The following is a 363,191-nucleotide window of genomic DNA, read 5'->3' on the forward strand; positions in this document are numbered from 1 at the left end:
GATCTTGTCGAGTTGAGGATGCCACTGGGAGTCTCGGTTAAATTCGTTTTCAATCCACTTGCCTGCGTTCTCAGGGACCAACGCATTGAAATGCTGCTTGAGCTTCTCTTGGAAGTTGAACGCCGTGCTCCCGGAGGCGGGGTTCGCATTCATGATCGTGGAATTGTTTGCCCCTGCGACGGCCGTACCAAAATTGAAGGCGTGATTCTTCAAGCTCACGTTAACAATTGCACCGGGAGTTGCCCCCTGCAAGTCGATGGTTACATTTCCCTTGCGGTAGTTATTGATGTAGGTGTTCGACGCCGCTAGCGCGTTGGCATCGTTATTGGTATTCGAAATCGTCGCGCCCGTTACGTTTAGATTGCGAATCTGCAACTGCCGCGACGATTTCTCCGGATCGTTGGCAAACTCCGTACGCACAAAATGGGTGCCCGCGGGCAGGCTCAAGGTGTGTTGATAATTGTTGAACCCCGTGGGGACATCCCAACCCACTTGGTCATCGTTCACCACGATATTCATCCGAGGGTTGATGCCAGCACTGGCGACCCCCTGAGCTTGAACATCAATCGTCACGTTGCCAGGAGTTGCAAGTGTGATATAAGTCCCCACAAAGCCACTGTCAGCAAGTGTCCAATCAGTCCCCGAGACGGAACCGTTGGAACGCATGACCAAGCTATTGCCGTTGATGGCCCAGGCGGAAGCCGGGCAAAAAGCAGAGCAAGTCAAGACAGCAGCAAGAGTGAGGCTTGGTCGCATGATGTCTCGTAGTCATGGTGAGAAGTGGATGATCAACTTCTTGACGAATCTCTTCAAAAAAAACTACCGATCTAAACAACAGAAAGGTGTCAAACTCTGTTGTTTGGATCGTTTTCAGGAATGGATGCCGGCAACTCTGGGAGGGTAAGCTGCCAGAAAACAACCATAGATGTAGGAATCTATTTTGAGCTAAGCTCCACAGGAATTGTGTTATTTCCCGGTTCGACCGTGAACTCAAGTCCCGACGTATTGATATCAAAATACTTATCCGGAACCAGACGCTCGGAAGGCTTCATTGTTCGTTGACCTTCTGGGACATCGGGTGGGCGGAAGGCCTGAATCGCAACGCGGTATTTCCCCGGCTTAACTCCTAGTTTTTTATTAGTCGTTAGTTCAAAGCGACCCTTAGGATCAAGATCACTCACAGCTGGCGCGATGCCAGGTTCTTCGGGCGCGAACGTAATCAGGCCTGGCGAGATGGGGTTTCCGTCGAGCGTCACCACACCATCAACAGTCGCGCCAAACTCGCTCCCGCATCCCAACAGGCAGCAGAGCGCCAAGCAACTGCTGTATCCAAGAGCCGACTTATTCAAACGTAATTGCATACCAATCCACTTTCGAAAAAAACACCGACGTGACTGTCACTCAGTGGTCTGCACCTCACCTCTGTTGCGTGTCGACAGGGCCCGATAGACCAGCGGATTGATGTCGTCTTGGACAAATCTTGCCGAGGCATCTGCCATGGCGAATTGAGCTCCACCGGGATGAAAACTGCGAAAGCCTCGAGTTCGAGTCCAACACTCCACAGCGCCGGGATTCGTGCAGGCTCCGGAAGCTTCGATATCCCAGTTCAGTTCGATTGCCGTGACTCCCCAATCACCGTCGCTCGACCAGGCTGCGCTATTACCATCAATTGGCGATGCCTCTCCGATCAGAAATGTGTTGCTCGCTCCGTCAGTAATCTCGTGAATTTTTACGCCACCACGGATGTAGGTTGTCCTCCAAAATATCCCTAAACAGTCATTTCCAGAGTAACATTGGAAAAGCGGATTATAGGTATAGAGCCCTGCAGGTTGTGGAGCGAAGGCCGCCTGAAATTCGTAGTGACCATCGCCGGCATTGCCCTTGTAGCAGGTCGTGGCAACGCGCAGGTCACGGGCAAACGGTACTGCCGAACCGTCCGAGTAGGGCCACTGGTTCCCTTGAAGGCCTCCATTCTCATCCGACGGGCAAACCAGCACTGCAGGCTGAGTTTCCACAGCAGCACGAAATGATGCATCCAATGTGAAGTTCATTCCCAGAGCGGTCTTGACATTCCAATCACCATTGAGTCCACGGCCTGGGATATTGAAACGGTCAAAAAGACTTTGCTGCTCCAAGAACGGCAGGACACGGACGATCCATCCTCCGCCATCCCGTCCCCCTTTGGGCAGTTCATCTGGCCTTAAATTTCGCCAAGTGTAAGTGAGTGAATCAAGGTTGACATCCTGAATCGCCTCGCTGTCGTAATAGTCTTCGTCGATCGGAAAGGCGCCTTTCTGATCGTGGTAATTGACTGCGGCCAATGCGACATTCTTAAGATTGTTAACACAACTCGCGCGTCGTGCCGCTTCGCGCGCTGCCTGGATCGCTGGCAACAATAACGCCACCAGCACGCCGATAATCGCAATCACCACCAGCAGTTCAACAAGTGTGAAACCGCGACATTTTCTGGGGCTTGTCATGACTACCATTCCCCTTGTTCGAATTGAGAACCTGGAACGATTTTGGAAAAGAATTCGAGGCGCCGGCGGGCTGCCCACACCGCCGGCGTCGTGACTTCATGGAACTAACTAACTCTGCGGCGAACTGAAATCAGGCCGCCGAGACTTACAAGGAGCAGCAAAGTCGCTGGCTCGGGAACGGCAGTGACTGCAGTCAACGGACCACCAGCGCCATAGTTGGTCTGCCAATCTGACAGATTGCCAACACTCGGATTACGCTGCCACAACAAGAAGTCCCGGCCATCGACGTCGTTATCACCGTCGAAGTCGCCTGGCAGGCCATCAGGCTGCGCAACAATTGAAAACCGCAGAATCTCAATACCAAGCACACCCGGATCAACACCACTCGATTGGATTTGCATTTGGCTGAGTCCAAAATTTTGCAATCCGTCTCCTGGATTCGTCGACCCAAACTGCGTCACGAAATCTGTTTCCGACCCCGAACCCAGGGGAATCGTGAACGTGGTAAATCCACTCGTGTTGAAATTGTCGGTATCGATGAAGAAGTTGTAGTCTTCGGCGCCAAGTCCCGGAGCGCTATCGTCGCCGTCATCATCGCCCAATACGAGATTAAATTGTGCGGCGGTATTGCCGGGAAGTAATCTCGCCTCAATTTCAATCTGGTAGTCTTCTGCCTCAAACGGCACGTTGAGGCCATTGAATCCGATCCCCCCGCCGCCAGTGGTGACCTGGTTGATCAAGATCGTCGGTCCAGAAACGTCGACGGCCCCGACATCGCTGAATGTGCCAAACGTAAAGCTTTGCGTTTGGGCCTCGTAGGTGGTCGTATTAAACTCGATTAAGAGCGGATCTTCTGGATCAACAAGTTTGACGCTTTGAACGTCGATTTTCAATCGGTCCGTGCCGCCGAACAGACTCTGAATTTGAATCTGCCGGAAACCATAATTTTGAATCGCGTCGCCATCGGTCTGATTGTATGCGGCCTGACGGAAAATGGGACCGGGATTGACGAGCGACTGAGTGATCAATGTCGGTACCCCGGGGGTAATGCCGGTCAGATCGAATCCAAATTGATATTCCTCACCCGTATTCACCCCGTCATTGTCCACGAGCACGATATTAAAACCGGTAGCAAGATTGAGAGCATCCACAGTGAGCATGATTTCAAGCTGGGTGGTGGCGGCGTTGAACTCGGCGGCAATGTCTGAACCCATACCACCAAACAAGCCATTGCCCGGTTCAACATCCGCATTGATATCGATGCTGATCACGCCGTTGGAAGTGTCAACGGCGAAGAAGTCGGCGAAGTCACCAAATGCAAAACCATTCGCATCGTGCTGCGCTGCATCGTAGGTTGCGTAGACAGCGCCTTCAGCACGGCTTGCAACGAAGGCAGACAGCAGTAGTGCACTCATTCCGAAGTATCGGAACCTATTAAATTTCATGACAAGACCTCCCATAAGATGAGTATTTCCAAATCACGCGATCAAACGCTACGGCGACGTACGAGCAACAGCGCGCTCATCGCGAACCCGCCCAAGCTCAGGCTGGCTGGTTCAGGAACATTGGCCACCAGCCGCACATTATCGAATTGAAAAATTCCATGATTAGCATCGCTATTGGTCGCGAAAATAATTTCGATCCAACCTGGGTTGCCATTGGCAATCCAATCCGACTTATGGTCCGTGGGATCGGCTGGAAGTCCTGAGTGGTAATCGTATTCCAAGGTAACCGTCTGCGCCCCTCCGCCGCCTGGCCCCCAACCAACGCCTTGTGCTGTGTAGCTCTTACCCACGAAGCCGCCATACTGTGAGTTGAGAGCAATCTCAAAAATCTGAGCGAAGCCATCAAACGTCGTTGCCGGGAAAGTTACGTCGACCAACAATTTGTCATTGGTCACAAAGTCAGCAATCGTGCCGGCCGCTCCCGCACTGTAGGCCAAAGACTGGGCATAACCGCCACCAGGCTTGGTGTATTGAACGGCGTAGTTGCCTAAGGTCGCGCCATTTGTCGTGTAAGCGTAGTCAGCATCCCAAGGCTGAACTCCACCGCTCCAACGTCCCCAGCCAGGTGCCGATTGTTCGAAATCGCCGATCACAACGTCGGCAACGCTCATCGAAGCCAAACTCATAATCAAAGCCACTGCCATGCACTGAACCTGCAATGCGTGTCTGCTTAACCGTTTCATTAGTCGCACTCCCAAAGATTCTGAAAAGAACTCCAACGCCATAGCTAATAGTCTTGAGATGCCTCATCTCGTCTCGGCATTGAATCAATCGCCTACCTCCGGCAGCACGTCTTGGGTATTATCCCAGGACGAAAATTGCCGACTCCCATCGACTTGCTGCTACCACATCAATTGAAAAGTTAATGAAAAGCTAGTGTCTAATACCTAGATCGCATCTACGACAAATCTGCCACTTTTGGCGGAGCAGTGGATGCTCGCTTGATCAGAGTATGTCTGACGAATATTCGCTCGATCTCTGCTTCTTCCGATTCGATTTGTTTAACCAACAAGTTCGCCCCCAAGCGTCCGATATGCTTGGCCCCAAAGCCCATCGTCGTCAGTGGTGGGGTCATGTACTTTGTCGATTGCAAATCGTTGAAACCCACCACGCTTAAGTCGTCTGGAATTCGCAAGCCATGCTGCCAGGCCGCTAAATACACGGCCATTGCCTCGACATGGCAGTAGCACACGACCGCCGTCGGCCGATGAGGACCTTGAAACAGAATCTGCGGCAATTCGTCTTCCGCGGCGTGACAAAACTTCACTTCCGACTCAAGCCCCGCTTCGACCATCGCCCGTCGATATCCGGCATGACGATCCGCCACGCTATAGTGAGGTCGAATACTGTCATGCAAATACATGACAATGCGGCGATGGCCTAAATCCAGCAAATGCTGGGTAGCCGTATAGGCTCCCGCCTCATCTTCGGTCACGGCGCACGACCAGTCGGCAACGGTCTTATCCATCAACAACACGCGCGGGAGGCCAATTTCGGAGATCACCTTCGTTGCCGCGTCGGGCAAGAAGTGCGACACCGCAATCCCATCAAAACGCCCGTCTAGCAGCAGTTCCCGCCAATCGCCTTTATCGTCGTAGGGCACAACCACAACGTGGTAGCCTTGTTCATGCATTTCATCAGTGAAGCCGCCTGCGACCTCACCCATCGTCCCTTCGCAAATCCACGCCGTGTGAGTGTGGAACAATCCGACAGCATGCGTACGGGACCGGGAGAACGCCCGGGCTCGCCAATTCTTGCGATATCCCATTTCCTTAGCCAGCCGCCGGATGCGAGCCGCACGGGCAGCACTCCCGAGTGAGGTTTCCTTAACATCACCTCGCAGGACGCGCGCAACGGTTGAGCTAGAAACTCCAGCACGCTCAGCGATTTCGTAGATCGTGACCGACATGAGACAGACTCAAGACAAGAGATACACCGGAATACGCACGAGAACCAAAACTTGCCACCGGTGTCATTTAAGAGAACACGCCTTAAAGTCTATTGCAATAGTAAAATTGTCGTAATTTAACAGAAATGCCAACATTTTTCGATTTACTACTCCCAAATTGGGTCGCAATACGGTTCCACTATTCTGACACTGGTGCCAATCAGGCCGAATTTTGTTGAGCCATCAGCTAAGAATCCATCCGAAGAGCCTAGGTAGACTTCGGATTACAGGCTGCGCTGTCAATTTCATACGTCTTCGTACTCCGGGGATTCAGTCTACTAGCCTTCCTAGTCGCTTAGATCAGCCGGAGCATTCTTTCCGTACCCAAGAATCGTTGCCAATGCCATTTAATCCTGTACTGGGTAGTTCGCTTGACACGGCAAGGAGGCAATTACTTTATACGCCTTACCAAGGCTGAATTTTTTTATCGAAGAATACGATGTGGTCAAAGCCACGCGGCTTAAAAGTCTTATTACGAGCGTGGTGAATACCTCAATAACAATTTGAATCGCCGGTTTTCCGCCTGCGGCCCCATTCTTAACGCGAGGCATTGCCCCTGACTCACGCGTCGTAGTTTGCCACCATGCGAATATCGAGGTAAGTATCTTTGTGTTAGCCACTTTTTATCTTCTCGTTTGGCGACGATATTTCACCAAAAGTTCGAGTAGCTTCTTATGAGACTGACAAATAACAGCCTAGCGACGGTCATTGCTTGGGTTAGCACGTGCCTTCTCGCCTGTGGCGTCAGCACGCTTTTCAGTGACAGTACGCGGATGATTTGGATGACCTGGGGAGGGTTTGGCCTAGCCTCTGCCGTAGGCCTCGATGTTTCGGCCCGTGTACGAGAAAAGGTACGTCTTGAGGAACTGAGGCGGATTTCGACAAAACGTATCGACAGAGAATTTCAGTTATCTGCGGCAGAATCAGAAGCAAACATGGCGATTCGAGAAGCCGTCGGTCGTATTTTGGGCGGTGTTTTGCCAGAAATTCAGCGTACCGATACGCGACGAACTCACGAACGATTTCCTTGTTCGTTAGATGCGGAAATCATTTTGCAACAGCATATCAAACAGCTTTCAAGCAACCCTGTCACTTCCACTGAAATGGCAAAGATCACCAATCTTTCCGAATCAGGTTTTGAGATAACACTCGAAAACCAGGTTACCCCTCAACGTGCTGCCATGATTATCACAATGGCCGACCAAAAGCGCATCACAATGCTGGCAGATATACTCTGGTGTACCCCGCTAGATGGCGGTGCCTTCATCGCCGGAGGCCGATTTATGCAAGTGTTACCAGTCGAGGAATATATCGGTAAGCAACTATGCAATCCACAGTACACTTAGCATCTCACAAAGCCACTCTCTGAGATCAGCCCCTCAGCTTAGACCAAGCAACACTTTACCTTGCTTGCGGTCTGTACGTAGCCTGTCCGTAGTTTGGCTAGTCACATCAAGCATAATAAGCGGTTGTTCCTCGTAACAATTTCGCACGTTGCGTAGTTGCCGTGCTACCAATGCGCATAGCGCATCTTGCGTTGATCTGACTATCTCAAGATCATCTTGCACCACAGGTAAAGCTCGCTTATCCCAGTGGGCAACCTCCACAGTTACAGGAGTTTTGATCTATGGTTCGTCAAGTGTTGTTGATTGATGATGACGATGCAACTTGCCGTGCAATAAATCATGCCGTTGCAGGGTCTAAAATTGCTCTCTGCACAGAACACGAACCAGCGCGTGGCCTAGCACGACTGCGTTCGCAACAGGTTGATGCACTTTTACTGGGAATTAATGGCACGACGTCGGCTGGCTTAGAAGTCCTCAAGAAAGCGCGGGATATAGCACCCACATTGCCACTTATTGCACTGACCGCGGAACCAACGATTGCCTCGACAATCCGTGCCTTTCGATTGGGAGCAACGGATTTCTTAGCCAAACCACTTGTTTCAGAAGAAGTCATTTCGGTTCTCCAGCGCAATCCTCCGCACAGTCGTTTACTCCCTGCAATTCGCAGCGAACATGAATTACTGCGAGAGCCCTCAGAAAATGGCTCCCTTCTGCCCGTGTTTGCTGGACCAAGGATGAACAATCTGCGCGATCAAGCAATCAATTTGGCACGATGCAACACCCCCCTCTTGGTACGAGGTGAAATAGGCGTGGGTAAAGAAACGATTCTCAATTGGATACACCAGCTAAGCGACCGCTGCGACCACCCATTCATTAAGGTTTACTGCGATGCTATTCACGAAAGCCAGTTGATCGATATGCTCTTTGGCAACTCCAGTCATGGTTTGGACGATTCACGCCGACTTGGCTATTTGGAACAGGCAGGGTCGGGAACACTTTTGCTGCACAATGTCACTTCACTCCCAGAATCTATTCAACTCCGTTTAGCAAATATTGTTGAGGTGGGCCAATTTTCACCCTCTTGTAGCAGCGAGAAAATCGCATTCCGTGCACGAATTGTGGCGACCACAACAAGCCGTAGCAAATGGCGTAGCGATTCGACGGCTCTCTCTGCAGGGCTGCAGGCACTCTTCGGCGGGAATCTGATAGACATACCTCCCTTAAGAGATCGAGTCGAGCATATTCGCCCGCTAGTACATGCGTTGAATATCAACACGGGCCATGACCTATCGCTGCAAAGTCGCTGGGCTAGTTTAGTATTTTCCAAGCCCGCGCTGACTAGGATTCAATCGCATGATTGGCCAGGGAATGTCGATGAACTCCGCAATTTCATACGACGAATGTATGTGTTCATGGAAAGACCCACCGTCGAAGAAACGGATATTGACGAACTGCTCGTCCCCGGACAGCGCAGCAGGAACAATAAAATGCTTTCAATACCAATTGAGGGTGACTACAAGATGATAAGTCAAGCAATCATCGCCGAAGCTATCCAGCTCGCACGAGGCAATAAATCAGCGGCGGCACGTTCGCTTGGCCTACACCGCAAGACGCTTTACAGAATCATGAAAGACGGAGGGCACAGGGAACGCAATTGACAACCGATAGCCTGAAGGCCCAAATTTATTTGACAACGGTCGAGCGTTTCTTAGTGAGGGGTGCGTTCGCGACTTAAGTTATGATCTGTCACGGTGAATGGGATGGGTATGCGCAGTACTCTTGTGGAGAAGCTTGCGATCAAGGTTGTATCAGTCCTTCCCGGATCGCTAGGCGACTCAGCAGCACCCGATCATTTATGCCAAGTTTACGCATCAATCTGTATTTATGTCCGTCGATCGACTTCCTTGAGAGTTTCAGTTTACTGGCGATCATTTTGAGACTATCACCATACGCTAGTAGTCGAAATATTTCTAACTGCAATGCGCTTAACGATGCCACGGGGTCTCGAGTCGCAATGGAATAAGCGTGAGTTACTGAGTCATATTGTACTCGACTCTTTAACCCTTCAGAGAATCGCGTCTCTCCTAAACAAATCTGCTGTAGGTGCTCAAACAAAGCCTGGGGCGATTCGTTCTTTAATAACAGCCCTTTAGCGTCTGCCTGCAACGCCTTTGCCATAAGCAGGTCGGTCCATTCGCCACCGACGAACGCAATCTTAGCCTTATTCCCACTGCTGCGAATGTTGCCAGCCAGATCAAACGCATCCTCTTTGAGATCAAGATCGATGAGAGCAACGTCAAGGCTAGGATCCGTCAGCTGGGTGGTCGTTATTCCTTGACTGTCACCGGCGTAGACGAGAAAGAATTCATGATGAGTTTCGGACCATTGCTTGACCGCGTCAATACAGAGTTGGCAGTGAAGCATACAGGCAAATCGCAACTTCTCGGATGTCATGGCGAATCGTGCTCCAATTCTTCAGTACGCAAAGAAAGTTCCGTCAGTCATCAAACGACGTTGCGAAGTTTTATGAAGCTGCAATCACATTCTCTAGGAACGTGCAGTCGAATAAGTGACATGTATGAGTGTCGACAATTTCGGCTTGTGACTTTGGAGTGATTTTACTACATGTCAGAAGCGCGAGCTTAGTTGCACAGAAATGTCACGTGCGCACTAGCGATGGATGCCACGATTCCTCAGAAGCGCGACATATGGTCGCGCTATTGTAAATTATTCCCATCAGTAGAAGGCCTACAACGCTGAGTAGTGTTGTAAGCCGTTGATTGAAGAAACAGAGCAGTTATATAAATCCAGGCTGGCACGCGGACGATCTCGCAAAGAGATCTGTACTAGTTCTGCCAACGAATTCACTTTAAGTTTGCTCAAGAGGTGAGCGCGATGCTGTTCGACGGTGCGCTGCCCGATTCCTAACTTGCTGGCAATTTCTTTACTCGATCTACCAACAACAACCAAGGCCAGCACTTCTTTTTCGCGGTCAGTTAAGGTCGTAAGTCGCTGGTTGACATCTTCGAATGCCTGTTGTTGCAATAAACATTCGCGATGCCACTCGATCGCCCCTTTCACGAGGTCCAGCAATTCATGAAATCGTGGCGGTTTCTGCAATAACGTGACGGCTCCACGACGCATTGCCTCAACAGCCATCGGTACGTCGGCATGGCCAGTTAAGATCACAACAGGTAGCCGACAACCGTTCTTCGCGAGCCGAGACTGTAACGTCAAACCGTCCATCCCTGGCATGCAAACATCGATCACTAAGCAGCTAGGAAGATGAGGATCAAATGACTGCAAGAACTCTTCGCCCGAAGAATAGCATTTTGTCATTAAACCTGCGGCTTGAAGCAGGCAGGCTAGCGCCTCGCGCACCGCGGATTCGTCGTCGACAATATAAACCAATGTACGGCCGATCATAGTTCAGGCGATCTCCCGGGCAACGGGAGTTAATTAAATAATCTGTGAGTGAGAACTCGACGGAGCATATGCAACTGACGGCTAAGGCCAGCAAGTCGACCTGATTCGCTCGAAATTCCCACCTCACCTCGAAAGAGTCTGCTTAGTCGCCTGTCTTCCGCTCGCATTCTAAATCCATCACTCTGACTTAAGTCAAAACCCATCCGTCCCGACGGGATCACTCAAGAGTAGTTTTGTATTAAGTCTTTTAGATTATGTTGACTGTCTGCGAGCTATGTCAACATTAAACCTAAGACATTATAGGGGAGTTGACCCTTAGTCCGTGATTCTGTTTTGTGGAAATAGTAACCGGTCGGATTTTGATCAGTCAGCAAACAATCTCATCGAGCATACTTATTAGCGCAGCCTCTGCGGCTTGCCCCAAATCAGCACTGCACACACTTGGTTCAAGTGGCATCACCGTTAACAATGCTTCTCTGAAAAAGTGATCGAATGTGAAATGCATAAGTTCGTGTAAACGCCTTTATATGCTAAATATCCGCAGAAAATGTATTCAAGAAGTAGTAATCACAATCAATCGGACAACGCATCTCGCGATGATGCGAGAACTGAATGCGCCGCTTACTCGAATATCCGGGCGAACGTCTAGTAAGCTTGTCGGGTATAGGGTCCCCATTGCTAGCGAGAATTTCTATTTCTTGTTCATTCAAAATCAGGATGCCGATAGTGTGGTTTGAGTTTCCAGTCCTTATATGGAAAGAATCTTTTCATTGGTTGAAGTATGTGTATACAGCTACTAGCGTATCGGTGCTCTTCAGCTTGAGTGTGTTGCTGGAACTATCTCTCGGGTTGAGTTTCCCATTCTTAGCTTGATTTCTACTGGTCATGATCGTCTCCAAGTATGGGGGCGTTGGGTCTGCGGTTCTTGCTGCTTTTATTGGATGCGAGCTTCGCAAGCCTGTTGTTATTTCAATCGCCTTGGCGATACCCGGTCGGCACTCTTGAGCATGGAATAGGAGTCGTGCTCTATCTAATTGGAAGTATTGGAATAGCAATTCCGTGCGAGGCGGTGCGTACATCCCAAGTTCGCGCAAACAACGCAGAAGTTGTAGAGCGCAATCAGCCTGAGTATTGGCAGGTGACGCTCAATTTTATCCTGGATGCCGCCATTGCTACTGATGACCGTGGACGAGTCACTTTACTTAATCAAGGTCGCGGAGGCATTAACCGGCTGGTCGTTTAGCGATCTGCCAGGATTGCAACTCGCGGAGTTCTTCAATATTTCCGACCAACAGACACTTCAGCCGATTGAGGATCCTGCTGTCATGGCACTGGCCCAGGGTTGCAGGTCCGCCGTTGAACATGAAGCAATTCTAACTGCCAAAAGTTCTGTGCGGATTCCAATCAGGGACAATCAAACCAAGCGAAGGACAGATATACATCGACAGCCAAGAGTGTGTAGGTACCACTTTTAAAATTTATCTGCCAAAATCCAAACCCTCTTCGGCAACTCTTCCTGAACCAGAGTTTAGTCATTCAGTAGGTATCGGATCCGAGAAGGTACTTGCGGTCGAGGACGAGCAAAGACTACGCAAACTTGTGTGCACCACTTTGCACGCAAGCGGATACGCCGTCTACGAAGCTCCTGATGGAAATGAAACGCAATTGGTTTCTGAACAATCTGTTAACGGCATCGATCTGCTCTTGACCGATATCGTTATGCCAAACCTAAGTGCCTGAGATTTGGCTGAGCTATTCCGAACCAAGAATCCGGCACTCAAGGTGCTATATATGACTGGTTATTCCGACGACGACGCGTTGCATCATCAAACCCCAGAACCCGAGTTACTTTTATTCACAAGCCCTTCTCGCCCCCAGAATCGACACGGGCCGTTCGTCGTGTTCTCGAGACGTAATCCAAACAGACAATTTCTCCTGTCGTGGGAGAACCATCCAAATTCCAGTTTTATCACCTTTCATGGCCGTTACAGGCGTAGCCGGATACCTTTCCCTCCATTTGGGCCGGCGATTTCAAGGAGGGAATGGATTGAAATTGTTCTCAAATTCCCCGGAACTATTAAGATTTTCGCAGGATTCAGAAAAACAGAGAGATTTTTAAAAAATTCTCTTGCAAGGCACTCTCTCCCTGCTAGAATGAACCCTGTCGAGGCAATCAGCCAGCGTGTGCAGGCTTCCGCCCTTCGTCAAATTCCTCATTTTCGAGAAGAACTACTGCGGCATATACAAAGAAGTGAGTTCCCTGCGGGTTGAACCGTTCTTTGTTTCTACATTTTGCAGCTAATTCAGCTTGCTTGCCGTCTCTTCTGGTGTCTTGAGCCGATCTGATTTTCGAACTTTGTGTTCGCAATCGACCACCTCAGAAGCTTTCCTGGCAACAACTTTCCGCGAACTGCTGCTGTCGATTCGATCCACGCATCGAGACGGCAGAAGAGTCGCCGCAGGCGAACTGAAACCCGAAGCTTTCGAAGCTTCAAGAAGTAAAACACCGTGACACACAGCATACATACGAACGACTAGTCGCCCGACGCGACACAGAAACTTGTGAGGTTTGTCTTATGAAAAATTGAACGGTTCGCTGCAGGATACAGAGTTATCACAGCGAGCGGGGTAGGCCAGTTGAAAATCGCGATTTGTTGTCGCGAACCACTGGTGCAGAAAGATTGAGGCAGGAGCTCAATCTGGAAGAGGTCCAAGGAAGACCAACCTTTTTTCAATACACGAAGCGATAGTAGTCGCTTCATCCGATTCAAATAAGACTTTTTGGAGATATCAACATGAAGAAGTTTTTCGCACTTTTGGCTGTCGCTGCCGTTAGCTTTTCCGCTACTCAAGCTCATGCTCTTAACGTCGCACTGACTCCAACCATTGTTAATGCATACAACAACGCCACCGACTTTGTTCCCCTGGCTCCATTGCCCGCAGGCGTTCCAGGAACCGTTGTTACGGAATTTCAAGCCGGTGTGTATCAAATCGATTTCGCGATCGATGTGACGAATCTGCAGGCTGGTGAAGCAGGCTTTGCTAATATTGGCTTCAACGTGGTCCTTGGCCCTGGCTTGACGACCGAACTCGGTGGTTGGCAGCCCAATGGACAAACGGTTGACTCCAATGGTGCAGCTCCTGGCGGTGTGGTACCACTGTTTGCAACTAACCTCGATGCTGGCACCCCTGGTGACAATGTCGGTATCCTGGTTTCGATTGCTGGTGGTGTGACCAACGCAATTGATCCTCGCCGCACCGTTGGTCAAGCTGGTGCCGCAGTTCCCGGTCCTTCCTACATTGGTTCGCTCTACGTCACTTGGGACGGCGTGACAAAGTCGACTCTTTCGACAGATGGCATCCTGTTCCAGATTAACAGCACCACCGGTCAATTCGGCAATACGACTTCTGGTGTTAGTTCAACCGTTAGATTCGGTGACGTTCCTGAACCAAGCAGCTTAGTTCTGGGTGGTTTGAGCCTGATCGGCTTGGCCTTCCGTCGCCGCATGGCCTAATCGCTTCGGCCCAACGGATTCTGAAGAGTCGCTAAACACAAAGCCCCTGCATCCAAGTGATGCAGGGGCTTTTTTTGTTTATCAGAAAAAATCGCTGGTAGGCTGGTGACCCAAAAAATACGCTGGTGTTTTTCATCCCCTAGAACTACAATCTGATTTAGCTCTTGAGGACAGACTCATCAATCAGCGCGAAAGGACTATATCTTATGCGCAAGGAAATCTTGGCACTTGCTTGTCTGTTTGGCTTACTGCATCTCTCGCCGGTTCAAGCGATCTCGTTGAAGATCTCTGCCGACATACAAGGCGTCTATGATGAAGACTTCAATCCCTTGCCGGTACAGCGCTACTATGGCTTTCCCGTGATTTATCAGTTTGATATCAGCTTTGCGGTCAAGAGCCTGGCGCCAGGGGAAGATAGCTTTGGCGGTCTGGCATTCAATGTTGACTTGTACAACTTCGAAGATGCCTATGACGTCGGTTGGACGCGCGACAATCCGGTGGTTGATTACAACGGCTTTCCGCCTGGTGGGTTGAGGTACTTGTTTTCTACAAATGCTGACGTTGGAGCATCGGATAGCGACGAGCAAGGCATTCTCATCCAAATGGAGGCCGGTGCGTTTACCAGCGCCTTTGACCCACGCCGCAACGTCGGTGAACCGGGGGGCCTGCCGGGCTATGTTGGTAGTCTCTTCCTGCGCCATAAAGGCTATCCGGGTGCGGTTATGACCATCAGCGGCATCCAGTATTTCGCGAAAACAACGACGGGGCAGTTCACTCCCCCGACCATGGGTTTTCCCGTGTCGAAAGTCGTTGGTTGGAGAGGTCCCGAACCGAGCAGCCTCGTCTTGGCGGGGCTGGGAATGATGGCTAGCATTTGCCGGCGCCATCAACGGTAAATTCTCACGCACTTGAGGAGGACGTTCTCATGATCAAAAGATTTCTGGCCGCCATCTCGCTGGTCACTTTCTTTGCAACAGCCAATGCGCGTGCGATTGTCGTTGACCTGATTCCCGAAATGGTGGCGGCCTATGATACTGCTTTCACTCCCATTGCACTCCCGACCTCTCCCAATTGCTGCGTCGGCGAAACAATTTTGCAATTCGATTTCTCGATTCTGGCCAGCGACCTGCAATCCAACGAAGCTGGCTTTGGGTGGATTGCTTTTGATATCGATTTATCGGGGGCCGTTGTCGATGCATATAACATCGGATGGAACCCTGATAATTTCGTTATCGATTCCAATGGCGCTGCGCCCGGTGGGAAATTGCCTCTTTGGAGCATTAACGAAGATACCGGCACGCCGAATGACGAGATCGGTATCTTGGTAGCTGTGGCGTCAAACATCACCAATCCCAGCGACCCCCGATATTCTGTTGCAGTAGGTTCACCTCGTTACATAGGTTCAATGTTTGTTCACTTTAATGGGGAAGACGATGTCATGCGAATTGAGAACATTCGTTACCAAGCCCGATCAACATCGGGTGCATACCTACCGTCTTCCATTAACGGGAATGATCTGGAAATCTACATCGGCGCGGCATGCCCCGAACCAAGTACGCTGATCACGTGTTCCATGATCCTCAGTGGCCTTGCCTTCCGTCGTCGTATGCATGATTATCTTTCCTAACCTCTAATCTCCGACCTCTTGCATCTTCTATTGCGACAGACCGTCGCAGCCCCGCGACACTTTTCGTTGCCAAATTTTTGGCGGAAAGTTGCAGGCTGCTTCGCGCCGCATGCGGTTCGGCTACACTAACTTGTGTGCCGACAACAATTTCCAGCTCAACGCTGGATGTCTCACGGAATCGAGAGGGCTGAGTCGGCACGCTTGCTGCATAAACTCTTCTGTTGATTCCACACCGTTTGTCCTCTACCGCTTCAACCTGTTGGGGGAGGGCCCCTATGCTAAAACACATTCCGATCGGTTTGATTGCCTTGCTCTTGGCCGGTGCCATGGTGGCCTGCCTTTTCTCGCAGAGTCTCTACGGCCAAGGTTTGGGCCAGCCGCTGCCGAATCGCCAAGGGCTGACGTTTCGGCCCGACGCCGCCCAAGTCTGGCGCGAAGCCGCCGCGATGGGATTGAGCTATAACGAAGCGCTCGCGCTCTCGCGCTTGCGAACCAATGCCGTGGTGCCAACACCGCTGCATCCGCGGTTTCAAGCCGGTGCCGGGGCGGGCATGGTTCAGCCCAATTATGCCGCGCGGCAGGGAGTTCCGCTCACCCCGTCGGTGCCGACAACAACCTACGGCCCAGCCTTGAGTAAACCGTTCTCGAACATGCGCCCCGCGCCGACTGCCTTCGAGCGATATTGGCCGTTGCTGCTGGAAGGCCGTGAAGACCCTAAAACGGGCGTTGTGATTTGGTACATACCGTGAGACGCAAAAGATGAGTGGCAAGTCATTATTATGTGACACTTATCAATTGTATTCACAAATAGATGATTTATTGGAACTAACTCTGTTTAACCCTGAGCTGTCGCTGAACAATTAGGAAAGATGATCACATTCTGTGAGCATGTAGCCCAGCCCCCGCACGGTCTGCACGTAATTGCCGACGCTTCCCAGCCGTTTTCTGAGATGAAAGATATGCGATTTGACGCTGCGTTCGTCAGGATTGCCGCCATGTTCGGCAATCTCAGCACGTAGTTCGATGTGCGGAAACACTCGCCCTGGCCGGCGTGCCAACGTGCAAAGCAAGTGAAATTGAATTTTGGTGAGCTCGACGGCATTGTCATCGACAAACACGCGTAGCTTCACGGGATCAATCACGATACTCCCGACGGTAATTAAGCGGTCTGATTCGCCTTGAACCGCATTGAGCCGGTTCTGCCGGGTGCGCATCACCGCGCTCAAGCGAGCGAGTAGAACTCGGGTCTCATCAAGATGCGGACCCGAGATGTAGTCGTTTGCGCCGGCACGCAGACAATCGACTGCTTGATCCGCGTCAAAATGTTCAGCCACGAGTATGATGGGAACATCCGCATGGCTGCCATCGCTGGCTCGTAGATCTTCACAGAACTGGACGGGCGGCATATCGAGCAATCGATGCGCCATAACCATCGAAAAGTTGCCCCACGAGTGGAGAACTTTCATGGCCTCGCGCCCCGAGGCGGCCGTCATGATGCGATATCCACCTTGCCGCAGAGCTCGCTCTAAGCGATCACGCTGCTGGTTTCCGCTCGTAATCAGCAACACCAAAAGTGAATTTTGCTCGTTGCCTTGCTGCCAACGGCGTTGCGCCGCCTGCTTGTGAGACCCTTCATACTCGGCCGAGTCAGAGAATATTCTATTTGTGCTTTCAAACGAACGCTCATGCGATCGGTCTTGGCCGCTGTTTGTTTCCAGCCGAGGCAGCGTGCCCACGCTCGCTGCTGATTCAAGCACTAAACCCATGACAATTTCGTTTCCCTGCATACCCAACCTTTCCCCGGGACCAGTGGTCAACCAAGATTGGAAGTTGCTTCGCTTCAACGAAGATTCGTTGAAGGTTAAGAATAACAAACCCAAGGTTGCAAAACGGTTTAAGATCTATGAAGAAGCTGAGAAACCAGCTAAGTCTCGGCAATCCACAAGGACTAGTAGTAAACTTTATTGCAAACGATGACTGACCATACAGGATGTAAGTTGACAGGTAACTTCACACTATCAACTTAATTTCTTCACATTCGATCGGGACACGACAAGAGATGTCGAAATTTTGGGCAGACGGATGCGGCAAACCGACAGAGCGACATGGCTGAAGGCGAAATGAAAATCGCTAATTGTCGGCCTGGATCGTCTCTTGAAGATTTCGAGTGCCCAATGCCCGCCACACGGCCAAATCGATCGAGTCGTTGATCAGCGAGGTATGACCATCACCATAGCCAACCACAACCGTGCCGGGATGCTCACTTCGCGCGGCCACAAGAGCGTGCTCGTAGGCCGCATCGGGAATGGAACTATTGCTGCCGCAATCAATTCCTTCCCAATTAGGCGGAGCCACGTGATTGTATTCCGTGGCATCGTAACCCGCGAAGGGCCAACCGTTCGACCAGATGTCTCCCGGTAGCCAACGACCAGCGCCATAAAAAATGGGGCCTGTAATCGCAGGCTTGAGACAACTGCTTAATAGTTGATTAGCAGTAATATTCGACACGCTATTGCCTTGCCCCAAGCCAATCATGTCGTATTTCGTGACTTGAACGTCTGACCCACCGTAAACCGCGTTTCCGCTCCCTTTTGTGCGTTCAGAGAAAAAAATTGTTCTCGATAACCCGTCATGGTAATCTTTTGACCGAAATCCCTTGGCACTATAAGAAAAAGCTCCGTTTCCGCCCGCAGGGTAAGAATCTCCTTCGCGAGAGGGTTTATCAGGACTGAATTTATCACTATCCGCGGTTGTATCGCCTACCGAATGGCCAGCAAACGGAGTCGAGCCGCCGAAATTGCAACGATAATTGTTCTCGGAAATGATCAGCTGGGTGAATGGATCGCTAGGACAGATAAATAGCCCTGAAGCCGTGGCATAAGCATTGTAATGCGGATTAATCGGTGTCGACCCATCGCTGCTTAGCATTTGCTTCGACTGACCAAGATTAAAGTCAATCATGTCATACACATTGCCTTGCTCCATGTAGGGCAAGATCCAAATGTGAACCGAGAAATTATTGTTTCGCCGGCCAGGGCGGGTTGGCCACGGTGGATACGAGCTATCCATGGATTTTTCTTCCCACCTCGTGCCATTGAGCACTTCAAAATCAGGCCTTTTGCGTCCCGGCGGGAAGTAACCCGTGGCGGCTTCATGGTTGCATGCCGCCAGGCTCATTTGCTTGACGTTGTTGACGCATTGCGTCCGCCGTGCGGCTTCTCGCGCTGCTTGGATGGCAGGCAACAACAGGGCGACCAACACGCCGATGATGGCGATCACCACCAACAGTTCGACCAAAGTAAAACCTGCAAACGAAGTATCGGTGCAAACTGACTTCCGAACTTGTTTCATGGCACTTGGATCTCGATGGTTTGCTTGCCAGGTTTGACTTCCTGCTTAAGTGGTGTCGATCCCGGTAGCGAATGCTCGGGAGCAAGCCGAATCGGAACCCCTTGCCCGGTGGCTGAAGCAGCAAGTTGCAAATCGGTAAGAACAACACGATGCGATCCAACTACCGCGCCGAGTTCCTTCGCTCCACCTGCTCCACTCATCACTTGTAACTTAAAGTGGCCGGAATCATCGGTGTCGGCCGTCGACACGGGGCCTTGTGTTCCGGCGTCGACGTCGGGAATAAACTGAATACCAATTTTTTTCCCCGGTTGACTATTGATTAGCAATGTTCCTTCAACTTCGGCGACTTCATACGAAGGTCCGCCGCCACAACCACTCAGCGCAAGCAGGGTACACGCTGCAAGAATGATGATCGCTCGATGACTAAAACCTGTTTTCATTACAGCTCACTCATTTCAACAATGTCGGCGGCGGCACGAGTCGATAACCTGGTCAAGATAATTTGGCTCAGAGAATCGTTGACAAATCGGACCGATCCATCGCAGAACGCGAAGATGACGCCGCCAGGATGGCCACTGCCCCAACCGTTGTATCGCTTATCTTGGGCAATGATGTTGTTGGGAGAACTCGTATACGCCTGGACGGTTTGATTAATGGGAACCGCCGATGAGCAGAAAATATGCGCCGTCCCTTTCATACCGCCAGCCCAGGCCCAGGCTGAGACTTGATACATTTTTTGACCGCTATTATTGCTAGTCCAGCTATCAAAAAATTCGTCGTGATGGAACTTTTCACCAAGAATGATCGTCTGAGTCGTGCCATCTGTGATGTCCTTAATTCTGACGGGAGGGAGTTCTTTATGATTCTCCACGAGAACATTCATCCCGCCGCCGCTTGTGGAGGCCGCCAGTTGATTGCTGGACCCCGTCAAAAACAAAACACCGTTTGGACGAATTGGAAATTGTGAGTACTGCACATAGTAGGAACCTTCGCCATAATTCCCGGCATAGCTGGTTGCCGAATAGTAACCATCAGGGGCGCCGTTCGTAGAAGTGCTGGGGAATGCTCCCGCGCCTCCCGTTAACTGATATGGATTCTCGGGGAAGACATCCGAAGGGCAAAGAAAGCCGGAAATCACGGTCGCTGCCCGCGAAGTGGTGGGATTGTCAGTGACATTTGTTGTGGGGAAACGCCCCGAACCGGTGGGTTTGAAATCCCACAGACTATAGAGACCGGCCTGCTCCAAATAAGGAAGCAACCGCACAAAAAATGTGGCCTTAGTAAGATTCAAATTCGGCATCATTTCCATGCCGATGGGAAACGCGCCTTGCGCGCTTTCGTAATTAACAGCAGCCAGAGAGATCTGTTTAATACTATTCGTGCATTGCGTGCGTCGTGCGGCTTCACGGGCGGCTTGAATGGCTGGCAAAAGTAGGGCCACTAGAACTCCAATAATTGCAATGACAACCAGCAGTTCGACAAGTGTGAAACCGTATTGACGCGAATTGCGAGAACATCGCATGTCAAAAAACAATCTTCCTGAACGTTGTTTCATTACACTTTCCACAATTATTCAATAAAGGCACCGAGCCCGCCCGCTGCCCCAGCAAGGCGGGCTCGAATGCCAACCAACAAGAGATACTTTTTGTAAATCCTGTTTAACTTCTACTACGCGGCACGATCTCTCTTGCCGACGAGGCAAGTGCCAATCGCCAATGCCAACAACAGAGTCGACGGCTCGGGAACGGCGCTGACGGCCGCCAAGGCACCACCGTTGTAGGCAGTTTGCCAATCCGACAGATCACCCGTGCTGTAAGGAGCGGGTGACTCGCCACGCTGCCAAGCCAAGAAATCACGGCCCGTGACTACTCCGTCGTCGTTGAAATCTCCCGGAACACCCACGCTTCCACCCACCGAGGCAGCGACGTCTAAGCCACTAAACGAAGTGAAGAAGTCATTCTGATACCAGAACACCGAGCTATTGTCAGAGAGCGTGCCATTCATCGCTTCTTCAACGAAGTTTGGAATCACACTGGTCACATTCTGTCCAAAACCACCCACATAGAGGTTGCCTTGAGAATCAAGAGCAATTTCACGGCCCGTGGCTTGCGAATCACCGTCATCCACGCTAGAAGAAATATCGATATGCGCGATTTCCTCAAACGTGTCTTTATCCCAAACGAAAATTTCGGTTTCTGACCCACCGGAGAAGAAACCGGCCGAACCAATGATGATATCCGGAGCAATGTGCTCGTTGTAAACCAAGCCAGTGAATTGCGCGTCACCTGGACTGCTGCTGAAAATGCCGCTTTTTTCGATCATCCAGCTGGCAGTGGTGTTGGGAGTGCTTGTCGTGCCAAAGCTGGCGGAGCTAACGTCAAAGCTAATCAACTCACCAAAGGCATTAAGGGCAAGCACGGTGTTGTTATCAAGCCATGTGGTCGCTTGACTGGTGCCAGTCTTCAAAGGAGTCAAACTCCCCGTGCTACCGCTGCCGTTGCCGGTCGCGGTTGACATCCAGCCATTAATCGAAGCACCACTGCCCGTTCCAGGTGCTGGGCCGGCATCATATTGCATCACATGGATCAAGCCACCATCGTTCGCACCCCAAGCAATCTTGGTGTTGTCCGGGCTTACCGACATACCACCACCACGGTCGGTGCGAGCACCTCCAGTGGCATTCTTAATTCCCCAGACACTTTGAAACGTGCCACTCCCATTGGTGGCGAAGTTAAAGATTTCAAACCCCGTGAAGGAGTTGCCAAAATTGGCACCGAGAAAATTGCCCGATGCGTTGTGGCTGATGCCATTGGCGTTGTCGAATTCGACACTTTGAATAAAGTTTTTTGACCAGGGAGTGGAAGTGGCGCTGCCGCCGAATTCCGTGACGCCGGGAACTGCGCCCGAGCCCGGGCGAACGATCCGAAAACTATCGGTAGAACTACTATTCACACCGACCACGAGATCATCTTGCTGAATTTGGGCGTTGGCACGTCCTGCCCCAAATAAAACCATTGTGCTCGCCAACAAAAGAGCGAGCGAACGAATAAGACTGATTTGTCGCATACCTTGTGACCCCTCTAGTTGCTATGAAAAATTTCGATTCAGGATGCCGAGACCGCCCAGAGTTCTGCGAACATTCCTTAAAAACGGCCAGTCGAGTTGACTAACGGCGTCATGTCGCAGGTTGGCCAATCAACGCCAATTAGCTCGCAGTTCACGCGGAAATAATGTGCACTGACTCTCAAGGAAGGTCGCACGGGGGCTATTGTGAGTGAGCAACGTCCAAGTTCGGTCCAAGGAAAGTAAACTTTGAGTGAATGTTCGATTCAGTTTTCGCTGTATCAGCCTCTCTGTACTTATTAGAGATTTCACTTCTACTTACCAGCGTCTCTCAACCACCAAACTTATCCGATCTTCTCTGGTCATCATTGCTCATGACACTAAGACGCCGGGATTGATATATGAAGAGATACTTGCCGTATGTTCACTGAAAGCGGCGCTGATCTTCATCAAACTTTCGCAATGCTTGGACGTCCCTTGAACCTGTGTCTGGCAACATGGTGGTCGCGACGAGAAGAATCAGCAGATTCGGAGCCGTCGTTACAACTTTGAATGAACAACTTTTGTTCTTGCCTTGGCTTGAAAGGAGCGACTAATGAAGTGGACAACAATTCGTGGATTCCTCAGTGCCGCACTGGTCGGTACCGTGGTCTTCACCACAACGGCAGCAAATGCCGCCAACATTCATTCGAATGAAATCACCGACTCGGCCCCGTCGTCATCAAATCCGTTTACTCTGGGACAAACGGTGGCCGCCAACATGACAGCTTCCGGTATTGGCCGTGGTAGCGGGCTCACCGGTAACGCCGGTAGCAATCGTTACAATGCCGCTGGGTTCAATAGCACGTTGGATCTCAACGATTATTTTTCTTGGACTCTGACCCCCAATTCAGGCTTTCAGATTGATTTCACCAATCTGACGGGCAACTACCAACGCTCCAGCACGGGTCCCACGACCTATGCGTTCCGGTCGTCTTTGGACGGTTACGCTGCCGATATTGCCACGGGGGCGATCACAGGTTCGGGTAGCGCAGTCGCTTTCAACATGAATCTGGGAGGTGCGGCTTTCAACTCTGTGACTTCCGCGATCACTTTCCGTCTCTACGCTTACGGCGGAACCAGCGCGGCTGGCACGTTCAGTGTTAATGACTTTATTTTTGATGGCTCTGTTTCGGCACTAGCCACTGGCAACAACTCGACGATCACTGCACCCGGCACTGCGGGCTTTGGTCGCGTAATGCAAGGTCAAACCCCATCGTTGAACGTTAATCTCACCAAGACCGGAAGCGATGCGACAACCTACTCAGCCGTCGCGAGCAATAACGGGCTTACCGTAACTGCCGACGGCGCAATTGCCGGTGGTAGCCAAAACGAAATCGTAGGTCTGCAATTAGCTAACAACGCCAATGGTTCGGCCTCTACGGGTGCCAAAGCCTATACGTTGACCGTCGATAACACGATCGGCACAAGCGCTGGTGCTGGCCAAGGTTCGGCAGATGCGAATGACGTGGTGAATGTTTCGGCCACGGTCGTTGGCAATCGCACGATCAACAGCTCGGCTGTCAACCTGGGTAGCGTGATTGTTGGTGCTTCCACAGGTGCGCAAAACACAACTTTGAGCACCACGGGTGATGACAATAACAACACCCGTGTCACCGTGAACGGCGTTTCGGCCACCGACGGTTCCGTGATTGTCGCCACTGGTTCGAGTCAACTGTTTGACGGTGCGGCTGATACCGTTCTTCGTAGTGTCGCTGGCACGTTTGCCACAGCTGGTCCTAAGAGTGGCGCGATTGGCCTCTCGACGGCTGGTGAAGGTTTGTCTGGAGAAGCCGTCAATCCTGTGGCCGTGTCTTACACCGCCGCGGCGTTTGATCCCAGCACGGCTGCCTTTGCCGCCAACAGTGCAAATGCTTTGACGATTGATTTCGGCACTTTCATGCAAGGCAGTGGAATTCAATCGGTGAGCGAAGCCATTTTCAATGCTCTGCAAACCGCCGGTTATACCGCCGAATTGGACTTCGATTCGATTGTTGGCAGCGGTGATACTGGTGTTTTGTTCACCGATTTGGCTGATGGGGAATTCACGGCCTTGGCTGCCGGCCTTGGCAATGCTTATTCATTCCTGACGTCGTTCGACACGAACAATGTGCCGGGTGTTTATTCGGCAACCTACACGCTGGGCCTTTCCGATGCCGACTCTTATGCTGGTGCGGGCTTGGCTGGTTCGCAAGTTCTGACGTTGAATGTCTCGGGTACGATTATTCCCGAACCATCGACCCTTTTGCTCACAGTTCCGAGTTTGCTCGGCTTGCTGACGGCTCGCCGTCGCAATCGTGTTGCTTAATCTGAGGCAATGTGAAGTGGGTCGAGCGTTGCTCCCCATCGCCGACCCACTTCCATTCTCATTTGCTCAAAACTTTGAAAACGTCTTTCTGTTTTTTGGGATGGCAAGCCAAGTTCTTTGTAGTTCCGTCACCAAGAAATGAGGAGTAGTTTAATGAAACGACATGCTTTGTGTTTGGGAATTCTGAGTTTGTTGATCGTTACGGCGCCTGTAGCCCGCGCTACCACGATTGAAGCCTCGGACAATGCTACCGTGCAACCCGGCGGTCCTCGCTCGGGCACCAGCGGTAAAGCCTTCTTTAATGTGGAAGGTAGCAATAACGGCACTTTTGCAAGCTATGGCGTAGTTGATTTCAATCTGGCCGGACTTGGACTGGACCCAGTGGCAGATGTGGAGAATGTTGTTTTGAAGTTGACCGAGTCCAATGCAGGATTCAGTCTCAATGGCCCGATGAGCTTCTACTTCACGGCATCGACGGGCATCAACATCCAACCCGGCACCTCACCAGCTGCTTATCAAAGTGGCAACAACGGTTTAGCAAGTGTCGGCGGCACTTTTGGTAGCCTGACCTATTTGGGATCGGGCAACTACACCAACACTTCCAACGGTACGGTGGAATCCTTTCCCTTGAGCTTCTCAGGCGCAGCGTTGACCGGCTTTGTTGATGCAATCAACAACGGTACAACCTTGCGGTTGATCGTAACTCCCGATTCGGCTTCCACCGCTGCTACCTATGCCGGCAACACGAATTTCACCTATGCCGGTCCTACCTTGACCTTCGACGCGGTGACCGTTCCCGAGCCAAGCACCTTGGTTCTGGCACCGCTGAGCATGCTACTGGCTGCTCTCGGCCGTCGCCGCTTTATCGGCTAAGTCGTAGAGGACAGCCTTACCTCTGCAGGGACAAGCGGAGTAGGCGGGACGAACGGACTAGGTTCGTCCCGCCATTTTTCCTAATAACCAACAATCACTAACAACTTTGCGGCGAGCAAACTAGAAATTCGGAGCAGCTAATGAAGAAGCACCTTGCCCTATCGATGGCCTTCGTGGCCATGATTACCCTTTTGTCGACCAGCCTATTACAGGCTCAATACGACGCACCGGCCACCTACTACAACAGTGCAACTGGCACCGGTGCCACGTTGAAATCACAATTGCAAACGATTGTGAGCAGCATGACAGGCGTTAACTATGGGAATGCCCGTTACTCGGCACCCATTACAGATGTCGATCCCAACAATGCTAACAACATTTTACTGATGTATAATCGTGCATCTGTTTCTTCGGCATGGGATGAAGGCGGCACTTGGAACCGCGAGCATATTTGGCCTCAATCACGTCTCGCCGCCAGTGCCAGCAATGGATCAACAAATGTTGCGTCCGATCAATTCAATCTGCGTCCCGCCAACCCAAGTATCAACTCCTCGCGTGGTAACAAGCCCTTTGGTCTTGATACTTCAACGGGAAACAACGGGCATGTCGGCGATTATTACTACCCTGGTGATACCGATGCCGGGGATACTGCTCGGGCACAATTTTACATGTCCACTCGTTACAGTCAGTTGACTCTGACCGACGGCACACCTTCTGGCTTACAAATGGGCGATTTGTCTTCGCTCGTTGCCTATCACTATCGCGATGTGCCCGATACGTTTGAACGCCGCCGCAACCACGCTATCTATGGCTTGGCCGGCGCCAACAGCCCCGCGATTAGTAATCCTTACCGCCAGTCAAATCGCAATCCTTACGTCGATCACCCGGAATACGTTTGGTCAGTGTTTGTCGATCAGCAAAATGATTCGCAGCTTTACGTGGGTGGTTCACCCAACGCCAGCGGTGGGTCAAACGTCAATTTGAATCTTGGTTCTGTGTTGGTGGGTGCACCAGTGCCAGGGGCCCAGAATGTGAACCTCACCAAAACCGGCCTCGATGGCACGTACTATGAAGTGACCCCCTCGGGCGCCGCCACTTCGTCGGTCACTGGCCGTTACAATGCCTTTCCTGTGCTGACTTCGGGAACGAGCAGCCGGTCGCTTTCCGTCGGCCTCAACACCAACACTGCCACAGCAGGTTTACGCTCCGGGGCTGTCACAGTTAACAACCTCGATATCACCACCGCCGGTGGAACGGGTCGTGGAGCGAACGACGGAAATGACACGATTAATCTGGCACTCAACGTGCTCGATCATGCCAATCCCTCGTTTTCGTTGGTCAGCGACGCAAATTCGCTAGTTTACGATTTCGGTACGGTGCTGCTTGGCAGCACATCGCCGAGCTTTGGATTCAGCCTTGCTAACCTGGTTGCGACGACGGGATTTACGGCGGGCTTGGACCTTGATTCCGTACTTGGCAGCGGAGACGTCGGCGCGCTCACGACAGATCTGTCGTTGTTCAGTTCGCTCGATGCTGGTTTCACCAACGCCTTCACTGCCGCGCTGAATACTTCGAGCATCGGAACGTTCTCAGCAAGTTACACCTTGCAGTTCTCTGACGAGAACCTTCCCGGTGCGGCTGCCTTGGGAAACATGACGCTCACGCTCATGGGTAGCGTTGCCGCAGTGCCAGAGCCGTCCACGGTTTGCTTGATTGTGACCTGTGCATTGCTCACACTGGCTGGAAAACGACAAAGGATCGTTCGTTAATTCATTGATTTAAAAGCACGATCAGCAGGCAGTAGTCGACCAGCTCAACCGCCACCAGGCGCGAATGGGAGGGTTAGGCTACTGCCTGCTGATACTTTTTGTTTCGTGAACAAGATCTATCGCAATACTGATCTTCAGCTAAGCAGATAGCTTGATGAGCGCTGCTTCCATGACCAATCCAGGTCCAAAGGCGAGCATCACGCAAAGGCCGTTCTTCTTTTCGCGCCGAAGTTCTTCTAAGACAAATAGCACCGTCGGCGACGACATATTGCCATAATCATTAAGTACGCGCCGCGAAGCTTCAAGATCGTGTGCCGATAATCCGAGCGATTCTTCACAAGCATCCAGAATGCGCGGTCCTCCCGGATGGATCGCCCACGAGCTGACGTCTTCGATCCTGACTTCTGATTGGGCGAGCCATTGTGAGATCGCTTCCTGCAAATAACGGCGAATCACGCCTGGAACGCGAGATGACAGACTCATTTCGAAACCATGATCGCCCACCTTCCATGACATGAGATCGCTGGTATTCGGAAGTCGCCAGGAAGCGTTTGCAACTACCTCTCCCCAAGAATTACATGATCCCCCTTTGCCAACAAGCGAAGCTGCTCCATCAGCAAACAAGGAGTTGCTCACAAAGTGCTCACTGCGGTTGCTGTATTGAAAGTGCAAACTACATAGCTCTACGGCGCAGACCAACACACGGCTTTTTGGGTCAGATTTCGCAAAAGAATTGGCCACCCGAATGGCATTGAGTGCTGCGTGGCAGCCCATAAAACCAATATGCGTTCGGGCAACATCGGTGGGTAATTCGAGGCGCTCGCACAGCGTAAGATCAACACCCGGGGAATGAAATCCTGTGCAAGAAGCCGTGACCAAATGCGTAATCTCTCGTCCCGTGAGATTTGCGCGGTGTAAAGCTATTTCAGCCGATTCCACTGCTAAATCGGCAGCTTTTTCTTGATAAAACATCATGCGCTCGCCGGTCGTTGGACCACGCTTGCTCGCATCCTCAGCGGGTGCGAAAAACGATTGATGCGCTGGGACTCCGTTTGTCGACGACTCCAAGATGACACAGCGGCGCGAACTCACTCCACTTTTGCGATACAGCTTGGTGATTGTCTCAGTATGTTGAATACCAAGCCCTTGAGTAACCAATGCTAAATTGGCCGCATCATCTTGCCTAATCATGTGGGGCGGGGTCGCGGTGCCTAAACCGAGGATGTGAAGTCCCATGTATTCTCGTTTCTCATTCTTTGAGGGGCGGGGTGAATGGAAGATACCAATGTGGAAAGTAGACGGGGAGCATGCCACGCAACTGATAGTCCTGTGTTGACAAGCCAAGGCTGTCGACACAAGACGCTTAAACCTCGACAAAGGGCATGCCTTGGGTCGGTAAGGTGATGGAAAATGTGATGCCACTTGCGAGCAATATTCGGGTGCCAGCCTGATTGTGCTGTCATGACTAAAGGAATCACTGCCTCGGCCGCTTGCATTGCGAGAGTCATTCCCTCGCCGGTAAATGGTTCAACATAACCCGCCGAGTCGCCTACCAGAAAAATTCCTTCGTCGGCTATGCAGGCGGCCCGGCGTGTTAAAGGCAAGGTCCCGCGAAGTTCACAATCTCCATACCGCGTGGCGTTCGCGACTTGGCATTGTTCTAGTACGCTAAAGACTGCTGCGCTTGCCCCTAGCTGACGAACAGCAATCGGATTAAGCGCAGCAGCCAAACTCACCCTGCCATCGCCGAGTTTGATACGCCCGACGTAACCATGTTTGCCTATCGCCATCGAAAGTAGTCCCGCTGGCAAGCCTGGATCACTGACTTCAAGAAGTCCCCCGACACCGATTCGAGCAAATCGAGACGCAATTTGGCGAAATTTTGGTAGCCGTGCCACGCAATTGTTACCAAGTCCATCGCAGGCCAGCACGACTCGTGCATAAATATGTTGCTTAGAATTCTGTGCTGATTTCAGCTCTATTCTCCGCAGGCCATTATCGAACCCGTCTGTTATTGTGGCGGTGGTTTCCATCCACAGGTGCGCACCGGATTGAATTGCAACTTTCGCCAGTTCTTCGTCAAAGCAAGACCGCAGTATTGCCGCACCGCCTGTCATCGAGGTAACGAATTGCCTGCGTTGACCGCGAAGTTCGAGTTGCTCGATAGGAACAGCGTAGGAATTCGTCAAGACAGTGTTCAACGACAATTGCTTTAGTAAAGCGACTCCATCGGGGCTTAGGCAGCCACCGCAAACTTTATCTCGTGGAAATTTCTTGCGCTCGATCAACAAGATCCGTAAGCCTTGTCGCGCGAGCAATGTTGCGGCCAACCCACCGGCTGGGCCCGCCCCAATGACGACCACGTCCCAAGGATGCTGGCGGGTTCCTAAGCGGCTGCTGTTTTGTTGGCCGTCCATGGCTGCTCCCAAGTTATTAGATAGCGCTGTGGCCAATGCCGACGGAGAGTCGCTCCCTGCAAGCCCGCCTTAACAAACAACTGCTGGGCTTCGTTCTCACGAAACGCAGCCCGCACGGAAAGCGGCGCATCGACATGGACAACCGGTGAGCGTGTCAAAATGGCGCATCCCAACCAAGCCAATCCATATCCGCTTGCTGATCGACGCAAGTCGTCGACTAACAGAGCGTGATCTGCCACTGCTGCCAACCTTTTCAAAAGCGAAACGGCCTCGAATTCATCCAGGTGGTGCAAAAAAAGTGAACAAGTCACGAAGTCGTAGGTTGATGCCAATTGCTCACTGAGGACATCGCACTTGAAAAATCGAATTGAACGTAACCCCGCGTTGGTAGCTTGTAATCTGGCGAAGTCCACTGCGGTGGGGCTTTTGTCGCAACCTTCGATCAGCAAATGCAAACCTGCTCGCTCCGACCGACGTTTCAGCCAAATTGCCAAGTCTCCTGCCCCACAGGCAACATCAAGCACTCTTAACGCTTTGAGTTTTCGTTTCCGGGCAATACGAACGATCGCCTTCCAAATTTGCCGTCGCGTCGTTCCCCAACAATTTGTCCGTGAGAGACCTCGTAAGGCTTCATGGTGGGCGTCCTTTGCCAATGTAGGCTGGTCCATCACTTCAGGAGCCAGCTGCCTCGATCTGAACCACTCGTTCCACGTCTTATCGAAAAGAGTCGCCGACAACGATGTTTGTAGTAGATAGCTACCTGCTGTTACTGTGTTCATACTTTGCATCCTTGCGTGCTGCCAGAAAACTAATAACGGATCGAACTTGCCAATTTCATTCTTGAAGACAAGCCAGCGTTCGGTAGAGCAGGGGATCGACTTCATCAACTAGCCATGTACCATGGCCGTCACCCCACAAAAAATTCACGCCGCCGGGATGGCGACTGTCAAATTCACACTCGTCGGCATCGTCGCGATTAGGTCCCAACAAAGCTTGTCCTGCCACGCGTCCCGCTGCGTCCTCTCCTTCTAGGTCGATGCCCAGCCATGTTGCCGGAAGCTTCCGCGCGGTTCGTTCGCCGACAAATAATACGTGAGATGTACCTCGCAGTACCCGAGAAAAAGTCAAATCGCGATCGCGAACAAACGCACCCTCACCTTGCACGGAGAGCTCAGCATCAGGATCACTTGATCCGAATACTCCTAGATAGCTTGCCGCCGGTAACTCAACGATGACTTCGGTTGAGTTGGGTTCATGCGATTCATGGTCACCGATTTCCTTGAAAAGCTGAAAATGATCATCTTCGACGTCGGAAGCACACATATATGTTTCCAAAGTCGCTGTGCGTGCTGCCGCGTTGTTCGGCGAATCAATACCGGCGCGTTCGTCCACAAGTTGACGCAATTGATTCTGCTCCAAGTAAGGTAAAATTCTGGCTGCCCAACCGATGGCTGATGACGTTCCCGACACAGAACTCCAGCCAGCTGGAATCCGGCCTTGCGTATCGTGGCAGTTGTGTAAGGCGATGCCGATTTGACGTAAATTTTGCAGGCAGTCCATGCGCCGAGCCGTTTCACGCGCGGCTTGGACGGCTGGCAGAATCAAACCCATCAGCACTCCAATCACGGTAATGCAAACGAGTAACTCAAGTACGGTGAATGCCCTTCGCGAGGGCAATTCACGAGACAGTGAATATCGATGACAACTCATAGTTAGTATGAAAATCAATTCAAGGAAACGTCGTAGTGATGGTGAAGTACTCTGTGAGAATCAATCTCATAGTCGCGAACTTCAATTCCCAGTTCGCGTAATGCGCCAGCTGACCACTGAGGCCAGGGGGACCACAACCCCCGTGAAGATGCCGCCACGCTGATCGGCAACCAGGTCACCATGCACAAACAGGCAATCACGGCGAACTTAATCATCCAACGCTTTTGCACTGTTGATTGTGTGGAATTCCAATCTCGAGCAACCAGCCGCTGAATTCGCTCTTGGATTTGCGAAGCGCTTTCTTTCAATGCTAACCCAATTGGCAAGTTTGGCGATGCAGCCTGACACTCAGCGAGCATCATCAGGCCCTTGAGGTATTCGATGGCTTCGGTCCGAGAACGAACCGCGCCGCCATCGGCGATAAATTCGCGCTGCAAGGCGGCTCGACGCGAAGCTCGCCAAACAGCGGGATGATACCAATAAAGGATTTCAACAAGCCGCTGTAGGAATAAATAAAACGGATGATTGGCGCGTAAGTGCGAAATTTCGTGCCCAACGATAGTATGGACTATGTCGAACGAAGCCGAGAGCAAGGCACGCGGCAAGACAATCAGCGGCTGATACATTTGCCAACAGTAAGGACTCATCAGTTGGTCAGTGGTGCGTATTTTGACAGCATGCCTCGAGTTCAGGTTTGTTTTGATTCCCGCAAGCAGTGCTCGTTGTAGATCTGCTTCAATGGGATCAGTGGCACGCAGGACATTCATTGATTTCAACATGCCAAGCAGCAAGGCCGTGAAACCCACAATCACACCGGTGCCCCACACGCTCAAAGCTGTCCAAGCAACATACGTTTGCCAATCAAGGACCTTGACGACGCTTTCACTCTCAAGGAACACACTGATTGGCAATATCCTCACGTGAGGGCCGGCCCAAGCGAGTACGGTCAGTGTAAGAACCAATATGTAAAAGGCATTCCACAGCCGATCTTTGGACTCATCCGAGCTTTCACGTCGCTCAATCCAATTCGTGGCGAAGTACAAAATCGCTACTTGCACGGTCAAAGACAGCAGTATTTCAAGCGCTGACGGCAAACTCATGACTTGGCTTCCAGTTGCTCAACGGCCGCGCGCAACGCCGCGACATCGCTTTTGCTCATCTTTTCTTCAGACAACAAATTGATCACCAGCGAAGGCAAACGGTTGCCAAAGAGCAACTCCTTCAAATCGCCAATCATAGAACGTGAAATCTCGTCACGGCTAATGCTGGGACTATACACAAATGCGCGACCTATTTTATTCCGATTTAGAACGCCCTTCTTGCAATGCAACAAACTGAGCGTCGTGTAGGCCAAAGGGCGTTCGAGTTTGTCGCAGACTTGCTGCACGGTTCCCTCGCCCAAATCCCATAAGACATCCATCAGCTCAAGTTCATATCGCGTGAGTCGGTGTTCCATGGGGATCACGGCTCCTTGGTAAAAAATTACGAAATGTTCAACCTCGAGAAGTGCCCTAGACTCATCAACGATGTTTGTAGTAATTCTCGTTGCAGTATGTTCATCGAACTTGGGTTCGTGAGTCAATCTCAGTTTTTTGCGGAGGTTGCTAGCAACCCTAGACTATCTGTTTTCTAGGAGTTTCCCTGATGGGTACGTTCCAGTTTGCTCGAAGTTCGCGTCCGTTGGCCATCGCTTTGAGTTGGTTTTTTCTTCACAACATCGCTACCGCGCAACTCCCCGCCGAGCCGCAAGTGCCGGCGAAAAGTTTTGCTCAGGGCGAGGTCGACGCGCAGCGCAGTCGCGTTTACATCCGTGTGGGTAAAACGGGATTCGGACATGAGCATGCCGTGGTCGGCATGTTGAAAGCAGGGCAAGTCTTATTGGAACATGAGGAAAATGCTGGCGAACTTATCTTCGAACTAGGCAGTTTTGTGGCTGATCCTGACTACGCTCGTCAGTACATCGGCTTAGAGGGCTTGTCTGACCCCGCCACGCAACAAAAAGTGACGGCTAACATGCGAGGGTCCGAGGTACTCGACGTGGCACGGTTCCCAACGGCCAATTTTCGGATCAAATCTGCTCGCTTAACCCAGCGCAAAAGTTCCAAAGGATTGGCTGTTCATGAGTTCTCAGGCGAGTTCTCACTGCATGGTGTAACTCGAGCAATTCAATTTCCAGTGGAAGTGGAACAGTTTGATGGTTGGGCACATGTCCGCGGCAGTTTCAAGATTCGTCAAACAGATTTTGGCATGACGCCGTTTTCAAAAGCCTTCGGCACGATTGGTGTCGCAAACGAGCTCCAAATCTTCGGCGACCTTTATATAGCTCAGCGATAACTACAATTCATTTTTCTTTAGCAGGGATGGCCTAGCCATGAAAGCCGCAGAACTAAAACTGCCAATGACCTATACACGTGCTGCAGGAATTGCTGTGGGTTGGTCCACACAACTTCTCTTTGGCATTACGGTTTGGTACTTGTATTGGTTTTTGCAAGATGGCAAACAAGCAACTCGAAACACGTCCTTACTTTGGGATGCCTTTTTAGCATTACAGTTTGCGATTCCTCACAGCATTCTTTTGCTGCCAGCCGTCAAGAAGAAACTTACCAAGTTTATCCACCCTGCCTTTTATGGGCTGATGTTTTGCGCTGTCACGTGTTTTAGTCTGCTGCTTCTCATTGATTGTTGGCAGACGCATGGCTATGAGCTTTGGCACTTTCAAGGCATTGGTGGCATACTGATGAGAATTTGCTTCATTGCTTCCTGGTTCGCCTTGTACTACAGCATTAATCTCACGGGATTGGGCTATCAAACAGGCTATACACCCTGGTCCTATTGGCTGCACGGAGAATCTGTTCCAGCTCGTCCGTTTCAACCTCGAGGCGCCTATCATATGCTGCGCCATCCCGTCTATTTAAGTTTCCTAGGACTGATCTGGTTCACGCCCAGGATGACGCTCGACCATGCGCTGCTAACCGCAACTTGGACGGTATACATTTTCACAGGAAGTTGGTTAAAAGATCGCCGTCTCGCCTACTATCTTGGACGATCGTATCAAGACTATGCAGCCAAAGTGCCAGCCTACGTCTCAATTCCCTTCCGAGGCCTCTTCGCCAAGCATGTAAAAGCAGCCATCTTCCGGCCCAATCACTAATATTCATACGAAGTTATCTATGAGCAGAGTTGGGCACGGAGACTTGGCACTGTACGTCATTTCCCGCATCGCACAGCCGTTTGTCTTCGCAAAAACGAGAAAATGACCTATTGAAAAACTATTGATGGCTCGAATTAGAGATTCCTACTTTCAGGCCTTATTGAAGAACATCGTGTTTGGATTACGTTAGTTGTAAATTCTCCCCAGTAAGTCATCCGCTTTGCTTGTCGATTACTTTTCGCTTTTGCTCGCAGCAGACATATCTAGTTCCATAATGATTATCGCCGCGCTGTTTGATCTCAATGTTATAGTACTGACCACTTACCTTCTCGCCGTCACCGGCATGGGAGTGTGGTTCGCCAGTAGACAGGGAAGTGCCGCAGACTTTGTTTCCGCGGGGGGAGCGCTCCCCGGTTGGGCCATTGGATTGTCGATGTTCGGCTCCTATGTGAGCAGCATCTCGTTCGTATTGGCCCCCGGAAAGGCTTACGCCTCGAACTGGAGTTCCTACGTTTTCACACTGGCGACTCCGATCGCGGCTGTTGTCGCGGTGCGATGGTTTGTACCGTTCTTTCGTCGAGCAGGTGCGATCTCCGCGTATGAGCATTTCGAACATCAGTTTGGGCCTTGGGCGCGAACGTATGCCGTGATCTGCTTTTTGCTCACCCAGATGGCACGGATGGGAGCAATCGTTTATCCCCTGGGCCTTGTTATTTCACCGGTCACAGGCTGGACGCTCACGCCGACGATCATTCTGATCGGGGTGCTGATGATGATTTGCACACTGGCTGGTGGCATTAAGGCGGCCGTTTGGATAGGTGTATTCCAAAGTTTTGTTCTCATCGCGGGTACCGTCACTTGTTTGCTGACTTTGATTTTCAAAACCCCGGGGGGACTTACTGCGATTTTGGAAGGGGGGGCCTCCTATGATAAATTCAGCCTCGGCAGCTTTTCACCATCACTCGTTGAGCCCACATTTTGGGTGTTATTCGCTTATGGCCTTGTCATGAATCTGGGCAACTTCGCCACCGATCAAAGCTACGTGCAGCGGTACATTACCGCCATCGACGAAAAAGAAGCCAAGAAAAGTGTCTGGATTACGGCGATTCTCTACGTTCCTACGTCGGCAATTTTCTTTTTCGTCGGCACGGGTTTGTTTGTTTTCTATCGTGCTCAACCCGAGTTGCTGGGTGATATCCAACAGGCCGATCACGTGCTGCCTCATTTCATCGTCACCCAACTCCCCTACGGCATGGCTGGTCTGGTCGTTGCGGCAATCTTCGCGGCGTCCATGGACTCGAATCTCAGTAGCATGGCAACACTGACCCTTGAGGATCTTTACAAAAGATACTTTCGACCCGATGCTGGTGAACGCGAATCGCTACTCGTGCTGCGTATCTCGACGGTGGTATGGGGCATCTCCGGCACGGCCGTCGGTTTGTGGATGATCCAAGAAGGGAGTGGACTCGACGTTTGGTGGGACTTAGCCGGCTTGTTTTCAGGAGGCGTGCTGGGATTGTTTCTCTTAGGAATGATCAGCCGCACGAGTGGACCCAAAGCCGGCTTTGTTGCCGTCGCGGCTGGTATGGTCGCAATCATTTGGATCACGATGCCAAAACTATGGCCCAACATGCCCGAAGCGATTCGCAGCCCATTGAACAGCAACCTGACCGTCGTCGTGGGCACTCTCACGATCTTTCTTGTGGGGTTGATTGTCACGGGTCTTTTGAATGCTATCGGAAAAAATTCTGCCCCTACGACTTAGATGCCATCTACAATCATCTAAATAGGCATTTACAATCTTAAAATTCTACTATGAGAGACTTGTCGAGTAGCGAATTGTTCGACGACTCCGGGGTTGTACGAATCCCTTCACCACTGTGCTGCCGACGCGCGCAATCGTTGACGAATTTTTGACTGCTGCCAATATCAAATAACTTCGAATTCCGTCGCCGAAGTCACACGGAAGGGTCTAAGTGTGCAACGCCGATCATGAAGATTTGGATCAGTCGATTAGCTCGTTTGGGAATGAGCGAGCATCGAATTGATCGTGGACGAGGTAAACCTTGATGCGCTCGCCAACTGTCAGCGGATCCAGGTCGTGGTAAACCTTGATGCGACCGTGTCTCAGAATCAAGTCTTTGGTTGTGCCGTTCACCTCGCCGCAAGTCGGCATCGGACGCTCACCCCTCGCAAAGGTGTTGCCGTCACCATGCAGTCCATGGCTAGACATTGAAACAGCTCACAGTGGCATTGTCATCTGTCTGTCGAGGCAAGTACAATTCCCGCCGTGTCGCGGCCTGGCTGCGGCGTTTGCATTGCTCCTCTGCGGCATGACTATGTTGTCTACAACTCTTACTCACCAAGAAACGGTAGTCGGACAACCGTTCCTCGGCGCACGAGAACGCATAAAGCCGACTCTTGCCATCGCTTTAGCTTTGATCTTCTCAACCTTCTTGTTTGTCCCATGGCTAGGGATGCGTGATTTCTGGTTTCCTGATGAACCGGATGTCGCCGAACCTGCTATGACAATGTACCGCACCGGAAACTGGATCACCCCAAAGCACAATGACGAGGCTTGGGCTGACTATCCTCCGCTGACCTATTGGCTCGGAGCTGCCTCGGCCCATGTTTTCGGCGGACCGTCGCCATTCGTTCTACGATTTCCAGTGGCGGTCATGGCAGTCTTGCTCCTTGCGATGCTGGCCTTCCTTCCCCCGAAACAACCAGATGGATTTTCCTCTGCGAATCTCTGGGCAGTCGTGGCGTTGGGTACGACACCCCTCTTTGTTTTTCAGTCCATTAATTACCATCCAGACATGGCATTCGCCCTATTTCAAACGGCGGGCCTCCTGCTCTACGGCGTATCATTTTCCATGGAACCGTTCCGGCAGCGCCCTTGGTGCTATCTCTTGCGCTGTGGGGCGTTCGCATGCTTTGGTCTGGCGGTCCTATCGAAAGGCCCCCTGGGACTTCTGCTGCCGGGCCTCATTCTGGCGATTTGGCTTGCCTCGATAGGGAACTGGAAGTCGATGTTGGCAATTGCCGGGTATAGCGTCATCTCGCTTGCCATATGCTTGCCATGGTATTTCGCGTTCGCTAAAGCCACGGGCGCAAAACACGTTTGGACCGAGTTGTATTTACAGAATTTCGCACGCTTTACAGCTGCTAGCCGCGGTCATGGTCAGCCGTGGTATTACTATTCCACCGGCATTTGGCCACAAATGGCCCCCTGGGCACTTCTTCTGCCATCGGCTCTCTGGTCCGCCGCAAGAAACTCCTGGAAAGACCCCATTACGCGCCTCGTCCTCCTGTGGTTTGGAATCACCTTCTTGTTTCTGAGTGTCGCCGCCACTAAGCGACAGGTCTATTTGCTGCCCGCTTACCCTGCTGCAGCAATCCTTATTGGTCGCTACTTACATACCCTGATCACAAGTCCGCCACTGCGGGTCTTCCAGGTCGGCCGAATCGTGCTCGGCGTCGTCACCATCTCGGCTAGCTTCCCATTGATCGCGAGCGCGCTATTCCCAGGGTTGCTTGACTACGCTCATCTTCCGGCACGAGCACACTCGGTCATTAGCGATCTTCGTTCGTCATTGCTCATCAGCGGCATTGGTACTTTTTTGCTGGGAGCATTTTTATTGAAAGATGCGAGGCAGGCTTATACGGCTCGCATTCCTCTCAGTACGGCAGGTTATCTGGCCTTAATCTTCTTGACCCTTCAGATAGCAGTATTTCCTCGTCTAGACCAGGAACGTAGTTATCGCCCGGCGATGGATTACGTTCGATCCGTCTCCCCACGGGGGCGGATACTCTATTTTCTGCCAGGTGCTGAAATCAAACGTTGTGGGTTCCGTGTTGTCGACCCGCTGTTCAAAGTGCTGCCATCTTTCGACGACCCGCAACGGCTGGCAATGGAGCTCAAAACACCGGGTGCCGTTGCCATAGCGAAAACGGACCAGGTCGGCCGGATCACACCCTTTCTCGACAGCCCTCAGCAAGGGAGTCTGAAATTCAAAGAATTCCATCTAAGCAGCAAATCCTTCACGATCATCCATAACAATTCGATGGTGCCACGATGATTATCTCACCCAAGCTGGATTGCGTCGGCGAACCATTGCGTGTCAGCGTTGTCCTGCCCACGTTCAATGAATCTGCCAATATCAAAACAATCATCGCTGCAATACACGCTGCCCTGGGCGGCACGCGGCACTATGAGATCATTGTAGTCGATGACGATTCGCCCGATGGGACGTGGCAGTTGGTCGATGAGATATCGTCAAAGGACCGACGGGTTCAGTGCGTTCGCCGAATCGACAAGAAGGGGCTTGCCAGCGCTATCATCGACGGCTTGTCGCTCGGCAAGGGCGATGCCCTTGTGGTGATGGATGCGGATTTGCAGCATGATCCCTCATTGCTACCAGCAATGATCGCTTCGCTAGACAACAGCGATATCACCATAGCCAGCCGATATGTCGAGGGAGGCACAACCGGTTCGTGGGGAGGTATTCGTCTGTGGGGGTCCCGAACAGTAACCATGCTTAGCCGCCACATTCTAGGTATAAAAGCAACCGACCCACTGAGCGGATTCTTTGCCATCAGGCGCGAACTATTCCAGGCTATGGCGGCAGACCTTCGCCCCAGAGGTTTCAAAGCCCTACTCGATATCCTTGTCCATGCACCCGGTGCAATCGTCCACGAAATACCGCTTCGCTTCGGGGAGCGACACGGCGGCAAATCAAAGCTCGGCATCAGCACGGTGTTCGATCTCTGTTGCTCACTGATCGAACTGCGGACGGGGCATATCCTGCGGTAAAAACCTGTAGGGAACGCCCTGTTAGGGTGTTTATCGCCGCCGCCAACCGACCTTCGCGCAGAAATCGACGCCGAATGTCAGCTGGCGGGTTCTTGTCCTTCATGACTTTTAAGGCAAGTCGACGACCACTTGTCAGATGCAGAGCCTCGTAGACCGCACGCATTCCGCCTTTGCCCAGCAACTGACCAATTCGGTAGGTACCTAGTTGCGACCCGGGAGCTAGAACGCTCGAATCACTGCTTTGGGGCTGTGGGTGGAATGAAATCGTGTTCTCGAGATCGCAACAGAGGGACTCGAGTTCGGTATCTAGTTCTGGATTGGCGTCACGTATAGTCTTGCCGGAATTTGTATCGCCCCGAGCCTGCAGAAACTCCGCTGCAATCTCGACCAACCTTGCAAGCACTACCTGTCGTGCGTCGGCAGAGAGACGGTTCAGGTAGGGACTTAGTCGAGGGACACCACTTCTTCTTAGCGAAAATCGAAACTCATCGCAGACTGCATCGATTTGGGCTGCAACATCAGGGGGGCATTTGCCAGCGCAGCATCAAGCCCGTGGTGGCCAACACAACGAGCCCAACGTATGCGATGGCATCAAGAATCGCATTCAATCCGGTTCGAGTCATGCGGTTTCTCCTTGTTCTTGGCGAAACCGGCGACGGCGGCGGTTCGCAGCGCGAACTCAAGACCCACGGGCATCGCCGTGAATGGTCGTCGGCATTGGGTATCGGGACGGCAATCTCTTTACTCTTTGCTGGTCTCCGATGAGGGAACTGGTTTTACTTTCGCGGCCGGAGGCACCGCGTGATTACGATGGGCCTCTTCAAACCCGTGTGCTACAAACTGGCTAACAACATCAGCGTGGGCCTGGATGAGGGCGACGACAAGTGGATCGTCAGAGGTTTCTTTAACGCGAACGCCCTTATCTGTTGCTTCCACCGTCATTTTGATGCTCGCATGCCTCTGGAAGATAGCTGCAAATAAGTCGTCCCAGTACCGAAGTCCCCGACCTTCCTGGACACGTTTGTGCATCGCGGCCACATGTTCCTGGATTTTCTTGGTGATCTCAGGCTGGTCAGACTCTGTTACCGTTTCAACTCCATTGTCCGTCCTGGTAACCGTGCGCCGAATATCTTTATGGTGTGCGAGCAAGTAATGAAAAACGTCTTGATCGGCTCGCATTGCTGACCCGGGACCGCGACCTCTACCAGACCCCGGTCCTCGCCCTCGCCCTCGCCCCATTCCCCATGGCGGACCTTGTGCCCGCGCTGGATCGTCCGAGATACTTTTTTGGAACACCACAAAGTAGTTCTCCCGAAGCAAATCAGGCTCTTCGCTTACCTTTGCAAAACCTGATTCGCTGATCTCGGCTTCAAAAACTTCCTGTCCAGCGCGAACATGGTTTAACACCCAGTCGGTACTCGTCCCAGGAATGCGGCGAAAGTCGACAAGCACTACCCGGCCACCGGGCTTGAGTGCCCGCTGGAGCGATGCCATCGTCTTCAGCGGAAACTCGAAATGATGATAGGTGTCGCAAATGAAGGCGACGTCGACCGACTCCGGGGGAAGCTCCGTGGAATCGGCGGTCGCGAGCAGCGTGTCCACGTTTCGCTGGCCCGCTTCACGGCTGGTCGCCTTGATGTGATCGAGAAACTTCTGCGAAATGTCCACAGCGATGACGCGACCATCTTTCCCCACGGCTTCGGAGAAGAGCCGAGTGAACAGACCCGTCCCGGCGCCGATGTCGGCGACCGTTTGTCCGGGCTTGATCTGACAGGCCGCCACGATCTCATGGCGACGGGCGAACAACTCTCGGCTCTCGAGCTCGAAGCGACCAATGAATTCCTGTACGTCAGGGTCGCGAAATGAATCATTGATTCCCGGTTTGACGCTGGTTGCCTGCGACCAGACGTCCGAGTCTGCAAATGCGGCGCAGATAACGATGACGAAGGTCAGGATGATGCGAGTCATGGATCTCATTCCTTTCGGGGATGAAGGCAGTATGCGGTTCTGATGATACGAAGGAGCATCGTTAAGCCCGGCCTTTCAGCATGCCGTGCCAGTAGAGGAACGGTAGCAGAAATCGTTTGAGCAACCACATACTCCACCGCTCCTTCGATTGATCGAACGGAAACGTCTCCGTTGGAATCTTGTCGTAGCCAAACTCTGCCAAGATAAGTGAACCATAGCCCGTAACGATTGGACACGATGTGTAGCCGTTGTAGCTTTTCGGTAAGAGCAATCCACTTATTGCTGCTTTAAGATTCACGACCAGTACTGGTGCTTGCTTGCGAATCGCGGCCGCCGTTTTGGAAGTGGGCAAGCTACTGCAGTCGCCGATGCCAAAGATATTCCTGAAATGTTTGTGCTGCAGCGTCTCGCGGTCGACATCGACCCAGCCATCCTGATCAGCAAGTGGACTGTTTGCAATAAAGGTTGGCGCGCTCATAGGTGGTGCGACATGGAGCAAGTCGTAGGCAATGACAACTGTCTCACCAGTATCGACTCGATTGAAGACCGCCTCCTTCTTGTCGGGGCGAATTTCGATTAGCTCGTGCTGATAGCGGCAGTCAATCTGCTTGCGTTCAACGACCTTTTCTAGCGAGATCCGATATTTATCGACGGCAAAAATTGTCGGGTTGGCGATCGCAAAAATTACGTTGGATTTGTCACGCACGCCGGACTGGCGGAAGTAATCATCCGCCAAATACATGATCTTCTGCGGCGCTCCGCCGCATTTGACGGCGCCGCTGGGATGCGTGAACAGCGCGGTGCCGCCACGAAAGTTGCGAATATTCTTCCAGGTCGAATCAACAGTTTGATACGAGTAGTTGCTGCAGACGCCGTCCTTGCCGACGGACTCCTTGAGGCCGGGGATCTTGTTCCAGTTAAGCTGGATACCCGCTGCGACTACGAGCCAGTCGTATGTGATCTTGGAACCGTTGGAAGTCAGGACATAGTTTTCATCAGGGTGAAACTCAGTCACGGCATCCCGAATCCATTTCGCGCTGCGTGGCATCACGGACGCCTCCTCACGGAGCGTCGTCTCTTTGTTAACGACTCCCCCGCCAACGAGCGTCCAAAGCGGCTGATAGTAGTGCTTGTCGGACGGTTCGATGACCGCCACGTCGAGCTTGTTGAACCACCCTTTGGTCAGTTGTGCGGCGACCGTCAATCCCGCAGCTCCGCCGCCAACAATCACGATTTGATGGTGTCGAGTTTGTGACATGTTGGCAGCTCCTATATTGGAAAGGTTGTTCGACCGATGACAAAAATCGCAACCAGGACTATCGCGATCGCAAACACACGCTGAAGCGAAGCTCCTGAAAGATATCGACTCGCCCAAATTCCTCCGAACATGCCGAGAATGCCCCCAACAAGAAACAGCGAAGTAACTTCCCAAGAAATATCACGCCCAGCCCAGAGATGTGATGCGACGCCGGAGATGCTGACGAAGGTAATGACTAGCAGAGAAGTTCCCACGGCGCGATGGATCGGCATCCCGCTGAAAAGGACAAGGGCCGGCACAATGACGAAGCCGCCTCCAACGCCAAATAAACCCGACAAGACCCCGGTTAATACACCGACGATGATTAGCAGTAATGCACAGGGAGAAGACAAACGAAGAACGCCTTCGGAATCTCGACGGCACGTGGGGCCTTCAGTTTCATCGTCCTGAACGCATATGACTTTGACGACGGATTGATCCGCTTTAAACCACATCCGAACAGCCAAGAGCAACATTAAAATAGCGAACATCGTGAGGAGCAGCTTCTCTGAAATCTGCGCCGATAGCCAGGAGCCAAGCGGCGCACCTAACATACCGGCTGCGGCAAACAGCAATCCGGTCTGTAATTCGACCTGCTTAGCCTTCCAACGGCCCGCCAAGCCAATGGCAGATGTTGCTCCCACTGCAGCTAATGATATTCCAACGGCCTCACGTGGATCGACTCCCAGCCCGTAAACTAAAAGAGGTATCGCAAACAGGGCTCCACCCCCGCCTGTGAGTCCCAGCGAAAAGCCGACGATCGCGCCAAAGACCACGGTTAAGAATGCCATGCGAAAAACTCCAACTCATATGCGAAATGACGAGAGGAGTTTGTCTTGGCTAAACGCTGAATCAGGTAGATTGGTGGCCCGAGATCGATGTTGTCGCATAAGATTAATTTCTTCTTGAGCCACTAAGCTTTGTAAAGTAGACAGGCTCCCAATTCCCCGGAACAAATGCATCGAGTTCTAGCGCGTTGGCAGGCTTGATCACGACTTAACCTTCTGGGTTTCACTTTTCGTTTCTAATCCCGCATTGACCCAAGCTCGATATCCCCCTTCCATGTTGATAACGTCGAAGCCCTCTTTTTGAAGAAGGCTTGCCGCGATCGCCGAGCGCCCACCGCCAAGACATTGAGCCACAAGGGTTCGATCCCTTGGAAGTTCATCGAGGTCTCGAAACAAGGTCCCTAAAAAGTGATTTTGAGCGTTGGGGATATGGCCCGCGCGATACTCTGTTGCCGCCCGCACATCAACCAAGGCGACCTCTCCAGCAGCAATCCGGCTTTGCAATTCCTTGGGGGCAACAGAAACATAGGATTGTGTTCGCAGGCCCTGGCTCCGCACCTTCTCTGGATCGAAGTAACCGGCAATCTGATCGATCCCAATCGATCGCAATCCCCGCAATACGGTGGGCAGAGAGTCTTGCTCGGTAATCAGATAAAGCGGCTGTTTGTAATCCACAAAGAAACCAGCCCATTGAACCAAGCTGGATGCGGGAATATTTATCGTGCCTGGAACGTGCGCCGATTCAAATTCTGCACTCGCGATTGTATCGATGACTAAATATTCGGCTGCGGTCACGGCCAAGAGCTTGGCGTCTATCTCGGAAACCGGCGAAAGATTCTTAAGCAGTTCGGGTCCAAGTTTATTCACCCGTTTCATGACGGCAAAATAAAACGGTGTCTCTGGCTGGTCGGTCAAGATATAGTCGACAAACTGCTCTTCATCGTCGTATTGAAGGGCCGGATTAAACAGTCTTTCGTATCCGACTGTACTCGAAGGAACCGCCCCCAGGCCTTTGCCACAAGCGCTCCCCGCACCATGCGCGGGCCAAATTTGCAAATGGTCGGGAAGTTGCAAGAACTTCCGCATGGAATGATAAAGCTGTCGAGCTCCGATTTCCGCGCTACCCGTAATACCCGCCGCTGTTTCCAGCAAGTCCGGCCGGCCAATCGAACCGACGAACACGAAATCACCCGTAAAAATTCCCATGGGTTCATTGGCCCCTCCCCCCACGTCGGTGAGCAAAAACGAAATACTCTCTGGTGTGTGTCCAGGAGTATGCACCACCGATAGCTTGACATTGCCAACAAAGAATTCGTCACCATCTTTCAAAAGCTCGGCGTGATTCTGTTCTGCAAAAGCATACTTCCAGTCAGTTGGCCCTTCGTCAGACAGGTAAAGCTTGGCTCCAACCCGATCAGCAAGTTCACGAGAACCCGAGACAAAATCCGCATGGATATGAGTTTCGGTTGAGGCGACAACTCGGAGGCCCTCCAATTTGGCGGTTTGCAAATATTGCTCAACGTCTCGACCTGGGTCGATGACAATTGCTTCTCCGGTCTTTTGACATCCTACGAGATACGAAGCATGAGCTAGTGATTTGTCGTAAAAGTATTTGAGTAACATAGGAACGCACTCCTTAGGGGCCCAGTCAGATGCTGGGCCAATGGTTAGTTCAACAGCAACGAGTTACCTGGCATGATGTTGTTTTCGACGAGGAGTCTGGCTTGCTACGTACTTGATTCCAAGGCATTTTCGCTAAGATCATTCCCATGCCGCAGGTGTCGGTGATTCCTGCAAATGTCAGCCCAGCCCCAACAAAAGCAGCGAGTCCAAACCAGTAGAGATGGACGAAGAATCCCAGCCCCGTTCCTACGAGGATCATCAGACCAGCTGCAATACGCACCTGACGCTCGAGTGATATGACTTTCTTCCCACGGACGACACTCAGTCCAGCCTCTTCCCAGGCTGCCGTCCCCCCATCCACGCTCACAACGTTTGTATGCCCCGCGCGAAGTAGTTTTTCGCAAGCTTGCTTCGAGCGACTCCCAGAACGGCAAATCACGTAGAGAGGAAATTCTGGCCCGCGACGCTCGTCCGCTACCTGCGCTGGGTCGATCTTGTCCAACGGTACATTCCGAGCAAAGTCGACATGCACTTCGCGAAACTCCGCTGGGGTACGAACATCGATTAATTCAATAAGCGAGTCTTTTGAGGCTGTATCGCGCAAAGCCTGCGGCGAAATCGTAATGACATTCATCCCAGCTCCCTTGCTAATCAAAAAGATAGACATGTATCTAACTTACGACATATTGTTTCAAAAAAAACTCAGATGGCTGTTTCACAGACACCAAACCGACTTTCAACACAACGCAGAATATTCTTCAAATGGGTGTCCGCCACTTGGTAATACACCTTGCGACCTTCCTTTTCGCTCGTCAAAAACCCACAATGCTGCAGCAACCGCAAATGTTCGGACGCCATGGGGCTCGCTAGCTCACATGCTTCAGCAAGCTCACCAACAGTGTATCTCCCTTGCAGCAGCATTTGGATCATCCGTAGGCGATGAGGGTGAGCCAACATGCGCAAGCACTCGGCAGCCTGCTCCAAGGCTTTCATTTCCGTGAGTTTAATGGTTTTTGGCATTTCATACTCTCCACGACATTAAATATATCGTAATATCACGATATGTCAACATTAATTCCCTCATGAAATCTCGGAAATTTCATCCTCGTGGAGGCTTTTGATGGAATTTCTTTTTCGTACTGTGGACGGCCGAAAGTCGGTCCGAAGTCTCTATCTCGACTTGTAGGAAGCTTGTTGGGCCAATTCAAAGTCCTGAAAAATCGGCTTGATTCGCTTCATAAATTCCTGGGGCTCGACAAAGCCTTCGATCTGACACATGAGTTGCCGATCTGGTGAAATCACCAGCGTGGTAGGGTATCCACGCACACCCAGCTTCTGCGCTAACTCTGGGAATGTTGTCGCGTTAAAAGCATACGGTTCCGCATGGTCTGCAATCACTCTTCCTACCTGCGGCTGATCAAGCGTCTCGCGCAGCATTTTCTTACAGTAGCGACAATTGTCGGAAGTCACATACAAGAAAATCGGGCACTGATTGACCTGGGCCGCTTCCCACGCTTGCTGGAATGTTGCATGACGAAACAGAGGGTGATGTAAATTGGGATCCTCAGCAGGTTGTATGGCCGCCTGTTGAGAATGGCTTGAGTTGGTTTGGCCGTGAACTGGTACTGCTGATATCACAAATAGCATTGAAATCATCAGGCTGACTCGCATCGATAAGTCCTTAACTTTGTGACGATAGCCTAATCACGGTGTTTCTGTTGACTACAAAAACACATGACGGCTTACAGTTTAATATGTCGTCATATAACGACCTATCGATCAGTAATTTGGTGTTGAATTTTTTACTGTCTAAATCGATTCGAGCCCACAGATTTACACAAGCGGGCTATTTGCTGGAGCACTGCTGTCCCGACGCGATTCTCAACTGCACTGAAAAGCTGAGAAAATAATAGCCAGTCGAGTGACCTCACTCCAGTTGAGAAGATGGGATAGTCTCGCTATCTCAGCAACTTGAAGGATTCAATCACTTCGGTTGCTTGCTCGGACTTCGTGAACTCGGGCGTGCCCACAATCAAGATTTGATAGAGCCGCGTTCCCACCATATAAAAGCGGCAACGGGCTTCTCCCTTTGCCTGGGGGATCGTCACGCGAAAGTCCAAGCCAGGATGCGTCTTGTCGAGTTGAACTTCTTTGCTATGGAGCAACTTACCGCCAAACACTTCGAGCAGCCGATCACGGCCCGATTCCAAGGCGGCCGCCAGCTGCTTCGGTGTGCTTCCTGCGAGATTGGGATTGTCTTGGTAAGAGACGATGAACGCTCCTTGCTCGGCACCAACCGTGAATTGATGTTGCGTCTCTTTGGCGTCGCCGACTTTGGCGGTTTCGTGCGCCGGCTTCCCCGGCAGCACGATGCTGAATCCACCTTCTGCCGACTGAAAGTCGATCAAACCGCTTTCCGATTTTTGCCCCTCGGCGAATGACGTGCACGTGATGAGCAGCGCGAACGACCAAGTAACGATCAACAACGAGAGGAGCTTGGACATGCAAAGCTTTCATTTTAGTAATAAACGAGAACCGCATTTCGGTCCTCATTGATAGTAACGTCGGCCCTCCCGCGGCATCAGTCTGACTCAACTCGCCCGAAACCTTACAAGTTGTTAAGCCACCGCGAGTTAGCGATCTTTAATAAAAATGGGATCGTAATGGAAAATAAATCGCACGCATCACACGATAAGTAGGACTAATAACACCTTATTTCGTGGCACTTGGAGGTTATCAAGACGGCCTCGTTAAAGCTTATCTCCTTTGCCTAACAGCATTCTGCCAGTGAACGGGTGTATGGGAACTTCATTAAAAAAGAGTAAGAAAAACAGATTGCGTCGATTTGCGTATATGCTTAATGCCGAAGAAGACAATTAAACCGGTTAGTGGGGATTTAGCGTTGCGCACGATGGTAACGAATCGCCACGAAGCTTCGGCAAGTGACATTGAGAAAACATTGAGGCGTCTGTCCAAAAAGCAATGGACCGAAAAATAGGCGGGATTCACAGCATTCGGCACTATTACTTGTTGGGCGAGGAATGAGAACAGAGATTTCATGCATGGCACTCCCTACACGACGCCCCAAATGGGGGACGACCCACCCCTAGTTTTTGGCCAGCGATCCAACACGGAGTAAACACACCTAACCCCTACAACGCTGGTCCACCACCCATTTGTCACAGCTATCACGGCACTAGTTCGTGGTAGCCGCCAGTCACCGGATTGCCCCGAGCCCACACTTTCTTCTGTCTCGATGAAGTCAGGATGGAGCCGGGCAAACTACGAATTTCCCTATCCCGCCATTGATCACAGCAGCGACGCCTTCGGGCGATCCAGAACGCATACGCTATGAAAGCTTCAGCCACCTTCACTCTCCTGACAGCATCGCTTGGTCTGTTCGTAACCGGCTGCCATAAGCCGGCGGTACACCACGGCGAAGAAAAGCACAAAATCGTCGTCACCAGCCCGGTAGACGAAGAGGTGACTGTCACAGAGCAATACGTTTGCCAGATTCACTCACGCCGCCATATTGATGTCCGCGCATTGGAGGGAGGGTATCTGGAGGCCATTCCCGTCAAGGAAGGCCAGGCGGTGAAGCAAGGCGAGTTGATGTTCAAGATCGTCCCAACTCTTTACCAAGCCAAGCTCGATTCCGAACTAGCCGAGGCGGAACTGGCGCAAATTGAATTTAACAACACGACCCGGTTGTTCGAGCAAAACGTGGTTTCAGATAAGGAAGTGGCCTTAGCGAAAGCGAAACTGGCAAAAGCCACAGCTAACTTAAAACTGGCGCAGGCAGAACTAAATTTTACCGACGTGAAAGCTCCCTTTGACGGCATCATCGACCGTCTGCACGAACAACAGGGGAGCTTGGTCGAAGAAGGCGACATCCTGACGACCCTCTCCGACAACGACGTGGTGTGGGTTTACTTCAACGTTCCCGAAGCGCGCTATCTCGAATACAAAGCCGAACTCGATGAGCAAGAAAAGAGCGGCAACCAAGAACATCTGCAAGTTGAGCTTGTGCTTGCCAATGGTGAAACCTTCGGCGAGCGCGGCGCAATCAGTGCGATCGAGGCCGACTTCAATAACGAGACGGGCAACATCGCTTTCCGCTCGGATTTCGCGAATCCCACTCGCTTATTGCGCCACGGGCAAACTGGCACGATTCTCATCCATCGCAAGGTGCATGACGCGCTCGTCATTCCCCAGCGAGCCACGTTCGAAACGCTCGCCAAGCGTTACGTGTACGTCTTGGATAAGGATAATGCCGTGCGACAGAGGGAAATCACCGTCGAACATGAACTCGACGACATTTACGTGATCAAAGAAGGGCTCCAAGTTGACGACAAAATCGTCCTGGAAGGAGTCCGACAGGTCGAAGACGGCGAGATACCTGAGTTCGAATATCGCAATCCAGAAGAAGTTCTAAGCAACCTCAAGAATAAGGCCGAGTAACAGCCGCTTCCATTGCAGGAAGAGACGGTACAACGAAAACATTATGTTCGGAAAGTTCCTCCATAGACCGGCGCTCGCGATTGTGATCTCGCTGCTCATCCTATTCATGGGTGGGTTGGCGATTGTTTCGCTGCCCATTTCTCAATTCCCAACCGTCGCGCCGCCAAGCGTCGTGGTGTCAGTCTCGTTTCCAGGCGCGAGCGCCAAGGTGTTGATCGAGTCGGTCCTCGTGATTTTGGAGCAATCGATCAACGGCGTGCAGGATATGCGCTACATGATCTCCGACGCCACCAGCGCCGGCGAAGCCACGATCCAAGTGATCTTCGAGCCGGGCACGAACCCAGACGTGGCGGTCATGAACGTCAACAACCGCGTTCAGGCCGTGAAAAACAACCTTCCTCCCATCGTGGAGCGCGAGGGCATCATCGTCATGCAGAACATGGCCAGCATGTTGATGTATGTAAACGTCTTCAGCAAAGACAAAAACGTCGATCAAAACTTTCTCTACAACTTTGCGACCGTCAATATTCTCAATGAAATCAAACGTATCCCCGGCGTGGGTCGCGCGAACATTTTGGGCAACCGTTCTTACGCCATGCGTGTCGAGCTCGATCTCGACCGCATGCGGGCTTACAACGTCTCAGCCGAAGACGTGATGGAGGCATTGGCGGAGCAGAGCATGATTGGCTCACCCGGTCGACTCGGTCAGGCTACCGGTAAAACTTCGCAGACAATTGAGTATGTGCTCACTTGGGTGGGACGCTACAACACCCCCGAGCAATATGAGCAAATTATCTTGAAGTCCAACCCGGAAGGTGAAATCCTTCGGCTCAAGGATGTCGCCAAGATTTCATTGGGCTCATCGTTCTACGATCTGTACTCAGACATGGACGGTTATCCTTCGGCGGCCATTGTTCTTAAGCAAACCCCGGGCTCAAATGCCACGGTCGTGATCGAGAACGTCAAGAAGAAGCTCGAAGAGATCAAGGAAGCATCGTTCCCGCCGGGTATGGACTATCAGGTGAGTTACGACGTTTCCAGCTTCTTGGAAGCTTCGATTGAAAAAGTTTTGCATACGCTGATCGAAGCCTTTGTGTTGGTCGCGCTCGTGGTGTTCCTGTTCCTAGGCGACTTCCGCTCGACGTTGATTCCGACGCTGGCCGTGCCGGTTTCTTTGATTGGCACGTTCTTCTTCATGCTGATTTTCGGCATGTCGATCAATTTGATCACACTCTTCGCGTTGGTGCTTGCCATTGGCGTGGTGGTCGACGACGCGATTGTGGTGGTCGAAGCCGTTCATGAAAAAATGCATACCAAACACCTCTCGCCTTATGCAGCGACCAAAGAGGTTGTTCACGAAATAAGTGGCGCCATTATCGCCATCACTTTGGTGATGACCGCCGTGTTTATTCCCGTGACCTTCATCCCAGGTCCGGTGGGCGTGTTCTATCGCCAATTCGGGCTGACGATGGCGATGTCGATTGTGCTCTCCGGCGTAGTGGCGCTAACGCTTACTCCGGTCTTATGTGCAATGATTCTTAAGCCGTATGATCCAAACAAAAAGAAAAGCCTTAACCCGCTCACGATTTTCCTGCGATTTGTGGACCGCGGCATCGTCAAGCTCACCAACGGCTATGGCTGGGTCCTTGGGGGACTCGTGTCTCGCCGCATGCTGACCTTGCTCATCATCACGGGCTTCGGCGTCGGAATTTTCTTTGTGAACACGGAGCTTCCCACGGGATTTATTCCGCTCGAAGACCAAGGCATCATCTACGCCATTATTCAAACGCCTCCCGGCTCGACGCTCGAATACACGAACGCCAAGTCGCACGAGCTGCAAAAAATCTGCGAGTCGCTCGATGAGGTCGTTTCGGTTTCTTCGCTCGCAGGTTACGAGGTTTTGACCGAAGGCCGTGGCTCGAACGCGGGTACGTGTATCATCAACTTGAAACCGTGGGACGAGCGCAAATTGACCTCGAAGCAGATCATCGAGGAACTCGAAGAAAAAGGCCGCGAGATTGCCAACGTCAAACTCGAATTCTACGAACCCCCCGCGGTTCCCGGCTTCGGTGCTGCAGGTGGTTTTGCTTTGAATCTGCTCGATAAGACCAACAGCGGCGACTACGACCGACTCGGCGAAGTGACCGACAAGTTCATGGCGGCCTTAGGCAAGCGTAAAGAACTCAAGGGCCTCTTTACCTTCTTTGCCAACAACTACCCGCAGTACGAACTGGTGATCAATAACGACGTCGCAATGCAAAAGGGCGTGTCGATTGCCGACGCGATGAACAATCTCTCGATTGTGGTCGGTAGCACTTGGGAACAAGGTTTCGTCCGCTTTGGGCAGTTCTACAAAGTTTATGTTCAGGCCTTGCCGGAATTTCGCCGTTATCCGGGTGACTTCGACAATATGTTCGTCAAGAACGATTCGGGGGAAATGGTCCCTTACTCAGCGTTCATGAAGCTTGAGAAGACGCAGGGCCTCAACGAAATCAGCCGTTACAACCTCTATCCGACAGCCGCCATTCAAGGCGCGCCAGCCGCGGGATTTAGCACGGGGCAGGCCATCAAAGCTATCCAAGAGGTTGCCGCCGAAACACTGCCACGCGGATATGACATCGGCTGGCAGGGCCTTTCCTACGACGAAGCCAACAAAGGCAACACGTCGACTTACATCTTTTTGATCGTCGTGATGTTCGTCTATCTTGTGCTGGTCGGGCAATACGAAAGCTTCTTGATTCCGTTGGGCGTGATTTTGTCGCTCCCCATCGGGCTCTTTGGTTCGTTCCTATTCTTAAAGGCAATGGGACTGGCCAACGACGTCTACGCCCAAATTGGTTTGGTCATGTTGGTCGGTCTGCTGGGCAAGAATGCAATTTTGATCATTGAGTTTGCCGTGCAGCGGCACAAGGAAGGTGTCAGCATCAGGGATGCGGCCATCGAAGGTGGAAAACTTCGGTTCCGGCCAATTCTTATGACCTCGTTCGCCTTTATTGCCGGTTTGATTCCCTTGGTCCGCGCCACGGGCCCGGGGGCCATCGGCAACCGCACGATTGGAACCACCGCGGTGGGTGGCATGTTGTTGGGCACTGTGATCGGGGTCTTGGTGATTCCCGGTCTCTATTACCTGTTCGCAAGGATTGCCGACGGGCGCAGTTTAATCAGGGATGAGCATGATGTACCTCTTACAGAGATCTTCGAACGCGGATAGATGGAACTTCGCGCTATCGACAGTGATCGTAGCTGGCTTTTTGCTGGTTCTGCCGTCGTGTTGCATACCACAGCTTCGCTGCGCGCAGAAGGCGCCGCCGCTGCCTGATACGTTTAGTGGTGAAATGAGTTTTGAAAACTCGGCGCACCTAGGATGGCACCAGTTCTTCGACGATCCCATGCTCTTGGGCTTAATCTACGATTCGCTCAACGGCAACCAGGAGTTGAAGATTCTCTATCAAGACATTCGCATCGCAGGTAACGAAGTTGAAGCCCGCAAAGGCGAATACTTGCCGTTTGTTGGTCTAGGACTCGGTGCAGGCATCGAAAAACCGAGCCGCTTCACACGCGATGGTGCCGTCGAGGATCAATTGCTCGTCGCTCCCGGCAAGACTTTCCCCGAACCTCTGCCCGACTTCTTGATTGCGACCAACATTTCGTGGGAAATCGACATCTGGAAGAAACTTCGCAACGCCCGAGACGCGGCAGCCTTGCGTTATCTCGGCACCCGCGACGGACAGACCTACATGGTCACCCGCTTAGTGGCCGAAGTCGCCGAGAACTACTACGAACTCTTGGCGCTCGACAGCCGCATGCAAACCTTGGACAAGACCATCGAGATCCAAGAACAAAGCCTCGAGTTTGCCAAAGCTCGCAAGGAAGCGGCCCGCGATACCGAATTGGCTGTGCAGCGTTTCCTCGCGGAAGTCAAGAAAAACCAAAGCGAAAAGCTCATCATCCAGCAACGCATGGTCGAGGTCGAGAATCGTATCAACTTCCTGCTCGGTCGCTTCCCGCAACCAATTGCACGGCTCTCCACCGAATACATCAACTTGAACCTCCGCGCGCTCAACGTCGGCGTTCCTTCACAACTTTTGCAGAACCGTGCCGACATCCGCCAAGCCGAACGCGAATTGGCGGCCTGTGGCCTCGACATACGAGTGGCCCGTGCCCGCTTCTTCCCATCGGTCAATCTGAGCGCCGGCGTTGGTCTGGAAGCCTTCAATACCAACTATCTGCTCGACACGCCCGAATCGATGCTCTATCGCGCAGGCGGCGATATCGTCGCACCGCTCCTCAATCGCAAGGCCATCAAGGCCGCCTACATGAGCGCAAATGCACGACAAATTCAAGCCGTCTACGAGTACCAACAAACCGTGCTCAATGCTTACGTCGAAGTCGTCAATCGCATGTCGAAAGTCGAAAACTACGGCCAAAGCATCAAAATCAAAAAGGAGCAATTGGCTTCTTTGGAGTCCTCGGTCGACAATGCCACGAAGCTGTTCCAGAACGCCCGCGCCGAGTACATGGAAGTGCTGCTTGCACAGCGCGACATGATGGAAGCCAAAATGGTGTTAATCGAAACCAAACAGCAACAACTCGCTGCGATAGTCAACACCTACCAAGCCCTCGGCGGCGGCGGATGGATGCCTAACGGGCTGACGATGAATGATATCGTCTGCAATCCCTTGCCTCCCATCGAAGAGATTCCATTGATCGAATCAATCGATGACGAAACTCCAGAAGGTGGCATCCCTAATCCAACAACCCAGGAAGCGACACAGCCCGAAGTCCTCCCTGGTCCGGAAACGGATTTAAAAGACGTAAATCAGCCTCCGGCCGAAACGGATGCTCCACCACCAATTCCCGACCAATTGCGAGAAGAAAAAGAGAGTGGCTTACACGTGCTGCCTGAACCGCTGGCGACGGCCGCATCGCAGAGCGATATTCAGCAGTAAATTCAGCAGCGAACATCTCTCTTGCTGTGAAGCAGCCAGAAAAACTAGACATAGTCGATTCCGTGTATGGTGCGACGCGCAGAGATACTCCCTACTTCAGACTCGGCATGATTAAAATGCTCTAATTAAGTCTGTCGCGTTGACCGAGTTAACGAAGGACGTCAAATCGAGAAATACATGTTTCCCACCCGTCCCTTCGGCCATCCAGATCATTGTGGAATCAGGGCGTGGTGTATCAGAAAAATGAACAACGTTTATTTGAATGTGATAGCGTTTGCAGTACTTGATCACCCGCATGACTACATCGGGAGACAAGTCGTTATGGGGTTGTGCATCGGTTAAGAGAAAAATTACATCGGGCTCAAAGGCGACTCCAGCGTCCAAGGCAATCCGATGATCGGTCGAACCGAGTCCAGGCGTGCGATTAATATAGTTAAAGGCAAGCTTCTTATTCTGCGGTGTCGCTTGATACATCTTGGAGTCCTCTTCGCCCGCTCCAAAAAACTCAACCGCATGGTTATAAAAAACGATCTGAAATTGACTACTATCGGAAAGAGTTGACAAACTTCGTTTGAGCTCCGTTTTCGCGGCCTCTAAGGGAACAATTGTGCCTACTATAGTACCTTCGGAATATTGCATCAGCACGGCGTTCATGCTATCAGAACGGTCAAGCACATAGACAAACTTGCCTCCCTCGCCAGCCAATCCGAAGAAACTCGTTCTATCGATGACTGTGCCTATCCCACTCTCATCTCCATGACGCCCTGTGGATGAACCTCGACCAGTTGATGATTGGGTTCCGTTCTCCGAGGCAACCATCTCCTGCCAATCGGAATTAACGTCAGCAACTACCCCAGTGAGAGAAACCGGATCACCGAGAATCTCGGCAGTCGCTGTCATCGCAGGCAGAACCTTAAACTCCTCAACCAACTGTTCTGGTTCGACTTCATTCGCAGCTGAATCCAAGGAGTCCTCGACTCTAACAGGGCTGTAAGTCGACAAGACGTCCAATTCCAAAGGGTCCATCATATGCTGATCGACACCCACACTCATTAACCCCAGAAGAATTACAATCAGAGCGTGGAACAATACACTAATTAACCATGCCGGAGCATCTTCCTGAAGTTCGTTCCAAGGCAATTCATCATCAAGATCATCCAACGCCCCCTTGTGATCAGGCGGGAGATTAAATGGGGGAGGCTCGGTTACGAGTGTCGGCCTATTAGTAGGAGTGCTCATCGCTGTTCCGTCGATGTGCCTAACGCCAAAAATACGGGGAGTAACACCCTGTATCTTAGCAGGCTGGCTGGCTCCTGAAAACAAGTTTGTCCTTCAACCCCTGCCCTTGGTCAACTGTACGTAATATCTACCCAAAAAAACTTTATTTAACTTCGTAACTGCTAAACACGGCAATACATTCGCCTCGCGACACCTCGAACCTGGGCTGCTATAATAGGTCTTTCTATTTTTTAAGGGAGGCACAGCCACGGCTAAGCAGAAGAAGGACAAACCGTCGGCCAAAAAGGGCGACGACAAGAACGAAAAAACAATCGCCGAGAACCGCAAGGCCCGCCACAACTACACCGTGCTCGACACGTTGGAGTGCGGGATCGTGCTGGTCGGGAGCGAGGTCAAAAGCCTGCGCCAAGGGCAGATCTCGTTGGAAGAGGCCTACGCCCGCGTCGACAAGGGGGAAGTCTGGCTCGTGGGGTGCGACATTCAAGAATACGTCTACGCGCACCAGTTAAATCACGTGACCAAGCGGCGCCGCAAGCTGTTGATGCATCGCCGAGAGATTAACAAATTTGCCGATCAAGCGTTTGAAAAAAATCTCACGCTTGTGCCTTTGAAGATGTATTTCAAGGACGGACGGGCCAAGGTGCTGCTGGGCATTTGTAAGGGCAAGAAACTCTACGACAAGCGCGATGACATGAAGAAGAAGGTCATGCAGCGCGATATCGATCGTGCGATGCGAAGAGGGTAGTGTAGGATAACAATAATTTCTAAGGCAATACCTTAACTCACGCCCACGAGCAGCGCCACAGCCTGACCCGTGTATTTGTGGTTGAGCTTCAGGAACGCTGGCGAACGCGCGAATTGCACCGTGCTGGTCATATTCATATCAAAGGCCGGATCGTCGCAGTTAAGCGTGGGGGGGACGACATTCTTTTCGAGGGCCATCAAACTGAGGGCGAGTTCCACCGCGCCGCTGGAAGCCCCGCCATTGCCTAAAAATCCTTTGAGGGCGGCGACTGGTACGTCGCCCAAAGTTTCTTGAATCGCCTTGGCTTCGGCGGCATCATCTTCGATCGTTGCCAAACCGTGCGCATTGACGTGCCCCACTTCGCTGGGCGCGACGTGTCCCATGGCCAAAGCGGCTTGAATGGCTTGTGCGATGGACTGACCGGAAATTGTCTTGCCGGTTGGAATCTGTTCGACGCGGCGACCATAACCCAAGATGCGACCAAGAATCTTGGCGCCACGTTGCTCGGCATGCGCCAAGCTTTCTAACACAAATACGGCCGCGCCCTCGGCCATCGCAAAACCATCGCGGTTGTTATCGAACGGCCGGCATGCACCAGCAGGATCGGCGTTGTTGCGTGACATCCGCGCGCCACCATGCCAGCAGACATCCACCCACGACAACAATGAACCTGTGCCACCGGTGAGCATGACATCGGCATGGCCACGGGCGACCGTGTCGGCAGCTTCGATGATCGACAGCAGCGCCGAGATGTCGCCTTCGACGATCGTGTTGTTTGGGCCGCGGGCATCTTTGGAAATGCCGATGTGGCAGGCCGACATGTTCGGGAGATACTTGAGCATCCACAGGGGGTACAGTTCTTTGAAGGCGGCTTGCCATCGACCAAAATCGAAATTGCCGTCTACGCCTGTCGCGCGGTAGAGCGCGATCATTTCGTCCATCTCCGAGCGGAACACGTTCGCTCCCAGAACGACCCCCAGCCGCTCAGGGTCGACGGCGGCTTCGGCCAGCTTGGCGTCGGCCCATGCTAGCTCTGCCGCGGTGAATGCTTGCTGCGTCTCGCGGCACATCACCTTCAGACTCTTACGGGGCTGGACGTATTGCTTGCCGTCGAAGTCTGCTAGCTCGCCGCCAAACGTGATGGGAAAGCCCGCCTCGACGAGCCGGGGAAGCGTTCGGATGCCGCTGGTCCGGCTTTCGAGTGCCGACCAGACAGCCTCGCGCCCGATGCCCAGCGGGCAGACAATTCCCAGGCCTGTGATGACAACTTCTTGCACGAATTCAAAACCAATCGCTGACAGCCGGGGCAGGGGTGGTCCTGCCGTATCGGCAAGGTGGGAATCGCCGCTAGTAGATTCTCCAGTTTATCGCCGTCCCGGGCCTCCAACAACAGCTGGCAAGCTGGGGGCACGATTCGTCTGTTCACGAAAATCCAACGTAGCTACACTCCGAAACGTGCTTCATCGACAAAATTCGGCGGGGCACTTCAGTTTCTCTCAATAACCATTTGGTTTAAGACCACCCTCCTGGAAATATGACGCAAGTTGCTCTTTCCCCGGCCTCACCCCCCATCGGTGAGTTTTCCCTGAGTGAAGCCCGCCGCATTGTCGGCGAACACTTTACCCCCAATCCCTGGATCTATTGGCCTGACCTTTTGGTGAGTTGGGGCATCGGGATTGCCTGCTTCCAATTGGTTGATTTTCCGCATTGGTTGACGGCCGATGTCGCTTGGCATTGGCCGATTCGGATTGTCTGTTTCTTTATCTCGTCGCTATTGATTTACCGCTGCTCGCTATTCATCCATGAGCTGGTACACATTCGCGCGGGCGAGTTCAATGCGTTCCGGTTCGTCTGGAACATGCTCTGTGGAATTCCTTTCTTAATTCCGACGTTTGTCTATTACACACATCTCGATCATCATCGTCGTAAACATTATGGCACGGAGGAAGATGGGGAATACATTGCACTGGCCCGACTACCCGCCTGGCAAATTTTGTTGTATCTGTCGCAAATTTTTTTCGTCCCCGTGCTGGTAATCTTTCGATTTGGCATTTTGACACCGCTGACTTGGATCAGCCCCACGATACGCAATTGGGTCCACCGCCATCTTTCGTCAATGATCATGGATCCGACATACATTCGGCCCCTGCCGACCCAACGAACTTTGCGCATCATTCGTTTGCAAGAGGTGATGGTGTTCTTGTTTATGGGGTTTATGGCGGTGCGGACCTTTTGGGCCGGAGGCTTACTGTTCAAGGAACCGCTGCCTCTCTCGTTCCTGCCTCACGTCTATTTGACCGGTGTGTTTGTCATGGCGATCAACGCCCTACGCACATTGGGAGCCCATCGCTGGACGCATTTGGGCGACCGCGAAATGACGTTTGTCGAGCAAATGCTCGATTCGGTGAACTATCCCAATAATCCTGTGATCGGTGGCCTGTGGGCTCCTATCGGCTTGCGGTATCATGCCTTGCATCACATATTTCCTACGATGCCGTATCACGCCCTGGCCGAGGCACATCGCCGGTTGATGAAGGATTTGCCAGCAGATTCGCCCTATCGCCAATGTCAGGCGGATTCGCTGCATGAAGTGATCATGACATTGTGGCGGCGCGCACGGGAAAACAATAAGCAGACCATCAACCAGAATCAGATGAGCAATTCCCACGCGGCATAATGAATGCTTGGGTTTACAACGTCTGAAGCTGCTCCTCACGTACGCCCGGCCAGGGGGGCTGCCCGGTGGCGAGCAGCACGCTGGTCCACAAGTCACCGGTGACTTCCATCCGCTTCTTCTTGGCGATAGCCGTACAAATCGGCACGTGAACGAACATATTGTTCCAATGCCCAATCAGCACGTCGGTGTTACCGGCCATCGCCGCGTGGACACCGTAGCGGGCCATTTGATCGCTCAGCAAACGGTCGGCCGTATTCGCGGGGACGCTGCGGATCATGTAGCTCGGATCGATATACTTGAGCGCAATCTCGATTCCTTCTTCGCGAAAGTAATTCGCGATCCGCTCCTTGAGATGGACGCCGATGTCGCCGTAGTGGCGGTTGCCCGATTGGTCCTGGCCGTTGACGTTCTGACCGCACAGATGCTGGCCCGCGCCTTCGGCGACGGCAATCACAGCGTGTTTGCGCTCAGTGAGCCGATCTTTGAGCGCCGGTAGCAAACCGTGGGGGCCATCAAGCGCAAACTCCACTTCGGGGACCAAACAGAAATTCACTTCCTGGCTAGCGAGCGTCGCCCACGCGGCGATGAACCCGGCATCGCGGCCCATCAGTTTCACCAGACCGATGCCGTTGGGCGCGCCCTTGGCTTCGATATGCGCGCAGTAGAGCGCGTGCTGGGCCCGCTCGAGCGCAGTGGCGAAACCGAACGTGCGGAAGACATACATAATGTCGTTGTCGATGGTCTTGGGAATCCCCACGATGCCGATCTTCAAACCACGTCGGGTGATCTCTTCGTAAATCCCGTGGGCCCCGCGTTGCGTGCCGTCGCCGCCGACGCAAAAGAGAATGTCGATGTGCGAACGCTGGAGAAAATCAACCACCACCGACGGTTTCTGAGGCCCGCGGCTGGATCCGAGGATCGTGCCCCCCACGTCTTGAATGTGCGATACCTTGTCGTCGGTGAGCACAATCGGCTCGAGCCCCGAGGCGGGATTCAAACCCCAGTAGCCGTTACGAATCCCCAGCACGCGGTTCACACCGTAGTTGTGTTTGAGCTCCAGAGTGATCGAGCGAACCACATTATTGAGCCCGGGGCACAACCCGCCGCAAGTGACGATCGCGGCGGTCGTGAAATAGGGATCGAAGTAAACGCGTTCGCGCGGGCCGGCGCGCTCAAAGGCGATGTCTTGCAGCGGTGCGTCGGGCGAAGTATCAAGCTGATAGCGAACGCGCGAACTGCCGGGGACAAAATCTCCCAGCCCATCGCCGGGTGTGGAAGAAACCAATTTCAACGGCGAGGGGATCTCGTTGAGACCCAGCGTCGGAATCTGCAAATCGGCCTGCGTAAGCATGGCGGCCCTTTCGTACACAATCAGGACTATGGGTGCTTGCCTGAATTGTGCCCCTTATGCCGCCGGGCACGCCGTTGATTATAGAGAGTGTTTGAGAGAAAAGAAAACACCCGCAGGAAATTTTACACCTTCAATACCCTCAAGAACTCGCGATACGCGGCGGGGTTCATACTGCTTTGCAGAAACATGCCACCGCAGGCGTAGCACTTGGGTCGCACTCGACGGCAGCGGGAGATCTGCACTTCGAGAGGGCCGTAGTCTGCGAACATCACGGTAACGCGCTCTTTGGGGTAGAGTTGAATCGGGCTGTAGAAACCGGTCCCCATGGGAGAAACGTCGATCGTGTACGCACCGAGGGTTTCGCTGCCGCGTTTCACCGCGACGTGACCACGCACACGAATCCGCCGATAGCGCCGACGGGAATCAGGCGACGTGGGACTCGCTCCACTGATACCGAAGTAATCCTCCTCAGCGCAGGGCAACTCGGCCCGCGCGTGGACGTTCTCCCACATCGGGCTACTTATTGTTGCTGATAGATGTTCTTCCAACATAGCACCACCTTAGGGTCAAAATGTTTCGCCGCATTGTCGGCCAAATAGAGCAATGTCTCGGATACGCGATTCTTACGACGATAGGTTTTCTTGGAGATCATCGTATCGAATACGTCCGCCACGGCCAGGATGCGAGCCCATTCGTGAATCTCTTCCCCTTCGACACCGACGGGATAGCCGCTGCCGTCGAACCGTTCCTGCTGCTGATAAATCATCATCAGCGGGCCGAACTTGACCAGCGAATTATCACACAGCTTCTCATAACCGAGCTGCGGCGACTTCTCCAAGAGCTCGCGTTCCTGCACGGTCAGACGGCCAGCCTTGTGGACGAGATCTTGCGGCATAAAGATCTTGCCGAATTCATGCAGCAGCGCTCCGAACGCGATCTCGGCATGTTCCTGGGGATCGTCCCAGCCCATCTGCTGGGCAAGCAGCACGCAATAGGCAGCGACGTTCACTAAGTGCGTTGCCCGCGAGTCGTCGCGGAGCGATTTTTCATAGAGTTCGCTCGCGGTGACGGGGCTGTCTTTGAGCAAGGTAGCAATTTGCGGACTGATTTGCCGAGCGATATCCACAAACTTGTCGGCATAGATGCGCCTGGCGTTATGTTCGAGCGAATCCCACACGGCGAGTTGCAAGAGAGCGAAACGCTCGGCAATGCCAATGCGATTGTTATATAGGATCGTATCGATGTGTTTTGCGACGCTGGCCGAGGCAAGGGGTAAATCGCCGCGACGGATGAGAATCGTTTGGCGATTCTGCAGCAATTCGGCCTGCTTGGTGCTATATGAAACTTGTGCGCCACGAATGAGCGTCGGCGACATCACGCCGGATTCGCTTGCATAGAGATCGATCTTCGCGAAAGTCGGCAGCTGCAAAGCATGACCGGGAATCGACACATAACCGTCGATTTGAGAGTCATTCTTGTGTTCGGAAACAGCAGCGCTCACGGCATAACTCGCGGATCGTACCCGCTGGTCAAGCGCTATCCACTATGGTTCACCTCCGACCAGTCACACTAAAATAGGTCACCGTTTTTTGGCGTCAAACACCACCACCCGGAAGTGCGGGAACGATTGTACCGTCTCTATGCTCAGTAGGAGTAGTAGCTTGCGCAATCGTTGCAGAACAACTTGCACGCGGAATGCATAATGTGAGCCGTGAGGCGGAAGTATCAGGTTTTCCAAATTCCTGACGGTGCAGCTAAGCACCCGCCGCTAGCGCGTTGCGGCTCAGTTCTTGAATCGACGCTAAATAATCCGCTCGCCGAGTTTACTTCTCTTCGACCGGGGCGGCGTCAATGCCCACCGGAGTGCTGTACGAAGGCTGTGGTATTGTCAGGTTTGAACCTTGTATCGGAAAAGTTGGCTGCAGCATACGGCGCTGGCGAGTCACCTGAACCTTTGCATCTTCAACAGTTTTCGTGAGTTCTTTGAGGATTGCTTTTTCGGCATCAATGACCGTCATGCCGGCGATCTTAACTCTTCCATAGGCTGCCCCAAGTGGCACCGTACCACTAGGTTCAATTAAATATGTGCCTTCGATGGGCTTATCGGGAAGTACGCCGATGGCTTCAATCGTAATCTGATCGCCCGGCTGGAGTATGCCGGGAGAGGTACTGCCACTTTGCCCCCAAGCAGCGGCCAGTTCACTCGTCGTTGCGGCTTTCGCCTCTTTGGCGGCAACGGCGGAAAAAATTATGGCTTCGTTCTTGGCGTGTTTCGCCGTCTGCTTGGCATATGCCTTGGCTTGTTCAGCATGCTGGGCGGCTTGCTTCTTGATGCCCTCGGCTTGCTCCTTCATCGCTTTCTCAAGTTGCTTAATCTCTTCCCTTTGGCGTTCGACCTGCATCCGCAATTCTTCCGCCTCGGCCATCAACAACTTCTTGCGCGACTCCCTGAGCAAGACTTCCTTTTCTTCGCCTTTAACATCAAACGATTCGATCTCTAGCACTTTACTCTCCAGTTGCAACTCCGCAACCTTGGCTTCGTGCGTTCTGAGCTTTATGTTTGCCTCGAAATTCAAACCACCAAGTTGGATATCAAGCGGCTGAGCGACGGGATAAGGCTGCGGATAGTAAACAGGTGTTGGCGGTTGGGCCGGATACATATTGAGAGGCACCGGGGTCTGAGGCACTCTCACTTCTACCGGTTGCGCAGTCCGTGGCGGTGCGACACGTCGCTCTAGAACGAGAACACCCTTCTCACCTTTTTTTTGTGCATAGGCCAATTCCCTACTAACCTCGACTTCAAAGTTTTTACCCGTAACCTGTTTGTTCGGCTCCTTCTTCTCTTCGGCCACTTCTTTGCCGACGGTCACTTCGACGGCGGCTTCATCTTCGCCCGTGACGTTGGCCGTGATTTGCACGGTATTGGCTGCGGTGAGATCGATCGCTTGCGCTGTTGATAGGCCTTTGCCGCCATCGCCTGCTGAATCAATGGCGAGGCTCGCCGAAACGGCTCCTAATAAGGCAACACCCAACACAACGGGTTTGGTAAACGATGCAATGGTCATGGCGACTGTTCCTTGATGAGCGAGTTGAATCACTTGGGACGAAACGGTGGTCGAAATTTTCGCGGCCGAAGCGGCACCGGCGGCCCAACCGGCCGCGCCGGTCACGGTGATGCCAATCAGCTTCGGAGTCACGGCGGCGGTCGCGGTTTTCAGCGGCAGCGACATCGTTCCCATGGCAACCGACAAGCTAAACCCGCGGCGAATCAATCGATGCCGCAGCACTTGCCGGCCCCGGGCCAAACGCCCTTTGATCGATTCCAGCGAGCAGCCGAGTTCGTCGGCAATCACGCGGCGGCTTTTACCTTCCAAATAACACAGGATCAGCGGTTGCTGATATTGTTCGGGCAATGTGTGCAGTTCTTCCATCAACACGGCCCGTTGTTCGTGCTGCTCGATCGCTTGGAACTTGTCGTCAATCGACGACAATTCCTCGGCGACCAATTCAGAAAGTGGTTTGGGCTTCGAGGCCATCCGCGCACGCAACGCGGTGCGGTAGGCCACGCGATACAGCCAGCCGCAGAGCGAATCGCTCGAACGGATCGACCGTGCTCGCTTGGCGAGAATAAAGAACGTCGATTGAAAGGCGTCTTCGATCTCGTGATGCTCACGCAGCACTTGCCAGCAGACGGCCCAAACCAAGCGGCCATGCTTTTCGACCAAAGTGGTGAAGGCGGCCTGATCGTTATGCCGCGCGAACCGCATCAGCAACTCGCCATCGGTGATAGCGATGGCTGGGATCAGCGTCTTGGCGGCGGGTTGTTGTGTCAGTTCCATGGGCTCCTCTACACCAATAGAGTCGCTGGCCGCGGCAAGCGGACCGCAAATTTCGAGAAAATTTCCGTAGCCGTGGTCGCCGACCTCGGATTTTCAGCGATTTTCAACCAAATTCTTGTGGCTGCGGCCTAAATCCTGTGGCTGAGGTCTGTGACTTCGGGCCTAGATCTCGTGCTGGTAGACGGCCTTACCACTACGGGCTGTGGTTTGGGCAAATCGATCACGCGATTTTTTTGTTGAGGTTCTCTCTCCGTGGCGTGCCGCCAAGAGAGTTCCGGCCCACGCGACATTATCGAGATTTGAGAGGGGAAGGGGAGTGGTCAGTTTTGGCCGGGGGCGCATGTTAAAACTGGACGCATCTCGTTGCCACGAGATATACTACAGATATGAGCGAGCCCATATCCGCCATTTTCGATGCTGGAGTTTTTCGTCCGCTGCAACCTGTGGACTTGCCGAACGGTGCTCGCGCCGAGGTAACTCTCATCACACCCTCAGCAACTACTGCCAATCAATGGCCTGTCGGTTATTTCGAGCAAACTTCGGGCGCACTTACTGGTGAGCAACTTGAGCGCCCCACACAGGGTGAATTGCCACAGCGGGATCAATGGTGATGTCCTATCTATTGGATACCAATAGTTGGATTCACTATCTTAAGCATTCGGACAGTGCTATTCGCACACGACTCGAAGCGCTGCAGCCAACAGATATCTTTTGCTGTTCGATTGTCCGCGCCGAACTACTGCATGGAGCAGAGAAATATGGCAACCGCGACCGCCGCGTGGCGAAGGTCGTCGATACACTTGCACCCTTTGCATCCTTCCCATTCGATGACGATGCGGCGGCACATTATGCACTCATCCGGCATCAACTCGAAATCACTGGCCAATTGATCGGACCGTTCGATCTACAAATAGCAGCGATTTGCTTGAGTCGTGACTTCACGCTCGTTACAAATAACCTGTCCGAGTTTGGGCGTGTTCCGAATTTGAAGGTCGAGGATTGGCTGGCACTTTAAAACCTGGCAAGGCTAATTGAAATTCGCCCGCATTCTCCGGGCGCTCACGCTGAAGGCTCGCTGGTGACGAATCCGACGCTAGCGCGTTTCGGCTCACTCTGAAGAAATGCCGGACATTGACATGTCCGGCTCGCCTTTATGTCCAGAACGGCGGGCTCAGCAGCGTCATCTCAGGATCGGCGGTGGGGTAGAACGCGATGCCGGGGGCGCTCGCTGTGCTGAGATCGCGAGGGTTCCAGCCGAGGACTGTGGCGAGTCGCTCCCATTGTTGGCTTGTTAGGTGTGAAAACACGGCGGTGATTTCTTGCGGATGGTCGACTTCGCCGAAGCCGCGCAAAATCGGGCCGTTACGTTCTCCGGTGAGGATTCGCACGGACCGTTTGTCGCGCACCCGGCCGGTGGGGCCAAAGGTGCTCAACTCGCTGTGGGTGACCTTGAATTCTTTGAGGCTTGGGTAGTTAGCGCTCTCAATCTCGTCGGAATCAAATTGCAAATAGCTAACGAATGCGATGCCCAGCGCGGTGAGATCGGCGGCTTGGGCCTCGTTGCCAAAAGCGGTGAGAGCTTGGGCCGTGAGGGTTCGCATTTCCGGCTGGCTCGACCAAAGGGTGAGTTGCAGCGCCGAAGCGAGGCCGAGATTGTCGACGTTGAAAGTGGGGGGCATGAAGGGGCGTTCTCAATGTGATCGGCTGGGAGTCGTTTAATATAGCCGAAGTTCAACATGCCGTAAAAACTGCCGGGCACATACATGCTCCGGCTCGCCGAAGAAGCCGACTCGAGCCAGTGATTAGACCCGCTGGGAGGCACAGAAGCAGATTGCAAGAGAAACTAACAACAATGCAGCGGGTTCGGGCAAGGCGGTGCTTGTCGCGTTGAGAGAATTAATACCGTAGTTCATCTGCCAGTCAGCCAAATCTCCGACCGAAGGATTGCGCTGCCAAGCTAGAAAGTCACGACCATCCACGTCGCCACCAGCATCAAAATCGCCATCGATCCCGGCCAGAAAGTTCGAAAGCATGACGCGCCCATTCGCATAGTCGTAATCAATTTCAAACGATCCGCTGCCATTGGCGATCGCAATACGCGACCCGTCGGCGACGTTTGCGAATTCCCCGACCAGAGTGCCCGCACCCAGAATTGAAAATGTTTGGGACGATTGGGGGACAAAGCCGCTGGATAGCGAAATCGAAAGATCGCCCAGCAGTTGTGCGGTGCCGGTCACGGCAAGCTTATTAAGCGTTGTTCCACCGGCGATATCCACTTGTAACGAAGCTCCAAACGAATGCTGGTAGTTGCCGGTGATCGTCATCACGCGCTCTTCACCGGGAATTTGGCCTGAGAGAGCCAGGTCGAGTTGCGCGGCCGTCAGATTTGTGTCCGACAGCACAAAGCCATCCAGAATAGTACCGACTTCGCGGCCATAAACGGCGAATTGTTGGATACCGCTGGTCAATGAATAATCGATGCCAGCGTTAAGCGGAGGACTCACTCCCGCGAGAGGAGTCAGCGATGGTGAAACCAAGTTCCAGACCGCTTGATTGCCGGGGTTAGCATACGTCTGCACTTCCTCGTAGTTGCTGGGAGTAGCGAATAGAGAATTCGCCTGTGCGGATACAAAAAAACTATTGTTACCCCCGGTTTGCGTGGCGGGGTCCCCTGGAATCGGCGAGACGGCGGGTTCTGCTGTCCTGGCAAACAAGTAATAAGTCTTCGTCGCGGGGATCGTTAGCGAGGAGCTCGCGATACCAGTGGCCACGGGAAGCGATCCACCAACATTGCTTAGCAGGACGATGCCTCCACCATTCAGATCGGAGCCATTGTAGGATCCTCCCGCGCCAGTTCCATGCTGAGAATTATCAAAGACGGCCCAATCGCTGCCGAGCGAAAGGTCTTCTGCTTGGATGGCCACCACTTGGGCGAGGGGTTGGATTTGTCCTTGGGGAATGACGACTGCCCCTGCACCTGCGGTGACATTGCCAACAATGTTTCCCGCCCCGGTGAGTGTTTTTCCCGTTGAGAGATGAAGTCCACCCACCGCCGAAACATTGAGTGTTGTTCCCGCAGCAAGTGACACACCGCTGGTTTGCGAAAGCGCGCTCCCCGTGACAACGACTTGTCCAGCTTCGATCTGCGTGGGTCCGTTGTAGTTTTTGGCACCAGAAAGTAGGAGCGTGCCGGCTCCGACCTTACGAAGGCCCCCCGAACCAGAAATATTGCCGCTGATCGCTCCGGAATAGCCCGCGGTGTCGAACGTCCCACCGGAAACACCTAAAGAGGTCGGAACGCTGATGTCGGGAACACCAGAAGCACGAAAAGTGCCGCCATTGAGAGACAATAAGGCCGTGCCTCCCGCACTAGCGACGGTGCCAGTCTGAAGTGTTCCTCCCAAATTGACGGTCAGTGTGCCACTCTGGCCCTGGGAACCGATCAAGACCCGGCCCGCCGTTAGCGTGCCTCCGAGATTTCCAAGACCGGCGCCAATTGTGCTCGTGCCGGCGAATGTTACCGTGTCAAATACGTCGAGCGTCCCATCGTTAAGAGAGAATGATCCCCCCACGTTCAAGCGACGGGCAAATGCCTGGCCAGCAGAAAGAGTGACGGCATTGGTCGTGTTAACTTCGTCGGCCAAAGTCGGAACCGCGCCGCCCCAAGTCGATGCCGAAGTCCAGGAACCTACTTGTGCCGTCGTATGTGTCGTGCCGACTGCTCCCAGTTCATTGATGTATTCTTCCAGCCGCGTGTAGCCAAGATTGAGATTCTTCCAATCCGAATTGTTGGCTGGATTCAGCCCGCGCGAAAGTTCCCAGTTGTCCGCCATTCCATCATTGTCGGCATCGGTAATGCGAGCCCGCGGGTTGCGGTAGAGGGGATTCGTGCCGTAATTGGTAAACAGGTCGCTTTCGCGAACAATCACGCCTCCCAGCGTGCCATAACTAGCGACTTCCTGCATGAGACGCGTATCGACCGTATCGCGGACAATCGAGGGGCCAGCGTTCTGCATGACATACGAAACGGCCTGCTGGGCCGTCATGGTAGGTAACGTTGGAAAGGCATGAGGCGTGGTTACTACGTTTGCGCCGGGGTAGGTCGTGTTCAATGCGCCGTCGAGGATGCCATTGCGATTATCGTCAACCCAGTTGTCGTTAGCATAGATATGAAATGAGCTGGTGCCACTGGCAAACGGTGAACTGCCATTGACCGGACCTTCGATGAAGTAATTGCCTTGGACATTGGCACGCGACGTAGCCGTCGTGTCGCCCATGATGTAGCCAGACGATTCGTAGCCATAGACGACGTTGTTGATGAATTCGTTTTCGCCACGGACTTTCGGATTACGTGTCACATTGTCGGCGAACAAGCTCTTGATGATGCTGAACTTTCGTCCGTCCCCAAGCGTCATCAATCCGCCCGTGCTATGGCCCACCACGTCGAGTCCTTGACCGATAATAGAATTCTGGATCGTGATGTCATCGATGACTTGACCAGAATCGGGGTTGATATCAAAAGTACCGTCGACGCCCCATGTAATCGACATGTGGTCGTACATCATATTCGTGCCGCGAACAATGGACGCCGCATCGACGCGACCGGGGGCGGAACCCATACGAACAGCCCAATGCCGGCTAACCAGATTGTTGGCTCCGTGAAATGCCACGCGGTTGCCATACACCTGAATCCCGCCGGGCGCGGTTTGGCCTGCGATCGTGATATTGCTGGCAACAGTGAGAACGCTGTTAAGATTGATGATACCACCCACGTCGAATACGACAAAGCGATTGGGTTGGCTCAGCGCGTCGCGAAATGATCCCGAACCCGAATCGTTGAGATTCGTGACGTGATAGACACTAGCGGCCGAGATATTCGTACGCGCGCCCGTTGCATAACGGCCGAAACCCTCCGCTTCGGGAAAGGCCAACACCTGTGCCTCGGCACGAGCCAGAAATGGTAGGAAAACTACAAGGACAATGATTAGCAAACGTGGCATGAGTATCCGTTCGCAATGAAGCTCTAAAGAAGGCCAAAGAGAAAAGACTATAAGTGATGCCATTCCGGGCCTTTTCTCGATTGTAGTTGCCGCTTGAAAAAACGGGCAATTCACTTGCGAGCGTGGACACCTATTTTGCAAGAATTCCTGCTTAATCTTGTCTGAATTCTGGGACTTGTGGAAATCCCCGGCACTTACGTAATCCCGCTCACCCTCTGTACGATTATGTATTCGAGCCTCGAAGAGGCTGGTTGTAGAGATTCACATGGGACAGCATCTATGGTTGAAGAACAGCAGGCCGGGGGGCGGAAGCCGTTGGCAGTCGTGACCGGGGTGACGGGGGGGATTGGCTACGAGTTGGCCAAGCAGTTTGCCGAGCATGGTTTCGATTTGTTGGTCACCGGGCGGAGTGATTCGATCTTCGCCGCGGCGGAGTCGCTCGCCAAGCCGGGAGCAAAGGTCGAAGCGCTGCAAGTCGATCTCGTGCGTTACGACGAAGTTGAGAAACTCTACGCCTGGATAAAATCGCATGGACCGGTGGAGGCAATCGCGCTCAACGCGGGCATAGGACTAGGCGGCGACTTCCTGCGCGACACGACGCTCGAAGAGAATCTCGATATGATCGCGCTCAATGTGACGGCGGTGGTGCATCTGGCCAAGCGCGTCGGCGAAGATATGGTGCGGCAAAAGCACGGCAAGATTTTGATCACCGCCTCGACCGCCGCGGTGATTCCCGTGCCGTTCTTGTCGGTCTACGCGGGATCGAAGGCGTTTGTGCATACGTTTGCGATTTCGCTAGGAAGCGAGCTCAAAGGAACGGGTGTGACGGTGACATCGCTGATGCCCGGTCCGACGGAAACGGGTTGGTTCAATCGCGCCGAAATGGATGAGAGCAAACTTGGTCGGATGAAGCGCGACGATCCGGCGCAAGTCGCTCGCCAGGGATTCAAAGCACTGATGGCGGGACGGGCGTATGTGATTGCCGGTTCGTTTATGAACCGTCTGCAAGTGCGGCTCGCGAAACACGGTTCGCTGAAGGTGGTGCTGTGGATGAGCAAGTATTTCAGTCGGCCGGATGGGAAGTAAGGATTGGGGGCTGGGATCCGGGGGCTGGGGATTGGAGGAGGATGATATGCAAAAGACAGCGTTGATTACTGGTGCGAGCCGTGGGCTTGGGTTGCAGACGTCGCAGGAACTTCACAAACGCGGCTATCAGGTGATTCTTGGCGTCCGTTCGAATGACGCGGGGGCGAAGGCCGTTCAGACAGTGGGCGGTAACACGCAGTTCGTCGTGATCGACGTCGCTGAATCGGAGAGCATTTTTGCAGCGGCGGAACAAGTTGGCCAGCGTATCAGTCAACTCGATGTGCTCGTGAATAACGCGGGGATCTATCCCGACGAGGGGGTGTCGATTCTCGACAGCACACGCGAACAGTTCCACGAAACTTTTGAGACGAACACGTTTGGGCCGTTGGTGGTCGTGCAGGCGTTTTTGCCGTTGTTGCGAAAGTCGCCGGCCGCGCGGGTGGTGAATATTTCGAGCGGCTACGGGCAACTCGGCGGATTGAGTGCCGACGTGCCGAGTTACTGCTTGTCGAAGCTCGCGCTCAACGGCGTGACGCTGATGCTGGCCGACAAACTGCGAAGCGAGCGGATCGCGGTGAACTCCGTTTGCCCCGGCTGGGTGCGAACCGACATGGGCGGAGCGAACGCAACGCGAAGCATCGAAGAAGGAGCCGCAGGAATCGTTTGGCTCGCCGCCGAAGCCCCGCACGAACTCACGGGAAAGTTCTTTCGGGATGGTGCGGAGATTGAGTGGTGATGAGAGGGGACGGGTGAATGGAGTTAACGCCGGAACTCAAGATTGGCGAAGGCGGTGGAGATGAATGTATCTTCCATGCCGTTGTCGGTGATACCAAAAGAAGGCAAATACCAGTTGATCGAATCGTCGGCATATTGGACGTTGCCGAAATAGTAGCCTGAACAACCCACGTTCAGACTAAATTGTTCGGTGAGTGTTCGACTGATCTGGGCACGTATTTCGCCATAGTAAGATGCAAATTCGTCGTAGTCTTCGTCGTTGACAACCATCGGCTGTAAATAGATCGGTCGATTATACTGTCCAGGTATTAAGTCTTCGCCAACAAGGCTAGTTTGTGCCGCATCCGTTGTGCCGAGTCCCGCCTGTGCAATCCCATTCAAACTGACGGTCCATGGGCCTTGGCTCATGTTCCAAGCGACGCCGATATGCGGCCCCGCCTGCTGATTGTCGACGAAGTTATTGATTGCAAGCCTGCCCAAGACACCGCCGCTTTGCGAATAGCCGTAGAAGTCGTCAAGCTGATTGAAGCGAGCGCCGTAGGACACTTCCCAGACGTGTGTGACTTCATCATCCGTCGGCTCGTCAGACTGTTTAGGACTAAACCGCAAAACTCTTTCTAGTAGTAAGCTTCGCGACTGTATGTAGGAATAGCCTTCTCTGCGAGTAGGAAAACTATTGGAGGAATATATATCATCGAAGTCGCGAGACACACTATTCGGCAGATCAGACGACCCAGAAGAGCTACTTGTCGGTGGAGCCCAAACTTCCAAAAAGGGTCCTAGACTTCCGGCTGTATCAATGCCTTTAGCTACAGCAATTGATTCAATGAAACCGAATTCTTCACCATCATCGGTGATGTTCGCATACCCATTATTGTTGTTATCGAAATTGTCGACGCGGTAGCGTGTGAACGATTCGATTTCAAAATCCGCACGCGCGCACAGACAGAACCACCAAGCGCAGCAGAACCAAACAAGATTGCGAATCTTGACGATCATCGATAAGGCCCGTGACGGCAAAAAGAGAAGTCCAGAAAAGTGGCGGAATGCTAGCGAATACCCCAAGTGGGGGCAACGGCAATCCGCAGGCTCCTACCGCGGGGCGGTGCTAGCTCCGCGGACGGCTTGCAGGTGCTCGGCGAAAAACTCGGCCAGGTCGCCCATGTGGAGATGATCGCTTTTGACGAAGCGAAATTTCACCTGATCGAGCCCCAAGTCGCTGTTGGTGATGGCACGCTGCGAGGCCATCTCGGCGATGCGGCCAGTGGCAAACGCCCCCGCCGGTCCGTTCAAGACGAGATCGATGCCTTCGAGCCGCTTGGTGTGAACGGTCGCCCAGGGTTCGCGGCGACCGGGGACCATCAGGTGGACTACTTGTTGGTTGTTCCAGAGGAATTGGGGACTTGAGGCGGTGTCGTCGCCACCGCCCGCTGAAGCGGGCTCGCCGGAGGCGGTCTCGCCTAGCATTTCCAGGAGTTCTTCGAGGACGTCGATGTTCCAGGCGGGGGCTTTTCCCGGTGGAAAGCCTTTGCGTGCGAGATGCCATTTGCGTCCCAAGACTTTCCAGGGCATCACGTCTTCGGGATTCTGTTGAACACGTTGGGTAAACTTGCGAAACCCGGCGATCGCCTTCTCGAGAAATTTCCAAAACTCGGGGGTGTCGATCTCTTCCCAGCTGTGCGCGCCGATTTCCACTTCCTGGAACGGGCCGCGCAAGTTCTTGCACTTCACACGCGGGCCGTGGCCGTAGGCTTCGACTTCAGGGATATCGTTGAGTGGCTTGAGGTTCAGGTCGACAACCAACTCATCGCGTTGGAAGGTTTTCTTCGCCGTGCGGAACTTGAGTTTCACGAGCCATTGCTCACCAGTGATCGCGTGGAAGAACCAGCCGTCGCTTTTCTTCGGGCCGCAGATTTCCACGATCGTGCGGGTGTTCCAACTTGTGGCGCTGAACCCGCCGGCATCTTGAATCTTCTGCTCGATGACATCCAAAATCTTGCCGTCCCAACGGCACGGGGCACCGCTGCGGCTCACACGTTCGCGGGTGTGCCAACGATGGCCGTCGACTTCCCACGGCATTTTGACTTCAGCACCCAGATCGGCGATTTCAAGATCATCCGTGCGTTCCTCTTCTTCGGCGGCGAAGTTGTAGAGGGCACGCTTCTTGTGCGGTCCCGCGGCGAGAACGGGAGCGAGGGCGAGGGCGGTGTGGGAGATGAATTCGGATTGTGGATTGCGGATTGCGGAATTGGATTTTTTGTTGCGCTTTTCGCCGCCAGCACCGCCCGCTGAAGCGGGCTCGCCGGACACGATTTGTTCGGGGGTGCCGATGCGAACAACTTGGCCGCCGGCGCTGCCGGCTTCGGGGCCGATGTCGATGATCCAATCGGCTTGCTTGATCACGTCGAGATTGTGTTCGATCACCAGCACGGTGTTGCCGAGATCGACCAAACGATGCAGCACTTCCAAGAGCTTGGCGATGTCGTCGAAGTGCAAACCGGTGGTTGGTTCGTCGAGGACGTACAACGTCTTGCCGGTGTCGGGCCGGGAAAGTTCGGCGGCGAGTTTCACACGCTGGGCTTCACCGCCGGAAAGTGTTGCCGCACTTTGGCCGAGTGCTACATAATCGAGTCCCACGTCGCACAAAGTTTGCAATGTGCGGCGGATCTTGGGGATGTTCTCAAAGATTGTCAGTGCTTCGCCGCAGGACATGTCGAGCACGTCGGCGATCGAGCGGCCGCGGTATTGCACTTCGAGCGTTTCGGGATTGAACCGTTTGCCGTGGCAGACCTCGCAATCGACCCACACGTCGGGGAGGAAGTGCATTTCGATGCAGCGCTGACCAGCCCCTTCGCAGGCATCGCAACGCCCGCCGGGGACATTGAAGCTGAACCGCCGCGCGGAATAGCCGCGCAGTTTGGCCTCGGGGAGCTGCGAAAAGAGTTGGCGAATCAACTCGAACACGCCAGTGTAGGTCGCGGGGTTCGAAGAGGGCGTGTTGCCCAAAGCGCGCTGATCGACGCGGATCACTTTGTCGATTTGATCGACGCCGACGATGCGGTCGTGTCCGCCCGGGTTCGTGCTCGCGCGATGCAATGTCTTCGCGAGTTGATTGTAGAGCACGTCTTCGACAAGCGAGCTCTTGCCGCTGCCGCTCACGCCGGTGACGGCGGTCAGCGTGCCGAGTGGAATTTCAACGTCGATGTTCTTGAGGTTATTGTGGCGGGCGCCGCGGATAATGAGGCGAGGCCATTCGCGCTTTGCACGGCCCGTTGAAGCGGGCTCGGCCTTTTTCTTGGCGCGCGACTTCTTAGGTGCAGGCGTATCATCTGATTCAGCTTCATTGCCGATTCGGCGATTCGTGGGCACGATGATCGCCTTCTTGCCGGAGAGATACGGCCCGGTGACGGAAGTACGGCTCTTGGCGACTTCGCTTGGCTTGCCCCGCGCGACGACTTCGCCCCCCAATCGCCCCGCGGCGGGACCGAAGTCCAAGAGTTGGTCGGCGCTTTCGACGACTTCACGGTCGTGCTCGACAACGAGCAGCGTGTTGCCGAGATCGCGTAAGCGATGCAGAGCGGTGATCAGGCGAGTATTATCGCGGGGATGCAGGCCGATTGTCGGTTCATCGAGCACATACAGCACTCCACACAGTCCGCTGCCGACTTGGCTGGCGAGGCGAATGCGTTGTGATTCGCCGCCGGAAAGAGTCGGAGCGGACCGCCCAATCGTGAGATATTCGAGTCCCACTTCGTTAAGGAACTTGAGCCGGTTGCCAATTTCGCGGGTGAGTTCGCCGGCCACTTTCTTTTCGCTGGCCGTAAGTTTCCAGCCTTCCACTTCATCGATCAAACGACCCAGGGGCAACCGGCAATATTCGCCAATTGTGCGACCTTGAAAACGGACCGCCGAGGAATCGTCGCGCAAGCGGCTGCCACCGCATTGGCTGCATTCGATTTCATCGACCAACGAATCGAGCGCTGCGCGCAAGCGAGGTGATACGCGCGAAGCTTCTTCGAGCGCGGGGTAGAGGCCTTTGTATTGGAATTGGAAAGAAGGGGTCTGGGGTGGGAGGTCAGAGGTCGGTTTCTTTGCTTTGGCCTCTGACTTCTGGCCTCTGACCTCTGCCTCAACTTTGATCCACTCGTCGCCGGTGCCGTACATGACGATTCGGCGATGGCGCGGCGAGAGCTGTTCGAACGGCACGTCGATGGGCAAGCCCGTGTGAGCTGAGAGACCTGCGAGCATGGCAGCGAACAGTGGCTTCTTCACGCCGGGCCACGCGAGCACGGCTCCCTCGGCCAAGGTCATTTGGGTGCTCCGCATCAACGCAGCGGGGTTGGCCCCCACTTCGGTTCCCAAGCCTTCGCACGCCCCGCACCAACCGAGCGAATTGTTGAACGAAAAATGATGCGGCGAGAGGGCTTCGAAGCTGCGACCGCATTGGCTGCACACGCGATGCTGGCTGTGAACTTTGGTGACCCAGCGATTTTCAGGTACGTCGGCTTGAGCAATTGCGATGTGCATCACCCCTCGACCCAGCGACAATGCGGCCTCGACGCTTTCGGCCAAACGGCTACGACCCTCTTTGCGAACTGTCACACGGTCGACGACGACTTCGATTTTGTGTTTGCGACGGCGGTCGATAACGGGGGGCTTATCTAATTCAAAAGTTTGATTGTCGATGCGAGCGCGAACAAAGCCGCTGGTTTTGAGCGTTAGCCACAGCTCTTCGTATTTCTGACCCGTCGCGATTTCAAGCGGGGCCATGATGTAGAGCTTCGTGCCGTCGCCTTCAGCAAGGATCGCGTCGATTACTTCGTCGACGCTCTGCGTGCCGATGGGCAGATCGCACTCCGGGCAATGCATCCGCCCGAGCCGTGACATGAGAATACGGAAGTAATCGTAAATTTCCGTGACCGTGCCAACGGTCGAACGGGGGGAATGGCCAGTCGTGCGTTGTTCGATGGCGATGGCGGGGGACAAGCCTTCGATCGATTCAACGCGCGGCTTTTGCAGTTGGCCGACGAACTGCCGAGCATAGGAACTCAAACTCTCGACATAGCGCCTTTGACCCTCGGCGTAGATCGTATCCATCGCAAGCGAGCTCTTGCCGCTGCCGCTCGGTCCGCAGCAGACGGTGAATTCGTCGCGGGGTATTTTGACGCTCACGTGCCGGAGGTTGTGTTCGCTGGCACCTTGGACCACGATGTGCGTGGCTTGCTTGACGGCTTGGCGTTTGGTGGATTTTTTGGGGGTGGTCTTAGCTTTTGGGTCGAGATAGGGGGCGAGGGCGGCGGCGGTGTGGGAGATTTTTACGCCGCCTTTAACACCATTCGCACCGCCCGCTGAAGCGGGCTCGCCCGACACGATTTGCTCGGGGGTGCCGGTGGCGACAATTTGTCCGCCGTGTTTGCCGCCGTCGGGGCCGACGTCGATGATCCAGTCCGCGGTTTTGATTACGTCGAGATTGTGTTCCACGACGAGCACGGTGTTGCCCGCGTCGGCGAACTCGTGCAGCACTTTCAACAGCAACTCGATGTCGGCGAAGTGCAAGCCGGTGGTTGGTTCGTCGAGCAAGTAGAGCGTGCGGCCGGTGGACTTCTTGACCAACTCGCGAGCGAGCTTGATCCGCTGCGCTTCACCCCCGGAGAGCGTCGGCGAGGGCTGGCCGAGCTTCACATAATCGAGGCCCACGGCGTGGAGCGTTTCCAACTTGTGGCGGATCTGGGGGATGTTCTCGAAATGGATGAGTGCTTGCTGGACGTCCATCTCCAACACGTCGGAGATCGATTTGTCCTTGTACTTTATTTGCAGCGATTCGTGATTGAAGCGATGCCCCTGGCAGATGTTGCAGGTGATCCAGACATCGGCGAGAAAATCCATTTCAAGCTTGTTCGCGCCGTTGCCACTGCAGGCTTCGCAGCGTCCGCCGGCGACGTTGAAGCTGAAGCGGCCGGCCTTGTAACCACGCTTCTTCGCTTCGGGGAGCTGCGTGTAGAGCGTGCGGATGTCGTCGAAAACTTTGATATAGGTCGCCGGATTGGAGCGGGGCGTGCGGCCAATCGGGGACTGGTCGATGGCGATCATCTTGTCGAGATGCTCGAGCCCTTCGATGCGGTCGTGCTCACCGGGTTCGCCCTTGCCGCCGTTGAGATCGCGCCGCAAGGCTTCAACCAAAATATCACTGACGAGCGAGCTCTTGCCGCTGCCGCTGGCGCCGGTCACGCAAACGAACGCCCCGAGGGGGATCTCCATCGTGACATTTTTGAGATTGTTGTGGCGGGCGTTGACGATTCTTAAGTAGTGAGTTTCTTTGAATTCACCGCCCGCTGAAGCGGGCTCGCCTGTGAGGCGTCTTTGCTTGGGGACTTCGATCTTTCTGGTGCCGGCGAGGTAGTTGCCTGTGACGCTGTCTTTTTTCTTGGCGACTTCATCGGCTGTGCCGACGGCCATCACGTGGCCGCCTCGCACCCCTGCACCGGGACCGAAATCGATGATTTGATCCGCGGCCCGCATGGTGTCTTCATCGTGTTCGACGACGACAACGGTGTTCCCCTGATCGCGCAAGCGTTCGAGGGTCGAGATCAAGCGGTCGTTGTCACGCGGATGCAAACCAATCGACGGTTCGTCTAAGATGTAAAGCACGCCGACCAACCCACAGCCAATTTGTCCCGCGAGGCGGATGCGCTGCGTTTCACCGCCCGAAAGCGTGGGGGCCGTGCGGTCGAGCGACAGGTAATCGAGCCCCACGTTAGTGAGGAAGCCCAGCCGGCCGCGAATTTCTTTGAGAACTTCGCCCGCGATTTTTTGCTGTGTCGCATCGAGCACGAGCGCGCTGAAGAATTGCTCGGCCTCGTCGATAGGCAAATGACAAACGGCCGGCAAGGTCTTCCGCGCTCCGTCGCCGAAGTATTCATTCGCGGTCGTGAGCGTCACGGAACGGGCTTGCGGGTTGAGCCGCTTCCCTTCGCAATCGGGACAGCCGATCACGTTCATAAACTCTTCGAGTTTGGCGATCAGCGCTTTGCTTTTGGCGTTGCGATACTTTTCTAACTGTTCGGGAATCAACCCCTCGAACGTGCCGCCATATTTCTGCGAACTCTTGCCCGCCCGCCAAGTGAAAGTAATATGCTCGCTGCCAGTTCCCCACAGCCAGAGATATTGCTGTTCGGGGGTGAGGTCCTGCCACGGCGTGTCGGTGAGGGCATTCTCGGGCAATTCGAGCTTGCGCTCCATCGTCTCGGCAACACCTTTGTAAATGTGTCGCTTCCAACGTCCAAGATCCTTCCAAGGGCCAATGAGTTCGATGCAACCCTCGGCGAGCGATTTCTCGGGCGCGGTGACGAGCTTTTCGGGATCGAAGCTGAACATCGTCCCCAGGCCATCGCACTCGAGGCACATCCCCTGCGGGCTGTTGAAGCTGAACAGTTGCGGCGAGGGGGGTTGGAAGCTCAAGCCGCAGTGATTGCAGGCGTAGTCGGCGGACATGAGGATGTCGGTGACATTCGCATTTCTTTTGCGTTTGGTGATAGGCTCGGCGTCCTCGCCGCGCGCTGAAGCGGGCTCGCCGGCGGTTTTGGGTTCTGAATCCTGAGCGATGATCAGATTCCCTTCGCCTAATTTGAGGGCGAGCTCGACGGCTTCGGCTAGGCGGGTGCGAATGTTGGGTCCGTTGACTAGGCGGTCGATGACGACTTCGATGTCGTGGCGCATCTGGCGGTCGAGCGAAAGATTATCGGAAAGCTGAACGACATTGCCATCGACACGAGCTCGCACGAAACCTTGCTTGAGCAGGTCTTCGCACAGATCGCGGAACTCGCCTTTTTGTCCGCGCACGATGGGGGCTAGGACCAAGAACTTCGTCTTGTCGGGAAGCGCCTGAATTCGGCCGATAATTTCTTCGCGCGATTGGGCGGTGATTGGTCGGTCACACTTTGGGCAGTGTCCTTGACCGACGCGAGCATACAGGACGCGCAGGAAGTCGTAGATCTCGGTGATCGTGCCGACGGTCGAACGCGGATTGCTGCCTGCGGCTTTTTGTGCAATCGAAATCGACGGGCTCAAGCCGCTGATGTGATCGACGTCGGGCTTGGGCATCTGCCCGAGGAATTGCCGTGCGAACGTGGACAGACTTTCCACGTAGCGGCGTTGTCCCTCGGCGTAGAGCGTGTCAAACGCGAGCGAACTTTTCCCACTGCCGCTGACGCCAGTCAGGCAAATGAGTTTGTTCCGGGGGAGGATCAGGTCGACGTCGCGGAGGTTGTGTTCCCGCGCGCCTTTGATGATGATATCCGAGGCGGGCATACGTCCGTGTGTGGTTCCGGTTGGGGCCTGCTAGCCGCGTTTGGAAATAGCGGAAATAGCGAACCAACTATTATAGCGAGTTCCCCGCCGGAGGCGACTGCTGCGTTTTCAATCTCACGATCTCGCTGCCAGCAGCGGGGCTAATGGAGGCACCCATGATCCGATTTGCATTCGTAATACTAGCGCTGATCCCCAGTTTTGGCGTTGCTAAGGAATCCAAGCCCTACGACACCACGAAGTGGAAGGCCGCGATTGACAAGTTTCTTGCGGCGGACGAGGCCCAGCCGACCGAGCCGGGGGGGATCTTGTTTGTTGGCAGTTCCAGCATTGTGATGTGGGACCTGGAGAAGTCGTTCCCCGGCAAAGGCTATCTCAACCGTGGGTTCGGGGGCTCGGAAATCGCCGACTCGGTGCATTACTTTTCGGATCTCGTGACCAAACACAAGCCGCGGCTGGTGGTCTTCTACGCAGGAGACAACGACATCGCGGCGGGCAAATCTCCCGAGCAAGTTCACGAAGACTTTCAAGCATTGGCCAAAAAACTGGAAAGCGAGCTGCCGGACACCAAGCTGATTTACATTGCGATCAAGCCGAGCATCGCTCGTTGGAAGCTGGCCGACAAAATCCGTGAGGCCAACGAACTGATCAAGGCGGACTGCGAGAAGAACGAGAAGTTCACGTTTCTTGATGTGTGGCCCGTGATGCTCAACGACCAAGGTGAACCGCGCGAGGATATTTTTCTGGGCGACGGTTTGCACATGAACGACAAGGGTTATGAAGCGTGGGTGGAGTTGATTGGGCCGGAGTTGAAGTGATGGTAACACAACCGAACCACGGCATCGGGACGATGCCGGCTAACGGATGAATTTAATACCCGATTACGAATTGCTTGACTTTGGTGGGGGGAGGAAACTCGAACGCTTTGGCGAGTGGGTATTGGATCGTCCCGCGCCGGGGGCGGATGGTTTGCCGAAGCATCGCGAGCTGTGGCAGTCGGCAACGGCACGCTACACGGGCGATCGCACGACGGAAGGGAGTTGGAAACCCAAGACGTGGCAAGTACCGAGTTGTGAGTTGCGCGTGGAGTTGGAACATTATAAAAGCTTTCAGCTTTTCCTGTCGGCATTGCCTTCGGGGCAGGTGGGAGTTTTTCCGGAGCAGCTTGCGAATTGGGCTTGGATTGCTAAGCAGGTTGGCAGACCCGCTAAGCCGCAAGCGGCGGTTAAGGTTTTGAATCTGTTTGCTTATACCGGGGGGAGCACTTTGGCGGCGGCGTGTGCGCACGCCGAGGTCACGCACGTTGACGCGGCGAAGAGCATGGTCGAACGCGCGCGGGAGAATGCGAAACTCTCGGGCCTTGAGAATGCACCGATTCGCTGGATCGTGGAAGACGCCGTCAAGTTTTGTCAGCGGGAAGTGAAACGCGGTAATCAGTACGACGCGATCATTCTCGATCCCCCCACGTATGGCCACGGGCCGAAGGGGGAAGCTTGGTCGATCAAACGCGATCTGCTGCCACTCTTGGAATCTTGTGGTGAACTGACGGCGGGGCGATTGAAATTCGCGCTTTGCACCTGCCACACGCCGGGGATTGATGCCGCGGAACTGAGTGCGTATCTCTCGGATGGCATGTTCGGCCACTGTGGCCAGCCTCCCGCAACCGGTACGCTGTATTTAACCAGCAGCGATGGGCGGAAGCTGGAGAGTGGGACGTTTGCGCGTTGGCCTGGATAGGAATAGAACGCAGATGAACGCGGATTAGGCAGATTGGCACGGATCCAATAAACTTTAGTTGAATTGTCCTTTTATCCATGTGTTTTTAATCAGCGATCATCCGTTAAATCCGCGTTCATCTGTGTTCTATTCCTCATGCCTCATCAAGAAATTACTAGCCGACAGAATTTGCGGATCAAGGACGCGGCGAAGCTGCGCGATGCGCGGCAGCGCGCGAAGCAAGGGCGGTTTATTATTGATGGGGTGCGTGAGATTGGCCGGGCACTGGATGCGGGGATTTCTTTTCTCGAAGTGTTTATTTGTCCGCCGCTGTGCGGTTCTGATTTGGCCCAGGAACTCTTGCCACGGCTGGATAGTTGTGGGGCGGTGGTTGCCGACGTGACGCCCGAAGTTTTCGAGAAGCTGGCCTTCGGCGAGCGAAGCGATGGCATCGTGGTCGTGGCCTCGACTCCCCAGCGGAGCATCGATCAGTTGGAGCTTCCCGAGCGGCCGTTGATCGCGGTGCTTGAGGGTTTGGAAAAGCCTGGCAACGTCGGAGCCATATTGCGCAGTGCCGATGGCGCGGGGGTCGATGCCGTGATCGTGGTGAATGCGGGGACGGACTTGTTTAATCCGAACACGATCCGCGCAAGTGTGGGGACCGTGTTTGGAAAGCAGGTGTGTCTCGCAACGGTGGAAGAAACCTTGAATAAGTTGCTTGAGTGGCAAATGCCGATCATCGCGACGCGGCCTGACGCGACCATGCTTTACAGCGAAGTCGATTTTCGCCAAGGAGCGGCAATCGTGTTGGGCACTGAAGCGACCGGGCTCACCACGGCATGGCAGCAAGCGGACATCGTTGGCGTGAGGCTCCCCATGCGCGGGATTGCCGATAGCCTGAACGTGTCGACCACCGCGGCGGTTTTGTTTTATGAGGCCCAAAGGCAACGGATCATGTGAATCTAATATGTCATTCCGAAAGGAGCCACAATCCCGACGGGAAAAGACGGCGACTTGAGGAATCTGGCTTCGATCTTCACACGCCGCCATCATTACGTTTGAGTGCTGCAAACCAGATCCCTCGGTCGGCTAGCCTCCCTCGGGATGACAATTCACCGCGCGGCCAGCGTTCGCGGCTTTGTCGATTGTTATAATTTGTTATGCACCTGCCCATCTCCGCGCTTGACCGCAAGACGCTTCGCGATCTTTGGCACATGAAAGGCCAGGCGGTGGCGATCGCGCTGGTGATCGGCTGCGGCATCGCGCTCTTCACACTTTCTCGCAGTTTGTTGCATTCGCTCGAGCTGACTCAGTCGACCTATTACGACAGGTTTCATTTCGCCGAGGTGTTTGCTTCGCTCAAACGGGCTCCCGATGCGCTGTCCGAACGGATTGCCGAGATTCCCGGCGTGGCGCGATTGGAAACGCGGATCGTGATCGGCGTGAATCTCTCGGTGCCTGGGCTAACCGAGCCAGCGACAGGCCGATTGGTTTCGGTGCCTGATACCCGCGAGCCGCTGCTGAATCAAATTTACTTGCGGCGGGGAAGTTGGCTCACGCCGCGTGCCGACGACCAAGTGATCGCGAGCGAAGCGTTCGCCGATGCCAACCATTTGGAAGTCGGCGATTCGATTTTCGCGGTGATCAACGGTCGGCAAAAGAAACTGCGGATCGTGGGCATTGGGCTGTCGCCGGAGTTCATCTACGAAATCAAACCGGGCGACATGCTCCCCGACAACCAACACTTTGGCGTGTTCTGGATGAATCACGAAGCGCTCTCCACGGCATACAACTTAGAAGGGGCGTTTAACGACGTGGCGATCTCGCTGATGCGGGGGGCGAATGTCGCCGAAGTGCTGTTTCGTTTGGATGAATTGCTTGAACCGTATGGTGGCTTGGGGGCCTATGCCCGTAAGGATCAGCCATCGCACATGTTCGTGGATAATGAAATCGAACAGAACCGCCAGCTCGGCTTGGTGATGCCGTCGGTATTTCTGGGCGTGGCGGCGTTTTTGTTGAATGTTGTTTTGACGCGCACGATCAATTTGCAACGCGAACAAATCGCGGCACTGAAAGCGTTTGGCTACAGCAATCTGGAAATCGGTTGGCATTATCTCAAGCTCGTGCTGCTGATCGCCATCGTGGGACTCTGCTTTGGAATTCCCTGCGGGGCGTGGTTTGGCAGCGTCGTTACGGGAATGTATGCCAAGCTGTTCCACTTCCCCGAGTTTCATTACCAACTGACTTATGACGTGGCCCTCACGGCGGCGATTGTTTGCATCGTGGCGTCGGCGCTGGGAGCGTATGGCGCGATTCATCGGGCGGTGTCGTTGCCCCCCGCCGAAGCGATGCGTCCGGAACCACCGACGAGTTTTGGCCCGACGCTGCTTGAGCGGTTGAATCTTGGGCATTTCCTGTCGCCCGTGATGCGGATGATCGTGCGTCAGTTGGAACGCCATCCCGTGAAGACGGGGCTTTCTGTGTTTGCGATTTCTTTGGCCGTGGCGATCGTCGTGCTGGGTAACTTCATGGAAGATGCCGTGAACTATGTGCTCAACGCCCAGTTCAACGAAGTGCAGCGTTACGACATGTCGCTCACAACGATTGAACCAATGAGCGACACCGCGATTCATGAAGTCGCCAGCATGCCCGGCGTACTCTATTGTGAACCGGTGCGCGGGGCGTCAACGAGAATGCGGCATGGCTCGCGCAGTCGGCGGGTCAGCATTCAAGGCTTGCCCGCGGAGAGCAAACTGTATGGCTTGATTGATATCAACGGCACGAACATTCCCTTGCCTCCCGACGGATTGATCGTCTCCGAGAAACTGGCCGAGATTTTGGATGTGAAAGTCGGGGAATCGGTGCAAGTGGAAGTGCTGCAAGGCAAGCGGCCGGTGAAGGACGTGCCGATAGTTGGTGCATTGCAAGATTTCTCCGGGGTGTCGGCTTACATGAATATCGATGCACTCGCGAAGCTTTTGCGCGAGGGGCCGACGATCACCGGGGCGAATATGATCGTCGATGCCAAATACACCGACGAGTTGTATCACGAGTTGAAGTTGGTCCCGGCCATCGCGGGGATCACGATCAAGAAACATGCCATCGAGAGTTTCAACAACACCGTGGCCGAAAACTTGATGACGATGAAGACGATCAATCTATTTTTCGCCTGCGTGATCGCCATCGGCGTGGTATACAACAGCGCGCGAATTTCGCTTTCGGAAAGGAGCCGCGAGTTGGCGACCTTGCGTGTAATCGGCTTCACACGCGGCGAGATCTCTTCGATTCTACTGGGGGAGCTAGCAATCATCACGCTGCTGGCCGTGCCGCTCGGGATGTGGATTGGGTATAAAATCGCTGGTGGCTTGGTGGCGCTCTTGGATTTGGAGTTGTTCCGATTTCCGCTGGTGATTGAACGCAGCACTTATGCCCTCGCGGCGGGAGTGGTGATCGCGGCCTCACTGATTTCGGGACTGCTCGTGCGGCGGCGGCTCGATGAATTGGATTTGGTCGCGGTGTTGAAGTCGCGTGAATGAATCATGATGCAGTCATCCTGAGAGAGGCTCACCGACCGAAGGATCTGGTTGACACCAGCGAAAACGATGGAACATCGAAGGGAATGGAACCTAGATTCTTCAGTCGCCTAAGCTCCTTCAGAATGACAGAATATAAGTATGAAATCAAAATATCGCAAACTCTTGCTGGTGCTCTTTGCGGCGGCGATTGTCGTGGCTATTGGCTGGGGATTGGTTCCCGAGCCGGTCGCCGTCGATTTGGCCGAGTCCACGCGCGGGAAGATGGAAGTGACGGTTGATGAAGACGGCAAGACGCGAATTCGCGAGAAGTACGTTGTGTCGGCACCGCTGGCGGGGCGGGTGTTGCGGATCAACATGGATCCCGGCGACGAAGTGGAAGCCGACGACACGCTGCTGGCCGTAATTGAACCGCGTGATCCGGAGTTGTTGGACGCCCGCACGATCGCTCAAGCGGAAGCCCGGGTGAAAGGTGCCGAGGCCTCGCTCGAAAAGATGGAACCGCTGCTCGAGGAAGTGACCGCCGCGCAGCAATACGCCGAGTCGGAACTCAAGCGAGTCCGCGAAGTGGAGAAAAAGAATCCCCAAGCGGTCTCGGATTCGGATATCGAAAGCAAACTGCTTGCCTCGCGCATACAGGCAGCTTTGTTGCGCTCGGCGCAGCAAAATAAGGAGATTGCTAAGTTCGAGTTGGCGCAAGCACGCGCGGCGCTGATGCGTTCGCGGCCACCCTCGGAGAATCCGCCCGCGCAGACGGTATCAGAAGAAACGAATGGCTGGAATTTCCCGATTCGTTCCCCTATCGATGGGCGGGTGCTGCGGGTTTTTCAAGAAAGTAGTGCCGTCGTGGCTCCAGGCGCTTCGCTGTTGGAGTTGGGTGATCCCACGGATTTGGAAGTCGAGATCGACGTCCTTTCGCGGGATGCGGTCAAGGTGCAGCCGGGGGCTTTGGTGTATCTGGAACATTGGGGAGGAGATCACACGCTGCAAGGCCGGGTGCGACTGGTCGAGCCGTCGGCCTTTACCAAGATTTCCACCTTGGGAGTCGAAGAGCAGCGGGTGAACATCATTGTTGATCTGGTTGACCCGCCGCAAGAGCGGACCGAACTTGCCGACGGGTTTCGCGTGGAAGCGCGGATCGTGATTGCCGAGGCCGAGGATGTACTCAAAATCCCCACGAGTGCTTTGTTTCGAGTGGGCGACAAGTGGGCCGTGTTTCGTGCCGAGAATGGGGGGGCTCGCGAGCAAATCGTGGAAGTCGGATTGCAAAATGGTTTGGAAGCGGAAATTCGCGACGGGCTTTCCGCCGGGGATTTGGTGGTGATGCACCCGGGGGATGACGTGGTGGATGGCACGAAAATCGTGCAGCGGCGCTAAGCCGCGAGCGGGTGGTTGCGTTGACAAGCCTCCACAAGCTGCGGAAGATGGCGGCATGGCTGAAGCAACAAAACCACTTGTCGGCGTCATTATGGGTAGTTGCAGTGATTGGGACACCATGCGATTGGCGTCCGAATTGCTCACCGAGTTTGGCGTCGAGCATGAATCGCAAATCGTGTCGGCACATCGCACGCCCGAGTGGATGTGCGAGTACGCCAAGAGCGCTGAAGGCCGCGGGCTGGAAGTGATCATCGCCGGGGCAGGGGGGGCCGCTCATTTGCCGGGGATGGTGGCCGCGCTAACGGTGCTGCCCGTGTTGGGTGTGCCGGTTGAAAGTCACACGCTCAAGGGGATGGACTCGCTGCTCTCGATCGTACAGATGCCGGGGGGTGTGCCTGTGGGGACTCTCGCCATCGGCGCGGCAGGGGCTAAGAACGCCGCACTGCTGGCCATTCGCATTCTGGCGGGGAGTCGCCCCGAGTTGCGCGAGAAGCTGCACGCGTTTCATCAGCAACAGACCGATCAGGTTCGCCAAGATAAACTCTCGTGAGTGCCACGATGGCCAACACCCTTCGCAGCAACACGGCAACTTCATTGGAACCTGGGGCCAGGCTCGGCATGTTGGGGGCCGGTCAACTTGGCCGCATGTTTGCGCTCGCCGCCGCTCGGCTGGGTTATCATGTTCACGTTTTCTCGCCGCGCGTGGATAGTCCGACGGGGCAAGTCTCGCATCGTGAAACGGTAGCCGACTATGCCAACGTGGAAGCGATTGCGAAGTTCGCTCAATCGGTCGACGTGGTGACACTCGAGTTTGAGAACATTCCCACGGCGGCAATTGAAGTCGTTGAAAAATATGCCCCCGTACGGCCGTCGCGGTCGGTGCTGTACATCACGCAAAATCGTTTGCGAGAGAAGCAGTTTCTCACGAAGATCGGCGTGCCGTGCGCGCCATTTGCCGAAGTGAATTCGCTCGCCGATTTGCGAGCGGCCATTCAAACGATCGGCGTCCCAGCGGTGTTGAAAACGGCCGACTCGGGGTACGACGGCAAAGGCCAAATCACGATACAAAGTGCCGATGAAGCTGAGGCGGCTTGGCAATTTGTGGGCGAGCAGCCGGCGGTCCTCGAAGGGTGGATTCAGTATCAGCAAGAACTGTCGGTGACTGTGGCTCGCTCGACGACGGGCGAAATCGTCACCTGTGGGCCGATTGCCAATGACCACGCGAATCATATTCTCGATGTGTCGCGATTCCCGGCGAAAGAATTGGCAAGCGTTGCCGATTCGGCTCAAGCGATGGGCCGTGCGATTGCCGAGCAGTTGGATTTAATTGGCGTTTGTTGCGTGGAGATGTTTCTCACACGCGATGGTGAACTCATCGTGAATGAAATCGCCCCTCGGCCACACAATTCGGGGCACCTCACGATTGAAGCGTGCGTGACTTCGCAATTCGAACAGCAAGTGCGAGCGATCTGTGGCCTACCGTTGGGTTCGATGGAACCGCACACACCCGCAGCGATGGTGAATCTGCTGGGTGATCTGTGGGAGAAGGGCGAGCCCGATTGGCTAGAGATGCTCGCCGTGCCGCGCGGGTATTTGCATCTTTATGGCAAGACCGAAGCGAAGCCGGGACGGAAGATGGGGCACTTCACGGTGCTGGGGGATGATGCGGCACACGTGGCGATGGAAGCACGTGGGCGATTGATTCCCTAGCCGCGATTCAACGAATCGCAGGTCCCGGGCGCAACCGCAGCGGGACGTTGCGGCTATATAGTTTTAATGTCGAAAATGTCTTGTGCCGGTGAAGATCATCGGTAGGCCGTGCGCATCGCAGGCGGCGATGACTTCGGGATCGCGTTTGGATCCGCCCGGCTGGATAATGGCCGTGATGCCCGCGGCGGCGGCTTGTTGGATCGAATCTTCAAACGGAAAGAACGCGTCAGAGGCCAACACGCAGCCCCTCGTCGAATCGCCCCCCTTGCGAATGGCGATTTCGACGGCATCGACGCGGCTCATTTGGCCTGCACCCACGCCGACGATTCCTTGATTCTTGGCAACCACGATGGCGTTCGACTTCACGTGGCGGCAAACGGCCCAGGCGAATTCCAAATCGGCTTGCAGTTCGGGCGAAGGTTTTTTGGCGGTCACCACTTTCCAAGCTTTCACATCGTCGGCCAGATCGTCGGCGGTTTGGGCGAGCATTCCGCCATCAATCTGGCGGTAGACAGTGATACCCTCGCCCGGCAGAAATTTACCGGTTTTGATTAACCGCACATTGGCGTGCCACTTAGGTTTAGTCGTGAGCACGACCAAGGCATCCGCATCGAAATCGGGGGCCACAATGGCTTCGACAAAGCGGCCTGGCTCGGCCAAGTATTCGGCCATGGCACGATCCACCGGCACATTCACGCCGATGACGGAACCAAACGCGCTCAAGGGATCACCGTCCCAAGCCTTGGCAACCGCATCGCCCAACGTGGCAGCCGTCGCGGCTCCGCACGGATTGTTGTGCTTGAGGATCGCGACGCCAGGCACGGGGAGCGACTTGGCAATCGCAAGTGCTGCATCGAGATCGAGTAGATTGTTAAAGGAAAGTTCTTTGCCGTTAATCTGCTCGGCGTTCACCAAACTATGCGGATCGGTGTTAGGAAATGCATACAGAGCTGCCGATTGATGGGGATTCTAGCCATAGCGCAACGTGTCGCGACGTTCGAGCGAGAGCAGCACGCGCTGCGGATAGGTTTCATCAGTTGCCGCATTGATTTTGGCAAAGTAAGCGGCGATCGCCGTGTCGTAGGCGGCAGTACGCGTGAAAGCCGCGCCGGCGAGTTGGCGGCGGGTTTCTAAGCTCGTGCAACCGTTCGCTCTGAATTCAGCGAGAATCGTTTCGTATTGGGACGCACCAGTGGCAAGCGTGACGAAGGCGTGATTCTTAGCCGACGAACGGACCATCGACGGCCCACCGATATCAATTTGCTCGATCGCTTCGGGGATCGTGACATCCGCGCGGGCGATCGTCTGCTCGAACGGATACAGATTCACCACCACGAGTTCAAACGTCAGAATGCCATGCTCGGCGAGCGATGCCATATCACTCGGATTGTCATGTCGACAAAGCAACCCGCCATGCACTTTGGGATGCAGCGTCTTCACGCGGCCATCCATCATTTCAGGGAAGCCGGTGTAGGCGGCGACGTCGCGGACTTTGATTCCTGCTTCTTCGAGATGCTTACGCGTGCCACCGGTGCTAAAAATTTCGACGCCACCTGTAACGAGTTCGCGCACGAATTCGATGAGGCCGGTTTTGTCGCTGACACTGATGAGAGCACGTTTGATCGGAGGGTTCATAGAAAGAATTTCGGAGTGCGGAATTTGGATTGCGGATTCGTGGCGGGAGCGGTCTTGGGCTAGCCACGATAGCACTTCTGGTGACGGCTTTCAACGAAGCGAAATTTTGCTTTTGAACCGGCTGAACCGACGCCGCGTAGAAGTGTCCAGTTGTGGCCGGAGTTAGGAAGAACCGGCATTTTTGGCAGGATGCTCTTTTCCGTCGCGAATCGCAGAATCGGAGTCCTCAGCCGCACAAGCGGTACAAACGGTTGATCCCTTAAGTTGCGATCAACCGCGCTGTCCGCCCCCACAGTTTCAATCGGATGCCTTAGGGTAATTCCGCAAGGGCTGTGACGGTCGCGCGATCCGGGACTCTCAGAAGTGTGAAGAAACTGCATAGCAAGTTTTTTGACGAGCACCTAAGCGTGACCTATATTCACGTATGCGGCAGATTCTGACCCAGTCTGCTGCCGGTGCGCACTTACCCGGCTGGTCCCTCAAGGCGAGGGTAAGTCACCAACCGCTTGGCGATTGCCCCACACCCCTGCGGACGCGACCTCCCCACAATAGACAACGAGCATCTCATGCAGATTCGGGTCCATCTCGAACGAACTCTTCAAACTTTTCGCGGGCAGCGGCTCGCAGCACGACGCGGCAATTCGCTGCTCGTGACGGCCACTTTGTTGAGCTTGATCTTTGGCGGTAATGTCTCCGCTCAAGTCTCGCGCAATGAACCGGTCACTAGCACGCAAGCCCACTCCAGCACCGCAATCAATACCGTGCTTGATAAAGGCCGGCAATTGGAAACCACGAACCGCTGGGGCGAAGCGCTAAGCCACTACGAAGAAGCCTTGCGGGAATACCGCGGCAACGAAACTATCGAACAACGTCACGACCTCGCCAAGCTGCATTACAGCGTCGAGCGTCGCTACCATGATCGCAGCTTCCTGGAATCGATCACCGCGCTCGACCGCAATCAAGCGTTGTCGCTTTATACGGAGTTGCTGCAAAAGACTAATACCCATTACGTCGCGGAACCACCCTGGCGAAAGCTAGGCACGCGGGGCGCCGCGGCCATTGATTTGGCCCTGAACGACAAAAATTTCATCACCGCCAATCGCCTGCAACTCTCGAGCAATCAGCTCTCTCAGGTTCGTAAAGAAGTCTATCAGCTGCTCGGGCAGCGAAATTTGCAAACCTCACGAGATTTGGTGACCTTCGCCAACGATACCGCACGGCTTGTTGAATCTCGCACGGGCGTGCCAGCCACGGCTACGATTCTCGAATTCATCACCGCTGCCGCCGAAGGGCTCGACGATTACTCATCGTTCCTAACGGCCGATCAGCTGCGTGAAGTCTACTCACAAATCGAAGGCAACTTTGTCGGCTTGGGTGTCGAACTCAAAGCCGAGAATGGGGCCTTGTTGATCGTGCACGTCATTCCCGGCAGTCCCGCAGAACGGGCTGGCATCTTGGCTCAAGATCGTATCGTGGCGGTTGATGGCAAGAGCACCACGGAACTTTCGACAGACGAAGCCGCATCGATGCTCACGGGTTCCGAAGGGAGCTACGTACGGGTGACGGTTTATTCGCCCAACACCGAACCTCGCGTGCTGAACATTCGTCGCGAACACGTTGACGTGCCGAGCTTGGAAAATCCCAAAATCGTCGATGAGGATTTCGGTATCGCTTATATCCGGATCCCAGCGTTCCAAAAGACCACGGCTCGTGATTTGGAAACCGCCTTGTGGGATTTGCATCGCCAGGGGATGCGGTCGCTGGTCTTGGACCTGCGTGGCAATCCGGGTGGCTTGCTGACCGCTTCGGTGGAAGTAGCCGACAAGTTTTTGACCGAAGGCAACATCGTGTCGACCCGCGGCCGTAGCCCCCAGGAAGACTTTAATTACCAAGCCCACTACGGTGGCACTTGGCGGGTCCCGCTGGTGGTGTTGATTGATGGCGACAGTGCCAGTGCCAGCGAAATCTTCGCCGGTGCGATCAAGGACAACAATCGCGGCACGATCGTCGGCACAACCTCTTTCGGCAAAGGCTCGGTGCAGGGCATCTTCCCGCTTGGTTTTGCCGGGGCTGGTATTCGCTTGACCACGGCCAAATTCTACTCGCCCAGCGGCATGCCGATCAGCCACCGGGGTGTGGAACCGCACGAACAGGTGCAAGTGGTGGCCAAACCGGTCAACGGAACGGTCGATTCTGCCAGCGATTTGGTGCTGCAAGCCGGGATTCAGGCCGCTCGAAGCCGCTTGGCTTCGCGGTAGTGGTTGACGATCTCCCGCCGGTGGCAAATACTGGCTGTTTCCCCAGTACTCGTGGACGGCCGTAGTAAGTTTCTTTTTTGGCCGTATTTCGCGCGTCCTTTCCGCTCCGATTGGTAGTTAAGTCATGCCGTACAAAAAAGAAGAAGACGACGACCTGTTCGACGACGACGATTTCGAATTCGTCGATGACGACGACGATGATGAGGATGACGACGAAGACGAGGACGAAGACGAGGACGAGGACGACGACGAAGAAGAAGACGAAGAGGATTCCGAACTCGACGAAGTCGAGGAAGAGGAAGAGGCTCCGCCCGCGAAACCAAAGCGTGGCGCTCGTAAAACTCCTACTAGAACCGAAAAGGCTGAAAAGGCGGCTCCCAAACCTCGCGCCAAGGCTGCACCAAAACCTCGCGGCAAAGCCGCTGCGGAAAAGCCCGCTCCTCCTGCTGCTGAGCCTGAGGACGAGGAAGAGGACGAAGTCGCTGAGTTGGTCGCCGAAGAACCCGAAGTCGCTGCAGAGCCAGTTGGCCCTCCCGCGGATCACGTGATTCATATCTATGAATTCCGCAAGTTCAAGCGGACGATTGCTCGGGATTTCACCAGCGAAGACGCCGACAAGTTTGCGGTGGAGTACAATCGCACTTCGTCGAATCACAGCCGCTGGGCCGTGTCAGGCAATAAGACCGACCAACCCACGCCGAAAATCTGACGGTTTGTTGGCCTGTCTGCTGGCTGTGGCCTAAAATTCCGTATTAGCCGTTGAAGTGGTATGCCCGCGCCAGAACGTGCGTCTGCCCCAATCACACCCCTCGTGCGCGGATTTCACCTGTCAAATCGACCCCGTTCGCGGTTTCGAGCGTAAGAGAAGTGGTACGATATGGAGGATCGCTTTGGTCCAAGATTTTGGCCAAGCATCGGGCACAATCCGCGCCCGCTGATCTATTCTTGACTATCGAACACCAACTCGTCTCCATGAATTAAGGTAGAGACCACATGAGTGCATCACCACGAATTTTGAACATCGCTCTCGGCTTGCTTTTGCTGGGCGTCTTGAGCGTGCCAGTCCAGGCCCAAGCGACCCGCGATCCCAATGCGACGGCTGCTTACGAGCAAGGCCTGAAGTTCATGGAGGAAAAGAAGTGGGATGATGCGATCGCGGCCTTTGCCAAGGCTACCGAGATCGATCAAACATTTGCCGAGGCGTACGTCGGTCGCGCGGATGCCCTGCGTGAACTCGAGGATTTCACGTCGGCCCTGCAAGTCTATCGTCAGGCAGAAAATCTCAATCAAAAGCTGCCCGGCTTGTACTTGGGTCGTGGCATTGCCTATCGGGAAGTGGGCGACATCAACATGGCCATGAGCGATTTTGACAACGCCATGGAATTAGATCGCAACAATCCTGAGATCGTGGCCAACTTGGGTGACTTGCTCGTGAACAACGTGCAGAACCCCACGCGTGCCTTGCAAGTCTTGAACAAAGCCATCGAGCTTGACCCCAATAACGCGAAAGCTTATCGCAACCGCGCGTTGGCTCACACTCAGATGCGTCACTTTGACGAAGCAGAAGCAGATTTGGCAAAGTCGGTCGAGTTGAAGAACGACGATTTTGAAACCTACTCGGTACAAGCCACAATTTATCAATATCAAGATAAGCCCGAAAAGTTGCCCAATGCCATCGAGGCCCTCACCAAAGCAATCGAGAACTATAAGAATCGTGAGAAGCAGGACAGTGCTGATCCGAAGATTTACGTCCAAGGATATCTGCAACGCGCCAATGCCTATATGAAATTGGCCAGCGATCCGAAAACTCCCACCGAGAAGCAAGAAGAGTTTTATAAAAACGCCATCCAAGATGCCGACGCAGTACTCGCGGAAATGCCTGAACAATATCCTATCTCAGGCAACGCTCTGTATACCAAAGGCGTCGCAGAACGGATGCAAGGCAACTACGGCGAAGCGATTAAAGCTTTGACCGACGCAATTCAACAGCTTCCGCCGGGGGAATCGGGGTCTTATGCGTCCGAAGCTTATCGCAAACGTGGCATTTGCTGGCACCTGCAAGGCGAGAACCGTCTAGCGCGTGGCGACTTCCAACAAGCCGCGGCGATTGACTATACCGATCCCTTGCCTCACATGTGGACGGGTTTCACATTCGTGGAAGAGGGGGATTATCGTTCGGCCATCGATGCTTACGGCGAAGCGATTGCTAAAAACCCGAATTTCTCGCTGCCTTACATCAATCGAGGTTTGGCTTACTTGCAACTCGGTGAATACAACCGTGCGGCCGACAATTTCAATGAAGCGATCCGCGTCGAGCCGAGCAACCCTGACAGTCACGTCAAGCGCGGCCTGACCTACATGATGCTCGAAAACTACGATAAGGCCCTTAATGCGTTTGATCTGGCCCTGCAATACGATGAGGATAACATCGAGGCATTAGAAGGGACCGTGGAAGCCTTACGGCAGTTGGGCCGCAGTTCCACCGCGGAAACTTATGCCAAACGAATCGATGATTTGAAAGCGAAGAATAACTGATCTGGCTTTTCATTTGATGATCTTTGAGCCGGCGGATGCGAAAGCATTCGCCGGCTTTTTTTGTTGAGATCTCACCGCCCACTGAAGTGGGCTCGCCTACGCGGCTTTGACTGAGACGAGCTCCGCGAACAGCGCGTCGAGGCAGCGGGTGCTCTTGCCCCAATCGAAAAGCTGGCCTTTGATTTCGGTCTTGGCTTCAACGCGACTGCCTCCCGGAGCACGGGCAACCGTGATGATCAAATCCCCTTCGAGGGCAAATAAGTCCGACGGCAAAGCGGCCACAAGAATACAACCGTCGGTGAGCTGATGCGCGCCGCGGACTGTGCGGCCGGCACGCGCGAGCGAGCATAAGAGCGCAACCAGAATCCGACCTACGGGCTGGGCGATGAAATCATTGCGTGATTTGCCGGTCTGAATGCCAAGCTTGGCATAGGTGGATTGTGCGAAATGGGCAATGCTGGTCATGGGGAGCGAAATTGGCAAGCCGGCCATTTTGCCGAGTGCTTTGCCTGACATTTCGAGAAAGTCTTCGCCGGTCATGGCTTTCTTCGATTGGCTGGCCGCGCGAGCGATGAGATCGCGAACCTCGGCGATACGAAGCAGTGTTTCGTATTCGATGAGGTCGGACCAATCGGTGGGGAGGGCAATCGTTTCCGTCGAGGATGCAACGATCGGTTGCAGTTTGGTTCCGCATGTCGAGCAGAATTTCCCTGCGGCCTGGGCGCCGCATTCGGAGCAAAACATGACACGCCTCCCTGCGCAATCAAAATGCATTTCGAACCGAGATCGCTCTTGGCTTTATCGTCCCAAGACTGGGGGCAACATGAAGAGGAGTGCTAGCACATTACTGCACCACCGGCTGAAGAAGACCCGCCTAGGCGTTGATCACTTCTTCGGTGACGTCGGCCACGAAGTCGTCGACTTGCTCGGATTGGCCGGGCCAATCGGCACCAACGTTGACCCCCACGCCGGGCTCCTTGAAGAACCAATAGAGCATGTCGCGTGTTGCGCTAAAGTAAGTTGGGTAGAGCGGCAACGGATTGGTGGCCTGCTCGGCGGCGTATTTCTTGGTGAGCTCTTCCAATTGGTCGTGCGACACCCGCGGGTGGCGGTGGTGCGGACCGTGGACGAAGATGTCGAAATTCAGGAAAGTGCAAAACTTGGTGATGACATTATCGGCAATCACGGTCCGCGTGCCATGCAACGGGTCGTAGCTTTTCATGCCGAGATGCTCGGTCAACTTGCGGCCATTTTGGAAGAAGCCCGCGAGCATGTAGGGGATGACCCACACGAGCGCGAACGTCGACCAGCGGTCGTAGTAAGCGACGATGCCCAGCACAACCGCCCAGAAGCAGGCCATGCCGATATATTCGCCACGAATCGCGCGGCGCTGCTCAGGTTTGAGCGGCGAATCTTGGTGGAAGTAAATCCGGCCATAAACAATCGGTGCGGTCAGCACGCCCAAAAAGAGATCGCACCAGGCGAAAATCTTACGAAACCAGCGCGGGGCACTGGGATCGGAATACGGCCAGAGTTCCCAGTCGTTGGGTTTGTTTAGGTAGGCGTGGTGGCGAATGTGGGTCTCTCGGTAGGACGTGTAAGGAACGAACATCAGCCAGCCCAGCACCTTGCCCAAGAGAACGCTCAGTCGCTGCGAGCTAAAGAGCGTTTGGTGGGCTGTCTCATGAAAACAGCTTGTCCAGCAGAACATGAAGTAGCTGGTGACCAGAATCCAAAACACGCGCACCGCCCAATGATCGGTCGGCCACGGGTAAGCGACCATCACCATCGAAAAAATCTGCGCTGGGAAAAACAGGAAGCGAAGTGCCGTCTTGCGGTTGGCGATGGCTTCTTTTTCGGCGTCGGAAAATTGGGTGAGTCTCATAACGGCTCCGCCAGCATGGAGGCGAGAGTTGGGAAACTAAATCCTGATCGCGCCAGGTGCGCTAGGTACAACTTGCATTCCGCAATTCTATCGCCAAAGCCGCTCGGTGGGCGACTCCAATTAATTCGATTATAGTCTCACCCGACCAGACGGCGTGTCGGTCATGACGTTGTGGCGGGCATGATCAAGCGGAATGGAGGGGGCCGTCGGCTCGAAGCCCACCATGCCACAGAAGTTTCGCTCGACCCGATCGATGAAATCGGTGGGGTTTTCTTCAAAGGCAAAGTGCTGGGCTTTGGGGACCACGTCTTTTTCGCAGTTCGGTAACAGCTCGATGAGTTTGAGGCACATCGGCAAAAACGGCGAGAATTCACCGTGCAGACATACGCACGGAGTTGTGATGTCGGGGATGCTGTCGATGGTGAGACCAGCCTGATCGGCGACATCCTTGCCACAACTGGTACCCGCCAACCGGACAAGCCGATTGAGTGTCGCTTCACCGGCGCGTTCGATAAACATCTTTTTCTTGCGCGGCGAGAGATTGGCGGCTTGCTGGAGCATGTCGTGCAAATTCCAGAGATTGCCGGCGATGGCCATACCGGCAGTCGCGGCGTTCTTCTTATAAGCTCGAAAGCCAAGCCACCGTTTGGGATTTGCCTGCAAATGATGGAGGGCGGGAATAAACGGATCGGAGAGCACTGCCCCCTGAACGAGATGCGGGTAATCCTGAGCCGCGTGCAAAGCAACCGATGCACCGAAGCTGTGGCCCATGACAAGAGCTGGCTTGAGATTCAGCTCACTGTGCAAAGCGGCGAAGTCGGCGGCCATGTCGGCGCTAGTGTAATGCTCAGCGGGCGTATCGCTGTAGCCGTGGCCGCGCATGTCGTAGGCCGTGACGCGAAACTGCTTGCCGAGCTTGGCCATCAAACCACTGAGCATCCAGACCGCGAGGTTACCCGTCACGCCGTGGATCAACACAACGTCCGGCGCGCCGACCGGGCCGCACTGTTGATAGTGAAATTTCAGATTGCCGAGTTGGATGTGGGGCATGTCGTTCTAGGCGTGAGGAGCGCCGTCAGCTTCGAGTTGCAGACGGATGAAATTGGCAAACTGGCTAATGGAGACGTCGCGTTGATCGAGACGGCCCAACTCGGCCATGAAATCGGCAAACGGGAACTGGCGATGATAATGCCTTTCGACAAGCTCGTTGAGCATCACCAAGTCGATCGATTCGATGGCGAGATCGGCAAAGAGTTGTGAATTCTCGGTCACGGCTACGGAAGCGGAGTACTCTTTCAATTCGCGAATGATGCCGACGACCACCTCGACGATGCTCCGCTGCATGGCCGCATGGCCATTGAGCAATGGCTCGATCACAAGCGGGCTTTTCGCGAGCGGCGTGACTTGAACGGCCGGTTCAGTAATGGAATCTTCGGTCCATTGGCCGACGATTTCGAGTTCGCCTCGGAGATACAAATCCTTGCAGCCCCGGCGCTGGAGTTTGCCGCTGCTCGTGCGGGGGATTTCACTTCCTTTGACGAGCACAATCGCGTGAGGGCCAAGTTCGTGCTCTTGAGCCAACACGGCTCGCACGGCGGAGAACAATTCTTGCTGATTGAGCTTTTGGGCACGCATCACGCCGCACACGACAACCACACGCTCTTCGCCAGCAACGTCGATGCCGAACGAAACAACGTGATCACGACGCAGCGCAGGGTGGGCCCCTTCGACGGTGCGCTCGATGTCTTGGGGATAGTGATTGCGGCCGCGGACGATAATCAAATCCTTGATACGGCCCGTGATAAACAACTCGCCGTTATCAAGAAAGCCCATGTCGCCCGTGCGGAGGAACGTGCCTTCCTCGCCGGGGAGGGTTGCTTGAAATGTTTCGGCGGTGGCCGACGGACTATTCCAATATCCTTGGGCAATGCCGGGGCCGCGGACCCAAATCTCGCCAATCTGATCGGGGGCACTGCGGGTGAGCGTCGCGGGATCGACAATCGCGATGTCTTGACGGTCAACGCTGATTCCGCAACCAACAATTGCGCGGCCTTGGCCGTCGGCAACAGGCACGACGTGATTGTCGGCAAGTTCGTGCGAATCGTAATTGCGAATGATCGGCTCGGCGGCTTTGTCGCCACCGCTGACAATAAGCGTAGCTTCGGCCAAGCCGTAGCAGGGATAAAACGTTTCGTAACGAAACCCGACCGCGGCAAATCGCTCGGCGAACCGGCGCATCGTGTCGGGGCGGACGGGCTCGGCACCATTGCAAGCCAAGGTCCACGAGCTGAGATCGAGCTCGGCCATTTCTTCGTCAGAAATCTTCTGCACGCAGAGATCGTAGGCGAAGCTTGGGCCGCTCGTGGCGTAGGCCTTGTACTTGGTAATCGCCTTGAGCCAACGCACGGGGCGTTTCACGAAAGACAGGGGCGACATCAGCACGGTGCGGCGACCGCTTTGCAAAACTTGTAACACGAGACCGATAAGGCCCATGTCGTGATACATGGGAAGCCAGGACACGGCCACGGCATTGGGTTCGTCGAATTTCTTGATGTGCTCGAAGTTGAACATCAAGTTGGAATGGGTCAGCATCACACCGCGGGGACGACCGGTCGAGCCCGACGTGTATTGCAAGAGGGCCAGCGTTTCAGGACCGATTTCGGGACGGCGGTAATCTTCGCTGTCTTCAGCGGCAATTTCGTCGGTGACGACCACGTGACCAGCTTGTTCTAAGTAAGAACCAAAACGGTTCGCTTCGTTGCTGCTAGTAAGCACGATGTCGGCTTGCGAATCTTGCAAGATCGCCCGCAGCCGCGCGCCGGTGCGGCGAATGCGCATCGGATCGGGAGGATAAACCGGCACGGCCACGATGCCTGCATAGAAGCAACCCACGAGCGCGACGATGTATTCCAAGCTCGATTCGTACACCAAGGCGGCACGATCCCCTTGGTGAGCCAGTTGCTGGAGCCGCGCGGCGACCGCTTTGGCCCGCATTTCCAATTCGCGGAAGGTGATGTTGATTTCTTCGTCTTCACCTTCGGGAAGGAACGTGTAGGCAACGTCGGTGGGAATGGTTGCCGACAGTTCTTCGAGGCTGTGGATTAAACTCGGGTGGGTCCCCGCCGGAGTTTCGAAGGCCAGTTTTCTGCGCGAGCTGTGAAGTTCTTGGTGCATATTCTCTTTATCAAGAAGCGGAATCAGTATGGGAACTGGAAGCCGGCCAGTGTTGTGATGGAAATCACAAGTGCTAGTGGATGTGTGGGCAAGACAAGCAGTTCGTCTTGCGCATAGTCGTTCGTGCAAATCGCGGACCTGACCGGCGTGGAGGGTCGAGGCGAGACCCCTATTCTACACAATTTCCCGCAGAACAGAACTGGCCTGAAACCCCGAAATGGGAGCATTTTGCTGGAACCCGGCGGCATGGTTCCGGTCGTAGGTTTTGAGAAATCTCTGCCGGCTGTTTATGAGTCTCTCGAATTGCGGGATCAAAGTGAGGACAAATTCTCATGACTGGAACGTGCTGTTTCGTGAATGCAGGCCTGTGATGCTGTTGAGCTAATGTCGTTCAATGTAGGGGGCGGGCTTGTGAGTCCAGAGGTGAACTTTATACTGGGATTTTCGGGCGGGTTGCGGTGACTTGTCCGTTCTGAAACCAGCCTGTTCGCGCAAAGACTGCGTTTGTAAAGGAATGCCGCGTGGAAAGTCCGCCAGCATCGTTTTTGGCCCGCCACGATTTTCTCATCCGCCGATTGCATTCGCTCTCGGGTTTGATACCGGTGGGTGGCTACATGATCGTCCACTTGCTTGTGAATGCCAGCGTGTTGGAGAGCCCCAACACGTTTCAAAAGAATGTCTACCAAATCCACAGTTTGGGGGCACTTTTGCCGGTCGTGGAGTGGACATTTATTTTCATTCCGATTTTGTTCCACGCAATTGTCGGCGTGGCAATCGTTGCGGGAGGGATGCCCAACACGGGGAATTATCCTTACGCCGCGAATCGGCGGTACACGCTCCAGCGCATCACCGGCATGATCGCGTTCGTGTTCATCGGCGTTCACGTGTTTCACATGCACGGCTGGTTCCATAACAGCTTTTGGGTCGACCGCATTGTGCATCCCTTGGGGGGCGCACAATTTCGCGCATACAACGCCGTTTCGTCGGCGGGGGAAGCACTGCAAAACGGCGTATGGGTGACGGTTTATTTGATCGGCATCCTCGCGTGCGTCTACCACTTGGCCAACGGTATTTGGACGATGGGAATCACGTGGGGCGTGTGGGTCAGCGAAGCAGCCCAACGCCGCGCCCTCAGGATTTGCAAAGTGTTCGGTGTACTACTGGCGATTGTCGGCGTGGGAGCCTTGTTCGGCATGCGGCAGTATGGCACGGGCGAGAAGTTGATCGAAGCTGAACAAGTGGAAGATCAAATGTACGAGGCCAAGGTCAAGGCTGGCGAACTCGAGCCCAACGAACACAAACGGGCTCAAGAAGAAGAAAAACCAAGTGAAGAAGTCGCCGCAGCGGCGGATCAAGAATAAAGAGTTATCACGCAGAGGCGCTGAGAACGCAGTGAACTAGCTGGAACGCTAATCAACACGAATTTTCGCTAATAAGATTTTTGGCAACGATTCGCCGAGATTGGTTTTCAGGTTAACTCAATACTCTGCGATCTCTGCGCCTCAGCGTGAAACTGAATTTAACGAAGGTACTCGGATGGGAAAACAACGTGTTGTCGTCGTCGGTGGTGGGCTGGCTGGTCTGGCGGCCACGATGAAATTGGCCGAATTGGGGATCGCCGTCGATTGCATGAGCCTCACTCCGGTGAAGCGCTCGCACAGCGTTTGCGCGCAGGGTGGCATCAACAGCGTCAACGAACTCACCCGGCAACAAGGTGATAACGAGTGGCTGCACTTGGACGACACCGTTTACGGTGGTGATTTTCTGCAGCACCAGCCGCCCGTAAAGGAAATGGCTTACTGGGCCCCTAAAATCATCGACCTGATGGATCGACTCGGCGTTCCGTTCAATCGCACGCCGGAAGGCTTCCGCGATCAACGCCGCTTTGGCGGTACGTTGTTCAAACGAACCTCGTTCGCAGGTGCCACAACGGGCCAACAGTTGCTCTACGCCCTCGACGAACAAGTGCGGCGTTGGCATGCGGCCGGTGCCGTCGAAATGTACGAAGGCTGGGATTTCCTTGGCCCTGTGATTGATGACGATGGCCGTTGCCGCGGAGCAATCGCACAGAACGTGGTGTCGATGGAAATTCGCGCGTTCCCGGCGGACGCGGTCGTGATTGCGACGGGTGGTTGCGGCTTGATTTACGGTCGCAGCACGATGTCGATGGCCTGCACGGGGAGTGCGGTGAGCCGTGCCGTGCAAGCGGGTGCCAAATATGCCAACGGTGAGTTCATTCAAGTTCACCCCACGGCGATTCCTGGTGCAGACAAGTTGCGATTGATGAGCGAATCGGCGCGTGGCGAAGGTGGCCGCGTGTGGGTGCCGCGCAAGCCGCATGACCAGCGTGATCCGAAATCGATTCCCGAATCCGAGCGTTATTACTTCCTCGAAGAGCGTTATCCGAAGTACGGCAATCTCGTCCCTCGCGATATCGCCACGCGAGAGATATTCGACGTTTGCGTGAACGACGGCCTGAGCGTTGATAAAGATCAGCAATGCGTGTATTTGGATCTGACGCATATTCCACGGGCGGAACTCGATCGTAAGCTCGGTGGCATTTTGCACATCTACGAAAAATTCCAGGGTGTTGATCCACGCGAAGTGCCGATGAAGATTTTCCCGGCAGTTCACTACTCGATGGGGGGCTTGTGGGCCGACTTCGAGCGCGCCGAAGACGGCGGTTTAAAGCCTGGCTCGCCACGTAATCATCAGACACACGTTCCCGGGATGTATGCGATCGGAGAATGTGACTACCAGTATCACGGCGGGAACCGCTTGGGAGCCAACTCGCTGCTTTCTTGCATCTTCACGGGATTGTTCATTGCTCCCGGTATTGAAAACATGTTCAAGTCGCTCAAGAGTTCGGCGAGCGATGAAAAGTTTTCAAGCTTGCTACGAGGCGCTCGCGCACTCAAGCAAGTCGAGCACGACAATCTGCTCAAACGCACCGGCGGCCGCGAGAATCCTTACGTGATTCACCAAGAGTTGGGCGACGTAATGACCAAGGCCGCCACGGTAGTGCGTCGCAACGAGCAACTCACCGCTGCGATTGATAAGGTCAACGAACTCACCGAGCGAATCGAGAATTGCTCGCTGTCGGACACGGGCAATTGGACGAACCAAAATGTCCTGTTCACCAAGTCGGTAAGAGATATGTTCCCTATCGCCAAGGCGATTCTTAAAGGGGCTTTGGCTCGCGACGAATGCCGCGGGGCTCACTATAAGCCCGCTTTTGAATTGGGTGGCATCGACGCGAACGACCCAGGCGAGAAACGCCGCCAAGCGGAAGAGTGGTGCGACAAATTTGAAGAAAAGAATCGCAAATGGCTCAAGACAACCGTGGCGACGTTTGACACCAAGGGTGAACCAACGCTCAGCTTCGAGGACGTGGATACGTCGCTGATTCCGCCGCGGCCGAGACTGTACGGCTTGGTGGGAGCGGAAATGATCGAAGAAGTGTGGAAGGAACGCCAAGTGAAAAAGGACGCAGCGGGCGAAGCCGCCAAGACTAGCGCCACACCCGTTAAGGTCGGCGCAGGGGTTTAATGGGCGCGGTGCAAACACCGTGGCTAAATTAGAACAAGTACATGTGAATCATCGGAAACACTGCAATGAGTGCTCATAACGGCAGCAAACCTTCCTCCTTCGAAGTCCGCGTGATGCGCCAGGACGGCCCTGGCGAACCCAGCTATTGGGAACGCCATCGCGTGACTTACGAACCGAATCTCAACGTCATCAGCGTGCTGCAAAAGATCGCCGCGTTGGCCACGACTTCCGAAGGCAAAAACACGACCCCCGTGGCGTGGGATTGCAATTGCCTCGAAGAAGTTTGTGGAGCCTGCACGATGGTCATCAACGGCAAGGCCCGGCAGTCGTGCTCGGCGCTGGTCGACCGTTTGCTGGAAGAGAATCCCACGGGATTTGAATTGCGGCCGATGGCCAAATTCCCCGTGATGCGCGATCTGGTCGTGGATCGGAGCCGCATGTTCCGCACGCTCGAACGGATCAAGGGTTGGATTCCGGTCGATGGCTACGGCGACCGCGGTGCGGGCCCGAAGGAATCGCAAGCCAGCCAGGAAATGCGCTATCCCATTTCGGAATGCATGACCTGCGGCTGCTGTTTGGATGCGTGCCCGCAGTACGGCAAGATTGAAGTCACAAAGCATTTCGACGAAACCGATGCCGAATACGAAGCTCGCAAGAACGCCGCTTACGACGAAGGCTTTGTTGGCGCGAACGCGGTCGCCCAAGCGATGCTGTTCAACGCCCATCCCACGGGCGAAATGAGCGCCAACGAACGCCTCGATGCACTCAAGGCCCCCGGCGGTTTGCAAGTTTGCGGCAACGCCCAAAACTGCGTGGCCGTCTGCCCGAAGAATATTCCGCTCACTCGCGAAATCGCCCGCGCGGGTCGGCAACTCACGTGGTATATGTTCAAGCGGTGGTTTGACCGGTAGGCCGACTGTAGCCGCACTGCTAGGCGATCCCTATTCCCGGACAGCGTGGCTCTCCGGCTAATAGAAATCAGTTTTACAGCCGTCCCGGTTGGCGGGCCTGGGCTGTGGCGGCGGTTGCCAAGAATTCCTTGGCAACTTCAGGACGCATGCGGTTGTAATACGTTAGCCGGTTCATCCACTGCGTAACTTCTTGCTGCGACGGTTGGCGGTTGGTGACCAGTTGGAACATCCGGCGGATGTACTCAGCATCGTCGGCGTTCGATTGGTAATAGAACTCGGGCGTGCTCAGGATTTGCAACTGTGCATCAGCCAAGGTGCCGCCGCGGTCGAGGTGGGCTTCCCACACGTACAACTCTTGAGCCCGTGGTTCGCGGCCCAAATATTGGCGGAACCACTGCGAAATCTGCGCGAGTTGCTCTTGGCGGTTGCTGACTGTGCCCGCCGGCATGCTGCTGGTCGATTCCACCACGAGTTGAACATTGGAGGTCGGGCGATTGCCAAGTACGGGCACGTCGGTCCGCATGCTGTAAATCTCGCGGCCTTGCGACGTGATGCTCGCGTGTAAGACGTAGCTGCGGCGATTGTCGATTTGCGTGGGGTCGTAATCAAGCGAGAACTGTACCGGCACCGAGCGAATGCCGGTCACGGTTTGGCGGGCAATCGTGACGGGGCGAATGTCGCTACGCACGATCTCACGCAGTTCGACCGTCGCCACGGCATCACGCGGCAAGGCAGCACGGTCGCGGTAGGTGATCGTGCCTGTGATCGCTTCGTTACGGCCATCGAGTTGAATCGGCAAGTTCATCAACCGACCGTTGCGATTGTCTTGAACAAGAACACGAACCCAGCCCTTGGTGTCGGCATGGCGTTCGATTTCCTGACCGATGTCGAAGACCACGCCGTTGACGTAGCCGACTTGATAACCATGTACGGCAAGGATGCGGTCATTGACTTCCAGCCCTGCACGTTCAGCGGCAGAGCCACGCACGACTTCTTTCACCACGACACCGGTGTCGGTGTCTTCGGGGAAAATACCGAGCCGCCACTGCTGAGCGGTCTGATTGTAAGGAATCGGCGAAAAGTTAGGATCGAGCTGCGTCGATAACCGCGGATCGAACGATTGCCGTGTGGGATCGCTCCACGTCGGTTGTGTCGAAGTGCGATTGCGGTCGGTGCTCGAATCGGGCAACGACGTGCCGTAGCCGTAGGCTGGGTCGTTGAACGTCGAGTTAGCCCAGTTGGGCGCGCTGCTCGTTTGGCTCGTCGCACGTGTGGAATCAACAGCGCTGGAGAGTTCGGCCGTTAAGACTAACAAAGCGAACCAACTTGCCAAACCGACGAGTTGTGGAAGCTTCATGGAAGGTTTCTCGAATGAGTTTTTTGAATTGATATGTATGTACTTCTGGACCGCTGGCTGCCGCCTGCGGCTAGGACAATTTGTTTAGCGTGAGAGACCGAGGCCGATGGCGTCGAGGGCTACGCGGGCCGGGCGGGCGGGGATCGCTTGATATCCGGCTTTGATTACGTCTTCTTGGCCCATTTGGCTAAACACGTATTTGATGAACTCGCGTTCAACCAGGCTAAGCTCTTGCTTGGGATCGTGTTTCACGACCAATTGCAAACGCCGCACAAGCGGATAAAGGCCTTGATCGGCTTCTGGCGAATCGATCGCAACGAACGGCTGACCTTCAAACAACGCCAACGGCACGGCTTTCACGTCGGAAGTGGCATACGACAGTCCGCCAAAGCCGATGGCCCCTTCGTCCTTGGCCACGGCTTCGACGATTTCAATATTCGATTTGTGAGGCACGATATCCTCGCGCATCTTGCCGTCGAGCATCACGGCTTCTTGCAAAAAGACTTGCGAACCCGTGTCGAACGTGCGGCCGTGAACTTTCACCGGCAGCTTGGCCCATTTATCCTTGAGGCCCAACTGACCCCAAGTACGGCAAGGTTCCGTCGCACCACGCTTGCATTCCGTGCCGAACATCGCATCGAGTTGTGTGATGGTCAGGCCTGCGATGGGGTTGTTTTTGTTCACATAAATGGCTGTGCGCTCGAGGCAGGGAGTCAACACCGTTGGAGGGTAGCCGAGTTTATCTTGAAAGGCTTTGACTTCCGCTTCTGAAATCGTGCGGCTCAACAGGCCTATATTCGTTTCGCCCGCTTGCACCGCATCGACTGCATCGCGCGAGCCGTTGACGTCGACCGTGATCTTTACGTCGGGATAGAACGACGTGAAACCGTTGATCCAGACCGAGGCCACGTGCGACATTGTGTTCGACCCGCCGAGTTTCAATTCCCCGGAGAGTTTCTCGACCGGACGATAGAAGGGAAGATTAGGATCCAATAGCGGCACTTCGGCGGTAGTTGTGGCGGATGTGGTTCCGCACCAGGCCATCAGCAAAGAAAACATCAGTGAGATCGCGGAAATGCGCATGAACTGCCTCCTCGAAGATCAAAGTCGAACGTGTTTGTGGCCGCGAGTTTAGTGCGATTCGGGGAAATGAGTAAAGACGAGAATCCCCGTGCTAGCGAGTGTGGCTAGCTAGTCTCAGCACAGGCGACTTTTGCGGGAAAGCAAACGAAGTCTGCAATCACAGTGGTTTGGCGGACTTTCACGCGGACTTATGATTGATAGCAGTGACCGTCTCTTCCTGATCTTGTCTGCGTCATGAATTCTCGCAAGGCTTTTACACTTGTTGAATTGCTCGTGGTCATCGCCATCATTGGCGTGTTGATCGGGCTACTGCTCCCCGCTGTGCAAAGTGCGCGAGAAGCGGCTCGCCGTGCACAATGCGCCAACAACATGCGGCAATGGTTGTTGGCGATGCATCTCTATCACGATGCCCAGCGGGAGCTTCCTATCGGCGCCCGCAGCAGCCCCCGGCAGACTTGGGTCATGCATCTGTGGAGCTATATCGAAGAAAGCACACTTGCAATGCGAAACAATTTTTCGCTCGACTTTCTGGTTCCCCCCGCCACGATTCCTTACACGCTCAACGGTCTGACTGGGCAATATGTTTCGCTGTACTACTGCCCCAGCGACGACATGGGCGCCGACCAAACGATCGGCGAGTTCCAACGCCGACGCGGGAATTACGTGGTGAACTGGGGAAACGTGTCTCATCTGTTTCCGCTGGAGATTGAAGGCAACGCGCCGTTCTCCTACATCAACGGCAATTCACACGATCCGCGCAAAACAACATTTGGCGACATGACCGACGGCTCATCAAACACGCTGATGATGTCGGAAGTCATCAAAGCCTGGAGCAACGAAGACAACGACTGGCGAGGTGACATTCAAAACAGCCAGGGAGTGTTTCGGTTTCACACAAGGATGCTACCCAATTCAACCGAACCGGATGCCATCAAGACTCCGTGGTATCGGCAAACAGACGATCCCATGATGCCGGTCACGGCGGCCAGCAGTTTGAACCCCGAAAAGAACGCCGCGCGGAGCCGGCATCCTGGCGGAGTGAACACCGCGATGTGCGACGGCTCGATTCATTTCGTCGACGACAGTATCGAACTGCAAACGTGGAAAGAGATGGGGAGCATGAACGGCGGGATGAACGAAGTGTTCAGCAAGTGGAGTTTGTAGAACTTACTCAATTGGCCGGACTAAGACGCGGCCATGATTCTCTCCCTTTAGCATTGCAGCCACTTCACGCGGAACCTCGGAAAGCGTGACTTCACGAGCGAGCGCTGACAATTTGTCAGACACGTTCCATTCACCGGAGAGTTTTTTCCATACTTCGAGTCGGGGCTCACGCGGGCACTTGGCGGAGTCAATCCCTGCAAGCGTGACGCCACGCAGAATAAAGGGGTAAACCGTGAGTTGCAGATCGGTCCCCGCCACGAGTCCACAGGCCGTCACACAGCCGCGGTAATCGGTGGAACGCAGAATCGTGGCCAACGTGTTGCCGCCCACGGTATCGACCGCACCTGCCCAACGAGCCGCGAGTAAGGGATTCTCGGTTTTGTCATCGACTTCCGAACGGGAGATAACCCGCACGGCACCAAGTTCTTGCAGAAGCCCTGCTTGCTCGGGCTTGCCGCTTACCGCAACGACCCTGTAACCCAACTTCGAAAGGATCGCGATGGCGATGCTCCCTACACCTCCGCTGGCACCCGTAACGACGATCTCACCTCGCTCGGGCTGAATACCGTGATGTTCTAGCGCCATCACACACTGCGCCGCGGTGAAGCCGGCTGTTCCATAGGTCATGGCCTGCTTCGTCGAAAGGGTTGCTGGTAAAGGAACAAGCCAATCAGCGGGAACGCGCACTCGCTGAGAGTATCCCCCCCAAGCCGGCGCACCGAGTTCATAGCCGGTGACTAACACCAAGTCGCCGACTGCATAACGTGCGTCAGATGATTCGCTCACAACTCCCGCGCAGTCGATGCCGGGGATGTGGGGTAGCTTACGCACCACGCCCGGATGAGCTTGGCAAGCTAGAGCATCTTTGTAGTTGAGTGAAGAGTATTCGACATCGATCACCACGTCGCCGGGAGGCAAATCGGGGAGCGAGAGCTGCTCAACGGATGATGTCACGTGGCCATCATCATTACGTCGAACCACCAATGAAAAAAATTCTTTAGCCATGGCGCTCATGCATGTTTCTTACGACCAGAGACTAACCCGCAACGCGTTACTTGCTCGCGAGTTGAATTGGTAACTGATCGATTTTTGCTGCGAGAATGAAGTCGTTTTCTGAAAGCCCACCTATGGCGTGCGTCCACAATTCCACGGAAACATTCCGATAACCTTCGATATGGAGATCGGGATGATGCCCGTCTTCTTCCGCAACCACGGCGCAGCGGTTGAAAAATTCCATACCCGCCATAAAGTTTTTAACTTTCCAATCCTTGCGAATTCGCTGGCCGTCGTGAGTGAGATACCATCCCGGCAAATTAGCGAGTTGTCGCTCGGCGAGATCAAGCGGATATGGCTCAACACCACCTTCGCAAGGTAAGCATTTTTTCTGTACGAGTTCGTCGACTGATTGCGCCTGCATATTGTTTCTCCAAGAGCAAAGGTACTCTATCTCGTGAGAACTATTATCAACCCTGGTGATAGGGATCGTCAATTATTCCGCCGACAGAACCTAGTCGGTTGCTAAAATTGATCTAAAAAACTAGACTATTTATGATGACAACTCCCAATAACGAGCCTGATCGGCAAGCTAATCCACTTTCCTTGATTGCACTCGAAGAACAGCTCGCTTTTCAACAACGTCACCTCGATCAATTGAACGACGTCGTGCGAGAACAGCAAACATCGCTTGATCGTATGCAGCGTGAGTTATCACAACTCCATGGACTATTGCAAAGAGTTGTCGAGCGGAGTGGAGAGGATTTGCCCCACGAAAAGCCACCTCATTACTGATCTACTTTTTTTGTCTCAATCACCTTTCGTCCGCGAGGACAAGGTAGCGATCATCGATTATGCTAGGAGATTGTCCGTCGAATATATCCCTTCCGCATTGCCGATTTAATCAAATGATCATTCGCTATGCATTTGTCACTCTGCTCGTGCTCGGATCTCCTGAGTGGGCTTGGGCTGCTCCAGTGGCAGTCGTCAACCACGGTTTCGAAGATCCCTATCTGGGTGGCAACTTGCCACCGCAATATGCGGGCGATGTTCCGCCCACGGCGTTTCCCGTCGGCGCGGCGCCCAATGGTTGGTCACCCTATGGAAGCGTGGGAGGCAACGCGTTCATCGGTGTGCTCAATCCGGGCGTAATGGCCGATGAGCCGCTCGCGACTTATTTCCCCAACGGCGCGCCGGAAGGGGACAACGTTGCGCTTACCTTCTTTGATGGGCACCAAGGAGGCGCGGAGTTTGGCATCCAACAAACGCTAACTGCGACATTGGACCTACGCACGCGATATACGCTCACCGTAGAAGTGGGCAACATCGCCACGGGGATCAGCGTGGTTCAGCCCTACGCGAGCTTTGGCAATTTTGATCTACGTGGTTTCCCTGGCTATCGGATCGAACTTCTGGCTGGCACAACATTACTCGCTTCAGACGATGATACGCTCAACCCCGAGGAAGGCGAATTTCTTACGAGCTCGTTCGACGTCGTGATTGGCAACTCGCATGACGACGAAAATCAGCCACTTACGATTCGCTTGATCAATCTCAATCACGAGGACATCGACGACCCAATTATCGATCTGGAAGTCGATTTCGATAACGTGCGATTGGAAACAGAGCCGCTCGCCGGCGCCGACTTTGATGCTGATGGCGACGTCGATGGTGCAGACCTAGCAGCCTGGCAGAATGCTTATAACACGACTTTGCTGGGCGATGCCGATGGAGATAGCGACAGCGATGGTCGCGATTTTCTTTTGTGGCAGCAACAATTTACGGGGGCAGCGTCACTTGCAGCAATTCAAGCGGTGCCTGAACCGAACAGCGTTTCACTGATTGTGTTAGCCTCTTTGCTTTTAACAACTCGTCGCGCAATCATTCTTCGCCCGGGTGGTAACTCCGCTCGGCGCCGGCGAGAACTTCTTGCTTGGTGAACAGTTCCGGTTTCAATCGACGGTTGGAGAGTAATTCCGCTTGATCGAAATAATGCGGCGAAGCGGGATCGCCGCTTGTGCCAAAGGGAATGAGAGTCGCTCCGCGCACGCCCTCGGGTTTGAATTCCCAGGCAGCTAAATACGACGTGCCGATAATGCCATAGCGTTTGTGTTGCGAGATCACGAACGGGATCTGCAGGCTCGGCGTGTAATATTGAGTGAAGATCACCCCCATCGGGCCGTGACCACCGAGCGACATCAAACTCGGCGAGTCGTCTTGAAATCGCGTGTCGGTGAGGTCGGCGATATTCGGCAAGCGTTGGCTGCGATACAAGTCGGCATAAGAGACTTGCCACGTACCGTGCAGGTTTTGCAAACGGCCGGCGGCGCGAACCAAGGTCGCCAGTTGTTCGGCCGGTTTGTCGCGGTAGCGTTCGCGCATTTGTTCGCCGGGATATTTCGTGCCGTACAGTTGTTCGTACCACTCATGGCATAACGCGGCTGCGGTGGAATCGGGCGTGATTCGTGCATCCCAAGCCAAGAGATGATCCAAATAAGGCCGTACCTTCGCGGCGAGGTCTGGATCGGTGTTCGCCAGCACCTCAAGTTCTTTCGCATACTTGGGAAGCTCGTGCCGAGCCCAATAAACTTCGGTATCGAACGCGGCTTGCTGCCAATCTTCAAACGACACGGCTGACATGCCACGCAAAATTTCCAGAGAACGCAGCGCCCGGCGCGTTTGTCGCTCGCCGGTTCCCACCATATAAGGCGGAAACTTTTCGCTCAGCGGATTCTCGCCGTCAGTGACAGCAAACGGTGTTGAGTTGCAATTCTGCAAAAAACCCGCCGCGGGATTAAGCACTTGTGGCAGTTCATCCAAACCATGAAACCCTAACCATTCGGTGGCAGGGTCACTCCCCTCCACGGGCTTGGTCCAATCGAACTTGGGGTTCCGCCGCGGGACATGCCCCGTATAGACGAACCAACTGTTGCCGTCGCAGTCGGCGTAAAGCACGTTCATGTAGAGAATCTGCATGTTGGCCAGCGCGCTGCGGAAGTCGGCGAGATTACGCGACTTGATCATTTGCAACGACTGCCGCAGCGGAACAACTTCAAACAAGCCCGAAATCTTTGCGGCGAGCATCGTTTTCTCACCGGTGGGCAATTCTTCTTCGAGCGCAACGATAGGCCCATGATGCGTTTTGCGAAACGTGTAAGGCCGTGTTTCGATCCCGCGCGACTTGCGAATGCGAATCGTGTCGTGCCATTCCTCGGCTTGCTTCCAATCGCCATCGTATTCGTAGGCCAGCGGCTCCTTGGGATTGGAAAATCTGATGCGCCACGTGTCGGCGATGTCGGGCTGATTGGTGACGAGCGTCCAACCCAAACGGTCGTTGTGACCCATCGCGAGCACAGGACTACCATAAAAACCCGCGCCGGTGAAATTCCAACTCTCGCCCGCAGGACCCGCATCGCAAATCAAATGGGCTTCGAGCATCTGAGCAAAGCCAAACCACGGCATGTGGGGATTGGCGAGCATCAGTGGGCTGCCCGATTGAGTTCGCTGACCACTCAGCACCCATCCGTTCGATCCTGTGGCAGCATAGATGTGGGGATTGCGGCGGGGGAGAAAATCGCTGCTTTGCCCCGTGAAGCGATAAGTCAATTCCAACGCGATCTGGCGATAGTGGGCCAGCACATGCCAAGGTTCAAAATGTTTGATCAACCTGGGCCGCACTTCAGGGTGAGTGGCGAGGTAATAATTGATCCCTTCGACAAACGCCGTGTACAGTCGTTGCGAGAGGGCATCAAGCGCCGCGAAATCACGCTCGCTCGTTCTAGTGATCTCAAACGCACGATTTAACAAGTCGGAGTTGAGCCCTTTGGGTCCCACGACTTCGCTGTAACGTCCCAACGCGAGGATGTAGGAATCTTCGACCTGCCAAAAGAAATCCTCGGCTTGAGCATAGCCGTAGCCAAAGATCACGCTTTCATCGGTCTTGCCGACGATATGGGGCGTACCGTATTTGTCGCGGTGAATCGTCACCTGCTTGGCAAGTTCTGTCGGATCGAGCTCCGACTCAGCCGCCGTGGCGGGAAATGCGATCGCGAAATAGGCGATCACGAGCAAAGCTATAACACGCAGCGACATGACATTCATGATAGCCTGAAGATCGGCCGAATGCCCGTGTTGCGTTATGAAATTGCTTGATTCGCGAGTGCATCAAGAGCCTCGCCCGTCATGCGGTAACGGATCCACTCTTTGTGCGGGACCGCGCCCAGGCTGTCGTAGAAATCGATGGACGGTTTGTTCCAATCGAGGACTGACCATTCTAGCCGACCGCACTGACGCTCAACCGCCACGCGGGCCACGCCCGCCAAGAGCCGCTTGCCAATCCCTTGGCCGCGCAGAGCCTCGCGCACGTAGATATCTTCAAGATAAATTCCTTTTCGCCCCAGAAACGTGGAATACGTCGCGAAGAAGATCGCAAATCCCGCGGGCTCACCATCGAGTTCTGCGATGAGAACGTCGGTACAGGAATTTGGCCCAAAGATCGATTCTCGCGAAGTTTCGAGCGTCGCCACAACTTCGTGTTCCAACTTTTCGTAGACGGCAAGCTCGTTAATCAGAGCGAACACGAGCTCGGCGTCATCAATCGTGGCGGGGCGGATGTGGATCGTGGGCATGGTTAAACAAATGTTAAGTTTCTATTAGCCGCAGGCGGCAGCAAGCGGTTGGCCTGATTTTAACCGTCGGCTACCGCCTGCGGTTATGAATACCTTAATTGCCTTCCAACTCGCTCGTGATGGCGAGCCATTCCTCTTCCAATTGCTGCAACTCGCTGGTGATGGTCGCCAACTGAGCGTGGGCGGCTTGGGCATCGGCGACGGCGGTGATCGTCACGAGCTTGTTTTGTAGGTCCTTCTTTTCGTCGTCGAGCTTGGCGATTTTACGCTCGACCGTACGCAGCTTTTTCTGCAACTCGCGCTCTTCCTTGCCACCCAGTTTGCGTGTCGCGGGTGCTGCCGTTCCAACGGGAGTGCCACGCACATGGTGCTCGGACCGCAAGCCAGCTTCGAGTTCCTTCTGAACGCGGTACACGTAATCTTCAAAGCTAGATGGGTAGCTAGCCACGCGGCGATCACGCACTTCAATCACCGCCGTGGCCACACGCTGCATGAAGTAGCGGTCGTGGCTTGTGAAAATCACCGTGCCGCGATAACGGCATAAAGCGTCGGCTAGTGCTTCGACCGTTTCCACGTCGAGGTGGTTTCCTGGTTCGTCGAGCACCAACACATTGTGCTGCTGCAACAGCAGGCCAGCGAGCACCAGCCGAGCCCGTTCACCACCGCTAAGCACCTTGATTTTCTTTTCGATCATCTCACCGCTAAAAAGAAAACTACCCGCGACGTCTTTGATCTGCTGCATCACCGTGCCGGGAACAGCTGCGCGATACAGATAATCTTCCACGGTTTGCTCGACGGGAAGTGTTGTGTACACATGCTGGGCATAAACGCCGACCTGACAGCCGTAGCCCCATTTGAGCGTGCCGCTCAAGGGTTCAATCGAACCGCAGACCGTGCGCAGGAAAGTCGTCTTGCCTTGGCCGTTGTCACCCACGATGCCCACCCGGGTGCCATGCTCGATTTCGATTTGGACATCGGTCGCAACTTTGTTGTTGCCGTAACCAATCGACATCTGCTCGGTGCGCAGAGCCGTTCCTTGCCGAACATCCGACTCTGGAAAACTAAAGCGGACGGTTGCTTCTTGACCTTGCACTTGAATCAATTCAAGCCGCTCGAGCTGCTTGGCCTTGCTGCGAGCTTGGCTTGCCGTGTTGGCATTCGCGCGGTTCTTGTTGATGAAAGTTTCCAGTTGTTTGCGTTTGGAAAGCGTCGCAGCGTTCACGCGCAAATCATGCTCACGGCGTTCGGCAATGTTTTCCAGATATGAATCCACGTCACCGGGGAACATCGTGAGCTGACCCCGCGAGAGCTCCAACGTCTGATTGCAAGTCCGCTTCAAAAACGCTCGGTCGTGCGACACGACCAAACACCCCGCGGGAAAGCTACGCAAGAACTCTTCGAGCAACAACTGGGTGCGCAGGTCGAGAAAGTTCGTCGGTTCGTCGAGAATCAATAAGTTGGGATCATGCAGCAACAAAGCCGCCAGCTTCACGCGCGTTTGCCAGCCCCCCGAGAGTTGCCGCACGGGTTGATCGAGCATTACGTCGGGAATTTGAAACTGCCAGGCAACCTCGCCGCAACGCCATTCCGGTTGCTCGCTGTCGCGCATCAAGAATCCGATGACGGTTTCCCCATCCTGAAACGGATCGTGCTGCCGCAAGTAACCCAACCGCAGCTTGCGGCTACGAACGACTTCTCCCGCTTCGAGTTCTTCTTCGCCCAAGAGAATCCGGCAGAGCGTGCTTTTCCCCGCGCCGTTGCGACCAATCAGGCCAACTTTTTGATCGTCAGGAAGCGCGCAGTTCGTCCCATCGAGCAATTCTTGATGGCCGTAGCGCTTGTGGGCATTTTGTAACTGGAGAACGATTGCCATGATCTGTATCGAGGTGGGAATTAGCCGCGATGGGATGTATCGCCGCCGGGCCGTGCGACACGTTGCATCGCAGTAAGGGCGAGAATCGCACAGCATACCACGCAGAGGCCCGCAAACCAATCGCCGAATTTGGTGTAAACCGTGCCCGAGCCCCAGCCAGTGGGCTCAAGATCGACCAGCAAAAACGTCGGTTTGCGGCGAGGGGTGACTTGGCGAATCTGTCCCATGCTATCGATATACGCCGTCAGCCCACCGTTGGCGGCGATCAAAAAGGGCGTTCGTGTTTCCACCGCGCGGAATACGCCGCAGGCCAAGTGCATGTCGAGCTCGCTCGATCCCCAATACCAAGCATTGTTGGTAAGATTGACAAGTGCCGCGGGGGGCGTGCTCGTGCGATGAAATAATTCGTCCCATTGGCGGCGAATCAGATGCGGCACGACCGTTTCGTAGCAAATGTTGGGTGAGAGCAAAATGTTCTCCGTGAGCCACATCTCGGTCGTTTCCTTTCCCGCAACGATACCACCGGTAAGTGGCGTCAAACCGTACAGAAACGGAAACCAATCGGCCAGCGGAATGAACTCGCCAAACGGCACGCGATGGATTTTGTCGTAGACGGCTGTGATCTCGCCCGCCTTGTCGACAAACACCGCCGAGTTGAACACTTGATAGGACATGCCTTCTTTGTCGTCGGGAATGATCTCGATGCGGTCGAGTCCCACGAGAACCGCACTGCCGAGTTGACTCACGAGCGCCGCTAAATCGATTTTCGCGGCCGTTAATGCGGAAGGATCTACACGGCCCGGAGGTGGAGTAAAACCTTCTTGAACAGTGATCAAATTCTGTCGGAACGCCGTCTCGGGCCACACGACTAAATCCACCGGCTTGTTGTCGCGGGCCAACGATTCCTGAACCGCGTCGCGGGAAAGCTGCATGTACTCCTGCATGATTTCCTGCTGACGCTCGGCATCCATTTTCCAGTCGGCGGGTGTGTTGCCTTGAATCAGTGCGATCCGAGGGACAACTTGCTGGGGTGCTTCGCTCCGCATGCTGGCGTGCTTGGCTTCAACAAAGACCGACAATACAATCACTGCGACAATTGGCCACGCCACGCGAATAAACTGCCATGGCGCTTTAAACACCAAATCTCGAAACGTCGTACAGCGGCCGATCGCGAGCGTGGCTTCCAAAAGATTCGCAGCCACAAACATAATTAGGAAGGTCACGCCATATTCGCCGACATACTCGGCCAATTGAATCATCATCGGCGAGCGATATTGCGTGTGGGCGAGGGACGCCATCAGAAAGCCAGTCATCACGTGGCCGCGAAGCCAGTCGAGTCCCGTCCAAACAACGGGCGCGACAATCCACAGTGGCAATCGCCAACGATGCACGCCTGTGCGAGAGAGCCACACAAAAACTGGCAGATAAATTCCCAGATAAGTCGCCAAAGCCAGCAACGCAAGATAGTTGAGCGGGTGCGGCAGGCGGATCCAGTGCACCGCAAGCGTCCAAAACACCATTCCAGCGAACCACAGCGAACGGTAAGGGCGTTTGCCGGGTAAAAATTCCGTGCGAATGAGCACCAGCCACGGTATGGGGGCAATCCACACGAGCCAGGGCCAAGCCACCGGCGGGAAAGCAAGAAAACAAAGAATGCTCCCCAGGAGCGCGGTGCGCAAAGTCGAACGTGGACTGGTGAGCTTTTCCAGCAGTGGTGTAGGTTGATGAGGAGGCGGCTGCATTGGCACAAACTACGGCGATTGGGCGAACTTGAACAGGCCAGATCGCCGCCAATCTGCCCGCTGCGAATAAGGTGACCTGCAAGCGGATCGATATGTCCTTTATGATTAATAGGCTAACACCTTCGGCGTGACAAATTGCTGCTATGAAACACTTCTCAACTCCGCTGTGCCCCTTATTGATTGCTGCCTGCCTGCTGGTTTCGGTCGGCTGCTGGCAAGAGGTGCATTACGTCCCCAAGGCCCCCAACGCTGCAGAACCGGCTATAGCGGAGTCGACCGAAAAACCTGAAGAAACAACGGCCAGCAATGAGGCTGCCAAGTCTTTCCTTCCGCCACAACCAGTGGAAGTCACGACCGAAGAATTGTTTGATACAGCTACCGACACGTCCGGTGCAGCTGAGCAACCCGCTGAGCTCGTCACAGAAACAGAACCTTCGACCGAGGAACCCGTGGAAACGGAAGTCGCCGCAACGGAATCGACGACGCCCGAGCCTGCTTTGCCGAGCGTGCCAGAACCTGCGAAAGCCGTCGAGGCTGACGAGTTGTTCGGGGAGGATGAACCCGCTACTGAGTCTGCTACCGAGAAGACGACACTCGAACCGTCGCCTGAGGCGCTGGACGTCTGGCGGATGGCGAGTCGCTGGAGTCTCGCGGCAGCTGTTTACGCCAAGAGCCAAGCCACGGATCAGCATGGCGAACTGTTGAAGGAAGCCCAGCGAGCCGCGGAAACCGTCGGCACCACATTGCCCGAGTTTCCGGCTAGCGCTGATAACAATCACGAAAAAGTCTTGATCGATTTTCTTTTGACGACGGGAACGGCCAACCTCACGGCACAGCTTACTGAAAAATATTCACCGCAGTATGCGGCACTCGCCACCCTGGCTACCAAGTCGAATGCATTGTTGTTGGTTTACACGCCCAAAAGCCAGCAACTCGATCCTCTGATCGCCGAGATCAAACAAGCGGCCGAAAATTCTGGCTTGCCCGCGGAACTCTGGGCCAATCTCGTCTCGATGCTTGACCAACGCGCCCCCTTTGCCGACGTAAAGCGCGAAATCCTCGCGTTCCACACAGCGGTCGGCAGCTACTTGGCGGGCAAGCCTCAGTAGCTCGTTATACCAGTCGTATCGATTGTGCCGCACGCGAGTCGTGGGAGCGTTCACCCGAGTCTTGAACTCGCAGCCGTCGGGCAGAATGCTCACCACCGTAACCTAGGTTTCGGTAGGCATTTTTGCGCCGTTCCTATTTCTGCGAGGTGAGGTATGTCGTCAGTCCCCAAACGCAAAAAAACTTTTGTCGATAGCCAGGTTCAAGGCGCCTTAGTCAAGCGCGTGATCCTGCACTGGCTGGGATTCTTCCTCACGGCCTCGATCGTGACGTTCGTCTTGCAGGCGATGAGCAACCCATTTGTGCCGATCAAGACTCATCTCCAAGAATTATGGTGGACACAAGGTCCGTTCCTGTTGGTGATGATTTTTCTCTTGCCAGTGTTTGTGCTCGACACGATCAAATTGAGCCACCGCTTCGCCGGACCGATTTACCGCCTGCGTCGCACGATTCGAGCCATCGCCGACGGCGAGAAAACGACGCCGCTCAAATTCCGTGATTTCGATTTCTGGCACGGGCTGGCCGATGACTTCAACCGCATGATTGACCGGTTGACGAATCACCCTGTTGCCACGACGGAAGAGCCCGAAACCGAAGTTGCCAACAAGTGACGCTTCTTTCCCCACAAGCTCTAAGACAAAACATTCCATCATGTTGCTCAGTAAACGCAAAAATCGCACAAATCGTACCGGTGTTGCCGCGGCGGAATTCGCCGTCTGCTTGCCGGTGATTGTGCTAATCGTGCTTTCGACCATCGAAGCCTGCACGATGATCTTTTTGAAACAATCGCTCAGCATCGCCGCCTATGAAGGGGCCCGGGCAGGACTGGCTCAATCCGCCACGAACTCAACGATTGTCAACGCCTCCACGCAAGTCCTCACAGAACGCAACGTCAAAGGGGGGTCCGTGACTCTCAATCCCTCGAACCTCACTTCGATTGCTCCCGGCAACTTTTACACCGTGACCGTGAGCGCTCCTGCGGCACCCAATGCCATTGTCCCGATCAACTTCTATCGTGGCCGCACGCTGACGGGCACGGCCACGATGATGAAAGAATTCACGTCTTCCACTCCGTAAGAGATCAGTATGGCTACTCAACTTCTCAAATCGTTTTGCAATCGTCGTTCACCTCGCCGCGGTGCGATGATGGTGCTGATCGCGATCACTCTTCCGATCATAATCATCATCGCAGCGTTCGCGCTCGACGTGGCGTGGATGCAATTGGTGCGTACCGAACTACGTACGGCAACCGACTCGGCCTCACGCGCTGGGGCTAAGACGTTGTCGCTCAAACAAAACACCACCGATGCCCGCAACGCCGCCAAGCAAGCCGCGCTCCGTAATACCGTGGCGGGTGATCCTTTGCAGCTTCGCAACAGCGAGATTGAATTCGGCATTGGCCGGCAATCGTCGGAAACGTCGCGTTTTAATTTCACACCCGGCGGCACGTTGCTGAACGCGGTCCGCGTGACCGGCAATCGCACGGCGGCCTCAATCGATGGTCCGGTTGATTTGTTCCTGGGCCGAGTGCTCGGCGTGAATACGTTTGAACCCACACAGGTGGCTGCTTCGACACAGCTAGACCGCGACATCTGCCTGGTTGTGGACCGCAGCGGTTCGATGATGGAAAAGATCACGGGCAGCGGCCTGGCTGGCAAGACTTGCGATCCGCCACACCCCACCAAAAGCCGCTGGGGTGCTTTGAACATCGCCGTGGAAAGTTTTGTGGACGAATTGGAAGGAACCGCACAAGAAGAACAATGCGCGCTGGTCAGCTATTCGTCCTCGGGACGTGAGTGCAATATCTCGTTCACGACTTCGGATATTAACGCCGACTTGGCTCTCACTTACGCCAAGATCCGCAGCGAAATGGCCAAACTGAGCAGTAAGCCAGTTAAAGGGAATACCGCCATCTCCGCGGGCATCGACAATGGCATCAAAGTTCTCACGGGCTCAAAAACCCGTCCCTATGCTTTGAAGTCAATCGTGCTGATGACTGACGGTTTACATAACTCAGGCAAAGAACCGATACTTTCGGCGCAAACGGCTGCTACTAAGAACATCGTGATCAACACCGTGACATTTGGTAACAGTGCTGACATCACTCGCATGAAGGCCGTCGCCGCGGCAACCGGCGGACGTCACTTCCACGCGACTGATACAGCCACACTGCAAAGTATCTTCCGCGAGATCGCTTCGACCTTGCCGGTGCTCACCACCCAGTGATTTCAGAGACATTCACTATGTTTGCTACGAACAGAACAATCCGCCGCGGAGCAACAACGGTCGAATTCGCGATCGTGGTCCCCGTGTTTTTCCTGCTGCTCACGGCGGCCTTTGAGTTCAGTCGGTTAAACGTCATCCGTCACACGGCCGACAACGCCGCCTACGAAGCGGCACGGGCCGCGATGGTCCCCGGCGCAACCGCCGCGGAAGCGACTGCCAAAGCGAATAGCATTATGGCCGCAGTCGGCGCACGCGGAGCAACCGTGACAGTTACGCCTACGGCTTTGGGGCCGGAAGTTGACACGATCAACGTGAAAATTGACGTTCCCTTGAATCAAAACGGTTGGATCGCTCCGAAGTTCACCGGCAATCGCACACTCACGGCGCAATCGACGTTGAAAACAGAGCGGGCGGAATAACTTCACGGTCGCCGTCGACTGCACAGCCCTACGCCCAGCCCACAAGCAATCAGCACCAGCCCCGTTGGTTCCGGCACGCTGACCAAGCCGTTCAACGCTCCGTTGCCGTAGTGGGTTTGCCAATCGGCGAGATTCCCTAGGCTCGGGTTGCGTTGCCAGGCCAGCAAGTCACGGCCATCAACGTCGCCGTCGCCGTCGAAATCTCCGGGTGTTCCCAAACCGAGAACCTTCAAGCGAACGCTGCTGGTGAGATATTCCACATCCCATTGATACCCGCCGGGAAAAATCAGGTTCTCAAACTCTCCGAAGACTCCATCGGCTGCGGTTGTTAAAAAAGTGAACGTGTTGCCTATGGCAGGGAGAAATCCGTTGGCAAACGTCACTTCCAGCGTGCCATCCAAAAAGGCGAAGCGGCTTACGGCTAGCACGTCATACTGAGTGCTGGCGGTCGTGCCCCCGAGCTGAATCGCAAGCGTACCATCGTCGAGATTGGAAAAGTCGCCAGTGATCGAAAGTGTTCCCAGCGAGTTGCCTGGTTCGACGCGGCCACCTAGATTTCTAACCGCGCCATTCACGGGCCCCGTGCCGACGAACACCGTACCATTGCCACGCAGGATGCCCCCTTCGATGTTGATGAATTGGGCATCGAGCTTGCTGCTCGCGCTATTCAGACTGATGATGCCTCCTTGCTCGATGCGCGTTTCGCCAAACGTGGTGAACACTTGGGTTCCCGAGATTTGTAGGGCCATCGAGTGATTGGCTGTTCCAGCAACCACAAGCTGATTGACGGTCTGATTGCCGTTCGCGTTGACGAACTGAACTGGAACGGTGGTGTTACGCAATTCGGCAACCCAGCTGATATCTGGCGTGCCGTTGGCGGACCAGTTCGTTGCGGTATTGAAGTTCGTTTGAGCAATGGTGCTCGACCACACATGAGTCGTTGTCACGGGATCGCTAATAAACAGACTCGGGCCGATCCCTCCTTGGCCACGCGAGGGATTGGCATCGATCACCAAATCGCGCCCGGTGAACAAGTGCATGCCAAGAATACCGTCGATCACGTTGCCAGGGTCGTTGGGATTGGTGACGTCGAGCACGGCCACGGGAACATTGTGCAGTGTGAACGTGCCACCCACGGTATCGATGTTCAATTCATCGATATAAAAACCAGGCACACCCCCGGAGACACCACCGGAACCTTCGACTTCCAGAATAAAGTCGGGCGTATCAAGGATCGCATCAAAGCCAAGCCGCGCGGCGGTGAGTTCGCTGACGACGGTCAGATCGGCACCGGTGTCGAATAAGAATTCCTTATCTTGAAACGATCGTGTGCCGTTGGCCATGTCGACGTCGAGAAACAAGCCGCCGCCGTTGCCGTTGCTGTCTTGGACTACCGATGGCGAGGCAGGGTTGTCGTGAATCGTGATTTCTCCACCACCACCAAGAACATCGCCGATATCCAGGTTGTACACAAACTGGGGGCCCTGAATGAAACCGATGCCCGGCTTGAGTTTCAAAGGAGCCCGACGAGTGATCCCCTCGGCAGCACCGCTTCCCAGTTCGACAAAATCCACCTGCGGCGTGCGGACGGTACGGCCATTGTGCTGGAAGATCAGCGGCTCGCTATTGCGAATCGCGACGGCATGCTGGGCGACCATCGGCAAACCGAGAATGTTTGGCAATCCCCATTCACTGGGCGCGGTCAGAGTCGCGATGCTTGTTTGGCCACGGATTTGATTGGGGCTGTTGGGTGTGTACGTCGTGCCGTTGAACGACAGATCTCCAAACCCCGAAGCATAGATGCCCATCGCATCGTTGATCTCCATCAAGATCGTGCCGGTCGCACCACCAATTTCTTGCAGGTTCTCGCCACGCAGACCGTTACCTTGGATGTTGAACCCTGCAAAGGCTTGCTGGGTGATGATGTGCGTAGCGGCACCACTGTCGAGCAATGCGATATCCATGTAGGAATTTAGAAGTGGTGACCCCAATCCGACTGCGGCATCAGCGATGAACGGAATCGAGCCGCCATCCAAGTCGTCGAGTGTCTTATGCTCGTCGGTCATGCCGATGCCGACAAACGGGATAAAGCCTCCCAGGGGAACTTTGGCCACGGCCAATTGAGTTGAATAGGCCAACACCAGGGCAGCAACAAGCGAACGTGCAATCATCGGAGCATTCCTTATCTGCGGTATCACCACGGTGAACCGTGCGGCGAATGAGAGGATGAGCCAACGGCTCGCGAGTGCGAAACACTCCACAGAGAAATTGCCGACAACCCCTGACGTCGGCGCCGCGTAGCCAATGCCTAGCATCAGCCCGTGCGAGATCGTGCCCCTCTAATCCTAAGAGACGGTCTCTGCTCCCCAACTGATAGGCTAAACCAGCCCGGGGTGGGGGTCAAGGAAAGGAGTTTCCACGGGCGGTCGTTCCCTTGCCGCTGGCTGCCACCGGCGGCTCTTAAATATCAAACTAGACCGCGGGGCGACCGATGCTGTGGTATTGGAAGCCCAACGCTTGCATCCGCTCGGGATCGTATAAATTGCGGCCATCCAAAACAACGGGCGTGCGCATCAGGGACCGTATCTCGTCGAAGTTCGGCCGCTTGTAGTCATTCCATTCGGTCATGATGCAGAGGGCATCCGCGCCAACAAGTGCGGGCATCTGCAGATCGCAATAGGTGAGTTTGTCGCCGTAAATCTTGCGAACATTCGCCATCGCTTCGGGGTCGTGAACCTGTACTTTTGCCCCTTGTGCCAACAGAAAATCAATGAGCGTGAGCGCTGGGGCTTCGCGGATGTCGTCGGTGCGAGGCTTGAACGACAGCCCCCAGATCGCGACGGTTTTATCCTTAAGACTCGGGCCAAAGGCCGTTTTGAGCTTTTCGATCACGACCTGTTTCTGGCAGTCGTTGACTTCGTCGACAGCTTCCAGCATGCGGGGTTCGATTCCGTGGTCTTTGGCCATCGAGGCGAGCGCTCGCACGTCCTTGGGAAAACAGCTACCGCCGTAGCCCACGCCTGGGAACAGAAACGCGAAGCCAATGCGGCTGTCGTGGCCGATGCCGCGGCGGACATCGTTGATGTCACCTCCCATGCGCTCGCACAGATTGGCCATTTCGTTAATGAAGCTAATCTTCGTAGCCAGCAGTGCGTTGGCAACATATTTGGTCATCTCCGCGCTTTCGGGAGTCATCACCAGGAATGGATGCTCGGTGCGGAGGAATGGTTCGTAAAGTTGCCGCAGCACGTCGGCGGCACGCTCACTACGCACGCCGACGACGACGCGGTCGGGCTTGATGAAGTCGTCAATCGCGGCCCCTTCTTTGAGGAACTCGGGGTTGCTGGCGACTTCGCATTCACGACCTGTGAGTTCCTTGAGCATCGCGAAGATGCGAGCATTTGTTCCGACGGGGACGGTGCTCTTCGTGACGACGACCGCATCGGCGCGCAGATGAGGAGCGATGCCTTGCACAACCTTCCACATGGCTGAAAGATCGGCGGCACCATCGGACCCTTGGGGCGTGCCGACCGCAAGATAAATGATCTCAGCAGGCGCCACGGCCGCGGCCAAGTTCGTGGTGAAGGTTAACCGCTTGGCTTGCAGGTTGTGGGTCACCATGTCGGCGAGTCCGGGCTCGTAGATCGGAATCTCACCTTTGCTTAGAGCCGCGACCTTGGTGGCATCGATATCGACGCAGGTGACGTTGTTGCCACTGTCGGCGAAACATGTCCCCGTGACCAAACCCACATAGCCTGTACCGATAACCGCGATTTCCATCGAATGACCTTAGTGTCTGAATTCTGCAATTACGCCGCGAACGGCCGTAGATTCAGCATAGTTGGTTGCGACGAGGAGGAAAACTGATCGAGCCACTCGAGGTGGTCTGAGGAGGGATTCCCGCGACCGATTGGGCGCAATGACACGATTATTCCGGCAGGGAATTGTCGTTCTGATAGCCGGAATTGCCATAAAACGGTGCGGCAGGGAGCCCTGCTCGGTCCTGCACCAATTGGGCAATCGCATCGACTTCGGCATCGCTAAGGGGACTGACGAACCCTTCGGCAGGGCGGCGAGCAATCGTATAAACCTGAACCAAGCTAATTTCGCCACCCGCAAGGACAATCTCCTGCAAGCGATCACAATACGCTTCGACTTCCGCTTGAGTGGGGGCTTCACCTGCCACGCGCATGAATAGCGATTGAATGACCAGAGGTCGGACGCGGGCTGCGGCTGTGATGTTTTCCAAGATCTGAGTGAAGGGAATCGGCGTGCGGTCGATCAGCTTGAAATACTCTGAGGTGCCGGCATCGAGCTTGGCCCAAATCTCGCCGTTGTTTTCATCAAGAATTGTGAGCCCACGCTGCACGTGCAGTCGGTGAAACATGCTGGCGTTGGTGATCAACACCATCTTCACGTCGTCGAGACCTAACTCACGCTTCAAACCGGCACAGGTTTCGATGATCGTATCGAAGTTGCGATAGGTCGTTGGTTCGCCATCGCCCGAGAATGCGATGTCGTTAAGTCGCCGCAAAGCGAGCGGCGTGGCGCCGAACTTGGAAGTCTCGTAGATTTCGCCCGAGGCGACGGCCTGCAAAACATCACGCAACTCGGCGACCAGCGCATCGAGTTCCACAAACTGGGTTTCGCTTTGGGTGCTGCGGTCGACTTGGCAGTAAATGCAGTCGAAGTTGCACACCTTGTCGGGATTGAGATTCACACCGACCGAAATGCCGCGCGAACGCCGGCTCAATACCGGATAGACAAACCGGTAATTCTCAAACGAACGTTCGTGCAGGGTGTGGAGTTGGTGCGCGGGCATGACTTAATGATACGCCAAGTCATGAGGCTTGGCGAATACGCTCCGGAACATACTTGTCGCAGCGAATTAAGCCGCCGCCGGATGATTCAGATGCGCCAAACGCCTGAAAAGTTCGCACCGACCGGCCAATTCGTTGAAATTGCCCGTATCGATGATGTGACCCTCATCCATCACGACGATGCGAGTCGCCAGGGCCAGCGTGCTGGGGCGATGGGTAATCATGAACACAGTGCGGCCCTTCACGAACTTCTCGAGCACTTCGTGGATAAGGGCTTCGCTTTCGACGTCTATTTGGCTCGTGGCTTCGTCGAGGATCAAAATTTCAGGATCGCGCAGGATCGCCCGGGCGAGAGCAAGCCTCTGTCGCTGCCCACCGGAAAGCCGGTTGCCGCTGGGGCCACAGACCGTTTGGTAACCTTCGGCGAGCGTCGTCGTGACAAAACGGTGAGCATGCGCCTGCTTGGCGGCTTCCATGACTTGCTCATCAGTCGCTCCCGGTGAGCCGTACCGAATGTTGTTCATCACGGTGTCGTCAAAGAGCAACGTTTCTTGCGTCACGACGCCGATTCGCTGCCGCAAATCGTTGGGCCGCATGTCGCGGAGATCAATGCCGCTCACTGTCACTGAACCGGCCGTGGGATCGTAGAACCGCGGTAGCAAATTCATGAGCGTCGACTTACCACAACCATTGGGGCCGAGGATCGCGATCGTTTCGCCTCGTTTTACTTCGAGATTGATTTTGTCGAGCACTAATTCCGTGGGCTTGTACGAGAAGGAAATATCGTTGAACGCGATATCACCTAACCGGGTTGGCAAACTCACAGGCTCGGCGGGGACTTTCAGCTGCGTGGTGCGATCCATCAGCTCGCTCACTCGGTCACTCGCCGCGGAGGCGCGTTGCAAATAGCTGAATACGCTGGATATTCGTTGCGAGGGTTCGATGATGCCGATCAGCAAGGCATAAAACGCCGTGAGCATGCCGTGGGACAACGGTTCCCTGCTGATGCGTATGCCAAAGAGATGGGTTTCTTGATTGAGAACCAAGTACCCACCCGCTGTCACAACGCCGACAATGATCGCTAAACCAAAGGTTTCGGTCAGCGGTCCGACCAGCGAATCGTACAGGGCAATACGCATTGAGCGGCGGTAAAACTTGCGCGAAAGGAGGTGAAAACGGCTCCGCTCGTGGGATTCCATCGTGAAGGCTTTAATGACCTTGATACCGTCAAAGGTTTCTTCCAAGTGATCGTAGACAATCGATAATTCCTGCAAGGCGCGGCGATTGGCTCGCTTAAGCGATTTGGCGAGCGTATGAATGGCGAACGCGGCAGGGGGCGCGCAGATGACCGTCACGAGCAGCAATTGCCAACTGATAATCGCGGCAAAGACTAAGCAGGTGATCATCTTGAGTGGTTCGCGAATGCCGATGCCAAAAAGTACCTGAACGCCTAAACCAATCCACTCAAGATCAGTCGTGAACCGCGTCATAAGTTCACCATTGGTCGTTTGACGCAGCGTGCCGAGATCAAGCCGCAAGGTTTTTCGATAAAAATCCTTGCGGACTTGCAGGCTAGTCAAGTTACCGATCTTGGCTACCAGCAGCGTGTTCGCCACTCGAAATGCGCTCTTGAGAATGGTGCTGACGACCAAAAAGCTGCAAATCAGCACCAGTGTGCCGAACGGAGTGGCTGGGAGCCATTTCTTGGCGACGGGCAACACTTCTTTAAAACCAGCCTGCCACCATTCTTGCTTGACACGATCGCTTTGCAACGTATTGAGCTTGGCCCGAATGCTGGCATCGTCCGCGATCTTAAGTTGCTTTTCCGACGCGGCAATTTCGACGTCGATCGCGGCAATTTGCTGCGAACGGCTCACAATGCGATCTTCGATCAAACCCGGTATCGCCTTGCCGTGCATCACGCCATCAACGATCGGCATCATTGCCGAGAAGTTCGCCGCCCAGAGAAAGGCAATGCCGAACGAGCAGAGGACCGAGGCGGCCACCGTCCAGCGATAGCGCAAGGCCATGCGGGCAAAGCGGGCAAAACTATTCATGGATCATCCTTGATCGCGGGAATACTCTGTCGAAGGGAAGTGGGGTTCTAACACATTCCCCCAGGGGGACCAAGGTCGCTGATTGTTGTTGCACTATTCACTGGAAACAGAGCATCAATTCGTCAAAGTGCTAGCACACTCAAGTCTACCGAATTGTTGGATTCTACCGATTTTTGCGCCGATACCAATTTTACGAGGTTGCTCCCACGGCGCGCTCAAACCGCGCCGCCCGCTGCGAGCGAGAAAGATTGGATTCTCGCCGCCTACTCCAAACCCAGGAGCTGCCTCGCTTTCAGGGGGAATTCTGATGAAACATTTCTTGTTTTTGGTGGCTATGCTTGCGCTGGCCACAACCGGCTGTGCTGGTAAACGGATGATGGGCTGTGGCGATCCTTGTTGCGGAGCGCCTTCTTGCGACCCCGCCTGCGGTTGCTGCGAGCCTGAATGTGGTGTTTGTGATCCGTGCTGCGGCGACACCTGCTGCACCGATGGTTGCTGCACGGACGGTAGTTGCACGGACGGTAGTTGCGGCCCGAATGGCTGTGGCTTAGGCCGCGGCGGTTGCGGCTTGAGTGGTGGCGCTTGCGGCGTAGGCAATGGCTGCGGCGCTGGTGGTGGTGGTCAACAAGTCTGCGGTGCTTGTGGCGGTGGAGGCTGTAATGCCTGTGGTGGATGTGGATTCGTCGGTGCCTTGGCGAGCGGCTTCTGCCCTCATGCCGGCGGCTATCCCGAATCTTACAATTTCACCCCCGGTCCACCTGTTGGCCAGACCGCTTATCCCTACTACACGACCCGCGGTCCACGTGACTTTTTGCAGAACAATCCTCCTTCAATCGGCCCTTATTGAGCCGAGCGAACGAAGGATTTGCGAAACTTAGCGTTGAAGGGAAACACGCTAATTGGAGAGCCAGCCGCCCGTGCAGGGATGCACACGAGGCGGCTGGTTTTATTGTCGAATAAAAGGCCCGTTTCCTTGCCCGCACCACCGGGCAAGGAAACGTTCGGCCGTTGAACGCGGCGACTAGTTTCTAGCGCCGGCGTCGCACCACAAATGCGGAACTGGACAAAGCCAGCAAAAGGAAGCTCGATGGTTCGGGGATCGTATTGATCAAACCATCGGTGAAGCGATTATCGCCGCGTTGTACGGCCATGATCGCTTGGTCGCCCGCTTCAGGATAAGCACCGTAAGGAAATTCGCGTTCCAGCAGCGAGGCATTGAGCAGATACTGCCAACTGCTGATGTTGCTGCCATTCCACTTGTAAATCATCCGACCAACTTTCAAGAGGTTGTCGTCTTCGACAACTGCGGAACTGCTGGTGCTCAAAATCAAGACCCCAGCTGCATCGTAACGGTCGATACGATCAAGATTGGTGATGACGTCGTCGGTGCTTGATCCACGATTGTTGATGATACGCATCAGTATCGCACCGTCGCCACCGTGACCAGCATCCAAGCTGCCGTTGCCGTTGCCATTCAAGAAGGGGGCGGTTGTACTCACAGTGAAATTGCTGGTCGATGTCCCGAATTTTCCAACGGGCCGCGAGGAGCTGCTGATGTCGTCATTCACAACAAGGCCGTCTCCATTGGCAGGTACGTATGGGTTTGGAATAAAGGCGGGCCAACCGGCGGTCGTGGCATCGGTATTCACAAACACGCCACCCAAGCCGAGAATCTGATCGCCCGGCAGCCAAGAAAATTGTCCATCGGCGATTTCCAAGTTCGAGCCTGTTTCGACCGCAAAGCTAGCCGAGTAGATATCAAAGCTGAATGTTGCTTCGCCGCGGACATAAGTGCCATTGGCGAGCGAGTTGCCCCCGAACTCCCAACCGAGATCCACGGCAGGATTACCCGAGGGCGAGAGGGCGAAGGATGTTTGTGCAAAACAGGTGAGCAGCAGTGCGGCTGCGACAGCAGATAGTGAGCGCTGAATAGTCATGGGGAGTGTCCTTTTTAAATATCTCTTGTTGGATCAGAATGATTCGATGTTAGATCGCGCGTCTTAAAAGTCCCTGACCGCAAGATGCGGCCAGGGACATATCTCGAAGAGCCGATTATTTACGACGCCGGATGGCCAGGAGGCTGCAAAGTGCCATACCACCCAAGATTATGCTGGACGGTTCAGGAATCACGGAAAGACTCGAATTGTCAAAGGCCAGAAGTCCTAACTCGTTCGATGCGAACCAACCATACCGATTACCGCCTACTGTGATATCAATCAAGTCGGACGGGTCACTCAGTACCCAGCTGTTGATCAGCGTGCTCGCTGAATCCAAGAGAGTCAACTCAACCTCAAGCACACCCGAACCATTGTCACGAAACTGATGTTCGAGCGTGTACCAACCTGTGGTTGACACGGCCACGGGATCACGTCCGGGATCCTTTGGATAGCTATTTGCGCGTCCCGTGGAATTACTACCGCTGAAAATGAAGCGATTCGTGCCCGCTCCAGGTCCAGTATTGTCCGCTGCATTGTAGAAGCCCGCATTAAACGCAAAATCACGACGATGATTGCCCGCGGCATTATTGATCGCGGACGTGAAATCGAACCGTGTATCATTCGCCATTCCAGCTTCCATATCTAGGTACACATCAATCGAAGTTGTGTACTGCTGAAACGGAACTCCTATGCCGTTGCCCGCTCCGAAATTATAGCCGTTGGGCAAAATTGGCGTTGCCCCCCAACCTGTAAAGGCTGAGCCAGTACCGGCGTTGTTATACTGAGCATGAAAAGCACCAGCGGCCGAAGAAACACCATTCGTACCCGACGCTACACGGTCTACACGGGTTGTTGTCCATCCCAGGACATCGGTTTCAAATCCGTTGAAATATAAGGGAGCTGCTTGTGCCGTCGCAGTTATCAATGACATACCCACGACGAAAATTGCGATTCTTATTTGCATGAGTTTCATAAGACTTTCCTCAAAAATTTGGATTTCAATATTGGTGTGCAAAAGCAATCATGAAAGATGATTTAAAGAATAATTCTCCCGGCCGAGCGATAACGGCCGGGAGAGATTGAGCAGTTTATTTGCGACGAGGGCGGAACAAAGTCAGACCCATCGCACTGAGACCGCATAAGGCCAATGAAGCGGGTTCGGGGACCGCGGCAATCGCACGCGAAACCACGTAGCCTTCCATGCCCGAGACATAGCTGCTGAGCGTGTCGCCGAAGACCCAGTTCACGCCGTAGGCAACGTCGGTGCCGAGTTCGCGTGGGGCACCAGTGCCGACACCATTCGGACCGTTGATGTAAGTTGCATCGGGGGGTGCAATCTCGAGTCCGGCCACATCGCCGAATGTCAGTGGACCGTTGATCCCAACCAGGTTGTGTACCCAAGTATTGGTCGCTCCGTAGCCACCACCGATGGTCTCGTAAACCTGAACCGGTTCGCTGGCGATGTCGCCGTAGCTGAGGTTGTAGGTCTTGCTACCGTTGCCGTTCTGCACGAACAGCGGGAAGAAGCTGGGGTTCGAGGGTTCGTTGGCAAGAACCGCATAGTTGCCCAAGCCGTCCGTCACCCAGATGTTGAAGTAGGGAGCGACAGCAGGACCTGAGCCCGACGTGAAGCGGGTCGTGTCGTCGTAGCGAGTGATCGCCAAGCCCGTGATGGCGCCAATCGTCGAGCCGTTAATGTCGTTGCTGCCCAGAGCGGCTTTCTGCCCACCCGCGGCGATGACAAACTCGGTGGCACCGGGGACATAAGTGTTATTGGGAAGAATTCCAGGGGCACCGCCACTTTCGCGAATCACGTAAGAGGTGAAGGCGGCATGAGCGGTTGTGCTGCTGATTGCCAGGGCCAGAGCGAGTGAGGAAACGATGGATTTGATTGTGAAAGACATGAGCGTATTCCTTATGGTGAGGTCAATTAGAATGACCCTGATTTAATAAGATGGAACAGAGTAGAACTCATTGGCTCGCCCCAGTTTTGGCCTGGGACGAGCCATGAATCATCAACTAGCAATTAGGCTGCATTGCGACGGCGGGCAAAGAGACAAGCCACTCCCGACAGGCCACACAAAACGAGGCTGGTTGGCTCGGGAATCGCCGCTGCGTTGCTGACGACGACATTGTCAATAAACAACCCAAAGCCATTGGTGCTAGGAACGGCGGCCCCCATAGCGCCACGAGCGTAAAAGACGGCCGTGTTAACCGCGCGGGGTACATTCAGCGGGCCGGAGTCAGCGACATTGTAGTAGTATGATTCCCAAGTCGTGCCCGTGTGGATCAACGAGCCATCCAGAAAGACTTTGACAACATCGTTGCCCATTTCACTTCCAGGTGCACCAGGCCCAAGCCCATCGACAAACTCGACATACATATCGACAGAATGCCAATCGGAGTAGCTAAGTCCCGAAGCAATGACCGTCGGAGCGGGGAAGGTTGTGCCCGTGGTATCCAGAAACTGCAAGTCAAACCCCGAACCAGTGTCCATCATCCGTAGATAGGAGTTTCGTAATGTGCTTTGAGATCCCGCTGGTGAAACATTGATCGCCAGGCCTGTCTGGGCTGCGCCAGTGGCCGACTTGAAGTCCCAACCAACATGGAAGTACTTGCTGGCAGCGACGCCATTGGACTGCGGTGGATTGTAAGGAGTGATGTGGCTAGGGCCATAATCGTTGTAAAGATTGGCACCCGTTTCGCCGGCAATCAGGGGAGCGTGAGTGGCATTGGGTTGATTGCTCAATTGGTTTGTTGTAACGGCGTTTGAGAATCTCCAAACGGTGTTACCCGAGCCATCGTCGACAACCTCTTGATCGTACGCGGTACCCGAGGGCCAACCGCCACCCAATACGGCGTTACCGAAGGAATCTGCGACGGTCCATCCTCCTTGATTATGCACGCTGGCATCTAGTATAAATCCTTCGAAGTCTGTGTAGTCAGCTTGCGCAGTGGTAGCGGCAAACAGCCCAGCGGCAATCGCTGATAGAATTGTAAACTTGAAATTTGACATTAGCATGCTCCTTAAATTCATCCATCATGGTGTGTTGATGGATGAAAAGTGAAATAGAAAATTAATTGCAATCGTATTTTTGTTACTTCGTGTGGTGCGACTGCAAACAAACTAAAAACAACTCAAACCAAACATCAATTCATCAGCAAAACTCCAAAAACAATTGAACAGCTTGCAAACAACCGGCTGCAATTACGCGGCGAAACGATAGCTCGTTTTGGCAACGCGCTTCTTCGAGCCGGCATAGGCAGTGGAAATCGTGGACGCCGTATGTCGCATCGAACGACAAAGTCCTTTTCTCACGCTGGGCTTGACCGAACACCTTTCCGGGCGGTGCCATTTCTCGTAGCTGTTGATCTCGTCGAGGGCCGATTCGTCTTCAATGTGCAAACTGATGGTCATGGGAAAACTCCTTGATTACGTGGGTCTCTTGTTGGAAATGTTGCAACGAGTCGTGCAACGTGTTTGATTTCAGGCCGCTGAAAATGGCTTGGGCGAGCGAAACATGGACAGAATGTTTCTCGAGCGGCGGCGGGCACGGCGGTCGAGTTCCGCGTTGACGGGGCGACTCACGCCATCCCCACCAAGAATTCTTAAGAGCAAGAGTTGCTCGGGTGCCACGTTCCGCCAATTGCGGACCGTGAGAGTAGGTGCTGATGATTGAAAGTTCATTAGACGCTCCTTTCCGCGAAACAAGTTCTGAATTAGTTTTGTGTTGCCATAACGGGAGTAGATATTGGGAAACTGGCTTCGTAGCACTTATGCAATTCACGCTGCCGTAGCGACGTGGCATATTCAAACAGCCAGTCTTCCCGAGGGACTTCGCTGAGGACCATCAAGGCCCCCAAAGCTCGGGCGTGAATCTCGTCTTCGAGTGAAACCTGGGATGATGCCAAGAGCCAACGCTGTTGGGGCCAAGCCGACATAATCCGGCCCATCATGTCCCAAATGTTGATCTCGGGGTTATCCAAACCAGCCAGGATCAAGTCGAAGCCAACCAACCGCATCGTGGCGATTGCTTCACGCGTATTTGTCACGCTATAGACATCCAAGAGCGATGCCTTGCTTTCCAAATCTGCCACGCCCACGGCGAGTAGAGTTGGGTGATAGTATTGGTCCATAATGAGCCTGTATCCGTTTTGTTGGCACACACGGCTCTAAGCGTGTGTGCCATTTGTATCTGATGGCATTGCTCTATTGCGAAGGCCGTGCCAAGATGATCAACGCTGACATCGACAAGTCGTAAATCGTTAGAAGTGAACGCTTTGCGCATTCAAAATCGGCAGGATGAATCAGAAGGCAGATTCGTAAATAAAACGCATTATGAGTCGCATCAGCGGCCCGACGCAGCGTGCAACGACTTCCCAGCAAAGGACTTATGAAGGGGCAGGTTATTTTGAATACCCACGTTCAAAATAACTTGCACATAGGATGCTCAATCCAAGCGGATGTTGAGCTTTTCAATCCGCCGATTGAGGCGCTGGATATTGATCCCCAGCAGGCGACCGGCCGCGGTTTTACAAGAATTGCTGCGCCGCAACGCTTCGGCAATCGTACGACGTTCGACCTCAGCTAAGCACAGGTCAGAATATGAGTCCGTGGGTGCTTCGCGTTGCACGCGCACCGGCAAATCCTGTGGCAAAATGACTTCGCTCTGCGCCAGAATATGAGCCGACTCCATGGCGTTGGCGAGTTCGCGAATATTTCCGGGCCAAGAGTATGCTTGTAGGATGCTGACTGCTTCATCGCTGAGCTGGCGAATTGGTTCGTCGTAGAGATCGGCCTGAACCGATAGAAAATGCTCGGCCAAGGCAACAATATCATCTGTACGTTCCCGTAGCGGCGGCAAGGTTGTGGTGATGATATTCAAGCGATAATACAAATCTTGGCGAAATGTGCCGGCACGAACCATGGCAGCTAGGTCACGATGCGTGGCAACCACCAGGCGAATATCGACCGGCTGCGGATGAGCCTCACCGACCGGCACGACGCAACGCTCCTGAAGCACTCGCAACAGTTTGGCCTGTAAAAGCAGCGGCAATTCGCCGATTTCATCGAGAAACAGTGTGCCACCGTGAGCCGCGCGGATAAAACCGAGCGATTCGCGGACCGCACCTGTAAAAGCTCCGGCGACGTGGCCAAACATTTGGCTCTCAAAGAGCGTGTCGGAAATGGCCGAGCAATCCACCGGAATAAATGGCTTATTCGCTCGATCGGAACGTGTGTGAATGTACCGGGCAATCATTTCCTTACCGGTGCCGGTTTCGCCTAGGATCATGACCGTGCAATGGCGTTTGGCGACGGTGTCGGCAACTGCTCGAATCGAGGTGAAGGACGAAGATCGTCCTACCAATCTCACGGGGCGACACGCTGGATGCATCGCTGGCGCGGCGATACCTGCCGCAGGCAAACGAGTGCTACTCATGCTGATTTCAGATGGGGCTTACTTGCGCTCGGCTTATCCCAGCGTCGTGCAAGAATTCAAAGTGGGTCAATCAAGTCGCTGCATCCAATAGGGATATACTGCAAGCGAGCTTTCGATCTATGGCATTAGCTGTACCTTCGAGCTGGCCGGAACAAACAACTTCATCAGAATAAGTAGCCAAGTACCAGTAGTCAATTATGTAACTCACTTTTAGTACTTTTTAATTGATGCATATTTATCCAACTCTTTTCTCTACAACAACCATTAATCAGAAAGAAGTTACGGTATCGTGCCTACTGCGTGCTATGCAAAAACAAAGGGCTTCTGCAATGAGAAGGGCGAAACAGACACGAATCCTCCGCGCCCTGGCAGAAACTTTCGAGCAATTTACCGTCTGATGGTTTCCCAACGACCAGCTATTTCTTCGCAGGCCGCCGAAATGTCTTTCAAACGTTTTTTGTGAGCCCGGGCCAAAACGTAAACTTCGCCAGCCAGAACGTCGACAACTTTGATTTGGTCGTGATCGAGAAGCAACAAATCCTTCGCGGAACGCACGACCAGGCTTTGCCATAATAGCGTCGTAATATAGTCAGCCGCCTGCTGATTAAGAGGATGCTGCTTTGAGAAGTAGAGCTTGATGCCTCCCAACCGACGTTGCTCACCACTACCCGTGTAGATCAGCACCTCGGGACGGACACTCACGGTCAGATCGCCGAGTGAAAGTGGAGTCGCCGAATTGGTGCGGACATAGGCCACGCGGCCGCTGGGAAGTTGTAGCTTATCAGCCAAGCGAGCGGCATTGGCAATCGCCGTCACACAACAATCGCGACGACTGCGGGCGAAATTCGAGCTTGGCTCACCCGTGCGAAGCGCGGCGATTGCTTGGGCAAGCAAAAGCTCGTCAGTTCCCCCTGTACAAATCCAGTCGGCAATCGCATTCTCGGCAGCCGTATAGCGCGACACCATAAAGGTCGAAGGAAATTTGGCGTCGTGGATGATTCGCTTGCGGCGCGCAGGGGGAGCGGTCAGATACTCGCCCAATTTGTTGACCGATATGCGTGGATCTTTGCGAGTTTCAACAACGCGATCCATGGCACTGGCTCCTTCTAATTGGTATTTGGCTCCCCACCTACTAGTGTACGCCTGGACATATCTAGTGGCAAGCGAATTTCGTTGTTGCTTGAGAACCATTGAAATGACGAGTTAACCAAAGCGGACTTGAGATCTTCGTTCTGACATTTTGCATGTAGAGAACTGATAATGGATCGCCAAGAACTAAACTCTTGAATTGCCGAAGGATCAGTGCGTCTACGCTTTGCTGTTCCTATTTGTATGAGGGCGGCCGTGCCGCATGAAGTGCCGGGACATGAATTTGCGATACTCAGCGATATTGCTGCAGCGGTTCTCTATCGTGTCGAGGATGGCAAATTCCGGCATATCCATCTTCAGTTCGTGACAATCTCCGGCGTCGAGACGCTGGAAACGCGCACCTAATTTCCAACCACCCTTAAGCAGGTCTATCATTGCTAACTTGTGAAGTGTCGCGACGTGATGAAGAATTCTTCACGCTCAATGCGGGTGGTTTCTCAAATGCTGCGTAAGCTGCCAGCTCATCCGAAACAGCCCCAATTCTCCGCACAAACGGCCTTGGCAGGGGAGGTCGTCGGGCCTGTACCGGTTAGAGCGTCCCGGCGGGTTCAGGCGTCGTTGACAGCCTAGAACTCGGGTATAGGATGAAGACTGATTTTGCCCGGAAGGTCCGAGAAAAACTAGGCTTAAGGCAGGTTGATCATGTACCGTTTTGAGGGGGGCGTCCCCTGCAACGGAAATTGATCCCTGCAACTGACTGGCAGCTCTTCAGGATGTTGTTTCAGGGATGAGAACCGCAAAGCGGCGACCAAACATCTGCCAGCATGACTTTGAGCCAACACTCTTTTCGATTCGTAGAACTTTGGGCCTTTGACTTTTGCCTTAAATCAACTTCTTAGCATTCACCGACGGAATGTGAACCACCATGCAACGATATCGTGTTAATTACAAACTTCTCATCAGTGTATTCGTCGGCGTCGTTGTGCTTGGCGTCGGATTGTATTTCTTGCAGCAGTGGCAAGTGAGCCGCAAAGCAAGCTGGTTCCGCGACAGTGCCAAGGTCGCCTTAGAGGAAGGCAAGACGGCGGAAGCATTTGACATGCTGCTCAAATACGTCCAGCTGCGTAGAGACGAAGACGAGCCTCGTATCGAGCTGGCCAACATCGGCATCAAAATGCTCGACGATCCTAAAGTTCCCATTGAAACAAAATACAAAGCCTACGGCGTACTGGAAGAAACAGTGCGTCGAACGGGTGATCCAAAGTTGCGCCGCAAGTTCGTGGAATTAAATATCGCATCGCGTCCTCAAGACGCATTGATGCACCTCGAGGACTTGATTCACGACAACCCGGAAGACACGGAATTGCTGTCCATGCAACTTCAAGCCTTGTATCGAGTGAAGGGCCAAAAGCCCGCGCTTGAGGCAGGCTACAAATTGGTAGGGTATGACCAGGTCCAGGAAAAATTTGATGCCACGAAGGCACCCGCTAAGAATCGCCCAGAAGTCTACAGCATGCTGGCTGGCATGATCATGGAAGATAATCAGAACCTTGAACAGGCGCAAAAGTTCATCGAAGAGATGATCAAGCAAAATCCCGATTCTGCTGAGGCCTATCTGAACCAGGCCATTTATCTTCGCACTGCCAAAAAGCCTGACGAAGCCAAAGAATCGCTTGAAAAAGCCTTCGAACTCAATCCCGACAATATTGACGTTTTGCAGCAAAAGGGGTTAGTCGCGCTTGAGGATAAAGATTACGAGCTTGCAACTAAGATCTTTTCCGATGCTCTTAAGAAACATCCCGACCGTTTGGTTTTGTACGACATGCTTTCGCGCGTGCAAATTCAACAAGAATTACTCGATGAAGCACTTAAAACACTTGAGGAAGGTGAAAAGCAAGCTGGTGATGAGCGAGCTATGGTTTTTACTCGCAACAAGATCAACATTTATTTTCAAAAGGCTGATTTCCCTGCCGTTGAAAAAGAATTGGCAAAGCTGACGAAGTCCAACAATCCTTCTTTGACTCCCTACATTAATTTCTCCAAAGCCCGAATGGCTTGGCAGAAACAGCAATGGAGTGATGCCGCCCGTCAGCTGGAGGAAGTGCGTCCTTTGCTGATCGATTACCCCGTCGAGCAATCGATGGCAGGCGCTTTATTGGCCACCAGCTATGAGCGTCAAGGGAAACTCGACCTGGCACGTCAAACTTACATCAGTGTCTTGGAAAAGAATCCGAACTATGAAGCCGCGAAGCTAGGGCTGCAAGCGCTGGAAGATCGTCTAGGAATCTTTAAAGACGATGAAGCTCAAGATCTCGACAAATCAATCGATGAAATGTCGAAGCTACCCGAAGCATCCCAAGACTGGTCCAAGATCGACGCATTAGTTGAGCAAATCGTCAAAGAACGTGATTTCACCGAGGCGCGCGCGAAGTTGGTGCGAGCCAACGTAATGCTGAAGCGCAAAAAATATGAGGAAGCCAAGCAACTCATCCGTGACGCAGCTGCCCTCGAGCCCGATAATATTGGCATTAGCTTTGCGGCGATCTCGCTCTTGAGTATCGATCCCAATGCAGGCCCCGAAAAGGCGCTTGCACTGTTGGATAAAGTGGAACAGCGATCTGGCGATAGTCTGCGAATTCGCGCCACGCGAGCGCAATTATTGCGGGCTGCTCAACCCGATGACCTGGCCCAACAACTTGACGGCCTGGCGGAGGGCATTGAGAGCTGGACACCCGCGGAACAGGCAGAATTATACGCAACAATTTCGGCTCAATTCGAGGCACTGAAACAGCTGGATAAGGCCCACGACTATTTGCAGCGAACTATTAAATTGATGCCTGATAGTTTGCCGGCACGGGTGCGTTTATTTGAAATCGCCTTTCAGCAACACGACTCTGATAAGATGCGCGAGGCTGAAAAGTCAATTTTAGAACTTCAAAAAGATGAGAATGACGGCAATTATGTCCACTCCGTCGTGCGCCGCATGATGTGGGAATACACCCAACAGAAAGTCTTGAAGGAAGAACTCGCAGACGCACGCAAAAAGCTCGATGCCGTGCTCAAGCACCGTCCTCAGTGGGCTGAATTGCACATTCTCTACGGACAGTTGCTCTTGGTCTTGGAAGAGGACCAGGATCTCGCACTACAACATCTTGAAGACGCTTTAAAGTACGGGCCACCAAATGCGAATGCACTGGCTTTGCAGGTAAGACTGCTGGGCCAACGCGGCCAAATGGATGAGGCACGCAAGAAGCTTGATTTGATACCCGAACCAATGCGTATCCCGTTACTAGGTCGTTCGGAAGCCGAAGTTCTCTTGGTTACTGGCGATAAGGAAAAAGCCTTTGAGTCGGCCCAAAAAATTGCTGAACTCGAATCTGAGAACGCAACTTCTCAAGTTTGGTTTGCTCGCATCGCTAATGAAGTTGGCAACTACGCCGCGGCAACGGCAGCATTAGTCAAAGCCACGGAACTCCAGCCGACGGAGGCCGACGTCTGGATGCAGCTGCTGGCACTCAATGCTTCCCAAAAAGATTCAGCAGCCATCGAGGACACCTTACGACGGGCTCAACTTGCGATCGAAGGCGACTATTTGCCCCTCTTAACAGCCAAAAAGTTTGAATTGGTGGGGGACTGGCAAGCCGCTGAAAAATTGTATCTTGCCAATTTCGCGGATCGCATGGATGACCTAGCCATAGCCCAGCGCATGGCTGAGTTTTACCTACTCTGGGCTCAGCAGGGCAAACTGCCGGCAAGCAAAGCGGCGCCCTACATCAACACCATGCTTCGCCAAGCCAACGAAGGCAAAGTTGATCCCAATAATCCTTTTGTTGTCTGGGCGCGCGACAAGGCGGCTCGCCTGTTAACCTCGGGTGGAGATTACCAACAATCACTAAAGGCCCAAAAACTCTTAGGCAGCGAGGGTGACCTCAAAGAAATCCCGCTACAACAAAAGGCGTTGTTGGCGGAAATTTTGGCATCCCGTAACGAGCCACAAGCCCAGCTCAAGGCTATCGGATTGCTTTCTGATATGGATCGCGCGGGAACAATTACCAAACCGGGCGTGCTCTCGCTTGCTCGTTTGTTGAGCAAAAAGGGTGATTCGGAACGCAGCAATGAATTGCTAACCAACGCCATTCTCAAGTTTGGCGACGACGAACAAGTTCGCGCTACGTTCATCGACCTCCTCATTGAACGGGCCGAATTCAGTGCTGCCAATAAACAATTGGAAGACTTGAAGAAGTTCGATTCTAAAAGCCAAGCTTATATCTCTTTGAGCATCAAACTTGCTGCTGAGAGCGGCAACCAAGCAAAACTACAATCTTTGCTCAAAAGCTTACTGCCGCAGAACTTGACGGGTGCACTCGATCCCAAGCAGCTCGAAAGTATTCTGATGGTCGCCCGTCTTGCAACGGAACACGAGCAATACGATTTGGCGGCTCAGCTTTATCCGCTGTACGTTCAACGAACAAATCAAGGTGCACTTGAGTTCGCGCGATTCTTGGCCCTGCACGGTGACGCCACCAAATCCATGGAATTACTTAAGCAATTGTTCCCCAAGCAAATGGATGAAGTGTTACAAATTTGTGCCGAAATGTTACGTGAACGACGTCAAGAACTTGGCGACAAATTCGATCCAGAGGTTGATGCTTTGATGGCCGCGGCGTTGCGTGACGATCCGGAATCCGTCCGACGAATGCTGCTGGAGGCCGAAATTCTGGAAACTCAGGCCAAGTACGAAGAAAGCGTTGCCAAATATGAAAATGTTCTCAAACGAGACGACGTGCCTCGCATGATGTCGGCAGCCGCCAAAAACAACTTGGGCTTCTTGTTGACGCTGTTGAACCAGCGCACCGACGAAGCCGAGCAGTTGATCAACGAGGCCTTGGAAGTCTACGGTCCCGTGGACGACATTCTGGATACTCGAGCCGTGGTACGCATGGCACGCAAAGATTACGACGCCGCGGTTGAAGATATGTCGTTGGCCACTTCGCTGAGCAACGATCCCGTGAAATTTTATCACTTCGCCAAGGCGAACCTTCTGGCGGGCAACGATCAAGCTGCCCTCAAGGCTTGGGAGCGAGCACAAAAACTTGGCTTTACCAAGGAAAAGCTCCCCGTGCTCGAACGGCCAGATTTTGACCAAGTGAAGGGCGGCATCGAGGGACTGCGGACCCAAAATGCCAAGCTGTAAACGGGTAGAAACTGGTCGGTTTAACGAATATTGAAGGACAATCAGCGAGCCGGTGCGGCAAAAATTGTTGCCGACCGGCTCGCATCAAGTTTATGATGGCATGTTTTCAGGAGGAGAGGCTGATCCCAGGATGTGGATCGGACAACCCGTAGGGGTTGTCGTGACCCTTTAACGATCACTTGAATGCATTCCTGGGGAGCTTCATCGATGAAATCGCTCGTTCAAGCAAGTAATGCCGCGTTGCGGCATCTCGGCTTTTTTGCCGTCACTTTCGCCAGCCTCACCGCCGGCAGCGTTTTGCAGGCTCAAGATACAACTGAAATCACTGCCTTGTATGGGCGGGGGGTTCATGCTTTCTTCGCAGGCTCCACTCAGGAAGCCGAAGAAATTTTTGCTCAGTGTATTGCTGCCGGCTCGACCGATCCACGGGTGTATTACTTCCGCGGTATTGCCCTGTTGCGCGAAGGGCGTCAACACGAAGCCGAAGAAGATTTGCGAATCGGAGCGATGTATGAAGCCCGCGATCCGGGTCGGCGTTATGCTATTGGCAACGCGCTCCAACGGATTCAAGGGCCCGACCGGCTCACCCTCGAAAACATTCGCCGCCAGGCACGCGTTGACAAAATCCAATTAAATCGTTCCCAATCGCAACAGCGTTACGAGCAACTTCGCTCCCGAGAAGGCGATGTCTTGTATCGCAGCCAGCCAGTGCCTCTGGAACAATTGGTCGAGCCCTCCGTGGACTTTCATGGTACGCCAAACGCGACAGCTCAACCGGAAAATATGGAACCTGCAGTTGTAACTCCGCCGCCAGCTACCACTGAGCCCGCGCCCACAGTAACTCCGCCGGCCCCGACGAATGAACCGGCCACACAAGACGATCTGTTCGGCGAACCTGCCACTGAGGCAGCGCCTCCCGTGCAAACCCCGGCCGTTGTGACTCCCGCAGAAACAACGCCGCCTGTGGCCCAACCTACAACCGACCCGGCTCCTGCCGCGGAAGACGATCTGTTTGGCTCGGAGTCGGCTGACGATGCTGCTCCTCCGACCTCTACACCTGAACCAGCGCCGTCTGCGGAAGATGATGTATTTGGAACTCCCGCCCCGGCTTCTGATCCCGGTCCGGCCGTTGTTGAAGAAACGCCTGCTGACACTGCCCCAGCCGAAGAGGACCCATTCGGAGCAAGCGAAGCGGCTCCCGCTGAAGTAGCACCCGCCGTAACCGCACCTGTGGAATCGGCTCCTGCTGCTGAAGACGATCCCTTTGGCGCATCCGAGGGAACACCTGCCGAAGAGGCTCCAGCCACAACCGAAAAAGCGACAACCGCAGAGGAAGACCCGTTCGGCAGCGAGGAAAGTGCCGCCGCAGAAACTGCCACCGAGGAAGTTGCCCCTGCCGAGGAAGCGACGGATGACTCTGATCCGTTTGGCAGTACAGAATCTACGGAAACTGAATCGACGGAAACCGTGCCCGCTGACACGGAAGAACCCACCGATGCGGCCGATGATCCTGACAATCAAGATCCGTTCAGCGAAGAGCCAGCTGAAGCCGAAGACGACCAAGCCGCCGAAGAATCTGTCGAGGAAGAAGAAACCAACGCGACCGAAAGCGATGAGCCTGAAGACGAGTCGTCTCCTGAAGACGAAGATCCGTTCGGTGGATTTTAGTGATGTGACGACAAGGAGCGACACGACGTGGACGCGGGATTGGAAGAGCGCGAGGGCACAAATTTGTTTTCACGATCACTGCATCTGATACTTCACAGCTTACTGCTGGGAACAGTTTTTCTTGCGGCGGGATGCGACGGACCGGAAATGCCGGCACCGCCACCTCGCGAATCAACCAATCCGGCCGAAGATGACTTTGTCTGGATCATCGAGCGGATGGAGCACGCGCTTAAGATGTTCCAACCCCCCAGCAATCTGGGATTAACAATCAAGCGTGATCTAAAATATAAGGTGATCCCTCCCTCTGACCAGCAACCCAATTACACTGCTGAAATCATAGTCACGACCAAGTCGATCTATGATCATGGCATGATCCCTTCAACGCGCGAACGTGAACAGGCCAAGAAGGCGACCGAGAAAAGCAATTTGAAGTTGGATGATCCCTATGAATTGCCAAGCGATGATAAATTGGCTGACTTAGGCATCGATGTGCCTCCCGTGGAGCAAACCAATCGTGAGGTACCCGCCCCTGTAATCCCCGCGCAGCGTGCCGTTGAGAAACGGGAGTATCTGCTGCAATATGCCAATAATCAGTGGCAGTTACAAACGGAAGTTGTGGATGAAATCGAGCGAATGTGGTTCGATTACGCTCTCCAGACGGGGGACTTTGGCCCCGATCAGAAGTAGATCAAGTTCCGTTTTTGCTAATGCGTTCGAGGTTGCCCTTGCGAAACGCATCGGCCATCGCCATCGGAACTTCCGCCTGGGCCAAGATCACCGAAGCGCGATTCTCGACCACCCTGGCCTTCATTTCCTGCTCACGGGCAATCGCATCGGCACGGCGTTGCTCGGCCAAGGCTTGAGCCTTTCGTGTGTCAGCTTCAGCTTGATCGGCTTGCAATCGAGCGCCAATGTTTTCGCCCACGTCGATGTCGGCGATATCAATCGACACAATTTCAAACGCCGTGTGAGCATCCAACCCGCGCTTGAGTACGGCCTTGGAAATGCGGTCGGGATTCTCCATCACCGTAAGATGATCGGCTGACGATCCTATCGAGGTGATGATACCTTCGCCAACGCGCGCGACTATGGTGTCCTCGGTGGCTCCGCCGATGAGTTGCGCGAGATTCGTGCGAACTGTCACACGAGCGCGAATTTTGAGTTCCACGCCGTTCTTCGCCACGGCACTCAAAAACGCGCGATCTGACTTTTCAGGGTTGGGGCAATCAATCACTTTGGGATTCACGCTCGTACGGACGGCATCAAGCACGTCGCGGCCAGCGAGATCGATCGCGGCGGCTTTGTCGAAATCCAAATCGATGTCGGCCCGTTGGGCGGCGATAATCGCATTGATCACGCGCGGCACGTCGCCACCAGCCAGATAGTGTGCTTCCAAACGCCGAGTCGTGATGCCCGTGGTGGGGTCAGTTCCCACACCGGCTTGCATGGCCATGATTTTGCCTTCGACAATCACGCGCGAATTGACTTGTCGTAGTCCCATGCCGATGAGGCTGAATATGCTCACCCGGGCATTGGACATGTAGGCTTGCAGCCAAATTTTGAAATACTTGGCCGCCATCACAAACAGCACCAACAAGAGAAACAGGGCAACACCAATCGCTGCCATGATGAGCATTTGCTGTGTCGTCATAGGTACATCTCGGAGCATATTCGTGGGTCTGGGTTGCTAGCGGGCACTTGCAGCATAATACCGTACTTTCAGTGCGGCTGAAAGCAGAGTCTGCCGCCGGGAACCCGGCGAGAACTTGCCGGATCGAAATGAATCGCGTTCAATGGGAAGCACGTGAAGGTGATTTTCTAACCCACACAGGAGTTTCGTGATGAAGTCTTTCGCTGCTCATGCCCTTGTTTTGCTCGCTTTGTCTCTCGGCGCACAACCTGCCGTCCATGCTGCCGACAGTTACGTTGTCGACCCCTCGCACACTTCGGTGATCTTCGGCATCAGCCATCTTGGTTTTAGCTATACCTACGGACGCTTCAACAAAGTCTCGGGGAGCTACGTCCTCGACGAAGCCAATCCGGCCGCAAGCAGCTTTGATTTCACCATCGAAACGGCCAGCGTCGACACCGGTGATGCCAAGCGCGACGAACATTTGCGCAAGCCCGATTTCTTCAACGCCAATGAGTTTCCTCAAATCACGTTTAAAAGCACCGAAGTGAAGAGCGAAAAGAACGACAAAGGGGAAACCATATTTCAAGTCACGGGCGATCTGACGATGCACGGAGTCACGCGCAAAGTGACGTTGCCGCTGCGACTTCTGAAGGTCGGCCCCGGGATGGATGGCAAACAACGCTCTGGCTTTATCGCTGAAACACGTTTGTTGCGTAGCGAGTTCGGTATGACCAACATGGTACCCCACATCGGCGACGATGTGGCCGTGACGATCAGTTTCGAGGGTGGAGTCCAATAGATCTGAAAGATGATCAGGCTCACTGACATATTGCTGGGTGGCATCCTGCCAGGAATTTTGGCGGTTGCCGCGCTGGCACTGGTTTGGAAACTCACAAAGAACGCCGCGAGCAGTTGGCGGACCGCGGCCGTTCTGAGTTTAGTCGCTGGATTGTGGGCTCTCGATGCGCAAGGAGTCGGCCTATCAACGGCGATCTCCAAAAGCTTGCGCATCACCGAGGCCAGGGACTTTCTGCCGTTGATGGTGATCCTGGCCGTGGTGCCCGACGCCGTGGCCACTTTAGGAAAGAACGGCAGCATCGCGGGTTGGGTCTTGAGAATCGCGCTCTGCGGATTCTTGCCATGGCGCATGCTCAACGGCACGAAGTATTTACCTAAAAACGGGCCGCTGCTCTGGTCCACAGGCGAAATGATCGCGTGGCTTGGTGGGACGGCGTTGGCCATTTTCGCGACATGGTCGTTGGTGCGCGCTGAAAGCACTGAGAAACCCAAACTGCGCTCGGTGTTGGCGGCGATCGTCGCCCTGTGTGGCGCGATCACGATCGCCATGTCGGGATCGATCACTTACGCACAATTGATGGGAGTGCTGACCGCGACACTCACTGGTTGTGCGCTTGGTACATGGCTTCTGAAAGTAGGCCGAGGTCCCGATGCCGCCGCGGGTCCGCTGGTGGTTTCGTTCGGTGGCATTTTGGTGCTTGCGCATTTCATTGCCGAAGTGAAATTGCTGTACGTTGTGCTGCTCCTTGTGGGATATGCCGTCGGAGCGGGTTGGTTTTTTCCGGGCAAAAAGTGGAGCACTCCGGTGCGCTGCGCGGTGTGTTTGTTGGCGATTAGTGCGGCCGTGGTGATGGCTGGGCTGGACTTCGCCGCGGCGCAAGCAGTAGCGGCGAATAATCCGTATATGAGTTTGTGAGAATTTAAACCGTGGGCTGCCGCCCTCGGCTAGGAAACGGAAATTAGCTACTTCACGAATCGATCCAGCCGCCGCCGAGGGTGCGGTCGCCGTCGTAACAAACGACAGCTTGTCCCGGCGCAACGCCGTGTTGTGGCTCGTCGAATTCTACCGAGAACTGTCGTCCCGGAAGTAGTTTCACGCTCGCGCCGACCGGTCGCGTGTTGTAACGAATCTGGACCTGGCAATGTCGCGGCACATCCTCGGCGGGGACCAACCAATTCGCTGCCGACGCACTGAGTGATGCTTGCGCGAGTTCATCGCGATCCCCCAACACCACCCGGCGGGTGTGGGGTTCGATTCGCACCACGAATTTTGGTTCGCCCAATGCAATACCAAGTCCCTTGCGCTGACCAACGGTGAAACCTTCGATCCCCGGATGTGTGCCGACTACCGTGCCATCGGTCGTGACGAACTCGCCCGCCGTATCAACATCATCCCGCTGGCCACGAACGAAATCCGAATAGTGACCCTGCGTAACAAAACAGATTTCCTGGCTATCTTTCTTCTCGGCGACATTGAAACCCAACTCGCCGGCGATGCGGCGAATCTCGGGTTTTTCAAAATCGCCAACCGGTAGCAGCATGCGGCTCAAATATTTCTTGTCGATGCCAAAGAGCACATAGGATTGATCCTTCGCCGCGTCGCGGCCCCGCAAGAGTGCTGGTACACCGCTAAAAGTTTGTTCCAATCGTGCGTAATGTCCTGTGGCCACGAACTCGGCGCTCACGCTGTCGGCGTAATCGAACAGCTTGCCGAACTTGATCCAGTTGTTGCACTGCACGCACGGATTGGGCGTGCGGCCCGCCGTGTATTCGTCGACGAAGTAGTCGATGATGCGGGTAAACTCTTCTTCGAGATTCAAAGCGTAGAACGGAATTCCCAAGCGATCTGCCACCCGACGGGCGTCCGCGGCATCGGCGGCGGTGCAACAGCCTTGCTTGTGGTCGAGGCGGTTGATGATGGGAAGGGCACTTAAGCAATCCCCACCGCCTGCTGAAGCAGGCTCGCCGCAAGCGACGGGGGATTGATGCCCGTGGCGCATGAAGACGCCGATCACCTCGTGGCCCTCTTGGATCAACAAGTGGGCCGCGACGCTCGAATCGACTCCCCCGGACATGGCTAATACGACACGCGACATAATTTGAGTTTATGCCGGTCGCAGAGCGTGGGCTACCGCCCTTGGCCAGGAATTGCTTATAATGCCACGTTCCCACATTGTTTCATATTCATATCGACGGAGTCCCACCGATGGCACTGGAAAAGGAATGGTACGATCGCACCGAAGCGATCCGCACTGCAATTCTCCAGCTGCGGGACTCTCTTTGACGTTGCTGGCAAAGCTCACCGGCTGATCGATATCGACGCCGAAATGTCGGCCCCCGGTTTCTGGGACGACCAAGAAAAAGCGCAAGCCACGCTCATGGAGCGCAAGTCGCTCGATTCGATCGTGAAGCCGCTCAACGAAACTCTGCTGTCATGCAATGATCTGAAGGCCATGCTGGAAATGGCCGAAGAGGATGAATCCTTCGCGGCCGAAGTTCCCGGTGAAGTCGTTCGCCTCGAAGGAATCATCGAAGACCTCAAACTCAAAGCACTTTTGAGCGGTACGCATGATGCGGCGGGGGCGATCATGACGATCAACGCCCGTGACGGTGGGACCGATGCCAACGACTGGGCCGAGATGCTGCTACGAATGTATACCCAGTGGGCCTCGAAGAATGGCTACAGCGTGGAACTCGTTGACCGCCAGGATAACGAAGAAGCAGGCATCAATAACGCCACGATCACGATCCGCGGGCCAATGGCCTACGGTTACCTGCGCGGCGAAACAGGCATGCATCGGCTTGTGCGGATCAGCCCGTTCAATAGCGAAGGCAAACGGCAGACCAGCTTTGCGGCCGTTGATGTCTCGCCAGAAGTTGCTGACTCGGTAGCGATCGAGATCGATCCCGAGGATGTTCGCGAAGATACCTTCCGAGCGAGCGGGGCAGGGGGACAGCACGTTAACAAAACTTCGAGCGCGATCCGTCTGACGCACATTCCAACCAACATCGTTGTTCAGTGTCAAAACGAACGGAGCCAACATAAGAACCGCGCGACCGCGTGGAAAATGTTGCGGGCGCGGATGGCACGGATCGAAGAAGAAAAACGCGAAGCCGAAGAAGCGATCAAATATCAGCAGCAGGCCAAGACGGGCTTTGGCTCGCAGATTCGTAACTATTTCTTACACCCTGATCAACGGGTGAAAGACGCCCGCACGAAGTTCCAAATGGGGAACTTTCACGCGGTGCTCGACGGCGATATCCAAGGATTTCTGGACTCGGTCCTCCGCTGGCGTGCCGGCCAACCGATCGAAGATGAGGATGACGAGTAGTGGCCGCATCCAGTAAAACGACTTTAGAAGCGCGCGGCCCAGCGGCACACATTTGCGTTGAATTCGAAAAAGTTGGTGATTATTTCTCGCACGGAATTTGGTTGTTGGTCGGCAACGAACGCATCCCTGTGTTCCAATCCTGCGAGAATCCAAATCAGCTTCATCTCCCTTGCTTCACGGAACTTCATCAGCAAGGCAAGAATATCTTTTTGACGGGTGCCAATGGACCTTGCCATTGGTCGATGAGTGTGGAAGTGGGCGATGCCACGTCGCGGGGACCGGGCGATTTGCCTGACAACGAGAAATTCCGGTTCAATACGCGGTATGGTCTCAATGCGCCTCATCTCAATCCCAACATCCCGGCGTTTCAATTTTTGTTCTTTGATATTGCCTGCCGTCTCAAAGAGGATGTCGTGGGATTGGCCACGGTCTACACAAAATCGGAAGTCGTCGAATATTTTGGTGATAATCTGAGTAAGCCAAGCCAGACGTGCCAAGTGCGATGGCAAGATCATCAAGCGGTTTCCTTCGGCGCGAATGCCGACCGCGAGGTCCTGAGATTTGATCCCGATCCCAAGTGCTTGCTCGTGTGCGAGCCAGCACACCAACTCAAAATATCAACGTCCCAGAGCGGTGACAAAAAGTATCCCGCCACCGTGCAATGGAGTTACGGCATCTGGGCTTGAGGGAAAAAAATCGCGAGACTCGCGCCCGTAGCTCAACATCAAGGCGATCAATCTTGCTGGGGTGGTTCCTCACCCTCTTTCCAAGTCTTGCCCGTCGCGTGGTCGATGTAGGAGGGCTGCTCGGCTTGCTTACCTTCTGGCGACACGACCTCGCGGACCCAAATGTTGCGATAGCGCACGGGGTTGCCGTGATCTTGCAGCGAGATCGGCATCTTATCGTCGTGCTTTTCGTAACCCGCCGGTTGATGCCAATGTGTCTTGCCCTTCAATTCAAAATTACTCAGCACGAGCACGCCGTTTTGGAAGACTGTGACGCGGGCGGGGGACTTCAACGAACCATCTTCGTTAAATCGAGGTGCCGTCCAGGCCACGTCATAAACATTCCATTGCCCCGGCGGACGCATCGCATTCACGAGCGGGGGGGTCTGCTTGTAAATCGAGCCCGCCTGACCTTCGGGATAGGTTTTGTTTTCGTAAGAATCCAGCACCTGAAGTTCGTAGCTATCCATTAAGAAAATGCCGCTGTTGCCGCGGCCTTGGCTTTCGCCTTGGGCGGGCACAGGGGCGGACCATTCGATGTGGAGCTGCATGTCGCCGAATTTTTGCTTGGTTTTGATCCCCCCTTCGCCGATGACCGCCTCGCCATCTTCGACTTTCCACTTGTCGGCCCCTTCCCAGGCCGAGAGATCTTTGCCGTCGAACAAAATGATTGCATCCGATGGCGGAGCCGCGGAATTTTCGCCGGGGGTCACTACCGGGGGCTCAGGCCATTGGATGCCGGGGAGGTATTCGACGCTTTGAGCGTGCAACACGCTCGCTGCGAACAGGGCCAGACAGGGCAAAACGTAGCGAAATCGAGAACGGTGCATCTTGAACGGTGCCTCGAAAAGAACTTGGAAAGACAGGAGTTTTCGCCGCCCCAACGTGCGGCCTGCACGATTATCAACAACGAATCGACCGTTCGCAAGGAAAAGCCGCCGACTCCATTGCCAGGGGCGCCGATTTTGGGGACAATTTGCGGTTCTGTCCGGTTTCCGCCGAGGTTTTGTGATTTAGGAGTGCGCAGCAGCGATGGTCTTTCCGAACATTGAAAAGATCAAACAGGATTACACCGACAAATACGTGGTGGTCGACCCGCAACGGCCCGAACTTGCACGGTTTGCCGACGTGGTGGGTCAGGTGAAGACCGTCAACATGAGCGGCCGCGCGCTTGTTGAGTTTCTTGACTATCACCTGAACATTGGGTGGTACGACATCGAGCTCGAATTCTTGAAGGTGGTCGACAAACCACTGCCCAAAGCCAAGGAAGAGAAGAAGCCAGCGCCGAAGGCGGAAGCGAAGCCTGCGGAGGCCAAGGCGGCACCTGCTAAAGCAGCTGCCCCCGCGGGCAAACCTTCAACCGCGGATATCCTTGCAAAGCTCAAGGGGGGTGCAGGGGCTGCTCCCGCGGCACCTGCCGCGAAGAAGGAAGCACCTGCTACACCGCCCGCTGCTGCACCGGCTGCTCCGGCAGGCTCGCCTGGCAAAGTGGATCGGGCGAAGATGTCGGTGGCTGACATGATCGCGGCTGCCAAGGGTGGCGCGGCCGCAGCACCTGCTGCGAAGAGTGAACCGGCACCGAAGGTAGAACCCGCACCCGCTGCCAAGGCCCCAGCTGCTGAAGCGGCCTCGCCAGCGAAAGCTGAGGGTGGCATCGTGAAGATCGACAAGTCGGGGATGAGCATCGACGCGATGGTGGCCTACTGCCGCGAAAAGGATGCGGCGTAGGACCGGCGATCAAGTCTGATTCCAGGTCCTTACCGCACTTCCAACATCCGCTCTAGCGCCACGAGCGACCAGTGCGCGATCTCGGGATCGACTTCGATCGTGTTGACGGGCGTTCCCGCGGCGAGATTCTCTAAGGTCCAACACAAGTGCGCTAAATCGATGCGATACATCGTCGCGCACATGCAGACCACGGGCGACAGGAAGTGAATCTCTTGCTCTGGGTGTTGCTCTTTGAGTCGATTAACCAAATGCAATTCGGTGCCGATGGCCCACTTCGTTCCCGGCGGGGCGGCTTCGACTGTTTTGATGATCTTGCTCGTTGAACCCGAAACATCGGCGAGTTCGAACACTTCACGCGGACATTCCGGATGCACCAAAATCTGGATGCCCGGATGCTTTTCGCGAAGCATGTTCACGTGCTCAGGACGAAACATTTGGTGCACGCTGCAATGGCCTTTCCACAACAACACCTTGCTCGCGCGCAAGGCTTCGGGCGTGTTGCCGCCAAGTTCCTCGGCATGCGGATCCCATACCGGCATTTGATCGAGCGTGATCCCCATGCCGATGGCCGTGTTGCGGCCGAGATGCTGATCAGGAAAGAACATCACACGACTGGTTCGAGCAAAGGCCCAATCGAGCGCGGCCTTGGCATTGCTCGACGTACAGACGATGCCACCATACCGACCGACGAACGCCTTGAGGCTTGCCGCCGAGTTGATGTAAGTGACCGGCGTGATGTCGTTTGTATCGAGCACATCGCCGAGTTGTTCCCAGGCATCTTCGATCTGGTGAATCCCGGCCATGTCGGCCATCGAACAACCGGCAGCAAGATCGGGCAAAATCACACGAATTCGCTCGCCGCCACGTTCAGCCAACTTCTCGGGGCGGTTGCCCAGGATGTCCGCCGTCTCGGCCATGAAATGGACGCCGCAAAAGGCGATGAACCGACACTCGCGGCTGTCCGCAGCCATTTGGCTCAACTGATAGCTATCACCGGTCAGGTCGGCGAGCGCGATGACTTCATCCTGCTGATAGTGGTGGCCCAAAATCAGCAATTTCGGCCCTAGCTCGTCGCGGACGGCTTGGATGCGTTGCTGCAACTCTTCATTCGAGAGCGATTTGTAGGGCTGCAGATCGAAATGGGGGGCTTCCAGCAGGGTTGCCATGGGCTCGCTTACAGGGGGGACAGGGATGCCAGCACGAAAAAACCATTATAGAAGAGCGAGACAGGGAAAGACAGGTAAGCTCGTTTGCCAGCAATTTGCGACCTTGCAGACTGGGCAAAGTTTGCCGTGCGGGCGGTCCGATAATGGTGATAACTGCTACGGATGCGCTGCGGGCTAAAAACCGTGGCATGGGGATTCAATGACTTTATGAGTAACACGGCGACAGAAAACCCTGAAGACGCGACTGCTGAAGTCACGGGTGCTGCCTCTGATGCAGCCGCCGGAACCGGCCTTCCAGCGATGGTGCGCGCCCGTAGTTTTTCGGAACTCCCGAGCTATACGCGCAGCCTGTTGAAAATCAACGTGCCCGTCCGGGTCGTGCTGGCGGTGAAAAAGGAAAGCGTGCAGGACGTGGTGGAGCTCGCCCCCGGCACGATTATCAAATTCAGCAAGTCTTGCGATGAGAAGTTGCACCTGTTCGTGGGTGATCAACAAGTGGCTGAAGGGGAAGCCGTGAAAGTCGGCGACAAGTTTGGCTTCCGCGTCACGCAGATGACGCTCCCCGAGGAACACTTTCTTAAATTGCGGCCGAACCAAGCTGGTTAATGGATCGTCCCTGCGATGCGCTGCATCGCGGCTAATGTCTCTCAAAACAAAAAGAACCTGCCCCGAGCCCGAAAGCCCGAGGCAGGTCCTCAGAGGGGGATTCAACTTTTTCGCAGTTGCTTAGCGAACGAAGCTGGCGCTCACAACCTTGCGGGGCTGGGCAATCCGAGCACTCGGATCGGCAGCAGGAGCGGGAGGAATTGGAGCAGCTTCTTCTTGCTCAGCCGAAGCTTCGGCAGGAGCAGGAGCAGCAGCTTCCTTCTTTTCCATCTTGGCACCACCGGTGCAAGAATCACAGCATCCGCCGTCGCAGCAGTCGCTGCCGCATTTGTCGCAGCAGTTGTCACCGCAACCACCATTGCCACAGCAAGGGTCGGCACAACCACAACCTGGGTCTTCACAACCACAGCCTGGGTCACAGCAATCATCGCATCCGCAACCTGGGTCACAGCAGCCCTTCTTGCAACCGAACAAGCGGTCCAAGAGGCAGGCTTTCTTGCAGCAGCAACCTTTGTTGCAGCCACTGTCACAGCATCCGCTGTCACAAGCGTTGTCGCCGCAGCAAGGATCGGCACAACCACAACCTGGGTCTTCACAACCGCAGCCTGGGTCACAGCAATCATCGCATCCGCAACCTGGATCACAGCAGCCCTTGCCACACTTGCGGCTGAACATGCGATCTAGCAGGCAAGCTTTCTTGCAGCAGCAGCTCGACTTGCCACACGAATCGCAGCAACCGTTGTCGCCGGCACAGGCATCGTCACCGCAGCAAGGATCGGCACAACCACAACCTGGGTCTTCACAACCACAGCCTGGGTCGCAGCAATCATCGCATCCGCAACCTGGATCACAGCAGTGACCCTTACGTTGGAACAAGCGGTGCAACAAGCATTCACGCTTGCAGCAGCCCTTGCTCTTGCCACAGCATCCGCTGTCGCAGCAGCCTTTGTCGGCACCGCAACAAGCATCATCGCCGCAGCAAGGATCGGCACAACCACATCCTGGATCGCTGCAACCACATCCTGGATCACAACAACCACACGACTTTTCGCAACAGCTCTGTGAATCACAGGCATCGCATCCGCAGCCACATCCCAGCATGGCGTCGAGCAGGCCGTAGCCGAAGCTTTGGCTAGCCAAACAAACGCTGAAGACGAGCGCTCCTAACATGTTCCATTTCATCGAATGACATCTCCTATTCGTAGGGGACGTGCGCAAAACTACCTGACGTAGTCCGGTGCTGAGATCGCCACACCCTCCCTGGGTTGGTCGTTGCGACGCTGGCGTGGGCGTGAGCCCGTGTGCGGTTTGGTAGGCGGGAGTGTGCAGGGACCCTGCTGGGTCGGAGGCGGGTCAAGGTGGGTCTAACGGGTGTCCCCACGGTCAGGCGTCAACATCAGTCGAGCCAATCCATGACTCGAAATAAAACAGACCGGTGTAGACGCTTCCAACTATGGTGAGTCGCAAACTCAACTGTTCATGTTTTGCTTGCGACATCAACACGTATCGGCGACGCGTGTTGAAACGCTTGAGTTCACGGAAGTAATTTTCACGAACTGAGTTAGAACAACTGTTAGGCAAACTTTGCCGTCCAGGAAGACCTAAACTCAGGTAGCGATTCTCCGTACAGCGATTAGCCGCAATCCACGCCTTGGAACTTTCTGTGATTGTGTTATCTTGGCGTAATTCACCGGGGAAATCGTAATTCTGACCGCCGGCGGCGGACGGGATTACGAAAAAGACACTTAATCGCCCAGGTGCAACTTTTCGGCAGAGGGAACACAATCGTTAAACTCACCGTAGTAGCATCTGATCGAGCCCCGGGCACGATCTTCGAATTCCTGGCCTCCCTACGACTCCCTCCTTTCCTACGATTGCCCATTAGCAATCCGTCCTTGGCAAACTGTAACGCCTGGGCGATTGTTGACGCCCACATTTACGATCTAGCAATTCAACGCGTGAGATCTGTTATGAATCTGCTTCGCTGGCCCCTGGGCCCACTTCCTTGGCTTTCTTTCTTGGGCTGCTTATTGCTGACGGTTTCCTACGCCAACGCCGCCGATCCGTTGGATTGGCCCATGTGGCGCGGTCCGCAGCAAAATAATAGCTCCACCGAGCAAGGGCTCGTTGATTCGTGGAACCCCGAAGGGGGCGAGGGGAGCAATCTCATTTGGAAGAACGAAGAATTGGGCAGCCGCTCGACCCCCATCGTGATGAACGGCAAGCTCTATACGCTTACCCGCGATAATCCCGGCAGCGAAGTCGAACGGGAAAAGGTCGTTTGCGTCGATGCCGAGACCGGCAAGAAAATTTGGGAACACAGTTTTAATGTGTATCTTTGCGAAGTCCCCGACACACGAGTCGGTTGGTCGTCGGTCGTGGGCGATCCCGAAACGGGTCGCGTCTATGCTCAAAGCGTGTCGGGCTACTTCTGTTGCTTGGAAGGGGATACTGGCGAGCTGGTCTGGGATCGCAGCTTGCAAGAAGAACTGGGATTAATCAACACTTACGGCGGCCGTACCAACTTTCCGCTCGTGTTTGAAGATCAAGTGATCACCAGCGCGGTGATTGTTGGTTGGGGAGATGAACCAAAGTACGGACGGCTCGCCGTGCCGGCCCATCGGTTCCTCGGCATGGACAAAGCCACCGGCGAAATTCGTTGGCTCAGCGGCACGGGGCTCGCTCCGTACGACACGACCTACAGCACCCCCTCGATCCGTGTCATCAACGGCCAGCAAGTGATGGTCTTTGCCTCAGGCGATGGCGAAATCTGGGCCATGCAACCCCGCACCGGCAAACCGCTCTGGCATTTCCCCTTCTCGCGGATGGGGATTAGCGTGTCGCCAACGGTCGACGAAAAAGGCCGCGTCTATGTTTCACACAGCGAAGAAAACACGTTCGGCAATACGATGGGCTCAGTTGTCTGTCTCGACGGTTCGATGAGCGGCGATCTGACGGGCAAAGAAATTTGGCGGCAATTTGAAGTCATGGCTGGCAAAAGCTCACCGCTGATCGTGGACGACCGACTGTATGTGGTCGATGACCGTGCCAAGTTATACATCTTTGACGCTAACTCAGGCGAGCAAGTTGGCTACGAACGGCTCGGAGCGGCCTCGCGTAGCACGCCACTTTATGCCGACGGCAAAATTTATTATTCCGACAACAGCGGCCGGTTTTACATACTCAAACCGACTGAAGACGGAGTGGAAGTTCTCCAAAAGCTACGGCTGGATGACGTCGATGTGGATGGCTCACCTATTGTTTCGCATGGGCGGATTTATCTGCCAACTTCGGGAGCGCTCTATTGCATTGGTGATCCGAACGCCAAAACGACTTCGACCCCCGCCCCCGAGTGGCCTAAGGAAAAGCCAGTCTCCGAAGATCAAAAGCCGGCACAGGTGCAGGTCGTGCCGTACGATGTGATCTTGGCCCCGGGTAAAACGCAAGACTACAAGGTGCGGCTGTTCAATTCGCTCGGCCAATTTTTGAAAGAAGTTCCCGCGAGCGAAGTCGAGTTCAGCGTCGATGGCGCTGGAACCACAAGCGCCGACGGAAAATTCACGGCACCCCAAGAAAACGAACATCAGGTGGCTCTCGTGAACTGTAAAGTCGGCGATCTCACGGGGACGGCTCGGGTACGCGTCGTGCCGCCGCTGCCTTGGGAGTTCGATTTTGCGGAAGGGGAAGTGCCCCTCACCTGGATCGGCGGGCGGATTCGCTATGTAATCAACGAAAAAGATGGCGAACGCTTCATCACCAAGAAGAATCTGTTACCCACGCCCAAGAATCCCAACAACAAATTGGGCACCCGCAGCCAAATGATGATGGGTCCCATTGATCTGTCGGACTATACAATTCAGGCAGATTTCGTGTTGGATGAATTGGATGATCGGTTGCCAGACTTCGGCGTGATTAACAGCACCTACACATTGTCTGTTCGGCCCATGAGCAAGCAGCTGCGAGTTTACAGCTGGAGTCCGCATGATCATCGCACGTTTGCCGCGGTTGAATTCGAGCCGGAATCCCACAAGTGGTACACCATGAAACTGCGCGTCGAGCCGGGCAAGGACGACGTGAAAGTGCTCGGCAAGCTCTGGCCGCGTGGCGAAGAGGAACCTAAGGAATGGACCGTCGAAATGGTTGATAAGTCGCCGAACTTGCAGGGGAGTCCCGGCTTGTTCGGCAAGACCGAAACGGCGGAATTGTCTGTTGATAACATCAAAGTCTTTGCCAACGAGTAAGGATTTGTCATGAAAAATGTTTGGAAGTTTTGTGCATTAGCCCTTGTGATGGGTTTAGGCGTCGGCGTTGCGCTCGATGCCGTGGGCGACGTGGCCACGCCACCCGCCAGTGAACCCAACAAGGAATGGAATCAATGGGGCGGCACGCCCGAACGCAATAATGTGCCCGTTGGCAAAGATATTGTCACCGAGTGGAACGTCGGCAAATTCGACTACCGCACCGGAGAATGGGATCCGGCCAAGGCCAAGAACATCAAATGGGTCGCCAGGCTCGGTTCGCAAACCTATGGCAATCCCGTTGTGGCGGATGGCAAAGTCTTCGTCGGCACGAATAACTCCGGCGGTTGGATCGAACGCTATCCGTCTGATGTCGATTTAGGCTGCTTGGTGGCGTTTGATATTAAAGACGGCAAATTCCTCTGGCAACATAGTAGCGAAAAGCTTCCCACAGGCCGCGTGCATGATTGGCCGCTGCAAGGTATTTGCAGTAGCGCCTACGTCGAAGGAGACCGGCTGTATTACGTCACCAGTCGGGGAGAAGTCGCTTGTCTCGATACTGAAGGTTTTCACGATGGTGAAAACGACGGCGAAGTCACCAACGAAGAAGAGATCATCAAAAAATCGGGCAAACCCTACGACATGGACAAAGAAGCCGACGTCGTATGGAGCTTCGACATGATGAAGGAGATGAGCGTCTCGCAGCACAACATGGCAAGCTGTTCGATCACCGGCGTGGGAGATTTGCTGTTCATCAACACGTCGAACGGCGTAGACGTGGAACACAACTATATCCCGGCCCCCGATGCTCCTAGCTTCTTCGTCATGGATAAGAACACTCGCAAGATTTTGTGGACCGACGATTCGCCGGGACTCAACATTCTGCACGGCCAATGGTCTTCGCCGACTTATGGTGTGTTCGACGGACAACCCCAAGTGATTTTCGCGGGTGGTGATGGCTGGGTTTACAGCTTCGATCCCCAAGGTGAAAACGGCAAAGCGAAACTGCTCTGGAGGTTCGATGCCAATCCCAAGGAATCGCACTACAGCCTGAACCGCGCGACGCGCAATCACATCATCGCCACGCCCGTAATTTACGATGGACTGGTTTACGTCGGCGTGGGTGAGGACCCTGAGCATGGCGAAGGGGTGGGGCACCTGTGGTGCATCGATCCCACAAAACGCGGCGACGTGAGCGCGGAACTCGCCTTCAACAAAGCCGATCCTGAGAAAACCATCCCCCATAAGCGACTCCAAGCCGTGGTGCCCGAGGAAGGGGATTTCACGCGGCCCAATCCGAATTCCGCCGTGGTCTGGCATTTCAGTGAAGTCGACCGCGACGGCAACAACAAAGTCGATTTTGAAGAAACGATGCACCGCACGGTCGGCACCGTGGCAATTCGCGATGGGATTCTCTACATCGCCGATTTCAGCGGTCTGTTCCATTGCCTCGACGCCAAGACAGGCAAGCCGCATTGGTCCTACGATATGCTTGCCGCGGCTTGGGGTTCGCCTTTGATCGTCGAAGACAAAGTCTACATCGGCGATGAAGATGGAGAAGTCGCCGTGTTCCGTCACTCGGACGATCCCGAAGTGGCGATGGAAGATGGCGAGCCGTTTTACGGTACGCAAGACATGGGCAACAGCGTGTACAGTACGCCGATCGTGGCCGACAACGTGTTGTATGTCTGCAATCGCACGCATTTGTTTGCGATAACTCCCGACGGAAAATAGTGGCCGGAGTGAATGAGATGAGCAAACGCGTGTTGGACGTGGGAAACTGCGGACCTGATTTCAGTTCGATTTCGCGGTTCCTGACCAAGAATTTCGATTGCACGGTTGACCAAGCGCATGGCCCCGATGATACGCTGCAAAAATTGCGCGGCGGAGATTACGCGCTCGTGCTGATCAATCGCAAGTTGGATCAGGACTATTCAGATGGCAGCGAAATCCTGAAACAGATCAAAGCCGACCCGGCGATTCAGCAAACACCTGTGATGCTAATCACCAATTATGCTGATCATCAGGACGCTGCAGTGGAATTGGGCGCGGAACGAGGCTTTGGGAAGCTTGAGTTTGGTGATGCCGCGACGGTGGAGAAACTTGGAAAGTTTCTGCGCTAAGCCGCGAGCGGCCACGGAAACTCAAACGAAATAGAATTAGCCTTCGATGGCTTCTTTCACCGGCATGACGAAGTGCGGTGTGCCCTTGGCGTTATTCGAGAGTTCGGTCGCCTTGTCGTCAGCTTTTTTGCGCTCGTTGAACTCAAACAAAGCCACGCGGCGGAGCGATTGATTGAAGACGCCCCAATAGGCCTTCAAGCGAATCACCTTCGACGAGCTGCGGCGTACCTTGGCGACCTTCTTTTTGACAGGGGCCGCCTTTTTGCCTTCAGCGACGACCGCTTTCTTGACTTTTTTAACCTTCTTCTTGATGCCTTCAGAAGGAGCGGCCTTTTTGGTGACCTTGGCCACTTTTTTCTTAACGGGAGCTCCTTTTTTCACGGGAACCTTTTTCTTGACGGTCTTCTTGACGACTTTTTTGGTCTTCTTGGCCATAGTCCGGCTCGCCTAAAAAAATCCTTAACGGGTAAGTCAGTACCCAGAAGGGGCAATCCTAGCTCGACAGGATACCCGATTTGCTATCGCTTGGCTACTACCCAGGCGCGCGATGCTCCCAGGGCATTTTTACGGCGTTGGAGGCGCGTTACACGCTTCCCAAATTGCCTCGCGTGCGCAGCGGCGGCTAGAGCTTGATGCCGAGTTGCTTGGCGGCCGTAAGTGTGGCCGGGCGAAAGTAAACGATCGGCCGCAGCGCCATCGTGGGCGATTCGCGGTTCGCTCTTTCCCGTGCCCACAGAAAGGTGCTGTTCACCAAAGCGCGGGGCAAAACTCCTTCATCGACCTTAAGGACGACCATATCGATGAACGCATAGTCCTCTTTGGTTACTGCCTTGAGGCCGAGAGTGAGCATCAACCTGAGCGGCATCTTCCGCCCGTCAATCGTGCTCGGTGCCGGCGGGGGCTGCGGGGGTTGCTGTTGGGCTTCGAGACAAGCCACGCCCAACATCGACACCAGGACAACACCAAAGATCGCTCTGCGGGTGATTTGTTTTGAAAGATTCATATCGCGTTCCTGCCTTCCTGGGCCGATCGGATTTTGGGGAGCGACTTGTAGCAAGAAAACTCTGAACGGACAAGACCGGCCAGCGAAAGCGAATGCTTGGGCATATTATTTGCTTTACCGCCTAATCATGATTGCTGGCTGCCAAAGATTGTTTTGGTATGCAGTTTGCAAATGAAAAAACTCAAGCAAAAATCGACGCACATCGCCCTTCCTTGGAGTAGAATTACTTTGTAACGTTCGCCGTGTCACACCGAATTCAGTTAAGCGTGACGCGAACAAATACCGATTGGTTTCGTAACTAAACAGCACATCAGCTTCACCCGTTCGCGGGTGAAGAATAAGGAGACAAACTTCTCGGCCACAATTCCGTCGGGAGGACCAATTTATTGGATAGGCCCGAGTCAATTAATGGCAGTGCATAGCACTGTTAGACACGCGTCTTTCTTCCAGCGACTCCACACCGTCGCAATTCGGCCGGGAGTTTGATTTAAGAAAAGTCGTGGTCACGCGCTCGCGCTGGCCACGACTTTTTTTATTGGTACATAATTTAGCCCGCGGTGCTTACACCGCGCTACGAAGCGCTAAGCCGCAAGCGGCTTAATGAGTGCGGCGGAAGGCCACGACCGTGAGATCGTCGGGCTTGGAAGGTTTCGTGCCATTGGGGCCGCGTTCCATCCGCTTGAACGCCTCGGTCATCAATTGCTCGACGCCCTTGGGCAGGGGACCTTTACGGCAACGCGCGACAATTTCGTCGGTGAGCAGATTGTCGAGCAAACCATCCGACGTGAGCAACAATGTATCGCGTAACGACATCTTGCGCGACGGACCCATTTCGATCCGCATCTCGGTTGAGCCGAGCACATTGGAAATCAAATGCCGCTCTTCGTGGTGGATGGCATCTTTCTCATCAAGAAGTCCTGCTTCAACCGCATAACCCACGGGTGAATGTGCGAGCGTTTGAAATTTCATCTTGCCGCGCTGGCCGACGAGCATGATCGCCGAATCGCCGATGTGATAGACGCGCACTGTGTCGCCTTGGATTTCGGCGACACAGAGTGTCGTGGCCGCGCCGGTCCCTAATTCAAGAATCGCTTGGTTCGCTCGATCGATACCGGCGATGATGGCCGAGCGAAGTTGCTCGGCATCGAGCGGGCCATCGCTTTCTTCAACCCGTTGGCGGAGCGCTTCTTCCATCTGCTCGATCGCCATCCGAGAAGCCAATTCCCCCGCGGCGTGCCCGCCTAAACCATCGGCCACCAGCAACACGGCCTGGTTTTCGCCCAGCGGAATCACCGCGGCGTTGTCTTCGTTGGGAGACGTTTTCTCGGGAGCGGTCCGTGAAGCGACGACGGCCAAGCCCCGGGCCACTTCGCGGGTTTCGAGGTGGTTGGGTTCAGCGAGAAAGGTGAAATACGGAGCTTCCATAGTTAGCGGCTGCACGGCACTTTGTCCTCGCACGGGGCCTCACCAGTTGGCAGCGAGCGGTTATAACTCACGCGTTATAACCACGCCATCGTTTCGAGATACTGACGCAACTGTCCGGCCGTGCGATATTTGCGCAAGATGAGCGAACGCTTCAACCCACGACAAATCGCTTTCACTTCCGGGGGATGCTTCGAATACCACTGCTTTCCTCCGATAGCATCATAGAAGATTCGGATCAAATCACAAACATCATCATGCAAATCATGGGCATGCGCCGTGCCGTAATCGTAGAAGTCCAAAAGCTTTATGTGAAATCCGATCCCCTGGCGGCGTATCAAGATATTGCCCATATGCAAGTCGCCATGATACTCGCGAGCGTTATGAATGCCTTCCATACCGACCGCCAGTGCGTAGAGCAAATGCAAACCTTGGAACACGCTTAAGCGTTTGCCCGGTTGTCGCATCAGGAACTTGCTTAGCAAATCACCTTCGACAAATTCCGAAACAAGAAACGTCACACGCTGATGTTTGTATGTAAAAAATTCGTGCGTGTGATATTGGATCAGAATCGGCACATGTCGGAGCTTGTTCAGTTTGCGCGAATAGAATCGCGACGCACGATCGTTGATATTGCGCTGAGGAAAAAAGAACTTGCCGGCACGTTCGATGTCGGTGGCGAGTTCACGCAGCTTGTAAACTTCGCCTTCCCAACCACGGCCCAAGCGCGAAATGATTTCATACTTCCCCGCCAGGATTCGCCCTGGAGGAAGTTGAAACGATTTGATCTCTTCAGGATTGGTGCGCGGGCGCGGCATGTGGTGTCGGTCAGAGTGGCAAGCGAGCCGTCGCAGCGCAAAAAACAGACGACGGAGTGAGGCGGGGAGATACTCTTATTTTACCTTGCGGAGCCTGAAAACGTGCTGAAAAAATGCTATTAAGCTGCAAGAGGCCGCTTGCGGCTTAGCGACCAAAATCACAGATCGGCATCACCCGGCCAGTCGTAGACCGATGTCCAGCAGTGTGACCAGATCAATCGCGTTGTGCAGCAGAATCGCGTTCATTTCGTGGTCCTTGCCGGTCCGGACAAACTGTTGGTAGGCAGCAGGAATTTGGCTGCCGGGGATATCACCCGTGCGTCCCCGCCCGCAAATATGTCGCTCCAAAGTTTGCAGCTTGCAGTCGGGCAGCTGCTTTCGCCAACGCCGCCGGGCATGATGCAAGAAATCGACATGGGCCAGCTCCGGCTTTCGAGATCCACGAAACAGCAGGTGCCGGGCCGAGCGGTCGGCGATCATCGGCCAGTCAAAACTCTTGCCGTTGAATGTCACAATCAAACTCGTGGGGCGAGTCGCTTGCCAGAACGACGCAAGCACGGCCCGTTCCTCGGCATAGTTGCGTGCCAGCAGCAATTCGACCGCCAGTTGGCCCTCTACGAACCGCAGCAAGCCAATCAAAAACAGGCTGCTGCCAGACAATCCGCAGGTTTCCAAGTCCACCAGCAGCAAATCGTGAGGAAACGAGCGGATGAAATGGGCCAAATCCTGGTTTTCACCGGGTTTTGGGGGCGGAATCTCCTGGCCGCTCAATTGGGCGTGCCGTTTGAGGGCCAAATCTTCGCCTCCAGGCCACAATTCTTCGAGCGGCAGCAGAATTCGCAGGTGCTCCCCCGCCTCGTTTTGAGCGACCATGCCGCGTCGCAGGAGGCCTTCAATCGGCTTAACGGCCCGCGGTCGCAAGGGAGCCGCAACCTTGGAAGCAGCGGAGGCCGGCTGTGCCGATTGTGCCGGCAGCGTGCTCGCGGGGAGCGAACCGCGGTTGAGCTGTTCCAGGCGGCTGCGAAGGCGTTCGTCGATCATCTACTTGCTCAGCTTCCACAGTTCGTCAATCGATTTGGCCTCGTCGGCCAGCCAATTCTCGAGGCCGCCGCGCGTGGGAAATTTGGTTGCCATAATCGCAACGAGCACTCCCGTCATGATTAGACTCATGCGTTGCCCTTCGATGATATAGGCAATCAGGTTGAAAAACGCGGCCCCTTCTAAAATGGCCATGCTAATAATCAGCTTCGTTTGGTACATGCCAACCAGCGGACCAAGGAAACCGACGTTGGTTGCCCCTTGATAATTGTCCGGCAGGTTAATCTGCTTGCCTTTCAATAATGACTTTTTGGTCGAAGCCATAATAAGATTGGGAATGGCAAAAGACATCACAACCGCCAAACATCCTACGCCCAGGGCAATGTAAGCAATCAATGGTGGATCATTATTGACTTGAGGTCTAAGCACAAAGACCGCGATCGCAAAGAACACGACGACGCCATTGATCAACGCCCCCGCGATGATTCGCATCGTCAGCAGAGCTTTGCTCAGAAAAACTTCTTGGTCTTCGTTGAGTTGCATGTTAATCGTCTTATTACTTCATACCGTTGCAGGAATGGCTGGTGATGGCACTATTACCTGTTGTCTTAAAATCTCCAACAGTCGCAAGGTGGCTTGTTTGTTCGGCATAGGATGGCCCCGTTTGAGGTCGGGATCGCTGTGATCGCCGGGAAAGAAATCGGGGAGCCCCACGCAACTCGGGCAACCACTTTCGCAGGGACAACCGGCCACCATTTCGTGGCAAATCTCGAGCAGTCGCTCGACGTGCTCAAAACCTTTCTCGCAATATCCCAATCCGCCCGGATAGCGATCGTACAAAATCATGGTCGAATGTCCCAAGTTTTGGCTGTCGACAACGCCACCCAGGTCGCGACTGTCGCACATCGAAACAAACGGCAGAGCGACGACGGCGAGGTTTCTCAGACCAATTACCCCTTCGCTCGCCCGTAAGCCAGCCAACTTCATGGTTTTGCGGACTTCGTCGTTCGGTGCAAGCCATAAAGCCGTGGTCGCGAGTTGTTGGGCCGGAATCTCCACCGGGCCCATGCCTATATTCTCGCGGGTATTGAATTTGATCTTCTTGAACGCGACGGTCTGCCACAAAACATCGACCTCGCCGTAACCCACTTGCGCGAACGGGATCGTACTACTGGCGGCACGTTCCTTTTTGATCAGTACGTTGCTTTCGAGCACGGCCTGTGTGTAGTAATCCGTTTCACGCCGTTCGACGTAGGCGATCTTGCCGTTGAGGTCGAGTTCACGGACCAAATAGGTCTCGCCGTTGTGCAAATAAACCGCTTCGGGATAAACCAGTTCGGGCGCACTCATCGCATCGACGTTGGCAATCACTTCAATGTCAGCGTTTCCACCTTCCGCCTTCCCCCATCCGCCTTTCTTCAACACGATGCTAAACGTGTTGTCGCTCATGTTGCGCAAGCTTACGCCGACCGTTGGATTCTGCCCGCCGGGGTGATAATACTGCCCGTCGATTTCTTCGAGTTGTTGTTCGTCACGCAAAATTTCAGCAATCGGACCTGCCAATCGACCAAAGAGTTCCAAGTCCGACGCATCCAGTGGCAACTCATAAGCAGCCGCTTTGAGATGTTTGGCCAACACGTAGGGATTATCAGGATCAACAACCGCGTGTTCTGGCGTTTGCGCGAAGAAATACTCGGGATGCCGCAGCAGATATTGATCGACAGGGTCATTGCCTGCCAGCAGCACGGCCAGGCTTTCATCGTGTCGACGGCCGCTGCGGCCCGCTTGTTGCCAACAACTAGCGATCGTGCCGGGATAATTCACTAACAACGCCACGTCGAGCGAGCCGATGTCGATGCCGAGTTCCAACGCATTTGTGGCTGCCACGGCGCGAAGCTTGCCGGCAAACAAAGCTTGTTCGATCTCGCGGCGCTCGTTGGGCAGATAACCACCGCGATAAGCCCGCACATGTTTCGCATGTGGCGAATGTGCGTCGTCGAGTTGCTCTTTCACATAGCGGTGAATCAATTCGGCGGCTTGTCGTGTGCGGGTAAACGCTAAGACTTGGCCTTCAGCGGCGAGAGCCTCGGTCATCCAAGTGACGGCATCGTCGTTGGGACTCGTCCGTGCGAGACTATCCACCCCGATCGGCGAGGGATTCCACAGCGCGAAGTATTTTCGCCCGCGTGGCGAACCGTCATTGTTGATCACGGTGACATCACGTCCAATTAGTCGACTGACAAGCTCGCCTGGGTTGGCAATCGTGGCGCTTGTGGCCAAAAAAATGGGCCGGCTGCCGTAGTGATCGCACACCCGCATGAGCCGCCGCAACACAGCTGAAACATGCGCGCCGAGAATCCCGCGATAGGTATGCACTTCGTCGATGACGATGAATTTGAGATCGGTGAAGAACTGGGCCCACTTGGGATGGTAAGGAAGTATCGAGGCGTGCAGCATATCGGGATTCGTGAGCACGAGGTTCGCTTCGTTGCGTACCCGCCGGCGCTGAGCCGTGGGTGTGTCGCCATCGAAAACACCGGGCCGCACGTGCGAGGCCAACTCCGCATCGCCACCCACAAGTTCCAACAAGCCTTTGAGCTGATCCTGCGCAAGCGCCTTCGTGGGATACAAATACAACGCCCGCGCGAATTCTGATTGCACGGCGGCTTCCAAAATCGGCAGGTTGTAGCAAAGTGTTTTGCCGCTTGCCGTGCCGGTGACGACCACCAGATCCTGCTCCGAGCGTGCCGCTTCGAGGGCCGACACCTGATGCGAATAAAGCTGCTCGATCTGGCGATTGGCGAGCAATCGCTGCAACGCCTCCGGCAAAGGTTGGCTGGGCACCGCGAACTGCCCCGGCCGCTCGGGTAGCATCTCGACGTGCTCAAGTTGCCCCGCGTAGTCCCGGCGCGACTTCATGCGTTCCAAAAGTGCAGCAACGTCCATGACCAAAACCCCTCCGTGACACCCCAGTCCCCTAAGTAGACAGGCGTTTAGTATAAGTTTCGGCCATCACAAACGGCAAGTTCAGTTGGCCGCCTCGATTTTTCTCGATGGCTGTCGTCCGTTAAGGTGATAAAATGAAGACGGAGGATTTCCTATGGCTGATATCACACCCCATGCCGACTATATTTCCGACGCTGTCAAACTGGGAATCTATCCCAACGCTGCGACGGCCCTCGACGAAGCTGTTAAACTTCTTAAGCAGCGGGACCAATTACGTGCCGACGTGCAAAAGGGTATTCAACAGGCAAACAATGGCCAGCTGATTCCTGCGGAAGAAGTTTTTCGCCGCTTAGAGGAACGTGTCACTGAAATCGAATCCCAAACCGCTCAGCAACAATGAGCCGCTTCTCCTTTACTTCAGCAGCCGAAGAAGACCTGCTGGAGATTCTGAATTATATTGCTTTGCAACGGCCCGTGACTGCTCGTAAGTGGTTCGACACACTGCGCGAGAAGTGCGCGTTTCTATCCATCCAACCCGAATTAGGACAACTGCGTCCCGAGTTTGGTTCCAACTGCCGAAGTTTCAGCGTGAATCGCTGGGTCATCTACTACCAGGCCACTACCGACGAGATCGTCATCCTGCGTGTTTTGGACGGAGCGCGGGATGTGGAATCTTTACTAGGCTAACAAGATTTCGATCTCGCGAGCGAATCAAGCTCGGAGCTACACTTCAGCATGGACCAAGTGCCCGAATCTTCGACCTTCCGCTGGAAATGGCTGATCGCCATCGCACCACTGCTGTTCTTGGGTGTGTTCGTTTACCGTTGGCTGAACCCTCCGTACGACCCCCCATCGCAACCGGAACCTAACGCTTACAACGATCTCGTGGTACTCGGCGGTAAGCTGGCCCAACGCACTGGCTTCTACGATGAAATGCCTGAACAGGAACTTGCAACGGTCGTGGCGACTAACGAACCTGTTCTGAGCGATGCTCGCGCCGCATTGCGAACAGATTCTATGGTTCCGCTTAATTGGGAAGCTGATCAGTCATGGTTCAGCGGTCACAACAATAGTTTTTCTGATTTGCGAAACCTCGCACGCGGCTTCGCCGCTGAAGGTTACCAAGCAACAAAGCAAGGCAACTCCCAACTTGCCGTCCGCTGTGGCGTGGACAATCTGATACTCGCTTCTGCGATTTCCAAAGGTGGTCTCGGAACCGACTGGCTTGTGGGGATCGCGATTTATGCCGTTGGACTCAGCACGCTTCGTGACACCTGCGAAACCACGACCCTGGACGATTGCCGATTCGTCCTGAAAAATCTGCCGGTAGTCAGCAAACACTTTGATCCACCGGCTGAAATCACGGTGCGTGAATGGCACTTCTGGCGGCGAATCAATGGGCCCTACCAAACGTTCTTAAGCGAACTTAGTTTTAGCAATAATCGAATGATGTTCGAAAACGACTTGGTGAAATTAGTTACAGTGTACCAAGCCAAAACGGATCTCTTGAGGCTGCACTACGCCCTGCGGGCATACCAACTCCAAGAACAACGATTTCCCAAATCCCTCCACGAGTTGGCTGGCCGCGAGCTGAAAGCCGTTCCCAAGGATCCATTCAGCGGCCGCGATTTCATCTACGTCCCCGGCAAGGACCGCTACATCCTCTACAGCGTCGGTCCCAATCAAGTCGATGATGGGGGCATGGTAAACGACCAAGATCCTCAACAAGGGGATTTGGTGCTTGAACCAACGCCGCCCGAAGGATCTATCGAGTTAAAAGACTAGCACTGCTAGCAATCAAGCGCTCTATCGCGCTGAGTTTTGCTTGAGTACAGTTTGCCACTCTCTTCGCAATCAAATACGTCAAAGGATTGACGACCATGGAACAATTCGATCCCACACAAGGGGTGATTCTCAACGATTCGGTGCAACACCTTATCAACGACGTGCTCGTGTGGATTGGTTTTGGCACCGTCGTGGGACTACTGGCCAAGGCGATCATGCCGGGGCGTGATCCCGGGGGCGCAATCGCCACGATCTTCATGGGCATCGGCGGCACGATCATCGGGTGTGGCATCGCCAGCCATTTCAACCATGGTCAGCGAATCGTTCCGATCAGTCCCTTGGGAATGCTGGTGGGCACCATCGGCACGCTAGTGATTTTGTTCTTTTATAAGATGCTCGGCGGCTATTATTTCGTCGAAGGGGAATACGTCACACAATCCCATCGTCGCCGCCGGAGCCTAGGTGGCCGTCGTCGCCGCACGTTCGACACCGCCGCCTACGAAGATTAGTTAACCGCGGAAAACGAGTTAGCCGCAAGGCGTAGCGCGTCGCAGACGAGCGCGCTCCTTCTCCACAATTCCCCTACCAACAAAAAGACACGCCGCCGCGTAAAAACGCGACGGCGTGCGGTAGTGATCGGGCAAGAGCGGTTCAGGACACCAAGACCGCCGACTTGCGAATCGACCACCAAAGGGCAGGGGTGACTGCCATGCTTCAAAGCTAATCCGGCGTGGGAGCCGTCATCTCGTACACGAGTCGAGCTGGCGGAACTTGGGAAGCTATGTTCTGGAAAGCTTCGACAAGTTGGTCTTCCATGTCGGCGGTCCCTCCGCCAGGTACGTTGATGAATATGCCGTTGCCAGCAAAGGCGATCGCCTTCATCAAGTCACGGTCGGCACCATCCCCCACGGCCAGCGTGTGGATGACAACTCCCAACTTGATCGCTTCGGTTGCTTCCCAGAAGGCATATCGTTTCTTCGTGTCGGAAGTCGTGTAATTGGCCGAGCCGTCGCCGTCGTAGTCGGTCCAATCCGACCACTTGAAACTAGCGGGGAGGCTCCAACCGCCAGGAGCTTGGTTGGTTTGACCATCCGTCATAAGCAACATCGTAGGTCGGGCACCATAACGGGTGTAGCCATCGTCGTTGGGATCATTGGCTTTGCCCACTAACAATTCGCGGGCTTTCAAAATGCCGTCACCCATAGCGGTCCAACCGTCATATTCACCGGCTTGGTGGCGGCGTTGCATCGAATCAATCACCGTGTAGTCCGTTGTGATCGGATTGTCTGAAATGTCGATGTTAACTTCGCCGTCATAGTACGACATTTGCGGCTCGGCCCACTTGCCGTAGGCAACCCAACCGACTTCGTCTCCAAAATCAAGTTCGGTCAAGAAATCCATGAACAGCGACATGCCGTTGCGGTTGGCATGGAACGGATAATGCTTCGTCCGCCACAAGTCTTCGCTGAGGGTGGGATCAGGCCGACTTTCTTGCAAGTAATTCATCAATGTGCGGTAGCCATATTTTTTCTTGTAGGTACCACTCAAGTTTTTGACGTGGTTAATATAACCTTGCCACAACGAATCGCTTGTGGAATTGCTGGGGCGGGGCTTCGGAGAGCCATTGCTATATCGCCCTGATTGCGGGAACGGAAACTTGCGTTTTCCATCAGGTCCATTATCCGTCAATTTGAGAGACGCCATAATCGTGGCGGTGTCACTACTGGAAAGGTAGGTGCCCTCCGCGGTTTTGACCTGGCCGAATCCCGTGGCGGGAAATTTAGAGATCGATGTGTCGGGCCACTTGGGACTGGCTGCTACTAAGTCGTTCCACATGTTGTCGAGCAAGGTGTTAACTTCGCTGGCACCCAAGTTGGAAATCAGCGAACTGTCGTCGTTCATCGAGGACGACACATCGAGTACCACGACCAAATCGCGAGCTTCGATAAAGGCCGTCGCCGACGTCTGTATGGGAACTTGGTCCCTACCTATGGCCCAACCAAACGCCAAAGGCAATTCGCCGTCGGGTTGGGTTGTGTCGGGATTGGTCTTGCGGGCCACGACCTGTACGACGTTGTAAGGATCGCTGTCCCACAGTATGGGCCAAGTGTTGGATTCGGCGTCATACATCCGCCGGCCGAAACGAACGTCCATATCGGCGTTCACATAGATGCCATTTTTTTCGGCCACTTGAGCCGCCATCTCGCGGGCCGCGGCGATCGCGATCGAGTTCGCATCGATGTTGGCCGAGCCTTGACCTTGCCCCGCGGCGTAAACTGCCGCATTGATTTCTTGCGCGGCCGCTAACACCGCCGCATCGCAAGCGTTTTGCATTTCCGTTTCGGTGAGCACCATGCGGCCGGTGTCGACCGACAATGCGACGAAAGCAAAAATGGCGACCAAGGCAAACGCCGTGAGCACAACGATAATGCCGCGCCGTTGGCCTCCTCGAGACTGCTGTTGCTGACTAGTCGGTTGGATGTTTTTCATGGTGCATACTCCAGGACAAGGTTGGGGAGACGTGCTTAATAGGTATTTACTGGGATAACGTAGCGCGACCATTACGGAAAACGATCGCCGCCTTCATGCCGTAGTCGTTCGAAGGACTCACGGGCGTAAAGCTCACACTGGAATAAGGAATCGTTATTTCCACTTGGAACAGCTTCAAATCGTTCGCGGGATCGTCGAGATCAAACGTGGTATTGGGATCGTCGGCATCGGTCACCGAGACGCTAATGTCACTAGGATCCAGGCCCGAAGATGCGAGAAATTTCTTCACATCTTCGACTAATTTCGAGTTGGTGCTTTGCCCTTCGGGCAGCATCCCATCGCGATCCATCGAAGCGAACCGGGCCCCTTCCCGGGCCGCGGTTTCCAGCAAATTCTGGCCGTCGTAGGCGCGGCTGAGTTCAATCAAACCCAAAGCCGTTGAGAACAGAATGGGAGCCACAAAAGCGAATTCCACCGCGACCGCAGCGCGGCGGAAAGTTTCTTGGTTGCGATTTCGTTTGGTCTTCATGGTGACCTCGATTCAAGAACAGGGAGTTTATTCGTGACGCATAAATGCTTGCGCATCGATGATAACGTCTTTGAGAAAAGGCATAGGTACGATGGCCACGTCGTTGTAGGCCACTTTGGCTCGTACCACGAACAAAGTACGCGACTCGGTCTCTTCCAAATTGATATCCGGCATATCCTCCAGCGATTGGCCCGACTCCGGCATCGTGCTGCTCGCATCGAGCGAACTGGCGTTCTTCACAAAAATTTGCACGTGCTGCATAGGAACAACCGTGCCGAGCGATTGCTCGACACGGCTTTCCACTTGGGCCGTCGTGGAGCCCTCAACGGCCCCCACGCGAGCGGCATTACGGCATGCGCTGTTCATCACGTTGTTGATCAACTGCGCGTGACCGAATTCAAAAATGGCGAACACCAGAATGAGAAACACGGGCAACACCACGGCCGTCTCAACGATCGTGGTTCCACGGCGATGGCGGCTATTCGTACGACCGAACATAGTTGTCCGTCCTCTCCCTTGGCAGCGACGCATACGTGCGCACTGCCAATGCAAGCGCGAATCGCTGGGTCGTGGAGCCTGGCGACTCGGGGTTGGTCCGCGCTCATCTTGCCGCGCGAACTGTCAGGTGGGTGGGATAAGTTTCCGAAAAGGTGGGTGGACCAGTTTGCTGTCCATTAGAAATCTAGTTCAGATTTTTTCAGTTGGCGCGAAGAAATTCTAAGAATTCTCGGCTGTTGCAGATAGCAATCGCACACAAGAAGCTCTGTTGAGCTTTGACCACAACATGGTGAAATCCGCCAACAAAAAAAGTGGGCCGGAACAAATGTTCCGACCCACTTTGAGGCAATAACGCATTGGTCTTAGTACGAGATATAGCTACGCTTCGACGACGGCACAGCCAATTCGCGGAAGTCATAATCCGTCGCATCGACACCTGAATCCAATTGGATGCCGATGAACAGGTCCTTGACCTGATCGGTGGTCACGTCGTTGGGAATCACGAACGGACCGGGATTCTCACCCAAGAAACCGCCGTGGCTACCAATCGAATCCGGGCCGTCCTTGTAACCGGTCGGCTGCGATTGAATGATGCGGTACGTACCCGACTTGAGATTGTTGAACGAATAGTTGCCGCTCGCGTCGGTTGTGGTCGTCAGCACCACGGCATTATTCTGGTTGTCCGTGCCCTTGAGCGTGATCACGACGTTGGCCAGCAATCGGTCTCCAGCATCGTGGACGCCGTTGTTGTTTTTATCGACGTACACCGTGCCGGCGATGCTCGCAGGATCGACCTTCACCAACGTGGTTTCGTCGTCGTCGTTGTTATTGAGATTGGTTTCCTGCTCGTTGCCTTCAACGTGAGCCGTGTTGTACAGCGAGCCCTCGAAGTTGGCGGCAACCGCGACTGTGATTGTAATCGTCTTGGTAGCTCCCGAGGCGAGGTTGCCGAGCTCGAATTCCAAGTCGCGACCGTTGATGGAATCGGGCACTTGCGAAGCGCTTACATAGGTCACGCCTGTCACCGGCAGCGTATCAGTCACCACCACGCCCGTCGCATTGGACGGACCGTTGTTCTTAATCGTCAGTGTGTAAGTGAACTGGCTGCCCGGTGCGACCGGATCTTGGCTGTCGATCTTGGTGATCTGCAAGTCGATCCGCGGCGTCACGGGATTGGAAACCGAGTCGGTATTGTTCGACAGGTTCACTTCCTTGGGAGCCGCCACCGTGGCTGTGTTAACAAGCGTGCCCGTGGCATTCTTGTTCACTTTGGCCTGAATGGTGATATAGATCGATTCGCCCGGATCGACCGTGCCGAGATTGGCCGTGATCACGCCCCCCACGTGTTGCAACGTCACTCCGGGAACGCTCACCGTTCCAGAAACGAACGTCACGAACGAGGGCAGGGTATCGGTGAAAGTCGTTCCCGCGGCAGCGGAAGGACCTTCATTATCGATCTTAATGTTGTAGGTCAGAGTCTCGTCGGGTGCGATCGAAGTCTGTTGCACCGACTTGTCGAGCACGAGGTCAAACCCGAAGAAACCAAAATCAAGCGTGCGATTGGTGTTGCCGTTATCCGATGTTTCAGCGCCACCGGCCAGCGTGATCGCCTGGCTTACGACACCAGCACCCGCGAGCGGCGTGCCGTTGTCGTCGTTGTCGATGTTGTTATCGGGATCCGCAGCAAGGGCACTACCCAAGCTCGAAGCCAAACCTTCGAGATTACCACCTGCCGTGAAGTTCGTTGGATCGACTTGAACTATGTACTTGCCGGCAAACAGATTTTGGAACAGGTAATTGCCATTCGCATCGGTCACGGCCTGACCCATCAGTTGGTCGACTCCAGCCGTGTAGCTGTTGTCGCCGTTGGTGTCTTCATACAAGTTGAGCTTCACGCCCGCGATGCCGCTTTCGTTGGCATCGAACTGGCCATCGTCATCGATGTCGGCCCAAACGCGATCACCCAAGCTGAGTTTCGGCGACGCCGTGAAGTTGGCCCGCTTGGTGGTGAGACCGACAAGCCCCACAAGAGAAACTTGCCCGTCGACCGCGTTCACACCCTCAAAGGTCAATTCCAACGCACCGACGTTGGTAAAATTGGCCCCATTGCCACCCTTGGCGCTCGGAACGTCATCGAAGCGGAACACGGCCAAGCCGGTGGCGGCACCACCCGGAGATTCTGGCACGGTGGTTATGTATTCCGACCAATTGTTCGCATCGGAATATATGCGGAGTTTGATTTTCGCGTTGGGATGATCGGCGCCCGAAGTCAGCGCGATGCCGGTCATCGTGTTACCGTCGAACTCGGTGAGATCGATCCCACCCAGACCGGTGTGGTTGATCGCCAAGGCATTGCCGTCGACGCCGTCCCAAACAATTTTGGCGTTGCCGATGACGGTCGTATCACTGGCGAGCCGCAACAAACCCGCGGCACTAATCAACGATACTGACGAAAAGGGATCGTTCCCCTGGGTCAGTTCGACGTACATGTCGCGTTCGCCACCCAACACGCCGTTGTCGACTTGCGTCGAATTCTGGCTCGATGGCAGCGGTGGCGCGGCACTCACGACTTGAGTTGTTTCGAAATCGTCGATTTCGGGGCCGTCGACGCCCTCGGCTTCTTGAAGCGTGATAACGATCTTCTGTGTGTCTTCGCCAGCTTCAAATTGCAATGAAGAGGGCAGGGCGACCTTCACGAAATAGGTGCCTGCTTCCAGACCGTTGAAGCCGTACTGGCCCAGCGAATTGGTCGAAGCCGCATTGATTTGGACGTCGCTGGCGTCGAAACTGCCGTTGCCGTTGTCGCGGTAAAGTGTGACGTTTGCGCCGACCACAGCGACGTCGTTGGCCGCGTTGCCGTCGCCTTGCACGTCGGTCCGGACAAAGCCGATGATCTCCGCCATGTCGGCGGCCATCATTTGACGACTCTCAAGCTTCTCGAAGCCAAATTGCTTGGGACGCAAAGAAACGGCTTGTTTTTGCCGTCTTTTGCCGCCTAAGCGAACGGGAAACTTGAATGACTCGGAACCTGGGATAGCCATAACGATACCTCACGAGTGCTAGCTGGCCGACTTCGACAAGTGCAGACTGTGAGAGTTGTATCGGCAAGAAGGCCCTCGGAGGTTTACCAGTTGTATTCGATGCCTGTATTCAAGCCCTGAATGAGCACATTCGTTTCGTTGAACGTGAACATGGGGCGGCTGGGGATATACAGAACTGAATCCGCATCATCGCTTGGAATCTGCGTCGAGTTGAGTTCACGATCAATTTGATCGCCCGGCCTCACGACGTTCGTCCAGTACATGATCGTATAACCAAGCCTCAGCTTGCACCGCTGAGTCAACTTGTAGCCGACTGTCAGGTTGAGTTCCGGGATCATACTGAAGCGGTTGCGGTCGTAATCGCCAATATTGCCGACATACAGCTCGTTATCTGGTGCAGGACCTTGATTGTTATCCTGCGTGAGCAGGCCACCGGCCGCGCGTTCCGTGGGGCCGCCCGGTTCGGTCACGTCGGTGTAACCGTTGATCGAAACCTGCTGCCGCGTGCTGCCCAAGCCAATTTTGGAAAGCAAGGAAAGCGACCAGCGATTCCGTTCGACGCCCCAGTCAAAGCCGAGTTCACCACCGAGAAAGGTGTTTTCGGTGCTAAACTGATCGACAAGGTAAAAAGTCGTGCCATTGGGTGGCAGATCCCCTGGTGGGGGAATAATTTCGCTGGCAGCTTCCAGATCTTCCGTAATTTGAAGCATCTCGTCGAGTTGATACCAACGGAATCCTGCGAGGAAGTCGACGTACCGTGAATCGCCACCACAGCCAACTACGCTGCCGCAGCCGATTCCTGACCCGCAACTCACTCCTAAACCACAATCGACTCCCATTCCACAATTCACACAGTCACCGCAGCCCACGGTCGGACAGCAGCTGCGACACAAATTGTGCCGCAAAGTTAAACCAGCACCTTGGAACTCGCTGCTGGAATAAACGCTCACCGTGCCGTCCAAAATATCCGACGAAACTTGTTCGGCCGCTTCGCGTGGCGAAAGGTCTAGTTCGCCGTCTTGATCGACGTCGGGCGTTAGATCGAAGAATGGCCGACCAATCCAATAAGGTTCGCCGTTGACTCCGCCCAAGGCGAAATCTTCTTCAAGTTTGCCCAACATTAAATAGTCGAACTCGATGGCCTGCTTGTTACATTCATCGATCCAGGTGCCCAACATAATGCGAAAACCGCTACGTGCATCTTCCAATATTGGATCCTGCCCATAAACGATCTGTGTACTCGGATTATCCCCAGGGAAGTTGGGCAGCACCGCACCATCTTGTGCGTCAGAGATCGTCACCAGCGGCGGGACATCCATGCCTTCGAGCCACCACAGCAAATATTCGCCCCGTGCATAAGCCCGACTCATCGGAGGCGAGGCGCCGCCTTGGCGATAGCCGCCGTGTCCCGCGTGCAACGAACATGTTCCATCTTGGCAATTCGAACAGCCGCCAAAGTCCAAACCTTGATCTTGATAGATGGGACCATTCCCTTCACCCATATAAACCTGCTCACCCTCTTCAAAGTTGAAGGTCTCTCCCTCACCGATCAGCTCTGGCTCACCTGCTGGCGTGGGTTCATCAGCAGGGATCGGTTCTAGCAACGCTTTATCGTCGGGTTCACCCGCCGGAATGGGTTCCTGAAAAGCCGCTTGTTGCACGCCGTTTGCAGGGCGCGCTGCTCGCGCAACGGTGTTGTTTCCACTGCGAGGGAAAACAAGCTGTGAGGCAAGTAGCGTATCACCGGTATCGTGACGCACGCCTACAATCCGACCGACATAAGGCTCAAGGTTTATTTTCTCCACTGGCTCGACGAAACGCAAAATACCGCCATAGCGGTCCACGAGCGCGAACGCCGGCTCACCTTGTTTATTCTTATTGCGCACCAACTTTGCTTGCAGTGTGGGGCGCTGAATACCACGCCGCGGCGGCAGCTGCGCCTTGTTGTTGGGAACGAGGCCCGCTGGAGCATTGGGCTCGAACAGCGAGTCGACCATCCGCCCCGCGGCGCGATCGGGCGCTGCGCTGCTTTGGGCAAATAATACGTTAACCGATGAAAACGAAAGAGCGCAGGCAGCCGCAACCGCCGCGCACAACGACAATCGTCGCACAACCATGTGTGTGTCCTTCCCCGCGCACTCGCGCAGACAGTTGCCTGCGAAAGCCAATCGGGACTGGAATATTGGTAGTAGAAGAGATCCTGTCACGAAAAGCGGAAGGCTTTTAGCAAAAGGCCTGATTCGACCGCAAGACCAGTTTTTTTGAGTTATATGCCTCGTTGTCACCGTACCCTAAGCTTGCGATACTAAAAGGACTGACAAATGGCAGATTTGACCTAAACGAATCGTGGCAAACGCATGTGGCCCGACCAGCAGAATACCGAACAGTTGCTAGCCGCGGCGCGCAGCGGTGACGGCGATGCAGTGAATCAACTGCTCGATCGCCACCGCGTGGCGATTCGCCAGATGATCGATCTCCGCATGGATCAAATGATCAAACGGCGAGTCGATGCCAGCGACATCGTGCAGGAGGTATTGATCGAAGCCAACCGCCGGCTCAACGACTATCTTCAAAACCCGGTGATGCCGTTTCATTTGTGGCTACGGCAAATGGCCAAAGATCGGTTGATCGACGCCCACCGTCGTCATCGTGGCGCCGACCGGCGAAGTTTAGACCGCGAGCAACCACTGGTCGCTGCCGCGGGTAACGAATCGTCGGTCGATCTGCTCGCGCAAATTCGCGATTCAGAACTTACCCCCGCCGCAGCCGCGACATGGCATGAACTGCAAGCACGTTTTCAACAAGCCTGCGAGCAGCTTGATGACCTCGATCAAGAAATTGTGCTGCTCAGGCATTTCGAACACCTTTCCAACACCGAAGCGGCACAAGTGCTGCAACTCTCGCCGCAAGCGGCCAGCATGCGCTATCTGCGTGCCATGCGACGGTTGCGCCAGTTCATGGATGGCTCAGACGGTCCTGCTTCCGATGAACAAGTCTCATGAAGCACGCAGCCAATTCCGAACAACGCGATCTCGAACTTGCTGCGATCTTCGCGGACATCACCGACCGTAGTGCAAGTCACCGTCCCACCTTGGAACAACTCACCACCGCGCATCCGCATCTTGCTGACGAGCTTCGCGCCTTATGGGGCACGGCCTTACTGGTCGATGCCGTCGCTAGCCATACCAATAGCCAAACACTCCCATTCGTCAAACCCACACGAACTGCCGATCTTGAGCCACCCCGTGCGCTGGGAGATTTTGAGCTGATCGAAGAAATTGGTCGCGGCGGCATGGGTATCGTCTACCGAGCCCATCAACAAAGCCTCGGCCGCGAAGTCGCAGTGAAGCTGATCCTGCAGGGTTCGCAAGCCTCGGAGCTTGATAAGGCGCGCTTTCAAGCCGAAGTGGCAGCTGCCGCCCAATTAGAGCACCCGAACATCGTTCCCATTTATGAAGTCGGGGAAATTGCCGGGTGGCAATTTTTCGGCATGAAGTTGATCACGGGGCAAACGCTGGCCCATCGAATAGCACAGGGTCCTATCGCAGAACGCGATGCCGTGCGAATAGTGCTTGAAATCGCGCGAGCCATTGAATACGCCCACAGTCGTGGCGTAATTCATCGCGATTTGAAGCCGCCCAATATTCTTATCGATCTCGATGGCGTGCCCCATGTGACCGACTTTGGGCTGGCCAAGCATCTCACGGCGAGCAATTCGTCGCTCACCCAATCTGGCACGATTCTGGGGACACCGGCTTACATGGCCCCCGAACAAGCGGCCGGCAATCGTGGTAAAGTCGGGCCTGCGTCGGACGTCTACAGCCTTGGTGCGATTCTCTATTCCCTGATCACGGGCCGCGCGCCATTTCAAGGCACTTCGCCCGTCGACACGTTGTTAATGGTCCTAGAGCAAGATCCGCTGCCGCCACGGTTGTTGAATCCCCGCGTCAGCCGGGACTTGGAAATGATCATTCTCAAGTGTTTGCAAAAACCAATTGAGCTGCGATATGCTTCGGCGGGAACCTTAGCCGAGGACTTGCAGGCCTATTTAGACGGCGAATCCATCATCGCTCGCAGTGGTCGATTCACCGACATCATGGCCCGCGTGTTTCGCGAAACTCACCATGCCACGGTGCTCGAGAACTGGGGCGTGCTCTGGATGTGGCACGCGGCAATTTTGCTCGTGATGTGTCTGGTCACCAATTGGATGCACCTCCAGCGGACTCGTTGGCCGGTAATGGGCGAACCCTGGCCCTATTTACTGCTGTGGGGAGGCGGCTTGGCCGTGTGGGCTCCGATTTTCTGGGCACTAAGACATCGCGCCGGGCCCGTGACCGCCGTCGAACGTCAAATCGCCCATGCTTGGGGAAGCAGTATCGTCGCCGTGATGCTGCTCTTTTGGGTCGAAGAATTGCTCAACTTGCCAGTGTTGAAGCTCTCACCCGTGTTGGGTTTGATCGGCGGAATGGTCTTCGTGATGAAAGCTGGAATATTGGCAGGCAGTTTCTACGTTCACGCCGGGGCCATGCTGGCCATGTCCGTGATCATGGCTGAGATGCAACGCCTAGGCTTCGAATATGGCGTGTCGATCTTCGGGATCGTTTCCGCGGCAACATTCTTCTTGCCAGGATGGAAATACTATCGGCAAGGCCGAGATAACGCTGCTAAACGATTGGTCGCTTAGCGTTCTTTCGGAGCAGTCGGTCTTGGAAAGTAGTTCCCTGTGTTCATGAACGAATTGAATTGCATGAAACCAGTTCCGTGGCCGGTGGGTGCTGCATTCTGATTGCCGGAAATCTCATAAGGGCCTTGAGCAGCCATCTGGTTGAGTTTACGACTTTGAGCATATTGCTGGCGCGAAATGCGATCATTGAACGCGCGTTGATCCTGCTGGGGCCGCACAATATTGTAAAAGTCCGAAGGAGTTGAGAATGGATTGGAGAGCGTCAAATAGGGGCTAACGGACGGCCCGCGATCAAGGCCCGTGAATGGTTTGGAAGCAGGCCCACCCAAGGGCGAGGAACCCGGGCCGATGAAATTTTGACGATTCACACCACCCACCCCAGCCGGTGGAACCGCTGAGTTACGAACCTGCTGCATAATTCGTCCAGTTGTAAACTGGTCAATACTATTTTGCGACTTAACGTTATTCAGATAGGTTGATGCATACCCACGCTGGGCGTGGGCCAAGCGATTATTCTGACAAAATAGCAAAATCGTAAGTGCTGTAGCAAAACTTATGCGGTAGAACATGGCTGATGACCTTAATACATGCCGAAACACGACAGGATCCCTCTATAATGATAGGTGTCTGGTCCTGCCGGGACAACAATCTGCCGTTTCCCTCGTAAATTGCTTGCGCAATCGACCCGCAATAGTCTACACGATGCCTACGGACCAAGCGGGCGAATCCGCGTTTAAGTCTGCCTCAACGTCAAATCTTCAACAGAAAAATCGCTACGACTGACAAGTCAGGTTGGCAACTGCCAACTTGTCCGCAAGTCACGGGTTTATTTCTTCGCCGTACGCTTCTGTTGAAAGAAACGCGAAAGAATTTGCCCGCATCCCTCGGCCATCACGCCTGCCACGACATCCGCGCGGTGGTTCAACCGAGCATCTTGAAGCAGTTGATAGAGACTGTTGACCGCCCCCGCCTTGGGATCCTCGGCACCATAAACGACTCGTTTGACGCGAGATTGCACAATTGCCCCCGCGCACATCGGACAGGGCTCCAAGGTCACGTACAGCGTGCAACCCTCGAGCCGCCAGGAGTCCAAAGCTGCAGCGGCCTGCGTGATCGCAATCATTTCAGCATGTGCCGTGGGATCGCGCAATTGTTCACGCTGGTTGTGGGCCGAGCCCAGGATTTGCCCGTCGCGAACGATCACCGCACCAATCGGCACCTCATCCTCCACCGCGGCTTGCTCGGCCTCGGTAAGTGCTAGCGCCATCCAACGCAAGTCCTCGGCGGCTTGCTCATTTTCTGCGAGATTTTTCAACATCGGACGAATTTTCTTTTCGACTCAGAACGACCTGGGGAGTAGGGGCGTATGAAGCGTGAACGCATAATTTCCGCTCCCACCAGGACTATCTGCTATACTTATCTAATTGCTGGGAAACAATGATGCATTCCGACACCATGATGAATTCGACTTCGCTACGTCGTGCGGCTACGTTCATGTGGCTCGCTACCGTGGCTCTCCTGATCGCCATGTTCATTGGCACGCATCTCCCTGGCCCACTGCACACAGGGATCAGCGCCAGCGACAAGACGATTCATTTCTGGGCGTATCTATCACTATCGCTTTTCCTGCTCACCAGTTGGGAACTGACCATCGGTCGGCTACGGCCGGTTCATTATTTCACGGTTTGGCTCATTTGCACACTGTACGGTGCGTTCGACGAACTCACACAAATCCCCGTGGGCCGAACCTGCGATAGTAGGGACTGGCTCTTCGACGTTATGGGCGCCGTTACGGGCTTAATCCTGTTTCGCGTGGCCCGTCCGCTGATTTACCGCGCGGCCATGCTGTTGCCCACGACGTCCCAAGCATCTCAATAATGGGGCGTCGGCGCGCGATAGTCTTCAAGCCGAATCGTGCTAAACCATTCAATCGTTTTGGCCAAGCCTTCACGCAATTTGAGTTTCGGCTCCCAATCTAAATATTTCTTGGCCCGACTGATATCCGGCTGACGCTGTGTGGGATCGTCCTCGGGCAACGGGCGTTCGACAATCTTGGAGTTTGTTCCCGTCATTTCGATCACAAGTTCTGCCAACTCGCGAATCGTGAACTCGTCGGGATTGCCCAAATTAATCGGCCCCACGCATTCGCCAGAGCTGTTCATCATGCGAACGATTCCTTCCACCAAATCGTCGCGATAACAAAACGACCGCGTCTGCGAGCCGTCGCCAAAGAGCGTAATATTCTCGCCCAACAGAGCTTGGCGAATGAAATTGGAAACCACTCGCCCATCGAACGGGTGCATCCGCGGGCCGTAGGTGTTGAAGATTCGCACGATGCGAATATCGACCTTGTTGCGGCGATGATAATCCATAAACAGCGTCTCGGCCGCGCGCTTGCCTTCGTCGTAACATGCGCGGGGGCCAATCGGATTGACCGAGCCGCGATAATCTTCCGTCTGGGGATGCACCTCCGGATCGCCGTAAACCTCGCTGGTCGAAGCCTGCAAGATCCGCGCTTTGCAGCGCTTAGCCAGACCAAGCGTGTTGATCGCTCCCAGCACCGAAGTCTTCATCGTCTTGATGGGATTGTATTGATAGTGACCGGGCGATGCCGGACAAGCGAGGTTATAAATTTCATCGACTTCCAAGACGATCGGCAGCGTAATGTCGTGCCGAATCAACTCGAAGTTTGGCTTGCCGAGCAAATGTTCGACGTTGGTCTTCTGGCTCGTGAAAAAATTGTCAAGGCAAATGACGTCGTGCCCTTCACCGACCATCCGTTCGCAAAGGTGCGACCCGAGAAACCCCGCCCCACCAGTGACTAAAATACGTTTAATTGCTGCCATGCGTGACCCTTGAGGAATGAAAGCTGTAAGAACGATTCTAATTGGCTCGCCTTACTTCCTCAACGAGAGAACGTGGCTCAGACGGCGCATTCTTCTTATGAAATCTGCGCCAGCACTTCACGCACTTCCTCGGAACTTTGTGGTCGCACGACGCGGGCGATTTCCACGCCATCCTTGAGCGCAATCAGCGTTGGCCACAGCTTTACACGGAATGATCGCCCCAGCGGTCTGCCGGGGCCATCTTCCACTTTGATGTGTTCGATGTCCGAAGACTCGCGAAGCGCAGTGGCCACGTGCGACGCTGCTCCTTGGCAATAACCACACCAGCTCGTCCCGAATTCAAGCAGCACAGCGCCTGACATCTCGTCGACGGTTTCGCGGGTAGGACCAGGATTGAGATATTCACTGTTCATGTTGAAGTCATTCGCAATTCATGTGCCAACGAAGCTACGCACGGGCCGTTTGGCGATACTGCCGCCCGTTGCCATTGCCATTATTTTGCGGCTGTAACGGAGCCCGCTCCATCTTGCGGTTGCCATCGCCCAACAGTTGATCGATCCGCGTATTGAGTTCCGGGCTCGGTTCAATTCCCACGGCACAATCGAAAAAGACGCAGCTACCATCCAAAAGTTCCAAACGCAGTTTCAGCTTCTTCGACCCCGGATATCCGCGCACGATTTCTTTAAGTTGCGTCAGCCCAAGCTCACCGTGCTGATCTTCACGCACGCGGACCACCATGCCGCTGGAAAACTGCTTGGCCAAATCCTCGAGCGACAACAACTTGTCGACGATCAGATTTGTTTCTTCACTTCCCGGACGGCGGTCGACCTTGCCGATGATCCCCACGATTTTATCGGGCTCGACCATCGTGCCAAACTCAGCGAATTGCTCGGGCCACATGATGCAACGGACCATGCCGTCGAGGTCTTCCAAATCCCACATCGCGTATTTCGTGTGTACGCTGCCAGGCCGCGGATTCTTGGTGTGCGAAAACTTGATCGCCGCCAGCATCCCCCCCAGCACGACTTCATCGCGATGGTTCATCTTGGCGAGCGACGCAGAACTCGAGCAATACGTGCGCAAAGTCTGTTCGTGTTCAGCGAGCGGATGACTGGATAGATAAAAGCCCAAAACTTCCTTCTCGCGGGCGAGCTGATCTTTCTCATCCCACGCGGGAATGTTCGGCAAATCGACAGGTTGGGCTGCGACCTCTTCTTCCTCGTCGTCGCCGAACAAACCCTTCTGTCCGCTGCGACGATCCGCCGCGGCGGCGGCACCCGATTGCAACGCCCGATCGAGCATCAGCATCAACTGCGCCCGATGCCCGCCCAGCGTATCGCACGCACCCGCTTTAACGAGCGCTTCAATCGTCGCGCGGTTGCAAAGCTGGGGATCAACCCGCTCGCAGAAATCAAACAGGCTCTTGAACGGACCATTTTTCTTGCGTTCGGCGGCAATCGCTTCCGCGGCCCCCGTGCCACACGCTTTGATCGCCCCCAAGCCGAACATGATTTTGCCGTCCGCAACCGTGAAGTCCGGATCGCTCGAATTTACATTCGGCGGCACAACCTCGATGTTCATCCGCTGGCAATCTTCCAAATGCTCGACCAGCGAATCTTTACTCTTGAAATTACGACCAGGAATATCGCACGACAACAATGCGGCCATAAACTCCACCGCAAAGTGCGCCTTGAGATACGCCGTCATGTAGGCGATCAGCGCGTAAGCCGTGCTATGCGATTTGTTGAAGCCGTAGCCCGCGAATTTCTCGATCATGCCAAAAAGCTCTTCACCCTTCTTCTTATCCAATCCCTGCTTGTGGGCACCGTCGAGAAACTCCTCGCGGTACTTGGCGATCATCGGCAGCTTCTTCTTGCTGATCGCTTTAATGCAGGTGTACGCCTGAGAGAGCTGAATTCCCCCCAAGCGATTCAAAATCCGCATGACCTGTTCTTGATAAACCATCACCCCATGCGTTTCGACGAGCACGTCTTTCATCACCGGATGCGGATATTCGGCCTCTTGTCGGCCATGCTTCACGGCAATGTAGTCGTCGACCATGCCCCCTTCGAGCGGGCCGGGGCGATAGAGCGCGTTCGTCGCGATAATGTCGTGAAAGTGGTCGGGCTTCATGCGCTGCAGCAGATCGCGAATGCCGCCGCTTTCGAGCTGGAAAATACCCTTGGTTTCGCCACGGCAGAGCAGGGCGAAGGTTTCCTTGTCATCGATCGGAAACTTATAAGGATCGATTCGTTTGCCCTGCGATTGCTCGACCAATTCAATCGTCCGCGCCAGGATTGTCAGATTGCGCAACCCCAAGAAGTCCATTTTCAACAGGCCGGCGCGCTCGACGTCACCCATTGCCCATTGCGTGATGACTTCGCTTTTCCCCTTCACGTGCTGTAGCGGCACATATTCATCAACCGGCCTACCCGCGATCACCACCGCCGCGGCATGGGTACCCACGTTGCGCGCGAGGCCTTCAATCTTCTGCGCGAGATCGATCAACTGATGAATTTCTGGATCGTTCTCATACGCCTTCTTGAGCTCGTCGCTTTGCACCAACGCTTCGCCAATCGAGATGCCCAACTGGTCGGGCACCATCGCCACAACTTGATCGACGCGAAAGATCGGCATCCCCAACGTACGGCCCACGTCGCGAATCGCCGCCCGTGCGGCCAGTGTCCCAAACGTGCCAATCTGCGCGACGTTCGCTTCGCCGTATTTGTCCTTCACATATTGAATGACCTCGCTGCGGCGATCTTTGCAGAAGTCGATATCAATATCAGGCGCTTCCAAACGGTTTTCATCGAGAAACCGCTCGAACAGCAGATCGTATTCCAGCGGGCAGACGTGACTCATCTTGAGCGCGTAACACACCAGCGACCCCACGCCCGAACCGCGTGCCGTGCAGGGAATTCCCTTTTCGACCGCGAACCGCACGAAGTCCCACACGATTAAAAAGTAATCGCAGAAACCAAGCTTGGTGATCACATACAGCTCGCGCTCCAAGCGGTCGTAGACTTCCTTGGAAAGATCGTCGCCATGCCAACGCTTGCTTTCATCGGCATAGCGTTCTTTAAGTCCAGAGAGGCACAACTCGCGTAAGTACTCGTCGGATTTCTTTTCCGCGGGCAATTGAAAACTGGGGAAATGACGTTTGCCCAGCTCAAGGTCGATATGCACCGAGTCGGCGATTTCCTGCGAACGCTTCAGCGCATCTTCAAAATTCGGCAACGCCGCGTACATCTGATCGTGGCTGCGCAGGAAGAATTGATCCCCTTCCATCTTCATGCGGTTCGTGTCGGTGCGAAACTTGCCCGTGTTGATGCACAACAGTACGTCCTGTGCTTCGGCATCTTCCTGATTCACGTAGTGGGCATCGCTGGTCGCCACGACGGGCAAGCCCACGCGAGTCGCCACCTCCACCGCGGCTTCCATCGCCTGGCGTTGAATGGCGAGGCCGTTATTTTGAATCTCGATGAAGTAACGATTGCCGAAAACTTGGTGAAACCACTGCGTAATCGCGATCCCTTGGGCAATCTGATCCTCGGTCGCGGCATTGCTGCCATTCAGGATCGCTCGGCTGAATTCACCCGACACGCAGCCGCTCAGGCAGATAATCCCCTCGCTATACTCGGCAAGCAGTTCGCGATCGATGCGGGGTTTGTGATAAAAGCCCTCCAAAAACGCGCGGCTCGCCATCTTGATCAGATTCTGAAAGCCGATGCGATTCTGCGCCAGGAGCGTCAAATGATAGGTGGCTTCTTTGCTGCTATTCGCGCCCGATTTGTCGAAGCGGCTCCCCGGCGCGACGTAGGCTTCGTATCCCAAAATTGGATTGATCTCGGCATCTTTGCACGCCTGATAGAACTGGAGCGCGCCATAGAGATTGCCGTGATCGGTGAGCGCGAGGCCGTTCATCCCCAACTCTTTGGCGCGATTGACCAGCCCTTTGATCGGACTCGCCCCGTCCAAGAGACTGTAATGGCTATGGCAATGCAGATGAACGAACGGCTGAGACACGCGCGCGATTCCCTTCAGCAAACTAGGCACAACAGAACGGCAAACCGCCATTGTACCCGGTTGCTAGCAAGGGAGACAGATGCAAGAAATCGCGGAAGATCCTAGCGCCAGAGCTTGCTCCGTAAACAAGCTCACTCTTCCCGATTCGCATCCCCAATCACTTTGAGGTACTCGGCGAGTTGCGATTGCAGGTCGAGAAAATCCTGCCATTGCTCGGCGGTGAGTGTCGCCTTGAGATCTTTTTCGTCGATGCTCGTGCCGCGGACAATGTGCCGCGCACGTAAATGCAAATATTCGAGCAACTCCGAAAGCTGGGCCGCTTGACCCGCTGTGAGCGAGTTCGGCAAATCAGGCGGCTCGGGGATATGCAGCGTGCTTTGCAGTTCTTCCGAAGAACCGAGTCGCAACTCGAAGCTCAATGAATTGGAATTGGCGGGCGACACCAACTCGCTTGTGGCGAAATCTTCGTTCACACACAGGCCGTCGTTGCGCAGGTCGTGGATCCGCCCGGCGATTTCCTCGCGCGTGCCGAACAGTAATACCGAACGCCCTACGTTGATCACGTCGCCGTAGCGCAGGATCCGCAGGTGCGTGTCTTCGCCGTTGACACGCGTGCCATTCGTGCTTTCCAGATCGGTCAGTACGAGTTTTTCTTGGTCTTCTTGAATCTTGATGTGGAAGCGGCTAATCCGTTCGTCGTTGAGCTGAACGGAATTCCCTTCCTCGCGGCCGATGGTGATGGGAGGCTCCAGATGATCGAAGACCTTGCCACGGTCGGCGCCGTCAAGAACTCGCAATGTCACACTTGCCATCACCGTTTTCCGCCTGTCTTCTGCCGTTGGTCAGAACTGATGTGCGTCGGCCCTAAATTGCCCCGACAATCTACTTGCACCTTCAGCCCGTGCACCCGTGGTCAACCCAGCGAGTGCCGCTTTTGGCAGCGATTACCCTAACTTTCGCTTATAACACGCCAGATTTCGTGGAGCAAGTGAAATGCCATTTGGCCCACCGCGTCCAAAAAATCAAAACTTGACGCGCTGCGTGCGAATCAAGCAAATTCCCCGCACAATCTTGCCGGAGTCGCCCTCTTTAAGTTTATCCCCTAAAATGTGGTCCGCGGAAAACGAAATGCAAAAAAACTGTAGTGGGAACAAGGCGGTATGAGGATTGCTTATCTCGACTGTGCCAGTGGCATTAGCGGCGACATGATGCTCGGAGCCCTTTTAGATGCCGGTGTCGATCTGACCACAGTTCAAGCCGGAATTGATTCACTCGGCCTGCCAAGCTGCCGGTTGGAAGTGGTGGAAACCAAAAAATGTGGTTTCCGAGCGCTGCAACTCACCGTCGCGCATGAGCCCGAACACAAGCATCGCCACTTGCATCACATCGACGCGATGATCGATGGCAGCACGCTCTCTGAAAATCAAAAACAACTCGCCAAAAAAATCTTTCTCCGGCTCGCCGAAGCTGAAGCCAAAGTTCACGGCACGACGATCCAGAAAGTTCACTTTCACGAAGTCGGTGCGGTCGATTCCATTGCGGATATTGTCGGCTCGGCCATCGCTTGGGATCTGCTCGGCGTCGACCACATCGTCTGTTCGCCGATTCCCACGGGCACCGGGTTTGTCGAGATCGCTCATGGTCGGTGTGCGATTCCCGCCCCCGCAACGGGAGAACTCCTGCGTGGCGTACCGCTGGCAGCTTCGACTGTGGCAGGTGAACTTACGACTCCCACCGGTGCGGCCATCGTCGCGGCGCTCGTGGATGAGTTTGGTCCCGTCCCCGCGATGTCGATTGAAAAAATTGGTTACGGCGCGGGACAAAAAGATTTCGAGCATCCCAACCTGCTGCGATTATTGGTGGGCGAAACGGCGGCCATTAAAAGTCAATTTGCGAGCGACACAATCACGCTTTTGGAAACCAATCTCGATGACACCACCGGCGAAACGATTGGCCACTGTGCCACGCTGCTATGGCAAGCCGGCGCGCTCGACGTGGCGACCACCGCGCTGGCGATGAAAAAGAACCGCCCCGGCGTATTGCTTCAAGTGCAATGCCATGCGAGCGATGCCGAGAAACTCGCGACAATCATCTTTCGCGAAACAACGGCCCTCGGCTTACGTCGCTCGACGCTCGACCGTTGGATATTGCCTCGGCACAGCGTCAGCGTCGTTACGCCCTATGGCGAGATCACGGGAATCGTGGCACAACTTCCGAATGGCAGCGAAAAGTTTTCGCCGGAATACGAAGCATGCGTGCAAGCCGCGGAAAAACATAAAGTCTCGTTAAGCATGATTGAAGCAGCGGCTCGCTCCGCGTTTGGAAAGTAAACCGATGATCGTCATCTTCGCCAACTTGGGAGCGTCTGTCTTAATGCTAGCCGGCTGTGCCGTGCTGATTTACACGCTCATGCGCAAAGCCCAAGCCGAAAAGGCCCGTCAGCGCAACACAACCGTCGTGAACGACATGCGCCGGCTACCGCCAACGGCGAAGCCCTGGAAAACGAGCGAGATGAGCGCCGAAATGATTGATCTCGCCCGCGATCTCAACGGCCAACTCACGACGAAGATCATCGTGCTCGAGCAACTGATCGCCGACAGTCAAAAGCAAATCGCCCGCATGGAAAGTTTGCTTGAGCGGATGGAACATCATAAATAGCCGAGGCGTCCCGCCTCGGAAAAAAAGATTTAAGCCACCGCGACTTCGTTGTCGCTCGACAGCACCTTCGGCACCAGCTTGATCCGCAAACGCTCCACGCGAAAAAACTGCCGCTCGGCCCGTTTGCACAAATGCTCGAAATTGGTTTCAAACAGAATCGGCTCCTCGGGTTGCAATACCCGCAAAGCCCGCCACAGCGCAAGCTTCCCCATAATCCCCAGCGAAAGCGTTTCGAGTGCTTCAAACGTGCTCAACGACGCACCATCGCTGCCCAACTTCCAAAGGCTCGCCTTCTGCGCCAGCCAGGCAGCACCCTCTTTCAACTTATTCTGGGGCTGACCGATCTTATCCGCCAAATGCTCCAACACCTGACGATCTTCCTCGATTTCGTAGAGCAACTCCTCGGCGAGATTCTTCACCGCGATGTTTTCGCGATCTTCCCGCAAGGTTTGCAGCAAGCTGATCGCAAACCGCGCCCCCGCCAAGTGATCGTGCATGTAAGTAATCAGCGTATTGCTCATCTTTAGATCTCTACTAGCCGAGGGCGGCAGCCCACGGTTTCTCAACTTAAAGACTACTTTGGCGTTCTCCGCGGCGGCTCGGCATACGTCCGAATCGTCGCGAGCAGTTCTTCTTGATCCGTAATCTGGGCGTAATTCGGAATCTGCAACATCCCCGCCACCGCACGCAGTTCGTCAATCGAAAGTTCTTCCAAGTTCACCGGGATCACAACATCATTGCTATCAGCCGACCAAACAACCGTATCTGCCGTATCTGCTTCGGCGTCGTAGTTGTCGCGCGCCGCTTCGATCTCGACGGACCGCAACGCCTCGGCGGCATCGCAGATGTCGTCGCTGGTGATCGAATCCCCGTCAGAATTTTTTTCGGGGCGATTGGCGCGCAACGAACCGACTGTCGAACTCCCTGGCTTAGACATCGATGTGTCTCCTGATTTGGCGACGAATTAAAAATTTGATTTAGGATGCGCGACTTAACGTCTCTACGGGCACGTCGCGACTGAGTTCTTTTTTAAGCAAAGCAAGATTCTTGCGATTAGCCCGCCAGGCCATGTCGAACAAATCTCCCACCAATGGCACGGCACCCACGACAAAGTCGATCCCCACATTGCCGAGCATCCGCCACAACGTCCATTTGGATACGCCAAGGCGATTCGCTTCCCACATAAAGTACACCGACATCGCCGTCGTAAAACCATCACCGGCCACCGGCACGAGTCCGATGAGTGTGTCCCACCCGAAACGCATCTTTGTGCCGGGCACTTTGTAGCGGTCATCCAAAACCGTCGTCAGCCATTCCAATCGACGCATCACCTGCGCTCGATCCAAGGGCTCGCGTTCATCGGCGGTAAAGCCGCCTATGACAGGCCACATGCGCTGCTGCGAATCGCGCTGATTGGCAACTAACCAGTTCATATTTTTTACCATGACATTTTGGCAGGGGAAGATAGAGGCGGACAAGACAGGGGGCAAATGCCGTTCCAAGCGCGGCAAACCCGAATTTCCGACAAGCGAAGAAGTCTCGCGCAGAAAGTGGCAGGCACTGACTAGGGCGCGACCATTGGCGAGCAAAGTTCCACCAACGTCCCCTCAATGCTCCGCACGTAAGCCACGACCTGCCCCCACGGCTTGGTCTTCGGTTCGGAGATTGGCTGTGCCCCCGCGGCGACCGCCTGCTCGTAAGCCGCGGGAACGTCGGTCGTGGTCAAACCGATCTCCACGCCAAACGGCTGCCCCTCGGCCGAAATTCGTGCGTAACCCCCGGGCAGATTTTGTTCAGCCACTTCGTGCGCGGCAAACGCCAACACCGTCGCACCGGTTTCTAACTCACCGTAGCCGCTCTCATGCAGAAACCGCGTCGCCAAGCCAAATGCCTTGTCATAAAACTCCAGCGTTACCGCCACGTCGTCGACGTAGATAATCGTGTAGCCAAAATTCATGACGACTCCCCTGAGGTTGCTGGCTCGGCAAGCAACTCTTCGATTTGCCGCCGCGCAACTTTTTGATTGCCGGCATCCTCCCAGTTCAGCTCGCCATACCACCAATACCGCACGCGGCCTTGCTTGTCGATGATGTACACGCTCGGCCACATGTTGTTATACCAAGCCTGCCACATCTTCTTCTCTTTATCGACCGCCACGGGGAACTTCAACTCATGTTTCTCCAGAGAAGCTCGTAGTTGCGCGTTATCCGTTTCAAACTCCGTCTCTGGCGTGTGAATGCCAATCTGCGCAACGTCTTTCCCTTGGAACGCCTCATGCCACTCGCGATACCAGGGATAGTTGTTAATGCAGTTGCTGCAACCAAAGGCAAAGAAGTGAACGACAACGACTTTGCCGCGCAACGTTTCCAGGGAAAGCGGCTCGGAATTCACCCACTCTTCAATCCCCACAAACTCCGGTGCCCAGGCGGGGCTCTTTACGACCTTACTGAAATCAAATGGCTGTCCCAACAAGCGGCCATAGGCATCTTGCTGTTCCGGGGATAGCAGTTCGACGACTTCCTTATGCCGTTCGGCGTTGAGTTGAGGCAGCTCACCCTCCAGCGCTTCCATGCCGCGCTGCTGCAAGTCATGCAGCCTGTTGCGAAACCGCGTGGAGATCTCCGTGAGCCTTGTCTGCTGTTCGTCGGTCAGCTGGAGCGCTTTGCCAATGTCTTTACGTAGCAGGGCATCGTAGCCTTGCGCTTGCAGCGTGAGCCCCTGCAATCGCAGGCGTTGATCGTTCGTGAACAATTTCTTGAGCTCGGCCCGAATCTCGACAAGTTCCGGCTGGGCTGTCTTGTCGGCCCCCGACGGGCTCACATCACGAATCGCCAGCAGCATGCGATTGTGCTTGCGCAACAGCTCATCCAGCGATTGACGCTGCTCGGGCGTGCAAGCCAGTTCCTGCCGCACGGCGTCATCGCGAATGAGTAGAATCGTGGGATCTGTGAGTTGCGGCTTCTCAGCTGCTTCAACCGACCACGAGAAAATTCCCAGAAGGCAGGAAATAATCAATGTTCTGATGAACATGACGTTGGCGCTCCAAAAAAAATCAAAGCCGGCCCACGGTCATTCCCTGGGCCGGCAAGTTGCTGTCATGATTCCGCAAAAGATATCCTAGCAAATTCTGTGGCGAGTCGCACTCAGTGCCATCAAGCCCAATAATGTCAGCAAGATCGACGTAGGTTCGGGTACTCTCTCAAAGGAAACTCTCAAAACGGGCGTATTCGCAGTTAGCAAAGAGCTATCGAATGTGTAACCGGCTGCCGTCGTGAAACCATTGAATGCCGAAAGGTCCGCAAAGTTGAAAGTGACCGGCAAATTTTCATTTTCTCTCTGCGCGTTGACTCCACCAACAAGAAACGCGGCATTAGCGGGATTCTCCTTTTCCGAACCAGCGTCCCAGATCCGGCTCGCGTCTTCGGTAATACTTGTCAGCAGCAATTCTCCGTTCGCATCCAGAATTTCAAAAGCGGTCGGATTTGCGTTCCCCAGAAAATGATCGTTACTTGGCACGACCATCGTGCCAAAGGTAAAGAAACGGTTTGCGACATCCACTTCGATCAGCGTTGATGCCATATCGCCCGGCAAGAAGGGAGGAATGGTTGGTCCCAACACACTTCCCAAATTAGCGTTAGGCTCGGCGGCGGCAAAAGCTGGAAACCACGTCGAACCCGAGCCACCTTCGGCAATCGTCACGATCGGGGCCTGCGAGATGTCGGGATTGCCTAACAAAAAAGCGGGTTGGTTGTTATCGAAAGAATCGAACGTTCCGTTGCCAAAACCAAACCGCAGGGGTGCTAGCGAAATGCTATTAGCGGGGGCGAGATTCTCCACAGTAACGCGAAGCTTAACAGTTTGCGCCTGTGCGGGTGATAAACTACCGCAAAACAAGAGAACTACTTTCAAGGAAATAAGCGTGCGTAAATACATCATCTGTCCCTCCGAGGTGCGTGAGAAGAAATCGCCAACATAGTACGATTTCGTAACTTCGGAGATTTAGACGCTAGGCTGAGAGAAACATTACAAGCTGAATGAAAAATTTATTGAACTTAATCTTCGTTAAGTCAATTTATTTTTCTTGAGCACTCGCCTGTTCCAATAGATATTTAATTTGGGTACGCCGCGAAGATGAAAGTTGCAGCTTGCTCGCGACGAGTGCTTCCCTCAGAGGGATGGGCATTCGCGTGACCATGTCTTGCATGAATCTCAAATGCGAGCGAAATCGACGGCAAGCGCGACAAAACCAAATATGAAATCGCAAGGCCCACTTTTCCCGCGAGGAAAGCTGGCGATCTAACGATTCAGACTCCAAGCGAGTCGCTTCTCGACAACTGAGATTTAAAAGCGAGACACGAGTGTGTTGGTTCATTAACGACTCCACCTAAGGCAAAAACCATTTCTTCTCTAAGCATTCTCTGAGCAAGATCCGCGCGCGATGAAGTCGCACGGCAAGATTTTGGGGAGTGATTGCTAGCTTTTGAGTCAATTCCTCAACCGCCAAGCGAGCCATTTCACGCAGATGAAAAGCTTGGGACAAATGGGCGGGCAAATCTCCCAAACAACCTTGATAAACTCCCCAGAACTCTACGTTCTCGGCCAACTCCTCGGGTGCCGACTGCCACTTAGTCGGTGCGACTTTCCATTTGCCTCGTTCACTGAAACTCACAGCGCAATCGGCTGTGTCGTCGTCAAGTAACTCAGGAGATTTGTGCTTCGCACGGTAGTAATCCGCGATTTTTCGACGCAGAATCGCAACCAGCCAGGTGCCAAACCGGGCACGCCCGTCAAACTGCTTCCTATGACGAAACGCGGAAAGAAATGTTTCTTGCACCAAATCTTCGGCATGTTCTACGTCGCCGACACGTGAACTGGCATATCGAAAGAGGACGTCACCATATTGATCAACCCACTCGCCAGGGTTGGCACAAGGCTCGGCTGCTGAAGCTGAGTTGGTTGACATGGCTAATCTGTTCCGGTCATTAGGGGGACTTCTTCCCTACAGAAAGTTCTCCTAAGGGCTTAGACGGTCCGCATCCCGGAGGATTACAAAAAATCTTACCCATTCTGAAAAAATGCCATGAGAAATCGGCACCGTCATTCATTTACAGGTGACGTGATAAACCAATGAGCAAAAAAACTAAAAATCCAACGAGCGCTCCACGCCCTTGTCCGTGCTGGGGTCAACCTTCTCGGCGGGTTGCTCTTTATCCTTCGCGACGTCCTGCTTTTCCCGCCAGGGCTGCTTCTTTTGATAACTGGCCAGTTCCTTGGCCAATTGGTCGTCGTTTTCGGGATCGTGCATATCGACCGCCTTTTGCGACCACTCGATCGCGTTGTCGAAGTTGCCCGACTCGGCAAACGCCGCCGCCAGCGTGCTCAAAATATGCGGTAACTTGTACTCGGTCAGCTCGCAGGCCTTGGTCGCCAAATCGACAGCCCGCTTGCCGTCGCGGAGATTTGCTTCGGGAGAAGTTGCCAACACCCACGCCAGATTATTCAAAACCGAACTATCTTCCGGCTCAAGTTTGAGGGCTTCCTCAAAATCGGCAATCGCCTCGGCGTGCTTACCGACGTTTAAGTAAGCATCGGCACGACTCCGCAGGGCCAGAAAGTTTTCCGGATCCAACAGCAGCACGTCATCGTATTCGGAGATCGCCTCTTCGGGCTGCTTATTGATTAAGTAGTACATCGCCAGTTGCATCTTCAACTCGGCTTGATTCGGCACGGCCTTGGTGAGTTGCTGCATCTCGTCGATCGCTTCGTCGAGTCGTTCAAGCTGAGCCAGAATCTCCCCGCGCAAGCGATGGGCCGCCACAACTTGCTGTTCTTCGAGAACAGCATCAACGTCGGCTAACGCCTTATCGTATTGCTTATCGTTGAGATACGCTTCGGCGCGATGCACCAACGGCAACACGTCGCCGGGCTGCAACTCGATTACCTTCGAAAATTCCTGGATCGACTTCTCGTAGTCCTGCTTCTCGCGATAAATCTCGCCACGTTGCTGATAAGGTCCAGGTGCTTGCGGGGCCAGTTTTGTGGCTTCATCAAAACTCTTAAGCGCATCATCCGGTTTGTCCAAATCGCGAAACACTTCGCCTTGCAAGATGAATGCGTTGGCGTCTTCGGGACTTTGTTCGATCAGCTTGTTAATATCCGTCAACGCGTCGTCGTACTTGCCCTTGCTCCGCAGAAACATCGCTCGCACGAGGGCAAAATTCGAGTTGTCGGGCACGAGCTTAATGGCTTCGTCAAAATCGGCCAGCGATTTCTCTTCGTCGGTTTGCACACGCGCACGAAGCATCAACGCCTCGGCCCGGTCATCCACGGGAATATCCTCCGCGGCGAGAAAGTTGGTGAGCAACCGCCGCGCTTCATGGGCATCGCCCCCTGGCAGCGACATCAATTTGCCGAGCATGTAGTTGGCTGTGGGAGGCGGATTGTCGTAAGCCAATACCCGCCGTAAATCGGAAACGATCAGCTTGAGAATCTGCTTGATGCGGTCGTCGCCAATCGAATTGGAATTGACCACCTGCATGAGCGTCGAAGCTCGCTCCATGAGCGCGCCCGACAGCATCTGCTCGGCTGTTTCGGCGTCTTCAACTTCCAGCCCCTTGTCGAGCGCGACTTGCAGCTTGTCGATGACTTGATTGAGATCGGGCAGCCCTTCGGCCGTCACCCGCATCCGCATCGCCTCGTCGAGATCGTCCTGGCCCTTGCTTTCCGCGTGAGCCAATTGGCCCCCGACAGTCAAAACCACGAACGAAAAAAGAAATACCACAAAAGCCGCGAGGTGCGTGCGCCGATCCATCATCGTCCTAACCTTTTGAGTGCTTGCAAAACGGGAAGAGACATCCTTGGGAAGAAATCCGCGTCTTATTATTACCTTTAAGGGCGATTCTGGCCACGGAGAACTCCCGCTGCCCCGCGACTTTCGCGACTGTCGCAAAGAGACGTTGTCGACTAAAATTGCCGTTTTTCACATGTTCTCACGGCCAAAACACCAGAAAGCAGGGCCATGGAAGCCGGAATCGTCGGACTGCCCAATGTCGGCAAATCGACCTTGTTTAATGCACTCACCGCAGCGGGCATCGCTAGCGAAAACTATCCGTTTTGCACGATCGAGCCCAACGTCGGTGCCGTGGCCGTCCCCGATCCGCGCTTGCAACGCATACAAAAACACATTCCCTGCCAAAAAATTGTGCCCGCGATCCTGAAGTTGGTCGACATCGCCGGCATTGTTCGCGGTGCGTCCGAAGGGGAAGGCCTTGGCAACCAATTTCTCTCTCATATCCGGGCCGTGGATGCAATCCTGCACGTCGTGCGTTGCTTCGAGGAACCCGACGTGATTCATGTCGAAGGCAGCGTCGATCCGATCCGCGATATCGAAACGATCGACACCGAATTGATGCTCGCCGATTTGCAGTCGGTCGAATCGATGACCGAACGGGCGAATCGCTCCGCGCGCACGGGCGACAAGGAAGCCAAGCTGCGTCTGGAAGTCTTGGCCGAATGCCACAAGCTGCTCGCCGAAGGCAAGCCAGCCCGGGGGCTCAGCTACGACGATCCGAATTTGGCCAAGGCCTACAAAGAACTGCAACTGCTCACAACCAAGCCCGTCCTCTATGTGGCCAACGTCGATGAAGACGATCTGACGGGCACTGGCAAGCACGTCCAAGCAGTCCGCCAGCGCGCCGAAGCCGAAGGGGGTTCCGTTGTTCCCGTCTGCGCCCGACTAGAAGCCGAGCTCAGTGAACTCGACGAAGCCGAACGCGCAGAAATGCTCGAAAGCCTTGGCCTGACCGAACCGGCCCTCGCAGCGTTGGCTCGCGCGGCTTACCAGCTGCTCGGATTGCAAAGCTTCTTCACCGCGGGCGAAAAGGAAATCCGCGCTTGGACGATCCCCGCCGGCGCCACCGCTCCCCAAGCCGCCGGCGCGATCCACAGCGATTTCGAGCGCGGCTTCATCCGCTGCGAAACGTATTCCGTGGACGACCTCGACCAATACGGCACGGAAAAAGCGATCCGCGACGCCGGCAAGTTGCGCGTCGAAGGAAAAAGCTACATCATGCGCGACAGCGACGTTTGCCACTTCTTGTTCAATGTGTGAAACTGCTGCGCAATAACGAGTCGGAGACGGCTAGCCGCTTCTGTAAATCGGCTTGCGCTTGGTTTAACATGGCAGGAACTTAGTGTCCCGTTTTTAGCTTGCCTTTGTGAGCCTGCCATGGTCCGTCGCCTGCTTTGTGTGTTTTTACTGATATGCTGCCTGCCGCTTTCTGGCTGGGCGCAGTCCGACGAGAAATTGATCCAACCTGCGCTGCTCAAGCCGGGCGACACGATCATGTTCATCGCCCCCGCGGGGTCTTTGGATAAAAAGCGCACCAAGCTCGCCATCAAGCGGCTCAAAGAGCGTGGCTACAAAATCAAACATCGCGACGATCTCTTCGACGAAGTCGGTTATCTCGCCGGCAGCGACGAGCGCCGCGCCGAAGAATTGATGCAGGCCTTCACTGATCCGGAAGTCGATGCGATCTTTCCCGGCACGGGGGGCTATGGCACGACGCGGATCTTGGACATGCTCGATTTCGACGTAATCCGCAAGAATCCTAAGCTGTTTATCGGCTTCAGCGACATCACAGCCCTGCATAATGCGTTCAACAAGAAAGCCGGTTTCATAACTTACCACAGCCCAAACCCCATGTGGGGTCTTGGCAGCGACGATAATCTTAAACCATTTGCAGAAAAATACTTTTTCCGAGCAGTCGAACAAAGCGATCAAAATTCCGAAGACTACGTGATTGACTGCACCGGTTATGGGGAGGAAAAAGATAAGAAAGTTCCTCAGCCGATTGCAATCGGGCATGGCAAAGCACGTGGCCGGCTCGTGGGTGGAAATCTCACGTTGCTCGCCGCGGTCGAAGGTACGCCGTACGCTATCGATACCACCGACGCAATTCTCGTGGTCGAAGACGTCGGCGAAGCCCCTTATCGCATTGACCGCATGCTTCAGCAGCTCAAAACCAACGGCAAGCTCGCCAACCTGCGTGGCGTGGTCGTCGGGCAGTTCACCGACTCTGAGCCAACCGTTTCCAAACTCGATAAATTCATCGCCCACATGAAAAAATACTGGCGACATGTCCAGCGGCTGTTCATCAAGGTCCCCGAACCCAAACCGCGCAAAACCGATCCGCGTTTCACCGCTGAGGGGGTGTTGAAGCAATACTTCGAGCCGCTGGGCATCCCCGTGCTGATGAACTTCCCCATCGGACACGTCACGATGAACTGCACGCTCCCGCTGGGGGGCGAAGTGGAAATCGACGCCGACAAGGCAACGCTGACGGTCATCGGACGGGGAAAATAAGCCATTATTTCTTATCGCCATTCTTCTGCTAGAATACCTGTATGGTTATACAAGGTCACATTCAGAACGGCGTGGTTGTCCCGACGGACGCGCTCACCCTTCCTAATGGAACTGAAGTGACAATTATGGTCCCGGGGTCATTTCCAGCCCCACCTGGAACCATGAGTGACGAACAAAAATCGCGCTATCACAAAGCGCTCGCGAAGATTGATTCCGTTCCCAACGAGAATCCTGGCGATTCCTTCAGTGGAGTCGACCACGATCAAGCTCTCTATGGTGCTTAAACCATGATCTTTGTTGACACGGGTGCTTGGTTTGCGCGCTTTGTCCCTGACGACCCTCAACACAAGAACATGGTGCAGTGGTTCACCAACAACGATCAGCCGCTTGTAACGAGTGACTATTGCGTCGATGAAACACTCACTTTGCTTTCGATTCGCAAACGGACACAATTAGCAATCGAGGCAGGCAGCCAATTCTTTGACGAAACAATGGCTGCGATTTGTTTTCTGGAGAAATCGCAAATCGAACGTGCCTGGATCTTGTTTCAGCAACGCGCCAACGCTGGCTGGAGCTTCACGGATTGCACAAGCAAAATCGTCATTACGGATTTGAAGATTCAAAAAGCCGTCGCTTTCGACCAACACTTCCAACAGTTCGGAATCGAAATTCTGCCCTGATTGTTTGTTTGATAAGTTTAACTAAATAACTCCTGCACAACTTCGCCGCCATCGACCACTTTGATCGGCCGGCCGATGCTGCTCATGTTTTCTTGATCGGCATCGATCCCTAGTGCGTGATAGATCGAGCGGAATAAGTCGGTGACCGCCACGGGGCGTTCGATTACTTCGGTCCCCGACTCGTCGGTTTTGCCGATGACTTGCCCGCCCCGCACACCGCCACCAGCCAGCACGGCATTGAAAGCCCGCGGATAGTGATCGCGGCCAGCACGCGGATTCACCTTCGGCGTGCGGCCAAACTCACCCAGCCACACCACCAGCGTTTTGTCGAGCATGCCGCTCTGCTTGAGATCGCTAATGAGCATCGCGGTTGGTTGGTCGATCTGGGCGGTCAACTCCCGGCCTTTATTGAAACCGTCGACGTGGGTATCCCATCCCTTGGAAACCACTTCGACGAACGTGACACCTTGCTGCACCAAACGCCGAGCCATCAAGCATCCCGCAGCGAATTCTCCTTCGCCATAGGCTTCGCGCAGCTTCGCCGGTTCGCGTTCGATATCAAACGCTTCCATCCGCGGGCTCATGATCATGTCGGAGGCTTGCTTGACGAGCTTGCGCTGATCCTCGACAAGTTGCTCGCCACCGTTGGCCACGAATTCATTTTGCATCGAATTCAATAGTCGCAAGCGGCGTTCGTAACGTTTGTTATCGGTGAGCGGTGTCGTGTTCTCGGGAGGACGCGTGGCCGACTGTAACACGAGCGGATCGTAATCGACTCCCAAGAAGCCGCCGCTTCCGGAACTCGGTAAGCGCCCGCCGATGCGGACATAGCTAGGGAGCTGATTGGCCGCGTCGCCAATTTGATGGGCCACTTGCGAACCAATCGTGGGGAAATTCACGCCACCCATGGGCAGATACCCGTGATGCAGCAAATAGGTCGCCCGCAAGTGGTTTCCTTCTTTGCTCGTCATCGAGCGGATCACGGCCAGATCGTCCATCACTTTCGCGCAGTGAGGCAGATTCTCGGCAAAGTGAATCCCCGGAACACTCGTGGGAATCGCCTTCGTTTCACCGCCGTTGGCATGGTTGGGCTTAGGGCTAAATGTTTCAAACTGCGAAGGCCCACCGCTCATCCACAACAAAATGCACGACATCCCTCGCGAACGAAGTTGCTCCGACGACGCGGCAATCGCGTCGGTCCAACTCATCGTCCCCGCTGCCAAGCCGGCGACCGCGAGTTGCTTGAGAAAATCCCGCCGGCGAACGACCCGACCTTGCCGCGTGGCTACATTCGTGATGTGATGCAATTGGTGTGTCATATTTCTTAGTTCCGGTATTGAAACTCCGCCGAATTCACGAGCGACCAAGCCAAGTCTTCGTAAGCCTCACGACGGTTATTGGCACCCTGTGTGTATTTCCGCATCGCGCCGATTTCTTTCTTGGTTGGCTGTCGGCACAAGCAACGCAAAAAGATTTCCGTAGTGAGCTCGTCATCGTTGGGAATCGTATCGAGCAACTCTTTCAAAGCCGTGTAGCGGTTCGTCCGAACGGCCTGATTCACCTGTCCCGAATTCATCAACGCCAAAACTTGGGGAATAGACGAAACGGCTTCCTCGCGCGGCACGCTGGGATCGTAGCCAAACACCGTCTCGAATTTTCCTCGCTGCGTCCCCGCTCGGCCACGCAATAGCTGCGCTGCCTTGGTCGGTTGTTCGGGCATGTCTAATGCCGAAAGCAATGCGTTGTAAAGCTGATCACTTCGCAGACGCTGGGGTACGTTTGCCGTAAACGGCGTTTCTTCCATCTCACGGCGAGGACGCGATTGTCTTTGATAAGCCGCGGTTTCGCAAATCGTGGCGATCAGCCACTTCATGTCGTAACCACTCTCCTGAAAAGCCTTGCTCAGTAGCTTCACTGTCTCGGGCGCCGTCGATTCGCGGTCAGGGCCAATGTCATCAATGGGCGTGTAAAAACCTTCTCCCACGAGTTCGGCCCACAGGCGGTTGACCACTGCCGTAGCGAACCATTCATTCTCAGTAAGCCACGTGGCCAGTTGCATCCGACGCTGATCATCGGTCGTCCCCCAAGGCACGCTGCTGCTCGTCAGGAAAAACTTCGCTTCCATCTGAGTACCGGGTGCTTGAGGATCTTCCAAGTCGGGCATCATGTGTTCGGCCGTCGGTTGCCGTTCGACATTATTACCACGGGGTCGACGGCGAAAATTATCCTGCCCAACGACTTCAAAACTGCGCTTCGTCAGATCCCGCACGGGCCGCACGGTCACGCGGGGAAAGAACGCCGCGAGCTCATGAAACTGCTCGCGTTTCCAACGATCATAAGGATGATCGTGGCACTGCGCGCATTGAATCTGCACGCCCAAAAAAATACGCGATACCTCGGCGGCGATTTCTTCGGTCTGGCCATCCTGCGCCATCATGATCGCCGTGCCACCCACCTCACGAACGTCGCCATGCGAAGTGATGAACTCCGTGGCGATCCTGTTCCAAGAGCGGTTCTCATTGAGCCACTGGCCCAAGTCGGCTTCGAGCGGGTTCGCCACGAGTTGCGAACGCTCATCCAGCGCGCGGAACAAAATCACATCGCGCCAATAGCGAGCCCAGTTCAAACCGTAATGTGGACTCGCCAGCAACTTGGCGACGAGTTGCGAACGCTTATCTTTGGCCGGATCCAAGACAAACGCGGTCAACTCTTCCGGCGTGGGGATATCCCCCACGAGGTCGAGCCATGCCCGACGAGCAAACGTGGCATCGTCGGTCCGCGGTGCGAGTTTGGTTCGTTCGTCGAACAATTCCGCCGCGAGTGACTGATCAACTTGCCGCGCTACATCGGCGGTAGCAGGGGGCGTGGCGTGAGCAATCGAAATGCTGCTCAAGAGAAACGCAACGAAAAAGCATTTTGAAATCATGGCTCATAGCCGTCGGCGCGAGCCGAGGGTCAGAGGTTGTTTTGTCCCTCGCGGCTCGCGCCGGAGGCTACTCTTATTTTTAACCCCCTCGACGCGATTGAGTATCGCAATAAAGAAAAGGGGCCCTATTTCGCCGTGAAAACACGAAAAAGCCAGTCCCGCGAACGAGACTGGCTTCGTGATTTGCCTTTTTCCAGCAAAAATATTGCTGGCAACCGAATTAACGCTTGGAGAACTGCGTCCCGCGACGAGCACCGTGCAGGCCGTACTTCTTGCGTTCCTTCATGCGCGAATCGCGCGACAGGAAATTCTTCTCACGCAGCTTGGGTTCGAGATCGCTGTCGTGCTTCATCAACGCACGAGCGATACCCTGCATGCAGGCACCCGCTTGGCCCGTCGTGCCGCCGCCATGGACGCGAATCGAAACATCGACCGCACCGCGGACTTCGCAATGATCGAGCGGAGCAACCACGGCGTTGCGATCCTGAGGGACGCGGAAGAATTCTTCCAAATCGCGATCGTTGATCGTGATCTTGCCGCTGCCGGCTTTAATGCGCACGCGAGCCACCGATGTCTTGCGTCGGCCAGTGCCCAAGGCTTCTTCCACAACTGCTGCCATAAGGATTGATTCCTAACATTCAGACTTAAAGATTTTGTTTTGCTTGAATTTCATTCAGGTGATTGAGTATTGGATTCCAGCCTACTCATTCACTTCTACGCCGTAATCGCCAACTCGGTCGGCTCAGGTTGCTGGGCCGTGTGCGGATGCGTGGGGCCCGCGTAAACCTTGAGTTTGCTAAGCATAGCATAGGCCAACTTATTCTTGGGAAGCATGCGTCGGACGGCTTCCATGAGAATCAATTCTGGCTTGTCTTCCAACCGCTTGCCGGCGGTCACGGTCCGCTGACGCGTGTAGCCGGTGTACCAGGCGTATTTCTTCTTTTCCCACTTCGTGCCGGTGAAGGCGATCTTCTCGGCGTTGACAACAACCACAAAATCGCCGGTATCGACGTGTGGGGTGTAAGTGGGCCGGTGCTTGCCCATGAGGATCACGGCAATTTCGCTCGCCAAACGGCCGACGATCTTGTCGGTGGCATCAACCAACAGCCACTTTTGCTCGACCTCGCCGGGCTTGGCCATATATGTTTTCATCATCGTACTTTCCAATAACCTGGGCATATCGCCAGAGACGGACTCCCGGTGCACGCTGGGCGCCGGTTGGGAATCCACCAATTTACCGCTGATTTGCTCACCCGACAAGGGCGAGAACGCTAATTGCCAGGACCCTTTTTCTCGCGGAATTCCTGCAATCGCCGCTGTCGGCGGCGGCCCATCCACAACGCCAGGCCCCACATCGCCAGGAATCCCCCCGTCGTAACCGCCACGACCAAGAGTTTTCGCCGGTCGTGGCCCGCTTGGGCACCCGCCGGGGCCCAGTAGGCTCCCAACGCCAAGAACAGCCCCCAGAGCACCAACGCCACAACGATCGCCACCAAGGGCCAGCGGCTGTTACGGGCTTCCGAAGTTGGCTCTTTCATGGCGGGCTTACGCTGTTAGTTTCGTGCGAAACGGCTTATTGTATTTGAAAGTTCCCACCTCACACAACGCATTGCCCGGTTCGGAGTTCCCCCGCATGATCATCGGTGTCCCCAAAGAGATCAAATTAGATGAATATCGTGTTGCTATGTTGCCCGTCGGGGTCGAAGAGCTAACACGGCGTGGGCATCAGGTGCTCATCGAGCAGGGAGCCGGTTTGGGCTCGGGATTGGCCGATCACGAATATGTCGAGAACGGTGGCGAGCTCGTCGCGACTCCCGAGGAAATCTTTGCCCGGGCCGACATGATCGTGAAGGTCAAGGAACCGATGCCCGCCGAGTGGCCTCTCTTGCGCAAAGGCCAGATTATTTTCACGTATTTTCACTTCGCAGCCGATCGCACGCTTACCGAGGCGGTGTTAGCCTCCGGCTGCACGGCTGTGGCTTACGAAACGTTGGCCGATGACCAAGGCCGCTTGCCGCTGCTCACCCCCATGAGTGAAGTCGCCGGCCGCATGAGCATTCAAGAAGGGGCCAAGTATTTGGAACGCCCACAAATGGGCCGTGGAATTTTGCTCGGCGGCGTGCCAGGGGTGGCCCCCGCGAACATTACGATTCTTGGTGGCGGTGTCGTGGGTGCGAACGCCGCGAAGATCGCCGCTGGCTTCAACGCCGACGTGAGCATCTTAGACATCAACATGGATCGCCTGCGTTACCTCGACGACATCATGCCCCCCAACGTCGACGTGCTGTTCAGCGACCGCCACACGATTCGCGAACAAATTGCGCGAGCTGACTTAGTCGTCGGCGCCGTGTTGATCCCCGGGGCCAAAGCGCCACGGCTAATTGAAGAAGACGATCTCAAGCGGATGAAGCCGGGCAGCGTGATTATCGACGTGGCCATCGATCAAGGTGGCTGCATCGCCACGAGCCGCCCCACGTCGCACAGCCAACCGACTTATATCGTGCATGATGTGCTGCATTACTGCGTCACGAATATGCCCGGTGCCGTGGGCCGTACTAGCACGTATGCCCTCTGCAATGTTACTTTGCCTTATGCACTTCAAATCGCTCAAAAGGGAATTGAGGGCGCGGCCAGAGCCTCGCGGCCAATCGCCCGCGCGGTGAATATGCACGCGGGTCAGGTCACAAATCAACCCGTGGCAGAAACCTTCGGCTTCCCCTGCGCGGAATTGTTTAACTAACCAGCCGCTCGCGGCTTAGCGGTGAACCGGTCAAAACTCATGTCGCTACCACTCGAACCAGCCCTCTGGCAAGGCGACATCAACGGCTGCTTGCTGCTCGTCGATCAAACTCGGTTGCCCAACGCCATCGAGTTTCTGGAATGCGTCGACGTCGATCAGGTGTGGATCGCCATCCAGGAGCTGAGCGTCCGCGGCGCGCCAGCCATCGGCATCGCCGCCGCGTTCGGGGTTTGCTTGGGTGCTCAAGCCGCGCTGGATGCCGACCTCCCCACGATGCAGCATCGGGTCGAACAAGTATGCGATTATCTCGCCACGAGCCGTCCCACGGCTGTCAATTTGTTTGAATCGTTGAATCGCATGCGTAGCGCCGCTAAACGAGCTGCGCCGACTTCGACCCCGATTGACCTCGCTCGTGACTTGCTTGTCGAAGCACACGCGATCCACACCGACGTCAAACGCATGTGTTCCGCTATCGGCACACACGGTGCGGACTTGCTCGCAGATTTGCCGACTAACTGTGGCATCCTCACGCACTGCAACGCTGGTCCCTTGGCCACCGGCGGCGAAGGAACCGCGCTTGCCGTGATCTTCGAACTTGCTCGCCGTGCGAAACAACCGCGCGTGTGGGTCGACGAAACCCGCCCGTTGCTGCAAGGCGCGCGGCTCACCACTTTGGAACTCATGGACCGCGGCATCGACTGCACGCTCATCTGCGACAACATGGCCGCGCACGTCATGCAAGCCGGTCAGGTGCAAGCCGTTATCGTCGGCGCCGACCGCATCGCGGCCAACGGCGACACGGCCAACAAAATTGGGACGTACAGCGTGGCGGTGCTCGCACAAGCTCACAGCATTCCCTTCTATGTGGCCGCCCCGACGAGCACGTTCGATCAAACGCTACCCTCGGGCGATAGAATTCCGATCGAACAGCGTGCGGGCCGCGAAATTGTCGAATCCCACGGCAAAGCAACTGCCCCCAGCGGCGTGGCCGTCTACAACCCAGCGTTCGACGTCACCCCCGCAGCACTGATTTCGGGTATTATTACCGAGCGTGGCGTGGTCCTCGAACCAACGACCGAACGTGTCGCGAAACTTTTCTAACCGCTTATTCACGCTAATATTCGCTAATTTATTCATTCGAAATTAGTTAAGCCTTGAGGTCGTTAGTAACTCACTCATAATTCTTTCATTAGCGCACATTAGCGACTATTAGCGGTTTTATCTGCCGTATGAAAGGAATCTCTCTCATGAGCGAAGCCCAAAAATCTCATCTCTCGATTGGCGAATACCTTATCCAACGCCTGCAAGATTACGGCGTGGCCGATGTCTTTGGCATCCCGGGCGACTACATCTTGTCGTTCTACACCATGCTGGAAAAAAGTCCGCTCAACGCCATCGGCTGCACCCGCGAAGATTGTGCTGGCTTTGCAGCGGATGCCTATGCCCGCGTCCACGGCATGGGCGCGCTTTGCGTCACTTATTGCGTCGGGGGCCTGAGCGTTTGCAATTCCATCGCTGGGGCCTACGCCGAGAAATCGCCGGTCGTTTTGATAACCGGGTCACCGGGTCTGAAAGAACGCCGCAACAATCCGCTGCTGCATCACATGGTTCGCAATTTCCGCACGCAATACGACGTGTTTGAAAAGCTGTGTATCTCGGGCACAGAACTCGATGACCCAATGACCGCGTTTCGCGAAATCGATCGCGTGTTGGCTTCTTGTCAGCGCTACAAACGGCCCGTGTATATCGAGATCCCCCGCGACATGGTCCACGTGCGCCCCGAGGTGATGCCGCCGTTTCTTTCCAACCAGCCCAAGAGCGATAACCGCGCGCTCGCCGAAGCCGTCGAGGAAGCCGCGCGGCGGATCGAACAAGCACGGCAACCCGTGCTCATTCTCGGCGTCGAGCTTCATCGCTTCGGCCTGCAAGACCTCGCGCTCAAAATTGCCGAGCAAGCCAAAATCCCCATGGCCGCCACGATGCTCGGCAAAGGGGTTGTGGCTGAAACTCACCCGCTTTACATGGGCCTGTACGAAGGAGCCCTGGGACGGGAAGAAGTGACCAAGTACGTCGAATCGAGCGATTGCGTCGTGCTGCTGGGCACGTTCATGACCGACATCAACCTCGGCATCTTCACTGCGGAACTCAACATCGGCGATTGCATTTACGCCACGAGCGAACAACTTCGCATCCGCCATCATCACTATCACGACGTCGAGTTCGGTGATTTTATGCGCGAGCTCTCGCAGCGTAAACTCAACATCAAGCAACCCTTGCCCCCCGCGCCCACCGATTGGAACAAAGCCGAATTTAAACTTGAGCCCAAAGCTCCGATCACGATCACCCGGCTGATGGATCGGCTCGACGAGCAATTGCAGGGCAACACGATCGTGGTGGCCGACATCGGCGATGCGCTCTTTGCTTCGACGGAACTCACCACGCGTGGCCGCACCGAATTCTTAAGCCCCGCCTATTACACGTCGATGGGCTTTGCGGTCCCCGCAGCCCTCGGCGCCCAAGTCGCCCGACCTGAAGCGCGTGTCGTGGCCATCGTTGGCGACGGAGCTTTTCAGATGACCGGCATGGAGCTTTCAAATATCGTTCGCCGCAAGATGCCGATCATCGTGATCGTGCTCAACAACGGCGGCTACGGCACGGAACGACTGCTGCACCCCGGCGATTATGAATTCAACGACATTCACACCTGGGAGTACCACAAGCTCCCCGCCGTCCTCGGCGGCGGCACGGGCTATGACATTCACACCGAAGCCGATTTCGACACCGCCCTCAACGCCGCCTGGGCGGACACCTCCGGCCCCAGCATCTTCAACGTCCACTTGAGCGAACAAGACGCCAGCCGCGCCCTCGCCCGCATGGCCGAGCGCATGAGCAAAACGGTGGTGCAGTAAGAAGTAGCGAACATAAACGAGCCTCCCACGTCAGCGGGGGGAGTATTCCAAGGCGAGCCGTCAGCGTGAGCGCCCGGAGATTTTTTCTCACGGCCAACTCACCCGCCAAAGACCGCAGCCATCAAATCTTCGATTTCGCCTTCAATCGGCCCCTCATAATCGTCTCGCCAACCCGTGGGAATATCGCCAAATTCCTCCGCCCCATAATTGATGACATCCCAACTTTCAAAGGCATCATCCGCGGCTACTGTCTCGTAGTATGACTCATTCTCTTGAGCGAATAGCTGTAACTCAACGGTCTCTTCTGAGGGTAACCACCAATTCGAGACTTTTGCCGTTACGATTGGCGGCACTTGAACCACGGTAGTAGTCTCTCCCACGTCGCTTAGCAGTAGTTCTTGCGGGAAATTCGTGGCGATATCGTCCTCCAATCCGGTAGCAACATACGCCAAGGACATGCTAGTCCCATACCCATCTTGCCAAATGCCGAGGACTCCGCTATCGAAATCGCCTTCTCGCTGCCACGTCAAGAAGTCTCGGCCATCTACGTCGCCATCCTGGTCGATATCACCATCACTTTGCTGTGATTGCCCATATGATTGCTGCCAAAAGGCAAGATCTTTGCCATCCACTAAGGAATCACCATTGCAATCGCCATCTGCCAAGCTTGGACTAATAGTCCCCGCGCCTCGCTGCCAATGTAAGAAATCCCTACCGTCTACGTCAGCATCTTGGTCAAAGTCGCTTGTGATTGGTGGGTTGGGGTTCACCTGAATCGTAATCAATCGGAAGTCGTTTGATTGAGCCACACCGTCGCTTACGGTAAGCAGAGTGAGATATGTTCCCGCGGAATTGGCTACAAAATTTGAAACGGGACTCAGTGGACTCGATATGACAGGCATTGGCGATTCGTTGGTGCTTGTAAGAATCTCCCACTTATAAGTAAGAGTATCACCATCGGCATCCCGACTCCGTATGCCGTTCAAATTGATCGGCAATCCGGTGAGCCCAAAAGTATCCGTCAAAGACGCATCTGCGATTGGTGGCTGATTGCCCCGCACAGTAATCAGCAAGTATTCGGTATTTGACTTCAGGCCATCACTGACAACCAGCGCAACTGCATAGACACCTGGAGTGTTGGTATTCAATGTTGCTAATGATGTATTGCTTCTACTGATTGACGGTTTGGAACCATTCGTGCTGGAAATAAAGGACCACTGATAGCTCAGTAGATCTCCATCGGGGTCGTAACTATGCCGCCCATCTAAAGTCGGATAGTTCCCTCCAGCTATCAAGAAAGTTGTCGAAGCACTAGTATCAGCTACAGGCGTTTGATTATCCCCCATTGTGATATGAACAACATTGGTATCCATCAACTCACCGTCGCTCACGGTCACTTGCACCGTATAGCTCCCCGGCAAGTTAGCCGAAAATGACGCCTTCTTCTGTGAGCCGCTAACAACGCTTGTTATGGCATTTACTGGGCTCGCAAGCACTGTCCAGCTATAGCTTAGAGCGTCTCCGTCGGGATCAGAACTTAAACTGGAATCAAGTAGCACATTTGTTCTTCCGGCAACTCCTGATAATCCTGACAACGTGGCATCAGCGATCGGAGCTTGATTCGCCGTCACTGTTACAATCATGCTGTTTACATGCGTTAAATATCCATCTGATACCGTAAGGTTGATCTCATAGACGCCAGGAACGTCTGCTAAGAACGATGTAATCTCCTGTCGATCATTCGTGATACTCGGATTACTACCCGTTGGTTTGGATTCTATCGTCCAATGATACTCGACCACATCACCGTCACTATCAAAGCTAAGGCTACCATCAAGAATGGCAGCAATACGATTCCCAACCGCATGGTTTGTTGACAAAGAGGTATCGGCAACCGGTGCAAAATTTGTGCGGACGTTGACCTTCACTGTATCTGAGGAGGAATGAACACCGTCACTAACGGTCAATCGCAACAGATAGTCACCCGCCGCTTGACCTACAAAACTGGTCACTGCACTCATGGAATTTCCGAATATTCCGCCGCCAGGTCCGCTCTCGATGCTCCATTCATAATTGAGCGGATTTGGTAAACCATCGGGATCAAACGAAGCTGAACCGTCTAGTTGGACACTAATGCCAATAGGTACGCGCTGATCGTTACCTGCATCTGCGACGGGTGTCGGCTTGGGAATCACATTCAGATTGGGATCAAGCAGAGTGAAATTGGGAGCGCCCGAACTCATGGAAACAACAAGCAGTTTGTCAGCGCTGATGGCCGTCAAGGAATGTGCTGAGCCGGGAAATTGCTTAACTTGGCCAGGAGCGTAGGTGCTGCCCAACCATTCTTGGACTTGGAAGGTGCCAGAAATATTGCGGACCGTAAACATCCGATTTCCAAGCCACGCGATGTCGGAAACCGAAGTACTAAGCGACTGTGTCTTGCGAGCCAATGTCGTCGCGTCATGAATTTTGCCTGAGCCAAGTACAACAAAACTTCCATCGGGAGAAACACGGATGGGGTGCATAAATCCGCTACTATCATGAAGAGGCGAATCCGTATAACCTCCCAGAACTCCATTGGTAATGACCTCAGACAAGAGGTCATTAGGGGACGTATCATCCCGGAAGAAGTACATCTTCTGCTGAACGTCACTCCAAATATATTCTGAGGAATAGTAGTTCCAGTCTTCTGCTGAAAGCTGGGTTCCGTCAGGAGCGAACGTATAGTGCGAAATCCAAGCCCCAGAACCATCAGCAGCGAACAGATACTCACCAGCTGCTGCCAAACCGAGCGGTGCACTAGGAAGGGTCGCGAAGGGTATCTCGGTCGGATTCTCGAGATTCAGGTCGATCTTTCGTATGAGCCCCGTTGAATAGGCGAGATAAATTGTGTTCGTCTCGGACGAGTACGTCATATAATCCGGAGCACCAATCAGCGGAATGGTGGTCCCGAACTCCTGTCGAACTGGGTCCCAGCGAAATACACTTTGATGAGCTTTACTAAATACAAGCGCGCTGCCATCAGCGGCGCGTATGAGTTTATCCGGAGTGTAGATGAGTCCGTTTGGATCAATTGGTTCATTAGGTTTGGGAGCATTCAATGATGACAACGCCACCTCTTCGATGCGATAGCCACTGGATTCTGAACCATCATCAAAGACTGCTAGAATACTGTCGGAATTAACCAGGATTTCGCGCGGTACCCCGCTAAGGGCGTGACTTCCTGTTGGAAGGATGCCTACTGAGTAAGCGGTCAGAACAGATCCATAGCGAACGATCGGTATGGATCCACCGACGAAATCTATTTCATCAATCCGAGTGCCAAAGCTATTGAGCCGAGTGAGGCTATTTGTGGAATAGAGTGTTCCAGAATCGTCGACAACTTTACCACCATCCGGGAAAGTCCATGTGTTAGAAGCTCCCGGATAATCTCCGTGATATGGGCTATCACCCCCTCCCACAAACGCACCTGTATCGGAGTACGTCACATAAGTGATGTCAGCTGGACTGATACCGCTCGATCTGCCAAAGATGCGATTGGCTTCTGGCGCGATTGACGAGCCGTAGACCGAATCAACGTAGTTCTCGAAGTTGGATATAATTGTGTTGGTCGACTTGTCAATGCTGACAAACCGAGCATAGAGACCACTCGAATGATTAACGAACAGCAAATTTCCATCAGTGTGCAGTGCTTTTACTGTATTTGCTGCATTAAGAAGATGCACCGGCGCGGAGCCATCTAGAGCGTAGCGGTAAACTGACGTGTTATAAGCAATGTATATGCCATCGCTATCAGTTAATGCATATGTCGGCGGAGCAGAAGCGCCAGCGAGTGGTGTTGATGTAAGCCATATCTGATTCGAGATATCATAACGATCCAATTCGCGATTTGTGACGTCAAGAAAGTAGCCAATACCGTCATGCTCAAACGCAGTTGCAGACAAAAGATTCCGACTCTCCAGTGGCTCAAAGGAGAGACTTCGCTTCCTACCAGCTCGTAAAGAATTGATTCTGCAATGAATTTTCCAGTTCGTTTCCATGTAGAGCCCCCGACATTAAGCTAGAAGTGCCGTGCATTCTAGTGTCGGAAGGACAAGCTGCAAACAGAAATTTAGACAAAAAATGTCTGGACAGAAGGTTCTAGTTATAATTTTTAAATTTATTAACAGCCTTCATTGTATCTTAACGGCAATTATCAACACGTGCCCACATCCTATAATCTTACTGTCAAGCTAGCGTCGTAACCTCTTGCTACATATCGTAATACAAACAGAACTCATAAGGATGCGGCCGCAGCGCCAGCGCTTCCACTTCGTTCTTTTGCTTGTAGCTGATCCACGTGTTGATCACATCCTGCGTAAACACATCGCCGCGTAGCAGGAATTCATGATCGCGCGATAAAGCCGCGAGTGCTTCGCCCAGCGAACCCGGCGTGCTGGGTACTTTGGCCAACTCTTCCGGTTCGAGATCGTAAATATCCTTGTCGAGCGGTTCGCCGGGGTGAATCTTATTCTGAATGCCGTCGATCACCGCCATCATCAATGCCGAGAAAGCCAGATACGGATTCGAGCTGGGGTCGGGGCAACGAAACTCGATCCGCTTCGCCTTGGGGCTGGGGCTGTACATCGGAATTCGACACGCCGCCGAGCGATTTCGTTGTGAGTAGGCCAAATTGACCGGCGCTTCATAACCCGGGACCAACCGCTTGTAGCTGTTGGTTGTCGGATTAGTGAACGCCAACAGGGCAGGGGCGTGGGCCAGAATGCCGCCGATCGCGTAGAGCGCTTCGTCGCTCAAGCCCGCGTAACCGCCACCGGCAAACAAAGGTTGGCCACCCTTCCACAAAGAAATATGCGTGTGCATCCCCGAGCCGTTATCGCCGTACAGCGGCTTGGGCATAAAGGTAACAGTCTTGTTATGCTTCGCCGCCACGTTCTTGATAATGTACTTATACAAGCACATGCTGTCGGCCATCGTCACCAACTCGTTGTACTTGAGATCGATCTCCGATTGGCCCGCGGTCGCCACTTCATGATGCTGCGCTTCGACGTCGAGCCCGCAGTCGATCATCGTCATCATCATCTCATTGCGAAGATTCATGAGCTGATCGGCGGGGGGCACCGGGAAGTAACCTTCCTTGTGCCGCAGCTTGTAACCTAAGTTAGAACCACGCCCTTGGGCGCGATAATCGGTTCCCCGATTCCACTGAGCTTCGTCGCTATCAATGAAGAAGTAGCTGTGCTGCGGAGCTTGATCGAACCGCACGTCATCAAACACAAAGAACTCGGCCTCGGGGCCGATGTAACACGTGTCGGCAATGCCCGTGCTTTTAAGATAGTTGACCGCCTTGCGCGCGACGTTCCGCGGATCGCGCGTGTAATCTTCGCGCGTGATGGGGTCTTGAATGTTACAGATCATGCACAGTGTTGTGATCTCGGTGAACGGATCGATGAACGCCGTTTCGGGCTGCGGCACGAGCAGCATGTCGCTCTCGTTAATCGCCTGCCAACCCCGGATGCTCGAGCCGTCGAAGCCGAGGCCATCTTCAAAGACTTCTTCTTCCAACTTTTCGACGGGAATCGTGAAGTGCTGCCACAACCCGGGAAAATCCATGAACCGCAAATCGACCGCACGCACGCCGCGTTCACGACAAAGGGCCAACACATCTTGAGGCGTCATCATCACGGAAAGTTCCTTTGGACAAGGTCATTCCGAAAGGAGTTCTGCGACTTGAGGAATCTGGCTTCCATCTCAACACGTCTTCAATCCGTGAAGATGACGCGAGCCAGATCCCTCGGTCGGTGAGCCTCCCTCGGGATGACATGGGTTTAGCGACCACTAACTGCCCGACACGATACAACAGAAAACCCCTTCTGGCCAGCGGCCAAAAGGGGTTTCATTTGCTTAAGCCTGCATGACAGCCAAGCTGGCTGCCCCACAGATTACGAACGCAGCGTCGCGAGAATTTCGCGAACAACCTTGTAAGGATCAGCGTTCGAAGCCGGACGGCGATCTTCCAAGTAACCCTTCCAACCGTTCTGCACCGTGCCGATGGGGATGCGGATCGAAGAACCGCGGTCCGACACGCCGTAGCTGAACTTGTGGATCGATTGGGTTTCGTGCAGACCGGTCAAGCGTTGGTCGTTGTCCGAACCGTAAGAAGCAATGTGCTCCTTGTGACGCTTGCTGAACTTGTCGCAGATGCCCTTGATCAACTCTTCGCCACCCTTGTCGCGAATCGGCGTGGTGGAGAAGTTCGTGTGCATGCCCGAACCATTCCAGTCGCCCTTGACCGGCTTGGGATGCAGCTCGATCGTCAGGTTGTACTTTTCAGCAGTACGGAACAACAGGAAGCGGCTCAGCCACAGGTCGTCGCAAGCTTGCTTCGCACCCTTGCCGAACAATTGGTATTCCCATTGACCCTTCATCACTTCGGCATTGATGCCGGTGACCGACAGACCCGCATCGAGGCAGGCATCGAGGTGATCTTCAACCAAATCACGACCGACGCAGTTCTTAATGCCGACCGAGCAGTAGTAAGGACCTTGAGGACCAGGGTATCCATCAGTCGGGAAGCCCAGAGGACGGCCATCCTTCATGATGGTGTATTCTTGCTCGAAACCGAGCCACAAATCGGTGTCGTCCTCGAAGCTGCCACGGCCATTGGTCGAGTGGACCGAACCATCGGCGTTCAGTACTTCGCACATCACGATCGAAGCGTTCTTGCGGCAAGGATCCTTGATCATGCGCACTGGCTTCAACAAGCAGTCCGAGCTATGACCTTCGGCTTGTTGCGTGCTGGAACCGTCGAACGACCAACCCGGGCAATCTTCCGGCTTCTTGGGCTCGCTGTCGACGATCTTGGTCTTGCTGCGGATGTTGGGTTCGGGCTTATAACCGTCCAACCAAACGTACTCAAGCTTGTAACTCATCTTTTTGATGACTCCTCGAATAATATCGAACTAAAACTTTGTGACTTGTTTCCCTACAGGAACAATTGTTGTTGTCGTTCCGTGAATTCGCTGTCTTACCGTGAATTCATGAGGCCGGGGAAGTTCGCCATCGACCCGCCTACAACAATTGCATGAAACTTATATTGCCTCGACGCTGACCGAAGGTCGCCAGACGTCGTGAAACAGGAATTGCCGTCTTCGACCCACGACGATCTGTCGTGGGGGAATCCTCATCGTAGAAATTCTGCCGCTCGACTGCTAGTCGCCGAAGATTTCTGCTAACGAAAATGAAAACTAAGCAGAACCGGCCTAGGAATGGACCGTTCACGGGCCGAGAAAGCCCGAAAATGGGTAAACCGTCAGGAAGAATCCGCCTAATTTCCCGCCATTTCCGTCGGGAAGGATGAGGTCCCGAAGAGAGCGTGAAATAACCCTTTGCAAGCGTAGTGCCAATCACTACAAGGGTGTAACAGGATTTTCCCTAAACGATTAGATGGCCTATATTTATCCCAACTGAACGGCACGCGTGCCTCGCACCCGCGGGCCATCACGTGCCCTAGTATGCCGCACCCACTGCTAAGGGGGTGGGCAAGCCGAGGGTCGGCAGCCAAGTAGTTTTTCTCTTCGCCGCGGGCTTACCAACGCACTTGTCGACGTTTTCCATGACCGATTCATCCTCCCCCACTCCCCGACGCAATCTGAAGTTCTTGCCTACCGCGGCAACCTTCAAACTGCTGGAACCGATTGGCTCGGGGACCGTGGGAGTTGTCTACCGCGCCGAAAGCCCCGACATTGCCGGGCCGGTTGCCATCAAGCTGCTCCACTCCTCGATCGCCCACGACGAAAATATCGTCAATCGCTTCCAACGCGAGATCGTCATCATGGAGCGGCTCAACCACCCGCACATCGTTCGCAACTACGGCGGTGGGATCATGGATGGCCACTATTTCTATGCCATGCAATTGCTCGAGCAGGGCAACATGCGCGATCGCATCAAAAAGCAAGGCCCGTTCACATGGCAACAAACGGCCACCTACGCCGCACAGATTGCCTCGGCCCTGCAACATGCCCACAACTACGGCATCATTCACCGCGATCTGAAATCCAGCAATTTGTTCTTCGACAGCGACGGCAAATTGCTGCTCGGCGATTTCGGCATCGCTCGCGATACGCACGATGCCGACATCAGTGCTTCAGGGATCGCGGTCGGAACTTACGCTTACATGTCTCCCGAACAAATCTGTGGCGACAGCTCGCTCACGGGCAAAACCGATCTCTATTCACTCGGCTGCGTGATGTACGAAATGCTCACGGGCAAGCCTCCATTCCGCGGAGCCAACTTCGCCCAAGTGTGGCATCAGCATCTCAACGAGCAACCGAAGCCGCTCGCCGAGCAAGGCATCGATTGCCCCGCGTGGCTCGAGCAAATGATTATGCAACTTCTCGAAAAAGACCCCGAGAAGCGACCGTTCAACGCCCGCGCCGTGCAGGGTTATCTCAAAGATCATCTCGCCGACGAGCAACCCTAGCCGCTTGCGGCTTAGCGAACCCTACGCTCGCGGCTTAGCGCTGTCGCCGCAGGGGACGCAGGCCCACATAAGCTGCCATCGCAACCAACCACAATGTTGTTGGCTCAGGCACCGCCGTCACGCCCACCAATGCCCCTGGATAGGCATTACGCCAAGTCGTCAAATCCGCGGCGCTATACGGAGTCGGCGAGCCACCCCGTTGCCATCGTAGAAAATCACGGCCATCGACGTCGCTGTCGAAGTCGCCCGCTACGCCAGCACTGCCGAGAGTCAACTCCAACGTGTATTCGGCATCTTCGCTATGGGCTCCTTCAAAATTGAAGTCGTCATAACCAGAGACCGCAAAAGTCAATTTACCGCCCGCCGGAACAATCCCTTCGATCAACGACAAATTGTTACCGGCATCATCGTCGTCGGTCTCGATGAGAACTCCCGCCGAATTGAACCAACCTAAAACCGAATCGAAGCTCGTGCTGACTGTCTGCGTCACTTCCGCGGAAAACGAGCTTACCGGCGTGAGGGCCGTGAACGTATAGAAATCAACGTCGGCGACATTTGGCGGACCGATCGTATTATCGATGTAGACATCGTACGAGCCGCTGATCCATTCGAAATTGGAATAGGAAAAATCTTCCACGGTGCCAGGCTGCAAGGTGCGCACCTCGCTGAACGAATCGACGGGATCGCCGAAGAAATCGTAAACGTCGACGAAAACTTCGAACTCTCCAAATTGGCCATGGTCACCAAAGAAAAACTCATCGGGATAGCCCGACACGGCGAAGTCGATCGAGCCCGAGTTTGTCGACGCGCCAGCAACTCCTGACGCGCGACCGTCGCCAACGGGACTGTCGTCGTCGTTGAAGAAATAGATCTCGCCAAACATGTCGCGTATCCCCAGCACCGTATCGGGATAAGACGTCGTGCCGGGCGTCAACGTGTCGGTGGCCGACAGCACCCCCGCCCCTAAGATCGTAGCTTGGCCAAAGTCTTCGTTTGGCTCGGCCGCGAAAATTTCACCGCCCATGAAAAAACACAACGACATCACCAGCCAGAATTTTGCGCGCATCACATGCTCCCTGCTAAACAGCGACTGTCCCCCTGCAAACAACCTAAGACTTTCAGCCTGGGGCCGCAACTGTTATTCGCCCGAGAAATCGAAGATTTGCTTTGGCACGCGATTCGCCAGAATGGCCGGGATTCTTCTCCCGCTCCCGCAGTACTCAGTGGGAGGGGGAGCCATCCGACGAATTTTGGCAACGCGCATGTCTGCGACGCGCTCCGCCGCGCGGCTAACAAGAATCATCACAATAATTTAGCCCCGGGTGTGTGGATCGTCTCAGCGATCCACACACCCGGGGCGGCGTTCATTTCCCGTACTCATCAAACAACGCCAAAATCTGCTCCGCCGTGCTGTGCTTCTCGTCAAACAGCGGCGTCCGCTCATGAATCCCCTTGAACGTGCTGAGGATATACTCCGCATCGTCGCAGACGAGCGCCTACCTAATTTCGTAGTATGGACCTCCCGGTCCGTGGCGCAGAATAACCCCATGTTAGCGCGTTGGGGCTCAGGGGAGATACGCTGTTGTCAACAATCCTTTTTGTGCCACTACGTGCTTTTCGTGGCCAGCAATTTCTTAACGCTCATTTCCTCCGCGCACCCAGCGCCTCTGCGTGAAATCCTCCCCGGCCAAAAATAGTTGTGGCGAGTCGCTTCGCAATCGCGATAATGGTATCCGCCCAACTGGAGGCGCGATCCAGCGATCGCGAGAAAAATCAGGTTGGCCGCGAGAGAGGGCCGCAAACCAAGCAAAGCTCGAAAGGTGGACGGTAGGACGGTGGACTATAGGACCGTGGACAGATGGCAATGAATGACGTGTCGGAGACTCGTGCCACACTGAAATTCAAAAACAGAGGTCTCGCGAAACACAAAATAAACCCTGACAAGTTCGACAAGTTGGAAGAGTTGGAAGTCTTGATATGAGAGCAGTGACCTCTTTTCAACAAAAAAAACGGCAGCGAGCCCGAGGGACTCACTGCCGTGGTGTCATGATTCCGTTAAGAAACTAGCGATCAACTTTCGGCCGCGGGCAAACGCTTGGCCTTGCTGCCGGGACCACGCGTGACCCGCGTGATGCGGCGGTCGGACTTGAGCGGCATGCCGTTGACCACGCAACCTATGAGGCGAATTCCCAAGCTCTTGAGCAACTCCGAGGCTTGGTGAATGCTCCGCACGCCGCTGTGATCACGCAGCACCGTGAGGATCGCACCGTCGATGTGTTGGCCGACCGACAACGAATCCGACAGACCCAAGATAGGAGCACCGTCGATAATCACGAAGTCGAACTCAGCACGCAGTTTTTCAAAGATCGGTTGCAGTTGGTCGGTCGCCAAAGCATGGATCGCATCCATGTCGCAGATACCGGCCGTCATCAACCACAAACCTTCGGTATTGGTGGGCCGCACCGCGTCGGTAATTTCGATCTCCGACCGCAAGAGCTCGCTCAAACCATCTTCGATGGGCAGACCGAACAGCTTGTGGAGCGATGGATCACGCAAATCGCCGTCGATGAGGAGCGTCCGACGTCCCGCACGAGTCAGGCTCAAAGCCAGATGGCTCGCCACGGTGGTCGATCCTTCCATCGAGGCAGGGCTGGCCACTAGCACGATCTGTCGTGGTCGCGAAGTCGAGTCGTGCATCAGCGTAGCCCGCACGTTGTCGATCGATTCCGACAACTGGGCGGCGGTCACGCTGCCCGGAGCCATCGATTTGCGCGACGCCACGGAAGGCAACACGCCGAGGACGCGAATGCCGAGACCTTCGTCCACGTCCGAGGGGCAGTTGAGTTTGCGGCGACGGAATTCCAACAAGGCCACGCCATAGCAAGTGCCACAGAAGGCCGCGATGGCGCCGAGCGTAGCAATGGCAAACCGCTCGAAGGTGTTGATCTTTTCCGTCGAGAACGCCGGTTGCATAACTTTGATTTGTTCAGCGTCAGCACCAGCCTGAATGGCCCAACCACGCAATTTGAAGTCCATCGTACGAGCAATGTCGCTCAGCTGATCGACCTCGGCTTGGAGCATGGCCAACTCGCCGTTGCTTTGGCCCAGAGCCTTGATCTGCTCCTTCTTTTCGTCAATCTCTGTCTGCAATTCAACCATTTTCTGATTGAGATGTTGACGACGCAACAAGTAGTCGGTCATGACCAACTGCAGCTGATCGCTGGGAGCAGATTTCATTTGGTTCGTTAGCTCGGCCCGAGATCTCAACTCGTAGTCTTCCATCATCTGGCTGATTTGCTGAACCTGACTCTGTAGACGTTTAATCTCGGGAGTGGGTCGCTTGCTAATCGATTCCAATTGCATGATCTGCTGCTGAATCGCGTATTGTTGCTGCTGATATTGCTGCATGGTTGGATCTTCCGCAAGCGCGGCATCAACAGCGGCTTTCAGTGCTGCAGGACTGTTTATGGAGCGGGTTTGCAATTCACGATTCACTTCCAAATCCACCAGCTCTTCTTTAGCCTTGATCATCTGGCTGTTAAGCAAGCCGATGTCACGAATGATCATATTGAGTTCGGCATTCGAGCTGGCAGATTGAGCGCCGCCCAACTCCTCCTTTAAGGTTTCCAAACGATCAATCTTCTCTTTGAGTTGCTCGTTGATTTGCTTGTGCAGGTCATCCATGCTTTTGCGGGTGGCTGCCTTGCTGACACGACCCGCCACAACCACGTCGTTCTGGTAAGCTTGAATCACCGCGTCGACGACTTTTTTCATGTCCTCAGGATTTTCTTCGCCCTCATACTTGAGCATGAGAATCTTACTTTCGCCGGGGAAGGAAACCTTCAGACCTTCATTCAACCAAGCCAATTCGTTGGGACGATGTTTTTGGACGGCGGACAGTTCGGCAACGTCACGTCGCTGCAAAGCAGATTTCAACACAAACTGGCTTTTCAGAAGGGTCAATTGCGTTTGCTGAAAAATCTCGAATTCTTTGGGATTGATCCGACCACTACCGCTATCAAAAATCTCGCTGGCCTCTTCATTTTCTACTTGCAGATAAGCGATGACCTGAGACGATTCGGGGAACAAGTACGACAGCACCATGGCGGCCGAACCCGCCGCTAACGTACCTAGCAACAATGCCATCAGCCAACGCCGACGCAGACAATTCATCAACCAAGTCTGGTTCAATGGACCACTGAGAATTTCGGGGCCTCGTGGTGGAAGAGCACCACCCATGGCTGATACCGGGACGGGATACGAATTCACGGGAACCATTTGCATGGAGCCGTTGCTTCCAGCCGCCGGAGGATACATCACTTGTGAATCGCCAAGGCCAGCATCTTGTTTCATAGTCCAACTACCTCTCTGGATAAACCGCTCGGTTGATGCGATCTTTTTGCTACGGGCACGACTAATCTAATAGTACAGGTACCATGTCCGATTGTGACGAAGAAAAGACTAATTCCGTTGCTCTCCCACGGGCTTGCTCGGCGTGAGCGGGACCGGCACTAAGGCCCGTCGCGGGAGAAATTGTAATGGGTTGCACCTGCTTGCAAGTGATGGGCCAATGACGAGGCTTGCGAGAAATACTGCAATTTGACGCGGCTGAAACCGCCATGCGCTGTCTTGGATGTCTCGAATTTTCATCACTTTTGTAGTTTCCTGGCAACGACTAACACGTGCTCGATCATCCGTGTGCAGCCCCAAAAGCCGCATAATCGTCAGATTCCATAGGCACGGTTAATTTGTTCAAGATCGTGATCTCGATCCACAAGAATCCTAGCGCGATCGGCATCATTGCCAAGCCCGCCCAGTTGTGGGTGTACAGGTGAATGGCTTCATTGTCTGGAAATGCCACGTACAGCAGTGCTGTCACCACGATGCGGATAATGTTGGTTGCTAAGGCCACGGGAATGGCAAAGACCAAAATCGTCAGCCGATCCCACCACGGGCGGTCGATGACCATGGCCAAGGCAACCGACATCGCACCAAAGATCGTGCCCATCCGCAAGCCACTGCAAGCGTCAGCCACTTCCAGGGGTATTTTGTCGATGATAATGTGGTTGCCTTCACGCAACGCTGGTACGCCTAGTAACTGTAAAACAAACGTGCTGGCACGCGCAGCGCCGCTTTGCAGCCACATGAGAACCGTGTTTTCAAGCTTCGAAGGCAAGGGGAACATAAAAACGAGAAATGCCACGGGGGGGCCGGCCCAGCGCAACATATCAAAGCCGCCAATAACCTGACAAATACCAAGCATGGCCGCGATGTACGTTAGACGATCAAGCGGGTTGTAGTCGTAGTAGGCGGCGTACAGTCGTATCAGCAAGCTGATAAATATCACCAACACGCCGATCCACCGCTCCATCGCTGGAACTTGCGTCAGCTTTTTACGGCGCATCCAGAACAAACCCGCGGCAAAAACTGGAATAATATAGCCGTGCGAGTACAAGGGATCGGACCAAGAATGGGCCGTGAACTCCAGCATGTTCCAATAGCCCAATGTCAGCAGAAAAACGAGAAACCCGAAGGCAATCCAAGCGGATTTCTCTTGGTCGGCACTGAGCGTGTCCGATCCCTCTTCATAGTCGTAGCTGGCAAAAGGATGAATCTGACTGGCCATGAACAATTCTCGATTTAAAACCTAAGTGAGTGCCATCAAAGCTTGCTAACGGAGTCGCTGAACATTGGAGTTCGATTCGTCAGAATCTCGTTAGGCGAGCGAAGCCGCATCGGTGAGCGTTCTAAGAAAAGCCAACTCTTCAATTCAAAGTGCTGCGTGTCTCAAGGTCTTACGGCGAAACGAAGATCAGCACGATGTCTGCCACCCGTTCCACGCGGATTCAACCACAACTAACAAAGCCACAGTACGCCGACGAACCTCAGGGGGTGATGCCCGCGAGATAGCCAGTGTTCCGGAACAGATTGGTTCAAAGAATCCTTCTTCTTTCAAGCTCGCGCTGGGCGAACAGGGGCAGCTTGCCTTGAACCCGAGAACGGTCGAGACGCCTTGCAGCGAACTCAATACCTGAAATTGAGGATAAGCGTTCGCGCCTAAACTGTCAAACCTTTAGACGATGAATGAGTTGGCCGAAATCGTTGTCGTGCATGGATTTAGGTCGACCGTAGCGGTCCTAACGGTTGCACGGCATCGCTAGTCATTTCGGCTCTTTTCCCAGGCTTCTGGTTCCCAAATTCAAGGGCAAGCGATAGCAGTGCTGCACACGATTTCAGCCGAAATCCCAAGTCCCGCAAAAGTCATTGTTAAACTTTACCGATTATAGGCATTGTAGCTGTCAGGTAACGGCTGACGGTTGCGGGTGCTTTAACGCTTTATGGGCATCGGCAGCCGGACAAATCACATCGCTCGTAGTGAGAAACTCCGATGAATCTGGGCAACCATACTCATTCGAAAACTGGCCAAACGCTGGCGTTGCTAGCTCTGTTGCTATGCGCTCCAGGTTGTACTGCTTTTCTTGCTCCGCGCGATCCGTTTCCGGTTACGCCTCCCGAGCCACCTCGGGAAAGCTCGGTTCCCCGAGAACTCGAGAAAGTGACCCTACCACGCTATGTGGTCGAGCCGCCGGATATTCTCTTGATCGAAGGCGTAAAGCTCGTTCCTAAGTCCCCTCACAAGATTGAAACATTTGATGCCTTGTTAGTGCGTGTCTCGGGAGCCTTCCCGGATCGTCCCATCGACGACGCCTACTCGGTCGATTCCGACGGCAGCATCAACCTCGGTCCGACCTATGGCCGAATCAAAGTGACGGGGCTCACGATCGAAGAAGCCGAGGACGAGGTTCGTCGGCACTTGCAACAAATCTTGTCCGACGTCGACGTGTCGATTTCGCTCCTGCAATCTGCGGGTGCTCAACAGGTCACGGGACAACACTTGGTCGGCCCCGACGGTCGCGTGAATCTTGGTACCTACGGCTCGGTGTTCGTTGCTGGTAAAACCATCGAAGAAGCCAAAGCTGCCGTCGAGGAACAATTAGCTCTCAAGCTCGAAGCGCCAGAAGTGTTCGTCGACGTACTGGCCTACAATAGCAAGCTGTACTATGTGATTACCCAAGGCGGCGGCTTCGGCGACAACGTCACCCGGCTGCCCATTACTGGTAATGAAACAGTGCTCGACGCCGTGGCGAACATTGGCGGTATTTCGCAAGTTTCGTCCAACAAAATGTGGATTGCTCGCCCCGCCCCCAACGGCGTCGGCTGCGAACAGATACTGCCCGTCTCGTGGGAGGACATCACTCGCGGTGCCTCGACGGCCACGAATTACCAACTCATGCCTGGAGACCGCCTGTTTATCGCCGAAGACAAGTACGGCAAGTTCACCGCCACCATGGCCAAGTTCTTGCGTCCGTTCGAGTCCTTCTTCGGGTTCGTCTCCCTCTCGACCTCGGCCCTCAACCGTATCGACCGGTTTGGCTTAGGCAACACGTTCTAATCGCCTGAACCAGATCGACCTTAAGGACTGAGTTAGAGAAACATCAACCACTACTGAACCACAATGAGAATTGCAATTCACAACACGCGATTCACCATGTGCAAAGGAACGAACATGTCTTGGATGCCCAAAATTAGCGGTCGGTGTGCCGCACTGAATGCCGCGGTCGCTATGCTGCTCGGATTTGTGGAACCTGGCTACGGCCAAGTTCACTGTCCTCGGCCAGATAGTCCGTGCCCTTGTGCCGCCGATGGCATGTGCTATCCGAAGCGTGATACGTGGGGCAACTACAAAACGCAGTGGCACGCTTGGCCAGGCGAATCCATGGGGCTCACCCCCACTCGCGCTGATGGCACGCTTCCAGACGGTCGTCAACTCCAACCCTACATCCGACCACAGCTTGATCAAGAAGATTTGCGTGGCCCTGCTCGGCCACCCCGGGCTGTAGCTCCCGCCGAGGGTGCTGCTGCTCCAGCAGCCAATGGCGCGGCTCCTCCCGTCAACGGCGCCGCACCCGGCGCAATTGCACCCGCACCTGCTCAACCAGCGGCAGGTGCACCTGCGGGCAATCAAGAAGCTGCCCCGCCTGCTAACGACGGCTTGCAACTGCCAGGGCTGCCAGGTCTTCCCGACTTCGGTCCGCAAGGAAGTTTGCAACCCTTGCCACAGTTGGAAGACGGCCCCCCCGCTTTGCCACAAGGATTAAGCCAGGCTGTGGTTGTTCAACCGACCATGCCACAGTCAAACCAATTGCAACCAGCTGCCCCCCAAGCCACCAAGCAGCCAACGGTGAGTGTTGTGCCAACGACCTCGCGGTTTGTCACACCGACAGCAGCCTTCGACACGAGCCATCTCGAGCTTTCCAATCCAGCCGCCAAGAATGTCCAAAAATCGATGGATGAGGACCTGCAACAGGCGATTTATTTCGAGGCTTCGGATATGCCAGCGGCTAAATAGCTGAGGACCGATTTGTGCTGTTTTTAATGCCGCGTCGGAGTGATTATTTCGGTTTTGACGCGGCATTTTGCGAAGTTCGCTCGGCTACGCCGCAGCGTTTCTTGACAGTCGACAGTCTCACGCATACCGTGAAACTAACGTCATTCGTTTCTGCCAAGAGTCTTCGCAGGCGCTCCTATGTTTCGCAGTTTGCTCCTTCCCGCCGCCGCTGGCGGTCTTGTGATTTTCGGCCTCTGTTTTTACGAGCAGGTTTTTCTCCGAGATTATTGGAGCAAGCCGGGCGCTGAAGCAGAGCTGATTGGCAAACGCTTTGCTGAGGTTCCCAAGGAAATTGGCCCCTGGAAGGGCCAGGATCTTTCTGTTGATGCCCAAGTAAAGAAGACGGCAGGTGCGGTCAGTTATGTTTCTCGTCTCTACAAGAACGAAGAGACGGGCCGCGAAGTGAAGCTCTGGCTGATTGTCGGCCATTCACGCGATATTTGCCGTCACACGCCCAACATTTGCTATCCGAGTTCCGGCTTCCGCCAAGAAGGCCGTCAGATCCGCCACGAAGTTCCGCTGCCAGGGACCGATCCAGGTCAATTCTTTACAGGCAAGTTCATCAAAGATGACACGTTTGGTCGCCATGCGGAACGTGTCTTTTGGGCTTGGAATCATCCCGACGTTGAAGAATTCGGAGCCAAGTGGGAAGCCCCTGGCGATGCGCGTCAGCACTACGGCTTGTCTCGCGCGCTGTACAAGATGTACTTCACCAGCAACGTAATGTCCGACGAAGATACGGCTGATGAGAACGTCGCCGCGGAGTTCGCTGCCTTGATGCTGCCCGAAGTGAACAAAGCCCTCTTCCCTGAAAGCGCAGCAGCCGCTGCCGCGGCATCCGCCGAGAATACTGAAAGCGACGAAACCGAAGTTGTTGAAGTCGTCGAAGAAGTTGATCTCGCGGATGAAGCAGCCGCCGAGTAAACTCAACTACCCCAGCAAGCCCTGAATCAGCTTCCCGCCGTTGGCGATCTTCATGGGGCGACCATTGTTGGCCGTGAAATTCTTGTCGAGCGAAATGCCCATCGCGTGGCAAATCGTCGACATCAAATCTTCGGAGCTGTACGGCTCGGTCGTGACTGCGGTGCCATCGTCGCTCGTGGCGCCAATCACTTTCCCCCCCGCGAGTCCGCCACCCCCCGCCACGACGCTCCAGCTTCGAGCCCAGTGATCGCGGCCCGCATCGCCATTGATCCGCGGCGTGCGGCCAAACTCGCCCATCCACAGCACGATCGTGTCGGCCAGCAAGCCGCTCGCCGCCAAGTCTTCGACGAGCGCACTCATCGCCTGGTCGACTTCGGGCAGCCTTTGCTGCAAGCCCGTGAAACAGTTTTGGTGCAAATCCCAGCCGCCGAAATTCACTTCCACAAAAGGCACGCCCGTTTCCACCAAGCGCCGTGCCATCAAACAACTGCGGCCAAAGTTCGTGTTGCCATAACGGTCGCGAATCTTTTGCGCCTCGGAATTCACCTGGAACGCCGACATCTGCTTGCTGGTGAGCAGCGAATACGTTTTGTCGAGCACCTTGGCATGCTCGCCGGGGGCGGGGCCACGCTCTTCGTCGATGAAACGCCCTTCGAGCGCCGCCAACACCTTCATTCGATCATCCATCCGCTCAGCCGGCACGTTCATCTGAGCGTTGCGCAATTGCCCGTTGGAATCCACCTGAAACGGCGCGTACGCCAACCCCAAAAAGCCCGGTCCTTCGCTCGGACCACCAATCGAAATGAACGGCGGAATTTCGAGCTCGGTGATCTTGTCGGCCAGCTCATGTGCGATCACCGCCCCGTAGCTGGGATGCTCGACGCTGGGATTGGGCACGAATCCTGTGTGCATGTAGTAACTACCACGATCGTGATCCGCTTCTCGCGTGCTCATCGAACGGACAATCGAAAGATGGTGCATCTGCTCGGCCACCTTGGGGAGCAGTTCGTTAATCTGCCCTTCGCCCGTGGTGCTAATCGGCTTGAACGTTCCGCCGGTTGCCGTGCCGGGCTTCATATCCCAGATATCAATCGTGGGAGGCGCTCCCCCCATCCACAGCAAGATGCACGACTTGTGATTCCGCTTGAGCGTGGCCGCGTTCGCCACGAGTGATTCACTCAGCGACAACGCCGGAATCGCTAGCGCCGACGCACCCGCCAAATGACTCAAGAAGTGCCGTCGATTCATGCCGCGCGGTGTAATGAAAGGTTTCATAGGTAACTCGCTCAAGCCAAGCATTTTTAATTCATCGAACACAGACAAACACGGATTTTGCTGATTTTCGCCGATCAAATTCAAAACACATCCGTGAACATCCGCCTAATCAGCGTTCATCCGCGTTCTATATCTCAATGCACCAAAATAAACTCATTGCTATTCAGCACAGCCCACCACACGTCCTGCAACGTCCCTACGTCGTCGTCATCACGCGCGGCCAACAATTCGTTGCACAAATTCGCTTCAGGTTTCGTCGGTTGTCGTCCCAATGCCGCGCGATACAGATAGTTGATCTTCTCGCGATTCGACAGCGACTTATCATTGGCAATCTTATCCAGAAAGCTGCCGCTGTTGGTGCTGCACGCCCGCCGCACGAGGTCGCCGTTCATCAGCGTCAGCACTTGGGGAATCGAACCGTTAAACGTCGTGGCCTCGGCGTTGTCGTCGGTGCCAAACGACGTGTCGAACTGCCGCAGCCAACGATCTTTCAGCTGCGAACGCTCTTCCTTCTTGACCGTTGCATCCGCCGCGGTCGCCACCAACAATGATTCAAACAACTGCTCGGGCAACATCTGCCGCACATAAAACCGGCTGAATTGCGGTGCCACGCCCTTCGTGGGATCGTCGGCCTGATTACCACTCGAAACCCGGCTGCTCAAACCATACGCTTCCGAAAGCACCAGCCACTTCATCAAGCGTTTCACATCGAATCCCTGTTCGCGAAACGCCAGCCCCAATTCATCGAGCAACTGCGGATGCGAAGCCGGATTGTGCGGGCCCATGTCGTGAAACGGCCGCGTGAATCCATAACCAAAAAAGTAAGCCCACAGCCGATTCACCATCGCCTGATCGAACTCCCGCGCGCTCACCAACAAATCCATCAATTCCTCGCGGCGATTCACGTCGTCCAAATAGCCGCTGTTGCCGCGTTCCGCTTCTTCACTGGGATTCCGCTCGGCGAAGAGATCCACCAGCCGCGTCCCGTCGATGAACGCCGGATACGCGACCTGCATCTGGCCGTTGCGGAGTTCGTAATAAATCGGCGCCGCAACTTGCTCGGTCGCATCACGATCCACAAGTTGGCCGTCGCGTTCCTCCAAAAAGATTTCCCGCCGTTTGTCGGCATACAAGTCGCGGCCTTCCCCCGCAAAATCGCGATTGACGATTCCACCCAGCCGCTCGTTGCCATCGCCTTCGCGGTCAACGCGCACGGCCGCTTGCCGGAAAAAAGCGTTGAGTTCCCAGAACTGATTCTGCCGACTGTCGTTGAACGGATGGTTATGGCACTGCGTGCACTGCACCGCCGTGCCGAGAAAGATCTCCGCCGTCTTGGCGGTCGCCTGCACGCCGTTGTCGTTGAGTTTTTCGATCAGATAGTTCACCGCGCCGTTGTAGTCCTCCGTACCCGGCGTGGCACTCCCCGTCGCGGTGATTAACTCCGTCGCCAGTTTGTCGTACGGCTTATTCGCGAACAGGGCGTCCGACAGATAATCGCGCATCCCCTCGCGGCTCGTGAGCGAACGCCGCATTCGCCCGCCCGTGCGGCCGATGAGCGTGTTGCTCCACATCGAGGTCCAGTGATTCACATAGTCGGCCGCGTATTCACTTCCCAGCAACTCATCGACCAACTCACGGCGCTTCGCTTGAATCTGCGACTTCGATCGCGCAGGCTTGGCCGTGAATGCATCGAGTTCCTTCACGCTGGGGAGCCGTCCCAACAGATCGAGATAAACTCGCCGACACCACTCCGCTTCCGTCGCGGCGGGAGCTGGTCGCAAACCATGTTCTTTCCAACCGCTGCGCAAGCGCGTGTTGATGTTGTCGATGATCGCCGCGTCGGTGGATTCTTGAGATGTTTGCGCGCGAACGTCCGTCGATAACAACAGCATCCCCACCAGCGCCCACGCGCAGACAACAACATTCGCTAGGAATCTCGCGCGACCCATCAATGCCGTCCGCTGAAAAGATGTTCCGAGTGCGACACCGCCAACCGTGTGCCGCCACTCTTCATGGTAACGGCTGGCGCACTTTTCCGAATCAATATCTGAAACGGGTGCCAAAGCCGTTTCGTTGGGTGCCACTGCTGGCTCGCCCAGCAGTGCTTGAGCGAAACCCCAACACCAAGACTTTCAACCACGATTCACGGTGCAAGTTCTGTAAGCTGGTCTAGCTATTGGGCTATGGAGCCAACAAACGGTCGAAATGCCTAAGTAGGATCCACACCAGAATTATTTTGAGAGTCATTCTCAGGTGCAAGAAACAGCCACTTCTGTAGCAGAAAAGGTGTAGCACAATCAAACACGTGTACGATTATGATACACACCAAATAAAACAAGCGGGCCAGCGAGTTGACTAGTGACTCGCTGGCCCGCCAGGTGGACAGGACCTTAAGGAGCAGCTTTTGACGACCATATGGGGAGGGTCAAGTCGTCAGAAGTTGTTTTCCCCTTTTAATTTAAGGCCCGCAATCGTAAGCCTCTTTTCCACCGACCCCGGCGAACAAGTCTCTTCTCTGTTCCAGCCCCGATGTGTGTTCCAGACACTTCAGGCTGTCCGTTGTACGGCAGTGGGAATAAGAGTATGCAACGGGCGTGCCAAAGCGAGGTGGTAGACGAATACCAAAATTCAGAATCGGTAGGTAAGAGCCAACTACGGGTGAAGCCGGAAGAATGCCGCAATTATTTTGCGGACTTGTTTTTCGATGCTAACGAGGGTGTCGATCGCTCTATCACCTGCACCGGGGCAACCCTTGGCAAAGCGTACCGCAATCGAGTGCTGAGGTTTCACATTCACTTCGCGACCAACGTAGCCCAATATTGCTCCGTCTTTAAACGGAACCCCGGCGCGAATCTCCATTGGCCCACACATGGAGACCATGCCATCCGCCGTGATCATAGTAGGGGCTGCAAGGATCATGAACGTCGAGCCTCCGACGCTGACAGAGGCTTCGGTCAAGTCATTGTGCTTGTCAAGGTTGCTGAGTTCGTGGAGAAGCCAAAGCGGATGACGCCGGCGGAGATTCCCAGCGTGGTATGGCTGCGCCTTCTCAATGAGTGCCTGCTCGTCCTGCGGAAGATGCTTCACCAATTTAACCCCTCCTTTGACGTAGATAGACTTACTCTTTCCAGTCCTCCAGAGGAAAATTGGAAATTGCGTTTTAGTGGGGCTGCCTGCGATGCCTCTGGATAGTTTAGTAATAGCAATATCGAGCACGGATCGAAGCCCGACGACAATTTGGCCAATTTCGACATCCCACTTCGGATCGGGGGGGCTTCCGACGACGAGGCGCACAAGTTTGTGAGGTTTTTCCGGATCGTCCTCAAACCGCACAGTGTTGAGTTTGGATGCGAGGCATCCTTCGATTCTTGAACGCAAATCAACGATTTTATCATTAGCGACGTGAAGTTTGAGAATGGGGCTAAATAGGGGGTGTTTGCGATTTGGCAGTTCAGGTAGCGGCGTGGTTTTTTGTTCCGAAAGCAATATTGCTAGGCGACCTTGCGTTCGTTCTTGCGCTGCAACTTTGTCGCCCTGGATCTGAAATCCAATGAACTTGTCGTTATTAACGAACCGGACTTCTGCTCCCATTGAGGCGTCCTTTTCAACCGAATTGTATGTCTAGCGCAAACCGGATCGAAGTAATTGCGTCTTTTTGATCGTGTTCCAAATCGTTGCAGTGACACTTTCATGCTCGGAGGGCGGCCCGCGGCTCCGCTCGCAGCAGTTTTACACTGTACGCAAGAGTGTCGTCGAGGCCGTGGGGTTCGTATACTAGCCAAATATTCTTCATATTCATACTAACCACCTACTGAAACAGTTATCTCAACTCATGCAATCTCTCCTTTATTACATCAACCTCACACTCGACGGCTGCTGCGATCACGATGCCGTTCTCGCGGATGAAAAACTTCATCGTCACGCGGCAAAGGACTTTGAGCGGGCTGATAGTCGACTCTCGATGACCCACAACTCGCCGACTGATTGCAACCAGCGGTAAATCGGCGGCATTCGCGGCGGCTATAAACCGGGTCGACTCCGGGTATAATCGAGCTTTTCGACCGCCGCCGAGATTCTTTTCCCATGGCCGACTCCGCCACTTACACCAAAATCGCTCAACTGCGCACCGTCGAAGAACTGCGCAACCGCCTCGCTGAATTAGGGCTCGATCTGCCCGTCGACGATACGATTCTCACCGCAGCGGCTGGTTCACCGCTCGCGGAGCCGATCATGATTGGCGGCTTTGAAGTCGGCAACCGTTGGTGCATCCATCCCATGGAAGGTTGGGACGCCAACCACGACGGCAGCCCCAGCGAGTACACGCTGCGGCGCTGGCGGCGTTTCGGCCAAAGCGGCGCCAAGCTGATTTGGGGGGGCGAAGCGGCAGCCGTCCGGCCCGATGGCCGCGCGAATCCTCAGCAAACCTTGGCTCTCGAAAGCAACAAGGCCGGGCTCGCCGCTCTGTTGTGCGAGGCCCGCGAAGGGCACCTCGAAGCCTGTGGCACGCTCGAAGGTTTGCTCGTCGGCTTGCAACTCACCCATTCGGGACGCTTCTGCAAACCGAACGACAAACGCAAATTTGAACCGCGGATTGCCTACCACCATCCGCTCTTGGACGACAAATTCGGCATCGACTATGACGACGAAAAAATCTTGTGGACCGATGACCAACTCGAGGAATTGATCGACCAATACGTCGCCGCGGCGCGGCTGGCCGAAATCGTGGGTTATCAATTCGTCGACGTGAAGGCCTGCCACGGCTATTTGCTGCACGAGTTTCTGAGCGCTCGTCGCCGCCCCGGCAAATTCGGTGGCGACTTCGCGGGCCGAACGCGATTGCTGTTGGAAATCATCCGCCGCATTCGCACGGAACTCCCCGGCTTGATGATCGGCGTGCGGCTGAGCGTGTTTGACCTCGTGCCATACAAAACGAGCCGCGAAGTCGGCCAACCGATGGATTTCGAGGAATACATTCCCTACGACTGCGGCTTCGGAGCGAATCCCGAAAACCCGTTGGCGTACGATCTCACCGAGCCGCTGGAATTGATTCGCCAACTCGCGGCAGCGGGTGTGGCGATGATCAACCTTAGTTGCGGCAGTCCTTACTACAATCCGCACATCCAGCGCCCGGCCATCTTCCCGCCGAGCGACGGCTACTTGCCCCCCGAGGATCCGCTGGTGGGCGTGTGGCGGCAAATCGACGTGGTGCGGCAATGTAAAGCGGCCGCCGGCGATGTGCCGCTCGTGGGCACGGGGTATTCCTATCTGCAAGATTATCTGCCCCACGTCGCGCAGGCCATCGTCCGCGCGGGTTGGGTCGATCTGGTCGGCTTGGGCCGCATGGTGCTCAGCTATCCCGGTCTGCCACACGATTCGCTCACCCACGGCAAGCTCACCCGCAAGCTCGTCTGCCGGACGTTCAGCGATTGCACAACCGCCCCCCGCCACGGCCTGATTTCCGGCTGCTACCCGCTCGACGATTACTACAAGCGACTCCCCGAGCGCGAGCAATTGATCGAGATCAAGCAGGAGTTGAGTGAGAAGTAAGTTCAACGTTCTGTCTCATGGAACTCTCCCGATTCTATCGCTAGCAACACTCTGGCAAACTGTGACTTCTCTTGCTTACAAACGACCAAGTCGCATTTCGTCGTGTTTTTGAGTGCGCTTGTATTCAAATCGAGTGCGAATTTTTACCCCAAGCGCGTAACGATTGTGACGACCAAACGTCACACGTAATACACGTGTAGCTCGTTTTTGTTCTCTCCAGAATTTGGCACGGCGCGTGCGATTTAAAACTAAGGTCCTACCGGGCGCACGCCGTCGGCTGCCCGGCGCTAAGAAGCAACTGATTGCTGAAGCGACGCGACGGAGTTCAGGAGAGAGAACAATGGTCCGCAAAGTCTTGTTGAGTGTGGCAGCACTCATCACCCTGGCCCTCGCCGGTGTGTCGACTGCCGAAGCTGGTCACGGTTACCATCATCACCACCATTGCAACGGCCCACGCAACTACGCCTACGGCGGGTACGGCTACCAACCTTCCTACCGCAACGTCTACTACGGTGGCCCCGGCTACTATGGCGGCAGCGGCATGTCCTACTATCGCGGCTCGGGCGGATACAACCGTCCTTATACCGGAGTCGGCATTTCGATCGGCTTCTAAGCTGCGAACAAATTTGATCGCCAGACAGAACTGCGAGGCTGTCACGACGACAATCCAACGAGTCAGGGATGACAACACAACCAACAACGGGCCGACGGCATCTGTGCCGCCGGCCTGTGGTGTTTAGTAACGGCCTTTCTGCGAAAATCAGCGACACCGCAACCAAAATCTCGCACCCGCTGATATCCCCAAACTGAGACCCACCTGTCTAAACTTTGACCACATGTTGAAAGTTCTTCCACAACGGCTTGCCACACTGATTTCTGCGTAAAGCCTAACGTTCAAATGGTTTACGTTGATTTCCGTTCCCTTCGGCACAGTTCGTGCAAACTCTTACTCCTGTGCGGCCAACGAAACATAGACCCCCTCGCTGCCGCAGCGAGTTTGCTTCCCGCCTCGGGAACATTTTGAAGGAGAAGATGAGATGATTAAGAAACTTGCCATCATGCTGGCCCTGGTCGCTGGCTTTGCCATCGCCGATTCACCCGACGCCAGTGCGTGGGGCTATTACCGCCGCGTTGCCCCGGTTCGTCCCGTGATCGCTCCGCCATACCCAGTGGCTCGGGCCGCGGTAGTTGGGCCACGCTACTACGCGCGTCCGTATGTGACTGGCTACCGTGGTTATGGTTATGGCGCAGGTGCTGGTTACTATGGTGCCGGCCCTGGCGTCTACATTGGATTCTAAACTTAACAACTAACAACTAAGCCCCTGTCTCACGGCCTGTTAGCATTACTGCTAGCAGGCCATTTTCATGCGCGACATTCGACACCAACCTCCGCAAATCCGGAACAATCCTCAATGTTTCTCACTGGCAGGCCGATGAATTGACTGGAGTCGAGAAACTCTCGACGGGACAGACTCTGTACGCATGGATGCGCACAAGCATGTTGGTCATTATCAGCGATCTGCATCTCACGGACGGGACGAGTGGCACGACCATCTCGCCGGGCGCGTTTCGTTTACTCTCCGAACGCTTGAACGATCTTGCGCTCAGCGCATCATTTCGTCGCGACGGAAGTTACCAACCCGTGGAGCGCATCGACCTCGTGCTCCTGGGCGACGTGCTCGACGTGATTCGCTCGACGCAATGGCTCGGCACGCAATCGCGACCTTGGGACGATAATAAAAGCCCTGGCCTGTTTGACATGGTCGCCAAGATCACCGGCGACATCCTGCGCAACAATGAAGCGGCTTTTGCTGAGTTCCGGCAACTCGCCACAAATGGCATCGCCGTGCCGCCAGCTCTCTCCAATGGCCGCCCCGCCACGGGAGAAATGAAACCTGTCCCCGTGCGGATTCACTACATGGTGGGCAATCACGATTGGCCCTACCATTTGTCGGGTGAAAAATACAACCAACTGCGCCGCCAAATCGCCTCGCACATGGGGCTCGCCACGTATCCCGACGCGCCGTTCCCACACGAAGTTTGGGAATGCAACGAGTTGGTGCAAGTGATGCGTCGGCACAAAGTCTTCGCCCGTCATGGCGACGTCTACGATCCATTCAACTACGAAGGGGATCGCGATGCCAGCAGCCTGGGCGACGTCATCGTGCTCGAACTACTCAATCGCTTCGGCGTGGCCGTGGAACAAAAACTCGGCAACGATTTGCCAACGTCCGCGCTCGCAGGCTTACGCGAAATCGACAACATTCGGCCCTTGCTGTTGATTCCCGTCTGGATCGACGGCTTGCTCGAACGTTCTTGCCCCCAGCCAGCCATCCGCAAGGAAGTCAAGAAGATTTGGGACGAGCTCGCCGACGAGTTTCTCGAACATTCATTCGTGCGTTCGCGCGATACCTGGTGCCCGATCGACATTACCGACAGTTTGCAGAAGGCGTTGAAATTCAGCCGCCGCCTTTCCGTCGGTTGGGCCAGTTGGATCGCGCAGCTTTGTGCTGAAATGCGTGGCGCGGGGAGTGGTTCCTATTACCATCATGCACTCACCGAGCAAGACTTCCGCAATCGCCGCGCGAAACACATCGTCTATGGCCACACGCACTGTTCCGAAGTCATTCCGCTGGACGCGAGTTTTGCCGACGGCTTTGTGCTGCATCAAACGTATTTCAACGCCGGCACCTGGCGGCGAGTTTACAGCCAAACGCAATTCGCACCGCGGGAACATGAATTCATCGCCGCCGACTCGATGAGTTATCTGGCGTTCTTCACCGAGGACGAACGGAGCGGCCGGCCTTACGAAACTTGGTCCGGCACGTTGGGCATTCATCCTCTGGCTTCGGCCAGCTATCGTCTCGATGGCATCGCTCCAGCGGTTCAAGCCGCCTCGAGCGAACCCATTTCGACGCCCCGGGTGCCAATCCGCCCGCCTCATTTTGCCGTGCCGCTCACGTCGAGCCCCGTGCAAATGCCTTACGCCACTCGCTAGTTTTCGTTGCGACGATCCGCGATGGGCGAGCCTGCGCTCGTTGACTATACTAATCCAACTCCCAGACCGGTAACGCGACAACGTCTTTCAAGCGGTCTGACTCCTTACTGTTCGAACCTTAGTGACGATATCCGCTTCATCTGCTGACCGCAGCGGTCCACCGCGCGATTCACTTCCCTGGCTCTTACGAGTCGTGCCGGCCCTGGATTCGCTGCGCGGTTACACGATCCACACGTTCCGTCGCGATCTGTTTGCGGGGCTCACCGTCGCCGCCGTGGCCGTGCCCCAAGCGATGGCCTACGCCACGATCTTTGGCATGCCGCCCCAGTATGGCCTTTACACGGCGATCGTGATGACCGCCGTCGGCGCGTTGCTCGATTCCTCGAAGCAATTGATCAACGGCCCTACCAACGCGATCTCCATCGCGATGCTCAGCGCGCTCGCCATTGTGCCCGCCGATGATCGTATCTCCGCCGCGATCCTCATGGCCGCGATGATAGGAATGATTCAAACCGGCATCACGCTACTGCGGCTGGGCGACCTCTCGCGTTATATCTCCCACGCCGTCATCGTCGGCTTCACTGCCGGGGCGTCGGTGCTGCTGGTGTTGGATCAGATGAAAAACGTCTTGGGCCTCTCCGCCCGTGGCGATCATCACGACCATTTCCTCAAGCGGTTTTATCTGACGATGACCGAAGGGGGCGACGTTCACTACTACACGCTCGCCGTCGCCATCGGGACAATTGTCGTGGCGCTATTTTTGAAGTGGATCAATCGTCGCCTTCACTTGGGCTTACCAGAATTGCTGATCGCGATCGCCGCCGCCGCTTATGCCAGCTATCACTGGCAACTCGACCAGCACGGCGTGCAACTCATTCAAAAAGTCCCTCGCAATTTGCCACACTTCCAAGTCCCCGATTGGAATTGGAACCGCGTGCAGCAACTCGCCGGCAGTGCCGTGGCGATCGGCATGTTGGGGCTTCTGGAAGCGATCGCGATGGCCAAATCCATTGCCGCGCGGACCAAGCAAAAACTCGATATCAACCAGCAATGCTTGAGCGAAGGCCTCGCCAACCTCACCGGCAGTTTCTTCCAATGCTTTCCCGGGTCGGGTTCGCTCACGCGGTCGTACATCAACCATCAAGCCGGCGCGGCCACCCAGTGGTCCGGAGTGATCTGTGCCGCCGGTGTCGCGGCAACAATGCTCGCTCTTGCTCCGCTGGCTCAATATATTCCACGGGCGGCACTGGCTGGCGTGCTGCTGCTCGCGGCGACGCGGATGATCGACATCGCGGGGATTCGCTATCACTTCCGCGCCACGAAATTCGATGCCGTGATCGTCACGGCAACCGCGCTTTCGGCGGTGTTCGTTTCGATTGAATTCTGCATCCTCGTGGGAACGCTTTTGTCGTTCTTGATTTACGTCCCCAAGGCCGCCAAGGTCACAATGGAAGAATTGGTGATCGACCCCAGCGGCACGATCCGCGAACGCTATCCCAACGACACCCCTTGCGACCGCATCAAGCTGGTGAATTTCGAAGGCGAATTATTCTTCGGCAGTTCTCCCGACTTCGAAGCGCATCTGGAGCAGATCGAAGTGGAACTTCCGTCCACAACCAAGGTCATTTTGCTCCGTGTAAAACACCTGCGTAATCCCGACGCCGTTTGTATGCAGCTGCTCTCCGATTTCATAGAACGAATCGAAGAACGCGGGCTCAAGCTGTGCCTCGCCGGGGTGCGTGACGATTTTTACAAGATTCTCGATCAAGTAGGAATCGTCACGCACTTAGGTCCCGACCGAGTTTTCCGCGAGACGGCCCAAGTTTGGTCGAGCACCACGATGGCGATGAATTGGGCGCACGAGCAGCTCGCAGGCGACTACTGCGCCACCTGCCCGCGGCAGAATTCCACCGCAGGCCAAGACAACGCATGGCACTTCGCCATCTAAAATAATCCCCCTCCCGGTACTCGGGGAGGGTCCTCCGAAGCGCCGCAAAGCAAATCGCGTCTTCGAGGGCTTACCGCTTCGCAGGCATCCCTTCAATCGACAACTGCTTGTCGTACTCAATCTGCATCGTGTACTTCAGCACCTTCTGCTTCGGCCCAATCGCTTGAGCAGGGACTTCCACGTCCCACCGCAGGATGCCGTCCTTCCGCTGGTTCATTTGATACGATTCATCCTTGCTCAATTCCTCGTCGCTCCGCACGAGCGTCACCTTGATATCGTTCTCACCCACGGTCGGCATCCGGTCGAGCAGTCGCACCTTGGCTGGTTTGTCGCCGAAGTTTTCGAGCTTCAACTCGTAGATGAAATCGACCACCCGATTGCCACCTTGGATCCGTTCATCTTTCTTGAGCAGCTTCCGCTCGGCACGCAGCGACGAGTCGATGCCCAATCCGACGGTAAAGCTTTCACCCACCGCGACGGTCGGCATCTCGCCACGACCAACAAATTGCCCGCCTAAGAATGTTGCCACCGGGCCAGCCAAAAAGACTTCGTCGCTAGTGTTGGTGAGCTTCGCTTCTTCGTAAACAAAGCTGGTCAGCACCGGCGTGGCCAAACGATAAAACTCGCCCTTGAGTGGCATCGAAGCGATTTGAATCAACTGGCGATCCGAACGACTGGGCAGACTCGTGCTATTGGCCAGCTTGTAACTGACGCTCACCCCATCGGCAGGCTTGATCGATTGATCATCCATGCGGAGCGTACTCAGCGAGTTATTCAAATCCATCAGCTGCAACTGGCTGGCAAATGAATTGAGCCCCACATCGGTATTGGCGGTTTGCCCAGAGAAATCCCAGCCCCCCACGCCGCCGTATCCACCCATACCGCCTCCCATCCCTCCGCCACGACCGCTCCTGACGATATCCCTTCCAGCAAACGCCGACTCTGAGGCGGGGGCATTCGCCATCTGGCCAGGTGCCATCGCGGCATTCCCCCGTGCTTTGCTCAATTGATCGATCTCCTGCTTCATCCGCGAATAATTCTGCGCGGCGAGCATTGGTTCCTGAACCTGCACGGGCTGGCCCAATTTAATCGTCAACGCTTCCAAAGTTGGTGCCTTGGCCACAAGCGAGGGCGTTGCCGTCGACAACACCATGTGTACGTCGTTCCAATCTTCACCGCTCATTTGCTGAATCGAAGCATTGTATTCGACTGTGATTTCGTCTCGTGCTTCCGTGGCCCGCAGGTTATACGATGGAGTCCAGCTCGCATTCCCCACCAGATAGCTCAGCCGCAACGTCGCCGCGCCTGCCTCGGTCGCATTGATAAACACCACCGCTTCGCGCACCGTTCGCGCCGAACCCTCGGCGATTGTTTGCCGCTTACGTTTCAAGAGTTCCATCTCTTGATTGTGGGAGCGCTCTTCCTTGGCCAGTTCCAACTCGCGCTCACCGATGCGATCCCGCTCAGCAAACATGAATTCGGTGAGCGTTTTAAGCGTCTCGGCATTGAGTACGCCGCTTTTGAGTTCTTGATTCGAGGTGCTTGCTGTAAAATCTTTGAGGTTCTCAAGATAGGCTTTGCGTTCATTGAGCAATGTTCGTTCTTCGATCACCGCTGCGATTTTGTCCGCCACTGCCTGGATTTGTTCGTCGAGCTCGCGGACTTCCTGCCGCACGTCGGCTTCAATCGGCCGCTCGCGATAACGGACCGACCGCACTTGCACTTCGCCCGTCGGTTCGGCAAACAAGCTTCCGGTAATCACGCTCTCTGGCAGGCTCGAAACCACAACTTCGACCAAGCCATCGACGCTCTCAAGTTCGATCTCGCGTGTGACCAAAGCTTGCCCCTGATAGACCGTCACATCCGTCACCCGGCCTTCGGTGACAATCGGCTCGGCGGCGGCCAGCGGCGTGATAGCAAGCATACAAACGACGAAAACAGCAACACACGTGCGGCAAATCATGGGGTTTCTCCAAGAGATAAGGTTGGCTTCACACCTTCGACGCACCAAGTTTCGGAAAAGTTTCCCGTGCGCGTCAAGAATTCGGAGAAATTTAGCCGCGATCGAACTTGGAACAATCGTCTGGAATAACGGTAAAGTGAAGATCGGTTTAGTTTGAAACGAGAGTACGGTCCGAGTTGTTTGCGGATAACGTGCCGCAGAGCAGCCTATCTAGTCGAGCCCCAGACGCTGCGTTAAAGTATTACCGCGGCCGTCACAACATCAACTCGTCTGACGTTCCCTTGAGATTTTTCGGCACTGGGAAATGAGGGTCTTCCAATACTTATCAAGAAGGGAACGATATGAGCGAAGGTCAACAGGAATTCAAGCTTTCCGAGCGGGTCATCCCAGCGCAATACCTTATCCCGTTTATCCTGGTTACGACGCTCTTCGCGCTTTGGGGTTTCGCCAACGATGTGACCAATCCGATGGTGGCGGCATTCAAGAATGTGCTGCTAATTAGTAACTTCCAGAGCGCTCTGGTGCAGGCAGCCTTCTACGGGGGCTACTGTTTCATGGCGATCCCGGCCGCGCTGTTCATCCACCGCACTAGCTATAAGGCGGGTGTGTTGATGGGCTTGGCGCTCTACGCAATCGGTTGCCTACTGTTCGTGCCAGCCGGCTGGTCGATGGCGTTCGCTTCGTTTTTGGCAGCTTACTTCATCATGACTTGCGGCTTGGCGTTCCTCGAAACCACGGCGAACCCTTACATCTTGGCAATGGGTCCAGAGCACAACGCGCCCCGCCGGCTCAATTTCGCCCAGGCATTTAATCCCTTGGGCTCGCTACTGGGGATGTTCGTCGCCAAGGACCTGATCCTCGCCCGCCTTGACCCCGCCGACGAAGAGGCTCGTCGATCGCTAGCCTCTTCCGACCCTCAGGCGTTTCTCGCCCTGCAAGAGCACGACCTGGGCGTCATTGTCGTACCCTACGTCACTCTCGGACTGGTAGTGCTTGCCACGCTCATTCTGTTTTACTTTTCCTCGCTGCCGGAAGGAGAGGTTTATGCTCAAGGCGATGGCCGTATCGGCGCAACGCTGAGACGACTTAGCCGCAATAGGCGCTATCTGGGCGGTGTCGTGGCTCAGGCATTCTATGTCGGAGCGCAAATCATGTGTTGGACGTTCATCATTCAATATGCAGAAAACGAGCTGGGTATGCCGCGCCCTGAGGCCCAGGCCTACAACATCGTAGCGATGGTCATCTTCGTCACGAGCCGCTTTATATGCACCTACCTACTCAAGTTTTTTAACCCTGGTGCGTTGCTCGGGGTCTTGGCCTTGTGCGGCATGCTGTTGGTGCTTGGAACGATCTTCCTTGAAGGCAAGACTGGCTTGTACAGTTTGGTTGGCGTCTCCGCCTGCATGTCGCTGATGTTTCCCACCATTTATGGTATCGCTCTTGAAGGGCTAGGCGAGGATGCCAAGTTTGGTTCCGCCGGACTCATTTGTGCGATCGGTGGGGGCTGTGTGATGCCTCCGCTTCAGGCGTTGATCATGGACGGCCCGGCCTGGCACATTGCCGGTCAGACACTCTCTTCAACCCGCGCATCCTTTTTCTTGCCGCTGCTTTGCTTCGTTGTTATTGCAGTCTATGGATTCGCCAATCGGAGCAATAAAGGAAACTAGACCCTCAGCAACACTGCCCGCCTTTCTAAGTATCATCAATGCCACTTGTCGCGACCAAATCCGCCCATCCCGCCGCCTTGGCAAACTTTGCAACCAAATTCCCCTCACTTGCGGCCACACTCCCCTCGGCCACGCTGAGCGAGTAAAATCAAAGGTCACCCACCACTCGCCCACGCTTGCCGTATGCCCGCTTCACCCCGCCAACCCGAATTGCTCGCCCCCGCCGGGGATCGGCTCTGCATCACCGCAGCCGTCGAAAACGGCGCCGACGCGGTTTACTTCGGCCTCGAATCCGGCTTCAATGCCCGCGCTCGCGCGACGAATTTGCATATCGAAACGCTCCCCGAAGTGATGGGCTTCTTGCACGAACGCGCGGTGCGTGGATTCGTCACGCTCAACACGCTCATCTTTCCCAGCGAGCTCGATGCTGTTGAGCGCACCATCGTTCAACTCACCGCAGCGGGTGTCGATGCCGTCCTCGTGCAAGACCTCGGGCTCGTGCGGCTCATCCGCGCGATCAGCCCCGATCTACCCATTCACGCCTCCACGCAAATGACACTCACCAGCACCGAATGCATCCGCGTTGCCGAGCAGCTGGGCATCGAACGAGTCGTCTTGCCACGCGAACTTTCGATCGACGAAATCCGCGCGATCCATGAACAAACCACCATCGAGCTCGAAACCTTCGTGCATGGCGCACTGTGCGTTGCTTATTCGGGCCAATGCCTCACCAGCGAATCGCTCGGTGGCCGCAGCGCGAACCGTGGCCAATGCGCGCAAGCCTGCCGTTTGCCTTACGATTTGATTTGCGATGGTGAAGACGTCGATCTGGGCGATCAGAAGTATTTGCTCAGCCCGCAAGATCTTGCCGCCTACGCACTCGTGCCAGAATTAATGAACGCAGGCGTCAGCTGCTTGAAGATCGAGGGCCGCTTGAAAACGCCCGAGTACGTCGCCAACATCACCAGCCACTATCGCCGCGCAATTGATGCCGCCGTGGCCGAGCGGCCACTCGATTTCACCAATCGCGACGTCCGCGAGATGGAACTTTCGTTCTCGCGCGGATTTTCGCCCGGTTGGCTCCAGGGCTGCGATCACAAGATGCTCGTCCCCGCGACCAGCTCCGCCAAACGGGGCGTGCTGCTCGGTAAGATTATTCAAATCCGCGGCCAGCGAGTCGTCGTCGAACCAGTCGGCGAAGTCGCGCCGGGCGATGGCATTGTCTTCAGCGGCGACCGCGAACAAGGAACAGAGCAGGGGGGCCGCGTCTACGAAGTCACGCCCCGCGGCAAGCTGGTCGAGCTCGCCTTCGGCCGCGACTCCATCGATTTCAGCCAGCTTTATCCCGGCCAGCAAATCTGGAAGACCGACGACCCCCAACTCACCAACCGCCTTCGTAAAACCTTCAGCAGCACAAAACCACTCCGCCGCGTTCCCTTAGATATCACCCTCACCGCAACCACCAGCAGCCGCTTGCTGCTTAGCGGCCAAGCCACCAACGGTGCGCACTTCACAATTGAATCCAACGAACCCCTCGCCGCCGCCACCAAGCATCCGCTCACCAAGGAAGTTCTCACTGCCCAACTCGGCCGCCTCGGCAACACGGTTTACGAACTGCGCAACCTCAATGCCAAAATCACCGGCAGCCCCATGGTGCCCCTGAGCGTACTAGGCCAACTCCGCCAAACAATGATCGCGGAACTCCACCAATCACTATCAACGCCCGCCCCCCGCCGCTCCCGGCTTAGCGACAACTCCCCCCTAAATGTTGCGGCATCAAGTCAAACAGCAATCGACGCCCACCCCAACCTCCGCATCCTCTGCCGCACACTCGATCAGGTCGAAGCCACACTCAACGCCGGGATGCGCGAACTCTTCACCGACTTCTGCGACATCCGCGAATATCGCCAAACCGTGGAAATCGCCCATGCGCAGAATGCCAAGATTTATCTCGCCACGCCCCGCATTCTAAAACCGGGCGAAGCCGGTATCTTCCGCGCGCTTGCTAAACATGGTGCCGACGGCTGGCTCGTCCGCAATCTCGCGGGTCTTGGGTTTTGCCAGGAAAACAACATCCCCTTTGTCGCCGATTTTTCACTCAATGCCGCCAACCAACACACCGTCGATTACCTGCGCAATCTCGGTGCCGAGCGCGTGACCGTCTCCTACGATCTCAACCGCGATCAATTGTTGGAACTCGTCGACGCCGTGCCGCCGCAACGGCTCGAAGTCGTGCTGCATCAACACATGCCGATGTTCCACATGGAGCACTGCGTCTTTTGCTCGGTGCTTTCGCCGGGAACGAACAAACACAATTGCGGCCGGCCCTGCGACGATCACGAAGTCAAACTCCGCGATCGCATTGGCATGGAACACGTGCTGCAAGCCGACGTCGGTTGTCGCAACACGTTGTACAATGCCGTTCCCCAATCGGCGGCCGAAGCTGCGCCGCAACTCCTCTCGCGCGGGCTGCGAGATTTTCGCGTGGAACTGCTCGATCAATCACCCAGCGAAGTGGCACAACTGATCGATCTCTATCAGCAACTCCTCGCTGGCCAAGTCACCGGCAAGCAAGTCTGGCAGCAACTCAAAGCCGCCAACCGCGTCGGCGTCACCCGCGGCACGCTCGAAGAACGCCGCAACCCTCTCGCGATTCTCTAATTCCCCTCCCGGTACCCCGGGAGGGCTAGGGGAGGGAGCTTTTGAATCGGAATTAAAACTCGATTATGTAACGAGTTACAAATGCCGATACACATCGCCTCGTTGACCAACGCGAACCACTAACACCAGCAACTGCTCATCCTGAATCTGATAGATAATTCGATAGTCGCCGGAACGAATCCGATAAAGGCTCTCTTCACCGGCAAGTTTGACGACTCCACGGGGGCGAGGATTCTCACTTAACGAATCAATCTTGCGGGCGATTTTCTTGCGGTCAGAAAGTGGAATCTTAGCGAGCGACTCCACAACCGAAGGTTTCAATTCCACGCGATACGTCATAGCGACGAGTTTATTCGCGGGATCAGTCGACGCCTAGTTTTTTCTTGGCCCGAGCCCAAGGAATGGATCCTTTTTCCTTAAGGGCCTTCTTGGCGAGCTTTACATCTTGCTGCTCTTCCCAGGCCTCCAAGCGTTCCAAATCCTCGATCGGCACTAACACCGCCACCCGTTTGCCGTGCCGATTGATGGCAATCCGCTCGCCCCCAAAGGCGACCGTGTTGAGTGCCGTGGAAATTTCTTGTCGCAACTGACTGGCTTCGATAGTTTTCATGAAATTAGGCGTTTTGTACAAAATGGTCTTTTTGTACAATTATCGATCATAATCCTAGACTGTCAAGAAAACTTAAAGGAACAAAATCATGCACTATCTCTACGGCACAAAACGTGGCCAGCGACGGCTCGTCGCTACGTTCGATTCCGAGCAGCAACTGCTGTCCTACGTCCGCTGGGCCACCTTGGAAAGTCACGGACCGCAGCAAGGCAAGTTCGAACAAGGCAGCGCACTCGTGGGGAGCGAATCGTGGGACAATTCCACCGAACTCGACACTGCGGACGACCCAGAAAACGTCCCGCACAATCCCACGCCCAGCATGCTCTAAAAACTAAGAAGGCAACGACAAAGCCACAAAGGTCACCAAGAAGTAAGAGACAGAGAACGTGAGTTACTTAGTACTCTTTGTGTCTTAGTGGTTAAGAAATTCTTCGAAAACTCACTCGCCGGCGTCCTTTTCTTCGTCGGCATATCGCTGACGATCTTTTTCTGTTTCGTATCCCACCGGTTCGATGCGACTCACTCGATTGCCAAGGCGTTCTTCCGCCGCGTCGGAATTGCCGCTTCCGGCCGCGTCTTGCAGATTCGCAATGCTCGGATCGCCGTGGCCAATCGTCGATCCCGCGAGTCCGCCCCAGGCCGTGCCGCCGCCGGCATCACCCACCGCATGCACGTCGCCCAAATGACCACGCCGTCGGCGGTCCTCGGCCATGTATCCTTCGGGAGCGATCGTGTCCTGCGGCCCGCGCGGTCGGCCACGATTCAGATCCGCCGCGAATTCGCCGCTGACGGAAAGCTCTTCGGCACATCGAACACAATGTCGCGCGAAGGGTATCGCCTCCAGCCGCGCCAGCGCGATCCCCTTGCCGCACTGTTCGCATTCGCCATAAGAATTGGCGGCGATGCGCGCGAGCGCGTCACGAACTTCCGTGGCCAGATAACCTTCGTTTTCGGCCAGCACCGCGCTCATGTCGCGCGAAAATTCTTCGCTGCCCAAATCGGCCAAATGCAAAGGAACATGTGACAACTCGCCGTTAACCGACTGAAAGGCCTCCTCCGCGACGGCCATGCCATCGTGCCGAATCCTTTGCTGCAACGCGACCAATGCCGCACGAAACCGTTCCACCTTCTTTCGATCCATCCGAGTCAAGCCTCCCACCCTTAGAGCAACGTGTGTCTATTTCAATTCTAGGGTTGCTGGCAGGTAGAGGTCCAATGTTTCAAGTTCGACAGCAACTCTGGCTATGGTGAGATGACGAGGCGAAAAAAATTTGAGTGACAAGGACAGTTGAATGGGTGAGGACGGTGTATTGTGGCGTGAAGTCGTTGCCCACTCGTTATGGCAGACGTTTCTGACCTCTGACCTGCGGTCTCTCCTCCTTTCACCCCGGCCAAAAATTGTTGTGGCGAGTCGTTTCGCAATCGCGATAATGGTGCTCGCCACTTATGAGGCGTGTTCTTTGATAACCGAAACCGTAACTGTGCTTTTGGAACGTGCTCGATCATGCGTTTCGACCAAAAGTCGACTCGTTTTGGCACGTGCGTATTTCGCAAGGGCTTGAACTTTCAGCACTTGTGACGTCGCCCAGTGACAAAATCCGGGAGTTTCGTCACCAAAGTTGGGACCCCAGTGATCGGGCGAAAAATCTGCTTGGCCGCGCCAGAGCGATGCAAACCAAGCAAACCTCGCAAAGCTGGCAAAGCAGAAAAATTTGCAGGCTGGACCGAGTAACACGAGTTCCGGCAATGAAGTAGAACAATCAAGGCGATGCCGGAACTGCGCGGAGCTTGTTCGCGGCCTACGACTAACGATTCGCGAAACTCGAAATAAACCCTGACAATTTCGACAAGTTGGAAGAGTTGGAAGTCTTGAAATGAGAGACACTAGGATAAGGCCATGGACTCTAGGACGGTGGAAATATGTCCTTGGTCCCACAGTCCACAGTCTTACGGTCTACCGTCCCACTCACCCCCTGGGCGGGTGGTTGCTTGGTGGTTTGGCGAAGCACGGGATTCGCTCGGCGAATCGCAACGTGGTAATTTGTGATAGAAACAGGGCTAGCTGGTAGCATAGGTAAAATTTGTCGGGGAAATCCTTGACTTGGCCATGGGCGCCGGACTACAACTAGAGCTGTCCAGGGCGTGTGCCCGCGACATTTGATAGCGTTCACGCAAACGAGTAAGACCTAATTCGCGTCACAACCTAACAGCCAGTTCCACAAGGAATAGCTAATTACCCGAGCGACAGCCTGAGCCTTCTTAGTGTATTGCGGAATCGCGATGCGCGAGAAGTTTCAGGCTGTCGCTTTTTTGTGAATTGCGTTGGGAACAACACAACCACAAGAAGCGACGTGCCCGCGAGTTGCTGACTCAACGGCTTCACCGCCAGACGTACATCCGATAGAAGACTGCTAATTAACTGAACCGGTACCCGAATTTCTTTCCTCAAGCGGCGCTTGGTATGCGCTGTTTGATTCCGAAAGATTTTCGCGTGCCGGTTTTTTTGTTGCCTGCATTTTTGTGTCGCCGCCAAGCAAGGCAAGGTCCGCGACGGACTGAATTTGGATTTATCAGCATCATACGGAAATCAACTGGAGAAGAATTAATGAGAAGACAACAAACTGCCACCGCCGCCTTGGCGTGCTTGGCCCTGTGTTTGGTCTGTGCGACTTCGCTTCGTGCCACGACCATTCACTCCAACGTTTCGGGAGCCACTGTCAATTTCACGGGCATCAGCGAAGGCTCCCCCTCGGGCGATCCCGAACCTCTCTACGGCCAACCCAACGCCGTTGGCGACACGCTGGTGTTCCCCACGACCTCGAACTTCTCAGCAAGCTCGCTGGATGGTGCAGCCTCGGATCAAACCGACGGCAAGTTGACGCTTACTATGGAGGCCAAAGCGGGCTACACGCTCACATCGCTGAATATCTCGGAAGGTGGACTCACGACTTTGAATGCACCTTTCGGTGGAAATGCCTTTACGCAAGTCGTGGGCTTTGCCGTGGTAAAGGTGCTGGAGATCGACAATCTGCCGGTCGTATTGCCTGCCGTGCAATCCTTTATGTCGTTTACGCCACTCGGCGGTCAGTATTTGTTGAGCTCAATCGGCGGCTCGTCGTACTCCACGGGCTGGACCGGCACGTTGACCTCGTTGTTTCCAGCAGGCACCACGAAGGCCTTGATCACATTAAACAACAACCTGTTTGCCGCCAGCCTGGGTAATGGCACGCGGGCATTCATCGATAAGAAAGCGTTCGAAATCGATATCGAAACCGAGCTCGTTCCCGAACCAACGACCGTTGCGCTCGGCGTCTTTGCGGCGGTGGGAATGACCTTAACCTCGATTCGTCGTCGGCTTGCTATCTAGGCCTATATTCTAGGCGAATTCGTTGAAAACTAACGATAAGGGAGTGCCGATGGGCGCTCCCTTATTTTTTGGCCTCGCACAGCCACGCATCATCTGCCGCTGTGAAAACCGCTTGCTCCCGTGGCAGGGCGGTTAGCTGAAAATGACCGCGGAACTCTCCTACTGTCATTTCCCGCCGCGGACCCAACCCACACCATTCCGCCAGCAGCCCGATGATCCGCTCGGCAGGAACGCCTAGCTGGCGATAGTGCGAGAGCCGACTGTCGCCGTGCCGTTTGGCTAGCCGACGACCATCTTCGCCCACAACTAGTGGGAGATGCGTGTAGGTTGGGATGGGGTTTAAGCCGAGAAGTCGGTAGATCAGCATTTGCCGGGGCGTGGAGCTTAGTAAGTCATTGCCGCGAATGACTTGGTCGATCCCTTGCCGAACGTCGTCCACCACCACTGCCAATTGATAGCTTGGAAGTTGCTCCTTGGTGCGGACTAGAAAATCGCCAATCGATTGCTGGATATCGAATAGTTGGTGGCCAGCGAATTGATCGTCGAAATCGGTGACGCCCTCGGGCACTCTTACCCGCAATGCGACGTCACGCCTAGTAAGATCGGCGGTTGAAAGAGGCCTTCGAACAGTCGGTCGACAAGTCTCCGGATAACGCAGCTCATGATCGTCGCCGTGGGGTGCCGACAGCGCGGCATCTTCGATCTGCTTGCGCGTGCAACCGCAACAATACAATTCCCCCTGCGCCGCCAGTTTCGCCAGGGCTGCTTCATAGGGCGCAAGATCATGTCGTTGATAAAAGGGACCTTCATCCCAATCCAGCCCCAGCCAGTTCAGCAGGTCGATCGACTCTTCGGCGGCACCCTGTTTGATCCGCGGGCCGTCGAGATCTTCGATCCGTAGCACAATCTCCCAACCTTGCTGTCGCGCCATGGCCCAAGTCACTAGAAACGTCCGTGCGTTGCCCAGATGCAAAGCGCCGGTGGGAGAAGGGGCAAGACGTGTGCGGTGGGTGGGCATAAGGAAGTTGCTTTGAATTACAAACGATCAACCCTTGAGCAATCTCTCAGTTATTCTCTCGACAAGTGCCGGGAGTTGTGAGAATGTATAACCGATTTTCCGACGCCGCCACACTCCGAAGCACGAACCACACCGTATGAAGATCACTCCTAATTCCATGCTTGCCACGTTTGGACCTGCCTTCGCGGCCGTTGTCGGGATCTTGTTACTGTCGTACGGCTTTATCGAACCGCATCGCCCCTGGTTTGTCGCGGGCAGCATCCTCCTAGCCGCGGGGATCATCGCGGCCCGAATTCGACAGAATTACGTGGAATAAAGCGATTTTCTTGCCTCCGTGGCGAATTGAAATTAAGATAGTTGCAGGCATCAACAGCTCCAAAGTCCTTTTTCAGCAGGCTTGTTCTCGTGCAATAATCGCACCGCTGCGGCTTTGAATTCTTACAAAGCAGTTCTGCGCTAACAAACTTAGCGTGTTCTTCTAGCCCGCCAGTCTTATTTGGTAACGAAATTGCGCTAATAGGAAAATTATGTTGCGAACACGATGGATATATTTGATTGTCTTGGCGACTTGCGTGGGTAACAACTCCGCGTGGGCCGCTTTTGATTTGGTAATCACGATCCCCTCGCCGGGGAGTTTCACGTCCACTCAGCTTTCGTATCTACAATCGTCCTTAGCCAGTGCGGAAGCTCGCTGGGAAAGCGTTATCACAGGTTATCAACCTGGGATCAGCATCACAGGCATGTCGATTACCGTGCAATCGGGTTCGGACTTTGCCGCCGCGACTCCACCGGCCACGCTCTTTCAAGGAGGTTACTTTGTCGGCGTGAGCAGCACTGTGCTGATCAATCCGACGGTCATCGACAATTATGCCGCGTGGACGGGAGCCGGCTTTCCTAGCCCCAACCCTGCTTATCTGGGACTCAACTATTTGGAAGATATTCTCGCTCACGAGATTGGCCATTCGCTTGGTATCGGCACGCTGTGGGACGACAACGGCGTTTATACGAATGGCACAGGCATGTATGTCGGCGAGTATGGTCTCAAGGCTTATCGCGAGGATTTCGATCCGGGAGCGACGTTTGTTCCGATCGAACTCGCGGGCAGCGGGGGAACTATTGACCAGCATTGGAATCAACTTATGCGAAGTAGCTCGCAAGAAGGTAACCCCGGCAACCCGTTCAGCCTTTCGCCGCTCACCGGTATTACCGATGCCCAAGGTCGTGATCTTGGCTTGGAATTGATAACGGGAGCACTCGACCCTGACTACGGCAAACCATTTTTGAGTCGGATGACGGTCCAATCCTTACGCGACTTGGGATTTACAGTCGTTCCCGAGCCATGCAGTTTTATGTTGGGATTCACGATCTGCTTAACGCTGAGTTGCCGAAGGCGTTTTTCCCTTTAGCTCGCGCAATCTTTCCGGCGTGAGTTCGGGTAAGCTGTCGACGACGAGCCTGGCATGTGAGAGTTCCGCACGCGTCGCGGTTCCAGTGAGGGCAACGCTCGCCATGCCAGCCCGATTGGCGGCTTCAATCCCCGCCGGGGCATCTTCCACGACCACGCATTGTTCAGGTGGCACGCCCAAGCGTTCACCGGCAATCTGAAAGACTTGAGGATCGGGTTTGCCACGTTTGACGTCGACTCGCGTCACAACGGCATCAAAGAGTGCCGCACGTCCCAAACATTCGAGTGTGAGCTTGATATTCTCTGGCGGCCCCGACGAACCCACGGCCAAGCGAAAGCCGGCTTGATGCAAGGCATCGAGTAATTCCGCAGCGCCGTCAATCGCCGGGAAATTCTCTCGGATGATATCACGATACAAAGCTTCCTTGCGATCGTCCCAAGCGCGGATGTCGTCGTCGCTCAGATTGGCACCATACAGCGCGGTAATAATGTCATGACTCGTGCGGCCAAAAGTTTTGCGAAACTGAGCTTCCGTGAATGAAGCGCCGTGCTCGCCAAACATTTTGAGCCAGCTTTGAAAATGAGCCTGATACGAGTCGATCAACACACCATCGACGTCGAAGATAACTGCGGTCCGTGCCATGTCTGTACCTCAAACAGCCGTTTTGGGTTTCGTTAATAGCGAAACAACAATGAGCGTCAAAAATCCGAGCGGGATTGTCACGATGCCGGGTTGGCTGAATGGCACGAGGGCCTTCTCGGCTGGCAATCCATAAACGGCCGCGAACGTATCGCCACTCAAAAGTATCCAAGCGAGCGAGCTCACCATTCCCACGAGGACCGCGGCGATCACCCCTTGCTTGGTGACGCCTCGCCAAAAAAGCAGCATCACGAGTGAGGGCAGATTCGCCGAAGCGGCTACGCTGAACGCCCAACCCACCAAGTAGCTGACATTAAGACTTTGAAACAGAATCCCGAGGACAATTGCCAAGCAACCCACCACAACTGATGCGATTTTGGCCACGCGCACCTGTTCATGCTCGGAAAGCTTTTCGTGAGTGAACAATGAAATTAAATCGTGCGACACGGCACCGGCTGATGCCAAGATTAAGCCACTGACCGTGCCAAGAACCGTGGTAAATGCAATTGCCGAGATCACGGCAAACAGGTTTTCATCCAAGCCACGGGCCAACAGCGGTGCCGCCATGTTGCTGTCGCTCACGTCGAGTGAACCACTGGTCATGGCCCCCAACCCCATGTAGAGCGTCAATACATAAAAGAATCCGATGCAGGCGATGCCCACGATCGTGCTTTTCCGAGCCGCTGCCGCATCTTTCACCGTGTAGTAGCGAATCAGAATATGCGGTAGCGACGCCGTGCCACAAAACAAAGCGAGCATCAGCGACAAAAAGTTGAGTTTATCGACGAACTTGTCGCTGCGTATGCCTTTGAACGTGGGTGATTCTCCTGGCCGCAAAACTTGCGATCCGGGCGTTGGATGAGGTGAAAAAATTGTCGTGACCTCAGCTGGTTCAACGCCTTCAGACGAAAGAAATTTTTGGCTGTGCCACAACACAACTTCGCTTTGCTGCAAAGTACTAATAAATTTCAACGGCCCAATGGGCCTGGTCGAGGTTTTTCCGTCCGGCAGACTGCTGAGAAACCCAACCGGTCTTAGCGAAGCATGACCAGGACCAACACCTTTGGGCAAACCATTGACCAGAACTTCTCCGCTGGAAGTTTGCGTTAAGGTCTGACATTCCCTCAGTAAGGCTTTGCCATCGGTTTGGGGATCGATCAACCAAGTGACGATCTCTTTGGTTTCTTTATTGCGTGTGCGCAAATAAGGGGGGAATCCCAGTTTGCCGCCTGTGTCGAGCAACTCGTAGTCCGCCAATTCAGGAACATCGCTCGCAGCCTGGGGGAACTCTCCAGCAATGGGGCCGAGTGTGCGAAACTGATAGCCATCCAAACCACCGTCTTTGACATCAAATCCTCGATTGAGCACCATCACGGTGAGGATCGCGCTGAAAATGACGAGCAGCGCCCCTTTCAGAAATTGCACCCACGTCGTGGAAACCATGCCCGCCGTGACAACAATCACGATCACCGTGGCTCCCACGAGCAACACGCCCACCCAGTGAGGCAAGCCTAGCAAAGGTTGAATCAGCACCCCGGCACCCACCATCTGCGGAATCAAATAAAACACGCTCACGGCGAGCGTGCTTACTCCGGCCGCCAGTTGAATACCGCGTGATTGAAACCTTGCGTTGAGTGCATCGGCAAATGTGAAACGGCCGAGCCGTTTCATGGGCTCGGCAATGACGAATAGTGCGACGACCCAACCCGCCAAATAGCCAATCGAATACAAGAAGCCGTCGTAACCGTAAAACGCAATCATCCCGCAAATGCCCAGGAAGGACGCGGCGGAAAGATAGTCACCGGCAAAGGCCACGCCATTCACGAACCAGGGAATTTGTCCGTGGGCGGTGAAGTAGCCCTGCGACGATTTCGCACGGCTCCCTAAGAAGAAACTCAATCCCAAGGTGATCGCCACAAAGATCAGAAAGAACAAGATGGCGATCGGCGAAGTGCTATGAATCACGACTGGTCCTCACTCGCGCCACAGCAAACTCCATAGATTAACGCGAGCACGATGGCCGCCAAGATCAGTGCGAAGCCATACCAGATGGCCACGTTGATCCCAGCCCAAGGCGTGGCTTCCATCGTGTTGGGAGCAAACGTATTGAGCAATACAAATCCGATATAAAGGACGAGATAAACGGCAAACAGGCTCAACCCAAGCCGAGAATTGCGACTGGTCATAATCATTCCAAGGGAGTCATCAGATGTAAGACGAGTGGCATTAGCATAACGAAAAAAGCTTCTGAATGCCTATGACTGCTGCTCAAATTTGGAACTTTCTGGAGCGGTACAAGTCCGATTGCATGGGCTTTACATCAATAGCTCACACAGTATTTTCGCTTGGCAAGGTAATCCGCGTGGTGCCCAACGCCGCCATGCTCGAACCAGCACTGAGCTAACTCGCTTCATCGCCAATTAGCAGTGAGATAATTTTCAGCACGGCCAGGATATGGTGCGGGTGCTGAAGCGTTTGATTCCGCAGAAACGCCCAAGTCGCACGGGCATGGCGCAGATACTGTCGGCGTGATGCTTGAACCGCTTCCAGGCCGAGTTCTGACAAGGTTTCCTTCCAAACAGGCTCTGTCGCCGCGAGAGCGGTTTCATCGCCGTCAATCGCGGGGAAAATCACATCGTCGAGGGCTTCAAGCCGTGAGACGACCCGGGGATCGTCGATTTCTTCAAAGTGCCGGGAATCTACTTGAGAGTCGTTCACAGATACGTTCCTTTTTGCCCCAACAGACGTCAAGCCGAAATAGAGGAACCAACCCTGGCGGAAGCATTCCGCCAGGGAACTGTCACCCGGCTAGGACAATTGACTTGTTGAATACTACAACAGCTCACGCATTTGTCGTGTAACGATGATAGTGATGTTGCTGTTGTTGGAAGTGACGCCATGAAGCGGGCTTCATCAACGCGGGTTGGTAGGAATTTGCGGCAACGAGGTTTTGCTTTTCCTCGTCGTCTTTTTTCTTCTCTTCCGAACGTTGGTTGGAGGCCACGCTCATCGTGATCGCGGATTTCTCATCCTTTTTCTTCGTGTCTTTGGCGACGCTGTTGGTCGCAGCACCCACGGCAAAACCATTTAATAGCATCACGAGACCTAATGTCGAAACGAAAGCAAATTTAGGGGACATGGGACAGTTCCTTACAGAGGGGGCTTAGATCATGCAGGCGCAAACGAGCCGATGCACGCGCAGCCGGATAAAAAAACAGAGAAAACAAGCGGCCGTGAAAGAAAGTTCGCAGCGATTTAAATCTGCAAACGCACGTGCCGATTCACCAGAGACAGTCCACCGCCTCGCGGGCAGTCCAACGACATAGAACACAAAGAATTCACAGCGGCGAGTTCCAACGTGCTGCTGGAACAAGCCAAGGGAATCTTACCCATCACAGAGTCCAAAGACTCCTCAGCTACGAAAGCAGCTTGTTCTTCAGACTCAGCGAAACCGAGTTGAGCCATCAACGACAGGGACCGGTGGGGCACTGGTGACGATACCACCGCACCATCATCAGAAGCGGCGCGAGCAACCGCAGTGAAGGCGCAGAAAGTGCCCGTCACCAACAGCAAGAACATCAAAATTTGCGACCGCCGACGCATGGTTGAACTCCACGATTCACTATCGTGAGTCATTACGGCGAAGCCAAGAGCAATGTTTGAGTCTTAAGGGAATGTAACGTCCGCACGCACAACATCTGAACATGTTGCACAATCGAAACAATATCTAAACGATTCCCCTTACACCACTTGCTGCGGCAAGTTAATTCCCGGGGCGGAAAGCACCGTCGAACCCGTTAGAAATTCGTCAATCGCGCGGGCGGCGCCACGGCCTTCGTTGATGGCCCACACGACAAGACTTTGGCCCCGGCGACAATCCCCGGCGGCGAAAACCTTCTCGACGTTCGTGGCAAACTCGCCATGCTCGGCGGCAAAAGTTTGCCAGTTGCCGCGCGGATTTTGCGTGGCTACGCCCAGCATTTCGCCCACTTCGAGTTCGGGGCCAATGAAACCCGTGGCTAGAAAAACCAAATCGGCGGGCCAGATTTTTTCGCTCCCTGCGACTTCCGTAAAGGGAGCTTTCTCGCCGGGCTTCGACCAATCGACTTGCACCGTTTTCACACCGCTCACTCGTCCTTTGCCGTTGTCGACAAATTCCTTGGTCAGAATGTTGAACTGACGTGGATCCTCGCCCAATTTGGCTTTGGTCTCGGCATGAGAATAGTCGACGCGATAAACTCTCGGCCACTGTGGCCAAGGATTGTTCGGAGCCCGTTTCTCGGGTGGCACGTCAAGCAACTCGAAGTTCGCAATCGACGTTGCCCCATGACGCAGCGACGTGCCGATGCAGTCGGCACCCGTGTCGCCGCCGCCAATAACGATCACATTCTTACCTTTGGCAGAGAGATATTTGCCGTCGGCCAAGTCCGAATCAAGCAAGCTCTTTGTGTTGCGGGTAAGAAAATCCATGGCCAGATAGATGCCAGCCAGATCGCGGCCCGGGCAACGAGCGGTGGGATCAAACGATTTTGTCGCGCCGGTGGCCAACAACACGGCATCATACTCGTCAATCAATTCCTGCGGATCGATAAACTGCATTTCGCAGCCGCGTTCCTGCATGATTTGGGTCATGTGCCCCGACGGAAAATCCTGTTTGCTACCGACATGAGCGCAAGTGATGAACTCCACGCCTTCGTCGCGCAACAGGTTCACACGGCGTTCCACGACATTCTTATCGAGCTTCATGTTGGGGATGCCATACATCAGCAAACCACCGATGCGGTCGGCCCGTTCGTAAACAGTGACAGCATGGCCTGCCTTGTTGAGTTGAGCGGCTGCGGCCAAACCTGCGGGACCACTTCCCACGATGGCCACCCGCTGGCCGGTTCGCTCGCTGGGGGGCTGAGCAACGACCCAACCCTCGGCGAAGCCACGATCGATGATCGCATTTTCAATGTTCTTGATCGTCACCGGCGGATCGGTGATTCCCAGCACGCAGGCCCCTTCGCACGGTGCGGGGCATGCGCGACCGGTAAATTCTGGAAAGTTGTTCGTCTTATGCAAACGATCGAGCGCATCACGCCAACGGTTCTGATAAACGAGGTCGTTCCACTCGGGGATTAAGTTGTCGATGGGACAACCGTTGTCCGATTGGCAAAACGGCACGCCACAATCCATGCAGCGCGCACCCTGGGTGCGCAAGTGATCAACCTCTGGATTGGTATAGATTTCCAGAAAGTCTCCAGCGCGCTCGACGGGATCGCGATAAGGAACTGCCTTGCGCTCGAATTCTTTAAAACCGGTCGGTTTGCCCATGATAAATAGCTAATTAGTCGTGAGTAGTTCAGTTGTAGTTCTTTAAGGAGCTTTCGCGAAAGTCTAAACCGCTGCGGGTTGCTTCGCCTTACTCTTCTGCTCGAGCATCACGCGTTTGTAATCGGTCGGCATCACCTTCACAAACTGCGGCAGGCACTCGTCCCAGCGGTCGAGAATGTCCGCCGCTACGGCCGACTCGGTGTAGTTCTGATGTTGCTCGACGAGTTCGCGTAGCTCTTCGATGTCTTCGTCGGTTTCGACCTTGTCGAGTTCGACCATGCCGAGATTGCAGTTGGCAAGCAGCTTTTCTTTGGGATCCCAAACATAAGCGATACCGCCGCTCATTCCTGCGGCAAAATTGCGCCCCGTGGGTCCCAAGATCACCACGCGGCCACCAGTCATGTATTCGCAGCCATGGTCGCCCACGCCTTCGATCACCGCTTGAGCACCGCTGTTGCGAACCGCAAATCGCTCGGCAGCCCGGCCGCGATAAAACGCCTTGCCGCTGGTGGCTCCATACAAGCAGACATTGCCGACGATGATGTTCTCTTCGGCAGCAAACGAGGAGTTTTTCGGAGGATAGATCACGATTCGGCCCCCCGAGAGACCCTTGCCGACATAGTCGTTGGCATCGCCTTCGAGTTCGAGGGTTACGCCTTTAGCCAAGAATGCGCCGAAACTTTGGCCTGCTGATCCATTGAACTTGAATTGCACGGTATCGTCGGGCAAACAATCCTCACCCCACTTCTTACAAATCTCGTTGGAAAGGATCGTGCCCACGGTGCGATTCGTGTTGATGATCGTGAGCTCTTCACGGACCTTTTCGCCACGTTCAATCGCTGGTTTGGCCAAATCCAAAAGCTTGGTAATGTCGAGCGATAGCTTGAGGCCATGATCTTGCTTTTGAGTGTTGTAAGTCCCCACGTTCGCATGCGGCTTCTTCACCGGAGTGAGCAGCGAAGTCAGGTCCAATCCATCAGCCTTCCAATGTTTGATCGCTTTGTCCGTTTCCAAGCAATCTACGCGGCCAACCATCTCCTCGATCGTGCGGAAACCAAGCTCAGCCATAATTTGCCGAGCATCTTCGGCAACCATGAACAGATAATTGACGACATACTCCGGCTTGCCGCTGAATTTCTTGCGGAGTTCGGGGTCCTGCGTCGCCACACCCACGGGGCAGGTATTCAAATGACACTTACGCATCATGATGCAGCCGAGGGTAATGAGCGGTGCCGTGGCGAAGCCGAATTCCTCGGCACCAAGAATCGCGGCAATCACCACGTCGCGACCCGTTTTGAGTCCACCGTCGGTTTGCAACACCACACGGCTGCGTAGATCGTTGAGCACCAAGGTTTGATGCGTTTCTGCGATCCCCAATTCCCAGGGGAGGCCGGCATACTTGATGCTCGTGAGCGGCGAAGCACCTGTGCCGCCACCATCGCCGGAGATCAAAATATGATCGGCATAGCCTTTGGCAACACCTGCGGCAATGGTGCCCACGCCGACTTCGGAAACCAACTTGACGCTTACCCGCGCGGCACGGTTGGCGTTCTTCAGATCGTGAATCAATTGCTTGAGGTCTTCGATCGAATAAATATCGTGATGCGGCGGCGGGCTGATCAAACCAACGCCGGGGGTCGAATAGCGAATCTTGGCGATGTAGTCGTCGACCTTGCGACCGGGCAATTCGCCGCCCTCGCCAGGCTTGGCACCTTGCGAAATCTTGATCTGGAGTTCGTCGGCATTCGTCAAATAGTTGATCGTCACGCCAAAACGGCCCGACGCAACTTGCTTGATCGCAGAACGCTTGGAATCGCCATTGGAGAGCGGCTTGAATCGCTCGGGATCTTCACCACCCTCGCCGGTGTTGCTCTTGCCACCCAGGCGGTTCATTGCGATGGCTAAACTTTCGTGAGCTTCCGCGGAGATCGAACCGAACGACATGGCCCCCGTGCAGAATCGTTTCACGATATCCTGGGCAGACATGACTTCTTCAATCGGAATTGGCCCGCCGTTGGCATCCTTCTTGAATGCGAGCAAGCCACGTAACTGGCAGCGTGTTTCCGCATCATGATTCACGTGCTCGGCAAAGCGGCGATAAGCATTCGCATCGCCCGCGCGAGCCGCGACTTGAATATCGGCAATCGATTGGGGATCCCACATGTGCCGTTCACCCTCGGCCCGCCAATGAAACTCACCCGGATTGGGGAGAACGGGCAGACGCGACGACTTCATGGCCGGATAGCCCAGTGCATGTCGGCGCAGTGCTTCCTCGGCCAGGATATCGAAATCGACACCTTGAATACGGCTTGCTGTGCCGACAAAGCAGCGATTGATGACGTCGGACTTGAGTCCCACGGCTTCAAAGATTTGGGCACCCTTGTAGCTTTGCAGCGTCGAGATACCGATCTTGGCCATAACTTTGAGCATGCCCATGGCCACGCCAGTGCGATACTTCTTCACGAGCGCGTGATCGGCCTTGGTGACGGGGTCGTAAAGTTCGCCATCGGAAACGGAATCCACAGCCGGGTGCTTTTCGCCATCGCCACCTTCTTTTTCACCGATGGCAGGTTCGCCGGAATCGAGCAATCCATCGCGGCGAGCTTGCCACAAAGCTTCAAAGGCCAGATACGGATTGATCGCATCGGCACCGTAGCCCACCAACAAACAGTGATGATGCACTTCGCGAGCTTCGCCCGTTTCGATCACCAACCCAATGCGAGTACGCATTGTCTTGGCGATCAAATGGTGATGAACTGCGCCCGTGGCCAGCAGCGAACTCAAGGGAACGCGATCGGCAGAAATATCGCGATCCGATAGGATCACGAGTGAATAGCCTTCTTCAACCGCCGCCTCAGCCTCGGCGCAAATGCGGTCCAAGGCTTCGATCATCCCTTGCTTGCCCGCAGATTTTGGCCAAGTGATATCAATCACTTTCGACTGCCAGCCACGATGATCCATGTGCTTGAGCGAAGCCAGCTGCTCGTTCGACAGAATCGGATGCGGTACGCGCAAGCGGTGAGCATGTTCTTTAGTCGTTTCCAGCAAGTTCTGCTCGGGCCCGATGTAGCACTCGAGCGACATAATGACTTCTTCGCGAATCGAGTCGATCGCGGGATTGGTCACTTGTGCGAAGAGCTGCTTGAAATAGTCGTAAACCAAGCGCGGCTTGTCGCTGAGGCACGCCAAGCACGAATCGTTCCCCATCGAACCGATTGGGTCCTTTTCTGCCTTAATGAGCGGCAACAACATAAAGCTCATCGACTCGACCGTGAAGCCAAACGCCTGCATCCGCTCAAGCAGCGTGTTGCTATCGAAACCGTGCGGCTCTTTGTTGGGTTCGAGTTCGTTGAGATCGATCCGCTGATTGTTGAGCCAAGTTTTGTAAGGCCGTCTCGAGGCGAAATCACTCTTTAACTCTTCATCGGGAATCAGCCGACCTTGTTCAAAATCGACAAGGAACATGCGCCCCGGTTGCAAGCGGCCTTTGGCTTTGACGTTCTCGGGCTTAACCGTCGGCAGCACGCCGACTTCGCTCGCCATGATGACTCGGTCATCCTTCGTGAGGTAGTATCGCGACGGCCGCAAACCGTTACGGTCGAGCACGGCCCCGATGCGCAAGCCGTCGGTGAACACGATCGACGCCGGCCCATCCCATGGCTCCATCAATGCGGAATTGAACTCGTAGAAGGCCCGTTTTTCCTCGGACATGGTTTCGTGATTCTGCCATGCCTCGGGCACCATCATCATCACGGATTCTTGCAGCGGACGACCGTTCATCACAAGAAATTCGAGTACGTTGTCGAACGAGCCCGAGTCACTGCAATCCGGTTCGCACACGGGGAAGAGCTTCTCCAAGTCGTCGGTATAGTACTCGCTTTTCACGAGACCCTGACGGGCCCGCATCCAGTTCTTGTTGCCGCGTAGCGTGTTGATTTCGCCGTTGTGGCTCATGTAGCGACAAGGCTGAGCCCGATCCCACGAGGGAAACGTGTTGGTCGAAAATCGCGAGTGAACCATCGCCAAATGGCTGGTGTAATCTTTGTCAGCGAGGTCCGGAAAGTAATGAAACAATTGCTCGGTGGTGAACATCCCTTTGTAGATCATCACCTTGGCCGACAACGAGCAAACGTAAAACATCTTGGCTTGAGTGAGAGAACCGTCGCCGCGCAGTTGGTGGCTGGCCCGTTTGCGAATCGCATAGAGTTTGCGTTCGAAATTTTGACCACGAACGCCATCAGCAGCCGCGATGATCACTTGCTCGATTGCTGGTTCACCAGCTAGCGCGCTTGGTCCAAGATCAGCCCTCGCATTGTCGACGGGGACTTTGCGCCAGCCGATCAGCTTTTGACCGTATTCTTTGATCAGTTCTTCAACGACTGCCTTGCACTTGGCGCGTTCGGCATCCTTTTTAGGCAAGAAGACATTCCCCGCGGCAAAGCTGCCTGGCTCGGGGAGTGCGACACCCAACTCAGCCTTCGCAACCTTACTGAGGAATTCGTGGGGCAGGGCGGTCAAAATCCCAGCGCCGTCACCCGTGTTCGTCTCGCAACCACACGCACCGCGGTGGTCCATGTTGCGCAGGACTTCCCCGGCATCGAGCACAATTTGGTGACTGCGTTCGCCTTTAATATGCGCAACAAAACCGACACCGCACGAATCATGTTCGTTTTCAGGGTCATACAAGCCTTGCTTGGCAGGAAACGGCGAAAATACTTCTTGTTGATCCATAGCTAAACCTTATTAATCATGCCGGCGATGACTATCGCCAGCTTCCCGCGCCATTGTTGAGCGATGATGCTGGTTGCAGAGTGGGGAGCACCACGGCGTCGTTCGCAAAGTCGGTGTCGGCACGCAACAAATCGATGAAATTCCGCGCCAGTTCCCGCAAGGGACGATCCCGTCGGTAAACGATCCCCAGCGGCCGCGTTTGCGGCTCTCCCTCCAGTTGCACCTTGACGAGTGTCCCCGAGGCGATTTCCTTGGAGACGGTCGGTTCCGGCAGCAAACTGATCCCTTCGTTGATTTCGATGGCCCGCTTCATCGTCTCGATATTGTCGAACTCAAACGCGATGTTGGCGTCAACGTGATTGACCAACAGCGCGCGATCGATTTCCGACCGAATACGCAAGCCCGCCTCAAACGCCACCAACGGTTCGCCCGAAAGATCGGAGAAACTGATTGTCGTGGCCTTCGCGAAGCGATGATTAGGATGACAAACGACCACCAAGGGTTCACTTCGCCAAGGGATCGCGGCCAAAGTCCGCGTTTCCTCGGGGTAGCTCACCAACCCCAGATCGACGTCTCCCTGTTCGACGACTTCCAGCACGCGGTCGGGATGCAAGTATTCAAGCCGCACTTGGGCGTTGGGATACTTGGCCGAGAACTGCCGCATGAACAAACTCATGTGCGCGAGGCCAACGGAGTAAATCGACGCCACCAGCAATCGGCCCGCCGAAGCGTTGTGCAGTGTGCGGACGTCCTCTTCCAGTTCGTCGTAAAGGCGAACGATCTGTCGAGCGCCTTCAAAGTAGCGGTCGCCCTCTGGAGTCAAAACGAACGGTCGTTTCGAGCGATCCAGAAGTTGCACCCCCAGCCGCTCTTCCAATTGGTGAACCACTTGGCTGGCGTTCGACTGAGAGATGCCATTGTCGTCGGCCGCTCGCGAGAAGCTGCGACGTTCGACGATGTCGCAATAAATTTTCAGTGACTTGATATGCATAGTATTTAGTTTGGCTGATTTTCGTGCTGGTCGGTTACGTCCTATCGCTCGTGCGCAACACTTTCTCACTCCAGCGCTAAAAGCGCTGTTGCCCTCTCGCATGAGTCCCGTGAGTCTGACCTCGTGACCGCCATCATCACTTTGGTCTGAGAAGCACACCGCAAGAGAGCGTTTCAAGCACTCGGAAGCGCTTGAGAATTGCGAAACCATCGACGGGCGAGTCACTTGCCAACCTGCGGACAGTACCTATCCACCAGGGCAAGTTCGAGCGTCCAGTTGCTCGCGGGGGCATCCACTATCATGCCCATAAATGCCAGAAGCCGACAGAATCTAAAATCGAGATATTATAGTAAGGTAGGGCTATTTGAGCGTCAACCCACTAAAAATCCCGCATTATTAGCGAAATTGATCTTAGCGTTCGGGGAGTTTCTCGAATTTGTATTCATGCCCCCGGTCGCGGAGGACCTCGGCGGAGAGGATCTTGTCCGGCTCGGACCGCCCGGGGCGATCCGGATCGCGGCGCTTGAGCGAGGCCGCCACGTCCATCCCCTCGACCACGCGACCAAAAACCGTGTGCCGGCCATCGAGATAGGTCGTAGGGACATAGGTCAGGAAGAACTGCGATCCGCCAGTATCGCGCCCGGCGTGAGCCATGCTCAAGCTCCCCCGGAAATGCTTGCGATAGTTCGGTCCAAAGCATTCACAGCGAATCGAGTAACCGGGCCCGCCGCCACCGGTGCCGGTGGGATCGCCCCCTTGAGCCATGAACCCTGGCAGCACGCGATGAAATGGCACGTCCTTGTAAAAGCCCTGCTTCACAAGAGTCAGGAAATTCGCCACCGCCTGCGGTGCTTCGTTCTCGAACAGTTCGATCACCACGTCGCCCCGCGAGGTGGTGAGCTTCACGCGCGGCAGGTTGTCGGCGACTTTCTCCGCACCGCGAATCAGCTCTTCCTGGGTCCAATTGTTTTTGGTCACCCCCATCGACTGCTGAAAACCACGAGCTAACTGGCCTAAGCGGTTCATGTTTCCGCTGACACCGGCAGAATTGGCTTTAATGAAGTATTCCTGGGCGAGTTTGTAGTCGTTGGTGGCATAAGCACTCGCGGCACCCAACAGCCACAACTCGGGATAATCGGTCGCCGCCCCGGCGTCGATCAGCTGCTTGACCATCGGCAAGGCTTTTTCGTATTGGTCGCCGCCGTCGCCGTTGGGATCGCCCAGAACATGGAAATTGGCGATCGCCAGGAGCGTCTGATTGACAACCGGATAGCCTTTGGGATCGATTCGATAGACCTCCAGCCCTGCGGTGGTGAGCGCATCGAGCAGCTTGTCCGACTCCTTGCGCATCGCAACAAGCTGCTTGTCGTCGGGGTTGGCCTGCTGCTTTTCGTGATACTTCTTTTCCAGCGTCATCCACTTGTTTTGCAGATCGACAAACGCTTTGTTGGCCGAGGCGGCATCTTGTGCCACGAGCGACGCCGCGGGGGCGATCAATACCAAGAACATCGAGATCCGCAAAACCAAGGGGTGCATCGTGTGCCTCTTCCTGTCACAATGAGTATTCAAACCCTCTCCGGAATACCACGGCGGGAGACCTGAAATATACCGTTTCGTCCCCTTTTCGGCAGCAGCAATCAGTTAGAGCGGCATGGCAAAAGCAAAACCCAAACGTGGTGAAGTCAACGAAACCTCGGAGCTGCGGATCATCGGCGGCAAGCTCCGCGGCAGCAAGCTCCGCTACGAAATCTTCCAGCAAGGGGGCGATCCCGTCACCCGGCCGATGAAGCACCGCGTGCGGGAAGCCATCTTCAACCTGATCAGCACCGAGTCGGCGGGGCGGCATGCTATCGACTTGTTCGCTGGCACGGGTGCCTTGGGACTCGAAGCCTTGAGCCGTGGCAGCGTGAGTGCCACGTTTATCGAGAAGCACGTCCCCACGGCGCGAGTCATCGAAGAAAATATTAAGACCCTCGGCCTCAGCGAGCGGTCGCAACTGCTCACCACGAGCGCCTTCCTGTGGGGCAAACGGGACCTCCCAAAGTGGAATGATGAAAGTGGAAAAACGCAAGAAGCAAATCCCACTTCCCCCTTCCCCCTTTCCCCTTTGACTCCCTGGCTTGTCTTCTGCAGTCCGCCTTATGCTTTCTATCACGATCGCCAGGCCGACATGCTTGAGCTCATCGTCGCCGTGCTGGAACGTGCCCCAGCGGAAAGCATCATTGTGATCGAAGCCGATCAGGCTTTTGATTTCGCACTGTTGCCGGGGCATGTTGCTGAAAATCGTCGTGACGACGGTTGGCAGATTCGCACCTACTACCCAGCCGTGGTTGGCATTTGGCGCAAATGATCATGGTCTACTTTTTTGATGCGAGGTCGTCATGTTTGATTATCTATTTAAGCTCATGTTGTTAGGACTCAGTTTCGCGATGGCGCTTGAAATCAATCAACCAATTTCCGCGCAGGAAATTTTTCCATTGTGGAAAGGTACAGCTCCTGGATCCGAAAAATTCACCGGCAAGGAACATGTCGGGGAACGGGGCACACCCGAGCAAAGCACCGAGTGGATCACCGGCGTGAGCGAACCGACGCTCACGCTGTTCGATGCCACGACCAAGGACCACAGCAAAACCGCGATGATTATTTGCCCGGGCGGCGGCTACGGGGGGCTTTCCCAGACCAAGGAAGGTTCCGAGATCGCCCAGTGGCTGGCCAAACAGGGCGTGACATGTTTCGTGTTGAAATACCGGCACGGCGGCGGTCCGCATCAGCATCCCGTGCCATTGAACGACGTTCAACGCGCGGTGCGAATTGTGCGCAGCCTTGCCAAGGATAAAGACTATTCGCCCGATCGCATCGGCGTGATGGGTTTTTCGGCGGGGGGACATTTGGCTTCCTCGGTTGGCACACACTTTGATGAAGGCAACAAGGATGCTGCCGACACGATCGAGCAACAAAGCTGTCGTCCCGACTTTCTTGTTTTGATCTATCCTGTTATCTCCATGGAAGCGGACGTGACTCATGGGGGTTCGCTCGTGAATCTCTTAGGCGAGAAACCCGACGACGAGCTCGTGAAGCTCATGTCGAACGACACGCAAGTCACGAAACAAACTCCACCGACTTTCATCGTCCATGCGAGTGACGACGCGGCCGTGCCCGTCGAAAATGCGTTGCGATTCTATCGGGCTTTAGTTGCCCACAAAGTTCCCGCGGAGTTGCATGTGTTTGCCGAGGGAGGTCACGGCTTTGGTATGCGGCAAAAAGGCCCCGTCGAGGAATGGCCCAACACGCTGCTGCGTTGGCTCGATTCGCGCGGACTCGCCGCCCCCGCTGGCAAGTAGCACCAACGAGACAGCAAGACTTCCAACTTGGCAAACCTTGCCAAGTTGATTTCTGTTACAGACCCCCATATTTCTCGGGAAAAAAACGTCAAGGTTTCCAACTTGGTCAACTTGGCAGACTTTTTTGCGTACTTTTAAAAATGATTGTGTTTTTTTCATGGTGATTGCCATGTGTCTAGACCTCCGGCGTTGCCAGGACGGAGGGTGTAAAGCCCCTGTCCCTCGAAATGGGTTGTGAAAGTTCATCCCCTTCCCGGTATGCCGGGAGGGGCTTCCATATAATCCCCCTCCCTCTGGGAGGGGCTAGGGGAGGATCTTCAAGAACTATTCTTAAAATTTCTATCGTTAAAATTGCGGCTATCGCTCCGGGCGCTCACGCTGACGGCTCGCCTGGCAATCACTCGCTCCGCATTGCTTCGCATCACGTCGCGGCTAACGATAAGACCCCATTATCGTGATTTGTGAGCGTGATGCTACAACGATTGTTGGCCACCCCTCCGGAGAGTCGTTCCCGCGCAGGTGGAGATCCAGAATTTTTCATGCAGAGGCGCGGTAAGCGCCGTCACGAAAACTCGGTTTGCAATCCACGAGAATTTATTGCTAGAATGCCCGCATGGTGCGAAATACGGTGTTTATCGTTGTGCGAATCCTTGGAGCTCTCGCGGGATGGGCTGGCTGGTCGACTTTATGGTTTTCCCGATTTATGGGAGTCCAAACAACCGATGACGAGCAATACATTGTCACAAGCATGCACTTCATAATGATACTTATGGGACTTTACTTACTACTTGTCTGCTACCTGGTGTGGTGGAGATTTACTCCGTCGGCTGTGTGCCATCTATGTGCGTTGATTTCATTGTCGCTTTTGAGTTTTCTTCCCACACCAGAACCTGAAACCCGACATCCTGGATTCGGCGTTTTTATAATTCTGAGTTCGCTGTTTGGGGTATGCTTGATCTATCGTTTGACAAGCTTCTACATAAACCGACTGTTGTTTCCTGCGGTCAGAATTTAGATAGATTTAGTATCTCGCGACCAGCTGTCGCGACTTTGTACCTTCATGAACACCACCACGCTTGCCATTTTGATCACGCTCGGCTTCAGCATCGTCGGCGTTGTGGGGGACTACTTTCTGAAACTGGCCAGTGGGCACGCCAACCCGCTTAAGTCGGGCTGGTTTTATATTGGGTTCGTGCTGTACGCCTCGACCGCGTTTGGTTGGGTCTATGTGATGAAGTATCTCAAGCTCGGCACGATCGGCGTGCTCTATTCCGTGTGCATGATCCTGTTCCTCACCGTCATCGGCGTGGTCGGCTTCAAGGAATCGCTCAACTACTACGAGATCGCCGGCTTGGTGATGGCGATCATGTCGCTGGTGTTACTGACTCGGTTTGCATGATCACATGGATCAGTAGGCCGGCTGCGACGGATTGAGATTGTGAAACTGCGCGTTCTCCGGCGGACCGATCGTGCTGAGTTCGAGCCGCAAGACGCGTAGGGCTTTTTCAAAGTCGGTGGCTTCAAACACCAAAAGATGCTCGAACGTGTCGACCGTTTGTGGATCGACCTGCCGTAGATGATTGGAATAGATGCCAGCCTTTTCGTGACGTAAGACCGAACGCAACGGGTTGATATATTTCGTGCGGACCTCTTCGGGCGAAAGCGTCGAACGGAAGGAGAGGCCGATTTTGTGCATGGTGTCGTTGCTAGGCGCTAGGACTTAGGCGCTAGTCTTTGGAATAATACTCGCATTGCTTTACTAACAACTAGAGTCTAGCGACTAGCGCCTACGAAACCACTTGCTTCGTCTTCAGCAAATCGATCACGCGGTCGACGCATTCGTCGACGTCGAGTTCGGCCGTGTTGAGGACCAAGTCGGGCGCCGTCGGGGCTTCGTATGGGGCGCTCACGCCGGGGAAGTTGGCGATCTCGCCGGAATCGGCCGCGGCGTAGAGTCCTTCTTGATCACGCTTACGGCAAATCTCGATCGGCGCGTCGAGATGCACGACGAAAAACTTGGGACGACCCACGACCTCGGCCGCCTTTTGGCGAACTTCTTCCTGGGGAGACAAAAATGCCGCCAGACATATCAACCCAGCATCGTTCATCAGCTTGGCCACCTCAGCGGTGCGCCGCAGATTTTCGCTGCGGTCATCAACGGTAAAACCCAGATCGCGGCTGATGCCACGCCGCATATTTTGACCGTCGAGCACCGTGACGGCGTGACCCATGTCAAAGAGTCGGCGCTCCAGGGCGTAAGCGGTCGTTGATTTGCCAGCCCCGGCAAGACCGGTGAACAAAACGGTAACGGGTGTTTGGCTGAAACGGCCCGCACGTTCGGCGAGCGTGACGTTGCTGCGTTCGGCGACCAAGCGTTCGTCGGCTTCATCGGTCCAATGATCCTTCTGGGCCGCGGAAGACTGCTGCAGGATCATTCCCGCACCCACGGTGACGTTCGTCATGCGGTCGATCACGATGAACGAACCGGTGCCGTGGTTACTACGGTAATTGTCGAACGCAATCGGCTGGTTCAAGCGAACTTGGCAGCGGCCGATTTCGTTGAGTGCCAGCTTGTCGGTATCCTGCCGATGAAGCGTGTTAACGTCGATGCGGTAACGAATCGACGAAATGCTGCCCGAGACAATCTTGGAAGCCTGCTTAATGTAGTACTGCTTGCCGGGAGTCAGCGCATCGTCGGCCATCCAGACAATCGTGGCGTCGAAAGCATCGGCTATCGTCGGCACATTTTCCGGTCGCACGAGCATGTCGCCGCGGCTAACGTCGATTTCATCTTCGAGCGTGAGCGTCACCGACATGGGCGTGAATGCTTCTTCGAGTTCGCCATCGAACGTGACGATCGACTTCACGCGGCTCGTCTTGCGCGAGGGGAGCGACATCACGGTCTCGCCTTTGCGAATCCGACCCGAAGCAATCGTGCCGCAAAAACCTCGGAAATCAAGATTCGGACGATTCACGAACTGCACGGGATAGCGGAAGTCGATAAAGTTGCGATCCGACGCAATATGCACGTTTTCCAAGTGGTGCATCAACGTGGAACCTTCATACCACGGCATTTTGTCGCTGTGGTCGACCAGGTTATCACCCTTGAGCGCGCTGATCGGGATGAAATGTTGATCGACCATGTCGAGTCGCGTGGCGAAGTCGCGATAGTCGCTTTTGATTTTCTCGAAGACTTCCTCGCTGTAGCCGACGAGGTCCATCTTGTTGACCGCGACCAACACGTGCTTGATGCCCAAGAGCGACACAATGAACGAATGCCGCCGAGTTTGGGTCATCACGCCGTGACGTGCGTCGATCAAAATGATCGCCAGATCGCAGGTGCTGGCCCCCGTGGCCATGTTGCGGGTGTATTGTTCGTGGCCGGGGCAGTCGGCAATGATGAACTTGCGTTTGGCCGTCGAGAAGTAGCGGTACGCCACGTCGATGGTGATACCCTGTTCGCGCTCGGCCTTGAGACCGTCGGTCAGGAGCGCGGGGTCGAAGTCGCCCCCCGTGGTGCCGTGGGTGGCACTGTCGCGCTCAATCGCGGCGAGCTGATCCTCGTAGATCATCTTGGTTTCGTAGAGCAGCATCCCAATGAGGGTGCTTTTGCCGTCGTCGACGGACCCACAGGTCAAAAAGCGGAGCATCTCTTTGTGCTCGTGCTGCTTGAGGTAGGCGTCGATGTCGGTGGCGATCAGGTCAGATTGGTGGCTCATATGTTTTGTTATTTGATAACCACAAAGGCACGAAGAGCACTAAGATTGCTTCTCAATTCGTATCAAATTTTTCTTTGTGGACTTTGTGACTTTGTGGTGATTAAACGAAATTAGAAATAGCCTTCTTTTTTCTTTTCTTCCATCGAGCCGCTTTGGTCGTGGTCGATCACGCGGCCTTGGCGCTCGCTCGTTTTGGTGAGCAGCATTTCTTGGATGATTTGCTGGAGCGTCGTGGCATCAGACTCGACCGCGCCGGTCAACGGATAGCAGCCCAATGTGCGGAAGCGAACCCGCCGCATCTGGGGCTTCTCACCAGGCTCGAGGGGCATGCGATCGTCGTCCACCATAATCAAGGTGCCATCTCGCTCGACAATCGGTCGCTCGGCGGCGAAGTACAGCGGGACGATGGGGATGTTCTCGAGATGGATGTATTGCCAGACGTCGAGTTCGGTCCAGTTGGAAAGCGGGAACACGCGAATGCTTTCCCCTTTGTGAACCTTGCCGTTGTAAAGGTCCCACAACTCAGGGCGTTGGTTCTTGGGGTCCCACCGATGGTGCTTGTCGCGGAATGAATAAACCCGTTCCTTGGCGCGGGATTTTTCTTCGTCGCGTCGGGCACCGCCAAACGCGGCGTCGAACTTGTGTTTGGTGAGCGCCTGTTTGAGCGACTCGGTTTTCATGATGTCGGTGTGGACTTTGCTGCCGTGGGTGAACGGCCCCACGCCTTGCTTCACACCTTCTTGATTGATGTGGACGATCAAATCCCAACCGAGTTGCTTGCGGATGAGGTCCTCGCGGAATGCGATCATTTCGCGGAACTTCCACGTGGTGTCCACGTGCATCAGAGGAAACGGAGGCTTGGCGGGATAAAAAGCCTTCTCGGCTAGCCGCACCATCACCGAAGAGTCCTTACCGATCGAGTAGAGCATGACCGGGTTCTCAAACTCGGCGGCCACCTCGCGGATAATATGGATGCTCTCGGCTTCGAGCTGCTTTAAGTGGGTCAGATTGTACGACGACATGGAAGTCTCAAATGTCCTAAACGGAAGCGACGCTGGGAGTTGCCACGACTAAGGTCCAGGCATGTTCTCCCGTGCAAATTTGCGTAATCGGTAGAATCGCTAGTCTAGGTTTAAGAGAAAGGGAAAACAACTCGGAACCCACCCCCGCAGGGTCGGCTGGCTTCGCTTGTCCGCAATTTTCGGGCAAAAGCCAGAACATTTGGCTCTCTGGCCCGTTCAAACTCTTGTACCCACCCAAAAACAGGGAAATAATAAAAACAGCAAGGGTCGGGAATCTGTAGGCTAGGGGGGCTGAGTTGCTAGGGGCTGGCCCTTTCCTAAAAGAGTCTCTGAGGAGCAGAGTCCGACATGCTATCTCTTCCGCGGAACAGAATCTTGGATCAACCGAGCAGGTGTTGGTTCAATTCGCACTTGGTTTGAAAGAAAACATATAGCCCCAAGGTTGGCCGCGCTAGCGCAGCCGATCAGTTAAGTCCGCCTATGCCCAGCTCATCACTCGATTTCCGCTTCGTGAAGCTCGCCTTGCGTATCTGCATGCTGCTCGTGAGCGTTTGTGGCGCGGACTTCGCGCGAGCAGATTGGAAAGATGACATTGGCTACACCAAGCTGGTGAACACGCTCAACAGCATTGGTAGCGCGGTCCCTGATGGAAGCGGTGTGCCGATCTCGATAGTGGAAGCGGGGGGGTCCACCAACCGTAATTACTGGGTTGATACTAGCCTCGGCGAATTTGGCACCAGTGGAGATCCGTTCGACACGGCAATTACCTTTATCGATGGAAGCAACAATGCAAATAAGACCGTAAGCAACCACGCAACAAACCAAGGTCGCAATTTTTTTGGTAACTCTACGAGTGTAGCGCCAGGAGCCAATTCGGTTACGGTTTATGAAGCTGGTCTGTCCTTGAATCAACAACTTCGTGCCCCCACGGGAGGCGTTCCTGAATTCCTTGATTTCCGTGTTCAAAATCACAGCTGGATTGGCAGCTTTGCCGTGAACGACAACGCTCCCACCACGACGGAACTTGAACAAGATGTATTTGCGCTACGTCGTTTTGATTTTATGATCAATCGCGACAACCTCACTGCGTTTGTCGGACTCGATAATACAACCACCGCTTTACCGCGGTTGATGACCCAAAGTTACAACTCGATCGCTGTGGGCCGCACGGACGGAATCCACAGTACGGGTCTCACGAATATCACCGCATACGGCCCTGGACGCAGCAAGCCTGACCTTGTTGCTCCCCGCACGACATCAAGCGCCGCCACTTCGACCACTAGTGGAATCGCAACTCTGCTGCACAGTGCCGTGGCTGGGAGTGACGCCAGCAAAAGCGAAGTCATGAAGGCCATGCTGATGGCCGGTGCGACGAAAAACGAATTTCCCACTTGGACTCGGACCGCCACACAACCGCTCGACGACACTTTCGGCGCGGGGGAAGTAAACGTCTATAACAGCTATCTGATGACCGTTGGCGGGCGTTACGTTGGAACCACCACCCCCGAGACGGCGGTCGGCTCGCATGGCTGGGATTATCAAACCATCCTGCCGGGCTCGGGCAACGAACTTAAATACAAATTTTCGATCGCTGAGGGAAGCACCGCCCCCGAGCTGTCGATTTTGCTCACCTGGAACGTGAACGTCTCGAGCGGGTTTGGCAGCCAGACGCTCGCCAACATGGATCTCACGTTGACCGATTCGTTGGGACAAATCGTGGATCAAAGCCTCAGCACGGTCGACAACGTCGAGCACATTTATCTCACGAACCTCGCGGCGGGAGATTACACGCTCAGCATTAATTCCGACACGATTCGTGATTTCGGCCTCGCCTGGCGGATGTCGTCTCTGTATGACACCCCTTCAGCGGACTTCGATCAAGATGGCGACGTCGATGGCCGTGATTTTCTCGCTTGGCAGCGCGGCTTCGGCACACTGATCAATGCCACTCTCGACCAAGGAGACGCCAACGGCGATGGAGCCGTGGATGCGGATGACCTGATGATCTTCCACGATCAGTTCGGCCCCTTGGTGGTCGATCCCCCGATGAGCTTCTATGCCGTCCCCGAACCGGGAAGCGCCGTTCTCATCGGCAGCGGCATCGTGATGTTCTTCCTGGCCCGCCGGCGCTGTGTGTGAAAGCAAGCGGCGGTTCAGTCGCCACCCTTCACGACGTGCAGCAATCCTCCCACGGCGGCGAGCGTGGCGCCGGTCCACAATAAGATTTGACTCCAGCGCTGGGGTTCATTTTGGGCTTGTTCGAGCTTCTTATTGAGCTTTTGGAATTCCGTGTTCAAATTCTTATGGTAGCGAGCTAGTTCCTCGGGCGTGCGAGCCATGCTTTCGGACTGTTCAACAGTCGCAGCATGAAGTTCGCGAGTCACCTGACTGAAGGCTTGTGAATCTTCGATTGTCCATTGGCGTTTGGAAAGGCCAGACAATGGCAGAAAGGAGGCAAGCACTAATACCACGCCCAGGATGAGCAGTAGAGGCGGTATAACCTCTAATCCGATTTTGCGTGTGCGTTCGGCCATGCTCTATGGAATTTGAGATTGGTTTTGGCCGTCATTGATGCTTACCGCATAGGCAAAGACAAAGTCGTCGACATCATCCCCCACAAACTGAATATGACCGTCCAGATATGCGGCATTCACGCCACCAGGATGCAAACTCCGCGGCGATGCCGAGTAATAGCCCTTACTACCAACCTGACGATTCCACCCCAAGCAAGGCATCCGCTGTAAGTCGGACTGAAGCTGCTGTTCGTCCTTGCAAAAGAATAATGTGTCCTTAACAATTCCACGCGAGTTGGGAAGTTGGGTCTGTCCGACGCTGGCCGGATCCGCCCGATAAGTATCTTCGTAAAGGCAAAAAGGATATTTTCTACCGTCGGGGCAGAGGTGATGCATATCGACCGATAAAACGCTGGAACCGGCCCAGGGGACAGCCCAAGCCCCACGTTCATCAAGTTCATTATCGAGTGTGCGGACTTCGCTAAACGCAATCGTGTTGGTCGTGCCATCGGTCACTTTGCGTAGGTTCTGCCCGGTTGCGATCAATGCACCTGGCCAAAGTAATTGCAGGTCGATGTGCATCGGAGTGACGTAAGCGGCATAGTTGCCCTTGGCCATGTATTTGCCTGCGGTAGCGGTTTCGTCCGCGTGAAACAGCCCACGGGCACTATCGCTCGGGCAGAGATAGGCCTCCACGAACTCAGCCTGGGGATTCCTTACCTGCTCAAACACCGATTTCGACATATCAAAAGCATCATAGAGATTTTGTTGTTCCATGAAGGGAAGCAGCAGCACGGCCCAGCTGAACTGCTTGCCACTTTCCGGATCAAACGCCATGAAATTGCTGGAATTGCTGCCGATGGATTCTTCAAGATCCGTTACTGCGGACGGCGGCAAATGCTTTTTGCTAATTTCGTAGTTCTGAGTCGCCAAGGAAATCTGCTTGAGGTTGTTCATGCATTGCGTGCGACGGGCGGCTTCGCGGGCGGCTTGGATCGCGGGGAGCAGCAGCGAAATCAGCACCCCCATGATGGCAATCACCACCAGCAGCTCCACCAACGAAAAACCGTTGCGATCAGCACGAGCGTGCTGGGAGCGTGAACGAATTAAACGGAAATCGACCATAGTGCTCAAACTAAGGGTGCGCAGAAGGCGTAAGAGACAAGTCCCCACTGACCCAGGTTTGGCCCAACCCCGAGATACCTGATTATACGATGCGAGTGCGACTCGGGCTATTTACTCGCATGGCCGGGGTTTGCCGCATGACGAATCCCTTGGAAAATCGGCCACGACCGCGAATTTGGCGGGTTGGGCAGGTTTTGAGGGGAGTCAGGCCCCAGGCCAATCGGTATACTATTTTGCTTAACTTTTCGGACAGGTTTCTGTAAGAACTGCCACTGACTATTAACCCCTCCAGGAGTCGATATGTTTCGCTCATTACCCGTTGTTGCGTGCGTGGCCGCGTTGTCGGTCGCCGCGAGTTCGTCGTTTGCCCAACAAGGGCAAGAAGGTTTGCCCGCCGCCGCGGCACCGGCAGCCCCTGCCGCCGAGGAGCCTGAGACGGCCCCGGTTTACAGCTACGCCATCGGCCTGGAAATTGGCAGCAATTTCAAAGGGGATGACGTGCAACTCGACATCGACAGCTTGATCGCCGGGATCAAGGACGCGATGAACGACGCCCAGCCCAAGTACGACGAAGCCACCTGCATGAGAGCCCTTCAAAAGCTGAGCGAAGCCCGCGCGGGATCGATTGTCACGAAGAACAAAAAGTTCTTGGAAGAGAACAAAAAGGCCGAGGGAATTGTCACGCTCCCCAGCGGTTTGCAGTACAAAGTCCTCAAAGCAGGCACCGGTGCGACCCCTACCGCCAAGGACACTGTCCGCACGCATTACGAAGGCAAACTGATCGACGGCACGGTGTTCGACAGCTCGTTAAAGCGTAACGAACCGGCCGAATTCCCTGTCGAGGGCGTGATCGCCGGTTGGACCGAAGCCCTGCAAAAGATGAAGGTCGGCGACAAATGGCAGCTCTTTATTCCGAGCGAATTGGCCTACGGCGAATCCGGTGCCGGAGGCGTGATCCCGCCGCACGCGACGTTGATCTTTGAGATCGAATTGTTGGATATCCCCAAGTGATCATGAGTTAGCCGGCATCGTCCCGATGCCGATTAGCGATCATTGGCGCGGCATCGAAACGATGCCGGCTAACGACGAATGTGAAATAAGCCCGGCGAGCGACTTTGCTTTGCCGGGCTTTTTTTATTGGGAGAAACCAACATGCGGATCGCTGCTTTCTGCTGGACTGTTTGTTGTGTCGCGCTTCTTGCGGCTTCGTCGCGAGCGCAGGCACCTGCCGATACTCCCGTTGCCAACCCAAAAATTGAGAAGCAACTCGCACTTATCAAAACTCTTGCGGACGATCATGGCTACAAACTAGCCGAGGGAGAACCGTTCAAGTTCATTAAGGACCCTCAGAATCAAGAACGGCATGAGGTCCGCAAACTGATGATGCCGCCGGGACTGCCTGCGGATGCTCAGCCAAAAGAAGGTTTTGATCCCTTCTCTCTTGTCCTACATGCCTTGCCCGAGGGAACAATCGTTTCGGGCACGTCCAGCGGTGGGGTTGTGACATTGTCCGAAGTGCTCGACCACGTTTTGCACGTGAAACGCTACGAGCTCGATTGTCCGCCCAATTTGCTGATGACTTACATGCCGGGAGATTGGGTGACCGTTTCTTTGCCTGATAAGCGTCAAATCGCAAGTGAAGCCGGTGCGACAGCGCTGGAAAAGATTCTAAATGAGCAGTGCGGCCTAAATGTGAAAGTCCACTGGAAAACCGAGGAGCGACCCGCCTTGGTGCTGAAAGGAAAATACAAGCCGAACCCGATTTCCTCGGAGGGCAAAGGTGTCTCGCCTGATTACGATGGATCATTCGGCATTCCCGCGCGACGCGATCACCGGGCCGGCGAGTCGGGGACCTACGAAATGTTCATGCAATCCCTCGGCGAAACACTCCTGCTTCCCGTGATTGACGAAGCCGAGGTTTCGCCCGCGAAGAAATACTTCGTGTGGATTCACTCGGGCACACCGGTCAAGAACTCGGCACGGCTCCCCGCAGACGACGAATCTCGAGTGATCGACGCTCTCCGCGAACAACTCGGCTATGAAATTGTGATCGAACCTCGAGAGATTCTGATTCTCTCGATCCAGCCCGCCGGGAATTGATGCAACCCATGTTGCGGAAACGCAGCGCTTGGTGGCAAGAATTCCCCCAATCTGGCGGGGAATGTATCACTTCTGATTATTGTTCCCATTCGGAGCATCTGAAAACGGGCTAATGCGTAGCGCCAGCAAGTATTTAAGTCCCGCTTTTCGGCACAAAATGGAGCTACCCTTGTTGCGGGGCGTCAATCTCCAGCTAGAATCTCTGACATGCCTAGATTTCCTAGAAATTCAGGGCTTCGCAATCGTAAAAGTCTCGGCTGGGTAGATTAGGTAAATTGGTTATCTGATGCCCTACCGACTGTGGTTAGTTTTTTTCAGGAGATGGAGGGCAACAAATGTCTCGTAAGATGTTGTGCCTGTTACCAGCTATTGCCTTGCTGGTTGCGGGAGTCCAAGCCGACGCTTGGGCAGGTTTGTTCAAAAGGCATCATGGTGGCGGGTGTTGTGAATCCACGCCAGCTTGTGGTTGTGAAGAAGCCGCACCATGCGGCTGTGAAGGTGCTGCAACCGGCTGTGGCTGCGAAGGGGAAGCTGCCGCGCCGTGCGAACCAACGGTCGTCAAGAAGACGGTCATGGTTCCCGAATACGTGACCGAGACCCGCAAGGTCAAGACCACGGAATACAAGCAAGAAGAGCGTACTCGTACCTACACGGTGAACAAGCGCGTTCCTCAAACCGAGGAAAAGACCGAAACCTACACGGTCATGGTCCCCGAGAAGCGCACCAAGACGGTTGAATACACCGTCTGCAAACCGGTCACCGAAACCAAGACTCGTGAGTACACCGTTCAAGTTCCCTACACCGAGAACGTTGAGCAGAAGTACACCGTGATGGTCCCCACCTATGAGGACAAGACCGTCAGCTACGAAGTCAAGGTTCCCTACACCGAGAACGTTGAGCAGAAGTACACCGTGATGGTCCCCACCTATGAGGACAAGACCGTCAGCTATGAAGTGCAAGTTCCTTACACCGAAAACGTCGAACAGACCTACACCGTGAAGGTTCCTTACACCGAAGAGCGCGAAGGAACTCGCAAAGTCATGAAGCGTGTTCCCGAAACCACGATGAAGCAAGTCACCGTTCGCGGTGGCCATTGGGAAACCCAAACAATGGAAGTTCCCGCTTGTGGTGGTTGTGGTAGCTGCGGCGATGCATGTGGCTGCGACGGCGCTGCCGATCCTTGCACCAAGACCGTGTGCAAGCGCGTTTGGGTACCGACCTGCGAAACCAAGGAAGTGCCTTGCACGACCTACAAGTGCGTGACGGAAGAAGTTCCTTACAAGTACAACGTGTGCTTGACCAAGGACGAAACCCGCACCCGCACCGTATGCGTGCCTAAGTGCAAGACCGAAACTCGCGAAAAGACCGTCAAGGTCTGCAAGATGGTCGCCGAAGAGCGGACCCGCACTGTTTGTGTACCTAAGTGCAAGACCGAAACTCGTGAATGCACGGTCAAGGTTTGCAAGATGGTTCCCGAAGAGCGGACCCGCACCGTGTGCGTGCCTAAGTGCAAGACCGAAACTCGCACCTGCGAATATCAGGTCACGAGCTACGTCAAGGAAACCGCCACGAAGGAAGTGGCATACACCGAGTGCGTGCCCGTCGAAAAGACCCGCACCTACAAAGTGACCACCTACACCTGCGTCCCCGAAGAGAAGACCGAAACCTACACCGTTTGCGTGCCGGTTGAAGTCGAAAAAGAGGTCGAGGTGAAGGTTTGCAAGATGGTCGAGAAGGAAATCGAAGTGACCGAAGGCTGTGGCTGCGAAGCCGCTCCTGCTTGCGGTTGCAACTGAGATTGCACTTCTGATTGATGCCTAACACCGGGGGCTGAGCAAATTGCTCAGCCCCCGTTTTTTTTGTGTGAACGAAAATTGTCATCCCGAGGTGAGTTCGACGAGTCGAGGGATCTGGTATGCCCAACAAACTCGCAGGGATGGCGTGAAAAACTTGACGCCAGTTTCCTTCCGCCTCCGGCGGACCAAGGCTCTTTCTAAATGCCATCGGCCTCGGAGCTAGCTGCTAGCAATGTGTGGTGATCTCTCTTGTGATGCCCCGGCGGGGTTAGGTATATCCTTGCTCCTCTCGGCAGAACGTAGGCGCTTTTCTGATTGTTTCAACCATGTGTTTGGCTCGTAGCATCTTGATTTGTCTGGTCCTCTCGCTGCTCAGCGGAGTGACGGGGCGAGCGTATGGCCAGGATCTGTTGGGCCCCAGTGTTTTGGCTCCCCCCGGTGCAGTGGAGGATCTGCCGCCCTTGTTCGACTTCCCCCCAGTGGCTGTCACCGAAACGGCTCCTTCAGTCGTGGACGAAGCCTTGAGTGATCATCTGGAAGCGATCACCACCGAGGAGATGGAACTGGCCGAGCCCCCCGTGGTTTATGAATGGTACGAGTTGTCGTATTGGTTTGGTCCGGCCAAGTGGGACGCGGGCATCAACTTTGGCCTCAACGGCAGCCAAGGTGAAAACCGTTCGCAGAGCATTGCGTCGGGCGGATACTTAAAACGCGATGCTGAGTTTTGGACCTTTGATTCCGACATCAACTACAACTTCACTTCGTCCAACGAGCTTATCACGCAAAACAATGCTCTGTTCGATGCGCGGATCGATCGGAAGTTGGATAAGTCCGCCTGGACATTGTACGTGTTGAATCAAATTCTGTACGACGAGTTTCAACCGTTCGACTCACGCGTGGCGGTGAACTCCGGCGTGGGTTACAAGTGGGTCGACACCGACGACTTCAATTTGATTGGGCGTTTCGGTGCTGGTACGTCGCGCGAGTTTGGCGGCATCGATGACCAGTGGAAGGCGGAAGCGCTGTTTGGACTCGACTACGAATATCTGATTTCCGACAAGCAGCGATTCACGATCAAGGTCGACTACTTCCCCGAATGGAAGGATTTCGGGCTGTACCGCGTCGTGTCAGACGCGGGCTGGGAAATCGATCTCGATAAGCCCAAAAACATGAGCCTGCGGTTCACGGTCAACGACCGCTACGACAGCACCCCCAACGGCATGTCGCCGAACTTGGTGAACTACGCGGTGCTGTTGAATTGGAAGCTATAGCAAATAGCCGGGTCGTCACGGCCTGGTAACTGATCGGGCTCGGGACGAGCCCGGCTAACGGCGTTCTGGCGGCTAGCCCCTGGGCGCACCTTCCGGTAGCATGGAGGGTTTCCCACACCGGGAAATGACCGGCACTACTGACTGGACGTCGCGCGTCTGTTTCTATGAACGAATCCTTGCTCGAAAAGCTTCAACAGACGCTCAATCGCGAGATGCCGATCACGATCCCCATGGGACTTGAGGCACGGTCTTGGGACGGTCAGCAGTTGGCGATGGAAATGCCGCTCGAGCCGAATCGCAACCATCAATACTCGGCGTTTGCCGGCAGTCTCAACGCACTTTGCACGGCCACCGGCTGGGGCACGGTCTTCTTACTGTTGGAATCGCAAGGGATGTCGGGCAACATCGTGATCCGGCGGAGCACGATTCGTTATCATCGGCCCGTGCGCACGCCATTGTTCATCGCCCAAAGTCAGCCCGTGGCGAGCGACATGCTCGAATACTTCTACGAACTGCATCGCTTCAAAGGCCGCACGAAGATCGATCTGTCGGTGGAGATCGCCGACGAAGCGGGGCCGTATGTGACGTTTAGTGGTTCGTACGTGGTGCAGGAATAAGGGCACTGCTTCTGACCTCGCGGCTTGCGCCGGAGGCTAACACGGTTGTCATTCCTAAAATTGACCGCTTGACATATTCCGATATGGGAATATACTTCACGTATGGCGAGGGCAGCGACCACCACCGACGTTTTTAATGCGATTGCCGAACCGCGTCGGCGGGAGCTTGTTACCGCGCTCGCCGACGGTCAGCCGCGCACGGTCAATGAATTAGTCGAACGGCTTGGGTTAGCACAACCGACCGTGTCGAAACATTTGGGCGTGTTGCGCAAAGTCGGCATCGTTTCGGTCAGCAAGGATGGCCAACACCGGCTGTATCGCCTCAATGGCGGGGAACTCAAAGCCGTGTACGACTGGACAAAAACATTCGAGAACTTTTGGTCGCATCAACTCAGCCGCGTGAAGGAGCGGGCCGAGCGTCTCGCGAAAGAACAATCCACCAAGAAATCTTAGGGAGCAAATCATGGTCGCCCCAGTGCTTGAAGAAACCATACAGCTGTTGAACATCGTCAAAGAAATCGAAATCGCCGCGCCGCTGGAAATTTCGTTTGAGGCTTTGCTGGCGGAATTGGGACCCGAGTTCCAAACGCCTGACGGCTCGCCGATGCCGATGACTCTTGAAGCCTGGCCCGGCGGGCGTTGGTATCGCGACTTGGGCGATAACGCAGGCCATTTCTGGGGGCACGTGCAAGTCATCAAGCCGCCGAAGCTGATCGAAATCTGCGGGCCGATGTTCATGTCGTTTGCGACCGCTTCGCACGTGCAATATCGCCTCACCGCTGAAGGAGAAATGACACGCCTGTCGCTCATCCACACCGCCTTTGGCATGCTCCCAGACGGCCAGAGCGCCGGTATTCATGAGGGCTGGCAATACAAATTGAATCGCACGCGCGAGATCGCGGAATCGAAACGCTAAGCAACAATACAGTTTCAAACCAAGGAGATAGATCCATGACGATAGCCGATCAATTTTTGCAAGAATTCGCGGCCGAATCGAATACGACGCGTAAATTTCTCGAACGTCTTCCCGAGGACAAACTCTCCTGGAAGCCGCACGAGAAATCGATGACCGCTGGACAATTGGCCCTGCACATGGCGAGTGCGCCGGGCAGCGTGGTTCAGATGGCCACGCAGGACGAGTTTCAATTTTCGCAAATCTCGAACGACAGGATCCAGCCGGAGTCGTTACCACAAATACTTTCCGCTTTCGATGAAAGTGTGGACACCGTCACAAAGGTGCTACCCACGATCAGCGATCAGCAAATGCAACAAACTTGGCGGCTCATGGACGGCGACAAGGAACTCTTAGCCATGCCGCGAGCTGTGTTTGTGCGGACCATATTGTTCAACCATTTTTATCATCATCGCGGTCAATTCGGCGTGTACTTGCGGATGGTGGGCGCGATAGTTCCATCGGCCTACGGTCCGAGTGGCGACGAATTGCCCGAATTCTTGAAGAAATAAAAGAAAGAATGCGTTAGTATCGATCGCTTATTTATCACCGAAGCTGTAAAGCTTGTTGCGCGTGCGCACGAGCAAGCTGTCTTCGAGCGGCACGGGGGTGGCGACGCTGTGTTCGCCTAGTTCGTTTTCGGCGAGAACTTCTAACCCCTCGTCGACCGACGCGACAAACAGCGTGCCGTCTTCGCGAAGGCAATAGAGTTTGTCACCAGCCAGCAGGGGTGAACTAAAGTAGTTCGAGCGGCCTTTGGGTAAGTCGTCGGACCAGATCTCGTCGCCTGAGGCCAAGTCGAGGCACGTCACTTTACCACGGTCGCTTAGTACATAGATTTTATCGTCGGTAACGATGGGGCAGGGGACGTCGGCGCCGACACCCGGTCGATCCCAGATGCGATTTTTTGTGGTTACATCGCCACTGCCTCCGAGCCGCACCGCTGCTAGAAATTCGCCGCGGCCATAGGGCACGATTGCTACGCCATCGGCCACGGTCGCCGAGGCGATGGACCGCCACATCCCTTGGTCGTCGGGATTGAATCCTGCCGAATCCCAGAGCAATTTGCCGGTCGCGGCGTCGTGCCCGGTGAGGTGATCAGCCCCCCACGTGACAATCGTTTCGTGTCCATCGACATCCGCCACGGCAGGCGTCGTATAACTTTGATCCGATTCGCTGGGCCGCTCGTAGGTCCGCGATTCTTGCCAGAGCGTTTCGCCAGTGTCGAGATCGAGACAAGCCAAATAGGAGTCGCCCTCTTGCATGACCGCGACGACCACGCCTTTGGAAGTTAGAATGGGAGAGGTTCCCAAATCCCACCAGAGGGTATCTTTGCCGAATTCGTCCTGCAGGTTTTTATTCCACAGCACCTTGCCCGTGGGATCGGTGCAGGCGAGTTGGCCGCTCTTGAAATAGGCGACAACGTGCTTGCCATCGGTGACGGGCGACGGGTTACTGCCAGTGGCGACTTTATGTTTGCTCTCACGAGCAGTGCCAATCTCGCGCCGCCACTTCTCTTGCCCGTCAACTCCATACGCGGCGAGCACGTCTTTGCCGTCAGCTGTGACGGTGACATAGATGGTATCATCCCAAACGACAGGCGTTGAACTCCCTTCGCCTCCGAGATCGACCTCCCAGATCATGTTTTCGTTTTGGGAAAACTTAATGGGTAAGTTGGCCGCGGGGACGGCCAGGTTCGCCGCGGGACCACGCCATTGGGGCCAGTCGGCATGCAACAATGACGACGCGGCTAGAAGAAGATTGACCGAAACCAACACGCGCAAAGAGGATGCGTACATGGCGGACCTGTGAGACAAGACTTTTTGATTTTTAATGTTGCGATTTTATTCGCGTTCTTATTCTAGCAAGTTCTTGATTTACGCAACTCGAATCGTTTCTGGAGACCGTGCGACGCATTGCTTTGCGGCTCACTTAGGATTTTTTTATTGACGACTTGCAGTCCCGGTGTTATTTTACCGATTAGTTAATTAACCAACTGGTATACTATGCTTGCCGATCAACTGACCCATACGTTTTCCGCCCTAGCCGATCCGACGCGGAGAGCCATTCTCGTGCGGCTTTCCAAGGGGGAACGGAGTGTGTCGGAGTTGGCCCAGCCGTTTGAGATGACGCTGCCGGCCATCTCGAAACATTTGAAAGTCTTAGAGAAGGCGGGGCTCATCGAGCGTAGCCGCGCGGCACAATATCGGCCATGCAAGCTCAACGCCAAGCCGTTGCGCGAGGCCGCCCAATGGGTCGAGCAATATCGGCAATTCTGGGACGAGCGATTTGATCGGCTCGATGATTATTTAGCGGAACTGCAAGGCAAAACAGTGCAAGGGAAAAAGAAACGTGGACGCAAACACAAATAACCCCGCCGACGATTTCGTCATCGAACGGACTTACGATGCGCCGGTGGCGCTCGTGTGGCAAGCGATGATTGATCCGATGGCCATCAAGCAGTGGTTCATGGAATTTGAAAACTTTCGCCCCGAGGTAGGCTGCGAGTTTCAATTCACGGCCGAGGACCACGATCAGGTCAAGTGGCTGCATCATTGTGTGGTTAAGGAAGTTGTGCCCCAAAAGAAACTGGCCTACACCTGGCGCTATGACGGCCAACCCGGCGACACGCTCGTGACCATGGAGTTGTTCGAGCATGGCGCTGAAACGCGCATCAAGCTCACGCACTCGGGATTGGAGACGCTTCCGAAGCTGCCCGCTTTTGCTCGCGAGAATTTTGCCGCGGGTTGGACGGCTCTGATTGGCACATTGCTGAAAGACTATTCCGAAGGGCAGCCAATTTGCCCAGACCGCGAATACGTATGCTCGCGGGTGTTTGATTTTCCTCAGGAGCAAGTGTTTCGTGCGTTCAGCGATCCGGAGCAACTCGCCAAGTGGTGGGGCCCCGATGGGTTCACCAATACGATTCTCAAATTCGATTTTCGCGTGGATGGCGATTGGCATCTCACGATGCATGGGCCCGATGGCACCGACTATCGCAACGAGAGTGTGTTTGTCGAAATCAGCGAACCCAAACGCATTGTCTTCGATCATCTGCGGACCATGCACCGATTTCTGATGACGATGACTTACTTTGAATTCGAGGGGAAGACGCGGCTCACCTGGCGGCAACGATTTGAATCGCCAGAGGAATGGGAAAAGGTGAAGGCGTTTGTTCCCGCGGCGAACGAGCAGAATTTTGATCGGTTGGAAGAGCATTTAGGGAACAAATCATGAGCGAGCACGAATCCCAAGTTCTTGAAGCGGCTGACAACGAAATCGTGATCACGCGGTTGCTCGACGCACCGCGCGAATTGGTTTGGGAGGCGTGGACCAATCCCGAACACGTCGCGAAGTGGTGGGGCCCCAATGGGTTCACCACGACGACCAAATCACACGACTTCCGTCCCGGCGGGCTTTGGATTTACACCATGCATGGTCCTGATGGCACCGATTATCCCAACGAGGTCAAGTACATCGAAATCGTGAAGCCGGAGCGGATCATTCACTCCCATGGCGATGGCCAGCGAGAATGGTTTCAAGCTTCAGTTTTTTTCACCACCGAAGGGGACAAAACGCGGGTCACGATGAAACACCAGTTTCCGACCGCTGAGGCACGCGACGAAGTGGTGCTCAAGTACGGCGCGATCGAGGGGGGCAAGCAGCATCTGGCTCGCTTGGCGGAATTGCTGACCCAAATAAGAAAAGTCCAATAAGATTCATCCACAAAGACACTAAGAACACGAAGAATATTAAAAAATTCCAAATCGACCCCATCTTTCAGTTGATTTAGAATTACTCGTGACAAACGTAATGATATTCGGCCTAGCTTAGTGCTCTTGGTGACTTTGTGGTGCAAGTCTTTAACTGGGCTTCTTTATGAATACGACCTTAGCAGGCGACATCCGAGACATCGTCGATAGCGTCTACCGCAGCGAATCGCGGCGGGTGTTTGCCACGCTCGTGCGGCTGCTGGGGGATTTCGATTTGGCCGAGGAAGCGCTTTCCGATGCGTTCGCGGCGGCGGTTGCGCAATGGCCTACCGAGGGTGTGCCCGCCAATCCGCGGACGTGGCTCGTCTCGGCGGGGCGATTCAAAGCCATCGACACGATGCGCCGCCGGGCACGGTTTGATGCATCGCTAACGGCTATTTATCAGAAATTCGAGGCGAATCGTATCGATACCGTCACGGAGCCCAACGTTGATCGTGACGAGATCGAAGACGACCGATTGCGGCTAATCTTTACCTGTTGTCACCCCGCGTTGTCACCCGAAGCGCAAGTGGCCCTTACGATGCGCGAAGTTTGTGGGCTGACTACCGAACAAATTGCCAGTGCGTTTCTAACGACTCCCACGACGCTTGCGCAACGGATCGTGCGGGCAAAATCAAAAATCCGCGACGCGGGGATTCCGTATCAAATTCCGTCGCGTGAAGATTTGCCCGACCGACTGCATACCGTGCTACAAGTGATTTACTTGGTGTTCAACGAAGGGTATTCCGCTTCGTCGGGAGAATCCATCACGCGCGCGGACCTCTCGCAAGAAGCCATTCGGCTAGGGCGGTTGATGGTTGAATTGTTACCCGATGCCGAGGTTCTGGGTTTGTTGGCTTTGATGTTGCTGCACGAATCGCGGCGCGAGGCGCGGAATTCAGCCGAAGGTGAGATCGTTCTGCTCGATGATCAAGATCGCTCGCTGTGGAACCATGAGCACATCGAGGAAGGGCAACAATTGGTGGATCGAGCGTTTGCCTCGCAACAATTTGGGCCCTACATGATACAAGCCGGCATCGCGGCCATTCATGCCGATGCGGATACAGCGAGCGCGACTGATTGGTCACAAATCGTTGGGCTCTACGACGTACTCGCTCGCATTTCGCCTTCGCCGGTGGTGGAACTCAATCGAGCCGTGGCGGTGGCGATGCGCGATGGTCCCGCTGCGGGTTTGGAATTGGTCGACGCGATTCTCACGCGGGGCGAATTGGCGGACTATCATTTGGCCCACGCAACCCGGGCCGATTTCTGCCGACGGCTGGGCAAAACGGCCGACGCCCGCACTTCTTATCAGCAAGCCCTGCGGCTGGCTCGTCAGGAACCAGAGCGACGTTTTTTGGCGGGCCGACTGGCTGAATTGGGCTGATTTTCGGCCAAATATCGGCCATTTTCTTGGGCGCGAAATTTCCTGAGAAAAATTTTCGCGGTCTGTCGATTTGGGCTCTCGCTGGTCGACTACTTAGTGCTCGGCGGACAAAAACGAAGTTTTTGAATCATTAAAAGGGCCCTGCGACGCGTTGCGTCGCGGCTATTGAATAAGGAATAAGATCATGCACGACCAAAAGGTATTCATCAATCTGCCGGTGAAGGACTTGGAAAAATCGAAAGAGTTCTTCGGCAAGTTGGGCTACACGTTCAATCCGCAGTTCACCGACGAGAATGCGGCCTGCATGATCATCAGCGAAAACATCTACACAATGCTGCTGGTCGAGAAATTCTTCGCGACATTTACGACGAAGAAAATCATCGACGCGAATTCGAACGTCGAGGTTCTCACGTCACTCAATTGCAAGTCACGCGAGGCCGTAGATGAGATTGTGAAGAAGGCCCTCGCCGCTGGTGGCAAAATCCCGGATGAGCCGAAAGATCACGGCTTTATGTATGAGTGGGGCTTTGAAGATCTCGATGGCCACAACTGGGGACATTTTTGGATGGATCCGTCGTTCGTGCGGTAAACACGCAGTAGCCGCGATGCGACGCATCGCAGGACCGGCGATTCGTTGAATCGCGGCTATTCAACATAAAAAAATGACCTCATCGAGAACATAATCATGCAGACGATTCAACCATGCCTTTGGTTCGACACGCAAGCTCTTGAGGCGGCCGAGTATTACGTGTCGATATTCAAGAATTCGAAGATCAATCAGGTGACGCACTACGGCGAAAATATGCCAATGCCGAAGGGGACTGTGCTGACGGTGACATTCGAGCTTAACGGCGAACAGTTCATGGCGCTCAACGGCGGACCGATTTTTCAGTTCAACGAGGCGGTCTCGCTCATCGTCAATTGTGATACTCAGGAAGAGATCGACCACTACTGGTCGAAGCTGACGGCCAACGGAGGCCAAGAAGTGCAGTGCGGCTGGCTGAAAGACAAGTACGGTCTGTCGTGGCAAATCAGTCCCCGAAAGTTTGAGGAGTGGATGAAGGACCCAGTGAAAGGGGACCGCATGATGCAGGCCGTGATGCAGATGGTGAAACTCGATATTGCAAAACTGCAAGCCGCTTACGATGGGAATTAGAATCCCCCCTCCCGGTACTCGGGGAGGGGCTAGGGGAGGGTTTTCCAGTACAACGTATCAGGAGGACATAAACAATGCGATTCATGGTCATTGTCAAAGCCACGAAAGATTCAGAAGCGGGCATTATGCCTAGCGAACAGTTGCTCACAGAGATGGGCAAGTACAACGAGGAGTTGGTGAAAGCCGGCATCATGCAGGCAGGGGATGGCTTGCATCCCAGTTCCAAGGGCGCGCGGGTTCGGTTCTCTGGCGATCAGCGCACCGTGATTGACGGTCCATTCGTGGAGACCAAGGAACTGGTGGCTGGCTATTGGATTTGGAAGTGCAGTTCACTGAACGAAGCCATTCAATGGCTCAAGCGGTGCCCACATCCTCACCCGGAGAACGACACCGAAGTAGAGATTCGCCAAATTTTCGACATGGAAGATTTTGGCGAGGCAATGACGCCGGAACTTCGCGAGCAGGAACAGCGCCTCGCGGCGGAGTTGGCGAAGAAGTGAAACAACGCAAACAGGGCCGGGTATTCGGGGTCGGGACGACCCGGCTCGCTCATAGAGGAGTTTTATTATGACAACTGCAACAATCTCTCATCCACCAATTGCATCACGCGACGAATGGCTCGCCTCGCGACGGGAACTGCTCGTCGCCGAAAAGGAGCTCACCCGGCACAAAGATCGCGTCAATGCCGAGCGGCGGCGTTTGCCGATGGTGAAGATCGAGAAGGACTACGAATTCGATTCACCCGAAGGCAAGGTGAGTCTCGTTGATCTTTTCGACGGGCGGCGTCAGCTGATCATGTATCACTTCATGTTCGATCCAGCCTGGGAAAAGGGTTGTCCCGGCTGCACGGGATTGGTGAATTCGCTGGGCGATCTTTCGATGCTCAACAAGCGCGACACTACTTACGTGCTAGTGTCGCGTGCTCCGCTCGAAAAACTTGAGAACTATAAAGCCGAGCAAGGTTGGGAGCGTCGCTGGGTGTCGTCGTTTGGCAGCGACTTTAACTACGACTTCCACGTGACCCAGGATAAGAATGTCGTGCCGCTGGAATACAACTACCGGGCACAAACGGAACTGGAATCACGCCAACAAGAAGAGCCTTGGTTTCTAGAAGGCGAGAACCATGGCTTGAGCGTGTTCTTCCGCTTGGACGACGACGTGTACCACACTTACTCGACGTACGGTCGCGGTTGCGAGTCGGTCACCGATTCCTATGCGTTACTCGATCTGACGCCCTACGGCCGGCAGGAAGATTTTGAAGATTCGCCCGTCGGTTGGCCCCAGAAGCCGACTTACGGGGGATAAGAAATTGTTAGGCATGGCCTGTCTCACTAACCGCAAGATTCTTAGACCAAGAAGATCATGGCAAAGTATTTAATTTCATTCCCCAGTGCTGCGATGAAAATCCCCGACGGTGAGTGGGAGTCGGTGAGTCACGACTCTCATGCCGTGATACGTGAGGCGAAGGAAGCGGGCGTCTACGTTTTCGGCGGAGGTATTGATGAAACAGTACCGCCCGTTCTCGTTTCGGCAAACGGCTCTGTGACAGAGGGAGGCTACCCGTGGGCGCCTCCGCTCAATGGGGGATTGGCTGTACTTGAGCTGCCTACAAAACAGGAGGCCATCACCTGGGCCGCACGTTTGGCGAAAGCCTGTCGCTGTGATCAGGAGCTTCGCGTATTCGGATTTGATCCAGAGTCGTGAGGTCGGAGTGTTGCTGTACATTCTGCTAATAAACAACCAAAATGCCTAACAAACCAATGCAGGGGATATCATGAATTCCTGTTGCTGTCATCACACAAGCGAAGCCAAGACGGCGCGAGCACAACGCTTGTTCGCCGTGGCGGGTTGGCTTGTGCCGAGTGCGTTACTGGCGGTCATGCCGAAATGTCCGGTGTGCGTGATGGGTTATGTCGGGTTGGCAACAGGGATGGGAATTTCTTTGTCGACGGCCTCGCTGTTGCGAACAACATTGATCGTTTTGTGCATCGTGTCGCTGGGCACTCTGCTAGGGAAGCAACTCGTACCACGAGTCATTTTCTTGCGGTCGATTTATCTAAATGCTGGGAGAACAACATGAGATATATGCTGCTCATTTATACTGACGAAAAGGATTGGACTAACGAAGAGCGCGAGCATTGCTACGCCGAGTCGACGGAGCTGACACACGAACTTGATAGCCGGGGTCAATTCCGAGGCGCATCGCCCTTGCATCCCGTCGCCACGGCCACGAGCGTGCGGGTGCGTGATGGCATGCGAATAGTCACTGACGGGCCGTTCGCGGAAACTCGCGAGCAACTCGGCGGGTTCTTTTTGATCGAAGCCAAGGACCTCAACGAAGCGATCACGATCGCCACGCGGGTTCCGGGGGCACGGAAAGGGACCGTGGAGGTGCGGCCGGTGCTGGAACTCTCGGGATTGCCGGAGAAAGTTTGTCATTCCGAAGCGAGTTCTGCGAGTTGAAGTATCTGGCAAGTTGTCGAGAGCAGCTGGTCAAGAATCTAGAGCCAGACTGTATGACACTCGACTCATAGCTCTCGGCACTTGACTGATGGAAGCTAGATTCTTCGGTCGCTTAGGCTCTCTCAGAATGACAATTAGAAGGAGACAGAAGCATGCGATACATGCTGTTGAGTTACGACGACGAAAAGTATTGGAAAGAAGCCGGCACCCAGGTGCATGAAGCGGCGATGGCCGAGGCCGTGGAGTTGACTCACGAGTTGCACAGCAAGGGGCAGTATATTTTGGCCGCGCCGCTCGCTTGGAGCGATGCCGCCACGAGCGTGCGCGTGCGCAACGGCAAGCCGGTGATTACCGACGGACCGTTTGCGGAGACCACCGAAGTCCTGGGAGGTTTTTATTTGATCGAGGCGGACTCGCTCGAGGATGCGATTGACATTGCCGCGCGGCACCCTGGCGTGAAACACGGCACGGTCGAGATTCGGCCAGTGATGGAACTCTCTGGGTTGCCGGGGGAGTAGGTCATTCTGAGGGAGCCTAAGCGACTGAAGAATCTAGATTTTATTCGCAACAAAATTTGAACCTGTTGGTGGTGGAGACCAGATCCTTCGGTCGGCGAGCCTCTCTCAGGATGACATTGATTATTTTTAACTAAAAGGAAACTTATCATGAAACGCTTTTTATTGACTGTCTTTGCACTGACGATCGCTTGTGCCAATTTTGCCTTGGCTCAAGAGATGCCCGAAATGCCACAACCCCAGCCAGAACACAAGTTTTTGGAACGATTCGTTGGGGATTGGACCTCCAAGGCGGAGGTCCAGGGCGAGCCGGGGCAACCTCCGATGGAATGCCAGGGTGAGCAGGAATGCAAAATGATGGGGCCGTTTTGGATCGTTTGCTCCAGCAAGGGTGAAGCGATGGGCCAGAAGGTGCAAAGCATCATGCAACTCGGTTACGACGCCAAGAAACAAAAGTACGTCGGCACATGGAGCGATTCGGTGACCGGCTATATGTGGCATTACGAGGGAACCGTCGACGGCGACACCCTCACATTGCTGACCGAAGGTCCGCTGATGAACGACTTCAACAAGATGGGCAAATATCGCGAGCAGATTCAGTTTCTTTCGCCGGATCACTATCAGTTCAACTCCGCGGTCGACAATGGCGCGGGGGAATGGAACACGATCATGATCGCTGATTACAAAAAGAAGAAATAGCATCCGCCTGTTCGAGAAACATTCCCCCTACAAACGAGAATTTCATGACTATTCGACCTTATTTGTATTTTAATGGCCGCTGTGATGAGGCTTTGGAGCTTTATCAAAAAGTGCTCGGTGCGCAAGTTCAATTTCTGATGCGATTCAAGGAAGGTCCGCCGGGGGCATGTGAAGGGGGCATGGTCCCCGCCAATTGGGAAGAAAAAGTGATGCACACGGAAGTTCTCATCGGCGAAAGCACGGTGATGATGTCGGATGGCAACAGCGCTGAGACCGCGAAGTTTGCCGGGATTTCGATGTGTGCACTCGCCAAGGATGAGGCCGATGCCGAACGCATCTTCGCGGGACTGGGCGAAGGGGGCCAGGTGCAGATGCCGATGATGCAGACCTTCTTTTCGCCCAAGTTCGGCATGGTCGCCGACAAGCTTGGCGTGTCATGGATGGTGATCGTGCCGCAGGAAATGTAACGACCATCTCGCGCCGTGCATCGCGTTGCGATGCGGCTGGAAGTCATGAAACTGTGGAGTAAGCGTCCATGCTGACATACATAATGCTAGGTATTGCCGTTGTTGTGGCTCTGCTGGTGATCGTCGTGGCGACACGACCAGCGGATTTTCGTTACGAGCGTTCAGCCACGATGAATGCCTCGCCCGCGGATGTGTTCGCCCAGGTGAACAACTTTCACAACTGGGAAGAGTGGTCCCCTTGGGCGAAACGCGATCCCAACTCCAAGACCGCCTACGAAGGGCCCGAAGCGGGGGAAGGGGCCAAGTTCAGTTGGTCGGGCAACAACGAAGTCGGCGAAGGCAAGATGACGATCGTTGAAAGTACACCCCACAAGATCGTGGCGATTCGGCTCGAATTCCTGCGGCCGATGAAGGCCGTCAACACGGGAGAATTCGTGTTCGAGCCCGTCGGCGATCAAACGCAGGTCACTTGGAGCATGCATGGCAGGAATAGTTTCATGGGAAAGGCCTTTGGAATGATCGTCGATTGCGACAAAATGATCGGCAAGGATTTTGAGCAAGGGCTCGCCAACATGCGGTCGATTGTCGAATCGTCGCCGGCTGCCCCGGTCGCATCACATTAAATCGAAAGGCGTGTTAAAGATGTCCACTGATTACCAAACCCCTCTGGCCCAATCGAAAGCGATGACCATCGCCGGTTGGATTCTTACGGTCTTGCCGTGTCCGCTACTCGTGATGAGCGCCGCTTTCAAGCTCATGCAGTCGGAAGTCGTGACGAAAGGATTCGCGGAACAGAATTGGCCGCTCAACACGGCCGTGCCGCTGGGCATTGTGGAACTTCTCAGCACGATCCTGTATTTGATACCGCAGACAGCGGTGCTGGGGGCAATCTTGCTCACGGGTTATTTAGGCGGAGCCACTGCCGTTCATGTCCGGCTGAGCGAACCGTTTTGGATGCCGGTTGCGATGGGTGTCGTGCTTTGGTTAGGGATTTATCTACGCGATCCGCGCCTGCGGGCGCTCGCACCGCTACGAAGTCGGATTTGAAGTTTGTGTTTCGATAACATATTGAGGAGGTGGATGATGAAAATGACTCGTGTTTGTTTGAATGCCTTGATCGTTTGTGTATGTGGCATGGCATCCCTTGCGAATGCTCAACAAACGCAAGGAGAAGCCCCGCCGATGCAGCTTCCCCCGGGTTGGACGATGGAAGATATGCAGGCGATGATGGCCGCGGCGATGCCGGGCGAGATGCACAAGCATCTGGCAGCCGACATTGGCACATGGACGTGCAAGACGAAATCGTGGATGGGTCCCGACACGGAAGCGATTCTCAGCGAAGGAACGTCTGAAATGACGCCCTTGATGGATGGCCGCTTCATCAAGTGTGAAATGAAAGGCGAAATGCCTGGAATGGGGCCATTCAACGGGCTGGCGATTTACGGGTTTGACAACATCACACAAAAGTTTAACTCGGTGTGGCTCGACAACTACGCCACGGGCATGATGAAGGGCAGCGGCGAACTCTCCGAGAACGGCAAAACGATGACTTGGAAATACGATGGATATTGCCCACTGACCAAGAAGCCAATCGTAATGCGCCAGGTCGAGACGACCGTCGACGCCAACACGAAGAAGCTCGAGATGTTTGGCCCCGATCCCAAGACGGGGAAAGAATTCAAGATGATGGAGTTGACGCTGACGCGGAACTGAGCGTTGGCTGGACCCCAGTCACTAGCACTGTTAAGGCCGCGTGGACATGAGTTCGCGCGGCCTTGTTTTTTGCTGCCAAAACGGCAGCCCCACCCCTTCTCCGCTCCCTCCAAACGCCAACTTGGCACTGCCATTCTGGCAATCCAATCTCTGGCGAATCGTCACAAAGTAAATTCTGAAAATGACTTGCGCCTGATCATCCACCACTCAAATTCGATTGGTACGCGACCTGCTTTTAGGCTCTTTCGTGACTGAGTAACTGTCAGCGGCGGCTGTAGGCTTGCTGCCGCGAGGTCATAAGAGGCTTTTTGAGAAGGAGGTTTTACCATGACCAATAGTTTGACCCCCAAGAATCGTTTGCGTGAATTTTTGCCTGCGAATCTGGTTGAGTTCGACTCGTTTTTAAACCAGATGCTCGCACCCACCGGCTTGCGTGCGGGACACTCTCCTGCCGGGTTGTGGGAGGATGAAAACGCCTATCACATTGAACTCGATGTGCCGGGTGTGCAGCGTGAAAACGTCGACGTTACGTTCGACAAAGGCACGCTGACCATTTCGACCGAAAGGAAGCACGAGGAGAGCGACGCCACACGCAAAGGTTGGCGTGAAGAGCGGTTTTACGGCAAAGTGACCCGTTCGTTCAGCCTGCCCGATGCGATTGACGTCGACAGCATCGGTGCCGAACTGAATAGCGGCGTGCTGCACGTGACGGTCGCCAAGTCGCCCGCCGCGCAGCCGCGGAAGGTCGAGATTAAGTAAGCTTCGTTTTGTGTTTGTTTTGGAAGGCTGGGGGCCGCGTCGGAACACGCGGCCCCCTTTTTTGTCTGTGGCTGACCTCTGTGAGTTCGGATGCCAAGGACCGAGGTCACAGACCTCGGCCACAAATTCCCGCCTCCCCACGGGATTCTTGCCCGGGTATTCTATTGGCATGAGGCTTATCGATCTTTCCGGCGACAACTATTTCACTGCCCCTCAAAAAGTGGGCTGGTTTGCGCGCATCTTTCCTTCGCTCACTTTCCACGCGCGGTTTGCTGGGCTCACCTTTACTAGTGCTTGGCAGGCCTTTCGAGGCAAATACGACGACGAAGCCTGGGCGGCAAGCAGCCAGCTCTTGATTCGCTATCTCGAAAACGTCGGCGTGAAGTTCGAGATCACGGGGCTCAACTATCTGCGGCAAGTGGCGGGGCCGTGCCTCGTGGTCGGCAACCACCTCAGCTCGCTGGAGACGATGGTCATGCCGGCACTTGTGCAGCCGATCAAAAAAACCACGTTTGTTGTGAAGTCAAGTTTGCTCAACTACCCAGTCTTCAAATATGTAATGCGGTCGCGCGATCCCGTGGCGGTCACCACCAGGGACGCCCGGCAAGATCTGAAGCTGATGATGGAAGGGGGCATGACGCGGCTCGCGCAGGGGACGTCGATCATTATCTTCCCCGAAGGTCGTCGTGCATTGGCTTTCGATCCGGCGAAGTTCAATTCGATTGGGGTCAAATTGGCCAGTCGCGCGGGCGTGCCGATCGTGCCCGTCGCGCTGGAAACCACGGCGTGGGGTTTAGGAAAACCAATCGCCGACTTCGGACCAATCAACCCAGCGAAGAAAGTCCGCTTCGCGTTTGGGCCCGCCCTCAGCGTGGAAGGCCGCGGCGGCACCGAACAAGCGGCGATCATCGACTTCATTCAAACGAAGCTCAACCAGTGGGCCGCGGAAGATGCTGCGGTGAGTGCCGTGGGTGAGATGTTGCCGTTGAATGAGGGGAATTGATTTGAGTGAATCTGTATTGCTATGGCCAAGAAATATTTAATCCTTGCTTCTGTCTTGGCAATTCTACCGCTGTTCTATTTTCCTCTAGCCCAATGGATAGCGATGTCGCCTTATGGCAATCGCTTCTTCCTCGAAATCGCGTTTGGCTTTCCGTTATTTATGCTCGCGTGTTTTGTCACTATAGCAGTATTCTGTGCGAAGCTCCTTGTACAAAATAAAACGCCTGGCGTTGCGGCTCTCGCGTTATTGATTTCATTTGGCATGTTTCTTAGCTTTGGCATTGGTGTACGGCTTGGACAAAAAGTTCGTATGGCCAAGGTCGCGCCATTTTCAACTCGTAGTGAGTTACTGGTTAATGCCATCAAACAGTTCGAGCAAGAACACCAGAAACCACCGAAAACGCTTAGTGAACTTGTTCCAAAGTTTCTTCCAGAAATTCCATCGACGGGTTTGGGTGGCTACCCAAACTACAGCTATCACACCGGCGAAGAAGCCCGCGACCAGTACCACGACAACGCTTGGGCATTGTCAGTTTTTACGCCCAATGTCGGTATCAATTTCGATCAGATACTTTATTTTCCAATGCAGAATTACCCAGAAACGGGCTATAGCGGTTCGCTTGAGCGAATTGGCGACTGGGCCTACGTTCACGAATGAATTGCCCTGTGATTCGTTGAATCGCGGCTACTGTGCAACTTTGGCTACTTGGAAAATGAATTGACTTCAACAAACGCGCTCGCCACTCTCCCCCGTTGCGATTTCAAAAACTCCTGCCACGCCTGCCATTCGCCATCAAACTGTTTTTCAGCCACTTGGCGACGGTTGATCGCGCCGGCGACGTCGTCCATGAACTTGCGATTGATGGGATTCGTGGCGTCGATGTCACCCGCCATGGTTTTTTGGAAACTGGCTACGAGTTTGTCATACGCTGCGTGACGGGGTTCAATCTCCCACGTTTCGGCGTATTCCTCGAGCGCTGCGTCGACTTCGGGTGTGCGCTTGTTGAAACCTTCCAAAGTTTTCACCAGCCTTGCTTCGTGCTTCGCCATTTCGTGGTCGGCGAGTTCGACGCGCTCGTGGGCCGCGCTGGCCAGCCGGACGCAATCGAGCACGAAAGCTGCCCCGATAAAGGCCGCCATGGCCAACAACGCCGCCGGGATGATGAGCTTCTTCATGACAGTTGCACCGTGGGGGCTTGTTGGACTTCCTCGGGGGCCTCGAAGAACGCCCGCTCGGCGAAGTCGTGAACGTCGGCGACGATGTTTGACGGAATCGAACGGAGCAGATTCGCGTAGAGGTTGACCGTCTGGTTATAAGCATGCCGACGGTCGGCGATGCGATTCTCGGTTTCCGCGAGCTCCGTTTGCAGATTCAAGAAACTTTGATCGGCCCGCAGTTGTGGGTAATCTTCGGCCAGCACCATGATCTGGCCAATCGTTTGATGCAGGGCGGGCTCGACCTTGTTCGCCGCCGAGGCATTGGCAAACGGGTTGGATTGGGTCCGCAGTTGCGTCACTTTTTGAAACGTGTCGCTCTCGTAACGGGCGTAACCTTTAGCCACTTCCACGAGATTTTGAATCAAATCGAAGCGACGCTTGAGCTCCACTTCGATGTGCGACCACGCTTGATCGACGGCATTGCGAGCCTTCACTAGCGAGTTGAAGGTGAGCCAATACCAAACGATGATCGTCACACAGATCAGAATCGCGCCGTAGGTGAAGAACATTTACCAACCTCCCGAGGCACCACCGCCTCCGCTCGAGCCGCCGCCGAATCCCCCACCACCTCCGCCGCCGCCTCCGCCGCCTCCACCACCAAACGAGCCGCCCGACGAACTGGAACTTGATGTCGAAATTTTCGGCAAGATCACCGTGCGAGTTGTCTTGTGATTGCAGGAGACACAGCGGCCTTCGATCTTAGCCGTTCCTGAACTGCTGGTTGTCGGATATTGAATCGTTTTCTGTGGGTCTTCCTTGAATGTCCGCGCCTTGCAAGCGGGGCAATCTTTGAAGCCCGAGAAGATGCGCACGTAACGTTCGGTGTCGTTATGCAAACACGCGGGGCAGTACCAAACATCGTAATCGACCGAGCCGATCTTCTCTTCGAGCCGCTGCACTTCGGTGAGTTTCGGGTCTTCCTCTTGTTCGCTCAACAGTTCCAACTGCGTCCCGCACTTGGAGCAACCGTGCGGCCCGTAGCGGCGATACTTTTTGAGATTGGAAAACCAAGCCCCGACCGACGCGAACGTCGCACCTCCAAACCAGGCAAACGGCTGATCACCGGCAGGACTTTGCCACGTGAAATACGCCGCGGCAGCGACGAGCAGCACACCGAGACCGGAAATGAACAGAAATGCGGTGCTGGAGTACACGCGGCGCCGAGCGACGACAACACTTAACACAAGTAACAAGACCGCCAACACGGCCAGTCCCCCGGCTGCTAACTGGGCTCGCTGCCGGGTCCAGCGGGCTAGCAGAGGGCCCGAGTTAGGATCGCCCCGCGCGGCGGCTTTGTCGGAAAGCAGCACGTCGGCAATCGCGCGTGTGCCGGCTTCGATTCCCGCGGGATAATTATCGTTGCGAAAGAACGGAATGAGCTTATTATCGCGAATCTCGCCGCAGATCGCATCGGTCAGCAATGGTTCGAGGCCGTAACCGACTTCGATCCGCACTCGGCGTTCATTCGGGGCGACCAACAGCAGCACGCCGTTATTCACATCCTTCTGGCCGATGCCCCAAGTGTTGAACAGCTCGTGGCCGTAGTCATCGACCGTCCGACCATCGAGCGACGGAACCGTGACGACCGCGATTTGCGCGGTGGTTTGACGTTCGACGTCGGCGGCGATGCTTTCGATCGCTTGAGTTTGCTGGGCGCTGAGCAGGTTGGCCAAATCATGAACACGCCGCGTCGGATCTTGCGCCGGCAAGATCGATAGGAGAACCAGCGCGAACTGAGCCAAGCCGAGTATGGGCAAATCAATGACCCCAGAGAACGGAAAGCAGCAAGTTTACTTCCCTAATGTTCGCTGAAACAAGTCTTTCATTGCCTGCCACGACTTTTCGTCGGCATCTTTGTTGTATTTGATGCCTTCGATCCCCACTTCGTCGGCTGTGGGGACGGTGAAACTGTGGACCGCGCCGGGGTAGGCGACGAATTCGTATTTCACCCCCGCGTCGTCGAGGGCCTTCTTAAACGCGGCGACGGCGTCGGGGCCGATCATTGGGTCGTCGGCACCGTGGCAAACCAGGATTTCGCCTTTGATTTGTTTGGCTTCCTCGGAAGTGGCGGCGGGTAAGGCCCCGTGGAATGTGACGACCGCGTCGAGATCGGCGCCGGTGTAGGCCAACTGCAGGGCTGTTGCTCCACCGAAGCAGTAGCCAATCGCAGCGAGTTTTTCCTTGTCACACTGCGGTTGCTCTTTGAGCACGTCGAGCGCGGCTTGCGCCCGCGTGCGCCATTGGTCGATGTTGGCACGCACTTCACCCGCCATCTTGCCGGCGTCGGCGGGATGCGACGTCGTTTTGCCCTCGCCATACATATCGGCTGCAAAAGCTACGTAGCCGAGTTTGGCGAGTTCTTCGGTCCGCTTTTTCGCGTACTCGTTGAGCCCCCACCATTCGTGAACGACCAGCACTCCGGGGCGAGGGCCTTCAATCGCATCGTCCCACGCCAGGAAACCTTTGCAGTCGGTGTCGCCCGCTTTGTAGTCGATGGTTTTGGTTTGAATGGCTGCGTGGGCGCAGTTGGCAGTAAAGAAAAGAGCAAGCGAAAAAACGAACGAACGGATCATGGCGGGGCCTCCGATAGCGGGATGTGATGAGGCAATTATCAAGGATTCACAACAATTCGCAACCGGCACGGAGGCGAAGACGGCGTAACTGCGCTGCAAGTTAAGAACCCTGCTTGCTTTAGGAACTGCAAGAATTGGTTTCGCTTTGCGAACGGGGTTTTCTCTCATCAAACCGCTGCAAGTAAAATTTTCTTCGCATAGAATAAACCGTTCACCTTTTCTTTTTTCGTTAGGAAACTCGTTGCCATGGTTTGTTCGTGCTTACGTTCCTTCGTGTGTTGCTGGATTTTTTTCTCTGTGTTGGTTTCAACAGTTGCCGCGGAAACGATCTTCAATGTTCGCGACTACGGTGCGACCGGCGATGGGACGACGCTGGATACCGACGCCGTGCAGAAGGCGCTTAACGAATGTGGCAAAGCCGATGGCGGCGGTGTGGTGTTGCTCCCTGAGGGAACTTACCTCTGCAAGCCTTTAGTGGTTCGCACCGACACCACTTTGCGACTCGAAAAGGGGGCGATGCTCAAAGCGACCGATGATCCTGCGGATTATGCCCGCACGGATAAGCCGGGGGAGTTCAATCATTTCCTTACCGGCAAAGATTTGAACAACGTCGTCATCGAAGGGGAAGGGATCATCGATGGTTCAGGCCAGCGCTGGTGGATTCCGGCTGAGGAAGCACGGCAAAAGAAATCGGGGTACACGCTGCCCCGACCTAATCTCATTGTGCTGACTCGCGTGAACAACCTGACGGTACGCGGCGTGACGATTCAAAACGCGCCGAAGTTTCATTTCGTGCCAACCGATTGCGAGAACGTCGTGGTTGAAGATGCCACGTTCCTCGCCCCCGAACGTGCGCCCAACACCGACGCGATTGATCCCAGCATGTGTCGCAACGTGACGATTACGCGGTGTTTGATCGACGTGGGGGATGACAACGTGGCTGTGAAAAGCGGCAAGCCGGCCCCCGGGCGTGAGTTCGCTTCCGACAAGCTCACGGTGACCGATTGCACGTTCAAGCATGGTCACGGCATGTCGATTGGCAGCGAAATCGTCGGCGGGGTGAAGGACGTCGTTGTGCGAAACTGCACGTTTGAAGGGACCGACAACGGCATTCGGATCAAGACCGACCGCAAGAAGGGCGGAGCAGTTGTGAACTTCCTCTGCGAAAACATCACAATGAAAGACGTGGCGGGGGCGATCACGATCACCTGTTACTATCCCAAGATTCCCAAAATCGAAGAGCCTAAGGAAGTCACTAAAACGACCCCCGCTTACAGCAATATCACGATTCGCAATCTCACTGCGACCAGCACCAAGGACGCTGGGTTTATCGTCGGCTTGCCAGAAAGTCCGATCAAGAATGTGCTGCTGGAGAACGTAAAGATCAAATCCGAGCGGGCGGGGCTTGAGATTCGTCACGTGGATGGAATCAAAATGGTGAACGTCGAGATCATCCCCGGCGAAGGCGAACCGTTGATTATTAATGACGCTGAGATTGCAGAATAAGATTTAACCACGAATAAGAATTTATTCGTGCTATTCGTTAAATTCGTGGTTTCTCTTGATTTGACTCTGGCTTGCATACGCTCGATACTGAGAGCATGTCAGCCACGGCCACGCAGCGCGAATCGGTGTTTACCGCCCGGGGGATCACCAAGACTTACCACATGGGCGAAGTCGATGTTCACGCCCTTAAGGGGGTTGATCTCGATCTTTTCACGGGTGAGTTCGTGGTGCTGCTCGGTCCGTCTGGGAGCGGCAAGAGTACGCTGCTGAACATCTTGGGGGGACTCGATTCGCCGAGCACGGGGACGATCACCTATCACGACAAACAGCTTACCAGCTTCGACGACGCGGCACTCACGAGTTATCGCCGCGAGCACGTGGGGTTTGTGTTTCAGTTCTACAATCTCATCCCCAGCCTGACGGCACGGGAAAACGTGGCGCTGATCACCGAGATTGCCAAGAACCCCATGAAGCCTGAGGATGCGTTGGCTATGGTGAATTTGAGCGAGCGCATGGATCACTTCCCCGCGCAAATGTCGGGGGGTGAACAACAACGGGTGGCGATTGCCCGTGCGGTGGCGAAGCGGCCAGCGGTGCTCTTGTGCGACGAACCGACCGGCGCGCTCGATGTCGAAACCGGGATCCTAGTGCTCGATGCAATTCAGCGGATCAACAAAGACCTCGGCACAACGACGGCAGTCATCACCCACAACGCCGTCATCGCCGACATGGCCGACCGCGTGATTCATCTTTCCGGCGGGCACATCACAGGAATTGAAGAGAACACGCGAAAAAAATCGGCTGATGAGCTAACGTGGTGACTGTTCTTTACGTTGAACTTCGTCGCGCTGCCGTCAGTGTGTTCACCAGCAGCATCACACGTGTTAAGGGCCCCACGCCGCCGGGGACGGGGGTGATCGCGCCCGCGACTTCGCTCACTGGTTCGTAATCGACGTCGCCCACGAGTCCTGATTCAACCCGATTGATGCCGACGTCGACGACCGTCGCGCCGGGGCGGACCATGTCGGCGGTGATAAAGTTGGGCTTGCCGATGGCCACAACCAATATATCCGCAAGCCGTGTGACGCTCGGCAAATCGGCTGTGCGGCTGTGGCAGAGCGTGACCGTGGCATCGGCCCCTTTTTGGGCGAGCATAATTGAGAGCGGCTTACCGACAATATCGCTGCGACCCACAACCACGACGTGCTTACCCGCGGTCGGAATGTTGTTACGCTTCAAAAGCTCTACCACCCCATGCGGCGTACAAGGCAAGAACACCGGCCGGCCTTGGACGAGTCGTCCCACATTCTCAGGATGAAACGCATCGACATCTTTGTGGGGACTCACCGCTTCGAAAACGGCTTCGGTATCGATCTGCTTGGGTAGTGGCAGTTGCACGAGGATGCCGTGAATGCGGGAATCTTCGTTGAGCTGTTCGATAACCGTGAGCAGTTGTTCCTGCGTCGTCTCAACCGGAAGTTTTTCGAGGACACTAGCGATACCGACTTCTTCGCAGTCCTTACGTTTGTTACGGACATAAACTTCGCTCGCCGGGTCATCGCCCACGAGCACCGCTGCGAGCGTGGGGGTGATACCCGACTCTTTATGGAACGTAGCCACTTCGTCGGCCAACTCGCGGCGAATTTGCTTGGCCAGATTTTTGCCGTCGAGAATTTGAGCGGACATGGCAGGAACTTCAAGAACAAGAAACACTGCTGGGCAAGCCAGCAGTGGCACCCAATCGGCAATAGTTTAACTCACAACTATCGGAGTGAGCAGGCCCCAGGCGTAGGTCTGGTCGAGTCCCTGCAGAATCCACAGCGTGAGACACGCATAACACGCGGCCGCGGCGTCGTCGGCGATCACGCCCCAACCGCCGGGCAGTTTTTCGAGATTCCGCGCAGGCAGCGGTTTGGTAATGTCGAACAACCGAAACAGCAGCCAACCGACCCACAGCACCCGCCAATTGGTCAGCCCGCTGGCCAAATAAACGATTGGCAGCACGGCGATTTCGTCGAGCACGATTTCCTGCGGGTCGTCACCACCAATCATTCGCACAGCCCGCGAACAAATATTCGTCGCGATGAGTCCCACTACTAAGGTGGCGATAACCTGCCAACCGAGGGTGGGGAGTTGAAAAATGGCCCATGACAGGGGCAGGCCCAAGAGGCCTCCAACGGTCCCTGGAGCGGGGGTCACCAGCCCAATGCCAAATCCGGTGGCAATCCAGACGGCGAGGCGGTCGGTCAGCGAGGGGGCGTAGCGGAGACGGCGTTTCATGGGCGGCATCCTAAACGCCAGCACGTTTTCCGACAAGCGAGCCAATATGGTCGAACGGCGGCCTTCCGAGTATCATGCACTACTTGGGATTTTGACTGAAATAGGCAATCTGTGCGGGGCGGAGACCACTCGAACGAGATGAGCGAAGAAACTATCGAAAAGCTGAGCCCGGTTGAGCATATCAAACAAGAAAGCAATTTCCTGCGCGGCACGATTGCCCAGGAATTGGCCGACGGCTCCGACCATTTTGGCAAGGAAAGCATCCAGCTGCTCAAGCATCATGGGATGTATCAGCAGGACAACCGCGACGACCGCAAGTCGGGCAAGTCGTTCAGCTTTATGGTCCGCACGGCGATCCCGGGTGGAATGCTTTCGAGCGAACAATTGCTAGCCGAAATCGACCTGTGCGACGAAGTCGGCAACACGACGCTGCGGATCACGACTCGTCAGGGGCTCCAGCTTCATGGCATTCTGAAAGACGATGTCAAAAAGACGATCCGCCGCATCAACGATATTCAGCTCACGACGATTGCCGCCTGCGGCGACGTGAAACGCAACGTCATGTGCTCGCCCTGCCCCTACAAGGGCGATCCTGTGTACGACCAAATGCAGGAAATGGCCGAGCAGATTCAAATTCATTTCACGCCCCACACCGGCGCTTATCACGAGCTGTGGTTGACGGACGATTCCAACGGTGAGAAGCAGCTGGTCGATTCGTCGAAGCCCGCCGAGGTGGAACCGATTTATGGGCCCACCTATTTACCGCGCAAGTTCAAGTTTGGCATCGGGCTCCCCGGCGACAACAGTGCCGACGTTTATTCCCAAGACTTGGGCCTCTTGGCCATCTGCGAGCATTGGAAGATCGTTGGCTACAACGTGCTGGTTGGCGGCGGTTTCGGCACGACCCCCAGTGCCAAGAAAACCTTCCCCGCGATTGCACTGCCAATGTGTTTCGCGACGCCCCAACAGGCCATGGACGTGATGACGGCGATCGTCAAAGTCCAACGCGATTTCGGCAACCGTGCCGACCGCAAGGTCGCGCGTTTGAAGTATTTGATTCACGACTGGGGAATCGACCGCTTTAAGCAAAAGGTCGAAGAGTATTACGGCGGATCGCTCCCCGCCCCGCGGCCGGCGCATGTTTATGGCTTTAACGATGGCATGGGCTGGCAAGCCCAGGGCGACGGCAAGTTCTTCTATGGCCTGAACGTAGAGAATGGCCGTATCAAGGACGAAGGAGACTACCGCCTCAAAGCCGCCTTGCGCGAAATCTGCGGCACAATGGCTCCACCGCTGCGGCTCACGCCGCATCAAAGCATTATCTTCTGCGATCTCAAGGAAACCGACCGACAGCCGCTCTTAGACACCCTGCGGAGTTATGGTGTCCCGCTTACCGAAGAGATCACCAACACCCGCCGGTGGTCGATGGCGTGTCCCGCGCTCCCCACGTGTGGCCTGGCCATCACCGAAAGCGAACGCATCTTGCCGACGCTGGTCGATCAACTCGAAGCGGAACTTGCCAAGCTGGATCTCAGCAATGAAGTCTTCACGATGCGGATGACCGGCTGCCCCAACGGTTGCGCACGGCCTTACAACTCGGATATCGGCTTGGTCGGCAAGACGGCCGGCAAGTACACGGTCTTCCTGGGTGGCCGCGTGATGGGCGATCGCTTGAACTTTATCTACAAAGATCTTGTTCCCGAAGCCGAGGTGATCCCCGCGCTGGTGCAGGTCTTCCGCTACTTCAAGGAAGCCCGCGAAGCAGATGAATCGTTCGGTGATTTCTGCCATCGGCAGGGGCTTGAGAACCTGCTCGCCAAGTGCGACGTACCGGTTTAGCAGAGCAAGTCCAGACCATGGCTTCCCGGTTGTGCCTGTGATACGCTATCGTGCTGTCGATCAGGTTCCTACGGCAAACGAGGCAGGTGTCGCGATGACATGGCTCTTCGAACGAATGATTGAAACCGCGGCGTGGGTCGCGTTTATTCTCGGCATCGTCTTTCTGTGCGAAGCCGTTTGGATGCTCGTGGAATGGGCCCGCCACATGAACGTTGAAGGGTCGAAAGAATACCTGATCCAGAGCGGCCAAGCCGCGGCGTCGTTCGTGGCCTCGGCCTTGGCGATGGGTATTCTGGCCTGCATCGATCACTATGTGTTCGACTACGAAGATCGCATCGCGGCTCAAGATCGCAAGTAATCTCAGCGATGGCTGAGATCTTTTGGTCTGCAATTCGTCGCCAGTATTCTTATTGATTGGCTACTTATTGATTGGCGCTGACGGGGCCTTCCACCAGTTGGCGGATTTCGCGACGGCGGGCCAAGCGGCGCTGGTGATGCCGCATCGCCAAAAAACTGGCCCGGACAGTACGACCGGACTTCATGGCGGCTCGGGTGCGACGATTGAGCTGCGAATGATCGACCAAAAGCCGCAGATGATCGGTTGTCTCTTGGACGAGGTTCTGAATAAAGCCGACCAGGATTTGTTTCCACCGGGGAAGCTCAGGCGTCATAACCACCTCACGGGGTGAACTTGACGGCCAGTCAACCGCGACTTGCCGCAGGACACATGGGTTCTCATAAACTCAATTCTGACATTAAAACACGTTCTTGTCACTCGTAATTGGTATCGGTTCTTCCGAATCTGTATTCTAGGCAACCAAGACAAAGTAAGCCGAATTGCTACTAAACGTGGCGAGTTTTCACCCTGGAAGTTTTTACCATCACGGCTTTCCACACACCGATTTGCCAATTTGAGTTTTGGGACACACCTTTGTCTATCCGATAGACAAGTGACGCGACAACTTGTCGCGATCAAGAAAAAGGCCCTCACCACGCATCGGGGCAGGGGAGTTAGCAGACAATGCATAGCTTCCTATGTGGTGAGGGCTTTTTTATGCGCTGTTCAAAATATCCGAGCCGGATAACCGAGCGGATGACCGAGCCGGGACAGCTCGGCTATATTGGGGGGGTGACCTGTCTGATTCCGCAAGGGCCCTGCCATGACTTCTCGTTTTTCGCCTGAAAGAACTCGTATTGGCTGGATCGGCACCGGCGTGATGGGGTCGAGCATGTGTGGCCATCTGCTCGCCGCGGGCTATTCCGTCACCGTTCATAATCGCACGCGGGTTAAAACAGAATCTCTCCTGGAAAAAGGTGCGGTTTGGGCTGACACGCCCCAGCAAGTCGCCGAGCAGGCCGATGTCATCTTTTCCATCGTGGGCTATCCCCACGACGTCGAAGAAATCCTGCTAGGCACACATGGAGCGCTGGCCGGCTGCCGTGCAGGTTGCGTGCTTGTTGACATGACGACGAGCAAGCCCTCACTGGCCATGCAGATCGCCGAGGCGGCCACCCACCAGCAAGTGATCTGCATCGATGCGCCCGTCTCTGGTGGCGACGTAGGGGCACGCAATGCCACGCTGTCGATCATGATCGGCGGCGAGCGCGAAACGGTCGAAGCCTTGGCCCCCTGCTGGGAAGCGTTGGGGAAAACCTGGATCTGGCAAGGTGGACCCGGTGCCGGCCAGCACACCAAGATGGTCAACCAAACGCTCATCGCCACGAACATGATCGGCGTCTGCGAAGCGTTGCTCTACGCCTATCGGGCTGGACTCGACCTCCACAAGGTCATGCAATCAGTCTCCACCGGGGCCGCAGGAAGTTGGTCACTCGCGAACCTGGGGCCACGCATAATCGCGGGCAACTTCGATCCTGGCTTCTTCGTGGAGCATTTCATCAAAGACATGGAGATCACGCTCGAGGAAGCCCACCACATGGGGCTCAAACTCCCCGGCCTTCAGCTAGCACGCGAGTTGTACGGGCGACTTGCCGAGCGGGGCCATGCCCGGCAGGGAACTCATGCGCTGATGCTCACGCTGGCGGAGATGTCGGGCGTTGATTGGCGAAATCGGGAATGAGTGCTAAGCCGCGAGCGGCGGCTCACAATTGACGGCTAGCCGACAAAAAACTACAGTCACGCCGCAAAATTCTCTTCCCCGGGGTCGCGGCCATGAAGTCTTCGCAATCGGAATCAGTAACCGGTACTCCCGGTTCGTTGCCGACCTGTTTGAAGGTGCTCGTGATCTCGACGCCGCAGCGGAACGTGAGCTGGTTGGCCGAAGCATTTGCCGCTGATAGCGCAACGCAGGTCATGCTCACCGAAGTGATCGGCATCACTGCGGGCCTAACCCGTCTGCGTGATGAGGAATTCGATGCCGTGCTTGTCACACACGAGCCAGGTCAACTCGATGCCTTGGATTTTGTAGAAGGCCTACGTGCCGGTGGCAGCGAAGAACCGATGCTCGTGCTGGGTTCGCTCCCACCGCAAGAGATCGACGCCCTGTGCTACGAAGTGGGGGCCGACGACTATTGCTGCGTGGCCGAAACCACTGTTCGTGGTTTGTTGTGGAAGTTCTCGCGCGCGATCGAACGCAATCAACTACTGCGCGAGAACCGCCGCCTCGTGCATGCCCAAAAGCAACGGCTCAAGCAAGAACATCTGGAAGCGCAGCGACTGCTCGAACAGCAACGTCAATTGATCGCTGATTTGGAATCGCTCGGCAAACCGCCCGTCAAAGAATCGACGGTTGGCGTCGATGGTTTGGATGATTGCCTCGCAAAAACGGCCACGTGCATGGAACAGGTGACGACCGATTTGCCCGCCGCGCTGGTGTCGCACTATCGTGAATTATTGCGGACATACGTCATCATGGGCGTGGGAAATCTGAGCGGCGAAATGGCCAAGCTCGCCGACTTGCTCGCGAGCGCCGAAGTCTCGGCCCAACGGGCTTTGCAACTTCACGTCGCGGTGCTGGAAGAACTCGTCGAAGGCCTCGGCACCCGCTCCGCTCGGCACGTGATGAATCGCGCCGATCTGCTGGCCCTGGAAGTGATGGGGCATCTGGCAGATGGCTATCGCGCACGGCTCTGCGAAAGCCGAAATCCACCCCGGCAGCAAATCCTGCCCTTCGCCGCTTAGGGCGAAATTCTGTTACAATCGAGTCTCACGCAGAGGCGCGGGGGACGCAGAGTATGTCTCAGATGACTCACAATGAAATTACTGCCGTGATCATTGATACGGCCATTGAAATTCATCGCAAGCTAGGCCCAGGGCTTCTTGAATCTGTGTACCGAAGAATACTTGCTTATGAACTGAGCAAGCGCGGCCTCGATATTGTCGAAGAAATGCCAATTCCTGTTGATTGGGAAGAAGTCCATCTCGATCTCGGCTTCCGAGCTGACCTGCTTGTTAATCAGATGGTTCTGGTTGAACTTAAGTCTTGTGAAGCCATCCATCCCGTCTATAAAAAGCAACTACTAACTCATTTACGTCTTACTAACAAACAAGTGGGCCTTTTAATCAACTTCGGTGAAGAATTGTTAAAAAAGGGCATTCACCGTATCGTCAACAATTACTCCGAATAATTCCTCTGCGTCCCCCGCGCCTCTGCGTGAAAAAAACTAATGAACGATTCAAAAACAACCATTGCCGAGCTTCGCGAAAATATCCGTCAATTTGTTGTCGAGCGTGATTGGGAGCAATTCCACTCGCCCAAGAATCTGGCGATGGCGTTGGCGGTGGAAGCTTCGGAGTTGATGGAGCATTTTCAGTGGATCGATATCGGCGAATCGCGCAAACTCGCCGAAGATCCTGCCAAGTTGGCGGCCATTGGCGAAGAACTGGCCGACGTATTGAGCTACACGCTCGCGCTGGCCAACTCGCTGAACATCGATGTTGCCAGCACTCACCGCGACAAAATGCGGAAGAACGTCGCGAAATATCCGGCCGATCAATTCCGTGGCCGCTTTGGCACGAAGGGCACGTGATTCGCACAACCATGGTCGCATGAACTCTCGCCCCCGAATCGCCGTCGTCGGAGCCAGCGCTCGCGGGTGTGCGTTCTCGCTGTTGCGTGCGGGTTGCGAAGTCGTGACGGCTGATCTCTTTGCCGACTCTGACCTGCGGCGAGTTTGTCCCGCCACGCAAATCACTGATTACCCGCATGCGCTCGCCGATTGGTTGGCCGAAACAACCTGCGATGGTTGGCTCTACACCGGCGCGCTCGAAAACCATCCCGATCTGATTGACCGCATGGCCAAGTTACGGCCGCCCATGGGAATCCGCGGTGACGTGTTACGGCGCGTACGCGATCCGTTGTTATTGCAGGAAGTGGTCCGCGCGGCCGGACTGAATTTTCCGGAAACCAAACCGTGTGATGGTTCACCTCCCGGTGATGGTGACTGGCTCCACAAGACGGGCCAAGGTGGCAACGGCAGCGGAGTCAGTCGCCTTCCAAACGAGCCGCCAACAGTTGGTTACTTTCAACGCTTCATCCGCGGCGAATCGGGCTCGGCCATTTTTGTTGATGGGGAACTTCGTGGCATCACGCGGCAACTTATTAAAAATCCATTCCAATACAGCGGCACGCTGGCTCCATGGGATTTTTCATCTGAAATCGTCGACGAGTTCGCCATGCTCGGTCGTGTGTTGTCGACCATGGGGCTACGCGGTCTGTTCGGAGTTGATTTTGTGTTCGATGACAACCGACCTTGGATCCTCGAAGTGAATCCCCGCGTGACGGCGGCAGTAGAAATCGTGGAACGAGTGACTGGCGGGAATCTACTTGCCGAACATCTTGCTTCGTTTGGCATGGTCGTTGAAGCTCCGCCGCTGATAACAGTTCCCGCCGCAGGCAAAGTCATTCTCTACGCCAAGCAGCCGCTCTTGATTTCACCAGCGATGAGCGAGCAACTGCTTAGCCGCACTGGTTCGCTCGAAGCCCCACTGCTGGCTGACATTCCCCATGCAGGCACCGAAATTTCCGTGGGCGAGCCGATTCTCACGGTGTTCGCGCGTGGCGAAACATTGGAAAATGTCGAACAGGATCTACGCCGGCAAGTTCTGGCCTTGGAAAACGAACTTTATACGGAGAGCGTCGGGAGGCACGTATGAGAATTGGCATCGTCAGCGACACACACGGCCACGTGGGCAATACCTTGGCCGCGGTTCACATGCTTGAAAGCTTGGAAGTCGAGCGCGTGCTGCATTGCGGCGACATCGGCACCGAGGAAATCCCCGCGTTCTTCAAGCCGTGGCCGACCGACTTTGTCTTTGGCAATTGTGATTACCATCGCGAGGAGCTTGCCTCCGCGATCAAGCAAGCGGGGCTCACCAGTCAGGACGTGTTTGGCGATCTGAAGATCGGCGGACGACGGATCGCGCTCTTGCACGGCGACGATCACAACAAGTTTTTTGATGCCCGCACGAGCGGCGATTACGATTTGGTCTGCTATGGCCACACGCACGTCGCGAAGCTTGAGCGCGTGGAATCCACGATGGTGCTCAACCCGGGCGCGCTTTACCGCGCGAATCCGCATTCGCTCGCGATCGTCGATCTCGACACGATGCACGCCGAGATTATCAACCTGTAGTTAGCCGGCATCGTCCCGATGCCGTGCATGGTTTGTTGAGCGTAACGAACGGCAGTGGGACACTACCGGCTAACACTAACCCGCCAAACGGTCGATGCGATTGACCGGGAACGAATCGGCGAATTCTTCGGCGGCGCATTGAAATTGCATCACGTACGCATCTTCGGGCGAATCTTCGTAGTACGAACGCAACACGTTCGTCGCGCGGAAGCCGACTTTCTTGAAGAACAGCTGCGCGGGCAAGTTCGTTTCCCGCACTTCGAGCGTGATTCGCGTGCGACGCTGGCTGGAAAGTTTGCTCGCCAGCTTGTCGGCCATTTGCCGACCGATGCCGCGCTTGCGGATTCCCTTGGCGACGGCGAAGTTCAAGATGTGCAGCCGCGATTTGTGCAGCTCGTAGATCATGAAGCCGACGACTCGCTCGCCATGCTCGGCGACCATGCCGATGCAATTGCGTTGCCGCAGGCAGCGAATGAAATCTTCTTCGTACCAAGGGAACTCGAAACTATCTTGCTCGATGGCAAGCACTTCGGGCATGTCGCGGCGGATCATCCACCGGATATGTACGCGCACTTGTTGATCGGTCGATTCGCTGCTCGTTTGGCGGCTCATATCGGCCTCCTTCCGTGTCGGCCTATCGCAATTCAGGGTTTCTGAAATGGTTTCTGTGTTGGCACCGTCACCGGCGGCCGTGGCAAGGGCGTCAGACCGAGCCATCCAATCGCGGATTCTGCTCAGCCAACCCTCCGGCGTCGGCGTGTTACCGTCGTTCTTGCGATCCTCGTGTCGCATCCCACCGTCGCCTCATGCTGAGAAAAGCTATCCCAAAGGACTATCCCAAAAGGACCTCTCGACGAGTGGAAAGGAAGGCTACCAAAGTTGCGAAACGCTGCCAAGCGAGAATCAGCGGCCCCGGAATTCCGGCAAATTCAAGCCCGCTAGCACCTGGGGAAGATGTCGACTTGGGGGCTGAAGGTGAGAGGAGGCACTAGGGGTGGGGATGTCTGTGATTAAGTGTTGCTGGTAAGTTACCAATCTGGCGTGAAGAAATAGAAGTAGATGCCCATAGCAAGCATTACTATCCCGAGTGCAATCTTGCTACCGACGCCGATAAAAAATCCCGTCGGGTCTTTCTCCCTGCTGGGTCGGTAGCCCTTACTCATATGCCCGTAGCCTTTGCGCCAATCGCTCCAAGCTTCGCGCAGCGCGAAAATCGCTATTGCAGAACACATTCCAATTGTAAAAAGGAACTTCAACTTATCACCATGTCAGTCGCTGCTAACCGTAACCAGCAATTCTCGCACGGTCCAGCGGTGATTTGCAACAGCGAGTCTGTGCGTCATATGCGACTAAGTATTCTTAGCGAGACTCTTTTAACTTCTGTCCAGTTGAAACTCCTGTCATAGTCAGCGAGTAACTCTTGCCACTCGATTTGTAACTAAACCCTAAAAGCAGCGACCTGTCGCCACCATCAGGATACTTTAAATCGAGATCGCTTAGTGAATTTGGATACTGACCATGCTTTTCATGGTACATAGACAAAGACTCCACGGCTTCTGTAAATAATGCACGTTGCGAAGACTCTTTGGCTACAAGTTTTGCGTCTGCAAAAACTCGTCCTAGACAAGCAACCAAAGCAATTCCAACGACAACTGCAAGAGAAGTGGCAAATCTTGAACTCGATGGCTTCATCTATTCCTTTGACCTCTACCGGAGATTTAGTGTTGCTAATGTGGCTTAAGGTAAGGAACCACGTACGTAACGATCCCCCAGCAAAGAATCAGTCCGATGATGATGGCAGATAACAACCCACCGGCCGTCTGCCTGCGCTTGATAGGCTGACCGCAGTTGGGGCATGATTCCGCGTTTCTCGAAACCTGTTTGTCACAATCGGGACACGCCATTAGGTTTTGTGCTGCCATTCAGAATGCCTCTCTTCAATGTGACTGAAACTCAGTGGCAATTCTCGCACGGCTCCGCATCACTCACAATCCTTTTAATCCGCTCGGCACGGTCGCACTGATTGCAGCAACCACATCCGCGGAGAACATGCCGCAGGGGGATCGATTGCCCCGGCACCCGCCCTGGCGTGGGGTAAAGTTGTGAGGTGACTTAGCACGCTGCGTCAGGCTTAAGGGTTGTGCCTGATCTGCCGCGTGCCGTCCCGCCCGCCTTGCCTCCCCACCGAGCCGCATCATGAGCACGTCGACCGAGAATTTGCCCAACGAACAAACCAAAACGCTGAGCCTCCCCGCCCCCACGGTGGATGTCAGCTATGTTGAGCGGCTGGAAAAAACGCTCAGCGCGGCCGAAGAAGCGATCCATGATCTCGCTACGCTCGACGCACTGCCGCCTGCCGTGCAGCGCAAGGCAACGGCGCTTGCAGTGTCGGTGGTGATTCCCGTTTATAATGAACGCGAAACCATCGCCGAGATCGTGATGCGCATCCGCGAAGTCGGCCTGCATACCGAAATCATCATCGTCGACGATTACAGTCTCGACGGCACGCGGAGTGTTTTGCTCGATCTGGCCAAGCAGCCCGACGTGAAAGTGTTGTTCCACGGCTACAACCGCGGCAAAGGGGCCGCATTGCGCACCGCGTTCGCCGAAGCTCGCGGCGATGTCATCCTCATCCAAGACGCCGATCTGGAATACAGCCCCCGCGATTACGCACTGCTGCTCAAGCCATTGGAACTCGGCACAACCAATGTCGTGTACGGTTCGCGCTTCCTGGCCAATGCCGAGCAGGATCCTTCGCGGCTCCATCGGCTAGGGAATTGGCTGCTGACCAAATTCTCGAACTTCCTCACGGGCCACGAACTCACCGACATGGAAACCTGCTACAAGGTCTTCCGCCGCGAACTGCTCGAACAGTTTGACTTGGAGCAAGATCGCTTCGGCTTCGAGCCAGAGTTCACCGCCAAGCTCTCCTGCATTGGCGAAACGATTGTCGAAGTCCCCGTCGGCTACGACAGCCGCGACTACAGCGAGGGCAAAAAAATCGGCCTCCGCGACGCAATCAACGCGATGTGGTGCATCGTGAAATACCGGCGGTAGAGCGGATTTGAGTCAGTAGCGGCCAACGTGATATAATGGGACAGTGATATAAATAGGATCACGGAGAATTACTATGTCCCTGATGATCGAAGTTCCCGACGATCTGGCCGCCCAGCTTCAAGAACGCGCCGCCGCGATTGGTAGCATCCCCGAAAAGGTAGCGATTATCGCTATCGAGCAGCAGCTTCGCGCCAACGAACAGTTAGAAAAATCTCTCGCACCGGTTCGCCAAGCATTTCTTGAGTCGGGCATGACCGAAGATGAAGCGGTTGATCTTTTCGAGGCAGAAAAACACGCGATGCGCCGTGAAAGAGCCCTATGACACGCGATCGCATTGTGTTCGATTGCAACGTCTACTTTCAAGCTCTTATTGGACCAAACGGTCCTGCCGGAGCTTGCTTAGAAGCCGCTGAAAAGTCGTCGTTCGATCTATATGCTTCGGAATACGTTCTGAAGGAACTTAACAATGTTTGTATGCGACCGGGACTAGCTGCGAAGTTTGGCTTTACGCCTGCTCGTGTCACGGACTTTCTACGTTCAATCCGTCGATTTGCTATTCTTCTCGACAACATTCCACACGTGTTTACCTATCCACGTGATCCGGACGACGAGCATTACGTCGATCTCGCCGCTGCCTGCAACGCCCATCTGATTGCCAGTCGTGATCGAGACTTGCTGGCCCTCAACGATGTGAGTACAGAAACCGGCAAACAGTTTCGCCTGCAGTTTCCTGACTTATTGATCATGACGCCCGATCAACTCTTAGCGCGAATTCACGACGTAAGCGAATAAAGCTAATCCTTTTATTCCTGCACCATGAACTTCGCGTTGGCCGTGGTGTCCTTCGGCCCGTAATCGTAGAAGCGGTAGCGTTTCGTTACTTTCGCACCACCTTTTTTGAGGGTCTTGTAGGAAAGGTCGTTGCTTTCGAGCACCCAGGAGAATTCCGCTTCGTTGATGCCCCACTTGAGGGCGTCGGGCACCAGCCGTGCCACGAGCGCGATGCCGATCCCCCAGCTTTGATACTCGGGGAGCACGTTGGTGCTGATCAAACGAATCCGCTTGATCGCCTTGCGATTGCCCAGCAGCTTGATGAATCCGAAGGGGAACAACTTGCCGTCGATTGCTTTAATCCGCGGGTTGTAATCCAAGAGGCCAAACATCGTCCCTACCGGTTTGCCGTCGATCTCGGCAATCGTGGTCAACTCGGGGACGATCATCTGCTTGAGCCCCGCCGCTTGTTTTTTGACTTCCCCTTCCGACATCGGCACAAAGCCCCACGTCGAAACGAGCGACTGGTTGTAGATGTCGAGAAACGATTTCACATCGCGGTCAAAATGCTTCGTACTCATCGGGCGGCATTTGAGCGGAAAACGATCGAACAGGATCTGGCTCATCGAGTGCAGCCGCTGCGAGACCTCTTCGAGCATGCTGATGTGGCCCCAGAATGCAAAAGCGTCTTGCGCTTTGCGGAAGCCGTAGTTCTCGATCAGCCGCCCGTAGTAAGGCTTGTTGTAGGTCATCATGAACCAGGGAGGATCGTCGAACCCTTCGACCAATAAGCCACACTCGTAATTGAGCGAAGGATTCAACGGACCACGGATTGCTTCGATGCCCCGTTCGGCGAACCAGGCTCGCCCCGCGTCAAATAATCGGCCGGTGACCTCTTCATCTTCCTCGGTTTCAAAGAAACCAAAGAAACCCCGTTTCTCTTTGTACCAGCGATTGTGGGCATGATTCACAAACGCCGCGATCCGGCCGCAGGGCTTGCCGTCGCGGAGCGCGACAAATGTTTGAATCTCTGCGTCGTCGTAGAACGGATGGTATTTGTAGTTGAGCAGCTCTTTTTGCACCAAACGCAGCGGCGGCACCCAATGGGGATCGCCCCCATAGTGATCCCAGAGGAAATTAAAAAAGAGCTTGCGCTCGGCACGCGTGGAGACAGGGATGACTTCCAGTTTGGGCATAGCCGCGATTTATCTGGCGGATGAGGGGAACAAGCGAATTGCCACTGTAATCGGCTGAGTGCGGAACGGTCAATAAATGAATTCTCGCCTTCCGGCTCGGACTGCTCTTGACGCACAAGCAAATCGCCGCAAATTTTGAAGACATTGAGCGCCGAGAACTACGTAATCGGAAGGGTATTATGCAGCGAGCACTCGTCACCGGGGGGACCGGCTTTGTCGGTTCCAATCTCGTGGCGGAACTGCGCGCGCGAGGCGATTCGGTTCGCTGCCTGATTCGCAATCCTGGGCGTGGTGGCGATCTCGCCGCGATGGGTGCGGAATTGTGCGCTGGCTCGCTGCAAGACCCGCAGTCTATCGTTCGCGCGGTGGCCGATGTCGACGTCGTTTATCATGTTGCCGGGCGCGTGGCGGCTCTGAAACGGGCGGAATTTTTCGTCGACAACGTCGAAGGAACACGCGCGGTCATGCAAGCATGCTCCGAGTGCGACCAGCCCCCGACGGTGGTGATGGTCAGCTCGCTTGCCGCCGGTGGACCGAGCCTCCCCGGCACGCCTCGCCGTGAAACGGATGCCAACGTTCCGATATCGGCCTATGGCATGAGCAAGCTCGCCGCGGAACAGGCCGCCACGGAATTCGCGGACCGTGTGCGTCTTTCCATTATCCGTCCGCCCGTCGTGTTTGGCCCTGCGGACCGTAACAGCTTGCAGTTGTTCAAAAGTGTGTGGTTCACACACTTGCACCTCGTCCCCGGCCTGCGACGGATGCCGATGTCGCTTGTGCATGTCAATGATTTGTGCACGGGGATGATCGAACTTGCTGAGCGCGGTTCGCGCGTAACTCCCAAAGATCCGTCAGCCGGCATCTATTACATCACCTCGGGGCCCACTAGCACTTACAGCGACATGGGCCGACTCGCAGCCACGAGTTTGGGACGAAGAGTTCTTGTTGTTCCCACACCGAAAATCATCTTCTGGCTCACCGGCGGCATGGGCGAGGTCTTCGGCCGTCTGCGGAAACGTCCCGTGCTACTGAATTGGGATAAAATGCGCGAAGCTGTCGCTAGCGGATGGGAATGCAGCGACGAGAAGCTTCGCCACGAAGTGGGCTACCAGCCGCCGCTTTCCCTCGAACAACGCTTTGCTGATACGGCCAATTGGTATCGCGAGCATGGTTGGCTCTAACCGCTTGCGGCTGAGCGGTTACAGGGGACAATAAAAGCTTTCCCGCAAGACCCCAAAGCCGCGCCATGCATCAGCTCCCCGATCTCACGCTCGAACAACTTAACGTCGCAACACTAGGTGAAGCGACGTTTCGTTCGCCGCTACCTCTGTCGTTCGTTTCGGGTGACGACATTGGCGATTTTGTTTCGGACCGGTTTCGATTGTATTACGAACCGCGTTTCGTGCCGGGTGAGCCCGTGTGTGATTTGTCGTTCGAACTGGCCGGTCCTCGGCATAAGCTGTTCTTTGATCCGACGAAAACGTGCGCGGCCATTGTCACGTGCGGTGGACTTTGTCCCGGCATCAATAATGTAATCCGCAGTCTGGTGCAGGAACTGACACTCAACTATGGCGTGCCGCACGTGCTGGGTATTCGCTACGGCTATCAGGGACTCAACCCTGCCGAGGGCCGCCCGCCCGTCGAACTTACCTACGAAGACGTGGAAGACATCCATCACAAGGGGGGCACGATCCTCGGCACCTCACGCGGCCCGCATGAATCGCAAGTGATGGTCGATTTTCTTGTCAGCCAGGGGATCAACATCCTCTTTTGCGTCGGCGGCGATGGCACGCAGCGCGGTGCTCATGAACTATCTGAAGAGATCACCCGGCGTGGGCTCGACATCTCAGTTGTTGGCATTCCGAAGACGATCGATAACGACATTAAATACTGCTACAAAACGTTCGGTTTTGAAACCTCGGTGGAAGAAGCGGAAACCGTCATCGATCGGGCGCATGTCGAGGCCAAGTCGGTGCTCAACGGCGTGGGACTCGTAAAGCTCATGGGCCGCCACGCCGGATTCATCACCGCGGCGGCCGTTTGTGCCAGCGGCGAAGCCAACTTCGCCTTTGTGCCCGAAGTGCCGGTGCAGCTTCATGGCCCCAACGGTTTCCTGGCCGCGCTCGAACGCCGGCTCGCAGTCAAGGAACACGCCGTCGTCGTCGTGGCCGAAGGAGCGGGCCAAGAATGGCTCGACGAATGCCCCACGGGGCACGATGCCTCGGGCAACAAAAAACTGGGCGACGTTGGGCCGTATCTTGCCGAGGAAATCAAGAAGCATTTCAAGGATCACAAAATCCCCGTCTCGGTGAAATACTTCGACCCAAGTTATCACATTCGCAGCGTGCCAGCCAACGCAGCGGATAGTTTATTGTGCGCGCGATTGGCACGCGCCGCGGTCCACGCCGGCATGGCAGGCAAGACCGACGTATTGATTGGCCTCTGGCACAGTCATCTCATTCACGTGCCGCTCGCACTCTCGAGCGACGCCAAAAAAGAAATGTCGCTCGAAGGAGAGTTGTGGACGTCGGTCCAAGCCCTCACCGGGCAAGAGAAGTGGTATAAAATGAATATTTGAGACTTTCAACGTATCCATCGTCTCAAGGAATAACGATGAAATGCACTTTGCACTCTTTCTGTGTTGCAGCTCTCAGCATCGCTTTTTTCTCTTTATCGAACGCAGAAGAGATCAAAAAATCTGGCAAAGACGACAAACTTAAGTCTCAGATTGCAGATATTTGGAAGGCTCAAAAGACATCGTTACATTCCATTATTGTCAAGTGTCGACAATTTCATCGAAAGATTCCCGATGGCCACGACTTGAATCGCGATGATGTAAGAATGCTACTTGCAACTGCCGATCTAAAAGACAATGAAGCATTAAAAGACTTCGCAGTGGCTCTCAACCCAGACCTTAAAGCTTTAGATCCACCATGGCAAGAAATGCAGGTTTGGCTAGATGGCTCCAAAAGTCTAGTTAAAAGGACTGCTGCCGATAGTGATATAGAGGTGACGGATTCCTTTGGACTCTATGACGTAAGAAAACGTATTATTGGCCCTGGAGGACGCCAGCAAATTTCGATTCTTCCTCAGGGAAAGTTAATTCCACGACCTATTCATTTGGAAGATCTTCGTGTCTTGCCATCTTCCAAAGTGTTGAACGTTCATGAGCTCGTCCTAGCAATCTCTAATCAAGATGAAAAGCAAGTCGTGCTTACGAAACCTCGTTCCGAAATCAAAGTCAACCCCAAGACTGGATTTGTTACGGAGATAAACAGTGGCACATATGGCAAAGGGCCGTATATAGAAACACTACAATCTACTCCAATGACCTTTGAAAACGGGGTGATCTTACCAAAGATATACTTTCAAGGTAGATATCGAGGAGACAGGCTAAGATCGTTTCTTTTGAGAATTATTGACGAAGCTATACCAAACGCAGACATTTCAGAAGATATTTGTTTAATCGCCGCTAGTCCGTTAGATACGGTAGTCGATCAAACCACAGACACACCTCGTGTTTTTACGCCGCCTTATAACACAATCGATGTTCTAGAGCTAATGCTCCCTCGCCCTGCCGATGTTCGATAGCTTTCCGAGAAAAAACCCTTGTGAACAGGCTGCGGAAAGTCAACATAAAGCCCTCACCTGGCAAGAGAAGTGGTACAAGCCTGACTCATCACAACCATCCCGCTAGCCGGAGAGCCACGCTCTCCGGGCTGCGTAGCGGCTATGGCGTAGGGAGAGCCTCACCTACCCTTCAAAATCAAACGGATTCTCGTCGCCGCTGCTGTCTTCTTGGAACGGCGTCGCCTCGTCGGCGGGCTCTTCATCCAACGGCTGGGTCGGTGCCACGGGAACTTGTTCCACGGCAGGTGCCGTTTCGGCGGCAGGTTCGCCTTCTTCCTTAGCCAATTGGCGATACATGGTCGGTTCGTTCGCGCCGATCTCATGGAAGGCTTGCACCAGGCCGCGACTGTTCACCAGAAACACGCGGTCGGACTGCTCGTTGAAAACCGCCCGATAATTGGCACCTGGGAGCGTGTCGATGTATTTGCCCGTTTCAAAATCGACGATCACTAGGCGTCCCCTGTCGTCGAGCCCATAGACGTGCTTACCACCCTGCGCCACAAATTGTGTAATGTTGGGGACCGTCCACAATGGCTCGCCAGTTTGGGAATTCATGGCATGCAGCATTGGTTCGCTGGAAGTCGCATAGAGCCGGTCGCCCACCACCGCCGGGCGGCTCGTGCCAACATAACCCATGGCATACCGCCAACGTTCCTTACCACTCAATTCGTCGAAAGCATAGATATTGCCATCCGCGGAAGTGACGTACAAAAAAGGATCAGCTTCGGTCGGGGGTGCTGTCGCGGGGGAAGTCGTTTCTATGCGGTACAACACTCGTGGCCTGTTGGCGTTGCCCACATACAAGAAACCACGCTGCGTCGGCCAAGTGACAACCTGACCACTCGCGGTCGGGCTGTGGAAAATCCGGCCAATCGATTGCGAATACCAGGGGTTGGCTTTGGGTTCGTCGAGCTTATAACCTTCGATCCGGCCATTGAAAAATGAAACGTAGGCGTACTCGTCGCTCAGTGCTGGGGCTGCTGCAGGGGCGCTACCCAACATGCGAGACCACAGCAATTTTCCTGTCGACCGATCAACGACATACAAATTCGCTCCGCTCACCAACGCGACGTAATTGTCATTTGCCGCAGGCCCCAAGGCGAGCATGTCGAGCGGTCCGACTTGAGTCACCCACAAAGTTTCGCCCGTCTCGGCATTGAACGAATGCAGCGCCCCACCGGTGGTCAAAGCCAACAGATTGTCTTTGTAGAGCAGCCAATTCTCCACGCGATGCCGTGTGACGTCGAGTTGCACTTGCCCAAACCAGGATCGCTCCAACCCAGCGGGGGTCGCCATTTCATAGCTGACAAGCGACTCGCCCACGAGCAGGGATTGAGCGAACAAGCAAAAGGCAGCCATCGTGCTTGCTAGCGAGACAAACGAATATCGAGACGGGGCAGTCATTGCGGGTATTACTCACACGGTGAAGATCAGGAAGTCTGTTACGAGCGAAACTATGGTAAACGAAAAGTTAACCCAACTGCTCGTGCCGGGACTGTTCAGGCCGGTTCCATTCTAATTACAGGGCCTCGCGGTGACAAAACGCTCAATTGCGCATTTTCCGAAGTTTTCCCAAAGAGTTGGCTGCTTTTCGCACCTAGACCATCGACCCCGTGGTTCCTTACCATGGAGCAGCGCGTAAAACTTGTGGGCAGACTTGGACACCATATTTTAAGCATATTGAGGGTAGCGCCTTGAGTTGCGTTCTTGGTTTGTTGGTCTGCCCTGTTCGATTCCAACAACTACCCTGAATGCCCAATTGTGAACTCACCCAGCTCTCAATCTGATTCCTCGCGAGACTCTCTGTTGGAGGAGATTGTCGGGTATCTCAATTTCTCGTCCGGGGTGAGCGATCCGAAATTCCTGCGAAATCTCAACGAATTGTTTCGTAGCCTCGATGAAGTGGGAGACGAAGCCCTGGCCCTGATTGGCCAACTTCTGACCCAAACCATCGAGCGTCTCAAAACAAACGGGGGGGCCTTTGCCGACACGACCCAGGCGGATGCCGTCATCAGAATACTGATTGAGCATTTTTTGCCCGAGTATCGGGAATTTCATCGTGATTTGCTCTTTCATCAGGAATCCTACGACTTGTGGCAACCCTTTTTCGTTGGACGGGCCTGCGAAGCGATTTTGTCGCAAGGGTCCCCTTGGGACGAAACCGACCGCATCGTCGCGGGCGCGCTTGAACAAATCAACGATTTCGTTGGGTATCGGCCTGTCGCGACCCTCGAGTCGGGAAGCCTCTCGGAGCCTTATCCGCACGAATTCGTCCGGCCGATCCCGCTATACATCCGCGGAGCAGGTGTGGCGATGGGCCGCTACGAACGGATCATCACGCTCGCACTCAATATCCTTGCCAACACCGACGAGCACTTGCTCGGCAAGGCGTGGTTCGACTTAGATCGCTTGGAAGAGATCGCCCTCGACCCGCGTGCTTATGATTTCGATCACCCCGTGAACCGCCGCCCCAATTATCACTTTGGGCAGTGGGACCCGCATCACATCACCGGCGACGGATTTTATAGTCGATTTGTTTTGCAACAAGTGACGCTCGATGCGTTGTTGTCGCGCTGCGAATCTGAGACGTACCCTGAAGATTCCGATGAAGAGGAATGCTGGCTCGAAGCAGCTTCAGTGTTGGCTGGTACGATGTTGATGGCCGCAGGCACCAGCGGCGACGGTCCCACGCGTCACGATTCCAACGTCACGTTGTCGACGCTGCTCCCGCATATCGCCAATTATCGGGATGAATTCTACGAGCAATTGCTCAGCCAAATTGAAGGGGATCATGGGAGTCGCTTGTTGGAAGAAGCGGAGCGCTTTCGGCAACCCTTCGGCGCGGCGCGGCAACATTTGAATCACGAGCTCGCCCGGCGACGCGCTTTACAAATGCAGCGGGTTCACTTGGCTTATTTGTACGCTCGCCTGGGTTACCCCGCAGCAGCTCAACGCCAGGCCGATTCCGTGCGCGTTCCCGCGGCCCGCATGTTGAGCGAAATCTATTGCCGACTCACCGAGGGGCACGACGCTATCGACAACGGCGATATGGCGCGCGTCGTCGAAAATCTGCAGGAAATCGAACATCTCACGCACCGCGCGATCGAATGCGGTGCATTGGTCGATCCTTGGAACGTGGTCGGTTTTGCCGGCAATTTCTCGCTCTTTCCGGCCCTTGAAAACAGCGTTCACGATTGGCGGGTCGACGAACTGATCGAACTTGTCGAGCAAGTGCTCGACCTATGTGCGCGGGCGTGGAGCGAATCGGCCGCGGTGGACGACGCCGAGATGGAGAAAGTTTTCTCGACCATGCTCGCGCGGCTGACCCTGTGGTGGGATCAATACGCCACGTACTCGGTTGAAGGGGTCAATCGGCTCGTTGCCAAAGAGATCGAAGTTTCGGCCAATCTCGTGGCGGGGGCCCTCAATGCTTGGCACAAAGCGGGGGCGGCCTCGGGCGACGTCAGCTTCTGGCGGATGTTTGTGGATCAATTCGACAATTCCAAAGCCTTTGAGTTGGTGATCGAGGCCTTGCTCGACCACGGCGACACCGTCGCTTCAATGGCTTTGATGATGCAGTGGGTCAGCCAGAAGGATCGCACGCCGCTCGAAGAGGGGGAAAGCTCGTTTCGACGATTGTCGTTCCGCTGGCTCGCGACGGTCGAAGAACTGCAAGAAGAATCGGGCGTTAATCGGTGGCCTGAAGTGGTGCGCTTCTTCGATTTTCTGGAAGCGAATGCCGAAGAATATTGGCAAGCCCCTTCGCTGATGCTCGACGGCACGTTGGGCGAATTGTTCGACGATCTCGACGACGTCGAATACTTCGACGACGAAGACGACGATGAGGCTGAACTCGACGAACACGAGGAGGACGACGAAGAGAGCGAACTCTTCGATGCCGCGTACGACGAAATGGTCTTCCGCGATTCCTCTGACGATGGCAACGAAGGGGAAATCTTCGGCGAGAGCGTCGACTACGAGGATTCCGAATGGGAGTTTGAAGTTCAACGCCTCGAGCAGCGGCTCGATTTTCTCTCGACGGTCGCCAATTTGTGGAAGCACGCGGTGATTGTCTGGGGCGGGCATGCCACCGAGATTATCGTCGCCGACAATATTTCGAGCCCCGCGGAGCTCTTTGAAGCTTGGTTGGGACAGGCCAACAAGAATTATGCCAGCCTTGTCGAGTTGCTGGAAACGGTGCATCGTTTTCATTTTGCCTTGCCCAGCGGTTCGCATGATTCGCTCGCCGAATACGATCGCTTACGCACCATCAAAGAATCACTGATTCAAGAAATCATCACCACCTGCGTTGAAACAGCTGACGCTGCCCGGTTGCTCGCGGCCACGCGGGGTGCCCGTTCACTGGAATCCGCGGAACCCTTGGTCGAACCGATTGATTTGCGCTCGGTGGAGATCCTACAAAAAGTACTCGCGGGTGATGCCGCAGACGTGCGGAAACTATGGCCCGATTTTCTTGAATCGCTGCGTCCGCAACCGCTATTGTATGTGCCCCATTCACGCGGCGGTGAACCCCGGCAAATCGTCAACACCCGTTGTTTGCAACATTTGCTCAACGACCTGTTGGGCTGGCTGCCGCAACTCGGCATGATTCGCGAAACCTGCCAACTCTTGGAACTTGCCCAACAGATGGAAAGCGAGCATCCCGTGGGGCAGGGGGCCGTCACCGAGTTCGACCGTCTCTTTGAAAATGGCTATCAAGCCATTGTCCGTTCCATGATCGCGTCGGCCGAACAATGGGATAGCGAAATTTCCGAGGACGATTCGCAACACGCCGACCACTTGTTGATCGATGCCTTGCAACTACTAACCGAAGGGCAATTGGATCGCTGGCTGCAACATAGCCGCACGTTGCGATTGAGCGTCGTCGAACGGCTCTCCGAGGAAAAAGATTGGCAGCGCTTCGTTGAGTTCATCACTCGTTACGGGGCCGACATTTTCGATCACCGCTTGATGAGCAGTCTGGGCAATTTGCGCGGCATCTTGCATCAAGGGGTCGACACGTGGCTCGAAACGCTCGAAGAGGATCCCGACGCCGAAGACGATATGAAACTCATCGGCGAGCTCGACAATGGCTGGCCGCGGGAAGAGGCCGCTGAATTGCTCACGCTCGCGATTGAAGCGGTCGTCGAAAACTATCGTGTGTATCGCGACTACAATACAACGACCACCCAATCGGACCACGGCGAATTGCTTTATATGCTCGTCGACTTCTTACGGCTGCGGGCGACCTACGACCGAGTGGCCTGGAATTTGAAGCCGGTGATTTGGGCGCATGAGATTCTGATTCGTCATCGCCGATTGCTGGCTGCTGAAATCTGGTGCCAGGCCTTTGCCGAACGAACCACCGACGCCGCCGATTCCCATCAAGCGCGGCTCGAACGCTTAAGTAAACAATACGGCATGCGGCTCGCCACGATTGCCGACCGCATCGGCGAGCGCTTCGTACGACCGCTGTTGATCGACCGCGTACGGGCACTCGTGGAACCCGCGCTCACGGCTGAGGGCTCGGCACGCCAAGAAGCTTTCGATGCCCTCGAACGCGAGATCGCCAGCCTCGCGAACGAACCCTCCGGCGCGGGCTTGGATTTGCCCGACTGGCTCGCGGCGCTCGAAGATGAAGTCACATCCGCCCGCTCGCGATACAGCTATCATTCGCTCACGGATCGGCTCAACAGCCGCATTGGCCAAGTGCGTCTCACTTGGAGCGAACTGCTGGAACAATTGGGCGACGAAAGCGTCGGCCCAGAATCGGCGGAAAAATAGCCGGTTTCGTTTTATCGACGCGAACGCCTCGCTAGTTGCCCGCCACGGCAAAAACCGCCATACTTTTCGTTAGTAGACGGGTGTTCATACACCCGAGCATCATTGCGAAATAGGGAGATCAGCTATGAGCGGTGTCATCACTTGCCCCCACTGCGCGAACGAGTTTCAAATCGATCAGGTGATTTCTGCTCAACTGACGGCCGAATACCGTAGCCAGCTCGACCAGGAGTTCGGCCAAAAGACACAGAACTTGATTCGCGAGCGCGAAAAAGTCGCAGAACTGCAAAAGCAAGTCGAAGCACAAAAACAGCAGATCGACGAGCAAGTGAAACAAACTCTCGCCGCCGAACGGGCCACACTCCTCTCCAAAGCCCGAGCCGAAGCGCAGCAGGCCGTCGCCATCGATTTGGCAGATCGCGAGGAGCAACTCAAGGCGACTCAAGAACAACTCAAAACAGTCAAGAAGCAAGAACTCGAACTTCACAAGAAGAATCGCGAGTTGGAGGAACGAGCCGAGAATCAGGAACTTGAAATCGCTCGACGACTGGAACAGGAACGCAAGGCGATTCGCGAAGTCGCCCTCAAACAGGCCGAAGAACAAGGCCAACTCAAGCGAGCCGAAGACAAACTGATGATCGAATCGTTGCGTAAGCAAATCGACGATCTTCAACGCAGAGCTGAGCAAGGTTCTCAACAGCTCCAAGGCGAAGCCCAAGAGATTGTGCTGCAAGACTTGTTGTTGTCACTCTTTCCCACCGACGTGATTGAAGAAGTCGGCAAGGGTGTTCGCGGAGCCGACGTCATCCAACGCGTGATCGATTCCAATGGCCGTGAATGTGGTGCGATTCTCTGGGAATCCAAACGCACGAAAAACTGGAGTGAACAGTGGCTAAGCAAAGCCATCGACGACCAGCAATCGGCCAAGGCGGCGTGTGCGTGCATCGTGAGCTCAGTCATTCCGTCGTCAATTCAACATTTCGGCGAACTCAATGGCGTGTGGGTGGCGAGTTGGACCTGCGCACGCAGCATCGCCACGGTCCTGCGCCGTGTGCTGCTCGAAACGGCCCGCGCAAGAGTTGTTTCCGCCGGTCAAGAATGCAAGAAGGAACAAGTTTACAACTATCTGGCGGGCCCCGAGTTTCGCAATCGCATTCGCGGGCTCATGGAGCCCTTCATCGACATGCAGGCCGACCTTGAGGCCGAGAAACGCGCTTACAACAAACACTGGAACAAGCGGCAAAAGCAACTCGACCGAGCACTCTCAAGCACAACAGGTCTTTATGGCGACTTGCAAGGGATCATCGGCAGTGAACTCAAGGAAATCGAAGGCATGGATTTGCTGACTATCGAGCAAGTCGACGCCGAAGAATTTTCGTTCGAGAACTAGCCGCTCGCGGCTTAGCGCCGACGAATCGCCTCATACGCCGCGGCCACAGTTCCGGCATCGACCAGTTCCAGTCCCGCGCTCGAACCCGCGACCAAGGCGTAATCCGCCAGCCGGTTCACCTGTCGGGGAACGCCGCCGCTGAGTCGGTGAATCTCGCCCAAGGCGTCGTCGTCGAAGATCGGCTGTTCCGCCCCTGCGGCCACGAGCGCCAATTGCAAGTAGCCGATTGTGTCCTGGCCATCCCATGGTTCGAGATCGATTCGCAAATCGACCAATTCCAAAATCCGGCTCCCCAAGCGATGCATCTGCGTGGGATTGCCGGCCAGCACAATCGTGAGATTCCCCACGCGGCCTGTTGGTAGTTGCACGAGCCGAGCGAGTTGAGTCAGCACGTCTGCCCCGGCTTGATCGGCGTCGTCCAACAGCAGCACGATTGTTTCGCCTTGCAGAGAGTTTTGCTGAAACCGTTCGTCCAGCCGTCGCCCTAGCCGCAATGCATCGTCTGCCATCCGCGGAGCAGCGTGCAGCGCCACGGCCAATTGCCATTGAAACTCGCGGACCGATAAGCCCAGCAAGTTGAGCGATGCCACGTGCCAATTCTCCCGTTCTGCTTCCTCGGCAAATAGATTGAGGACGAGCGACTTACCCCAGCCCGCTTCACCCAACATCAGCCCGAGCCGCCGCCCATTATGTACGAGGAACCGCAGCCGCGCGAGCGCTTCCTGTTGTGGCAGGCCGGCGAAAAACACCGGCTCGGCTGTACCCGCGGGAAAGGGGGGCTTTTCCAATCCCCAATGCGTGGCGTGCATCGCGTTGACCTTTCCGACTTCCAGCACGGCGAAGAATGAACGACAATCGGAATATCGACCCCTGATGGATCAATTCTTTGTTTAGGGCCAATCGCCACTCTCAACTTGACATTTTCTCGCTAGCGACGCTAGCACATGCCATGGCCGACCGTTATTTTTCCGAAGAACCGCTCAGCGGCGAAGCAGCCACGCTCACCGGCAGCGAAGCCCATCACCTGCTGCACGTCATGCGGGCCAAGGTGGGAACCGAGATCATCGTGTTCGATGGCGGAGGTGGCGAATGGTGGGCCGAGATCACCAAGCTGGGCCGGACCGACGTGGAACTCGCACTCCGAAAACATCGCGCGGTCGAGCGCGAACTGCCCGTTGACTTCACGTTGGCAATTGCGCTCCCCAAGGGAGATCGCCAACGCTGGCTTGTCGAAAAAGCGGTTGAACTCGGCGTGAAAAAATTGATCCCGCTTACCACCGCGCGCAGCACCTCCTCGGCCGCGGAACCACCCGCGAAGCTAGCCCGCTATGTTGTCGAGGCGAGCAAGCAATCGGGCCGCAATCAGTTGCTGGAAATCGCTAAGCCGCAAACATGGGCCGAAGTTGTAGGAAACTTTGCCGTTCATACGCGGCTGATCGCTCATCCTGGCGGATCGACCGTGGAATCAATGACTCGGGACGTGAACGCCCCCACATTGTTAGCCATTGGTCCCGAAGGGGGCTTTACCGAGGACGAAGTCGAATTGGCCCGGCAAAATGGCTGGCAGGTGATCGGCCTGGGAGAACGAATCCTGCGGCTCGAAACCGCCGCCATGGCCCTGGTTGCGCGGCTAACAGTCGCCTAATCCGCAGGTTATACTGGGAAGTCCGCCCTCAATACTTATTTGTTCTTTGGAGCATTTTCGATGTTCAGATTTGTCGTCGCGACGGCTTTGATTCTCTCTTGCCTGGCCTCGGTCGAGGCCCGGGTGTGGACCGATGTCTCGGGCAATTACACCTTCGAAGCCAATCTCGTGGCCTTCAACGACACGGACCTCGTGTTGGAAAAGGCCGACAAGACGCTGGTTGCCGTCGACATGGAACAGCTCTCTGCCGCCGATCAGGAATATATCAAGTCGAAAGAAGCCGCCGAGGAAGTCGACAAACGGGGCGCCAAGCAGCAGGTCTGGAAGATGGCCAGCGGCCTGGAAGTCATCGGCGACGTTGTCGATTACGTCCAAAAGGAAATGACGTTCAGCATGAGTCGCGGGAAAATTTATGTGAACGATCAATTGTTCGAGAATCTGACGGGAATCCAACAGCGCGTTGTGCCGTTGATTGCCGCACAATTCACGAAGCGACCGATCACCGACCGAGCGGGCTTGTTCGATTGGCTCAAACGCCGCAAGGGGGAACCGGAAACTTTTACTTATGACGGCGTGCAAATGGAAATGGAAAACGGCGACCTCTATGCCGTGCCGTTTTTCTTGTTCAGCGACGAAGCCCTGAAAGTTTTGAAACCAGGTTGGGAAGAATGGTCGTCAAAACATGCCACGTACGAGCAACAGCAAGAATCGGAATTGCGATTACAGACGCAAGCTCAGGGCGGTACGGAAACCAACCAGCTTTTGAAAATGCAGTTGCAGATGCAGGCTTATCAGGCCGGCTTGTTCAGTCTTTGGGAGGTGATGCTCTATCCTGGTCCCAATATGTCCGGTTGGCCGCTCTATGTGGTGGTTCCAGGTCGCAACAGCGCGCAAGCGGCCGAAGCCGCGTTGCAAAAAAACCCGGGTTACACGGTTGGTCCGATCGCGCGGGTGAACCGGCAATATTAAGACCATAGTTTTCCGCCTGAGCCGCTTCGCTCACAGCTTTTGGCCCGCTAAAATGGCGTCGCCCCCGCCACCTCTCCCGGATTTGCCATGAAACCGATCCGACGTTTGCTCGCCGCAAATCGCAGCGAAATTGCCATCCGTGTCTTCCGCAGTGCCCACGAGCTAGGCATCCGTACGGTTGCGATGTATTCGCACGAGGATCGCTACGCCTTGCATCGCTTCAAAGCCGATGAGGCTTATCCGATCGGCGTCGAAGGCAAGCCGCTGCAAGCCTATCTCAACATCGAGGGGGTCATCGAGCTCGCCAAGAAGTATGAGATCGACGCGATCCATCCGGGCTATGGTTTCCTTTCCGAAAACCCTGAATTCGCGCGGGCTTGTCAGCAGAATGGGATCATCTTCGTCGGCCCCCGCGTGGAGTTGCTCGAGAATCTCGGCGACAAGATCGAAGCCCGTAAACTGGCCATCAAAGTGGGCGTACCGGTGTTGGGTGGCAGCAACGAACCGATCACCGACGTCGCCGCCGCAAAGCAAACCGCGACTGAAATGGGTTTCCCCATCATTTTGAAGGCGGCCCATGGTGGCGGTGGCCGCGGGATGCGCGTTGTCAACGAAGCCAAGGATTTTGAAGATTCGTTCGAAGCGGCCCGGCGTGAATCGCTCACCGCCTTCGGCAGCCCCGAGATTTTCGTCGAAAAATTTATCGAACGCGCCCGACATATCGAAGTGCAGCTCCTCGGTGACAAGCACGGCAATCTCGTTCACCTTTACGAGCGCGATTGCTCGGTGCAACGTCGCCATCAAAAGGTCGTAGAGATTGCCCCCGCACCGAATCTGCCCACAGCTGTTCGCGATAGTCTCTGCGCGGCGGCGTTGCAAATCGGTAACGAAGTTGGCTACGACAACGCCGGCACGGTGGAATTTTTGGTCGATGCCGATAGCGGGAAGTTTTACTTCATCGAAGTCAATCCCCGTGTGCAGGTTGAACACACTGTCACCGAAGAAGTGACCGGCATCGATGTCGTCCGCTCACAGATTTTGATCGCTGGGGGCGAGCCACTTTCCTCGCCGAAAATCGGATTGACTTCACAAAAAGAAGTCCGCACCAACGGCTTCGCGATTCAATGCCGTGTGACGACCGAAGATCCGTCGAATCGCTTCATGCCCGACTATGGCCGCGTGACGCATTATCGCTCGGCCGGCGGCATGGGCATCCGTCTCGACGCAGGCACCGCGTTTTCCGGGGCTGTTGTGTTCCCGTACTACGATTCGCTGCTGGTGAAGGTGAGTGCCTGGGGTCGCAACTTCGTCGATTCCGCCGGGCGGATGGAACGTGCGCTGCAAGAATTCCGCATCCGCGGCGTGAAAACGAACATACCGTTTCTGATCCACCTGATCACCAACCCCACGTTCCTTGCCGGGGAGTGCACCACGCGCTTCATCGACGTCACCCCGGAGCTATTCGACTTCGTGCCGCAACGCGATCGCGCCACCAAGCTGCTGCAGTACATCGGCGAAGTGATGGTTAACGGCAACCCCACGGTCACGGGCAAGGTTAAGGGTGTACGGCGCGAGCCGGTTGCCGTTCCCAATACCGAAGATAAACCGCTTCCGGAAGGAACCCGCGACAAGCTCAAGAAATTGGGTGTCCAAGGTTTCACCACGTGGGTCAAAGAGCAAAAGCCCCTTTTGTGGACCGACACCACGATGCGCGACGCCCATCAATCGCTGCTCGCCACCCGGTTCCGCACGTATGATCTCTGCCGGATCGCCGATGCCTATGCACGGAACTGCGCCGATTTGTTCTCGATCGAAATGTGGGGCGGTGCGACGTTCGACGTTTCGATGCGGTTCCTGAAAGAATCCCCTTGGGATCGTCTGGCACTACTGCGCGAAAAGATTCCCAACATTCTCTTCCAGATGTTGCTACGAGCCTCGAGCGCGATGGGCTACGCGAACTATCCCGACAACGTCGTGGATTTGTGCGTGCGTGAAACGGCCGCCGCGGGCATGGACGTGTTCCGCATCTTCGACGCGCTCAACTGGACCCCTAACATGCGGGTCGCGATGGAAGCGGTCCAAAAGACCGACGCGATCTGCGAAGCTGCCATCTGCTACACGGGCGATATCCTCAATCCCAAACGGTCGAAATACGACCTCAAGTATTATGTGAACCTCGCCAAGGAATTGGAAAAGATGGGAGCCCATATCCTGGCGATCAAGGATATGGCGGGCCTATGCAAACCCCATGCGGCGAGCGTGCTGGTGAAGGCTCTTCGCGACGAGATCGGCATTCCGATTCATTTCCACACGCACGACACCGGCGGGGTTCAAGCCGCGGCGATTCTCAATGCCGCCGAAGCAGGCCTCGACATTGCCGATGGGGCGATTGCCTCGATGTCGGGCGGCACGTCGCAACCCAACCTCAACACCATGGTCGAAGGGCTCGCCTTTACGCCCCGGGCTTCGTCGCTCAATGCCGCAGCGCTCGATGAGATTTCCGAATACTGGCGCGAAACTCGCGAGTTTTATTCCGCGTTTGAAAGCCCCGTCCTTGCCGCGGGGGCTGACCTTTATCAGCACGAAATGCCGGGCGGGCAGTACACAAATCTGTTCCAACAAGCTCAGGCTCTCGGCTTGGCGAATCGTTGGCCGGAAATCTGCAAAATTTACGCCGACGTCAATCAACTCTTTGGTGACATCGTAAAGGTCACACCCACATCCAAGGCCGTGGGCGATATGGCACTCTTCCTTGTGGCGAACGACCTCACCTGCGATCAGTTGATGCAGACCGACCGCGAGCTGGCGTTCCCACGCTCGGTGCTTGATTTGCTCGGTGGCCGCATGGGCCAAGTCGAAGGGGGCTTCCCCACGAAGGTCCGCGACCGCATCCTGCGTAACGAAAAACCGGTCGTTGGCCGCCCCGGAGAAAGTATTCCCCCCGCCGATTTGCAAGCCGCCACGGAGAAAGTCGCCAAGCTGATCGATGGCACGCCGAGTCAACAAGACGTTGTGGCCTACTTGATGTATCCCCAGGTGTTCGAGCAGTACTCGCAACACTATGGGCTCTACGCCGACACCAGCGTGCTGCCGACTCCCGTGTATTTGCATGGTATGGAACCAGGCGAAGAAATTGCCGTCGATATCGAAGCTGGCAAGACGCTGATCATCAAGTTTCTCGCAATCGGCGATCCCCATGCCGACGGCACCCGCACGGTCTTCTTCGAGCTCAACGGCCAGCCTCGCGAAGTGACCGTTCAAGATCAATCGCTTGAAACCGACAAAGTCAAAGCCGTGAAAGCCGATCCGCAGAACCCCAAGCAAATTGGTTCAAGCATGCCGGGCATGGTGGTGCTCGTGGCCGTGCAAGCAGGCGATGCCGTCGCGCAGGGTCAAAAGTTGATGACGCTCGAAGCGATGAAAATGGAAACCACGATCGCCGCCGAATCCGCCGGCAAAGTGGCCACAGTTCACGTTTCGACCGGCACGCAGGTCGAAGCAGGGGATCTACTGATCACGCTCGCGTAGGGGCAAACTCGCCCACATCATGGGCCGTGGTTTGGCCGTCAACCTCCAGCAGCAGCCGGCCCGTGTCGTCGATTCCCACGACTTTGCCGGTGATATCTCCGCGCGGTGATTGCCAACTTCGTTCGTCCCCCACATAGGCTAGGCAACCGCGCAGCTCTTCCACGAGGTCGGTGTTGAAGCCGACGCTTTCAAATGCTTTCAGAACCGTAACAACTTGTTCGCTCACCGCGTCGATCACGTCCTCGACCGGAATCGCTCGGCCCACGGCGCTGCTTAGCGTTGTCGCGGGATGACGCACGTCAGCGGGAAACAGCCCGTGATCGAAATCGACGTTTACGCCGATGCCAATCACCAGCGAACCTGCTTGTCCGCTTTCGCTGGGCCATTGTTCACACAGAATGCCACACACTTTTTGATCGTCGATGAGCAGATCATTGGGCCATTTGATATTCAGCCGAGTGGCTTCCACGACGTCCAGCAACGCTCGTCTCACGGCAATCGCCGCTACCAAAGAAACGGCGCCATACGCTTGCGGAGGCTGACGAGCCGGCCAAACGATGCTCATCCATGCTCCGCCCAACGGGCTTTCCCACGCTCGGCCATGTCTGCCACGACCTGCTGATTGCTTCGCTGCAGTGATAAGTAAACACTCGCCCGGATGCTCGACGGCAAGCCGACGGGCTTCGGTGTTCGTGGAATCGGTCACGTCGAAATGAATGCGGCGCATGCGTCAGCCATCACAAAGGATTTATGAAGCTTTCAGAATCGTCGCTGACCAAGAGTTTGTCGAGAGCTAAATCGCCGCGACGAATTCCAGCTTGGAATTCTCCGGATCACGAACGAGGGGGAGTTCCAATGTAAAGCACGCGCCGTGGCCGACCCCCGCACTATGCATGCGCAGTTCGCCCCCCATTTCACGCGCAACCAAAGCACTGTGGTGCAGGCCAAAACCATGTCCCGACTCTTTGGTCGTAAAGCCGTATTGAAAAATTTTTGTGAGATGCGTCGCGTCGATCCCCACGCCGGTATCCTGAATATCCACGCAGGCCATGTTCTCTCCATCCGACGACATCCGCACGATCAACCGCTTGGGTTCCAGCGGCGATGCAATCAAGGCATGGACGGCATTGGTCGTCAGGTTGTTGAGGATCTGAATCACTTTGTGTTTATCGCCGTGCACAAGCAACTGTTTTTCACCCTCCCAAACCAGTTCGATCCCATTTGTCGTCAAGCTGCCACTGAGCGGTTTCAGCACATCGTGCAGTACTTCGCCCAAGTCGTATTCGATATCGACGATCGATATCTTGGCATAAGTTTGCTGCGATTTCACGATTTGCTTCGTGTGATCGACGTTCTTCTCCAGGTCGGCCAGATATTCCTTGAGTCGCGAATGCTCATCTAATAGCGAGCCTGTCAGTTTCGTGAGATACGGCAGCAGCAATTGTCCCCGCGGCGTCGCTGTCAAAAAATGCTCCAGATCGTTGTCGTGTTGGATCAGCAAATCGACGGCCCGCTCGAGGTCGGTCACGTGGCTGTGCAGCACAAGATCGTGAGCCAAGGTCGCCGAGACATTCACGCTGTTGAGCGCGTTGCCCACATTGTGCAGCACACCCGTGGCAATCTCCGCCATCCCCGCCTGCCGTGTCGCAGCGAGCAGTTGGTGATGCAATTCCTTCTGAATCGCCTCGGCCTCGATGCGGGTCTCGATCTCATTCGAAAGGTTCAGATTCGTTTCGCCCAATTCCGAGTTCGCGTGCGCGAGCTCCTCCGCGCGGGTTTCCAAGGTTTGATTCGCATCGGCAAGTTCATCGGCCAACCGCGTCAAATTTTGATGGCTGTCGACCAAGGCATCTTCTGTACGGATCATGTTCCGAAAGAAGATCGCCCAACCGAGCGTCACCAAGATCACCACGCCCAAATTCAAGATCAAGTGTCGTTGCCCCGTGCGAAGTGTGTCGGCATCCGAATTCGCGATGTAATCCTCCAATGTCTGGTCGAGGGCCCTCATCCCGGCGGAATAGATCGCTTTTTGCTGAGCATACTCAGGACTCAATAGCAGGGCTTGGGCATCCTGAGCACGGCCCTGCTCGACGAGCGCGAAGGCTTCTGCTTCCAGGGCAAATAACTTTCGATTAGCTTCCTCGGTTTGCTTCGTCGCGGCGACTCCATAGTGAGGCACAATCAACGTTGTTTCTTGCAAAGCTTGCCCCAGTAGGGGCTCATAAGTTTCATACCGTCGCCGCCAGGATTCATCGCCCGTCGTCGCGGCCATCAAGGCCGACATGGTCAGCACTTCGTCGAAGTGGACGATCTCACCTTGGAGTTCTCGAACGCGCAGATCACGCTCTTTGGCGGCATTAGCAAAGGCTCGCCACGTGAGATCGATCCACACGAGCGCAAGCAGCAAACCGACCGTCACCGCGATCAACACGATGAGTATTAAGCGAGACCACGAGGAACGATGTTCCAATTGCATAAGATTCATGAGCAGCGCGCGGACTTTGCAGGGGGCAAAACATAATACGGAACGCGCCACGAGACGACTGCCCTGTCTCCTGGCCGACGGCGGGATAATTACCCACTCAAATGTAGTTCACGCCGAAGGGGAAAATGCCTCGCCGCAGGATCGGCATAATCGGAAGAATGTGCGCAGAGTCAAAGATTCAATGGTTCAAGAACAACCACAAAGAATCGCGCTGAGTGAGCCTTAAATCCCGCCCGCCACCAGCGTTACGTTCTGGCCGCCGAAACCAAAGCTGTTCGAGACGATCACGTTGCACTTCGCTTCGCGGGCGACGTTCGGAATGTAATCCAAGTCGCATTCCGGATCTGGTGTTTCGTAGTTGATCGTGGGCGGCAAGGCGTCGTCTTTGATCGCCATCAAAGAGATGATCAACTCCGTGGCACCCGCCGCGGCGATGAGGTGACCCGTCATGCTCTTGGTGCTCGAGACGGGCACCTTGTCGGCGTGTTCGCCAAAGACGTTACGAATCGACAACGATTCCACGCGATCGTTGACCGCCGTGCTTGTGCCGTGGGCATTGATGTAATCAACGTCGGTGACGTTTTTACCGGCGTCCTTGAGCGCCATCTTCAGGCAGCTGATCGCGCCACGGCCTTCGGGATGCGTATCGGTAATGCGAAACGCATCGGCCGTCGTGCCGTAGCCCAACAACTCACCGTAAATATGGGCGCCGCGCTTGCGGGCATGCTCGTATTCTTCGAGCACGACCATCGCGGCCCCTTCGCCCAAGACGAATCCGTCACGCCCCTTATCAAAGGGTCGCGAAGCCCGTTCGGGTTCGTCGTTGCGTTCGCTCAAAGCGGTGAGCAAATTGAAACCCGTCACGCCAAAAGGATGAATCATGCTGTGAGCCCCACCGGAAAGCATCACGTCGGCTTCGCCCCGGCGGATGATTTCGGTCGCTTCACCGATGGCTTGGCTGCTGGCGGCACAAGCCGTAAGGCAGTTCACATTTGGCCCTTGGGCATCGAACATTCCGGCCAGATAACCCACCGGCATGTTGGGTTCTTGTTCCAACTCCGCCTTAGGATCGAGAATCTTGAGCCCCGATTCGACAAACGCCTTCATGTCGAGCTCGCCACTCGCAACGGCCGCGCACATCATTTGTGAGAAATTGAAGAAGTCCTGGCTTCCTTCGCCGGCACCCAAATAGACGCCGAAGCGTTGAGGTTCAACCGTGCCCAGCACGCCCGATTCTTTCACGGCTTGATTGGCGGCACCCGCGGCAAAGCACGTATGGCGACTGCGATCGGCCCATTCTTTTGCGTCGAGTCCCGCGTCGGCCACCGACCAGTTCTTCACTTCCGCGGAAATCTTGGTGGGGAAGTTGGTCGAATCGAATATCGTTGTTCGACCCACGCCGCTCTTGCTAGCCAGCAAGTTCTTCCACAACTCGGGAACCGTGGTTCCCAAAGGAGTAACACAACCCACACCAGTAATCACAACGCGACGACGCATTTCCCTAACTCCGTACGTGACTGAGCTGTGGGCACTACGCAGCGGCATCTCGCTTCGGGTCATGCAATACGCACCCGTCGCTAGCGGCCCTCGGCTCACAGCGGTAACTAAGCAATCGGCAATTCTTCGAGCGGGTAATCCGACTCACGCATGCGCGTGCCGTCGGCCTTCACGCCCACTTCAAACACACCGACCAACTCCAACCAATGCCGCAGGTCACGAGGACGGAACATGCGGGCGTTGGACAATTCTTCGTGCGAGTCCCCCAAACGGGCAAAAAACAATTGGGCCTCGGCATGCAGGCGATCCCCCACGTGCGCGGTCGCCGAAATCGCGGCCCCATCGCGCCGCAAGGTGTCGACCGTCACCCGATAGGTGAGCGTTTCGCCACAGCGAACGATCGAATGGAACTTCACGGTCGCCAATTTCGCCAAGACGACGAGTTCGGAAAAACCGTAATGCTCGCTCACCAAGAGCCCGCCCGCCTGGGCGATCCCCTCGGTGACCAGGGAGTTGGGCATGATCGGATAACCGATGAAATGATCGTGCATGTGCGGCTCGGCCAACGAGACACCTTTCACGGCCACGGCGCGAGTGTCGCAGACGAACTCGGTGAATCGATCTATCCAAAACCAACGCATGTCGATTTCCTAAAATCCAAAAACCGCAAACGAGCTTCCCGTCATTCCGAAAGGAGTTCTACGACTTGAGGAATCTGGCTTCTAATTTTAATAGTTATCAATACGTGAGGGTACTGCCTGCCAGATCCCTCGGTCGCCTAGGCTCTCTCGGGATGACATGTCGTCGCCAACTCGCTTTACTTCTTCTCCAGCTTGTAAGCCACGAAGTTGCACATGTCTTGCACCGTGAGCTGTTGGCCCAGGTTCTGCACGACCGGATTGGCTTCGAACTTCGTAAGATCAGCAAACGGCATCCGCTCTTTGAGCTTCGCGACGCCCGCGGGGTTCACCTTGCCGTCTTGAACAAAGTCGGTGTCGGTCAGGATGTCTTCGGGGAACAACTCGCCGCGCTCGATTTTGATGTCGAACGCTTTTTCCAGACGGAACACGATATCCAAGAAGTCAATCGACTCGGCATCGAGGTCCCCTTGCAAGGTGGCTTCCGGTGTGACTTCGTCGTCGTCAACACCGAGGGCATCGACCAGGGCTTCGCGCACTTTGTCGAAAATTTCTTCTTTAGTTGGCATGGTTAAACAAACCTCCAGTGAAATGGTGTGTAGCGTCGAATCGCGGCCAACTTCAGCGGCCGCGGGCCGACTTTGAATTCAATATGTCTCTATTCAGTTCACGACCGCGGGCGCATCGAGTCCGCGGGTCAATAGTTTTTCGATCATCTTTTGGTACTCAATCACCCGCGCGTCGACGTCGGCCTTTTCGGGTTCCGTCTCACCGAGATTGAATCGTTCGAGCACCAGGCGGCCGCTGACCGAGACCTTGCCGTCGACGGTCCCCTCGAAGCGAAAGTTGGTGTAGCGGTCGTCCTTTTTCGTTTGCTCGACGCGAATGGTGAGCGTGTGCCCGGGCGCCACGAAGTCGGCGTACTTCACCGCGCGCGCCTCGTGCAGCACCACAATGCTGTGGGCATAGTTCTCGCTCATCCGAATCAGCCACGCCCCGGCTTGGGTCGCCGCTTCCAACATGAACACGCCCGGCAACACCGGAAACTCAGGAAAGTGATCTGCCAGATATTCTTCGGAAAGCGAAACATTCTTGACGGCCGTTAATTGGGTATCGGGCTCGTAAGAGAGTATCCGATCCAGTAGCCAAAATCGCATAGGCTGGCATCCCAAAACGGTCCATCGCCGTATTAAGTAAGTAAGGTTGGCAAAATAGCGAACTGGCGATTATACCCGCCCAAAATCGGACCGACAACGCCGGGGAAGTCCCCTTTTGTGGCCTGAATTCCGCATGGACGCTCCAATCACAGCGTTTGGGTAAACCGTGCTGTCCTGAGGAGTTAGCTCGTTCAGAGTCGATCGAGAATTGGCAGGCAGCTGCTGGGTCATCGGACACCGTAATCCATCAGATGTACCACATCGGATCGACCGCCACGGCCGATCGTTCCAACAAATCGGCGAGTGTGATCGCTTCGAGACGTTCCCGCCGCGCGGCGGCCAATTCATGGCAGACCTCCGTCAACACCGGCGCCAGCGGTGAATCGTTGGCGGCACAGCAAGTCGGTTCGTGTGAGCCTTCGACAACATCCAAGAGTTCCGCTAGCGATAACTCATCGGGAGCCCGCGCGAGCATATAGCCGCCCGATGCTCCTCGTACGCTGGTGATCAAACCGGCCCGTTTGAGCTCCTGAAAAATCTGCACCAAGAACGGCGACGGAATCCCATGCCGCTCGGCAATACGGCGTACCTGCACCGGCTCGCCCAAGCTGTGGTGCTGGGCAAGTTCGAGCATGGCTAGACAAGCGTATTGCGTTTTGGAACTAAGATTCATGAGGAATTAAACACAAAGCACACAAAGAACACTAGGGGTGCAATTTAAGCAATTCAACGAACTTTCTGACCTTTGAGTCTTTGTGGTGAATAGATCAAATACCGCTACCATCGGATTCTTGGATCGTGTGCAGACCGCACTCCGTTTTGGCCGTGCCGCTCCAACGGCCGGCTCGTTCGTCGGTTTCTCCCGCGGCTACGGCCCGTGTGCAAGGCCAGCAGCCGATGCTGAGAAAATTTTGATCGTGCAGCGGGTTGTAGGGAATATCTTCGGCGAGAATTCGCTTCCAGACATCATTCTTGGTCATATTCGCCAGCGGGCTGATCTTCACCAACTTGAACTTCTTGTCCCAACCGACAATCGCCGCTTGCGCGCGGTCGCTGCTCTGATCGCGGCGGATGCCACTCATCCAAGCGTGCATCCCTTCGGCTGCCTTGGTCAAAACTTTGATCTTGCGATCGAAGCAGCATTGATTGGGATCCGTCTTATACAACGGCCCGCCGTGCAACGCTTCGTATTCAGGCACGGTGAGTTCAGGCTGCAACAAGTCGACTTCGATGCCGTACTTCTCGGCGATGCGGTCGCGCAGGTCGAGAGTTTCCTGGAATTGGTAGCCCGTATCCAAATTGAAGACATAGGTCTCGGGAGCAACCTTGGCGAGCATCGCGAGGATCAAGCACCCCTCGGGACCAAAGGCCGTGGCCATCGTCAGATAGGGCGCGAATCGTTCATGAGCCCAAGTGATGATCTCTTCGGGCGTGGCGGTTTCCAGCCGGGCGCTCGCCTCGGCCAACTCCGCCAGCAATTCGGGAGTCGGTTCAAGCTGATGCGATGCCCGAGCGGCAACAATTTTCTTGGGGCGCTCCAGTTGGCTGGTGGCAGTTATAGTCGACATCTTGGCTTTCCTTGGGAGCAAAACAAACGAACGGGACCGAATCCCTGAACCCGATTGAATGGCAATCATATGTATAATGGTCAACTTAGTCAAGAATAGTCAAAACACCTACAAATATCGACGCCTTTCTTCTATTGGTCGCGAAAATCTCGGGAATTTTCGCGCCCGTGCTAGCATTTCCCGAGAAAATCACAGCTTTAGACAGCAGATCGCTGGCAAACTTTGCCGATTAAGCAAATTGTGCGGCCAAATTGGCGGGCGAGTACCTGGAAACAAATGGAACGAGAACATGAGAATTCAACGAGTCTTGAGACTGGGAGCAGGATGCTTGATGGTCTGCTTGATGCAAGGAGCCGCATTCAGCCAACTCAATCAAGCGTTGCGTACTCCAGCGGCACGATACTTTGGCGGTCAAAGCCAAGCGGCTTACAATACCCAATCACCCGGCATGTCCGGAGCCACTGCCTACGTGGCTTCCAACCAACCGATGCAGGGTGGAACTTCTAAGCCGTTTCAACACATCCAGCAAGCTCCCACGCTAAGCCCCTATTTGAATTTGGATCTCGTGCCGGAATCCGCCACGAGTGTTCCTAATTTCTATGGCTTTGTCTTGCCGCAATTGCAAAATCAAGCCGCGGCGGAAGCCCAAGCACGCGAATACCAACGCATGCGCCAGCAAGAACGTGCCGCCGCCGCGCGGGGCATGGTCGCCAAGAACCCCTTGGCCGGTGTCCCCACCACGGGTTCCAGTCTGCAGTTCATGAACGTCGGTAGCTATTTTCCGACTCCGAAATAACAGCAGCCAAAACAAACATACACATAAATCCCCGGTCATTTGATCGGGGATTTTTTTGCGCGCATATTGCGCGACTTGATAGACTGGGCCTAATACTACCAATCATTGCATCGCAGAAAGGAGGCCCTTATGTTGCTTCGGTCTGCCACTATTCTCGCCTGTTTATGCCTGATAAATCTTTCGTCAGCCGCCGAGCTCACGTCCGAACAAACCAAGCTCTACGCCGAGCTGGAATCGTCGCTCAGCGGTTCGACGCTCGCGGGGCATTTCACCGTCACGGGGCAAGAAGCCAGCAGCGCCAAGCCTGAGCGCTACGAACTGATCAGCGTCAAGCACGTCGGCGACGGGAATTGGATGTTCGTCGCTCGCATTATCTACGGCGATCACGACGTGAAGTTGCCGATCACGCTCCCCGTCAAGTGGGCCGGCGATACCCCCGTCATCACGGTCGACAAAATGGCCTTCCCCGGCCTGGGAACGTACACCGCGCGGGTGATGATCTACAACGACCACTACGCCGGCTTCTGGAGCGGCGCTGACCATGGTGGGCATTTGTATGGGACGGTCGAACACGCCAAAGAAACTTCGGAAGCGACCAAGTAGATTCTCTGCCGACAAATTCACCTACGAGTTACACAAGTACAACACAGAAGTAAGCAACGCATGTCTTGGATTCGCACTTATATTTACCTCGTGACCGCAATCGTTTTTTACTGCTTTCAAGTGGAGGGGACCGCTTCCGGAGCGGAAGACACTGTCACACCCCATCTGCGCATCAATCAAATCGGCTATCTCACCGACGACGCCAAAGTGGGGATCGCCTTTGCCGAACAGCCGCTCGATGGCACGTTCCAAGTCCTCGATGCCAACAGCAAAAAGCAAGTTTTCTCGGCACCGCTTGTTGCTGGCAAAGCCAAGGCTTGGGGGAAGTTTCCTCATTGCTACGAACTCGATTTCAGCGCCGTGAAGAAGCCCGGGAAATATATTCTCAAGCTCGATCCCAGCGGCGCGGAATCGCGCCCGTTCGCCATCGGCAACGACTCCTACAAAAATTATCAAGACGATCTGCTCGTTTTCATGCGGCAGCAACGCTGTGGTTACAATCCGTTTTTGGACATGGTTTGCCACAAACGCGACGGACGCACAGCCTATGGCCCGCTCCCGGCGGAGAGTTTCGTCGATGCGAGCGGCGGGTGGCACGACGCCGGCGATCAACTCAAATATCTGATCACTTCGAGCAACGCCACGGCACGAATGCTGCTCGCTTACGAACTCGACCCGCAGAAATTCGGTGATCGCGTCGACGATATGGGCCGACCGATTCCCAACGGCATAGCCGACGTACTCGACGAAGCGAAGTGGGGACTCGATTGGCTGCACAAGCTCCATCCCCATCCCACGCACCTGTATCATCAGGTCGCCGACGACCGCGACCACACCGGCTGGAAGTATCCCGACAAGGACGATTCCGATTACGGCTGGGGCGCGAACAGCTATCGCGTGGTTTACTTCGCCGACGGCAAACCTCAAGGGCTCAACAAGCATAAGAGCGAAGCCACCGGCGTTGCTAATCTTGCGGGGCGCTCGGCGGCGGCGATGGCCATCGCCGCGCGGATTTGGCGCAGCGATCTGAACGACCCCGTGTTCGCCGACAAGTGTTTAGTTGCGGCGAAGGAACTGTATCAACTCGGCAAGGACAAAGAAGGCTATCAGCAAGGCAACTCGTTCAAGGCGCCTTATCGCTATATGGAAAATACCTGGGCCGACGACATGGAATGGGGCGCCGCGGAGTTATTCAAAACCACCGGCGACAAGTCTTATCTCGCTGATGCCCAGCGCTACGCCGAACAAATCGCCACGACGTCGTGGATGCCGCACGAAAAGGTGGGGCACTACGAATTCTATCCGTTCATGAATGTGGGGCACTTCGCGCTTTACCCGCATGTCGGTGCCGCAATGCAGAAAAAGCTCGCCGAGTACTATCGCGAGGGAATCGAAGCCTGTGTCGCCCGCGGCAAGAAGAATTCCTATCAAATCGGCGTGCCGTTCGTGTGGTGTTCCAACAATCTGGTAAGCGCACTGATCACGCAGATTCTGCTGTATGAAAAAATGACCGGCGACATGCAGTACCATGATTTTATGCTCGCCCAACGCGATTGGCTGTTGGGCCGCAATCCGTGGGGCACCTCGATGTTCACCGGCATACCCCGCGATGGTGAGTATCCCGAAGACGTTCATACCTGCATATGGTATCTCACCAAGAAGATGGTCCCGGGGGGCATCGTCGATGGCCCCGTCTATACGTCGGTTTACGAAAACCTCATCGGCTTGCATCTGACGCAAGACGACGAGTTCGCCGATTTTCAGAATGAGCACGTCGTCTATCACGACGACATCGGCGACTACTCCACGAACGAACCCACGATGGACGGCACAGCCGATGCAATCACGCTGCTCGCTCATTTTGGCGACGTCGATCTTACGTCCCCGGCGCTGAAGAAATCTCAAACGACAAAGAAACCCGCCAGCATCGATAAATTCACGATCATCGAAGACGGCATCGTGCGTGGGCCCAAAGATCAAAAGCAACTGGCCCTCATCTTCACCGGCGGCGATCACGGTGAGGGAACGGAGTTGATTCTCGACACATTGAAAACTAAACAGGTCCCTGCGTCGTTTTTCGTCACGGGGGGTTATGTCGCTAAGTCGGAACATGCGCCACTACTGCGCCGCATGGTCGCCGAAAAACATTTCCTCGGCCCGCATTCCCACGGCCATTTGCTTTATGCCCCTTGGGAGAACCGCCAGAAATCGTTGGTCAGCGAGAAAGACTTCAAAGACGATTTGCAGCGCAATCTCGACGAGCTGGCGAAATTCGGCGCGAAGCAGGATGGGCCGATTTACTTCGTGCCACCCTACGAATGGTACAATAAACAACACGCCGCCTGGGCCAAGGACCTCGGCTGTACGCTCGTGAATTTCAGTTCTGGCAGCGGGTCGAATCGCGACTGGGCTCCCGAGGATCACGAGTCGTTCAAACCGTCTCAAGAGATTCTCGCCGACATACTCAGCTACGAAGCCAAGGAACCCGACGGACTCAACGGCCATTTGCTGCTCCTGCACCTTGGCAGCTTGCGCAAAGACAAAATGCCACCCAATCTCGGCAAGCTCATTGACGAGCTTAAAGAACGTGGCTACGAATTCGTCAGCCTCGACCAACTTCTCCACCAATAGCTTTCATCTCGACCATTCTGGCAGGCGGCTGAACAGAACTGGTTGAATGTTTGTTGCTCGAAATTGGCTCCAGTTAACACTGGCTTGTGGAACACGGTTCGCGTGAGTTCCCCCCATTGTTGCGAGCCCGTTCGAATGACCAAGCTTCTGCGTACCACTGAAAATGGTTTGTATTGCCCCCAGGGCGACTTCTATGTCGATCCCTGGCGAGCCGTGCCGCGGGCGGTGGTGACGCATGCCCACTCCGATCATGCCCGCTGGGGCAGCGACAACTATCTCGCGGCCCGCGCAGGCGCGGCGATCTTCCATTTGCGATTGGGTCACGAGGCGAATTTCGATTTCGTCGAATACGGCGAAACGCGCACGATGAACGGCGTGCAGGTGAGCCTGCATCCCGCCGGCCACATGACCGGCGCGGCCCAGGTGCGAATCGAATATCAAGGCGAAGTCTGTGTCGTCAGTGGCGATTACAAATTGCAAGCCGATCTCACCTGCCGCTCGTTCGAGCCGGTCCGTTGCCACACGTTCGTGACCGAATCGACGTTTGGGCTCCCCATTTATCGCTGGCAAGATTCGTCAGAAGTCTTTGCCGAGATCAACTCTTGGTGGAGATCGAATCAAGAGCAGGGCAAAGCAAGTTTGCTCTACGGCTATACCGTCGGCAAAGCCCAGCGGCTGCTCGCGGGCATCGACGCAACGATTGGCCCCATCTTCGGCCACGGCGCGATCATCAACGCCTGTGAAGCCTACCGCGAATGCGGCGTCGTTCTGCCTGAAGTGCAGCGCGTGATGTCGGTGGACCGCGATTTCGACTGGAGCCGCGCGCTCGTGGTCGCGCCTCCCTCGGCCAACGGCACGCCCTGGATGCGCCGCTTCGGCCGCGTGTCGACCGGCATTGCGTCGGGCTGGATGCGCGTGCGCGGGATTCGCCGCCGCAAGGTTGTTGACCGAGGATTTGTATTGTCCGATCACGTGGATTGGTCGAGTATGCTCACCGCGATTCGCGAAACCGGTGCGGAGACCGTCTGGGTCACTCACGGTTACGTGCGGCAGGTCGTCGAATATTTGAATCAGATCGGTCTCAATGCGGCGGCGCTCGCCACGCAATACGGCAACGAAGAAGAGGATGACGACGTTGCGGCAACAGAAGACGAGGTTGAAGCTCAAATCGCTCCTCCCCTAGCCCCTCCTCCCCTTACCGTTCCAAACAGTACCGAAGAGGGGGAGGTACGGTCATGAAGCGATTCGCCGCCCTTTACTCCGCGCTCGATCAAACCACGAAGACGAGCGAGAAGATCGCCGCACTGGCCGACTATTTCAAAACTGTGTCACCGGACGACGCTGCTTGGGCCGTTTACTTTCTCTGTGGTCGCAAGATCCGGCAACTCGTGCCGACGAAACTCTTGCGCGAGTGGTCCGCCGAGCGCGCGGGCATCGCCAGCTGGTTGTTCGACGAATGCTATGAAGTGGTCGGCGATCTGGCGGAAACAATGACGTTGATTCTTTCCCCCGCCGAAGCAGCCGCTGACTTGCCGCTGCATCGCTGGCTGGCCGAGCGACTTTTGCCGCTCCACACGAGCGACGTTGAACAGAAAAAACAAGTTGTCGAGCAAGCCTGGAACGAACTCGACGAAGCCACGCGGTTTGTGTTTCACAAAATTATCACGGGTTCGTTCCGCGTGGGTGTGTCGCGGGGACTCGTGGTGCGGGGTCTTGCCGAAGCGAGCGGCATCGATGCCGATGTGCTGTCGCATCGGTTGATGGGAGATTGGGAACCGACTGGTGAACTGTTCGCCGGGTGGGTCAATCCGGATACGCACGACGCGGGGATCAGCAAACCGTATCCCTTCTTTCTCGCGCATCCGCTGGAAACCGAACCGAGCGAGTTGGGCGAGCCGCTCGACTGGCAAGCCGAATGGAAGTGGGATGGCATTCGCGCTCAGTTGATCCGCCGTGCTGGTGAAACGTTTATCTGGTCGCGTGGCGAAGATCTCACGACCGATCGTTTTCCCGAACTCATCGCGCTCGCACAACACCTGCCTGACGGCACCGTGATCGACGGAGAAATCGTGGGCTACCGCGATGGCGAGATTATGCCTTTTGCAGCGATGCAACGTCGCATCGGCCGTAAGCAGCTTGGCAAGAAAATCTTGAGTGACGTGCCGGTGGCACTTATCGCGTTTGATTTGTTGGAATTAGGTGGCATCGATATTCGGCAACAACCGCTCTTTGAACGGCGGGCCCAGTTGGAACAAGTGGTGCTAGATTCCCGCCTGCGCGGGAATGACGGCGAAGGCTTTCTGCTGTCAACGGCTCACCACTTCGCGAGCTGGGAAGAACTTACCGAGTTGCGGCAAACAAGCCGCGAGCAGCATGCCGAAGGATTGATGCTGAAGCGGTTGAATTCGCCGTATCGCGTGGGTCGCCCGCGCGGGGAGTGGTGGAAATGGAAAATCGAGCCTTACACCGTGGATGCCGTGTTGATTTACGCCCAGCGAGGGCACGGCAAGCGGGCGAGCCTCTACACCGATTACACGTTCGCCGTGTGGGATGAGAGGAACCTTGTGCCCTTTGCCAAAGCGTATTCCGGACTCACCGACGCCGAGATTGCCAAAGTTGATCGATATGTTCGCCAGAACACCATCGAGCGATTTGGTCCCGTGCGGAGCGTGACCCCCGAATTGGTCTTTGAGTTGGCATTTGAAAACATCAGCGAATCAACTCGCCACAAGTCGGGGGTCGCGGTCCGTTTTCCCCGCATCGCTCGCTGGCGCGAAGATTTGAAAATCGCAGATGCCGATTCGCTCGAGACGATCCGCGCGATGATCCGCGCCAATCCCCACCCGGCGGAGCAGTCGTAATGGCGAATCCCCATGCTCAAGCGCTGCGCCATTTGAATCGTTGGTTTGCCGAACGTGGCCGTAAGCCGTTTTCGTTTCAAAAAGAAACGTGGGCCGCTTACCTTCGGGGAGAGAGTGGACTCGTTCATTCCCCAACCGGAACAGGCAAAACATTGGCCGTGTTTCTAGGATCTGTCCTGGAGTGGCTTGCCGAGAACTCTGATTATTTGAAAGACATGCCGCCGGTACCGCAAAAACAAGCGCGGGCCCAACGCCGTTTGCGTGTGTTGTGGATCACGCCCCTCCGCGCGCTCGCCACCGATACCGAAGTGAATCTCAACACGGCGCTTCGGCAATTGCAAATTCCTTGGCTGGTCGAGAAACGGACGGGCGATACCTCGTCGTCGCTACGACAGAAGCAACGCGAAAGTTATCCCAACGTTTTAATCACAACGCCCGAAAGTTTGTCGTTGATGCTCTGCAACGCGGATTTGGCGGAGAAGCTCAGCGATCTGCGGTGTGTGGTTGTCGACGAATGGCATGAACTGTTGGGCAACAAACGGGGCGTGCAAACGGAGCTGGGACTCGCACGATTACGACAGCTACGGCCCAACTTACGAGTGTGGGGACTCTCGGCCACGCTCGGCAATCTCGAGGAAGCGCTCGCCACATTACTAGGTAGTTCGGCAGCGCAACCCGGCACATTGATCGCCAGCGATCTCAAGAAAAAGTATGAAATCAAATCGCTGATCCCCGCCGAGATCGAACGCTTTCCCTGGGCGGGGCACTTAGGCACGCGCATGGCCCCCGAAGTGGCTCAATTGATCGCCGCGGCCAAGAGCACGCTCGTGTTTACCAATACGCGCTCGCAATGCGAAATTTGGTACCAAGCATTGCTCAAGGTCATGCCCGACTTCGCCGGCAAAATGGCCGTGCACCATGGCTCGTTGGATATCGAACTTCGCCGCTGGGTGGAGAACGAACTACGCGAAGGCCGCCTGCGTTGCTGCGTTTGTACGTCGAGCTTGGACCTGGGTGTTGACTTTTCGACCGTCGAGCACGTGGTTCAAATCGGCAGCCCGAAAGGCAATGCGCGACTCTTGCAGCGCGCCGGCCGCAGCGGCCATCAACCCAAAATTCCCAGCCGCATCACGTTCGTTCCCACGAATGCGTTGGAGCTGATGGAACTCGCCGCGGTTCGTGATGCCTTGATTGCCCACCGCATCGAATCGCGTCATCCGCTCGAAAAACCTCTCGACGTGCTGGCCCAGCACGTGGTCACGATCGCCATCGGTGGCGGCTTCGATCCCGACGAACTCCTCGCCGAAGTGCGCTCGGCGCATGCTTATCGCCATCTGTCGGAGCAAGAATGGCAGTGGGTTCTCGACTTTGCCCGGCAGGGGGGATCATCACTCAAGGCGTATCCCGATTTTCATCGCATTCAGTTGATCGACGGCAAATACCATGTCACGAGCGCGCAGATCGCGCGGTTTCATCGGCTTTCCATCGGCACGATCACCAGCGACGTTGCCGTACAGGTGAAATATCTCAAAGGGCCGAAACTTGGCACCGTCGAGGAATCGTTCATCAGCAAGGTCGAGCCGGGGCAAAATTTCATGCTCGGCGGCAAGTTGCTCGAACTTGTGCGGATTCACGACAACACGGCGTGGGTCCGCCGCGCGAAGGGGATGTCGCAAGCCATTCCTCGTTGGATGGGGGGACGAATTCCGTTGTCGGGCGAACTCTCGCACGCGATACGCGAAAAGCTCGCCCAAGCCGGGGCAGGGGAGTTCGTCAGCCCCGAAATGCGTTCGCTCGAACCGCTGCTGGAGCTGCAACAAAGCTGGTCCGCACTTCCCAACATCAATCAAGTGCTCGTCGAGCATTGGAAGAATCGCGACGGCCATCATCTGTTTATCTATCCGTTCGCGGGACGACTCGCCCACGAAGGGTTGGCTTCGCTGTTGGCACTGCGAATGTCCCGCCTCGCGCCAATCACGTTCTCGATGGCGATGAACGACTACGGATTGGTACTCGTGTCGCGCGATCCGGCCCCGTTCGATGAAGCACTCCGCCATGATTTGTGGAACACCGACGCCGTGGCCGACGACGTGCTAGCAAGCCTCAACGCGACGGAACTTTGCAAACGGCAATTTCGCGAGATCGCCCGCGTGGCGGGGCTCATCTTTCAAGGCTACCCGGGGGTGCGCAAAACCGGTCGACAAGTGCAGGCTTCGAGCAACCTGTTCTATGATGTGTTCAGCGAATACGACCCCGAGAATCTGCTGCTGCGCCAGGCTCGTCGCGAAGTGCTGGAACAGCAATTGGAATACTCGCGCCTGGTCGAGGCCTTGAAACGAATCGCCAGCAGCGAATTATTAGTACGCCATTTGATGAAGCCGTCGCCCCTTTCGTTCCCGCTGTTGGTCGACGGAATGCGCGATCGGCTCACCAGCGAGAAGCTTTGGGAGCGAGTGAAGAAGCTGCAAGAACAACTCGAAAAATCTGCGGGGGCTATTGAACACGGCCTGATTGCAACACGAAATAAAGAAGCCAAGATTACAATTTCCGCAACATGAGGATCAGGGTGGATCACGAGAACACAATTTCAATTCGCGGCGAAACGCTGCGGTTGCTCCCCGAAAAGCTGATCGAATGGCCAGCTCAAAAAACATTGCTGGTCGCCGACACGCATTTTGGCAAGGCGGCCACGTTTCGTCAGTTTGGTATTCCTGTCCCCGAGGAAACCACGCAGGCCATGCTGACGCGCTTAACGAGCGTGATCGAACGGACGAATGCGCAGCGATTGCTAATTCTCGGCGACTTCATTCACTCCAACGTAAAACATGCCGAGGGCTTTGAAGCGGCACTCGTCACTTGGCGGGCCCATCATCGCGATCTGGAAATTGTTCTCTTACGCGGCAACCACGACCGTGGCCGCGCCGATTTATTCGAGACACTTAATATTGAAGTCGCGAACTCACTCGCAGATGGTCCATTCTCGTTCGCTCATGATGCGGCTGCTTTAGCTAGCGGCGCAGAGAGCGAACTCTACGCATTCACGGGCCACATTCATCCGCAGGTGGCCCTCTCCGAAGGGAGAAAACAATTGCGGCTTCCTTGCTTCTGGTTTGGCGAGCATCATGCTGCGCTCCCCGCGTTTGGGGATTTCACAGGTTGCGCGACCGTCAAACCCACGGAGAGCGACAACGTTTTTGTCATCGCCGACGGCACGGTCATGCCGCTGCATTCGCTCACGTTCGCCAAGTCGAAAACCGTCCATGGTGGTTGATCTTCCACCATCACGCAATCGAGTGATTGGCCCACGACTCGCGGGATGCTATTCTGCCATCAACGCGCATTGACCGCGCAATGTTCTTCTGGGGACACCTCTATGTTTGATTTTATCAGCAAGCTCTTCGATACGAGCGATTTCCCGCCGCGCTGGAAGTGTGGCAACTGGGACGCCGGTCACGGGTGGCTGCATATTCTTTCCGATTTGGCCATCTTCGGCGCCTACACCGCGATCCCGTTGGTGATCGCCTACTTCGTCATCCGCCGCAAAGACGACATTCCTTTTCCACGAATTTTCTGGCTGTTCGTCGCGTTTATCTTCGCCTGCGGCACGACCCATCTCACCGAAGCGATCATCTTCTGGCAACCCGTGTATCGTTTCGCAGGAATCGTCAAACTCCTGACCGCTATCGTCTCTTGGGCAACCGTGATCGCGCTCTGGCAGATTGTTCCCAAAGCCTTGCATCTTCCTGGCCTCGCAACGCTCAACGCCGAACTCACCACTGAAATCGAAGAACGTAAACGGACCGAGCAAGCGCTGCGTGAAAGCGAAGAACGCTTGCGGATCGCGCTCGCCGCAGGGCGGATGGGGACCTGGGAATGGGATGTCCCCAGCGGTGAAGTCCGTTGGTCGCCGGAACTCGAGAAGCTCCACGGTCGCGCACCGGGCTCATTCCCTGGCCAATTCGATGCCGTGTTTGAAGATGTTTTCCCCGAAGATCAGCCGCTGCTCACCACCAGCGTGCAGCGTTCGTTGGATATGAATGAAGAACATCGTGTTGAGTACCGCATCAAACGGCCCGACGGCGAAACGCGCTGGGTTGAAGGTCGGGGGCGGGCGTTTCACGACAGCAACGGCACGCCGCAACGGATGACCGGCATTTGCGCCGACATCACCGAACGCAAGCAAGCGGAAGTCGAACGCGAAGCTTTGCTCACCAGCGAGCGCGCCGCCCGCAGCGCCGCCGAACAAGCCAATCGCATGACCGACGAATTCCTGTCGGTGGTGTCGCACGAATTGCGGACGCCACTGAGCGCAATCCTCGGTTACTCGCAACTCTTGCAGATGGGCATGGTCGACCAAGCGGAAATGGAAGAGGCTTTCTCCGCGATTGAACGCAACAGCCAGGCTCAAGTGCAAATCATCGACGACCTCTTGGACATGAGCCGCATCATCTCGGGCAAGTTGCGACTCAACGTGCAATCGATCAGCCCCGCGGAAGTGATTGAAGCCGCCCTCGAAACAGTGAAGCCTGCCTCCAATGCTAAAGATGTACGCATCATCAAAGTCTTGGATCCTGTGGCCGGCCCGATCCTCGGCGATTTCGACCGCCTGCAACAAGTAATGTGGAATTTACTTTCCAATGCCGTAAAGTTCACCCCCAAAGGTGGCCGCGTGCAAGTTTCCTTGGAGCGCGTGAATTCGCATCTAGAAATCAGTGTCGCCGACACGGGTTGCGGCATCCGCGCCGATTTTCTGCCGCACGTGTTCGAACGCTTTCGGCAGTCCGAAGAATCCACGACTCGCCGCCATGGTGGGTTGGGTTTGGGACTCTCGATAGTCAAGCAACTGGTCGAACTGCATGGCGGCAGCGTCCGCGTGGAAAGTCCCGGCGAAAACCAAGGGGCAACTTTTGTCGTCTGCCTACCACTGCAAATCGCGCGGCATTCTACCAACGAAGAACGTATTCATCCCACTCAGGGGCAAGAATCGTCGACCCAAACCGCCATTGATTTAACCGGCTTAAAAATACTTGTCGTCGATGACGAGATGGATGCCGCGAACGTCGTGCGACGTTTGCTCACGCATCGTGGCGCGCAAGTCACCACAGCCAGCAGCGCGCAGCAAGCTCTACAAGCTTTCGATCTCGAACGGCCAGATGTCATCGTGAGCGATATCGGCATGCCGAATATGGACGGTTATCAGCTGATCCGCGAGATTCGGCTTCGCTCGCCAGAGCAGGGGGGAACAATCCCCGCGGTGGCACTCACGGCGTTCGCACGGAGCGAAGATCGCCGCCGGGCATTGCTCGCCGGCTTTCAAAATCATGTCACCAAGCCGGTCGATCCGGGCGAGTTGCTCGCGGTGATCGCCATGCTGTCGGGTCGCACGGCAATGCAAGTCGACGGTGATTCAATCGCTTAGAATCCCGTCCCTCAGGGTAGCATAAACAAAAAAAGCACCCGTCCAGCAAATTGTGAAATCTGCTGGCGGGTGCTTTAAGTTATCGGCATCGATCTAGTTGATCGATGGTGTTCAATTAACCGCGGCGACGCATGCCCATGGCACCCACGAAGCCCAAGCCCATCAACAACAACGACGTTGGTTCAGGCACAGCGGTCAGCGTGAAATCGTCGACCACGAAGGCTTGTCCACCACCGGCGGGATTCGAGGTCGCGCCGATCATCGAAACGCGAGCACGTACCTCGGCAGTTCCACCAGGGGCCAACGCCGACACGGTGTACAGCTTGTAATCAAACGCCAAACCGTTGTCGACCGTCAGCGTCGGCAACAGGCTTAGCACGCTACCACCGATCACGCTTCCGCCACCATCCAAAAATTCGACGGCCATCTGAGCATCGACCATCAAAGCAGCGGATTCAGCCCCTGCCCAACCCGTCAAGGTATAGGTCTTGCCAGCAATGGCCGGAAGATCTTGATAAAGATGCGAGGTTGCGGGACCGTTGGCACCACCACCCGAGAACGGCTTAAAGAACACGCCGCAATCAAGGCCATCGCAACCATCAGGACCGGGCAAGCCGCTGCCACCCGTGGTCACGGGAGTTGGAGCAGGACCGGACCATGGCTCCGAGGAGAGATCATCTTCATAAGGTCCGCCGATGGTGCGGCTGCCTTCGTTGATCCAAACCGCTGGCTTGGGAAAATTGAGGTCCTCTGGACCAGGCCCCGGAGGGGCATTGTCGATGATCAACTGGGAATATGTAGAATCCATATTGCCGTTGTTCAGGTTTCCACCAATCAACACTTGTGCCTGCGCCGAGAGCGCAAAACAAGCGACGATGCCCGACGCGAGCATCAGCATTGTCATTTTCTTCATTAGAACACCTCCCAAATAAAAAAGAGCCTATCACAGAAGCAACTAGAGGCCACGTTACGCGCAGCACTCTACGACCTTCTTCTCTGTTCTCTTTTTCCCAGTCACCTGTTTGGCTCCAGCCAAACCTGCTCAGCATTCCCATTAAGTGCAAAAATCCACTAACGACACGTTCAGAGTGCCTCTCTCTCGTGCCTTGGGAACGATTCTCTCGATCACCTCGTCAGGATGTTTCCCGACTCCGATCAACTCGCAAATAGGATGAGACGCGGACAAGTACAGGAAGCGTTTTCAGCCGTGCCGCGGAGGCAAGTACTTGAAAGCGCTTCCAAGCAACTGTCGATCCTAATCGGCAACTTACGAAATTTCAAGCGGCTTGCCGAAAATAGTCGTTGATTCCCTCTGTAATCCGCATTACCTGGCACTGTACCAACGGTCAACTCGTAAGCGCGCTAATAGCAACACGCTTGCTGGCAATGATCGGAAAAATGGGCATTGCAGTTCCCCATTCGGGATAGCATGGTCCTTCCCGACTCACTTTTACGCTGTAAAAACAAGCGAAAACGGTGGTCAGCCGTATGTCACGCGATTTTAAGAAAGCGCTTGCATTCATTGGCGGCCTGCCTATAATCAATCGGTATCAGAGCCATTTTCATGGTCTGGCTTTTCATGCAACACGACACATCGGGTCAGGATGTGTGTTGGTGAGGGATCTTTAGTTCAGTTCGAGCTCCAATGATTCGTGTTCCTACGAAATGGCCAGGAGGTTCTTGTTCGCGGTTTGATTCCTAGGGAATCGCTACTGCTGATTGAGGGCGAGACGGCGGAAGCTAGCGGAAAGAACGAGTTGAGGTGGATGTGAGGCAAAAACACCAACCAAAACCTCTTTGCGGGCAGCAGAGGTTTGGTGGGCGCTGCGGCGGCGAAAGTCCCTGTCCCGGTGACTTTCTCTCCAGCGTTCGACGCGTCCCATCGAAGGGCTGTTCGATGGAATCGTAACTGTAAGAGGGCAGACAAAACACCCGGGACACTCATCGATGATTCGAGATCTACTTTTGGAGGGAGTGATATATGAAACTGCGTATTTTTGCAGCCACGCTGATGGCGCTGGCTTCACTGAGTTGTTATCAAGCTCAGGCTGTTGAGCTCATTACCAACGGCGGCTTTGTTCCTGCCCCTGCACCGCAACCGGCCCCTTTTTGGAATTTGCAGGAGTTTGTCTCAACGACACTGACGCCGATCGATTCGGCAGAAGTGCTGAACAATTCCAACTCCGCGCAAGAGGGTGTTCGGCAGTTGTTCCTCAAAGCTTTTGCTGGAGGCGGCACGGCGGGTCCCAATAATTTGACCAATGCGATCCTTTCCCAAACCGTGACGGGTACCGCCGGTCAGGAATACACCTTCTCGGGCTGGTCACGTTACGAAGCTAACTATTCCGGCGGCGTGGAAACACTTGCCGCCAGTTCACCGTTGGGTGCCGTGGCGTCACCGACGACCAACGAATTCATGATCGAATTCTTGAATGGCAGCAATTCGGTGATCGGCTCGCCCTTTATCTTGGATGTGACAGAAGATCGCATTGCCCAAATCGGCTTCGATCCCGAATTCCATTTCGCCAACGACAATGTTCTCTATCAGCACACGTTGAATGCCGTGGCTCCCGCGGGCACCGCGCAAGTTCGCGTCACAGCTGCTGCTCGGGATATGGTTTTCAACACCAATCCCGCCCAATCAGCGTTCTACGATAGCTTTTCGCTGAAGACGACGAGCGATCCTGTGACTGAGATCTTGCTGAATCCTGGTTTGGAAGATGCTTCTCCCCCTGTTCCCAACGGCCTCGAGGATTGGGATATTGTCATTAACGATCCAGCGCCTGTACCGACCACAGAATTATTTCGTGGAGTTGGCTTTGCCAATCGCTTGGCCGGGGGTGGTAACGGGGTTTGGATTAGCTCCTTCCTTGGTGAGGTCGCCACGCCAGTGAGTGGCAATATCACGCAAACCGTGGAAGCTGTTCCGGGTGGCGAGTACACCTTCAGTGGCTGGGCTCGTTTCGAGACGAACTACAACACCGAAAGTACCTTCTTCGAAGTGGCCTTCCTCGATGGCGGTGGCAATGTGATTGGAACTCCCGAAACTCTTGATCTGGTTGATAACGGCCAGCTCAACGACGGAGCGTGGCTGCAGCACACCATCGAAGCGACGGCTCCTGCCGGTGCAGTCAGCGTTCGTGTTGGCGGTGGGCTTCTCAATGGTGTCACCACCACTGGCGCACAATCGGCCTTTTTTGACGATTTTTCCCTCATGTTGGCCAACGCCAGCCTGCCGGGCGATTTCGATAACGATGGGGACGTCGATGGTCGTGATTTCCTGGCTTGGCAGCGCAACCCCAGCGTTGGCAACCTGGCTGATTGGCAAGCGGCTTACAACGGCGGCAATCTGGCTGCAATTGGTAGCGTTCCCGAGCCAACCACGATCCTCAGCTTGGCTGTCGGGTTGGTGGTCTGTGGCTTGAGCCGTCGCGGTCGCATTGCGTAAGTGACGGATTGTTTCATTGAATGATGGTTGCGAATACTTTCCATAGCGGAATGCTATTCGCACCAGAGGGATTTTGAAGTTACGAGGGGAAACCGAATCGATGCCGAGTCGGTTCGGTTTCCCTTGTCTTTAAGGGAAGAGGGATATCGCCCTGTGTGACAGGGAATGGGCTTAGTCGCTGGTGATTAAGCTTGGAACAGATGAAAGAGAACAGGCAGATCATTCGAGGAGAAGTGTCCATCATGTCCAATACCAATCGAACCGTGAGACAGGGATTCACGCTCGTCGAGTTATTGGTGGTTATCGCGATCATCGGTGTCTTAGTGGCTTTACTGCTGCCGGCTATCCAGGCGGCACGTGAGGCTGCTCGCCGAACGCAATGCTCGAACCAACTGCGACAAATTGGCATCGCCATGCAGAACCACGTGAGCGCACTCAAGGTGTTCCCGACGGGTGGTTCTGTTAACGGTGCCAGAATTGAAGACTATACAAAAGGAAGTCTCAACAACCCGGGCGCTCCTAATTCAGCGAATACTCAAGGACTAAGTTGGGCTTATCAAATTCTGCCCTATTTGGAACAAGCTAACGCGAGTGCGATGAAGAAAACCAATGAATTATCAAGAGTCATCATCGAGGGCTACTTTTGCCCCTCGCGTCGTGCTCCAACCATCAATTCGGTTAGTCAGCGAGCCTTGATGGATTATGCCGCGGCACAGCCCTATACCTACAAGAGCCCCACTACCGCAGGAGAAATTCCTTGGTCGCAACCAGGCGGTTCTTTACCACCATTCCCTGTTGAAAGATTTTCACCCTATACGCCAACCGCTAGAACTTTTGTACAGCAAGCCTTTTGGTGCACGGGTGGCGGCAATGGTGGACCTTTACCGGACAACGCCGTTTACGATGGCGTGATCGTCAGAACTCCCTACCGAGTTTCTGGTTGTAATCCTGCCTCAGATTGCGCTGGAGCAACCGCAACGACTGCCGCTCGTGGCCAGTTTGCTGTCAACGTTCCCCGTGCCGTCGAGCCAGGGCAAATTACTGATGGGACAAGCAATACATTTGTTGTCGGCGAGAAAGTTGTTCGCTCGGACCTCTACGAAGGACTTAATACCAACACCGGTGGTGCACTCCCCTCCGATGACTTGGGGTGGAGCGATGGCTGGGATCCTGATGTCATGCGATTTTCAGGTCTTCAGCCAATTAATGACGGGGATGCCGGGATCTGTTTTAACTCTGATACTCAGATTGCCAATGCGTGTTCTGGCCTGAATGGAAGCGACGTGTATTTCTTCGGTGCCGCCCATCCCTCGGGGATGAACGTGGTTTACGCAGATGCGTCGGTTCACTTTTACTCGTTCGACATCAACAATGCTTTGTTTAATGCGATGGCGACGAGAAACTTTGGCGAAACCGTTGACACGGCGGGCCTGTAAGTTGAATTGATATTCACCAAATTAAGAACCCGTCGTTGAGCAATCAACGACGGGTTTTTTCGTGCGCGGCCGGATTACTTACAGAATCCGAGGTCAAAGACCTCAGCCACAGAATTCTCGTTAGCCGCGAGGCGCAGCGCGTCGCAGACGAGCGCGCAACGGTGGCCAAATTTAGCGCATGAAATGGCCGCGCGGATGTGATATGGTTTTATCTGACGAGCCTCCCGCGTAAGCGGGGGGAGTTTTGCAGGTCGGACCGAGTGGAGAGAGTTCCGGCAATGAACGTGTGTTCGTAATGCCATGCCGGAACTAGCGTTACTCGTTCCGGCCTACGCCCGAGCAATAAAGACACTGCCGGACAAGACAAGCCAGCGAGTGGCACCCCATGCTGCGCGTTACTTTGAAATTACCGACTGTCCAATCGAACTTGATCACTCGGAGGCGTGACGAAGTTGCAAAAGTTGATCAAGATGACAAAGTTCCTTCCCGCTGCTTGGCACCAACAAGAGCCGCCAACCAAGCAAACCTGACCAAGCTGGCAATACTCAAGGAGAACAAAGATACCCCTAGAATAATGCTGGGAATTGATCGTTCCGTAGTTCCTTACGGTGTTTCATCCATGTGAACCTTAAGACAACACATAGACTTGCACGGCTTTTCCCGCGGCAACTCGATCCTAAGTTCTTCTGGCGATTGCGAATAAGTCGGAGCAATCGTCGAACCAAGAAGCTCGACCTTCGCAATATTTCCGGCAAATTGAGACTTCGACAACGCTCGAATCGAAAGGGTTCCGTCCTCTGGCCATTTGGAAAAGAACACGTAAATTGCTTGATCCTTGGCCGTAAAGTCAATGTCTTCGTCTTGGCGTCTAGTTGTTGTTCCCGAGCTTGGCGGCAAGATCGTTTCTTTCTTGTCACTTCGCACCGGCCGAGAGTGGCTGTGGAAGAATCCTCACATACCATTCGCTAAGCCAGTTAAGGACACCACCGACTTTGGTTTACACGACTCGGTGGGATGGGACGAAATCTTTCCCACGGTGAATCCCTGTTCAATGCCAGGAACAGGGTGGGGAGATCTCCAACTCACCGATCACGGCGAACTGTGGTATCGCCCATGGCGGATCGTCAATCCAAAGACTGAGGCTCAGGCGATAGAGCTAACGCTGCACGTCGAACCCGACGATTTACCGCTTCGATTTGTGCTAACGCTAAGATTGACGACTGACGCTCTCGAAGTTGACTATCAGCTCACGAACACCGGCGGTCAATCGCTCCCCTACTTGTGGGCCGCTCATCCCCATATCGCAATCGAACCTGGCAATGAAATCCTTATTCCGGAACGCCGCCCGGCAAGGGCGGACTAAAGTCCTATCGATGACAATTGCTCAGAAACCTTCGCGATGTTCCACACATAAATCTTTCCATCCGCACAGGCGAGGGCAAGGCACTTTCCATCGGGTGACCATTGCCAGAACCAAACCCCACTATTTGTTGGAGAATTAGGCAGATCGAAATTTATTTTGGGTTGGTCGATGTTTATTAAACTCAAACCCACACGTTTCCACTTTACTGCGGCCCACTCTCCGCTGCGACTTACATTGACCCCGGAGACGCGAAGATCAGGTGGGTCGGAGCGAAGGACATCTCGAATCACGCGATCTGCTTTAATGTCGTGAAGCTGCAGATTACCCTCCGAACTAACGAGCAAGACATGTGTTCCGTTAGGCAAAAACCCGAGAGGGCTCACTTCGGGCGCCACTTTAGCTTGCGGCACTTCGCGCGGAAGATGTGATATCTCATCGTACTGAGTAACGCAGTGACTGCACCAAGTAAACTCGTTAGTTTTAGGCGCGAATGTGCAGTAAAAATAGACGCCCGGCATCTCGAGGTTTGCCACCTCTTGAACTTTAAGTGAAGCCTCAGCCGAGTCGACTTTCTGCTCCGCAACGAGATTCCACAGCCAAACACCTCCTTCACCAGCGGCCCCGAGTTTCTTTCCATCTTCGCTAAAGGATACTCGCCAAATATTCCCTGTCTCGCGAGGCCTGGCCAACAATTGCCTTTTTTTCAGATCCCAAACCTCAACACCGCCGCCCCAGCCACCAATGGCAATCCACTGTCCGCTAGGATGGAAGTCGACGGATTGGAATGGCTCCGCGGCTTGCCCCGCGGCTGCTCGGTGATTCAAGCACCACCGCCAGCGCCGTTCAAGCCAACTAATCGGCCGCGCTACGATGGGGTCGCCCGCGAGGTATCGTCGGAGCTCGTCGGCCACTTCCTGGGCTGAGTCATATCCGTCGACTGGGCGATTTTTCCATGCACTTCAAGGTGATTGTTTCAAGGTCTTTGGTAAGATTGGAGTTGAGGTGACGCGGGCTAGGTGGCTCGTCATGAATGACCTGATGCATGATCATGCGTGCGTTACCACGAAACGGCAGCTCGCCTGTCAGAACTTGAAACAGAATCACACCCAGCGAATAGACATCACTGCGACGATCTGCAGTGTGAGCATCGCCTTGCGCTTGCTCAGGCGACATATACGCAGGCGTGCCAAGCACTTGGCCTTCGAGGGTCATAGTTACTTCTCCGATTTCACGCCGTGCGAGGCCAAAATCGGTAAGGTGCGGTTCTCCTTCAGAGTCGATGAGTATGTTGGCGGGCTTGAGATCGCGATGCACCACGCCTTGCGCATGGGCATGTTCAAGCGCTTCAGCAATCTTAGAGCAAAGTTGGGCGGCTTCGCGTCCGGTGAGACGCTGATCGACGAGCCAATCACTTAGCGTGATCCCTTGAACGAAGTCGCTAACGATATAAACGTGCTCGCCATCGCGACCAACTTCGTACACGGTCACAATATTAGGGTGCCGCAGTTGGGCAGCCGCGCGCGCTTCACGAAAGAACTTTTCTTGCTCATCCGCTGTCATTGCGCCATGACGCGGAATCTTAATGGCAACGTCACGGTCGAGTTCACTGTCGTGCGCCTTCCACACGCTACCGAAACTACCAACCCCTACACGGGCAATGAGTTCGAACCGTCCGATCCTGGACAAGGTCCCCGCCTTTGGAGTTGGTGACGAATCGACGAGACTGAAGTGACTACCGCAAGATTGGCAAGTCAGGTCCGTCAGTAACGTATCGACGGCAACTTCGAGAGGTGAGCGACAATTAGGACAGCGAACTTCTAGACGACTTGAGTTGTCGTCAGACTTGCGACCGGACCTCGCACTAATCGCATAGTTCGATAGCTTGAGCCGTCGTCGTACATCCGTTGGCAGAACATCCTCGGTAGAGCTCCTCACTTTCGGATCATCGCCACTCTCTAGTTGATCGAACTCCTTCCAAAGCTCTTGGCAGTTCGGACATACTTGGACGTGAGCAAGAAGTTCGTGGAAGTCAGTATCGTTCTCTGACGTTTCCAAGATCAGTTGAACGGCTTCTCGCGTTGGACACTGGTTCATCATGCGGATGGTTCGTCGCCAGATTCCAGTTCCTGGACGGCGGTCCTCAAAAGCAGCTTCACACGGTGATTGGCCATGTTGACGGCAGCAACAGACATACTCAACGCCGAGGCAACTTCACTGGCCGATTGTCGTTCGAGAGTACGACGTTCAAACACACACCAGGTAGATTCCTGGACTCGCGATTTGACGCGACGCATAGCTTCCGCCTGAAGCTCAAGGTCAAAGTCTTCAGCCAATTGCTCTTGGAGACTCTTTCGAGCTTCGACGTTGTCCAGGGCTGCATACGGAGCTTGTTGACCTGTCGTGTGACGTTGACCACTCTGTACGGCGTCTGCAATGGCATGGTTAGTTACGGTCTTCAACCAACCACGATAGCTGCCGCGACTCGGATCGTAGACAAATCGCTGCATGTTGACGACAAGCTTGACGAGCACATTCTGGGCGATTTCCTCGCAATCGGCATCCTGTAATCCCCGTGCACGGCACCAAGCGAAGATCCTAGGAGCATAACGATCCACGAACTCTTCCCAGGCTTGTTGGTCAGCCGGGTTTCGTACCCGCCAGAGTAGTGAGGCTGGGGTTAAAGAGCCGTCAAGAAATTCCATTGCCGCGGACCTCAAAGTTACTGCGCGGCCTTCAGCGCCACGATGAAATCTCAGAATTTATAGTGTCACGCGTTAGTTTTCGGTGCCCAGACCAGTATAGCTAGGTAGTATCGCTTAAAATGTAACCCTGACTCATGTTAAGTCGACATCTAAGTACTGTAAACCGGCCAGCGATCTTGGGCTTTCCCACGAGTCTATGCGGCCTACCGAAAGCTGGAGAATCCGAATGCCGCATCAGACAACTAGGCGATTCAGAAGACTTCGATCTAAAAATCAATCGACCTCTCGGTATCGACAAGTAGTGGCGACGTTTCTAGCAGCTGTAGCGATGCTCATCTCGCCAGCTTGCGCCCTCGAATATGTCTGGACCGCTGGAGGGCATATCGATGCCAATTACATCGGCCTGACCGCGCCTCTCTACCCCGGAATTGATCCCGCACCAGAGAGCACTGATTGGCACGACCGCGACGGGTCGTTCCTATCCAACTGGGATCGTGCGGACAACGGCCCACCTTTCGGGCCTTTCACGGCGAACGATACGCTTATTTTCCGTGACGTCGAGGGAGCTAACCGTTTCCATCCGAGCGCGCGACAAGACTTCACCATTGGCGCGCTGGTGATCGATCGCGATCGAGAGATCATTCTTGATTCGGCGGTCAACGACGGCGGGGTCCTTAGGCGGGCTCTCCTCACGATTGCGTCGGGTGACCTCACGATCATGGCGGCAAACGCAGACGGCACTGCACCGCTTAAGACCATCATCGGGTTGGACCTGCAACTGGGCCCAGGCGCCGTTTGGAAGGAAGACGGCATTTTCTCAGATGGTCCTTCTCAACTCGATGTTTGGGGCAATGTGAGCGGCTCGGATCTGCACTTTGAAAGGCTGCCCAACATCAATCTGTACAGCAGTACGCTCAACTTCACCGGGAAGCTCTCGACTGACGCCCCGAAGCTCACTCGCTTCAGCGGCTCGACGCAAGTAGGCGAAATTGAAGTCCAGGACGGGGCGAACATGATTTTTCATCAGCAAACAGTTCCGTCCGCGTCGACCGATCTTACGCTCAACTCCACAGATTTTCGTATCAGTGACAGTTCGAAGTTCACGAGTTTGGCGACCATGGGGAACGTCTTCAAAGATCTCCGGATGCATGCGGTAAGAAGTGCGCCAGTTCTCGAAATTCAAGGCCCGTTGAGCGTTGCGAGCGTCACGATCACTCAGCAGGCACAAATCGCCGAGGTAGCTTCGACAATCCAGTATGCTGCCGGGGCGCCTGCCGACGGAAGCTCCTACTTGTCGATTGCCCCCAGTCCGATCGATGGCATGTCCCGCATCACCTTTCAGTACGATGCGATACCCGTCAACTCGTCGTTTCAAAATGCCGGGCTGATTAACGTGCCAATCAACGCCAACAAGCTACTGATCGAGGCTAGCGAGTCGACAGGTGCAGGTGCACTCTCGCGTGGTTTGCAGCTGGCTGGTACAGGCTCGAACCAAATCAATGAGACGTTCATCAAGTCGACTACGCTGCTGCTCAATCGAACCAACGGGCCAGAAACTCTCCGCGATGTGACAGTGGGCTACGAAGGCGTGCAAGCGAAGTTATTTAGCGTGCGGGGCCATCAAATTAAAGACGACGCCACCGTCACGATCAACGCGAATAGCTTTTGGGAAATCGGCGGCGAGTCACCGGAGACGATCAAGGAACTGGTCATCAACGGCGGCGTGCTACAAGGGACTCGCAATTTCTATCTCGGGCCCGTCACGAGCAGCGCGCCGACAATCGGACTGCAGAACTCGCGGGTCACGTCGCATTCGGGCGCGGGCCAAATCAATGGCAACCTCCAAGCCAGCAGCGCGATGACCTTCGACATCGCCGGCGGCGCGTCGCTGCTGCTCGATGGCACGGCGACTTCGCCAGGCGTCAACAAGCTGGGCGGCGGAAATCTCATCCTCGGCCCCAATGCCCGTCTCTACGATGCCGTAAGCGTCACCGCTGGCACGTTAACCAGCAATGCGTCGAATCTGATTGCGGATACCAGCGCCGTCACCCTCAGCGGTTCGACTTGGGACCTTAAAGGCCAAACCGAGGCCGTTGCTTCGCTCTCATTGACTGGCTCTAGCCTTACCACGACCAACACAACGCGCGGCACTCTCCACTTGCCGACCAACATCGATCACGTCGTTGCGCTGCACGGAAACAATCAGATTAATGCCAACCTCAGCGTTGGCGAGCGAATATTAACGCTTCCGACCGAGAGCGGGCGCGTAACGACCTACAGCGGCACAATCACAGCCGGCGCCATCCTCAAGAACGGCGGCGGCACGCTAATTCTCAACGGCGCTACCTTGCCCGACACAAACCTGTTTGGTGGAACGATTCGCGCGGCCACCGCCCCGTCGACGATCGGCGGGCTATTTGGCTACACCGGTACCGTCCAAGCCGACACCACACTCTATATCAACGCACCGGCGACGCTGCCCGCTCAAGAGTTCACAGGCGCGCTAACGGGAGTCGGTCTCCTCTCCTTCGGCGGAACTGGGTTGAACATGACCCTCGGTGGATCGACGCCAAGTACGCTTAGTTTTATGGAAGTGACGAGCGGTACCTTACGATTGAATAAGCCCGCGGGCGTCAACGCAGTCGGCGGTGTGTTAGCGATCGGCAGCGGCGCCACGCTAGTTACAAATAACAGCAACCAGTTCGGTAGCACTGTCGACGTGCAAATTGATGGGGAAACACAGTTTGGCACGACCTCACAAACGTTTAGGCACCTCAGTATTCGCGGTACGGACACCAATCTGGCTTTTGTGCGAGCTCACGATGGCATATCTGTGCAGAACGGCTCGTTAACCGGGAGGGCCATCATCACCGGCTCTGGTTTGGACCTTATCGCGGGCGAGGCTCGTATCGAAGGATCGGTATTTGGTGATAGCTCGATCGACGCGCAATCGTCACTAGAAGTTTTCAACGCCGATCCTGCAAACGTCGATTTGAGCTTCGGCAACCGCCTGATGGCTGAAGATGGCAGCACTATCCGATTCGACTTCGATAGCACGCTAACCGGCCCATTGCTCACTGTCGGTGGCGGATTTCTGGCTGGCACACCGAACGTCATCACAATCGGGGGCGTGCCGACATTTACTCAGATGCAAGACTCTATCAATATCGATCTCTCCGAAGTCGAATCTCTCAATGCGGGAGTCTACAATCTCATCGATTTTAGCGCGGCACCGTATTCAATTCCCGGAGTCTCGGGCAGCCACTATCCAGATATAGATAATTTCAATCTCACAGGAGCCCCGGGCGTCGGCGCCCTTCGCATCACAGCCAACGTCCTGCAGTTTGTCTTAGAAGGTCCTGGCAATGCGGACTTCGACGAAGATGGCGACGTGGATGGTCGCGACTTCCTTACTTGGCAACGACGCGTTGGTCTAAACTCAGGCGCGACACTCGCCGATGGAGACGCCAATGGTGATGGCCAGGTCAATCAAGCTGACTTGCATATCTGGCAACAACAGTACGGTCAACCGACTGGGGTCTCAGCCCTGACACAAGTACCTGAGCCTTCCTGCTTGCTGCTAACAATCTCACTACTCGGGATCTTAACCCGATTCAGGCCAAGTTTCATTGATTGCTGAGAGTATTCATTGTTATTGCCCAGGTGATCAGGCCTCGACTGGACGTGTTAGCAGACACAAATATCTGAAACGCCGTCTGCACAGTGTCTGCATTTGGTACGGCCACTTCCAAAATTTTTGGGTCAATCAATGCTAGAAGTTGCCAAATTGTGTCATTCAATTAGAGGCTGCGGGTTACAAACCCGCAACTCTAGTCGACATAAGTGCCTTTTTACTAATGGCATACAAACAGGAGTGGAGGCGGCGGGAATCGAAGGCGAAGCTGATTTTGCCGCAACTCACGTTAGCGAAATCGTTTGCGACTCAGAGCCTACCCCCAGCGCTGCAAATGTGCTGCATAGCAGCGACACAACCTCGCGCTTGCTGACATCG

At 54.9% G+C, this 363,191-nt stretch carries 316 protein-coding genes and 2 pseudogenes (1 of these 318 only partly in view); 160 read left to right on the top strand and 158 right to left on the bottom strand.

Annotated features, from left to right (window positions below):
* Window positions 1-666 carry the start of an endo-1,4-beta-xylanase gene (locus AC6T8Q_RS19800; protein ID WP_500680726.1) on the bottom strand. 1,191 nt of this gene lie to the left of the window's left edge, so only the first 666 of its 1,857 coding nucleotides appear in the window; it begins with the start codon at window positions 664-666; its stop codon lies beyond the left edge, outside the window.
* On the opposite strand from AC6T8Q_RS19800, the gene AC6T8Q_RS19805 reads away from it, so the two are divergent.
* Window positions 665-904: a hypothetical protein gene (locus AC6T8Q_RS19805; protein WP_500680727.1), complete on the top strand. Its 240-nt coding sequence runs from the start codon at window positions 665-667 to the stop codon at window positions 902-904. The genes AC6T8Q_RS19800 and AC6T8Q_RS19805 overlap by 2 nt on opposite strands.
* A 31-nt stretch (window positions 905-935) precedes the next feature.
* On the opposite strand, the gene AC6T8Q_RS19810 is transcribed toward AC6T8Q_RS19805, so the two are convergent.
* From AC6T8Q_RS19810 to AC6T8Q_RS19830, 5 genes are all read right to left on the bottom strand, one after another.
* Window positions 936-1,361: a hypothetical protein gene (locus AC6T8Q_RS19810; RefSeq protein ID WP_500680728.1), complete on the bottom strand. Its 426-nt coding sequence runs from the start codon at window positions 1,359-1,361 to the stop codon at window positions 936-938.
* Between the two features lie 36 nt (window positions 1,362-1,397).
* Window positions 1,398-2,480: a DUF1559 family PulG-like putative transporter gene (locus AC6T8Q_RS19815; protein ID WP_500680729.1), complete on the bottom strand. Its 1,083-nt coding sequence runs from the start codon at window positions 2,478-2,480 to the stop codon at window positions 1,398-1,400.
* A 104-nt stretch (window positions 2,481-2,584) separates the two neighbouring features.
* Window positions 2,585-3,925, bottom strand: a complete 1,341-nt coding sequence (locus AC6T8Q_RS19820; protein WP_500680730.1) for a PEP-CTERM sorting domain-containing protein — start codon at window positions 3,923-3,925, stop codon at window positions 2,585-2,587.
* A 41-nt stretch (window positions 3,926-3,966) separates the two neighbouring features.
* Window positions 3,967-4,629: a hypothetical protein gene (locus tag AC6T8Q_RS19825; RefSeq protein ID WP_500680731.1), complete on the bottom strand. Its 663-nt coding sequence runs from the start codon at window positions 4,627-4,629 to the stop codon at window positions 3,967-3,969.
* Window positions 4,630-4,883: 254 nt separating this feature from the next.
* Window positions 4,884-5,894 carry a LacI family DNA-binding transcriptional regulator gene (locus AC6T8Q_RS19830; RefSeq protein ID WP_500680732.1) on the bottom strand — a complete coding sequence of 337 codons (1,011 nt, stop codon included), beginning with the start codon at window positions 5,892-5,894 and terminating at the stop codon, window positions 4,884-4,886.
* A 713-nt stretch (window positions 5,895-6,607) separates the two neighbouring features.
* On the opposite strand from AC6T8Q_RS19830, the gene AC6T8Q_RS19835 reads away from it, so the two are divergent.
* Window positions 6,608-7,279 (top strand): hypothetical protein, encoded by a 672-nt coding sequence (locus AC6T8Q_RS19835; RefSeq protein ID WP_500680733.1) that lies wholly within the window; start codon window positions 6,608-6,610, stop codon window positions 7,277-7,279.
* A 281-nt stretch (window positions 7,280-7,560) separates the two neighbouring features.
* Window positions 7,561-8,937 carry a sigma-54-dependent transcriptional regulator gene (locus AC6T8Q_RS19840; RefSeq protein WP_500680734.1) on the top strand — a complete coding sequence of 459 codons (1,377 nt, stop codon included), beginning with the start codon at window positions 7,561-7,563 and terminating at the stop codon, window positions 8,935-8,937.
* Window positions 8,938-9,076: 139 nt separating this feature from the next.
* Here AC6T8Q_RS19840 and AC6T8Q_RS19845 read toward each other — a convergent pair whose 3' ends face one another.
* On the bottom strand, window positions 9,077-9,733 hold the full coding sequence (locus tag AC6T8Q_RS19845) for a LuxR C-terminal-related transcriptional regulator (RefSeq protein ID WP_500680735.1): 657 nt from the start codon (window positions 9,731-9,733) through the stop codon (window positions 9,077-9,079).
* A 294-nt stretch (window positions 9,734-10,027) separates the two neighbouring features.
* Complete coding sequence (locus tag AC6T8Q_RS19850; RefSeq protein WP_500680736.1) at window positions 10,028-10,690, bottom strand: response regulator transcription factor; 663 nt, start codon at window positions 10,688-10,690, stop codon at window positions 10,028-10,030.
* 1,036 nt (window positions 10,691-11,726) lie between these two features.
* Here AC6T8Q_RS19850 and AC6T8Q_RS19855 point away from each other — a divergent pair.
* The 5 genes from AC6T8Q_RS19855 to AC6T8Q_RS19875 all read left to right on the top strand — a co-directional run bounded on the left by AC6T8Q_RS19855 (window position 11,727) and on the right by AC6T8Q_RS19875 (window position 16,596).
* Window positions 11,727-11,948 carry a hypothetical protein gene (locus AC6T8Q_RS19855; RefSeq protein WP_500680737.1) on the top strand — a complete coding sequence of 74 codons (222 nt, stop codon included), beginning with the start codon at window positions 11,727-11,729 and terminating at the stop codon, window positions 11,946-11,948.
* Window positions 11,949-13,500: 1,552 nt separating this feature from the next.
* Window positions 13,501-14,220, top strand: a complete 720-nt coding sequence (locus tag AC6T8Q_RS19860; protein WP_500680738.1) for a PEP-CTERM sorting domain-containing protein — start codon at window positions 13,501-13,503, stop codon at window positions 14,218-14,220.
* A gap of 206 nt (window positions 14,221-14,426) precedes the next feature.
* Window positions 14,427-15,116: a PEP-CTERM sorting domain-containing protein gene (locus AC6T8Q_RS19865; protein ID WP_500680739.1), complete on the top strand. Its 690-nt coding sequence runs from the start codon at window positions 14,427-14,429 to the stop codon at window positions 15,114-15,116.
* Between the two features lie 29 nt (window positions 15,117-15,145).
* The gene (locus tag AC6T8Q_RS19870; protein ID WP_500680740.1) at window positions 15,146-15,847 is read left to right on the top strand and encodes a hypothetical protein; all 702 of its coding nucleotides are present in this window, start codon (window positions 15,146-15,148) and stop codon (window positions 15,845-15,847) included.
* A gap of 275 nt (window positions 15,848-16,122) precedes the next feature.
* Window positions 16,123-16,596: a hypothetical protein gene (locus AC6T8Q_RS19875; RefSeq protein ID WP_500680741.1), complete on the top strand. Its 474-nt coding sequence runs from the start codon at window positions 16,123-16,125 to the stop codon at window positions 16,594-16,596.
* A gap of 111 nt (window positions 16,597-16,707) precedes the next feature.
* Here AC6T8Q_RS19875 and AC6T8Q_RS19880 read toward each other — a convergent pair whose 3' ends face one another.
* From AC6T8Q_RS19880 to AC6T8Q_RS19900, 5 genes are all read right to left on the bottom strand, one after another.
* The gene (locus AC6T8Q_RS19880) at window positions 16,708-17,613 is read right to left on the bottom strand and encodes a winged helix-turn-helix domain-containing protein (protein ID WP_500680742.1); all 906 of its coding nucleotides are present in this window, start codon (window positions 17,611-17,613) and stop codon (window positions 16,708-16,710) included.
* 364 nt (window positions 17,614-17,977) lie between these two features.
* A complete protein-coding gene (locus AC6T8Q_RS19885) occupies window positions 17,978-19,198 on the bottom strand; it encodes a DUF1559 family PulG-like putative transporter (RefSeq protein ID WP_500680743.1) in 1,221 nt (406 codons plus the stop codon).
* Window positions 19,195-19,638 (bottom strand): hypothetical protein, encoded by a 444-nt coding sequence (locus AC6T8Q_RS19890; RefSeq protein ID WP_500680744.1) that lies wholly within the window; start codon window positions 19,636-19,638, stop codon window positions 19,195-19,197. Before AC6T8Q_RS19890 ends, AC6T8Q_RS19885 begins: the two co-directional genes overlap by 4 nt.
* Window positions 19,638-20,720, bottom strand: a complete 1,083-nt coding sequence (locus AC6T8Q_RS19895; RefSeq protein ID WP_500680745.1) for a DUF1559 family PulG-like putative transporter — start codon at window positions 20,718-20,720, stop codon at window positions 19,638-19,640. Before AC6T8Q_RS19895 ends, AC6T8Q_RS19890 begins: the two co-directional genes overlap by 1 nt.
* 146 nt (window positions 20,721-20,866) lie before the next feature.
* Complete coding sequence (locus AC6T8Q_RS19900) at window positions 20,867-22,264, bottom strand: hypothetical protein (protein WP_500680746.1); 1,398 nt, start codon at window positions 22,262-22,264, stop codon at window positions 20,867-20,869.
* A gap of 592 nt (window positions 22,265-22,856) precedes the next feature.
* Between AC6T8Q_RS19900 and AC6T8Q_RS19905 the strand changes: the two genes are divergently transcribed.
* The 3 genes from AC6T8Q_RS19905 to AC6T8Q_RS19915 all read left to right on the top strand — a co-directional run bounded on the left by AC6T8Q_RS19905 (window position 22,857) and on the right by AC6T8Q_RS19915 (window position 27,250).
* Window positions 22,857-24,608 (top strand): beta strand repeat-containing protein, encoded by a 1,752-nt coding sequence (locus AC6T8Q_RS19905; protein ID WP_500680747.1) that lies wholly within the window; start codon window positions 22,857-22,859, stop codon window positions 24,606-24,608.
* 153 nt (window positions 24,609-24,761) lie between these two features.
* The gene (locus AC6T8Q_RS19910; protein ID WP_500680748.1) at window positions 24,762-25,481 is read left to right on the top strand and encodes a hypothetical protein; all 720 of its coding nucleotides are present in this window, start codon (window positions 24,762-24,764) and stop codon (window positions 25,479-25,481) included.
* A 140-nt stretch (window positions 25,482-25,621) separates the two neighbouring features.
* On the top strand, window positions 25,622-27,250 hold the full coding sequence (locus AC6T8Q_RS19915; RefSeq protein WP_500680749.1) for an endonuclease I family protein: 1,629 nt from the start codon (window positions 25,622-25,624) through the stop codon (window positions 27,248-27,250).
* A gap of 138 nt (window positions 27,251-27,388) precedes the next feature.
* Here AC6T8Q_RS19915 and AC6T8Q_RS19920 read toward each other — a convergent pair whose 3' ends face one another.
* From AC6T8Q_RS19920 to AC6T8Q_RS19945, 6 genes are read right to left on the bottom strand one after another with little or no spacing between them, the layout of a single operon-like run.
* Window positions 27,389-28,486, bottom strand: coding sequence for a type III polyketide synthase (locus AC6T8Q_RS19920; protein ID WP_500680750.1), 1,098 nt, complete (start codon window positions 28,484-28,486; stop codon window positions 27,389-27,391).
* Complete coding sequence (locus AC6T8Q_RS19925) at window positions 28,462-29,667, bottom strand: NAD(P)/FAD-dependent oxidoreductase (protein WP_500680751.1); 1,206 nt, start codon at window positions 29,665-29,667, stop codon at window positions 28,462-28,464. Before AC6T8Q_RS19925 ends, AC6T8Q_RS19920 begins: the two co-directional genes overlap by 25 nt.
* Window positions 29,637-30,551 carry a methyltransferase domain-containing protein gene (locus AC6T8Q_RS19930; protein WP_500680752.1) on the bottom strand — a complete coding sequence of 305 codons (915 nt, stop codon included), beginning with the start codon at window positions 30,549-30,551 and terminating at the stop codon, window positions 29,637-29,639. The genes AC6T8Q_RS19925 and AC6T8Q_RS19930 overlap by 31 nt, the downstream gene beginning before the upstream one ends.
* Entirely contained in the window at window positions 30,502-31,377 is an 876-nt protein-coding gene (locus AC6T8Q_RS19935) for a DUF1559 family PulG-like putative transporter (protein WP_500680753.1), read from the bottom strand. The genes AC6T8Q_RS19930 and AC6T8Q_RS19935 overlap by 50 nt, the downstream gene beginning before the upstream one ends.
* Window positions 31,378-31,391: 14 nt before the next feature.
* A complete protein-coding gene (locus AC6T8Q_RS19940; RefSeq protein WP_500680754.1) occupies window positions 31,392-32,477 on the bottom strand; it encodes a M56 family metallopeptidase in 1,086 nt (361 codons plus the stop codon).
* Window positions 32,474-32,833 (bottom strand): BlaI/MecI/CopY family transcriptional regulator, encoded by a 360-nt coding sequence (locus tag AC6T8Q_RS19945; protein WP_500680755.1) that lies wholly within the window; start codon window positions 32,831-32,833, stop codon window positions 32,474-32,476. Before AC6T8Q_RS19945 ends, AC6T8Q_RS19940 begins: the two co-directional genes overlap by 4 nt.
* A gap of 188 nt (window positions 32,834-33,021) precedes the next feature.
* Here AC6T8Q_RS19945 and AC6T8Q_RS19950 point away from each other — a divergent pair, with 188 nt between their 5' ends.
* From AC6T8Q_RS19950 to AC6T8Q_RS19960, 3 genes are all read left to right on the top strand, one after another.
* Entirely contained in the window at window positions 33,022-33,711 is a 690-nt protein-coding gene (locus AC6T8Q_RS19950) for a YceI family protein (RefSeq protein ID WP_500680756.1), read from the top strand.
* A gap of 37 nt (window positions 33,712-33,748) precedes the next feature.
* Window positions 33,749-34,528 (top strand): hypothetical protein, encoded by a 780-nt coding sequence (locus tag AC6T8Q_RS19955; RefSeq protein ID WP_500680757.1) that lies wholly within the window; start codon window positions 33,749-33,751, stop codon window positions 34,526-34,528.
* A gap of 274 nt (window positions 34,529-34,802) precedes the next feature.
* Complete coding sequence (locus AC6T8Q_RS19960) at window positions 34,803-36,293, top strand: sodium:solute symporter family protein (protein WP_500680758.1); 1,491 nt, start codon at window positions 34,803-34,805, stop codon at window positions 36,291-36,293.
* Window positions 36,294-36,533: 240 nt separating this feature from the next.
* On the opposite strand, the gene AC6T8Q_RS19965 is transcribed toward AC6T8Q_RS19960, so the two are convergent.
* Window positions 36,534-36,761 carry a hypothetical protein gene (locus AC6T8Q_RS19965; protein WP_500680759.1) on the bottom strand — a complete coding sequence of 76 codons (228 nt, stop codon included), beginning with the start codon at window positions 36,759-36,761 and terminating at the stop codon, window positions 36,534-36,536.
* Window positions 36,762-36,867: 106 nt separating this feature from the next.
* Here AC6T8Q_RS19965 and AC6T8Q_RS19970 point away from each other — a divergent pair, with 106 nt between their 5' ends.
* The 3 genes from AC6T8Q_RS19970 (at window position 36,868) to AC6T8Q_RS19980 (ending at window position 40,109) form a co-directional block, all read left to right on the top strand.
* On the top strand, window positions 36,868-38,610 hold the full coding sequence (locus AC6T8Q_RS19970) for an ArnT family glycosyltransferase (RefSeq protein WP_500680760.1): 1,743 nt from the start codon (window positions 36,868-36,870) through the stop codon (window positions 38,608-38,610).
* Window positions 38,607-39,344 carry a polyprenol monophosphomannose synthase gene (locus AC6T8Q_RS19975; protein ID WP_500680761.1) on the top strand — a complete coding sequence of 246 codons (738 nt, stop codon included), beginning with the start codon at window positions 38,607-38,609 and terminating at the stop codon, window positions 39,342-39,344. Before AC6T8Q_RS19970 ends, AC6T8Q_RS19975 begins: the two co-directional genes overlap by 4 nt.
* A 621-nt stretch (window positions 39,345-39,965) precedes the next feature.
* Complete coding sequence (locus AC6T8Q_RS19980; protein ID WP_496920091.1) at window positions 39,966-40,109, top strand: hypothetical protein; 144 nt, start codon at window positions 39,966-39,968, stop codon at window positions 40,107-40,109.
* Here AC6T8Q_RS19980 and AC6T8Q_RS19985 read toward each other — a convergent pair.
* The 8 genes from AC6T8Q_RS19985 to AC6T8Q_RS20020 all read right to left on the bottom strand — a co-directional run bounded on the left by AC6T8Q_RS19985 (window position 40,086) and on the right by AC6T8Q_RS20020 (window position 47,524).
* A complete protein-coding gene (locus AC6T8Q_RS19985; protein ID WP_500680762.1) occupies window positions 40,086-41,312 on the bottom strand; it encodes a class I SAM-dependent methyltransferase in 1,227 nt (408 codons plus the stop codon). The genes AC6T8Q_RS19980 and AC6T8Q_RS19985 overlap by 24 nt on opposite strands.
* Window positions 41,313-41,373: 61 nt before the next feature.
* Window positions 41,374-42,570, bottom strand: coding sequence for an NAD(P)/FAD-dependent oxidoreductase (locus AC6T8Q_RS19990; protein WP_500680763.1), 1,197 nt, complete (start codon window positions 42,568-42,570; stop codon window positions 41,374-41,376).
* An 11-nt stretch (window positions 42,571-42,581) separates the two neighbouring features.
* On the bottom strand, window positions 42,582-43,400 hold the full coding sequence (locus AC6T8Q_RS19995) for a sulfite exporter TauE/SafE family protein (RefSeq protein ID WP_500680764.1): 819 nt from the start codon (window positions 43,398-43,400) through the stop codon (window positions 42,582-42,584).
* A 198-nt stretch (window positions 43,401-43,598) separates the two neighbouring features.
* The gene (locus AC6T8Q_RS20000; RefSeq protein ID WP_500680765.1) at window positions 43,599-45,020 is read right to left on the bottom strand and encodes an MBL fold metallo-hydrolase; all 1,422 of its coding nucleotides are present in this window, start codon (window positions 45,018-45,020) and stop codon (window positions 43,599-43,601) included.
* Between the two features lie 49 nt (window positions 45,021-45,069).
* Window positions 45,070-45,654 (bottom strand): rhodanese-like domain-containing protein, encoded by a 585-nt coding sequence (locus AC6T8Q_RS20005; RefSeq protein WP_500680766.1) that lies wholly within the window; start codon window positions 45,652-45,654, stop codon window positions 45,070-45,072.
* Between the two features lie 68 nt (window positions 45,655-45,722).
* The gene (locus AC6T8Q_RS20010) at window positions 45,723-46,040 is read right to left on the bottom strand and encodes an ArsR/SmtB family transcription factor (protein WP_500680767.1); all 318 of its coding nucleotides are present in this window, start codon (window positions 46,038-46,040) and stop codon (window positions 45,723-45,725) included.
* Between the two features lie 150 nt (window positions 46,041-46,190).
* Window positions 46,191-46,691 carry a thioredoxin family protein gene (locus AC6T8Q_RS20015; RefSeq protein WP_500680768.1) on the bottom strand — a complete coding sequence of 167 codons (501 nt, stop codon included), beginning with the start codon at window positions 46,689-46,691 and terminating at the stop codon, window positions 46,191-46,193.
* Window positions 46,692-46,978: 287 nt separating this feature from the next.
* Complete coding sequence (locus AC6T8Q_RS20020) at window positions 46,979-47,524, bottom strand: hypothetical protein (RefSeq protein WP_500680769.1); 546 nt, start codon at window positions 47,522-47,524, stop codon at window positions 46,979-46,981.
* A gap of 847 nt (window positions 47,525-48,371) precedes the next feature.
* Here AC6T8Q_RS20020 and AC6T8Q_RS20025 point away from each other — a divergent pair.
* From AC6T8Q_RS20025 to AC6T8Q_RS20035, 3 genes are read left to right on the top strand one after another with little or no spacing between them, the layout of a single operon-like run.
* Complete coding sequence (locus AC6T8Q_RS20025; protein ID WP_500680770.1) at window positions 48,372-49,481, top strand: efflux RND transporter periplasmic adaptor subunit; 1,110 nt, start codon at window positions 48,372-48,374, stop codon at window positions 49,479-49,481.
* Window positions 49,482-49,524: 43 nt separating this feature from the next.
* A complete protein-coding gene (locus AC6T8Q_RS20030) occupies window positions 49,525-52,692 on the top strand; it encodes an efflux RND transporter permease subunit (RefSeq protein ID WP_500680771.1) in 3,168 nt (1,055 codons plus the stop codon).
* On the top strand, window positions 52,658-54,430 hold the full coding sequence (locus AC6T8Q_RS20035) for a TolC family protein (protein ID WP_500680772.1): 1,773 nt from the start codon (window positions 52,658-52,660) through the stop codon (window positions 54,428-54,430). Before AC6T8Q_RS20030 ends, AC6T8Q_RS20035 begins: the two co-directional genes overlap by 35 nt.
* A 111-nt stretch (window positions 54,431-54,541) precedes the next feature.
* On the opposite strand, the gene AC6T8Q_RS20040 is transcribed toward AC6T8Q_RS20035, so the two are convergent.
* Window positions 54,542-55,591 carry a vWA domain-containing protein gene (locus tag AC6T8Q_RS20040; protein ID WP_500680773.1) on the bottom strand — a complete coding sequence of 350 codons (1,050 nt, stop codon included), beginning with the start codon at window positions 55,589-55,591 and terminating at the stop codon, window positions 54,542-54,544.
* 370 nt (window positions 55,592-55,961) lie between these two features.
* On the opposite strand from AC6T8Q_RS20040, the pseudogene smpB reads away from it, so the two are divergent.
* Window positions 55,962-56,414, top strand: a pseudogene (gene smpB, locus AC6T8Q_RS20045) (SsrA-binding protein SmpB); the annotation flags it as partial.
* 32 nt (window positions 56,415-56,446) lie between these two features.
* On the opposite strand, the gene AC6T8Q_RS20050 reads toward smpB, so the two are convergent.
* Complete coding sequence (locus AC6T8Q_RS20050; RefSeq protein ID WP_500680774.1) at window positions 56,447-57,691, bottom strand: beta-ketoacyl-[acyl-carrier-protein] synthase family protein; 1,245 nt, start codon at window positions 57,689-57,691, stop codon at window positions 56,447-56,449.
* Between the two features lie 257 nt (window positions 57,692-57,948).
* Between AC6T8Q_RS20050 and AC6T8Q_RS20055 the strand changes: the two genes are divergently transcribed.
* A complete protein-coding gene (locus tag AC6T8Q_RS20055) occupies window positions 57,949-59,091 on the top strand; it encodes a fatty acid desaturase family protein (RefSeq protein ID WP_500680775.1) in 1,143 nt (380 codons plus the stop codon).
* Window positions 59,092-59,104: 13 nt separating this feature from the next.
* On the opposite strand, the gene AC6T8Q_RS20060 is transcribed toward AC6T8Q_RS20055, so the two are convergent.
* The 4 genes from AC6T8Q_RS20060 to AC6T8Q_RS20075 form a co-directional block, all read right to left on the bottom strand.
* Entirely contained in the window at window positions 59,105-60,442 is a 1,338-nt protein-coding gene (locus tag AC6T8Q_RS20060; RefSeq protein ID WP_500680776.1) for an ATP-dependent 6-phosphofructokinase, read from the bottom strand.
* Window positions 60,443-60,564: 122 nt separating this feature from the next.
* Window positions 60,565-60,993, bottom strand: a complete 429-nt coding sequence (locus AC6T8Q_RS20065) for a PilZ domain-containing protein (protein ID WP_496920378.1) — start codon at window positions 60,991-60,993, stop codon at window positions 60,565-60,567.
* Complete coding sequence (locus AC6T8Q_RS20070) at window positions 60,963-61,943, bottom strand: HD-GYP domain-containing protein (protein WP_500680777.1); 981 nt, start codon at window positions 61,941-61,943, stop codon at window positions 60,963-60,965. The genes AC6T8Q_RS20065 and AC6T8Q_RS20070 overlap by 31 nt, the downstream gene beginning before the upstream one ends.
* A 322-nt stretch (window positions 61,944-62,265) precedes the next feature.
* Window positions 62,266-64,281, bottom strand: a complete 2,016-nt coding sequence (locus tag AC6T8Q_RS20075) for a sigma-70 family RNA polymerase sigma factor (protein WP_500680778.1) — start codon at window positions 64,279-64,281, stop codon at window positions 62,266-62,268.
* A 386-nt stretch (window positions 64,282-64,667) separates the two neighbouring features.
* Here AC6T8Q_RS20075 and AC6T8Q_RS20080 point away from each other — a divergent pair, with 386 nt between their 5' ends.
* Window positions 64,668-64,892, top strand: a complete 225-nt coding sequence (locus tag AC6T8Q_RS20080) for an antitoxin family protein (protein ID WP_500680779.1) — start codon at window positions 64,668-64,670, stop codon at window positions 64,890-64,892.
* Window positions 64,892-65,296 (top strand): type II toxin-antitoxin system VapC family toxin, encoded by a 405-nt coding sequence (locus AC6T8Q_RS20085; protein WP_500680780.1) that lies wholly within the window; start codon window positions 64,892-64,894, stop codon window positions 65,294-65,296. Before AC6T8Q_RS20080 ends, AC6T8Q_RS20085 begins: the two co-directional genes overlap by 1 nt.
* A gap of 136 nt (window positions 65,297-65,432) precedes the next feature.
* Here the strand turns inward: AC6T8Q_RS20085 and AC6T8Q_RS20090 are convergent, their stop codons facing one another.
* Together AC6T8Q_RS20090 and AC6T8Q_RS20095 are read right to left on the bottom strand one after the other, a co-directional pair.
* Window positions 65,433-65,960 carry a hypothetical protein gene (locus AC6T8Q_RS20090; protein WP_500680781.1) on the bottom strand — a complete coding sequence of 176 codons (528 nt, stop codon included), beginning with the start codon at window positions 65,958-65,960 and terminating at the stop codon, window positions 65,433-65,435.
* 123 nt (window positions 65,961-66,083) lie between these two features.
* Entirely contained in the window at window positions 66,084-69,281 is a 3,198-nt protein-coding gene (locus AC6T8Q_RS20095; RefSeq protein ID WP_500680782.1) for an autotransporter-associated beta strand repeat-containing protein, read from the bottom strand.
* 279 nt (window positions 69,282-69,560) lie between these two features.
* Between AC6T8Q_RS20095 and AC6T8Q_RS20100 the strand changes: the two genes are divergently transcribed.
* Both AC6T8Q_RS20100 and AC6T8Q_RS20105 read left to right on the top strand, forming a co-directional pair.
* Window positions 69,561-70,367: an SDR family NAD(P)-dependent oxidoreductase gene (locus AC6T8Q_RS20100; RefSeq protein WP_500680783.1), complete on the top strand. Its 807-nt coding sequence runs from the start codon at window positions 69,561-69,563 to the stop codon at window positions 70,365-70,367.
* 46 nt (window positions 70,368-70,413) lie between these two features.
* Window positions 70,414-71,103 carry an SDR family NAD(P)-dependent oxidoreductase gene (locus AC6T8Q_RS20105; RefSeq protein ID WP_500680784.1) on the top strand — a complete coding sequence of 230 codons (690 nt, stop codon included), beginning with the start codon at window positions 70,414-70,416 and terminating at the stop codon, window positions 71,101-71,103.
* A gap of 23 nt (window positions 71,104-71,126) precedes the next feature.
* Here AC6T8Q_RS20105 and AC6T8Q_RS20110 read toward each other — a convergent pair whose 3' ends face one another.
* Together AC6T8Q_RS20110 and uvrA are read right to left on the bottom strand one after the other, a co-directional pair.
* Window positions 71,127-72,101 carry a hypothetical protein gene (locus AC6T8Q_RS20110; protein ID WP_500680785.1) on the bottom strand — a complete coding sequence of 325 codons (975 nt, stop codon included), beginning with the start codon at window positions 72,099-72,101 and terminating at the stop codon, window positions 71,127-71,129.
* 93 nt (window positions 72,102-72,194) lie between these two features.
* A complete protein-coding gene (gene uvrA / locus AC6T8Q_RS20115; RefSeq protein ID WP_500680786.1) occupies window positions 72,195-79,409 on the bottom strand; it encodes an excinuclease ABC subunit UvrA in 7,215 nt (2,404 codons plus the stop codon).
* 155 nt (window positions 79,410-79,564) lie between these two features.
* Here uvrA and AC6T8Q_RS20120 point away from each other — a divergent pair, with 155 nt between their 5' ends.
* From AC6T8Q_RS20120 to AC6T8Q_RS20150, 7 genes are all read left to right on the top strand, one after another.
* Window positions 79,565-80,224 (top strand): SGNH/GDSL hydrolase family protein, encoded by a 660-nt coding sequence (locus tag AC6T8Q_RS20120; RefSeq protein ID WP_500680787.1) that lies wholly within the window; start codon window positions 79,565-79,567, stop codon window positions 80,222-80,224.
* Window positions 80,225-80,270: 46 nt separating this feature from the next.
* Entirely contained in the window at window positions 80,271-81,143 is an 873-nt protein-coding gene (locus AC6T8Q_RS20125; RefSeq protein WP_500680788.1) for a class I SAM-dependent methyltransferase, read from the top strand.
* Between the two features lie 135 nt (window positions 81,144-81,278).
* Window positions 81,279-82,082, top strand: coding sequence for a TrmH family RNA methyltransferase (locus tag AC6T8Q_RS20130; protein ID WP_500680789.1), 804 nt, complete (start codon window positions 81,279-81,281; stop codon window positions 82,080-82,082).
* A gap of 200 nt (window positions 82,083-82,282) precedes the next feature.
* Entirely contained in the window at window positions 82,283-84,658 is a 2,376-nt protein-coding gene (locus tag AC6T8Q_RS20135; protein WP_500680790.1) for an ABC transporter permease, read from the top strand.
* Between the two features lie 138 nt (window positions 84,659-84,796).
* A complete protein-coding gene (locus AC6T8Q_RS20140; RefSeq protein ID WP_500680791.1) occupies window positions 84,797-86,032 on the top strand; it encodes an efflux RND transporter periplasmic adaptor subunit in 1,236 nt (411 codons plus the stop codon).
* On the top strand, window positions 86,004-86,582 hold the full coding sequence (purE, locus tag AC6T8Q_RS20145) for a 5-(carboxyamino)imidazole ribonucleotide mutase (protein ID WP_500680792.1): 579 nt from the start codon (window positions 86,004-86,006) through the stop codon (window positions 86,580-86,582). The genes AC6T8Q_RS20140 and purE overlap by 29 nt, the downstream gene beginning before the upstream one ends.
* A gap of 8 nt (window positions 86,583-86,590) precedes the next feature.
* Window positions 86,591-87,742 (top strand): 5-(carboxyamino)imidazole ribonucleotide synthase, encoded by a 1,152-nt coding sequence (locus AC6T8Q_RS20150; RefSeq protein WP_500680793.1) that lies wholly within the window; start codon window positions 86,591-86,593, stop codon window positions 87,740-87,742.
* A gap of 63 nt (window positions 87,743-87,805) precedes the next feature.
* Here AC6T8Q_RS20150 and purH read toward each other — a convergent pair.
* Window positions 87,806-89,377, bottom strand: a pseudogene (gene purH, locus AC6T8Q_RS20155) (bifunctional phosphoribosylaminoimidazolecarboxamide formyltransferase/IMP cyclohydrolase).
* A gap of 566 nt (window positions 89,378-89,943) precedes the next feature.
* Between purH and AC6T8Q_RS20160 the strand changes: the two are divergent.
* The 3 genes from AC6T8Q_RS20160 to AC6T8Q_RS20170 all read left to right on the top strand — a co-directional run bounded on the left by AC6T8Q_RS20160 (window position 89,944) and on the right by AC6T8Q_RS20170 (window position 94,170).
* Window positions 89,944-91,635, top strand: a complete 1,692-nt coding sequence (locus AC6T8Q_RS20160) for a S41 family peptidase (protein ID WP_500680794.1) — start codon at window positions 89,944-89,946, stop codon at window positions 91,633-91,635.
* Between the two features lie 124 nt (window positions 91,636-91,759).
* Window positions 91,760-92,344 carry a hypothetical protein gene (locus tag AC6T8Q_RS20165; RefSeq protein ID WP_500680795.1) on the top strand — a complete coding sequence of 195 codons (585 nt, stop codon included), beginning with the start codon at window positions 91,760-91,762 and terminating at the stop codon, window positions 92,342-92,344.
* A gap of 284 nt (window positions 92,345-92,628) precedes the next feature.
* A complete protein-coding gene (locus AC6T8Q_RS20170; RefSeq protein WP_500680796.1) occupies window positions 92,629-94,170 on the top strand; it encodes a tetratricopeptide repeat protein in 1,542 nt (513 codons plus the stop codon).
* Between the two features lie 96 nt (window positions 94,171-94,266).
* Here the strand turns inward: AC6T8Q_RS20170 and AC6T8Q_RS20175 are convergent, their stop codons facing one another.
* The 4 genes from AC6T8Q_RS20175 to AC6T8Q_RS20190 form a co-directional block, all read right to left on the bottom strand.
* Window positions 94,267-94,914 carry a hypothetical protein gene (locus tag AC6T8Q_RS20175; RefSeq protein ID WP_500680797.1) on the bottom strand — a complete coding sequence of 216 codons (648 nt, stop codon included), beginning with the start codon at window positions 94,912-94,914 and terminating at the stop codon, window positions 94,267-94,269.
* Between the two features lie 130 nt (window positions 94,915-95,044).
* A complete protein-coding gene (locus tag AC6T8Q_RS20180; protein WP_500680798.1) occupies window positions 95,045-96,055 on the bottom strand; it encodes a fatty acid desaturase family protein in 1,011 nt (336 codons plus the stop codon).
* A 129-nt stretch (window positions 96,056-96,184) separates the two neighbouring features.
* Complete coding sequence (locus tag AC6T8Q_RS20185) at window positions 96,185-97,105, bottom strand: alpha/beta fold hydrolase (RefSeq protein ID WP_500680799.1); 921 nt, start codon at window positions 97,103-97,105, stop codon at window positions 96,185-96,187.
* Between the two features lie 6 nt (window positions 97,106-97,111).
* The gene (locus tag AC6T8Q_RS20190; RefSeq protein WP_500680800.1) at window positions 97,112-99,229 is read right to left on the bottom strand and encodes an AMP-binding protein; all 2,118 of its coding nucleotides are present in this window, start codon (window positions 99,227-99,229) and stop codon (window positions 97,112-97,114) included.
* A gap of 521 nt (window positions 99,230-99,750) precedes the next feature.
* Between AC6T8Q_RS20190 and AC6T8Q_RS20195 the strand changes: the two genes are divergently transcribed.
* From AC6T8Q_RS20195 to sdhB, 3 genes are all read left to right on the top strand, one after another.
* Window positions 99,751-100,590, top strand: coding sequence for a succinate dehydrogenase cytochrome b558 subunit (locus tag AC6T8Q_RS20195; protein ID WP_500680801.1), 840 nt, complete (start codon window positions 99,751-99,753; stop codon window positions 100,588-100,590).
* Between the two features lie 175 nt (window positions 100,591-100,765).
* Window positions 100,766-102,778: a succinate dehydrogenase flavoprotein subunit gene (gene sdhA, locus AC6T8Q_RS20200; protein ID WP_500680802.1), complete on the top strand. Its 2,013-nt coding sequence runs from the start codon at window positions 100,766-100,768 to the stop codon at window positions 102,776-102,778.
* A 65-nt stretch (window positions 102,779-102,843) separates the two neighbouring features.
* The gene (sdhB, locus tag AC6T8Q_RS20205) at window positions 102,844-103,689 is read left to right on the top strand and encodes a succinate dehydrogenase iron-sulfur subunit (RefSeq protein ID WP_500680803.1); all 846 of its coding nucleotides are present in this window, start codon (window positions 102,844-102,846) and stop codon (window positions 103,687-103,689) included.
* Between the two features lie 73 nt (window positions 103,690-103,762).
* On the opposite strand, the gene AC6T8Q_RS20210 is transcribed toward sdhB, so the two are convergent.
* Together AC6T8Q_RS20210 and AC6T8Q_RS20215 are read right to left on the bottom strand one after the other, a co-directional pair.
* On the bottom strand, window positions 103,763-105,046 hold the full coding sequence (locus AC6T8Q_RS20210) for a YbaY family lipoprotein (RefSeq protein ID WP_500680804.1): 1,284 nt from the start codon (window positions 105,044-105,046) through the stop codon (window positions 103,763-103,765).
* 84 nt (window positions 105,047-105,130) lie between these two features.
* The gene (locus tag AC6T8Q_RS20215) at window positions 105,131-106,129 is read right to left on the bottom strand and encodes a PstS family phosphate ABC transporter substrate-binding protein (RefSeq protein ID WP_500680805.1); all 999 of its coding nucleotides are present in this window, start codon (window positions 106,127-106,129) and stop codon (window positions 105,131-105,133) included.
* Window positions 106,130-106,363: 234 nt separating this feature from the next.
* Here AC6T8Q_RS20215 and AC6T8Q_RS20220 point away from each other — a divergent pair, with 234 nt between their 5' ends.
* Window positions 106,364-107,293, top strand: a complete 930-nt coding sequence (locus AC6T8Q_RS20220; protein WP_500680806.1) for a DUF1559 family PulG-like putative transporter — start codon at window positions 106,364-106,366, stop codon at window positions 107,291-107,293.
* Between the two features lie 3 nt (window positions 107,294-107,296).
* Here the strand turns inward: AC6T8Q_RS20220 and AC6T8Q_RS20225 are convergent, their stop codons facing one another.
* Entirely contained in the window at window positions 107,297-108,298 is a 1,002-nt protein-coding gene (locus AC6T8Q_RS20225) for an oxidoreductase (protein WP_500680807.1), read from the bottom strand.
* A gap of 46 nt (window positions 108,299-108,344) precedes the next feature.
* Window positions 108,345-108,710 (bottom strand): 4a-hydroxytetrahydrobiopterin dehydratase, encoded by a 366-nt coding sequence (locus tag AC6T8Q_RS20230; protein WP_496920411.1) that lies wholly within the window; start codon window positions 108,708-108,710, stop codon window positions 108,345-108,347.
* Between the two features lie 134 nt (window positions 108,711-108,844).
* Here AC6T8Q_RS20230 and AC6T8Q_RS20235 point away from each other — a divergent pair, with 134 nt between their 5' ends.
* Together AC6T8Q_RS20235 and AC6T8Q_RS20240 are read left to right on the top strand one after the other, a co-directional pair.
* On the top strand, window positions 108,845-109,081 hold the full coding sequence (locus AC6T8Q_RS20235; RefSeq protein WP_500680808.1) for a SlyX family protein: 237 nt from the start codon (window positions 108,845-108,847) through the stop codon (window positions 109,079-109,081).
* A 113-nt stretch (window positions 109,082-109,194) separates the two neighbouring features.
* Window positions 109,195-110,226 carry a hypothetical protein gene (locus tag AC6T8Q_RS20240; RefSeq protein WP_500680809.1) on the top strand — a complete coding sequence of 344 codons (1,032 nt, stop codon included), beginning with the start codon at window positions 109,195-109,197 and terminating at the stop codon, window positions 110,224-110,226.
* Here the strand turns inward: AC6T8Q_RS20240 and AC6T8Q_RS20245 are convergent.
* The 4 genes from AC6T8Q_RS20245 to lnt form a co-directional block, all read right to left on the bottom strand.
* Window positions 110,168-112,387: a penicillin acylase family protein gene (locus AC6T8Q_RS20245; RefSeq protein WP_500680810.1), complete on the bottom strand. Its 2,220-nt coding sequence runs from the start codon at window positions 112,385-112,387 to the stop codon at window positions 110,168-110,170. The two genes, AC6T8Q_RS20240 and AC6T8Q_RS20245, sit on opposite strands and share 59 nt — an antisense overlap.
* A gap of 35 nt (window positions 112,388-112,422) precedes the next feature.
* Entirely contained in the window at window positions 112,423-112,914 is a 492-nt protein-coding gene (locus AC6T8Q_RS20250; RefSeq protein ID WP_500680811.1) for a GNAT family N-acetyltransferase, read from the bottom strand.
* A gap of 94 nt (window positions 112,915-113,008) precedes the next feature.
* Entirely contained in the window at window positions 113,009-114,787 is a 1,779-nt protein-coding gene (locus AC6T8Q_RS20255; protein WP_500680812.1) for an ABC-F family ATP-binding cassette domain-containing protein, read from the bottom strand.
* Window positions 114,788-114,807: 20 nt separating this feature from the next.
* Window positions 114,808-116,529, bottom strand: coding sequence for an apolipoprotein N-acyltransferase (gene lnt / locus AC6T8Q_RS20260; RefSeq protein ID WP_500680813.1), 1,722 nt, complete (start codon window positions 116,527-116,529; stop codon window positions 114,808-114,810).
* Window positions 116,530-116,672: 143 nt separating this feature from the next.
* Between lnt and AC6T8Q_RS20265 the strand changes: the two genes are divergently transcribed.
* The 5 genes from AC6T8Q_RS20265 to AC6T8Q_RS20285 all read left to right on the top strand — a co-directional run bounded on the left by AC6T8Q_RS20265 (window position 116,673) and on the right by AC6T8Q_RS20285 (window position 120,281).
* Entirely contained in the window at window positions 116,673-117,638 is a 966-nt protein-coding gene (locus AC6T8Q_RS20265; protein WP_500680814.1) for a hypothetical protein, read from the top strand.
* Window positions 117,639-117,791: 153 nt separating this feature from the next.
* Complete coding sequence (locus AC6T8Q_RS20270; RefSeq protein ID WP_500680815.1) at window positions 117,792-118,247, top strand: hypothetical protein; 456 nt, start codon at window positions 117,792-117,794, stop codon at window positions 118,245-118,247.
* A gap of 40 nt (window positions 118,248-118,287) precedes the next feature.
* Complete coding sequence (locus tag AC6T8Q_RS20275; RefSeq protein WP_500680816.1) at window positions 118,288-118,713, top strand: TadE/TadG family type IV pilus assembly protein; 426 nt, start codon at window positions 118,288-118,290, stop codon at window positions 118,711-118,713.
* Window positions 118,714-118,722: 9 nt separating this feature from the next.
* Entirely contained in the window at window positions 118,723-119,862 is a 1,140-nt protein-coding gene (locus tag AC6T8Q_RS20280) for a VWA domain-containing protein (RefSeq protein ID WP_500680817.1), read from the top strand.
* A 17-nt stretch (window positions 119,863-119,879) separates the two neighbouring features.
* A complete protein-coding gene (locus tag AC6T8Q_RS20285) occupies window positions 119,880-120,281 on the top strand; it encodes a TadE family protein (RefSeq protein WP_496920424.1) in 402 nt (133 codons plus the stop codon).
* A gap of 2 nt (window positions 120,282-120,283) precedes the next feature.
* On the opposite strand, the gene AC6T8Q_RS20290 is transcribed toward AC6T8Q_RS20285, so the two are convergent.
* From AC6T8Q_RS20290 to AC6T8Q_RS20305, 4 genes are all read right to left on the bottom strand, one after another.
* Window positions 120,284-122,452, bottom strand: a complete 2,169-nt coding sequence (locus tag AC6T8Q_RS20290; RefSeq protein ID WP_500680818.1) for an aspartyl protease family protein — start codon at window positions 122,450-122,452, stop codon at window positions 120,284-120,286.
* A gap of 301 nt (window positions 122,453-122,753) precedes the next feature.
* Window positions 122,754-124,061, bottom strand: coding sequence for a UDP-glucose dehydrogenase family protein (locus AC6T8Q_RS20295; RefSeq protein ID WP_500680819.1), 1,308 nt, complete (start codon window positions 124,059-124,061; stop codon window positions 122,754-122,756).
* A 148-nt stretch (window positions 124,062-124,209) separates the two neighbouring features.
* A complete protein-coding gene (locus AC6T8Q_RS20300; RefSeq protein ID WP_500680820.1) occupies window positions 124,210-125,103 on the bottom strand; it encodes a radical SAM protein in 894 nt (297 codons plus the stop codon).
* Window positions 125,104-125,169: 66 nt separating this feature from the next.
* Window positions 125,170-127,158, bottom strand: a complete 1,989-nt coding sequence (locus AC6T8Q_RS20305; protein ID WP_500680821.1) for an ABC transporter ATP-binding protein — start codon at window positions 127,156-127,158, stop codon at window positions 125,170-125,172.
* A gap of 307 nt (window positions 127,159-127,465) precedes the next feature.
* On the opposite strand from AC6T8Q_RS20305, the gene AC6T8Q_RS20310 reads away from it, so the two are divergent.
* Window positions 127,466-128,005: a hypothetical protein gene (locus AC6T8Q_RS20310; protein WP_500680822.1), complete on the top strand. Its 540-nt coding sequence runs from the start codon at window positions 127,466-127,468 to the stop codon at window positions 128,003-128,005.
* Window positions 128,006-128,186: 181 nt separating this feature from the next.
* Here the strand turns inward: AC6T8Q_RS20310 and AC6T8Q_RS20315 are convergent, their stop codons facing one another.
* The 8 genes from AC6T8Q_RS20315 to AC6T8Q_RS20350 all read right to left on the bottom strand — a co-directional run bounded on the left by AC6T8Q_RS20315 (window position 128,187) and on the right by AC6T8Q_RS20350 (window position 134,491).
* Window positions 128,187-129,095 carry a PEP-CTERM sorting domain-containing protein gene (locus tag AC6T8Q_RS20315; RefSeq protein WP_500680823.1) on the bottom strand — a complete coding sequence of 303 codons (909 nt, stop codon included), beginning with the start codon at window positions 129,093-129,095 and terminating at the stop codon, window positions 128,187-128,189.
* A 115-nt stretch (window positions 129,096-129,210) separates the two neighbouring features.
* Entirely contained in the window at window positions 129,211-130,068 is an 858-nt protein-coding gene (locus AC6T8Q_RS20320; protein ID WP_500680824.1) for a hypothetical protein, read from the bottom strand.
* Between the two features lie 115 nt (window positions 130,069-130,183).
* The gene (locus AC6T8Q_RS20325) at window positions 130,184-130,999 is read right to left on the bottom strand and encodes a PEP-CTERM sorting domain-containing protein (protein WP_500680825.1); all 816 of its coding nucleotides are present in this window, start codon (window positions 130,997-130,999) and stop codon (window positions 130,184-130,186) included.
* Window positions 131,000-131,121: 122 nt separating this feature from the next.
* Complete coding sequence (locus tag AC6T8Q_RS20330; protein WP_500680826.1) at window positions 131,122-132,111, bottom strand: PEP-CTERM sorting domain-containing protein; 990 nt, start codon at window positions 132,109-132,111, stop codon at window positions 131,122-131,124.
* Window positions 132,112-132,303: 192 nt separating this feature from the next.
* Window positions 132,304-132,513 (bottom strand): hypothetical protein, encoded by a 210-nt coding sequence (locus tag AC6T8Q_RS20335; RefSeq protein ID WP_500680827.1) that lies wholly within the window; start codon window positions 132,511-132,513, stop codon window positions 132,304-132,306.
* 69 nt (window positions 132,514-132,582) lie between these two features.
* Entirely contained in the window at window positions 132,583-132,783 is a 201-nt protein-coding gene (locus AC6T8Q_RS20340; protein ID WP_500680828.1) for a hypothetical protein, read from the bottom strand.
* Window positions 132,784-132,815: 32 nt separating this feature from the next.
* Window positions 132,816-133,232, bottom strand: coding sequence for a hypothetical protein (locus tag AC6T8Q_RS20345; RefSeq protein WP_500680829.1), 417 nt, complete (start codon window positions 133,230-133,232; stop codon window positions 132,816-132,818).
* 314 nt (window positions 133,233-133,546) lie between these two features.
* On the bottom strand, window positions 133,547-134,491 hold the full coding sequence (locus AC6T8Q_RS20350) for a sigma-54 interaction domain-containing protein (protein ID WP_500681015.1): 945 nt from the start codon (window positions 134,489-134,491) through the stop codon (window positions 133,547-133,549).
* On the opposite strand from AC6T8Q_RS20350, the gene AC6T8Q_RS20355 reads away from it, so the two are divergent.
* On the top strand, window positions 134,388-134,627 hold the full coding sequence (locus AC6T8Q_RS20355) for a hypothetical protein (protein ID WP_500681019.1): 240 nt from the start codon (window positions 134,388-134,390) through the stop codon (window positions 134,625-134,627). The two genes, AC6T8Q_RS20350 and AC6T8Q_RS20355, sit on opposite strands and share 104 nt — an antisense overlap.
* A gap of 296 nt (window positions 134,628-134,923) precedes the next feature.
* On the opposite strand, the gene AC6T8Q_RS20360 is transcribed toward AC6T8Q_RS20355, so the two are convergent.
* Window positions 134,924-135,628, bottom strand: a complete 705-nt coding sequence (locus tag AC6T8Q_RS20360) for a hypothetical protein (RefSeq protein ID WP_500680830.1) — start codon at window positions 135,626-135,628, stop codon at window positions 134,924-134,926.
* A 252-nt stretch (window positions 135,629-135,880) separates the two neighbouring features.
* Here AC6T8Q_RS20360 and AC6T8Q_RS20365 point away from each other — a divergent pair, with 252 nt between their 5' ends.
* The 4 genes from AC6T8Q_RS20365 (at window position 135,881) to AC6T8Q_RS20380 (ending at window position 143,174) form a co-directional block, all read left to right on the top strand.
* On the top strand, window positions 135,881-136,030 hold the full coding sequence (locus tag AC6T8Q_RS20365; protein ID WP_500680831.1) for a hypothetical protein: 150 nt from the start codon (window positions 135,881-135,883) through the stop codon (window positions 136,028-136,030).
* A gap of 520 nt (window positions 136,031-136,550) precedes the next feature.
* The gene (locus AC6T8Q_RS20370) at window positions 136,551-140,819 is read left to right on the top strand and encodes a tetratricopeptide repeat protein (protein WP_500680832.1); all 4,269 of its coding nucleotides are present in this window, start codon (window positions 136,551-136,553) and stop codon (window positions 140,817-140,819) included.
* A 207-nt stretch (window positions 140,820-141,026) separates the two neighbouring features.
* Window positions 141,027-142,487: a tetratricopeptide repeat protein gene (locus AC6T8Q_RS20375; protein WP_500680833.1), complete on the top strand. Its 1,461-nt coding sequence runs from the start codon at window positions 141,027-141,029 to the stop codon at window positions 142,485-142,487.
* A 27-nt stretch (window positions 142,488-142,514) separates the two neighbouring features.
* Window positions 142,515-143,174, top strand: coding sequence for a hypothetical protein (locus tag AC6T8Q_RS20380; protein ID WP_500680834.1), 660 nt, complete (start codon window positions 142,515-142,517; stop codon window positions 143,172-143,174).
* 1 nt (window position 143,175) lies between these two features.
* Here AC6T8Q_RS20380 and floA read toward each other — a convergent pair whose 3' ends face one another.
* The gene (floA, locus tag AC6T8Q_RS20385; protein ID WP_500680835.1) at window positions 143,176-144,138 is read right to left on the bottom strand and encodes a flotillin-like protein FloA; all 963 of its coding nucleotides are present in this window, start codon (window positions 144,136-144,138) and stop codon (window positions 143,176-143,178) included.
* Window positions 144,139-144,328: 190 nt separating this feature from the next.
* Here floA and AC6T8Q_RS20390 point away from each other — a divergent pair, with 190 nt between their 5' ends.
* Both AC6T8Q_RS20390 and AC6T8Q_RS20395 read left to right on the top strand, forming a co-directional pair.
* Complete coding sequence (locus AC6T8Q_RS20390; protein WP_500680836.1) at window positions 144,329-144,919, top strand: YceI family protein; 591 nt, start codon at window positions 144,329-144,331, stop codon at window positions 144,917-144,919.
* Window positions 144,920-144,928: 9 nt separating this feature from the next.
* Window positions 144,929-145,834: a hypothetical protein gene (locus tag AC6T8Q_RS20395; RefSeq protein WP_500680837.1), complete on the top strand. Its 906-nt coding sequence runs from the start codon at window positions 144,929-144,931 to the stop codon at window positions 145,832-145,834.
* 52 nt (window positions 145,835-145,886) lie between these two features.
* Here AC6T8Q_RS20395 and mnmA read toward each other — a convergent pair whose 3' ends face one another.
* Window positions 145,887-147,014, bottom strand: coding sequence for a tRNA 2-thiouridine(34) synthase MnmA (gene mnmA / locus AC6T8Q_RS20400; RefSeq protein WP_500680838.1), 1,128 nt, complete (start codon window positions 147,012-147,014; stop codon window positions 145,887-145,889).
* 116 nt (window positions 147,015-147,130) lie between these two features.
* Between mnmA and prfB the strand changes: the two genes are divergently transcribed.
* Window positions 147,131-148,250, top strand: a protein-coding gene (prfB, locus tag AC6T8Q_RS20405; protein WP_500681016.1) for a peptide chain release factor 2 whose coding sequence is annotated in 2 segments (ribosomal slippage) — window positions 147,131-147,199 and window positions 147,201-148,250 — 1,119 coding nt in all. Because the reading frame shifts where the segments join, the coding sequence is not laid out codon by codon here.
* Window positions 148,250-148,936: a hypothetical protein gene (locus AC6T8Q_RS20410; protein ID WP_500680839.1), complete on the top strand. Its 687-nt coding sequence runs from the start codon at window positions 148,250-148,252 to the stop codon at window positions 148,934-148,936. Before prfB ends, AC6T8Q_RS20410 begins: the two co-directional genes overlap by 1 nt.
* Window positions 148,937-148,983: 47 nt before the next feature.
* Here the strand turns inward: AC6T8Q_RS20410 and AC6T8Q_RS20415 are convergent, their stop codons facing one another.
* Complete coding sequence (locus AC6T8Q_RS20415; RefSeq protein ID WP_500680840.1) at window positions 148,984-149,805, bottom strand: 3-keto-disaccharide hydrolase; 822 nt, start codon at window positions 149,803-149,805, stop codon at window positions 148,984-148,986.
* Between the two features lie 202 nt (window positions 149,806-150,007).
* Here AC6T8Q_RS20415 and AC6T8Q_RS20420 point away from each other — a divergent pair, with 202 nt between their 5' ends.
* Window positions 150,008-150,703 carry a hypothetical protein gene (locus AC6T8Q_RS20420; protein ID WP_500680841.1) on the top strand — a complete coding sequence of 232 codons (696 nt, stop codon included), beginning with the start codon at window positions 150,008-150,010 and terminating at the stop codon, window positions 150,701-150,703.
* A 29-nt stretch (window positions 150,704-150,732) separates the two neighbouring features.
* Here AC6T8Q_RS20420 and nadA read toward each other — a convergent pair whose 3' ends face one another.
* Complete coding sequence (gene nadA / locus AC6T8Q_RS20425; RefSeq protein WP_500680842.1) at window positions 150,733-151,869, bottom strand: quinolinate synthase NadA; 1,137 nt, start codon at window positions 151,867-151,869, stop codon at window positions 150,733-150,735.
* Window positions 151,870-152,076: 207 nt separating this feature from the next.
* Between nadA and AC6T8Q_RS20430 the strand changes: the two genes are divergently transcribed.
* Window positions 152,077-152,475: a FliM/FliN family flagellar motor C-terminal domain-containing protein gene (locus AC6T8Q_RS20430; RefSeq protein WP_500680843.1), complete on the top strand. Its 399-nt coding sequence runs from the start codon at window positions 152,077-152,079 to the stop codon at window positions 152,473-152,475.
* Between the two features lie 140 nt (window positions 152,476-152,615).
* Here AC6T8Q_RS20430 and AC6T8Q_RS20435 read toward each other — a convergent pair whose 3' ends face one another.
* Together AC6T8Q_RS20435 and AC6T8Q_RS20440 are read right to left on the bottom strand one after the other, a co-directional pair.
* Window positions 152,616-153,098 (bottom strand): hypothetical protein, encoded by a 483-nt coding sequence (locus AC6T8Q_RS20435; protein WP_500680844.1) that lies wholly within the window; start codon window positions 153,096-153,098, stop codon window positions 152,616-152,618.
* A gap of 57 nt (window positions 153,099-153,155) precedes the next feature.
* Window positions 153,156-153,545, bottom strand: a complete 390-nt coding sequence (locus AC6T8Q_RS20440; protein WP_500680845.1) for a hypothetical protein — start codon at window positions 153,543-153,545, stop codon at window positions 153,156-153,158.
* Between the two features lie 900 nt (window positions 153,546-154,445).
* Between AC6T8Q_RS20440 and AC6T8Q_RS20445 the strand changes: the two genes are divergently transcribed.
* Genes AC6T8Q_RS20445 through AC6T8Q_RS20455 form a run of 3 tightly spaced genes read left to right on the top strand, consistent with a single transcriptional unit; the run spans window position 154,446 to window position 158,836 of the window.
* Window positions 154,446-156,716 carry an outer membrane protein assembly factor BamB family protein gene (locus tag AC6T8Q_RS20445; protein ID WP_500680846.1) on the top strand — a complete coding sequence of 757 codons (2,271 nt, stop codon included), beginning with the start codon at window positions 154,446-154,448 and terminating at the stop codon, window positions 156,714-156,716.
* 48 nt (window positions 156,717-156,764) lie between these two features.
* Complete coding sequence (locus AC6T8Q_RS20450; RefSeq protein WP_500681017.1) at window positions 156,765-158,447, top strand: outer membrane protein assembly factor BamB family protein; 1,683 nt, start codon at window positions 156,765-156,767, stop codon at window positions 158,445-158,447.
* 17 nt (window positions 158,448-158,464) lie between these two features.
* A complete protein-coding gene (locus AC6T8Q_RS20455) occupies window positions 158,465-158,836 on the top strand; it encodes a response regulator (RefSeq protein WP_496920452.1) in 372 nt (123 codons plus the stop codon).
* Window positions 158,837-158,872: 36 nt separating this feature from the next.
* Here AC6T8Q_RS20455 and AC6T8Q_RS20460 read toward each other — a convergent pair whose 3' ends face one another.
* The 7 genes from AC6T8Q_RS20460 to AC6T8Q_RS20490 form a co-directional block, all read right to left on the bottom strand.
* Entirely contained in the window at window positions 158,873-159,271 is a 399-nt protein-coding gene (locus AC6T8Q_RS20460; protein WP_496920453.1) for a hypothetical protein, read from the bottom strand.
* Window positions 159,272-159,458: 187 nt separating this feature from the next.
* Window positions 159,459-159,839: a hypothetical protein gene (locus tag AC6T8Q_RS20465; RefSeq protein WP_500680847.1), complete on the bottom strand. Its 381-nt coding sequence runs from the start codon at window positions 159,837-159,839 to the stop codon at window positions 159,459-159,461.
* A 597-nt stretch (window positions 159,840-160,436) separates the two neighbouring features.
* Entirely contained in the window at window positions 160,437-161,264 is an 828-nt protein-coding gene (locus AC6T8Q_RS20470) for a PP2C family protein-serine/threonine phosphatase (protein WP_500680848.1), read from the bottom strand.
* Between the two features lie 74 nt (window positions 161,265-161,338).
* Window positions 161,339-162,079, bottom strand: a complete 741-nt coding sequence (locus AC6T8Q_RS20475; RefSeq protein WP_500680849.1) for a protein kinase domain-containing protein — start codon at window positions 162,077-162,079, stop codon at window positions 161,339-161,341.
* A gap of 171 nt (window positions 162,080-162,250) precedes the next feature.
* Window positions 162,251-163,120, bottom strand: a complete 870-nt coding sequence (locus AC6T8Q_RS20480) for a ribonuclease H-like domain-containing protein (RefSeq protein WP_500680850.1) — start codon at window positions 163,118-163,120, stop codon at window positions 162,251-162,253.
* The gene (locus AC6T8Q_RS20485; protein WP_500680851.1) at window positions 163,121-163,660 is read right to left on the bottom strand and encodes a hypothetical protein; all 540 of its coding nucleotides are present in this window, start codon (window positions 163,658-163,660) and stop codon (window positions 163,121-163,123) included.
* An 18-nt stretch (window positions 163,661-163,678) separates the two neighbouring features.
* A complete protein-coding gene (locus AC6T8Q_RS20490; protein ID WP_500680852.1) occupies window positions 163,679-166,063 on the bottom strand; it encodes a DEAD/DEAH box helicase in 2,385 nt (794 codons plus the stop codon).
* Between the two features lie 154 nt (window positions 166,064-166,217).
* Here AC6T8Q_RS20490 and AC6T8Q_RS20495 point away from each other — a divergent pair, with 154 nt between their 5' ends.
* The 4 genes from AC6T8Q_RS20495 to AC6T8Q_RS20510 all read left to right on the top strand — a co-directional run bounded on the left by AC6T8Q_RS20495 (window position 166,218) and on the right by AC6T8Q_RS20510 (window position 168,357).
* Window positions 166,218-166,463 carry a hypothetical protein gene (locus tag AC6T8Q_RS20495; protein ID WP_500680853.1) on the top strand — a complete coding sequence of 82 codons (246 nt, stop codon included), beginning with the start codon at window positions 166,218-166,220 and terminating at the stop codon, window positions 166,461-166,463.
* A complete protein-coding gene (locus AC6T8Q_RS20500) occupies window positions 166,460-166,750 on the top strand; it encodes a type II toxin-antitoxin system RelE/ParE family toxin (protein WP_500680854.1) in 291 nt (96 codons plus the stop codon). Before AC6T8Q_RS20495 ends, AC6T8Q_RS20500 begins: the two co-directional genes overlap by 4 nt.
* Before the next feature lie 57 nt (window positions 166,751-166,807).
* Window positions 166,808-167,848 carry a hypothetical protein gene (locus AC6T8Q_RS20505; protein ID WP_500680855.1) on the top strand — a complete coding sequence of 347 codons (1,041 nt, stop codon included), beginning with the start codon at window positions 166,808-166,810 and terminating at the stop codon, window positions 167,846-167,848.
* Window positions 167,849-167,943: 95 nt separating this feature from the next.
* Window positions 167,944-168,357 (top strand): GlsB/YeaQ/YmgE family stress response membrane protein, encoded by a 414-nt coding sequence (locus AC6T8Q_RS20510; protein WP_496920463.1) that lies wholly within the window; start codon window positions 167,944-167,946, stop codon window positions 168,355-168,357.
* A gap of 211 nt (window positions 168,358-168,568) precedes the next feature.
* On the opposite strand, the gene AC6T8Q_RS20515 is transcribed toward AC6T8Q_RS20510, so the two are convergent.
* The 5 genes from AC6T8Q_RS20515 to AC6T8Q_RS20535 all read right to left on the bottom strand — a co-directional run bounded on the left by AC6T8Q_RS20515 (window position 168,569) and on the right by AC6T8Q_RS20535 (window position 176,523).
* Window positions 168,569-170,338 carry a vWA domain-containing protein gene (locus AC6T8Q_RS20515; protein WP_500680856.1) on the bottom strand — a complete coding sequence of 590 codons (1,770 nt, stop codon included), beginning with the start codon at window positions 170,336-170,338 and terminating at the stop codon, window positions 168,569-168,571.
* A gap of 46 nt (window positions 170,339-170,384) precedes the next feature.
* Window positions 170,385-170,867 (bottom strand): TadE/TadG family type IV pilus assembly protein, encoded by a 483-nt coding sequence (locus tag AC6T8Q_RS20520; protein ID WP_496920465.1) that lies wholly within the window; start codon window positions 170,865-170,867, stop codon window positions 170,385-170,387.
* A 27-nt stretch (window positions 170,868-170,894) separates the two neighbouring features.
* Window positions 170,895-171,365 carry a TadE/TadG family type IV pilus assembly protein gene (locus AC6T8Q_RS20525; protein WP_496920466.1) on the bottom strand — a complete coding sequence of 157 codons (471 nt, stop codon included), beginning with the start codon at window positions 171,363-171,365 and terminating at the stop codon, window positions 170,895-170,897.
* 362 nt (window positions 171,366-171,727) lie between these two features.
* Complete coding sequence (locus AC6T8Q_RS20530; RefSeq protein ID WP_500680857.1) at window positions 171,728-174,406, bottom strand: SdrD B-like domain-containing protein; 2,679 nt, start codon at window positions 174,404-174,406, stop codon at window positions 171,728-171,730.
* Window positions 174,407-174,489: 83 nt separating this feature from the next.
* Complete coding sequence (locus tag AC6T8Q_RS20535) at window positions 174,490-176,523, bottom strand: BBP7 family outer membrane beta-barrel protein (RefSeq protein ID WP_500680858.1); 2,034 nt, start codon at window positions 176,521-176,523, stop codon at window positions 174,490-174,492.
* Window positions 176,524-176,763: 240 nt separating this feature from the next.
* Between AC6T8Q_RS20535 and AC6T8Q_RS20540 the strand changes: the two genes are divergently transcribed.
* Both AC6T8Q_RS20540 and AC6T8Q_RS20545 read left to right on the top strand, forming a co-directional pair.
* Window positions 176,764-177,408: a sigma-70 family RNA polymerase sigma factor gene (locus AC6T8Q_RS20540; RefSeq protein WP_496920469.1), complete on the top strand. Its 645-nt coding sequence runs from the start codon at window positions 176,764-176,766 to the stop codon at window positions 177,406-177,408.
* The gene (locus AC6T8Q_RS20545) at window positions 177,405-179,090 is read left to right on the top strand and encodes a serine/threonine-protein kinase (RefSeq protein WP_500680859.1); all 1,686 of its coding nucleotides are present in this window, start codon (window positions 177,405-177,407) and stop codon (window positions 179,088-179,090) included. The genes AC6T8Q_RS20540 and AC6T8Q_RS20545 overlap by 4 nt, the downstream gene beginning before the upstream one ends.
* Here the strand turns inward: AC6T8Q_RS20545 and AC6T8Q_RS20550 are convergent.
* Complete coding sequence (locus AC6T8Q_RS20550; protein WP_500680860.1) at window positions 179,087-179,689, bottom strand: hypothetical protein; 603 nt, start codon at window positions 179,687-179,689, stop codon at window positions 179,087-179,089. The genes AC6T8Q_RS20545 and AC6T8Q_RS20550 overlap by 4 nt on opposite strands.
* 227 nt (window positions 179,690-179,916) lie before the next feature.
* Entirely contained in the window at window positions 179,917-180,408 is a 492-nt protein-coding gene (gene tadA / locus AC6T8Q_RS20555) for a tRNA adenosine(34) deaminase TadA (protein WP_500680861.1), read from the bottom strand.
* Between the two features lie 122 nt (window positions 180,409-180,530).
* On the opposite strand from tadA, the gene AC6T8Q_RS20560 reads away from it, so the two are divergent.
* The gene (locus AC6T8Q_RS20560) at window positions 180,531-180,968 is read left to right on the top strand and encodes a VanZ family protein (protein ID WP_500680862.1); all 438 of its coding nucleotides are present in this window, start codon (window positions 180,531-180,533) and stop codon (window positions 180,966-180,968) included.
* Here AC6T8Q_RS20560 and AC6T8Q_RS20565 read toward each other — a convergent pair.
* The 4 genes from AC6T8Q_RS20565 to AC6T8Q_RS20580 all read right to left on the bottom strand — a co-directional run bounded on the left by AC6T8Q_RS20565 (window position 180,962) and on the right by AC6T8Q_RS20580 (window position 186,774).
* On the bottom strand, window positions 180,962-181,936 hold the full coding sequence (locus tag AC6T8Q_RS20565) for a UDP-glucuronic acid decarboxylase family protein (protein ID WP_500680863.1): 975 nt from the start codon (window positions 181,934-181,936) through the stop codon (window positions 180,962-180,964). The genes AC6T8Q_RS20560 and AC6T8Q_RS20565 overlap by 7 nt on opposite strands.
* A gap of 95 nt (window positions 181,937-182,031) precedes the next feature.
* A complete protein-coding gene (locus tag AC6T8Q_RS20570; RefSeq protein ID WP_500680864.1) occupies window positions 182,032-182,349 on the bottom strand; it encodes a thioredoxin family protein in 318 nt (105 codons plus the stop codon).
* A gap of 34 nt (window positions 182,350-182,383) precedes the next feature.
* On the bottom strand, window positions 182,384-185,962 hold the full coding sequence (gene dnaE / locus AC6T8Q_RS20575) for a DNA polymerase III subunit alpha (protein WP_500680865.1): 3,579 nt from the start codon (window positions 185,960-185,962) through the stop codon (window positions 182,384-182,386).
* A gap of 131 nt (window positions 185,963-186,093) precedes the next feature.
* Window positions 186,094-186,774, bottom strand: coding sequence for an FHA domain-containing protein (locus tag AC6T8Q_RS20580; RefSeq protein WP_500680866.1), 681 nt, complete (start codon window positions 186,772-186,774; stop codon window positions 186,094-186,096).
* A gap of 348 nt (window positions 186,775-187,122) precedes the next feature.
* Here AC6T8Q_RS20580 and larC point away from each other — a divergent pair, with 348 nt between their 5' ends.
* Window positions 187,123-188,292 carry a nickel pincer cofactor biosynthesis protein LarC gene (gene larC, locus AC6T8Q_RS20585; RefSeq protein WP_500680867.1) on the top strand — a complete coding sequence of 390 codons (1,170 nt, stop codon included), beginning with the start codon at window positions 187,123-187,125 and terminating at the stop codon, window positions 188,290-188,292.
* Window positions 188,293-188,296: 4 nt separating this feature from the next.
* Window positions 188,297-188,620: a hypothetical protein gene (locus AC6T8Q_RS20590; RefSeq protein ID WP_496920479.1), complete on the top strand. Its 324-nt coding sequence runs from the start codon at window positions 188,297-188,299 to the stop codon at window positions 188,618-188,620.
* 29 nt (window positions 188,621-188,649) lie between these two features.
* Here AC6T8Q_RS20590 and AC6T8Q_RS20595 read toward each other — a convergent pair whose 3' ends face one another.
* The 9 genes from AC6T8Q_RS20595 to AC6T8Q_RS20635 all read right to left on the bottom strand — a co-directional run bounded on the left by AC6T8Q_RS20595 (window position 188,650) and on the right by AC6T8Q_RS20635 (window position 195,434).
* Entirely contained in the window at window positions 188,650-189,141 is a 492-nt protein-coding gene (locus AC6T8Q_RS20595) for a hypothetical protein (RefSeq protein ID WP_496920480.1), read from the bottom strand.
* A 53-nt stretch (window positions 189,142-189,194) separates the two neighbouring features.
* The gene (locus AC6T8Q_RS20600) at window positions 189,195-189,557 is read right to left on the bottom strand and encodes a hypothetical protein (protein ID WP_500680868.1); all 363 of its coding nucleotides are present in this window, start codon (window positions 189,555-189,557) and stop codon (window positions 189,195-189,197) included.
* Window positions 189,558-189,597: 40 nt separating this feature from the next.
* Window positions 189,598-190,053 carry a DUF4112 domain-containing protein gene (locus AC6T8Q_RS20605; RefSeq protein WP_496920482.1) on the bottom strand — a complete coding sequence of 152 codons (456 nt, stop codon included), beginning with the start codon at window positions 190,051-190,053 and terminating at the stop codon, window positions 189,598-189,600.
* A 131-nt stretch (window positions 190,054-190,184) separates the two neighbouring features.
* Window positions 190,185-190,577: a VOC family protein gene (locus AC6T8Q_RS20610; protein WP_500680869.1), complete on the bottom strand. Its 393-nt coding sequence runs from the start codon at window positions 190,575-190,577 to the stop codon at window positions 190,185-190,187.
* Window positions 190,574-191,650, bottom strand: coding sequence for a redoxin domain-containing protein (locus AC6T8Q_RS20615; RefSeq protein WP_500680870.1), 1,077 nt, complete (start codon window positions 191,648-191,650; stop codon window positions 190,574-190,576). Before AC6T8Q_RS20615 ends, AC6T8Q_RS20610 begins: the two co-directional genes overlap by 4 nt.
* A gap of 87 nt (window positions 191,651-191,737) precedes the next feature.
* A complete protein-coding gene (locus AC6T8Q_RS20620; RefSeq protein WP_500680871.1) occupies window positions 191,738-192,553 on the bottom strand; it encodes a spondin domain-containing protein in 816 nt (271 codons plus the stop codon).
* Window positions 192,554-192,692: 139 nt separating this feature from the next.
* Entirely contained in the window at window positions 192,693-192,992 is a 300-nt protein-coding gene (locus AC6T8Q_RS20625) for a zf-HC2 domain-containing protein (protein WP_496920486.1), read from the bottom strand.
* 12 nt (window positions 192,993-193,004) lie between these two features.
* The gene (locus tag AC6T8Q_RS20630) at window positions 193,005-193,583 is read right to left on the bottom strand and encodes a sigma-70 family RNA polymerase sigma factor (protein WP_500680872.1); all 579 of its coding nucleotides are present in this window, start codon (window positions 193,581-193,583) and stop codon (window positions 193,005-193,007) included.
* A 177-nt stretch (window positions 193,584-193,760) separates the two neighbouring features.
* Window positions 193,761-195,434, bottom strand: a complete 1,674-nt coding sequence (locus AC6T8Q_RS20635; protein WP_500680873.1) for a tetratricopeptide repeat protein — start codon at window positions 195,432-195,434, stop codon at window positions 193,761-193,763.
* A gap of 204 nt (window positions 195,435-195,638) precedes the next feature.
* Here AC6T8Q_RS20635 and ychF point away from each other — a divergent pair, with 204 nt between their 5' ends.
* The 4 genes from ychF to AC6T8Q_RS20655 all read left to right on the top strand — a co-directional run bounded on the left by ychF (window position 195,639) and on the right by AC6T8Q_RS20655 (window position 198,664).
* Window positions 195,639-196,730, top strand: coding sequence for a redox-regulated ATPase YchF (gene ychF, locus AC6T8Q_RS20640; RefSeq protein ID WP_496920489.1), 1,092 nt, complete (start codon window positions 195,639-195,641; stop codon window positions 196,728-196,730).
* Between the two features lie 117 nt (window positions 196,731-196,847).
* Complete coding sequence (locus AC6T8Q_RS20645) at window positions 196,848-197,984, top strand: S66 peptidase family protein (RefSeq protein ID WP_500680874.1); 1,137 nt, start codon at window positions 196,848-196,850, stop codon at window positions 197,982-197,984.
* A 161-nt stretch (window positions 197,985-198,145) separates the two neighbouring features.
* Complete coding sequence (locus tag AC6T8Q_RS20650) at window positions 198,146-198,268, top strand: hypothetical protein (protein WP_500680875.1); 123 nt, start codon at window positions 198,146-198,148, stop codon at window positions 198,266-198,268.
* 3 nt (window positions 198,269-198,271) lie between these two features.
* Entirely contained in the window at window positions 198,272-198,664 is a 393-nt protein-coding gene (locus AC6T8Q_RS20655) for a type II toxin-antitoxin system VapC family toxin (protein WP_500680876.1), read from the top strand.
* Between the two features lie 17 nt (window positions 198,665-198,681).
* Here AC6T8Q_RS20655 and AC6T8Q_RS20660 read toward each other — a convergent pair whose 3' ends face one another.
* From AC6T8Q_RS20660 to AC6T8Q_RS20680, 5 genes are all read right to left on the bottom strand, one after another.
* Entirely contained in the window at window positions 198,682-199,983 is a 1,302-nt protein-coding gene (locus AC6T8Q_RS20660; RefSeq protein ID WP_500680877.1) for a DUF1501 domain-containing protein, read from the bottom strand.
* Window positions 199,984-199,988: 5 nt separating this feature from the next.
* Window positions 199,989-201,590 (bottom strand): DUF1549 domain-containing protein, encoded by a 1,602-nt coding sequence (locus tag AC6T8Q_RS20665; protein ID WP_500680878.1) that lies wholly within the window; start codon window positions 201,588-201,590, stop codon window positions 199,989-199,991.
* Window positions 201,591-201,810: 220 nt separating this feature from the next.
* Window positions 201,811-202,209 carry a 30S ribosomal protein S9 gene (gene rpsI, locus AC6T8Q_RS20670; RefSeq protein ID WP_496920493.1) on the bottom strand — a complete coding sequence of 133 codons (399 nt, stop codon included), beginning with the start codon at window positions 202,207-202,209 and terminating at the stop codon, window positions 201,811-201,813.
* Window positions 202,210-202,304: 95 nt separating this feature from the next.
* On the bottom strand, window positions 202,305-202,745 hold the full coding sequence (rplM, locus tag AC6T8Q_RS20675; protein WP_496920494.1) for a 50S ribosomal protein L13: 441 nt from the start codon (window positions 202,743-202,745) through the stop codon (window positions 202,305-202,307).
* 116 nt (window positions 202,746-202,861) lie between these two features.
* Window positions 202,862-203,128 carry a hypothetical protein gene (locus AC6T8Q_RS20680; protein ID WP_500680879.1) on the bottom strand — a complete coding sequence of 89 codons (267 nt, stop codon included), beginning with the start codon at window positions 203,126-203,128 and terminating at the stop codon, window positions 202,862-202,864.
* Window positions 203,129-203,223: 95 nt separating this feature from the next.
* On the opposite strand from AC6T8Q_RS20680, the gene ald reads away from it, so the two are divergent.
* The 3 genes from ald to AC6T8Q_RS20695 all read left to right on the top strand — a co-directional run bounded on the left by ald (window position 203,224) and on the right by AC6T8Q_RS20695 (window position 207,239).
* Window positions 203,224-204,330: an alanine dehydrogenase gene (gene ald / locus AC6T8Q_RS20685; RefSeq protein ID WP_496923093.1), complete on the top strand. Its 1,107-nt coding sequence runs from the start codon at window positions 203,224-203,226 to the stop codon at window positions 204,328-204,330.
* A 39-nt stretch (window positions 204,331-204,369) separates the two neighbouring features.
* The gene (gene mtnA, locus AC6T8Q_RS20690; protein ID WP_500680880.1) at window positions 204,370-205,431 is read left to right on the top strand and encodes an S-methyl-5-thioribose-1-phosphate isomerase; all 1,062 of its coding nucleotides are present in this window, start codon (window positions 204,370-204,372) and stop codon (window positions 205,429-205,431) included.
* Between the two features lie 146 nt (window positions 205,432-205,577).
* Window positions 205,578-207,239: an alpha-keto acid decarboxylase family protein gene (locus AC6T8Q_RS20695; protein ID WP_500680881.1), complete on the top strand. Its 1,662-nt coding sequence runs from the start codon at window positions 205,578-205,580 to the stop codon at window positions 207,237-207,239.
* Window positions 207,240-207,337: 98 nt separating this feature from the next.
* Here the strand turns inward: AC6T8Q_RS20695 and AC6T8Q_RS20700 are convergent, their stop codons facing one another.
* The 3 genes from AC6T8Q_RS20700 to AC6T8Q_RS20710 form a co-directional block, all read right to left on the bottom strand.
* Window positions 207,338-211,183 (bottom strand): PKD domain-containing protein, encoded by a 3,846-nt coding sequence (locus tag AC6T8Q_RS20700; RefSeq protein WP_500680882.1) that lies wholly within the window; start codon window positions 211,181-211,183, stop codon window positions 207,338-207,340.
* A 307-nt stretch (window positions 211,184-211,490) separates the two neighbouring features.
* Complete coding sequence (gene glnA / locus AC6T8Q_RS20705; RefSeq protein WP_500680883.1) at window positions 211,491-212,921, bottom strand: type I glutamate--ammonia ligase; 1,431 nt, start codon at window positions 212,919-212,921, stop codon at window positions 211,491-211,493.
* A 260-nt stretch (window positions 212,922-213,181) separates the two neighbouring features.
* On the bottom strand, window positions 213,182-214,171 hold the full coding sequence (locus tag AC6T8Q_RS20710) for a glutamine synthetase beta-grasp domain-containing protein (protein WP_496920501.1): 990 nt from the start codon (window positions 214,169-214,171) through the stop codon (window positions 213,182-213,184).
* 683 nt (window positions 214,172-214,854) lie between these two features.
* On the opposite strand from AC6T8Q_RS20710, the gene AC6T8Q_RS20715 reads away from it, so the two are divergent.
* Window positions 214,855-215,721 carry a serine/threonine protein kinase gene (locus AC6T8Q_RS20715; RefSeq protein WP_500680884.1) on the top strand — a complete coding sequence of 289 codons (867 nt, stop codon included), beginning with the start codon at window positions 214,855-214,857 and terminating at the stop codon, window positions 215,719-215,721.
* Window positions 215,722-215,755: 34 nt separating this feature from the next.
* Here AC6T8Q_RS20715 and AC6T8Q_RS20720 read toward each other — a convergent pair whose 3' ends face one another.
* From AC6T8Q_RS20720 to AC6T8Q_RS20730, 3 genes are all read right to left on the bottom strand, one after another.
* The gene (locus tag AC6T8Q_RS20720; protein WP_500680885.1) at window positions 215,756-216,787 is read right to left on the bottom strand and encodes a hypothetical protein; all 1,032 of its coding nucleotides are present in this window, start codon (window positions 216,785-216,787) and stop codon (window positions 215,756-215,758) included.
* Between the two features lie 1,004 nt (window positions 216,788-217,791).
* On the bottom strand, window positions 217,792-220,074 hold the full coding sequence (locus AC6T8Q_RS20725) for a polysaccharide biosynthesis tyrosine autokinase (protein WP_500680886.1): 2,283 nt from the start codon (window positions 220,072-220,074) through the stop codon (window positions 217,792-217,794).
* Window positions 220,075-220,411: 337 nt separating this feature from the next.
* Window positions 220,412-221,347 (bottom strand): exosortase/archaeosortase family protein, encoded by a 936-nt coding sequence (locus tag AC6T8Q_RS20730; RefSeq protein WP_500680887.1) that lies wholly within the window; start codon window positions 221,345-221,347, stop codon window positions 220,412-220,414.
* A 762-nt stretch (window positions 221,348-222,109) separates the two neighbouring features.
* Between AC6T8Q_RS20730 and AC6T8Q_RS20735 the strand changes: the two genes are divergently transcribed.
* The 3 genes from AC6T8Q_RS20735 (at window position 222,110) to AC6T8Q_RS20745 (ending at window position 225,094) form a co-directional block, all read left to right on the top strand.
* On the top strand, window positions 222,110-223,174 hold the full coding sequence (locus AC6T8Q_RS20735) for a polysaccharide biosynthesis/export family protein (RefSeq protein WP_500680888.1): 1,065 nt from the start codon (window positions 222,110-222,112) through the stop codon (window positions 223,172-223,174).
* A gap of 114 nt (window positions 223,175-223,288) precedes the next feature.
* Complete coding sequence (locus AC6T8Q_RS20740) at window positions 223,289-224,131, top strand: hypothetical protein (protein WP_500680889.1); 843 nt, start codon at window positions 223,289-223,291, stop codon at window positions 224,129-224,131.
* 177 nt (window positions 224,132-224,308) lie between these two features.
* Window positions 224,309-225,094 carry an exosortase-associated EpsI family protein gene (locus AC6T8Q_RS20745; RefSeq protein WP_500680890.1) on the top strand — a complete coding sequence of 262 codons (786 nt, stop codon included), beginning with the start codon at window positions 224,309-224,311 and terminating at the stop codon, window positions 225,092-225,094.
* Window positions 225,095-225,100: 6 nt separating this feature from the next.
* On the opposite strand, the gene AC6T8Q_RS20750 is transcribed toward AC6T8Q_RS20745, so the two are convergent.
* From AC6T8Q_RS20750 to AC6T8Q_RS20760, 3 genes are all read right to left on the bottom strand, one after another.
* A complete protein-coding gene (locus AC6T8Q_RS20750) occupies window positions 225,101-226,369 on the bottom strand; it encodes a DUF1501 domain-containing protein (RefSeq protein ID WP_500680891.1) in 1,269 nt (422 codons plus the stop codon).
* Between the two features lie 134 nt (window positions 226,370-226,503).
* Entirely contained in the window at window positions 226,504-228,453 is a 1,950-nt protein-coding gene (locus tag AC6T8Q_RS20755; RefSeq protein WP_500680892.1) for a DUF1549 domain-containing protein, read from the bottom strand.
* A gap of 568 nt (window positions 228,454-229,021) precedes the next feature.
* Window positions 229,022-229,960, bottom strand: coding sequence for a hypothetical protein (locus AC6T8Q_RS20760; protein ID WP_500680893.1), 939 nt, complete (start codon window positions 229,958-229,960; stop codon window positions 229,022-229,024).
* 241 nt (window positions 229,961-230,201) lie between these two features.
* Between AC6T8Q_RS20760 and AC6T8Q_RS20765 the strand changes: the two genes are divergently transcribed.
* The 6 genes from AC6T8Q_RS20765 to AC6T8Q_RS20790 all read left to right on the top strand — a co-directional run bounded on the left by AC6T8Q_RS20765 (window position 230,202) and on the right by AC6T8Q_RS20790 (window position 236,862).
* Entirely contained in the window at window positions 230,202-230,369 is a 168-nt protein-coding gene (locus AC6T8Q_RS20765; protein WP_500680894.1) for a hypothetical protein, read from the top strand.
* An 83-nt stretch (window positions 230,370-230,452) separates the two neighbouring features.
* Window positions 230,453-231,916, top strand: coding sequence for an oxidoreductase (locus AC6T8Q_RS20770; protein WP_500680895.1), 1,464 nt, complete (start codon window positions 230,453-230,455; stop codon window positions 231,914-231,916).
* Window positions 231,917-232,256: 340 nt separating this feature from the next.
* Window positions 232,257-232,529 carry a hypothetical protein gene (locus AC6T8Q_RS20775; protein WP_500680896.1) on the top strand — a complete coding sequence of 91 codons (273 nt, stop codon included), beginning with the start codon at window positions 232,257-232,259 and terminating at the stop codon, window positions 232,527-232,529.
* A 424-nt stretch (window positions 232,530-232,953) separates the two neighbouring features.
* Window positions 232,954-233,214: a hypothetical protein gene (locus AC6T8Q_RS20780; protein WP_500680897.1), complete on the top strand. Its 261-nt coding sequence runs from the start codon at window positions 232,954-232,956 to the stop codon at window positions 233,212-233,214.
* A gap of 200 nt (window positions 233,215-233,414) precedes the next feature.
* A complete protein-coding gene (locus AC6T8Q_RS20785) occupies window positions 233,415-234,914 on the top strand; it encodes a metallophosphoesterase family protein (protein ID WP_500680898.1) in 1,500 nt (499 codons plus the stop codon).
* 121 nt (window positions 234,915-235,035) lie between these two features.
* Window positions 235,036-236,862 carry a SulP family inorganic anion transporter gene (locus AC6T8Q_RS20790; protein WP_500680899.1) on the top strand — a complete coding sequence of 609 codons (1,827 nt, stop codon included), beginning with the start codon at window positions 235,036-235,038 and terminating at the stop codon, window positions 236,860-236,862.
* 70 nt (window positions 236,863-236,932) lie between these two features.
* Here AC6T8Q_RS20790 and AC6T8Q_RS20795 read toward each other — a convergent pair whose 3' ends face one another.
* Window positions 236,933-238,825 carry a mucoidy inhibitor MuiA family protein gene (locus AC6T8Q_RS20795; protein WP_500680900.1) on the bottom strand — a complete coding sequence of 631 codons (1,893 nt, stop codon included), beginning with the start codon at window positions 238,823-238,825 and terminating at the stop codon, window positions 236,933-236,935.
* Window positions 238,826-239,166: 341 nt separating this feature from the next.
* On the opposite strand from AC6T8Q_RS20795, the gene fucP reads away from it, so the two are divergent.
* Window positions 239,167-240,492 (top strand): L-fucose:H+ symporter permease, encoded by a 1,326-nt coding sequence (fucP, locus tag AC6T8Q_RS20800; RefSeq protein ID WP_500680901.1) that lies wholly within the window; start codon window positions 239,167-239,169, stop codon window positions 240,490-240,492.
* Between the two features lie 183 nt (window positions 240,493-240,675).
* A complete protein-coding gene (locus AC6T8Q_RS20805; RefSeq protein ID WP_500680902.1) occupies window positions 240,676-243,153 on the top strand; it encodes a U32 family peptidase in 2,478 nt (825 codons plus the stop codon).
* 75 nt (window positions 243,154-243,228) lie between these two features.
* Here AC6T8Q_RS20805 and AC6T8Q_RS20810 read toward each other — a convergent pair whose 3' ends face one another.
* Window positions 243,229-243,492, bottom strand: coding sequence for a type II toxin-antitoxin system RelE family toxin (locus tag AC6T8Q_RS20810; protein ID WP_500680903.1), 264 nt, complete (start codon window positions 243,490-243,492; stop codon window positions 243,229-243,231).
* Window positions 243,493-243,514: 22 nt separating this feature from the next.
* On the bottom strand, window positions 243,515-243,763 hold the full coding sequence (locus AC6T8Q_RS20815; RefSeq protein WP_500680904.1) for a type II toxin-antitoxin system Phd/YefM family antitoxin: 249 nt from the start codon (window positions 243,761-243,763) through the stop codon (window positions 243,515-243,517).
* Window positions 243,764-243,851: 88 nt separating this feature from the next.
* Here AC6T8Q_RS20815 and AC6T8Q_RS20820 point away from each other — a divergent pair, with 88 nt between their 5' ends.
* Window positions 243,852-244,091: a hypothetical protein gene (locus AC6T8Q_RS20820; RefSeq protein ID WP_500680905.1), complete on the top strand. Its 240-nt coding sequence runs from the start codon at window positions 243,852-243,854 to the stop codon at window positions 244,089-244,091.
* Between the two features lie 111 nt (window positions 244,092-244,202).
* On the opposite strand, the gene AC6T8Q_RS20825 is transcribed toward AC6T8Q_RS20820, so the two are convergent.
* On the bottom strand, window positions 244,203-244,904 hold the full coding sequence (locus AC6T8Q_RS20825; RefSeq protein WP_500680906.1) for a TraR/DksA family transcriptional regulator: 702 nt from the start codon (window positions 244,902-244,904) through the stop codon (window positions 244,203-244,205).
* A gap of 1,464 nt (window positions 244,905-246,368) precedes the next feature.
* On the opposite strand from AC6T8Q_RS20825, the gene AC6T8Q_RS20830 reads away from it, so the two are divergent.
* Entirely contained in the window at window positions 246,369-247,130 is a 762-nt protein-coding gene (locus tag AC6T8Q_RS20830; protein ID WP_500680907.1) for a hypothetical protein, read from the top strand.
* 61 nt (window positions 247,131-247,191) lie between these two features.
* Here AC6T8Q_RS20830 and gluQRS read toward each other — a convergent pair whose 3' ends face one another.
* Complete coding sequence (gluQRS, locus tag AC6T8Q_RS20835; protein WP_500680908.1) at window positions 247,192-248,148, bottom strand: tRNA glutamyl-Q(34) synthetase GluQRS; 957 nt, start codon at window positions 248,146-248,148, stop codon at window positions 247,192-247,194.
* 136 nt (window positions 248,149-248,284) lie between these two features.
* Here gluQRS and AC6T8Q_RS20840 point away from each other — a divergent pair, with 136 nt between their 5' ends.
* Together AC6T8Q_RS20840 and AC6T8Q_RS20845 are read left to right on the top strand one after the other, a co-directional pair.
* Window positions 248,285-248,464 carry a hypothetical protein gene (locus tag AC6T8Q_RS20840; RefSeq protein WP_500680909.1) on the top strand — a complete coding sequence of 60 codons (180 nt, stop codon included), beginning with the start codon at window positions 248,285-248,287 and terminating at the stop codon, window positions 248,462-248,464.
* A gap of 211 nt (window positions 248,465-248,675) precedes the next feature.
* Window positions 248,676-249,554: a zinc metalloprotease gene (locus AC6T8Q_RS20845; protein ID WP_500680910.1), complete on the top strand. Its 879-nt coding sequence runs from the start codon at window positions 248,676-248,678 to the stop codon at window positions 249,552-249,554.
* Here the strand turns inward: AC6T8Q_RS20845 and AC6T8Q_RS20850 are convergent.
* The 10 genes from AC6T8Q_RS20850 to AC6T8Q_RS20895 form a co-directional block, all read right to left on the bottom strand.
* The gene (locus tag AC6T8Q_RS20850; protein WP_500680911.1) at window positions 249,519-250,196 is read right to left on the bottom strand and encodes an HAD family hydrolase; all 678 of its coding nucleotides are present in this window, start codon (window positions 250,194-250,196) and stop codon (window positions 249,519-249,521) included. The two genes, AC6T8Q_RS20845 and AC6T8Q_RS20850, sit on opposite strands and share 36 nt — an antisense overlap.
* Window positions 250,197-250,205: 9 nt before the next feature.
* Window positions 250,206-252,158 (bottom strand): sodium/solute symporter, encoded by a 1,953-nt coding sequence (locus AC6T8Q_RS20855; protein WP_500680912.1) that lies wholly within the window; start codon window positions 252,156-252,158, stop codon window positions 250,206-250,208.
* Window positions 252,155-252,379: a DUF485 domain-containing protein gene (locus tag AC6T8Q_RS20860; protein WP_496920534.1), complete on the bottom strand. Its 225-nt coding sequence runs from the start codon at window positions 252,377-252,379 to the stop codon at window positions 252,155-252,157. Before AC6T8Q_RS20860 ends, AC6T8Q_RS20855 begins: the two co-directional genes overlap by 4 nt.
* Before the next feature lie 214 nt (window positions 252,380-252,593).
* Entirely contained in the window at window positions 252,594-252,911 is a 318-nt protein-coding gene (locus tag AC6T8Q_RS20865; RefSeq protein ID WP_500680913.1) for a hypothetical protein, read from the bottom strand.
* Between the two features lie 124 nt (window positions 252,912-253,035).
* Entirely contained in the window at window positions 253,036-253,332 is a 297-nt protein-coding gene (locus AC6T8Q_RS20870; RefSeq protein WP_500680914.1) for a hypothetical protein, read from the bottom strand.
* 116 nt (window positions 253,333-253,448) lie between these two features.
* Window positions 253,449-253,796 (bottom strand): hypothetical protein, encoded by a 348-nt coding sequence (locus AC6T8Q_RS20875; RefSeq protein ID WP_500680915.1) that lies wholly within the window; start codon window positions 253,794-253,796, stop codon window positions 253,449-253,451.
* A gap of 138 nt (window positions 253,797-253,934) precedes the next feature.
* Window positions 253,935-255,509, bottom strand: a complete 1,575-nt coding sequence (locus AC6T8Q_RS20880; protein WP_500680916.1) for a glutamate synthase subunit beta — start codon at window positions 255,507-255,509, stop codon at window positions 253,935-253,937.
* A 63-nt stretch (window positions 255,510-255,572) separates the two neighbouring features.
* Window positions 255,573-260,240: a glutamate synthase-related protein gene (locus tag AC6T8Q_RS20885; RefSeq protein WP_500680917.1), complete on the bottom strand. Its 4,668-nt coding sequence runs from the start codon at window positions 260,238-260,240 to the stop codon at window positions 255,573-255,575.
* Between the two features lie 31 nt (window positions 260,241-260,271).
* Window positions 260,272-261,231 carry a LysR family transcriptional regulator gene (locus tag AC6T8Q_RS20890; protein ID WP_500680918.1) on the bottom strand — a complete coding sequence of 320 codons (960 nt, stop codon included), beginning with the start codon at window positions 261,229-261,231 and terminating at the stop codon, window positions 260,272-260,274.
* 411 nt (window positions 261,232-261,642) lie between these two features.
* The gene (locus tag AC6T8Q_RS20895) at window positions 261,643-262,767 is read right to left on the bottom strand and encodes a peptidylprolyl isomerase (protein ID WP_500680919.1); all 1,125 of its coding nucleotides are present in this window, start codon (window positions 262,765-262,767) and stop codon (window positions 261,643-261,645) included.
* Window positions 262,768-262,882: 115 nt separating this feature from the next.
* On the opposite strand from AC6T8Q_RS20895, the gene AC6T8Q_RS20900 reads away from it, so the two are divergent.
* The 3 genes from AC6T8Q_RS20900 to AC6T8Q_RS20910 all read left to right on the top strand — a co-directional run bounded on the left by AC6T8Q_RS20900 (window position 262,883) and on the right by AC6T8Q_RS20910 (window position 265,971).
* On the top strand, window positions 262,883-263,581 hold the full coding sequence (locus AC6T8Q_RS20900; RefSeq protein WP_500680920.1) for an RsmD family RNA methyltransferase: 699 nt from the start codon (window positions 262,883-262,885) through the stop codon (window positions 263,579-263,581).
* Between the two features lie 31 nt (window positions 263,582-263,612).
* Entirely contained in the window at window positions 263,613-264,572 is a 960-nt protein-coding gene (locus AC6T8Q_RS20905) for an alpha/beta hydrolase (protein WP_500680921.1), read from the top strand.
* Between the two features lie 1,060 nt (window positions 264,573-265,632).
* Window positions 265,633-265,971 carry a hypothetical protein gene (locus AC6T8Q_RS20910; RefSeq protein WP_500680922.1) on the top strand — a complete coding sequence of 113 codons (339 nt, stop codon included), beginning with the start codon at window positions 265,633-265,635 and terminating at the stop codon, window positions 265,969-265,971.
* A gap of 9 nt (window positions 265,972-265,980) precedes the next feature.
* Here the strand turns inward: AC6T8Q_RS20910 and AC6T8Q_RS20915 are convergent, their stop codons facing one another.
* From AC6T8Q_RS20915 to cysD, 3 genes are all read right to left on the bottom strand, one after another.
* On the bottom strand, window positions 265,981-266,268 hold the full coding sequence (locus AC6T8Q_RS20915; RefSeq protein WP_500680923.1) for a hypothetical protein: 288 nt from the start codon (window positions 266,266-266,268) through the stop codon (window positions 265,981-265,983).
* 91 nt (window positions 266,269-266,359) lie between these two features.
* Window positions 266,360-268,291 carry a sulfate adenylyltransferase subunit CysN gene (cysN, locus tag AC6T8Q_RS20920; RefSeq protein WP_500680924.1) on the bottom strand — a complete coding sequence of 644 codons (1,932 nt, stop codon included), beginning with the start codon at window positions 268,289-268,291 and terminating at the stop codon, window positions 266,360-266,362.
* 110 nt (window positions 268,292-268,401) lie between these two features.
* Entirely contained in the window at window positions 268,402-269,313 is a 912-nt protein-coding gene (gene cysD, locus AC6T8Q_RS20925; RefSeq protein ID WP_500680925.1) for a sulfate adenylyltransferase subunit CysD, read from the bottom strand.
* Between the two features lie 480 nt (window positions 269,314-269,793).
* Here cysD and AC6T8Q_RS20930 point away from each other — a divergent pair, with 480 nt between their 5' ends.
* A complete protein-coding gene (locus AC6T8Q_RS20930; protein ID WP_500680926.1) occupies window positions 269,794-271,452 on the top strand; it encodes a dockerin type I domain-containing protein in 1,659 nt (552 codons plus the stop codon).
* 14 nt (window positions 271,453-271,466) lie between these two features.
* Here the strand turns inward: AC6T8Q_RS20930 and AC6T8Q_RS20935 are convergent, their stop codons facing one another.
* Both AC6T8Q_RS20935 and AC6T8Q_RS20940 read right to left on the bottom strand, forming a co-directional pair.
* Entirely contained in the window at window positions 271,467-271,847 is a 381-nt protein-coding gene (locus tag AC6T8Q_RS20935; RefSeq protein WP_500680927.1) for a hypothetical protein, read from the bottom strand.
* Window positions 271,848-271,850: 3 nt separating this feature from the next.
* Entirely contained in the window at window positions 271,851-272,951 is a 1,101-nt protein-coding gene (locus tag AC6T8Q_RS20940) for a DUF1559 family PulG-like putative transporter (RefSeq protein WP_500680928.1), read from the bottom strand.
* A gap of 300 nt (window positions 272,952-273,251) precedes the next feature.
* On the opposite strand from AC6T8Q_RS20940, the gene bamJ reads away from it, so the two are divergent.
* From bamJ to AC6T8Q_RS20980, 8 genes are all read left to right on the top strand, one after another.
* On the top strand, window positions 273,252-273,962 hold the full coding sequence (bamJ, locus tag AC6T8Q_RS20945) for a BamJ family beta-barrel-assembly machinery protein (RefSeq protein ID WP_500680929.1): 711 nt from the start codon (window positions 273,252-273,254) through the stop codon (window positions 273,960-273,962).
* A gap of 141 nt (window positions 273,963-274,103) precedes the next feature.
* Complete coding sequence (locus AC6T8Q_RS20950) at window positions 274,104-275,051, top strand: hypothetical protein (RefSeq protein WP_500680930.1); 948 nt, start codon at window positions 274,104-274,106, stop codon at window positions 275,049-275,051.
* Between the two features lie 335 nt (window positions 275,052-275,386).
* Window positions 275,387-276,847 carry a hypothetical protein gene (locus tag AC6T8Q_RS20955; protein WP_500680931.1) on the top strand — a complete coding sequence of 487 codons (1,461 nt, stop codon included), beginning with the start codon at window positions 275,387-275,389 and terminating at the stop codon, window positions 276,845-276,847.
* 326 nt (window positions 276,848-277,173) lie between these two features.
* Window positions 277,174-278,118, top strand: a complete 945-nt coding sequence (locus AC6T8Q_RS20960) for a DUF481 domain-containing protein (RefSeq protein WP_500680932.1) — start codon at window positions 277,174-277,176, stop codon at window positions 278,116-278,118.
* 164 nt (window positions 278,119-278,282) lie between these two features.
* The gene (locus tag AC6T8Q_RS20965) at window positions 278,283-278,735 is read left to right on the top strand and encodes a YiiD C-terminal domain-containing protein (protein ID WP_500680933.1); all 453 of its coding nucleotides are present in this window, start codon (window positions 278,283-278,285) and stop codon (window positions 278,733-278,735) included.
* Between the two features lie 102 nt (window positions 278,736-278,837).
* Window positions 278,838-279,188 carry an ArsR/SmtB family transcription factor gene (locus AC6T8Q_RS20970; RefSeq protein ID WP_496920557.1) on the top strand — a complete coding sequence of 117 codons (351 nt, stop codon included), beginning with the start codon at window positions 278,838-278,840 and terminating at the stop codon, window positions 279,186-279,188.
* Between the two features lie 10 nt (window positions 279,189-279,198).
* Complete coding sequence (locus tag AC6T8Q_RS20975; protein WP_500680934.1) at window positions 279,199-279,651, top strand: SRPBCC family protein; 453 nt, start codon at window positions 279,199-279,201, stop codon at window positions 279,649-279,651.
* Window positions 279,652-279,686: 35 nt separating this feature from the next.
* Complete coding sequence (locus AC6T8Q_RS20980) at window positions 279,687-280,199, top strand: DinB family protein (RefSeq protein ID WP_500680935.1); 513 nt, start codon at window positions 279,687-279,689, stop codon at window positions 280,197-280,199.
* A 27-nt stretch (window positions 280,200-280,226) separates the two neighbouring features.
* Here the strand turns inward: AC6T8Q_RS20980 and AC6T8Q_RS20985 are convergent, their stop codons facing one another.
* The gene (locus AC6T8Q_RS20985) at window positions 280,227-281,486 is read right to left on the bottom strand and encodes an outer membrane protein assembly factor BamB family protein (protein WP_500680936.1); all 1,260 of its coding nucleotides are present in this window, start codon (window positions 281,484-281,486) and stop codon (window positions 280,227-280,229) included.
* A 207-nt stretch (window positions 281,487-281,693) separates the two neighbouring features.
* Here AC6T8Q_RS20985 and AC6T8Q_RS20990 point away from each other — a divergent pair, with 207 nt between their 5' ends.
* From AC6T8Q_RS20990 to AC6T8Q_RS21085, 20 genes are all read left to right on the top strand, one after another.
* Window positions 281,694-282,059, top strand: coding sequence for an ArsR/SmtB family transcription factor (locus tag AC6T8Q_RS20990; protein WP_500680937.1), 366 nt, complete (start codon window positions 281,694-281,696; stop codon window positions 282,057-282,059).
* Window positions 282,040-282,924: an SRPBCC domain-containing protein gene (locus tag AC6T8Q_RS20995; RefSeq protein ID WP_500680938.1), complete on the top strand. Its 885-nt coding sequence runs from the start codon at window positions 282,040-282,042 to the stop codon at window positions 282,922-282,924. Before AC6T8Q_RS20990 ends, AC6T8Q_RS20995 begins: the two co-directional genes overlap by 20 nt.
* Complete coding sequence (locus tag AC6T8Q_RS21000) at window positions 282,921-283,403, top strand: SRPBCC family protein (RefSeq protein WP_500680939.1); 483 nt, start codon at window positions 282,921-282,923, stop codon at window positions 283,401-283,403. Before AC6T8Q_RS20995 ends, AC6T8Q_RS21000 begins: the two co-directional genes overlap by 4 nt.
* 163 nt (window positions 283,404-283,566) lie before the next feature.
* Window positions 283,567-284,826, top strand: coding sequence for an RNA polymerase sigma factor (locus AC6T8Q_RS21005; protein ID WP_500680940.1), 1,260 nt, complete (start codon window positions 283,567-283,569; stop codon window positions 284,824-284,826).
* 184 nt (window positions 284,827-285,010) lie between these two features.
* Window positions 285,011-285,415 carry a VOC family protein gene (locus tag AC6T8Q_RS21010; protein ID WP_500680941.1) on the top strand — a complete coding sequence of 135 codons (405 nt, stop codon included), beginning with the start codon at window positions 285,011-285,013 and terminating at the stop codon, window positions 285,413-285,415.
* Between the two features lie 96 nt (window positions 285,416-285,511).
* On the top strand, window positions 285,512-285,982 hold the full coding sequence (locus tag AC6T8Q_RS21015) for a VOC family protein (RefSeq protein WP_500680942.1): 471 nt from the start codon (window positions 285,512-285,514) through the stop codon (window positions 285,980-285,982).
* 74 nt (window positions 285,983-286,056) lie between these two features.
* Window positions 286,057-286,482 carry a YciI family protein gene (locus tag AC6T8Q_RS21020; RefSeq protein WP_500680943.1) on the top strand — a complete coding sequence of 142 codons (426 nt, stop codon included), beginning with the start codon at window positions 286,057-286,059 and terminating at the stop codon, window positions 286,480-286,482.
* A gap of 67 nt (window positions 286,483-286,549) precedes the next feature.
* Window positions 286,550-287,287, top strand: coding sequence for a DUF899 domain-containing protein (locus tag AC6T8Q_RS21025; RefSeq protein WP_500680944.1), 738 nt, complete (start codon window positions 286,550-286,552; stop codon window positions 287,285-287,287).
* A gap of 57 nt (window positions 287,288-287,344) precedes the next feature.
* A complete protein-coding gene (locus AC6T8Q_RS21030; RefSeq protein ID WP_500680945.1) occupies window positions 287,345-287,686 on the top strand; it encodes a YciI family protein in 342 nt (113 codons plus the stop codon).
* A gap of 70 nt (window positions 287,687-287,756) precedes the next feature.
* Window positions 287,757-288,062: a hypothetical protein gene (locus AC6T8Q_RS21035; RefSeq protein ID WP_500680946.1), complete on the top strand. Its 306-nt coding sequence runs from the start codon at window positions 287,757-287,759 to the stop codon at window positions 288,060-288,062.
* Window positions 288,059-288,445: a YciI family protein gene (locus AC6T8Q_RS21040; protein WP_500680947.1), complete on the top strand. Its 387-nt coding sequence runs from the start codon at window positions 288,059-288,061 to the stop codon at window positions 288,443-288,445. The genes AC6T8Q_RS21035 and AC6T8Q_RS21040 overlap by 4 nt, the downstream gene beginning before the upstream one ends.
* Before the next feature lie 152 nt (window positions 288,446-288,597).
* Window positions 288,598-288,963, top strand: a complete 366-nt coding sequence (locus AC6T8Q_RS21045) for a YciI family protein (protein ID WP_500680948.1) — start codon at window positions 288,598-288,600, stop codon at window positions 288,961-288,963.
* 147 nt (window positions 288,964-289,110) lie between these two features.
* Entirely contained in the window at window positions 289,111-289,659 is a 549-nt protein-coding gene (locus tag AC6T8Q_RS21050; protein WP_500680949.1) for a DUF1579 domain-containing protein, read from the top strand.
* Between the two features lie 44 nt (window positions 289,660-289,703).
* The gene (locus AC6T8Q_RS21055; RefSeq protein WP_500680950.1) at window positions 289,704-290,126 is read left to right on the top strand and encodes a VOC family protein; all 423 of its coding nucleotides are present in this window, start codon (window positions 289,704-289,706) and stop codon (window positions 290,124-290,126) included.
* 68 nt (window positions 290,127-290,194) lie between these two features.
* On the top strand, window positions 290,195-290,749 hold the full coding sequence (locus tag AC6T8Q_RS21060) for an SRPBCC family protein (RefSeq protein WP_500680951.1): 555 nt from the start codon (window positions 290,195-290,197) through the stop codon (window positions 290,747-290,749).
* A gap of 19 nt (window positions 290,750-290,768) precedes the next feature.
* A complete protein-coding gene (locus AC6T8Q_RS21065; RefSeq protein ID WP_500680952.1) occupies window positions 290,769-291,173 on the top strand; it encodes a DoxX family protein in 405 nt (134 codons plus the stop codon).
* Window positions 291,174-291,209: 36 nt separating this feature from the next.
* Window positions 291,210-291,839, top strand: coding sequence for a DUF1579 domain-containing protein (locus AC6T8Q_RS21070; protein WP_500680953.1), 630 nt, complete (start codon window positions 291,210-291,212; stop codon window positions 291,837-291,839).
* A gap of 327 nt (window positions 291,840-292,166) precedes the next feature.
* A complete protein-coding gene (locus AC6T8Q_RS21075) occupies window positions 292,167-292,598 on the top strand; it encodes an Hsp20/alpha crystallin family protein (protein WP_500680954.1) in 432 nt (143 codons plus the stop codon).
* A gap of 169 nt (window positions 292,599-292,767) precedes the next feature.
* Window positions 292,768-293,601, top strand: coding sequence for a lysophospholipid acyltransferase family protein (locus AC6T8Q_RS21080; protein WP_500680955.1), 834 nt, complete (start codon window positions 292,768-292,770; stop codon window positions 293,599-293,601).
* A 21-nt stretch (window positions 293,602-293,622) separates the two neighbouring features.
* Complete coding sequence (locus AC6T8Q_RS21085) at window positions 293,623-294,258, top strand: hypothetical protein (RefSeq protein ID WP_500680956.1); 636 nt, start codon at window positions 293,623-293,625, stop codon at window positions 294,256-294,258.
* Window positions 294,259-294,302: 44 nt separating this feature from the next.
* On the opposite strand, the gene AC6T8Q_RS21090 is transcribed toward AC6T8Q_RS21085, so the two are convergent.
* Genes AC6T8Q_RS21090 through AC6T8Q_RS21105 form a run of 4 tightly spaced genes read right to left on the bottom strand, consistent with a single transcriptional unit; the run spans window position 294,303 to window position 297,391 of the window.
* Window positions 294,303-294,776, bottom strand: coding sequence for a hypothetical protein (locus AC6T8Q_RS21090; RefSeq protein WP_500680957.1), 474 nt, complete (start codon window positions 294,774-294,776; stop codon window positions 294,303-294,305).
* On the bottom strand, window positions 294,773-295,327 hold the full coding sequence (locus tag AC6T8Q_RS21095) for a LemA family protein (protein WP_500680958.1): 555 nt from the start codon (window positions 295,325-295,327) through the stop codon (window positions 294,773-294,775). Before AC6T8Q_RS21095 ends, AC6T8Q_RS21090 begins: the two co-directional genes overlap by 4 nt.
* Complete coding sequence (locus AC6T8Q_RS21100; protein ID WP_500680959.1) at window positions 295,328-296,575, bottom strand: TPM domain-containing protein; 1,248 nt, start codon at window positions 296,573-296,575, stop codon at window positions 295,328-295,330.
* A 33-nt stretch (window positions 296,576-296,608) separates the two neighbouring features.
* Window positions 296,609-297,391 carry a dienelactone hydrolase family protein gene (locus AC6T8Q_RS21105; protein ID WP_500680960.1) on the bottom strand — a complete coding sequence of 261 codons (783 nt, stop codon included), beginning with the start codon at window positions 297,389-297,391 and terminating at the stop codon, window positions 296,609-296,611.
* Window positions 297,392-297,688: 297 nt separating this feature from the next.
* Between AC6T8Q_RS21105 and AC6T8Q_RS21110 the strand changes: the two genes are divergently transcribed.
* A complete protein-coding gene (locus AC6T8Q_RS21110) occupies window positions 297,689-298,897 on the top strand; it encodes a glycoside hydrolase family 28 protein (RefSeq protein ID WP_500680961.1) in 1,209 nt (402 codons plus the stop codon).
* 95 nt (window positions 298,898-298,992) lie between these two features.
* On the top strand, window positions 298,993-299,718 hold the full coding sequence (locus AC6T8Q_RS21115) for an ABC transporter ATP-binding protein (protein WP_500680962.1): 726 nt from the start codon (window positions 298,993-298,995) through the stop codon (window positions 299,716-299,718).
* A 7-nt stretch (window positions 299,719-299,725) separates the two neighbouring features.
* On the opposite strand, the gene folD is transcribed toward AC6T8Q_RS21115, so the two are convergent.
* A complete protein-coding gene (gene folD, locus AC6T8Q_RS21120) occupies window positions 299,726-300,583 on the bottom strand; it encodes a bifunctional methylenetetrahydrofolate dehydrogenase/methenyltetrahydrofolate cyclohydrolase FolD (RefSeq protein WP_500680963.1) in 858 nt (285 codons plus the stop codon).
* Between the two features lie 66 nt (window positions 300,584-300,649).
* Window positions 300,650-301,177: a phosphatidylglycerophosphatase A family protein gene (locus AC6T8Q_RS21125; protein WP_496920593.1), complete on the bottom strand. Its 528-nt coding sequence runs from the start codon at window positions 301,175-301,177 to the stop codon at window positions 300,650-300,652.
* A gap of 138 nt (window positions 301,178-301,315) precedes the next feature.
* Here AC6T8Q_RS21125 and AC6T8Q_RS21130 point away from each other — a divergent pair, with 138 nt between their 5' ends.
* Both AC6T8Q_RS21130 and AC6T8Q_RS21135 read left to right on the top strand, forming a co-directional pair.
* Window positions 301,316-303,016: an NADPH-dependent assimilatory sulfite reductase hemoprotein subunit gene (locus tag AC6T8Q_RS21130; protein WP_500680964.1), complete on the top strand. Its 1,701-nt coding sequence runs from the start codon at window positions 301,316-301,318 to the stop codon at window positions 303,014-303,016.
* Between the two features lie 94 nt (window positions 303,017-303,110).
* Window positions 303,111-303,374, top strand: coding sequence for a hypothetical protein (locus AC6T8Q_RS21135; protein WP_500680965.1), 264 nt, complete (start codon window positions 303,111-303,113; stop codon window positions 303,372-303,374).
* 64 nt (window positions 303,375-303,438) lie between these two features.
* Here AC6T8Q_RS21135 and AC6T8Q_RS21140 read toward each other — a convergent pair whose 3' ends face one another.
* Window positions 303,439-303,687: a hypothetical protein gene (locus AC6T8Q_RS21140; RefSeq protein ID WP_500680966.1), complete on the bottom strand. Its 249-nt coding sequence runs from the start codon at window positions 303,685-303,687 to the stop codon at window positions 303,439-303,441.
* A gap of 489 nt (window positions 303,688-304,176) precedes the next feature.
* Between AC6T8Q_RS21140 and AC6T8Q_RS21145 the strand changes: the two genes are divergently transcribed.
* The 6 genes from AC6T8Q_RS21145 (at window position 304,177) to AC6T8Q_RS21170 (ending at window position 308,608) form a co-directional block, all read left to right on the top strand.
* A complete protein-coding gene (locus AC6T8Q_RS21145) occupies window positions 304,177-305,094 on the top strand; it encodes an NAD(P)-dependent oxidoreductase (protein WP_500680967.1) in 918 nt (305 codons plus the stop codon).
* 92 nt (window positions 305,095-305,186) lie between these two features.
* Complete coding sequence (locus AC6T8Q_RS21150; protein WP_500680968.1) at window positions 305,187-306,155, top strand: hypothetical protein; 969 nt, start codon at window positions 305,187-305,189, stop codon at window positions 306,153-306,155.
* Between the two features lie 53 nt (window positions 306,156-306,208).
* Window positions 306,209-306,601: a GxxExxY protein gene (locus tag AC6T8Q_RS21155; protein WP_500680969.1), complete on the top strand. Its 393-nt coding sequence runs from the start codon at window positions 306,209-306,211 to the stop codon at window positions 306,599-306,601.
* A 39-nt stretch (window positions 306,602-306,640) separates the two neighbouring features.
* Window positions 306,641-307,003 (top strand): nucleotide pyrophosphohydrolase, encoded by a 363-nt coding sequence (locus AC6T8Q_RS21160; RefSeq protein WP_500680970.1) that lies wholly within the window; start codon window positions 306,641-306,643, stop codon window positions 307,001-307,003.
* 19 nt (window positions 307,004-307,022) lie between these two features.
* Window positions 307,023-308,129, top strand: a complete 1,107-nt coding sequence (locus AC6T8Q_RS21165) for an ATP-grasp domain-containing protein (protein WP_500680971.1) — start codon at window positions 307,023-307,025, stop codon at window positions 308,127-308,129.
* The gene (locus AC6T8Q_RS21170; RefSeq protein ID WP_500680972.1) at window positions 308,126-308,608 is read left to right on the top strand and encodes a YfcE family phosphodiesterase; all 483 of its coding nucleotides are present in this window, start codon (window positions 308,126-308,128) and stop codon (window positions 308,606-308,608) included. Before AC6T8Q_RS21165 ends, AC6T8Q_RS21170 begins: the two co-directional genes overlap by 4 nt.
* Window positions 308,609-308,683: 75 nt before the next feature.
* Here AC6T8Q_RS21170 and rimI read toward each other — a convergent pair whose 3' ends face one another.
* The 3 genes from rimI to AC6T8Q_RS21185 form a co-directional block, all read right to left on the bottom strand.
* The gene (rimI, locus tag AC6T8Q_RS21175) at window positions 308,684-309,220 is read right to left on the bottom strand and encodes a ribosomal protein S18-alanine N-acetyltransferase (protein ID WP_500680973.1); all 537 of its coding nucleotides are present in this window, start codon (window positions 309,218-309,220) and stop codon (window positions 308,684-308,686) included.
* Window positions 309,221-309,636: 416 nt separating this feature from the next.
* Window positions 309,637-309,864: a DUF2542 family protein gene (locus tag AC6T8Q_RS21180; protein ID WP_500680974.1), complete on the bottom strand. Its 228-nt coding sequence runs from the start codon at window positions 309,862-309,864 to the stop codon at window positions 309,637-309,639.
* Between the two features lie 103 nt (window positions 309,865-309,967).
* Window positions 309,968-310,300 (bottom strand): hypothetical protein, encoded by a 333-nt coding sequence (locus tag AC6T8Q_RS21185; protein WP_500680975.1) that lies wholly within the window; start codon window positions 310,298-310,300, stop codon window positions 309,968-309,970.
* A gap of 504 nt (window positions 310,301-310,804) precedes the next feature.
* On the opposite strand from AC6T8Q_RS21185, the gene AC6T8Q_RS21190 reads away from it, so the two are divergent.
* From AC6T8Q_RS21190 to AC6T8Q_RS21200, 3 genes are all read left to right on the top strand, one after another.
* A complete protein-coding gene (locus AC6T8Q_RS21190; RefSeq protein WP_500680976.1) occupies window positions 310,805-311,665 on the top strand; it encodes a glycosyltransferase family 2 protein in 861 nt (286 codons plus the stop codon).
* Window positions 311,666-311,747: 82 nt separating this feature from the next.
* Window positions 311,748-311,987 carry a hypothetical protein gene (locus AC6T8Q_RS21195; protein ID WP_500680977.1) on the top strand — a complete coding sequence of 80 codons (240 nt, stop codon included), beginning with the start codon at window positions 311,748-311,750 and terminating at the stop codon, window positions 311,985-311,987.
* Window positions 311,984-312,457, top strand: coding sequence for a putative toxin-antitoxin system toxin component, PIN family (locus AC6T8Q_RS21200; RefSeq protein WP_500680978.1), 474 nt, complete (start codon window positions 311,984-311,986; stop codon window positions 312,455-312,457). Before AC6T8Q_RS21195 ends, AC6T8Q_RS21200 begins: the two co-directional genes overlap by 4 nt.
* Before the next feature lie 11 nt (window positions 312,458-312,468).
* Here AC6T8Q_RS21200 and AC6T8Q_RS21205 read toward each other — a convergent pair whose 3' ends face one another.
* The gene (locus tag AC6T8Q_RS21205; protein WP_500680979.1) at window positions 312,469-313,632 is read right to left on the bottom strand and encodes a GNAT family N-acetyltransferase; all 1,164 of its coding nucleotides are present in this window, start codon (window positions 313,630-313,632) and stop codon (window positions 312,469-312,471) included.
* Between the two features lie 179 nt (window positions 313,633-313,811).
* Between AC6T8Q_RS21205 and AC6T8Q_RS21210 the strand changes: the two genes are divergently transcribed.
* The 3 genes from AC6T8Q_RS21210 to AC6T8Q_RS21220 all read left to right on the top strand — a co-directional run bounded on the left by AC6T8Q_RS21210 (window position 313,812) and on the right by AC6T8Q_RS21220 (window position 317,223).
* On the top strand, window positions 313,812-314,813 hold the full coding sequence (locus AC6T8Q_RS21210; RefSeq protein ID WP_500680980.1) for an NAD-dependent epimerase/dehydratase family protein: 1,002 nt from the start codon (window positions 313,812-313,814) through the stop codon (window positions 314,811-314,813).
* 65 nt (window positions 314,814-314,878) lie between these two features.
* On the top strand, window positions 314,879-316,210 hold the full coding sequence (locus AC6T8Q_RS21215; RefSeq protein WP_500680981.1) for an ATP-dependent 6-phosphofructokinase: 1,332 nt from the start codon (window positions 314,879-314,881) through the stop codon (window positions 316,208-316,210).
* 35 nt (window positions 316,211-316,245) lie between these two features.
* A complete protein-coding gene (locus AC6T8Q_RS21220) occupies window positions 316,246-317,223 on the top strand; it encodes a hypothetical protein (protein ID WP_500680982.1) in 978 nt (325 codons plus the stop codon).
* 162 nt (window positions 317,224-317,385) lie between these two features.
* On the opposite strand, the gene AC6T8Q_RS21225 is transcribed toward AC6T8Q_RS21220, so the two are convergent.
* The gene (locus AC6T8Q_RS21225) at window positions 317,386-318,666 is read right to left on the bottom strand and encodes an outer membrane protein assembly factor BamB family protein (RefSeq protein WP_500680983.1); all 1,281 of its coding nucleotides are present in this window, start codon (window positions 318,664-318,666) and stop codon (window positions 317,386-317,388) included.
* 441 nt (window positions 318,667-319,107) lie between these two features.
* On the opposite strand from AC6T8Q_RS21225, the gene AC6T8Q_RS21230 reads away from it, so the two are divergent.
* The gene (locus AC6T8Q_RS21230; protein WP_500680984.1) at window positions 319,108-323,046 is read left to right on the top strand and encodes a hypothetical protein; all 3,939 of its coding nucleotides are present in this window, start codon (window positions 319,108-319,110) and stop codon (window positions 323,044-323,046) included.
* 124 nt (window positions 323,047-323,170) lie between these two features.
* The gene (locus AC6T8Q_RS21235) at window positions 323,171-324,433 is read left to right on the top strand and encodes a DUF2130 domain-containing protein (RefSeq protein WP_500680985.1); all 1,263 of its coding nucleotides are present in this window, start codon (window positions 323,171-323,173) and stop codon (window positions 324,431-324,433) included.
* An 11-nt stretch (window positions 324,434-324,444) separates the two neighbouring features.
* Here AC6T8Q_RS21235 and AC6T8Q_RS21240 read toward each other — a convergent pair whose 3' ends face one another.
* Window positions 324,445-325,242: an ExeA family protein gene (locus tag AC6T8Q_RS21240; protein ID WP_500680986.1), complete on the bottom strand. Its 798-nt coding sequence runs from the start codon at window positions 325,240-325,242 to the stop codon at window positions 324,445-324,447.
* Window positions 325,243-325,382: 140 nt separating this feature from the next.
* On the opposite strand from AC6T8Q_RS21240, the gene AC6T8Q_RS21245 reads away from it, so the two are divergent.
* From AC6T8Q_RS21245 to AC6T8Q_RS21255, 3 genes are all read left to right on the top strand, one after another.
* On the top strand, window positions 325,383-326,078 hold the full coding sequence (locus tag AC6T8Q_RS21245) for an RsmE family RNA methyltransferase (RefSeq protein ID WP_500680987.1): 696 nt from the start codon (window positions 325,383-325,385) through the stop codon (window positions 326,076-326,078).
* Between the two features lie 60 nt (window positions 326,079-326,138).
* Window positions 326,139-327,047 (top strand): SHD1 domain-containing protein, encoded by a 909-nt coding sequence (locus tag AC6T8Q_RS21250; RefSeq protein WP_500680988.1) that lies wholly within the window; start codon window positions 326,139-326,141, stop codon window positions 327,045-327,047.
* Window positions 327,048-327,134: 87 nt separating this feature from the next.
* Window positions 327,135-330,575, top strand: a complete 3,441-nt coding sequence (locus AC6T8Q_RS21255; protein WP_500680989.1) for a pyruvate carboxylase — start codon at window positions 327,135-327,137, stop codon at window positions 330,573-330,575.
* Here AC6T8Q_RS21255 and AC6T8Q_RS21260 read toward each other — a convergent pair.
* From AC6T8Q_RS21260 to AC6T8Q_RS21295, 8 genes are all read right to left on the bottom strand, one after another.
* A complete protein-coding gene (locus AC6T8Q_RS21260; RefSeq protein ID WP_500680990.1) occupies window positions 330,562-331,302 on the bottom strand; it encodes a biotin--[acetyl-CoA-carboxylase] ligase in 741 nt (246 codons plus the stop codon). The two genes, AC6T8Q_RS21255 and AC6T8Q_RS21260, sit on opposite strands and share 14 nt — an antisense overlap.
* Window positions 331,303-331,368: 66 nt before the next feature.
* Window positions 331,369-333,111 (bottom strand): sensor histidine kinase, encoded by a 1,743-nt coding sequence (locus AC6T8Q_RS21265; protein WP_500680991.1) that lies wholly within the window; start codon window positions 333,109-333,111, stop codon window positions 331,369-331,371.
* Between the two features lie 171 nt (window positions 333,112-333,282).
* On the bottom strand, window positions 333,283-334,557 hold the full coding sequence (locus AC6T8Q_RS21270) for a beta-ketoacyl-[acyl-carrier-protein] synthase family protein (RefSeq protein ID WP_500680992.1): 1,275 nt from the start codon (window positions 334,555-334,557) through the stop codon (window positions 333,283-333,285).
* A 107-nt stretch (window positions 334,558-334,664) separates the two neighbouring features.
* On the bottom strand, window positions 334,665-335,198 hold the full coding sequence (locus AC6T8Q_RS21275; RefSeq protein ID WP_500680993.1) for a 3-hydroxyacyl-ACP dehydratase FabZ family protein: 534 nt from the start codon (window positions 335,196-335,198) through the stop codon (window positions 334,665-334,667).
* Between the two features lie 176 nt (window positions 335,199-335,374).
* A complete protein-coding gene (locus AC6T8Q_RS21280; RefSeq protein WP_496920623.1) occupies window positions 335,375-335,764 on the bottom strand; it encodes an acyl carrier protein in 390 nt (129 codons plus the stop codon).
* Window positions 335,765-335,857: 93 nt separating this feature from the next.
* Window positions 335,858-336,352, bottom strand: coding sequence for a 3-hydroxyacyl-ACP dehydratase FabZ family protein (locus AC6T8Q_RS21285; protein WP_500680994.1), 495 nt, complete (start codon window positions 336,350-336,352; stop codon window positions 335,858-335,860).
* 247 nt (window positions 336,353-336,599) lie between these two features.
* The gene (locus AC6T8Q_RS21290; RefSeq protein ID WP_500680995.1) at window positions 336,600-337,025 is read right to left on the bottom strand and encodes an RrF2 family transcriptional regulator; all 426 of its coding nucleotides are present in this window, start codon (window positions 337,023-337,025) and stop codon (window positions 336,600-336,602) included.
* Between the two features lie 94 nt (window positions 337,026-337,119).
* Window positions 337,120-337,920: a phosphoadenylyl-sulfate reductase gene (locus AC6T8Q_RS21295; RefSeq protein ID WP_500680996.1), complete on the bottom strand. Its 801-nt coding sequence runs from the start codon at window positions 337,918-337,920 to the stop codon at window positions 337,120-337,122.
* A gap of 289 nt (window positions 337,921-338,209) precedes the next feature.
* On the opposite strand from AC6T8Q_RS21295, the gene AC6T8Q_RS21300 reads away from it, so the two are divergent.
* The 8 genes from AC6T8Q_RS21300 (at window position 338,210) to AC6T8Q_RS21335 (ending at window position 350,230) form a co-directional block, all read left to right on the top strand.
* Window positions 338,210-338,716: a hypothetical protein gene (locus AC6T8Q_RS21300; protein WP_500680997.1), complete on the top strand. Its 507-nt coding sequence runs from the start codon at window positions 338,210-338,212 to the stop codon at window positions 338,714-338,716.
* Window positions 338,717-338,845: 129 nt separating this feature from the next.
* The gene (locus AC6T8Q_RS21305) at window positions 338,846-339,319 is read left to right on the top strand and encodes a hypothetical protein (RefSeq protein ID WP_500680998.1); all 474 of its coding nucleotides are present in this window, start codon (window positions 338,846-338,848) and stop codon (window positions 339,317-339,319) included.
* 60 nt (window positions 339,320-339,379) lie between these two features.
* The gene (locus AC6T8Q_RS21310) at window positions 339,380-341,950 is read left to right on the top strand and encodes a glycoside hydrolase family 9 protein (RefSeq protein ID WP_500680999.1); all 2,571 of its coding nucleotides are present in this window, start codon (window positions 339,380-339,382) and stop codon (window positions 341,948-341,950) included.
* Between the two features lie 135 nt (window positions 341,951-342,085).
* Window positions 342,086-343,189, top strand: a complete 1,104-nt coding sequence (locus tag AC6T8Q_RS21315) for a ligase-associated DNA damage response exonuclease (protein WP_500681000.1) — start codon at window positions 342,086-342,088, stop codon at window positions 343,187-343,189.
* Window positions 343,186-344,811 carry an ATP-dependent DNA ligase gene (locus tag AC6T8Q_RS21320; protein WP_500681001.1) on the top strand — a complete coding sequence of 542 codons (1,626 nt, stop codon included), beginning with the start codon at window positions 343,186-343,188 and terminating at the stop codon, window positions 344,809-344,811. Before AC6T8Q_RS21315 ends, AC6T8Q_RS21320 begins: the two co-directional genes overlap by 4 nt.
* Window positions 344,811-347,369 (top strand): ligase-associated DNA damage response DEXH box helicase, encoded by a 2,559-nt coding sequence (locus AC6T8Q_RS21325; protein ID WP_500681002.1) that lies wholly within the window; start codon window positions 344,811-344,813, stop codon window positions 347,367-347,369. The genes AC6T8Q_RS21320 and AC6T8Q_RS21325 overlap by 1 nt, the downstream gene beginning before the upstream one ends.
* 8 nt (window positions 347,370-347,377) lie before the next feature.
* Window positions 347,378-348,082: a ligase-associated DNA damage response endonuclease PdeM gene (gene pdeM, locus AC6T8Q_RS21330; RefSeq protein ID WP_500681003.1), complete on the top strand. Its 705-nt coding sequence runs from the start codon at window positions 347,378-347,380 to the stop codon at window positions 348,080-348,082.
* Between the two features lie 102 nt (window positions 348,083-348,184).
* Window positions 348,185-350,230, top strand: a complete 2,046-nt coding sequence (locus AC6T8Q_RS21335; protein ID WP_500681004.1) for a hybrid sensor histidine kinase/response regulator — start codon at window positions 348,185-348,187, stop codon at window positions 350,228-350,230.
* A gap of 115 nt (window positions 350,231-350,345) precedes the next feature.
* Here the strand turns inward: AC6T8Q_RS21335 and AC6T8Q_RS21340 are convergent, their stop codons facing one another.
* Complete coding sequence (locus AC6T8Q_RS21340; protein WP_500681005.1) at window positions 350,346-351,143, bottom strand: PEP-CTERM sorting domain-containing protein; 798 nt, start codon at window positions 351,141-351,143, stop codon at window positions 350,346-350,348.
* A 1,068-nt stretch (window positions 351,144-352,211) separates the two neighbouring features.
* On the opposite strand from AC6T8Q_RS21340, the gene AC6T8Q_RS21345 reads away from it, so the two are divergent.
* The 3 genes from AC6T8Q_RS21345 (at window position 352,212) to AC6T8Q_RS21355 (ending at window position 355,739) form a co-directional block, all read left to right on the top strand.
* Window positions 352,212-353,678 (top strand): PEP-CTERM sorting domain-containing protein, encoded by a 1,467-nt coding sequence (locus AC6T8Q_RS21345; RefSeq protein WP_500681006.1) that lies wholly within the window; start codon window positions 352,212-352,214, stop codon window positions 353,676-353,678.
* A 200-nt stretch (window positions 353,679-353,878) separates the two neighbouring features.
* Window positions 353,879-355,114 (top strand): DUF1559 family PulG-like putative transporter, encoded by a 1,236-nt coding sequence (locus AC6T8Q_RS21350; protein ID WP_500681018.1) that lies wholly within the window; start codon window positions 353,879-353,881, stop codon window positions 355,112-355,114.
* Between the two features lie 385 nt (window positions 355,115-355,499).
* Window positions 355,500-355,739, top strand: a complete 240-nt coding sequence (locus tag AC6T8Q_RS21355) for a hypothetical protein (RefSeq protein WP_500681007.1) — start codon at window positions 355,500-355,502, stop codon at window positions 355,737-355,739.
* On the opposite strand, the gene AC6T8Q_RS21360 is transcribed toward AC6T8Q_RS21355, so the two are convergent.
* Window positions 355,718-356,038: an alpha-L-fucosidase C-terminal domain-containing protein gene (locus tag AC6T8Q_RS21360; RefSeq protein WP_500681008.1), complete on the bottom strand. Its 321-nt coding sequence runs from the start codon at window positions 356,036-356,038 to the stop codon at window positions 355,718-355,720. The two genes, AC6T8Q_RS21355 and AC6T8Q_RS21360, sit on opposite strands and share 22 nt — an antisense overlap.
* On the opposite strand from AC6T8Q_RS21360, the gene AC6T8Q_RS21365 reads away from it, so the two are divergent.
* Entirely contained in the window at window positions 355,965-356,477 is a 513-nt protein-coding gene (locus AC6T8Q_RS21365; protein WP_500681009.1) for an aldose epimerase family protein, read from the top strand. The genes AC6T8Q_RS21360 and AC6T8Q_RS21365 overlap by 74 nt on opposite strands.
* On the opposite strand, the gene AC6T8Q_RS21370 is transcribed toward AC6T8Q_RS21365, so the two are convergent.
* From AC6T8Q_RS21370 to AC6T8Q_RS21380, 3 genes are all read right to left on the bottom strand, one after another.
* Complete coding sequence (locus AC6T8Q_RS21370) at window positions 356,474-357,301, bottom strand: WD40 repeat domain-containing protein (RefSeq protein ID WP_500681010.1); 828 nt, start codon at window positions 357,299-357,301, stop codon at window positions 356,474-356,476. The genes AC6T8Q_RS21365 and AC6T8Q_RS21370 overlap by 4 nt on opposite strands.
* Window positions 357,302-357,401: 100 nt before the next feature.
* A complete protein-coding gene (locus AC6T8Q_RS21375; RefSeq protein WP_500681011.1) occupies window positions 357,402-358,163 on the bottom strand; it encodes a serine/threonine-protein kinase in 762 nt (253 codons plus the stop codon).
* A gap of 407 nt (window positions 358,164-358,570) precedes the next feature.
* Window positions 358,571-359,179 carry an RNA polymerase sigma factor gene (locus AC6T8Q_RS21380; RefSeq protein ID WP_500681012.1) on the bottom strand — a complete coding sequence of 203 codons (609 nt, stop codon included), beginning with the start codon at window positions 359,177-359,179 and terminating at the stop codon, window positions 358,571-358,573.
* Between the two features lie 301 nt (window positions 359,180-359,480).
* Between AC6T8Q_RS21380 and AC6T8Q_RS21385 the strand changes: the two genes are divergently transcribed.
* Window positions 359,481-362,819 carry a dockerin type I domain-containing protein gene (locus AC6T8Q_RS21385; protein WP_500681013.1) on the top strand — a complete coding sequence of 1,113 codons (3,339 nt, stop codon included), beginning with the start codon at window positions 359,481-359,483 and terminating at the stop codon, window positions 362,817-362,819.
* Window positions 362,820-363,191: the final 372 nt, after the last annotated feature.

The sequence above is a fragment of the Bythopirellula sp. genome (assembly GCF_041737835.1).
Taxonomy (GTDB): Bacteria; Planctomycetota; Planctomycetia; order Pirellulales; family Lacipirellulaceae; genus Bythopirellula.

Excerpts from the sequence above, each read along its gene's own strand:
- AC6T8Q_RS19805 (WP_500680727.1), top strand. The coding sequence starts at position 665 with ATGACCAAGCTATTGCCGTTGATGGCCCAGGCGGAAGCCGGGCAAAAA.
- AC6T8Q_RS19810 (WP_500680728.1), bottom strand. The coding sequence starts at position 1,361 with ATGCAATTACGTTTGAATAAGTCGGCTCTTGGATACAGCAGTTGCTTG.
- AC6T8Q_RS19815 (WP_500680729.1), bottom strand. The coding sequence starts at position 2,480 with ATGACAAGCCCCAGAAAATGTCGCGGTTTCACACTTGTTGAACTGCTG.
- AC6T8Q_RS19820 (WP_500680730.1), bottom strand. The coding sequence starts at position 3,925 with ATGAAATTTAATAGGTTCCGATACTTCGGAATGAGTGCACTACTGCTG.
- AC6T8Q_RS19825 (WP_500680731.1), bottom strand. The coding sequence starts at position 4,629 with ATGGCAGTGGCTTTGATTATGAGTTTGGCTTCGATGAGCGTTGCCGAC.
- AC6T8Q_RS19830 (WP_500680732.1), bottom strand. The coding sequence starts at position 5,894 with ATGTCGGTCACGATCTACGAAATCGCTGAGCGTGCTGGAGTTTCTAGC.
- AC6T8Q_RS19835 (WP_500680733.1), top strand. The coding sequence starts at position 6,608 with ATGAGACTGACAAATAACAGCCTAGCGACGGTCATTGCTTGGGTTAGC.
- AC6T8Q_RS19840 (WP_500680734.1), top strand. The coding sequence starts at position 7,561 with ATGGTTCGTCAAGTGTTGTTGATTGATGATGACGATGCAACTTGCCGT.
- AC6T8Q_RS19845 (WP_500680735.1), bottom strand. The coding sequence starts at position 9,733 with ATGACATCCGAGAAGTTGCGATTTGCCTGTATGCTTCACTGCCAACTC.
- AC6T8Q_RS19860 (WP_500680738.1), top strand. The coding sequence starts at position 13,501 with ATGAAGAAGTTTTTCGCACTTTTGGCTGTCGCTGCCGTTAGCTTTTCC.
- AC6T8Q_RS19865 (WP_500680739.1), top strand. The coding sequence starts at position 14,427 with ATGCGCAAGGAAATCTTGGCACTTGCTTGTCTGTTTGGCTTACTGCAT.
- AC6T8Q_RS19870 (WP_500680740.1), top strand. The coding sequence starts at position 15,146 with ATGATCAAAAGATTTCTGGCCGCCATCTCGCTGGTCACTTTCTTTGCA.
- AC6T8Q_RS19875 (WP_500680741.1), top strand. The coding sequence starts at position 16,123 with ATGCTAAAACACATTCCGATCGGTTTGATTGCCTTGCTCTTGGCCGGT.
- AC6T8Q_RS19880 (WP_500680742.1), bottom strand. The coding sequence starts at position 17,613 with ATGGGTTTAGTGCTTGAATCAGCAGCGAGCGTGGGCACGCTGCCTCGG.
- AC6T8Q_RS19885 (WP_500680743.1), bottom strand. The coding sequence starts at position 19,198 with ATGAAACAAGTTCGGAAGTCAGTTTGCACCGATACTTCGTTTGCAGGT.
- AC6T8Q_RS19890 (WP_500680744.1), bottom strand. The coding sequence starts at position 19,638 with ATGAAAACAGGTTTTAGTCATCGAGCGATCATCATTCTTGCAGCGTGT.
- AC6T8Q_RS19895 (WP_500680745.1), bottom strand. The coding sequence starts at position 20,720 with ATGCGATGTTCTCGCAATTCGCGTCAATACGGTTTCACACTTGTCGAA.
- AC6T8Q_RS19900 (WP_500680746.1), bottom strand. The coding sequence starts at position 22,264 with ATGCGACAAATCAGTCTTATTCGTTCGCTCGCTCTTTTGTTGGCGAGC.
- AC6T8Q_RS19905 (WP_500680747.1), top strand. The coding sequence starts at position 22,857 with ATGAAGTGGACAACAATTCGTGGATTCCTCAGTGCCGCACTGGTCGGT.
- AC6T8Q_RS19910 (WP_500680748.1), top strand. The coding sequence starts at position 24,762 with ATGAAACGACATGCTTTGTGTTTGGGAATTCTGAGTTTGTTGATCGTT.
- AC6T8Q_RS19915 (WP_500680749.1), top strand. The coding sequence starts at position 25,622 with ATGAAGAAGCACCTTGCCCTATCGATGGCCTTCGTGGCCATGATTACC.
- AC6T8Q_RS19920 (WP_500680750.1), bottom strand. The coding sequence starts at position 28,486 with ATGGGACTTCACATCCTCGGTTTAGGCACCGCGACCCCGCCCCACATG.
- AC6T8Q_RS19925 (WP_500680751.1), bottom strand. The coding sequence starts at position 29,667 with ATGGACGGCCAACAAAACAGCAGCCGCTTAGGAACCCGCCAGCATCCT.
- AC6T8Q_RS19930 (WP_500680752.1), bottom strand. The coding sequence starts at position 30,551 with ATGAAGTCGATCCCCTGCTCTACCGAACGCTGGCTTGTCTTCAAGAAT.
- AC6T8Q_RS19935 (WP_500680753.1), bottom strand. The coding sequence starts at position 31,377 with ATGAGTTGTCATCGATATTCACTGTCTCGTGAATTGCCCTCGCGAAGG.
- AC6T8Q_RS19940 (WP_500680754.1), bottom strand. The coding sequence starts at position 32,477 with ATGAGTTTGCCGTCAGCGCTTGAAATACTGCTGTCTTTGACCGTGCAA.
- AC6T8Q_RS19945 (WP_500680755.1), bottom strand. The coding sequence starts at position 32,833 with ATGGAACACCGACTCACGCGATATGAACTTGAGCTGATGGATGTCTTA.
- AC6T8Q_RS19950 (WP_500680756.1), top strand. The coding sequence starts at position 33,022 with ATGGGTACGTTCCAGTTTGCTCGAAGTTCGCGTCCGTTGGCCATCGCT.
- AC6T8Q_RS19955 (WP_500680757.1), top strand. The coding sequence starts at position 33,749 with ATGAAAGCCGCAGAACTAAAACTGCCAATGACCTATACACGTGCTGCA.
- AC6T8Q_RS19960 (WP_500680758.1), top strand. The coding sequence starts at position 34,803 with ATGATTATCGCCGCGCTGTTTGATCTCAATGTTATAGTACTGACCACT.
- AC6T8Q_RS19965 (WP_500680759.1), bottom strand. The coding sequence starts at position 36,761 with ATGTCTAGCCATGGACTGCATGGTGACGGCAACACCTTTGCGAGGGGT.
- AC6T8Q_RS19970 (WP_500680760.1), top strand. The coding sequence starts at position 36,868 with ATGTTGTCTACAACTCTTACTCACCAAGAAACGGTAGTCGGACAACCG.
- AC6T8Q_RS19975 (WP_500680761.1), top strand. The coding sequence starts at position 38,607 with ATGATTATCTCACCCAAGCTGGATTGCGTCGGCGAACCATTGCGTGTC.
- AC6T8Q_RS19980 (WP_496920091.1), top strand. The coding sequence starts at position 39,966 with ATGCGGTTTCTCCTTGTTCTTGGCGAAACCGGCGACGGCGGCGGTTCG.
- AC6T8Q_RS19985 (WP_500680762.1), bottom strand. The coding sequence starts at position 41,312 with ATGACTCGCATCATCCTGACCTTCGTCATCGTTATCTGCGCCGCATTT.
- AC6T8Q_RS19990 (WP_500680763.1), bottom strand. The coding sequence starts at position 42,570 with ATGTCACAAACTCGACACCATCAAATCGTGATTGTTGGCGGCGGAGCT.
- AC6T8Q_RS19995 (WP_500680764.1), bottom strand. The coding sequence starts at position 43,400 with ATGGCATTCTTAACCGTGGTCTTTGGCGCGATCGTCGGCTTTTCGCTG.
- AC6T8Q_RS20000 (WP_500680765.1), bottom strand. The coding sequence starts at position 45,020 with ATGTTACTCAAATACTTTTACGACAAATCACTAGCTCATGCTTCGTAT.
- AC6T8Q_RS20005 (WP_500680766.1), bottom strand. The coding sequence starts at position 45,654 with ATGAATGTCATTACGATTTCGCCGCAGGCTTTGCGCGATACAGCCTCA.
- AC6T8Q_RS20010 (WP_500680767.1), bottom strand. The coding sequence starts at position 46,040 with ATGCCAAAAACCATTAAACTCACGGAAATGAAAGCCTTGGAGCAGGCT.
- AC6T8Q_RS20015 (WP_500680768.1), bottom strand. The coding sequence starts at position 46,691 with ATGCGAGTCAGCCTGATGATTTCAATGCTATTTGTGATATCAGCAGTA.
- AC6T8Q_RS20020 (WP_500680769.1), bottom strand. The coding sequence starts at position 47,524 with ATGTCCAAGCTCCTCTCGTTGTTGATCGTTACTTGGTCGTTCGCGCTG.
- AC6T8Q_RS20025 (WP_500680770.1), top strand. The coding sequence starts at position 48,372 with ATGAAAGCTTCAGCCACCTTCACTCTCCTGACAGCATCGCTTGGTCTG.
- AC6T8Q_RS20030 (WP_500680771.1), top strand. The coding sequence starts at position 49,525 with ATGTTCGGAAAGTTCCTCCATAGACCGGCGCTCGCGATTGTGATCTCG.
- AC6T8Q_RS20035 (WP_500680772.1), top strand. The coding sequence starts at position 52,658 with ATGTACCTCTTACAGAGATCTTCGAACGCGGATAGATGGAACTTCGCG.
- AC6T8Q_RS20055 (WP_500680775.1), top strand. The coding sequence starts at position 57,949 with ATGACGCAAGTTGCTCTTTCCCCGGCCTCACCCCCCATCGGTGAGTTT.
- AC6T8Q_RS20060 (WP_500680776.1), bottom strand. The coding sequence starts at position 60,442 with ATGCTTACGCAGGCCGATTTGCAGATTCCGACGCTGGGTCTCAACGAG.
- AC6T8Q_RS20065 (WP_496920378.1), bottom strand. The coding sequence starts at position 60,993 with ATGTTGGAAGAACATCTATCAGCAACAATAAGTAGCCCGATGTGGGAG.
- AC6T8Q_RS20075 (WP_500680778.1), bottom strand. The coding sequence starts at position 64,281 with ATGGAACTGACACAACAACCCGCCGCCAAGACGCTGATCCCAGCCATC.
- AC6T8Q_RS20080 (WP_500680779.1), top strand. The coding sequence starts at position 64,668 with ATGAGCGAGCCCATATCCGCCATTTTCGATGCTGGAGTTTTTCGTCCG.
- AC6T8Q_RS20085 (WP_500680780.1), top strand. The coding sequence starts at position 64,892 with ATGTCCTATCTATTGGATACCAATAGTTGGATTCACTATCTTAAGCAT.
- AC6T8Q_RS20090 (WP_500680781.1), bottom strand. The coding sequence starts at position 65,960 with ATGCCCCCCACTTTCAACGTCGACAATCTCGGCCTCGCTTCGGCGCTG.
- AC6T8Q_RS20095 (WP_500680782.1), bottom strand. The coding sequence starts at position 69,281 with ATGCCACGTTTGCTAATCATTGTCCTTGTAGTTTTCCTACCATTTCTG.
- AC6T8Q_RS20100 (WP_500680783.1), top strand. The coding sequence starts at position 69,561 with ATGGTTGAAGAACAGCAGGCCGGGGGGCGGAAGCCGTTGGCAGTCGTG.
- AC6T8Q_RS20105 (WP_500680784.1), top strand. The coding sequence starts at position 70,414 with ATGCAAAAGACAGCGTTGATTACTGGTGCGAGCCGTGGGCTTGGGTTG.
- AC6T8Q_RS20110 (WP_500680785.1), bottom strand. The coding sequence starts at position 72,101 with ATGATCGTCAAGATTCGCAATCTTGTTTGGTTCTGCTGCGCTTGGTGG.
- uvrA (WP_500680786.1), bottom strand. The coding sequence starts at position 79,409 with ATGCCCGCCTCGGATATCATCATCAAAGGCGCGCGGGAACACAACCTC.
- AC6T8Q_RS20120 (WP_500680787.1), top strand. The coding sequence starts at position 79,565 with ATGATCCGATTTGCATTCGTAATACTAGCGCTGATCCCCAGTTTTGGC.
- AC6T8Q_RS20125 (WP_500680788.1), top strand. The coding sequence starts at position 80,271 with ATGAATTTAATACCCGATTACGAATTGCTTGACTTTGGTGGGGGGAGG.
- AC6T8Q_RS20130 (WP_500680789.1), top strand. The coding sequence starts at position 81,279 with ATGCCTCATCAAGAAATTACTAGCCGACAGAATTTGCGGATCAAGGAC.
- AC6T8Q_RS20135 (WP_500680790.1), top strand. The coding sequence starts at position 82,283 with ATGCACCTGCCCATCTCCGCGCTTGACCGCAAGACGCTTCGCGATCTT.
- AC6T8Q_RS20140 (WP_500680791.1), top strand. The coding sequence starts at position 84,797 with ATGAAATCAAAATATCGCAAACTCTTGCTGGTGCTCTTTGCGGCGGCG.
- purE (WP_500680792.1), top strand. The coding sequence starts at position 86,004 with ATGGCACGAAAATCGTGCAGCGGCGCTAAGCCGCGAGCGGGTGGTTGC.
- AC6T8Q_RS20150 (WP_500680793.1), top strand. The coding sequence starts at position 86,591 with ATGGCCAACACCCTTCGCAGCAACACGGCAACTTCATTGGAACCTGGG.
- AC6T8Q_RS20160 (WP_500680794.1), top strand. The coding sequence starts at position 89,944 with ATGCAGATTCGGGTCCATCTCGAACGAACTCTTCAAACTTTTCGCGGG.
- AC6T8Q_RS20165 (WP_500680795.1), top strand. The coding sequence starts at position 91,760 with ATGCCGTACAAAAAAGAAGAAGACGACGACCTGTTCGACGACGACGAT.
- AC6T8Q_RS20170 (WP_500680796.1), top strand. The coding sequence starts at position 92,629 with ATGAGTGCATCACCACGAATTTTGAACATCGCTCTCGGCTTGCTTTTG.
- AC6T8Q_RS20175 (WP_500680797.1), bottom strand. The coding sequence starts at position 94,914 with ATGTTTTGCTCCGAATGCGGCGCCCAGGCCGCAGGGAAATTCTGCTCG.
- AC6T8Q_RS20180 (WP_500680798.1), bottom strand. The coding sequence starts at position 96,055 with ATGAGACTCACCCAATTTTCCGACGCCGAAAAAGAAGCCATCGCCAAC.
- AC6T8Q_RS20185 (WP_500680799.1), bottom strand. The coding sequence starts at position 97,105 with ATGCCCCACATCCAACTCGGCAATCTGAAATTTCACTATCAACAGTGC.
- AC6T8Q_RS20190 (WP_500680800.1), bottom strand. The coding sequence starts at position 99,229 with ATGCACCAAGAACTTCACAGCTCGCGCAGAAAACTGGCCTTCGAAACT.
- sdhA (WP_500680802.1), top strand. The coding sequence starts at position 100,766 with ATGGGAAAACAACGTGTTGTCGTCGTCGGTGGTGGGCTGGCTGGTCTG.
- sdhB (WP_500680803.1), top strand. The coding sequence starts at position 102,844 with ATGAGTGCTCATAACGGCAGCAAACCTTCCTCCTTCGAAGTCCGCGTG.
- AC6T8Q_RS20210 (WP_500680804.1), bottom strand. The coding sequence starts at position 105,046 with ATGAAGCTTCCACAACTCGTCGGTTTGGCAAGTTGGTTCGCTTTGTTA.
- AC6T8Q_RS20215 (WP_500680805.1), bottom strand. The coding sequence starts at position 106,129 with ATGCGCATTTCCGCGATCTCACTGATGTTTTCTTTGCTGATGGCCTGG.
- AC6T8Q_RS20220 (WP_500680806.1), top strand. The coding sequence starts at position 106,364 with ATGAATTCTCGCAAGGCTTTTACACTTGTTGAATTGCTCGTGGTCATC.
- AC6T8Q_RS20225 (WP_500680807.1), bottom strand. The coding sequence starts at position 108,298 with ATGGCTAAAGAATTTTTTTCATTGGTGGTTCGACGTAATGATGATGGC.
- AC6T8Q_RS20230 (WP_496920411.1), bottom strand. The coding sequence starts at position 108,710 with ATGCAGGCGCAATCAGTCGACGAACTCGTACAGAAAAAATGCTTACCT.
- AC6T8Q_RS20235 (WP_500680808.1), top strand. The coding sequence starts at position 108,845 with ATGACAACTCCCAATAACGAGCCTGATCGGCAAGCTAATCCACTTTCC.
- AC6T8Q_RS20240 (WP_500680809.1), top strand. The coding sequence starts at position 109,195 with ATGATCATTCGCTATGCATTTGTCACTCTGCTCGTGCTCGGATCTCCT.
- AC6T8Q_RS20245 (WP_500680810.1), bottom strand. The coding sequence starts at position 112,387 with ATGAATGTCATGTCGCTGCGTGTTATAGCTTTGCTCGTGATCGCCTAT.
- AC6T8Q_RS20250 (WP_500680811.1), bottom strand. The coding sequence starts at position 112,914 with ATGCCCACGATCCACATCCGCCCCGCCACGATTGATGACGCCGAGCTC.
- AC6T8Q_RS20255 (WP_500680812.1), bottom strand. The coding sequence starts at position 114,787 with ATGGCAATCGTTCTCCAGTTACAAAATGCCCACAAGCGCTACGGCCAT.
- lnt (WP_500680813.1), bottom strand. The coding sequence starts at position 116,529 with ATGCAGCCGCCTCCTCATCAACCTACACCACTGCTGGAAAAGCTCACC.
- AC6T8Q_RS20265 (WP_500680814.1), top strand. The coding sequence starts at position 116,673 with ATGAAACACTTCTCAACTCCGCTGTGCCCCTTATTGATTGCTGCCTGC.
- AC6T8Q_RS20270 (WP_500680815.1), top strand. The coding sequence starts at position 117,792 with ATGTCGTCAGTCCCCAAACGCAAAAAAACTTTTGTCGATAGCCAGGTT.
- AC6T8Q_RS20275 (WP_500680816.1), top strand. The coding sequence starts at position 118,288 with ATGTTGCTCAGTAAACGCAAAAATCGCACAAATCGTACCGGTGTTGCC.
- AC6T8Q_RS20280 (WP_500680817.1), top strand. The coding sequence starts at position 118,723 with ATGGCTACTCAACTTCTCAAATCGTTTTGCAATCGTCGTTCACCTCGC.
- AC6T8Q_RS20285 (WP_496920424.1), top strand. The coding sequence starts at position 119,880 with ATGTTTGCTACGAACAGAACAATCCGCCGCGGAGCAACAACGGTCGAA.
- AC6T8Q_RS20290 (WP_500680818.1), bottom strand. The coding sequence starts at position 122,452 with ATGATTGCACGTTCGCTTGTTGCTGCCCTGGTGTTGGCCTATTCAACT.
- AC6T8Q_RS20295 (WP_500680819.1), bottom strand. The coding sequence starts at position 124,061 with ATGGAAATCGCGGTTATCGGTACAGGCTATGTGGGTTTGGTCACGGGG.
- AC6T8Q_RS20300 (WP_500680820.1), bottom strand. The coding sequence starts at position 125,103 with ATGCCCGCGCACCAACTCCACACCCTGCACGAACGTTCGTTTGAGAAT.
- AC6T8Q_RS20305 (WP_500680821.1), bottom strand. The coding sequence starts at position 127,158 with ATGAATAGTTTTGCCCGCTTTGCCCGCATGGCCTTGCGCTATCGCTGG.
- AC6T8Q_RS20310 (WP_500680822.1), top strand. The coding sequence starts at position 127,466 with ATGAAACATTTCTTGTTTTTGGTGGCTATGCTTGCGCTGGCCACAACC.
- AC6T8Q_RS20315 (WP_500680823.1), bottom strand. The coding sequence starts at position 129,095 with ATGACTATTCAGCGCTCACTATCTGCTGTCGCAGCCGCACTGCTGCTC.
- AC6T8Q_RS20320 (WP_500680824.1), bottom strand. The coding sequence starts at position 130,068 with ATGAAACTCATGCAAATAAGAATCGCAATTTTCGTCGTGGGTATGTCA.
- AC6T8Q_RS20325 (WP_500680825.1), bottom strand. The coding sequence starts at position 130,999 with ATGTCTTTCACAATCAAATCCATCGTTTCCTCACTCGCTCTGGCCCTG.
- AC6T8Q_RS20330 (WP_500680826.1), bottom strand. The coding sequence starts at position 132,111 with ATGTCAAATTTCAAGTTTACAATTCTATCAGCGATTGCCGCTGGGCTG.
- AC6T8Q_RS20335 (WP_500680827.1), bottom strand. The coding sequence starts at position 132,513 with ATGACCATCAGTTTGCACATTGAAGACGAATCGGCCCTCGACGAGATC.
- AC6T8Q_RS20340 (WP_500680828.1), bottom strand. The coding sequence starts at position 132,783 with ATGAACTTTCAATCATCAGCACCTACTCTCACGGTCCGCAATTGGCGG.
- AC6T8Q_RS20345 (WP_500680829.1), bottom strand. The coding sequence starts at position 133,232 with ATGGACCAATACTATCACCCAACTCTACTCGCCGTGGGCGTGGCAGAT.
- AC6T8Q_RS20355 (WP_500681019.1), top strand. The coding sequence starts at position 134,388 with ATGACCGTGCAATGGCGTTTGGCGACGGTGTCGGCAACTGCTCGAATC.
- AC6T8Q_RS20350 (WP_500681015.1), bottom strand. The coding sequence starts at position 134,491 with ATGCATCCAGCGTGTCGCCCCGTGAGATTGGTAGGACGATCTTCGTCC.
- AC6T8Q_RS20360 (WP_500680830.1), bottom strand. The coding sequence starts at position 135,628 with ATGGATCGCGTTGTTGAAACTCGCAAAGATCCACGCATATCGGTCAAC.
- AC6T8Q_RS20370 (WP_500680832.1), top strand. The coding sequence starts at position 136,551 with ATGCAACGATATCGTGTTAATTACAAACTTCTCATCAGTGTATTCGTC.
- AC6T8Q_RS20375 (WP_500680833.1), top strand. The coding sequence starts at position 141,027 with ATGAAATCGCTCGTTCAAGCAAGTAATGCCGCGTTGCGGCATCTCGGC.
- floA (WP_500680835.1), bottom strand. The coding sequence starts at position 144,138 with ATGACGACACAGCAAATGCTCATCATGGCAGCGATTGGTGTTGCCCTG.
- AC6T8Q_RS20390 (WP_500680836.1), top strand. The coding sequence starts at position 144,329 with ATGAAGTCTTTCGCTGCTCATGCCCTTGTTTTGCTCGCTTTGTCTCTC.
- AC6T8Q_RS20395 (WP_500680837.1), top strand. The coding sequence starts at position 144,929 with ATGATCAGGCTCACTGACATATTGCTGGGTGGCATCCTGCCAGGAATT.
- mnmA (WP_500680838.1), bottom strand. The coding sequence starts at position 147,014 with ATGTCGCGTGTCGTATTAGCCATGTCCGGGGGAGTCGATTCGAGCGTC.
- AC6T8Q_RS20415 (WP_500680840.1), bottom strand. The coding sequence starts at position 149,805 with ATGCACCGTTCTCGATTTCGCTACGTTTTGCCCTGTCTGGCCCTGTTC.
- AC6T8Q_RS20420 (WP_500680841.1), top strand. The coding sequence starts at position 150,008 with ATGGTCTTTCCGAACATTGAAAAGATCAAACAGGATTACACCGACAAA.
- nadA (WP_500680842.1), bottom strand. The coding sequence starts at position 151,869 with ATGGCAACCCTGCTGGAAGCCCCCCATTTCGATCTGCAGCCCTACAAA.
- AC6T8Q_RS20430 (WP_500680843.1), top strand. The coding sequence starts at position 152,077 with ATGAGTAACACGGCGACAGAAAACCCTGAAGACGCGACTGCTGAAGTC.
- AC6T8Q_RS20435 (WP_500680844.1), bottom strand. The coding sequence starts at position 153,098 with ATGATTGCTGTGACCCAGGCTGCGGTTGTGAAGACCCAGGTTGTGGTT.
- AC6T8Q_RS20445 (WP_500680846.1), top strand. The coding sequence starts at position 154,446 with ATGAATCTGCTTCGCTGGCCCCTGGGCCCACTTCCTTGGCTTTCTTTC.
- AC6T8Q_RS20450 (WP_500681017.1), top strand. The coding sequence starts at position 156,765 with ATGGGTTTAGGCGTCGGCGTTGCGCTCGATGCCGTGGGCGACGTGGCC.
- AC6T8Q_RS20455 (WP_496920452.1), top strand. The coding sequence starts at position 158,465 with ATGAGCAAACGCGTGTTGGACGTGGGAAACTGCGGACCTGATTTCAGT.
- AC6T8Q_RS20460 (WP_496920453.1), bottom strand. The coding sequence starts at position 159,271 with ATGGCCAAGAAGACCAAAAAAGTCGTCAAGAAGACCGTCAAGAAAAAG.
- AC6T8Q_RS20465 (WP_500680847.1), bottom strand. The coding sequence starts at position 159,839 with ATGAATCTTTCAAAACAAATCACCCGCAGAGCGATCTTTGGTGTTGTC.
- AC6T8Q_RS20470 (WP_500680848.1), bottom strand. The coding sequence starts at position 161,264 with ATGGAAGCTCCGTATTTCACCTTTCTCGCTGAACCCAACCACCTCGAA.
- AC6T8Q_RS20475 (WP_500680849.1), bottom strand. The coding sequence starts at position 162,079 with ATGCCGCGCCCGCGCACCAATCCTGAAGAGATCAAATCGTTTCAACTT.
- AC6T8Q_RS20480 (WP_500680850.1), bottom strand. The coding sequence starts at position 163,120 with ATGATCGACGAACGCCTTCGCAGCCGCCTGGAACAGCTCAACCGCGGT.
- AC6T8Q_RS20485 (WP_500680851.1), bottom strand. The coding sequence starts at position 163,660 with ATGCAACTCAACGAAGACCAAGAAGTTTTTCTGAGCAAAGCTCTGCTG.
- AC6T8Q_RS20490 (WP_500680852.1), bottom strand. The coding sequence starts at position 166,063 with ATGGACGTTGCTGCACTTTTGGAACGCATGAAGTCGCGCCGGGACTAC.
- AC6T8Q_RS20495 (WP_500680853.1), top strand. The coding sequence starts at position 166,218 with ATGGCTGATATCACACCCCATGCCGACTATATTTCCGACGCTGTCAAA.
- AC6T8Q_RS20500 (WP_500680854.1), top strand. The coding sequence starts at position 166,460 with ATGAGCCGCTTCTCCTTTACTTCAGCAGCCGAAGAAGACCTGCTGGAG.
- AC6T8Q_RS20510 (WP_496920463.1), top strand. The coding sequence starts at position 167,944 with ATGGAACAATTCGATCCCACACAAGGGGTGATTCTCAACGATTCGGTG.
- AC6T8Q_RS20515 (WP_500680856.1), bottom strand. The coding sequence starts at position 170,338 with ATGAAAAACATCCAACCGACTAGTCAGCAACAGCAGTCTCGAGGAGGC.
- AC6T8Q_RS20520 (WP_496920465.1), bottom strand. The coding sequence starts at position 170,867 with ATGAAGACCAAACGAAATCGCAACCAAGAAACTTTCCGCCGCGCTGCG.
- AC6T8Q_RS20525 (WP_496920466.1), bottom strand. The coding sequence starts at position 171,365 with ATGTTCGGTCGTACGAATAGCCGCCATCGCCGTGGAACCACGATCGTT.
- AC6T8Q_RS20530 (WP_500680857.1), bottom strand. The coding sequence starts at position 174,406 with ATGGCTATCCCAGGTTCCGAGTCATTCAAGTTTCCCGTTCGCTTAGGC.
- AC6T8Q_RS20535 (WP_500680858.1), bottom strand. The coding sequence starts at position 176,523 with ATGGTTGTGCGACGATTGTCGTTGTGCGCGGCGGTTGCGGCTGCCTGC.
- AC6T8Q_RS20540 (WP_496920469.1), top strand. The coding sequence starts at position 176,764 with ATGTGGCCCGACCAGCAGAATACCGAACAGTTGCTAGCCGCGGCGCGC.
- AC6T8Q_RS20545 (WP_500680859.1), top strand. The coding sequence starts at position 177,405 with ATGAAGCACGCAGCCAATTCCGAACAACGCGATCTCGAACTTGCTGCG.
- tadA (WP_500680861.1), bottom strand. The coding sequence starts at position 180,408 with ATGTTGAAAAATCTCGCAGAAAATGAGCAAGCCGCCGAGGACTTGCGT.
- AC6T8Q_RS20560 (WP_500680862.1), top strand. The coding sequence starts at position 180,531 with ATGCATTCCGACACCATGATGAATTCGACTTCGCTACGTCGTGCGGCT.
- AC6T8Q_RS20565 (WP_500680863.1), bottom strand. The coding sequence starts at position 181,936 with ATGGCAGCAATTAAACGTATTTTAGTCACTGGTGGGGCGGGGTTTCTC.
- AC6T8Q_RS20570 (WP_500680864.1), bottom strand. The coding sequence starts at position 182,349 with ATGAACAGTGAATATCTCAATCCTGGTCCTACCCGCGAAACCGTCGAC.
- AC6T8Q_RS20580 (WP_500680866.1), bottom strand. The coding sequence starts at position 186,774 with ATGGCAAGTGTGACATTGCGAGTTCTTGACGGCGCCGACCGTGGCAAG.
- larC (WP_500680867.1), top strand. The coding sequence starts at position 187,123 with ATGAGGATTGCTTATCTCGACTGTGCCAGTGGCATTAGCGGCGACATG.
- AC6T8Q_RS20590 (WP_496920479.1), top strand. The coding sequence starts at position 188,297 with ATGATCGTCATCTTCGCCAACTTGGGAGCGTCTGTCTTAATGCTAGCC.
- AC6T8Q_RS20595 (WP_496920480.1), bottom strand. The coding sequence starts at position 189,141 with ATGAGCAATACGCTGATTACTTACATGCACGATCACTTGGCGGGGGCG.
- AC6T8Q_RS20600 (WP_500680868.1), bottom strand. The coding sequence starts at position 189,557 with ATGTCTAAGCCAGGGAGTTCGACAGTCGGTTCGTTGCGCGCCAATCGC.
- AC6T8Q_RS20605 (WP_496920482.1), bottom strand. The coding sequence starts at position 190,053 with ATGAACTGGTTAGTTGCCAATCAGCGCGATTCGCAGCAGCGCATGTGG.
- AC6T8Q_RS20610 (WP_500680869.1), bottom strand. The coding sequence starts at position 190,577 with ATGAATTTTGGCTACACGATTATCTACGTCGACGACGTGGCGGTAACG.
- AC6T8Q_RS20615 (WP_500680870.1), bottom strand. The coding sequence starts at position 191,650 with ATGTTCATCAGAACATTGATTATTTCCTGCCTTCTGGGAATTTTCTCG.
- AC6T8Q_RS20620 (WP_500680871.1), bottom strand. The coding sequence starts at position 192,553 with ATGTATTTACGCACGCTTATTTCCTTGAAAGTAGTTCTCTTGTTTTGC.
- AC6T8Q_RS20625 (WP_496920486.1), bottom strand. The coding sequence starts at position 192,992 with ATGAACCAACACACTCGTGTCTCGCTTTTAAATCTCAGTTGTCGAGAA.
- AC6T8Q_RS20630 (WP_500680872.1), bottom strand. The coding sequence starts at position 193,583 with ATGTCAACCAACTCAGCTTCAGCAGCCGAGCCTTGTGCCAACCCTGGC.
- AC6T8Q_RS20635 (WP_500680873.1), bottom strand. The coding sequence starts at position 195,434 with ATGATGGATCGGCGCACGCACCTCGCGGCTTTTGTGGTATTTCTTTTT.
- ychF (WP_496920489.1), top strand. The coding sequence starts at position 195,639 with ATGGAAGCCGGAATCGTCGGACTGCCCAATGTCGGCAAATCGACCTTG.
- AC6T8Q_RS20645 (WP_500680874.1), top strand. The coding sequence starts at position 196,848 with ATGGTCCGTCGCCTGCTTTGTGTGTTTTTACTGATATGCTGCCTGCCG.
- AC6T8Q_RS20650 (WP_500680875.1), top strand. The coding sequence starts at position 198,146 with ATGAGTGACGAACAAAAATCGCGCTATCACAAAGCGCTCGCGAAGATT.
- AC6T8Q_RS20655 (WP_500680876.1), top strand. The coding sequence starts at position 198,272 with ATGATCTTTGTTGACACGGGTGCTTGGTTTGCGCGCTTTGTCCCTGAC.
- AC6T8Q_RS20660 (WP_500680877.1), bottom strand. The coding sequence starts at position 199,983 with ATGACACACCAATTGCATCACATCACGAATGTAGCCACGCGGCAAGGT.
- AC6T8Q_RS20665 (WP_500680878.1), bottom strand. The coding sequence starts at position 201,590 with ATGATTTCAAAATGCTTTTTCGTTGCGTTTCTCTTGAGCAGCATTTCG.
- rpsI (WP_496920493.1), bottom strand. The coding sequence starts at position 202,209 with ATGGCAGCAGTTGTGGAAGAAGCCTTGGGCACTGGCCGACGCAAGACA.
- rplM (WP_496920494.1), bottom strand. The coding sequence starts at position 202,745 with ATGATGAAAACATATATGGCCAAGCCCGGCGAGGTCGAGCAAAAGTGG.
- AC6T8Q_RS20680 (WP_500680879.1), bottom strand. The coding sequence starts at position 203,128 with ATGAAAGAGCCAACTTCGGAAGCCCGTAACAGCCGCTGGCCCTTGGTG.
- ald (WP_496923093.1), top strand. The coding sequence starts at position 203,224 with ATGATCATCGGTGTCCCCAAAGAGATCAAATTAGATGAATATCGTGTT.
- mtnA (WP_500680880.1), top strand. The coding sequence starts at position 204,370 with ATGTCGCTACCACTCGAACCAGCCCTCTGGCAAGGCGACATCAACGGC.
- AC6T8Q_RS20695 (WP_500680881.1), top strand. The coding sequence starts at position 205,578 with ATGAGCGAAGCCCAAAAATCTCATCTCTCGATTGGCGAATACCTTATC.
- glnA (WP_500680883.1), bottom strand. The coding sequence starts at position 212,921 with ATGATGACGCCTCAAGATGTGTTGGCCCTTTGTCGTGAACGCGGCGTG.
- AC6T8Q_RS20710 (WP_496920501.1), bottom strand. The coding sequence starts at position 214,171 with ATGAGTTACAAGCTTGAGTACGTTTGGTTGGACGGTTATAAGCCCGAA.
- AC6T8Q_RS20715 (WP_500680884.1), top strand. The coding sequence starts at position 214,855 with ATGACCGATTCATCCTCCCCCACTCCCCGACGCAATCTGAAGTTCTTG.
- AC6T8Q_RS20720 (WP_500680885.1), bottom strand. The coding sequence starts at position 216,787 with ATGCGCGCAAAATTCTGGCTGGTGATGTCGTTGTGTTTTTTCATGGGC.
- AC6T8Q_RS20725 (WP_500680886.1), bottom strand. The coding sequence starts at position 220,074 with ATGAAACAAGATGCTGGCCTTGGCGATTCACAAGTGATGTATCCTCCG.
- AC6T8Q_RS20730 (WP_500680887.1), bottom strand. The coding sequence starts at position 221,347 with ATGGCCAGTCAGATTCATCCTTTTGCCAGCTACGACTATGAAGAGGGA.
- AC6T8Q_RS20735 (WP_500680888.1), top strand. The coding sequence starts at position 222,110 with ATGAATCTGGGCAACCATACTCATTCGAAAACTGGCCAAACGCTGGCG.
- AC6T8Q_RS20740 (WP_500680889.1), top strand. The coding sequence starts at position 223,289 with ATGTCTTGGATGCCCAAAATTAGCGGTCGGTGTGCCGCACTGAATGCC.
- AC6T8Q_RS20745 (WP_500680890.1), top strand. The coding sequence starts at position 224,309 with ATGTTTCGCAGTTTGCTCCTTCCCGCCGCCGCTGGCGGTCTTGTGATT.
- AC6T8Q_RS20750 (WP_500680891.1), bottom strand. The coding sequence starts at position 226,369 with ATGAAACCTTTCATTACACCGCGCGGCATGAATCGACGGCACTTCTTG.
- AC6T8Q_RS20760 (WP_500680893.1), bottom strand. The coding sequence starts at position 229,960 with ATGGGAGCAGAAGTCCGGTTCGTTAATAACGACAAGTTCATTGGATTT.
- AC6T8Q_RS20765 (WP_500680894.1), top strand. The coding sequence starts at position 230,202 with ATGCAATCTCTCCTTTATTACATCAACCTCACACTCGACGGCTGCTGC.
- AC6T8Q_RS20770 (WP_500680895.1), top strand. The coding sequence starts at position 230,453 with ATGGCCGACTCCGCCACTTACACCAAAATCGCTCAACTGCGCACCGTC.
- AC6T8Q_RS20775 (WP_500680896.1), top strand. The coding sequence starts at position 232,257 with ATGGTCCGCAAAGTCTTGTTGAGTGTGGCAGCACTCATCACCCTGGCC.
- AC6T8Q_RS20780 (WP_500680897.1), top strand. The coding sequence starts at position 232,954 with ATGATTAAGAAACTTGCCATCATGCTGGCCCTGGTCGCTGGCTTTGCC.
- AC6T8Q_RS20785 (WP_500680898.1), top strand. The coding sequence starts at position 233,415 with ATGTTGGTCATTATCAGCGATCTGCATCTCACGGACGGGACGAGTGGC.
- AC6T8Q_RS20795 (WP_500680900.1), bottom strand. The coding sequence starts at position 238,825 with ATGATTTGCCGCACGTGTGTTGCTGTTTTCGTCGTTTGTATGCTTGCT.
- fucP (WP_500680901.1), top strand. The coding sequence starts at position 239,167 with ATGAGCGAAGGTCAACAGGAATTCAAGCTTTCCGAGCGGGTCATCCCA.
- AC6T8Q_RS20805 (WP_500680902.1), top strand. The coding sequence starts at position 240,676 with ATGCCCGCTTCACCCCGCCAACCCGAATTGCTCGCCCCCGCCGGGGAT.
- AC6T8Q_RS20810 (WP_500680903.1), bottom strand. The coding sequence starts at position 243,492 with ATGACGTATCGCGTGGAATTGAAACCTTCGGTTGTGGAGTCGCTCGCT.
- AC6T8Q_RS20815 (WP_500680904.1), bottom strand. The coding sequence starts at position 243,763 with ATGAAAACTATCGAAGCCAGTCAGTTGCGACAAGAAATTTCCACGGCA.
- AC6T8Q_RS20820 (WP_500680905.1), top strand. The coding sequence starts at position 243,852 with ATGCACTATCTCTACGGCACAAAACGTGGCCAGCGACGGCTCGTCGCT.
- AC6T8Q_RS20825 (WP_500680906.1), bottom strand. The coding sequence starts at position 244,904 with ATGGATCGAAAGAAGGTGGAACGGTTTCGTGCGGCATTGGTCGCGTTG.
- AC6T8Q_RS20830 (WP_500680907.1), top strand. The coding sequence starts at position 246,369 with ATGAGAAGACAACAAACTGCCACCGCCGCCTTGGCGTGCTTGGCCCTG.
- gluQRS (WP_500680908.1), bottom strand. The coding sequence starts at position 248,148 with ATGCCCACCCACCGCACACGTCTTGCCCCTTCTCCCACCGGCGCTTTG.
- AC6T8Q_RS20840 (WP_500680909.1), top strand. The coding sequence starts at position 248,285 with ATGAAGATCACTCCTAATTCCATGCTTGCCACGTTTGGACCTGCCTTC.
- AC6T8Q_RS20845 (WP_500680910.1), top strand. The coding sequence starts at position 248,676 with ATGTTGCGAACACGATGGATATATTTGATTGTCTTGGCGACTTGCGTG.
- AC6T8Q_RS20850 (WP_500680911.1), bottom strand. The coding sequence starts at position 250,196 with ATGGCACGGACCGCAGTTATCTTCGACGTCGATGGTGTGTTGATCGAC.
- AC6T8Q_RS20860 (WP_496920534.1), bottom strand. The coding sequence starts at position 252,379 with ATGACCAGTCGCAATTCTCGGCTTGGGTTGAGCCTGTTTGCCGTTTAT.
- AC6T8Q_RS20870 (WP_500680914.1), bottom strand. The coding sequence starts at position 253,332 with ATGTCCCCTAAATTTGCTTTCGTTTCGACATTAGGTCTCGTGATGCTA.
- AC6T8Q_RS20875 (WP_500680915.1), bottom strand. The coding sequence starts at position 253,796 with ATGCGTCGGCGGTCGCAAATTTTGATGTTCTTGCTGTTGGTGACGGGC.
- AC6T8Q_RS20880 (WP_500680916.1), bottom strand. The coding sequence starts at position 255,509 with ATGGGCAAACCGACCGGTTTTAAAGAATTCGAGCGCAAGGCAGTTCCT.
- AC6T8Q_RS20885 (WP_500680917.1), bottom strand. The coding sequence starts at position 260,240 with ATGGATCAACAAGAAGTATTTTCGCCGTTTCCTGCCAAGCAAGGCTTG.
- AC6T8Q_RS20890 (WP_500680918.1), bottom strand. The coding sequence starts at position 261,231 with ATGCATATCAAGTCACTGAAAATTTATTGCGACATCGTCGAACGTCGC.
- AC6T8Q_RS20895 (WP_500680919.1), bottom strand. The coding sequence starts at position 262,767 with ATGCACCCCTTGGTTTTGCGGATCTCGATGTTCTTGGTATTGATCGCC.
- AC6T8Q_RS20900 (WP_500680920.1), top strand. The coding sequence starts at position 262,883 with ATGGCAAAAGCAAAACCCAAACGTGGTGAAGTCAACGAAACCTCGGAG.
- AC6T8Q_RS20905 (WP_500680921.1), top strand. The coding sequence starts at position 263,613 with ATGTTTGATTATCTATTTAAGCTCATGTTGTTAGGACTCAGTTTCGCG.
- AC6T8Q_RS20910 (WP_500680922.1), top strand. The coding sequence starts at position 265,633 with ATGAACACCACCACGCTTGCCATTTTGATCACGCTCGGCTTCAGCATC.
- AC6T8Q_RS20915 (WP_500680923.1), bottom strand. The coding sequence starts at position 266,268 with ATGCACAAAATCGGCCTCTCCTTCCGTTCGACGCTTTCGCCCGAAGAG.
- cysN (WP_500680924.1), bottom strand. The coding sequence starts at position 268,291 with ATGAGCCACCAATCTGACCTGATCGCCACCGACATCGACGCCTACCTC.
- cysD (WP_500680925.1), bottom strand. The coding sequence starts at position 269,313 with ATGTCGTCGTACAATCTGACCCACTTAAAGCAGCTCGAAGCCGAGAGC.
- AC6T8Q_RS20930 (WP_500680926.1), top strand. The coding sequence starts at position 269,794 with ATGCCCAGCTCATCACTCGATTTCCGCTTCGTGAAGCTCGCCTTGCGT.
- AC6T8Q_RS20935 (WP_500680927.1), bottom strand. The coding sequence starts at position 271,847 with ATGGCCGAACGCACACGCAAAATCGGATTAGAGGTTATACCGCCTCTA.
- AC6T8Q_RS20940 (WP_500680928.1), bottom strand. The coding sequence starts at position 272,951 with ATGGTCGATTTCCGTTTAATTCGTTCACGCTCCCAGCACGCTCGTGCT.
- bamJ (WP_500680929.1), top strand. The coding sequence starts at position 273,252 with ATGTTTCGCTCATTACCCGTTGTTGCGTGCGTGGCCGCGTTGTCGGTC.
- AC6T8Q_RS20950 (WP_500680930.1), top strand. The coding sequence starts at position 274,104 with ATGCGGATCGCTGCTTTCTGCTGGACTGTTTGTTGTGTCGCGCTTCTT.
- AC6T8Q_RS20955 (WP_500680931.1), top strand. The coding sequence starts at position 275,387 with ATGTCTCGTAAGATGTTGTGCCTGTTACCAGCTATTGCCTTGCTGGTT.
- AC6T8Q_RS20960 (WP_500680932.1), top strand. The coding sequence starts at position 277,174 with ATGTGTTTGGCTCGTAGCATCTTGATTTGTCTGGTCCTCTCGCTGCTC.
- AC6T8Q_RS20965 (WP_500680933.1), top strand. The coding sequence starts at position 278,283 with ATGAACGAATCCTTGCTCGAAAAGCTTCAACAGACGCTCAATCGCGAG.
- AC6T8Q_RS20970 (WP_496920557.1), top strand. The coding sequence starts at position 278,838 with ATGGCGAGGGCAGCGACCACCACCGACGTTTTTAATGCGATTGCCGAA.
- AC6T8Q_RS20975 (WP_500680934.1), top strand. The coding sequence starts at position 279,199 with ATGGTCGCCCCAGTGCTTGAAGAAACCATACAGCTGTTGAACATCGTC.
- AC6T8Q_RS20980 (WP_500680935.1), top strand. The coding sequence starts at position 279,687 with ATGACGATAGCCGATCAATTTTTGCAAGAATTCGCGGCCGAATCGAAT.
- AC6T8Q_RS20985 (WP_500680936.1), bottom strand. The coding sequence starts at position 281,486 with ATGTACGCATCCTCTTTGCGCGTGTTGGTTTCGGTCAATCTTCTTCTA.
- AC6T8Q_RS20990 (WP_500680937.1), top strand. The coding sequence starts at position 281,694 with ATGCTTGCCGATCAACTGACCCATACGTTTTCCGCCCTAGCCGATCCG.
- AC6T8Q_RS21000 (WP_500680939.1), top strand. The coding sequence starts at position 282,921 with ATGAGCGAGCACGAATCCCAAGTTCTTGAAGCGGCTGACAACGAAATC.
- AC6T8Q_RS21005 (WP_500680940.1), top strand. The coding sequence starts at position 283,567 with ATGAATACGACCTTAGCAGGCGACATCCGAGACATCGTCGATAGCGTC.
- AC6T8Q_RS21010 (WP_500680941.1), top strand. The coding sequence starts at position 285,011 with ATGCACGACCAAAAGGTATTCATCAATCTGCCGGTGAAGGACTTGGAA.
- AC6T8Q_RS21015 (WP_500680942.1), top strand. The coding sequence starts at position 285,512 with ATGCAGACGATTCAACCATGCCTTTGGTTCGACACGCAAGCTCTTGAG.
- AC6T8Q_RS21020 (WP_500680943.1), top strand. The coding sequence starts at position 286,057 with ATGCGATTCATGGTCATTGTCAAAGCCACGAAAGATTCAGAAGCGGGC.
- AC6T8Q_RS21025 (WP_500680944.1), top strand. The coding sequence starts at position 286,550 with ATGACAACTGCAACAATCTCTCATCCACCAATTGCATCACGCGACGAA.
- AC6T8Q_RS21030 (WP_500680945.1), top strand. The coding sequence starts at position 287,345 with ATGGCAAAGTATTTAATTTCATTCCCCAGTGCTGCGATGAAAATCCCC.
- AC6T8Q_RS21035 (WP_500680946.1), top strand. The coding sequence starts at position 287,757 with ATGAATTCCTGTTGCTGTCATCACACAAGCGAAGCCAAGACGGCGCGA.
- AC6T8Q_RS21040 (WP_500680947.1), top strand. The coding sequence starts at position 288,059 with ATGAGATATATGCTGCTCATTTATACTGACGAAAAGGATTGGACTAAC.
- AC6T8Q_RS21045 (WP_500680948.1), top strand. The coding sequence starts at position 288,598 with ATGCGATACATGCTGTTGAGTTACGACGACGAAAAGTATTGGAAAGAA.
- AC6T8Q_RS21050 (WP_500680949.1), top strand. The coding sequence starts at position 289,111 with ATGAAACGCTTTTTATTGACTGTCTTTGCACTGACGATCGCTTGTGCC.
- AC6T8Q_RS21055 (WP_500680950.1), top strand. The coding sequence starts at position 289,704 with ATGACTATTCGACCTTATTTGTATTTTAATGGCCGCTGTGATGAGGCT.
- AC6T8Q_RS21060 (WP_500680951.1), top strand. The coding sequence starts at position 290,195 with ATGCTGACATACATAATGCTAGGTATTGCCGTTGTTGTGGCTCTGCTG.
- AC6T8Q_RS21065 (WP_500680952.1), top strand. The coding sequence starts at position 290,769 with ATGTCCACTGATTACCAAACCCCTCTGGCCCAATCGAAAGCGATGACC.
- AC6T8Q_RS21070 (WP_500680953.1), top strand. The coding sequence starts at position 291,210 with ATGAAAATGACTCGTGTTTGTTTGAATGCCTTGATCGTTTGTGTATGT.
- AC6T8Q_RS21075 (WP_500680954.1), top strand. The coding sequence starts at position 292,167 with ATGACCAATAGTTTGACCCCCAAGAATCGTTTGCGTGAATTTTTGCCT.
- AC6T8Q_RS21080 (WP_500680955.1), top strand. The coding sequence starts at position 292,768 with ATGAGGCTTATCGATCTTTCCGGCGACAACTATTTCACTGCCCCTCAA.
- AC6T8Q_RS21085 (WP_500680956.1), top strand. The coding sequence starts at position 293,623 with ATGGCCAAGAAATATTTAATCCTTGCTTCTGTCTTGGCAATTCTACCG.
- AC6T8Q_RS21090 (WP_500680957.1), bottom strand. The coding sequence starts at position 294,776 with ATGAAGAAGCTCATCATCCCGGCGGCGTTGTTGGCCATGGCGGCCTTT.
- AC6T8Q_RS21095 (WP_500680958.1), bottom strand. The coding sequence starts at position 295,327 with ATGTTCTTCACCTACGGCGCGATTCTGATCTGTGTGACGATCATCGTT.
- AC6T8Q_RS21105 (WP_500680960.1), bottom strand. The coding sequence starts at position 297,391 with ATGATCCGTTCGTTCGTTTTTTCGCTTGCTCTTTTCTTTACTGCCAAC.
- AC6T8Q_RS21115 (WP_500680962.1), top strand. The coding sequence starts at position 298,993 with ATGTCAGCCACGGCCACGCAGCGCGAATCGGTGTTTACCGCCCGGGGG.
- folD (WP_500680963.1), bottom strand. The coding sequence starts at position 300,583 with ATGTCCGCTCAAATTCTCGACGGCAAAAATCTGGCCAAGCAAATTCGC.
- AC6T8Q_RS21125 (WP_496920593.1), bottom strand. The coding sequence starts at position 301,177 with ATGAAACGCCGTCTCCGCTACGCCCCCTCGCTGACCGACCGCCTCGCC.
- AC6T8Q_RS21130 (WP_500680964.1), top strand. The coding sequence starts at position 301,316 with ATGAGCGAAGAAACTATCGAAAAGCTGAGCCCGGTTGAGCATATCAAA.
- AC6T8Q_RS21135 (WP_500680965.1), top strand. The coding sequence starts at position 303,111 with ATGACATGGCTCTTCGAACGAATGATTGAAACCGCGGCGTGGGTCGCG.
- AC6T8Q_RS21140 (WP_500680966.1), bottom strand. The coding sequence starts at position 303,687 with ATGACGCCTGAGCTTCCCCGGTGGAAACAAATCCTGGTCGGCTTTATT.
- AC6T8Q_RS21145 (WP_500680967.1), top strand. The coding sequence starts at position 304,177 with ATGACTTCTCGTTTTTCGCCTGAAAGAACTCGTATTGGCTGGATCGGC.
- AC6T8Q_RS21150 (WP_500680968.1), top strand. The coding sequence starts at position 305,187 with ATGAAGTCTTCGCAATCGGAATCAGTAACCGGTACTCCCGGTTCGTTG.
- AC6T8Q_RS21155 (WP_500680969.1), top strand. The coding sequence starts at position 306,209 with ATGTCTCAGATGACTCACAATGAAATTACTGCCGTGATCATTGATACG.
- AC6T8Q_RS21160 (WP_500680970.1), top strand. The coding sequence starts at position 306,641 with ATGAACGATTCAAAAACAACCATTGCCGAGCTTCGCGAAAATATCCGT.
- AC6T8Q_RS21165 (WP_500680971.1), top strand. The coding sequence starts at position 307,023 with ATGAACTCTCGCCCCCGAATCGCCGTCGTCGGAGCCAGCGCTCGCGGG.
- AC6T8Q_RS21170 (WP_500680972.1), top strand. The coding sequence starts at position 308,126 with ATGAGAATTGGCATCGTCAGCGACACACACGGCCACGTGGGCAATACC.
- rimI (WP_500680973.1), bottom strand. The coding sequence starts at position 309,220 with ATGAGCCGCCAAACGAGCAGCGAATCGACCGATCAACAAGTGCGCGTA.
- AC6T8Q_RS21185 (WP_500680975.1), bottom strand. The coding sequence starts at position 310,300 with ATGAAGCCATCGAGTTCAAGATTTGCCACTTCTCTTGCAGTTGTCGTT.
- AC6T8Q_RS21190 (WP_500680976.1), top strand. The coding sequence starts at position 310,805 with ATGAGCACGTCGACCGAGAATTTGCCCAACGAACAAACCAAAACGCTG.
- AC6T8Q_RS21195 (WP_500680977.1), top strand. The coding sequence starts at position 311,748 with ATGATCGAAGTTCCCGACGATCTGGCCGCCCAGCTTCAAGAACGCGCC.
- AC6T8Q_RS21200 (WP_500680978.1), top strand. The coding sequence starts at position 311,984 with ATGACACGCGATCGCATTGTGTTCGATTGCAACGTCTACTTTCAAGCT.
- AC6T8Q_RS21205 (WP_500680979.1), bottom strand. The coding sequence starts at position 313,632 with ATGCCCAAACTGGAAGTCATCCCTGTCTCCACGCGTGCCGAGCGCAAG.
- AC6T8Q_RS21210 (WP_500680980.1), top strand. The coding sequence starts at position 313,812 with ATGCAGCGAGCACTCGTCACCGGGGGGACCGGCTTTGTCGGTTCCAAT.
- AC6T8Q_RS21215 (WP_500680981.1), top strand. The coding sequence starts at position 314,879 with ATGCATCAGCTCCCCGATCTCACGCTCGAACAACTTAACGTCGCAACA.
- AC6T8Q_RS21220 (WP_500680982.1), top strand. The coding sequence starts at position 316,246 with ATGAAATGCACTTTGCACTCTTTCTGTGTTGCAGCTCTCAGCATCGCT.
- AC6T8Q_RS21225 (WP_500680983.1), bottom strand. The coding sequence starts at position 318,666 with ATGACTGCCCCGTCTCGATATTCGTTTGTCTCGCTAGCAAGCACGATG.
- AC6T8Q_RS21235 (WP_500680985.1), top strand. The coding sequence starts at position 323,171 with ATGAGCGGTGTCATCACTTGCCCCCACTGCGCGAACGAGTTTCAAATC.
- AC6T8Q_RS21240 (WP_500680986.1), bottom strand. The coding sequence starts at position 325,242 with ATGCACGCCACGCATTGGGGATTGGAAAAGCCCCCCTTTCCCGCGGGT.
- AC6T8Q_RS21245 (WP_500680987.1), top strand. The coding sequence starts at position 325,383 with ATGGCCGACCGTTATTTTTCCGAAGAACCGCTCAGCGGCGAAGCAGCC.
- AC6T8Q_RS21250 (WP_500680988.1), top strand. The coding sequence starts at position 326,139 with ATGTTCAGATTTGTCGTCGCGACGGCTTTGATTCTCTCTTGCCTGGCC.
- AC6T8Q_RS21255 (WP_500680989.1), top strand. The coding sequence starts at position 327,135 with ATGAAACCGATCCGACGTTTGCTCGCCGCAAATCGCAGCGAAATTGCC.
- AC6T8Q_RS21260 (WP_500680990.1), bottom strand. The coding sequence starts at position 331,302 with ATGCGCCGCATTCATTTCGACGTGACCGATTCCACGAACACCGAAGCC.
- AC6T8Q_RS21270 (WP_500680992.1), bottom strand. The coding sequence starts at position 334,557 with ATGCGTCGTCGCGTTGTGATTACTGGTGTGGGTTGTGTTACTCCTTTG.
- AC6T8Q_RS21275 (WP_500680993.1), bottom strand. The coding sequence starts at position 335,198 with ATGCGTTGGTTTTGGATAGATCGATTCACCGAGTTCGTCTGCGACACT.
- AC6T8Q_RS21280 (WP_496920623.1), bottom strand. The coding sequence starts at position 335,764 with ATGCCAACTAAAGAAGAAATTTTCGACAAAGTGCGCGAAGCCCTGGTC.
- AC6T8Q_RS21285 (WP_500680994.1), bottom strand. The coding sequence starts at position 336,352 with ATGCGATTTTGGCTACTGGATCGGATACTCTCTTACGAGCCCGATACC.
- AC6T8Q_RS21290 (WP_500680995.1), bottom strand. The coding sequence starts at position 337,025 with ATGAATCTTAGTTCCAAAACGCAATACGCTTGTCTAGCCATGCTCGAA.
- AC6T8Q_RS21295 (WP_500680996.1), bottom strand. The coding sequence starts at position 337,920 with ATGTCGACTATAACTGCCACCAGCCAACTGGAGCGCCCCAAGAAAATT.
- AC6T8Q_RS21300 (WP_500680997.1), top strand. The coding sequence starts at position 338,210 with ATGAGAATTCAACGAGTCTTGAGACTGGGAGCAGGATGCTTGATGGTC.
- AC6T8Q_RS21305 (WP_500680998.1), top strand. The coding sequence starts at position 338,846 with ATGTTGCTTCGGTCTGCCACTATTCTCGCCTGTTTATGCCTGATAAAT.
- AC6T8Q_RS21310 (WP_500680999.1), top strand. The coding sequence starts at position 339,380 with ATGTCTTGGATTCGCACTTATATTTACCTCGTGACCGCAATCGTTTTT.
- AC6T8Q_RS21315 (WP_500681000.1), top strand. The coding sequence starts at position 342,086 with ATGACCAAGCTTCTGCGTACCACTGAAAATGGTTTGTATTGCCCCCAG.
- AC6T8Q_RS21320 (WP_500681001.1), top strand. The coding sequence starts at position 343,186 with ATGAAGCGATTCGCCGCCCTTTACTCCGCGCTCGATCAAACCACGAAG.
- AC6T8Q_RS21325 (WP_500681002.1), top strand. The coding sequence starts at position 344,811 with ATGGCGAATCCCCATGCTCAAGCGCTGCGCCATTTGAATCGTTGGTTT.
- AC6T8Q_RS21335 (WP_500681004.1), top strand. The coding sequence starts at position 348,185 with ATGTTTGATTTTATCAGCAAGCTCTTCGATACGAGCGATTTCCCGCCG.
- AC6T8Q_RS21340 (WP_500681005.1), bottom strand. The coding sequence starts at position 351,143 with ATGAAGAAAATGACAATGCTGATGCTCGCGTCGGGCATCGTCGCTTGT.
- AC6T8Q_RS21345 (WP_500681006.1), top strand. The coding sequence starts at position 352,212 with ATGAAACTGCGTATTTTTGCAGCCACGCTGATGGCGCTGGCTTCACTG.
- AC6T8Q_RS21350 (WP_500681018.1), top strand. The coding sequence starts at position 353,879 with ATGAAAGAGAACAGGCAGATCATTCGAGGAGAAGTGTCCATCATGTCC.
- AC6T8Q_RS21355 (WP_500681007.1), top strand. The coding sequence starts at position 355,500 with ATGCTGCGCGTTACTTTGAAATTACCGACTGTCCAATCGAACTTGATC.
- AC6T8Q_RS21365 (WP_500681009.1), top strand. The coding sequence starts at position 355,965 with ATGTCTTCGTCTTGGCGTCTAGTTGTTGTTCCCGAGCTTGGCGGCAAG.
- AC6T8Q_RS21380 (WP_500681012.1), bottom strand. The coding sequence starts at position 359,179 with ATGGAATTTCTTGACGGCTCTTTAACCCCAGCCTCACTACTCTGGCGG.